At 50.5% G+C, this 461,373-nt stretch carries 390 protein-coding genes, 7 tRNA genes, 2 pseudogenes and 1 riboswitch (2 of these 400 only partly in view); of the genes and pseudogenes, 220 read left to right on the plus strand and 179 right to left on the minus strand.

Annotation, left to right across the window (positions count from 1 at the left end; genetic code table 11):
- Positions 1–884 carry the end of a T9SS type A sorting domain-containing protein gene (locus tag GU926_RS14520; RefSeq protein WP_160693137.1) on the plus strand. Its footprint begins 1,351 nt before the window's first position, so 884 of the gene's 2,235 nt are visible here — the last part of the coding sequence; its start codon lies beyond the left edge, outside the window; its stop codon occupies positions 882–884.
- A complete protein-coding gene (locus GU926_RS14525) occupies positions 885–1,298 on the plus strand; it encodes a hypothetical protein (RefSeq protein WP_160693139.1) in 414 nt (137 codons plus the stop codon).
- Positions 1,299–1,366: 68 nt separating this feature from the next.
- On the opposite strand, the gene GU926_RS14530 is transcribed toward GU926_RS14525, so the two are convergent.
- Entirely contained in the window at positions 1,367–2,149 is a 783-nt protein-coding gene (locus GU926_RS14530; RefSeq protein WP_317165574.1) for an amidohydrolase, read from the minus strand.
- A gap of 131 nt (positions 2,150–2,280) precedes the next feature.
- Here GU926_RS14530 and GU926_RS14535 point away from each other — a divergent pair, with 131 nt between their 5' ends.
- Positions 2,281–2,811: a 5' nucleotidase, NT5C type gene (locus tag GU926_RS14535; RefSeq protein ID WP_198001423.1), complete on the plus strand. Its 531-nt coding sequence runs from the start codon at positions 2,281–2,283 to the stop codon at positions 2,809–2,811.
- 577 nt (positions 2,812–3,388) lie between these two features.
- On the opposite strand, the gene GU926_RS14540 is transcribed toward GU926_RS14535, so the two are convergent.
- The 3 genes from GU926_RS14540 to GU926_RS14550 form a co-directional block, all read right to left on the minus strand.
- Positions 3,389–4,540 carry a pyridoxal phosphate-dependent aminotransferase gene (locus GU926_RS14540; RefSeq protein WP_160693141.1) on the minus strand — a complete coding sequence of 384 codons (1,152 nt, stop codon included), beginning with the start codon at positions 4,538–4,540 and terminating at the stop codon, positions 3,389–3,391.
- A 49-nt stretch (positions 4,541–4,589) separates the two neighbouring features.
- Complete coding sequence (locus GU926_RS14545) at positions 4,590–5,186, minus strand: uracil-DNA glycosylase family protein (RefSeq protein WP_232058346.1); 597 nt, start codon at positions 5,184–5,186, stop codon at positions 4,590–4,592.
- Between the two features lie 231 nt (positions 5,187–5,417).
- Positions 5,418–6,374, minus strand: a complete 957-nt coding sequence (locus GU926_RS14550) for a hypothetical protein (RefSeq protein ID WP_160693143.1) — start codon at positions 6,372–6,374, stop codon at positions 5,418–5,420.
- A 218-nt stretch (positions 6,375–6,592) separates the two neighbouring features.
- Here GU926_RS14550 and GU926_RS14555 point away from each other — a divergent pair, with 218 nt between their 5' ends.
- Complete coding sequence (locus GU926_RS14555; protein ID WP_160693145.1) at positions 6,593–6,745, plus strand: hypothetical protein; 153 nt, start codon at positions 6,593–6,595, stop codon at positions 6,743–6,745.
- A 104-nt stretch (positions 6,746–6,849) separates the two neighbouring features.
- Here the strand turns inward: GU926_RS14555 and GU926_RS14560 are convergent, their stop codons facing one another.
- The 3 genes from GU926_RS14560 to mfd all read right to left on the minus strand — a co-directional run bounded on the left by GU926_RS14560 (position 6,850) and on the right by mfd (position 14,228).
- Positions 6,850–7,260, minus strand: a complete 411-nt coding sequence (locus tag GU926_RS14560) for a response regulator (RefSeq protein WP_160693147.1) — start codon at positions 7,258–7,260, stop codon at positions 6,850–6,852.
- 23 nt (positions 7,261–7,283) lie between these two features.
- Positions 7,284–10,748, minus strand: coding sequence for a PAS domain-containing protein (locus tag GU926_RS14565; protein ID WP_160693149.1), 3,465 nt, complete (start codon positions 10,746–10,748; stop codon positions 7,284–7,286).
- A gap of 123 nt (positions 10,749–10,871) precedes the next feature.
- Positions 10,872–14,228 carry a transcription-repair coupling factor gene (mfd, locus tag GU926_RS14570; protein ID WP_160693151.1) on the minus strand — a complete coding sequence of 1,119 codons (3,357 nt, stop codon included), beginning with the start codon at positions 14,226–14,228 and terminating at the stop codon, positions 10,872–10,874.
- Between the two features lie 372 nt (positions 14,229–14,600).
- Here mfd and GU926_RS14575 point away from each other — a divergent pair, with 372 nt between their 5' ends.
- Both GU926_RS14575 and GU926_RS14580 read left to right on the plus strand, forming a co-directional pair.
- Positions 14,601–15,860, plus strand: a complete 1,260-nt coding sequence (locus tag GU926_RS14575; protein WP_160693153.1) for a PAS domain-containing protein — start codon at positions 14,601–14,603, stop codon at positions 15,858–15,860.
- 44 nt (positions 15,861–15,904) lie between these two features.
- The gene (locus tag GU926_RS14580; RefSeq protein WP_160693155.1) at positions 15,905–16,252 is read left to right on the plus strand and encodes a histidine kinase; all 348 of its coding nucleotides are present in this window, start codon (positions 15,905–15,907) and stop codon (positions 16,250–16,252) included.
- A 57-nt stretch (positions 16,253–16,309) separates the two neighbouring features.
- Here the strand turns inward: GU926_RS14580 and msrA are convergent, their stop codons facing one another.
- The 5 genes from msrA to GU926_RS14605 all read right to left on the minus strand — a co-directional run bounded on the left by msrA (position 16,310) and on the right by GU926_RS14605 (position 22,210).
- On the minus strand, positions 16,310–16,975 hold the full coding sequence (gene msrA, locus GU926_RS14585) for a peptide-methionine (S)-S-oxide reductase MsrA (RefSeq protein ID WP_232058347.1): 666 nt from the start codon (positions 16,973–16,975) through the stop codon (positions 16,310–16,312).
- A gap of 413 nt (positions 16,976–17,388) precedes the next feature.
- The gene (locus GU926_RS14590) at positions 17,389–17,946 is read right to left on the minus strand and encodes a hypothetical protein (protein ID WP_160693157.1); all 558 of its coding nucleotides are present in this window, start codon (positions 17,944–17,946) and stop codon (positions 17,389–17,391) included.
- A gap of 63 nt (positions 17,947–18,009) precedes the next feature.
- The gene (locus GU926_RS14595) at positions 18,010–19,869 is read right to left on the minus strand and encodes a T9SS type B sorting domain-containing protein (protein WP_160693159.1); all 1,860 of its coding nucleotides are present in this window, start codon (positions 19,867–19,869) and stop codon (positions 18,010–18,012) included.
- Positions 19,779–21,542: a DUF7948 domain-containing protein gene (locus GU926_RS14600; protein WP_160693161.1), complete on the minus strand. Its 1,764-nt coding sequence runs from the start codon at positions 21,540–21,542 to the stop codon at positions 19,779–19,781. Before GU926_RS14600 ends, GU926_RS14595 begins: the two co-directional genes overlap by 91 nt.
- A gap of 122 nt (positions 21,543–21,664) precedes the next feature.
- On the minus strand, positions 21,665–22,210 hold the full coding sequence (locus GU926_RS14605) for a YfiT family bacillithiol transferase (protein ID WP_160693163.1): 546 nt from the start codon (positions 22,208–22,210) through the stop codon (positions 21,665–21,667).
- 181 nt (positions 22,211–22,391) lie between these two features.
- Here GU926_RS14605 and mutM point away from each other — a divergent pair, with 181 nt between their 5' ends.
- Entirely contained in the window at positions 22,392–23,252 is an 861-nt protein-coding gene (gene mutM, locus GU926_RS14610; protein WP_317165575.1) for a DNA-formamidopyrimidine glycosylase, read from the plus strand.
- Between the two features lie 72 nt (positions 23,253–23,324).
- Here mutM and GU926_RS14615 read toward each other — a convergent pair whose 3' ends face one another.
- From GU926_RS14615 to GU926_RS14625, 3 genes are all read right to left on the minus strand, one after another.
- Entirely contained in the window at positions 23,325–23,780 is a 456-nt protein-coding gene (locus tag GU926_RS14615) for a heme-binding domain-containing protein (protein WP_160693165.1), read from the minus strand.
- A gap of 120 nt (positions 23,781–23,900) precedes the next feature.
- Positions 23,901–26,189: a translocation and assembly module lipoprotein TamL gene (gene tamL / locus GU926_RS14620; RefSeq protein ID WP_160693167.1), complete on the minus strand. Its 2,289-nt coding sequence runs from the start codon at positions 26,187–26,189 to the stop codon at positions 23,901–23,903.
- A 50-nt stretch (positions 26,190–26,239) separates the two neighbouring features.
- Positions 26,240–31,267 (minus strand): translocation/assembly module TamB domain-containing protein, encoded by a 5,028-nt coding sequence (locus GU926_RS14625; RefSeq protein ID WP_160693169.1) that lies wholly within the window; start codon positions 31,265–31,267, stop codon positions 26,240–26,242.
- Positions 31,268–31,473: 206 nt separating this feature from the next.
- Between GU926_RS14625 and GU926_RS14630 the strand changes: the two genes are divergently transcribed.
- Complete coding sequence (locus GU926_RS14630) at positions 31,474–32,328, plus strand: ion transporter (protein ID WP_160693171.1); 855 nt, start codon at positions 31,474–31,476, stop codon at positions 32,326–32,328.
- 448 nt (positions 32,329–32,776) lie between these two features.
- On the opposite strand, the gene GU926_RS18625 is transcribed toward GU926_RS14630, so the two are convergent.
- Together GU926_RS18625 and GU926_RS14635 are read right to left on the minus strand one after the other, a co-directional pair.
- Positions 32,777–32,911 carry a hypothetical protein gene (locus GU926_RS18625; RefSeq protein WP_262886144.1) on the minus strand — a complete coding sequence of 45 codons (135 nt, stop codon included), beginning with the start codon at positions 32,909–32,911 and terminating at the stop codon, positions 32,777–32,779.
- A gap of 112 nt (positions 32,912–33,023) precedes the next feature.
- Positions 33,024–33,458, minus strand: a complete 435-nt coding sequence (locus GU926_RS14635) for a GNAT family N-acetyltransferase (protein ID WP_160693173.1) — start codon at positions 33,456–33,458, stop codon at positions 33,024–33,026.
- Positions 33,459–33,569: 111 nt separating this feature from the next.
- Between GU926_RS14635 and GU926_RS14640 the strand changes: the two genes are divergently transcribed.
- Both GU926_RS14640 and GU926_RS14645 read left to right on the plus strand, forming a co-directional pair.
- On the plus strand, positions 33,570–34,061 hold the full coding sequence (locus GU926_RS14640) for a YajQ family cyclic di-GMP-binding protein (protein ID WP_160693175.1): 492 nt from the start codon (positions 33,570–33,572) through the stop codon (positions 34,059–34,061).
- Positions 34,062–34,160: 99 nt separating this feature from the next.
- Positions 34,161–34,955 carry a TerC family protein gene (locus tag GU926_RS14645; RefSeq protein WP_160693177.1) on the plus strand — a complete coding sequence of 265 codons (795 nt, stop codon included), beginning with the start codon at positions 34,161–34,163 and terminating at the stop codon, positions 34,953–34,955.
- 171 nt (positions 34,956–35,126) lie between these two features.
- Here GU926_RS14645 and GU926_RS14650 read toward each other — a convergent pair whose 3' ends face one another.
- Entirely contained in the window at positions 35,127–37,079 is a 1,953-nt protein-coding gene (locus GU926_RS14650) for a tetratricopeptide repeat protein (protein ID WP_160693179.1), read from the minus strand.
- Between the two features lie 628 nt (positions 37,080–37,707).
- On the opposite strand from GU926_RS14650, the gene GU926_RS14655 reads away from it, so the two are divergent.
- Entirely contained in the window at positions 37,708–38,337 is a 630-nt protein-coding gene (locus tag GU926_RS14655; RefSeq protein ID WP_160693181.1) for a tetratricopeptide repeat protein, read from the plus strand.
- Between the two features lie 28 nt (positions 38,338–38,365).
- Here the strand turns inward: GU926_RS14655 and GU926_RS14660 are convergent, their stop codons facing one another.
- Positions 38,366–38,890: an RNA methyltransferase gene (locus GU926_RS14660; RefSeq protein WP_232058348.1), complete on the minus strand. Its 525-nt coding sequence runs from the start codon at positions 38,888–38,890 to the stop codon at positions 38,366–38,368.
- Positions 38,891–39,155: 265 nt separating this feature from the next.
- Between GU926_RS14660 and mutS the strand changes: the two genes are divergently transcribed.
- The 5 genes from mutS (at position 39,156) to GU926_RS14685 (ending at position 44,010) form a co-directional block, all read left to right on the plus strand.
- The gene (mutS, locus tag GU926_RS14665; RefSeq protein WP_160693185.1) at positions 39,156–41,741 is read left to right on the plus strand and encodes a DNA mismatch repair protein MutS; all 2,586 of its coding nucleotides are present in this window, start codon (positions 39,156–39,158) and stop codon (positions 41,739–41,741) included.
- A gap of 664 nt (positions 41,742–42,405) precedes the next feature.
- A tRNA-Gly gene (locus tag GU926_RS14670) sits at positions 42,406–42,478 on the plus strand.
- A gap of 72 nt (positions 42,479–42,550) precedes the next feature.
- A tRNA-Leu gene (locus GU926_RS14675) sits at positions 42,551–42,634 on the plus strand.
- 193 nt (positions 42,635–42,827) lie between these two features.
- On the plus strand, positions 42,828–43,076 hold the full coding sequence (locus GU926_RS14680) for a hypothetical protein (RefSeq protein WP_160693187.1): 249 nt from the start codon (positions 42,828–42,830) through the stop codon (positions 43,074–43,076).
- Between the two features lie 136 nt (positions 43,077–43,212).
- Positions 43,213–44,010 carry a sterol desaturase family protein gene (locus GU926_RS14685; RefSeq protein WP_160693189.1) on the plus strand — a complete coding sequence of 266 codons (798 nt, stop codon included), beginning with the start codon at positions 43,213–43,215 and terminating at the stop codon, positions 44,008–44,010.
- Between the two features lie 92 nt (positions 44,011–44,102).
- Here the strand turns inward: GU926_RS14685 and GU926_RS14690 are convergent, their stop codons facing one another.
- Positions 44,103–45,491: an aldehyde dehydrogenase gene (locus GU926_RS14690; RefSeq protein WP_160693191.1), complete on the minus strand. Its 1,389-nt coding sequence runs from the start codon at positions 45,489–45,491 to the stop codon at positions 44,103–44,105.
- A gap of 268 nt (positions 45,492–45,759) precedes the next feature.
- Here GU926_RS14690 and GU926_RS14695 point away from each other — a divergent pair, with 268 nt between their 5' ends.
- Positions 45,760–46,233, plus strand: coding sequence for a hypothetical protein (locus GU926_RS14695; RefSeq protein WP_160693193.1), 474 nt, complete (start codon positions 45,760–45,762; stop codon positions 46,231–46,233).
- A gap of 77 nt (positions 46,234–46,310) precedes the next feature.
- Here GU926_RS14695 and GU926_RS14700 read toward each other — a convergent pair whose 3' ends face one another.
- On the minus strand, positions 46,311–53,567 hold the full coding sequence (locus tag GU926_RS14700) for a T9SS type A sorting domain-containing protein (RefSeq protein WP_160693195.1): 7,257 nt from the start codon (positions 53,565–53,567) through the stop codon (positions 46,311–46,313).
- 679 nt (positions 53,568–54,246) lie between these two features.
- On the opposite strand from GU926_RS14700, the gene GU926_RS14705 reads away from it, so the two are divergent.
- A complete protein-coding gene (locus tag GU926_RS14705) occupies positions 54,247–55,239 on the plus strand; it encodes an AAA family ATPase (RefSeq protein ID WP_160693197.1) in 993 nt (330 codons plus the stop codon).
- 319 nt (positions 55,240–55,558) lie between these two features.
- Here the strand turns inward: GU926_RS14705 and GU926_RS14710 are convergent, their stop codons facing one another.
- From GU926_RS14710 to GU926_RS14720, 3 genes are read right to left on the minus strand one after another with little or no spacing between them, the layout of a single operon-like run.
- Positions 55,559–55,735: a hypothetical protein gene (locus GU926_RS14710; RefSeq protein ID WP_160693199.1), complete on the minus strand. Its 177-nt coding sequence runs from the start codon at positions 55,733–55,735 to the stop codon at positions 55,559–55,561.
- A gap of 51 nt (positions 55,736–55,786) precedes the next feature.
- Positions 55,787–57,118: a T9SS C-terminal target domain-containing protein gene (locus GU926_RS14715; protein ID WP_160693201.1), complete on the minus strand. Its 1,332-nt coding sequence runs from the start codon at positions 57,116–57,118 to the stop codon at positions 55,787–55,789.
- 46 nt (positions 57,119–57,164) lie between these two features.
- Positions 57,165–59,981 carry a TonB-dependent receptor gene (locus tag GU926_RS14720; protein ID WP_160693203.1) on the minus strand — a complete coding sequence of 939 codons (2,817 nt, stop codon included), beginning with the start codon at positions 59,979–59,981 and terminating at the stop codon, positions 57,165–57,167.
- A gap of 571 nt (positions 59,982–60,552) precedes the next feature.
- On the opposite strand from GU926_RS14720, the gene GU926_RS14725 reads away from it, so the two are divergent.
- The 14 genes from GU926_RS14725 to recO all read left to right on the plus strand — a co-directional run bounded on the left by GU926_RS14725 (position 60,553) and on the right by recO (position 72,542).
- Complete coding sequence (locus GU926_RS14725; RefSeq protein WP_160693205.1) at positions 60,553–60,786, plus strand: hypothetical protein; 234 nt, start codon at positions 60,553–60,555, stop codon at positions 60,784–60,786.
- A 118-nt stretch (positions 60,787–60,904) separates the two neighbouring features.
- Positions 60,905–61,546 carry a heme exporter protein CcmB gene (locus GU926_RS14730; RefSeq protein ID WP_160694835.1) on the plus strand — a complete coding sequence of 214 codons (642 nt, stop codon included), beginning with the start codon at positions 60,905–60,907 and terminating at the stop codon, positions 61,544–61,546.
- A 22-nt stretch (positions 61,547–61,568) separates the two neighbouring features.
- On the plus strand, positions 61,569–62,234 hold the full coding sequence (gene ccsA / locus GU926_RS14735) for a cytochrome c biogenesis protein CcsA (protein WP_160693207.1): 666 nt from the start codon (positions 61,569–61,571) through the stop codon (positions 62,232–62,234).
- Positions 62,221–62,481 carry a CcmD family protein gene (locus GU926_RS14740; protein ID WP_160693209.1) on the plus strand — a complete coding sequence of 87 codons (261 nt, stop codon included), beginning with the start codon at positions 62,221–62,223 and terminating at the stop codon, positions 62,479–62,481. The genes ccsA (GU926_RS14735) and GU926_RS14740 overlap by 14 nt, the downstream gene beginning before the upstream one ends.
- A gap of 132 nt (positions 62,482–62,613) precedes the next feature.
- Positions 62,614–63,048 carry a cytochrome c maturation protein CcmE domain-containing protein gene (locus GU926_RS14745; protein ID WP_160693211.1) on the plus strand — a complete coding sequence of 145 codons (435 nt, stop codon included), beginning with the start codon at positions 62,614–62,616 and terminating at the stop codon, positions 63,046–63,048.
- Between the two features lie 154 nt (positions 63,049–63,202).
- Complete coding sequence (gene ccsA, locus GU926_RS14750) at positions 63,203–65,809, plus strand: cytochrome c biogenesis protein CcsA (protein WP_160693213.1); 2,607 nt, start codon at positions 63,203–63,205, stop codon at positions 65,807–65,809.
- Between the two features lie 105 nt (positions 65,810–65,914).
- Entirely contained in the window at positions 65,915–66,769 is an 855-nt protein-coding gene (locus GU926_RS14755) for a Rossmann-like and DUF2520 domain-containing protein (protein ID WP_160693215.1), read from the plus strand.
- A gap of 91 nt (positions 66,770–66,860) precedes the next feature.
- Positions 66,861–67,190 carry a 2Fe-2S iron-sulfur cluster-binding protein gene (locus tag GU926_RS14760; protein ID WP_160693217.1) on the plus strand — a complete coding sequence of 110 codons (330 nt, stop codon included), beginning with the start codon at positions 66,861–66,863 and terminating at the stop codon, positions 67,188–67,190.
- Positions 67,191–67,284: 94 nt separating this feature from the next.
- Positions 67,285–67,524: a Fe-S cluster assembly protein IscX gene (gene iscX, locus GU926_RS14765; protein WP_160693219.1), complete on the plus strand. Its 240-nt coding sequence runs from the start codon at positions 67,285–67,287 to the stop codon at positions 67,522–67,524.
- Positions 67,525–67,545: 21 nt separating this feature from the next.
- Positions 67,546–68,040 (plus strand): KdsC family phosphatase, encoded by a 495-nt coding sequence (locus GU926_RS14770; protein WP_160693221.1) that lies wholly within the window; start codon positions 67,546–67,548, stop codon positions 68,038–68,040.
- Between the two features lie 111 nt (positions 68,041–68,151).
- Positions 68,152–68,346 (plus strand): cold-shock protein, encoded by a 195-nt coding sequence (locus tag GU926_RS14775; RefSeq protein ID WP_066508428.1) that lies wholly within the window; start codon positions 68,152–68,154, stop codon positions 68,344–68,346.
- A 118-nt stretch (positions 68,347–68,464) separates the two neighbouring features.
- Positions 68,465–69,310 carry a geranylgeranylglycerol-phosphate geranylgeranyltransferase gene (locus tag GU926_RS14780; RefSeq protein ID WP_160693223.1) on the plus strand — a complete coding sequence of 282 codons (846 nt, stop codon included), beginning with the start codon at positions 68,465–68,467 and terminating at the stop codon, positions 69,308–69,310.
- A 62-nt stretch (positions 69,311–69,372) separates the two neighbouring features.
- Complete coding sequence (gene porZ / locus GU926_RS14785; protein ID WP_160693225.1) at positions 69,373–71,679, plus strand: type IX secretion system anionic LPS delivery protein PorZ; 2,307 nt, start codon at positions 69,373–69,375, stop codon at positions 71,677–71,679.
- Positions 71,680–71,828: 149 nt separating this feature from the next.
- A complete protein-coding gene (gene recO, locus GU926_RS14790) occupies positions 71,829–72,542 on the plus strand; it encodes a DNA repair protein RecO (RefSeq protein WP_160693227.1) in 714 nt (237 codons plus the stop codon).
- A gap of 262 nt (positions 72,543–72,804) precedes the next feature.
- On the opposite strand, the gene GU926_RS14795 is transcribed toward recO, so the two are convergent.
- The 3 genes from GU926_RS14795 to GU926_RS14805 are packed head-to-tail and all read right to left on the minus strand — an operon-like array spanning position 72,805 to position 75,372.
- Positions 72,805–73,332: an FKBP-type peptidyl-prolyl cis-trans isomerase gene (locus GU926_RS14795; RefSeq protein WP_160693229.1), complete on the minus strand. Its 528-nt coding sequence runs from the start codon at positions 73,330–73,332 to the stop codon at positions 72,805–72,807.
- Between the two features lie 11 nt (positions 73,333–73,343).
- On the minus strand, positions 73,344–74,327 hold the full coding sequence (locus GU926_RS14800; RefSeq protein WP_160693231.1) for an FKBP-type peptidyl-prolyl cis-trans isomerase: 984 nt from the start codon (positions 74,325–74,327) through the stop codon (positions 73,344–73,346).
- A gap of 34 nt (positions 74,328–74,361) precedes the next feature.
- Complete coding sequence (locus tag GU926_RS14805; RefSeq protein WP_160693233.1) at positions 74,362–75,372, minus strand: DHH family phosphoesterase; 1,011 nt, start codon at positions 75,370–75,372, stop codon at positions 74,362–74,364.
- Positions 75,373–75,567: 195 nt separating this feature from the next.
- Between GU926_RS14805 and GU926_RS14810 the strand changes: the two genes are divergently transcribed.
- The 3 genes from GU926_RS14810 to GU926_RS14820 all read left to right on the plus strand — a co-directional run bounded on the left by GU926_RS14810 (position 75,568) and on the right by GU926_RS14820 (position 78,368).
- Positions 75,568–75,987: a nucleoside-diphosphate kinase gene (locus GU926_RS14810; RefSeq protein ID WP_160693235.1), complete on the plus strand. Its 420-nt coding sequence runs from the start codon at positions 75,568–75,570 to the stop codon at positions 75,985–75,987.
- A gap of 152 nt (positions 75,988–76,139) precedes the next feature.
- The gene (locus GU926_RS14815) at positions 76,140–77,273 is read left to right on the plus strand and encodes an energy transducer TonB (protein WP_160693237.1); all 1,134 of its coding nucleotides are present in this window, start codon (positions 76,140–76,142) and stop codon (positions 77,271–77,273) included.
- Positions 77,274–77,414: 141 nt separating this feature from the next.
- The gene (locus GU926_RS14820) at positions 77,415–78,368 is read left to right on the plus strand and encodes a TonB family protein (protein ID WP_160693239.1); all 954 of its coding nucleotides are present in this window, start codon (positions 77,415–77,417) and stop codon (positions 78,366–78,368) included.
- A 168-nt stretch (positions 78,369–78,536) separates the two neighbouring features.
- Here the strand turns inward: GU926_RS14820 and GU926_RS14825 are convergent, their stop codons facing one another.
- The 3 genes from GU926_RS14825 to GU926_RS14835 form a co-directional block, all read right to left on the minus strand.
- The gene (locus GU926_RS14825) at positions 78,537–79,019 is read right to left on the minus strand and encodes a DUF4199 domain-containing protein (protein ID WP_160693241.1); all 483 of its coding nucleotides are present in this window, start codon (positions 79,017–79,019) and stop codon (positions 78,537–78,539) included.
- 367 nt (positions 79,020–79,386) lie between these two features.
- On the minus strand, positions 79,387–80,451 hold the full coding sequence (locus GU926_RS14830; protein ID WP_160693243.1) for a lysylphosphatidylglycerol synthase transmembrane domain-containing protein: 1,065 nt from the start codon (positions 80,449–80,451) through the stop codon (positions 79,387–79,389).
- A complete protein-coding gene (locus GU926_RS14835) occupies positions 80,438–81,214 on the minus strand; it encodes a segregation and condensation protein A (RefSeq protein WP_198001424.1) in 777 nt (258 codons plus the stop codon). The genes GU926_RS14830 and GU926_RS14835 overlap by 14 nt, the downstream gene beginning before the upstream one ends.
- A gap of 258 nt (positions 81,215–81,472) precedes the next feature.
- Between GU926_RS14835 and GU926_RS14840 the strand changes: the two genes are divergently transcribed.
- From GU926_RS14840 to GU926_RS14865, 6 genes are all read left to right on the plus strand, one after another.
- On the plus strand, positions 81,473–82,813 hold the full coding sequence (locus GU926_RS14840) for a hypothetical protein (protein WP_160693245.1): 1,341 nt from the start codon (positions 81,473–81,475) through the stop codon (positions 82,811–82,813).
- 134 nt (positions 82,814–82,947) lie between these two features.
- Positions 82,948–84,864, plus strand: coding sequence for a 1-deoxy-D-xylulose-5-phosphate synthase (gene dxs / locus GU926_RS14845; RefSeq protein WP_160693247.1), 1,917 nt, complete (start codon positions 82,948–82,950; stop codon positions 84,862–84,864).
- A gap of 405 nt (positions 84,865–85,269) precedes the next feature.
- A complete protein-coding gene (locus GU926_RS14850; RefSeq protein WP_160693249.1) occupies positions 85,270–85,587 on the plus strand; it encodes a hypothetical protein in 318 nt (105 codons plus the stop codon).
- 54 nt (positions 85,588–85,641) lie between these two features.
- Positions 85,642–86,457, plus strand: coding sequence for an alpha/beta fold hydrolase (locus tag GU926_RS14855; protein WP_160693251.1), 816 nt, complete (start codon positions 85,642–85,644; stop codon positions 86,455–86,457).
- 117 nt (positions 86,458–86,574) lie between these two features.
- Positions 86,575–87,066, plus strand: a complete 492-nt coding sequence (locus GU926_RS14860) for a hypothetical protein (RefSeq protein ID WP_160693253.1) — start codon at positions 86,575–86,577, stop codon at positions 87,064–87,066.
- 177 nt (positions 87,067–87,243) lie between these two features.
- Positions 87,244–90,177 (plus strand): VPS10 domain-containing protein, encoded by a 2,934-nt coding sequence (locus GU926_RS14865; protein WP_160693255.1) that lies wholly within the window; start codon positions 87,244–87,246, stop codon positions 90,175–90,177.
- An 85-nt stretch (positions 90,178–90,262) separates the two neighbouring features.
- Here the strand turns inward: GU926_RS14865 and GU926_RS14870 are convergent, their stop codons facing one another.
- Positions 90,263–90,667: a response regulator gene (locus tag GU926_RS14870; protein ID WP_160693257.1), complete on the minus strand. Its 405-nt coding sequence runs from the start codon at positions 90,665–90,667 to the stop codon at positions 90,263–90,265.
- Between the two features lie 391 nt (positions 90,668–91,058).
- Between GU926_RS14870 and GU926_RS14875 the strand changes: the two genes are divergently transcribed.
- The 3 genes from GU926_RS14875 (at position 91,059) to GU926_RS14885 (ending at position 93,251) form a co-directional block, all read left to right on the plus strand.
- Positions 91,059–92,063: a hypothetical protein gene (locus GU926_RS14875; RefSeq protein ID WP_232058349.1), complete on the plus strand. Its 1,005-nt coding sequence runs from the start codon at positions 91,059–91,061 to the stop codon at positions 92,061–92,063.
- A gap of 211 nt (positions 92,064–92,274) precedes the next feature.
- The gene (locus GU926_RS14880; protein WP_160693259.1) at positions 92,275–92,622 is read left to right on the plus strand and encodes a DUF6970 domain-containing protein; all 348 of its coding nucleotides are present in this window, start codon (positions 92,275–92,277) and stop codon (positions 92,620–92,622) included.
- A gap of 8 nt (positions 92,623–92,630) precedes the next feature.
- Positions 92,631–93,251, plus strand: coding sequence for a hypothetical protein (locus tag GU926_RS14885; protein ID WP_160693261.1), 621 nt, complete (start codon positions 92,631–92,633; stop codon positions 93,249–93,251).
- Between the two features lie 183 nt (positions 93,252–93,434).
- Here GU926_RS14885 and GU926_RS14890 read toward each other — a convergent pair whose 3' ends face one another.
- Entirely contained in the window at positions 93,435–94,424 is a 990-nt protein-coding gene (locus tag GU926_RS14890) for an aspartate-semialdehyde dehydrogenase (protein ID WP_160693263.1), read from the minus strand.
- 175 nt (positions 94,425–94,599) lie between these two features.
- Here GU926_RS14890 and GU926_RS14895 point away from each other — a divergent pair, with 175 nt between their 5' ends.
- The 10 genes from GU926_RS14895 to GU926_RS14940 all read left to right on the plus strand — a co-directional run bounded on the left by GU926_RS14895 (position 94,600) and on the right by GU926_RS14940 (position 111,688).
- Complete coding sequence (locus tag GU926_RS14895) at positions 94,600–97,164, plus strand: lamin tail domain-containing protein (protein ID WP_160693265.1); 2,565 nt, start codon at positions 94,600–94,602, stop codon at positions 97,162–97,164.
- Between the two features lie 121 nt (positions 97,165–97,285).
- Positions 97,286–98,044: a sulfite exporter TauE/SafE family protein gene (locus GU926_RS14900; protein WP_232058350.1), complete on the plus strand. Its 759-nt coding sequence runs from the start codon at positions 97,286–97,288 to the stop codon at positions 98,042–98,044.
- A gap of 154 nt (positions 98,045–98,198) precedes the next feature.
- Complete coding sequence (locus GU926_RS14905) at positions 98,199–99,317, plus strand: DUF6588 family protein (RefSeq protein ID WP_160693267.1); 1,119 nt, start codon at positions 98,199–98,201, stop codon at positions 99,315–99,317.
- Between the two features lie 228 nt (positions 99,318–99,545).
- Positions 99,546–100,949 carry a DUF1800 domain-containing protein gene (locus tag GU926_RS14910; protein WP_160693269.1) on the plus strand — a complete coding sequence of 468 codons (1,404 nt, stop codon included), beginning with the start codon at positions 99,546–99,548 and terminating at the stop codon, positions 100,947–100,949.
- 18 nt (positions 100,950–100,967) lie between these two features.
- Positions 100,968–102,191, plus strand: coding sequence for a DUF1501 domain-containing protein (locus GU926_RS14915; RefSeq protein WP_160693271.1), 1,224 nt, complete (start codon positions 100,968–100,970; stop codon positions 102,189–102,191).
- Positions 102,192–102,503: 312 nt separating this feature from the next.
- On the plus strand, positions 102,504–105,518 hold the full coding sequence (locus tag GU926_RS14920; protein WP_160693273.1) for a SusC/RagA family TonB-linked outer membrane protein: 3,015 nt from the start codon (positions 102,504–102,506) through the stop codon (positions 105,516–105,518).
- 19 nt (positions 105,519–105,537) lie between these two features.
- Complete coding sequence (locus tag GU926_RS14925; RefSeq protein WP_160693275.1) at positions 105,538–106,977, plus strand: RagB/SusD family nutrient uptake outer membrane protein; 1,440 nt, start codon at positions 105,538–105,540, stop codon at positions 106,975–106,977.
- Positions 106,978–106,996: 19 nt separating this feature from the next.
- Positions 106,997–107,488 (plus strand): hypothetical protein, encoded by a 492-nt coding sequence (locus GU926_RS14930; RefSeq protein WP_160693277.1) that lies wholly within the window; start codon positions 106,997–106,999, stop codon positions 107,486–107,488.
- Between the two features lie 112 nt (positions 107,489–107,600).
- Complete coding sequence (locus GU926_RS14935) at positions 107,601–109,268, plus strand: amidase (protein ID WP_160693279.1); 1,668 nt, start codon at positions 107,601–107,603, stop codon at positions 109,266–109,268.
- A 38-nt stretch (positions 109,269–109,306) separates the two neighbouring features.
- The gene (locus GU926_RS14940) at positions 109,307–111,688 is read left to right on the plus strand and encodes a S9 family peptidase (RefSeq protein WP_160693281.1); all 2,382 of its coding nucleotides are present in this window, start codon (positions 109,307–109,309) and stop codon (positions 111,686–111,688) included.
- A gap of 93 nt (positions 111,689–111,781) precedes the next feature.
- Here the strand turns inward: GU926_RS14940 and GU926_RS14945 are convergent, their stop codons facing one another.
- Positions 111,782–112,597: a phosphatase PAP2 family protein gene (locus tag GU926_RS14945; RefSeq protein WP_160693283.1), complete on the minus strand. Its 816-nt coding sequence runs from the start codon at positions 112,595–112,597 to the stop codon at positions 111,782–111,784.
- Positions 112,598–112,869: 272 nt separating this feature from the next.
- Here GU926_RS14945 and metK point away from each other — a divergent pair, with 272 nt between their 5' ends.
- Positions 112,870–114,174: a methionine adenosyltransferase gene (gene metK / locus GU926_RS14950; RefSeq protein WP_160693285.1), complete on the plus strand. Its 1,305-nt coding sequence runs from the start codon at positions 112,870–112,872 to the stop codon at positions 114,172–114,174.
- A gap of 76 nt (positions 114,175–114,250) precedes the next feature.
- Here the strand turns inward: metK and hpf are convergent, their stop codons facing one another.
- From hpf to GU926_RS14970, 4 genes are all read right to left on the minus strand, one after another.
- Positions 114,251–114,550 (minus strand): ribosome hibernation-promoting factor, HPF/YfiA family, encoded by a 300-nt coding sequence (hpf, locus tag GU926_RS14955; protein WP_160693287.1) that lies wholly within the window; start codon positions 114,548–114,550, stop codon positions 114,251–114,253.
- Between the two features lie 25 nt (positions 114,551–114,575).
- A complete protein-coding gene (locus GU926_RS14960; protein ID WP_160693289.1) occupies positions 114,576–115,454 on the minus strand; it encodes a tyrosine-type recombinase/integrase in 879 nt (292 codons plus the stop codon).
- Between the two features lie 74 nt (positions 115,455–115,528).
- Positions 115,529–115,723: a 30S ribosomal protein S21 gene (gene rpsU / locus GU926_RS14965; protein ID WP_160693291.1), complete on the minus strand. Its 195-nt coding sequence runs from the start codon at positions 115,721–115,723 to the stop codon at positions 115,529–115,531.
- A gap of 82 nt (positions 115,724–115,805) precedes the next feature.
- A complete protein-coding gene (locus tag GU926_RS14970) occupies positions 115,806–116,945 on the minus strand; it encodes an acyl-CoA dehydrogenase (protein WP_160693293.1) in 1,140 nt (379 codons plus the stop codon).
- Between the two features lie 311 nt (positions 116,946–117,256).
- On the opposite strand from GU926_RS14970, the gene GU926_RS14975 reads away from it, so the two are divergent.
- The 14 genes from GU926_RS14975 (at position 117,257) to GU926_RS15040 (ending at position 132,509) form a co-directional block, all read left to right on the plus strand.
- Positions 117,257–118,066, plus strand: a complete 810-nt coding sequence (locus tag GU926_RS14975; protein ID WP_160693295.1) for a polysaccharide biosynthesis/export family protein — start codon at positions 117,257–117,259, stop codon at positions 118,064–118,066.
- An 11-nt stretch (positions 118,067–118,077) separates the two neighbouring features.
- Complete coding sequence (locus GU926_RS14980) at positions 118,078–120,513, plus strand: GumC family protein (RefSeq protein ID WP_160693297.1); 2,436 nt, start codon at positions 118,078–118,080, stop codon at positions 120,511–120,513.
- 4 nt (positions 120,514–120,517) lie between these two features.
- On the plus strand, positions 120,518–121,273 hold the full coding sequence (locus GU926_RS14985; RefSeq protein ID WP_160693299.1) for a tyrosine-protein phosphatase: 756 nt from the start codon (positions 120,518–120,520) through the stop codon (positions 121,271–121,273).
- A 9-nt stretch (positions 121,274–121,282) separates the two neighbouring features.
- Positions 121,283–122,266: an NAD-dependent epimerase/dehydratase family protein gene (locus GU926_RS14990; RefSeq protein WP_160693301.1), complete on the plus strand. Its 984-nt coding sequence runs from the start codon at positions 121,283–121,285 to the stop codon at positions 122,264–122,266.
- A 64-nt stretch (positions 122,267–122,330) separates the two neighbouring features.
- Entirely contained in the window at positions 122,331–123,731 is a 1,401-nt protein-coding gene (locus GU926_RS14995; RefSeq protein WP_160693303.1) for a tetratricopeptide repeat protein, read from the plus strand.
- Between the two features lie 7 nt (positions 123,732–123,738).
- Positions 123,739–124,521 carry a phosphosulfolactate synthase gene (locus tag GU926_RS15000; RefSeq protein WP_160693305.1) on the plus strand — a complete coding sequence of 261 codons (783 nt, stop codon included), beginning with the start codon at positions 123,739–123,741 and terminating at the stop codon, positions 124,519–124,521.
- 24 nt (positions 124,522–124,545) lie between these two features.
- Positions 124,546–125,193, plus strand: a complete 648-nt coding sequence (locus tag GU926_RS15005; RefSeq protein ID WP_160693307.1) for a DedA family protein — start codon at positions 124,546–124,548, stop codon at positions 125,191–125,193.
- 18 nt (positions 125,194–125,211) lie between these two features.
- Complete coding sequence (locus GU926_RS15010) at positions 125,212–125,949, plus strand: shikimate dehydrogenase family protein (protein WP_160693309.1); 738 nt, start codon at positions 125,212–125,214, stop codon at positions 125,947–125,949.
- Between the two features lie 209 nt (positions 125,950–126,158).
- Positions 126,159–126,734 (plus strand): RNA polymerase sigma factor, encoded by a 576-nt coding sequence (locus GU926_RS15015; RefSeq protein ID WP_232058351.1) that lies wholly within the window; start codon positions 126,159–126,161, stop codon positions 126,732–126,734.
- On the plus strand, positions 126,715–128,394 hold the full coding sequence (locus GU926_RS15020; RefSeq protein ID WP_160693311.1) for an outer membrane beta-barrel protein: 1,680 nt from the start codon (positions 126,715–126,717) through the stop codon (positions 128,392–128,394). Before GU926_RS15015 ends, GU926_RS15020 begins: the two co-directional genes overlap by 20 nt.
- 94 nt (positions 128,395–128,488) lie before the next feature.
- The gene (locus GU926_RS15025) at positions 128,489–128,716 is read left to right on the plus strand and encodes a hypothetical protein (protein WP_160693313.1); all 228 of its coding nucleotides are present in this window, start codon (positions 128,489–128,491) and stop codon (positions 128,714–128,716) included.
- A 36-nt stretch (positions 128,717–128,752) separates the two neighbouring features.
- Complete coding sequence (locus tag GU926_RS15030; RefSeq protein WP_160693315.1) at positions 128,753–129,103, plus strand: hypothetical protein; 351 nt, start codon at positions 128,753–128,755, stop codon at positions 129,101–129,103.
- A 190-nt stretch (positions 129,104–129,293) separates the two neighbouring features.
- The gene (uvrB, locus tag GU926_RS15035) at positions 129,294–131,327 is read left to right on the plus strand and encodes an excinuclease ABC subunit UvrB (RefSeq protein ID WP_160693317.1); all 2,034 of its coding nucleotides are present in this window, start codon (positions 129,294–129,296) and stop codon (positions 131,325–131,327) included.
- A 189-nt stretch (positions 131,328–131,516) separates the two neighbouring features.
- Complete coding sequence (locus GU926_RS15040; RefSeq protein ID WP_160693319.1) at positions 131,517–132,509, plus strand: hypothetical protein; 993 nt, start codon at positions 131,517–131,519, stop codon at positions 132,507–132,509.
- Between the two features lie 94 nt (positions 132,510–132,603).
- Here GU926_RS15040 and GU926_RS15045 read toward each other — a convergent pair whose 3' ends face one another.
- The 3 genes from GU926_RS15045 to GU926_RS15055 are packed head-to-tail and all read right to left on the minus strand — an operon-like array spanning position 132,604 to position 136,500.
- On the minus strand, positions 132,604–134,853 hold the full coding sequence (locus tag GU926_RS15045; RefSeq protein ID WP_160693321.1) for a xanthine dehydrogenase family protein molybdopterin-binding subunit: 2,250 nt from the start codon (positions 134,851–134,853) through the stop codon (positions 132,604–132,606).
- Positions 134,854–134,866: 13 nt separating this feature from the next.
- Positions 134,867–135,850, minus strand: a complete 984-nt coding sequence (locus GU926_RS15050) for an FAD binding domain-containing protein (RefSeq protein WP_160693323.1) — start codon at positions 135,848–135,850, stop codon at positions 134,867–134,869.
- Positions 135,847–136,500, minus strand: coding sequence for a (2Fe-2S)-binding protein (locus tag GU926_RS15055; RefSeq protein WP_160693325.1), 654 nt, complete (start codon positions 136,498–136,500; stop codon positions 135,847–135,849). Before GU926_RS15055 ends, GU926_RS15050 begins: the two co-directional genes overlap by 4 nt.
- 248 nt (positions 136,501–136,748) lie before the next feature.
- Between GU926_RS15055 and GU926_RS15060 the strand changes: the two genes are divergently transcribed.
- Positions 136,749–137,276 carry a GNAT family N-acetyltransferase gene (locus GU926_RS15060; RefSeq protein ID WP_160693327.1) on the plus strand — a complete coding sequence of 176 codons (528 nt, stop codon included), beginning with the start codon at positions 136,749–136,751 and terminating at the stop codon, positions 137,274–137,276.
- 42 nt (positions 137,277–137,318) lie between these two features.
- Here GU926_RS15060 and GU926_RS15065 read toward each other — a convergent pair whose 3' ends face one another.
- Together GU926_RS15065 and GU926_RS15070 are read right to left on the minus strand one after the other, a co-directional pair.
- Positions 137,319–139,526: a B12-binding domain-containing radical SAM protein gene (locus GU926_RS15065; protein ID WP_160693329.1), complete on the minus strand. Its 2,208-nt coding sequence runs from the start codon at positions 139,524–139,526 to the stop codon at positions 137,319–137,321.
- Between the two features lie 273 nt (positions 139,527–139,799).
- Complete coding sequence (locus GU926_RS15070) at positions 139,800–141,545, minus strand: hypothetical protein (RefSeq protein ID WP_198001425.1); 1,746 nt, start codon at positions 141,543–141,545, stop codon at positions 139,800–139,802.
- Between the two features lie 512 nt (positions 141,546–142,057).
- Between GU926_RS15070 and GU926_RS15075 the strand changes: the two genes are divergently transcribed.
- Entirely contained in the window at positions 142,058–144,712 is a 2,655-nt protein-coding gene (locus GU926_RS15075) for a cation-translocating P-type ATPase (RefSeq protein WP_160693331.1), read from the plus strand.
- Positions 144,713–144,904: 192 nt separating this feature from the next.
- Positions 144,905–145,195 carry a YciI family protein gene (locus GU926_RS15080; protein ID WP_160693333.1) on the plus strand — a complete coding sequence of 97 codons (291 nt, stop codon included), beginning with the start codon at positions 144,905–144,907 and terminating at the stop codon, positions 145,193–145,195.
- A 180-nt stretch (positions 145,196–145,375) separates the two neighbouring features.
- Here GU926_RS15080 and GU926_RS15085 read toward each other — a convergent pair whose 3' ends face one another.
- The 10 genes from GU926_RS15085 to GU926_RS18530 form a co-directional block, all read right to left on the minus strand.
- On the minus strand, positions 145,376–145,588 hold the full coding sequence (locus GU926_RS15085) for a heavy-metal-associated domain-containing protein (RefSeq protein ID WP_160693335.1): 213 nt from the start codon (positions 145,586–145,588) through the stop codon (positions 145,376–145,378).
- Positions 145,589–145,706: 118 nt separating this feature from the next.
- Positions 145,707–147,947 carry a heavy metal translocating P-type ATPase gene (locus tag GU926_RS15090; RefSeq protein WP_160693337.1) on the minus strand — a complete coding sequence of 747 codons (2,241 nt, stop codon included), beginning with the start codon at positions 147,945–147,947 and terminating at the stop codon, positions 145,707–145,709.
- A gap of 93 nt (positions 147,948–148,040) precedes the next feature.
- Complete coding sequence (locus tag GU926_RS15095) at positions 148,041–149,117, minus strand: flavin-containing monooxygenase (protein WP_160693339.1); 1,077 nt, start codon at positions 149,115–149,117, stop codon at positions 148,041–148,043.
- A gap of 194 nt (positions 149,118–149,311) precedes the next feature.
- Positions 149,312–149,692, minus strand: coding sequence for a four-helix bundle copper-binding protein (locus GU926_RS15100; protein WP_160693341.1), 381 nt, complete (start codon positions 149,690–149,692; stop codon positions 149,312–149,314).
- 110 nt (positions 149,693–149,802) lie between these two features.
- The gene (locus GU926_RS15105) at positions 149,803–150,732 is read right to left on the minus strand and encodes a cation diffusion facilitator family transporter (protein ID WP_160693343.1); all 930 of its coding nucleotides are present in this window, start codon (positions 150,730–150,732) and stop codon (positions 149,803–149,805) included.
- 278 nt (positions 150,733–151,010) lie between these two features.
- A complete protein-coding gene (locus tag GU926_RS15110; protein ID WP_160693345.1) occupies positions 151,011–151,340 on the minus strand; it encodes a four-helix bundle copper-binding protein in 330 nt (109 codons plus the stop codon).
- 157 nt (positions 151,341–151,497) lie between these two features.
- Positions 151,498–152,055: an AraC family transcriptional regulator gene (locus GU926_RS15115; RefSeq protein ID WP_232058352.1), complete on the minus strand. Its 558-nt coding sequence runs from the start codon at positions 152,053–152,055 to the stop codon at positions 151,498–151,500.
- A gap of 175 nt (positions 152,056–152,230) precedes the next feature.
- Positions 152,231–152,566, minus strand: coding sequence for a DUF2798 domain-containing protein (locus GU926_RS15120; protein ID WP_160693347.1), 336 nt, complete (start codon positions 152,564–152,566; stop codon positions 152,231–152,233).
- Positions 152,567–152,569: 3 nt separating this feature from the next.
- Positions 152,570–153,196: a thioredoxin family protein gene (locus tag GU926_RS15125; protein ID WP_160693349.1), complete on the minus strand. Its 627-nt coding sequence runs from the start codon at positions 153,194–153,196 to the stop codon at positions 152,570–152,572.
- Positions 153,197–153,363: 167 nt separating this feature from the next.
- Positions 153,364–153,921 carry a hypothetical protein gene (locus GU926_RS18530; protein ID WP_232058353.1) on the minus strand — a complete coding sequence of 186 codons (558 nt, stop codon included), beginning with the start codon at positions 153,919–153,921 and terminating at the stop codon, positions 153,364–153,366.
- Positions 153,922–154,177: 256 nt separating this feature from the next.
- On the opposite strand from GU926_RS18530, the gene GU926_RS15135 reads away from it, so the two are divergent.
- On the plus strand, positions 154,178–154,519 hold the full coding sequence (locus tag GU926_RS15135; protein WP_160693351.1) for a hypothetical protein: 342 nt from the start codon (positions 154,178–154,180) through the stop codon (positions 154,517–154,519).
- 99 nt (positions 154,520–154,618) lie between these two features.
- Here GU926_RS15135 and GU926_RS15140 read toward each other — a convergent pair whose 3' ends face one another.
- The 4 genes from GU926_RS15140 to GU926_RS15155 all read right to left on the minus strand — a co-directional run bounded on the left by GU926_RS15140 (position 154,619) and on the right by GU926_RS15155 (position 158,794).
- Positions 154,619–155,638 (minus strand): DUF5074 domain-containing protein, encoded by a 1,020-nt coding sequence (locus GU926_RS15140; RefSeq protein WP_160693353.1) that lies wholly within the window; start codon positions 155,636–155,638, stop codon positions 154,619–154,621.
- Between the two features lie 25 nt (positions 155,639–155,663).
- Positions 155,664–157,601, minus strand: coding sequence for a TonB-dependent receptor (locus GU926_RS15145; RefSeq protein ID WP_160693355.1), 1,938 nt, complete (start codon positions 157,599–157,601; stop codon positions 155,664–155,666).
- A 107-nt stretch (positions 157,602–157,708) separates the two neighbouring features.
- A riboswitch (cobalamin riboswitch) is annotated at positions 157,709–157,909 on the minus strand.
- Positions 157,910–158,006: 97 nt separating this feature from the next.
- Positions 158,007–158,327 (minus strand): hypothetical protein, encoded by a 321-nt coding sequence (locus tag GU926_RS15150; RefSeq protein ID WP_160693357.1) that lies wholly within the window; start codon positions 158,325–158,327, stop codon positions 158,007–158,009.
- A 5-nt stretch (positions 158,328–158,332) separates the two neighbouring features.
- The gene (locus tag GU926_RS15155) at positions 158,333–158,794 is read right to left on the minus strand and encodes a hypothetical protein (RefSeq protein WP_160693359.1); all 462 of its coding nucleotides are present in this window, start codon (positions 158,792–158,794) and stop codon (positions 158,333–158,335) included.
- 204 nt (positions 158,795–158,998) lie between these two features.
- Here GU926_RS15155 and GU926_RS15160 point away from each other — a divergent pair, with 204 nt between their 5' ends.
- Together GU926_RS15160 and GU926_RS15165 are read left to right on the plus strand one after the other, a co-directional pair.
- A complete protein-coding gene (locus GU926_RS15160; RefSeq protein ID WP_160693361.1) occupies positions 158,999–159,661 on the plus strand; it encodes a DUF4919 domain-containing protein in 663 nt (220 codons plus the stop codon).
- A gap of 74 nt (positions 159,662–159,735) precedes the next feature.
- Positions 159,736–160,347: a DNA-3-methyladenine glycosylase gene (locus GU926_RS15165; RefSeq protein WP_160693363.1), complete on the plus strand. Its 612-nt coding sequence runs from the start codon at positions 159,736–159,738 to the stop codon at positions 160,345–160,347.
- A 683-nt stretch (positions 160,348–161,030) separates the two neighbouring features.
- On the opposite strand, the gene GU926_RS15170 is transcribed toward GU926_RS15165, so the two are convergent.
- Complete coding sequence (locus tag GU926_RS15170; protein ID WP_160693365.1) at positions 161,031–162,218, minus strand: THUMP-like domain-containing protein; 1,188 nt, start codon at positions 162,216–162,218, stop codon at positions 161,031–161,033.
- A 176-nt stretch (positions 162,219–162,394) separates the two neighbouring features.
- On the opposite strand from GU926_RS15170, the gene GU926_RS15175 reads away from it, so the two are divergent.
- Together GU926_RS15175 and ahcY are read left to right on the plus strand one after the other, a co-directional pair.
- Complete coding sequence (locus GU926_RS15175) at positions 162,395–163,084, plus strand: DUF4397 domain-containing protein (protein ID WP_232058354.1); 690 nt, start codon at positions 162,395–162,397, stop codon at positions 163,082–163,084.
- Positions 163,085–163,269: 185 nt separating this feature from the next.
- On the plus strand, positions 163,270–164,577 hold the full coding sequence (ahcY, locus tag GU926_RS15180; RefSeq protein WP_160693369.1) for an adenosylhomocysteinase: 1,308 nt from the start codon (positions 163,270–163,272) through the stop codon (positions 164,575–164,577).
- Between the two features lie 635 nt (positions 164,578–165,212).
- Here ahcY and GU926_RS15185 read toward each other — a convergent pair.
- Complete coding sequence (locus GU926_RS15185) at positions 165,213–166,745, minus strand: glycosyltransferase family 2 protein (RefSeq protein ID WP_160693371.1); 1,533 nt, start codon at positions 166,743–166,745, stop codon at positions 165,213–165,215.
- Between the two features lie 167 nt (positions 166,746–166,912).
- Between GU926_RS15185 and GU926_RS15190 the strand changes: the two genes are divergently transcribed.
- The 5 genes from GU926_RS15190 to GU926_RS15210 all read left to right on the plus strand — a co-directional run bounded on the left by GU926_RS15190 (position 166,913) and on the right by GU926_RS15210 (position 169,610).
- A complete protein-coding gene (locus GU926_RS15190) occupies positions 166,913–167,509 on the plus strand; it encodes a sigma-70 family RNA polymerase sigma factor (protein ID WP_066508566.1) in 597 nt (198 codons plus the stop codon).
- Positions 167,510–167,518: 9 nt separating this feature from the next.
- Positions 167,519–167,809 carry a hypothetical protein gene (locus GU926_RS15195; RefSeq protein WP_160693373.1) on the plus strand — a complete coding sequence of 97 codons (291 nt, stop codon included), beginning with the start codon at positions 167,519–167,521 and terminating at the stop codon, positions 167,807–167,809.
- A 24-nt stretch (positions 167,810–167,833) separates the two neighbouring features.
- Positions 167,834–168,418 carry a guanylate kinase gene (gmk, locus tag GU926_RS15200; RefSeq protein ID WP_160693375.1) on the plus strand — a complete coding sequence of 195 codons (585 nt, stop codon included), beginning with the start codon at positions 167,834–167,836 and terminating at the stop codon, positions 168,416–168,418.
- Between the two features lie 2 nt (positions 168,419–168,420).
- Positions 168,421–168,999, plus strand: coding sequence for a nicotinate (nicotinamide) nucleotide adenylyltransferase (gene nadD, locus GU926_RS15205; protein WP_160693377.1), 579 nt, complete (start codon positions 168,421–168,423; stop codon positions 168,997–168,999).
- Positions 169,000–169,196: 197 nt separating this feature from the next.
- On the plus strand, positions 169,197–169,610 hold the full coding sequence (locus GU926_RS15210) for a hypothetical protein (protein ID WP_160693379.1): 414 nt from the start codon (positions 169,197–169,199) through the stop codon (positions 169,608–169,610).
- A 102-nt stretch (positions 169,611–169,712) separates the two neighbouring features.
- Here the strand turns inward: GU926_RS15210 and frr are convergent, their stop codons facing one another.
- The 3 genes from frr to GU926_RS15225 all read right to left on the minus strand — a co-directional run bounded on the left by frr (position 169,713) and on the right by GU926_RS15225 (position 171,663).
- Positions 169,713–170,276, minus strand: coding sequence for a ribosome recycling factor (frr, locus tag GU926_RS15215; protein ID WP_160693381.1), 564 nt, complete (start codon positions 170,274–170,276; stop codon positions 169,713–169,715).
- Between the two features lie 110 nt (positions 170,277–170,386).
- On the minus strand, positions 170,387–171,094 hold the full coding sequence (gene pyrH / locus GU926_RS15220; RefSeq protein ID WP_160693383.1) for a UMP kinase: 708 nt from the start codon (positions 171,092–171,094) through the stop codon (positions 170,387–170,389).
- 74 nt (positions 171,095–171,168) lie between these two features.
- Positions 171,169–171,663 (minus strand): acetyl-CoA carboxylase biotin carboxyl carrier protein subunit, encoded by a 495-nt coding sequence (locus tag GU926_RS15225; RefSeq protein ID WP_160693385.1) that lies wholly within the window; start codon positions 171,661–171,663, stop codon positions 171,169–171,171.
- A gap of 82 nt (positions 171,664–171,745) precedes the next feature.
- Between GU926_RS15225 and GU926_RS15230 the strand changes: the two genes are divergently transcribed.
- The 51 genes from GU926_RS15230 to GU926_RS15480 all read left to right on the plus strand — a co-directional run bounded on the left by GU926_RS15230 (position 171,746) and on the right by GU926_RS15480 (position 208,963).
- Positions 171,746–174,289 (plus strand): M1 family metallopeptidase, encoded by a 2,544-nt coding sequence (locus GU926_RS15230; protein WP_160693387.1) that lies wholly within the window; start codon positions 171,746–171,748, stop codon positions 174,287–174,289.
- A gap of 118 nt (positions 174,290–174,407) precedes the next feature.
- Positions 174,408–174,490, plus strand: a tRNA-Tyr gene (locus tag GU926_RS15235).
- A 74-nt stretch (positions 174,491–174,564) separates the two neighbouring features.
- Positions 174,565–174,637 (plus strand) — tRNA-Gly (locus tag GU926_RS15240).
- A gap of 49 nt (positions 174,638–174,686) precedes the next feature.
- Positions 174,687–174,758 (plus strand) — tRNA-Thr (locus GU926_RS15245).
- Between the two features lie 61 nt (positions 174,759–174,819).
- Positions 174,820–176,007 (plus strand): elongation factor Tu, encoded by a 1,188-nt coding sequence (gene tuf / locus GU926_RS15250; RefSeq protein WP_160693389.1) that lies wholly within the window; start codon positions 174,820–174,822, stop codon positions 176,005–176,007.
- 109 nt (positions 176,008–176,116) lie between these two features.
- A tRNA-Trp gene (locus tag GU926_RS15255) sits at positions 176,117–176,189 on the plus strand.
- 26 nt (positions 176,190–176,215) lie between these two features.
- Positions 176,216–176,407: a preprotein translocase subunit SecE gene (gene secE / locus GU926_RS15260; protein ID WP_160693391.1), complete on the plus strand. Its 192-nt coding sequence runs from the start codon at positions 176,216–176,218 to the stop codon at positions 176,405–176,407.
- A gap of 15 nt (positions 176,408–176,422) precedes the next feature.
- The gene (gene nusG, locus GU926_RS15265) at positions 176,423–176,980 is read left to right on the plus strand and encodes a transcription termination/antitermination protein NusG (RefSeq protein ID WP_160693393.1); all 558 of its coding nucleotides are present in this window, start codon (positions 176,423–176,425) and stop codon (positions 176,978–176,980) included.
- A 12-nt stretch (positions 176,981–176,992) separates the two neighbouring features.
- Positions 176,993–177,436 (plus strand): 50S ribosomal protein L11, encoded by a 444-nt coding sequence (gene rplK / locus GU926_RS15270; protein ID WP_160693395.1) that lies wholly within the window; start codon positions 176,993–176,995, stop codon positions 177,434–177,436.
- Between the two features lie 11 nt (positions 177,437–177,447).
- Positions 177,448–178,137, plus strand: a complete 690-nt coding sequence (gene rplA, locus GU926_RS15275) for a 50S ribosomal protein L1 (RefSeq protein ID WP_160693397.1) — start codon at positions 177,448–177,450, stop codon at positions 178,135–178,137.
- Between the two features lie 12 nt (positions 178,138–178,149).
- Complete coding sequence (gene rplJ, locus GU926_RS15280) at positions 178,150–178,677, plus strand: 50S ribosomal protein L10 (protein WP_160693399.1); 528 nt, start codon at positions 178,150–178,152, stop codon at positions 178,675–178,677.
- Between the two features lie 36 nt (positions 178,678–178,713).
- Entirely contained in the window at positions 178,714–179,094 is a 381-nt protein-coding gene (gene rplL, locus GU926_RS15285; protein ID WP_160693401.1) for a 50S ribosomal protein L7/L12, read from the plus strand.
- Positions 179,095–179,253: 159 nt separating this feature from the next.
- Positions 179,254–183,126: a DNA-directed RNA polymerase subunit beta gene (gene rpoB / locus GU926_RS15290; RefSeq protein ID WP_160693403.1), complete on the plus strand. Its 3,873-nt coding sequence runs from the start codon at positions 179,254–179,256 to the stop codon at positions 183,124–183,126.
- Positions 183,127–183,250: 124 nt separating this feature from the next.
- Positions 183,251–187,567: a DNA-directed RNA polymerase subunit beta' gene (gene rpoC, locus GU926_RS15295; protein ID WP_160693405.1), complete on the plus strand. Its 4,317-nt coding sequence runs from the start codon at positions 183,251–183,253 to the stop codon at positions 187,565–187,567.
- Between the two features lies 1 nt (position 187,568).
- A complete protein-coding gene (locus GU926_RS15300; protein ID WP_160693407.1) occupies positions 187,569–187,883 on the plus strand; it encodes a DUF3467 domain-containing protein in 315 nt (104 codons plus the stop codon).
- Between the two features lie 103 nt (positions 187,884–187,986).
- Positions 187,987–188,406, plus strand: a complete 420-nt coding sequence (gene rpsL / locus GU926_RS15305; protein WP_160693409.1) for a 30S ribosomal protein S12 — start codon at positions 187,987–187,989, stop codon at positions 188,404–188,406.
- Positions 188,407–188,420: 14 nt separating this feature from the next.
- On the plus strand, positions 188,421–188,888 hold the full coding sequence (gene rpsG, locus GU926_RS15310) for a 30S ribosomal protein S7 (RefSeq protein ID WP_160693411.1): 468 nt from the start codon (positions 188,421–188,423) through the stop codon (positions 188,886–188,888).
- A gap of 3 nt (positions 188,889–188,891) precedes the next feature.
- On the plus strand, positions 188,892–190,991 hold the full coding sequence (fusA, locus tag GU926_RS15315) for an elongation factor G (RefSeq protein WP_160693413.1): 2,100 nt from the start codon (positions 188,892–188,894) through the stop codon (positions 190,989–190,991).
- An 11-nt stretch (positions 190,992–191,002) separates the two neighbouring features.
- Positions 191,003–191,308 (plus strand): 30S ribosomal protein S10, encoded by a 306-nt coding sequence (gene rpsJ / locus GU926_RS15320; RefSeq protein WP_048919298.1) that lies wholly within the window; start codon positions 191,003–191,005, stop codon positions 191,306–191,308.
- Positions 191,309–191,633: 325 nt separating this feature from the next.
- Positions 191,634–192,254, plus strand: a complete 621-nt coding sequence (gene rplC, locus GU926_RS15325) for a 50S ribosomal protein L3 (RefSeq protein ID WP_160693415.1) — start codon at positions 191,634–191,636, stop codon at positions 192,252–192,254.
- 1 nt (position 192,255) lies between these two features.
- Positions 192,256–192,888, plus strand: coding sequence for a 50S ribosomal protein L4 (gene rplD, locus GU926_RS15330; RefSeq protein ID WP_160693417.1), 633 nt, complete (start codon positions 192,256–192,258; stop codon positions 192,886–192,888).
- Complete coding sequence (gene rplW, locus GU926_RS15335) at positions 192,888–193,175, plus strand: 50S ribosomal protein L23 (protein WP_066508613.1); 288 nt, start codon at positions 192,888–192,890, stop codon at positions 193,173–193,175. The genes rplD and rplW overlap by 1 nt, the downstream gene beginning before the upstream one ends.
- A gap of 12 nt (positions 193,176–193,187) precedes the next feature.
- Positions 193,188–194,012 carry a 50S ribosomal protein L2 gene (rplB, locus tag GU926_RS15340; RefSeq protein WP_160693419.1) on the plus strand — a complete coding sequence of 275 codons (825 nt, stop codon included), beginning with the start codon at positions 193,188–193,190 and terminating at the stop codon, positions 194,010–194,012.
- 3 nt (positions 194,013–194,015) lie between these two features.
- Positions 194,016–194,294 (plus strand): 30S ribosomal protein S19, encoded by a 279-nt coding sequence (gene rpsS, locus GU926_RS15345; protein WP_066508617.1) that lies wholly within the window; start codon positions 194,016–194,018, stop codon positions 194,292–194,294.
- Positions 194,294–194,680: a 50S ribosomal protein L22 gene (rplV, locus tag GU926_RS15350; RefSeq protein ID WP_160693421.1), complete on the plus strand. Its 387-nt coding sequence runs from the start codon at positions 194,294–194,296 to the stop codon at positions 194,678–194,680. The genes rpsS and rplV overlap by 1 nt, the downstream gene beginning before the upstream one ends.
- Before the next feature lie 5 nt (positions 194,681–194,685).
- Complete coding sequence (rpsC, locus tag GU926_RS15355) at positions 194,686–195,468, plus strand: 30S ribosomal protein S3 (protein WP_160693423.1); 783 nt, start codon at positions 194,686–194,688, stop codon at positions 195,466–195,468.
- A 28-nt stretch (positions 195,469–195,496) separates the two neighbouring features.
- Positions 195,497–195,919 carry a 50S ribosomal protein L16 gene (rplP, locus tag GU926_RS15360; protein WP_066508625.1) on the plus strand — a complete coding sequence of 141 codons (423 nt, stop codon included), beginning with the start codon at positions 195,497–195,499 and terminating at the stop codon, positions 195,917–195,919.
- Positions 195,920–195,921: 2 nt separating this feature from the next.
- Positions 195,922–196,116, plus strand: a complete 195-nt coding sequence (gene rpmC, locus GU926_RS15365; RefSeq protein WP_160693425.1) for a 50S ribosomal protein L29 — start codon at positions 195,922–195,924, stop codon at positions 196,114–196,116.
- Positions 196,117–196,127: 11 nt separating this feature from the next.
- Positions 196,128–196,385, plus strand: coding sequence for a 30S ribosomal protein S17 (gene rpsQ, locus GU926_RS15370; protein ID WP_160693427.1), 258 nt, complete (start codon positions 196,128–196,130; stop codon positions 196,383–196,385).
- A 1-nt stretch (position 196,386) separates the two neighbouring features.
- Positions 196,387–196,755 (plus strand): 50S ribosomal protein L14, encoded by a 369-nt coding sequence (gene rplN / locus GU926_RS15375; RefSeq protein ID WP_066508631.1) that lies wholly within the window; start codon positions 196,387–196,389, stop codon positions 196,753–196,755.
- A gap of 19 nt (positions 196,756–196,774) precedes the next feature.
- Positions 196,775–197,098 carry a 50S ribosomal protein L24 gene (rplX, locus tag GU926_RS15380; protein WP_160693429.1) on the plus strand — a complete coding sequence of 108 codons (324 nt, stop codon included), beginning with the start codon at positions 196,775–196,777 and terminating at the stop codon, positions 197,096–197,098.
- A 1-nt stretch (position 197,099) separates the two neighbouring features.
- Entirely contained in the window at positions 197,100–197,651 is a 552-nt protein-coding gene (rplE, locus tag GU926_RS15385; protein ID WP_160693431.1) for a 50S ribosomal protein L5, read from the plus strand.
- A 4-nt stretch (positions 197,652–197,655) separates the two neighbouring features.
- Positions 197,656–197,925 carry a 30S ribosomal protein S14 gene (gene rpsN / locus GU926_RS15390; RefSeq protein ID WP_160693433.1) on the plus strand — a complete coding sequence of 90 codons (270 nt, stop codon included), beginning with the start codon at positions 197,656–197,658 and terminating at the stop codon, positions 197,923–197,925.
- 85 nt (positions 197,926–198,010) lie between these two features.
- Positions 198,011–198,409 carry a 30S ribosomal protein S8 gene (gene rpsH / locus GU926_RS15395; RefSeq protein WP_160693435.1) on the plus strand — a complete coding sequence of 133 codons (399 nt, stop codon included), beginning with the start codon at positions 198,011–198,013 and terminating at the stop codon, positions 198,407–198,409.
- Between the two features lie 10 nt (positions 198,410–198,419).
- On the plus strand, positions 198,420–198,974 hold the full coding sequence (gene rplF / locus GU926_RS15400) for a 50S ribosomal protein L6 (RefSeq protein WP_160693437.1): 555 nt from the start codon (positions 198,420–198,422) through the stop codon (positions 198,972–198,974).
- An 8-nt stretch (positions 198,975–198,982) separates the two neighbouring features.
- Positions 198,983–199,336: a 50S ribosomal protein L18 gene (rplR, locus tag GU926_RS15405; protein ID WP_160693439.1), complete on the plus strand. Its 354-nt coding sequence runs from the start codon at positions 198,983–198,985 to the stop codon at positions 199,334–199,336.
- A gap of 4 nt (positions 199,337–199,340) precedes the next feature.
- A complete protein-coding gene (gene rpsE, locus GU926_RS15410; RefSeq protein ID WP_160693441.1) occupies positions 199,341–199,859 on the plus strand; it encodes a 30S ribosomal protein S5 in 519 nt (172 codons plus the stop codon).
- Positions 199,860–199,861: 2 nt separating this feature from the next.
- A complete protein-coding gene (rpmD, locus tag GU926_RS15415) occupies positions 199,862–200,041 on the plus strand; it encodes a 50S ribosomal protein L30 (RefSeq protein WP_066508650.1) in 180 nt (59 codons plus the stop codon).
- 2 nt (positions 200,042–200,043) lie between these two features.
- Positions 200,044–200,490: a 50S ribosomal protein L15 gene (rplO, locus tag GU926_RS15420; RefSeq protein ID WP_160693443.1), complete on the plus strand. Its 447-nt coding sequence runs from the start codon at positions 200,044–200,046 to the stop codon at positions 200,488–200,490.
- A gap of 3 nt (positions 200,491–200,493) precedes the next feature.
- Entirely contained in the window at positions 200,494–201,819 is a 1,326-nt protein-coding gene (gene secY / locus GU926_RS15425) for a preprotein translocase subunit SecY (protein WP_160693445.1), read from the plus strand.
- Positions 201,820–201,822: 3 nt separating this feature from the next.
- Positions 201,823–202,593: a type I methionyl aminopeptidase gene (gene map, locus GU926_RS15430; protein ID WP_160693447.1), complete on the plus strand. Its 771-nt coding sequence runs from the start codon at positions 201,823–201,825 to the stop codon at positions 202,591–202,593.
- Between the two features lie 3 nt (positions 202,594–202,596).
- The gene (gene infA / locus GU926_RS15435; protein WP_048919321.1) at positions 202,597–202,815 is read left to right on the plus strand and encodes a translation initiation factor IF-1; all 219 of its coding nucleotides are present in this window, start codon (positions 202,597–202,599) and stop codon (positions 202,813–202,815) included.
- A 4-nt stretch (positions 202,816–202,819) separates the two neighbouring features.
- Positions 202,820–202,936, plus strand: coding sequence for a type B 50S ribosomal protein L36 (ykgO, locus tag GU926_RS15440; RefSeq protein WP_071885446.1), 117 nt, complete (start codon positions 202,820–202,822; stop codon positions 202,934–202,936).
- Between the two features lie 10 nt (positions 202,937–202,946).
- Complete coding sequence (gene rpsM / locus GU926_RS15445) at positions 202,947–203,324, plus strand: 30S ribosomal protein S13 (protein ID WP_066508657.1); 378 nt, start codon at positions 202,947–202,949, stop codon at positions 203,322–203,324.
- Between the two features lie 10 nt (positions 203,325–203,334).
- Positions 203,335–203,727 (plus strand): 30S ribosomal protein S11, encoded by a 393-nt coding sequence (rpsK, locus tag GU926_RS15450; protein WP_066508659.1) that lies wholly within the window; start codon positions 203,335–203,337, stop codon positions 203,725–203,727.
- A gap of 21 nt (positions 203,728–203,748) precedes the next feature.
- Positions 203,749–204,354, plus strand: coding sequence for a 30S ribosomal protein S4 (gene rpsD / locus GU926_RS15455; RefSeq protein WP_160693449.1), 606 nt, complete (start codon positions 203,749–203,751; stop codon positions 204,352–204,354).
- A gap of 38 nt (positions 204,355–204,392) precedes the next feature.
- Positions 204,393–205,382: a DNA-directed RNA polymerase subunit alpha gene (locus GU926_RS15460; protein WP_160693451.1), complete on the plus strand. Its 990-nt coding sequence runs from the start codon at positions 204,393–204,395 to the stop codon at positions 205,380–205,382.
- A 68-nt stretch (positions 205,383–205,450) separates the two neighbouring features.
- Positions 205,451–205,981: a 50S ribosomal protein L17 gene (gene rplQ, locus GU926_RS15465; protein ID WP_160693453.1), complete on the plus strand. Its 531-nt coding sequence runs from the start codon at positions 205,451–205,453 to the stop codon at positions 205,979–205,981.
- A 78-nt stretch (positions 205,982–206,059) separates the two neighbouring features.
- Positions 206,060–207,175 carry a glutamine-hydrolyzing carbamoyl-phosphate synthase small subunit gene (carA, locus tag GU926_RS15470; protein ID WP_160693455.1) on the plus strand — a complete coding sequence of 372 codons (1,116 nt, stop codon included), beginning with the start codon at positions 206,060–206,062 and terminating at the stop codon, positions 207,173–207,175.
- A 19-nt stretch (positions 207,176–207,194) separates the two neighbouring features.
- Positions 207,195–208,472, plus strand: a complete 1,278-nt coding sequence (eno, locus tag GU926_RS15475; RefSeq protein ID WP_160693457.1) for a phosphopyruvate hydratase — start codon at positions 207,195–207,197, stop codon at positions 208,470–208,472.
- A gap of 167 nt (positions 208,473–208,639) precedes the next feature.
- The gene (locus tag GU926_RS15480) at positions 208,640–208,963 is read left to right on the plus strand and encodes an FtsB family cell division protein (protein ID WP_160693459.1); all 324 of its coding nucleotides are present in this window, start codon (positions 208,640–208,642) and stop codon (positions 208,961–208,963) included.
- Between the two features lie 310 nt (positions 208,964–209,273).
- Here GU926_RS15480 and hscA read toward each other — a convergent pair whose 3' ends face one another.
- Both hscA and GU926_RS15490 read right to left on the minus strand, forming a co-directional pair.
- Positions 209,274–211,133, minus strand: coding sequence for a Fe-S protein assembly chaperone HscA (hscA, locus tag GU926_RS15485; protein ID WP_160693461.1), 1,860 nt, complete (start codon positions 211,131–211,133; stop codon positions 209,274–209,276).
- Positions 211,134–211,431: 298 nt separating this feature from the next.
- Positions 211,432–213,864: a zinc-dependent metalloprotease gene (locus tag GU926_RS15490; RefSeq protein WP_160693463.1), complete on the minus strand. Its 2,433-nt coding sequence runs from the start codon at positions 213,862–213,864 to the stop codon at positions 211,432–211,434.
- 158 nt (positions 213,865–214,022) lie between these two features.
- On the opposite strand from GU926_RS15490, the gene GU926_RS15495 reads away from it, so the two are divergent.
- On the plus strand, positions 214,023–214,838 hold the full coding sequence (locus GU926_RS15495) for a CPBP family intramembrane glutamic endopeptidase (protein ID WP_160693465.1): 816 nt from the start codon (positions 214,023–214,025) through the stop codon (positions 214,836–214,838).
- Positions 214,839–214,957: 119 nt separating this feature from the next.
- Here GU926_RS15495 and GU926_RS15500 read toward each other — a convergent pair whose 3' ends face one another.
- From GU926_RS15500 to GU926_RS15510, 3 genes are all read right to left on the minus strand, one after another.
- Positions 214,958–216,757, minus strand: coding sequence for a M61 family metallopeptidase (locus GU926_RS15500; RefSeq protein ID WP_232058355.1), 1,800 nt, complete (start codon positions 216,755–216,757; stop codon positions 214,958–214,960).
- Between the two features lie 249 nt (positions 216,758–217,006).
- A complete protein-coding gene (locus tag GU926_RS18405) occupies positions 217,007–217,342 on the minus strand; it encodes a GNAT family N-acetyltransferase (protein ID WP_198001426.1) in 336 nt (111 codons plus the stop codon).
- A 489-nt stretch (positions 217,343–217,831) separates the two neighbouring features.
- Positions 217,832–218,890 carry an Ldh family oxidoreductase gene (locus tag GU926_RS15510; RefSeq protein WP_160693469.1) on the minus strand — a complete coding sequence of 353 codons (1,059 nt, stop codon included), beginning with the start codon at positions 218,888–218,890 and terminating at the stop codon, positions 217,832–217,834.
- A 210-nt stretch (positions 218,891–219,100) separates the two neighbouring features.
- Here GU926_RS15510 and GU926_RS15515 point away from each other — a divergent pair, with 210 nt between their 5' ends.
- Both GU926_RS15515 and GU926_RS15520 read left to right on the plus strand, forming a co-directional pair.
- Positions 219,101–220,624 (plus strand): DUF4139 domain-containing protein, encoded by a 1,524-nt coding sequence (locus GU926_RS15515; protein WP_160693471.1) that lies wholly within the window; start codon positions 219,101–219,103, stop codon positions 220,622–220,624.
- Between the two features lie 198 nt (positions 220,625–220,822).
- The gene (locus tag GU926_RS15520; protein WP_160693473.1) at positions 220,823–223,177 is read left to right on the plus strand and encodes a hypothetical protein; all 2,355 of its coding nucleotides are present in this window, start codon (positions 220,823–220,825) and stop codon (positions 223,175–223,177) included.
- A 736-nt stretch (positions 223,178–223,913) separates the two neighbouring features.
- Here the strand turns inward: GU926_RS15520 and GU926_RS15525 are convergent.
- Both GU926_RS15525 and GU926_RS15530 read right to left on the minus strand, forming a co-directional pair.
- The gene (locus tag GU926_RS15525; RefSeq protein WP_160693475.1) at positions 223,914–224,843 is read right to left on the minus strand and encodes a Ppx/GppA phosphatase family protein; all 930 of its coding nucleotides are present in this window, start codon (positions 224,841–224,843) and stop codon (positions 223,914–223,916) included.
- Positions 224,844–225,399: 556 nt separating this feature from the next.
- Positions 225,400–226,287: a class I SAM-dependent methyltransferase gene (locus GU926_RS15530; protein ID WP_160693477.1), complete on the minus strand. Its 888-nt coding sequence runs from the start codon at positions 226,285–226,287 to the stop codon at positions 225,400–225,402.
- Between the two features lie 294 nt (positions 226,288–226,581).
- Here GU926_RS15530 and dapF point away from each other — a divergent pair, with 294 nt between their 5' ends.
- The 13 genes from dapF (at position 226,582) to GU926_RS15595 (ending at position 244,100) form a co-directional block, all read left to right on the plus strand.
- A complete protein-coding gene (dapF, locus tag GU926_RS15535) occupies positions 226,582–227,355 on the plus strand; it encodes a diaminopimelate epimerase (protein ID WP_160693479.1) in 774 nt (257 codons plus the stop codon).
- A 54-nt stretch (positions 227,356–227,409) separates the two neighbouring features.
- Entirely contained in the window at positions 227,410–227,934 is a 525-nt protein-coding gene (locus GU926_RS15540; RefSeq protein ID WP_160693481.1) for a GNAT family N-acetyltransferase, read from the plus strand.
- Between the two features lie 216 nt (positions 227,935–228,150).
- Positions 228,151–229,452, plus strand: coding sequence for a glycosyltransferase (locus tag GU926_RS15545; protein ID WP_160693483.1), 1,302 nt, complete (start codon positions 228,151–228,153; stop codon positions 229,450–229,452).
- Between the two features lie 57 nt (positions 229,453–229,509).
- Complete coding sequence (gene glf / locus GU926_RS15550; protein ID WP_160693485.1) at positions 229,510–230,700, plus strand: UDP-galactopyranose mutase; 1,191 nt, start codon at positions 229,510–229,512, stop codon at positions 230,698–230,700.
- On the plus strand, positions 230,693–232,930 hold the full coding sequence (rfbD, locus tag GU926_RS15555) for a dTDP-4-dehydrorhamnose reductase (RefSeq protein ID WP_160693487.1): 2,238 nt from the start codon (positions 230,693–230,695) through the stop codon (positions 232,928–232,930). The genes glf and rfbD overlap by 8 nt, the downstream gene beginning before the upstream one ends.
- A gap of 235 nt (positions 232,931–233,165) precedes the next feature.
- Positions 233,166–236,549: a preprotein translocase subunit SecA gene (gene secA / locus GU926_RS15560; protein ID WP_160693489.1), complete on the plus strand. Its 3,384-nt coding sequence runs from the start codon at positions 233,166–233,168 to the stop codon at positions 236,547–236,549.
- Positions 236,550–236,562: 13 nt separating this feature from the next.
- A complete protein-coding gene (gene deoC / locus GU926_RS15565; protein ID WP_160693491.1) occupies positions 236,563–237,210 on the plus strand; it encodes a deoxyribose-phosphate aldolase in 648 nt (215 codons plus the stop codon).
- 11 nt (positions 237,211–237,221) lie between these two features.
- Entirely contained in the window at positions 237,222–237,761 is a 540-nt protein-coding gene (locus GU926_RS15570) for a sporulation protein (RefSeq protein ID WP_232058356.1), read from the plus strand.
- A 116-nt stretch (positions 237,762–237,877) separates the two neighbouring features.
- Positions 237,878–239,080, plus strand: coding sequence for a M20 metallopeptidase family protein (locus GU926_RS15575; protein ID WP_160693493.1), 1,203 nt, complete (start codon positions 237,878–237,880; stop codon positions 239,078–239,080).
- Positions 239,081–239,670: 590 nt separating this feature from the next.
- Positions 239,671–240,105: an Hsp20/alpha crystallin family protein gene (locus tag GU926_RS15580; protein ID WP_198001427.1), complete on the plus strand. Its 435-nt coding sequence runs from the start codon at positions 239,671–239,673 to the stop codon at positions 240,103–240,105.
- A gap of 182 nt (positions 240,106–240,287) precedes the next feature.
- Positions 240,288–241,781: a Do family serine endopeptidase gene (locus GU926_RS15585; RefSeq protein WP_160693495.1), complete on the plus strand. Its 1,494-nt coding sequence runs from the start codon at positions 240,288–240,290 to the stop codon at positions 241,779–241,781.
- A 137-nt stretch (positions 241,782–241,918) separates the two neighbouring features.
- Positions 241,919–243,469: an L-piperidine-6-carboxylate dehydrogenase gene (gene amaB, locus GU926_RS15590; RefSeq protein ID WP_160693497.1), complete on the plus strand. Its 1,551-nt coding sequence runs from the start codon at positions 241,919–241,921 to the stop codon at positions 243,467–243,469.
- 130 nt (positions 243,470–243,599) lie between these two features.
- On the plus strand, positions 243,600–244,100 hold the full coding sequence (locus GU926_RS15595; protein WP_232058357.1) for a DUF4442 domain-containing protein: 501 nt from the start codon (positions 243,600–243,602) through the stop codon (positions 244,098–244,100).
- On the opposite strand, the gene GU926_RS15600 is transcribed toward GU926_RS15595, so the two are convergent.
- Positions 244,097–245,047, minus strand: a complete 951-nt coding sequence (locus GU926_RS15600; protein WP_160693499.1) for an alpha/beta fold hydrolase — start codon at positions 245,045–245,047, stop codon at positions 244,097–244,099. The genes GU926_RS15595 and GU926_RS15600 overlap by 4 nt on opposite strands.
- A gap of 232 nt (positions 245,048–245,279) precedes the next feature.
- Between GU926_RS15600 and GU926_RS15605 the strand changes: the two genes are divergently transcribed.
- The 10 genes from GU926_RS15605 to GU926_RS15650 all read left to right on the plus strand — a co-directional run bounded on the left by GU926_RS15605 (position 245,280) and on the right by GU926_RS15650 (position 254,391).
- Entirely contained in the window at positions 245,280–245,840 is a 561-nt protein-coding gene (locus GU926_RS15605) for an RNA polymerase sigma factor (RefSeq protein WP_160693501.1), read from the plus strand.
- A gap of 43 nt (positions 245,841–245,883) precedes the next feature.
- Positions 245,884–246,177 carry a hypothetical protein gene (locus GU926_RS15610; RefSeq protein ID WP_160693503.1) on the plus strand — a complete coding sequence of 98 codons (294 nt, stop codon included), beginning with the start codon at positions 245,884–245,886 and terminating at the stop codon, positions 246,175–246,177.
- Positions 246,156–246,512: a hypothetical protein gene (locus tag GU926_RS15615; RefSeq protein ID WP_160693504.1), complete on the plus strand. Its 357-nt coding sequence runs from the start codon at positions 246,156–246,158 to the stop codon at positions 246,510–246,512. Before GU926_RS15610 ends, GU926_RS15615 begins: the two co-directional genes overlap by 22 nt.
- Positions 246,493–247,803, plus strand: coding sequence for a hypothetical protein (locus GU926_RS15620; RefSeq protein ID WP_160693505.1), 1,311 nt, complete (start codon positions 246,493–246,495; stop codon positions 247,801–247,803). Before GU926_RS15615 ends, GU926_RS15620 begins: the two co-directional genes overlap by 20 nt.
- Positions 247,804–247,915: 112 nt before the next feature.
- Complete coding sequence (locus GU926_RS15625) at positions 247,916–248,341, plus strand: RidA family protein (RefSeq protein WP_160693506.1); 426 nt, start codon at positions 247,916–247,918, stop codon at positions 248,339–248,341.
- A 201-nt stretch (positions 248,342–248,542) separates the two neighbouring features.
- Complete coding sequence (locus GU926_RS15630; protein ID WP_160693507.1) at positions 248,543–250,342, plus strand: MutS-related protein; 1,800 nt, start codon at positions 248,543–248,545, stop codon at positions 250,340–250,342.
- Between the two features lie 94 nt (positions 250,343–250,436).
- Complete coding sequence (locus GU926_RS15635; RefSeq protein ID WP_160693508.1) at positions 250,437–250,682, plus strand: hypothetical protein; 246 nt, start codon at positions 250,437–250,439, stop codon at positions 250,680–250,682.
- A gap of 162 nt (positions 250,683–250,844) precedes the next feature.
- Positions 250,845–251,282, plus strand: a complete 438-nt coding sequence (locus tag GU926_RS15640; RefSeq protein ID WP_160693510.1) for a hypothetical protein — start codon at positions 250,845–250,847, stop codon at positions 251,280–251,282.
- 680 nt (positions 251,283–251,962) lie between these two features.
- Positions 251,963–252,835, plus strand: coding sequence for an alpha/beta hydrolase (locus GU926_RS15645; protein ID WP_160693512.1), 873 nt, complete (start codon positions 251,963–251,965; stop codon positions 252,833–252,835).
- A gap of 209 nt (positions 252,836–253,044) precedes the next feature.
- On the plus strand, positions 253,045–254,391 hold the full coding sequence (locus tag GU926_RS15650; RefSeq protein WP_160693514.1) for an NAD(P)/FAD-dependent oxidoreductase: 1,347 nt from the start codon (positions 253,045–253,047) through the stop codon (positions 254,389–254,391).
- Between the two features lie 119 nt (positions 254,392–254,510).
- Here GU926_RS15650 and tsf read toward each other — a convergent pair whose 3' ends face one another.
- The 10 genes from tsf to recA form a co-directional block, all read right to left on the minus strand.
- A complete protein-coding gene (gene tsf, locus GU926_RS15655) occupies positions 254,511–255,344 on the minus strand; it encodes a translation elongation factor Ts (RefSeq protein ID WP_160693516.1) in 834 nt (277 codons plus the stop codon).
- A 139-nt stretch (positions 255,345–255,483) separates the two neighbouring features.
- Positions 255,484–256,245 (minus strand): 30S ribosomal protein S2, encoded by a 762-nt coding sequence (gene rpsB / locus GU926_RS15660; RefSeq protein WP_066508735.1) that lies wholly within the window; start codon positions 256,243–256,245, stop codon positions 255,484–255,486.
- Positions 256,246–256,269: 24 nt separating this feature from the next.
- Positions 256,270–256,656, minus strand: coding sequence for a 30S ribosomal protein S9 (rpsI, locus tag GU926_RS15665; protein WP_160693518.1), 387 nt, complete (start codon positions 256,654–256,656; stop codon positions 256,270–256,272).
- A gap of 14 nt (positions 256,657–256,670) precedes the next feature.
- Positions 256,671–257,120 carry a 50S ribosomal protein L13 gene (gene rplM, locus GU926_RS15670; protein WP_160693520.1) on the minus strand — a complete coding sequence of 150 codons (450 nt, stop codon included), beginning with the start codon at positions 257,118–257,120 and terminating at the stop codon, positions 256,671–256,673.
- A gap of 334 nt (positions 257,121–257,454) precedes the next feature.
- Positions 257,455–258,168 carry an RluA family pseudouridine synthase gene (locus GU926_RS15675; RefSeq protein ID WP_160693522.1) on the minus strand — a complete coding sequence of 238 codons (714 nt, stop codon included), beginning with the start codon at positions 258,166–258,168 and terminating at the stop codon, positions 257,455–257,457.
- A gap of 161 nt (positions 258,169–258,329) precedes the next feature.
- Entirely contained in the window at positions 258,330–259,433 is a 1,104-nt protein-coding gene (locus GU926_RS15680) for a sensor histidine kinase (protein ID WP_232058358.1), read from the minus strand.
- Positions 259,408–260,097, minus strand: a complete 690-nt coding sequence (locus GU926_RS15685) for a response regulator transcription factor (protein WP_160693524.1) — start codon at positions 260,095–260,097, stop codon at positions 259,408–259,410. The genes GU926_RS15680 and GU926_RS15685 overlap by 26 nt, the downstream gene beginning before the upstream one ends.
- 399 nt (positions 260,098–260,496) lie before the next feature.
- Complete coding sequence (locus GU926_RS15690; protein WP_160693526.1) at positions 260,497–261,153, minus strand: hypothetical protein; 657 nt, start codon at positions 261,151–261,153, stop codon at positions 260,497–260,499.
- A 152-nt stretch (positions 261,154–261,305) separates the two neighbouring features.
- Positions 261,306–262,115 carry a DUF3108 domain-containing protein gene (locus GU926_RS15695; protein WP_160693528.1) on the minus strand — a complete coding sequence of 270 codons (810 nt, stop codon included), beginning with the start codon at positions 262,113–262,115 and terminating at the stop codon, positions 261,306–261,308.
- Between the two features lie 156 nt (positions 262,116–262,271).
- A complete protein-coding gene (recA, locus tag GU926_RS15700) occupies positions 262,272–263,312 on the minus strand; it encodes a recombinase RecA (RefSeq protein ID WP_160693530.1) in 1,041 nt (346 codons plus the stop codon).
- A gap of 491 nt (positions 263,313–263,803) precedes the next feature.
- On the opposite strand from recA, the gene GU926_RS15705 reads away from it, so the two are divergent.
- Positions 263,804–264,973: a hypothetical protein gene (locus tag GU926_RS15705; protein WP_232058359.1), complete on the plus strand. Its 1,170-nt coding sequence runs from the start codon at positions 263,804–263,806 to the stop codon at positions 264,971–264,973.
- A gap of 43 nt (positions 264,974–265,016) precedes the next feature.
- Here the strand turns inward: GU926_RS15705 and GU926_RS15710 are convergent, their stop codons facing one another.
- Positions 265,017–265,610, minus strand: coding sequence for a GNAT family N-acetyltransferase (locus GU926_RS15710; protein WP_160693532.1), 594 nt, complete (start codon positions 265,608–265,610; stop codon positions 265,017–265,019).
- Positions 265,611–265,963: 353 nt separating this feature from the next.
- On the opposite strand from GU926_RS15710, the gene GU926_RS15715 reads away from it, so the two are divergent.
- On the plus strand, positions 265,964–266,881 hold the full coding sequence (locus GU926_RS15715) for a DUF2391 family protein (RefSeq protein WP_160693534.1): 918 nt from the start codon (positions 265,964–265,966) through the stop codon (positions 266,879–266,881).
- Positions 266,862–267,239, plus strand: coding sequence for a hypothetical protein (locus GU926_RS15720; protein WP_160693536.1), 378 nt, complete (start codon positions 266,862–266,864; stop codon positions 267,237–267,239). Before GU926_RS15715 ends, GU926_RS15720 begins: the two co-directional genes overlap by 20 nt.
- A 45-nt stretch (positions 267,240–267,284) precedes the next feature.
- Here the strand turns inward: GU926_RS15720 and GU926_RS15725 are convergent, their stop codons facing one another.
- The 10 genes from GU926_RS15725 to GU926_RS15770 form a co-directional block, all read right to left on the minus strand.
- Positions 267,285–267,713, minus strand: coding sequence for a hypothetical protein (locus GU926_RS15725; protein ID WP_160693538.1), 429 nt, complete (start codon positions 267,711–267,713; stop codon positions 267,285–267,287).
- A gap of 62 nt (positions 267,714–267,775) precedes the next feature.
- Complete coding sequence (locus tag GU926_RS15730) at positions 267,776–269,221, minus strand: FAD/NAD(P)-binding protein (protein ID WP_160693540.1); 1,446 nt, start codon at positions 269,219–269,221, stop codon at positions 267,776–267,778.
- A 176-nt stretch (positions 269,222–269,397) separates the two neighbouring features.
- Entirely contained in the window at positions 269,398–270,360 is a 963-nt protein-coding gene (locus GU926_RS15735) for an AAA family ATPase (protein WP_160693542.1), read from the minus strand.
- 13 nt (positions 270,361–270,373) lie between these two features.
- Positions 270,374–271,729 (minus strand): peptidylprolyl isomerase, encoded by a 1,356-nt coding sequence (locus GU926_RS15740; RefSeq protein WP_232058360.1) that lies wholly within the window; start codon positions 271,727–271,729, stop codon positions 270,374–270,376.
- A gap of 104 nt (positions 271,730–271,833) precedes the next feature.
- Positions 271,834–274,128: a peptidylprolyl isomerase gene (locus GU926_RS15745; RefSeq protein WP_160693544.1), complete on the minus strand. Its 2,295-nt coding sequence runs from the start codon at positions 274,126–274,128 to the stop codon at positions 271,834–271,836.
- A 208-nt stretch (positions 274,129–274,336) separates the two neighbouring features.
- Entirely contained in the window at positions 274,337–274,747 is a 411-nt protein-coding gene (locus GU926_RS15750) for an ATP-binding protein (RefSeq protein ID WP_160693546.1), read from the minus strand.
- Positions 274,740–275,078 (minus strand): STAS domain-containing protein, encoded by a 339-nt coding sequence (locus GU926_RS15755; RefSeq protein ID WP_066508768.1) that lies wholly within the window; start codon positions 275,076–275,078, stop codon positions 274,740–274,742. The genes GU926_RS15750 and GU926_RS15755 overlap by 8 nt, the downstream gene beginning before the upstream one ends.
- A 20-nt stretch (positions 275,079–275,098) precedes the next feature.
- On the minus strand, positions 275,099–277,177 hold the full coding sequence (locus GU926_RS15760) for a GAF domain-containing SpoIIE family protein phosphatase (protein ID WP_160693548.1): 2,079 nt from the start codon (positions 277,175–277,177) through the stop codon (positions 275,099–275,101).
- Between the two features lie 87 nt (positions 277,178–277,264).
- Positions 277,265–278,734: an IMP dehydrogenase gene (gene guaB, locus GU926_RS15765; protein WP_160693550.1), complete on the minus strand. Its 1,470-nt coding sequence runs from the start codon at positions 278,732–278,734 to the stop codon at positions 277,265–277,267.
- A 599-nt stretch (positions 278,735–279,333) separates the two neighbouring features.
- Positions 279,334–279,654: a rhodanese-like domain-containing protein gene (locus GU926_RS15770; RefSeq protein ID WP_160693552.1), complete on the minus strand. Its 321-nt coding sequence runs from the start codon at positions 279,652–279,654 to the stop codon at positions 279,334–279,336.
- Positions 279,655–279,806: 152 nt separating this feature from the next.
- Between GU926_RS15770 and pnuC the strand changes: the two genes are divergently transcribed.
- The 9 genes and pseudogenes from pnuC (at position 279,807) to GU926_RS15815 (ending at position 287,675) form a co-directional block, all read left to right on the plus strand.
- Positions 279,807–280,421, plus strand: a complete 615-nt coding sequence (gene pnuC, locus GU926_RS15775; RefSeq protein WP_160693554.1) for a nicotinamide riboside transporter PnuC — start codon at positions 279,807–279,809, stop codon at positions 280,419–280,421.
- Positions 280,422–280,532: 111 nt separating this feature from the next.
- Positions 280,533–281,396, plus strand: a complete 864-nt coding sequence (locus tag GU926_RS15780) for a phosphatase PAP2 family protein (RefSeq protein WP_160693556.1) — start codon at positions 280,533–280,535, stop codon at positions 281,394–281,396.
- Between the two features lie 203 nt (positions 281,397–281,599).
- Positions 281,600–282,346, plus strand: coding sequence for a DUF2490 domain-containing protein (locus GU926_RS15785; RefSeq protein ID WP_160693558.1), 747 nt, complete (start codon positions 281,600–281,602; stop codon positions 282,344–282,346).
- 106 nt (positions 282,347–282,452) lie between these two features.
- Positions 282,453–282,968 (plus strand): AAA family ATPase, encoded by a 516-nt coding sequence (locus GU926_RS15790; RefSeq protein ID WP_160693560.1) that lies wholly within the window; start codon positions 282,453–282,455, stop codon positions 282,966–282,968.
- Between the two features lie 44 nt (positions 282,969–283,012).
- Positions 283,013–283,894: an aldose 1-epimerase family protein gene (locus tag GU926_RS15795; RefSeq protein WP_160693562.1), complete on the plus strand. Its 882-nt coding sequence runs from the start codon at positions 283,013–283,015 to the stop codon at positions 283,892–283,894.
- A gap of 56 nt (positions 283,895–283,950) precedes the next feature.
- Positions 283,951–284,397: pseudogene (locus GU926_RS18535) on the plus strand (NADAR family protein).
- 244 nt (positions 284,398–284,641) lie between these two features.
- Entirely contained in the window at positions 284,642–285,730 is a 1,089-nt protein-coding gene (locus GU926_RS15805; RefSeq protein WP_232058361.1) for an efflux RND transporter periplasmic adaptor subunit, read from the plus strand.
- Positions 285,727–286,986, plus strand: a complete 1,260-nt coding sequence (locus tag GU926_RS15810; RefSeq protein ID WP_160693564.1) for an ABC transporter permease — start codon at positions 285,727–285,729, stop codon at positions 286,984–286,986. Before GU926_RS15805 ends, GU926_RS15810 begins: the two co-directional genes overlap by 4 nt.
- Positions 286,987–286,991: 5 nt before the next feature.
- Positions 286,992–287,675 carry an ABC transporter ATP-binding protein gene (locus GU926_RS15815; RefSeq protein ID WP_160693566.1) on the plus strand — a complete coding sequence of 228 codons (684 nt, stop codon included), beginning with the start codon at positions 286,992–286,994 and terminating at the stop codon, positions 287,673–287,675.
- A gap of 96 nt (positions 287,676–287,771) precedes the next feature.
- Here GU926_RS15815 and GU926_RS15820 read toward each other — a convergent pair whose 3' ends face one another.
- Positions 287,772–288,512: an SIMPL domain-containing protein gene (locus GU926_RS15820; protein WP_160693567.1), complete on the minus strand. Its 741-nt coding sequence runs from the start codon at positions 288,510–288,512 to the stop codon at positions 287,772–287,774.
- A 236-nt stretch (positions 288,513–288,748) separates the two neighbouring features.
- On the opposite strand from GU926_RS15820, the gene GU926_RS15825 reads away from it, so the two are divergent.
- Positions 288,749–289,186 carry a hypothetical protein gene (locus GU926_RS15825; protein WP_160693568.1) on the plus strand — a complete coding sequence of 146 codons (438 nt, stop codon included), beginning with the start codon at positions 288,749–288,751 and terminating at the stop codon, positions 289,184–289,186.
- A 75-nt stretch (positions 289,187–289,261) separates the two neighbouring features.
- Here GU926_RS15825 and GU926_RS15830 read toward each other — a convergent pair whose 3' ends face one another.
- From GU926_RS15830 to GU926_RS15850, 5 genes are all read right to left on the minus strand, one after another.
- On the minus strand, positions 289,262–290,329 hold the full coding sequence (locus GU926_RS15830) for a mechanosensitive ion channel family protein (protein ID WP_160693569.1): 1,068 nt from the start codon (positions 290,327–290,329) through the stop codon (positions 289,262–289,264).
- Positions 290,330–290,491: 162 nt separating this feature from the next.
- Complete coding sequence (locus tag GU926_RS15835) at positions 290,492–290,857, minus strand: carboxypeptidase regulatory-like domain-containing protein (protein ID WP_160693570.1); 366 nt, start codon at positions 290,855–290,857, stop codon at positions 290,492–290,494.
- A gap of 35 nt (positions 290,858–290,892) precedes the next feature.
- Positions 290,893–291,402 (minus strand): nuclear transport factor 2 family protein, encoded by a 510-nt coding sequence (locus GU926_RS15840; RefSeq protein WP_160693571.1) that lies wholly within the window; start codon positions 291,400–291,402, stop codon positions 290,893–290,895.
- Between the two features lie 42 nt (positions 291,403–291,444).
- A complete protein-coding gene (locus GU926_RS15845; RefSeq protein WP_160693572.1) occupies positions 291,445–291,966 on the minus strand; it encodes a hypothetical protein in 522 nt (173 codons plus the stop codon).
- Between the two features lie 60 nt (positions 291,967–292,026).
- Complete coding sequence (locus tag GU926_RS15850) at positions 292,027–292,629, minus strand: hypothetical protein (protein WP_160693573.1); 603 nt, start codon at positions 292,627–292,629, stop codon at positions 292,027–292,029.
- 199 nt (positions 292,630–292,828) lie between these two features.
- Here GU926_RS15850 and GU926_RS15855 point away from each other — a divergent pair, with 199 nt between their 5' ends.
- Positions 292,829–293,815, plus strand: coding sequence for an N-acetylmuramoyl-L-alanine amidase (locus GU926_RS15855; protein WP_160693574.1), 987 nt, complete (start codon positions 292,829–292,831; stop codon positions 293,813–293,815).
- A 172-nt stretch (positions 293,816–293,987) separates the two neighbouring features.
- Positions 293,988–296,315: a penicillin-binding protein 1A gene (locus GU926_RS15860; RefSeq protein ID WP_160693575.1), complete on the plus strand. Its 2,328-nt coding sequence runs from the start codon at positions 293,988–293,990 to the stop codon at positions 296,313–296,315.
- Positions 296,316–296,413: 98 nt separating this feature from the next.
- On the opposite strand, the gene GU926_RS15865 is transcribed toward GU926_RS15860, so the two are convergent.
- The 10 genes from GU926_RS15865 to GU926_RS15910 form a co-directional block, all read right to left on the minus strand.
- On the minus strand, positions 296,414–297,460 hold the full coding sequence (locus GU926_RS15865) for a DUF354 domain-containing protein (RefSeq protein ID WP_160693576.1): 1,047 nt from the start codon (positions 297,458–297,460) through the stop codon (positions 296,414–296,416).
- A gap of 134 nt (positions 297,461–297,594) precedes the next feature.
- On the minus strand, positions 297,595–298,680 hold the full coding sequence (locus GU926_RS15870) for a glycosyltransferase family 4 protein (RefSeq protein WP_317165646.1): 1,086 nt from the start codon (positions 298,678–298,680) through the stop codon (positions 297,595–297,597).
- A 5-nt stretch (positions 298,681–298,685) separates the two neighbouring features.
- Positions 298,686–299,960: a hypothetical protein gene (locus GU926_RS15875; protein WP_160693578.1), complete on the minus strand. Its 1,275-nt coding sequence runs from the start codon at positions 299,958–299,960 to the stop codon at positions 298,686–298,688.
- A 10-nt stretch (positions 299,961–299,970) separates the two neighbouring features.
- Positions 299,971–300,735: a nucleoside/nucleotide kinase family protein gene (locus GU926_RS15880; protein WP_160693579.1), complete on the minus strand. Its 765-nt coding sequence runs from the start codon at positions 300,733–300,735 to the stop codon at positions 299,971–299,973.
- 138 nt (positions 300,736–300,873) lie between these two features.
- Positions 300,874–303,951 carry an oligosaccharide flippase family protein gene (locus GU926_RS15885; RefSeq protein WP_160693580.1) on the minus strand — a complete coding sequence of 1,026 codons (3,078 nt, stop codon included), beginning with the start codon at positions 303,949–303,951 and terminating at the stop codon, positions 300,874–300,876.
- A gap of 93 nt (positions 303,952–304,044) precedes the next feature.
- The gene (locus tag GU926_RS15890; RefSeq protein ID WP_160693581.1) at positions 304,045–305,130 is read right to left on the minus strand and encodes an NAD-dependent epimerase; all 1,086 of its coding nucleotides are present in this window, start codon (positions 305,128–305,130) and stop codon (positions 304,045–304,047) included.
- A gap of 305 nt (positions 305,131–305,435) precedes the next feature.
- On the minus strand, positions 305,436–305,954 hold the full coding sequence (gene nusG, locus GU926_RS15895) for a transcription termination/antitermination protein NusG (RefSeq protein ID WP_160693582.1): 519 nt from the start codon (positions 305,952–305,954) through the stop codon (positions 305,436–305,438).
- A gap of 154 nt (positions 305,955–306,108) precedes the next feature.
- Positions 306,109–308,421, minus strand: coding sequence for a GumC family protein (locus GU926_RS15900; RefSeq protein WP_160693583.1), 2,313 nt, complete (start codon positions 308,419–308,421; stop codon positions 306,109–306,111).
- 15 nt (positions 308,422–308,436) lie between these two features.
- The gene (locus GU926_RS15905) at positions 308,437–309,231 is read right to left on the minus strand and encodes a polysaccharide biosynthesis/export family protein (RefSeq protein ID WP_160693584.1); all 795 of its coding nucleotides are present in this window, start codon (positions 309,229–309,231) and stop codon (positions 308,437–308,439) included.
- A 129-nt stretch (positions 309,232–309,360) separates the two neighbouring features.
- A complete protein-coding gene (locus GU926_RS15910; protein ID WP_160693585.1) occupies positions 309,361–312,570 on the minus strand; it encodes a T9SS type A sorting domain-containing protein in 3,210 nt (1,069 codons plus the stop codon).
- A gap of 1,252 nt (positions 312,571–313,822) precedes the next feature.
- On the opposite strand from GU926_RS15910, the gene GU926_RS15915 reads away from it, so the two are divergent.
- Positions 313,823–315,115, plus strand: a complete 1,293-nt coding sequence (locus tag GU926_RS15915; RefSeq protein WP_160693586.1) for a polysaccharide lyase — start codon at positions 313,823–313,825, stop codon at positions 315,113–315,115.
- Positions 315,116–315,458: 343 nt separating this feature from the next.
- Positions 315,459–316,337, plus strand: coding sequence for a polysaccharide lyase (locus GU926_RS15920; RefSeq protein ID WP_160693588.1), 879 nt, complete (start codon positions 315,459–315,461; stop codon positions 316,335–316,337).
- Between the two features lie 138 nt (positions 316,338–316,475).
- On the opposite strand, the gene GU926_RS15925 is transcribed toward GU926_RS15920, so the two are convergent.
- The 5 genes from GU926_RS15925 to GU926_RS15945 form a co-directional block, all read right to left on the minus strand.
- Positions 316,476–317,888 carry a T9SS type A sorting domain-containing protein gene (locus tag GU926_RS15925; protein ID WP_160693590.1) on the minus strand — a complete coding sequence of 471 codons (1,413 nt, stop codon included), beginning with the start codon at positions 317,886–317,888 and terminating at the stop codon, positions 316,476–316,478.
- A 140-nt stretch (positions 317,889–318,028) separates the two neighbouring features.
- Positions 318,029–319,375 (minus strand): exopolysaccharide biosynthesis polyprenyl glycosylphosphotransferase, encoded by a 1,347-nt coding sequence (locus tag GU926_RS15930; protein ID WP_232058362.1) that lies wholly within the window; start codon positions 319,373–319,375, stop codon positions 318,029–318,031.
- A 1,287-nt stretch (positions 319,376–320,662) separates the two neighbouring features.
- Complete coding sequence (locus tag GU926_RS15935) at positions 320,663–321,580, minus strand: TIGR01777 family oxidoreductase (protein ID WP_160693603.1); 918 nt, start codon at positions 321,578–321,580, stop codon at positions 320,663–320,665.
- 147 nt (positions 321,581–321,727) lie between these two features.
- A complete protein-coding gene (gene folE, locus GU926_RS15940; protein WP_160693605.1) occupies positions 321,728–322,396 on the minus strand; it encodes a GTP cyclohydrolase I FolE in 669 nt (222 codons plus the stop codon).
- On the minus strand, positions 322,389–322,796 hold the full coding sequence (locus GU926_RS15945) for a 6-pyruvoyl trahydropterin synthase family protein (protein ID WP_160693607.1): 408 nt from the start codon (positions 322,794–322,796) through the stop codon (positions 322,389–322,391). The genes folE and GU926_RS15945 overlap by 8 nt, the downstream gene beginning before the upstream one ends.
- Before the next feature lie 130 nt (positions 322,797–322,926).
- Between GU926_RS15945 and GU926_RS15950 the strand changes: the two genes are divergently transcribed.
- Complete coding sequence (locus GU926_RS15950) at positions 322,927–323,688, plus strand: DNA repair ATPase (protein ID WP_160693609.1); 762 nt, start codon at positions 322,927–322,929, stop codon at positions 323,686–323,688.
- A gap of 98 nt (positions 323,689–323,786) precedes the next feature.
- Here GU926_RS15950 and GU926_RS15955 read toward each other — a convergent pair whose 3' ends face one another.
- The 3 genes from GU926_RS15955 to GU926_RS15965 all read right to left on the minus strand — a co-directional run bounded on the left by GU926_RS15955 (position 323,787) and on the right by GU926_RS15965 (position 327,264).
- On the minus strand, positions 323,787–324,641 hold the full coding sequence (locus GU926_RS15955; RefSeq protein ID WP_160693611.1) for a pirin family protein: 855 nt from the start codon (positions 324,639–324,641) through the stop codon (positions 323,787–323,789).
- Between the two features lie 270 nt (positions 324,642–324,911).
- A complete protein-coding gene (pgi, locus tag GU926_RS15960) occupies positions 324,912–326,564 on the minus strand; it encodes a glucose-6-phosphate isomerase (RefSeq protein WP_160693613.1) in 1,653 nt (550 codons plus the stop codon).
- A gap of 109 nt (positions 326,565–326,673) precedes the next feature.
- A complete protein-coding gene (locus tag GU926_RS15965; RefSeq protein ID WP_160693615.1) occupies positions 326,674–327,264 on the minus strand; it encodes an inorganic diphosphatase in 591 nt (196 codons plus the stop codon).
- A 219-nt stretch (positions 327,265–327,483) separates the two neighbouring features.
- On the opposite strand from GU926_RS15965, the gene GU926_RS15970 reads away from it, so the two are divergent.
- The gene (locus GU926_RS15970) at positions 327,484–328,821 is read left to right on the plus strand and encodes an amidohydrolase (protein ID WP_160693617.1); all 1,338 of its coding nucleotides are present in this window, start codon (positions 327,484–327,486) and stop codon (positions 328,819–328,821) included.
- 146 nt (positions 328,822–328,967) lie between these two features.
- The gene (locus GU926_RS15975; protein WP_160693619.1) at positions 328,968–329,843 is read left to right on the plus strand and encodes an ATP-grasp domain-containing protein; all 876 of its coding nucleotides are present in this window, start codon (positions 328,968–328,970) and stop codon (positions 329,841–329,843) included.
- A gap of 98 nt (positions 329,844–329,941) precedes the next feature.
- Here GU926_RS15975 and GU926_RS15980 read toward each other — a convergent pair whose 3' ends face one another.
- The 9 genes from GU926_RS15980 to GU926_RS16020 all read right to left on the minus strand — a co-directional run bounded on the left by GU926_RS15980 (position 329,942) and on the right by GU926_RS16020 (position 339,285).
- Positions 329,942–330,715 (minus strand): SDR family oxidoreductase, encoded by a 774-nt coding sequence (locus tag GU926_RS15980; RefSeq protein WP_160693621.1) that lies wholly within the window; start codon positions 330,713–330,715, stop codon positions 329,942–329,944.
- Positions 330,716–331,130: 415 nt separating this feature from the next.
- On the minus strand, positions 331,131–331,484 hold the full coding sequence (gene rplS / locus GU926_RS15985) for a 50S ribosomal protein L19 (protein ID WP_160693623.1): 354 nt from the start codon (positions 331,482–331,484) through the stop codon (positions 331,131–331,133).
- A gap of 88 nt (positions 331,485–331,572) precedes the next feature.
- Positions 331,573–332,256 carry a tRNA (guanosine(37)-N1)-methyltransferase TrmD gene (gene trmD, locus GU926_RS15990; protein ID WP_160693625.1) on the minus strand — a complete coding sequence of 228 codons (684 nt, stop codon included), beginning with the start codon at positions 332,254–332,256 and terminating at the stop codon, positions 331,573–331,575.
- Positions 332,243–332,836 carry a ribosome maturation factor RimM gene (gene rimM / locus GU926_RS15995; protein ID WP_160693627.1) on the minus strand — a complete coding sequence of 198 codons (594 nt, stop codon included), beginning with the start codon at positions 332,834–332,836 and terminating at the stop codon, positions 332,243–332,245. The genes trmD and rimM overlap by 14 nt, the downstream gene beginning before the upstream one ends.
- Before the next feature lie 10 nt (positions 332,837–332,846).
- Positions 332,847–333,422 (minus strand): 30S ribosomal protein S16, encoded by a 576-nt coding sequence (locus GU926_RS16000; protein ID WP_160693629.1) that lies wholly within the window; start codon positions 333,420–333,422, stop codon positions 332,847–332,849.
- A 502-nt stretch (positions 333,423–333,924) separates the two neighbouring features.
- Complete coding sequence (locus GU926_RS16005) at positions 333,925–334,665, minus strand: acyl-CoA desaturase (RefSeq protein ID WP_160693631.1); 741 nt, start codon at positions 334,663–334,665, stop codon at positions 333,925–333,927.
- A gap of 179 nt (positions 334,666–334,844) precedes the next feature.
- Positions 334,845–335,528: an RluA family pseudouridine synthase gene (locus GU926_RS16010; protein WP_160693633.1), complete on the minus strand. Its 684-nt coding sequence runs from the start codon at positions 335,526–335,528 to the stop codon at positions 334,845–334,847.
- A gap of 102 nt (positions 335,529–335,630) precedes the next feature.
- A complete protein-coding gene (gene panB / locus GU926_RS16015; RefSeq protein WP_160693635.1) occupies positions 335,631–336,446 on the minus strand; it encodes a 3-methyl-2-oxobutanoate hydroxymethyltransferase in 816 nt (271 codons plus the stop codon).
- 133 nt (positions 336,447–336,579) lie between these two features.
- Positions 336,580–339,285: a putative LPS assembly protein LptD gene (locus GU926_RS16020; RefSeq protein WP_160693637.1), complete on the minus strand. Its 2,706-nt coding sequence runs from the start codon at positions 339,283–339,285 to the stop codon at positions 336,580–336,582.
- Between the two features lie 105 nt (positions 339,286–339,390).
- On the opposite strand from GU926_RS16020, the gene GU926_RS16025 reads away from it, so the two are divergent.
- The 5 genes from GU926_RS16025 (at position 339,391) to GU926_RS16045 (ending at position 346,847) form a co-directional block, all read left to right on the plus strand.
- On the plus strand, positions 339,391–340,131 hold the full coding sequence (locus tag GU926_RS16025) for an N-acetylmuramoyl-L-alanine amidase family protein (RefSeq protein WP_232058363.1): 741 nt from the start codon (positions 339,391–339,393) through the stop codon (positions 340,129–340,131).
- Positions 340,132–340,144: 13 nt separating this feature from the next.
- A complete protein-coding gene (locus GU926_RS16030) occupies positions 340,145–341,158 on the plus strand; it encodes an MlaD family protein (RefSeq protein WP_160693639.1) in 1,014 nt (337 codons plus the stop codon).
- 176 nt (positions 341,159–341,334) lie between these two features.
- The gene (locus GU926_RS16035) at positions 341,335–342,963 is read left to right on the plus strand and encodes an acyl-CoA carboxylase subunit beta (protein WP_160693641.1); all 1,629 of its coding nucleotides are present in this window, start codon (positions 341,335–341,337) and stop codon (positions 342,961–342,963) included.
- 129 nt (positions 342,964–343,092) lie between these two features.
- Positions 343,093–343,995: a transglutaminase-like domain-containing protein gene (locus tag GU926_RS16040; protein ID WP_160693643.1), complete on the plus strand. Its 903-nt coding sequence runs from the start codon at positions 343,093–343,095 to the stop codon at positions 343,993–343,995.
- A gap of 194 nt (positions 343,996–344,189) precedes the next feature.
- A complete protein-coding gene (locus tag GU926_RS16045; RefSeq protein WP_160693645.1) occupies positions 344,190–346,847 on the plus strand; it encodes a S8 family serine peptidase in 2,658 nt (885 codons plus the stop codon).
- A 399-nt stretch (positions 346,848–347,246) separates the two neighbouring features.
- On the opposite strand, the gene GU926_RS16050 is transcribed toward GU926_RS16045, so the two are convergent.
- From GU926_RS16050 to GU926_RS16065, 4 genes are all read right to left on the minus strand, one after another.
- Positions 347,247–348,053 carry a M57 family metalloprotease gene (locus GU926_RS16050; protein WP_160693647.1) on the minus strand — a complete coding sequence of 269 codons (807 nt, stop codon included), beginning with the start codon at positions 348,051–348,053 and terminating at the stop codon, positions 347,247–347,249.
- A 442-nt stretch (positions 348,054–348,495) separates the two neighbouring features.
- The gene (locus tag GU926_RS16055) at positions 348,496–349,299 is read right to left on the minus strand and encodes a M57 family metalloprotease (protein WP_160693649.1); all 804 of its coding nucleotides are present in this window, start codon (positions 349,297–349,299) and stop codon (positions 348,496–348,498) included.
- A gap of 434 nt (positions 349,300–349,733) precedes the next feature.
- On the minus strand, positions 349,734–350,333 hold the full coding sequence (locus tag GU926_RS16060; protein ID WP_160693651.1) for a redoxin domain-containing protein: 600 nt from the start codon (positions 350,331–350,333) through the stop codon (positions 349,734–349,736).
- Positions 350,334–350,355: 22 nt separating this feature from the next.
- Positions 350,356–351,003: a 4'-phosphopantetheinyl transferase family protein gene (locus GU926_RS16065; RefSeq protein WP_160693653.1), complete on the minus strand. Its 648-nt coding sequence runs from the start codon at positions 351,001–351,003 to the stop codon at positions 350,356–350,358.
- A gap of 88 nt (positions 351,004–351,091) precedes the next feature.
- On the opposite strand from GU926_RS16065, the gene GU926_RS16070 reads away from it, so the two are divergent.
- From GU926_RS16070 to folB, 3 genes are read left to right on the plus strand one after another with little or no spacing between them, the layout of a single operon-like run.
- Positions 351,092–352,024, plus strand: a complete 933-nt coding sequence (locus tag GU926_RS16070; RefSeq protein ID WP_160693655.1) for a WD40 repeat domain-containing protein — start codon at positions 351,092–351,094, stop codon at positions 352,022–352,024.
- Positions 352,021–353,043, plus strand: a complete 1,023-nt coding sequence (locus tag GU926_RS16075) for a DivIVA domain-containing protein (protein WP_160693657.1) — start codon at positions 352,021–352,023, stop codon at positions 353,041–353,043. Before GU926_RS16070 ends, GU926_RS16075 begins: the two co-directional genes overlap by 4 nt.
- An 8-nt stretch (positions 353,044–353,051) precedes the next feature.
- Positions 353,052–353,408, plus strand: a complete 357-nt coding sequence (gene folB / locus GU926_RS16080) for a dihydroneopterin aldolase (RefSeq protein ID WP_160693659.1) — start codon at positions 353,052–353,054, stop codon at positions 353,406–353,408.
- A 470-nt stretch (positions 353,409–353,878) separates the two neighbouring features.
- On the opposite strand, the gene GU926_RS16085 is transcribed toward folB, so the two are convergent.
- The 4 genes from GU926_RS16085 to GU926_RS16100 form a co-directional block, all read right to left on the minus strand.
- A complete protein-coding gene (locus GU926_RS16085; protein WP_160693661.1) occupies positions 353,879–356,347 on the minus strand; it encodes a penicillin-binding protein 1A in 2,469 nt (822 codons plus the stop codon).
- A 212-nt stretch (positions 356,348–356,559) separates the two neighbouring features.
- Complete coding sequence (locus GU926_RS16090) at positions 356,560–357,294, minus strand: DUF72 domain-containing protein (RefSeq protein WP_160693663.1); 735 nt, start codon at positions 357,292–357,294, stop codon at positions 356,560–356,562.
- An 80-nt stretch (positions 357,295–357,374) separates the two neighbouring features.
- On the minus strand, positions 357,375–357,746 hold the full coding sequence (locus tag GU926_RS16095; protein ID WP_160693665.1) for a hypothetical protein: 372 nt from the start codon (positions 357,744–357,746) through the stop codon (positions 357,375–357,377).
- Positions 357,719–358,015 carry a hypothetical protein gene (locus tag GU926_RS16100; protein WP_160693667.1) on the minus strand — a complete coding sequence of 99 codons (297 nt, stop codon included), beginning with the start codon at positions 358,013–358,015 and terminating at the stop codon, positions 357,719–357,721. Before GU926_RS16100 ends, GU926_RS16095 begins: the two co-directional genes overlap by 28 nt.
- A 181-nt stretch (positions 358,016–358,196) precedes the next feature.
- Between GU926_RS16100 and GU926_RS16105 the strand changes: the two genes are divergently transcribed.
- The 9 genes from GU926_RS16105 to GU926_RS16145 all read left to right on the plus strand — a co-directional run bounded on the left by GU926_RS16105 (position 358,197) and on the right by GU926_RS16145 (position 369,390).
- Entirely contained in the window at positions 358,197–359,225 is a 1,029-nt protein-coding gene (locus GU926_RS16105; protein WP_160693669.1) for a quinone-dependent dihydroorotate dehydrogenase, read from the plus strand.
- Between the two features lie 329 nt (positions 359,226–359,554).
- Positions 359,555–362,200: an FtsK/SpoIIIE family DNA translocase gene (locus GU926_RS16110; RefSeq protein ID WP_160693671.1), complete on the plus strand. Its 2,646-nt coding sequence runs from the start codon at positions 359,555–359,557 to the stop codon at positions 362,198–362,200.
- Positions 362,201–362,233: 33 nt separating this feature from the next.
- Positions 362,234–362,878 (plus strand): LolA family protein, encoded by a 645-nt coding sequence (locus tag GU926_RS16115; RefSeq protein ID WP_160693673.1) that lies wholly within the window; start codon positions 362,234–362,236, stop codon positions 362,876–362,878.
- A 138-nt stretch (positions 362,879–363,016) separates the two neighbouring features.
- A complete protein-coding gene (gene pyrF, locus GU926_RS16120; protein ID WP_160693675.1) occupies positions 363,017–363,847 on the plus strand; it encodes an orotidine-5'-phosphate decarboxylase in 831 nt (276 codons plus the stop codon).
- 105 nt (positions 363,848–363,952) lie between these two features.
- Positions 363,953–365,248, plus strand: coding sequence for a DUF2851 family protein (locus GU926_RS16125; RefSeq protein ID WP_160693677.1), 1,296 nt, complete (start codon positions 363,953–363,955; stop codon positions 365,246–365,248).
- On the plus strand, positions 365,248–366,534 hold the full coding sequence (locus tag GU926_RS16130) for a hypothetical protein (RefSeq protein WP_160693679.1): 1,287 nt from the start codon (positions 365,248–365,250) through the stop codon (positions 366,532–366,534). The genes GU926_RS16125 and GU926_RS16130 overlap by 1 nt, the downstream gene beginning before the upstream one ends.
- 43 nt (positions 366,535–366,577) lie before the next feature.
- Positions 366,578–367,210, plus strand: coding sequence for a NeuD/PglB/VioB family sugar acetyltransferase (locus GU926_RS16135; RefSeq protein WP_160693681.1), 633 nt, complete (start codon positions 366,578–366,580; stop codon positions 367,208–367,210).
- Between the two features lie 222 nt (positions 367,211–367,432).
- Complete coding sequence (gene trhO / locus GU926_RS16140) at positions 367,433–368,401, plus strand: oxygen-dependent tRNA uridine(34) hydroxylase TrhO (protein WP_160693683.1); 969 nt, start codon at positions 367,433–367,435, stop codon at positions 368,399–368,401.
- Positions 368,402–368,526: 125 nt separating this feature from the next.
- Complete coding sequence (locus tag GU926_RS16145; protein ID WP_160693685.1) at positions 368,527–369,390, plus strand: nucleoside phosphorylase; 864 nt, start codon at positions 368,527–368,529, stop codon at positions 369,388–369,390.
- Positions 369,391–369,608: 218 nt separating this feature from the next.
- On the opposite strand, the gene GU926_RS16150 is transcribed toward GU926_RS16145, so the two are convergent.
- Both GU926_RS16150 and GU926_RS16155 read right to left on the minus strand, forming a co-directional pair.
- Positions 369,609–369,908, minus strand: coding sequence for a hypothetical protein (locus GU926_RS16150; protein WP_160693687.1), 300 nt, complete (start codon positions 369,906–369,908; stop codon positions 369,609–369,611).
- 172 nt (positions 369,909–370,080) lie between these two features.
- On the minus strand, positions 370,081–371,094 hold the full coding sequence (locus GU926_RS16155) for an acyl-CoA reductase (RefSeq protein WP_317165580.1): 1,014 nt from the start codon (positions 371,092–371,094) through the stop codon (positions 370,081–370,083).
- Positions 371,095–371,221: 127 nt separating this feature from the next.
- On the opposite strand from GU926_RS16155, the gene GU926_RS16160 reads away from it, so the two are divergent.
- Together GU926_RS16160 and GU926_RS16165 are read left to right on the plus strand one after the other, a co-directional pair.
- Positions 371,222–371,572 (plus strand): 4Fe-4S binding protein, encoded by a 351-nt coding sequence (locus GU926_RS16160; RefSeq protein WP_066508922.1) that lies wholly within the window; start codon positions 371,222–371,224, stop codon positions 371,570–371,572.
- Positions 371,573–371,822: 250 nt separating this feature from the next.
- Positions 371,823–374,459 (plus strand): valine--tRNA ligase, encoded by a 2,637-nt coding sequence (locus GU926_RS16165; protein WP_160693689.1) that lies wholly within the window; start codon positions 371,823–371,825, stop codon positions 374,457–374,459.
- Positions 374,460–374,842: 383 nt separating this feature from the next.
- Here GU926_RS16165 and GU926_RS16170 read toward each other — a convergent pair whose 3' ends face one another.
- The 3 genes from GU926_RS16170 to GU926_RS16180 form a co-directional block, all read right to left on the minus strand.
- Entirely contained in the window at positions 374,843–375,388 is a 546-nt protein-coding gene (locus GU926_RS16170; protein ID WP_160693691.1) for a hypothetical protein, read from the minus strand.
- A gap of 169 nt (positions 375,389–375,557) precedes the next feature.
- Positions 375,558–376,922, minus strand: coding sequence for a dihydrolipoamide acetyltransferase family protein (locus GU926_RS16175; protein ID WP_160693693.1), 1,365 nt, complete (start codon positions 376,920–376,922; stop codon positions 375,558–375,560).
- Positions 376,923–377,123: 201 nt separating this feature from the next.
- Positions 377,124–378,386, minus strand: coding sequence for a competence/damage-inducible protein A (locus GU926_RS16180; protein ID WP_160693695.1), 1,263 nt, complete (start codon positions 378,384–378,386; stop codon positions 377,124–377,126).
- Positions 378,387–378,454: 68 nt separating this feature from the next.
- On the opposite strand from GU926_RS16180, the gene GU926_RS16185 reads away from it, so the two are divergent.
- Positions 378,455–379,195, plus strand: coding sequence for a DUF4197 domain-containing protein (locus GU926_RS16185; protein ID WP_160693697.1), 741 nt, complete (start codon positions 378,455–378,457; stop codon positions 379,193–379,195).
- Between the two features lie 108 nt (positions 379,196–379,303).
- Positions 379,304–380,587 carry an erythromycin esterase family protein gene (locus tag GU926_RS16190; RefSeq protein ID WP_160693699.1) on the plus strand — a complete coding sequence of 428 codons (1,284 nt, stop codon included), beginning with the start codon at positions 379,304–379,306 and terminating at the stop codon, positions 380,585–380,587.
- Between the two features lie 861 nt (positions 380,588–381,448).
- Here GU926_RS16190 and GU926_RS16195 read toward each other — a convergent pair.
- The 6 genes from GU926_RS16195 to GU926_RS16220 all read right to left on the minus strand — a co-directional run bounded on the left by GU926_RS16195 (position 381,449) and on the right by GU926_RS16220 (position 387,128).
- The gene (locus tag GU926_RS16195) at positions 381,449–382,099 is read right to left on the minus strand and encodes an ABC transporter ATP-binding protein (RefSeq protein WP_160693701.1); all 651 of its coding nucleotides are present in this window, start codon (positions 382,097–382,099) and stop codon (positions 381,449–381,451) included.
- A complete protein-coding gene (gene lpxA / locus GU926_RS16200; protein WP_160693703.1) occupies positions 382,089–382,877 on the minus strand; it encodes an acyl-ACP--UDP-N-acetylglucosamine O-acyltransferase in 789 nt (262 codons plus the stop codon). The genes GU926_RS16195 and lpxA overlap by 11 nt, the downstream gene beginning before the upstream one ends.
- Positions 382,874–384,268 (minus strand): bifunctional UDP-3-O-[3-hydroxymyristoyl] N-acetylglucosamine deacetylase/3-hydroxyacyl-ACP dehydratase, encoded by a 1,395-nt coding sequence (locus GU926_RS16205; protein ID WP_160693705.1) that lies wholly within the window; start codon positions 384,266–384,268, stop codon positions 382,874–382,876. The genes lpxA and GU926_RS16205 overlap by 4 nt, the downstream gene beginning before the upstream one ends.
- A gap of 31 nt (positions 384,269–384,299) precedes the next feature.
- The gene (lpxD, locus tag GU926_RS16210; protein WP_160693707.1) at positions 384,300–385,322 is read right to left on the minus strand and encodes a UDP-3-O-(3-hydroxymyristoyl)glucosamine N-acyltransferase; all 1,023 of its coding nucleotides are present in this window, start codon (positions 385,320–385,322) and stop codon (positions 384,300–384,302) included.
- 138 nt (positions 385,323–385,460) lie between these two features.
- Positions 385,461–385,877: a hypothetical protein gene (locus GU926_RS16215; RefSeq protein ID WP_160693709.1), complete on the minus strand. Its 417-nt coding sequence runs from the start codon at positions 385,875–385,877 to the stop codon at positions 385,461–385,463.
- Positions 385,878–385,898: 21 nt separating this feature from the next.
- Positions 385,899–387,128, minus strand: a complete 1,230-nt coding sequence (locus GU926_RS16220; protein WP_160693711.1) for an HD domain-containing protein — start codon at positions 387,126–387,128, stop codon at positions 385,899–385,901.
- A 135-nt stretch (positions 387,129–387,263) separates the two neighbouring features.
- Between GU926_RS16220 and porX the strand changes: the two genes are divergently transcribed.
- Genes porX through GU926_RS16235 form a run of 3 tightly spaced genes read left to right on the plus strand, consistent with a single transcriptional unit; the run spans position 387,264 to position 390,502 of the window.
- Complete coding sequence (gene porX / locus GU926_RS16225; RefSeq protein WP_160693713.1) at positions 387,264–388,826, plus strand: T9SS response regulator signal transducer PorX; 1,563 nt, start codon at positions 387,264–387,266, stop codon at positions 388,824–388,826.
- Complete coding sequence (tsaE, locus tag GU926_RS16230; RefSeq protein ID WP_160693715.1) at positions 388,819–389,286, plus strand: tRNA (adenosine(37)-N6)-threonylcarbamoyltransferase complex ATPase subunit type 1 TsaE; 468 nt, start codon at positions 388,819–388,821, stop codon at positions 389,284–389,286. Before porX ends, tsaE begins: the two co-directional genes overlap by 8 nt.
- Complete coding sequence (locus GU926_RS16235; RefSeq protein ID WP_160694868.1) at positions 389,270–390,502, plus strand: alanine dehydrogenase; 1,233 nt, start codon at positions 389,270–389,272, stop codon at positions 390,500–390,502. The genes tsaE and GU926_RS16235 overlap by 17 nt, the downstream gene beginning before the upstream one ends.
- Before the next feature lie 437 nt (positions 390,503–390,939).
- Here GU926_RS16235 and GU926_RS16240 read toward each other — a convergent pair whose 3' ends face one another.
- The 4 genes from GU926_RS16240 to GU926_RS16255 all read right to left on the minus strand — a co-directional run bounded on the left by GU926_RS16240 (position 390,940) and on the right by GU926_RS16255 (position 394,861).
- The gene (locus GU926_RS16240) at positions 390,940–391,845 is read right to left on the minus strand and encodes a flavin reductase family protein (RefSeq protein WP_232058364.1); all 906 of its coding nucleotides are present in this window, start codon (positions 391,843–391,845) and stop codon (positions 390,940–390,942) included.
- A gap of 143 nt (positions 391,846–391,988) precedes the next feature.
- On the minus strand, positions 391,989–393,266 hold the full coding sequence (gene fahA, locus GU926_RS16245; protein ID WP_160693717.1) for a fumarylacetoacetase: 1,278 nt from the start codon (positions 393,264–393,266) through the stop codon (positions 391,989–391,991).
- Positions 393,267–393,477: 211 nt separating this feature from the next.
- Complete coding sequence (locus tag GU926_RS16250) at positions 393,478–393,756, minus strand: NifU family protein (protein WP_160693719.1); 279 nt, start codon at positions 393,754–393,756, stop codon at positions 393,478–393,480.
- Between the two features lie 4 nt (positions 393,757–393,760).
- Positions 393,761–394,861 (minus strand): Mrp/NBP35 family ATP-binding protein, encoded by a 1,101-nt coding sequence (locus GU926_RS16255; RefSeq protein WP_160693721.1) that lies wholly within the window; start codon positions 394,859–394,861, stop codon positions 393,761–393,763.
- A gap of 322 nt (positions 394,862–395,183) precedes the next feature.
- Between GU926_RS16255 and dnaG the strand changes: the two genes are divergently transcribed.
- From dnaG to GU926_RS16275, 4 genes are all read left to right on the plus strand, one after another.
- A complete protein-coding gene (dnaG, locus tag GU926_RS16260) occupies positions 395,184–397,172 on the plus strand; it encodes a DNA primase (protein WP_160693723.1) in 1,989 nt (662 codons plus the stop codon).
- 804 nt (positions 397,173–397,976) lie between these two features.
- Positions 397,977–399,185 (plus strand): bifunctional 3,4-dihydroxy-2-butanone-4-phosphate synthase/GTP cyclohydrolase II, encoded by a 1,209-nt coding sequence (locus GU926_RS16265; RefSeq protein WP_160693725.1) that lies wholly within the window; start codon positions 397,977–397,979, stop codon positions 399,183–399,185.
- Positions 399,186–399,445: 260 nt separating this feature from the next.
- On the plus strand, positions 399,446–400,129 hold the full coding sequence (locus GU926_RS16270) for a hypothetical protein (protein ID WP_160693727.1): 684 nt from the start codon (positions 399,446–399,448) through the stop codon (positions 400,127–400,129).
- A 297-nt stretch (positions 400,130–400,426) separates the two neighbouring features.
- Complete coding sequence (locus GU926_RS16275; RefSeq protein WP_160693729.1) at positions 400,427–400,921, plus strand: hypothetical protein; 495 nt, start codon at positions 400,427–400,429, stop codon at positions 400,919–400,921.
- A gap of 66 nt (positions 400,922–400,987) precedes the next feature.
- Here GU926_RS16275 and GU926_RS16280 read toward each other — a convergent pair whose 3' ends face one another.
- The 6 genes from GU926_RS16280 to GU926_RS16305 all read right to left on the minus strand — a co-directional run bounded on the left by GU926_RS16280 (position 400,988) and on the right by GU926_RS16305 (position 407,163).
- Positions 400,988–401,761 carry an ABC transporter permease subunit gene (locus GU926_RS16280; protein ID WP_160693731.1) on the minus strand — a complete coding sequence of 258 codons (774 nt, stop codon included), beginning with the start codon at positions 401,759–401,761 and terminating at the stop codon, positions 400,988–400,990.
- A complete protein-coding gene (locus GU926_RS16285) occupies positions 401,758–402,663 on the minus strand; it encodes an ABC transporter ATP-binding protein (RefSeq protein WP_160693733.1) in 906 nt (301 codons plus the stop codon). The genes GU926_RS16280 and GU926_RS16285 overlap by 4 nt, the downstream gene beginning before the upstream one ends.
- A 164-nt stretch (positions 402,664–402,827) precedes the next feature.
- On the minus strand, positions 402,828–404,312 hold the full coding sequence (locus tag GU926_RS16290) for a M56 family metallopeptidase (RefSeq protein ID WP_160693735.1): 1,485 nt from the start codon (positions 404,310–404,312) through the stop codon (positions 402,828–402,830).
- A 1-nt stretch (position 404,313) separates the two neighbouring features.
- Positions 404,314–404,679 carry a BlaI/MecI/CopY family transcriptional regulator gene (locus GU926_RS16295; protein WP_160693737.1) on the minus strand — a complete coding sequence of 122 codons (366 nt, stop codon included), beginning with the start codon at positions 404,677–404,679 and terminating at the stop codon, positions 404,314–404,316.
- A 200-nt stretch (positions 404,680–404,879) separates the two neighbouring features.
- Positions 404,880–406,634 carry a M14 family metallopeptidase gene (locus GU926_RS16300; RefSeq protein WP_160693739.1) on the minus strand — a complete coding sequence of 585 codons (1,755 nt, stop codon included), beginning with the start codon at positions 406,632–406,634 and terminating at the stop codon, positions 404,880–404,882.
- A gap of 91 nt (positions 406,635–406,725) precedes the next feature.
- Positions 406,726–407,163 (minus strand): DoxX family protein, encoded by a 438-nt coding sequence (locus tag GU926_RS16305; RefSeq protein WP_160693741.1) that lies wholly within the window; start codon positions 407,161–407,163, stop codon positions 406,726–406,728.
- 183 nt (positions 407,164–407,346) lie between these two features.
- Between GU926_RS16305 and GU926_RS16310 the strand changes: the two genes are divergently transcribed.
- Positions 407,347–408,165, plus strand: coding sequence for a pentapeptide repeat-containing protein (locus tag GU926_RS16310; protein ID WP_160693743.1), 819 nt, complete (start codon positions 407,347–407,349; stop codon positions 408,163–408,165).
- Between the two features lie 73 nt (positions 408,166–408,238).
- Here GU926_RS16310 and GU926_RS16315 read toward each other — a convergent pair whose 3' ends face one another.
- Complete coding sequence (locus tag GU926_RS16315) at positions 408,239–408,961, minus strand: DUF1131 domain-containing protein (protein WP_160693745.1); 723 nt, start codon at positions 408,959–408,961, stop codon at positions 408,239–408,241.
- 135 nt (positions 408,962–409,096) lie between these two features.
- On the opposite strand from GU926_RS16315, the gene surE reads away from it, so the two are divergent.
- Positions 409,097–409,930, plus strand: coding sequence for a 5'/3'-nucleotidase SurE (gene surE, locus GU926_RS16320; RefSeq protein ID WP_160693747.1), 834 nt, complete (start codon positions 409,097–409,099; stop codon positions 409,928–409,930).
- Positions 409,931–410,029: 99 nt separating this feature from the next.
- Here surE and GU926_RS16325 read toward each other — a convergent pair whose 3' ends face one another.
- From GU926_RS16325 to GU926_RS16345, 5 genes are all read right to left on the minus strand, one after another.
- Positions 410,030–410,842, minus strand: coding sequence for a hypothetical protein (locus GU926_RS16325; RefSeq protein WP_160693749.1), 813 nt, complete (start codon positions 410,840–410,842; stop codon positions 410,030–410,032).
- A 180-nt stretch (positions 410,843–411,022) separates the two neighbouring features.
- Complete coding sequence (locus GU926_RS16330) at positions 411,023–413,578, minus strand: zinc-dependent metalloprotease (protein WP_160693751.1); 2,556 nt, start codon at positions 413,576–413,578, stop codon at positions 411,023–411,025.
- Between the two features lie 326 nt (positions 413,579–413,904).
- Complete coding sequence (locus tag GU926_RS16335) at positions 413,905–414,201, minus strand: hypothetical protein (RefSeq protein WP_160693753.1); 297 nt, start codon at positions 414,199–414,201, stop codon at positions 413,905–413,907.
- A 296-nt stretch (positions 414,202–414,497) separates the two neighbouring features.
- Positions 414,498–417,800 (minus strand): WD40/YVTN/BNR-like repeat-containing protein, encoded by a 3,303-nt coding sequence (locus tag GU926_RS16340; protein ID WP_160693755.1) that lies wholly within the window; start codon positions 417,798–417,800, stop codon positions 414,498–414,500.
- 145 nt (positions 417,801–417,945) lie between these two features.
- Positions 417,946–418,773 carry an energy transducer TonB gene (locus GU926_RS16345; RefSeq protein ID WP_160693757.1) on the minus strand — a complete coding sequence of 276 codons (828 nt, stop codon included), beginning with the start codon at positions 418,771–418,773 and terminating at the stop codon, positions 417,946–417,948.
- 325 nt (positions 418,774–419,098) lie between these two features.
- On the opposite strand from GU926_RS16345, the gene GU926_RS16350 reads away from it, so the two are divergent.
- Both GU926_RS16350 and GU926_RS16355 read left to right on the plus strand, forming a co-directional pair.
- Positions 419,099–420,103 carry a DUF1028 domain-containing protein gene (locus GU926_RS16350; protein WP_160693759.1) on the plus strand — a complete coding sequence of 335 codons (1,005 nt, stop codon included), beginning with the start codon at positions 419,099–419,101 and terminating at the stop codon, positions 420,101–420,103.
- An 808-nt stretch (positions 420,104–420,911) separates the two neighbouring features.
- Complete coding sequence (locus GU926_RS16355; protein ID WP_160693761.1) at positions 420,912–422,297, plus strand: M28 family peptidase; 1,386 nt, start codon at positions 420,912–420,914, stop codon at positions 422,295–422,297.
- A gap of 81 nt (positions 422,298–422,378) precedes the next feature.
- Here GU926_RS16355 and GU926_RS16360 read toward each other — a convergent pair whose 3' ends face one another.
- The 3 genes from GU926_RS16360 to GU926_RS16370 all read right to left on the minus strand — a co-directional run bounded on the left by GU926_RS16360 (position 422,379) and on the right by GU926_RS16370 (position 426,338).
- On the minus strand, positions 422,379–423,251 hold the full coding sequence (locus tag GU926_RS16360; RefSeq protein WP_160693763.1) for a helix-turn-helix domain-containing protein: 873 nt from the start codon (positions 423,249–423,251) through the stop codon (positions 422,379–422,381).
- Between the two features lie 69 nt (positions 423,252–423,320).
- A complete protein-coding gene (locus tag GU926_RS16365) occupies positions 423,321–423,725 on the minus strand; it encodes a DUF983 domain-containing protein (protein WP_232058365.1) in 405 nt (134 codons plus the stop codon).
- 183 nt (positions 423,726–423,908) lie between these two features.
- Entirely contained in the window at positions 423,909–426,338 is a 2,430-nt protein-coding gene (locus tag GU926_RS16370) for an outer membrane beta-barrel family protein (protein ID WP_160693765.1), read from the minus strand.
- Positions 426,339–426,361: 23 nt separating this feature from the next.
- Here GU926_RS16370 and GU926_RS16375 point away from each other — a divergent pair, with 23 nt between their 5' ends.
- The 6 genes from GU926_RS16375 (at position 426,362) to GU926_RS16400 (ending at position 433,595) form a co-directional block, all read left to right on the plus strand.
- Positions 426,362–426,562 carry a hypothetical protein gene (locus GU926_RS16375; RefSeq protein WP_160693767.1) on the plus strand — a complete coding sequence of 67 codons (201 nt, stop codon included), beginning with the start codon at positions 426,362–426,364 and terminating at the stop codon, positions 426,560–426,562.
- On the plus strand, positions 426,549–427,568 hold the full coding sequence (locus GU926_RS16380) for a sensor histidine kinase (RefSeq protein WP_160693769.1): 1,020 nt from the start codon (positions 426,549–426,551) through the stop codon (positions 427,566–427,568). The genes GU926_RS16375 and GU926_RS16380 overlap by 14 nt, the downstream gene beginning before the upstream one ends.
- Before the next feature lie 111 nt (positions 427,569–427,679).
- Positions 427,680–428,432: a LytR/AlgR family response regulator transcription factor gene (locus tag GU926_RS16385; RefSeq protein WP_160693771.1), complete on the plus strand. Its 753-nt coding sequence runs from the start codon at positions 427,680–427,682 to the stop codon at positions 428,430–428,432.
- 403 nt (positions 428,433–428,835) lie between these two features.
- Positions 428,836–430,173, plus strand: a complete 1,338-nt coding sequence (locus GU926_RS16390; protein ID WP_160693773.1) for a M16 family metallopeptidase — start codon at positions 428,836–428,838, stop codon at positions 430,171–430,173.
- A gap of 67 nt (positions 430,174–430,240) precedes the next feature.
- Positions 430,241–432,328: an insulinase family protein gene (locus GU926_RS16395; protein ID WP_160693775.1), complete on the plus strand. Its 2,088-nt coding sequence runs from the start codon at positions 430,241–430,243 to the stop codon at positions 432,326–432,328.
- Positions 432,329–432,596: 268 nt separating this feature from the next.
- Positions 432,597–433,595, plus strand: coding sequence for an NADP-dependent oxidoreductase (locus GU926_RS16400; protein ID WP_160693777.1), 999 nt, complete (start codon positions 432,597–432,599; stop codon positions 433,593–433,595).
- A 148-nt stretch (positions 433,596–433,743) separates the two neighbouring features.
- Here the strand turns inward: GU926_RS16400 and argH are convergent, their stop codons facing one another.
- The 17 genes and pseudogenes from argH to GU926_RS16485 form a co-directional block, all read right to left on the minus strand.
- On the minus strand, positions 433,744–435,075 hold the full coding sequence (gene argH, locus GU926_RS16405) for an argininosuccinate lyase (RefSeq protein WP_160693779.1): 1,332 nt from the start codon (positions 435,073–435,075) through the stop codon (positions 433,744–433,746).
- 1 nt (position 435,076) lies between these two features.
- The gene (locus GU926_RS16410) at positions 435,077–436,141 is read right to left on the minus strand and encodes a M20 family metallo-hydrolase (protein WP_160693781.1); all 1,065 of its coding nucleotides are present in this window, start codon (positions 436,139–436,141) and stop codon (positions 435,077–435,079) included.
- Between the two features lie 290 nt (positions 436,142–436,431).
- A complete protein-coding gene (gene argB, locus GU926_RS16415) occupies positions 436,432–437,229 on the minus strand; it encodes an acetylglutamate kinase (RefSeq protein WP_160693783.1) in 798 nt (265 codons plus the stop codon).
- A gap of 343 nt (positions 437,230–437,572) precedes the next feature.
- A complete protein-coding gene (locus GU926_RS16420) occupies positions 437,573–438,529 on the minus strand; it encodes an N-acetylornithine carbamoyltransferase (protein ID WP_160693785.1) in 957 nt (318 codons plus the stop codon).
- Between the two features lie 93 nt (positions 438,530–438,622).
- A complete protein-coding gene (locus GU926_RS16425; RefSeq protein WP_160693787.1) occupies positions 438,623–439,759 on the minus strand; it encodes an aspartate aminotransferase family protein in 1,137 nt (378 codons plus the stop codon).
- Positions 439,760–440,097: 338 nt separating this feature from the next.
- Entirely contained in the window at positions 440,098–441,087 is a 990-nt protein-coding gene (gene argC, locus GU926_RS16430; protein WP_160693789.1) for an N-acetyl-gamma-glutamyl-phosphate reductase, read from the minus strand.
- Positions 441,077–442,273: an argininosuccinate synthase gene (gene argG, locus GU926_RS16435; RefSeq protein WP_160693791.1), complete on the minus strand. Its 1,197-nt coding sequence runs from the start codon at positions 442,271–442,273 to the stop codon at positions 441,077–441,079. Before argG ends, argC begins: the two co-directional genes overlap by 11 nt.
- Before the next feature lie 128 nt (positions 442,274–442,401).
- Positions 442,402–442,944 (minus strand): annotated as a pseudogene (locus GU926_RS16440) (GNAT family N-acetyltransferase); the annotation flags it as partial.
- 561 nt (positions 442,945–443,505) lie between these two features.
- Positions 443,506–444,966 (minus strand): SusD/RagB family nutrient-binding outer membrane lipoprotein, encoded by a 1,461-nt coding sequence (locus GU926_RS16445; RefSeq protein ID WP_160693793.1) that lies wholly within the window; start codon positions 444,964–444,966, stop codon positions 443,506–443,508.
- Between the two features lie 19 nt (positions 444,967–444,985).
- Positions 444,986–448,252: a SusC/RagA family TonB-linked outer membrane protein gene (locus GU926_RS16450; RefSeq protein ID WP_160693795.1), complete on the minus strand. Its 3,267-nt coding sequence runs from the start codon at positions 448,250–448,252 to the stop codon at positions 444,986–444,988.
- Between the two features lie 584 nt (positions 448,253–448,836).
- A complete protein-coding gene (locus GU926_RS16455; protein ID WP_160693797.1) occupies positions 448,837–450,657 on the minus strand; it encodes an ABC transporter ATP-binding protein in 1,821 nt (606 codons plus the stop codon).
- Between the two features lie 144 nt (positions 450,658–450,801).
- Positions 450,802–452,265, minus strand: a complete 1,464-nt coding sequence (locus tag GU926_RS16460; protein ID WP_160693799.1) for a sodium:solute symporter — start codon at positions 452,263–452,265, stop codon at positions 450,802–450,804.
- A 154-nt stretch (positions 452,266–452,419) separates the two neighbouring features.
- The gene (locus GU926_RS16465) at positions 452,420–453,892 is read right to left on the minus strand and encodes a sodium:solute symporter (RefSeq protein ID WP_160693801.1); all 1,473 of its coding nucleotides are present in this window, start codon (positions 453,890–453,892) and stop codon (positions 452,420–452,422) included.
- A 196-nt stretch (positions 453,893–454,088) separates the two neighbouring features.
- A complete protein-coding gene (locus GU926_RS16470; protein WP_160693803.1) occupies positions 454,089–454,757 on the minus strand; it encodes a hypothetical protein in 669 nt (222 codons plus the stop codon).
- Positions 454,758–454,870: 113 nt separating this feature from the next.
- Complete coding sequence (locus GU926_RS16475) at positions 454,871–456,718, minus strand: M61 family metallopeptidase (RefSeq protein WP_160693805.1); 1,848 nt, start codon at positions 456,716–456,718, stop codon at positions 454,871–454,873.
- A gap of 59 nt (positions 456,719–456,777) precedes the next feature.
- Positions 456,778–457,446 (minus strand): class I SAM-dependent methyltransferase, encoded by a 669-nt coding sequence (locus GU926_RS16480; RefSeq protein ID WP_160693807.1) that lies wholly within the window; start codon positions 457,444–457,446, stop codon positions 456,778–456,780.
- A 928-nt stretch (positions 457,447–458,374) separates the two neighbouring features.
- Positions 458,375–458,869 (minus strand): CinA family protein, encoded by a 495-nt coding sequence (locus GU926_RS16485; protein ID WP_160693809.1) that lies wholly within the window; start codon positions 458,867–458,869, stop codon positions 458,375–458,377.
- 173 nt (positions 458,870–459,042) lie between these two features.
- Between GU926_RS16485 and GU926_RS16490 the strand changes: the two genes are divergently transcribed.
- The 3 genes from GU926_RS16490 (at position 459,043) to GU926_RS16500 (ending at position 460,935) form a co-directional block, all read left to right on the plus strand.
- On the plus strand, positions 459,043–459,762 hold the full coding sequence (locus GU926_RS16490; protein WP_160693811.1) for a phosphatase PAP2 family protein: 720 nt from the start codon (positions 459,043–459,045) through the stop codon (positions 459,760–459,762).
- Between the two features lie 91 nt (positions 459,763–459,853).
- A tRNA-Leu gene (locus GU926_RS16495) sits at positions 459,854–459,935 on the plus strand.
- A gap of 277 nt (positions 459,936–460,212) precedes the next feature.
- The gene (locus GU926_RS16500; protein ID WP_160693813.1) at positions 460,213–460,935 is read left to right on the plus strand and encodes a phosphatase PAP2 family protein; all 723 of its coding nucleotides are present in this window, start codon (positions 460,213–460,215) and stop codon (positions 460,933–460,935) included.
- 366 nt (positions 460,936–461,301) lie between these two features.
- Here GU926_RS16500 and GU926_RS16505 read toward each other — a convergent pair whose 3' ends face one another.
- A protein-coding gene (locus GU926_RS16505) for an O-acetyl-ADP-ribose deacetylase (protein ID WP_160693815.1) crosses the window boundary here: on the minus strand, positions 461,302–461,373 show its end. 462 nt of this gene lie beyond the right edge of the window; only the last 72 of its 534 coding nucleotides appear in the window; its start codon lies beyond the right edge, outside the window; its stop codon occupies positions 461,302–461,304.

Raw genomic sequence — 461,373 nt, forward strand, 5'->3', positions numbered from 1 at the left:
AAGACGGGAAGGTAGATCTGTTCTGGAGCGCCTTTAATCAAACCACCTCTCTGGTGGAGGCCAAGTATATACTCAATGAAGCGGCCCCCGGCGCTGATGCTCAGTTTTCCCAAGAAAAATCCATCGCCATTACCGGACTAAACTTCTTTAAAGGAGACGTGCCCTACCTGGCAGACATTGACCAGGACGGCGTGCTGGATTTGCTGGTGGGCAGAAATTCTGGCGCACTCACGTACTACAGAAACACTGGCACCAACACCGCCCGCGTTTGGAGCCTGGTGACCGAAAGCCTGGGAGGCATAGCGGCCAACGTGGAACGCAAGCGCTTGCAGGTCCTCTTCCTGGATCTGAACCATGACCGCCAGGCAGACCTTCTCACCACCGATGACAGCGGGACGGTACGTTTCTATCCCAGCTTTCAACAGCACTTGACGGGCACTTTTCTGGTGGAGGAGAATTTGCTGTGGGGAGGCGCGCAGGCAGACAGGCCCATTGCGTTTGGGAGTAACCTTACCTTGGCATCTGCTGACCTCAAGCAAGACAAATACAAACTGCCAGAACTGCTGCTAGGCACGCAGGCAGGAGGAGTCCGGTTTTTGAACCCGGTGCCAGACCCGCTGGGGACTGGAGAGGGGCAGGCCTCTGAATTAAGCAATCTACAACTATACCCAAACCCTGCCGCGAGCTTTACCACCCTGCTGTCGCCTAGAGCAGTGCGCTTTACCCTGCACAACCTGGAAGGCCGAAAAGTAGCCCAGGGAGAAGCCGCTGCGCAGAAAGCCACTACCCTCAAAACCGGCCACTTGCCTGCTGGCCTGTATCTCTTGCGCGTAACCTCCGCCGCAGGCAGCACCGCCACCTTAAAGCTGGTCATAAGCAAATAGATGGTAGCCCTGGTGTATTTTGATGCTACAGACGGCGCTCCCATTGCGTACCAGAATCCCTTGGTCAGCTGGGTGAAGTCTCGTTTTCCTGAGGTGGTGACCCTTGACCTGGATACCGCCTCTGAGCCCATGCTCTTTCAGCACGCACAGCGCCTTTTGCAGGAAGCCCGTTTTGGCCTTCTTTTCCTGAAAACAGGCCAAAAACAACGACTGGGACCCGAGCTGAAACTGTTGGACATCCTCTTCCAAAAAGAAGCAGGAACCTGCGCCGTGGCCATGCTGGGAGAGCATCCTGCGTTAGCTTCCATCTTGAAGGCAAGACCTGCCATCACTTTTCATTTCTCTGACCAGGAAGAAGACCTGCATCCGTTTTTGGCTTTTTTTCTGGAAAATAGCCTAAAATCGGCTTTGTAAGATGTGTAAATTAGGAGATGTGCAGATGATTCATCTATGTACGGTTTTTAAACTTCCACATCTTCACATTAACTTCTTAATTCAAAAGAGTCTGCGTCTAAGTGCCAGGGAAGCTTGGTTCTGGTTTCTTCTAAATGCGCTCTGGATAAAGTGACGGTTTCTACCGTTTCCTGATGTTCTGCGTGGAAGAGAGTGGCGCCTAACAGGTCATACACACCAGAATCACCGGAGTAGTAATGGCCTTTGGCGTCTGTGCCCACGCGGTTCACGCCCACGGTGTAGGCCAGGTTTTCAATGGCGCGGGCTTGAAGCAAGGTAGTCCAGGCGAAGCGGCGGCGGTCTGGCCAGCTGGCAATGAAAATGAGCACGTCATAGCACACCGGCGTATTGCGCGCCCACACTGGGAACCGCAGATCATAGCATACCATGGGACAGATCTTCCAGCCTTTTAATTCCACAATTAAGCGTTCCTGGCCGGCCGTATAGACGTCCGTCTCACCAGCCATCCTGAACAAGTGGCGCTTGTCATACTGGGCGTGGGTGCCATCGGGGCGCATCCAGAGCAGGCGGTTGTAGTACAGGCCGTTGTCTTGGATGATGAGGCTGCCCATGACCACGGCCTGGGTCTGCTGCGCCATTTGCTTCATCCAGGCCACTGAGGCTCCGATCATCTCCTCAGCCAGTGCGGCGGCATCCATGCTGAAACCCGTGGTGAACATTTCGGGGAGGATGACCAGATCCGTTTGGGAGAGTTGGTTTATCTTCTCCTCCAGCTTGGCCCGGTTGGCGGCCGCATCATGCCAGCGTAAATCGGCTTGGATAAGGGAAACACGCAGATCAGAAACCATCATTTTAATTAGAAATTAAAAAATAGAAATTATGAATTGGGTAGCGCATTCACTTTCCTGGAAGAAAGATTTCTGGCCGTGCCCAACCAATGCAAGGTACAACCCGAATAAGAACATTGGAAATTTAGAAACCCATGAAGCAGAAAATAGCCATTGATATGGATGAGGTCATGGCAGACCCCATTGCCAAGTTTATAGACTTGTATAACCGTGATTGCGCCTTGGCATTAACGCTGGAGGCCCTGCACGGCAAAGAAGTGCATGAGGCCGTGCCGCCAGAGCATTCCAGCAAAGTCTGGGAGTACATCAACGCCGAAGGTTTCTTCCGGGACCTGCAGGTCATCCCTGGCAGCCAGGAAGTGATCAAAGCCTTGACCCATTCCTACGAGGTCTTTATTGTGAGCGCCGGCATGGAGTTCAGGAATTCGCTCATTGATAAGTTTGACTGGCTGCAGGACCATTTCCCGTTCATTGGGTGGCAGAACTACGTCCTCTGCGGCGACAAAAGCATCATTGGCGCCGATATCATGATTGATGACCGGGCCAAGAATCTCCGCACGTTTTCTGGTGAGCGCAAACTGCTGTTCACCTCCACGCACAACGTGCACCTCACTGAGTTTGAACGCGTGAATAGTTGGCAAGAGGTAGCGGCGAAGTTGTTGTAAGTCGTTTTTGGCCTGTTTTCTGGGAATTAGGCTGAAAACGGTTTGCTTCTCTTCATTACTATCGTCATTCAATGCAGATTCTCCCCTTGAGGATTGACCAAACGAGAGTTTGAGGTAGCGAGCGTAGCTCAGCAGAGGGGTGTTTACATAAGCTGGTCAATACCTCGCGCCGTTGTTGGTGTTATCACCGACAACTCAGGCTGCAGTACCATTGGCAATTACACCCAACTCCTGCTTCTCAACTTTCAACTTTGAACTCTCCGTTCGGGCGTTTGTCACTTTTCTCCTTGATGAGAAAAGTAACCAAAAGAATCAAGAACCACCGAACTCGCTGACCGCTCGGACAGGCGGTGGTTCATTAACATGCACTTGGCAAGCGCTGTTCGTTTCATCGTGAACTTACGTCGATGCCGTTGGATAGGCCACTGCTTTCTCCCTCGTGAAAAGAGACTTAAGTTGACCAGTCTCTTTTCCCTCGGTCAAGGGCTGGTGGGTTGCAGCTGGAGAAGTTGCAATGCCTTCATGCGCTGACGCGGGAATCCATTGTGACTCAGGATTCAAGACTCAGATTCAGGAATTACAATCGGCACAATCGCTCAGCGGCGGCTCTCAACGTTTCTTCCTTTTTCGCGAAGCAGAAGCGCACCACGCGGTGGTCTGTCTGGTCATGGTAAAAAACGGAGATGGGAATGGTGGCCACGCCTGCTTCTTTGGTAAGCCACTGGGCAAACTCTACATCTGGTAAATCTGAAATAGCGGTGTAACGCGCCAGTTGGAAATAAGTGCCGGCGCAGGGAATCAACTCAAACTTGGAGGGCTGTAATAGTTGGGCGAACAGGTCGCGCTTCTGTTGGTAGAAGGCGGGCAGTTGCTGGTAATGTTTTTGGTTGTCCAGAAAACCGGCCAAGCCGTGTTGGAACGGCGTAGCCGTGCTGAAGGTGAGGTATTGGTGCACTTTCCTGAACTCAGCGGTGAGCGCGGGCGGGGCAATGCAGTAGCCCACTTTCCAGCCGGTGGTATGGTAGGTCTTCCCGAAGGACGATATCACAAACGCTCTTTCTGCCAAGGCGGGCACGGATAAAATGCTCAAATGTGGTTTCCCGTCAAAGACCATGTGTTCATAGACTTCATCGCTCAGAATCAGAAAGGAGTGCTTTTCTGCCAGCCGTTGCAGGGCATCTAAATCTTGCTGCTGCCAGACTGCTCCGGTGGGGTTGTGCGGCGAATTCAAGAGCAACAGCCGGGTCTTGGGAGTGAGTTTGTCTTCTATTTGCTGCCAGTCTATGGAAAAGTCTGGGTAGGTGAGGGAGGCGTAGACGGGCACGCCGCCGCACAGTTCAATGGCCGGTACATAAGAGTCATAGCAGGGCTCCACCACCAACACCTCGTCGCCGGGCTGTACCACGGCGGCAATGGCGGCAAAGAGGGCCTCGGTGGCGCCAGACGTGACGGTTACCTCATGGTCTTGGTGAGGCAGGTGGCCATACATCAATTGGGTTTTCTCACTGATCTTCTGCCGCAGCGCCAAAAGGCCCGTGCTGGGCGCGTATTGGTTGTGACCCTGGTGCATGGCCTGGGTCACCAGCTCCAGCAACTCCTCCGGGCAGCCGAAGTCTGGGAACCCCTGCGCCAGATTAATGGCGTTGTGCTGCAGGGCCAGCTGTGTCATGGTGCTGAAGATGGTGGTGCCTACGTGGGGTAACTTGCTTTGGAGAGAAAGAGCGCTCATGCGTTTTTGGCCTGTTTTCTCAAAAATAAGCAAAAAACGATGCCGCAAACTATCTCTTGAGCACGGTCTGCACCAATTGTTGCAGCGTAGGAATCATCTCCTGCTCATACCACGGGTGGCGCTTGAACCAGGCAATGTTTCTGGGCGAAGGATGTGCCAAAGGCATGTATTGGGGCAGGTATTCTGGCCAGGCTTCCACGGTCTGGGTAAGCGTAGGTTTGGCCCGATGCTGCAAGAAGGCCTTCTGGGCATGCGCGCCAATCAAGAGTGTGAGTTCTACGTTGGGCAGTTGCGGCAGCAACTGGGGGTGCCAGTGTTGAAAGCACTCGGGGCGGGGCGGCAGGTCACCAGATTTGCCGGTGCCCGGAAAGCAGAACCCGGTGGGCACGATGGCAATGTGGGCTTCGTCATAGAATTCTTCTGGGGTAAGGCCCAGCCACTGGCGCAGGCGCTTGCCGCTCTGGTCATCCCAAGGAATGCCCGAGGCGTGTACTTTGGTGCCGGGCGCCTGGCCCACAATCATGAGTCTGGCGGTAGTAGAAGCTCTAAGGACCGGCCGTGGGCCATGAGGCAAATGGGCGGCGCACAACTGGCAGGCGCGTATTTGGGTGAGGAGGTCTTGCAACATCAAGGGGCTAACAACCATAAGGGCGTTTTTGTGCTATTTTCTGGGAAATAGGCTAAAAACGGCAAACCTCCCAAAAGCAAGAAGCCGGAACCTAAGGCCCCGGCTTCTTATCTGGTACGTGCGTCACTAAAACGTATGATCCACTGATTCGTCCTCCATGGGGAAGGCCCGGTACAGAAGCCAGGAAACCGCAATGGAGGTAAGGGTTAAGGCAATCAGGAGTGGTTTCATCTTCTTACGTTTTTATGATTAATGGCGGGAAGAGTAGTTGCCGCTGTTGGGGTCATGCCCGCGGTCGCTCTCATCTGACCAGCGCGGTCCTTCCTCGCGGCCTCTATCACGGTAAGAGCGGTACTCATAGGTATGGTTGCGGTCTCTATCACGGTCTGGGTGCAGATCGCCGGTGTACATGGTGCGGGTGGTGCGGTTCCAGAGGTTTTGCGCTCCATCCCGGATGTCATGCCAGGCATCCCGTAGGCCTTCGCCCATGTCGCTTAGAATATCGCCTTTGTCACGGTCTACGCGGTGGCCGGCGTTGTCTGTGTAGCGGTTCTCTCTGTACCAGTCATGGTTGCCGCTGCCGTAACGGTAGTCATCGTCTTTGTAGCGGCTGCGCCCGCCGGGCCAGTCATTGTAGGGGTTGCGCTCTGGCAGAGGCGGCTCTGTGCGTACGCCCCTGGAGTCCATGTACCCGCCGCGGTAGTAGTTCTCGTTGGAGTCGTCCAGGCGGCGGCGCGGGTCTATGTTCTCAGACCGGACGTGGTCCTGTCCGTAGCCGTACGAGTCTTGCTGCGCAGAGTAGTTGCCGCGCCCGTCTCCGTAGGCAGAGAAGTGGTTGTTGGACTGGCTGCTGCCCCAGGCCGGGTTGCCAGAAGAAGGCTGGTGTTGGACCTGGCCGCGGCCGTCGCCGTAGTTGAGGCTGTTCTGGTTGCGGTACGGGCTGTTCTGGTGGGTGCCGTAGTGCTTGTTCATGCTGCCGCCCAGGTCTGCGTTGGAATTCTTGCCGTACTGGTCTTCTGGAAAGTGGCTTTTGCTTTGGTGGCTGGGGCCGGTGTGGAAATTGTTGCTAGGGTCCCAGTGGCGGCCCTGTCCGGTATTTTGGTGGTGCTGCTGTTGCTGGTCACGGCGGTACAGGTCACGGCCCAGGCGTTGGTTGTCCTGTTCGCCGCCCTGGTCTTGGGGGTTTCTATACTTATTGTCTTGCATGGTAGTATTGGTTTGGTCTTACATAAGGCGGCACCGCCCAGTGCAGGCGGACCTCCTGCTACATGTACGATAGCCTTTGCAGAGAGTTAAGAAGGCGTTGCACTCTGCATCGTTTTTAGGCTGTTTTCTAAAAAATAAGCCAAAAACAAACGCTTCATCCCAACCTTTCCAGCGCAAGCCAGTATGAGCATGAAGAACCAAAACGAGGGTAGTGCTTCATGAAAAGATTTTTACCTCTGATCAGCTTTTTTGTACTGTTTATGTTAATGCTCTCCGGCTTTGCCCATGCGCAGACGGCAGGTAACACTGCGCCGTTGTCCATCTCTTCTCAGCTTCCCACTGGAGACGCAGGAAGAACTGTTTTACCGTAAAACCAATTAGAACCCGGCGGCTACGCGTTGCCCACCCCAGCATAAAAGAGAAGGCTGCCCATGGTATGGGCAGCCTTCTCTTTTATGCTGGGGTGTTGTCTGGATTAAACTTCTGGAAAGTACGTGTCCATGATCTCGCGCACGTGGGGCTCTTGCAAGGGCTTGGAGATGTGCCGTTGTACGGTGGTGTATTGTTTCAGGCGTTCCAGGTCATAGAAGCTGGCTGAAGAGGTGAGCATCATGACCAGAATGCAGTTCTTGAGTTCTGCAGACAGGTGGGTGTATTCTTCTAGAAACTCAAATCCGTCCATGACCGGCATCTTAATGTCCAGGAGAATAAGCTCTGGACCAGGATGGCCGGCGGCGTGGTTGGTTTTCAGAAATTTAAGGGCTTCTTCTCCGTTGGTGGCCACCTCAATGCGCTCTGCCACGCCCAGATTGTTCAGCAGGCGCTTGTTCAGGTAATTGGTGGTTTCATCATCATCCACCAGCAATATGAGGTTAAGCCGTTTCATAGAATCAAAGATACGTAAAAACCTTACAGGCTTTCTTTAAAATAAAGGGTGAAGGTGGTGCCCTGGCCCAACTGGCTCTGCACGTCTATGCGGCCCCCGTTCTTCTGCATGATGCGGTTCACGATGTAAAGGCCCAGGCCAGAGCCGTCAACGTGGTTGTGGAACCGCTTGAACATCTGGAACAGTTTGGCCCCGTGCCGCTCCATGTCCAGCCCCATGCCGTTGTCCTGGACGGTGAGTACCAGATAGTCTCCCTCGCGCTCAGAAAAAATGGTTACCTCTGGTGTGCGCAGGGGAGAACGGTATTTTACGGCATTGCTTACCAGGTTGTACAAGATGCTCTTGAGGTTCACCCGTGAGAAGTTGAGAGAAGGTGCCGCCACGAACTGGGTGGTGATGTGGGCGTCGTTTCTGTGCAACAGATCCTGAATGCTGAGTTTCACCTCGTTCACCAAGTCATCCAGGACCACTTCTTCCTGCTGCGCGTCTATGTTCTTTTGCACCTTCACAATCTCTGCCAGGTCATGAATGGTGCCTTGTATCTGCGTGAGGGACTTGTTGAACATGCCAATCAATAGGTTGGCGTCTGGGTCCTGGAAGGTGGCGCTATGGGTGAGTTCCTTAAAGATGCTGGCCATGTTGATGATGGGCAGTTTCAAGTCATGGCTGGCCGTGTACACAAAGCTATCCAGGTCTTCATTGATGTTCATGAGTTCCAGGTTGGTCTGCTCCATGAGTGCCTCGTTGTGTTTCTGGTCTTCAATGTCTGTGCAGGTGCCAAACCATTTCACAATGAGGCCGTCTGCGTTCAGCTGCGGGAGGGCCCGGCCCAGGAACCAGCGCCATTCTCCGTCTCTGGCGCGCTTGAACCGATACTCTACCTCATAGGGCTCACCGGTTCTCAAAGAGTGCTGCCAGCGGGCAGAGGCGCGGGCCTGGTCTTCTGGGTGCACCAGGTTGTTCCACATGGTGTCGCCTTTGCTGGCCTCTACGTCATAGCCTGTGTACTCTATCCATTGGCGGTTAAAGTAGTCATGGTAGCCAGCTGGGTCTGTGGTCCAGACCAGCTGCGGCATGCTGTCTGCCAAAAACATGAAGTTCTTGGTGCTCTCCTCCAGCGCCAGCAACATGCGCTTCTGGTCTTCTATGTACGTATGCGTGCCCACCCACTGGATGATGGTGTCTCCAGCGTCTCTAATAGGCACGCCTCTTATTAAGAACCACCGGTACTGGCCGTCTGTCTTAGACCGCCAGCGGTTTTCAATCTCAAACTCATGGCCGGTTGCCAGGGCTTTCTTCCATTGTGTAATGGTGCGCTCCAGGTCATCTGGGTGCAGGTAGTTCTGCCAGCCCCAGCCTTTGAGGTTCTCAAACGACGTGCCCAGAAAACCGTCATACCATTTAGGGCTGTAATAGTCCACATCGCCGGTGGGCAGGGTGGTGAAGGTCATGTGCGGCAGGGCCTCCAGCAGGTGCAGGGTGCGCTCATGTGACACCTTGAGGTCTTGGGCCAGCTGCTCGGCCTCCTGGCGTACCAGCACCTGCTCGGTGACCTCCACTATCAAAATCATGATGCCTTCCACGGCGTGGTGTTCATCAAAGAGCGGCTGGTACACAAAGTTGAAGTAGCCCAGTTCTAACTGCCCGTTGCCGGTTCTGTCCAGAAAGGCGGGAGACTCGTTGCCCACGTAGGTTCTACCCGTAGCGTACACGTTCTCGATGATCTCAAAGAACCCCTGGCTCTTTAATTCAGATAACGCAGACTTGAAGGGTTTGCCCACAATGTCCCGGCTGCCCACCAGTTGCTTGAACTGGGGCGTGGCGAAGTCAATGAGCCAGTTGGCTCCCTTGAGCACCGCAAATTGCACCGGCGACTGGGACAGCATGCGCTTAACGTACTCATCGCGCTCGCGCAGTTTCTGCTGAATGTCTTTCTGTTCCTGTATGTCTGTGTCTACGCCAATCCAGGTTTGAATAGTACCGGCCTGGTCCCGCAGGGGAGTAGCCCGCATGGTGAAATAGCGGTACTGGCCGTCTGCGGCCCGCCGTAAACGAGCCTCGTTCACATATTCTTTGCCCGTGGCCAGAGCCTTTTGCCAGGCGGCCTGGGTGGCGGCCAGGTCTTCTGGGTGCACAATGGCCTCCCAGCCTTGTTCTGCCGTGCTAGTGCCCGTGTAGGTGTACCAGGCCTTGTTGTAGTAATGGATGTATCCGTCTGCCCCGGCCACCCAGGCAATGGCCGGAATGCCTTCCAACAGGCCGCGTACATGCTCTTCACTGGCTTTTAGATCTGCGGCGGACTTGTTCTTCTCCGTGAGGTCCATCATGGCCCCAATCATGCGGTGAGGCTTGCCCGTTGGGTCACGGGCTATGATGCCCCGGTCAAAGATGTCTGCGTAAGAACCGTCTGCCTTTCTGAACCGGTACTCGTCCTGCCAGTGGATGCCCTGGTCAGAGTCAATGACCTTGTGAATGCCCTCCATGACGCGGGCCGTGTCTTCTGGGTGTAGGCGGCTGTACCAGGACTGGACGTCATGCTCAATGTCTTTGTCTTGGTAACCAAACGTGACTTTGAAGCCGTCGTTCCACCAGATGGAGTCATCTAGCAGGTTCCAGTCCCAGATGACGTCATTGGTGGCCTTGGCCATGAGTTCAAAGCGCTCCAGGTTCTCCTTGGCCAGCCGTTGGGTTTCCTGCTGCTGTTCTACGTCTAGGAGGGTGCCCATCATGCGGTAGGGTTCTCCTTCTTCATTGTAGAGGATGTAGCCATGGTCTATGACCTGGGTATAGTGGCCGTTGGCTTTTAAGAAGCGGTATTTGCCCCTCCAGACTTTTTCTCTTTTTTCAATGCCCTGCCGGATGTTTGCCCGCAAAAGGGGATAGTCCTGGGGGTGCACGCGGGTCTCCCAAATAGAAGGCGGTTCCCCGTCTGCTGGTGCGCAGTGGCCAAACACTTGCTCAAAGTTCTCGCCCCAGAAGAATCTTTCGTTTTTGATGTCATACTCCCAGGAAACGCCGCCAGAGGCCTCCACGATCACGTTCATGCTGCCTTTTACCAGGTCCTGCTCTTTTTCCTGCAGGTACCTGGCGGTAATGTCTTCTACCGTGTGCACCAGGTACAGCACATTGCCGGTGGGGCTGAGAACGGGCGTATTTAGGGCTTGCCAGTATTTTATCTCAAAGTCAGTGCCGTGGAGAATGTCATACCGCTGCACTTCCATTTTGTGCGGCTCTTTGTACTGCAGGGCGTATTCCAGGGAAAGCTTCAGGTTTTGAACGCCGTCTGCGTCTTGCTGCTGGGGATTGTCTGGGAACACGTCAAACACGTATTCGCCCAAAATAGACCTGGTCTTGAACGTATTGGCGAGGTAAGTGTCACTGGCCTCCAGAATGATGAAGTCTGGGGAGAGAATCAGGTGCAAGCTCGGCAGGGCCCTGAAGATTGACCCAAGGTCAAGGGCAATGCTGGATGCAGAAAGAACGGTCATGGGCTAGAAATCAATACGTGCTACCAAGGCCATAATCCCTGGCGGGGCTGTTTGTTTAGACAACCCATCTAAAAGTACCGTTTTTGGCCAGTTTTCCGGAAAAATGGCCAAAAACGGTACTTTCTACGCTTGCAGTTCCTCAAAAATAGCCTGCGCTGACTCTAAGGTAGAGACATTCTCTACAATCACAATCAGCTTGTCTTTGGCTTCTTTGAGTCTGGAACGGCGCGCGTGTTGCTGCACGTACTGTAAAATGCGGCTAAAGGTTTCAGACTGGAAGAAAGGATCATTGTTTTGGCTGGGGATGTAGCCCTTGAGCGTTTCTTTCTTGAGCGTAAGCTTCTCAAAACCAAGATGACAAGCCTCCCAACGCATTTTTACAATGGTCACCAGCTGCTCCACCTGCGTTGGCATAGGCCCGAAGCGGTCTACCATTCCCTCTACCAGTTTATTCAGGCTCTCCAGATCCTTGACGCTGTCCAGCTTGCTGTACATCTGCAGGCGCTCAGAAATGTTGCTGATGTAGTAATCTGGGATGAGAATCTCCAAATCTGTTTCAATGGAGCACTCGCGCACCGGTTCCACCAGCTTGTCCAGGTCCACGTCCTTAAAGAACAACTCCTTAAACTCGGTCTCTTTCAGTTCCTGCACGGCCTCGTCCAGAATCTGATGGTAGGCCTCAAACCCAAGGTCTGTGATGAACCCGCTCTGCTCGCCGCCCAGCATGTTCCCCGCCCCGCGTATGTCAAGATCGCGCATGGCAATTTTGAAGCCTTCGCCTAGGTCTGAGAACTCTTCTAAGGTACTCAAACGCTTCCGCGCGTCTGACGGCAAGCCAGACACAGGTGGCGTTAATAAATAGCAATACGCTTTCTTGTTGGAACGGCCCACGCGCCCGCGCATCTGGTGCAAGTCGCTCAAACCAAACATGTGCGCGCGGTTGATGATGATGGTGTTGGCGTTGGGGATGTCCAGCCCGCTTTCAATGATGTTGGTAGAGACCAGCACGTCATACTCACCCTCCACGAAGCGCATCATGCGTTTCTCTAGCTCCTCTGGGTCCATCTGGCCGTGTGCGTAGGTCACCTTGGCGTCTGGCACTAACTTAAGAATGAGGTTGGCCATCTCTTCAATGTCTGCAATGCGGTTGTGCACGAAGAAGACTTGTCCCTTGCGTTTTAATTCTGCCGCAACGGCATCTCTAATAAGTGTGTCTTCAAAGACATGCAATTCTGTCTGAACCGGCTGGCGGTTAGGTGGCGGCGTGGCAATTACACTTAGGTCACGGGCGCCCATCAAAGAGAAGTGCAGCGTTCTTGGGATTGGCGTGGCGGTGAGCGTGAGCGTGTCTACATTCACCTTTATCTCTTTGAGGCGGTCTTTGGTCTTCACTCCAAACTTCTGTTCCTCATCAATGATCAACAGGCCCAGGTTCTTGAATTTGACGTCTTTGCTGGCTAGTCTGTGCGTACCAATCAGGATCTCGGTTTTGCCCTCGGCCACGCGGGCCAGGGTTTCCTTGATCTGCTTGGTGGTCTTAAAGCGGTTAATGTACTCTACGTTCACAGGGAACGCCTCCAGACGGTCCCGGAATGTCTTGTAATGTTGCATGGCCAGAATGGTGGTAGGCACCAACACGGCCACCTGCTTGCCGTCACAGGCGGCTTTGAAGGCGGCGCGTATGGCAATCTCCGTTTTCCCGAAGCCCACATCTCCGCAGACCAGTCTGTCCATGGGGTGCGGTTGTTCCATGTCGTTTTTGACGTCCTCGGTGGCTTTGCCCTGGTCTGGCGTGTCTTCATAAATGAACGAAGACTCCAGTTCTGCCTGCAAGAACCCGTCTCTGGAGAACGCGTAACCCGGCGCAGCCTTGCGTTTGGCGTATAACCTGATGAGCTCGGCGGCAATGTCTTTGACCTTGCTCTTGACTTTCTTTTTCTTGTTCTCCCATTCAGGGGAGCCCAGCTTGCTCATGCTGGGCGGCGTGCCTTCCTTGCCGGTGTATTTGGATATTTTGTGCAAGGAGTGAATACTCACATACAGCAAATCATCATCTCTATAGACTAATCTAATGGCTTCCTGCAAACGGCCGCCCACTTCTACTTTCTCCAGTCCCGCAAAACGCCCTATGCCGTAGTCCATGTGCGTGACATAGTCGCCGGGTTTGAGGGTGCGGAGTTCTTTGAGGGTAAGGGCTTTGGATTTGGAATAGCCTTCCTTGGTTTTATGCTTGTAGTAGCGTTCAAAGAGTTGGTGATCTGTGTAGGCGACAAGCTTTACCTGGTCGTCTACAAATCCTTCACGGAGGGCAATCATGAGGTGGTGGAACCGTACGTCATGGTCCAGCTCATCAAAGATGGTGAGCAACCGGTCTGCCTGACGCGGCGACTCAGAGGCGATTACGTTCACATAGCCGTTGCTCTGGTTTTCATGCAGGTTGGCGGCCAACCGTTGGAAGTCTTTGTTAAACGACGGCTGCGGATGCGCTTGAAACTGGATGACCTCGGCGTTCTTAAAATTGAAGCGCTTGCCAAACTCTACCAAGGTGAATTTCTCCAGACCTTTCTTGAACGCCTTGCCGCTCTCAAACAAGTCGGCGGGTTTAGAGACAATCTGTACGCCCGCGCTGTGCTCCAGCATCTCTTGGAAAGCCTGCTCGGCTTTCTCAAAGGACTCGTTCACTACCTCAACGGTCTGGCGGTAGTCCTTCACCCAAATTTTGCTGTCCTCTGGAATAAAGTCCAGGAACGATTCGCGGGTTTCTTGCAGCAGCTTGGTTTGCACGTTGGGGATGATGCTAATCTGCTTCTTCTGCTCTACGCTCAGCTGTGTGTTGGGGTCAAAAGTCCGGATGGATTCAATCTCATCGCCAAACAACTCCAATCTATACGGCAGCTCATTGGCATAGGAATAGACGTCTATGATGCCGCCTCGCACGGCAAACTGGCCGGCTTCATACACAAAATCCGTGCGCTCAAAGTCATAGCTGTTGAGAATCTCCGTGAGGAAATTGACATCCAGCTTTTCGCCCACCTTGGCCCCCAGCGTGTTGGCCACCAAAGATTTTTTGTTGATGACTTTCTCCGTCAGGGCTTCGGGGTAGGTCACAATCAGAGCGCCGGCGGTGCCACGGTCATTGAGGCGGTTGAGGACTTCGGCCCGTAAAAGAATGTTGGCGTTCTCTGTGTTGTCAAACTGGTAGGCGCGCTTGTAAGAACTAGGGAAGAGCAGGACTTCCTGGTTGTCTTCCAGCAGGCTGGAAAGATCACTGTAAAAATAGGCGGCTTCTTCGCGGTCATGCAGCACGAAGAGGTGCGTACGGGCCTGCATGGTTTGCAACGCAGACGCCACCACGGCATCCAGACTGCCCACCAAGCCCTTGAGCTGCACATGCAACGGTTCTGCACTAGACAGGCGTTCTGCCACGGTCTGCACTACGGGGTCCTGGCGGTATAACTCTAAAAGTTGTGTTGCTTTCAAGGGGATATTCTTTCCTGAGATACGGGGCAAAGCTAGCCATTCTTGCCGGTTACTGGAAACGCAGCCAGCCGCGCCTTTGTTTTGCCAAAGGAGCCAAGAAATAGGTAAGCCCTAATTAATTGACAAGCGCCATGTCTTGAAAAAGGCAGTGGCCACACGGTCGTTTTTGGCTTGTTTTCCAGAAAACAGGCCAAAAACGACTTGTCAAGCACCCTTTGGCAAAAGTATTTTTAAACCTTTAGGCTGGTATTTGCTTCAACCTAGAACCACTTGTTTATTTTTTTGCGGTAGCCGTCGTCAAAAAGGATGATCTGGCCGTATGCTCACCGGATTTGTACTAAATTTGCCCCGCGTTCTTATAGCCCACTGCTTATGGATTTCTTCGATTTTTTTATCAACGTTCCAGAAAACATAGTCATTGTCTCCCCTGAGTTTAAGATTCTGGCCGCTACAGACACGTATCTGAAAACCACCATGAAAACCCGGGAAGACATTCTAGGGAAAACATTCTTAAAGGAAGTCTACCAAAACCCAGACGTTTCTTTTGAGGAAAACCCGGTGATCCTGTCCATTGAGCGGGCAATTGCCACCAAGAAGATAGACTACCTGGACGTGCTGCGCTATGACCTGGAAAAGTCTGAGGAAGACGGCGGCGGCTATGAAACCCGGTACTGGGAAGCCTCGCACACGCCCGTGCTGGATGAGCACCAGAACGTTCGGTACGTGATCCAGAACACGCATGACGTGACAGAGCGCGAGCAAGCCAGAAAAGCCATGAAAGTGAGCGAAGGCAAGTTCAAGTTTCTGACAGACGCGGTGCCGCAACTCATTCATACCAATGACCCAGATGGTTCCTGCAACTATGTGAACCAGCGGTGGCTGGAGTATACCGGCTTGACGTATGACCAGCTCATGGGCATGCAATGGCTAGACACCATCCATCCAGAAGACCTGCCCTCGTTAAACCAACGCCGCCAGCAAGCCATTGCCGCCCAAGAGGAATACCAGATGGAGGCCAGGATTAGGAGCAAGGACGGCCAATACCGGTGGCACCTGCTCAAGAGCATTCCCATGCGGGAGGAAACCGGCGAGGTGGTCATGCGCGTGGGCAGCGTCATGGACATTCATAACACCAAGATCATGGTGCAGGAAATGCTGGAGGCCAATGAGCAACTGTCTACCCTCTCTGACCAGCTTCAGCTAGCCTACCAGCAAGCCGAAGACCAACGCGTTACCATGGAGCACCTCATCATGCAGGCGCCAGCGTTGTTTGCCACGCTCAAAGGCCCTGAGCACGTCTTCACCCTGGTCAACTTCCATTACCAAAACCTCTTTCCTAAACGAGAATTAAAAGGCAAGACCATTAAAGAAGCGCTGCCAGAGGTGATAGAGCAAGGCTTTGTCCAGCTCCTGGACAACGTCTTTGAGACCGGCATCCCGTTCGTGGCCGAAGAGATTGGAGTGGCCCTGGACCGGGACAACAACGGACAACTGGTAGATGCCTTCTTCAACATCATTTACCAGCCCCTGTATGAAACCGGAAAAGTAGCGGGTATTATTGTGTTTGGCTACGAGGTAACCGACAAGGTGAGCCTGAGAAAAGAACTGGAAACGTATAAGGCTCGTCCCTAATCCTTGATGGCATTGCCAACCCACCCATTTGTAGCGTACCATACATGAATCAGGCGCAGATAGATTTTCAGCAACTAAGAATTAAACACATTCTGTTTAAGTCAAAGGTGCGTTCTGTGCTGTACGGTGGCACCATAGACGAGGCGTTTTTCTCCAGTGCTGGTCCCATTTCCGTTTGGTTTTCTACTGTGGGCCTCAAATACCAGCGCGAAGCCGAGATGTTTGAGGCAAAGCAAGTGTATCAAAACCTGGAGTCCACGGCACGCTCCCTGTTCAGTCTTTACAACAATGGCAAGATGGAGCAGGCCCAAAACGGCTTGAACGAGATAGAATCCCTCTCTGAAAAATTTGTAGCGGTGCTGTCTAAATTAGAAGCCAAGCTGATCCGCTAGGCAACCACAAACCCTTTCAAAGCAAGAAGGCCCTTCAGATGAAGGGCCTTCTTGCTTTTATTCCTCGTCCTTAAGTTTGCCTTCCATTTTCTTCTTGAACTTCTCCAGCTTGGGTTTGGAGACGCTTTGCATATACGGGTTGTCTGGATTGGTCTTGTAGAAATCCTGATGGTAGTCTTCGGCGGGGTAGAATTCTTTTAACGGTTCTACCTGCGTGACAATGGGCGCCTGAAACGCGCGGGCGCTGTTTAGTTTGGCAATGTAGGCGTCAATCTGGGCTTTCTCCTCTGGGGTTTTGTAGAAGATGGCAGACCGGTATTGAGTGCCCACGTCTGGTCCCTGGCGGTTGAGCGTGGTAGGGTCATGGGCCGCGAAGAAGGCTTCCAGCAAGGTTTGGTAGCTGATCACTTTGGGGTCATAGTGAATCTGGACGGCCTCGGCGTGGCCCGTCATGCCACTGCTCACCTGCTCATAGGTGGGGTTTTTAACGGTACCGCCGGTATAGCCAGAAACCACCTCGTGCACGCCCTTGAGTTTTTCAGCAGATTCTTCGGTGCACCAGAAGCAGCCACCCGCAAACGTGGCCACGGCCAAGCCCTCTTTAGGAACCGGCGCGGTAGTGGTCGTGGATTGGCTGCGTTTGGTTGTCTGCTTTTTGTTCTGGCTCTGCGCGCAGGACGTAAAGCCCAACAGTATCATGAAAAGGAAGAGGAAGTGTCTCATATCTTGAAAGGAGCAATGGTTTGCCTGCAATGATAACCCGTTTGGTCAGGCAAAAGTTTTATTACAGGGCGCAAGGAGAACTTGCTGGCAAAGAAACCTACCACCTTTCCAACGGAGGACTAGCTATGGACTTCTCTGATATACCCTCATCAACAATGAGCTGAAAATCAGGTAAGCAAACTTCAGTCAAGAAGACTTGCAAGGGAGATAGAGCAAGCTGCGCTGAAGTTTACCTGGAAGGACGCTTTCTTGGAAAAAAATGAAGCCGAGAAACTCACCTTTCTGTTTTAGGTGGAAAAGGGTAGGAGGTGTAACAAGGTGTCCATGGGGAGGAACCGTTTGGCGTTGCGGCGGTTGGTCATGAATTCCATTTTTGGCCTATTTTCTGAGAAACAGGCCAAAAACGGAAATTCTTAGTAGGTACTGGAGGACCGTAGGTTCTGCTTGTATATCTGCCAGATGAAAAGACCCACACCGGCAGCCAGCAGGGCATAGGTGAGCCAGGTGAGCCACCCACCCGTGTCCCGCCGAAGGGCGTCTTCCGCGGTAAGAAAAGTCTTGTTCAGCTTGGGGGCAGAGAGGCTGTAGATGCGGCGGTTGCCCTCGTTTTTAACAGGATCTTCCCGCTTGTTGTATTCCACGCGCAGGCGGTCGCCGGGTTTCACCTGGGCCTTAAAGGCAGCGGTGTCAAAAAGAGCAGCCTCGTTTTTAGGCAATACAAAGCGCTCGGTGAGTTCCTGTAGCCAGAATCCGTAATCCAGGTCACCCTCGGTAGATTTCTTGAAAGAATAGTTGGAGAGAGTACCTTCTTTGGGAGTAAGGTCTTTGGGGCTCTGCACGCCTTTGGTGCCGTAATCCAGACCCAGCAGGATTAGCCCGGCCACCACCAAGATGGTAGCGGGCAGAAACTGCCGTGAGATGGTAAGCGGAGTATTAAGAATCCCTATCTTTTTTCTGGGAGGTCTAGCCATGCATGTGTCAGTTATTTGTCAAAGATAAGAACGCCTGCGCCTTCTGAAAAGTGTCTGTGGCGCTTATCTCACAATCTCTACCCAGCCTTTGGCGGTATTGCCTTCCGTGTCTTTGAGCAGATAGAAGTAGGTGCCCTCAGAGAGATCGTCTCCTTTCCAGTTTTGTTGGTAGTTGCTGTTCTGGTACACCAGCCTGCCCCACCGGTTATAGATGGTCAGGGACGTAGGCAGGCAGCTGAAGCGTTGCACAAAAGTGTCATTGACGCCATCGTCATTGGGCGTGAAGATATTGGGCACTTTGCTGTCCACTACTACTAGTTTGCCTACTTCTACTTGTTCCTGGCATCCGTTGCCATACATCACGGTCAATTTTACCGTGTAGGTGCCGGGCTGGGCGTACTGGTGGCGCGGCTCTTTGAGCGTGGACTGCGCACCATCCCCAAAATCCCAGAGCCAGCCGGTGCCGCCAGAAGTGGTGTTGGCAAACAGCGCATTAAACGGAGCATACCCGGCAATGGCAGGATCACTTTGACAAGCGTTGGCCAGAGAGGCCTTGATGTTGGGCTGCGGCGCCACCGTAATTTTTCTGGTGGCTGAGACGGCGCAGGGAGCCGTGATGGAGTAGGTAAGCACAACTGACCCTTTCAAGCCAGCGGGAGGCGTGAAAACGCCGTTTGGCGTGACATGCAGTCCTGTCCAGACGCCGCCTGCTAAGTTGGTAGTCAGTTGCACTGGCGTGGTGGAACCAGGACAGATGACCAGCTCAGGACCTAAATCCAGGGTAGGAAGAAAGACTTCTATGGTTTGAGTAATGCTTCCGCAAAAGCCGTTAGTCCCGTTGCTGCTGTAGGTGATTACGTGGGTGCCCAGGCCCGCCACCTGTGGGTTGAAGGTGTTGCCCACCACGCCTCGGCCTGAGAAGGTGCCCCCCGCCGGCGAACCCGTCATGGCAATAGCGACTGGGTTGTTAGAGCAGAATTTTGTGGCAGGCATGGAAATGGTATGCGGCGTAGGATTCTGGACGGTTACCACTTTCGCATCAGAGACGCTGCACGTGCCGGTGCCGGTAATGGTGTAGGTGAGGTTGACCTTGCCAATAAGCGCCTCTGTGGGCCTGAAAATGTAAATGCCGTTCACAGAAGAAACGCCTGCCCCAGACCAGACTCCTCCCAAGGGAGATCCAGTCAGCAGCATGGCAGGACTGTTGGAACATAACACCGTGTCCTGGCCGGCGCTGGCTTCCAACTCTTCCACAAAGTTGAACTTGAAAGACGCATTGTTACAGTTAAAGCTCAGGTTAGTAGGTGAGTACGTGTTGGCGCCCGGTGGAATAGGGAAGTTGGACTTGCCGCCGCAACCGCCGCAGACAGACTGGTACACAAAGCCCCGTTTGTCAAATCGGCTGGTGCCGCCGTCTACGTGCTCGCCGCTGCCCCTGGTAAGGGTCTGGTCACCGCCGTAAAAAGTGCCGTACAGGAGTTTTTTGGCGTCATTGCTGAACTGGGCCAGGTAAAAGTCCATGCCGTCTGTGGTGGTTTGCACCGCTCTGGCCGTGGTGGGCAGGCCAATGGTGTTTCCGTTGCCATAGCCTATGTTACTGCCCCCGCCCCAGCCGGCCACATAAATGCGCTCGCAGTCATCTACCAGAAACGCCGTGGGTGAAATGTCAATGGTAGGTCTACCCGCCCCAAACACGGTAGAAAAGATGGTGGCGTTTAACGCATTGTTGAGCTTATGGATGAATTGCCGCCCCGCCGTGGTCTTGAACGTACCAGCGGTGGTGGGATATTCGCCCATGGTCTGGCCCAGCACATACACGTTCTCTGCCTGGTCTAACTGCAAGAAATAGGTTTGGTCATACACAGAGGTGCCCAGGAAAGTGGCCCCGGCCAGGCTTTTGCCATTGGCGTTGAACTTCGCCACAAACCCGTCTGTACCCCCCGGGTGGAAGGATGCAGGCCCAAGCCCGCCCCAGGCACCAGCAAACTAGTGGTTCCGCCGGCCACGTATACGTTCAGGGCCTTGTCTAACTGGATGGAATAGGCCGCGTCTGTACCCGTTCCTCCGTATAAATTACTCCACACCAGGGAGCTCAAATCAGGAGAAAGTTTCACCACCACCGCATCATTGGTGCCGCCGGCAAAGGCAAAGTTCAAGCCGTTGGGTTTGGGAAAATCCGCAGACGCCGTGTTGGAGGCAATGTACACGTTGCCAGCCGCATCTGTGATGATGTCCCCGCGGTACTGGTCTCCGTAGTTGCGCACCAATGAAGGGGACGCTGTCTGAAACCTCTCTAATAATCCGTCATTGTTGCTGCCTCCCAAAAAGGTAGAGGCCAGCAGGTTCTCTCCGTTCTGGCTCAGGCGCGTGATGACCAAATCAGAGCCATTGCTGTAAATAGGGTTTCCGCCGCCGCCCAGCGGTGAAGTAGATACGCCGCCGTTAAAGGAACGGTCATAGGCGGTGGCAGAAGTTGGGAAGTCAATAGAGCTGGACGTGCCCAGTACCAGTAATTCATCCTGTGCGTTAACCACCAAACTATGCGGAGATTCTGTGTCGCCGCCGCCCAGGTAGGTTGCGTACAAACGGGCCGCAGGGCCAGAGACAGAGGTTTTGTATTTGATGATGGCCATGTCCCAGGCGCCCATGTAAGTCTCCTGAAAGGCGCCCGGCGAGGTAGGATATCCCACAAAATCAGCAATGCCCCCCGAATACATGTTGCCCTGACTGTCATAGGTAGCGGTGTAGCCCCAGTTGTCGGCGGTTGAGCCAGAGAAAGTAGAGAACTCCACCACCGGGTCAATGACCAGCGGCAGGTTTTGGTCATAGCCGTCAGGGAAGCTGAACCGCAGGGTCTGGCCCTCCAGAACGTACTGACAGGAGACCGGAATGCGCTGATTGTTGGTTATTTGATAAGCCACCGGCTGATGTTCGGTTACCTGGCCCACAGTGGTGGCAATAACCAGGTTTCCGTTCTGCAAAGACAGCCGGGAGGCGCCTTCGTATTTTACTTGTATGCTCTGGGACTTAGCGCCGGGGGCAAGCAGGAAATCGTACTTCAGTTGGCCGTCTTTCTCATACCAGGCCATGTCAATGCCGGTGTACACGTTTTGGTAGGTGACCTTCCGGAAGTTTCTAGCGCCTTTTCCCCAGCGGGCGGGGTTGTTGCCCAGATAGAAGTTGCTCACGCCGGGCGCCTGTTCCTGGCCTTGTACGTTGGGACCCACGGTGGCTCCTTGTAAGGTGACGGTATACGCGTGCCCCTTTCTCCTCTGGGGGGAGGCATCGCTTAAGGGAGCGTTGTCAGAAGTTGTTGGTTGGCCGTGGGTGTCAGGTAGCGGCTCCTGCAAGGCATACACAAACGCATTGCCCTGTAAAAACAGCCGCCCACCGGGCACGGCCGCCGAAAAACGGACTTGCTTGGGCCACTGTCCCTTGTTTTCTGTAAACTCCAGTGCGCGCGCATCCTCTCCCTGAGAAGCCGGGGCCACCACAAACGGCGTAGGCGCAATAGCAGGTGTCGTGTTTTTAGCGGGTGCCCAGGCAAGCGTTTGCCAAAGCAGGGAAAAGACAGAAAGGAGGGAGAGCAGATGCATAGCCAGCGTAAGGTCAGGCTAAAAATAATCTAATTTAAGGAGAGTTGATAGTTTTTAAGCCTTCGTTTTTGGCTTCTTTTCTGGAAAACAGGCTAAAAACGAAGGCTTTCAGGAAGGAGGGCTTACCAGCCCAGTCGTTCTTTCAAGCTGGTGATGTGCGCTAAATGGTGCCGGCTGTGCCAGTCATACATGCCCACGGTCTGGAACAGGAACATCTCGCCGCCTTCTGGGTGCACAAAGGTGCGGTGCCACTGCGGGAACGTCATGGAACGCAACAGTAGGACCCAGCGCTGGTGCAGGGCGTCTAAGAGGTGCAAAGAGCTTTCAATGGGGGCCGTCTGGGCATCTGGTAGTTGGGCCCAGCCGTTCTCATCATAGGGTTTTATGACGGGGCGCTCCTCGGTTAAGGCCAGCCTGAAGCGGGTGTAGCTGTTCAGGTGGCTGTCTGGCAGGTGGTGCACCACTTGGCGTATGGTCCAGCCGCCGGGGCGGTAGGGCGTGTCTAACTGGGCCTCGGTGAGGCCTTCCACCGCGGCGCGCAGCTGGGCGGGCAGGGCGGCAATCACGTCAATGGATTGTTGGGTGAGCGTAGTCTGGTAAACCGACGGTAATTCACAGCGTCCCACCGGGAAACGCAGTTGTTCAAGGGAAAGGGTAGGTGTTTCCATACTCGCTAAGCTTAAGGGTTTACCAAATCTACCAAAATTAGAGGAGCATTCTGGCATAGTTTGCCTTTAATTTGCGTGCGTATTTCTACTGAATTTCACCCCGTGCGCTTTCTATAAAATTGCCGTTCCCTCATAACCAATTGCCGTGTTCAGGGGTTAACAAGAGAAAGCCGTTTTTGGGTTGTTTTCCAGAAAACAGGCCAAAAACGACACCCTCACCGCTATGCCAGAACTACCCGAAGTAGAGACCTATAGAAGATTTATTGAGGAGACCAGCCTGCACCAGCCCATTGCCGAGGTGGAGGTGCAAGACCCCAAGCGCCAGTTACAAGGAGATGTGGACGAGTTCAGACGCGCTTTGCGGGGCCACGCCTTCACGGGTACTCACCGCATTGGCAAGCAGCTGTTTCTTTTCACAGATCATGGCTGGGTGGTGACCATGCACTTTGGCATGACCGGCGATGTGGCCTATTACAAAGATGAAGCCGAGACTCCCCGGTTTGCCCGAGCCGTTTTTCATTTCCAGAATGGGTTCAGGCTGGCGTTCATAGATTCCAGGAAATTTGGCCGGATTGGCTTAACACCCAGCGTAGAAGCCTTCCAGAAACAGAAAAAGCTGGGCCCGGACGCCTTAACCATCACGGCAGAAGAGCTCGCTCAGGGCTTAGGCCAGAAGAAAGGCGTCCTCAAATCATTGCTCCTGGACCAGCGCATTGCGCCCGGCGTAGGCAATTGGATAGCAGATGAAGTCCTGTTCCAGGCCAAGCTCCACCCAGAACGCCGCGCCGATACGCTTACCCCAGAAGAGATTGAACGGCTGGCCGCTTCCATTAGAGAAGTTCTGGAAACCGCCGTTCGCGCCGAAGCCATTTACCGCGACTTCCCGGCGCATTACCTCATTCACGCGCGGGAGTGGGACGAAAGCCCTTCGGGCGGAGCCCAGGACGCGCACTTGCACTGCCCGCACTGCCAAACCAAGATTGAGAAAGACTACGTGGGCGGCCGGGCCACGTACTTCTGCCCGCAGTGCCAGATGTTGTAACTTGGGTTTGTGTAAGTAGCTGGTTATAATGTGTTTTAATGGAATCCTTATTGCCAGGCTCAGACCATAAGGTTAGTTAGGCTTTTTAGTCTGAGACTTTAGCCAGGCCAGCAGTTGTTGTTTCTGCGGCTCTGTGAGCTTACTCTCTGGATGCATGAGCGTGTAAGAAGACAAGGGCATCTCGCCTTCCGTCACCATCTCATAGCTTTCGTCTAATTTGTGCGCGGCCTTCTTGGGCGTATAGTCTCCCCACTCAGAAAAGTTGAGTTCCTGGCGGCCTTCGGTGATGTGCCGTTTCACCCACCAGGACACCGGGGCCACGTTGGTGTACCAGGGATAAATGCTCTTGTTGGAATGGCAGTCATAGCAAGACGCCTTAAGCATGTTTGCCACAGCCTGCGGCGGGTTCTTAAGCGCTATGAAATCCTTGGCCGGGTCTGCGGGCGGGTTGGTTTTGTCTATACGTATGAATTGGATAAGGACAAGCAGACCTAGAATAGCCCAGAGAATCTTGGTTTTCTTTTTCATGCAGAGGAGGTTTTAGTCTGGCAAAATGTAATCAATTCCATTGAATCACTACAGATGATAGTTGTCATTTTTGGGCTGTTTTTCAGGAAACAAGCCAAAAACGACGTTGGCTCAGCAGTTTTAGAATGGATAGCCAATGGCCAGGTTCAGGACACCGGTGCCAAACAGGCCGCCGTTGCTGGGACGAGTGGTAGTGCGGTAGTTGGGGTCCCGCAGCGGGTAGGCCAGATCAAAGCGCACTACAAAAAACTGCACGTCTATGCGCACGCCGGCACCGGCGCCCACCGCCAGCTGGCTCATGAAATTGCCGCCAAACTCGCCGCCCGGGCGGTCTGGGTCTTGGTCATACAGCCACACGTTGCCGGCATCTACAAACAAAGCGCCTTTCAGGTAGGGGTCCAGCAGCGGGAACCTGAACTCGGCGTTGCCTTCCAGCCTGATGTCGCCGGTCTGGTCAAAGTAGGAGAAGGTACGGCTGGGGTCTTCGGGGTCAATGTCCTGGGTAGGGTCATACACGCCCGGGCCAATGCTGCGCGCCGGAAACGCCCGTATGCTGTTGGGCCCGCCAATGCCATATTGTTTGATGTAAGGCAGCACGCTGGAGTTGCCGTACGGGATGCCCACGCCGCCCAGCAGTCGCGTGGCCAGCACCAGCTTGTCTGTAATGTTAAAATAGTAGCGGGTTTCCAGGTCTGTCTTCACGTACTGTGAGATGGCCTGGCCCGCCAGCGTGTTCGGGAACTCAGGGTCTGCCGGCCGCTTGTTCTTGGCCCTGAAGATGAGGCCCCACAAACCGCCAGACAAATCAATGCCCGGACTGATGTAAAACTGGTGCGTACGGTTGGCAATGCCCTGGGTGTTGAACACCAACCGGTAATTACCCCCAATAATGAACTGCTGGTCAAAGGAGCGGGCCAGAAAGGGGCGGGTTCTCAGAATCTCGGCGAAGGCGGCGCTGGTGTCTGACAATTGCGCAAACTGCACCTGCACCGGGTTTACCACAAATTCTGTGGTGGCAAACTGTTTCCAGGAGTAGCCATACTCAAAGTTAAAGGAGTTCTGCTTGAAGAAATCGCGCCGGTCAAAGAACCTGAAACCTGCCTTGAAACTGGTTCTGGGCTGGTACATGCTGGAAGAGATTCTGATGTCAAAAGGCGAGATGATGCGCGGAACGTGCATCTCGGCATCGGCGCCCAGCTCATAAGAAGACAGGCCGGTTCTGGACGTTTGGCCGCTCACCTGCGACTCAAAGGAGCCCACCAGATTAACCAGAAGCAACTCGGCCCCGCGCAAGGCGTTCCGGTTCCTGAAGCTGACGGTAATGCCCGGTCCGGCAAAGCCGTTGGATTTTTGTACGGTCAGAACCTCGGCGCGCAGTGATTTCTTTTTGGCCTGCGTTAAGAGAATGGACGCGTTGAGCAGACCGCCGCGGCCCACAGAGTCCTGCGGGTCAAAGCGCAGCTCGGTGAATTTGAAGGTGCCCAGATCCATGAGGCGGTTAATGGTCTGGAGGTGCTTTTTGCGGCTGTATTTCTCGCCGTTCTTGATGAAGACTGCATTCAGGATGGCCCGGGCCTTGAACGTTTCTTCGTCTGGGTAGTATTTGTAGTCCTGGTACTGTACCGGCTTTTCATAGTGGAGGGTGTCACCCAGAGAGTAGTCTGAGAAGACAGACACAGACTGGTAGCGGTACGGAATGAGCGCTTTCTCTGGCGCCGTCTCTTTCACGCGCACGTAAATGTTGACCTTGTTGTTGAGCGTGCTGTCTACGTGAAAGATGAGATAGTCTTCGTCAAAAAAGAAAAAGCCTTCTTCTTTCATGATGCCGTCTATGCGCAGGCGTTCGGCTATCATGGTCTGCAGGTCATACGGGCCGTTGGGCTGCAGCAGGCTTTCTGGCTGGGTTTTCCTGATGGCCACAGAAAGGCTGTCTGTGCCCTGCGGGAACTGAATCTTCTCAATCAGGTACTGCCTGCCCACCGTGGCTGTGTAGTTAACGCTGGCCATTTTGCGCTTGCTGGTGCTGTCTACCTGGTGCGCCAACTCAGGCTTAAAATAACCTTTGTTGTACAGACGGTTGATCATCTGGCCCTGCACCTTGGTGGGGTCTGCCTCGCTTAACAGCACGGGCGGTTCTCCCAGGCGGGTTTTGATCCAGTTGGTGATGCCCTTGGTTTCCTTGTTTCCGCCAAAGGCGTTGTAAATCCAGAGCTTAGGCCGAAGACCCAGGAAAGAGGTGTTGGGCTGGGGCCGGATGGCGTCTGCCAGCTCTCCTTCCAGGGGCTTGGTGTCTGTGTCTGGGTTGTCTGACTTGACCGTGATGTCTCCGCCAATGTAGAGGTAGTCGCCCTGTGGTACGCTTTTGGTGCTGCTGCACCCCGTAGCCAGCGAGAGAGCCAGAAGAATCATCCCTGCCAGAAGAGAGGGTACGGAGGAGGTCTTGTGTGGAGGCGCTATCATTATTTTGCTTTGCCTGTGTTTTTGAAAAGTTCTGCGAGGCTGTCATACTCCCGCACAAAAATGAGAGACAGGCCGGTGCGTATCAGCTGTCCGTCTAAGAAACCCTCATACGAGTTTTCCCTAAAGGCCCGCAGGCGCAGGCGCCCGTCCTGGGTAATGGAGTATTCTACAGAGACGTCTCCGGCGAAGCCGCTGGCCGTATTGCTGGCCTGGCTCTGGCTGCTGCCCTCTAGGTTCACGTTGGTGCCAAAGCGCACGGTTAGGCGGTCATTGATGAGCTGTTTCTGCATGGCAATGTTCAGGTCTGTGCGCGATTTGGCCTCTCCGGTAGAATAGTCGTCATAGGAGTTGAGTCCCAGTTCCAGGCCTAGTCCGCCCAGGTACTGGCCGGTTAAGTTGTTGAGTTGGTCTGTGAGCACCTGGCTGGCAGAGCCGCGCAAGGCGCTGTTGATGCCGCCCCCGCCCGAGGACGCCAATGGGTCCTGTGCCATGAACCGGCCCAGCACCAGCAAGGAGAAGACCTGTTTGGTGCGCTCAGATTCTTGGGTGGGTTGGCTCAGCTGGTCCAGACGGGCATCTACCTCGCCGCCAAAGGCACCCTTGCTTTTCTCATCCAGCTCAATGTTGAAAGAGATGGCAGGTTTCATGAGTTCACCGTCCAGGTTCAGTTTCACGTCAAAAGGCAATTTTTGCCGGTACTGTCCAGAACTAGAGGCATCTATCCCGGACACCTGGCTTTGGATGAGTTCTAGCGGGGAAGCCTCCACGTTGTATATGGCCGTGATATCTGCGTCTGCCGTGAACGGGTCACCCGTCCACACCACCGAACTGCCGGGCTCAATTTCAAACCGGCGCTGCACCAGTTCATAAAGGCTCATCTCATAGGCGCCTTCGGTGACTTCATAACGGCCAGTAAGGGTGATGTTCTCCGTCACGTCATAGCCTACGTTGAGAATGGCATTGCCCTGAATGGTGAGGTTATCGCCGGCGTTCTGGTCTACCACCACGGTGATAGGCGTTTCATCAGTCACTTCCAAAGTCATGGCCATTTCCACGCCCTGCATCACGGCATCTGCCACGTCTGCCGTGTCCAGGGCCTTGCGACGGGCAATGAACCGGTTTCTGGTGCTGTCCACGTCAATGAACTTGACGATGCCTTCGCGGTTAACCGAGACCGGCTCATCTGGAATGACATAGGTGAAGTTGGAGTTGGGTGCAATCTTCACGTTGGTGTTGATGATGGGCACGTTCAAATCGCCGGTGATGCGGGTGTCACTGTTGGCAAACACGCGGCCGTAGTAGAGCGCATTGTCGGCGGCGGTGCTGTTCATGACCAGGAAGTTCTCCGTGACGGCACGCAGGTCAAAGCGGTACTCCAGGAAGTTAGACGTTAAGATGGCTCCGTTGATGGTGGCCTCATTGTTCAGCGAATCAAGGAGGGTGAAGTCATTGAATTGGATGCCCTGGTTGTTCACACTCAAGCGCTCATCTGGTATGCGATAGGTAGAATTGAGAATGGCAGCGTTGAAAGTGGCATTTCTGAACTGTAAATCTCCGGCCACGCTGGGCTGTTCAAAGTTTCCTCTAATGGCCACCGAGCCCAGCAGGCCGCCCGTCATGTTTTTGAGCATTCCGTTGGTGAACGGCTGCACACTGGCCAGGTTGAGTTGGTCCAGGTTCACGTCAAACGACATGGGCTTGCCCGCCGAGGTGAGGTAATAGCCGGCCATGGTCACGTTGTTGCCGTTGCCTGTTAACCTGGCGGTTAGGTCATAGCGGTTGGCAGTGGAGTTTCTGGCCTGCAGAGCCAAGTCGCCTACCGGAGTATTGTAGTATTTAAGGTCCGTCAGGTTCATGTCTGCGGTAAAGCTCATGTTGCCGGCAATGTCATTCAAGGTAGCCTGTCCGTTCAGTTGTCCTGCCAGCAGACTGTCTGGTTGCATGGCGGCTCTGGCCAGATATCCTAAGTCCAAGTTGGTGAGGGTGACGTTCAAAGGCGAGTTAGGATTGGTAGGCGACTGGCTCTGCAGACTAATGGACTGCGGTCCGTTGGAGAGTTGCAGACCATTGGCCACCACCGCGCCAGAGGCCGTGTAGTAGCGCACGAAATTGCCTGGGCTCACCGCCCATTTGTCTTTGTTCAGGACGAGGTCTGGACTGATGCTTATCTCAAAAGCGTTGGCCAATTGTTTGAGTTGAACGCCAATGGCGGTTTCTTCTTCGCCGGCGGCGCTCATGTTGGCGGCTCTGGCGTTCACCAGATTGTCCTGCACATTGCCGGCTAGTAAGATATTGTTGGCCTTAAAGGACGTGTCCTGCCGGACAGACTCAGCGCGGACCATGTAATTGAGTTGCTCTGGGTTGGAGTCTACCCGCAAGGTCAAGGAATCTAGGCGCACCCCAGAATACCGCACCCGCGGCGCATTGGCCTGAATCTGGAGGTTGGCGGTCTGGTTATTGTAAGAACCTTGTAACGTGTCTAAGCGCAGGCGCTGAAGACCCGGTACAAAGGCGGTGACCACTCTTGGTTTGTGCAAAGCCACCCCGAAGGTAAACTGCTTCACCCTGGCGCTGGGTTTGTAAGGGCCGTTGCCAATGTCATAATAGCGGCTGATGTGGTTCATCAGCTCGGGGCCAATGTCACCCAGGCCAATGTTGCCGTCCAGGTTGGCGGTGGCCACGTCTGAGATGAGGCGCATCTGGGTAGTGCCCGGCTTCTGAGTCAGGTACAGTTTAAGCGAATCTAACTTGAGAGGCTGGTTGTTGGAGACAATGGTGGCCTGCCGGGCAATGATGCTGCCGTTCATGCTATTGGCATCTGAACCGCTCAAATCTGCCACAATATCGCCGCGCAGGCGTACGTCTTGCGATAATAGCTTAAGGGCCTGGAAGTCTATTCCCTTGATGTTGGCATTGAAGGCATACGTAGGCTGTGCGCCGCGCAAATTCACCAGACCATTAATGTTGAAGACCATGTTGCTGTCCTGGGCACTCACTGCTTTAATGCCGTAGCGGTTGCGGTTGACGTCAACGTCCAGATCAATGCCTTTGTAGGTATAGCCCCCGTAATAGAGGCTCTGGATACGACCGTCAATCTTGGCCACCATGGTCTCGGGCGTCATGCCGGTGCCGTTGATGTTGGCGGTCAAACTGGTGGGGCCCAAAGTGGTGTCGCGCATCAGCTTGCCCAGATCAAAATGCAGGAGTTGTACTTTTCCTTTCACCCGTTCCTGGCCTTTCACCCGGCCCGGTGTCATGTCAATGTCTGCTATAGCGTTTCCGAAAGAGGTTCTTATGGTAGCGTCCAGGTCAAAGGCGGTCATAGACCCGCTAATACGGCCTTCCACGTCCATGGACGGCGGTAGTTGGATATTGGCGGGAAGGGTGCCCGCTGGAAGAAGTGATTTTACATCGGCGGCGGTGGTGTGCAGACGGTTCACCTGCAGGTTGGCCACCAGGTTGTCTGGATCAGGTAAGCCTTTGATTCTGCCGCTCACCGCCAATTGGGTGTTGCGCCAGCCGCTTACCTTAAAGTTGCTCACCAGCAGGTTGTCCATGCGACCATTGATCTGCCCACTCAGGTGTACCGTCTCATTCAGGTTACCCGCCAAGGGCGGTTGGTTGACCAAGGCAGGTTGTAGCAAGGCAATGTCTTTAAACCCGATGTGCGTGTTCTGGAAGTTGGCGCTGAGGGTCAGTTTATTCAAATCCTCTGCCGCGGTTTCAAGGGAAGGATATCCTACCTTAATGCGGTCGGTGATGCGGCTGTTGCCGGTCTCCAGGACCAGGTCTGTGAGTTCGGTCTGGGTGGTGTCAAACAAAATGCCCGCGGTAAACTGCTTCACCACAAATCCACTTTGCTCCCGCAAACTCAATTGTTCTAACTGGGCGGTGGTTCGGTTGCTGCTGAAGTAGAGGTCTTGCAGTTGCAGGTTCAGATCTTGTGCGCGCAGGTGGTTGTAGTCCACGCCTTTGGCTAACTTGGGGGCCTCCACGTTGTCAAAGGCGGCGTCTACGCCGGTAATGTTGAGGTCATCCAGGGTGACAATCCAGTTCACGGGCTCACCGGTTTTGGAGACCGCTTCTTCAATGGCCTCAATAGCCTCTTTGGGGTTGATGACACGGTACTCCGTAGGAATGTCTGCGTTCTGGGCGTAGGCCATGACGCTGTTGTGCAGTTCAATGCTGGCCAGGTCAATGCGGGTGTTTTTTAAGTCAATGTTCTCTGCTTTGACAATGCCTTTGCCAATGTTGGTGTCTATGTACTGCCGGGACACGCCGTTGCGGTACTTCACGCGCACATGGTCCAGGGTCACGGTCTTTAGGCCAAACTGCATGGTCAGGGGCTCTTGCTCACCCTCGGGCGGAACTTTGGTCTGCACCATGTCTACCCAGGTGTTGCGCAAGGCAATGTCTCCAATGCGGTAAATCTCCTTTTCCAGGTCCAGTTCGTCCATGTCTACCACCAGGCTGCCCACGCGGGTTTTCACGTTCTGGCCGTTCACCTCGTCGCGGTAGGTGAGGTAGATGTTCTCTAAATCAAGGGTGCCAATGTCATACGTGAAGCCGGCGCCGGTCGTGTCTGCTGGCGCGGTAGCCGGCGTGGCGAAGGCTTTTAAGATGTAGTCAAAGTTGGTGGCGCTGTCTGGCAGGGTGCGATAAATATGGGCCGTGGCGTTGCGGAGTTCCAGGGATTTCAAGCCTACCTTAGATTTTAGGATGCCCAGAATGTCCAGGTTGGCGGCCATGTGTTGAGAGTACCAAAGGGTGTCGCCTTTCTGATCTTCCAGGTACACGTCTTCCAGGAGGATGTCGTTTCTGAAATCACTTCTAAACTTGCCAATGCGCACTTCGGTGCCAATTTTTCCTTCCAGGTAATTCTCTGCCTTGCGGGTGGCAAAGTCCTGCACCTTGGGCACTTGCAAGGCCACCAGCAACAAGACCACCAGCAACAACAAAGACCCAATGATCCAGAGAAGCACCGTCAGGGTCTTGAGCGTATATTTCTTTACAGTATGGGTAGACAAAGGCGTATAGATGGCTGATTTGATGGATGCTTCTTGTACTCTTTAGATATAGCTGTGGTTACATATTTAGCGCCAATGAGAAAGCATTCTTTGTCGTTTTTGGCTTGTTTCTGAGAAAATAGGCCAAAAACGGGAAGGTTTTTACTGCTGCCAGTTGCCGTATGGGCCGTCTGCTGCGTAAGGGAGCAAAAACAACCACTGGAAAAATGGCCGTTGCACCTGTTCCTTCCTCCACTCAAAAAGCCGTTAACCGTGAACGCTCCAGACTGCTGGTGCGGGTACAACATGCCTTGGACGGGCCCATGATTTTTCTGGGTCTAGCCTGGCTGGTGCTGTTAGTGGTAGAGTTCATCCGGGGGCTGACGCCGGTTCTGGAAATGGCCAGTTATGTCATCTGGGCGCTGTTTGTGCTGGATTTTCTGCTTCGGTTTACCCTGGCTCCCGAGAAACTTCCCTTCCTGAAGAGCAACTGGCTCACGGCCATCTCACTGGTAGTGCCGGCGCTGCGGGTGTTCAGGATTACCCGGTTTCTGCGCGTCTTCCGGACGGTGCGGGCCGTGCGGGGCATTCGGTTGGTGCGGGTATTGAGTTCCTTGAACCGAGGCATGAAAAGCCTGGCCGCCACCATGAACCGCCGGGGCTTCGGGTATCTGTTGGCGCTGTCTGTGGCGGTGCTTTTGGCGGGCGCTGCCGGAATGTTTGCGTTTGAGAAAGATCTCCCCGACGGGTTCGACTCTTACGGAGAGGCCCTCTGGTGGACGTCCATGCTGCTTATTTCCCTGGGCAGTGAGTATTGGCCGCAGTCAGGGGAGGGGCGTGCGCTGTGTTTTCTGCTGGCCTTGTATGGATTTGCGGTGCTGGGGTATTTTACTGCGCTCCTGGCCAGCTTCTTTCTGGACCGGGACGCCGCCAGCAACCACGCTGAAATAGCCGGTGCCAAACAGATAGCCGAGTTGCAAAAAGAGGTGCGGCAGTTGCGGGTGGTGCTGGAAGCGTATTTGCCACCCGCTTCTGGTGGTAAGAAGGAAGAGAGGGCTGACGATGGAGGGAAGGGCTTATAATGGCCACTGTCCTTTTTATAACTCTGGTTCTGGTTTGAGATAGTTGATTGGTTGCGAATGATGCCGCTGTTGTTGGTGTTGCATTGGGTCATCAACCGTCTACTGCTTCTCTTACCTCTGTCTGTGTGCACTGGCTTTGGCTGTTCCTGAGTAATCCCTTTCTTCCGGTGCATTCTCACTTTCTTGTTTCATTTCTTCTGCTAAGCGCTCACGGCCGCGGGGCCTCGTCCTGGCCCTTCGCACTGCTGTTGTTTGTGGGACTTTGTCCCTGCCGCCGCTCGCGCAGCGCACAAACACCAGAGGCGCTCAGAGTCAGGACTGGTTTCGGTTCCAATCCTGCTGGGGTTGATGGGTGGCATTGCTGTAAGCAGGCAAAACCTGTTTCTGTCGCTGCAGAGGCATGCGTGCTAAAGCACGGTTTGCCTTCTTTCCCGTGTCTGGTTCAAGTTTATAACTTGGAGCCACCGTGGCGGGCAGTCTCAGACTGGCCAGAGGCATCGGCCTCAAACTTGTTCTGCTGGGGGCACCTGCCGGAGATGTTCGCAGGCAGGATGGGTTTGGGAATTCGCGTAAGCAGAACCATGCGATCACAGTATAATGTGGGAAGAGGTGGATAGTCCTCAAGCCTGTGGCGAGTCAACGTAATCTCACCTGAAATTACATCAACCTTAGGGGCCGTAAATTTGGATACAACTTTATAGGTGCTTGCGCATCTGGTAGTGTTGGATTTCGCCAAACAGTAGGTACGTCTCTTGTTCTAAGGTGAACCCGTTGCGTTTGTAGAAGTTGACGGCGTATTCGCGGGCTTGCACGATCAAGTCTTGGGCGCCTAGCTGGCGGGCTTTCTCTTCAATGGCATGCAACAGGGCGCGGCCAATCTGTTTGTTCTGGTACTTGGGGCCCACGGCCAGGAAACGCAACTGGGCTTCGGTGGCAGACTCCATGTGCACGCGGGCCACGCCCATTACCTCGCCGGTCTCTTCATTGATGGCCATGAGGTGGGTGGCGGTGGCATCGTCTTCTACGCGCTCGCTGCCCATTGGCTGGTACCAGGGCATGCGCAGCATCTCATAACGCAGGCGGTAGTACTGCTCAAACTCATGAAAGGTAGAGGGTTGGGTAATTTGCATAAAGCGTTTTTGGGCTCTTTTCGGTAAAATCGCCTTAAATCTACTAAGTTTGTTTGGCATTAGGCAATCGTTTGCCGTACTAAGCAATTGTTTTACCATATACCGTATACCATGCCATCTTTTGATATTGTAAGCAAAGTAGACCCGCAGACGCTGGAGAACGCCATCAACACGGTCAAAAAAGAAATTCAGAACCGCTATGACTTTAAAGACACCAAGGGCAGCGTGGAACTGGACAAGAAAAACAACCTGGTGCAAATCTCCACGGAGAATGACATGCGCCTGCGCCAGATAGAGGACATCATCCTCACCAAGATTGTCAAGCAGAACATAGACGCCACGGCCCTGGACTTCAGCAAGGACCATTATCCCAGCGGACCCATGGTCAAGAAAGAAGTAAAGGTGCGCGCCGGCATTGACAAAGAAGACGGCAAGAAGATCGTGAAAATGATCAAAGACAGCAAAATCAAAGTGACGCCCGCCATCATGGATGACCAGGTACGCGTAACCGGCAAGAACATTGATGATCTGCAGGCGGTTATTGCGTTGCTGCGCCGTGCTGAGTTGGGCATTCCCTTGCAGTTCATCAACATGAAGTCTTAAGCGTCCAGCTCTTTTAGTTATTATCTAGCCAGAAGAAGCACGGGCTTATCTGCTGGGTTTAAATCTTTACCTTGCGGGGCATTCACTTCCACTAAAACTATGTTTGACGTTTTCTCTAATCCTGATGTCTGGCTAAGCCTGCTCACGCTAACCTTCATGGAGGTGGTTCTGGGTATAGACAATATTGTGTTCATCTCCATTGTGGTGGGCCGCCTGCCCAAAGACCAGCAAGCCAAAGGACGCACCATTGGTCTGTTGTTGGCCCTGGTGTTCAGGATTATTCTCTTGATGTTCATAGGTACCATTGTGAGCGCCAAAGAGCCGCTATTTACCTGGAACCTGTTCTGGATGGATGAGCCGTTCAACGTGTCTTGGCGAGACATCATTCTGTTTGGCGGCGGTTTGTTCCTGCTGGCCAAGAGTACCACAGAGATTCACAACAAACTGGAAGGCGAGGAAGAAGGCCACGGTTCCATTAAAGGCGGCACCGCCACCATGGGCAAAACCCTCATCCAGATCATCATGGTAGACATTGTCTTCTCCTTTGACTCCATCTTGACGGCGGTAGGCCTGGTAGACGAAATCATTGTGATGGTGATAGCCGTGATCATCTCCATGGGTATTATGCTGGCCTTCGCCAAGTACGTGAGCGACTTTGTGAACGCCCACCCAACCGTGAAAATGCTGGCCCTGTCCTTCCTGATCTTGATTGGGGTGATGCTGGTAGCCGAAGCGTTCCACGTGCATATACCTAAAGGCTACATCTACTTTGCCATGTTCTTCTCTCTAGTAGTAGAAATGCTGAACATGAAACTCAGAAAAGCCGCGCCGCCAGTGCAGTTGCGTCAGAGTGAGATTCTGGACAACGATGGCAACCCAGAGACCTTGATGTAAGCTTCATGCATATTTGCTAAACGCAAAGAGCGGAAACCGTAAGTACGGTTTCCGCTCTTTGCGTTTAGCCGTTTTTGGCCTGTTTCCCAGAAAACAGGCCAAAAACGGCCGGTAAATAAAAATCCCCTTGCCAGGAACAAGGGGATTTCAAACAAACCAAAATGAAAATTCTTATTTACTCTTATCGTCGTCAGCGGCCTTCTTAAAGGCGTCTACGCTGTGGAAGTTTCTGAATTCCAGGTCTTCTTGTGCAATGTCACTGAGGACTTTCTTACGTTGAATAGCCTTAGGAAGGTTTTCAGAAATTGTATTAATATCCCCGGAACGCGCTCCAGCTATCGCTAGGGCATAATATCCCATGGCATGGTCTGGCAGTAACTGGGTATGGCGCAGCAGGTCTGCTTTGGCACCGGCGCTGTCGCCGCCTAGTAGTTTGGCCAGACCTCTGTTGTAGTAGACGCCTTGCAGGTTGCCGGCCTGGTCAAAGTGCCGGATGGATTCTGCAAACTGCCCGGTCTGTGCATAGGCTAGCCCCAGGTTGTAGTGGGCCTGCGGGCTGTTCTTTTGCGCCAGAGACTGGGTCAGGTACTGGATGGCCTTCGGATAATTCTCCACCACCATGTACGCAGCGCCCAAATTACTGAGCACGGCCCAGTCATTTCGGTTTAACTGGTACGCCAGCTCTAGCAGGTTAATACTTTCTGTAAAGGCGCCTTTGTACTTGAAGTCCACCACGGTTTCCTGCGGGTTGTCATACTTGATCTTGTACTTGTATTTGTAGGCGTTCACGTCCTGCGGCTCTTTCTTGATGTCATTCTTGAACTTGCTATCAAAATCGCCGCCTACGCCCACAATGGCGTCATCACCGCCCACAATGGCAATGCCGTCGCTGGCCGGGGCGTCTGGCTCCCGCACCAGTTTCAAGATGGCCAGGTCATTGATGGCGCGGTAATCCTCGCGGTACACGTCATAGTAGGCCAGCAACAGAGACATCTTACCCGATGGGGCCTTGGTGCGCTGCGCGGCCTCCAGCCATTCCTCCTTGTCCAGGATTTCGCGGAGCTGGTATTTCTCCATGTTACCGGAGATATAAGCCACGGCCACTGAGTCCAATTGTTTGTCATTGAGAGCGGGGCGCATGGCCTTGTTGGTTTCCACTACTACAATGGACCGGCGAAGGGGCTGCAACAGCTCTTCTACCCGTTTTGACTTGCCGCCCAACAGCGCCATGACGTTCTTCTCGGTTTCGGCGGCCGGTTTGCCCGCGTTGATGGCGTCAATCACCTTCTGCTTGGTGGCATCTGGGTAGTCTGACGCCATGAGCGTTTCTTTAAAGCCTCTCCAGTCCTCAGCGGTAGTTTCGGTTTTAAAGGTGGCCTTGCCCAATGATCCGCTGTAGCCCATCTCCTTCAGTTTGGCTTGCAACCAGTCGGCGGCTTGTTTAGAGCGTTCCTGCGAGAGTTGCACGTTGCGTTTCATGGTTCCCTCCGGCGACGCAAAGCCCCTGATGGTAATGGTGCTCTCGGGGTTTTTCTTCAGGAAATCGCCAATGGCTTTCACGTCGCGCTGGTAGGCGTCTTTGCTCAGCTTGGAAATGTCTACCGGAAAGTTGAACTGGGCCAGCAGCTTAAGGGGCTGGGTGTCTCTGGTGCGCACGGTGTCTACGGTGGCAAACTGGTATTGCGCGTTGTTGATGAACCACAGGCCCACGGTAGAGCAGCACTGGGCCACATCGTCTACTTCGCCGGCAATGCGGTCGCCGCCGGCATCATACACATAGGTAAAGTCAATGTCCTTACCAATCATGTCGGTGATAAAGGGCAGGGTGATGCTCACGTCGGCGTTTATACCGTTTTTCCGTACGTTGGTCAAGGGGCCGTACGTAGCGGTGAACTTGTCATACTTATAGTCGCCTAACCTGGGGATGATGGTGAGAGTGCCGCCGTCTTTGAGTTTGCGGTGGGCCGGGATAATAATTTTTGCTTTCAGACGAACACTGTCGCCGCGCACCTCCAATGGATTAGGCGTGACAGTGGCCGTTGCCTTGTTGGCGTCTTGCGCCTGTGCCGGGCTATACCACACGGCAGCGAGCAGCAGACCCAGGATTAAAATTGTTCTATTCATAGTTTCTTCATTTTAGTGGAAGAATGGTTTATTAAGGTTATAGTACCCTTTGTATCTTAATTATGTTGCTTTTTGATTGTAAATGGCTGTATTATAGGTGCTTGAAGGTGTTTTTGTAAATGGGATGATTTGTGCTTTATTGATATTACGGCTTGTGTGAAAAGGATTGCCTAGTAAGGAATGGAAGCCAGTTTGACGTAATATCACACTAATAGAGTGCGGGTAGCCTGGCTCCTTGAGCAAGAGCGTAGAGCAGCCGTATCTGTTCAGTGTCAAGTAAGTGTCTGTGCTGAAGGTGGTTGCGGGATAGCCTTTCAGAAGATGTCAGAAGCAATGTCTCGGCTAAAACTGTCCAGATAGAAATCCTGAATTGGATTTTTTGCGAGTCTTTATGCTTGTTTTAGTATTCCTTGCTTGTTTTCAACTATCTGATATAGAATCATTTGAATATCTTCTAGTTGTTGGGAATTATTTCTATTTAGTCTTGCTTTTGTATATAAGAATTTCATAAATTTGTTTAATTCTTATAAAACCATAGAAACTTTCTAAGTAGAGTGCTCCCCCTTCCACTGGTTTAGATTTGTTCGCCCCCGCATGTGAGTGAGTAAGCCATTTTTTCTAGCAGGTTATGCAAAAGGTGAGAGTATTGTATATGTTGTTGTGTGCCTTAACGCTGTCTTTCAACGCGCAGGCCACCAAGAACGAAGGGGAAGTAGGCACGGCCATCGCCACTTCAAAGGAAACGGTAAGACAGTTGACACTTGAAATCAAGCAGAATCCGGCCAGCGCCCTAGCCTATGCCAACCGAGGCGTGGTGAGACTGGAACTAGGCGATACCTTTGGGGCCATCAAAGACTTCACGGCTTCTCTTAAACTAGACCCGCAAAGCGTAGCTGTGTTGCAAAGCCGCAGTCAGGCATTTTTGCAGATAGGAGCCTATAAGGAGGCGATGCAGGATATCACTTCGGCCATGGCCAGCGGGGCCAGCCCAGCGTTGCTGTATGACCGCGCCGTTCTCAAATACCACACAGATGATTACTTTGGCGCTCTGCAGGACCTGACAGATGTCTTGGTGGCAACGCCAGACCATGGCAAAGCCTTGTACAACCGCGCCGTCATCTTGCTGGAACTAAACAAAACCCAGGAAGCCCTTACGGACCTGGAGTCTTATCTGAAGCTTCACCCAGAAGACCAGAACGGCCTTTACGCCCTGTCGCAAGCGCAGAAGGAAGCAGCCAGAAAAGGAGAGACTCGCTAATAAACTGAGGTTATGGTAGGCCGAAACGTTATAGCTGTTTAGCTAGGCGCTTGCTCAACACGTCCCACACCACCACGCCCACGGTCACAGAAATATTCAACGAGTGCTTGGTGCCAAACTGCGGAATCTCCAATACGCCGTCTGCCGCGGCAATCACCTCTTCTACCACGCCAAACACCTCATTCCCAAACACAAAGGCATATTTTCCATCCTTCTCTGGGGCAAAGTTGGTGAGCATGGTGCTGTCCTGCGCCTGTTCCACCGCCCAGATGGCATAGCCCTCGGCTTTAAGCGTGTTTACGGCTTCTAGCGTGTTCTCCACGTGCACCCATTCTACTGAATCTGTTGCGCCCAAAGCGGTTTTGTGGATTTCTTTATTGGGAGGGGTGCCGGTAATTCCGCAGAGGTAGATTTTTTCTACGGCAAAGGCGTCGGCGGTTCTAAAGGTGGAGCCCACATTATGCAGACTGCGCACATTGTCCAGTACCAACACCAACGGATTTTTTTGCTTATTTTTGAAGTCCTCCACAGAATCACGCTGGAGTTCTTCCATGCTTAGCTTGCGCATAGAGAATCTAAATTTTGGGCTCGCCCTTAATGTTCTTGCAAAGGTAATGCTTAGGAAGCCACCAGCCCGTTTTTGGCTTGTTTTTCTGAAAACAAGCCAAAAACGACATAAGTAGGAGAGACGGTATGCGCTACATTAGAGTTTGCAGGTTTTCCCACATTCTCAATTAGCACATCAGCACATTTGAAAATTAGCACATTATACCACCGCTTTGGCTAAGACGACAGGAGAGTTCAGCGCTACCCCGCTGATGAAACAATACAATGCCATTAAGGCCAAACATCCCGGCGCGCTCCTGCTTTTCAGGGTGGGGGACTTCTATGAAACGTTTGGCGAAGATGCCATAAAGGCCAGCAAGATTCTGGGCATCATGCTCACCAAGCGCGGCAACGGATCTGCGTCAGAAACTGCTCTGGCCGGGTTTCCGCACCATTCCATGGACACCTACTTGCCCAAACTGGTAAGAGCCGGGGAGCGCGTGGCCATCTGCGACCAGCTGGAAGACCCCAAAACCGTCAAAGGCATTGTCAAGCGCGGGGTCACTGAATTGGTAACCCCGGGCGTGTCATTCAATGACCAGGTGCTGGACCAGAAACGGAACAACTATTTGGCGTCCCTGCACTTCGGGAAGAACAATATAGGGATTGCTCTATTAGACGCATCTACGGGTGATTTTATGCTGGCCGAAGGCGATATTGGCTACATGGGCAAGCTGTTGCAGAACTTCAGCCCCGCCGAGGTCTTGTTCTGTAAAGGCAAGAAAGAGGCGTTTTTTCAGAACTTCGGGCAGGATTTCTGCCATTACGGCCTGGACGAATGGGTGTATAGCTATGACTTTGCCGTAGAGAACCTCACTAAGCAGTTCAATACGCAATCGTTGAAAGGCTTCGGGGTAGAGGGTTTGACCGAAGGCATTACCGCCGCCGGAGCCATCCTGCATTACCTGGCAGAAACCCAGCACCACGACCTGCGCCATATTTCTACCCTGGGTCGCTTGGAAGAAGACAACTACGTCTGGCTGGATAGATTCACAGTACGCAATTTGGAGCTGATTTATCCGCAACACCCAGAAGGCGTGCCTTTAATCAATGTGTTGGACAACACCGTCACGCCCATGGGCGCCCGCCTTTTGCGCAAATGGCTGGTCTTGCCTTTGAAAGACGCCGCCCAGATTAGAAGACGCTTGGACACCGTGGAAGGTCTGCAAGCCCGGCCCGAACTGTTGCAGGACATCACGTACTATCTCAAGCAGATGAGCGACCTGGAGCGCCTCATCTCCAAGGTAGCCGTGCGCCGGGTAAATCCCCGCGAGTTGTTGCAATTAGCCCGCGCGCTGGAAGCCACCTTGCCCATTAAAGAATTACTGTCGGTGAGCGGCGTGCCGGCCCTGCAAAAACTAGCCGACCAGTTATTGCCCTGCGCCAGCATCCGAGATGAGATTCAAACTATCTTAAAACCGCAGGCCCCCATCTTGACCAATCAAGGCAACTTGGTGAATGACGGCATTGACCCAGAGCTGGACGAGCTACGCACCATCGCCTTCTCGGGCAAAGATTACCTGCTTCAGATTCAACAGCGCGAAATCCAGAACACCGGCATTTCTTCATTAAAGATTGCCTACAACAAGGTGTTCGGGTATTACCTGGAGGTGACGCACGCGCACAAAGACAAAGTGCCTTCGTCCTGGATTAGAAAACAGACCTTGGTGAACGCTGAGCGCTATATAACGGAAGAGCTCAAAACCTACGAAGAGAAGATTTTGCATGCCGAGGACCGCCTGTACGTGATTGAACAGCGCATCTTCAATGAATTGATGCTGAGCACCGCCGAGTACGTGCCTCAGATTCAGCAGAACGCCAAGGCACTAGCGGTGCTGGACTGTCTAGCCAACTTCGCGCAACTGGCCACGCAGAACGGTTACGTAAAGCCCGAGGTAGACGAAAGCACCGCCCTGAACATCACCCAAGGCCGACACCCGGTCATTGAGAAACAGTTGCCGCCCGGCGAGCGCTACGTGCCCAATGACATCAGGCTGGACAATGACGAGCAGCAGGTGATCATTGTGACTGGTCCTAACATGGCCGGTAAAAGTGCTTTGCTGCGTCAAACGGCCCTCATTGTGCTCATGGCGCAGATTGGCTGTTTTGTGCCGGCAGAGGCCGCCCAGATTGGCGTGATAGACAAAATCTTCACCCGCGTGGGTGCTTCAGACAACCTGAGTAGGGGCGAGAGTACGTTCATGGTGGAAATGACCGAGACGGCCAGCATTCTCAACAACCTTTCTGACCGCAGTCTGGTCTTGATGGATGAGATTGGCCGCGGTACCAGCACCTATGACGGTATTTCCATTGCCTGGGCTATTGTAGAGCACTTACATAACGCGCCTAAAGGTCGGGCCAAAACGCTTTTTGCCACGCACTACCATGAATTGAACCAGCTCACCGAGGATTTCCCGAGGGTGCGCAACTACAACGTGAGCGTAAAGGAGAGCAACGGCAAGATTCTGTTCATGCGCAAACTGGTGGAGGGGGGCAGTGCCCACAGCTTCGGGATACAGGTGGCCCAGATGGCCGGTATGCCCAACAGCGTGGTGATACGGGCCAATGAAATCATGCACCACCTGGAGCAGGAGAAAATCAGCCATCCGCACCAGGACAGCCAGGAGGTGATGAAGAGCCTACCCAAACAGCCGTACCAGCTCAGCATGTTTGAACTCAATGACCCGCAACTGGTGCGCATCAAGGAGATTTTTGAGAAACTAGACATTAACACCATCACGCCGGTTGAGGCTTTGCTCAAACTGAATGAGCTGAAGATGCTGGTGGACAAAAAATAGTTTTTAGTCGCGAGTCCTGAGTCTGGAGTCGCGAGTCCGGGAATGCGTTTTTGGCGACACCCGCTTTCCTTAGGAGAGCGGGTGTCGTCGTTTTTGGCTTATTTTATGGGAAACAAGCCAAAAACGACAAAGTGAAGAGAGCTTCTTCAATTCCTTAAAGTAATAGCAGTTAGAAATAGCCAGTGGTCCAAATCAACTGGCGCGAGACTTTAGTCTCGTGACTGGGGATGAAGCGAGTCTCCAGACTCGCCGGGGACTACGAGCAGATATCTTCCAGTCTAAACCCAAATGCTTTTGGTTGTATTTTACCGGTTTCCTTGTTTCGCGTCTTCAGCGTGTGGTATGGATACGACCCACATTCGTTGTCATGAGTCTGGAGATTCACGCCAGAAAATACCAAGAGACTGAGGAATTGGCCTAGAGTAATTAGGGTGGATGCCAAAAATTTCTAACCAGCACCTCCTCGTTTTTTGGGTAGTTTTAGTGGAAGCCGACCAAAAACCAGGTGGTGCTGGTGTGGGCGCAGAAAAACTTTGAAAAATTTGTGCCTGATTTTCAGAAAGATTCCTGTTTGGTGAAGATTTTTTTTTGGCCTAGTGCTTGACTCAAAAGATTTCTTGCTTACCTTTGTATCACTAATTCAAACGGCAGAATTAGAAACAACGCGAAAGTAGCTCAGTTGGTAGAGCGCGACCTTGCCAAGGTCGAGGTCGCGGGTTCGAACCCCGTCTTTCGCTCAAATAAAGACGTTGCTTCGGTAACGTCTTTTGTTTATCTGCTCATTTTCATTTCTCCCGCAGAAATGAAAGGCCGGGATGGTGGAACTGGTAGACACGCAAGACTTAAAATCTTGTTTCCATTAGGAAGTGCGGGTTCGATTCCCGCTCCTGGTACTTCAAAACAGAAAGGCCGCTCTTGGTTTCAAGGGCGGCCTTTCTGTTTAGCCTCTCTCGCCATTCTTTAGTGGTGCTGGTTACCGAATTTGATTTTTCCAAGGTGTTGATAATCAATGAATAAATACGTAAACCTTTGCGGGTTATACGAGTACATTACTCTAGATTCATGTTCAACCTAACGGGTACGCGTATGAAAAGAGAGATTTACTTAAGATGTCATTTGCCAGGTGTGAGAGAAGGAAACGTGAAGGAGACAGATGTACGGCAACTGCTGTTTGGTACCTTGACTCTTCTCAAAGAACCTGGGCTGTCTAATCTAAACCAACTCCAAAACCTGCAATGGGAGTTGGAAGACCAAACCGATAGGGGAGACTGGCTGCATTTCAACTGGGAGATGACCGACCTCCACCAACCGGTGGGTGCCCCCCAGATGGAGTAACCGAAAAGAAGCCTTGGCCCAGCCAGGGCTTTTTTGTGACCTTTTTTAGCGGTGAAAAGATCAACCCAAAGGCACTTCTTCTGGACCGGAAGCGTTGAAAATAGTAGCTTAGGGTGTTGAATAAGGGATATTAGTTATGTCTGGGTTGGAGGCGGCTGCTGAGAAGCAGTTTTGGTTTTTTTATGCGGTATTAGCGGCCCGGTACGTGGTCATCGCGGGTTTGGCCTTTTGGGTGTTCTATGTGTTGGTGCCGCAAAAGTTTGCCCGGCGCAAGATTCAGGAACTGTTCCCTAAGCGCAAGGACTATGTGCGGGAGGTAGGCTATTCCTTTTGCACGTTTGTGATCTTCGCCTTGATTGGTGTTGTCCTGTCTTCTGATCAGGTGAAGCCCTATACCCAGATCTACTCCCATGTGTCTGAGTACGGCTGGGGCTACTTTGGCCTGAGTATAGTGCTGGCTCTTCTCATCCATGACGCGTATTTCTACTGGACGCATCGGCTTATGCACCACCCCAGGTTATTCAAGCTGTTCCACCTTACCCATCACCGCTCAGTGAATCCTTCGCCGTGGGCGGCGTTTGCGTTTAGCCCCTTAGAAGCCGTGGTGGAGGGTTCTATAATTTTTGTGGTGGCTGTTCTCATTCCCATCCATCCGGTGGCCATTGTCCTTTTCCTGTTGCTCATGACCATTTATAATGTGTACGGGCACCTGGGCTATGAAATTTATCCAAAATGGCTGGTAAACAGCGCGGTGGGCAAGTGGCTCAATACTTCTACCAACCACAACATGCACCACAAGTTCTTTAAGGGCAACTACGGACTCTATACCCGGCTGTGGGATGAGTGGCTGGGAACCACCCACGCTCAATATGACCAAACTTTAGCCAAACTGGTAGAACCGGCCCCGCCAAAAGAACATTTGCAGGAAGCTTAAAGCCTTATTCACAATTCCTGTTCTCCCGTTTTTGGCCTCTTTTCCAGAAAAGAGGCCAAAAACGGGTTTCTCGTTTAATACACTTCCAAAGGTTACAACCAGTCGAAGGCTTTTTTCATCCAGTTCAGTTTGTCCTGGTAGGGTGGGTAGCGGAAATTTACTTCGGGCCAGAAGGATTTCTTTAGGACGCTTTTGTGGTGAGAAAAGGCATCGAAGCTGGCTTTGCCATGGTAATTTCCTTGTCCGCTGGGGCCCACACCGCCAAACGGCAGGTGGGGATTGGCCAGGTGGGAGACCGTGTCATTGATGCAGGCCCCGCCCGAAGAGGTTTGCTCCAGCACCAGCTCCTGGGCGGCCTTGTCTTCAGAGAAAAAATAGAGCGCCAGCGGCTTGCCCTGCCGGTTGATCTGGTCAATGGCCTCTGGCAGGGTTTTGAAAGGCAGCACCGGTAGCAGCGGCCCGAAGATCTCTTCCTGCATGAGCGGGTGCTGCCAGGTAACATCCGTGAGGACCGTGGGCTCAATGAAGCGTTGGCTGGCATCGGTGTGGCCGCCATAATACACGGTTGCGTCTTGCATGAGCCTGGACAGGCGCTCAAAATGACGGTCATTGATGATGCGGGCGTAGTCGGGGCTGTCTTGTGGGTGGTCTGTGTAAAATGTCTGAATGGTTTTTTTGAGCTGTTCTAGGAGCGCAGGGAGCACGGTTTCCTGTACCAGAAGATAGTCTGGCGCTACGCAGGTTTGGCCGGCGTTGATGAACTTGCCCCAGATAATGCGGTTGGCTGCTACGGGCAGGTTGGCGGAGGCATCTACCACGCAGGGGCTCTTTCCGCCCAGTTCCAGGGTGACGGGTATGAGTTGGCTGGCGGCGGCCTGCGCTACCATCTTGCCCACGGCGGTGCTTCCGGTAAAGAAAATCTTATCAAAAGGCAGTTGCAGCAATTCCTGGCTTACCTCGGGCCCGCCCTGCGCCACCGCAATGTATTCTTGGGGAAAATGCTTTTCTATGAGAGTGGCAATCAGGTGACTGGTAGCAGGGGTGAGTTCAGAAGGCTTTAGGAGGGTGCATCCGCCCGCGGCCATGGAGCCCACCAGCGGCGAAAGCGTAAGCTGGAACGGATAGTTCCAGGCGCCTATCACCAAGGATATGCCGTAGGGCTCTGCGTAGATGTAGTCTTTGGACGGGAAGTTGAGAAAGCTGGACTTCACCTTCTGGGGTTTCATCCACTTGTGCAGGTGCTTGAGAGTGAATTTGATTTCGGCCAGCAGAATGGCAATCTCAGTGGCATAGGTTTCAAAGGCCGGTTTCCCGAAGTCATCGGCCAAAGCTGTAATGATATCTTCCTGTTCCTGCTCAACGGCCCGCGCCAGGCGCCGGAGCATCTCTTTCCTGAAGTCTAAGCTTCTGGTCTGTCCAGTGGCAAAAAAGGATTTCTGCTGGTGTAATTGTTGAGCGAGCGAAGTAGCAAGTGCGGTCATGGGGGGCAGAGGTGTAAAGAAACAATATACGCAAACGGGCCTTGCCGCAGCGCAAAAAGCGGGCCTTGGTGCGCCTTAACGCATGAAAATAGGGTCTTTGCGGGCAATGTGTCGTTTTTCGGCTATTTTTGCGGAAACAGGCCAAAAACGACGGCGCGCCGGTAGATTTTTTGGCGAACTTAGTCTCTTTTTCCGGGCTAGGTTCGTAAGAAAGAAACCGCCTTGGGTAGAGTTGTTGTATTTTTGGAGCGATTAAATTTGAAAAGGCATGGCACCACGCAGTAATTACGATGATGAGTATGGCTATGATGAAGATGACTTCAACAACAGCCATTTTGATGATGAGTTTTCCTTTGACGATGACGACGAAGTAGGCGGCAAGGGCAGGATTGGTTTTGCCGGAGACGAGGACGAGGAGGTGAACCTTCCCTATGAGGGAGAGCTGTTCAATGAGATGCTGAGCAAGCTGCATGGCACCCTCATCATGTTTGGCGAAGATGACGCTGCCATGATGGACCTGCAGGCCGAGCTCCTGAAAATGGACACGGACAAAGGAGTGGAGATAGACGAGATGTTCTATCTGGAAGAAGCCAGCCTTATCTCTAAAGTCTTGAAAAAGCATGCGTCCACCTCGCCCAGGATTCAGGAAATCTATACCAACTATATGAAAGACATTGTCCGGTTCAGTGATGAGTCTGACGCCGGCTATCCCGGTGACTATTACCTGGAAGAACAGGAGTAGCGGACTATTTTAAAATATCCCTAAAACAGAAGAGGCGCCCAACTGGGCGCCTCTTCTGTTTTGATAGTGGGTGCAGTTTAGTGCTTCACAATTCTCTTCATGATGGTCACCTCTGGGGTGCTTACTTTGAGAAGGTAGGTACCTACTGCCAAAGAGCCCAGGTCTACCTGCTGGTTGCCACCGCCTTGCACTTGCGTTGTTTTCACCAGTCGGCCGTCCATGCTGTATACCAGAATGGTGACGGTGCTGTTGTTCAGGCTGCTCAAATCCAGGTTTACTACACCTGTGGTTGGGTTAGGATAGGCATTTAGTTTCACTGCCTTGGTAGCTTCTGTCTTGGTTTTTACAGAGATGACCTTGCTGTGCTCAAACTTGCCGTCAAAGTCTACTTGCTTCAGGCGGTAGTAGATAGTGCCGGCCGGGCTGTTGGTATCCAGGAAGCCGTAGTTGCGTACCTGGCTGCTGTTGCCAGCCCCTTTCACCTCACCCACCGTCTGGAACGTTTTGCCATTGGTGCTGCGCTCTACCAAGAACTTCTCATTGTTGATCTCAGTGGCCGTGGTCCAGGTCAGTTGCACGCCATTTGCTACCGCCTTGCCATTGAAGTTTACCAATGTTACTGGCAATGGGTTCATCAGGCTTATGGTACTTGTTTGGCTGTTGTTAGCCATGGCATTGTCAAACTGCCCTGCAGAGTTTACAGCTGCCTCTGTGGTTAGAAGAGCATATGCTACAGGTTTAAGAATAACCTGCATGGTTTGCATTTCTGAAGGTGCCAAGTCTCTATTCAGAGTCCAGATTCCGGTAGTGGCGTCAAAAGTACCCACAGACGGCTTGGCGCTCACGAACTCAAACTCTTTTGACAATGTGTAGGCTACTTTCACATCAGAGGCCGCATCAACCGTACCTTTATTTTGCACGGTAACTGTGTAGATGATTGGTTCTCCTAGCGAATAAGGGCCTTCAGATGCAATATTTGTGACAGCTAAGTCAGCTACAGCTTGCACGTTTATTGACGCAAAGGCACTGTTATTGGTGCTTTCCAGGTCAATGGCACCTTCTTGGCTAAGTTTAGTGGCGCTCAACGTTATGCGGCCGGTTGTGTTCGGGTAACCAGTTACCACCAATGTTTTAGATTCGCCTGGCGCAAGTGACGCAATAAAGCCTTCACCCGTAGCTGGATCATAAGTTACCCCCTCACCAGGATATACACCTGTAAAGTTAATAGCGCCTGTACGGCTATCCATAAACTTGAGGTTGGTGGCGGCATCTGGACCTGTATTGGTTACAGTCACCGTAAAGGTTGCTAAGGAAACATTGCGGTAAAATTCTGTTCCAGTGCTGCTGCTTACAGTCATGGCTACTTTTACCTCAGCTTTTCCAGTAATCACCACTTCTTCGGTATCAGAATTGTTGGCGCTGTTCTGATCGGTTTCAGTACTGGAAGTGTAAGAAGAGTTTAACGTATAGGTACCAGCTTGTGTGGCTTTTCCTATCAACTTCATCGTGGCAGAACCATTTAAGGCTAAGTCGCCTACAGACCAGATGCCAGAACTTGCATTGTAGGATCCCTGTTGCGGAGCAGCACTCACAAAAGTGAAGTCGTTAGGCAGGGCAGTGGCCAATGATATGTTTGATGCACTGTTAGGGCCATTGTTTATAGCACTGATGGTGAATTCAACTTCATCACCGTTGTAGTAAGTTTTAGCTACTACACTGTTGCTTACAGCAATATCAACCACAGGATTTACTTCTAAGGTAACCACAGATGTGTTGTTAGAACTTACTACATCTGTCTGTGTGCTGGCATTGCGGCTTGCTGAGGTGGTTAGCGTTCCTACTTTGTTGATTTTGGCTAACACGGTCAATACCTTGGTTGTGTTTGCTGGCATGTCTCCAATGTTCCAAATTCCATCATTGCTGGTGTAAGTTGTGCCATCTGGAGCTGTAAAGCTCACTACGTTGAAGCCGGCCGCAGTGGTATATCTATTTAGGACTTTCACTCCCGTGGCATCATCTGGTCCGTTGTTAGTGGCTGTAATTGTAAAGACAGCGTTTCCGCCAACATAATAAGGCCCATCCGCAACAGTATTAAGAACTGCAATGTCAATGGCTGGCAGCACTTCAAAAGTGTTATTTACCGTATTGTTGGCGGTATTTGCATCTGGTTCGGCGCTATAAACCTTAGTTGCTGTGTTGGTAAAGCTACCTGCTTTAGTTGGTACTACCGTAATGGTCAAGGTTCTAGCAGCAGAAGTACCAATAGCCAAAGGCCCTATGTTCCAAATACCAGTTTGATTATCATAGCTTCCTGCGGTAACAGTTGAGCTTACATAGGTTAAACCTTCAGGCAGTAAATCTTGCAATGAGACATCAGTTGCCGGGCTTGGACCGTTGTTCTGTGCTTTTACAGTGATGGTAAAAGGTTGTCCGTTGTATTTATTACCTGAGAATACTGTATTTGTAACGGCAATGTCTGCAGCTGGATCCACGTCAAGTACAACAGAGGAAGTATTGTTGGCTGTTACAAGGTCAGTTTCTGTAGCAGATTTTCTACTGGCCGTTTGAGTAAGGGTTCCCGCTTTGGTTGGCTTAGCTATCACGGTTAGGGTTACACTTTCACCAATTCCAAGTTCGCCAATTGCCCATTCGCCGGCGGCATAGCTTCCTTTTTCTGGGTTGGTGCTAACTACAGAGAAGTTTGAAGTAGAGAAGACATCAGAGATGAGAAGCGAAGAAGCAGTGTTAGGGCCATTATTAGTTACAGTAGTGGTAAATGTCAGCTCTTCACCCGCAAGGTAAGTTGGGCCGCCGGTTACTGTTTTTACCACTGCTATGTCTGCAGATGAATTTACGGTAACTGTATTGGAAGCCATGTCATTTGCCGCGTTCGCGTCTTGCTCATTGCTGCTTACTCTGGTGGCAGTAGTTGTAAAGTCTCCAACAGTAGTAGGCTGAGCCACAAGGGTAAGTGTTCTTGTTGTATTCACTGCTAAGGTTGGGATTTCCCATATTCCGGTTGTTGGATCGTAAGTGCCTACTGTTGGGTTGGCAGAGACAAACGACATGCCTGCCGGTAAAACATCAGATATGACAACTCCAGAAGAGGCATTAGGGCCTAAGTTTCGGGCACTAATGGTATAGGTAATATTCTTTCCTACATAATAAGGGCCGGCAGCAACAGTGTTTGTTACTTGAATGTCGGTCGCCAAAGCAGCACCAGCACTAATTGAGGTAGAAGCGGTATTGTTGCTGGTATTGATGTCATACAAAGACCCAGTTACAGTAGCCGTGGTTGTAAGGGCGTTAGAAGTGGTTGGTTTTGCTACAATTGTTAAAGTTTGTGAGCTCCCTGCAGCTAAGTTATCAATGGTCCAGACTCCTGTGGAGGATACATAGGTTCCTTGGGTGGCCGTTGCACTAACAAAAGAAAGACCGGTAGGGAGCTTGTCTGTGGCCGTTACACCAGTTGCGTTGTCGGGTCCATTGTTGGTGACAACTACTGTGTAGGTAACGTTAGAGTTGACAAAATAAGGGCCTTCTGATACTTGATTGGAAATAGCTAGGTTGGACGCCTGTCCTACAGTTATGGTTGTAGCAGCCGTGTTGTTATCGCTGTTATTATCATAGCTAGAAGAAGTTTTGGAGGCCGTAGTTGTAAACGTACCAGCAGTTGTTGGGGTCGCTACTAATGTAAGTGTTTGGGTTACGCCACTGCTCATGTTGCCAATTGTCCACAGGCCCGTGCCCGGGTCATAGGAGCCTAGTGTTACACTGCTGCTTTTTAACGTTAAGCCTGCAGGTAACATGTCTGTTACAGAAACACCAGAGCTTGTTCCTGGACCATTGTTTCTTACTACAACGGTATAGGTAACGTCTTTTCCGTTATAATAAGGTCCTGCCGCTACTGAGTTGGTTACTTGGATGTCTCCAGACGCTTCCACATTGATAGTGGTAGCAGCAGAGTTATTAGAAGCAACCGCGTCAAACTGGTCACTGGCCGAGCGAGAGGCTGTGGTTGTAATGCTACCAGTAACTCTTGGTTTAGCAATTAATACCAAGGTCTCTGTTGTACCTTTTGGTAAGGTGGCTATGTCCCAGATTCCTGTTGAAGCGTCATATGATCCTGCAGTAGGAGTGGCACTTACAAAGGTGAATGAACCTGTAGAAAGCAAATCTTTGATTTTAACACCAGTAGCAGCATCTGGACCATTGTTAGTGGCTGTAACTGTATAAGTAACGGGTTCTCCTTGATAATAAGGACCATCTGAAACAATATTGGTCACTGCAATATCCACTGCAGGCAAAGCCGTAATTGTAACATTGGAGTTGTTGTTGGCAGAATTTATGTCAATTTCGTTTTGAGCAGTTTTGGTTGCCGTTGTGGTGAAAGTGCCAGAAGTATTAGGTGCTGCTATTATTTTGATAACAGCAGATGCACCACTTGCTAAATTGGGAATGGACCATTTCCGGTTTTCCACTACGGTACCATCTGGGGCTGTGAAACTCACAACAGTCAAGCCATCAGGGATTCCTGCATCAATCACAATACCCGTGGCAGCACCAGGGCCATTGTTCTTGATGGTGACTGTATAGGTAGCATTTACTCCATTATAGTACGGACCGGCGGTTACAGTTTGTGTTACCGCTACTTCTGCGGTAGGCTCTACGGTAAGGACGTTGGTGCTGGAATTGTTTGAGCTTACCAAATCCGTTTCTGTTTGACCAGATTTAGACGCTACTGTTGTGTAAGAACCTGTAGCGGTTGTCTTGGCCACTAACGTTAACGTCTGAGGGGTTCCGGGCTCAATGGTTCCAACCGTCCAAACGCCAGTTGATGATGTATAAGTACCCGTTGAAGGATTAGCGCTTACAAACGTTAACCCCGTAGGAAGTTTATCTGTGAGTACAACTCCAGTAGCAGTAACAGGGCCATTATTTATGGCTGTTACAGTATAGGTGATGTTTTCTCCAATATAGTAAGGGCCTTGCGTAGTGATAACATTGGTGACGGCAACGTCAGCTGCGGCTGTGACCGTTATGCTGTTAGTAGCGCTATTGTTACTGCTCACTACATCATATTCATTTCCGGCAGTACGCGAAGCAGTTGTAGTAAATGTGCCCGCCGAAGTAGGAATAGCGGTAATGGTGAGGGTTTGGGTGGCTCCTATTGCAATAGGCAGAGTCCAGACACCAGTAGAGTTGGAATAAGTACCTGAGGTAGCAGAAACATTTGAGATTGTCATTCCTGCCGGCAGCTGATCTGTGATAGAAACACTGGTGGCATTGTTAGGGCCGTTGTTCTTGGCCGTAACTGTATAGGTAACCGCCTGCCCGGCATAATATGGACCTGCGCTTACTGTGTTGGTAACAGCAATATCAGTAGACGGGCTAACCGTGATGGAAGTCGACTGGCTGTTATTAGCAGCTACATTGTCTACTTCTGTGTGGGTTTGTGTTGCTGTGGCTAAAATGCTTCCGGTAACAAGCGGCTTCGCCGTGATGGTTAAGGTTTTGGAGGCACCAACAGCCAGCGTACCCACGTTCCACACTCCAGTGCTAGCAACATAGTTTACATCTGAGGAGCTTACAAATTCAAGCTTGGTAGCGTCTAGCTTATCTGTCACCTGTATGTTGGTAGCTGGAATGGGACCGTTGTTTGTAACCGTAACGCTATAAGTGAAAGGCTGACCAATATAGTATGGAGCGGTAGCAGCTGTGTTTGTAACAGCCACATCAGCGCTGCAGTCATAGTTAAACGTAGTGGATTGAGTAGAAGAGCCTGTGTAGCCATACGTCCAGGTGTTAACGGTTTTCAAGTCACCCCCTGTTGCTGTGGTAGAACCAGAAGTAGCGGTCCAAGTATGCGCGCCAGTTGTAGAGGCTGCGCCAAACAGCTCTGATTGAGGAGAAGGAAAGGCAGCAGTAGGAAGGTTAGAATCATCCCAGAAAAGAAGGCCATTGTAATTAGTACCGGCCACTGGACGTACGTCCTCTACTCTAAAACCGCCTACATTAGATTCTGCATCCCATACCGGGAAATGGACCGCCGCACTGTTGTTTCTGAAGAAATAGTTGAGCGTGGTGCCTTTGGCCACTGCCTGTCCCAAACCGTTCAAACCATTCCATTCTACGGTGCGTGTTCCTTTGGCGCCTGTAGATTCCAATAAGACGTCAGCGCTGCCTGGTTGATAGCCCGCCACGCCGTTTAAGTTGATTAATACAATGAACGTGCTGCTCTCAGTCGTGTTCAGGGTGAAGATAGACTTGCCTCCGTTGGTGGTTGTGTTACAGACAGAAGCTATGCCTACTGTAAATTCAGGAGCAGTCGCAGACGGCCAAATAGAAATATCTGGGTTGTTTACAAAGTTGAACAGCTCTGGATAGTCTGTCTGGCTGGTCTGGCTTTTTCTACGGTCTGTGTAAGATGCTCCGGCTGCGGTAGTTGAACCAAATTTGTTGGTAACAAACCGGAAGAAGTTCTGAGGGGCAATACCTGCTAATTCAATCTTCTTAACGAAGAAGGCGTTGGCCTGGTCTTCGCTGGGAATGAGCGGGTACATGTTAAAGTTCTTGGAAAAGACGTTGGAAGTCCCGCCGGCAGAGAAAGACCAAAGTTTACTGCGCATACGACCAGGCTTCTCCACGCCACTACCGTCCACTACTGTAAAATCCCATAAATCATACACAGAGAATCTGCGGCCGTCATCTGTCCAGCTAGATTCACCCACCTGCTCAAATTCCACCCAGTAGTCTTGGTCTGCGCCGGTGTTGTTAAGAAAACCCAGCGAGTTGTAGCCGTTGCTGTTATAGGTAGTAGTGTTGATGGTGAATTTTGGACCTACATTTACCTGAGTTGCATTGCCTATGACGCCCGGTTGAGCGGCCAGAAGCATATGTCTGGTAGAGTTCTGATCACGCAACAAGGTGGTTTGCTGTACAATGGTGCCCACTTGGTCTGTACTGCTGGCTGCTCTTCTAATGGTGATAGTCAAATCTCCCTGATTGGCGGTAGTTTGATCATGGATAGCTCTGCGCACCCCATAGTAAAGACGTTCGCCATTCTTTACTCTAATCAAGAGTCTATGGTCTGCAGAAAAAGTAGCTCCGTTTCGGCTGAAGCCGCTGGGTTTCAAAAAGCTAAGCGATGTAATAGCTACCCCACTTGCACTGGGAAAGTTGGCGTCATGCGCCAAATAGCCAGCTTTGTCATTGGCAGGGTCTGTAAGCGCCGCTGTTGACTGGTTGGGTGTGAGCTGTTTTGATCCTTCGCCATACATGGTGAGGGGTAAGAGAAACAAAACAAGCAGTGCTAAGAGTAAGGGGTTTTTCATGCTTATGCAACTAAGGTTTCAATAATTCTGCCTTCTAAAGAGTGTGCAGGATCTGTAAATTGAAGTTTTGCTATTTCAATAAGTCCAGATTTCCAGCTCTTCTGGTAAGACAGTCCAAAATTGGATAATTAGTTCCAGTAGCATTTTGATAATTCGCCGAACCATGAGAAAAACACGGTGAATGAAAGGGTGGCAGGGATGCGTATTAGTACGCTTAAGTTTTAAGTTTAATGCTGAAATAAGAGCTAGGAAAGTCAATTGCCAATTTAAGCCGACAATAAGGCTAGCAAATTGAAAGAGGAAAGGAGTATGAATAATAGCCGATAATTGAAATCGTGATTAATCTATATAATTGGATGTTAATATTATAGATTGATTTTATAATGGTAATATTTTTTACCAATCTATTGAAAATTAGACTTTTATATAAATTTTCTTTATGCCGTCAACTGCATCAGTCCAATGTATGTGTACATGCTGACTTTCTCATTCCCCAAAAGATTAAAAGGGAAACACCTATCATGAGTGCAATGCGACGGTGTTTCAGGTCTTTCAAGAGCGCATTCCTGCGTTCTCCTTCAAAGTGCAGCCTGTTAGGTGCACTCACTTAACTTGGAAAGAGCAGCACCGTGAAACCAATAGAATTAGGTATCTTGCGTTTTAGTCAATAAAATCATCAATGCAAACGGACGAACTCTTATTCCAGGAACGGATTCGAGAGCATCAGCTGAAGATAAAGCAGGTGTTCAAAGAAGTGGGCAAGGTTGTGGTGGGGCAGCAGTACATGGTGAACCGGCTGCTCATAGGCTTGTTCACCAACGGCCATATTTTGCTGGAGGGGGTGCCGGGTTTAGCAAAGACGTTGACGATCAATACCCTGGCCAAGGTGCTCCACCTGAATTTCTCCCGCATCCAGTTCACGCCAGATCTGCTGCCTTCTGACTTGATAGGCACCATGATTTATAACCAGAGCTCCTCGGCGTTTGAGGTGAAGAAAGGACCCATCTTCGCGAATTTGATTTTGGCAGATGAGGTGAACCGCTCGCCGGCCAAGGTGCAGTCTGCCTTGTTGGAGGCCATGCAAGAGAAGCAGGTGACCATTGGTGATAAAACCTATCGGCTGGATCTGCCTTTCTTGGTGCTGGCCACCCAGAACCCGGTAGAGCAGGAGGGAACCTACCCGCTGCCCGAAGCCCAGGTAGACCGTTTCATGATGAAGGTGTACGTGGATTACCTTTCCAAGGCAGATGAGCTGGAAGTGATGCGCCGCATGGCCAACCTGTCCTACAGCAGCACCGTGAACACCGTCCTGACCAAGCAAGACATCTTCGACATTAGAAACGCCATCAACCAGGTACAGATTTCTGAGACCTTGGAGCGATACATCATTGAACTGGTGTTTGCCTCGCGCCGACCCGCCGACTATGACCTGAATGACTTCGCGCAGTACCTGCAATTTGGCGTGTCGCCTAGAGCCAGCATCGCCTTGAACCTGGCAGCCAAGGCCGTGGCCTTTTTTGACGAGCGCGACTACGTACTCCCTGAAGACATCAAAGAAATTGCCACAGACGTCCTCAGCCACCGCATCATCCTCAACTATGAGGCCGAGGCCGACAACGTGCAGACCAAGGACTTCGTGGAATCCATTTTGCGTAAAGTACCCATCAGTTAAGATACCCATTTATGTATTATCCTCAGAGGCCGTTTTTGGCCTGTTTTCCAGGAAACAGGCCAAAAACGGCCTCTGAGGTTTAAAGCTAGTCTCAAGGGTTTTGACGGGTTTGCTCCAAACTGGCACTAGGTCATAACGGGTAAACTCTCTTTGTTAATGTACAACTCTTAAAACATTCTGGTCCATCGTACAGGTGGTAACGTCTAGTGAAGAAGCATTGCTGCGGTGGTAGGTGAGAAGGAAACAATTCAAAGGCTAACTGGTAAAGCCCTATTTTTTAGCCTGCTGCATATCTCAAACTTTGTGTATTACGTGCCAGCTAATCGAATTCTTCTTTTGCTTCTTGAAAACCGTTTTTGGGCTGTTTTCTAAAAAATAAGCCAAAAACGACAGGCTTTTCTTCCGTGGTAAAAGAAAAAGCCTGCCATTGCTGGCAGGCCCCTGCGCCATGAGAGACTACTTCATGGGCAAGTGGCGGTGTCTCTTCGTATCTCACCCTTCAGAGGCACCACCGTATTTTGAAATGGGTTTAGTAGCTGGGTAAGGGTTAGTAGTCTGTATTCTGCGGATCCCAGTTGGTCCAGCCGGTGGTCCAGTTGGTTGTCCCGAAGGCACCTAGGTGGGCAACATTCTCAAAACCGGTCATGCCGGTGAAAGACGCGCCAGAAAGGGCCATGGAACCGGTGTTAGGCATGTAGGGAGCATTGGTGTTCAGGCCTAATTCTGCGGTGGTTTTTACGCTGTTGGCAAAGCTGTTAGTGCCAAACCAATCTGCGGCATTAAAAGCAGAGGTAGAAGAAGAGGCCTTGTTGATGGTGGTAGAAGTTCCTGCGCCTGCCACCACTGTGTTCATGATGTTAATGCTGTTGTTTTGCGCATAACCTTCTACCAGGCTTCCGTCTAAGGTAATGCCTTTGGCAAACCCCGTGATGAGCGAGTTTCTGATAGATAAGCTGGTTCCTTTCTTTAGGTGGGCACCTTGACCAAACTGTGCACCGCTGGGTAAGTTGGCGCCTGGGCCTATGATGGTCACGTTGGAGAAGGTGGCCGTAGTCAAAGGCGTCAAGGTAGAGCCAGAACCGTCGTTGTCAGACTCAAAGCCGTTGGAGGCGCCGCCAGAAGCCACGTCCCAAAGGTTAGGATCACTCACGCCCAACGCAAACTGCACGCGACCGCTGTAGCCAAAGTCAGTGTCAAACATATCATCGGTGTTTTTGTAGGCTACCAGGTGCGTAGCGTTTACCGTGCCACCAAACCATTCAAAGGCATCATCGCCGCCAAAAGACACTTGCACGTGGTCTATCTTGGTGCCAGAACCTACTGCGCCCATGGTCAGGCCGTTCAGTTCTTTGTTGGGCTGCAGCGGGTAACCGGCAAACTCAATGCGCACGTAGCTGAACACACCTGAGTTGTCGGCGTCATTGGTGCCGCCGTAGTACGCATCTGGGCCGCCCTCTACCACTGGGTCTGAGGTTTGGTTTTGTCTGGCTTTGCCCAGGATCACTACCCCGCCCCAATCACCCGGCGCGCGCTGGCCTTTGGCTTGGTTAGACGTGAACACGATGGGTTTCTCTGCGGTGCCCTGCGCCATGATCTTGGCGCCTCTCTTCACAATCAAAGTCCCTTGTGACGCTTTCTCGCCTTTGATGATGGTTCCTGGCTCAATGGTAAGCGTAGCGTTGTTGTCTACATATACAAACCCTTTGAGCGTGTAGATGGTGTCTGCGTCCAGGGTTCTGTTGGCAGTGATGGAGCCTTGCAAGATGCCTTGTCCTTTGGTTACCACTAGCGGCGAGTCATCCTCATCATCTGTGCAGGCGGTAAACGTGACCACTAGTAACAAGTAAAATAGCAGTCCTAATTTTCTTAACTCTTTCATAATTCTGGTTTTAGGTAAATAGGGTGGGTAAATGGTTTATATAGATTTAGAAAGTGTAGCCTAAGCCAAGGGTGGTGTACATGCCACGGGTGTAGGTTCTGGAGGTAAGGTCAGTCTTCTCCACGTGGCCGTCCTGGTCTGTGTCTTCCACAAACTTGTATTTCTGGTTCAGGAGGTCCTGGATGCCCGCCTTCACCTGCAGGCCGTTCTTGAAGTTTTTGGTAAGCGTGAAGTCCAGCACGTGACGGGGCATTTCATAGATGGAGGGGTTCTCATCATTGCCCACGCGGTAGATTCGTTCGCCTAATACATTATATAAGAGGGAATACTGCCAGCCGGTCTCCTCATTCTGGTAATACAAGCCCGTGTTCACGATGTAAGGAGACTGACCCATCATGGGGCGTTTGCGCTCGGCCTGTGTAGCCCCATCGCCTAGGTTTACTTCACTGTGAATGACAGAGGCGTTCAACACCAGAGAGTGGCCCTGGATGAAGCTATTAGAAGACCATTCCTGAAAAGATTTTCTGGCTTCCACTTCCACGCCCAGGCTGTTGGCAAAGTCTCCGTTGGCGAAGGTGAGGTTGCGGCCTGCGCCGGTTTCTATGCGAGTCTCAATGGGGTCTATGAAATGCTTGTAGAACACACCCACAGAAAGCAGCTCATTGGCGGTGGGGTAGAACTCATAGCGCAGGTCTGCATTGTGCACCATGGCTGTCTTTAAGTCTGGATTACCGCGCACCGAGGCATTCTCATTGAAGTCATAGAAGCTGAAACGGGCCTGCTCCCTGAACTCTGGTCTATTCACGGTCATGCCATATGCAAGCCGCACCAGAGACCTGATGCTGAAATTGTAGGTGGTGTTCAGGGAAGGAAGAATGTACAGCTTTTTCTGGTCCACGTTAGAAGGCCCGGCTTGGTCTGCGGTCTTCACTTTCCTCATGTTGTACTCGGCGCGCACGCCGCCATAAAAGTTGACCCGGTCAAAAAACGTCTTGGAAAAGGCAAGGTAACCGGCGCCCAGCGTGTTGGCCGCTTGGTACTTGTCAGCAATGGACGTGCTTTCATCAAAGAGTAAACCCGTGGAGGTGTTCAAATTCTCTGGCCTGAAGATTTGGTGCAGGGGAAGGTTGAGAATGGCTTCGTCTGTGCGGCCACCGTCAATACCGGCATTGCGCTTATAGGTAAGCGTGCGGGCTTTGAAACCACGGTCTTTTCGTTCCACATAAAAACCAGCTTTGAACTTGGGAGCCGTCTCCAGGTCCGCTGAGTCGGTGGCTTGGAAGAGGTGCTGGAATTGTCCTTCCGCTATAAAGGCGGTTTCGTCTAAGTGAGAGAAGAAGCGCCCGGCGTCATAGGGGGTGGAGTTGGTAGAAATCTGCACTTTGTAGGGTGCCTCTGAGCCGGCATCCCGCTGGGTGCGGACGCGTCTCAGGTCTGGCTCTTGCCTGTTCAGGAAATTGAAGCCGGTGGTCCAGGTATAGGTGTTCAGCTGGTTCTGGCTGGTGTGCGTGCCTTGCAACTGGCCTGTGTAAATGGTGCGGCTCTCATAGCGCAGGGCAAAGTTCTGCTCTTCCTGGGTGGTGCCGGTCTCCATGTTCAAGCCTTCGCGCACGGTGGCCTCATTGATGCCAATCTGGTTGAACAGGTTCCTGAACTCAAGCTTGTTGTTTTCATTCAGTCTAAGGCTGAAGTTCTGCAAAGCGCCCAGGCGCACGGTGTTGCTGGACACGGCATCTTGGTAAGCCCAGTTGGTTTCAACGGCCTGGCCGGTGCGGGCCTCCTGGTAATCCCAGCGCGAGATGTTCTGGAACTGGCGGGTATTGGAGTACGTGAGCGCAGACACGCTGGAGAGTTTAAAGTCGGCTAGGTCTATGAGTCTGTTCAGGCCCAGGTTAAACCGCATGTCTGGCGAAGCCGTGGTGTTTTCTGGCGTCCAGACGTTGCGGAGCCCCAGTTGCTGGCCGTATTGCGCTTTGGTGGTATAAGGCAGGCTCTGGAATTGGCTTGTAGCCGGAAGCCCGCCGGGTAAACTGCGCTTGCCACTTCCCAGTCCCCAGAAATCCAGGGGGCTGCCTTTGTCTGTCTGAAAGTCCTGAAACGTGGTGCCGTTTCTAAAGGAAGTGGAGAAGTTAAAGCTGGTGCTGTTTTCACTCACCGTATTCTTGGTGCCTACCTTGATAGCCCCACCAGCAAAATCACCGGGTAATTCGGGGGCCGGAGACTTATAGATCAGGATTCTGTCTATGACGCTGGTGGGCAATACATCAAAGGAAAAGGCTCTTACGTCTACTTCAGAGCTGGGGGTGAGCGCGTTGTTCAACAACACTGAATTGTAGCGCTCACTTAAACCACGCACAATGATAAAGCGGTTGTCCTGGATGGTCACTCCCGGAATTCTGCGCACGGCCTCGGCGGCATCTCTGTCCTGCGCCTTTACAATCTGCTCACTAGACATGCCGCTCACCACTACTTCGCTCTGTCTTAAGTCTTTGATGAGCGCCATCTCTGAGTTGGTCTGCCGTTCTACCACCACCGTTACCTCCTGCAGGCTCTTGGAGTCTTCTGCCATGCTAATAGTTAAGGGAGTGGTCTGGCCTGCCATGATGGTAAGATTGCCTTGCGTGAAAGGGGTATAGGAAACGTAGGTGGCGGTAATGCTGTACACGCCGGCCTTTAACGGAAGCGTGAAATTGCCCTCGGCGTCTGTAGGGGTGGCTACGCTGGAACCAGTTACAGCAACCACGGCACCAATCAGAGGCTCGCCGGTCTTGGCATCCTGCACTTTGCCGGTTAGTGTGCCTTGTTGCGCAACGGCCACCCAGGCGGTGTTGAGAAGGAGGAGGGTGAGTAGAAATGTTCTCATGGCATCTTGATGATTAGTCTCGATGCAAAACTAGAGAGAGGGGTTTACCTGAAGATTAAGGGCCTATTATGCTATTGTTAAAAGCACTCTTCCAGTATTAAGGAACCGTTACCAAAACCTTTCCCAGAACAGGAGCGCCTCGTTTTTGGCCTGTTTTCTGGGAAACAGGCCAAAAACGGGAGAATTGTTGATCGTCCATTGTTGATTGATTTTATCTGCTGATGTAAACACCCCCCCTTCGCCCCCCTCAAGGGGGGAATCTTCGTTTACCAAAGGCTTCTACTAAACGCACCGATTCCAGTCTTTCCGGCGAGTCGCCTAAGCAGGTTGCCGCCTCAGGTTGGAACGGCGATCACCACAAGGTAGAAGCAGCTTGACCACCAAAGGAGCATCTCCGCAGAAGAGGCAAGCTGGTACAGCGCGAGGAGGGAAGACGGGGCCCCGCGGCCGCGAGCGCTTAGCGGAGACAATACAACAAGGAAGCATAAGGGCACCGGAGCAAGCGGCATTGCTCGGGGATAGCCAACGGAGGCGCACGGCAGAAAAGCATTATGAGTCGAATAAGCGGCATATGGCACCGGAAGAAAGAACCTGCTCAGGAATAGCCAACGGAAAAGCAAGTCACGGATTTAACATTCACACCATAGAAAGGCATGAGCCTCTAAAGAAAGTAACGGCAGTTGAAAAGCAGCAGATAGTCGTTGGTAAGAACACCAACAACGGCAGCAAAAAACAAAAAAGGCAACTAGCCATTGGCCATCAACCATCATCCACCTCCATTTTTACTCTGCTTTCCCGAAAGTAACCTTGAAAACAACCCAACCCCTCGGGATTAATGACAGAAATCATCTTGCGCCATGGTTTTGTGTTGTACCTTTGCTCCAAAGAAGAAAAACGTGCTCCTGAAAGAGGTTATCTACTTGATGCAAAAGGATTTTGTGCTGGAATGGCGGCAGAAGTATGCGTTCAATGGCATGCTGTTGTACGTGGGCAGCACTGTTTTCATCTGTTACCTCAGTTTCAGTCTGCAGTTTGGAGGCTTGCAGGTGCCGGTCTGGAACGCCTTGTACTGGGTGATTCTGCTGTTCACCGCCGTGAACGCCATCGCCAAAGGGTTTGCCCAGGAGAGCAGGGGCCGCTTACTCTATTATTACAGCGTGGTGAGTCCGCAGGGCGTGATTCTGGCCAAGATAGTGTACAATACGGCGCTCATGCTGGTGCTGGCGTTGTTGTGCTTTGTGTTTTACGCGGTAGTCATAGGCAACCCGGTGCAAGACATGGCTATGTTTCTGGCGGCCATTGTGCTGGGAGCGGTGGGGTTTGCCACGTCCCTGACCATGATTTCTGCCATTGCGGCCAAAGCAGCGAACACGGGCACGCTCATGGCGGTTTTGAGTTTCCCGGTGATGGTGCCCATGCTGCTCATGCTGATTAGAATGTCTAAAAACGCCATTGACGGACTAGACCGCTCCCTGAGTGTGGATGAGGCCGTGACCGTGTTGGCCATTAATATGATTGTTGTCACTGTTTCCTATATCCTGTTCCCCTATTTGTGGCGCAGCTGAGGAACGGTTTAAGTAAAGAAGAATGAAACTAACCTGGTGGAAGTGGCTGACCGTAGCCTTGCTCCTGTATACGGTGATTGGGGGCCTGCTCAGCGATGTGCCCAGACTGGCCATCCTCAATGAGACCATCCGTAACCTGTTCTTTCACGTGCCCATGTGGTTTGGCATGATCCTCATTCTGCTCATCTCAGTGGTGTACTCCATTAAGTACCTGCGCACGCCTTCGTTGAGGAACGATGTGCTGGCGGTAGAGTCTGCCAAGGTGGGCATCTTGTTTGGCGTGCTAGGCATTGTGACGGGCATGGAGTGGGCACGTTTCACGTGGGGCGAATTCTGGAGCAATGACCCCAAGCAAAATGCCTCGGCCATTGGCCTTCTCATTTACTTTGCCTACCTGATCTTGCGCGGGTCTTTCCAGGACCATCAGCAGCGGGCCCGCATTGGCGCCGTCTACAACATCTTCGCGTTTGCGGCCTTGATTCCCTTGCTCTTTATCTTGCCCAGGCTCACAGATTCATTGCACCCGGGCAACGGGGGCAATCCAGGTTTCAACTCCTATGACCTGGACAGTCGCCTGAGAGCTGTTTTCTATCCGGCGGTGCTGGGTTGGGCGCTCCTGGGAATCTGGGTAGTGAACGTGAAAGCCAGATTTGAACTTTTGAAGCAACAAGTATATGAAAATGTATAAATGGATTTTGGTGCTGCTCCTGTCATGGGTGGCCACTTCTACTGCTCCGGCGCTTGCCCAGTCTCAGTCAGAAACCACCACGGCGGCGGCCTCTTCTTCACAGGTTGAAATGGCCGACGTAATGCGTCAGGACGGCAAGATTTACATTGTAGTGGCGGTGTTGGTGACGGTGTTGATAGGCCTTCTGATTTACCTGATTTCCATTGACAAGAAAGTTGCCAGACTGGAGCGGGAGATAAGGCAATAAAATCGTTTTTAGGCAGTTTTTAGAGAAACAGCCCAAAAACGAAATCCGGCCTCATAAATTATGCCCCCGTGGATTTAATTTAAAGTTAGTGTTGTTAGAAAGGCGGAAAACACCGTCCATGCTTTTACAAACATGAAAAAGATACACATCATCGGAATTCTCATCATTGCTGCGGCCATCACCATCATCATGTCTACGGCGTCAGACGCGAGCGTGTACGTGCCATTCTCTGAGGCCCAGGCCCGCGCCCAGGACGGCGATGACACAAAAGTGCACGTAGTGGGCAGGCTGAAGAAAGACCCCCAAGGCCATATTGTTGGGATGAAATATGACCCCATGATTGACCCTAACTACTTCTCCTTTGTGCTGGTAGATACCAACCGCGTAGAGCAGACGGTGGTGTATTACAATCCCAAACCACAAGACTTTGACCGCTCTGAGCAAGTAGTGATCACCGGCAACATGCAGGGCCAGATGTTTGTGGCAGACAAGATCCTGCTCAAGTGTCCTTCAAAATACACAGAGAACGAGGTGAAAGCCGAAGACGGAAAAACGGCAAGCCTTTAGCATAGTCCTGAGTCTTGAGTCCTGAGTCTTGAGTCATCAAGCAAGGTTTCAATACTCATTATAGATAGTATACAAACACAATTAGCGATTACAGTCCTGCGGCTGAGTTTTAAAGACTCAAGACTCAGGACTCGCGACTCAGAACTCTTTTATAATGGTTAACACGCTTATTGGTGATGTAGGGCATATTAGTGTGATTGTCGCGTTTGTGGCAGCATTGGTGTCTTCTTTTTCCTTCTTCTTCGCCTCCAGGGCAAACTCTTTAGAAAGTGACCAGGCCGCCTGGCGCAAAATGGCCCGCGGGGCTTTCTTTGTGCATGCCCTGGCCGTGGTGGGTATTATCTTCGCGCTGTTCAACATCATTCACGAGCACCGCTACGAGTACCATTACGCCTGGAGTCATTCCTCCAACCACCTGCCGGTGCATTTCATGATCTCCTGCTTCTGGGAAGGCCAGGAAGGGTCTTTCCTGCTCTGGATTTTCTGGCACGCAGTGTTGGGCTTGATTCTGATCAAATACGCTAAGAAGTGGGAAAGCCCGGTGATGGCAGTTTTCTCCTTCGTGCAGCTATTCTTGACGTCCATGATTCTGGGCGTGGTGATAGGTGACTTCAAGCTGGGTAGCTCTCCGTTCATCCTCATGCGTGATTTCATGACAGATGCGCCGGTGTTCCAGATGGACCCTAACTTCATACCAAAAGACGGCACGGGTCTGAACCCGCTGTTGCAGAACTACTGGATGGTGATTCACCCGCCGGTGTTGTTCCTGGGCTTCGCGGCTACCCTGGTGCCGTTTGCGTTTGCCATTGCCGGTCTCTGGAAAAAAGACTTCTCTTCCTGGACCAGACCAGCCTTGCCTTGGGCCCTGTTTGCCGCCGGTATCTTAGGTTTGGGGATCATGATGGGAGCCTACTGGGCCTATGAAACCCTCAACTTTGGCGGGTACTGGAACTGGGATCCGGTAGAAAACGCGGTGTACATTCCTTGGTTGGTCCTGGTAGGTGCTATCCATACCTTGTTGGCCTACCGCAAGAGCAAGACCGCCTTGCGTGCCACCTTTATTCTGTTCATCACCTCGTTCGTACTTATTCTGTACGCTACTTTCTTGACGCGTAGCGGTATCCTGGGTAATGCCTCTGTGCACTCCTTTACAGATTTAGGGATGTCTGGTCAGCTATTCACGTACTTGGCAGCGTTCCTGGTATTATCCATAGCTCTGTTGGTGTACCGCTGGAAATACATTCCAACCACAGAAAAAGAAGTGGCCACCTACAACGGCGAGTTCTGGGTGTTTATTGGAGCAGCGGTGCTGTGCCTAGGCGCGTTCCAGGTGTTGGTGACTACCTCCATTCCGGTGTACAACTCGTTCATGGGCTTCATTGGCGTGAAAACCAACATGGCCCTGCCCGCAGACCAGATTGCGCACTATACTAAGTTCCAGCTGTGGATGGGCGTAGGCATCGCCTTGCTTTCTGGTACGGGTCAATTGCTGTGGTGGCGAAAGCAGAACAACGGCGAGAGCATTTCAGATGTGTTCACCCTGCCTTTCATCTTCACGGGCCTTTTCACTGCCCTTCTGCTTTTATTGAGCAAAACGGGCAACATGGGCCTCGCCGACAAAATCAACAACCCGGTGTATATTGTGGTATTAATTTCGGGCTTGTTCGCCTTCTTCAGCAACCTGCGCGTGCTCTTTACGCTGTTGCAGTCTAAAGTAGCCATTGCCGGCGGTGCGGTAGCGCACATTGGAGTGGCCCTCATGCTACTGGGTATTCTCTTTTCTTCGGGGTATTCCAACATCATTTCCAAGAACATGTCTGGGTTGGTATATGCCCGTGAGTTTGGCGATGATATTAACCGTGACAACGTATTGCTGTGGCGCAATGATGCCACAGACATGGGCCCGTACAAGGTAACTTACAAAGGCCAGTACCTGGAGGTAGAAAACCTTCCAGAGTATGTGAACAAGCAGATGCTGTTCAGGCTGGCAGATGAATACAAGGCAGTGGCCCGTGGTCCGTTGAAAGACGGCGATGAGGTGATTTATAATGCCGGAGATACCATCAACCTTACTTCACCGGAAAACACTTATTACCAGGTAGAGTACAAGCACCGTGAAAGCGGTGATACGTTTACCTTGTACCCACGCGCGCAGGTGAATAAAGAGATGGGCCTTTTGGCTTCGCCAGACGTGAAAATGATGGGCACCAAAGACCTGTACACACACGTTTCTACCATTCCAGACCCCAATGAGGCCAAGGAGTGGGGCGAGATGAAAGAGTATGAGGTGAAGATAGGCGACACCCTGTTCATCAATGACTACGTAGCGGTCTTGAAAGGCATTGAAGCCGCCAAAGACACCCTGATGTTGCAACTGAAACCCGGCGATGTGGCTGTGCAGGCGGACATGCAGATTCTGGGTGAGCGCCGCACGTACCATGCGCACCCCATCTATGCCATCAAAGACCGTATGGTGGGCCGCGTGCCAGAAGAGATTGAAGACCTGGGCATGCGCATCATGCTGCTGGAGATCAACCCAGACAAAGGCCGCTTCATCATTGGTATCAACACCACCCAGAAGGACTACATCATCCTGAAGGCTATGGAGAAACCCTTCATCAGTATTCTCTGGATTGGTACCATCATCATGACCATTGGCTTTACCATGGCCATTGTACGCCATTACAATGACGGCAAGACCAAAGGTGGCAAAGCAGTGTCTAACAAGAAAACCACCGTCCGGGAAAAGCAGATTGCCTAACCAGATTGCAAACAGATAGGAGAGGGAGAACGGGAAACCGTACTCCCTCTTTTTTTACCCGTCCTGTTTTTGACGAGTTTCCAAGAAAAGAGGCTAAATTCCGGCATGTTACCAGAAACCCAACGCCAGGAAGTCTCCATCGCTTCACCCAGAGTGGCCCTGATAGGGGCGGGCAACGTTGCCACGCACTTGGCCCAGGGCCTGAAGGCCGCCGGCGTAGACTTAGCCTGGATGTATAGCCGCACGCAGGCCCACGCCCAGGAGCTGGCGCAAAATGTGGGAGTGCAGGCCATCTCGCACCCAGACTTCACCCAGGCCCCACCCGCAGATGTCTATGTGCTGGCAATTCCAGACCAGGCGTTGGCGCAACTAGCGCAGCTGGCCAAATTTCCAGAGCAGACTTTGGTGGTGCATACCTCAGGCGCGCAGCCTTTGCAGGTGCTAAATGCTCTTGCAGGGGTGAGGAAAGGCGTGTTTTATCCAGTGCAGACGTTCAGCAAGGAGAAGGCCGTGAATTGGAAGAGCATTCCCATTTGCGTGGAGGCAGAACTGGCTGAAGATGAACAACTGTTAAAGCGCCTGGGCTGCCTTTTGTCTGATCAGGTAGAAGTGCTGCGCGGCGAAGACCGAAAACAACTGCACCTGGCCGCCGTCTTTGCCTGTAATTTTACCAACCATTTGTGGGGCATTGCGCAGGAATTGTTGCAGAAGGCGCAGCTGCCTGCTCATTTATTGGAACCGCTCATGCAGGAGACGCTGGAGAAGGCGCGTCAGTTTCCGCCGTTCACGGTACAGACCGGACCCGCCCAGCGTGGGGATGACAACACCATTCAAGCACATTTGCAACTGCTGCAAGACGCGCCTCAATACCAGGAGTTGTACCGCGTTCTCACGCACAGCATCCAGACCACCGCCTCTGATTTTGGCTTGTTTTCTGGAAAACAGGCCAAAAACGACTGATTCCCTTTTGGATAGGGAAGACAAACCCCGCTTGGTTTTGATGGGGGCCGTAGGTTGCCTACCTTTGCACCCTTAATGAACATTGCCCCAGATGAAAGTCGTCAATATAATATATAAGTTCGAAGACGGTACCCCAGATGAAACCCATCTGGGCGCCGAAGGAGAGTCTGTGCTGGATGTAGCCCTCAACAACGGAGTACAATTGCAGCATAACTGCGGCGGCGTGTGCGGCTGCAGCACCTGCCATGTCTACATTGAAAGCGGCATGGATGACCTGCCCGAAATCACGGACAAGGAAGAGGACTTCATTGACCGCGCGGTGAACCCGCGCATCAACTCCAGGCTTGCGTGCCAGTGCGTGGTGCAAGGTGGCCAGGACCTGGTGGTTACCATTCCCAAGCAAGATTTCCTAGGACACTAATTTACAGTGTGCGGTTAACAGTGATTAGTAAACATCGAAAATGATAACTAGTCACTCCTTGCTGTTAACTGTTTACTACTAACTGATAACTGTTATGAATACATCATATGAACCGCCTATCAACTGGGCAGACCATGAGGATATTGCCATGGCGCTTTATGAGAAGTTTGGCGATGAGTTCGGCGAAAGCAAAATCTACCGCATCAGGTTCACAGATCTGCTGGAGTGGATCTTGACCCTGCCTAATTTTGAAGGAACCCGTGAGCAGGCCAATGAAGGCCACCTGGAGCAGATTCAGGCCGCCTGGGTGTATGAGTGGAGAGACAATCAATAGACTGTTGTAACCCCATTTGCCATGCAAGCGCTTCCAGACTTCCGGAACATTTCCACCTTCATCTTTGACGTGGACGGCGTGCTCACAGACGGTACCCTCATGTGTTTTTCTACGGGAGAGCAGGCGCGGTCCTTCAACATCAAGGACGGCTACGCCATCAAGCACGCGCTTAAAAAAGGCTATCGGGTGGCCATCATCTCGGGACGCAATGAGCCGGGCGTTCGCAAGCGCTTGGAGCAACTGGACATCAAGGACATTTACCTGGGCGTGGAGAACAAACTGGACACCTGCCAGAACTACCTCTACTTCCATGGCATTGAGCCAGACACGGTGGTGTTCATGGGAGATGACATGCCTGACCTGGAAGTGATGGAATACTGTGGCATTTCGGCGTGCCCGGCAGACGCCGCCATTGACATCTGTGACATAAGCCAGTACGTGGCCGCGGCAGAAGGTGGCAAGGGCGCCGCCCGCGAATTGATTGAGATGGTGATGAAATTACAGAAGCGCTGGTAAGAAATTTTAGCCGGTTTTCTTTGGTTTTCAAATTATTGTATTGAAAGTTGGTTTTTTTCTAAGAAATCATATATTTACAGTATCATTCATTCTTTCAATTTTTAATTTCTTATGAAAACAGGAACGGTTAAATTCTTCAACGAATCCAAAGGCTACGGCTTTATCACCGAAGAAGGCACCAATGAGGATTTCTTTGTACACGTGACAGGCCTCAACGGAATCCAGATCCAACAGCATGACAAAGTGGAATTCGACACCAAAGAAGGTAAAAAAGGCATTAACGCGGTAAACGTAAAAAAACTCTAATTACCGCTTTCGCATACCCATTTTGTGAACTCTTCTAAAAGCCCCTGCTCTAGGGGCTTTTTTCATTTGTGCCGCCTTTGCCGTACCTTTCCCGCGTCTATCTGCGTTTGTCTGCACGGTGAAAAATCTCCTGTCTCTAATTCGGTTTCCCAATCTGATGATCATGCTGCTCACGCAGGTGCTGGTGCGGTTGTGTTTGGTATTTCCAGAACGGAGCCTGGCCAAGTCGTTTACCTGGCCGTTTGGGGTGCTGCTGCTGGCTACCTTCTGCATTGGCGCGGCTGGCTATATCATCAATGACTACTATGACCTTAAGATAGACCGCATCAACAAGCCAGAGCGCATTGTGGTGGGCAAGGGCCTTACCCGCAGAAAAGCCATGATGCTGCACCTGTACCTCTCCCTGGTCAGCGTGACGCTGGGTGCCTTGCTGGGCTGGCGCATTGGCCTGGTCTACCTGGGCACGGGACTGTTGTTGTGGGGGTATTCGGCGCAGTTGAAGAAGCGCCCGCTGGTGGGCAATATAACCGTGGCCTTGCTAGCGGGCGCCATGGTGCTGGTGGTGCCCTTGCAGGCGGGCCAGCCGTCCCTGGCTGCGTGGGCGTACGGCGTGTTTGCCTTTTTGGTGACGTTGATTAGGGAAATCATCAAAGACATGGAAGACGTGCAGGGCGATGCCTCTTTCAGGTGTGAGACGCTGCCTATCCTGCTGGGACTACCCAAGACCAAGTGGGTGCTGTACTTTCTGCTGGTGTGTTTCTGGGTCTTTACCGCGGCCGTGATGGTGCATGAGTGGGAATCCAGACTGCTGGTGGTTTATCTGTTCATTGGCGTGGTATTGCCGTCTCTGGTGCTTCTGCGCCAACTCTTCTACGCTGACCGGAAGCGCGACTTTGCGCAGTTAAGCTGGCTCTGCAAGGGCATCATGGTAACGGGCATCTTGTCTATGCTAGTGTGGCACTAGCGTTTTTGGCCTGGTTTCCTGAAAAGAGGCCAAAAACGGCTGTAAACTGTGTATCTTTACATATGGCGCTTTCTTCTGCAAAGTTCTGGGCGAGTCTATTCTGGGTTTGGCTGCTGGCGTTGGGAGCCCAGGCCCAAACCTCCACGCTGCCCATCGGCTCTTGGCAGCTGCATGTGCCCAACAACCGCGCCAAGGCCCTCACAGAAACGCCCAATTCCGTTTATGTAGCCACCGAAGACGGTTTCTTCCGGCTGGCCAAGGAAGACAACCACCTGCAAATCTTAACCCGCACCGATGGCTTCAGTGATGTGAATCTGAGCAGCGTGCGGTATGACTCGGCGGCGGCTACGCTGGTGGTGGCCTATGAGAACACCAACCTGGACCTGGTGCAGGACGGCAAAATCAAGAACCTCACAGACCTGCTGCGCAAGCAACTACCTGGCATAAAAACCATCTACCATCTATACACGCACCAGAAGAAAGCCTACCTCTCCACGTCGTTCGGGTTGGTGGTGATTGACCTGGTGAAGCTGGAAGTGAAAGACACCTATGCCAACCTGGGTCCGCAGGGCGAAGGTGTTCAGGTCTACAGTTCCACCATCCTTCAAGACAGCTTGTTTATTGCCTCTTCCTCTGGGGTCATGGTCGCGGCTTTGCAAAATGCTAACCTGCTGGACTACAGAAACTGGCGGCGGTTTGGCCCCGCGCAAGGCTTGCCTGCCCAAGGTACAAGTAACGCCAGAACCTTAGCGGCTTTTCAGGGGAAGGTGTACGTGGGCATGAATGGCAGCGGGCTCTATCAATACCAGAACAATGCCTGGCAGAAGGCCCCTTTCTCTACACCAGACAACCAGTTTGCCTCTCTAGAAACCAACGGCGTGAAGCTGGTGCTGGCCAGCGGTATCGCCGTTCTGGAAGTCAATGCTAATAATGAGGCCATTATCTATACAAATTCTTCCCTTGCCTCGGTGCGCATGGCTATTCCGGCCAAAGATGGGGGCATTTGGGTAGCGGATTATGTGAACGGGTTGGTGCAGCTTAAGAATAACACGGTACAAGTGTTTGCGCCCAACGGCCCCGCGTTTGTAGATGTGTTCAGCTTGTACGCAGATAAGGACACGCTCACGGTGCTGGGCGGGGGCTTTAATCAATCCTATTTACAGGCCGGTTCCAACGCAGGATTCTACCAGTACCAGAACGGCCAGTGGACCAGCTACAACCGGTTCAGCGGCGGCGCTTTCCCTGGCCATGTGCGGGATTTGGTGGCTGCCGTGCGTAACCCGGTGACCGGCAAGTTCTATCTGGCCAGCTACGGCGGCGGCCTGCTGGAATGGGACGGCTTGAACAAAGTGACTCTTTACAATGAAACCAACAGCCCACTGCGCAGCGCCATTCCCGGTAACCAGGATTTCGTGCGCATAACCAGTCTGGCGGTAGATTCAGAGGGCCACGTGTGGGTGGTGAACAGAAACCAACAGGCCAACGCGCCCGGCTTGTTTGAGCTGCTGCCAGACGGCACCTGGAAATCCCATCCCTTCAATTTCCCTTTCAGCAACGCCTTAGATAAGATCCTGATTGACAACGAAGGCTACAAATGGCTCACCGTGAGCACCAACGCCCCCGGCGCCGGCCTGGTGGTGTACAATGACCTTGACAAAACCTACCGGTACATTGGTGGCCCCGGCGAAGGCGGCCTGCCCGGAGCGCAGGTGTACAGCATGGCCCTGGACAACAAAGGCGAAATCTGGGTGGGTACCGGAGCGGGCGTAGCCGTGTTTAGCAGTGGGGCAGAGGTGTTTTCTTCTGGCGGTTCTGCGGCTTATCTTCCCATTTATGAACGCCGGCCCTTGCTGCAAGGCCAGGTGGTGCGCAGCATTGCCGTAGACGGGGCCAACCGCAAATGGATGGGCACTGACAACGGCGTATGGCTCTTCAGTGAGACCGGCGAGGAGCTGGTTGCCAACTTTACCACCAAGAACAGCCCGCTGCCTTCAGACAAGATCAGAGACATTGCCATCAACCATGGCACCGGCGAGGTGTTCATAGGGACGGAGGCCGGCGTGGCCGCCTACAGAGGCACTGCCACCAAGACCGAGACCATTAACAAAGACTGTCTGCAGGTGTTTCCTAATCCGGTGAGGGCGGGCTATACGGGCTCCATTGGCATCTCAGGGCTGCCCAACAACGGCTGGGTAAAGATCACAGACACAAGCGGCAAACTGGTCTTTGAAGGGCGCTCCAACGGCGGAACCTTCGTCTGGAACGGCCGCGACTACAACGGCAGCAAGGCCAAGCCCGGGGTCTACCTGGTACTGGCGGGCTCTGAAGACGGCAGTGAGACCTGTTCTGCCAAAATTGCCGTACAATAACCATTGTCAGAGCCAGCTGAAGAAGGGGACTAACAGATGCTCTCGTTTTTGGCTTGTTTCCTGGAAAATAGCCTAAAAACGGTTTAACGCAGAAAACAGAAACCTGACAACCAACCCAAACGCAGTTTAGATTCTATACCGCCTACCACATGTTGATAAAGACCCGGGGCATTGTTTTAAACTTCATCAAGTTCAAGGAATCCTCCATCATTGTGCGCATTTACACAGAGGAACTGGGCCTGCAAAGCTACATAGTGAACAGTGTGCGCAAGAAAGGGAGCGCCTCCCGCATTGCCTTGTTTCAACCGTTCACGCTGCTGGACATGGTGGTGTACCCTTCGACCAAGGGAGGCTTGACGCGCATCTCAGAATACAAGTGCAATCATCCGTTCTCCTCAGTGCCCTATGACATCAGGAAGAGTAGCATACTCATGTTCTTGTCTGAGATGGTGGCCCGCACCGTGCGGGAAGAAGAAGAGAACCGCGCCTTGTTTGAGTTCCTGCATGAATCCATCATTGCCTTTGACGAGGCCAAGGACGGGTTTGAGAACTTCCATCTGGCCTTTTTGTTGCAGTTGGCGGGCTATCTGGGGTTTGGCGTCTCTTCGGCTGAGGAGGTGATCAGTCAGGTGGCCTTTGAGGCGGGCGGGTCTGCCATGCTGGGAAATAGCGTGATGCAACTACAGCGCCTGGAACCATACCTCACCGAACTGCTCCACCACGGAATGGCCGCGCACATACCAAATGGCCGCGCCCGGCGGGAGCTGTTACAGTTGCTGGTACAATACTTTCAATTGCACGTGGAACAGCTAGGCGAGATTAAGTCTCTGGCAGTGCTTTCTGAAGTGCTGAGCGTAGAATAAGCCACTGGTTTCTAATGGTAGGTACTTGCCCATGGGCATCGTTTTTGGGCTGTTTTCTGAGAAATAGGCCAAAAACAAAGAAACCACTGCTCTGGTGAGAATTTCCATCAATCAGGAGAAGGTAGGAGGTTGCCCTCATGGACCCGCTGTAAACCTTGCCCAATCAATTACAAAGGAGAAAGTCAAACTGAAGTAGCAAACGCATAAAAAAAAGAGGCCACCTACTGTAGGCGGCCTCTTTTTTTAAGTGAAAGTGGTTTGATTAGAAATCGATTAATTCTACATCAAACATGATGGGCGTATTGCCAGGGACGGCACCGTAACCATAACGGCCGTACCCTAATTGTGAAGGTATAATCAACTGCGCTTTTTCGCCTCTGCTCATTAATAGAACACCTTCTTCCCAGCCTTTGATGACTCTTCCCTGGCCCAACGTAAACTTGAAGGTCTGCGCCCGGTCATAAGATGAATCAAACTTTTGGCCGTCGCTTACAAACTTGCCCACGTAGTGCATCTCCACCTGCTGGCCTTTCACGGGCTTTTCGCCGGTGCCAGGAGTTTTTACCACGTAGTACAAACCAGAAGCCGTGCGGGTGTAATCAGCGGGGGTTAGATTAAGAAAGCCTTCTAAATACGCCTTGATTGCCTTGTCTTCTTTTTCGGCTTGCGCCACTGCGTCAAAGTTGTCATATGGGTTTACTTTGTCATCCTTGCAGCCCGCTGAGGTTGTAAGGAGACAGATAGCCAACACTAACTGCCACAGCACGCTTTTTCTTACCAACTGTTGCATAGTCGTATGCATTATAAACCTGGTACTGCCGGACCGGCAGGGGCCGCAGGCGTGTTCTTGATGTCTACTATCTCAATGTCAAAACGCAGGATAGAGTTGGCCGGCATGTCGGCGCCGCGGGCCATGGCTCCGTAGCCCATTGGCGAAGGAATCAACAAGATACCCTTGCTGCCTTTGTTGAACTGCTGAATGCCTTCTTCCCAGCCCTTGATCACTTGGCCTTGGCCTAGTGGGAACTCAATAGGGTTGCCGCCATTAGACTTGGCAGAAGAGTCAAACTCTTTGCCGTTCAACAAAGTGCCTTTGTACTGCACGCTCACGGTGTTACCCACAGAAGCGTTGGCACCGGTGCCTGGCTGCGTGATGATGTAATACACACCGTTGGCCGTCTTCTGCGCCGTCAGGTTGTTTTTCTTTAGGTATTCCTGGATCATTTTGTCATCCAGAGGAGCCTGCTTGGCGGCTTTCTCTTCCATGGCCTTCTGCTGGCGTTCCATCAACTTAGGATAGTCTGCCATGGCCTCTTGTTCTGTCTGCAGGTTGGTGGCCTTTACAAAGAACGTCAGGAAGCTTCCTTTTTTGATGAACGGAGGAAGAGGAGCCTTGAAGGTTTTGGCGAACAAGGTGTCTGCGTTGATTTTGAACACGGCGCTGTCACCTTTGTCCAGCATTAAGAATGCTTCTTCAATGCTGCCTTTGTTAGGCGTCTCTACCAGCTTGATCTGAACAGGCATGGCGTTGTCTTTGGTGCTATACAGCAAAGAGTCTTTCTCGGTGCGGTACTCCATCTCAAAGGTCATCACTTTGCCTAGTTTGGTAGAATCTACCTTGGCAACGTCTTTCACGTCATACTCACCGTCTTTGCCTGCGGCATACAGTTTATATTCTAAGCCAGAGGCCGTTTTCTGAAAGGAATCATTGCCCATGTTCTTGCACGAAGGGGCAAAAAGGGTCACTGCCAGTGCAGGCAGCAAATAGATTGATTTTTTCAACATTGGTTTAAAAGTATAATAGATCTTGTTTGGTTTGTTACTTGGCTAATTGTTCTGTGTAGAGCGGCAACAGGCTCTTGAACTTCTCCACGGTTTCTTCCAGCGAAAGATAAGAAATTCCGCCCGAAGCGTTCTTATGGCCGCCGCCGCTAAAGTGGCTTCTGGCAAACTCGTTCACAGAGATGTCGCCCACTGACCGGAAGGAGATTTTCACGGCCTCTGTGCGGTCAATGAACAAGGCGGCAAAGCGCACGCCCTCAATGGAAAGCGCAAAGTTCACCAGGCCTTCGGTGTCACCGGTCTGCGAGTTGTATTGTTTCAATTCTTCAGAGGTAACGGCAATAAAGGCGGTGTTGTATTCCCGCACCACCGTTAGCTTGTCTTTGAGCACATAGCCCAAAAAGCGCAGGCGGCTTTCTGAGTAGCTGTCATAGATGTTGCGGTGCACCTTGCAGATGTCTACGCCCTTGTGCAACAGATCTGCTATGATCAAGTGCACGTTGCGCGTAGTGCTGGCGTGCCTGAAAGAGCCTGTGTCGGTCATGATGCCCGCGTACAGGCACTCGCCAATGGCATTGTCAATGAGGTCTTCATCGCCTAGGTCTCTGATCAATTCATAAACCAGTTCTGCGGTGGCCGCGGCGCTGGTGTTGGAGAACATGATCTCGGCGAAGGGCTCTGGCTCCAGGTGGTGGTCAATGAGCACGCGGGTGCCTTTGGCCTGCCGTATGTAGCCACCCAGCTCATTGATGCGACTTAGGGCGCTGAAGTCCAGACAGAAGAGCACATCGGCTTCCTGAATGATGGCCTGGGCCTGTGCGTCTGTGCGATGGCTGTAAATAAGAACCTCCTCGTTGCCGCTCATCCAGTTCAGGAAAGAGGGGTAGTCCGTGGGGGTGATCACCGTTACCTGGTGACCCTTTTTTTTAAGATAGCCTGCCAGCCCTAAAGAAGATCCAAGCGCATCCGCATCCGGTTTATGGTGCGTGGTGATCATGATCTTCCTGGGTGTTCGCAGAAGCTCTTGTAGCTCGTTGATTTGCTGCATTGTATACGCTCCACCCGCGTCAGAAAAAGTGCGGGTATAAGCTGCAAAATTCAGAAGAATAAAAGTACAAACCAAATAAATGGGCAAGGGAAACAGGCGGCCCGGCCGGGGTATTTTCTGGCAGAGCACCATCTTTTAGCAATTTGTGCTAATTTTGCAGCTCAATAAGTCAATCACTGTTAAACAATAAGAAAAATGGCTGGAAACGTAACGTTCACCATGATCAAACCAGATGCCGTGCAGGACAACCACATTGGCGGTATCACTAAAATGATGGAAGAGGCTGGCTTTAGAGTTGTGGCCATGAAAAAGACGCGCCTGACTGAGGAGCGTGCCGGTAAATTCTACGAGGTGCACAAGGAGCGTCCGTTCTACGGCGACCTGGTAAAATACATGAGCTCTGGCCCAATCGTGGCTATGATTCTGGAGAAAGACAACGCCGTGTTGGATTTCCGTACGTTGATTGGCGCCACCAACCCAGCGCAGGCTGAGGAAGGAACCATCAGAAAGCAATATGCCAAGTCTGTAGAGGCCAACGCCGTGCACGGTTCTGACTCTGATGAGAACGCCCAGATTGAAGGAGACTTCTTCTTCTCTGCCGACGAGCGTTTCTAGTCTGTTTTCTGGAAAATAACCCAAAAACGCCTGATGCTCACGTGTCAGGCGTTTTTTTGTGCCCGCCGTTTTTGGGCTGTTTTCGGGGAAAATGGCCAAAAACGAGAAAGCCTTGCTATCTTTAAGCTATCTATTCAAAATTATATCCTATCATGAATCTTCGTTTTGTGTGGGCGCTTGCGTTGCTGCTTTTGCTTGGCAGTAAAGCTTTTGCCCAGGAAGTAAATCCGCATGTAGTGCCGGTCACTGTTTTCTATGACCAGGAATGGCAGGTGACCGTCAAAGAGAAGGCATCTTTTATACGAGTGGGTAGCTTGGACACCGTTCGGCAGAAATTCATGGGCAAGGTCACTGATTTTTACGCCAACGGCACACCGCTACTGCAAGTGAATTACTTAGAGGCGGGCAAAGACGGAGCCTTCCAAACCAGTTACTCCAACAAGAAATTAGAGCAGCGCGGCATTTTCCTGAAAGACAAGCCTGTGGGTATATGGGAATACTATTACGCCTCGGGCAAGCCTTGGCAGACCGTTGAATACCTGGATAATGGAGACTTTAAGGTACTCGCTTTCTATGATACTACCGGGCAACAACTGGTGAAGGATGGTACGGGTCCTTGGTACTCCAAGATGCGGGCTCAGATAAGAGGCATAGACTTTACAGTAAACATTACCGGTAACTGGAAAGAAGGCAAGAGAATTGGTCAATGGAAGGCTACTCAGAAAAATGGAAAACCTGTGTTTAGAGAACTCTTTGAAGAAGGTGTACTCAAGCAAGGAGTCATACATGGAGTTTTTAATGATGAGGTCATTAGCACCTACACAGAAAGAGAGAATCCCAAGATAAGCACCTATGACTTTGTCTACCATGCCGAAGCCCTTCACCCAAGTTCTTCCTTTGTCACCAAAGAGCGTGCGTTGGAGTACATTCTCAGAAAGGAGCATCTGCTGCCACCTTCTTCGCCCGGCGTGGTTTATACAGACAGGATAGAGCAAATGCCAGAGTTTCCGGGCGGACAGGCAGCCATGTTCAAGTTTCTGCAATCCAATTTCAGGATGCCCAGTGACGTCATGAGAAGGGAAGTAAACGGCGCGTTAGTGATTTCAATAGTGATAGACGCCACTGGCAAGGTTACCGATATGAAAGTTGTAAAGGGCCTCACGAGTAGCCTAAACCAGGAAGCCATGAGGGTCATAGCCTTAATGCCTCGTTGGAAACCCGGCAGAATAGACGGCAAACCAGTGAGTGTGCAATACAACATCCCCTATATGATTAGGAACAAATAAATAAAAGCCTGACGCTAACGTGTCAGGCTTTTATTTTGCGCCTTGCCGTTTTTAGGCTGGTTTAGTGAAAAGAGGCCAAAAACGCAAGAGGGCAGATGACTATTGATTTTGTAACTTTGGATAGGTTCCAAAAGCGTTTTTATGAAAAGATATTTCCCCCTGCTACTATTGGTGCTTCTGCCGTTCTGGGTACAAGCGCAAACATCCTCTACCTACCATCAAGAAATCTTAAAACACCGCGCCCAAGAGGACAGCGTCTTTAAGTACGGTGAAAAATCGCCGCTTACGCCAGAAGCCAAGGACACCTTCCAAGCCTTGGAGTATTTCCCGGTGAAGGAGGCCTACCGCGTGAAAGCCAAATTTGTGCGCACCGCCAACGAAGGCGTTTTCAAGATGCCCACCACCGGCGCACGCACGCCAGAATACGTCAAGTACGGCGAGCTGCACTTTAACCTGAACGGCCAGAAGCTGCAACTCAACGCCTACCAGAACCAGGAGTTGATGAAACAGGTGCAGTATGCCAATTACCTGTTCATACCGTTCACAGACGCCACCACCGGGCAAGAGACCTACGCTACCGGCCGGTACCTGGACTTCAGCATTCCCATGGGAGCAGACAGCGTGTGGGTAGATTTCAACAAAGCCTACAACCCATATTGCGCCTACAGCGACGGCTATTCCTGCCCCATTCCGCCCAAGGAAAACAAACTCCCGGTACGCATTGAGGCCGGGGTGAAGAACTACGGCAAAGGAGAAGCCGGCGAATTGGTAAAGGCTTTGGCCAAGTATCCCGGGGGCGATCAGGTGTTGGAAGACTTCCTGTACAGAAACTTCGTGATGCCGCTACCCGCCCGGAAAGCGCACCTCTCAGGGGCGGTGGTTTTTTCTTTTGTAGTAAAGCCAGACGGCACGTTGACAGACTTTGAGATACTGCAGTCTGTACGAAGTGACGTGGACAGCGCCGTCTTGAAAGCAGCCCGGAAAATGCCCAACTGGGAGCCCCTGGAATCTGCCGAGGAAGTGAAAATGACCTTGTCTTTGCAAGTGCCCAGAGGAAAGCCACATCAGCAGAACCTCACCAAAGCGGCGTACTAAGCACTCTGACGGGTTAGAAGAGAAGAAAGCAAAGCCTACTGCAGGGAGACATACCAGCTCCCTGCAGTAGGCTTTTAAGATACTATGCGGTAGAAACTGCCGTTTTTAGCCTGTTTTATAGGAAACGGCCCAAAAACGGACCCAGAAGCCAAATAGATAATAATTTCCTTAGCGATACCTTCCGCCTGAATTGTCAAAGGCCATCATAAGCACATACCCCGACATGGCTCCTACTATAGTGCCCAGAAGCACAATGGAGGCAACCACCATCATGAGTGGCAAGTGAATGCCGTAGTAGGTTTGCTCAACTAGGCCGCCGGCCGCTTCGGGCTGCAGAATCATGCCATAGAACAATATGAACGCTGCATAAATCACAGACCCCACCAAGCCCACCAGAAAGCCAATGGCCAGACCGGGTAGGTAAGGAGTTTGTCTGTTGCGGTTTTCATAGCTTTTCTTGAGCGACCGAATAGCCATCACCACCGCCCCTATGATAAAGAGGTTGCTTGCAAACCGAAGCACTTCTTCGTCTTGCTGCCCAATCATGTTAATGATGATGAAATAGACAATCATGGCCACCGCAGAAAGCACGCCGTACCGGATGCCTATTCGCTGGGTGGGAGCATTTGATCTGTTTACTGAAGTTTCCATGGTAATAAGTTTGGATGACAAAGACTCTGAACAGGAGGGCGTTAGGAAGTACACCCTCTTTGGATACGTAAGAAATTGAGCTTTGTCTATCTGCCTACGGCAAACCTATCCCATCAAAAAGAAAAACGCGCCTACGCAGATTGGGTCAGCACCCGCACCCAAATCTAACAGCCTTGAAAGAAGCCATGCCCCATCCCTGCCATGAAAAGAGCGCGCTACACAACGCTTTTAAGAAAGCCCTAAAATAGTCTTGCCCATGACCGGAAAAGAAAGTGAATGGCCAGAAGAAGCCTAGCCGATGCCGCCAAAAGAAAGGAGCGTTTTTGGCCTGTTTTCATCAAAACAGGCCAAAAACGAAAGAAACGGGTTAGGCTTCGTCCTCGTCATCCTGCGGATGCTCGCCAAAGACGCGCAACACCCAGCGGGGTAGAAAGAAAGAACCCAGAATCAGGTACAGATAATACGTCACCATGCGGTACAGCAATACAATTACCGTAGTGAACCTGCCCAAAAACTGCCCGAAGAACGTAGGAAAGGCCACTTCGGCTATACCGGCACCACCCGGCGTCACGGCTACCAATAGCACAATCTTGTAGACCATGTTTCTGGAGAAGATGAGCACGTGGTCATGGAACCCTATGTCTGTGAAGGCGGCAATGAGGCAGTTGATGACAAAGTAGCGGGCGGTCCAGACAAAGGCGGTGCTCAACGCGGCGTTCACCCAGTAACTGACCGTGCTGCCCTTCAGGTGCTGCGAGGCCCATACCAGTTCATTGCCGTGCTTGTAGGCGCCCGGTCTCCAGCGGCGCGTGAATTTGAAAGACGTAGCGCGCAGGAAAATACGTTTCACGGCCTTCGGGTTGATGAGGAGGCCATACGCCATCAAGAACGCATAGAAGGCAATGAGTAGGTAACTGATGATGAAGGCAATCTCCAGGCTTTGCGTCACCGAGAACTCCATGGCAGAAACCTCGGGGAAGATGTCACCGGCAGTGATCAAAAACACCAGCGGCACGGCCACAATGAAGTACAGGTTGTCCAGCATGGCCGTCACCATCACATAGGCCAGTGACTTGCCCAGGCTCAGACCTTCCTTGTTCAAAATAAAGGCCGCCACGGTAGAACCGCCCACCACAGAGGGCATCACGCAGGAGGCAAACTCCCAGAGCATGATCACGTCCACGCTTTTTCGCCAGCTCAAGAATTTCTCCGTCACGTACCTAATGCGGTAAATATACCCGAAGTCCCGCACCACCAGCACCACAAAGGTCATGACCAACCAGAACGGCTTGGCGTTGTAGAGGGGCGTAAAGTCCATCTGAGCGCTGTCGCGGTAAAACATGTAGCCAATCACGCTCAAGCCAATGACCACGGGTATGAGAATGCGCTGCGGCGTGAAGTAGGAGAGGAGTTTCTTTCTATTCAGATCCATTGGTGTCAGAAACGGTCAGGTGCTGGGTTTCAGAATAAGGCACAATGCGGAAGTTGTTGAATCCGTCGCCAATCTCCAGACCAATCTCATTGAGCTGGAGCAAATCTAAAATCGCCAGAAAGTTAAAAATAAGGCCAATCTTGTCTGGAAAGGCCTCCAGCAGGTCTGTGAACTGCACCACGCCCTGGGCGCTCACCCGGTGCTTGATGTAGGTACGTTGCTGGTCTATGGTGTAGGGATAGGTGTAAACCGTGTGCTTGGGCCGGTTCTGCTCTTCCTCATACCGCTGCATGGCCTTATGGAAAGACTGCATGAGGTGGTAGAGGTTCAGGTCCTTAAGTTCGTACTCCAGCTGATGCTTGGCGGCAATCTTGCCTAGTTCCTCGTCGGTATTGCCGCGGCGCTCCTGTTGCAGGCGCACGTCCTCCAACAAGCTTAATTCACCAAGAACTTCTTTGTAGCGCTTGTATTCCAAGAGGTGCTGGACCAGTTCCTGGCGCGGGTCAATCTCATTGCCCTGCTCGTCTTTCTCAAAACGCGGCAACAGCATCTTAGCCTTGATGCGCATGAGCGTGGCGGCCGTGAGGATGAACTCACTGGCCACTTCCATGTTCATGGTCTCCAGCTGGCGTATGTAGCCCACAAAGTCATTGGTGATCTGCGAGATGGGAATGTCATGAATGTCCAGCTCATCGCGTTCAATAAAGAACAGCAATAAGTCAAAAGGGCCCTCAAACAGTGATAATTTTATCTCGAAACTCACGAATTCTTTTCTGCTACGTCTTACGGTGAAAGTTCCTCTAGAAGCAGCCAACTGCCCGAAGGCTTTTCTCCCGGGGCGGCCGTTTTTGGGCTGTTTTCTGGGAAACAGGCCAAAAACGAGGCCCTCCCGTCCAGGAAAGCCCTTGCTTCTGAGGCTTCAAGACCTAAAATTAGGCAAAAAAAAGAAGTATGCCTGAGAAAACCGGAGACTGCCCAATTCTGGCTACCTTGCTTTCTGGTTCCTTATCCTGCCGTTGCCGTGCCTAAAACCTCTGCTTCTTTCTTAGTGGTGAAGAACCGCTCCCATGCCTGGGCGTGGTGGGCCTTGATGCTCTTGCACGCAGCGGGCTTTCTCTGGCAACTGCACCACCAGGCCTACCGCCTCACCGATTCCCAGCAGTACCTGAACGTGGCCCAAAACCTGCATGAGCACGGAGAAATCTACAGTGCTGTCTGGAAACAACCCTTCATTCTGGAAGGCTTCACGCTGCGTCCGCCGGTATACCCGCTGTTTATCTTGCTTTGGCAGATGGTGACGGGCAGCATCTGGGGTGTGCTGCTGGCGCAGGCGGTTTTGAGTCTGGCTACCTTGTACACGGTGCAGCGGCTGTGGTTGGCCAGTGCTTTGCAGCGGAAGTTTCCAGTGCTCTTGTTAGTGGCCGTGGTACTGTACCCGGCGCAGATCATCTATGCCAACATGGTCATGTCTGAAATACTGGTGCAGGCGCTGGTGCTAGGGTTCTTTGTAGTGATGCGGATGTATTGGGAAGAGAGACAGACGAAGTGGGTGCTGTGTGTGGCCTTGTTTTTAATAGCCGCCATGCTCACTAAGCCCTTGTTTTATCCCTTTACCTTTCTGTTTCTGATTTGGGGTATCTTTAAAGCTGTTCAGCAGAAGAAGGTGCTCTTATTGGTGTATGCCATTTTGCCACTGGTCGTGGCTTTTGGCTACCAGGCATACAACCAGCAGCGCACGGGCTACTTTCATTTTTCCAGCATTCAAGAAATTAACCTGCGGCAATACAACGCGTTTGGGGTTTGGGAAAAGGAGCATGGCTATGCGTATGCAGATAGCGCCTTGGCCAGCCTGGAGGCGCAGGCAAACAAGCAACCTTCCTTTGCAGAGCGGCAGAAATTCCTCCGGAATGCCAGCCTGCAAGTACTCCTTCAATCACCAGTCACGTATGCGCAAAACCACCTCCTGGGCATGGTGCATTTTTTTCTGGACCCGGGCCGTTATGATTTGGTGCATTTTTTTGGGGTGGATGGCAAGCAGGGCCCCGGTTTGAGCAGCCACCTACAGACCGAAGGCTACGCTGGACTCTGGGCATATCTCAGGGAGTACAATTTCTTTTTCCTGCTGGCGTTGGGAACCTTGGTGCTGGCCAACCTAGTAAAGCTGGCGGCCTTGGTTTTGTATGCCTTCAATAGGCAAGTGGCGTTGGCAGAGCGTGTCTTGCTGCTGGGCATCATCTTGTTGGTGGCGGGGCTTACGGGGCCGGTGGGCGTGTCCAGGTACACGGTGCCCGTCTTTCCATTGGTATTGTACACGCTGCCTTTTGCGTGGCAGCAGGCCTGGCGCTTTGTTCAAAACCGCTGAATTTTCGTAGAGGTAAAAGAACCAGCGCAGTTGCCTGGCGGCAGGGATAATATTTTTTGCTATTTTTACATTTTTTGGGGAATCCATAACTTTTGGATGCCTCATTGGTTTAGATTTTGCTAAGTAGAAGACATATGATCATTGAACCCGGAGAATTACTGTCCAAGATTGACTCGCCCGCCGATTTGCGGAAGCTGTCTGAGGACCAGTTGTTACAGGTCTGCCAGGAGCTGCGACAGTTCATCATTGATAATGTGTCTATCTACGGAGGCCACTTTGGCGCTAGCTTAGGCGTGGTGGAAATGACCGTGGCCCTGCATTATGTGTTCAATACGCCCTATGACCAACTGGTCTGGGACGTGGGGCACCAGGCCTACGGCCACAAAATCCTGACCGGCAGAAGAGACGTTTTTCACACCAACCGCAAGCTCAACGGCATCTCGGGTTTCCCGAAGCGCAAGGAAAGCGAGTATGACGCCTTTGGCGTAGGCCACTCCAGTACCTCTATTTCGGCGGCGCTGGGTATGGCCGTGGCTTCCCAGATTAAGAAAGAGTTTGACCGTCATCATATTGCCGTGATTGGCGATGGTTCCATGACGGCCGGTATGGCTTTTGAAGCCCTCAACCACGGCGGCGCCTCAGATGCTGACCTGCTGGTAGTTTTGAACGACAACTGTATGAGCATTGACCCCAACGTGGGCGCGCTCAAAGAATATTTAACCGATATAACCACGTCTCGCACCTATAACAAAGTGCGTGACGAGCTTTGGAACATCCTGGGCAAAATCAGCAAGTTCGGCCCAAATGCCCAGCAGATTGCCTCTAAGGTAGAAAGCGGCATCAAAGCTACTTTATTGAAGCAGAGCAATCTGTTTGAAAGCCTCAAGTTCCGGTACTTTGGACCAATTGACGGGCATGATGTCAATCATCTGGCCAGCGTCTTGCAAGACCTGAAGAAGATTCCCGGACCTAAAATACTTCACTGTGTGACCGTCAAAGGCAAGGGCTTTGCTTTAGCAGAGAAAGAGCAGACGAAGTGGCATGCGCCCGGTTTATTTGACAAACTTACCGGCGAAATCTACAAAGTACACCACACCACGCCGCAGCCGCCTAAGTACCAGGATGTGTTTGGGCACACGCTGTTGGAGATGGCCGAGCAGAACCCCAAAATCATGGGCGTGACGCCGGCTATGCCCAGTGGTTCTTCTATGAACATCATGATGGCCGCCATGCCAGACCGCGCCATTGACGTGGGCATTGCCGAGCAACATGCGGTGACTTTCTCGGCGGGATTGGCTACGCAGGGCATGGTGCCGTTCTGTAACATCTATTCCAGCTTCATGCAACGCGGCTATGACCAAGTAGTGCATGATGTGTGTTTGCAGAACCTGCACGTGGTCTTCACGCTAGACAGGGCCGGTTTTGCTGGCGCCGACGGCCAGACGCACCATGGTTCTTATGACATTGCCTACATGCGCTGTCTGCCTAACATGGTAGTATCTTCTCCTATGAACGAGCAGGAACTTCGTAACCTCATGTTCACGGCCAGCCAGGACGGAATGGGACCATTTACCATCCGCTACCCACGCGGCGAAGGCGTTATGCCTGAATGGCGCACACCGCTGGAACTGATAGAAGTAGGCAAAGGCCGCACCATTCAAGAAGGAGAGGAAGTAGCCGTCTTGACCATCGGGCACATTGGCAATTATGTAGTAGACGTGTGTAAAAACATGAAACTGGACGGTCTGCGCCCGGGGCACTATGACATGCGCTTCTGCAAGCCACTGGATGAACAACTGCTGCACCACATCTTCCAGACCTATGACAAAGTAGTAACCGTAGAGGACGGCTGCTTGCAAGGCGGCTTTGGCAGTGCCATCCTGGAGTTCATGGCTGATCATGGCTACAATGCGCAGGTGAAACGCCTGGGTATACCTGACATGATTATAGAGCACGGTTCCCAAATGGAACTGCACCGCTTATGCGGCTTCGACCCTGAAGGCATTGAACGCACCGTGCGTGAATTGATGGGTGTGACGGTAAGAGTGTAAGCTAAATTAGAATAGGTTAGAGGGAGGCCTCGCAGGTTTTAAAACTTGTGAGGCCTTTTCGTTTTTGGCCTGTTTTAGGGAAAATTGGCTAAAAACGTTTCATCACTTCTCATTCATGACTCATTTCTACCTGTAGCATCTTCTCTTCTGTTCGTCTTTTCTCCCCGTGTCATCCTGAAAGGATCTTGGTAGCGAGCTAAATAAGCGTTTGAATAAATGCCATTACAGCTTGCCCACAAGATCCTTCCAGGATAACAAAAGGGGGGAGCTAGAATGCCTTTACTAGTTTTGAAAGTGGTTTCAAAAGTCTTACTGGTTGCAGTCTAGGCGCTGCGTGCGTTTTTAGCCTGTTTCCAGCAAAACAAGCCAAAATCGGCGTCCAGAAAATATTTGTACCTTCACCCAATGACTAGCCCAACACGACCAGAAGTCCTCACATTACCTTTACAAGAGAAGCTCATCATCATTGGTAAATCTCTGCTGTTGGTGCTGCTCATCTACACGGTCATTGATTTGTATGAGCCTATCAAGAAGGTGCTGGCTGGCGGAAGCGTCACGGGGGCAGAGGTGCTTTCCCACATAGAGGTGCTGGAGAAGTGGCCCATCGTGGCCATCATCACGCTGTTAATGGCCAATACCAGCATCAAGAAGAAGACCAAGGCGTTGCAAGAAGCGCAACTTTCCTCCCCAGAAACAGCAGGGCAGGAGGTGGCTGGTAAATAAGTTTTTTCGTTTTTTGCGTGTTTCCCGTAAAACAGGTCAAAATCGAAATTCCTTATGACAACCCACTTACTTGCCCATACCCAAACCGGTACCGGTCCTACACTAGTTTTCTTGCACGGCTTCTGTGAAAGCAAAGACGTCTGGACCGATTTCGTGAAGCCGCTTTTGCATGAATTCCAAATCATTACGCTAGACCTGCCCGGCCACGGTGAAAGCCCGCTGCCTTCAGACTATTCCATGGAAGCGCAGGCACGTCAGGTGCAGGAAACCTTAAAAGCGCTGGGCGTAGAGAAGTGTCTGCTGGTGGGGCATTCCATGGGTGGTTATGTGAGTCTGGCCGTGGCCGAGCTGTTTCCAGAGCTATTGTACGGTTTGTGTCTGTTCCATTCCAGCGCGTTGGCAGACACTGAGGAGAAGAAAGACAACCGCAACAAAACCGTGGAGTTCATCCAGAAACACGGCGTGGACAAGTTCATGGAGACGTTTGTAGGGCCCTTGTTCGCGGAGAGCAACCGAGTGTCCTGCCAGCCGGCCATTGAGAAGATGCAAGCCATTGGCAAAGCCACGCCGCAAGAAACCATCACGGGCTGTCTGCAGGCCATGCGCGACAGAAAAGACCGCACCGAAGTCCTCAAAACCACGTCCATTCCCGTCTTTTTCATGGCAGGCAAAGAAGACCCCGCCGTGCCGCTAGAAGCCACCTTGCAGCAATGCCATTTGCCTGAGAACAGCATGACCTACTTTCTGGGGCACGTGGGGCACATGGGCATGTTTGAAAATACGGCGCTCACCCGACAGGCTTTGCTCAAATTTGCAGAGACGCTCTCACCGGCCAACGCTCAGAAGTACAGAGCCAGCAACTCGTTTTAAGCATAAGGGCCGGCAGCAGGTTTTGGAAAAGTAATAGGTGAAAAATATAGGAATCCCGCTATTTATTTGTAGAATTGGGTCCCCCCTCTCTCTTTCCTGTTTCTTTGCTGGTTTTGCATGAATGACGCACACTACCATCTGCTGTTAAATCATATGCCTATTCTGGGCGCGCTGTTTGGCGTGCTGCTGTTAGGGTCGGGGTTTATAACGAAAAGCGTGTCGGTGCTCAAGGCCGGCATGACCACTATTTTAGTGGTGTCTGTCCTGACCATGCCCGCTTATTTTACCGGCGAGGCCGCTGAGAAAGTGGTGGAGGATCTTCCGGGGGTACGCCATGATGACATTGCAGCCCACGAAGAAGCCGGTGAGCTAGGTCTTTGGGTAATGGCCGCCGCCGGTAGTGCCGCTCTCATGGGGCTGCTCACCACGTCAAGCAACCACCGCCGCAGTGCCCGCTACAAGAAACCCAGAACCTGGGCAGTCATTACCTTGCTGGTGTCCGTGGCAGCCTTTGGCATCATGGCCTGGGCAGGAGTGACGGGGGGCTTGATCAGGCACAGTGAGTTGCATGAAAACCCACCCGCTGCCGTAAACGCCGTGCCCAAGTAACCTCTAGTATGTAGGACAATCTATAGCCGTTTTTGGCCTGTTTCCGGGAAAACAGGCCAAAAACGGCTTTTCTTTTAGAAAGCGCTGGAGCAGATTTCGTTAACTGCCGGTTTTCCTCTATTTTCAAGCATCCTAACTCCACCTAACCAACAAAAGACAATCGTCTTCGCATAAGGCATGATGCTACGCAAACCACTCTTCCCGTTGATGATGCTGGGCCTTTTGAGCCTACCCACCATCGCCCAGAAAAACAAAGAAAAACAGCCTGCCTTCACCCCGGCAAAAGAGCGCTTAGAAGGCTACCAGCAGCGCCTGAAGCTGCAGCAGAACTCCCTGGCCGGCAACATCGCGTTCCGCAACGTGGGCCCCACGGTCATGAGCGGCCGCGTGGTAGACTTGGACGTATCGCCTACAGACCCCACTAATTTCTACGTGGCCTACGCCTCTGGCGGCTTGTGGCACACCACCAACAACGGTATCTCCTTTGAGCCCCTGTTTGACCGCGAAGCCGTGATGACCATTGGTGACATTGCCGTGGACTGGAAGAACAACACCATCTGGGTAGGCACCGGCGAGAGTAACTCCAGCCGCTCGTCTTATTCTGGCGTGGGTATTTACAAAAGCACAGACGGCGGAAAAACCTGGCAGCACAAAGGCCTCCCAGAAACCCATCACATTGGTCGTATCATCCTAAACCCAAATGACCCTAACACGGCTTGGGTTGCGGCAGTAGGCCATTTGTACTCGCCTAACCAGGAGCGCGGCATCTTCAAGACTACTGATGGCGGCAACACCTGGAAGCACGTCCTGAAGGGTGGCAACGACAACACCGGCGCCGTGGATATGGTCATTGATCCATCTAATCCAAATAACTTGTACGCTAGCTTGTGGCACCGCGAGCGCCGCGCCTGGAACTTCGTGGAGAGTGGCAGTGGCTCTGGCGTGTACAAAAGCACCAACGGCGGCGACACCTGGCAGAAAGTAGAAGGCGGTTTGCCTACCGGCGAAGGCGTCGGTCGTATTGGCCTCACCGTTTTCCCAAGCAATCCCAAAATCATCTACGCCAGCATTGACAACCAGGAACTGCGCAAAGACGTGAAACCAGCTGTGGCCAGCAACACCAACAAACTGCGCAAGGAGCAGTTCAAGGACTTCAGCAAAGAAGACTTTTTAAAGCTGGATGACGCCACCATTAACACCTTCTTAGACGACAACAACTTCCCGAGAACTTATACCGCCCGCTCTGTCAAGGAGTTAGTGCGCACAGATAAGATTAGACCCGTGGCTTTGTCAGATTTCTTGGTAGATGCCAACTCTGTCATGATTGAAACCCCGGTGACGGGCGCGCAAGTGTACCGCTCAGACGATGCCGGCCTTACCTGGAAGAAAACCCACGAGGGCTACATTGACGACCTGTACTATACCTACGGCTACTATTTTGGCGTCATCAGAGTGTCACCCATCAACCCAGACCATGTGTACATCTTGGGTGTGCCCTTGCTCAAGTCTGAAGACGCGGGTAAAACCTGGAAGAACATTGAAGGCGACAACGTGCACTCAGACCACCAGGATTTATGGGTGAGCCCTACCAAGCCCGGCCATTTGGTGAGCGGCAATGACGGCGGCATCAACATCACCTATGACGATGGCAAGACCTGGTTCAAGGCCAATTCGCACGCGGTAGGGCAGTTCTATTCGGTGACCGTAGACATGGCCACGCCTTACAACGTGTACGGCGGCTTGCAGGACAACGGCGTTTGGGGCGGACCCAGCACCTACACCGCCAGCAATGCCTGGACCGAGAACGGCCGGTACCCGTACCAGCGTTTGGGCGGCGGCGATGGCATGATGGTGCAGGTAGACTACAGAGACAACAACACGGTCTACACGGGCTCCCAATATGGCGCGTACTTCAGACTGAACAAGGCTACTGGTCAGCGTTTGCCCATTCAGCCTAAGCACAAGCTAGGTGAGCGCCCGTTGCGCTTTAACTGGGAAAGCCCTATCCTGTTGTCACGCCATAATCAGGATGTACTGTACTTCGGGTCGAACAAATTCCACCGTTCTTTGAACAAAGGCGAGAACATGGAAGCCCTGTCGGGGGACCTGACCAACGGCGGAAGAGCGGGTGACGTGGGCTATGGCACCTTGACCGTGATTGAGGAGTCTCCCTTGCGCTTCGGGTTGCTGTACACCGGTTCTGATGACGGACTAATCCACGTGAGCCGCGATGGTGGCTATACCTGGACCAAGATCTCAGACAAGCTGCCCAAGAACATGTGGGTGAGTGGCATCTCGGCGAGTAATGAGAACGAAGGTACTGTCTACGCTACCTTGAACGGCTACCGTTGGGATGACTTCACGCCGTACCTGTACGTCTCTACGGACTACGGCAAGAACTGGAAGCAACTGGGCAAGAACCTGCCTAAGGAGCCATTGAACGTCATCAAGGAAGACCCTAAGAACCCTAATTTGCTGTTTGTAGGCTCAGACAACGGCTTGTACGTGTCATTAGACAAAGGCCAGACCTTCCAGGCCTTGGGCGGTGATGATTTGCCGTCGGTATCGGTGCATGATTTGGCTATCCATCCAAGAGAGAATGACCTGGTGGTGGGCACGCACGGGCGCTCCCTGTATATTGGTAACATTGCGCATTTGCAGCAGTTGACCTCTGAGATTCAAGCCAAAGCGGTGCATATGTTTGCCTTGACGGCGCCGCAGTATTCTGAGCGTTGGGGCGAGAAGTTTGGCACCTACGGATACACGTTTACGCCCAACCTGACCGTTCCTTACTATGTGAGCAATGCCGGCACGGCCACCATCAGAATCAAAACCGACAAAGGCCAGGTGCTGAAGCAAGTAACCGACCAGGCGGAGAAAGGCTTAAACTACGTGGGCTATGACCTGACCGTGGAGCCTGCCAACCAAACCGCCTATGAGCAAGCTTTAAACGAAGGCCGTAAAGGCGGCGAGGCCGTGAAAGTAACGCCCGCTTCTAACAAAAGCCTGTACCTGAAGCCTGGCAAATACACGGTAGAGGTAGAAGCGAACGGTTCTAAAACCACGCAGGATTTTGTGATCAAAGCTCCTGAGCGCAGAGGCAGAGAATAGATTTTGCATCAACCGTTTTCGGGCTGATTCCCAGAAAACAGGCTAAAAACGAAGAAGGAGGCTGTCATGGCCTCCTTCTTTTGTTTTAACTGAAATGCTCTGTGACCAGGTGCATGGCGTCTGCCTGCGTTAAGGGCTTAGACAGAAAGCCTGCTACGTCTGGGAATTCCTTCAGCCGCTCCAGGTCATAGAAGCTGGCCGAGGAGGAGAGCGTAAACACTTTCTTGGCTTTATGGTGGTCAGGAAGCTCCTGGTACTGGGTAAGAAAGTCAAAGCCGTCCATCACAGACATTTTAATGTCTACCAGAATCAGGTCCAGGGGCAGAGTGGCATTGGCGTGCTCGGCGCCGGTCAGGTACTCCAGGGCGGCCTCTCCGTTCAAGACCACGTCAATCTGCTCGGCAATCTCTGCTTTGTTTAAGACGCGCTGGTTCATGTAGTTGGTGATCTCGTCGTCGTCAATTAACAAGACTCTATTGAGTTTCTTCATGGGTACTTGGGTTGTATGGCGGTCGCAAACCGTACGAATGTGCTGTAAAGATAGCGTCTTTCCTATATGGACGGCCTATCCTGGATGCTCCGTCTTATTTATAACGGGATTTGGCCAGCGGTGGTATCTGCAGGCCGCTTCGTTTAACAGGTACGTGTGCTCCCTTGGGAAAGTGACAAATTTCCCTCAACTGGACTTCTTCGCATTAACGGTTTAAATATAGCCATAACGTGATATTTGCTTCGTTTTTGGCCTGATTTCCAGAAAACAGCCTAAAAACAAAATTATAGAAACAAAACCGGCGGCGGGCCTCTGTACATCCGTCAAAAACTGGTATCTTCCAGATTCAAAGCGTACTCTACTTTACCTTTAGCTTACCGCATCTATTCACATGAAGTCACACCAGGCCATGAAGTTGAATTTGGGAGGGGCCGTTGCCCTAGCCTTTCTCTGGGGAGCCACCCTTACCAGTTGTAATTCCAAAGCAGCCGCCGAAGAAACGGCCCGCCAAGACAAAGAATTAGCCGCCGCGGCCGCCGCAGATTCTGCCAAAGCCGTTGCCGACTCTCTTACCGCCAAAGCCAAGACAGATTCTATTGATTTAGCCACCAAGGCCATTCTGCCCCATAAACGCATCATTGCCTACTACGGCAACCCCATGTCCAAGCGCATGGGCATTTTGGGAGAGCTTCCGGTACAGCAGATGCTCAAGAAGCTGGACGGCGAAGTGAAAACCTGGGAAGCCGTTGACCCGGCCACGCCCGTTCAGCCCGCTTTGCACGTGATTGTGGTCACCGCCCAGGGACAGCCCGGCAAAGGCGGCAAGTACCGCCTGCGCATGAGCGACCACGTGGCAGATTCTGTCATCTCTTGGGCCAAGCAGCGCAACGCCATTGTGTTCCTGGACATTCAGATTGGGCAGAGCACGCTGCAAGAAGAGATTCCTAGACTGGAGAAATGGCTGAAACTGCCGCAAGTGCACCTAGGCATTGACCCCGAGTTTGCCATGAAGAACGGCTCCATCCCAGGCCGCCGCGTGGGCACCGTGGACGCCTCAGAGATCAACTACGCCACCGGCGTCCTGGCGGACATAGCCAAGCGCTACAACCTGCCGCCTAAGATTTTGGTGGTACACCGTTTCACGCAGCGCATGGTCACCAACTACCAGAACATCAAACTTAGACCAGAGGTACAGGTGGTCATGCACATGGACGGCTGGGGCGATCGCATCTTGAAGAAAAGCACCTACAACGACTACATCAAGAAAGAGCCCGTGCAGTTCACCGGTTTCAAGATATTCTATAAGAATGACACCAAGAAGCCTGGCTGGAAACTATACGACCCCAAAGACCTGCTCAAGCTAAACCCAGTGCCTTTGTACATTCAGTACCAATAGGCGCCGCTCTTGATTTAGGCAAGCCGATTTTGGCCTGTTTTCTGTAAAACAGTCCAAAATCGGCTTTCTTCATTTCCTGCCTCGGGGAATGAGAGATTTGGTTTGGACGTCTGTGCTTTTGCAAGTACTTTGGGAAAAACCTGCGGAATTTAGGGAGCGCAAGCAACCTGCCGCCCGGTTTGGGTATCTATAAAGCAAACACCCCCTTGCTATGAAACACCTGTACACGCTTTGCCTTCTCTTCTTGGTTGCCTTTTCATCCTGTGAACTAGAGGAGGTGAAACGTACCTGTGACGTAGCCAGACCGACAGAGAATATTAAATGGCTCCGCGAGCGGGTGCAAGAATTGGAACGGTCCAACCGCTGCCAGGTGGTACGCCAAGGCACCTACAATGGCCACAGCGTCTTCGTGATTGGCAGCTGCGAGCCCGGCGTCAACTCCATCAACTCCGTCTATGACTGCGAAGGCAGCCTGCTCTGCTTCAACGGAGATGAGACGTGTCCTGATTTTGATAAAGAGGTGAAGGATTTGCGGGTGATTTGGAAGAATGCGAAGTAGGGTAGATAATGAAAAAACTATTAGTCATGCTATCGATTCTCTTGGCGATAGGTTGTAAGAATGAGCCCAAGGAAGCAGTTGGTCCACCCATTGGCCAATCACCTACTAGTGAAAACGGTACTTCAAAAGATGTACTACCACCTGAGGAATGGCTAAGGAAGCATTATGAAGAAAATCTACGAGAGGTTTCCGATACTGGCCGGGTAGTTTTTCGATTAAATTGGCGCAGGGCACATCACCCAGGTATACTTTTAAGGGTAGAAAACTTCCCAATTTATATTGAGGATACGCTCTTCCACGTAGAGCAGTATGCAGTTTCTAAGGTGTATTTAGATGATGTAAATGATTATGCCAGTTCAGAGAGGCCCTACTTATTTGAACAGAGAAACTATAAAATAAGCGCTGAAGAGTTAGAAAGGCTGAAGGCTTTGGCGAATGAGTTAAATATATGGGAGGAGAAGTCGGACAGGGAGGAAATAATAGATGGCTCAAACTGGGAATTGGAAATCTTGATGAATGGAAAGTACCACCTAGTGACCTCAAATTCTGTCAACCCGGCTATTAAAAGGATTGGTAAGGAGATGATGGCACTTGCAAGGCTTAATCTACCAAAGGAAGAAATATACTAACGCTATTAACCCAAAGTCAATTTAGGGAATACAGTAAGTGTAGAGCTAATACATCTCACTTATCAGCTTCATTAATAGAAAAGCCGTTTTTAGCCTCTTTTTCAGAAAACAGCCCAAAAACGAATTCCATAAAAGAGAAAGGCTACCAATTGGTAGCCTTTCTCTTTTATCTAAATCTAGTACTTACACCAGCTTGTTCTCTACTAAGTATTCAGCGATTTGGACGGCGTTGGTAGCAGCACCTTTTCTGAGGTTGTCCGCTACAATCCATAAGTTCAAGGTGTTGGGCTGAGACTCGTCTCTTCTAATGCGGCCTACAAACACTTCGTCTTTGCCGTGGGCGTTCAAAGGCATTGGATATTGCTGGTTGGCAACGTCATCCACTACCACTACGCCTGGAGTTTCCTGCAAGATGCGGTACACTTCCTCTAGGGTGAAATCGCGCTCAAACTCTACGTTCACAGACTCTGAGTGACCACCAATCACGGGGATGCGCACCGTGGTGGCCGTTACCTGGATGGAGTCGTCGCCCATGATTTTCTTGGTCTCTAGAATCATCTTCATTTCTTCCTTGGTGTAACCGTTCTCTGTGAAGACGTCAATCTGCGGAATCACGTTCAGGTCAATCTGGTAGGCGTAGGCCATTTCACCGTCTTTACCATTGCGCTCATTCATGAGTTGGTCTACCGCCTTTTTACCAGTTCCTGTCACCGATTGGTAGGTACTCACTACTATGCGTTTTATTTTAAGCGCCTTGTGCAGGTGGTTCAAAGCCACTACCATCTGGATGGTAGAGCAATTGGGGTTGGCAATAATCTTATCAGAGGCCGTCAGTTCAGAAGCATTGATCTCGGGCACTACCAGCTTTTTAGTAGGGTCCATGCGCCACGCTGAGGAGTTGTCTACCACGGTGGTACCAACTTCAGCGAACTTAGGCGCCATTTCCTTGCTTACACTGCCACCAGCAGAGAAAATGGCGATGGCTGGTTTCTGCGCAATGGCGTCTTCCATACCAATCACGGTATATTCCTTGCCCTGAAAGGACATCTTCTGGCCAACAGAACGCTCTGAGGCCACTAACAATAATTCATCAACCGGAAATTGGCGCTCGGCCAACACCTTCAGCATTTCGCCACCCACTAGGCCGGTGGCGCCTACTACAGCTACTTTCATGTAAGGTGAACTTAAAAAAAATGAATGTCGGTCATGGGCTTTAGCTTTTGAGTTGGGGCCACACGCCTGAGCTGATTTCCGTTTTTGGCTTGTTTTCTGAGAATCAGGCAGAAAACGGAAATTTCTCTACCGCAAAGAAACCAACTTTTGCGCACTTTTAAAGTATGGTCATTCTATGCGGCAACTCTTTCTTTTGATATTGCTACTGTTTGCCCTCTGCGGTACCGCTAGCGCCCAGTTTTTAGAGACATTTGCAGACGGTGACTTTACACAGAATCCTGCCTGGACGGGAGATGTGGCTTCTTTTCAAGTGAACGCCGCCAAGCAATTGCAAAGCAAAGGCCCCGCCGTGACGGGCACCACCCTGCAACTCATGACACCCAATACGCTGGCCGTGGGCGCGCAATGGGAGTTCTACCTGCAACTGGCCTTCGCTACCTCCTCAGGCAACTACGCCGAGGTTCATCTCACCTCAGACAACCAAGACCTGAAAGGCGCGCACCAAGGCTATTTTGTGCGCATTGGCGGCACCGAGGATGAAGTGAGCCTCTACCGGAAAGATGGTGCCACGGCCGTTCGCATCATCAACGGTCCAGATAAAACCGTTGCCACTACCAACAACCTGCTGCGCGTGCGCGTGACCAGAACTGAGGCCTCTGTCTGGAATCTGGAAGTAGACATGGGTGCTACCGGCCAGAACTTCGTGAGCCAGGGAACGGCCCAAGACGCCCGCTATCCCACGTCTGCCTTTACCGGCGTGCGGTTCACTTACAGCCAGGCCAACGCCCAGAAGTTCTTCTTCGATGATTTTCTTATCAAGGACATCAGCGCACCTGCCATCCTGGAAATGAAAGTGGCCGGCGCAAGGTCAGTAGAAATAAAATTCTCTGAGCCTATCACCGCGGCCTCGGCACAAAATCTGCAGAACTATCTCTTGAACGGAGGGGTACAGCCCAACACTGTTGAATTAGTAGATCCAAGTACGCTCCGCTTGACGTTTGCATCAGACTTTGCTACTGGTACTAACCGCTTACAGATTGCAGAGATAAGAGACCTGCAAGGCAACACCGCCAGAAATCTGCAGACTACTTTTGACTACAGCCCCATCGCGCAATCCGGTGAGGTGCGTATTACCGAGATATATGCTGATTTGAACCCTTTGCAAGACTTACCTGCGGCAGAGTTCTTTGAGATTCATAACTTAAGCGATAAAACCTTTAACCTGCAGGGCTGGACATACTCAGACGCAACTACCAACTCGGCGAGCTTCCCAAGTTATCTCCTAAAGCCTGGGTCATATGTGATTGTCTGCGCCGCGGCAGACACGGCTTTGTACAAACCATTTGGCGAAGTGGTGGGATTACCCAGTTTTCCATCTTTGAATGACAGCGGGGATGAGGTAGAACTCTTCAATGTGCAAGGACAACTCATAGACAAGGTGGTTTATACAAACGCCTGGTACCGTGACACGCAAAAGAAGGAGGGAGGCTGGACTTTGGAACTGGTAGACGTAAACACCAGCTGTAAGGGAGCGGCCGCCTGGAAAGCCTCTGAAGACCCCAGAGGCGGAACTCCGGGAAAAGTAAACTCGGTGCAAGGGAAAGACGTGACCGCGCCACAGCTAGTACAAGCAACTACCACCGCGCCAGACAAGGTAGTGCTCCGCTTTGATGAACCCCTAGACAGCCTGACCGCCTCTGTCCTATCGGTTTATCAAATATCGCCGGACGTGACCGTTACGCATGTGCGGGTGTTGCCTTCTTCTTTTGAGGTGGAGTTGACCTTGCAGGCTCCTTTGCGCGAAAACCTAAAATACACGGTTACGGCGCAGGGTGTGCAGGATTGTAGCGGGAACAGGGCCACTACTCAGCAGACGGCCTCTTTGGTGTTGCCGGCGGTGGCGCAGAAAGGAGACGTGGTCATCAATGAAATCTTGTTCAATCCCAGCACCGGCGGCGTAGATTTTGTGGAACTGGTCAACAGAACAAACAAATACCTGAATCTGCAGAACTGGCAACTGGCCAACCGCGAGAAAGGGGAACTGGGCACCATTAAAACCATCAGTACCCAGCCTTTGCTTCTGGCTCCGGGCGGTTATCTGGTTCTTACGTCAGATGCGAAGGTACTGAAAGAACAATACCCGAATAGCAAACCAGAAAGCTTCCTGCAACTGTCCTCTCTGCCCTCCTATAATGACGATGCTGGCAACGTGGTCTTGCTGCTGCCAGACAAAACCATCATGGATGAAGTGGCCTATAACGCAGCGTATCATTTCAAACTGATTAAGAACCCTGAAGGCATTTCTTTGGAGCGTCTTCAGTTAACGGGGCCTTCTACGGCGGCTAATTTCCATTCTGCGGCAACATACATAAAAGCTACACCGGGCTACCTGAATTCTCAATCGCAGACGGCCGCGCAGCTAAACCAGAAACTCACGCTCACGCCCAAGGTATTCACTCCGGACGGTGATGGCGTGGAAGATGTGCTGTTGCTGCATTTTCAGGGCGTGGCGCCAGGTAGCGTGGCTCATGTGACCGTGTATGATGCCTCCGGAAGGAAAGTTCGGACGCTGGCGGGAAACCAGCTGGCCGGGCAGGAGAATCTGGTGCAGTGGGACGGCCTCACCGATAAAGGAACCAAAGCCGCCGTGGGCTATTACATTGTGCTGGTAGAACTGTTCAACCTCAACGGCGACAAGGAAGTCCTGAAGGAAACGACGGTGGTGGGTGGTCGTTTTTAGGCTATTTTCCAGAAAACAAGCCAAAAACGAACCTCGGCAAAAACCACTTTTGGCAAGCCCGCGCTTTTGTTGAATCTTTGCAGAAAACTGGCTCTGTACGGGGCCTTATCTATTTGTTCTCGTGGAGATTCTGTACCTGTGTCTGTTCGCGTTTCTGGCAGGCTTGATTGATTCTGTAGTGGGTGGCGGTGGCCTGATCCAGTTGCCGGCGCTGTTTGTGTTTCTGCCCTCGGCGCCCATTCCGGCCTTGTTTGGCACGGGCAAGTTGTCCAGCATTGCGGGAACCTCGGTCTCGCTCTGGCGTTTCTCCAGAAACGTAGAAATCAACTGGAAGGCCGTTCTGCCCGCAGCCGCAGCGGCGTTTGTGTTCTCCTTTCTGGGTGCCCGCGCCGTGAGTCACTTTGACAAGGAAATGCTCAGGCCTTTGATTCTGGTTTTGCTGGTGGCCGTGGCCTTGTATACCTTCTTTAGAAAAGACTTTGGTGCCATTCATGCGCCGCGCCTGGCGCCGGCCAAAGAGGTGTGGTACGGCATGGGCGTGGGCCTGGTGATTGGTTTCTATGACGGTTTCTTCGGGCCGGGTACGGGCAGCTTTCTCATGTTCGTGTTCGTGGGATTGTTCGGGTTTAACTTTCTGGCGGCCTCAGCCTCTGCCAAAGTAGTGAACGTGGCCACCAATCTTTCTGCCTTGCTGTATTTCGGCTACAAGGGATTCATCATGTTTCATGTGGGTATTCCCATGGCCATTAGCAGTGTGGCAGGTTCCATGGTGGGCACCAGGATTGCGCTGGCCCGGGGCAGCGGGTTTGTGCGCAAACTGTTTCTGGTGGTAGTGACGGGCATCATCCTCAAGTTCGCTTATGACACCTTTTGGGGCTAGCCGATTTTAGCCTATTTTTCAGGAATTACGCCAAAACTATACCTATAAGTAGGTAATCCTGTGCAGGCTATTTGATAATATCAAGAAATTATAGAAGTTAGCGTGGCAGAATCCCCTAGCTGCCAAACATTTCATAAGACCTTAATCTACACGTATGTTAAAAAGATCTCTACAAAGACTGTCTTTCTGGGCACTGCCTGCACTTGCCTTGTTGTTGGCTGCACCGGCAGCGCACGCTCAAGAAGAAGTAGGGGAATTTATTAGAGCGGGGAAGGAAGATGCCACTAAGCTGGTGAAAGCCTATGCAGAACCCGCCGGAATCGCGTTGGGCCACAACCTTAACAGCGGTTGGTTCAACTCGGGCAAGGCCATGGGCCTGGGCCGGTTTGACGTCAGAATTTACGCCTCGGCGGTGTTTGCCCCAGATGACGCCAAAACCTTTGATATTTCCAAGCTGGGCTTAAAGCAGATCAGAACTTCCAACGGTTCTACCTTTGACCCCAACAAACCCGTGATGGTGCCTACCGTGTTTGGCGAGGACAAAGAAGGACCTGACCTGACTGTGTACACCCGCAATCCTTTAACCAACCAGGAAGAGGAAGTGGTGTCGTTTAACTCGCCTCCGGGGGCTGGGTATGACGTACTGCCCTTCCCGATGGCGCAGGTGAGCGTGGGCTTGATCAAAGACACTGAGATTGCCGTGCGCTTTGTCCCAGAAATAAAAGCCGATGATTTTACCGGAAGCCTTTGGGGTGTGGGCGTAAAGCACGGCCTCAAACAATGGATTCCGGTGTTGGCCTCTATTCCAGGATTTGACATCACCGTCTTCGGCGGATATACCAACTTGTCTACCTCGTATGGATTGGACGTGCCTTTGACGGATGACAACCAAATGTACGCTACCGCTCAGCAAAAGAGTGCTACCTATTATGACGGGCAGGCCCTGGAACTGAAAACCAAAGCCTGGACGGCCAGTCTGGTGGCATCTAAAACCATTAGCGTAATCACAGGCTACGCCGGCATTAGATACAGCAACGTTGAAACCGATCTGAATGCCGTGGGCAAATACCCCGTGGTAGCCTACAGAACCACTGCACCGTACAACAAATACGTAGATGACGTGGTGGATCCTATCTTGGTGAACATGAAAGACGCCCAAGTGGGAGGTACTGCCGGTTTACGGTTAAAGCTGGCCTTCTTCTCCATTTACGGCGAATACACGCTTGCTAAATACTCCACCGCCATGGCCGGCATTGGCCTTGGTTGGAACTAAGAAATTACGTTTTTAGCCTGTTTTCCAGAAAATAAGCCAAAAACGACTTGCTAGCGGCGCCTCTCCTGATGTATTTGGGAGAGGCGCCGCTGTTTTATGGGCACTATGTTTACTCCTGATGAAATGCTAAGCGTACAGGTATTGGTGGTGATGCGGGACTGTTAATTTCAGGGGGAGGTTTAACTTCTTGTCTTTTTCAGCATCAAAGAAAGAAAACAGATCCTACGCATGGGAGAGACGAAAGAGGTGCAGCATGTATTGTGGCGGGCGGGATTTGGGCCCACCCCTACGCAACTACAGGCTTCGCCCAGGAACTCAGAAAAAGTATATGCCCAACTGCAGCAAGCTTCTAAGCAGGTGGTGCCGTTGGCAGTGCCCCTCCAGAGCCGGCAGGGGAAAGACGGCATGGGAAGCCAGCAGGAAACCCAGGACCGAAAATCACTTATGCAGCTTCGGCGGCAAGAACTACTGCACATCAATACGGCTTGGTGTTATAAGATGGCCACTTCTCCCGAGCAACTGCGTGAGAAGATGACCTTCTTCTGGCACGGCCACTTTGCCTGCCGCACCCAGCGCCCTGACTTTGCCCAGAACCAGATTAATACTTTGCGCACGCACGCCTTGGGCAAATTTGGGGACCTGCTGTTGGCTGTGGCCCAAGACCCGGCCATGCTCCAGTTTCTGAACAACCAGCAAAACCGTAAAAAGCAACCCAATGAGAACTTCGCCCGCGAGGTGATGGAGCTGTTTACGCTGGGGAGGGGGCAATACACAGAGCAGGACATTAAGAACGCCGCGAGGGCCTTTACCGGCTGGGGATTCAATCCAGCAGGGAATTACGTCTTCAGAGAGCGCCAGCATGATTTTGAGGAGAAGACCTTCTTTGGCAAGACCGGCCAGTACACGGGCGAAGACATCCTGAACATGATTCTGGAAAAGCGCCAGACCGCTACGTTTCTCACCCGTAAGCTTTACGCCTTCTTTGTGAATGAACAGGTGCCAGAGGCCGAGGTGGCAACTTTGGCAAATGCCTTTTACGAGTCTAACTATGACATCTCGCGCCTTCTGCAGGCTATGTTTTCCTCTGAGAGTTTTTATGCTAAGGCCAACATCGGGAGTAAGATTAAATCTCCGGTTGAGCTTTTGGTGGGGCTCATGCGCACCCTGCATGTGGAGTTTGAAGACGATGCTGCCTTGGTATTCATACAGCGGGCGCTGGGACAGGTGCTGCTGCTGCCTCCTAACGTGAGCGGCTGGCCTCACGGCCGAAGCTGGATTGACTCCTCCTCGCTCAACTATCGCTTAAAACTGCCGCAGTGGTTGCTGTACGGGGCATCTTCTGCAATACAACTAAAAGGAGACGATGACCTGCAGCCTAACCAGGCCCATCTGGAGCGGGGAGTAGTGCAGAAGATGCAGGCAACCGTCAACCTGCAGGGTTTGCAGCGTCTGGTCAACGGCGTGGCCACAGAGGCTGTGCCCCAGGTTTTGGCCCAGCACTTGTTGCAGGTGCCGCTTCGGGCGCAGAATGTAGACTTGTTACAACGCATGAATGGGTCACTGCCGCAAGACCAGCAGCTGCTTGCCCTCACCGCCGCCATCCTCTCCCTACCCGAATATCAATTGTGCTAACCCCAAGCAGACCCACCCATGGTTACTTCCAGAAGAGACTTTCTTAAACATTCTACCTTGGCGTCTGCTATGCTCTTTGTGCCCAAGTTTTTGCATGGCATGGGGCAGGAGCATTTGTCCCTGCTGCCCAACTCCAACGGCAGGCGCCTGATTGTGCTGCAGCTAAGCGGCGGCAACGACGGCCTTAACACCGTGGTGCCTTTTGAGGATGGTCTTTACTATAAGGCACGCCCAGCCTTGGCCCTGCCCAAGAACCAACTTCTCACCTTAGGCAAAGAGGTTGACCTGGGGCTGCACCCGGCCATGACGAAGATGCGGGAGTTATATGACCAGGGCTACTTGTCCATCGTGAATAATGTAGGGTATCCCAATCCAGACAGGTCGCATTTCAGGTCCATGGATATTTGGCAAACGGGGAGTAGCGCAACGGAGTATTTGAACACGGGTTGGTTAGGCCGTTACCTGGACGCTTCCTGTTCAGGAGCAGATTGCCCCTATGCTGCCATTGAAGTAGATGACACGCTGAGCCTGGCCATGAAAGGTGTTCATCAAAAGGCTTTGGCGCTGCAGAATACTCGCAAGTTCTACGCCAGTGCGCAAAGTCCGCTGCTGGAAGCTTTCCAGAAAGGCTACCAAAGCCCTGCCACCCATGAGGACCACCATGTAGATTATCTGTACAAGACCCTGGTGGAGACTCAGGCATCTGCAGACTATCTATATGCCACTACCAAGACCTATAAAACAACCGTTGAGTACCCTTCTACGGAGATTGGCCGGCATTTGAAGACTACGGCAGAACTCATCAATTCTGGCGTGCCTTCCAGGGTGTTTTATGCCTCACTTTCTGGCTTTGACACCCATGTGAACCAAGCCAGACAACAGGCCCGGCTTTTAGGCGACGTATCAGATGCCCTTTATGCCTTGGTGCAGGACTTGAAGCAACACCATCAGTTTGACAACACGCTCATTTTTGTGTTCTCAGAGTTCGGACGGCGGGTACAACAGAACGCCAGCAACGGCACTGACCACGGCACGGCCAACAACGTCTTTTTATTGGGCGGAAACTTACAGAAGAAAGGCTTTTATAACGGCGCTCCTAATTTAGACACCCTAGACAATGGAGACCTCCGCTATTCTATTGATTTCAGGGATTTGTACGCCGTGATTCTGAGAGATTGGCTTAAAGCAAATGATGCTGATATTTTGGGGCAACGGTTTGCCGGGGTGCACGGGTTGGTGTAGAGCTATGCATAAGGTTTAGCAGATTAGCCTACAAAATGGAGGAGGTTTAGACTCATTGGTAAAAACTGCCTACACTTTACCTTCTTTTAAAGTAGAATATTCCTTTCTCTTAATCGGGTTGTCTTCTAATAGTCAAATATTTAAGTATATACAGAGATTATATTATTCCTGAGAATAATTGCCTTAAACGAGTAATGCGTAAAATAGGTTGGCTTTTTTAAGAAATATTCTTTGTTAACGATTTGTTAAAGTTGAGTTGGTGGTTATATTTGGTTACAAAAGAATAAACTCTACAAACAAACCAAAAACCACATGAAGAAAGCTTTACTATTCAGCTTCGTTTTTGTGTTAGCGCTTGTGACGCAAGCGTGGGCCCAGAATCGGACTGTAACAGGACGAGTGACTGATGCACAAACAGGAGAGGGAATGCCTGGTGTAACAGTACAACTCAAAGGAACCACCACTGCGTCTCCAACAGATGTAAACGGTGGCTATGAAATCAGTGTGCCATCTAACGGTGGTACCCTTGTGTTTTCGTTTATTGGTTATGCCAAGCAAGAAATTGCGGTGGGTACCCAATCAACTGTGAATGTGAAATTAGGATCTGATGCTCGTCAGATTTCTGAAATCGTGATTACTGGTTACGGTGTGCAGGAAAAAATTGAGCCAGCTGGTTCAACTGCCAAAGTAAGCGGTGCCACTATTGAGAACTTGCCAATGCAAAGCTTTGACAGAGCGCTGCAGGGTAGAGCTGCTGGTGTGCAGGTAACTGCGCAAAGTGGTCAGCCGGGTGGTGCGCTTACCGTGCGTGTGCGTGGTCAAGGTTCCATCAACGCTGGTAATGATCCATTGTACATTGTGGATGGTGTAATGGTAGCTAATGGTGCAACTTCTGGCCAGGCTTCTTCTAACGCCCTTGCGTCTATCAACCCTAATGACATTGAGTCAATGGAAGTGTTGAAAGATGCGGCTGCTGCTTCTATCTACGGTGCCCAAGCTGCCAACGGTGTTGTTTTGATTACAACCAAGCGTGGTAAGTCTGGAAAGACCAAATTCACTATCTCTGCGCAAGAAGGTGTAGTTGAAAGAATTAAGAAGTTAGACGTAACAACTGCTGCTGAGTTTGCAGAAATGAGAATTGAGGCCTTGTACAACCAGTACTTTGATGTATACGGTCCAACCGTTCCTACTAACCCGGTACAAGATACTCGTACGTATACCCGCAACCTGGCTATTGCGGCTCACGGTGATCCTGCTACTGTACAGAACACAGACTGGCAAGATGCTATCTACCGCAAAGGGAGACTGCGCACGTATGACTTCTCTGCCAATGGTGGTGATGAGAAAACCAGATTTTTGTTATCTGCTTCTTACAACAAACAAGAAGGTCAAATCTTGAAGTCTGATTTTGAGCGTGCTACTGCCCGTTTGAACTTAGATCACAAAGTAAGTGATAAGTTGTCTTTCTTGGCAAACGTAAGTTTGTCTCACCTTACTCAGAACGGTAACATTGCTGATGGTGCTTCTATCAACAGCCCTCAGTTTGCTGCTCCGTTGATCTTGCCTAACCAGCCTATCTATAGAGAGGATGGTTCTTACAATGCTCCGTTAGTGGGTGCTTTCTCTTATAACGTTGTTCAAAACACCTTGTTAGAGCTGCGTCAGAACGTTACTAACCAAACGGTATCTAGCTTTAAAACGGTTTATAAAGTTGCTCCAGGTATTTTCTTGAGCGCCTTGGCTGGTTTAGACTTTGCAGATTCTCAAGATGATAACTATCGTCCGGCTGACATTCCTCAGTTTGCGGCAATTGGTGGCCAAGCTACTAACATCAACCGTCGTACATTGAACTGGAATACCAACGTTACTTTGAACTACAACAAAACGTTTGCTGAGCTGCATAACTTCTCTGCGTTAGTTGGTGCCGAGTACCGTGAAGAAGAAAGAGAAACTTCTACTGCTCAAGGTGAAGGTTTTCCAAGTGGTCAGTTCCAAACCTTAGCCTCTGCTGCCAACCCTAAATCTGTAAGCGGTACTTATACTACTTACAAAATGGGCGGTGTTTTCACCAACCTGAAATATGATCTTGATGGAAAATATTTCTTGAGCGGTACCCTGCGTTATGATGGTTCTTCTAAGTTTGGTGCCAACAACCGTTTTGGTTTGTTCTATGCAGGTGCAGTTGCCTGGGCTTTGAACAAAGAAGCTTTCTTAGCTGACGCTACTTACCTAGATAACTTGAAGCTTCGTTTAAGCTACGGTGTGACTGGTAACTCACAAATCGGAAACTTTGCTTCTCTTGGTTTATTGGGTAGCGGTCCTAACTATGTTGGTACTTCAGGTATCCGTCCTTCTCAATTGCCAAACCCAGACCTTACTTGGGAAGAAGCTAAAACCATTAACTTAGGTTTAGACTGGTCATTCTTCAATAGCCGTGTTAGCGGTGCCGTTGATGTGTACAGAAGAAAGAACGAGCGTTTATTGTTAGATAGACCATTGCCAACTGATACTGGTTTTGGTTTAGTAACTGAAAACGTGGGTGTAGTGTTGAACGAAGGTGTAGAGATTGAACTAAACACAATCAATGTTGATGCTGGTGATTTCACTTGGAAAACTATGTTCAACGTGACGTTCCAGAGAAATGAGATTTTAGAATTGATTGATGGTCAGCAAAAAATTGGTAACACCCTTCGTGTTGGTCAGCCAATTGACATCTTGTGGTACCCAGAGTATGCTGGTGTAAACCCTGCAGATGGTCGTCCAATGTACTATGACTCATTAGGTAACATTACCTATACTCTTAAGGCACGTGATTCTAAAGTAGTTGGCCAGTACTTGCCTAAGACGTTTGGCGGTTTCAACAACTCCTTCTCTTACAAAGGCTTGTCATTAGATGTATTCTTCCAAGGTTCTTTTGGTAGCAGCACATTGAACAACAACGCCTATTTCATGTCTAACTCAGCTACTACTACTTACAACCAGACTAGAGACCAGTACACTGAAAGATGGACTACTCCAGGTCAAATCACAGACGTTCCAAGACCATACTCAGGAACTGAGCCTAACACAAACGGTATCTTGAACTTTACCACTAAGCAGGTAGAGGACAACTCTTACATCCGCTTGAAGCAGGTTACCTTAGGGTACAGCTTGCCAGAGTCTCTGATATCTCGTGTAAAACTGTCTAACGTGCGTGTGTTTGTTCAAGGCTTGAACTTAGCCACTTGGACTGGTTACTCAGGCTTAGACCCAGAATTGTTGTACAATGAGATTGGTACATACCCTCAAGCAAAACAATACACTGGCGGTATCACAGTTAGTTTCTAATTCTAATTTTTGAAGTATTATGTTAAAAAAATATATGGTTGCTGTTCTAATGGGGGCCACTGTGCTTTCTGTTAGTTCCTGCGATGACCTTTTAGACACCGCACCCAAACAATCAATTTCTCTTGAAACCGGATTAGAAAACATTACGGGTATCAGAGCACTATTGATTGGTGTGTATGACCGTATGCAGGTGAATACCTATTACGGTGCTCAAATGATGTTGGCTCCAGACGTGATGGCAGATAACCTACGTCAGACCTCTTCTAACTCAAACCGTTATACAGGCTTTCAAAGCAATACTTTTGGAACCCAGTTGAACCGGTGGGCAGGTAACTATGGTGCCATTAATGATGTGAACCTTATCTTAGGTGCTCTTGGAAACATTACTGATCCAGCTGTTACTGCGGCTGAGAAAGCCAGAATAGGAGCTGAGGCTAAATTCTTGAGAGCACTTTTCTACCATGATTTGCTAAGAACCTATAGCTATGAGCCTGGTAAAGAAGTAGGGGGATTCAATGCTGGTGTTGTGCTGCGCTTAGAGCCAGTTGATACCAAAGATGAAGCTGACTTCATGGCAAGAGCTACCAATGTTCAGGTGTATGCTCAAATTGAAAAAGATTTGACAGAAGCTATTGCTGGCTTTACCACTTCTAACCAGACTAGCTGGTATAGAGCAAATAAGGCTGCTGCTGAGGCTTTGATGGCTCGTGTTTCTTTGTACCAGTCTAAGTGGCAACAAGCACTTGATTATTCTAACACAGCAATTGCTACAGCTGCTGCTCGTGGTAAAGGTCTGGTAGCTGCTGCTAACTACGCCGCTGCCTGGACTACTTTGCCAAATCCAGAGTCCCTGTTTGAATTGAACTATGTACAGGCTACAGAAACCTTGGGTGCGAATGAGTCATTAAACTCATTGACCACCAATGTATTTACTGGTGCTTGGGCAGACATAGTGCCTACTAACACTTTGTTCAACCTATATGAGGTAAATGATGTGCGTAGAGCTATGTACTACACTGCTACAAAAAGTGGTGAAGCTGTAAGATTCAATAGAAAATTTGCTGGTAACCAAGGTGTATTTACAGACAACATTCCTTTGATCCGTCTTTCTGAAGTGCATTTAATCAAGGCAGAGGCAGAGGCAGAATTAGCCGCTGGTGATGAAGTTTCTGTAGCTGGCTTGGCTACATTGAACGGCCTGCGCGCTAAGAGAGATGCTTCTCCAGTAGTGGCACTTACTAAGACAGCGTTGATCAACGCTATCCTGGTAGAGCGTCGTATGGAATTAGTGTACGAAGGTCACCGTTTCTTTGACTTGAAGCGTCGTGGTCTGGACATTGCCAAAGACCCACAAGTTGCGGCAGCGGCCATTCCATATACTGACCCTAGAGTTTTGGCTCCAATTCCTGCAGACCAGGTGGCTCTTAACCCTAAGCTTGTTAAAAATCCAGGGTATTAATTCTTTAATTGAAAGATTCATGAAAAATAAATTTATATTAGGTTCATTACTGGCATTAGCAATAGGCTTTACCTCTTGTGATTTTGAGGAAGAAGATGAGTCTTATGATGGGCCTCTGCAAGTAGAATTTGATTCTACACCAGCCAGTGCTTACAGAAAAAGTTTTACACTTGCTGGTGCCACCAGAATAGACAGCTTTAAAGTACAGTTGATTGGGCCTCACCAGTCAGAAGCCATTAATGGTACTATCAAAGTTGATCCTAACGCCAAGAAGATTACAGACCCTAATGGCACTAACTTATTGCTAGATAATGCCGTGGAAGGTACAGACTTCACGTTGACGAACGGTGGTAAATACATTATTCCAGCCAACAGCAGCTTTGGTTATGTGAAATACACTATGATCAAACCGGCTGATGGAAGAACTAAGGTCTTAGGGCTTGAGTTGCAGGAAAATGAAAAAGTGAAGGTTGCCTTTAACTACAAAACAGCAACTGCCACTTTTAAATAAGCCAAAGGTTTATTACATGTAAAAAAGCGGGCGCCCCATCTGGAGCGCCCGCTTTTTTTATGCGAAATACCTATATCTTTAAAGGAATGAATCATCCAAGTTTTCAAAGTATATGCTAAAGAAATCCTTACTATATAGCACCCTGGGGCTTCTTTTGTTTACCACCGGCGCACTCTTCGGGAGGCAGGTGCAAATGGAGAAGATTACCATCCCCATGGTACAGAATGCCCAGAAGCTTCTAGGCTTGTCCTTTACCGAGGCTCAAATAGATACTGCCCTTGCTGAATTAACCGATCTGCGGAACGGCTATGTTCGGTTGCGGCAAGTGAAGCTGGAGAACAGCGTGCCGCCGGCCTTGCAGTTCAACCCAATTCCGGTGGGCTTCCAGTTTGCAAAAGAGCGAGAGAAATTCAAAGCCTCGTCCGTTGGGAAAGTGAGTGTGCCGGCTAACAAGGAAGAATTGGCCTTCTATTCCGTTAGAGAGTTAGCGGACCTGCTCAAAAACAAAAAGATCACGTCTCTGGAGCTGACTCAGTTCTTCCTGGACCGTTTAAAGCGCTATAATCCGCAACTGCATTGTGTGACTTCTTTTACCGAGGAACTGGCTTTGCAACAGGCCAGACAGGCAGACAGTGAGATAAAAGCGGGTAAATACAAAGGGCTACTGCACGGGATACCTTTCGGGGTAAAAGACTTGCTGAGCACCAAAGGATATAAGACCACGTGGGGATCTGTTCCTTATAAAGACCAGGTATTGGAGGAAGATGCTACCGTAGTGACCAGATTGAGAGAAGCTGGAGCCGTTTTGGTGGCTAAAATGACCTTAGGTGAACTCGCCATGGGTGATGTCTGGTACGGAGGTAAAACCAGAACGCCCTGGGATGTCAACAGAGGTTCCAGCGGTTCCTCGGCGGGCTCGGCTTCAGCGGTGGCAGCGGGTTTGTTGCCTTTTGCCATTGGTACTGAGACCCTGGGTTCTATTGTGTCTCCTTCCAATGCCTGTGGGACTACCGGGTTGCGCCCTTCCTATGGCCGCGTAAGCAGACACGGTGCTATGGCTTTGAGTTGGTCCATGGATAAGATAGGGCCCATTGCCAGAACCGTGGAAGACTGCGCCATTGTATTCAACGCCATTTACGGACCAGACGGGAAAGACCAGACGGTGTATGACGCTCCCTTCAATTACAACGCCAAGCAAGACCTGAAAAAGCTGAGGATTGGCTACCTGAAATCAGATTTTGAGCGCAACTACCCTACCAAGGCCCAGGATCAGGCTACGCTGGAGGCCTTGATAAAAGCTGGCTATGAACTCATTCCCATAGAACTGCCTAAGACACCGGTGAATGACCTGGTCATGACTATTTCTGTGGAAGGCGCCGCTGCTTTTGATGAAATTACTCGAAACAACAAAGTAGCCGAGATGGTGAATCAGGATAAGAACGCCTGGCCCAATACGTTCAGGAGCGCGCGGTTTATTCCGGCGGTGGAATATGTACAGGCCCAGCGCGTGCGGTACCAGTTGATTCAGGAGATGCACAAAATGATGGAGCAGGTAGACGTGTACGTGTCTCCCTCTTTTGCCAGCAGCAACTTGGTGGTGACTAATTTAACCGGCCATCCGTGCGTGGTGGTACCCAATGGGTTTAACAGTAGAAACCTGCCCACCACCATTACTTTCATAGGAAAACTTTTCGGCGAAGCCGATTTGCTGGCTTTTGCCAAGGCATACCAAGACCAGACTGATTTCCATAAAAAGCACCCGGCGGCATTTTTAAAGTAATGTCGTTTTTGACCTATTTCCCACAAAACAGCCTAAAAATGCGTTTTATTAGAACAGCGTTGGCAGTAAGCGCCCTCTTGCTTCTGCCTCTGTGCCCTACATTCGCCCAGACGAAGCCAGAACTGACCGTAGATAAAATCATGCGGGATCCTGCGCAGTGGATCGGGACCTCGCCCAGCAATATTCAATGGGCAGAGAACAGCAAAGTGGTGTATTTCAACTGGAATCCAGAGAAGGCCAAGCAGGACTCTCTGTACATGGTGGAAGTAGGCTCCAGGAAAATATCCAAGATTTCTAAAGCCGCCAAGCTGGCCATGCCTGCCCAGGGTGGAACCTATAACCAAAAAAGGAACCTAAGGGTCTATGAGAAGGCCGGGGATCTGTACCTGTTAGACACCAAAACCGGGAAAGCCCGGCAGATCACAGCCACTACAGAAAGAGAATCGTCACCGTCTTTTACGGCAGATGAGCAGCGTATAGCGTATCTGCGGGAAGGGAACCTGTTTACCTGGAACATAAGCACCGGGCAGGTAAAGCAGCTAACGGATTTCAGGAGAGGCAGAAAACCGATAGACCCTTCGCAGACCCGTGACAAGCAGGAGCTTTTCCTGCGCGAGCAGCAACTGGACTTGTTGCAGATTGTGCAGAAGCGGGAAGAGGAGCGCAAGCAACAGCAGCAGGCACAACGCGAAATGGCGCGCAACCGGCCCAAAGAAATCTACACCGAGGACAAGTTTGTAGACAACATTACCCTGAGCCCAGATGAGCGGTTTGTCACCTATCGGTTGGTCGCAAGGCCCGCGAACAGCAAGATAGCCCAGGTTCCCAATTTTGTGACCGCCTCTGGGTATACAGAAGACATTCCTACCAGAACCAAAGTGGGCGCGGCCCAGGCCACCTATGAGTTGGGGGTATATGACATCAAAGGCGATACTACGTATTTGGTGTCCTTCAGAGGGCTGACAGGATTGCAGGACAAACCCAACTACCAGCAACAACCCCAGAAACCCGACGCAGAAGCGGAGAAAGCTTCAGCAGAAGCAGCACGTAAGGTCATGATGTTCGGGCCGTATTATTCCCAGGACGGAAAGCACGGCGTGCTGGTGATCAGATCCGCTGACAACAAAGACCGCTGGATTGCCTCTTTTGATCCTGCCACCAGAACCGTGAAGACGCTAGACCGTCAGCGCGATGAGGCCTGGGTGAATGGCTATGGACCCGGTGTGATTGATTGGATGCCAGACAACAAACGCATTTATTTCACCTCAGAGGAAAGTGGCTATGCCCATCTCTATACGCTGGATGTGGAGAGTGGAAAGAAAACGGCCTTGACCAGCGGCAAATATGAGGTATTGGCGGTGCAAATGTCTAAGGACCAAAAGACCTGGTATTTGACCACCAATCAGGTGCACCCAGGGGAACAGCACTTTTACAGAATGCCTTTGAATGGCGGCAAGTTGGAGCAAATCACCCGCATGCCGGGAGCGCACGAGGTGACCCTATCACCAGATGAAAAGATGCTGGCCGTGCGTTATTCCTACTCCAACAAGCCATGGGAACTGTTCCTGATGGAAAACAAACCAGGTGCCAAGCCTGTGCAAATCACCCAATCTCTCACAGAAGAGTTTAAAGCTTATCCTTGGCGGGAGCCGGAAGTGATCACCTACAAAGCTGCTGACGGCGCTGATGTGTACGCGCGCCTGTACAAACCGGCCAACGGGGTCTCAAACGGCCCGGCCGTCATCTTCGTGCACGGCGCCGGCTATCTGCAGAACGCGCACAAGTGGTGGAGCACTTACTTTAGAGAATACATGTTCCACAACCTATTGGCAGACAAAGGCTATACGGTACTGGATATTGACTACCGCGGCAGCGCCGGCTACGGCCGCGACTGGCGGACGGGCATTTACCGGTATATGGGCGGAAAAGACCTGAGTGACCACGTAGACGGAGCCAAACTGCTGGCAGAAAAGTACAACGTGGATCCTAAGCGCATTGGCATCTATGGAGGATCATACGGTGGCTTTATCACGCTCATGGCCATGTTCACCCAGCCAGACGTGTTTGCGGCCGGGGCGGCTCTCCGTTCAGTGACAGACTGGTCTCACTACAACCACGGCTATACCTCCAATATCTTAAACGAGCCGCAGGCAGACAGTTTGGCCTATACCAAAAGCTCGCCCATTTACTATGCCGAAGGTCTGAAAGGCGCCTTGCTCATGTGCCACGGCATGGTAGACACCAATGTGCATTTCCAGGACATTGTGCGGCTCACGCAGCGCCTCATAGAGTTGGGTAAAGACAATTGGGAGTTGGCCGTCTATCCCGTAGAAGACCACGGATTTGTAGAGCCCTCCAGTTGGACAGATGAATACACACGCATTCTCAAACTATTTGAGACCAATCTGCAGAAGAAGTAAAAACGAGAAGACCAGACAGTCCCTGTCTGGTCTTCTCGTTTTTGGGCTGTTTTCCAGAAAATAGGCCAAAAACGACCTTTTCTAAAAAGCGTCTTAGAACTTATAAGACAGCGCTACGCCATCTACAGATTCGCCTTGAATGGGGATGGCCGCTGGGGCCAGGGAGATGTTGGAGTTGACCTTGTGCAGTTGAGGCACCAGAATACCCACGGCCGCTCCTACGCCAAATCCTAAGATATTGTCGCTCAAGAAGTGCTTTCCAGCTTCTAACCTAAGGTAACCTACCGTGGCAGGAATGAGGGCAGCGCCGGCCCACACATAAGGTCTGGCGGGCGAGTCTGGATTGTAATCATGGAATACCTTGGCCGTAAAGAAGGTCATGGTAGAGACTGCTGCCGTGTGGCCTGCAAAAAACGAGTTTTGGGCATTGGCCCGGGTTTTTTCGCTCAAAGGGACCGCGCCAGATTTGTCATACACCAAGGGTCTGGTTCTGGGTAAAGCGGCGGAGCCCATGGTGAACAAGGTACCCGTCACCGACATGGTTTCTATATACAGGGCCAGCATCTGTCCGGCGTTCTGTGAAATGTCCTGGTCAATCAACAAAAGCGCAGGGGCGGCAATGGAGCTGTACAGCATGACGTCACTCACCTTCTTGGCGCTGGCGCTGTGGTTGCCCGCAGAAAAACGGTCGAAGCTATTCACATCGTCCTTAGAAAGGTTCATGGCCTCTGTTTCTGTGAACGGGTCTTTCTGCTGCATTAAATAAAGGCCCAGGCCACTCAGGCCCATGCCCAGCGCCGTTACGGGGGCGTCTACTTTAAAGGAGGTTTTATAGGGAGATGATGATTGCGCAAAGGATTGTGTAAGGGCCGTTAGAGCCAGAACAAGCGTACAAAGGTGTCGTTTCATAAAATATAGGTAAATATACATACTGCTTTTGCTGCTCTTGAAACGGTCACTTGGCCAAAAGGTTTGCCGGCCCCTGAAAGTAAGAGTTTGCCGTTTTTGGCTTGTTTTCCAGAAAAGAGGCCAAAAACGAGGCCCGGCCTTGGCTGGTTACGCTGTAGGAGGCGGGGTATTTATCACTCAAGTTTTTGCATCTCCGGCAATTAGAGTAATTTTGCCTCTTGCGGCGCGCTATCTAGCGCTGCAACTCAACTTTGTATATTAATCTTTAAGAGATGCCTTATCTTTTTACATCTGAGTCGGTTTCTGAGGGTCACCCAGACAAAGTAGCCGACCAAATCTCTGACGCACTGTTAGATGAGTTCCTGAAGCAAGACCCACAATCCAAAGTTGCCTGTGAGACCCTGGTAACCACTGGTTTGGTGGTGCTGAGCGGCGAGGTGAAGTCTCAGGCATATGTAGACGTACAAAAAGTAGCCCGTGACGTGATCAAACGTATTGGCTACACCAAATCTGAATATAAGTTTGACGCTGAGGCCTGCGGCGTTATCTCTGCCATTCATGAGCAGTCTGGTGACATCAACCAAGGCGTGGAGCGCGAGAACCCAGAAGACCAGGGTGCCGGTGACCAAGGCATGATGTTCGGCTACGCCACAAGCGAGACCGACAGCTACATGCCTCTGGCGCTTGAGATTTCCCACCTGCTGTTGAAAGAGTTGGCCGCCATCCGGAAGGAAGGCAAAGAGATGACGTATCTGCGTCCAGATGCCAAGTCTCAGGTGACCATTAGGTACTCAGACAACCACGTGCCCGAAAAGATTGACACCATTGTGATCTCTACGCAGCATGATGAGTTTGAGCTTTCTGACGCCAATGACCGCGAAGCTTCTAAAAAGGCTGAGTCTAACATGGTGGCCCGCATCAAGGAAGACGTGTTGAACATTCTGCTTCCGCGCGTAAAAAGCAAACTGCCACAGCGTACCGCAGACCTGTTTGCAGATGACATCACCTACCACATCAACCCCACTGGTAAATTCGTGATTGGTGGCCCGCACGGGGACACTGGTTTGACCGGTCGTAAGATTATTGTGGATACCTATGGCGGCAAAGGCGCTCACGGCGGCGGAGCTTTCTCTGGTAAAGATTCTTCTAAAGTAGACCGCTCTGCGGCGTATGCAGCGCGTCACATTGCAAAGAACTTGGTGGCGGCTGGTGTGGCTGATCAAGTATTGGTACAGGTGGCGTATGCCATTGGCGTGGCAGAACCGGTTGGCTTGTACGTGACCACCTACGGTACAACCAAGGTAAAAGGCGCCAACGGTGAGGTTATGACAGACGGTGAGATTGCCAACAAGGTGAACGAACTGTTTGAAATGCGCCCGTATGACATCATCAAGCGTTTCGGGTTGCAGAACCCCATCTTCTCTGAGACGGCCGCGTATGGTCACATGGGCCGTGAAGCCGGAGTGAAGAAAGTGGAATACACCGTGAACGGAACTACTGAGGTGCGTGAGTTTGAGACGTTTACCTGGGAGAAGCTGGACTATGTGGACAAGATCAAAGCCGCTTTTAACTTATAATTGTCGTTTTTAGCCTGTTTTAATGAAAAGAGCCCCAAAACGGGGCTCTTTTTTTATGCAAGAAAGTGAGGAGATCTTAGTGTGTAGCCAACTTCTCCTTATGTTTGATCAATTGTTTCTTCATGTCTTCTACCGCCTTGTCTGTGGCACTTTCAAAGCTGTTGGCTTCTTCTTTGCAGAACAGCGTGGCGCCAGGAACAAACAGTTTCACCTCTACCAGCTTATTGTCATGTGACTCTGGCTTGGACACGCGCAGGATTACTTCGCCGTTGATGATTCTGTCATAAAAGGTATCAAGCTTATCCAGTTTCTTTTGCAGAAAATCTAACAGGCTTTGGTCGGCGGTGAAGTGCACGGATTGGATTTGCAGTTTCATAGTTTACTACTTTAAGTGGTACTTATTACGCTTTGGGATGAGCCTTCTCAAAGACGGCTTTGAGTTGCTCAATGGAATTATGAGTATACACCTGCGTGGCCGCTAAACTGGCGTGGCCCAGCAGGTCTTTAATGGCTCCCAAATCTGCGCCCCTGTTCAACAAGTGCGTGGCAAAGGAGTGACGAAGCACATGCGGACTGTTTTTGGAAGACGTGGAAACGGTGCTCATGTACTTCTTCACCACCCGGTACACATACTTGGGGTAGAGCGGGAGTCCTTTATCGGTAACGAAGAGAGCTGGCGAATTGTTATCTGTGTCCTGCGCGCGCCTGATTTCCAAAAACCTTTCCAATGCTCCTTTGATGGATGAATTTAAGGGCAAGATACGCTCCTTGTTTCCCTTTCCCAGGACCTTAATCGTGCCTTCCAGATGATTTACGTCATTGATTTTTAACCCGATGAGCTCTGCCAGACGCATGCCCGTGCCATAGAGAAGCTCCAGGATGAGGCGTTCTGTATGGCCTTTTAGATCATCGGTGAAATTTCCCTGGTCCAGCAGCTGCGTGAAGGACTCTTCTGGAATGAAGGCCGGCAGTTTTTTAGCCAGTTTAGGAGCTTTGATTCTGAGGGTGGGGTTCTGTTCTACTTCGCCCCGGTTGAGCAGGAACTTGAAATAGGAGCGAAGCGAGGCAATCTTGCGGTGGATGGTGCGGCTGTCTAAGTCTTTCTGCACCAGAGAGACAATCCAGGACCTGATAATGCCATGGTTGGCTTCTTTGATATCTGTGAGCTCGTAGGTCTCTTTCAGATATTCTTGAAACTGCAGTAGATCTGTCTGGTAAGAGGTGACGGTGTGCGGGCTAAACCGTTTCTCGTACTGTAGGTATTTAAAAAATAATTCCATAAATCAGTAAACGACTTATTTAAAAGTCTGTCCACTAATTTATGGAATTACCTCGTAGGTTGTATGGATAAAGCCTAGTAGTTGTCGTTGGCGAACAGTTGTTGCTTGTAGACAGCTCTTTCTTTCTGCTTTCTCTGCTTCACAGAAGGCTTTAGGAAGAAAGTTCTGGCACGAAGTTCTTTCAGAACGCCAGTTCTCTCAAATTTCTTTTTGAATCTTTTTAAGGCTTTGTCTACAGACTCGTTATCCTTTACGTTTACGATAATCATATTATAGATTGAGTTTAAAGTCAATTGTTTTAAGGACTGCAAAGATATTTACAAAATATCTGACTGTCAATACCTGTTGCAATTATTTTAATACGGCTCTGGAAATAACCAGTTTCTGAATTTCTGAGGTTCCCTCGCCAATGGTGCACAACTTGGAGTCGCGGTAGTATTTTTCTGCCGGATAATCCTTGGTGTAGCCATAGCCGCCAAAAATCTGCACGCCCTCATTGGCTACGCGTACGCATACTTCAGAGGCATATAACTTGGCCATGGCAGACTCCTTGTTCACGTTTTCGCCTCTGTTTTTCATGGCGGCAGAACGGTAGGTCAACAAAGCGGCAGCCTCAATCTCAGTGGCCATGTCTGCCAGTTTAAAGGCAATCCCCTGAAACTGAGAAATAGGTTTATTGAACTGATGACGCTCTTTAGAATACGCCAAAGCTGCTTCATAGGCGCCTTGAGCAATACCCAGACTTAGAGCGGCAATGGAGATTCTGCCGCCGTCCAATACTTTCATGGACTGAATAAAGCCGTCACCTACCTGGCCTAAGACGTTCTCATTAGGTACGCGGCAATCCTGGAAAATCAATTCCGTGGTTTCTGAGGCGCGCATGCCCAGTTTATCTTCTTTACGACCAGCGGTAAACCCTTCAGTAGGTTTTTCAATCACAAAAGCCGTCATGCCATGCGAGTCACCTACCTCACCAGTTCTGGCAATCACAACCGCAATGTTGCTGGACTTGCCGTGCGTGATAAAGTTCTTGGCACCGTTCAGCACCCAGTGGTCACCGTCTCTAACGGCCACCGTTTTCATGTTGCCAGCATCAGAGCCCGTGTTGGGTTCCGTGAGTCCCCAGGCACCAATCCACTCAGCGGTAGCTAACTTAGGCAGCCACTTGCGTTTCTGTTCCTCATTGCCAAACTGCAGGATGTGGCCCGTACATAGTGAGTTATGTGCCGCCATGGACAGACCAATAGAACCGTCTATCTTGGAGAGTTCTGCAATAGCCGTCACGTATTCTAAGTAGCCAAAACCAGCCCCTCCGTATTCCTGCGGCACCAGCACACCCATTAATCCCAATTCACCCAGTTTCTTGAAGACGTGCACGGGAAACTCCTGTGACTCGTCCCATTTCATCATGTCTGGCTTAATGTTTTTGGCTCCAAAATCACGGATCATCTCCGCAATCATTTGCTGATTTTCATTGTAAGTGAGTTGCATAGAATAGTGTGCGGGTTTGAATTCTTTAGAATAAGGGTGTTAGTTACGAATTTTTCCGATGCAAAGCTAACGTAAGTTAGCTTTTATGATGAGTACTTGGGACGGACCTTACTGACTACAAGAGCTCTGATTAAGCTTATTCTTAATAGAAGCAACTTTTTTCACGCGTATAAGTACGCAAGACCGGAAGACGACCTCGTTTTTGGCGTACCCATTACTTTTGCCTTTCTTTGTAGTTGGGTCTTCCTGCTATGCATGTTTGGTTCATTTCTGTTAAAAGCCGCTATTGTCCTTAATCTACTGACCTCTCCATGAGTAAACTCTTATTAAGATTGCTTCCTTTGGTATTGCTGTTCCAGTTATTCGGGTGTAACGTCTACCGGCAGAACATCATGTTTCAGACAGATGGCAACGTGAACGCAGACGTGTTAAGGGCCTCAGCCGCTGAGGCCAGCAAGAACTACAGGGTGCAGCCTAATGATATCTTAGAGATTAAGATATTCACTAACAAGGGTGAGCTTCTGGTTGACCCCAACAATTTTTTAAGGCAAGAACTCACCAGCGGGTCAGGGAGAGGCGGAGTATCACAGCAAGGCCAGCAGATTGAAGACCCGGATTATAATGTGCTCCCCAACGGCGAGGTGAAAGTGCCTATGGTGGGCTATGTGAAGGTAGACGGCCTGACCGTTTCTCAAGTAGATAGCCTATTGCAAACCCAATTCGAAACTTATTACAAGGAGACCTATGTTTACACCAAGGTAGTGAGTAGACGGGTGGTGGTGTTGGGGGCTACAGGTGGAAAGGTGATTCCTTTAAACAATGAGAGCATGCACCTTGTAGAGGTGATTGCCTTGGCAGGGGGTGTGCCAGATAACGGAAAAGCGCACAACATTCGTTTGATCCGTAATGTGGCCTCAGACAACCCCAGCGTGGAGATTATTGATCTATCTACGGTACAAGGTTTGCAGAGAGCCAATATTTGGGTACAGCCTAATGATGTCATTTATGTTGAGCCTGTACGGAGGGTCTTTAATGAATCGTTAAGAGATGCTTTGACAGTACTTGGTGCCCTCTCTAATATCCTTACCACGTATCTGGTAATAGAAAATTTACTCAATTAAAGATAGAGTTCATGAGTGTGAAAGCTGGCAATAATCTGGATGAACTGGATTATCACACAGGCAATGCAGAATTAGAAGAGGAAGATAGCGGGTCAAGCATTGATTTAGTTACGCTCTGGCATGTCGTTCGGAGAAGTATTCCATGGGTGTTGTTACTCGTCTTGTTAGGATTGACGGGGTCTTACCTGTTCTTAAGATATACTAAGAAAGTTTATGAGTCTTCTTCTGTTATAAAACTAGAAGAACAGACAGAGGCAAAGGTCCTTGAACTGCCTGGCGCTGGCATGGAGTCTGATTTGGGCAAACTGCAAGGGGAAGTGGACTTGATTAAGTCTGACCTGGTGTATGACCGCCTCAAGAAGAACATGCCTCTCCAGACCAGCTACCATGTAGAAGCACGCGTTTTGGAGGTAGAGTTGTACAATGACAGCCCGTTCCGGGTTACGTTTGACTCTACCAACTTCGACCTCTATGATCAAAAGATTTACGTCAACTTTGAATCCCGTACTACTTATACAACTCAGATTGGCGAAGAAGGGGAAAAATCTAAGGCGCACACCGTAGGCACCCCAATCACCCTATCTGGGAACAACCTGGTTGTATATACCAACTCCCGTTTCAACACCAACCATATTGGTGAGAGCTTCTATTTTATTGTTCACAGCAATGGTGCTCTGAAACGATATTTGAATGAGAATCTCACAGTAGCTGTCCTCAACCCAGAGGCAAAGACCATTTCTATCTCTTTTAAGGAGTTCAACAGAGAGAAGGCCAGGGATGTTGTCAACAAGATTGACACGGTTTACCTACAACAAAAGCTTTCCAGAACCAACCAGGCCAGCCAGCAGACCATTGAATTCTTGACCAACCAGTTACAGGAAACCCAGGACAACCTGCAAAAGGCCGAGATTGACATGGAGTATTTTGTGAAGCAAAATAAATCCTATGACGTAAAGGCCGGCTTGGAAGGGGCCATGTCTCAGATACAGGAACTGGAAAAGGAAAAGTACGCTTTGCGTTTCAGGAACTCCCTTTTAGGTGATATTCAGCAGCGCATCCGGAAAGATGATGATCTGACGGCTGTCATCTCCAGTCTGCAATTACAGGAGCAACAAGACCCTCAATTGGCTCAACTCTTAACGGAATTAAATGACTTGCAGGCCCAGCGCCGTAAAGTACTTACCACTGCTAGAGGCAATACCCTCTCGGTAGGCCTGTTAGATCAGCAGATTAAGTTTGCCCAGGAAAAAATCAACACGTTGTTGAAAGAGGGCCGGGGGTACATACAAGACCAGATTTCCAACATTGACCGCAACCAATCTCTGTTGACCGGTCAAATCATGCAAATGCCTTCTAAGGAAACGGAGCGGGCAAGATTGATCAGGATTCTTGGAATCTATGAGAAGTTCTACCTATTGCTTATGGAGAAGCGGGTGGAGTTTGGCATTTCCATGGCAGGGACTATCCCAGATTTCCAGATTCTGTCTCCGGCCAGTTTGCCAAATGAGTCAAGTCCTATCTATCCCAATCGCATGATTATTTATGCTATTGGCGTGGCAGCTGGGTTATTTTTTGGAGTAGGCTTGATTGGAGCCAGGTACCTCATGCACAATACGGTGACCAGTGTGCGTGAATTGGAGCGTAACACCAGCGCGCCTGTGCTTGGCGTTATTCCTTCTTACAGCAAAGAGAAGATGCCTGTCTCTAAGTTGGTGGTAAATCAAAATCCAAAATCGGCGTTAAGTGAATCTGTGCGCTCTATCCGGACCAACTTGGACTTCTTGAGTTCTTCTAAAAAGAAGCGCCTTATCTCTGTGACGTCCACCATAAGTGGGGAAGGTAAAACCTTTGTGGCTACTAATTTGGGAGGAATCATTGCCATGTCTGGCCAACGGGTGGTCTTACTGGATTTGGATATGCGGAAGCCAAAGGTGCACATTGCCTTGGATGGGGAAAACATCAAAGGCATGAGCACCATTCTCATTGAAAAACATACCATTGCCGAGTCTACCCAGAGAACCTCTATTGAGAATTTTGACTTCATCTCTGCGGGCCCAACGCCGCCAAACCCTTCTGAGCTGATCATGGGGCAGCGGTTTGATGAGATTCTGCAAGAGCTCCATCAGGAGTATGACGTCGTCTTGATTGATAGTCCGCCGGTGGGCTTGGTGACAGACGGGGTGTTGATCATGCGGAAAGCTGACATTCCATTGTTTATTGTGCGGGCCAACTACTCTAAGAAAGCCTTCTTGAAAGGGGTGGACAGAATCATGAAGACTAACCATCTTACCAACATGGCCACCATCCTAAATGATGCCCCAAGTACCAATATGTATGGCTATTCCTACGGGTATGGCTATGGCTACGGGTATGGCTATGGTTACGGGTATTATGAAGAAGAAGAAAAGCCTACCTTGGCCAGTCGTATAAAATCTATGTTCAGCTAAGGGTATGTGGAATCCACTGCGTGGCTTTTTGCAGAAACCCAAGACCTCTGCGACAACCTCTTACGCGAGTCTGGTGACAGACATGCATTCCCATCTGCTGCCCGGCATAGATGATGGGTCCAGTTGCGTGGAGGACTCCCTTCAAATGATGGAGAAGTTGCAGGCGCTTGGGTTTAAGAAGCTTTGCATGACGCCTCACGTCATGGGGGATTTCTTCAAGAACACACCAGAAGGAATTAGAGAGAAACTACAGGAACTGTCCCAGGCTGCCCAAACGGCTGGTTTGACTTTAGAGCTATCCTGCGCGGCTGAGTATTACCTGGATGAATGGTTCATGGCCAAACTGGAAGAGGGGCAAGAGCTTCTATCCTTCGGCGGTGATAGAAAATACCTCCTGCTGGAGACGTCCTATATCAATGAGCCAGCACATCTAAAGCAAGCCATCTTCTCTTTAAAAGCTGCTGGGTTCATGCCTGTTTTGGCGCACCCAGAAAGGTATACTTATTTCTACGGCCGCTTAGAAGAACTGCTTAGCCTGCGGGAATTGGGAGTCTTGTTTCAGATAAATACCAACTCCATTAACGGCTACTACTCCAAAGGAGCCAGAATGGTGGCAGAGCAGTTGATCAAGCGGGGTGCAGTGGAGTTCTTAGGGACAGACACGCACTCCATGAGGCACCTTAGGGCGTTAGAAAGTACCTTGACAGACCCATTGCTGGCACAAGCCTTGAAATTGCCCCTGCTCAATAACACCCTCTAATCCATTTCCTTGAAAAAAGCGCTTGTTACCGGTGGCAGTGGCCTAATTGGTCAGTTCTTACTGCAACAACTGCAGGCAGAAGGATATGAGGTGTCTGCCTTGTATAGAAATACCATTCCACAGGTTGAGGCGCCTGGCATCACCTGGGTAGAGGGAGATATCCTGGACCCAGTGTTGTTGCGGTCATTGATGGCAAAAGTACAGGCCGTGTATCACTGCGCTGGCTTTGTGTCCTATGCCCCCCAAGACAAGGATTTGTTGCAACAGATAAACGTGGAGGGCACGGCCAATGTGGTAGATGCCTGTCTGCAGTTTCCGGGGGTGGCACTGTGTCATGTCAGTTCCATTGCCGCCGTCAACCGCAAGAAGGGAGACACTATTATCACTGAAGAAGCCAAATGGGACCCAGGCGAAGAGCGTTCTGCCTATGCTTTTTCAAAATACGCAGCAGAGGTAGAGGTTTGGCGGGGCATCTCAGAAGGCTTGCAGGCGGTGATCGTGAACCCGTCCATTGTGTTGGGACCGGCAGACTGGAATAGGAGCAGTACGCAACTCTTCAAATACGCGTGGCAGGAACATGCTTTTTATACCCTAGGATACGCTAACTTTGTAGATGTGAGAGACGTTGTGAAAGCAATGACTCTTTTAATGGAGGGAGGGCACTGGGGTAATCGATTTATTTTAAACGCCCACCAGATCACCTACCAGGAATTCTTTGAACGAGCAGCCCAATGCTTCGGGAAAAAGCCGCCAACAATTAAGGTGGCCGGTTGGTTAACAGAGGTACTATGGCGGTTGGAAGCACTGCGTGGCAGTGTTACAGGCGCTAAGCCGCTGATCACCAAAGATACGGCCCGGGTAGCCAAGGAAAGGCACTTTTTTAGCAATGAGAAGGTGAAGAAAGCGCTGGGCATGGAGTTCAGGCCGCTGGAAGAAACACTGGACTGGTGCTGCCTGCGATTAAAGCAAGAGATACAAAAGGCAGACGCCTAAAATACCATTGTCGGGTGAATTGAGGTGCGCACAGGCAACTGTGCCCAAGTTGAGACTATTTTAGATGAACGATAATTTTGATGAACTTTCCGGGGAAGAGCTGGACCTGATTGCCAGGTTTGAGCAAATGCTGGAAACAAATGGTTCTGCATTTTTTGATCTTTCAGATTTTGAGACCATTATAGACCATTACGCCAATAACTTCAACTACGCCCAAGCCCTCAAGGCCTGTGACGTAGCCATTGAACAATATCCGTTTTCTACTGAGATTCTGGTGGACAAAGCGCAGGTGCTGGCCATGCTGGGTGCTTTTGACGAGGCCCTGGCCATAGTGGAAGACGTCACCCAGATAGACCCAGACTCAGCAGACATTCCTTTGACCAAAGGGATCATCTTCAACCAGAAGGGTGATTTTGGGGCGGCCATAGACTTCTTTAAACAGGCAGCCGAGTTAATTGAGGAACGCGACGACATCTATTTTAACATAGGGCTTTCATACCAGAGCTGGGGCAAGTTCAAGGCGGCGCTCAAGTATTACAAAAAGTGCCTCAAGCTCAACATTGAAAATGAGCTGGCGCTGCAGGAACTACTGTACTGCCTGGAGATTACCGGCGAGGGCGAGAATACCGTTCCCTTCTTTCAGGAGTTTGTAGACGCAGACCCGTATTCGGCTATGGCTTGGTTTAACCTGGGCCTAGTGTACGGTAGAATTGCGGATTATGAAAAAGCCGTGGGTGCTTATGAGTACGCCACCCTCATCAAACCAGACTTTCCGGCGGCCTATGTGAACCTGGCCAACAGTTTTGTGTATTTAGGTGAGTTCTCCAAGGCCATTGAAGCATTTATGTTGGCCATTGAGCACTCAGAACCCAACGCGGATATCTATTGCAACGTGGGAGAGTGCTATGAGAAGCTGTCTCAATGGAACCTGGCGCATAAATACTATCAAAAAGCTATTGACCTGGCACCCGAGATGGACGAGGCCTGGTTTGGAATCGGGGTCATCCTGGATTTGCAGGGCAAGTGGATGGAAGCCGTGCATTACTACCGCAAAGCCATTTCTTTCTACACCGAGAACCCCGATTATTGGATGGCGCTGGCCGCCGCCGAGTACCAGATGGGCAATATCATCTCCAGCGTAGAGGCTTATGAGCAGGCCAGCACCTTGGCGCCTCAGAACAAGGATATCTGGTTGAATTGGTCTATCATCTTGTATGAGCAAGGTAATTATGAGGGGGCCGCAGATCTTTTAACCAACGCCGTAGAACTGCAACCAGATGAAGCAGAGCTGTATTATCGGCTGTGCGCGTATTGCCTGGCCGCAGGAAAATACAAACAAGCGTATAATTATCTGGAAAATGCTCTAATTTTGGACTTCGATAAGCACAAGCTTCTATTCGATTTCTTTCCTGAACTGGAGTCGCAGCGAGCCCTGGCCCGCCTGATTGACCAGTACCGTAAATAGCATTTCCATGAATTACCACCTTTCCCAATTACCAGAACGCACTGCTAAACCTAGAGAGAGCGGCTTCACCATGGCCATGGACAAGGGCTTGAGCGTGCGCGAAGCTGAAAACTTTGTAGAAGTGGCCGGCGAGTACACAGACATTGTAAAACTAGGCTGGGCCACCTCCTTCGTGACGCCTAACCTGGAGAAAAAGCTGGACGTGTACAGAGCGGCGGGCATACCCGTGTATTTTGGCGGGACCTTGTTTGAGGCCTTCATTGTAAGAGACCAGTTTGACGACTACCGCCGGGTGCTGGACAAGTTCAACATGACCTTCGCCGAAGTCTCTGACGGTTCCATTGAAATGGACCATGGCAAAAAGTGCGAGTACATCAGGACTCTGTCTGAGCAGGTGACCGTACTTTCTGAAGTGGGTTCTAAGGACGCAGAGAAAATCATTCCTCCCTATAAGTGGATCAAACTCATGCAAGACGAGCTGGACGCTGGCGCCTGGAAGGTGATTGGCGAATCACGTGAGGCTGGCAACGTGGGTCTGTTCCGGTCAACGGGTGAGGTGCGTAGTGGTCTGGTAGAAGAAATCCTGACCAAGATTCCGTTTGAGAAAATCCTTTGGGAGGCTCCGCAAAAAGCTCAACAGGTGTTCTTTATCAAATTGTTGGGCGCCAACGTGAACCTGGGCAATATCGCTCCTAATGAGATCATCCCGTTAGAGACCATCCGGTTAGGGCTGCGCGGCGATACGTTTACCCATTTCATTGACAAAGCATTGCTGGACAAGCTGGTCTAGCAATTCAACTTTATATTCAATCCCATGGAGTTGCTCCGCCAGTTTATTGACCTGTTCCTGCACCTAGACCAGCACTTGAGTCAGATTATATCAGACTACGGCATGTGGACCTATGCCATTCTGTTCCTGATCATCTTTGTGGAGACGGGAGTGGTGGTGATGCCGTTTCTACCGGGAGACTCTTTGCTGTTTGTGGCGGGTGCGTTTGCTGCTAAGGGAGATTTAAATGTGGTGTGGCTGCTGGTGCTTCTATTTGTAGCGGCTTTTCTGGGTGACACGCTCAACTACCTCATAGGCGACTACTTTGGACCCCGGGTATTTAGAAGAGATTACCGTTTCCTGAAGAGAGAGTACTTGCTCAAAACGCAGGCCTACTATGAGAAACACGGAGGCAAGACCATCATCTTTGCGCGCTTTATCCCCATCATCCGGACGTTTGCGCCGTTTGTGGCGGGCGTAGGCACCATGAAATATAGCAAGTTCATCTCGTATAACATCATTGGCGGCATTCTGTGGGTGGGTGGGTTTGTGATGGCGGGCTACTTCTTCGGGAGCCTTCCGTGGGTGAAGAAGTACTTCACGTTCATCATCTTCGGGATTATTCTAATTTCTGTGATCCCGCCTATTATTGAGGTGTTGCGCCAGAAGTTTGGCAAACAGCCAGTAGAATAGCACCCGGTTTTGGCGCAGGTGAACAATCTATACGGACTGATCGGCTTTCAACTCAGCCATTCCTTTTCTAAAGGCTACTTTACAGAAAAGTTTAAGGCGGAAAATATTCAGAACAGTGCGTACCAGTTATTTGAGTTGAACAGCATCGCAGAGTTTCCTGAGCTGTTGCGGGCGCATCCCAACCTGCACGGGCTCAACGTCACCATTCCGTACAAAGAGGCCATCATTCCTTTTTTAGACAGGCTAGACCCGGCCGCGGCCGCCATTGGTGCCGTGAACGTGGTCAAGTTTGAGCACGGGGCTTTGGTGGGGTATAACTCAGACTATCTGGGTTTCATGCAGTCGCTGCAAAAGTTTTATCCTTGCCATCCGCAGTCAAAAGCGTTGGTGCTGGGAACGGGCGGCGCTGCCAAGGCCGTCCTGGCGGCTTTAAAACACCTCCACATTTCGTATACGCTAGTCTCAAGAGAGAAGAGGCCCGGTATGATCACCTATCAGGAGTTGACGCCAGCGCAGATGGCTGCGGCTACCTTGATTGTAAATACCTCTCCGGTGGGCACCTATCCCAACGTGCAGGAGGCGCCGGCCATTCCGTATGAACTGCTCTCTGCGCAGCACTATCTGTATGACTTGGTGTACAACCCACCGGTGACAGAATTCATGAAGCGCGGGCAAGCCATGGGCGCTAAGACCATCAATGGTTATGAGATGCTATGCCTGCAGGCCGAGGCTGCCTGGCAAATCTGGAACAGCTGATTCTCTTTCCGTTTTTGGCGTATTTTCTGGAAAACAGGCCAAAAACGGCTTTTATTTTCCTTTCCTAATCTCGTTCCAAAGCCTGGCTTAACCTTCTTGCCATAAACAAATGGAACAGGCGCAGAGTCTTTTTCTTTGGTTATCTTTGGCGTGCAACCTTTTATGGTAGAAAGTACTCTACTTAGTAGTAGCTCCATACCACCCAACCCTTGAAACTTCATTCTGTCCAAGCTCTTTCTGAAGAAGACCTGATCAAAGGTGCCGTAGCCGGAAAACGAGAGGCGCAGCACCTGTTGTACCAGCGGTATGCAGGCAAGATGCTGGCCGTAGGGAAACGCTATGCCCGCACAGATTTTGAGGCCGAGGACATTTTACAGGACGCTTTTTTAAAGGTGTTCACCTACCTCAAGAATTTTAAGGGAGAGTGCCCGCTTGAGTTTTGGATCAAGCGTATTGTCATCAACACCGCCCTCAAGCACCAGCATCGCAACCGGCACCTGACCGTGACAGATCAGGACGAAGAATGGGACGAGGCTTCTGAGCAGGAGAATTTTGACAGCCAGCATGGCTATGAAGAGCTGTTGCAATTGGTACGGGAGCTGCCACCGCGCTACCAGGCGGTTTTTAACTTGTATGCCATTGAGGGCTTCTCACATAAAGAGATTGGTGAGATGCTGGATATTACTGAAAGTACTTCTAAGTCTCAATATTCCCGGGCCCGTGCTAGTTTGCGCCAAGCCCTGCAGAATCTAGAAAACCAATACCATGAAAGAGTCATCGGCTGAGGAGAATAAGCAAAGCCGCCGCGTAGAAGACGTCTTCCGGGAGGGGTTTGACGACGCGCAAGTGCCCCCACCGTCGCGGCTATGGGACAACCTGGACCAGGCCCTGGAAAACCAGGAACTGCGCCGTTACCGCAAGCAGGCCTTTTGGTACCGCTCTGTGGCGGCTGCCTGCTTGTTGCTGTTATTCATGACGGGAGTGTTTTTATGGCAGCAAGACCAACTGCCTTTCTGGACCGGCTCTCCTGAAGGGCAGCTGGCCAAGGAGTCTTCCCCTGCTAACCAGCAAACAGAAAATGCCACGGCGGCACCAAAAACAGATTCTTCTCAAAGAATGGCGGCATCCACCAACCAAGATGCGTCCATTTTTAGCTCAATTCCTGAAAAACAAGCCAAAAACGACCGAGGTAACCCTGCACAGACCAGAACCTCAGAGTTAATGGCGTCTGCTGATAGAAGCACTGCCACTAAGACAAATTCAATAACAAGCTCTGCCTCACGGTTCATTGCCGCCAATAGAAGAAACTCTGCTGGTAAGGAAAAATCTGCCGCTTCCGCTAATTTGCCTGAAGAAAACACGCCGACCCTGGCCATTTCTGCTCCAACGCAAAGCGGTTCCCAAGTTTCCGAGGTCGGCACCATATCTCTATCAGGAGAATCTTCCAGGGTTTCTGGGAGAACAGTTATTAGTGAAAACGCAATGGCTGTTTCTAGTCGGGTTGCGGCTGCTAGCACCAATGGCCTAGCCTCAGACTCCTTGCTCAACAGCAGAGTAGCCACCGTTCTTTATCAAGACAGCCAGGATAAAGTAATGATGGCCAAAGCAGAAGCAGAGCCGTCGCCAACCGTGCTTCCAGAGAAGACTTCCTCCCTGAAAGGTTGGAATGTATCTCTGGCGTACACGCCAATGTATGCTTATGCGCCCATTGCCGTTGGTGATGCGCCCAACCATGATGGCATGAAAATGTCTGATGAGCAACAGCAAATGTACAAGCAGTATGCCCAGGCGCTTCAGGAGTATAAAGACAGCTATACACCGGCCTATTCATTCACCGCAAAACTAGCCGCTGGCTTTCAGTTGAACGACCATTGGCAGATAGAGTCTGGCGTGTTGTATGCTCAGAACGAGGCTACCACCAGTCATTCATTCCTAATCACCAAGAACAACGGCATGATGCGCGTCAACTCCCTGGTGCCCGTGGTGAACAAGCCAGAACCTATTGTCAAGGCGGCTTTTGAACCAGAACTCGCCAACAACCTGGAGGCCGTTACTCCAACGGAGCAATACCGCACAAGGTACAAATACAAGCAGGTGGGCCTGCCGTTGCGGCTCTCTTACCGCAAGAGCATCAGCAGGGTGTTCGCGTTTGTGTCTGGCGGGGTTAACCTGCATTTGCTTTTGCAGAACAGCATAGAGTCTGAGAACCCAGAGGTGCAGGCCAAGCGCTATAGGTATGATGACCAGACCTCACCCTTCAGGGCCTGGCAATGGGCGGCCGTAACGGCGGCAGGCCTCGGATACCAACTGAACCAGAAGATGAGCATCACAGTGGCCCCAGAACTTACCTATTCCTTTTCGTCTGCGTTAAAGGAAAGTCAGACGCAGGCAGATCCTTACCAGGTAGGGGTGAGCATAGGGGGTAAATACCGCCTTTCTAAATAACACTTAATTCTAGCAGCTATACAATTTTGGCTACCTCTGTAGGGGTTTTTGTAGAGTAGACGGTCTAACAGATGTAAGTGGAAAGATGAATGTAATGCGAAAACAACATCAGAATATCTTTTTCTCAAAAATGGCCCGCACCTGGGTGCTTATCTTTTCTGTGCCCCTGTACATAGGCAGCACGGTGCTTTGGATGAAGGAAGAAATTAAACAAGTACTAGCCCATGAGCCTACCTCGCAGCCGTTCATGGTCTCTTTAAAGAAGCATGTGAAAGAGACTGCCCGCCAGGAAAGCCTGCAGCAGCCCTTCATCCTACCATAAGCACCCTTGACAGTGAAGTGTACGATTGCAAAACGCATGTCCTACGGCCTGGCCGTAGTATGGGGTGGTAGTCTGGCCATGACCGGTTGCCAAGAAAAAGATGAAGTAGCCCCTGTGTGCTATGAGGCCATTGTGAAAGAACAAGGGTGCGGGACTACCCTGGCGCTCCTCAACAAAGACGCGGCGTCTATCTTTGGCACGGAAGCCAAAGGCGATACCGTTTTTGTGAGCACCTTCCATTTGCCGGGCAAGTACCAGGTGCAGGGTACGCGCCTGTATGTGACGGTGGTGCCGGCCTCTCCTGAAGAAGACCAGATCTGCCATGGCATTTACGTCATTTACCCCAAAGCCAAGATTCTAAACGTGCAGGAAACGCCCTGCTCTTAACATACAGGCGCTGCCACGGCGTCACCAGTCCTATGTTTAAATTCTTGGAAAGCGTCGTTTCTCTGAAGCGGCGCTTTTTTACGTATCTCCAGACAGGGCATCAGAAACACTAGTTTATTTAGCATCCGGCTAAACTCTCTGGCTTTGTCTGGTGTTATAATACGTTATCTTTGACCGTATTTCAGAACGCATGAAGTTTCAACTAACCTCAGAATTCAAACCCACCGGCGACCAGCCCCGCGCCATTGCCCAGCTCACCGAAGGCGTGAATCACGGCGAGCACGCGCAGGTACTGCTTGGGGCCACCGGTACGGGTAAAACCTTTACCGTGGCCAACGTGATACAGGAAGTGCAGAAGCCCACGCTGGTGCTTTGCCATAACAAGACCCTGGCTGCGCAGCTGTACGGTGAGTTCAAGCAATTCTTCCCCAACAACGCCGTAGAGTATTTCATCTCTTACTATGACTACTATCAGCCCGAGGCCTACATTGCTTCTTCTGATGTGTTCATTGAAAAGGACCTGGCCATTAACGAGGAGATAGAGAAACTGCGTCTGCACGCCACATCAGCTTTGCTGTCGGGTAGGAGAGATGTGATTGTGGTGGCCTCCGTTTCCTGCATCTATGGTATTGGTAACCCAGAGGAGTTTGGTAAGAACGTGATTCCGTTGGCGGCCGGCATGAAGGTGAGCCGCAACAACCTACTCTACCAGTTTGTGTCCATCTTGTACAGCCGCACCGAGGTGGAGTTTACCCGTGGAACATTTAGGGTGAAAGGCGATACCGTGGACATCTATCCCGCCTACGCCGACTTCGCCTACCGCATTTATTTCTGGGGCGACGAGATTGAATCCATCCAGCGCATTGACCCCGAGTCTGGCAAGAAGATAGCCGATGAGGAAAGCATCTCGCTGTTTCCAGCCAACCTCTTCGTGACGGGCAAAGACACGCTTAATCAGGCCATCCATGAGATCCAGTATGACATGGTGGCCCAGCACGAGTATTTCTTGAAAGAAGGCCGTGACAATGAAGCTAAGCGCATTAAGGAACGCACCGAGTTTGACCTAGAGATGATTCGGGAACTGGGCTACTGCTCTGGTATTGAGAACTACTCCCGGTACTTTGACCGCCGTGAGCCAGGCGCACGGCCTTTCTGTCTTTTGGACTACTTCCCAGACGATTTCCTGATGGTGATTGATGAGAGTCATGCCACCTTGCCACAGGTACGCGCCATGTGGGGTGGTGACCGTTCGCGCAAGACCGCGCTGGTAGAATATGGCTTTAGATTACCGGCCGCCATGGACAACCGCCCGCTCACCTTCAATGAGTTTGAGAGCGTCATGCACCAAGTCATTTTTGTAAGCGCCACGCCCGGCGACTATGAAATTCAAAAGTCTGAAGGCGTGATTGTAGAGCAGATCATTCGGCCTACCGGTTTGCTGGACCCAGAGATTGAAATCAGGCCAAGCCAGAACCAGATAGATGACTTGCTAGACGAGGTAGACAACCGCATCAAACGTGGTGATCGTGTGCTGGTGACTACGCTCACCAAACGCATGGCCGAAGAGCTTTGCAAATACATGGAGCGCCTCAACATCAAGGTCAAGTACATTCACTCAGAGGTGAAATCACTGGAGCGCGTGGAGATTCTGCGTGAACTGCGTCTAGGCGATATTGACGTACTCATTGGCGTGAACTTGCTCCGTGAAGGTCTTGACTTACCCGAGGTGAGTTTAGTGGCCATTCTGGATACCGACAAAGAAGGCTTCCTGCGCGACCAACGCTCCTTGATACAGACCATAGGCCGCGCCGCGCGTAACGAGAATGGCAAGGTGCTCATGTACGCCGATAGAATCACGGGCTCTATGCAACGCGCCATTGATGAGACCAACCGACGCCGTGCCACGCAGATGGAGTACAACCAGGAGCATGGCATTACGCCTAAGACTATCTTCAAGTCCAAGGAAGCCATCATGGACCAAACCTCGGTGGCAGACTCTAACAAGCGCGAAGCAAAGGCCTACGCCGGACCAGATGAAAGCCTCATGTCCATTGCCGCTGACCCAGTGGTGCAGTACATGAAGCGCGACGAGCTGGAGAAAGTCATCAAGAAAACGGAGAAGCAGATGGAAGCCGCTGCCAAAGAACTGGACTTTTTGCAAGCCGCCAAGTTTAGAGATGAATTGGCCGAGCTTCGCAAGTTGTTGAAGGCAAAGAGAGACTAATCCATTATCATAGTTGCAGAAGCCGTTTTTGGCCTGTTTTTACCAAAACAAGCTAAAAACGGCTTCTGCTTTTTAAAAGATTTCTGATAGGATAGGGGAGAAAGGAGAGAAGCCGGTCATTGTGTTAGAAGGCAGCTGAATGCTTTTGCTTAGACGTTGCCTGACAATACTGCTCTACTACCTAAACCCATGCGTAAACTTTTACACCTGTTGTGGCTTGTAGCCGCTCCTTTCTTGATGGCCGCCTGTGATGACCAGGAAGGTCCGGCGCCCGCCCCGCACTCAGAACTCTCGGCGGTAGTACAGTATTCAAAATATACCAACTTGGGCTATTTGCCAGTGGGCAGAGAATCTGAGATGAAACTCTACTCTGGCGACACCATTCGCTATTTCTTTCGGTTTTCCACTAACCAAGGCATCAAGGATTTTAAGGTGTATGACCATTTTGTAGGTAGGGAGTTTCCATTAATTGTGCACACCAAAGCCACTTCCAAAGCCAATGGCGTAACTTCTAATGAATATGAATTGGAATATGTGGTAGATAGTTACCCCCAATCTCAGAAGCCCTACCAACCAGTTATACTAATCATAGAACCCCAACACGCTGACGGTACTATTTACCTTGACCCATCCACCGGGAAGCCTTTTGAAATGCTGTTTTTGAAGTCTGGGCCTAAGGAATACACTGGAGTTAAACTCTATAACTATTGGGGACCTAACAGCAATTCCTTGGTCATTAGTGACTATAGAATAGACAATCCCACCCCACAGGCGCTGGTGGATGAGCACTTCTTAAGCCCATTCGCCTTTCTTACCAACAAGATGCCCCCGCGCGAGTGGTATGACAACCGTTTTGAACCGTCTTTCACCTCTGGACCAGAAATGGGCGAAGGGAACGTGGCTTTTGTCAAAGTGCCTGCCATTGGCATGAGCTGGCACCAGCCTAACCAGATAGTATTGGCAATGAAACAATATGGGCCAGAGAAATCCACCGTGTTGAATGTGCAAGTGGGTGATGTGTATGCCTTCAGAGTGAAGTATCCAATGATGGGTTCTTGGGTGGTGTACGGCTTGCTGGAAATAAAGAGCATTGCTGATGACCACAAAACTGCCGCAGAAAACGGACATGACAACGATTATCTGGAGTTTGATATTAAGTATTTTCCGGGCTATAGGTCCTAAGCCGTTTTTAGCCTGTTTTCCAGAAACTAGCCCAAAAACGGAAAAGCCGCTCTGCCTTAATGGTGGAGCGGCTTTTCTATTGAATAACTTAATCTTAAATCAGCTTGTCTGGCGTGATAGGCAGTTCCCTGATGCGTTTGCCCGTGGCATTGAAGATGGCGTTGGCAATGGCCGGGGCTACGCCGATGGTCGCAATCTCGCCTATGCCTTTGGTGCCGTTCGGGTTGTTGATGAGGTCGGGCTTGTTTACGAATAATGCCTCAATGTTAGGCGCGTCTGCGTGCACCGGCAAATGGTAGTCTGCCAGGTCTTTGGTCACGTAGCGGCCATATCTGTGGTCCATGACAGTGCCTTCGGTGAGGGCCATGCCAATGCCGCCCACTGCGCCGCCAATCATCTGGTTGCCCGCCGTCTTGGGGTTGATGATGGTACCGGCGTCTGCGCAAGAAACGATTTTGGTCACTTTAATCTGGCCCGTCATTGGATGCACCTGCACTTCGGCAAAATGAACCGAGAACGAGTACATGGAGTATTTCTGCCGCGCCTCTGGGTCTGGCTTAGATTCTTCAGTAACTTCTAGCTCTGTGAGTTTCTGTTGCTTTAAAATGTCGCCGTATTTTAAACGGGTAGTAGGAGAGTTGTTGGTAGAAAGGGCGCCGTCCTTGAAGGTTAGCGTTTCCAATGTTGCCCCTTTAAAGCTGGAGTCTGCATTGCCTGCCACCATGGTGGTCAGCTTTTGCTTAAGCGCCATGCACGCCGCATGCACCGCTGAGCCCACGCTGGCCACAGTGGCAGAACCTCCCTGGCTAGGCGAAGGCGGATACAAAGAGCTTCCCAGCTCAAAGACGATGTTCTCAGCCGGAATCCCCAGATTCTGCGAGGCAATCTGTACCATGGCCGTACCCGTTCCTGGACCAATATCCGTAGTGGCGCATTGCAAAACCAGTTTATTGTCTGGATACAGCGTAGCGCGTACTACCGCCCGTCCGCGGTTTGCCCCAAAGGTGCCCACGCCCATCCCGTAACCCACCAGCCATTCGCCGTTTTTGACCGAGCCAGGTTTGAGTTGGCGCTTGTTCCAGCCAATGCGCTCGGCGCCCATTTTCATGGCCTCGGTCAGGTATTTTGTAGACCAAGGCATGTTGCGCTCAGGATCTTTGTCGGTGTGGTTGAGTAACCTGAATTCCAGCGGGTCCATGCCCAGCACGTGCGCCATCTCATCCATCGCCGACTCTAGGGCAAAAGCACCGGTCGCCTCGCCGGGGCCGCGCATCCAGATGGGCGTACTGATGTCCAGAGGCAGAATGCGGTAGCGGGTGGTGACGTTGGGGCTGGTGTACATCATGCGCGTCTGTAGCAGGGTGCTCTCGGTGAACTCCTCATAAGAAGACGTCTGCCCGATGGCCTCATGCGTAATGGAGGTGATTTTCCCCTGCGGAGTGGCGCTCATGCCCACTTTCTGCCAGGCATGCGGACGGTAGCCCACCATGGTAAACATCTGCTCCCGCGTGAGCATTAGTTTGACGGGTCGATTCACTTTCTTGGCGGCCATGATGGCGGCGGTTTCATGGGGCCAGGTGTGCAAGCCATTCCCGAAGGCACCGCCCACAAACGTGGCAATTACTTTCACGTTCTCCACAGGTATGCCCCAGTCTTTGGCGAAGGCATTTTGTGAGCCGATAACCGCCTGCGTCTTGTCATACACCGTAAGTTTGTCCGCGGCCTCCCAGTGCGCAATGATGGCCTGCAGTTCCATGGGGTGGTGCACCTCCGTGGGTATCACATATTCGCCTTCAATCTTGAGGTTCTCGGTTTTATAAGCGTCCTCTTTGCCCCGGGTGTAATCATTCAAGGGGTGCTTTGGATTGCGCTTCGCCGAGGTTGGCAATACCGCTTCCTTTACCTGCTTATTGAAATCCGTGGCGTGCTTCTCTTGTTCGTATTGGGCTTTCACCAGTTTGGCCGCGTACATGGCTCGCTCCAAGGTGTCTGCCACTACTACCGCAATGGGCTGGTCATTGAAGAACACCTGGTTGTCATGGAACAGGCGCAGAGGCTGACCCACCGGTTTGGGTTCTGTGGGGTGCGATGCCTGCACATAGCCCGGTACTTTGGGCGCATTCAAATGGTGTAACACCGCCAATACGCCCGGCGCGTTTTCGGCGCGTTTGGTGTCAATGCTTTTGATGCGGCCTTTGGCGATGGTACTGCCCACCAGCACGGCGTGCGCCATGTTGGGCAAAACATATTCAGCGGAGTATTTGGCGGCACCGGTTACTTTGAGGCGGCCATCTACCCGGTCCATGGGCTTGCCCACGTTATCTTGGAAGAACAAATCTTTCATATCTATGGGAGGGTTAAACGGCGCCGGCCGCGTTTTTCAAAGCCTGTACAAGCGTATTAGGCCCGAGTTCTAACTTGAATTTGTTGTGCTCAAAGGCCTTCGCCCCGCGCATGGCTAGCTCTGCCGCCTGCTTAAAGGTGGCCTCCGTAGCCGGTTTGCCGGCCAGAAACTGCTCGGCCTCTGTCAAGTGCCATGGCTTATGCGCCACGCCGCCCATCGCCAGCCTCGCCGACTTAATTGTGTTGCCGTTTAGTTCCAATCCCACCGCTGCGGATACCAGCGCGAAGGCGTAGGAGTTACGGTCGCGCACTTTCAGGTAATGCACGTTTTTGGTATAAGGGTTCTCCGTAATGTGTACTGCCGTAATTAATTCGCCTTTCTGCAGGTTGGTGTCAATGTGCGGCGTGTCTCCGGGCAGTCTATGAAAGTCAGCGAAGGAGATTTTCCTGTCGCCTTTAGGGCCAGAGACCAACACGGTAGCATCTAAGGCTACCAAGGCTACGTTCATGTCGCTTGGGTTTACGGCAATGCATTTGTCACTGTGCCCGAAGATGGCATGCATGCGGTTGTAGCCTTCCAGCGCACTGCAACCGGTGCCCGGCTCGCGCTTGTTGCAAGGCATGGCCGTGTCATAGAAATACGGGCAGCGCACGCGTTGCATTAAATTGCCGCCCACCGTGGCCATATTCCTGAGCTGGGCCGAAGCCCCCGCATTTAAGGCCTGTGCCAACAACGGGTGTCTCTCTAGTATTAACTTATCCTCGGCCACCGTGCTGTTCAAGGCCAAGGCCCCGATGTGCGTGGCCCCGTCTTCTTTCTCAATCTTGCGAAGAGGCAGTTTGTTGATGTCCACCAGCTTTTCGGGGTTCATGACGCTGCGCTTCATGAGGTCAATGAGGTTGGTGCCGCCGGCGATGAACATGGCGGTTTGGTCTTTGGCGACGGTGTCAATGGCCGCTTGTGCCTTGCTGGGCTTTACATATAGGAACGGAATCATACGCGCTGTCCTCCATTCTTCACTTCCTTGATGGCATTCACAATGTTGGGGTAAGCCCCACACCGACAGATGTTTCCGCTCATGAACTCTCGTATCTCCTCGTCAGAATCGGCGTGGCCTTCTCTAATACAAGCTACCGCGCTCATAATCTGGCCCGGCGTGCAATACCCGCACTGGAAACCGTCATGCTTGATGAACGCCTCTTGCATGGGGTGCAGGTCATCGCCTTTGGCCAGGCCTTCAATAGTCGTGATTTCCTTGCCGTCCTGCATCACTGCCAAAGCCAAACAAGAATTTACCCGCTGGCCGTCAACGTGCACCGTGCAGGCGCCGCACTGGCCGTAGTCACAGCCCTTCTTGGTGCCGGTCAGGTGCAGTTGCTCGCGAAGTAAATCCAAAAGCGTGGTGCGTGGTTCAATGGAGAGCTTGTGCTTTTTGCCGTTGATATTCAGGCTCACCTTCACCTGTTCAAAAGCAGCAGCTACTTTCTCCTCCAACTTCAGCTCGGCGGCTTTGATGGCCGCGGTAGGAGCCAAAGCCAAAGCAGTCAAAATGGAAGACTGTTTTAAAAAGGTTCTTCGGGCTTCATGGGGGCATTGCCCACCTTCCCCAGAAGGGGTAGATGAGGGAAGATTGTTTTCAAATGCCATATACAAAAGGATTGAATGACGGGATAGGTTTGCTCAAGTAATAATACGCAGGCGTCCAGTTAGAAGCAGTCTAAATTAACGTAAGCCCACAAGTGCCTTTGCCGAAGTAGAAACGCCAGTCTAAAGGCCACTTCCGTTTTTGGCCTGTTTCTGGGAAAACAGGTTAAAAACGCATTTCGCTAACCCAAGTATTTGAACTCAAGACTCAGCCCTCCTTGTCGTATCTTTGCGGAAACGAATTCTTCCCCGTGAAAACTTCCGCTCCTTTTACCTTTAGACTGGCTACCGCCGAAGACGCATCCGTACTAGCAGATTTAGGCTGGCGCACCTTTGATGAGACCTTTGCCGCCTACAACAAACCCGAGGACATGGAAGCCTTTAGGCCCACCGCCTACACCACAGACTTGCAAGCCGAAGAACTAGCCGACCCCAACACGGTTTTCTTGCTGGTAGAGGCAGAAGGGGAGGCAGTGGCGTATGTGAAGTGGAATACTGCTGCTGCGCCCACAGAAATCTCAGGACAGAAACCTTTTCAAATCAGTCGATTGTATTTGTTGCAAGCCTGGACAGGCAGGGGATTAGGTGATACTTTGATGCAAATGAGTCTGGACCGCGCCAAGGAAAACGGGCATGATACGGTGTGGCTCACGGTGTGGGAAAGCAACGAGCGCGCCATTCGGTTCTACCAGAAATATGGGTTTGAAGAAGCCGGGGAATTAACCTTTGTGCTAGGCCAGGACGTGCAGCGCGATTTGTATATGCAACGCAAGGTATGATTCCGTTTTCGGCCTTTTTTCCGGAAAACAGACCAAAAACGCTTAGACTATCAGCAATCCGCGCTCGCGGAAATCTAGCCACGTGTCCGTAATCAGGAATTCCTGGAAGGTGAACGGCTGGGCTTCGGGGTAATCTGCGGCCATGTCTTTGAGCAGGAACTTGGTGCCGTAGTCTTCAGATAAGCGCGTGAGCCACGTGTGCAACCATTGACCAACTTCCGGCGACGTCTTGATTTCATATTCCTCCGTTTTATCTGTGAAGGTGAGCAGGGCGTTGTGGAAGGTGCGGCCTTTTTTGGTCTTCAGTTCCACCTCTATGTCGGGGGCGTTGCCCAGCCACAGCACGCGCAGGTTCTGCTTCTCAGCATCTGGTTTGCCCATGGCTTCCACGGCCTGGGCAATCATGTTCTTAGGTAGCGAGACGCGCGGCACTTTAAAATCAAACCAGAAGGAAAGCGGTTCTTCCAGCCCAATGCCGTGCATGAAGTTGTAGAGCGCCTTGGCCAGGCCCGCGCCGTACAGTTCGTGGTCGGCGCCTTGCGGGTCATCGTGCCAGAGGTCATTGTCGGCGAACAAGCCGGGTTCCGGGCCTACTTTCACCACGCCGTATTTCTCGGGGTTCTTGCCTACGGGGCTGTGCGCCGTCATGGAGAAGCGGTGCCAGTAGCCACTCTGAATCACGTTCTGCTCAAACAACTGGCGCACTACTTCCAGCGAGTCAATGGTCTCCTGAGCGGTCTGCGTCGGGAAGCCGTACATGAGATACGCGTGCACCATGATGCCGGCGGCGGTGAAGTCGCGGGTGACTCTGGCCACCTGCGCAATGCTCACGCCTTTCTCCATCTTCGCCAGCAACCTATCTGACGCTACTTCCAATCCACCCGAAACGGCAATGCAACCACTCTCGGCTAATAATCGGCACAAATCAGCGCTGAAAGTTTTCTCAAACCGGATGTTCCCCCACCAAGTGATTTTTACGCCGCGGCGCAGAAGTTCAATGGCCAAATCGCGCAAGGCGAGGGGAGGAGCGGCTTCGTCCACGAAATGGAAACCGGTTTGGCCCGTCTGTGCAATAATCTGCTCAATGCGGTCTACCAACAAGGTGGCCGGCGCGGTCTCATACCTTGAGATATAATCTAAGGTGATGTCACAGAAGGAACAGCGTTTCCAGTAACAGCCGTGCGCAATGGTGAGCTTGTTCCAGCGGCCGTCAGACCAGAGACGGTGCATGGGGTTGAGCACTTCCACCACGCTCAGGTAATCATGAATTTTTAGGTCACTGTAATCTGGCGTGCCTACTTCTGTATGTGGAATGTCAGCATCCTGGGCACCGTTGATGAATTGGACTTCGCCGTTTTGGAGCAGGAAGGTGCGTTGCAGTTGCTCTACGCTTCGCTGGCTTTGAAAGTACTCCAGCAGTTTGAGCCAAGGGCCTTCGCCGTCATCTAGCGTGATAAAATCTATGTAGTGGAATACCCGCGTTTCGCGCAGAGTCCTGAGTTCTGTGTTGGGGTACCCGCCACCCATGAGCGTTTTTATGTGCGGGTACTTCTGTTTAATGAGTTGGGCCAGACGCAGGGCGCCATACAAATTGCCTGGAAATGGCACCGAGAAACCCACTACGTCCGGCTGTACTTCCTGCAAACGCTCGGCCAGAATATCCAGCAGCATTTGGTCTACCAGGTTGGGCGAAGTCTGTAACTCATTCTCCAATGGGTCAAAGGACGTGGCGCTCATGGCCAGCTTATCGGCGTAGCGGCTAAACCCGAAGTGCGGGCACACGGTCTCCTTGATCAAATCGCCCAAATCTTCTAGGTAGAGCGTAGCCAGGTACTGGGCACGGTCGGTAATTCCCATCGTCCCGAAGGCTTCCTCCAAATCCGCCAATTGTAAAAACCGGCTGGCCTCTGGTAGAAAGGAACCCATAGCAATAGGGTGCGCCAACGTGCTGTCTCTGCCCTGCAAAAACTTGATGACCGGCTCAATGGTGTCTAAGTAGGACTTGCGCAATCGCACCATGCGCTGACTGTTATCAGACAGTTCATACGTTCCGTCCAAAATAGCCTGAAACACTTGGTTCAGCCCTTTCCTGGAAAACAACCGCAGTACCAACTCCAGTCCAAAATCTGCCTGCGTCACATCAAACCCGCGTCCGCGCAGAAAGCCTTTGATGTAGGCCGTAGCCGGGTAGGGCGTGTTCAACTGCGTGAGCGGCGGCGTAATGAGCAGGATTTTTGGCGAAGAGGTCAAGGGATTCAAATTTGGGCAAAGGTACTAAAAGGAGTTCTGAGTCTTGAGTGCAGCGTCCTGAGTTTGAAAAAAACCGTTTTTGGCCTCTTTCCTTGAAAAGAGGCCAAAAACGGAAGTAGCACTGGTGAGAGGAAAACAGTTAGCACATGCTTTGAGTTCGATGGAGCAGTTTCATAAGGATAGAGGTAGTCTATTGAAAACAAGAAACCCGTTTTTGGCCTGATTCCTGAGAAATAAGCCAAAAACGGGTTCCTGTATTTATGATACTTTTACTTAATGCTGGTGTTGCATGCCACTGTTGGCTTTCTTGCTTCCGCCGCCCATCATCAGGCCTGGGTTCAGTCTTAGGTAAATTTCACCAGAGACGGGCGTTTTGCCATACAACGGTTTCAGTTTCTCACCTGTTGCAAAAACGGTGGCCTGCACGCCCAAAGTCAAATACGTATTAGCGAAGTTGGCCACGCGTTGGCTGGTGCCTACGGTGAGGGCGTGCACGTTGAAGACATCGTGGTGGTCAAACTGTTCTGTCAGGTCTAGTTCGCCGGGCGTTTTCTGTACGAACTCATAGCGTCCGTACACGGCGGTTTTATCTAGCTGAAGGTTGGCCTCGGCAATGGCCGAATGTTCCTGGTGATGGCCACCGCCGTTATAGCCCCAAACCAAGGCGGAGGTAAAGAACCTGTCTCCTCCACTAGGCAAGGCTCTGCTGTAAAGCGCCGAGGCGGTCGTGCGAACTACGTCTTCATCGGGTTCTAAAGGCTCAGGGCTTTTGAGCCAACCTCTGGAAACCTGCAAGGCCCAGTTCTCTGTGGGGTTATAAGACAAACGGGCTGCATAGGAGTCAAAGCGGGCCTTGTCAAAGTCGTAGCGGTTCTCATCGGGCTCCCGGCCTGTGAAGTTGGAGCCTTCCAGCTTGAACTGCTTGTACCTAAAGCCCACCGTGGCCACCCCAAACGTGATGTGCGTAGCATCCTGCCAGTGGTGGCCCAGCGGCGACTCTGGGTTGTTGAACGCCGAGATACGGTGCATAAACACCGGAGGCCCCACAACAGGCTCTCCGGGATATCCGAAGAGACCATACACATCCACGTCTTCGTTGACCATGTGCGTGTAGCCTACGCTTATCTCAGAGAACAAGTCATGCGGGTGCTGGCGGTCTACTAATTTTTTACCGCCGCCGTAGGTTTCGCCGCTCTGGAACAGCAAGGGATAGCCGCGGTCACCCATGGTCAATTCATCTAGGCTCATCATGACGCTAAAACGCAACAGGCCGCGGGTACCCACGTTGCGCTGGGCCATGCCCATAAACCAGTTGGGTGCGTCCAGCTGCGAATCTCCTCTAGAGCCTTTGTTGAAAATATCCTGCTTGTTGTACCGCAGCCAAAGCTGACCATGGAACATGAGCATCCAGGGGCCGGTGTGTTTCATGTAGCCGTACATGGGCGTGGCGTCAGGGTGCCAGCTGGTGCCAGAGCCATTTCTATTCATGGGCAGGTTGCGCGAAAAGGCATGGCTCATACCGCCAGCACCATGGTCCATGCCAGCGTGCTGGGTGGTGTCCTGCATTTTGGCGCCTTCTTTCATCATCATGCCGGGGTGGTGCTGATGCTTTTTAGTAGTGTCCTGGAGCATCATCTCATGGCCGGCATGCGCATCAGTTTTAGAACTGTTTACACTGTCTGCCATCATCTGATGTCCCTGATGCATCTGCGCAGAATCCATTCCCATATGCTGGGAATGGTCCATGGGAGCAGGAGTGGGTTTCACGGTTGGCTTTGCCGTGGGCGCAGGTTTCTTCTTGGCCGGTGGCGGGGCCGGTTTGTTCTTTATCTGCCCATGCTTGGACGGTTTGGCCTTTGAGGGTACCACTGCCGGGGTGGCTTTTTGGGGAGTAGCCGCGGGTTTCACTTCCTGCTTCTTTTCCTTTTTAACCGGAGGTGGCGTGTGGTGCTCATGTTGCGCGGTGGCCGTGAAAATGCTCAGGACCAAGGCTATGCTTAAGGTGATGATCTGTTTCATAAAAGCAGTGAATTAGGTGAGGGACGTACTGCTACAAAGAAAACGGATGCCTGCGCCTATTGTTTAACAGCATTCGGTAAGACTTGTGCATAATTCAATGAAGCAGGATGTCCGTTTTTAGGCTAATTCCCAGGAAATAGGCCAAAAACGCACCTAGAACCAGCAGGGCACAAGGGACATTGCTGCTGGCTGGGCATCGCCAAAAAGAACAATCGTCTAACTGGTATCCACTGCGGTTGCGCCGTAAGCAGGGGTATAGGGTTTCAGGGCAGGCGGTTTATTTATCAGGAAGTTTCCCGCTCTGTGTTCAACGTTTCACCTGTTGATGCGCAAAAAATGGGCTTCTTTCAACTAGGAGAACAGCAAGAACCGAACGGAAACTTTGGTCTGGCAAAAATCTGGTTCGCTGAAAACACGTTACAAGAAAATATAGGTCACGCCAGGCAGGGCAAAGAAAGCCGCCGAGCGTTAGTCAGAAGACCCATCTGTCCATAAACACAAGACCCCGTACCATGGAATTTTATCAGCAGCCCGTTTCAAACGTCTTACAAGACCTAAACACGTCTACCCAAGGACTTTCTGGGGCAGAGGTGCAGCAACGGATAGAAACCCACGGGTACAATGAGCTGAAAGAGGCAGAGCGGGACCCCGTATGGAAACTGATTCTGGAGACCTTCAAAGACCCCATGGTCATTGTGCTTCTGCTGGCGGCCTTGGTGCAATTGGCCTTGGGCGAAGTCATGGAAGCCGTCATCATCTTCGCGGTGCTGGTGCTCAATGCGGTGGTGGGCGTGGTGCAGACCAAAAAGGCCGAAGGAGCCTTGGATGCGCTCCGCCAAATGTCGGCGCCGTCTGCCAAAGTCTTGCGTGATGGCGTCAGGCAAACCTTGGCCGCCCGGGAACTGGTCCCCGGAGACGTGGTAGCCCTGGAAGCCGGCGACTACGTGGCCGCCGACGGACGCGTGCTGGAAAGCAGTTCGCTGCGGGTAAATGAAGGCATGCTCACCGGCGAGTCTGAACCCGTGGAAAAACACACAGACCCCATCTCAGAAGAATCTGCCCTGGGAGATCGCAAGAACATGGTCTACAGCGGCGCGCTGGTGGTGTATGGCCGGGGGCGCTTTGTAGTGACGGCCACCGCTGAGAAGACAGAGATTGGCAAGATTGCCGGTCTGCTGGCCTCGGCGGAGGCCAAACAAACGCCGCTCCAACGCAAGCTGGCAACCTTTAGTAAGCGGCTGGGCTGGGTGATTCTGGCCTTGTGCGTGCTCATCTTCGGGGTAGAGGCGTTCAGGGTCTGGAGCGGAACGCATACGGGAGACATGACCGGGGCGCTGCTCAAGGCATTTATGTTTGCCGTGGCTGTGGCCGTGGCTGCCATTCCAGAGGCGCTCTCCTCCATTGTGACCATCGTGCTGGCCGTGGGCACCCACCAGATGGCCCGCCGGCACGCCATCATCCGGAAGCTGCCCGCCGTGGAGACCTTGGGTTCTACCAGCGTCATCTGCACAGACAAGACGGGCACGCTCACCCAGAACAAAATGACCGTGGTAGACTCTTACGTGCCCGGCCGTACACAGGAACAGTTTGCCCAAGCGCCAGACCAATGGTCAGAGGCAGAGCGGTGGCTCATGCAGGTGGCCGTACTGTGCAACGATGCCCACATCAACAAGGACGGCGCTGAGCTAGGCGACCCTACCGAGGTGGCCCTGATTGCCTACAGCAATGAGAAGCAACTGCCCTACACCCACATAAGAAACCAATTCCCCCGTGAGGCCGAGCTGCCGTTTGACTCAGACCGCAAACTCATGTCTACCGTGCACACCATGGGCGGGCAGCGCGTGTTGTTGACCAAGGGCGGGCCAGACGTGGTCTTGTCACGGTGCCGCCGCGTGCTGGTAGACGGCCAGGAAAAACCAGCCACGCCAGAACTGTTGGAAGGAATACGGGCGCAGATTGAGGAGTTCTCTGATAGAGCGCTGCGGGTGCTGGCCTTCGCCTATAAACCGCTGGCTCCCTCTGGTGCCCTCACCTTTGAAGAAGAGCAGGACCTGGTGTTGGTAGGCCTCAAAGCCATGATTGACCCGCCGCGCGAAGAAGTGTATGCCTCCATTGAAGAGTCCCGCAAGGCAGGCATTAAAACCGTCATGATCACCGGCGACCATAAAACCACCGCCCAGGCCATTGCCCGCCAGATTGGCCTCATGCAAGAACAGGACATTGCGCTCACCGGTCAGGAACTGGATGATCTTTCTGAGGAAGAACTGCACCAGAAACTGGAACAGGTTTCTGTGTATGCGCGGGTCTCCCCCGAAAACAAGATACGCATTGTGCGCGCTTGGCAGCAGAAAGGGAAAGTGACGGCCATGACCGGCGACGGCGTGAACGATGCTCCCGCCCTTAAGCAAGCCGACATTGGCGTGGCCATGGGCAGCGGCACTGATGTGGCCAAGGATGCATCGGCTATGATTCTGACGGATGACAACTTTGTCTCCATTGTGAACGCCGTGGCCGTGGGGCGCACCGTGTTTGACAACATCAAGAAAGCCATTGCCTATCTGTTTGCCGGAAACCTGGGAGCCATCATTGCTATTCTGTTCGCGCTGGCCCTGGACTGGGTCAATCCGTTCAATCCCATTCAACTGCTGTTTATCAACCTCCTGAATGACTCTCTGCCGGCCATTGCCCTGGGCATGGAAAAGGCCGAGCCCAACGTGATGCTGCGCAAACCCCGTGACATCAATGAGGGGATTTTTGCCGGCGGAATGATGAAGTCTGTGATTGCCCGCGGGGTCTTGATTGGTGCGGCGGTGATTGTGTCGCAGTGGCTGGGTCTGCAACAATCCCCTGAGATGAGCATTGCCATGGCCTTCACCACCTTGATTCTGGCTAGAACGCTCCAAACCTTTGCTGCCCGTTCCAATACCCAGACGGCCATTGGCGCCGGTTTCTTTGAAAACAAATACGTACTGGGCGCGGTGTTGCTGTGCTTTGGGCTGTATGGGTTGACGGTGCTGCCAGGCGTGCGCGAAATCTTCTCCATTCCGGCAGACTTCGGGTGGGAGGAATGGCAGAAAGCCGCCGGTCTGGCCGTGGTCGCCGTCGCCCTTATGGAACTCTGGAAACTCACGCCCTGGGCTTCTGAGAAGAGGCAGCTGGTAAAGTAAAAATCGGCCCGTAATCAGAACTTTGTGAGGCTGATTCTGATGCTTGGCGGCCATTTGTTATCCAATGCTGGAGTTTGCCAACGCCTGGGCTCTTCGCTTGTAAGGCCACGCTTCGTTTTTGGGCTGTTTTCTGAAAAATAGCCCAAAAACGTAGAGAACCTGTAGCTTTGCTCCTCCACAAAAGATAGACGTATGTTTTTGATTGAACTCACCTATAAAGTGCCTTTCACTGAAGTGGACCCATTCATGTCTGAGCACATGGCGTTTCTGGAGAAGCACTATGCAAAGGGAACCTTCCTGGCTTCGGGACGCAAGGTTCCACGTGACGGCGGCCTCATTTTTTGCCAGGCTGGCAGCAAGGCAGACGTAGAAGAACTCATGCAGGAAGACCCATTTGTGTACCAGGACCTGGCAGACCTGCGAGTGATAGAGTTCACCGCCTCCCGCGCCGAAGAAGGGTTGAAAGGTCTTTTGCCATCATAGGGAATCTCCCAGCCGTGAGCGAGTACAACCTCTGATTGCGTCTGTTTGCTGAGGATGGGCGCGATAGAATTTTCAGGAAAAGAAGCACGACTTCCATCCCATTTTTAAAGAGATTATAAAACCAGAGAGGCCGCCTGTAAACAGGCGGCCTCTCTGGTTGAACGAATTAAAAAATACTGTTTAGTCTTCTATCGTCTCCGCAGAATAACCTGCAGATTCCACGGCCAGAATCACGGCGTCTGACGTGGCATCGCCTTCTATGGTGAGAACCTTGTCTGGCGAGTTGGTGTCTACCTCCCATTTGTAAATACCGGGCGTCTTGTCCAAAATGGGAGTGACGGTGCTAATACAGCCACCGCATTTAATATTGGTCTTGAATTTCTTAGTACTCATCTTTTTTTAATTAGGAATTAGGTTTTCAATTAACCGTTTTTGCCCTCTTTTACAGAAAACAAGCCAAAAACGGGTTAGTGTAACAATCAACAATTAGCAATCAACAATCAGTCAGCTATTACAATTTTAACGAACGGAGGCGCAAACTGTTGGTCACCACAGAGACTGAGCTCAGGGCCATGGCTGCGCCTGCCAGCATGGGGTCCAGCAAGAAGCCCCAGATAGGGAAGAGCAGTCCGGCCGCCACGGGTATTCCTATCAGGTTGTAAATAAAGGCCCAGAACAGGTTCTGGTGGATGGTGCGCACGGTGGCTTTGCTCAGTTTGATGGCCTTGGCAATGGCGCTGAGGTCTGAGTGCATGAGCGTTACTTTGGCTACGTCCATGGCAATGTCTGTGCCGCGGCCCATGGCAATGCCCACGTCTGCCAGCGCCAGCGCCTGCGAGTCGTTGATGCCGTCACCTACCATGCCTACCACGTGTCCCTGTGCCTGCAGTTCCTGAATGAAATCGGCCTTGTCCTGGGGCATCACCTCGGCTTTGTAGTGTTGCAAGCCTACCTGCTGGGCCACGGCGGCAGCGGTTTGAGCATTGTCGCCGGTGAGCATGTACACCTGCAAACCAAGCTGTTGCAACTCTTGTATGGCCTCCGCCGAGGTCTCCTTGATGGCATCTGCAATGGCAATCAAAGCGACTACCTGGCCCTGCGTGCCGGCAAACACCACGGTCTTGGCTTCAGATTTTCGTTTTTGGGCTGTTTTCTCCAAATCAGAGGAAAAACGAAGGCCGTTCTCCAGCATCAGCTTTTCATTGCCCAGCCAGTACACCTGCCCCTGGTAGGTAGCCTGTACACCTCGGCCCGTGATGCTCTCAAAACTTTCCAGGACTGCCGGCTGCGTGTTTTGGGCAGTGAGGTGTTTGGAAACGGCATCGGCCAGCGGGTGCTCGCTTTGGTTTTCCATGGCCAGCACTACCGCCGCTAAATTTGCCTGCGTCCCCGTAGGCACGGCCCATTCCAGTTCTGTTACTTCGGGCTTGCCTTTGGTGATGGTGCCGGTTTTGTCTAATACAATGGCCGTGAGTTTGTGGGCGGTTTCCAGGCTTTCGGCGTCTTTGATTAGAATACCGTTTTCGGCGCCGCGGCCAACGCCTACCATGATGGCGGTGGGCGTAGCCAGACCCAGCGCGCACGGGCAGGCAATAATCAGGACGGTAATTAAGGCCAGTAGGGCGTGGGTTGTGTTGTTGTCTCCGCCTAAGAAATACCAGGCCGCAAAACTCAGCAAGGCAATGCCAATGACCACCGGCACAAAAATGCCCGCAATCTTGTCGGTGAGCTGCTGTACGGGGGCTTTGGAGCCTTGGGCTTCCTGCACCATTTTAATGATTTGGGCCAGCAGCGTCTCGGCGCCCACTTTCTCCGCGGTAATCTGCAAACTGCCTTTCTGGTTGATAGTGCCGGTGAACACCTGGTCGCCGGTGGTTTTCTCCACGGGAATTGGCTCGCCGCTGATCATGCTTTCATCCAGGAAAGAGCTGCCCGTCACTACGCGGCCGTCTACGGGAATCTTCTCCCCGGGCCTGATGACCAGCACATCGCCTACCAGCACGTCTTCAATGGGAATCTCTGTTTCTACGCCGTTGCGCAGCGCCTTCACTGATTTTGGCTGCAGCCCCATTAGTTTCTTAATGGCGCCTGATGTTCTGGACTTGGCTCTTTCTTCCAGCAGCTTGCCCAGCAGAATAAACGCAATAATGACCGTGGCGGCCTCATAGTACACGTGCGGCTCCAGGCCTCTCTCCAGAAAGAACTGCGGGTAGATGGTGTTGAAGGCACTGAACAAAAACGCGATGCCCGTACTCAAGGCCACCAAGGTGTCCATGTTGGCTTGGCCGTGGCGGGCCTGTTTAACGGCGTTCACGTAAAAGCTGCGGCCAAACCAGAAGACCACCGGCAGCGTGAGCGCCAGCATGATCCAGTTGCCGTAGGGCATGTGGTGAAAGAACATGCCAATCACCGCCACCGGAAAAGAAAGCATCGTCGCCCAGATGGTCTTGTGCTTAATGCGTTGGTAGGCTTCTTCTTCGCGGGCTTCTTTGGCTTCTTGGGTGGCTTCTTCTTTTTGGATGAGCAGGTCATAGCCTACGTCCTGCAAGGCCTTCTGCAGCGTGGTAACCGGAGTAGCAGGATCATATTCCACCAGTACGGTTTTATTGGCGAAGTTCACCGCCGCGCTTTCTACCCCGGGCTGCGCTTTGAGCATGGACTCCACGCTCACGGCACAACCGGCGCAGGTCATGCCCTCTACCGGAAACGTATTCTTAATGGCCTTCTTGGGTGATGTGGTGATGGTAGCCATGGTTTTTCTTTTTTTTATGACAATGAATAAGACAAAGGTAGCGCCTGGCAGTGCCCCATGCGTTACAGCTTTGTATACAGGTGTTATATAATTTTAACCAAGGTGCCGGGCAATGAACTGCGCATCTCTTCCGGCGCCCAGCAACAAGGCAGAACTGCGGCTGCGCTGCCAGGAGAGCCCAACGTAATACAAACCCGCCACCGGACTCATGCCTTTTTTGTGCAGGGCAGACCCATCTGGGGCCAAAGCTCCTGCCACCTGCAGCCAACTATAATCCGGCCGGAAGCCAGTGGCCCAGACAATGGCTTGGTAAGACGCTTGGCTCCCATCCTTGAAGAGAACCTCTGCCTGTTTGGGATCCTGGATTTCGGGCTTTAGCAATACTTCTTTGGTTTTAAGTAAGCGTTCTAATTCCCGCCCGTAGATGATGTCTCCTTTCTGAAGTAGTTTCTTGCCAACCCGTGAGGAAGGCGAGGCAAAGATGGCCCCCGTTTTAGTGGCCCACCAAAAAACACTTTTGCCCAGCATCTTCAAGGACGAAAACCGGGGCTTCCTTTTCACGGAGAGATGTACCTCATGCGTCTTTGCCAGTTCTGCTGCAATCTGCGCCCCAGAATTACCCGCGCCTACCACCAGCACCCTGCCCGCCGGGATTTGGGAAGGATTCTTATACTGAGCGCTATGCAGTTGCACCACCTGCGGGGAAAGGCCAGTAGGATACGCAGGAATGTAAGGCACCTGAAACGGACCCGTAGCCACAACCACATGGGCGGCTCTCCAGGTTTGGGTAGCGGTCATCACCTCAAATATGCCCTGCACTTTTCTTAGGCATAGTACCTGTTGGTTCAGGGCGATGGGTAGTTGAAACTGGGCGGCGTATGCTTGCAGGTACCGGGCAATATCCTCCTTGGTAGGGTAATGATTTTTGGGCAGCAGTAGCGGCCAGCCGGGTAAGTGGCAGTAGGGCACGGGCGTAAACAGCCTCAGAGAGTCATAGCGGTTTTGCCAGCTGTGCCCAAGCAGGGAGGCCGCTTCCAGCAGGAGAAATTTCTTGCGCTGCAGGTGCAGGTAATAGCCCATGGCCAAGCCCGCCTGTCCGGCTCCAATTACAAGTACGTCAAAAAGAGGTGGCGCTTCTGGCCTCTCAAACGCTAGGTTTTCTGTGTGCATGGTTCTCTAAACAATTCCCCAAAACTAATCCTGGCGAAGTCCATTTTGCTTACACAATTCCAGCTGGGTTGTACAGGATTTCGCCGTAGGCGATGGTTTTACTTGGAAGAATAAAAAAAGCTCCTTCACACCAATTGCATGAAGGAGCTTTGTATGGTTTTTGGGCTGTTTTCTGGAAAACAGGCCAAAAACGGTTAAGCGGTTTCTGAGTTGCTGGCTGCGGCCAACAGTTCGCTTAAGGGATCGGTTTTGGGGATGAGCTCCTGGCAGACTTCCATGCAATGACGGCAGGCTTCGGCGCAGGCCAGGCAGTGGTCATGGGCGTGGCGTTCACATTCTATGGCGCAGGCCTCGCAGATTTCCACGCACTGCCTGAGCACTAGACGGGCGTGCTCAGAACCCTTGGACAGAAACGAGGCCGACAGCCGGCAGTAGTCGGCGCAGTCTAAGTCCAGGTGAATACAGCGCGCCATCTTCTTGACTTCCTCCTCCTGCAGACAGGCGGTGGCACAATGGTCGCAGGCCGCAATACAGGCCAACAGGGCATCAATGGCCGGTTTATACTCGGTACGCATAGGCTTCTAGTTTGGTCTCTTCTTCTATACGCACCCGCTCAAAAAGGGACCGCCGTTTTTAGGCTGTTTTCTGGGAAAGAGGTCAAAAACGAAGAAAGGAGAAGGCAGGCCTAATGATGTTCTTCGGCTTGCTGGCACTCCTGGGGCATGGTGCCACGCTCCACTTGTATGGTCACGTGCTGAATCTGGAAACGCTCTTTCAGCTCTGTCCTGATGGTGGCCAACTGCTTGTCTTGGTAGGTTTCTTCTACTTCTAAATGCGCCGTGAGGGAATTTTCTGTGCTGCTCATGGCCCAGATGTGCAGGTCATGCACTTGTGAGACGCCCGCTACGCTTTGTAAAAACTCCCGGATGGCCGTTACGTCAATTCCCTGCGGAACGGCATCCAGTGACAGGCGTAGAGATTCTTTCAAGAGGCCCCAAGTGCTATAGACTATGATGGCCACAATCACCAGACTCATGACGGCATCTACCCAGTACCAACCGGTGTAGCGCATGAGCAAGCCCGCCAGAACCACGCCCAGACTCACCAGAGCATCGGCGGCCATGTGCAGGTAGGCGCCCTTCACGTTGATGTCATGTTCTTTGTCTCTGAAGAACAGCAGCGCAGTACCCGCGTTGATGGCAATGCCAATGACGGCCACTATTGAAATGGCGCCTCCGTTCAAGGCGGGCGCGGTGCCTAAACGGCCAATGGCCTCCCACCCAATGGCGCCCACCGCCACCATGAGCAGAATGGCGTTGAGCAATGACACCAGCGTAGTGGTTTTGCCATAGCCATAGGTGAACCGCTCGGTAGGCTTGCGCTCAGAAACTTTTATAGCGAAGTAGGCCAGCAGCAGGCTCACCACGTCTGTGAGGTTGTGGCCGGCGTCTGTGAGCAAGGCCAGGGAATTGTAGTACCAGCCGGCGCCGGCTTCTACGGCCACAAAGACCAGGTTCAGGACTATGCCCCATCCGAAGGCTTTGTTCAGGTTTCCTCCGGTGGGCAGTCCGTGCCCGTGCTGATGGCCTTGCGAGTGTGAATGTGAATGTCCCATGGTAAACGGTAGGATGCTAAATGAGCAGGTATACGTGGCCTGCGCCGATGGCTGTTGGCCTGGGCAAAGAAAAGAGCAAGCACTTATACGTTTGTTACAAGATTCTGGCAGTTGACGTACAAAATTCTGTCTGCAGAGAGCACGTGAAATCAGCTCCGTTTTTGGGCTGTTTCCTGGGAAAGAGGCCAAAAACGTGCCTAGAACGGCCTACCCAACATCCGTAAAAAGAAACAGCCGGCATACACCGGCTGTCTTGCTCTTTTTGCAATGCTGTAGATTTAGGCTGCCAAAGAACGGCAGGCCTCCACGCAACGACGGCACGCCTCGGCGCATTCCTGGCAATGGTCGTGTTGGTGCTTGCCACACTCGGCGGCGCAGGCTTCGCAGACTTCCATGCATTCGCGCAGCAGGTGCTTGCCGTGCTCAGAACCACGGGCCAGCAAGGTCATGGTCAAACGGCAGATGTCGGCGCAGTCGCGGTCAAGGGAAATGCAGCGGGCCATCATTTTTACGTCTTCTTCCTGCAGGCAGGCGCTGGCGCAGTGCTCACAGGCTAATATACATTCTTGTAAGGCATCAATAGCGGATCGGTTTTGTGAATGGTGCATTCGTTCATAGTTTTAAAGTGGAACATAGAATAGGCACATACACACTCTATATGCAGTACCACAAGTTGCTTTTGGGCAACGGGTACTACAGGTTTACGCCCTATGACGCCGGGGCGTTGTAAAAAAATGTATTGGTAGCAGAAGGGCAGGCCCCTTATCAGGTAAGTTTGTCCAGCGGAAGCCGGGCTACAGAGGCGTCTTTTTTGTAATCTGTCACAGACACGCCCGTCACTTTCTTGAACTGGTTGGACAGGTGCTGCACACTGCTGTATTGTAGCTTGAAGGCGATCTCGCTTAACGTAAGTTGGCCGTAAGAAATCAGTTCCTTGACGCGTTCAATCTTGAGCTTAATGAGGTATTTCTCAATGGTGGTACCCGTGTGCTGGGAGAAGACCTTGCTCAAATGCTGATAAGACAGGCCCAGTTTCTCTGCCAGGTACACAGACGTGGTAATGGGCTGATACTCCTCCTCCAGATGCTGTTGATATGCTAGCAGGGTGGTTTTGATGAGATCAGTGAGTTGCTCGTCTTTCTCTTGCAGGAGCTCAAAGCCGTGCTGTTGTAGAGCGGCCTGCACCTGGTCTGTGTGCACATCGCCCTTCACCAAGGCCTCGCCCAGTTTCACTTCCTGCACCTGCAAGCCTTGCGCAGACAGCACCTCTGTGACGGTGGCAATGCACCTGGGGCAAACCATGTTTTTGATGTGAAGCTGCATGAGGTTAATGTGCTAATTTTTTAATGTGCTGATGTGCTATTTTTTAATGTGAAGATGTGGAAATGTGAGTATGTGGTAATGGTTCTTTTCCTTAACAAATAAAATTAAAAGGACGTGCAAAACCGCATTTTCAGACTCCAGACTCGCAACTCAAAACTCGCGACTAACGAATGATTCAAGACCCGCGACTCTCTGACGGGCTCTTGAAGGTGTTCTGCTTGGGAGCGTTTCTTTTGGGTGCGGCGGCGCGGGTCGTTTTTGGCCTGTTTTTGGAGAATCGGGCAAAAACCCAGTTCACGGAGGGCACCAGCACCAGCGCCGTACCCGCCACCAAAATGAAGATAACCGCAAAGGCGTTGAATAACCGCAGAATGAAATCATCTGTGAGCCCGAACGCATACAGCAGAATGGACATGGCCAGCACCAGACTCAGGAGGCCGGTGATGAGCAAGTCGCGTTTCCAGGGGCGTTCAAATGGATGGCGCTTGAGGGGTTTTACAGTCTTGGCCATGCGTTAATCTTTCTGCGCAGCCTGCACCCACGCTGGAATCAAGGTGAGCAGTTCTTTTTGCAACGACTGGCCTTTGTCTGCATCTGAGATTTGTTGCGCCTGCCTGATGGTTTCCAGAATATGCAGATTACTTTTCTTAAGCGGCAGAATAGCTTCTTGCAACGCCTGCGGGCGCGGTCCCCAGGAACCCAGCGGCTGTAAGGTGCGGGCATCTAAACAGATGAGCTTGGGAATGCTTTTGCCGCCGTTGGTCAAATATGCGTCCATGACCGCCGGGTGCTCAGAGCGCAGAATGGTCAGGAAGGTGATTTGGGTAGATTTTTCTGCCAGCGAAGCCAGAATAGGTACATTCTGGGCCGCGTCTCCGCACCAACCTTCGGTGAGAACCAACCAGACCATAGGAACGGGAAGATGCTGTATCAGGTCCACCAGTTCGGGTAGGAGCGGGGTCTGGTAGGTGCGCTCCATGATGGGCACGTTGTTCTTGGTGACGTCAGTGAGCAGGCGGGACTGCTCCAGTCCGGTGGTTCTGTGCTGGGCCACGGCCTCGCGCACCTGGTCCATGTATTGAGAGAAGGACAGGCCTTGGGCCAATACCTCTGGGGTGATCACGTTGGGGTTTGCTTCCATGAGTGAAGGGCAAGTAGTTAGGAGAAACTATATACGAAGATACGCAATGCCCGCCATCTCTGCAGTAGGGAATATCTCCCAGGATACCGCAAAAAGAAAAGACCCGAAATTGATTTCGGGTCTTTTCTGGAAAACAGGCCAAAAACGGCTGTTCTCAAAGGGTTAGTTTATTCTTTTTCGTTGCCCAGGTTCTCACTGCTTTTGTGGCCTTTCAAGGTGCTGGCGTTGGGCTGGTTGTTTCTGAACTCTTTGTCTGAGCTGTCTGCGCCGCGGGTGCTGGTCCAGTTGGCGTTAGAGCCTTGCGGGCTTTTGGCTTCTGGGTCCATCTTGCCTTGCTTGGCACCGCCGCTTTTCCCTTCTCTGGACGGCACGTTCTCGCCGCGGGTATTGTCAGCGCCGCCGGCTACCGGTCCATCCTTAAACTTTGGAGCGTTTTTGCTGTCCAGGGTGCTGTCATTGCTGCGGTTGTTGGGTCTGCCGCTCACGCCTGCGCCCATGTTGGTATTCTGGTTCTGGTTGTTGTCAGCGTTTTGGTGGCTGGTGCCGTCTGCGTGTTGCTGGCTGTAGGTGCTGGCGTTGTGTGAGGAGCCCTTGTTCTCTGGGTTATTGTTATGGCGGTTGCTGTTGTTCTGGCCGGCATTCTGGTCTTGTGCCCGCTCGTTCTGCCAGCTATTGTCTTGGGTTGGTCTGTTTTGCTTCGGGCTATTATTTCCACTTCCTTTCATGATTCTATCTCCTTAACTAAAGTAAAACATCTAATACATATGCACTTGGCCTGCGGCCGATGCACTGTATCTGATACGAGTCCGTAGGGCATTTAGGTTAACTGGGCGGCAAGTTCAAGGCAGGATGCTGTGGAATTATAGGAATTGCAACAGATCCCGGGGCGGTTAACTCAAAACCTGCTGCGCGCGTACTATCTCTTTAAAGCGGCTAGCGTTCTTAGCCTGGCCCAACCATGAAAACCCTGAACCAACCACTATGAAAAAGCTATTGATTTCTGTAAAGCGCCTCTCCTGGTCCCTGCTTGTAGGCGGCGCCCTGATGGCGGGCACCGTAGCCTGCAGTACCGGCACCGGTGACGGCGAGACCAATGTAGAGGAAAGCGATTTTAAAGATAAAAGTCCTACTGAGCACAACGAGGACGGCATGAATGACACCAAACAGGACAACCGGGGCGAGGCCACGCCGGGCGCCGGCACCACGCCAGACTCTGCCTATGAAGACGTCTATGACCGCCAGCAAGAAAAAATGCGGGACAGACCCAACAATGTCAATAATGCCAACGGGGTAGGTGGCGCGGCCGGTACTACCACCAACTAATAAGAATCCTTCCTTTCAGTAGGAAACGAAGAAGCCTGCCCCGTCTGGAGCAGGCTTCTTCGTTTTTGGCCTGTTTTCTGAGAAATAGCCTAAAAACGACTACCGGAAAGTAAAGCCGTTGGGCAATACTCTCACCTGGAACGAGTCAATCCTGGCCCCCGTGGTCTGATAGCGTACCACCCAGCCGTTGGTGGTATACCCGCCTACGCCTAAGTACAGAGTGTTGGTAGCCGGGTCAAGGCCCAGGCCGTAGGGGCTACGGCTGATGAGGGGCATGGTAGGGGCGGCCGTGGCTGTGATGGGCATGGTATACACTTTGCCATCGGCTGAGTAGTAGAGCGTTTTCTTATCGGCGCTGGTGGTAATTAGTCCAGAACCGGGTATAGCATAAGAAGTAACTGCATTTCCATTGGCTGGGTCAATCTTCACCAGGGCGCCTGGCTCATCATAGCCGCCGCGTATCACCCAGATTTTGTTGTTGGCATCTACAACCAGGTGGCTAGGACCGGTGCCCACTTCAATATTGGTCTCCAGTTCATCATTGGTGGTGTTGATGACAGAAACAGTATTGCTGCCGCTGTTGGCCACGTAGAGTTTGCCGTTCAACAGCACAATGCCTTCTGGTAGGGCATCTACGCCAATGGACTTGGTCACGGTATTCTTGGTGAGGTCCAGCACAGACACGCGGCCGTTCACGCCATAGTCTACATACTCGGTCACGTAGGCCTTGGTGTTGTTGAGGGCCACCATGTACCGGGGGATGGAAAGGTCTTTGATGACGCCGGTAGAGGCGAAGGTGCGGGCGTCTACCACTTCAATCTTCTTGCTGTTATTAAGGGCAATGTAGGCTTTGTCTCCAATAAAAGTCATGGACTGGGCAGCGTCTCCCAGCGGACGGCTGTTTACCTGGTTGAACAGTTCCGGAATGACCGTCTGGCCGTCGCGGGAGATAAAGCTTACTTCTGCGTTCACGCTCATGAACTGGCCTTCATTGGTGACAAAGACCCCGTCGCTGAAAGGAGAAGTGTCTTCTTTATCATTGTCACAAGAAGTGGTGAACAGCAGGCCGCTGGCCAGAGACAGGTACAGAAACCGTTTTTTAAGGGAGAATAGATTCATAGTGCTTGTAGGTGAATAGAAATGATTAAGGTTTTCTGGCCCATTGCAAGGCCAGTGAGAGTCTAAAGTGTCTGGACGGCATGGCGCGGTAGGCCATGGTCTGGTACTGGGTGTTGGTGAGGTTCTGCACCTGAGCCTGAATTTGCGCCTCAAACGATGACCAGTGCAGGGTTTTCCCGATAGAGGCGTTGAGCAAAGCGTAAGGGTCCAGCCAGTTGTTGTTGTCCTGGTCTGTGTAGCGCAAGCCCGTGAACGTGCCGTCTACGCCCACCCACCAGCCTTTGCACCGGGCCTCAGCCCAAGCGGCGGCCTTGTGCTTAGGTACATAGAATAACTGGCGGTCTTGTAGTTCTGCCCGGGCATTGGGTAAGGCTTGCTCAGAAATGGTATAGCCGTAGGCCGCGCCGCCGGTGAAGGTCCAGAAGGCAACCGGTTGATACGTCCAGCGGGTGTCCAGTTCCAGGCCGTGGCCCCGCACGGTCTGCAGGTTCACGGGCTCAGAGTAAGCGCCGTTGGCAGAAGGTTGCCATTGAATCCAGTCCTGTACTTTTAGTTTGTAAAGAGTGAGCTCCGTCTGGCCGTTGAGGTGGGCGTGCTTTGCTGTATGCGCCACGCCCGCCTCATAGCCCCACCCGTTTTCGGGTTGCAGGTTCGGGTTGCCGCCGGGGCGCCAGAAACGGTCATTCAACGTGGGTACCCGGTAGCTTTTTGAAACGTTTCCTTTTAAGGTAAGCAAGCTGGCCGGGCGCTCTAGCAACGTAAAGTTGGCGCCTAGCGTGGGTGTCACCGGTGGGTTAAAGCCTTCCACCCAGGCCTGCCGAACGTTCAGACTCACCTGCAGCCTATCCAACGGGTCATACCGAAGCCAGGCATACGCCGAGAAGCGGTTTTCCTGTTGCTGTTCCTTTCCATAGCCCTGCACTTCTGCTGAGAATCGTTGCGCCTCTGTGCCTACTTGCAAAAGTAAGTTGGGGAGCAGCGTGCGTTCATGTTCCAGTTGGGCCTGGTAGGTGTGCACCATAGAGAGGGATTGGATGCCATCGTCTTGGTAATCTAAACGGTCTTTGAAGTAGGCGGCTTTGACGGTGGTGGTTCCCTTGGCCAGTTGTCCTTGCCATTCGGTCATGAGGCGCAGGTTCTCATCTTCCTGTTGGGCGTGGCTGTTGGCGCTGCCCATGGCCGGCTGAATCTGGCGGTGCGTGTTCACCCACCAAGCCCGCGCCGAGATCCGTTGTGTGGCAGACAGTTTCACGTGCACATCCTGAGCGAAGCTGTTCTGGTGAAAAGCTGCATTCTCCTGCTCCTGGGTAGGCTGGCCAAACTGCGTAATGTCCTGGTATTTGAAATTATTATCGGCGGCGGTTCTGGTATAGGAAGAGGTGAGGGTCAGCCAGCCGTTGGCGTAGGTGCCCTGGGCCGCCGTGCGCTGGTGGCCAAAGCTGCCGGCCTCCTGCTGCACCCGCAGTGTCTGTTGGGGCGTAAACGAAACTGGGTTTTCCAACACCACGGCGCCGCCAATGGCTCCAGAACCGTGCAGCGCCCCGCTGGGCCCGTGTTGCAGGGTCACGGTGCTGTGTGCCGCCGGGGGCAACAGGGCAAAATCTGATAAGCCCAGCGTGGGCAGGGCAATGTTGAAGCCGTTCCACAGGACGGCGGTGTGGCTGGCCGTGGTGCCTCTGAACGCCACGGTGGCCGTCATGCCGTTGCCGTAGCTTTTCAGGTAGAGACCGCTGCGCTGTTGTAGGGCTTCGGCCAGGGTAATGCCCGGCTGGCGCTGCAGCAGGAGCGTGTCTAGCGTGGCCAGTTTGGTGCCGGCGGCAAAGCGGGTGTATCTGGCCCCGGAGATGTGAATGGGCTGGATCTGAACGCTGTCTGGCAGAGTGGCCTGGGCATAAGCCGTCTCTGGGCTACTTGCTCCCAGCACCAGTGTGCCAACCAAACCTGTAAGAAAAACACGTAGCATACCCTCGGCTTTATAAAGCAGAGGAGACCAATGGGAAGGTATAATCACGAAAACGCCAGCCCACGCGGGGCCACCATCCTTGCTGCTTTTTTTCCCGAAAGCCTCCAGGTGAATTGTGGATGTTGGCAGGTCTCCTGGCTCTCTTCGGCTGGCCGGCCTTCCCATCTGGCAGAGCAGACAGTGGCGTGCGGTGGGCAGCTTGTAATGGAAGATAACAGTTGCGGGAACAGCTCAGGTTTTACACCTGATTCCCTTTTAAGACATTCTCAGCGGAAGCCGAGTCTGTCACCAAAATCTTGGGCAAAGGTACGGTAAGTTTGGAATGTGCACTATACCAGCGTAGAAAATTTCATGCACAACCATTTTTGGCTTCTTTTCCAGAAAAGAGGCCAAAAACGGGTTTGCTCAGTGAAAGAAGAATATGGAGGTTCCTGCCAAGGCGCAAACCATAAAGAGTAGTGCCGCTTTTACAGTGATATCTATGGCCTGCGTCTTTCTGGCATCCTGAAAGACAAGTATCATGAAGTTAAACGCCCCTAGAAGCGCTGCAAAAATCAGAGACAGGAAAACGAATCCCACAAAACGCAGAAAGAACGCTTGAGGCAGATTCTTTACCAATTCATCATAGCCTTCTTTACTGCCCATGTAGAAAACGGCAGAGAAAAACAGCAGGAACAGACTACCTAGTGACAGCGCAAATATGTTTAGTAGGTGTAGTGGTTTCACAAGATCTAATCCTTATACACCACTGGACTGCATTGGCTAAACTTGACCGGTGCCTGCATGGCAATTTTGTTGCTCTGGATGAACTGGGTCATGAGCCGCTGGAATTCGGCTAGCTTTTGAGCATCCACGTCCTGGAAGTTGAACAAATAGTAGTCAATGGAACCGTCTTTGTTAAAATAGAACCGGTTGAAACAACGGGTGGGTTTGTCCCAGGAGAAGTTGTTTTGAACCAGGTATTTGCCCAAGTTCTGTAATAATTGTCGGTAGGCGGTTATGTGCTGTTGTTGGGCTTGACCTGTGAAAACCGCTTGCGTGCTATCCTCATGAATGGCGCTTTTGTAGCGGGCATCCAAAGACTGCATGGAATAGGCCGTGCCTTCGGCTTCTTTAAAAGAAGAAACCACTTTTTGGGCGTGCCCAACAGAGAAGGTGCAAAGGCATATAAAGAGCAGTACTAGTTTTCTCATACAGGTAGGGATTTACTTAAATGTAGAAGATTTATCCTTACTTGTGAAGCAGAACAAAACCCCGACCTGCGTTTTTAGCCTGTTTTACCAGAAACAGGCCAAAAACGGCGCAACAGGCTGCCAAGGCCTGCAACTTTTTTTCTGCTGTTTTAGTTTTTAGCACTGTATTTGCGTTCTGTCTGCAGATTCCACTCAACCCTATTTATGAAACGCTTTTTTACGCTTTTTGCCCTTTCGGCGTGCCTGGTCTTTACAAGTCAGGCGCAGACCATTTCCAAGGTAGACTTCACCAAAATCAATGCGGCCATTGCCTCGCCCAAGTCCAAGTTCTACTACCCCAACCTGCTCAAGCGCTACATGGCCAATGATGCCACGCTCACCACAGAGGAGTATTCGCACCTGTACTATGGTTACCCCAAACAGCCAGGCTACAGGCCATGGGCCGTTAATGAAAAGGAGGATGAACTAGGGCAGATGATGTTGTATGAGAACTTCCCGGAAATCATCACCACCGGTGCTAAACTGTTGCAGAAAGATCCGTTTAACCTAAGCGTGATTTACCTCATGCACATGGCCACCGGAGAACTCAACAGAGCCGCTGAAAGCAAGAAATGGCTGGCAAAGTTTGACGGTCTGCTGGCCGCCATCAAGGCTAGCGGCAACGGGCGCTCCCCAGAAACTGCCGTGGTGTTGGTTACTCCCCGGGACGAGTACATGTTTTTGAACGCCGCCGCCCAGCTTCGGCAGGATGGGCCAGTACAGGTGGTGGACAAAAAGTATGACTTGGTGAAACTAAAAGTCCCTAACAAGCTCAACTTAACGCAGGTGTACTTCAATATTGAGAAGGCACTGGCTGTTAAGAAATAAACAACCGTTTTATTGGGAATTCCGTTTTCGGGCTACTTTGCAGAAAGTAGCCCGAAAACGTTTATAGCCGCCCCATGTCTAAACTGCCGCTCTCTTTTTATACCCGCCCAGACTCCGTGACCATTGCCCGCGACCTGATAGGCAAGCATTTCTACTCGTGCTTGGATGGTGTGCTCACCGGCGGCATGATTGTAGAAACCGAGGCGTACAGCGGAGTGGATGACGCCGCCTGCCACGCCCATCTGGGTCGCCGCACCAAGCGTACCCAGATCATGTATGAAACCGGCGGCGTGGCCTACGTTTACCTCATCTACGGCATCTATTCGCTGTTTAACATTGTCACCAACGTAGAAGGTACCGCCGATGCCGTTCTCATCAGGGCCATTGCGCCCTTAGAAGGTCTGGGCGAAATGCAGCTGCGCCGGGGATTGTCTAAGCTAGAGACCAGGCTCACCGCCGGTCCGGGGCTGCTGACCCAGGCCATGGGGATTTCTACATTGCATAACGGGACTTCTTTGCTAGGGAAGGAGATTTGGCTGGAAGACCGAGGCGATTCCTTCTCAGAGGAGGAAGTTCTGGCTGGCCCCAGGGTAGGGGTGGCGTATGCCGGGGAAGACGCCAAGTTGCCTTGGCGGTTTAGTTTGAAAGGGAGTAAATGGGTGAGTAAGGCAAAGCCTACGTATTGATTGGTGATTGTTGGTTTTCAATACTAGCTTTTTTGGTTGCCTCACATTTAGCCGTTAAGCCGTTGTTGGTGTTGCATTGGGGCAATGACCACGATAGCCTTACTCGCTGCTTTTCTTTTGCTTCCATGGCGCGGATTTACTTACGTGACTCTCGCAATTGCAGATTGTGCAATCCCGTTGGCCGTTCCTGAGAAAGACTCTCACCGTGGTTGGTTGCCTCACCAACCACCTCGACTGCTGTTCAAGCGGTATTAGTTTTTATGTGCGTCTTTGTGCACTTGCTTTGGCCTTTCATGTGAAGGACTTTTCTTCCGGCGCGTAATACTAGCCTTGTTTCATCTGTTCCGCTAAGCGCTCGCGGCCGCGGGGCCTCGTCCTGGCCCTTCGCACTGCTGTTGTACTCTGGGCCTTTGGCCCCGCCTTCCAGGCGACGAAACAACAGAGGCGCTCAGAACCAGGACTGGTTCTGGTCCCAGTCCTGCTCAGGCTTGTTGGTTGATTAGCTCTTTGCAGGTAATATCGGTTTCTGTCGCTGCAGAGTCATGCGTGCCGAGGCACGGTTTGCTTTATCTGCTGGCACGTAGTTAGGCGGTTCTATAAGAACCGACACTTTCTTTGGAGGTCCTGTTGTGTACTGTATAACTACAACCAGCAATCAACAATTAACAATCAGCAATTGACTATCAACCAACCTTGCGGGCGAGCAGTAGAATTGGTTTGTTGTGGAGGTCTGTCGTCGCGAAGAGGTAGTCAGAGCCGCCTTCTTTTAACTTGATTTTCTCCCGTAGTTGGGCTACGGTTAAGGGGTAGTTTCTTACGGTGATATTGGCCTTTCTATGGGGCAGCAGTTTGTGAAGGTCCTTGGCGTTTGCTTTGGGTTGGGCTACTATCTCAAATACTCTCCCCGGGAAATCTGCCACCAATTCTACTGAAGTGTACAGGTGGCTGTTTCTGTGCAGTTTTTGTACCTTGTATTCCTGTGAAAGCCATTTGAAGGCACCTGCCTTGAGCAAGGCCGGGTTGGGTTCATACAGGTAGCGCAAGGGTGCTTCGGCGTACACGGCGGTGGCCTTTTCTTCCTGCTGTTTGGTGAACGTTACTTCTACGGCTGCCAGACCTGGTTTCAGATTGATAGCGGTTATTTGCGGCTCTGCGTTGGAGGCAGCGGTAATCAGGTACAGCACTTCTTTTACTTCGTTTTGAACAGCCACCACCCAGATCTTTTGTACGCCCGGCAATTCTTGCAAGGCCAGGTCAATGTCCAGCATGGGCGCGGTTTTGAGCAACACGGTCTTTGCCTTCTGCAAGAGCAATGGGAGCAGGTTTAGGATGTCTGGTTCGCAGTCTTGCAGCAGGTGCACCCGTTCCTGGCTCTGTCCCCGGCGCGCTGGGTCTAGGTAAAGCACATCCAGAAGGTTTGTAAGCGAGGCCAGGTATTCTTCAGCAGTCGCGTGGAGACTGGTGATGTTGCCGGCGCCTAACAGTTGGAAGTTGTGCCGGGCAATTTGTTGCAGTTCCTGGTTCTGTTCCACGTGCGTGACCTGGGCAAACTGCTTGGCAAAATAAAAGCTGTCCACCCCAAAGCCTCCAGTCAGGTCGGTGAGGGTTTGGCCGGTGACCAGATTGGCTTTGTAGGCCGCGGTCACTTCTGAGGAACTCTGCTCCAACGACAACATCACCGGAAACACCACTTCTGGGTGTTGCGCCCAGGTGGGCAACTTGTGGATGGCCTTCTGCCTGGCCTTAATCTGGGCCACCAACTCTTGCACCGGAAGACCAGGAAACCGTTTGGCCTGCAGGATCAACTGCACAGGGTCTTCTAGTAGGTGCTGGAGAATGAATTTCTGTTCCTCAGAAGAAAAAACACGCATAGGAGACGGCAGAATAGAGTAGTGCGCAAAGATACTGCATTTGCGGAAGGGTGAATACTGTTGATTTTGTTTAATAAATAGTTTTAATGATTAAACAAACTAAAAATCAGTTGGTTACATACAGTATAACACATCTGATTTTTTAACCTTAACTAAGAAGACTCATGAAAAAATGGATGAAATTTAGTCTTTTGGCTGTGCTGCCTGCCGTGTTTCTGACCACCGCCTGCGACGATGACGACGAAGATTCTCCCATGGTGGAGCAGAAAGCCAACGTCATGGTCGTGCACGCAGCCCCTAACGCTCCTACCGTAGACCTGTTTGTAGACGGAACCAAAGTGAACAGCACGGCCCTGGCGTATCCTAGAAACACGGGTTATTTGCAGGTAGCTGCTGGTTCCAGAAATGTAAAAGTAGCTCCCTCTGGTGCTGGTGCCGCCAACGCCGTGATTGATGCCAACCTCAACCTGACCGCCAACACCAACTATTCAGTTTTTGCCGCCGGTCCGCTAACCGCCCTTACGGCCGTGGTGGTAGAAGACAACCTCACTGCGCCGGCTGCGGGCAGAGCGCACGTACGCTTCATTCATTTGTCACCAGATGCGCCTAACGTAGACGTAGTGGTGCAGGGTACCACCAGCAACTTGTTCTCCAACATCCAATACAAGGGTTCTACTGCCTTCAAGCCGGTGAACGCTGGTACGTACACTTTGCTTGTTCAACCCGTGGGTACAGATGTGAATGCCGTGACTGCCAATGTGACTCTGCAGGCTGGTAAGATCTACACCGTTTTTGCCAAAGGCTTCCTGAATCCGCCGGCGGGTAACAATAATTCTTTGGGTGCTGAAGTGATCATGAACAACTAAGTCCGCCCCGCCTGTTTCTTGTTTTCCTGAAAAGCCCGCCGTGACCGCGGGCTTTTAGTTTTTAGCCAGTTTTGGTCAAAATAGGCTAAAAACGAAGCGGTATAAGGCGTGTAACCGGTGTTTGCGTTGAGGATGATAAACTTATTGCGTACCTTTGCGGTTCTTCTGTAAAACCCTGAACTACAATGGTAGAAACGTATTTGAAGTACAAAGTAAAAGATATTTCCCTGGCTGAATGGGGAAGAAAAGAAATCAAACTAGCCGAAGCAGAAATGCCAGGCTTGATGGCGATCAGAGAGGAATATGGCCCAAGCCAGCCTTTGGCGGGTGCGCGTATTGCCGGTTGCTTGCACATGACCATCCAGACAGCTGTTTTGATTGAGACGCTTACTGCACTGGGTGCTGAGGTAACCTGGTCTTCTTGTAACATCTTCTCTACCCAGGACCACGCCGCCGCCGCTATTGCTGCTGCTGGTATTCAGGTATACGCCTGGAAAGGCATGAACGCAGAAGAGTTTGACTGGTGCATTGAGCAGACCTTGTTCTTCGGGGAAGACAGAAAGCCGTTGAACATGATCCTGGACGATGGTGGTGACTTGACCAACATGGTGTTTGACCAGTTCCCAGAATTAGCCGCCGGCATCAAAGGTCTGTCTGAAGAGACTACCACTGGTGTGCACCGTCTATATGAGCGTATGAAAAACGGCACATTAGTAATGCCAGCTATCAACGTGAACGACTCTGTGACCAAGTCTAAGTTCGACAACAAATACGGCTGTAAAGAATCATTGGTAGATGCCATTAGACGCGCTACAGATGTGATGATGGCTGGTAAAGTTGCGGTTGTTGCTGGTTACGGTGACGTAGGAAAAGGTTCTGCCGCCTCGTTGCGTGGTGCCGGTGCCCGCGTGATTGTAACTGAGATTGACCCGATCTGTGCCTTGCAAGCAGCTATGGACGGTTTTGCCGTTCGTAAGATGGAAGAAGCCATCAAAGAAGCTGATATTGTGGTAACCGCTACTGGTAACTTCAACATTGTGCGCGGTGAGCACTTCCAGGCCATGAAAGACAAAACCATTGTCTGCAACATCGGTCACTTTGACAACGAGATTGACATGGCATGGTTGAACGAGAACTACGGCCATACCAAAGACACCGTAAAGCCACAGGTGGATTTGTACACCATCAATGGCAAAGACATCATCGTTCTAGCCGAAGGTCGTCTGGTAAACCTTGGTTGCGCGACTGGTCACCCGTCTTTTGTAATGTCTAACTCTTTCTCTAACCAGACTTTGGCCCAGATTGAACTGTGGACCAACGCTGAGGCGTATGAGAACAAAGTATATACGTTGCCTAAGCACTTGGATGAGAAAGTAGCTCGTCTGCACTTGGCTAAAATTGGTGTGGTGCTAGAGGAATTAACCCCAGAGCAAGCCGCCTACATTGGTGTGGAGGTAGAAGGTCCTTTCAAACCAGAATACTACCGTTACTAATATTTCCGTTTTCGGGCTAATTCCCGGAAAATAAGCCAAAAACGCCCGGTTTTTCTTTAGAAGAGCCGGGCGTTTTTTTGTTGCTGATTAATGGGGGTATGAAAGAACTATCGCTATTCAAATGTGCAGGGAAGTAGGAAACTCCACGGCATTCTTTCTGGTTAATTCGCTCTCCTTCATCTTTCTAATTTCATGACCCTTCTCTTCATTTTCCTCCTGTCATCCTGAAAGGATCTTGTGGGCGAACCAGACAGGCTTATGCTAAATGCGTTGCTTCCGTTTTTGGCCTCTTTTCTGGAAAACAGCTCAAAAACGCTTTCTTCATTGTCCTGCTTAAAGCTTGGTGCTAAATGTGGGGCAAGCCTATCAACTTGCTCTAAGGCTACCTACTAGTTGCTGCTGCGCTCAAACTTGCGGGAGAGAGTATTATTTACCACCGCTATCACAGCTGACCCACAAAATCCTTTCAGGATGACAAAAGAAGGGGGAGGCGTGTGAATTTGAAAGGAAATGTAACTGAGGGTGCGAGGAAGATGTGCGGTAAAGGTAGTTTATGGCGTAAACGGCTACTCTCCACGGTGCAAGCATCTGCTTGCGCCGTGGTAACAATTGTATGCCTTCCTGTTTAGGAATCTTTACTGCAAAAACCTGTCAATCCCGTTCTGGCACCAGGTGGCTTTTTGGGCAATGGCGTCTGCCAGAATCTTGTCATTGGCGGGGAGGGAGGTTCTTGGTTTTTCTTCATGGTAGAGATGGTAGCCCACGCCGCCCAGGACTAGGTTCTTTCTCACCACGCCGGCATTCAACAACCGTTCGGCAAACTCGCTGTCCTCGCGGCCCCAGCCCACAAAATCATTGTTGAAGCCATTGATGCGCAGCACGTCTTGGCGCCAGAAGGCCATGTTGCAACTGCGTATAGACCTAATGTTAGGCTGTTTCTTGGAAAGCAGGTTAGACAAGGCTGGAATAGACAGCGTGTTCAACCTATTAATGATGCCGCTGCTGAACGGCGTAATGCGGTACTGCTTGGTCTGCAGAATCTGTTGGGTGAGTTCTGGCTGCAGCAATACCCGTTTGCCATGAATGAAGGCATTGGCTTCTGCGGTGCGTTTATGGTCTTTCACAAAGTCTGGATGCAGTACCATGTCTCCGTCAATGATGATGAGGTACTCGCCGGTAGCCATGGCCATGGCCCGGTTGCGGCTCTCTGCGGCTCTAAAGCCCAGGTCTTCTTGCCAGGAGTGTTTAAGCGGCACCGGGAACGTGGCCTGGTACTGCCTGATGACCGCAGCAGTGTCTTCACGGGAGCCGTCGTCGGCTATGATTACCTCGTCTGGGAGGTTAGTCTGGGTAAGGACGCTCTTCAGGACTACCTCCAGCGCTTCTTTCCAGTTGTAGGTGGTAATGATGAGGCTAGTAGTCATGGTACGGTTGGCTTCGTGGAGCTTCATGTATTTGTAAAAGGCCCCGTTGGCGTTTGACGCCGAGATCAGGAATCCTTCAAACCCATATAGAATGCCTCTCTTGAAAAAATAATTCCTGACAAACGTCCAGATGCCCTTGTACAGCGCCTTGAAGGCAGAAGACTTTTTCCTGAACCGGTTCTCCTGCGCAAACAGCGTGGTGTACTGGTCCATTTTTCTGATTAATCCAGAAGCGTTTTTGAAAGAATAATGGTCTAGGGTGCCAGGCAGGGTTGTGACCAAGAGTCCATCGGTGATGATGCTTTCATGCACCTCTCGGCTGGTAAAAGACGTGGCCTGGCGGTGGTACAGGCGCAGGACATAATCGTTTTCCCAACCACAGGCATTGATTTGCCGTTTTCCATAGAAGTTCTTGCGCAGGAACCGGTACACCGTGTTTGTTTCTGGTGAAAGCTGCCGGATGGTTTGCACCAGGTCAGGCGAAAGAAATTCATCACTGTCTATAGACAAGATCCAGTCATGCGCGGCATAAGAGGCGGCCAAGTTCTTGAGCGGGCCAAAGCCAATGAACGGCGAACGGTACACCTTTACATTGGGAAAGCCTTCGGCCAGCCGGACGGTCTCATCTGTAGAGCCGTTGTCTAGTAGGATGATTTCTGGAAAGGCCGTCAAGGCCGTGAGGCACCTAATGATGGTCTCCTGGCTGTCTTTCACTAACAGAGTGACCGATATTTTCTCAGGCATGTGGCAAAAAAGTCAGAAAGGAAGTTAGAATAACACCTTGAAAAGGAACAAACTAACGCGTATTGTAAACATCTGCCTGAATATTCGTACGTACCTATGTATATTTAATTTCTATATTTGCGTATAGGTACCTTTATCAGAGCTGTAAAAGTACAAATTTAAGTCAAATGAGCGAACAGAGAGGGAATTCAATGAGTAAAGAGGAAAAGGACGCCCGCTTTGAGGCGGAGTTAATGCCCGTCATTTCCTCTCTCTATAACTTCGCCTTCCGCCTAACCCTGGACGAAGACGATGCCAATGACCTGGTGCAGGAGACTTATCTTAAGGCCTATCGATTCTTTGATTATTTTGAACCCGGAACTAATGCCAAAGCGTGGCTGTTCCGCATCCTAAAGAATTCATTCATCAATGACTTCCGGAAAAAGAGTAAACAACCTGCCAAAGTAGACTACTCTGAGGTAGAAGGTTACTACAATTCTGAAGACGTGGACACCGAGGGAGACAGCTCCGGCGGAACCACGGATCTGCGCATGGAAAGTGTGCAGGATTTGATTGGGGATGAAGTGGCAAGTGCCTTGAACTCACTGCCAGTAGACTTTAGGACGGTAATCATTCTTTGTGACTTGGAAGGATTCACCTATGAGGAGATGGCCAAGATCTTGGACATTCCCATTGGGACCGTGCGGAGTAGACTACACCGGGCAAGGCACTTCCTGAAGGAAAAGCTAGAGAAATACGCTAAATCGATGGGTTATAACAGCTAACAGGGCTACATGATGGGAACGACAATTACAGACGAAAAAATGAGCAGCTCCGCCTCTGAGGAGAACCACCAATCTGATTGTGAGAAGGTGGTGAATGTGTTTGAAAAATGGCTGGAGGGAAAAGCCTCTGAAGCCGACGAGGAGTTTCTGGCCGAACAGGCCGACGAATGCTCTCCTTGCTTTGAAAGCATTGACAAGCAGAATCAATTTGTCCAGTTCCTAAACAACGCCCTGCGCAGACCCGGCACCCCCGCCTCTCTGGTAGACACCATCAAATCTAAAATTCACCATAGCGCTTAAGTTCTTTAAGCCTCCCCATCCAGGATGCAAGGTAAAATCATCATCTTCTCGGCACCGTCCGGAGCCGGCAAAACCACTATTGTTCATCACTTAGTAAAGCAACTGCCGGAGTTAAGTTTCTCTATCTCAGCGTGTACGCGTGACCGCCGCGGGCGCAGCGAAGAAAATGGCAAAGACTATTACTTCATCACGCCAGAAGAGTTTAGAGACAAGATTGACAATGATGAGTTTGTGGAATGGGAAGAGGTCTATGAAGGCGCTTTCTACGGTACTCTCAAATCTGAAATTGAACGCATCTGGGCTTCTGGCAAACATGCCATCCTGGATGTGGACGTCAAAGGCGGCTTAAGCGTGAAACACTTCTATGGTGATCGTGCTTTGGCCGTTTTTGTAAAGCCTCCTTCCATAGAAGAATTGTCTAAGCGTCTGGTTGCCCGTAACACAGACTCTGCCTCCAGCATTTCTAGCCGCGTGTTCAAGGCCAAGTTTGAACTGAGCTTTGAAGATAAGTTTGACACCGTGCTGGTGAATGAGCATTTGAATGAGGCGTGTCAAAAAGCAGAGAAGTTGGTGCGCGACTTTATCTACCAAGAAGACGCCATTCTGTAATCATGCGGGTGGGTCTGCTCTTCGGGTCATTCAACCCCATTCACATCGGGCATTTGATTCTGGCCAACTTCATGGCCACTAATGCCAATGTAGATACGGTGTGGCTGGTGGTGAGTCCGCAGAACCCTTTTAAGCCCAGCAGCAGCCTGTTGCATGAGTTTGACCGCTTGCACATGGTGCGTCTGGCCATAGCAGACAATCCAGACCTGGGCGTCACGGACATTGAGTTCAGGATGCCCAAGCCCAGCTACACCATAGACACGCTGGCCTGGCTCAAGGAGAAATATCCTACCTACCAGTTCTCGCTCATCATGGGCGAAGACAACCTAGCCACCTTTCATAAGTGGAAGAACCATGAGCAGATTCTGGACCAGCATGAGATTCTGGTCTATCCAAGACCCGGCAGCGCGCCCGTTCCGGAACTCCTGGCCAGCCATCCTGGGATTAGTCTGGTAGAAGCACCCTTGCTGGATATCTCGGCTACCTTTATTAGAAAGTGCCTTAGAGAAAACAAATCTGTGAAGTACCTGCTGCCCGAAGCCGTGGAAGCCTACATTAGGTCTAAAAAGCTTTACGAGTAAGCCGGCTTCTTTCATCTGATCAGAAAAATTCCTGGCCAGGTGAAATTTGTTGTAACCAAACCAATTTACCTTCGTTTAATAAGAGTTACGCCTTTTGCTTTATTGGTAAAGTGCAATTTTAAATGCGGTAAAGCTTGCGGAAATAGAGGGTGAAGTGTAATTTGCTATCTATTCCCCGTGCAAGAGCAGACAACAACATGAGTGATCCAATCCTTTTTTCAGATACGTACATCACGATTTCCTATAACGCTACTTTAGACTGCATATCCGCTGACTGGCTGGGATTCCAGAACCTTCAGACGGTGCAGGAGGGGTGTGAGCGCATTCTGGAAGCCATGGTGGAGAAGGGATGCACCAAAGTGCTCAATGACAACACGCACGTAGAAGGCATCTGGTCCAGCGCCGCCGAGTGGGTGGGCATGGACTGGTTTCCTAGAATGCGGCAGGCGGGTTTGAAGTGCTTTGCCTGGATTTACTCGCCCAGCGCTTTTAGCCGACTTTCTACAGACAAGTCTCTGCGCTTTACCAATGACATGAACGGCATTCAGATTTTTGACCAGATGGAAGAAGCGGAAGCCTGGCTGGCCGGCATTTTAGAGAAGTCTGCTTAAGCAAGATAGTACCAGATACAACAAAAAGGGCGCTCTTTATAAAGAGCGCCCTTTTTGTTTTTGGCGTGTTTTGGCCAAAAGAGGCCAAAAACGGAAGGTGTCTTAGATAGTCATGATTTCTGCCTCTTTCTTAGAAAGCAGCTCGTCCATTTTCACTATGTAAGAATCCGTTAGTTTCTGCACTTTGCCTTCAGCGTCTTTCACGGCATCTTCGGCGGTGCCTTCTTTCTGAAGTTTTTTCAGGGAGTCGTTTACGTCCTTGCGGATGTTGCGCACTCTGATTTTGCCACTCTCAGTTTCATTCTTAGCTTGCTTTACCAGTTCTCTGCGGCGCTCTTCTGTGAGGGCAGGAATGTTCAGGCGTACGGCGTCAGCCTCGGTTAATGGGTTCAAGCCCAGGTCGCTGGCTTTGATGGCCTTGCTGATCTCACCGATCATGTTCTTCTCCCAAGGTCTGATCAACAGGGTGCGGGAGTCTGGGGTAGAGATGTTGGCTACCTGTGAGAACGCGGTAGGCGTGCCGTAGTAGTCTACTTTCATGTCTTCTACCATGGCGGCGCTTGCTCTGCCGGCACGTATCTTGGTCAGCTCTACGTTGGTGTGCTGCAAAGCCTTTTGCATAGACTCCTCAGCTTCGCTCAAGTAAAAATTAATTTCTTCGGTCATTGGGTTGTCAATTTAGAAAGATAACGAAGGGTGCCACCATCGCCTGGGCCCATGGCGGCGCTAAGTTCTTAATTTATTCTTTAATTATATACCGTGTCTGTACGGTTTGCTTACATTGATACCAGCGTTCCTATCTTCTCGCCGCTTACCAGCTTGGCCAAATTGCCGCGTTGGTTGATGTCAAAGACCACGATAGGGAGGTTGTTTTCTTTGCAGAGCGTGAACGCCGTCATGTCCATCACGTTCAGGCCTTTCTCAAACACCTCATTAAACGTAATGTCTGTGTAACGGGTGGCGCTTGGGTCTTTTTCTGGGTCTGCGGTGTAAATGCCGTCTACGCGGGTGCCTTTCAAGACCACGTCTGCTTCAATCTCAATGGCGCGTAAGCTTGCCGCCGAGTCTGTGGTAAAGTAAGGGCTGCCAATACCGGCACCAAAAATGACCACGCGGTTTTTCTCTAAGTGCCGCATGGCTCTGCGACGGATGTACGGCTCACATACCTGCTGAATGTTGATGCCAGAAAGTAAACGCGTAAACACGCCGGCTTTCTCTAAAGCGCTTTGCAACGCCATGCTGTTGATGACGGTGGCCAGCATGCCCATGTAGTCACCCTGTACGCGGTCCAGGCCCACAGATTCTGCCTGCACGCCTCTAAAGATGTTTCCGCCACCAATTACTACGGCCACTTGCACGCCCATATCTACAGCAGACTTAATCTCCTCTGCGTACTGCACCAGCATGTTGGTATCAATGCCATACTGCTGCTCGCCCATCAGGGACTCTCCGCTCAACTTTAGTAGTATTCGTTTGTATTGCATGCGCTTGTTCTATAGTATGTAGGATGGAAATTTGTTTTTGGGCTATTTTCTGGAAAAGAGGCTAAAAACGCCTTTTAGAAAAGAACCAGCACCTGATTTTTCTCCACGTTCTGCTTCACGTTCACCTTCACCTGGCTCACCACGCCGTCGCCGGGAGATTTGATGATGTTCTCCATTTTCATGGCTTCCAGAATGAGGATGGGGTCGCCTTTCTTCACTTCCTGGCCCACCTGTACTTTAATATCCAGGATGAGGCCGGGCATAGGCGCTTTAATGTCATTGATCTTCTGCACCAGGGCCTGGTCCATGCCCAGGCTCGCCAACAAAAGATCCATGCGGTCCTGCACCTGCAAGGTGTGCACGGTGCCGTTGATTTTGATCCGGAAGGTTTTGGTGTCTGCCTCTACGTCTAAAAGCTCAGCGGTATAAGACTTGCCGTCTTTTAGAATATGAAAGGAAGTAGGACTGAGCGGGAGTATATCCCAGGTAAAAGGAGTGTTGTTGAGTAAGATCTGATTTTTCTCTAAGACAACTTGCCACGTGTTGGTGGCGGATTTTACCTGCAGCATGAAGCGGAGCGTTTATGGCGTGTGTACGTAAGTTTGAAAGTAAATTCCCAACTTAGGCCCACAAAGTTAATAATTTCCTTGCATGAACCATATCCTTTCCCGTTCCTTCTTAGTCCTGGGGGTTAGTCTCTTTCTGGGAGGCTGCGCTGCCAAAAAGCCTTCGGCCCTTGTGGCTGCCTCAGAAGAAACCGCCCTTGCCATAGATACCACCGCTCTTCTTGACTCTGTCATGGCCACTATGGGGCCCAAAACCAGCAATGGTCCGTACCAACCCGCCGCAGAGCGAAAAGTAGATTTGCTGCACACCCGTTTGGCGGTTCAGTTTAACTGGGCCAAGCAACAATTGATGGGAGAAGCCACCCTCACCCTCAAGCCCTATTTCTATCCGCAGACCCAAGTGGTCCTGGATGCCAAAGGATTTGACATACACAAGGTAGAGGTACGGCAGGGAAAGACAGTAAAAGCATTGCCCTATACCTATAACCAGAAGCAGATCACCATTCAACTAGGGAAAGCCTATACCCGGCAAGACACGCTCCAGTTGTTCATTGCCTATACCGCCAAGCCCACCGAACTCAAAATAACCGGCAGTGACGCCATTGTCGCCGACCAGGGACTTTACTTCATCAACCCATCTGGGACGGAGAAGGGAATGCCGCAGCAGATTTGGACCCAGGGCGAGACCGAATCCAGTTCCTGCTGGTTCCCTACCATTGACAAGCCTAATGAGCGCATGACCCAGGAAATCTTCATCACCATTGAAGACAAGTTTAAGACCCTTTCTAACGGACGGTTGGTGTCTTCTAAAAAAGGAGGAAGCGGCCTGCGTACGGACCATTGGAAGCTGGATCTGCCCCACGCGCCTTATCTCGCCATGATGGCTATTGGGGAGTTTGCGGTGGTCAAAGACAACTGGCGGGGAAAAGAAGTGAGCTACTGGGTAGAGCCGGCCTATGCTGGCACCGCCAAAGCAACGTTTGGCCGTACGCCGGCCATGCTGGAGTTCTTCTCTCAGAAGCTGGGCGTGACGTTTCCCTGGGATAAATATGCGCAGGTGGTGGTACGCAATTTTGTGTCGGGGGCCATGGAGAATACCACTGCGTCCACGTTCATGGAGGCCGTGCAGCAAGACCGCCGCGAACTCCTGGATAAGAACTGGGATCACATCATTGCGCATGAGTTGTTTCACCAGTGGTTCGGGGATTATGTGACCATTGAATCATGGGCCAACCTTCCCTTGAATGAATCCTTCGCAGATTACTCTGAATACCTTTGGGCCGAACATCAATATGGACCTGAGGAAGCTGCCTTGACCCATCAGGATGCCTTTTTCCAGTATTTACAGGAAGCACGGTCAAAGCAGGAACCATTGATCAGGTATAATTACCTGGACAAAGAGGACATGTTTGACAGCCATTCTTATGCTAAAGGCGGAAGGGTGCTGCACATGTTACGCAAGCTGGTAGGGGATGATGCCTTCTTTGCCTCTCTGAACCTGTACCTAAAAGATAATAAGTTCACCTCAGTGGAGGTCGACGAGCTTAGAATGGCGTTTGAGGACGTGACTGGCCAGGATCTGCAATGGTTTTTCAACCAGTGGTTTTTAAGTCCGGGACATCCGGTGCTCAAAGTAGACAAATGGCAGGAGGGGGATTCTCTGAAGATACGAGTAGCGCAGCAACAAGACAGCATTACCCGCCCCGTTTACCGGTTGCCTATTACCATAGAGACTTATAGCCAGGGCAAAGGAACCCGCTGGGTGTTTGAGATGAACAGCAGGGTAGACACCTTTTCTTTGGCCGCCACCGTGCCGGTAGAAGCGGTGGTAATAGACCCAGAGCAAGAGCTGCTTGCCCAGATCGTGGAAGAGAAAACACCACAAGAATGGGAGAAGCAGTTTCTGAACAGTCCAGCCTACGCCGCCAAGTCGGTGGCTCTTTTCCATCTTATAGACGAAAAAACGGTCACGGACATAGCTATGAACAAGGCCCTTGCAGACCCGTTCTGGAAAATAAGGACATTGGGGCTGGAGACCCTCATTGACTCAGATAAACTAAAAGAGAGCCGCTACCAGAATCAAGTGCTTGCCCTAGCGCAGCAAGATAAGAATAGCCAGGTAAGGGCCACGGCCATCTATGTATTAAGCACGGCGTCAGATTTGCCTTTCGCCAGTTATGAGATGGGCTTGCAGGATAGTTCTTATCAGGTGGTGGGTGCCTCTATCTTTGCCTATGCTAAAGCCAAGGGACCGGTGGAGCGGCTGAAGCAGTTCTTGGGATACAAAAATCCTGAGGTGGTGAATGCGCTGGCCGCCAGTTTTACAGAGTCCACTGAAGAGGAAATGTATGATTGGTACCTGCAGAATTCCTTAAAACTGAAAAACGAGAACCTGTATTACTTCATGCAGAGCTTTGGCGCCTTCCTGTTGAGAAAAAATATTGATGACCAGGAACGAGGTTGGCAAGCCCTGCTCACCATCATTGACAAGGAAAAGGTGGCTGTGGTGAAACAGTCTGCCTTTCAGATGCTTCTGTTGCTGACAGAGACCGAGGATAGGAAACAAGAGGTGGCAAAAGTGCTGGAAAAACATCCCGATTTAGCCGACTGGATGGCGGATCAACAATGAGTCTGGAAAATATTTTTGCCCAAATATTTGACATGGAACAAAAAGCCGTTAATTTTGCATCTCCTTAGAACGGAATCAGCGATTGAAGACGGAAAAAGGGTTCTTTGACAAAAAGATTGGGGGGATTCCAGAGTGGCCAAATGGGACGGACTGTAACTCCGTTAGCGTAAGCTTTCGAAGGTTCGAATCCTTCTCCCCCCACACAAAGAATGGTCAGAAACTGAGGTAAGGTTACAGGTTGTCTCATGAAAGTTTCTGATGTTACCAGTAAACAAGCGGGAGTAGCTCAGCTGGTAGAGCGACAGCCTTCCAAGCTGTAGGTCGCGGGTTCGAACCTCGTCTCCCGCTCATTGAAAGAAAAAAGGATGATGCAGCGCAAGCTGCATCATTTCCTTATGCCGACGTAGCTCAGGGGTAGAGTACTTCCTTGGTAAGGAAGGGGTCGTGGGTTCAATTCCCATCGTTGGCTCGAAGAGTAATATTATTGTCAAATAATACGTCTATTCACTCAGAACTAAATACTATCTAAAATGGCTAAAGAACAATTTGATCGCTCCAAACCGCACGTAAACATCGGTACTATTGGGCACGTTGACCACGGCAAAACAACCTTGACTGCTGCTATTACTCAGGTTTTAGCGAACAAAGGTCTAGCCGCAAAAAGAGATTTCTCTTCTATTGACAACGCTCCTGAAGAAAAAGAGCGTGGTATCACTATTAACACGTCTCACGTTGAGTACGCCACTGAGAACCGTCACTACGCGCACGTTGACTGCCCAGGTCACGCTGACTACGTGAAGAACATGGTTACTGGTGCTGCCCAGATGGATGGTGCTATCTTGGTAGTTGCTGCTACAGATGGTCCAATGCCACAAACACGTGAGCACATCCTTTTGGCTCGTCAGGTAGGTGTTCCTGCTCTTGTTGTGTTCATGAACAAAGTGGACATGGTAGACGATCCAGAATTGTTAGAGCTAGTAGAAATGGAAATCAGAGAGCTTCTTTCTTTCTATGATTTCGATGGCGATAACATCCCAGTTATCCAAGGTTCAGCTCTTGGTGGCTTGAACGGAGATGAGAAGTGGGTGAAAACAATCGATGCTTTGATGGATGCAGTAGATAGCTACATTCCAATCCCAGCTCGTTTGACTGACCTTCCATTCTTGATGCCAGTTGAGGACGTGTTCTCTATCACTGGTCGTGGTACAGTAGCTACTGGCCGTATTGAGCGTGGTATCATCAACTCTGGTGAGCAAGTGGATATCTTAGGTATGGGTGCTGAAGGCTTGAAGTCTACAGTAACTGGTGTTGAGATGTTCCGTAAGATTTTGGACAGAGGTGAAGCTGGTGACAACGTAGGTCTATTGCTACGTGGTATTGAGAAAACTGATATCCGTCGTGGTATGGTTATCTGCAAGCCAGGTTCAGTAACTCCTCACTTGAAATTCAAAGCTGAAGTTTACGTTCTTTCTAAAGAAGAAGGTGGACGTCACACTCCATTCTTCAACAACTACCGTCCACAGTTCTACTTGAGAACTACAGACGTAACTGGCGTTATCACTTTGCCAGAAGGTGTTGAGATGGTTATGCCTGGTGACAACATCACTATCACTGTTGATTTAATCAACAAAGTAGCGATGGAGAAAGGTCTACGTTTCGCTATCCGTGAGGGTGGTAGAACAGTAGGTGCTGGTCAGGTAACTGAAATCCTTGACTAATTAGTCATAAAAAATAAAATCCGCTCTACTACTTCAGTGGAGCGGATTTGTTTTTTTGACAAACAAATAATACATTTGCACTCCATTTAACGATGGCGTGCATTTTTTTACGGGAGTAGCTCAATTGGTAGAGTAGTGGTCTCCAAAACCATTGGTTGTAGGTTCGAGTCCTACCTCCCGTGCAATAGAAGTTAATAGCAGCAAAAGAATGGAAAAGCTGAGAAAATTTTTCAATGACACAGTAGAGGAGATGCAGCACAAAGTCTCCTGGCCAACCTATACTGAACTTCAGAAGAGTTCAATCCTGGTCTTGGTAGGGTCATTGGTATTTGCTTTACTGGTAGGTGCTATGGACTTGGTATACGATTCCACCTTGTCATGGTTTTATAACCAATTCTAAAAAAGAAGAGGCAGCATGGCGGATTTAAAGTGGTATGTAGTGCGGGCTGTGTCAGGTCAGGAGAAGAAAGCAAAGTCTTATCTTGAGAATGAAGTAGCTCGTCATAATTTAACGGAGATGGTGCCGCAGGTACTTATTCCGTCTGAGAAGGTCTATGAGATGCGTAACGGCAAGAAGCGCGTGCGTGAGCGCAGTTTCTTCCCTGGATATGTGTTGGTGTTGGCAGATCTTTCTAACGGAGAGATTGAGCACTTGATCACTAGCACCCCAGGCGTTATTGGTTTCTTAGGTTCCGGAACAGGGAAAGACGCCGCTAAGCCAGTTCCATTGCGCATGTCTGAAGTAAACCGCATCTTAGGAAAGGTAGACGAGACAGACGAGCAAGTGGAGACTTTGGAGACTCCTTTCATTGTAGGTGAGACTGTGAAAGTAATGGATGGTCCATTCAACGGTTTTGCCGGTACAGTAGAAGAGGTCTTTGAAGAGCGCCGTAAATTAAATGTGATGGTGAAGATCTTTGGCCGTAACACGCCAGTAGAACTTAACTACATGCAGGTAGAAAAAGAACAGTAGTAATAAATAATAATGGCAAAAGAAATAAAAGGTTATCTGAAGCTTCAGGTAAAGGGAGGCGCCGCGAATCCTTCGCCGCCGATTGGACCTGCACTTGGTTCTAAAGGCTTGAACATTATGGAGTTCTGTAAGCAATTCAACGCTAGAACTCAAGATAAAGCCGGCCAAGTATGCCCAGTTTTGATTACAATTTACACTGACAAATCATTTGACTTTGTAATTAAAACTCCACCGGCACCGGTTTTATTGATGGATGCAGCTAAAATCAAAGCTGGTTCTAAAGAGCCTAACCGTAACAAGGTTGGTTCTGTGTCTTGGGATCAGATTAGAGAGATTGCAGAAATCAAAATGCCTGACTTAAACGCATTCAAGATTGAGTCAGCAATGAAATTGGTAGCAGGTACCGCGCGCAGCATGGGAATCACAGTGTCTGGTACGGCTCCTTGGAGTGAGTAATTAAAAAGCAAATGGCTAGAATTTCTAAAAACAGAAAAGCAGTTTTAGCGAAGTACGATCCTGCCAAGGAGTACGCATTGTTAGAGGCTGCGGGCGTAGTGAAGGATATTACCTTCACAAAGTTCGATGCATCCGTTGACATTGACGTGCGTTTGGGGGTTGATCCTCGCAAAGCTGATCAAATGGTAAGAGGTGTTGTGACACTTCCCCACGGAACCGGTAAAGATGTTCGTGTATTGGTACTTTGCACGCCTGACAAAGAGCAGGAAGCAAAAGATGCAGGAGCAGACTTCGTAGGTTTAGATGAGTACATCCAAAAAATTGAAAAAGGGTGGACTGACATTGATGTTATCATTACCATGCCAGCGGTAATGGCTAAAGTTGGTAGACTAGGTAGAATCCTTGGTCCACGTAACTTGATGCCAAACCCTAAAGCAGGTACTGTAACTACTGACGTTGCTAAAGCAGTGAAAGAAGTTAAAGCTGGTAAAATCGACTTTAAAGTTGATAAAACCGGTATCATTCACACTAGCATCGGGAAAGTTTCTTTTGGACCTGAGCAGCTAGCTGAGAACGCCACAGAAGTGCTTGCCACTTTGAACCGTTTGAAGCCGTCTTCTGCCAAAGGAACTTATATTAGAAGCATCACATTGTCTAGCACAATGAGCCCTGGTGTAGTGGTTGATAAAAACTCTATTTAACGAGACGAAGAGATGACAAGAGAAGAAAAAGAAATCATTGTACAGGATTTGAGCGAAAAGTTTGCTCAGTCTGGATTCTTCTACATCACTGATGCTTCAGAACTGACGGTAGCCACTATCAATAGCTTCAGAAGACTTTGTTTTGACAGAGGGATTGAATACAAAGTGTACAAAAACACTTTGATCCGCAAAGCCCTAGATACTCTTGATACAGATACATCTTCAATGGATGTAGCCTTGAAAGGTTCTTCTGGGATTTTGTTTGCCAACGGTGCAGGAAACGGTCCAGCTAAATTGCTGAAAGACTTCCGCAAGACTGGCGCAAAAAAGCCGCTTTTGAAAGGTGCTTACATTGACAGCAGCATTTACTTAGGTGAAGAGCAGTTGGATGCCTTGAGCAACATCAAATCAAAAGAGGAATTACTGGGAGACCTTATCGCACTTCTTCAGTCACCAGCCAAAAACGTTATCTCTGCTCTTCAGAGCGGTGGAAACATCCTGGCCGGCGTAGTGAAGACTTTATCAGAGAGAGAACAATAAACTTAAATTTAAAACAACTTTTAATTACTAATAAAAATGGCAGATTTGAAAGCATTCGCTGAGCAGTTGGTTAACTTAACTGTTAAAGAAGTTAATGAACTTGCTACGATCCTTAAGGATGAGTATGGTATTGAGCCAGCAGCAGCTGCTCCTGTTATGATGGCTGGTGGTGCTGGTGGAGACGCTGGAGCTGCTGCAGAAGAGAAAACATCTTTTGATGTTATTCTTAAGTCAGCAGGTGCTTCTAAGCTAGCAGTAGTGAAGCTAGTTAAAGAATTGACTGGCCTTGGCTTGAAAGAAGCAAAAGAACTAGTTGATGGTGCTCCAAAGCCTTTGAAAGAAGGTGTTGATAAAAACGAAGCTGATTCATTGAAGAAAGCTTTGGAAGAAGCTGGTGCTGAAGTGGAGGTTAAGTAATCCACGCTACATCATCCATTACCACTAAAGGTTAGACCTGGCATTTTCGTCAGGTCTTTTCCTGTTTGTACCTAGAAAGGAATTTCTAGAAAATTTAAGGCAAATGGCTGAAAATCAGCTGTTAGCACGACAAAGTTTAAACGTTTAAATCAGACAACTTTGGCTACAAGTAAAACGACAGAGCGGATTAATTTCGCTTCCATCAAAAAGGTCATTGAGTATCCTGACTTTTTGGATGTACAGCTGAAGTCCTTCCAGGACTTTTTCCAATTGGAAACAGCCGCCGAAAACCGCACAGAAGAAGGTCTTTTCAAAGTGTTTGCAGAGAACTTTCCCATCTCTGACTCAAGAGAGAACTTCGTTCTTGAATTCGTTGACTACCACGTTGACCCACCAAAATACTCAGTGGATGAGTGTATTGACCGCGGCCTAACGTATTCTGTTCCGTTGAAAGCAAAGCTTCGCCTCATCTGTAATGATGATGACAACGAAGATTTTGAGACAATTGAGCAAGAGGTGTTCTTAGGGAACATCCCATACATGACCGAGAAAGGCTCATTTGTGATCAATGGCGCCGAACGCGTGATTGTATCTCAGCTGCACCGTTCACCAGGTGTGTTCTTTGCGCAAAGCAAGCACACCAACGGTACCAAACTTTATTCTGCCAGAATTATTCCTTTCAAAGGATCTTGGATAGAATTCGCGACAGACGTGAACAACGTGATGTACGCGTACATTGACCGTAAGAAGAAATTCCCGGTTACCACCCTTTTAAGAGCTATCGGTTACGGTACTGACAAAGACATTCTGGACTTGTTCGGGTTGTCAGAAGAAGTTAAGGCTGATAAGAAGACCCTTAAGAAAGTTGTAGGTAGAAAGCTGGCGGCAAGGGTTCTTAGAACCTGGACCGAGGACTTCGTGGATGAGGACACTGGTGAAGTAGTTTCTATTGACCGGAATGAAGTTATCTTAGAGCGTGACTCTGAGGTAACCGAAGACGATCTGGACATCATCATTGACTCAGGTGTTAAGTCTATCATTCTTCACCGTGAGAATGTAAACATTGCAGATTACACCATTATCTACAACACCCTTCAGAAAGATAACTCTAACTCTGAGCAAGAAGCCGTAGAGCAGATCTACCGCCAGTTGCGTAACACAGAGGCGCCAGACGTTGAGACGGCCAGAGATATCATCCAGAAGTTGTTTTTCAGTGATAAGCGTTATGATTTAGGAGATGTTGGTCGTTATAGAATCAACAAGAAACTAGGTCTTGACAAAAACTGGGAAGCCAAGGTGTTGACCAATGAGGACATCGTTCTTATTGTGAAGTACCTGATTGGTTTGATTAACTCACGTGCCGTAGTGGATGATATTGACCACTTAAGTAACCGTAGAGTAAGAACCGTTGGCGAGCAGTTGTATGCGCAGTTTGGAGTTGGCCTTGCCCGTATGGCCAGAACCATCAAAGAGCGTATGAACGTCCGTGACAACGAGGAGTTCAAACCAGTAGATTTGATCAATGCCAGAACATTGTCATCTGTGATCAACTCTTTCTTTGGTACCAATCAGTTGTCTCAGTTCATGGACCAGACCAACCCGCTGGCAGAAATCACACACAAGCGTAGAGTTTCTGCACTAGGGCCAGGAGGTCTATCCAGAGAGCGTGCCGGTTTTGAGGTTCGTGACGTTCACTACACCCACTACGGCCGTCTTTGTACCATTGAAACTCCAGAGGGGCCAAACATTGGTTTGATTTCTTCTCTGTGCGTGCACGCACGTGTAAACAGCATGGGCTTTATTGAGACACCTTACAGAAATGTGGTGAACGGTAAAGTAGATGTAACGTCTACCGTGAAATACCTGACTGCTGAAGAAGAAGATACCCACCACATTGCGCAGGCCAACGCCCGCATTGATGAAGAGGGTAACTTTGTAAACGATAAAGTAAAAGGTCGTTTTGAAGGTGACTTCCCGGTGGTAGAGCCAGAGCGCTATACCTACATGGACGTTGCTCCAAACCAAATCGTATCAGTAGCTGCGTCTTTGATTCCTTTCTTGGAGCATGACGATGCTAACCGTGCCTTGATGGGATCTAACATGCAGCGCCAGGCGGTTCCTCTGGTGAAGCCACAGGCTCCAATTGTAGGAACAGGTCTAGAAGGCAGAGCCGCTTTGGACTCCAGAGCATTGGTGCGTGCTGAAGGCGAAGGGGAAGTACACTTTGTAGATGCTGACAGAATCATCATCCGTTACGACTTAAGCGATGCGGAGAAACTGGTGAGCTTTGATGCAGAATTTGTCACTTATGACTTGATCAAATTCCGTCGTACTAACCAAGACACTTGTATCAACCTGACTCCTTTGGTGAAAAAAGGAGAGAAGGTGACGTTGGGTCAACCATTGTGCGAAGGATATGCTACTAACCAAGGTGAACTTGCCCTGGGTAGGAACTTACAGGTTGCGTTCATGCCTTGGCAAGGATACAACTTTGAAGATGCGATTGTTATCTCTGAGCGCGTAGTGAGAGATGACATCTTTACTTCTATTCACATTGAAGAGTTTGAGCTGGAAGTTCGTGAGACGAAGCGTGGCGAAGAGGAATTAACCTCTGAGATCCCGAACGTGAGCGAAGAAGCCGTTCGTAACCTAGATGAGAATGGTATCATTAGAATTGGTGCCGAGGTACGTGAAGGTGATATTCTGATTGGTAAAATCACTCCTAAAGGAGAGACGGATCCAACGCCAGAGGAGAAATTGCTTCGTGCCATCTTCGGTGACAAAGCCGGTGATGTGAAGGATGCTTCCTTGAAAGCGCCGCCATCTTTGAACGGGGTAGTGATTGAGACCAAACTTTTCTCTCGTCCTAAGAAAGACAAAAACCTGCGGGCCAAGTCTAAGAAGGAAGTGGAAGAACTGAAGGCAAAATACAACAGCGAACTCAAAGCCGTGAAGAACGTGATGATTGAGAAGCTGGTAACGTTGCTGGAAGGCAAAACGAGCCAAGGTGTTCGTCACCGTTTTGGAGATGAGATGCTGGCCAAAGGTGCCAAGTTTGGTAAGAAGAACATCACTGAGGCACTTTTCCCTGACAAAAACCCTTATAAGGACGAAAGCAACTATGCCGTAGCCGAAGAGGTGAACATGTTCAAGGACTTGATCCTGGAAGGATGGACCGCAGATGAGCAGACCAACAAGATGTTGCTGGAACTGGTGAAAAACTACACCAAGCGCCGCAACACTATCTCTGCTCGTTTCAAACGCGATCGCTTTACCCTGGAGGTAGGAGATGAGTTGCCAGCTGGTATTGTGCAATTGGCCAAAGTATACATCGCTAAGAAGCGTAAGCTGAAAGTAGGTGATAAGATGGCTGGTCGTCACGGTAACAAAGGGGTTGTAGCTCGTATCGTGCGCGATGAGGACATGCCATTCCTGGAAGATGGAACGCCAATGGACATCGTGTTGAACCCGCTGGGTGTACCATCTAGGATGAACATTGGTCAGATCTACGAAACCGTATTAGGTTGGGCAGGTCTGAAACTGGGACGTAAATACGCTACGCCAATCTTTGACGGCGCTTCTGAAGACGAAGTATCTGCAGAGTTGACAGCGGCGGGCGTTCCACGTTATGGACGTACCTACTTATTTGATGGTTTAAGCGGAGATCGTTTTGACCAGCCGGTAACCGTTGGTGTGATTTACATGCTGAAACTAGGTCACTTGGTAGATGATAAGATGCACGCCCGTTCTATTGGACCATACTCCTTGATTACGCAGCAGCCATTGGGTGGTAAAGCCCAGTTTGGTGGTCAGCGTTTCGGTGAGATGGAGGTGTGGGCATTGGAGGCCTTTGGTGCCGCCAACGTTCTACAGGAAATCCTGACCGTGAAGTCTGATGACGTGATTGGTCGTGCGAAGGCCTATGAAGCCATTGTAAAAGGAGACGTGTTGCCTAAGCCAAATATCCCTGAGTCCTTTAACGTGTTAATTCACGAACTCAGAGGTCTGGCCCTGGAGATTACGCTGGACTAATGTGATACAGTTTTGAGGAGATTTCAGAAAAAGAGGCCAAAAACGGCTCTTTCTGAAGTCTCCTTAACTCACATGAATAGCCTTAAGAACAAAAAGGAGTTTTACATATCTAGCAACACATAACATGGCGTTAGCAAGAAATAAAAAGTTAGTTCAAGACTTCTCTAAAGTGACCATCAGCTTGGCTTCCCCAGAATCTATCCTGGAGAGATCAAACGGTGAGGTGACTAAACCGGAAACTATCAACTACAGAACCTACAAGCCAGAAATGGGTGGTCTGTTCTGCGAGCGTATTTTCGGGCCAGTGAAGGATTGGGAGTGCCATTGCGGTAAATACAAGAGAATCCGTTACAAAGGGATTATCTGTGACCGTTGTGGAGTGGAGGTAACTGAGAAAAAAGTGCGTCGTGAGCGCATGGGCCATATTGAGTTGGTAGTACCGGTAGCACATATCTGGTACTTTAAGTCATTGCCTAACAAAATTGGTTATCTATTGGGTCTGCCCACCAAGAAATTGGATCAGATCATTTACTATGAGCGGTATGTAGTTATTCAGGCAGGTATCCTAGCAGAAGACGGTGTGAACACACTGGACTTCTTGACGGAAGATGAGTACCTGGACATGATTGACAAACTTCCTCGCGAGAACCAGATGTTGGACAACCATGATCCAAACAAGTTCATCGCGAAGATGGGTGCCGAGGCGTTACAAATGTTATTGGAGCGCATTAGCTTGGATGACTTGTCCTATGACCTCCGTTATTCAGCTGCTCATGAAACATCTCAGCAACGTAAGGCAGATGCCTTAAAGCGCCTACGCGTAGTAGAGGCTTTCCGTGATGCTGCTACCAGAATTGAGAACAAGCCTGAGTGGATGGTGATCCGCATGGTGCCTGTGATTCCACCGGAATTGCGCCCGTTGGTTCCATTGGATGGCGGTCGTTTCGCTACCTCAGATTTGAACGACTTGTATCGTCGCGTAATCATCCGTAACAACCGTCTTAAGCGCCTGATCGAGATCAAAGCGCCAGAGGTGATTCTCCGGAATGAGAAGCGTATGCTCCAAGAGGCGGTAGACTCACTGTTTGACAACTCACGTAAAGTGAACGCTGTGAGAGCAGAAGGTAACCGTGCCTTGAAATCTCTATCTGACATGCTGAAAGGTAAGCAAGGACGTTTCCGTCAAAACTTGCTTGGTAAGCGTGTGGATTACTCTGGTCGTTCTGTAATTGTAGTAGGTCCAGAACTGAAACTGCATGAGTGCGGTCTGCCTAAGAACATGGCGGCTGAGCTTTTCAAACCGTTCATCATCCGTAAGCTTATTGAGCGCGGTATTGTAAAAACGGTAAAGTCTGCCAAGAAAATTGTAGACAGAAAAGACCCAGTGGTTTGGGATATTCTGGAGAACGTGTTGAAAGGACACCCGGTACTGTTGAACCGTGCTCCTACGCTCCACAGATTAGGTATCCAGGCATTCCAGCCAAAGCTGATTGAAGGAAAAGCAATCCAGTTGCACCCATTGGTGTGTACGGCCTTCAACGCTGACTTTGACGGTGACCAGATGGCGGTGCACGTTCCACTAGGACCTGCTGCTGTTTTGGAAGCCTCTATGTTAATGCTGGCCGCCCACAATATCTTGAACCCTGCCAACGGTGCTCCAATTGCGGTACCTTCTCAGGACATGGTATTGGGTCTGTACTACGTGACCAAAGGAAAACGCACCACTGAGAACGAAGTAATCAAAGGCGAAGGCATGTCCTTCTATAGCGCTGAAGAGGTAATCATTGCCATCAATGAAGGCAGATTGTCTAAGCAGGCATATATCAAAGTAAGAACCAACATAATGGGCGAGGACGGCCAATTAACTTACAAGTTAATTGAAACCGTAGCCGGTAGAGTTCTATTCAACCAATTGGTGCCAGAGGCGGTAGGCTATGTAGACGAACTTCTTACCAAGAAGAAACTACAGCAGATCATCTCTCGCGTGTTCAAAGTGACAGGAATGGCCAGAACGGCCCAGTTCCTGGATGATATCAAAACCCTAGGATTCCAGTCTGCCTACAAAGGTGGTCTATCCATGGGTCTTGGTGACATCGTTATCCCTAAGGAGAAGGACATCCTTGTGGCTGAGGCCAAAAAAGACGTAGACGCTGTTTGGGCGAACTACTCTATGGGTCTTATCACAGATAACGAGCGTTACAACCAGGTAATTGACATTTGGACGCGTATCAATAACCAAATCACTGAAACGTTGATGAGCCGTCTTGAAAAAGACGATCAAGGTTTCAACTCCATCTTCATGATGATGCACTCAGGAGCCCGTGGTTCCAGAGAGCAGATCCGTCAGTTGGGGGGTATGAGAGGTTTGATGGCCAAGCCACAGAAATCATTGCAAGGATCCGTAGGGGAAATCATTGAAAACCCGATTCTATCCAACTTCAAAGAAGGTTTGGATGTAATTGAGTACTTCATCTCTACCCACGGTGCTCGTAAAGGTCTTGCGGATACAGCCTTGAAAACGGCAGATGCGGGTTACTTGACCCGTCGTCTGGTAGACGTTTCTCAGGACGTAATCGTGAATGAGACAGACTGCGGTACCCTGCGTGGTCTTGAGGTGAGCGCCTTGAAAGACAATGAGGACATCGTTGAGTCACTGTCTGAGCGTATCTTAGGTCGTGTGAACGTCCATGATATTGTTAACCCGCACACCAACGAGGTAATCTTGGAGTCTGGTAACGAAATCACTGAGGAAGTTGCCAAAATCATTGAGACCACAGCTATTGAGGCGGTGGAGATTCGTTCGGTATTAACCTGTGAGACCAAGCGCGGTATCTGTGCCAAGTGCTACGGCCGTAACTTGTCTACCGGTAGAATGGTGCAGAAAGGGGAAGCTGTTGGAGTAATTGCTGCTCAGTCAATTGGTGAGCCAGGTACTCAGTTAACACTTCGTACTTTCCACGTGGGTGGTACAGCGTCTAACATTGCGGTAGATGCAGCCATTCGTGCCAAGTTTAATGGAGTTGTGGAGTTTGAGGATGTAAGAACTATTGATACCACCAATGCCGAAGGTGACCGCGTGAAAGTGGTAATGGGACGCTCTGGTGAAGTAAAAGTAGTAGAGAAAGGTACTGGCAAGTTGTTAATTAGTAACCACGTTCCTTACGGTTCATTCTTGATAGTGGACGAAGGACAAGAGGTTACCAAAGGCGACGAGCTATGTAACTGGGATCCATACAACGCGGTTATCTTATCTGAGTTTGACGGGGCCATTGAATACGATTCTATTGTGGAAGGTATCACTTTCCGGGAAGAGTCTGACGAGCAGACTGGTCACCGTGAAAAGGTAATCATTGAAACAAAGGATAAAACCAAAAACCCTGCTATTGTAGTAAACCCTGCCAACGGTGAGCCAAAAGGCTATAACATTCCGGTAGGTGCCCACATTACAGTAGAAGACGGACAAAAGATCAATGCCGGTCAGATTGTAGCTAAAATCCCACGTGCCATTGGTAAAACCCGCGACATTACAGGTGGTCTGCCACGCGTTACCGAGCTCTTTGAAGCACGTAACCCGTCTAACCCAGCCGTAGTGAGTGAGATTGATGGTGTGGTAACATACGGTGGCGTGAAACGCGGTAACCGTGAGATCTACATCGAGTCTAAGGATGGTGTAAAGAAGAAGTATATGGTACCTCTTTCTAAGCACATCCTGGTGCAGGACAATGACTTTGTGCGTGCCGGTGTTCCATTGTCTGATGGTGCTATCACACCAAATGATATCCTGAACATCCAAGGACCAGGTGCCGTGCAGGAATACTTAGTGAACGAGATTCAAGAAGTATACCGTCTGCAAGGTGTGAAGATCAACGACAAGCACATTGAAGTGGTGGTTCGTCAGATGATGCAGAAGGTAAACGTATTGGATCCAGGTGACACCAGCTTCCTGGAGAACCAGACCGTGGATAAGGTAACGTTCATGGAAGAGAATGACATGATCATTGACATGAAAGTAGTGGAAGATGCAGGAGACTCAACTGCCATGAAACCAGGTATGATTGTGACGGCTCGTCGCCTACGTGATGAGAACTCCAGCCTGAAACGTCGTGACCTCCGCCTGGTAACGGTACGTGATGCGCAACCTGCTGTATCAAGACCTACCCTTCAAGGTATCACACAAGCCTCTCTTGGCACGCAAAGCTTTATCTCGGCGGCATCCTTCCAGGAGACCACTAAAGTTCTTAGCGAGGCGGCCATCAAAGGAAAAGCAGATGAACTGCTTGGCTTGAAAGAAAACGTAATTGTTGGCCACTTAATCCCGGCAGGTACTGGCTTAAGAGAATACACTAAATTGATTGTTGGTTCTAAGGAAGAGTATGAAGCCCTTTCTGCCAGCAGACAATCAGGTGTAAAATCAAAGCAAGGCGAACTGCAAGAGAAATAAGATGGCAGCGACGGAACCACAAGGACAGATCAACATTGAGTTGACTGAGGAAATTGCAGAGGGTCAATACGCCAATCTGGCTATGATTGCCCATTCACACAGTGAATTTGTAATTGACTTTATTCGCTTGATGCCTGGAATTCCGAAGGCCAAAGTAAAAGCAAGAGTGGTGATTACTCCAGAGCATGCCAAGCGTTTATTGGCTGCTTTGGAGGAAAACATTCTAAAATATGAGCAAAGTTTTGGGGGTATAAAGCAGACGCCGGAAGCCCCCAGCTTTCCTCTAAACTTTGGTGGAACAATTGGCGAAGCCTAAGCCATTAATAATAAGTGAATTAAAACTTTGAATTTGCAAAGCAAAATTTATACCTTTGCAGACCATTTTTTGAAGAGAGAAATCAGTATAAAAAAGTTAGTAAATGCCTACTATACAACAATTAGTAAGAAAGGGAAGAGAGAAACTAACATCTAAGTCTAAATCCCCAGCCCTTGACTCATGCCCGCAGAGACGTGGCGTGTGCACGCGCGTTTACACAACCACACCTAAGAAGCCGAACTCAGCGATGAGAAAAGTGGCTCGTGTGCGTTTGACAAACGGCAAAGAAGTCAATGCTTATATCCCAGGTGAAGGCCACAACCTACAGGAGCACTCTATTGTGTTAATTAGAGGTGGTCGTGTGAAAGACTTACCAGGTGTAAGATATCACATCATCCGTGGTGCTTTGGATACAGCTGGTGTAAACGGTCGTCTACAGTCTCGTTCTAAATATGGAGCGAAGCGTCCTAAACCAGGTCAACCAGCGGCAGCAGCAGCAGGTAAAGGCGGTAAGAAAAAATAATAAGGATTTAGATAATGAGAAAAGCGAAACCAAAGAAGAGAATTCTTCTTCCTGATCCTAAGTACAAAGAGACTCTTGTTACCCGTTTTGTAAACTACCTGATGGTAGACGGTAAAAAGAGTGTGGCTTATAAAATATTTTACGATGCTTGCGACTTAGTTGAGAAAAGAACTAAGGAGAACGGTCTAGAGACCTGGAGAAAAGCATTGAACAATATCATGCCAGGTGTAGAGGTGAAAAGCCGCCGTGTAGGTGGTGCTACTTTCCAGGTGCCTACTGAAGTGCGTCCGGATAGAAAGATTTCTCTTGGTATCAAATGGATGATTTCTTACGCTCGTAAGAGAGGTGAGAAAACAATGATGGATAAATTGGCTGGTGAGATCATCGCCGCCGCCAAAGGAGAAGGTGCTGCTGTGAAGAAGAAAGACGACACTCACAGAATGGCGGAAGCCAACAAGGCATTCTCACACTTTAGATTCTAATTAATGGCTCGGGATTTAAGATTCACAAGAAATATTGGTATTGCCGCGCACATTGATGCAGGTAAGACCACGACTACAGAGCGTATCCTTTACTATGCAGGTGTAAGCCACAAAATAGGAGAGGTGCATGATGGAGCCGCCACCATGGACTGGATGGAGCAGGAGCAGGAAAGAGGTATCACTATCACCTCTGCCGCTACTACTGTAAACTGGGATTATAGAGGCGAAAAATATCATATCAACATCATTGATACACCAGGTCACGTTGACTTTACTGTTGAAGTAAACCGCTCCCTTCGTGTATTGGATGGTTTAGTATTCTTGTTTAGTGCAGTAGATGGTGTTGAGCCACAATCTGAAACTAACTGGAGACTTGCCGATAACTATAAAGTTGCCCGTATTGGTTTTGTTAACAAAATGGACCGTTCTGGCGCTGACTTTTTAGGGGTTTGTAAGCAGGTAAAAGAAATGCTAGGTAGCAATGCCGTAGCGTTACAATTGCCAATAGGTGCTGAAGACAACTTCAAAGGAGTAGTAGACCTGGTTAACTTCCGTGGTATTGAGTGGAATGAATCTGATAAAGGTATGACCTTTACTGAGGTTCCAATTCCAGAAGATATGATGGAAGAAGCGGAAGAATACAGAGAGAAATTGTTGGAAGCAGTAGCTGATTACGATGAGGCTTTGATGGAGAAATACTTTGAAGATCCAGCGTCTATCACAGAGGCTGAAATCATTGAAGCTCTTCGGAAAGCAACCATTGACATGGCGATTGTGCCAATGCTATGTGGTTCTTCTTTCAAAAACAAAGGTGTACAAACAATGCTTGACTATGTGATGGCTTTAATTCCATCACCTCTTGATAAGGATAACATTGTTGGTACCAACCCAGATACAGGAGAAGAAGTAGTGCGCAGACCTAGCGAAAGCGATCCATTCGCTGGCTTGGCTTTCAAAATCGCTACTGACCCTTATGTAGGACGTCTTTGTTTCGTACGCGCCTATTCAGGAGTACTGGAGTCAGGATCTTACGTATACAATACTCGTTCAAATAACAAAGAACGTATCTCCCGTATCTTCCAGATGCACGCTAACAAGCAGAACCAAATTGAAAGATTGGCTGCAGGAGACATTGGAGCGGTAGTTGGTTTCAAAGACATCAAAACAGGAGATACACTTTGCGACCAAAGCGCGAAAATCGTTTTGGAATCAATGGACTTCCCAGAGCCAGTAATCGGATACGCTATTGAGCCTAAAACTCAGGCTGACTCTGATAAAATGGGTATGGCGATTGCCAAGCTTATTGAAGAAGATCCAACCCTACAGGTAAACACTGACGAGGAAACTGGTCAGACTATCTTGAGAGGTATGGGTGAACTTCACTTGGAGATCATAATTGACCGCATGAAGCGCGAGTTCAAGGTTGAGTTGAACCAAGGAGCACCACAGGTGGCTTACAAAGAAACTATCACTAAGATGGTTGAGCACAGAGAAGTGTTCAAAAAGCAATCTGGTGGTCGTGGTAAGTTCGCCGACATTGTATTCAACATGGGACCACGTGAGGATGGCAAGCAAGGTCTTGAATTTGATAATGCAATTGTGGGTGGTGTGATTCCAAGAGAATTCATCCCTGCTGTGCAGAAAGGATTTGAAGAGGCCATGAAGAATGGTATCTTGGCCGGCTTCCCAATTGACTCAATGAAAGTGCGTTTGTTCCACGGATCATTCCACGATGTTGACTCTGACTCATTGTCATTTGAATTGGCAGCCCGTCAAGGATTTAGAGAAGCTGGAAAGCAGTGTGCTCCAAAATTACTCGAGCCAATCATGGCAGTAGACGTGGTTACTCCTGATGAGTACACTGGTCCGGTAACAGGTGACTTGAACAGAAGAAGAGGTATCATGAAAGGTATGGATACCAAAGGAACTTCAACGGTAGTAAAAGCTGACGTTCCTCTTTCTGAATTGTTCGGTTACGTGACTGACTTACGTACCATTACTTCTGGCCGTGCAACAGCTTCGCTTACTTTCTCTCATTATGAGCAAGTACCGCAAAACTTGGCAGATGGTATCATCGCAAAATTAAAAGGAACAGCTAAATAAGTTGAAATAGAATGAATCAAAAGATCAGAATTAAGCTGAAATCTTACGATCATAATCTGGTGGATAAGTCATCAGAGAAAATCGTGAAAGCGGTGAAAGCGACTGGCGCGATCGTGAGTGGTCCCATTCCTTTGCCAACTGAGAAAGACATTTTCACAGTATTGCGTTCTCCACACGTAAACAAGAAAGCGCGTGAGCAATTCCAACTTTGCACCTACAAGAGACTAGTAGATATCTATTCTACATCTTCTAAAACGGTAGATGCTTTGATGAAATTAGAATTGCCAAGCGGTGTTGATGTTGAAATCAAAGTTTGATAATACTATTTCCATTAAAAAGGGAGAGGGATAACCTCTCCCTTTTTTTATACCGTTTTTGGTCAGTTTTCTAGAAAAGAAGCCAAAAACGAACCAGTAAATTTCAGCCATGCAAAGGGGAGTTTGAAAAGGAATCAATCATCCATGTATTTGAAAGAACGATAGAAAAAGGGAAAGTAATTCCTTTAATTACATATAAACCTTTAGTATCTGAAAACAAATAATTTAGCGGGGCTTGTAAAAGAAAAAATAAATAATGAACTTTGCACTCCCAAATAACACCTAAACGGGTGTATTGTATTCATTGTTAAATAAATAAAGTAGAATGCCTGGAATTATCGGTAAGAAAATCGGAATGACAAGCCTCTTCACACCTGAGGGTAAGAGCGTGGCCTGTACTTTGATTCAAGCAGGACCATGCGTTGTGACCCAGGTCAAAACGCAGGAAGTGGATGGCTATACAGCTATCCAGCTTGGATACGGAGAGAAGAAAGTAAAAAGAACAAGCAAAGCGCTTGCTGGCCACTTCCAAAAAGCTAATACAACTGCTAAGAAAAAGCTGGTTGAATTTAGATTAGAAGACGTTGCTTCATATTCATTAGGAGATGAAGTAAACGTAGGTTCATTTGAAGAAGGTGAATTTGTAGACGTAGTAGGTATCTCAAAAGGTAAAGGTTTTCAAGGCGTTGTGAAACGTTACAACTTTGCCGGTGTTGGTGGGCAGACTCACGGTCAGCACAACAGAGCAAGACACCCTGGTTCAATTGGTGCCTGTTCATGGCCATCCAGAGTATTCAAAGGAATGCGTATGGCTGGTAGAATGGGTGGCGACAGAGTTAAAATCCAAAACCTTCGTGTGCTAAGAATTTTGCCAGAACAAAACCTTCTGGTGGTAAGTGGTTCTGTGCCTGGTGCTAAAAATTCATTTATCGTAGTTGAGAAATAAGATGGAGATATCAGTTTTCAATAGTAAAGGCCAAGATACAGGAAGAAAAGTAACGCTTCCAGAGTCTGTGTTCGGGGTTGAGCCGAATGAGCATGCCATGTATCTGGATGTAAAGCAATATTTGGCTAACCAACGCCAAGGAACGCACAAATCTAAGGAGCGTGCTGAAATAGCTGGATCAACCAAAAAGATCAAGCGTCAAAAGGGTACAGGCGGAGCCAGAGCTGGTTCATTGAAGTCTCCAGTATTTGTTGGTGGTGGCCGTGTATTTGGTCCTAAGCCAAGAAACTACAGCTTCAAGCTTAACAAAAAGTTGAAAGCATTGGCAAGATTGTCAGCTTTGTCAACTTTGGCTAAAGGAGATAGAGTTGTCATGTTAGACAACTTGGTAATTGACACTCCAAGAACAAAGGATTTCATTGCTATTTTAAATGGCTTGAACCTATCTGCCAAGAAAACGCTTGTAATCACCAATGAGGTGAACACAAATGTTGTATTGTCTAGCAGAAATGTTCCTAAAGTGAAGGTTGCTACCGCTTCAGGTTTAACAACCTATGATTTGTTAAATGCTGACAGAGTAATTTGTTTAGAAGAGTCTCTTTCAGTTCTTGAAGAACTTTACGCCACAAAATAATGAGCATTTTAAAAAGACCATTGCTTACTGAGAAGCTGACCGCCCTAACAGAAAAGGGAGTGTTTGCCTTTGAGGTAGATAGAAAAGCAAATAAGATTGAGATCAAAAAAGCGATCCAGTCAAAATACGGAGTTACAGTAGAGAAAATTTCTACGATGCGTACCCAAGGCAAACTGAAATCTAGAAATACGAAATCAGGTGTGGTGACAGGTCGTACAGCCTCTACCAAGAAAGCTATTGTAACATTGAAAGAGGGAGAAGTTATTGACTTCTACAGCGGCATCTAAGTTTAAAATAGAATGGCATTAAGAAAACTAAGACCAACAACACCAGGTCAAAGATTTAGAATCGCGCCAGCCTTCACTGAAATCACGAAGAGCGAGCCTGAGAAATCTTTGTTGGCATCCAAGAAAAAATCTGGTGGACGTAACAATGCGGGACGTATGACCATGCGCTATATTGGCGGTGGACATAAGAAAAGATTCCGTATCATCGACTTCAAAAGAACGAAGTTTGGTGTTCCTGCAACTGTAAAAGCCATTGAGTACGATCCAAACAGAACGGCTCGTATCGCATTGCTTTACTATGCAGATGGTGAAAAAACCTACATCATTGCTCCAGCTGGTTTGGCAGTGGACGCAACAGTAGTATCAGGACCGGGAGTAGCTCCAGAAGTGGGTAACGCTCTTCCTTTATCTGATATTCCTCTAGGTACCATTGTACACAACATTGAGTTAACTCCAGGTAATGGCGGTATCATGGCAAGAAGTGCAGGATCTTATGCGCAGCTTGTAGCAAGAGAAGGCCGTTACGCTACCTTGAAGTTACCATCAGGTGAAATGAGAATGGTTCTGGTTAACTGTATGGCTACTGTAGGATCAGTATCCAATGCAGACCACATGAATGTGAAGTTAGGCAAAGCCGGACGTAGCAGATGGATGGGTATCAGACCACGTGTAAGAGGTGTTGCTATGAACCCTGTCGATCACCCAATGGGTGGTGGTGAAGGTAAGTCATCAGGTGGTCACCCACGTTCACGTAATGGCTTGTACGCCAAAGGTCAGAAGACCAGAAACAAAAATAAATACTCAGAGAACCTGATCGTTAATAGAAGGAAAAAATAAGTAATGGCAAGATCATTAAAAAAAGGGCCTTATATTGACTTTAGGCTCGATAAGAAAGTCCAGGCAATGGACGAATCTGGTAAGAAAGCGGTAATCAAAACTTGGTCTCGCCGCTCTATGATTTCTCCAGACTTCGTAGGTCATACATTTGCTGTGCATAACGGGAATAAATTCATTCCTGTGTATGTAACTGAAAACATGGTAGGTCACAAGTTAGGCGAGTTTGCTCCAACCAGAAACTTTAGAGGCCATATTGCTAAAAAGGATAAAGGTAAGAGATAATGGAAGCGGTAGCTAAACTAAATAATGTACCAAGCTCACCTCGTAAGATGAGATTGGTAGCGAACTTGATTCGTGGTAAAAGTGTTACACGCGCTCTTGGCTTACTTAAGTTTGAAGCCAACGCAGGTGCACCTAAGCTAGAGAAGCTTTTATTGTCTGCTTTGTCTAACTGGCAGCAAGTCAATGGAGATGCTCGGATTGAAGATGCCAATCTTTTTATCAAAGAGATCAAAGTTGATGAAGGCAAGATGTTGAAGCGTCTTCGTCCTGCTCCTCAAGGTAGAGGTCACAGGATCAGAAAAAGATCAAATCATGTAACGCTTGTGATTGATTCAAAACCAGAAGTGGAAGCAGTTGAATCATCCGAATCTAACAAAGCCAAATAGTTAAAATGGGACAAAAAGTTAATCCAGTTGGCCTAAGACTAGGTATCGTTAAAGGCTGGGACTCTAATTGGTACGGAGGAAAGGATTTCGCTGACAAACTTATTGAAGACGAAAAAATCCGTAAATATATTCTTGCCCGCATTCCAAAGGGTGGTATCTCAAAGATTATCATTGAGCGCACCCTTAAAAGAATCACCATTACTATCAACACGGCTCGTCCAGGTGTAGTTATTGGTAAAGGCGGTCAGGAAGTTGACAAAATCAAAGAAGAGCTGAAGAAAATCACCAGCAAAGATGTTCAAATCAATATCTTTGAAATTAAACGTCCAGAATTGGATGCTAAATTGGTAGGTGAGTCTGTAGCTCAACAACTTCAGGCACGTATCTCTTTCAGAAGAGCCATGAAGCAAGCCATTGCTTCTGCATTGAGAGTAGGTGCTGAGGGTATCAAAATTCAAGTTTCAGGCCGTTTAGGTGGTGCTGAAATGGCACGTACTGAGCATTACAAAGAAGGCCGTACTCCACTTCATACATTAAGAGCAGACATTGATTATGCTTTGTCAGAAGCTCAGACTGTATATGGTAAACTGGGGATCAAAGTTTGGATCTTCAAAGGAGAGGTTTTCGGAAAGCGTGACTTGTCTCCAAACGCTGGTCAGCAGAGCGGTGGACCTTCTTCAGGAGGCCCTCGCAACGATCGGAATGAAAGAGGTGGCAATGACCGTCGTGACGGTCGCAACAAGCGCCCTGATGCAAATCAGAAGCGTGGAGGTGCAAAGCGCAAGTAGTTGTTCAACCATTTTAGGTTAATTAAAAATGTTACAACCAAAACGGACTAAATATAGAAAGATGCAAAAAGGCCGTGTCCGCGGTCTGGCCCAAAGAGGAAGTACAATTTCTTTTGGATCATTTGCTATCAAGTCGCTAGAAGCCTCTTGGATTACTAGCCGTCAAATTGAAGCTGCGCGTATTGCAATGACGCGTGCCATGAAACGGGAAGGCCAAGTATGGATTCGCATTTTCCCAGACAAGCCTATCACCAAGAAGCCTGCAGAGGTTCGTATGGGTAAGGGTAAAGGATCTCCAGAGTATTGGGTAGCCGTGGTTAAGCCTGGTACCATTATGTTTGAATCTGATGGTGTTCCACTAGAAGTAGCGCAGGAATCTCTTCGTTTAGCTGCTCAAAAGTTGCCTGTCAGAACTAAGTTTGTTGTACGTAGAGATTACGTTGAGAAATAATCATGAAGCAGTCTGATATTAAGGCTTTCTCACTTACAGAAGTGAAGGAGCAACTTGCAGCAGAGAGAAACAACCTGGAGAACTTGAAGTTCGCCCATGCTATTTCTCCGTTGGAAAACCCAAGCAGAATTAAGCACACAAGAAAAACCATCGCCAGACTAGAGACTCAATTGCGGTCTCTAGAACTCAATGGCTAATTTAGAGATCCATGGAGACTAGAAATTTAAGAAAAGAGAGAACTGGACGCGTGGTAAGCAACAAGATGGACAAGTCCATCACCGTTGTGGTTGAAAGCAAGATGAAACACCCGATTTACGGTAAATTCTTGTCGAAGTCCAAAAAGTTCATGGCGCATGATGAAAATAATGAGTGCGGTATCGGTGATACTGTAACCATTATGGAAACCAGACCCATTAGTAAAAACAAGTGCTGGCGCTTAGTTGAAATCGTAGAAAGAGCTAAATAAGATGATACAACAAGAATCAAGACTTTCTGTTGCTGATAACAGTGGTGCAAAAGAGGTATTGTGCATTCGTATCTTAGGTGGTACAGGCAAGAAATACGCTTCTGTAGGAGATAAAATTGTTGTAACGGTAAAATCAGCTCTTTCTTCCGGAAACGTTAAGAAAGGTACTGTTACAAAGGCAGTAATTGTTAGAACGAAAAAAGAAGTACGTCGCAAGGATGGTTCTTATATCCGTTTTGATGACAATGCTGCTGTATTGTTGAACAATAACGACGAGCCTCGTGGTACGCGTATTTTTGGGCCAGTAGCCCGTGAATTGCGTGAAAGACAGTTTATGAAAATTGTTTCTTTGGCTCCTGAAGTATTATAGACCTTAGAGAGAGGAAAAGATGACAAAGAATAAACTTCATGTAAAGAAAGGCGATACTGTCAAAGTTATTGCTGGTGACGATAAAGGTAAAACTGGTACTGTAACTACTGTTTTGGTTTCTGACCAGAAAGTAATTGTTGAAGGTTTGAACCTGGTTTCTAAGCACCAAAAGCCAAGTGCTAAAAATCCTCAAGGTGGCATCAATAAAGTTGAAGCCCCTATTCATGCTAGCAACGTCATGCTGGTAGAGCCTGGCACTAACAACGCTACTAGAACTGGTAAAAAGTTGAACGACGGAGGTAAGCTTCAACGTTATTCCAAAAAATCTGGAAATTTAATCTAACATGGCGGCTAGACTTAAAGAAAAATATACAAAAGAAATCATGCCTTTGTTGAAGGAGAAATTCCAATACAAAAGCGTGATGGAAGTTCCAAAGATCACCAAGATCAGCATCAACAGAGGTATTGGTAATGCCGTGGCTGATAAGAAATTGGTTGACATTGGAGTAGATGAGCTGACAATCATTGCCGGTCAAAAAGCGGTACAGACCAAGGCTAAAAATTCAATCTCTAACTTCAAGCTAAGAGAAGGAATGCCAATTGGCGCCCGCGTGACGCTGAGAGGAGAGAAAATGTACGAGTTCTTAGACCGTTTAATGACAATCGCTCTTCCACGTGTGCGTGACTTCAAAGGTATCAGTGACAAAGGCTTTGACGGCCGCGGTAACTATACCCTGGGTGTGAAAGAGCAAATCATTTTCCCTGAGATTAGCATTGACAAGATTAAGTCAATCGCAGGTATGGACATCACGTTTGTGACGACAGCCAAAAATGATGAAGAAAGCTTTGAGCTTTTGAAAGCGTTTGGAATGCCTTTCGTCAATCTAAAGAAATAAGAAAATGGCTAAAGAATCAGTAAAAGCTAGAGAGCTTAAAAGACAGAAACTAGTTGCCAAATATGCTGCCAAGAGAGCTACTCTTAAAGCGGCTGGTGATTACGAAGCTCTGGATAAATTGCCTAAAAATGCCTCTCCAGTTCGTCTGCACAACCGTTGCAAATTAACCGGAAGACCTAGAGGATATATGAGAAAGTTCGGTATCTCTCGCGTAACTTTCAGAGAGATGGCCTCAGCTGGCAAGATTCCTGGAGTAACGAAGGCAAGTTGGTAATTATTATACCTGCTGTTTTATAAGTTAAGAAAGATTAGTATCTTTGCGGCTCCCTAAAAAGAGCGGAATCTAAAATTATAGTCTAATGCATTCAGATCCGATAGCAGATTATTTAACTAGACTACGGAATGCCATCAAGGCAAATCACCGTGTAGTTGAAATACCGGCTAGCAAAATAAAGAAGGAATTGACCAGAGTTCTCTACGAGAAAGGTTATATCCAAAGTTACAAGTTCGATGATAGCTCAGTTCAAGGCTCTATCAAAATTGCCTTGAAGTATGATCCAGCTAGCAAGCAATCTGCTATCGTGAAACTTGAGAGAGTCTCTAAGCCGGGGCTCCGCAAGTACGTGCACTTAGAGAAGTTGCCACGTGTATTGAATGGATATGGTATTGCCATTCTTTCTACCTCAAAAGGGGTAATCACTGACAAAGAGGCCAAAGGTCTTAATGTAGGTGGTGAGGTATTGTGTTACGTGTATTAATAAGTAGAAAATGTCACGGATAGGTAAACTTCCCATCACGCTTCCACAAGGTGTTGAGGTGTTGGTAAACCAGGAGAACCTGGTTACAGTGAAAGGCCCTAAAGGATCGCTTTCTGCTCCTGTTGATACAGATATTCAGGTTCAGGTTGAAGATGGGGTACTTACTGTAACTCGTCCTACTGAGCAGAAGAGACACAAAGCGCTTCACGGTCTTTATCGTTCTATCATTAACAACATGATAGTAGGTGTAAGCACTGGCTATAAAATTGATTTGGAACTGGTGGGCGTGGGTTACAAAGCCACTACTCAAGGTCAGACTTTGGAATTAGCTCTTGGATATTCACACAATATCTATGTTGCTCTTCCAGAAGAAATCAAAGCCAATGCGGTAACTGAAAAAGGTAAAGCGCCTGTTATTTCATTAGAAGGAATTGATAAGCAGTTGATAGGCCAGGTAGCTGCTAAGATTCGCTCACTGCGTAAAGTTGAGCCTTACAAAGGTAAAGGTATTCGCTTCGTGGGTGAGGTTGTTAGAAGAAAAGCTGGTAAAACTGCTTCTAAATAAGAAAGAGTATGTCATTCGATAAAGCAAAAAGAAGACTTAGAATCCGTCGAAGCATCCGTAACAAAGTTACTGGAACTGCACAACGTCCGCGTTTGGCAGTTTTTAGAAGCAATAAGTTTATCTATGCTCAAATTATAGATGATGTTAATGGTGTAACCTTGGCTTCTTCTTCCTCTGCCAAATTAGAGGCTGTAGCTGGTGAAAATAAGACAGGAGCTTCTGCTCATGTTGGACGTGATATAGCCACTAAAGCCCAGGAGAAAGGTATTACTGAAGTTGTATTCGACAGAGGTGGCTATCTTTACCATGGTAGAGTTAAATCATTAGCTGAAGGGGCTCGTGAAGCGGGTCTAAAATTCTAAGAAGATGTCAAAGTTGAATATTAGAAGTATCAAAGCAAGCGAAATCGAGCTGAAAGAGCGCGTAGTTGCTATCAACCGTGTTGCCAAGGTAGTAAAAGGTGGTAGAAGATTTAGCTTCTCCGCCATCGTGGTAGTTGGTGATGGTAATGGTGTAGTAGGCTATGGTTTAGGTAAAGCCAATGAGGTAACCGATGCTATTGCGAAAGGTATAGATGACGCTAAGAAAAACTTAGTGCGCGTTCCATTGTTCAAGCACACTGTGCCTCATGCAATGGAAGGTAAATTCTCTGGTGGTTTTGTACTAATCAAGCCTGCTGCTGCCGGTACCGGTGTAATTGCTGGTGGTGCAATGCGTGCAGTATTTGAAAGTGCTGGCATCAAAGATGTTTTGGCCAAGTCAAAAGGATCATCAAACCCGCATAACGTAGTTAAAGCAACTTTTGATGCTTTGTCTAAAATGCGCGATCCGCTTGTGGTTGCTCAGCAACGTGGTATTAGTTTACAACAAGTTTTCAACGGGTAATCATGGCTCAAGTTCAAATCACCCAGATTAAAAGTATTATTGACCGTCCGGAAAGACAAAAGGCTACTATGAAAGCCTTAGGTTTAGGGAAAATCAATAAGACTGTCATAAAAGAGTTTACTCCTCAGATTGCAGGAATGGTAAACCACGTACAACATTTAGTAGCAGTTAAGGAGGTATAATAATGAACTTAAGTACATTAAAACCTGCTGAAGGTTCTGTTAAGGACCGGAAGAGAATTGGTCGTGGTACCGGTTCTGGTAAAGGTGGTACATCTACCCGTGGTCATAAAGGAGCGAAGTCTCGTTCTGGTTACTCTTCTAAGGCTGGCTTTGAGGGCGGTCAGATGCCATTAGTGCGTCGTGTTCCAAAGTTTGGCTTTAAGAACTTTAACCGTGTTGAATATTCAGCCATTAACCTGGACGTTCTTCAGAACCTGATTACTAAAACTGGTTCAACTGTTATTAACTTTGATACCTTCCGTCAGAACGGTTTGGCTTCTAAGAATGACAACATCAAAGTTTTAGGAAGAGGCGAAATTACAAGTGCCATTGAAGTTCATGCTCATGCATTTTCTCAAACGGCAATTGAAGCAATTGAAAAAGCAGGCGGCAAGGTTGTGACTTTGTAATACATGAAGAAGCTGATTTCTACGATAAAGAATATTTTCGCCATTGAAGATTTGCGAGTTAGAATCCTAAATACTTTAGGATTCATCGCAATTTTCAGGCTAGGATCTTTTGTGGTACTTCCAGGAATAGATCCCAACCAGTTAAAATCTAGTACAAACGGGATTTTAGGGCTATTAGATACCTTCCTAGGTGGAGCATTTGGTAATGCTTCCATTTTTGCGTTGGGTATAATGCCGTATATTTCTGCCTCTATCGTACTGCAGCTTCTTACTATTGCTGTTCCTTACTTCCAAAAGTTGCAGAAAGAGGGTGAATCTGGTCGGAAGAAAATCAACCAGTACACTCGGGTTCTAACTATTGCCATCACCTTGGCTCAGTCCTTCGCCTTCATTGCGACTATTAACGCTGAAGCTATAAACCCTGCCGTTAACACTGGCCTATTTACTGTTTCTTCAATGATCATCCTTACTGCGGGCACTATGTTCTGTATGTGGTTGGGTGAGAAGATCACAGACAAAGGTATTGGTAACGGTATTTCTATGCTGATCATGATTGGTATAGTATCTCGTCTCCCGGGTGCTTTGCTGGGGGAGGCTATGGCTTTAGGACTTGGAAAGGCTCTTATTTTCATTATTGAGATTATTATCCTGTTCTTCGTGGTGATGGGCGTAGTTATGCTTACCCAAGCTATTAGAAGAATTCCGGTTCAATATGCTAAGCAAGTAGGTGGTAGTGCTTCCTTGGAAGCTGGCCAAAGACAGTTTATTCCCTTAAAGGTGAATGCTGCTGGTGTTATGCCAATCATTTTTGCCCAGTCTTTAATGTTCCTACCTGCTATGGTTGCTTCTTTCTGGCAAAGTGAGAGCACTGTCGCAAGTGAAATTGGTGCAGTATTCTCTGACTACACTTCCTGGCAGTATAACCTTTCCTTTGCAGTATTAATTATCGTCTTTACCTTTTTCTATACAGCCATTAGTGTGAATCCTAACCAGATTGCTGATGACTTGAAGAGAAGCGGCGGATTTGTACCGGGTATCAAACCAGGTTTGGCGACTTCTGAATTCATTGACGAGGTGTTAACAAGAATCACCTTCCCTGGTGCCTTGTTCTTGGCTGTCATTGCAATTCTTCCATCTATCGCCATGCTGTTTGGAGTTACTAGAGAGTTTGCAGCCTTCTTTGGTGGTACTTCTCTTATCATTTTGGTTGGCGTTGTGTTAGACACTCTTAATCAGATTGAGAGTTATCTTCTCATGAAGCACTATGACGGTATGATGAAGTCTGGTAAACTCAGAGGTAGATCTACTAACGTTGCAGTGGCTTCCTAAGGAATGATTGTTTACAAGACGGAAGAAGAGATTGAAATCATTAAGCAAAGTGCTCTTATCTTAGGGAAAGCACATGGCGAAGTTGCCAAAGCGATTACTGAAGGTATCAGCACTTTGCAATTAGATAAGATTGCAGATGAGTTTATCTGTGATCATGGAGGTCTGCCTTCCTTTAAAGGGTATAACGGTTTCAAAAATAGTTTATGCATTAGCCTAAACTCTGCTGTTGTACATGGTATCCCTAGCGCTTATACTCTGCAATCTGGAGACATTGTGTCTGTTGATTGTGGAGTTTATTTTAAGGGGTTTCATAGTGACAGTGCCTATACTTACGCAGTTGGCGAAGTAGATGCTTCTGTAACGGACTTGCTTACTAGAACGAAGGAGTCTCTTTATAAAGGAATTGAATGGGCAGTTGCTGGTGCTCGTGTAGGCGACATTGGATTTGCTGTTCAATCACATGTGGAGCAGTTCGGGTATGGAGTAGTGAGGGAATTGGTAGGGCATGGATTGGGCAAAAGCCTTCATGAAGGTCCTGAGGTTCCTAACTACGGTAAACGCGGGCAGGGCATGAAACTGCAAGAGGGTTTAGTCATTGCCATTGAACCTATGGTAAATCTGGGTTCAAGACATGTAGTGCAAGAGGAAGATGGCTGGACTATTCGGACTCGTGATAAAAAACCTTCTGCACATTTTGAGCATACTGTGGTAGTTAGAAAGGGGAAAGCCGAAATTTTGACTACTTTTGAATACATAGAAAAAGCATTGAACTAATTCATGGCTAAACAGTCTTCTATTGAACAAGACGGTACCATCATCGAGGCGCTATCCAACGCAATGTTCCGGGTAGAATTAGAAAATGGCCATCAAGTAATCGCTCACATTTCAGGTAAGATGCGGATGCACTACATCAAAATCTTGCCTGGTGATAGAGTGAAATTGGAAATGTCTCCCTACGACCTTAGTAAAGGAAGAATAGTTTACAGATACAAATAAGCAGATGAAAGTTAAAGCGTCAGTAAAAAAGCGCAGTGAAGACTGCAAAGTGATCAGACGTAAAGGGAAGCTTTACGTGATCAACAAGAAGAATCCACGTTATAAACAAAGACAAGGTTAATTTTTAAAACATGGCTAGAATAGCAGGAGTTGATATTCCAGATAACAAAAGAGGCGAGATTGCCTTGACGTACATTTTCGGCATCGGCCGGAAATTGTCACAGTCTATTTTGGTGAAGGCTGGGGTGGATCTTGACAAGAAAGTAAAGGATTGGACGGAGGATGAGGCGGGTGAAATCCGTAACGTTATCGCTTCAGAGCACAAAGTAGAAGGTGTTCTTCGTTCTGAGGTACAATTGCACATCAAGCGTTTGATGGACATTGGATCTTACCGTGGACTACGTCACAGAAAAGGTTTGCCAACCAGAGGTCAGAGAACTAAAAACAACTCTAGAACCAGAAAAGGCAAACGTAAAACTGTTGCAAACAAGAAGAAGGCATCTAAATAATTAAACTACAATGGCTCAGAAGAGAAAAGATAAAGCCAAGAAGCGTGTGGTTGTTGTGGAGCCTGTTGGTCAGGTGCACATCAAAGCTTCGTTCAATAATATCATCATCTCTGTTACCAACATCAATGGCCAAGTTATTTCTTGGGCATCTGCTGGTAAAATGGGATTCAAAGGATCTAAGAAAAATACTCCTTATGCCGCTCAGATGGCTGCCGCAGACTGTGGTAAAGTAGCCTATGAAGCTGGTATGCGTAAAGCAGAGGTTTTTGTTAAAGGTCCTGGCGCTGGTCGTGAGTCAGCTATCCGTACAATGCAGAACGTTGGTATTGAGATTACTTCTATCAAAGATGTAACGCCACTTCCGCACAACGGATGTCGTCCTCCCAAACGCAGAAGAGTTTAAGGATATTATTAAGTATTAGAAATGGCAAGATATACAGGCCCTAAGAGTAAAATCTCTAGAAGATATAACGAACCAATTTTTGGACCAAGCAAAGCCTTAGCTAAAAAGGCATATGGTCCAGGTCAGCATGGCCGTGGTCGTAGAAAGAAGCAATCTGAGTACGCTATCCAGTTGATGGAGAAGCAGAAAGCCAAGTACATCTACGGTGTACTGGAGAAGCAGTTCGCTAACTTGTTTGACAAAGCTGCTCGTAAAACGGGTATCACTGGTGAAAACTTATTGGCTCTTTTGGAGGCAAGATTGGACAACACGGTATACCGTTTAGGTATTGCTCCTACTAGACGTGGTGCACGTCAATTGGTTCTTCACAAGCACATTCTGGTTAATGGTGGCATTGTGAACATTCCTTCTTACACGTTGCGTCCTGGTGATGTAGTGAGTGTTCGTGAGAAATCTAAATCATTAGAAGCAATTACTACTAGCTTAGCTGGACGTAATGCTCGTCAGTTTACTTGGTTAGAGTGGGATGCCTCACAATATGTAGGTACTTTCATTGCAACTCCTCAGCGTGACCAAATCCCTGAGAAGATCCAGGAGCAGCTGATCGTCGAGCTTTACTCTAAGTAATCAGTTCTAATTTAAGTGTCAACCTTAACCCAGCAAACATGTCAATATTAGCATTTCAAATGCCAGAGAAAGTCGTGATGGAGAAATCCGATGACTTCCACGGGCAATTTGAATTTAAGCCGCTAGAGAAGGGCTATGGTGTTACCATTGGAAATGCGCTGAGAAGAATCCTTCTTTCTTCATTGGAAGGATATGCTATCTCCAGCATTCGTGTTCCTAGCGTACTCCATGAGTTCTCTACCATTGAAGGTGTGGTTGAAGATGTCTCTGAAATCATCCTGAACTTGAAAATGGTTCGGTTTAAAAAGGTTGGTGACTTAGTTGATGACAAGATTACTGTCAGCATCAGCAAGCAAGACACCTTCACTGCCGGTGACATCAACAAATTCTCTGGTTCGTTCCAGGTGTTAAATCCTGACTTGGTTATCTGTCACCTAGATCCAGAAGCTTCTTTTGAGATTGAATTGACTATTCAAAAAGGCAGAGGCTATGTTCCTGCCGAGGAGAATAAGCCAGCTGACCAGGTGTTTGGCCAAATTGCCATAGATGCCATCTTCACACCTATCAAGAATGTGAAGTATAGCGTTGAAAATACGCGTGTAGAGCAGAAGACGGATTATGAGCGTCTTTTATTGGAGATTTCTACTGATGGTTCCATCCATCCAGAAGATGCCTTGAAAGGTGCTGCCAACATCTTGATTCAACACTTCATGCTGTTCTCAGACAACACCATGACTTTTGAGACTGTGAAGCCTGAAGAGGAAGAAGCAGTTGACGAAGAAATGCTGCATATGAGAAAAGTCTTGAAGACGCCTCTCCATGACATGGATCTTTCTGTACGTGCCTACAACTGCTTGAAAGCAGCTGACATTAGAACGTTGGGAGATTTAGTACAATTAGACCTGGCAGATATGATGAAGTTCAGAAACTTTGGTAAGAAATCTCTTACTGAGTTGGAGAACCTAGTATCTGAAAAAGGTCTTAACTTTGGGATGGATATCTCAAAGTATAAACTAGAAGAAGATTAGTAATCCTACGGCATAATTCCCGATCCCGTACAGGTTGATCGACGGTATGCACGTGCACAATTAAAAAAATGAGACACGGTAAAAAGAACAATCACTTAGGTAGGACTGCTGCCCACCGCTCAGCTATGTTGTCTAACATGGCGGCGTCACTTATCCTTCACAAGCGCGTTATCACAACGGTAGCCAAAGCGAAAGCGGTAAGAAAATATACAGAGCCTTTGTTAACTAAAGGTAAAAACGACACTACTCACTCTCGTCGTACTGTATTCTCTTACTTGCAGAGCAAAGAGGCGGTGAAAGAGTTATTTGACAACATCGCGGGTAAAATCGCTAATCGTCCGGGTGGTTATACCCGTATCCTTAAAACTGGCAATCGTCTTGGTGACAACGCAGACATGTGTATCATTGAGCTGGTAGACTACAACGAGGATATGGTATCATCAACAGCAACTGCCGCTGCTGGCAAAGCCAAAACAAGACGTCGTTCTTCTGGTAAGAAGAAAGAAGGTGCTGAGGCTACTACTGCAGAGACCACTGCTCCAGCCGCTTCTGAAGAAGCAAAAGGAACTGATTCTGCTGAAACACCAGCCGCTGAGTAACGATAATGAATTGATTTATAAAAAGGGATACGGGTTTACTCGTATCCCTTTTTTATTTTTGTCCCATACTTAGAAAGAATGAAGCTTCAGACAACAACAGATGCAGTATTAGTGCTGGAAGACGGCACCATCTTCCAGGGCAAAAGCCTTGGCAAAATTGGTACTACCGGTGGAGAAATTTGCTTTAACACAGGTATGACGGGCTACCAGGAGATTTTCACAGATCCTTCTTACTATGGGCAGATTGTGGTTACCACGGTGTCTCACGTGGGTAATTATGGGGTGCAGCCAGAAGAGGTAGAATCCAACGCCATCCAGATCAAAGGACTTATCTGTAAGGATTTTTCTTCTACCTTCTCCCGTAAAACCGCTGAAGGCTCTTTGCAGGAATATTTTGAGAAAGCAGGGATTGTGGGCATTTGTGAGATTGACACCCGGGCCTTGGTGCGGTATATCCGAGACAAAGGTGTGATGAATGCCATCATTTCTTCTGAGGAGATGGATGTTGAGAAACTGAAGGAGCAATTGAAGCAAGTACCGTCTATGGATGGCTTGGAGCTTTCTTCTCATGTTTCTACTAAAGAGCAGTATCAGGTGCAGCCCACTACTACCAGATTTAAGGTGGCAGTTTTGGATTTGGGCGTGAAGCAGAATATCTTGAACAATCTGGTAGAAAGAGGCTGTGAGTGCCGGGTGTTCCCCTATGGTACCTCCTTTGACGACATGGAAGCTTGGGGACCAGACGGCTACTTTATCTCCAACGGTCCTGGAGATCCAGCCGTGACCACTGAGGCCATGAAGAGCGTGGAGCGTATTCTGGAAGTAGAGCGTCCTATGTTCGGGATTTGCATGGGCCACCAGATTTTGGCGCAGGCCAACGGTATTCCCACTTACAAGATGCACAACGGACACAGAGGCTTAAACCACCCTGTAAAGAACTTGATTACGGGTAAAAGCGAAATCACCTCCCAGAACCATGGTTTCGCCGTAGACGCTGAGGCGGTGAAACTGAACCCTAATGTTGAGATTACGCACATCAACTTAAACGATAACACCGTGGAGGGCATCCGGGTGAGAAACAAGCCTGCCTTCTCTGTTCAGTACCACCCAGAGTCTTCTCCGGGACCGCATGACTCAGCCTACCTGTTTGACCTGTTCCTGGAGATGCTGGAAAACGACAAAAAGAATAAGTAACAAAATAAAACGATTGAATATGAGCTTAATTGAAGACATCAAAGCCCGTCAGATTTTTGACTCCCGCGGTAACCCCACCGTTGAAGTAGATGTGATCACCCAAAACGGTATTGTAGGCCGCGCCGCCGTGCCGTCTGGAGCCTCTACCGGCAAGCACGAAGCCGTTGAACTGCGTGACGGTGACAACAGCCAATACATGGGCAAAGGTGTTTTGCAAGCCGTGAATAATGTAAATGCCATCATCGCAGATGAGTTGGTAGGCTTCAATGTGTTTGAGCAAAGCCTGCTTGACAAAATCATGATTGAGATTGACGGCACGCCTAACAAAGCAAAACTAGGTGCTAACGCCATCTTAGGTGTTTCTTTGGCCATTGCCAAAGCCGCTGCCAAAGAAGCAGGCCAGCCGTTGTTCCGTTACGTGGGTGGCGTGAACGCCAGCACCTTGCCGGTTCCTATGATGAACATCTTGAACGGTGGTAGCCACGCTGACAACTCTATTGACTTCCAGGAGTTCATGGTGATGCCAGTAGGCGCACCAACGTTCTCTGAGGCGTTGAGAATGGGCTCTGAGGTGTTCCATCACCTAAAGAACGTGCTCAAGAAGAAAGGCATGTCTACCAACGTAGGTGATGAAGGCGGTTTTGCGCCTAACATTGGGTCTAACCAGGAAGCCATTGAGGTAGTGTTGATGGCCATTGAAGCCGCTGGCTACCGCCCGGGCGAAGACTTCATGATTGCCATGGATGCCGCCGCTTCTGAATTCTATGATGCCTCTACGGGCCACTACCACTTCAAAAAATCTACCGGCGACAAGATGACCTCTTCTGAGATGGTCAACTTCTGGACCGAGTGGTCTAACAAATACCCAATCATCTCTATTGAAGACGGTATGGACGAAGACGATTGGACCGGCTGGAAGTCTTTGACGGATTCTATCGGGTCTAAGGTGCAGTTGGTAGGCGATGACTTGTTTGTGACCAACGTAGAGCGTCTGCAACAAGGCATTGACCAGAAGACGGCCAACGCCATCTTGATTAAGGTAAACCAGATTGGTACCTTAACTGAGACCATCAACGCCATCAACCTGGGCCGCATCAACGGCTATAAGAGCATCATGAGCCACCGTTCTGGTGAGACCGAGGACAATACCATTGCTGACTTAGCCGTGGCCTTGAACACCGGTCAAATCAAAACAGGTTCTGCTTCGCGTTCAGATAGAATGGCCAAGTACAACCAATTGCTAAGAATTGAGGAGGAGTTAGGCGAGACCGCTTATTTCCCAGGCCGTAAGTTCTAAGCAATTCGTTTGGAGTTACAATTTCCGTTTTTGGCTTATTTTCTAGGAAATAGGGCAAAAACGGGAAATGAAAAAGTTCTGGTGGATGCAGTACCTGACCTGCCGGAAAACTTAGTAAATTCATGGCGGCAAGAGCAATCTTGCCGCCATTTTTATCTCCCTAGCATATGTTGGCGCGCGTTCCCAAATTTTTCAAGAACTTTTACTTTCTCACCAGCGTGGGCTTTTTGGTCTGGATGATCTTCTTTGACTCCAATGACTTCATCACGCAATTCCAGACCAGCCGCAAACTGGCCGTGCTGGAAGAAGAGCGCGATTACTACGTAGAGAAGATTCAGGAAGTACAGAAAGACCGCAAGGAACTCCTGAGCAACCCAGAACTGCTGGAGAAATTTGCCCGGGAGAAATACCTCATGAAGAAACCCACCGAGGACCTGTACATCATTGTAGAAAAGGACGAAGACGAGCTAGAGGCAGAGCAACAGCAATAAGCATCTCACCTATAAATGCAGAAGGCGCTCCTCAACCAGGTAGCGCCTTCTGCATTTATATAGTTTCCATTTTTGGTCTAAGTTCTGGGAAACAGGCCAAAAACAAACTACATGTATCCTCGCTCGCGTCCCGCGAGTGTGAGACACTTGCGGCCTCTCGCCGCTTTCCGTATAATCCATTTACCGGCCAGAGGCCTTTGTAGCACACACTCGCGGGACGCGAGCGAGAAAAAAAGAACATCTACTAATTTACACACTCAACTTTAAACCCGTTTTTGGCCTGTTTTCCGGAAAACAGGCCAAAAACGGGCTATTCAATCTTCTTGCCGCTCATGGCTTTCTTGATGGAGATTTGCATCACGCGCTCGGCAAACGGACTGGTCTGTTCCTCTAGCGTGTCTACCGCCTTCAGAATCGTGTCTTTGTCACTGGTGGGTAACACGTCTTTCAGGTTCTGCACATTCTGGCGGGTGAGGGTAATCTCTTCCTGCGTCAAATGCTCGCCGTTTTTCTCTACAAAACGCTCTACCTGGTAGATCATCTGCTCAGCGGTGGTGCGCGCCTCAATGACCATGCGGGCCGAAACGTCTTCCTTGGCGTGCGTGATGGACGCCATCAGCATTTCCTCAACCTGCTCATCTGTAAGGCCGTACTGCGGTTTTACTTCCACCTCCTGGCGCACACCAGAGCGTAGTTCAATGGCTTCTACCTTTAAGATACCGTCGGCGTTCAGGATGAAGTTCACGTCTACTTTCGGGAAGCCTGCGGGCATGGCCGGAATCCCTTTCAAGTCAAACTCGGCCAGCTTGCGGTTCTCTTTCACTAAGTCCCGCTCGCCTTGGTAGACGGATATTTTCATGTTCACCTGTCCGTCCACAGACGTAGTATACTGGCGGCCGGCTTTGGTAGGAATTTTGGAATTACGCGGGATGATGGAGTCCATCAAGCCACCCATGGTCTCTATGCCCAAGGTCAACGGCGTTACATCCAATAGCAGAATGTCTTTTCTGTTGCCGGCCAACACGTCGGCCTGAATGGCTGCACCCAAGGCGACTACTTCGTCTGGGTTCAAAGAGTTGTTAGCCGGTTTACCGAAAAAGTCGCTCACGGTCTGGTACACCAGCGGCACGCGGGTAGAGCCGCCCACCATAATTACGGTGTCAATCTGCTCAGCGGTAAGCCCGGCGTCTTTCATAGCCATCTGGCAAGAAGCCATGGTGCGGTCTACAATAGGCGTGATGAGCGTATTAAAAGTGTGCTTGTCCAGCTTCAACTCGATGCCGTGCAACTCAGAAGTATAGGTTTCCTGGTCACTTAGCGTGCGCTTGGCTTCCTCGGCTTTTAATCGTAAGCCCTGGGACAGGTTGGCATCATTGGCCACCATGTCGGCTAGCAAACGGTTCTGCGGCAACCAATATTGAAGGATCGCCTGGTCAATGTCATCACCGCCCAAATAGGTATCGCCGTTGGTAGACAATACTTCAAAGATGCCTTGGTGAATCTTCAGGATGGAAATGTCAAAGGTTCCTCCGCCTAAGTCATACACGGCAATGGTTTTCTCCTCGCTGGGGTCCAGGCCAATGCCATAGGCCAGAGAGGCAGCGGTAGGCTCGTTGACAATGCGCAATACTTCCAACCCGGCCAGTTTACCGGCATCGCGGGTGGCTTGGCGCTGGGAGTCATTGAAGTAGGCCGGCACGGTAATCACGGCCCGGTTCACCGGCGTTTTTAAAGCGTGCTCGGCGCGGGCACGTAGCTCCTTCAGAATCTCCGCACTCAGCTCAATGGGGGAGTAGAACTTGTCTTGCACCCGTATCTTCACCAGTCCTTCAGAGTTGTCATCAATGATTTTGTAGCCGAAGGTGTCCTTGTGCTCGCCCAGATCCTGGTAAGACTTGCCCAACAAGCGCTTCACCGAGTAGATGGTGTTGGACGGGTCTGTGAGCAGATATTCTTTCCCAGCGTCACCTACCAGAACTTCGCCATTCTCATGAAAGTGAACCACCGACGGGACAATGGTGCCCATTCCCTGGTCATTGATGGCAATGGGCATGCGGTCGTCTGGGTGCATGTACGCCACTAAACTGTTGGTAGTGCCTAGGTCAATGCCCACAATCACCTCTTCCTGCTGGATGGAGGCGGTGGTTAAGTTTATCGCAATTTTAGCCATGCTGTCAATTTTAAGAGACACCCGCAGGCACCTCGTGGGCAAAAGTACGAAGAAATAGCCTGTGAACAGGTTTACGGTTTCCCTTATGTAACTGATGGGTTTACCGTCAACAAAAAAGCTCCGCAGGGTAGAGCAGAGCTTTTAGAAATGTGTCGTTTTTAGCCTGATTTCTGGAAAACAAGCCAAAAACGAAAGACGTGCCTTCTCTGACACAAGCCCCAAGTAGAGGCAATATAAAATCCCACTCCAAAACAGGAGCGGGATTTTATGCTATTTTCTATAAAACAGGCCAAAAACGCTATTCGCAACTAAGGACTTCTAGTGAGCCAATGGGTGCGCCCGGCGGAAGGTCTTTGTGTAGTTGTGGTTTGGCGTTGGAGGGTTGGTCCAATCTGTTAAGGGCTAGAAGCGCGTTGGCTTTCACAGCATCATCATTAGACTTTGACAGTTTCTTAAGGTGCTTCTCTAACTCCTTTACTTTTAAGGTAGCCATGGCACGCACAGAATAAGCAGCATTGTCATTCTGAGATAAGGCCAGCAGATGCGTTAAGACCAATTGTTGCGTTAAGAATTGCGTCTGGCCTTGTAAACCGTCTTGCTGTTTGGCTTTCCAGGTGGCTTCCAGAATCTGGTCCATCACTTCCTCCAGGCCTAACTTGCTGCCTCTGGCTTTTAATTCAACCAAACGGGCGGCGCGCTCTGGATGAAACAGAAACGACAAGGTGAAATCTGCCGAGGCTTCGGCGGCGGCCAAGGGGTCAAAGGTGAGACCGGTACGTTTGTCAAACAGTTCGCGCGTAGGAGACCAACCGGCCGGCCTTGGCGGAATCAAGGCGATGATGTTCTCTGGTAGGGTGAGCACCTTGGGTTGAAGGGTTTCTAAGAGAGCTTCCAAGGCTTTCTGTTGCTCGGCCTCGGGTACTTTCTGGGTGACTAGTTGACCATCGCCTTTAGAAGCATAGGTATAGTTGACACCGCCTACCACTTTGGCCACCGATTCTACTTGGTAACGGTGGTAGTTGTAAATGGGCACCAGCACGTCTTCCAGCATAGCCATGGGCACACCGGGCTTGATGTTGTTCAGGCCAAACTGCTGTAAGGCTTTCTCCCTTACGTTTAGCACATGACGTAATTCATCAGAGGCATTGGCGCCGTTGTCCCAGAGGTGCGCTTGCGGGTGCGCTCCGCCTGGGGAGCGGGCATCACGGTCAGAGATAAACTGCAAGCCTCTTTGGTGACCGGTGCGCAGGAGTTGGTCCAGCGCCTGTTTCTCGTTCACACCTTTGGCGAAGTCTTGGTAACCATACGTCACGGCTAGTTTGTCCCAGTCGCCCATGCCCACCGCGTAGGCATCAGATAAATCAATTTTACCTTCGGATGTCAACTTGACGGTGGGGTGCGGGTAATCCATGACCGAGGCGCGGTTGCTCACGCTGGCGGCGTAGTTGTGCATGATGCCCAGTGTGTGGCCCAACTCATGCGCCGACAGTTGACGTAAACGAGCGAGGGCCATCTTCATCATTTCGGGGTTGGCAGGTCTGCCTTCTTCATATGGGGCTAGCAAACCTTCGGCAATCAAATAATCCTGACGCACGCGCAATGAGCCCAGGCTAACGTGGCCTTTCAAGATTTCGCCGGTACGCGGGTCGGTCACCGAGGCACCGTAGCTCCAGCCTCTGGTACTGCGGTGCACCCATTGAATGACGTTGTAGCGGACGTCCATGGGGTCTGCATCTACGGGCAGAATCTCTACCTTGAACGCGTCTTTGTACCCGGCGGCCTCAAACGCCTGTGCCCACCAGCGGGCTCCATCTAACAAGGCACTTCTGATGGGCTCCGGTGCGGCGTGGTCTACATAGTACACAATGGGTTTCACGGCCTCAGAGACGGCGGCGCCTGGGTTCTTCTTTTGCAGACGGTGACGGGCAATGTATCTTTTTACAATAGATTCGTCAATGGGTGTGCTGTAGTCCATATACTCAATCCCGAAGTAGCCGGCCCGCGGGTCCATGGCTCTGGGCGTGTAGTTGGTGTCTGGCAGTTGAATAAAAGAATGGTGCTGACGCAAAGTAAGGGCCTCTGTAGAAGGGGCTACTTCACGAACCAAATTACCGGCGTCATCACCGCCCACAAAGGTGAGCGAGGCTTCAAACTCCGTATTCTGCGGGAAGTTCTTAGTGCGGGGCAAATAAAAGGCAGAACGGGAGGCGTCTAATCTATACGATCCTTGTCGGGCTCGTTTAATGCTTCCTACCACGTCATGCGCGTCTCTCAGCAAAAAGTCAGTGGCGTCTACCAACACGGTTTTGCCATCGGTGGCTTCTACTTTAAAGCCCCACAGCGTGGACTGCGCGAAGGACTGGGCCACGGCCTGCTCCTCGGCGGGGTTGCCGTTCATGGCGCGGTAGCCTTGGTTGGGTTCAATGAGCAACACCTTCGGGCCTACCTTCTGGAAATACACCACATGCGTACCGCCCAACTGCCCTCTATCCAACCCAATGTCATTTGACCCCAAGCCCGCCGGGAGAGAAGACACATACAGGAACTGCTTGTCCAGTTTGTCAATCTCCAGCAGAATCTTGCCTGTGGCCTCGTCCCAATAGAAAGGAAAGTAGCCGGCAAATTTTTGTAGCCCAGCAGTCTTGGTGGCAATGGCATTCGGTTTATTCTGCGCTGAAAGCTGGATGATAGTGGATAGAAGAAGCAGAAAGGAGAGGAGCGTTTTTCGCATGATTTCTGGAAAAGAGGTCAAAAACGGAATCAGCGAATAAGGTAGGCAATTCAGGACATAGGGGCAAGGCTATGTTCCAGGGAACAAGGCGTTGATCAGAATTTCACGCCTGTAAGAATATAGAGGTTATTATATATTTGCGGAAATTTATAAACGCTATGGAAAAGACAGTTCTTGCAAACCATAAGGAGCAACCATCCTCAACCACCCAAACTACTCCTTCGTGGAGCATATTGGCGGGATTTTTATTCATTGCCCTCACGTACCATGCTGGGGAATATGCCATGCGGTTTCATCAGCACATTCCGCTGTTTCTAGGATGTATGCTGGCCGTGATACCGGTGGCCTATCTGGTGGCCAAGTGGCAAGGCTTCAAAGGGTTGGGCGCTTGGGGAATGTGCTTTGACAATCCCTACGTAAGGTTGTGTTTAAAAGGTTTGGTTATTGGCTTAGTGGTATATGCGTTGGCACTTGGGACACGACTCTGGTTAGGCTTTGAGATACTAGGCCCAAGACCTGATACGGAGGTACTCATCATGCAGACGCTCATCTTTGCGGCCGGTACGTTTCTTCCTTCCTTAGCCGAAGACATCCTCACCAGAGGCTACCTGTTTGGACACTTTTATCAACGGATGGATAAATGGTCCTTAATTCTGTTCTCTTCAGTTATCTATGTTTTGAACCATATCTATGCCCTCACTTCCGGACCATCCATGCTGCTCTATCTGTTTGTGTTAGGCATCATGCTGACCATTCCATTGCTTTACACCAGAAACCTATGGTATACGGTAGGCGCTCATTGGGCAGGAAACATAATTTATCGTGTAGGGAATGACGTGCTGCAGGTGCGCGAAGCAGAAGCCTCTTTTCCAGCCATCTGGGAATTAACGGGCTTTGTGCTGCTTCTGGCAGTGATTAATTACGTGGTGACAAAAGGTTATTCTTCCTCAGCAAAGTTGCCTGGTCTTGCGTAGGCTATAACTCCTTTCGTTTTTGGCCTCTTTTCCAGAATACAAGCCAAAAACAGCATTAAACAAAACCGCCACTGTCTCTTGTAGAAACAGTGGCGGTTGCCGTAGAATAAGTAAGTAGATTACAGATTCTTCATCCAGGCTTGACGAAGTGCTGATTGTGCTGGGGTTGGGTTGGCGTCTACCTCAAACAGGTGACGTTGCGTTTCCTGTCTTTCGAGCATTTTCAGGGTCAGTTTTTCTTCTTTGCCGTCTCTCCGGATGGTAACGGCATAAGAATCCCCAATCTTGGTTTGGAAGATCTTAGGAACCTCTTGGTTGGCGTTTTTCAAGGTAATGGCAGTGCCGTTCACGGCCACTAGCTCATCCCTGTCCTTCAGGCCGGCTTGTTGTTGGGTAGGGTTCACTTTCATGAACACAATCTTGCCTTCGGGTGCGCCTAAGTTGTAGCCTGGGTCAAAGGTTTTCTTGTCTGAGGTTTTCAAAGGTGTGTAGGTAATTCCCAGTTTCCCGAAGTACTCGGCCACGGGCAGGGCCTCAGCGCCTTTCACGTATTTGTTGAAGAAATCGGCAATTTCTGGGTGGGTCTTGGCCACGAAGATGTTGAAAAACTCCTGCTCTGGGAAAGCCTTAGACGGGCCGTATTCTTTAGAGAGCTCATTGATGACTTCGCGCAGGCCGCGCTTGCCCCCAGATAATTCCAGCAATCTAATGTCTAGCAAGGCCGCCGTAGCCGCGCCGCGGTTGTAGATGTTGCCGTAAATTTTATTGCCCTGCGGCGTGTAAGAGGTCAAGCTCAATTCCTGTAGGCTGTAATTGGTGCCCATCATGTCATTGTTCTTGAGCTTCTGTTGCATGTCTTTGAGGTAGGCAGGCAAGTCAATCATGCCGGCTCTCAGTTGCATCATGTCAGAGGCCCACTCGGTGGTGCCTTCATACAGCCACAAGTGCTGAGACGGAGTAGGGGTCTCAAAGTTGAAACGCTCTATAATCTCACTGTGGATGTTCAACGGCGTGATGATATGGAAGAACTCATGCGAGGCGATGTCGGTGATGTTGTGCGCAAACTCAGGCGTCATATCACTTTCTTTCATGACATACTCAGAGCTGTACGAATGCTCCCAGGCGCCCCAATCCTCGTCCTCAAAATGGTATAGGAAGGTGTAACGGTCCACCGGAAAATTAACTACAAACTTGTGGGCGGCGTCCAGCATGCCCGTCATGTTGGTCATTAAATCCTTCGACTTAATCTTGCCCGTTTTGGAATAGGTGTAGATGTCAATGGTAGTGCCATTGAAGTCAGTGGCAGATTTGGTCAGGTTACCAGCCAGGATAGGAGAGTCTACCAGGTGGTCATAGTTGTTAACCATGTAGTAACCGTTCTTATCCGTTTTAAGCGCAGTTCCCGTTAGCCACTCTTTCGGTGACTCCAGCTTTAAGCGCATAGGCGCCGACTGCAAACCTTTAAAATAGCCGAACACCCCTTGCCCGTTAATAAGCGCATGGTCCTGCTCCAAAGAGGTGCCGCACATGTTGTACACCTTGTTCTTTTCTACCGGCGTGTCCCAGGTTTCGGCAATCTGGTACGTGATTTTACGCACTTTGTCTGGCCGGCTCAATTCCCACTGGTTCACAGACACCTGCTTGGTGGTTATTTCCTTGCCCTTCTTGTCAAATGCTTTGAAGTTCTTCACAAACCTTCCAATGTCCATGGTCTGGTACGTGCCTGGCGCGGTAGACGCGAACTGGAAGATGTTGTTGGCGTCTTTTAGGCCTTTCACTTCCAAAGAGACCTTGAACAAGTCATCGGCGCGGTCATTGAGGTTCACTTGGTAGGTGAGTTCAGGGGCTTTAGCGGCCTCTGCCGGCGCACTGAAGGACAATAGAGCCAATAGGCCCAGTGCCATGGTAGTGTTTTTCATAGGGTTTTGAATAAAGGGTATAGTGCAGGGGGAGTTGCCTTCTGCGGAATCACAATTTTTGTATAAGTCGCGGGGAAGTTTGGAATATTACGAGGGCCAGAAACTTTCCGATGGAAGGAATTCCATTTCCAAGTCATTGAAAAGGCAGTTTGCTAAAGGCTAGGCAAAATTTCCTATGGTTTGTTTTAGTTAACAAGCAAATGGATATTCTTCTTTTTGCATTTCTAAAACAAAGCCAAAAGATAAGATCTAACCAATTGTTAGATTATGCTCACCTTTTACTCCCCCTGGAATCACGATGGAGGTATACAAACAACACAGGTCCCAGCCCAAAGATTGGTATAGTAATTTGCCTTCTTCTGTGGAGACCAAAAAGTTTTGGGTTACTCCCTTGGACAAAGCTATTTTCTCCAGCTCATATAGTAAGAGGGTTGCCAGTCCTTTCCTTCTATGATTTACGTGCGTTGATATGCGGTCATACACAGCCAGAAAATCCACTAAAACAACTCTTCCCTCTGCTGCCACACTTTCATCCTGGGCAATGATTCTCAAATGATAAGTAGAGTTGTATTCTACAAGCTCCATTCTATACCCAGGATTCAATCGCGCAGGTCTTTCAAGCATTGTATGTAAACAAGCCATCATGTAGCCCTGAGGCTGTATGATCCATTGGGGAGGTAGAAGATTCTTTAGCTCTGCGGGCGAGGCACAGACTTTAAGAAAAACCCAGGGTTCATCAATTGTCCTCGCTAAGTCTATGAAATCTTGGTTGAGAGTTGGGAACACATATCGGCTTTTCTGTTTTTCATGTCCCACATCCACCTTAAATCCTGACTTATATCTTATAGGCAAAGGCAATTCTCGGGATAAGCACCAACCCTGTAGCCATTTTTTTATGGTACCTTCTGAAAGATTTTTTGGCATTCTAAATGAGTAAGATCCATAGTAAAACGAGACTCTAAATGAGGTACTTGATATAGCACGGCATCCAAAATGAATCAATTGTATCCTTGCTTACTAATAGCTAAAAACTCGTTTTCAGCCTATTTTCCAGAAAACAGCCCAAAAACGACATTACAACGTCACTCCAAACTTATCACCCAAGCCTTCCAAATCCTTGACTACCGGTGGTAGCAATGGAATCCCTTCTTTCAACCTTATAACTTCGCTTTCACGTTCTGGGTCGCCGGGGATGAGGACGTGGTGGCCGTCTTTGGCTTTCGAGTTCCTAAAGGTGGTAATCCAGTTGTCCATGTGGTTTTTGAAGTCGTCGGCGGGTCTGAACGCGTCTACCCGCATGGCCCCGAAGAAGTGGCCGATGCCTTCGCCAACCGGGTTAGCCGGCGGGGCCAGGAAGCTCACAAACGGCGGCACCCACGGGCCATAATTCGCACCAGACAAAACCGCTGAGAAAATATCTACCACCGCACCCAGCGCATAGCCTTTGTGACTGCCCGTGTCTCCGCCCAGCGGCAAGAGCGCGCCACCGTCTTTGAGCTCATTGGGGTTGGTAGAAGAAGAACCGTCGGCGGCCTGAATCCAGCCGTGTGGGGCTTCCAGGTTTTTACGTTGCAGGATTTCCAGCTTGCCGTTGGCGGCGGTGGTGGTAGCCAGGTCAGCTACAAACGGAGGTTGTTCATTGGCCGGAACCGCCACGGCAATAGGGTTGGTGCCCAAGAGTCTTTCTAAAGAATAGGTAGGCGCTACCAAGGGGCTGGCGTTGGTCATGGCCATGCCAATCATGTCATGCTCCAGGGCCTTCATGGCATGGTACCCTGCAATCCCGAAGTGGTTGGAATTCTTCACGCTCACCCAGCCGCTCCCTACGTTTTTGGCTTTCTCCAGGGCAATCTGCATGGCTTTGGGTGCTACCACCAAACCAAGGCCACCATCGCCATCTACCGTGGCGGTACTGGGCGTCTCATGCACAATGCGCACGTTGGGCGTGGGGTTGATGCGGCCGGCTTCCCAGAGGCGCACATAGCCCACCAGACGGGCCACGCCATGCGAGTCAATGCCCCGTAAATCAGCGGAAAGTAAAGTTTCGGTGGCTAGTAAAGCGTCCTCTGCGGGACAGCCAATGCTCAGGAATATCTTCTGGGTGAAATCGAAAAGGCGTTGGTATGAATACATGCGAACTTCATAAGTAAGAGCGCCAAAGGTAAAGGAAACCTGCAAAAAGTTTATCCAGAAATGCTAGCTTTGATGATTCGCGTGTTAGTATCTCCCAACCCAGCCTCGCCCTTTATGAAAACTCTTCGTGTCCCGCTCTTGTTTTGCGTCCTTTGTTTTTGGCCTGTTTTCCAGATTCTAGCCCAAAAACAGGAATCCTTAACCACACAGGTGAAAGCTGTTACCGTGTTCCTGAACCGCGCCCAGGTCACCAACGTGGGCAAAGGAACGGTAGAAGCCGGCGTCACCGAACTGGTTCTGGACGGACTTCCATCCCAACTGGACGAACGAAGCGTGCAGGTAAATCCTACCGGAAGTGTGACCTTGCTTTCCGTTAGGTATGAGCAGAACTATCTTATAGGCTCGCAGAAGCCCCGTGAGACCGAACAACTGGAAGACTCCCTTAAAAGCTACACCGGCCAGATACGCTCCTTGACCGACCAGCGCGAAGTCCTGCAAAAAGAAGAAGCCATGCTACAGGCTAACCAAAGCATTGGCGGTTCCCAGACTGGCATTACCGCCGCCCGCCTCAAAGAAGTAGCCGACTTCTACCGCGCCCGCTTGCTGAGCATCCGGAAGGAAATGCAAACCGTGGACATACGCCTGGAGATTCTCAAAACCCGACAAGCCAGATTTATTAGTCAGTTAAATGAAGTAAACAGTCAATCAAAGGCTACGAGTAAGGTGATTGTGGCCGTGAAAGCCACCGCCCGTACGCAGGTGGGTTTGGAGGTAACGTATTTGGTGTACAATGCCGGCTGGGAACCTATCTATGACATTAGGGCTACTGGCAACCAAGGGCCGGTGCAATTGCAATATAAAGCCAATGTGCACCAGAACACCGGCGTGAACTGGGACAACGTGCAATTGACCTTAGCCACTACCAACCCAGCAGAAGGCGCCCAGAAGCCAGAATTGGAGCCATATTATATTGGCATTTTGCAGGCATCTCCAATTAGGAGGAAAGTTAAACATACAGCTCCAGTAATCATGGAGGACAGTGAAGATACCAAGTCATTAAGCGAAGTCGTGGTAACTGCCGCCCCAGCCACCAGCACCGCAGATTACACAGAAGCCGTGGCTACTACCTTGGCCGCCGAGTTCAAGATTGGGATTCCGTTCAGTGTTCCGTCAGACGGAGAGCCGCATACCGTGGACGTGCAACAGCACAGTCTCACCACCGCTTACGCTCATACCACCGTACCTAAACTGGACCCGACCGCCTTTCTGGTGGCGCACCTCACCAACTGGGAGAACCTGAAACTGCTTCCCGGCGAGGCCAATATTTTCCTGGACGGCACCTTCACGGGTAAATCGGTGATTGACCCCACCCAGACGAAAGACACGCTCACCCTTTCGCTGGGCCGTGACCAGAATGTGGTGGTGCAACGCGAGCGAATGAAAGACTTTCAGAAGCGCTCCACGCTGGGCAGTAACATCAAAGAGCAGTTTGGCTATGAGATAAGCCTGCGCAACACCAAAAGCACGCCGGTTACCATCACCGTGGAGGACCAGATTCCCATCAGCACCCATTCAGACATTGAGGTAAGCGAGGTAGAAACCAACGGCGGCAAGCTGGACAAGGAAACCGGCAAAGTCACCTGGCTAGTCACACTCAAGCCTAATGAGACCGTGAAAAGGAATCTTCGGTTTGAGGTGAAGTACCCTAAGAACAACAGAGTAAGCGGTCTGTAGTCCCAATCCGTTTTTGGCCTGATTTTCAGAATTCAGGCCAAAAACGGACCTTTGCCTTTCCAAAATTTTCTCCAAGAATAATCAGCCCATTCAAGCAACCAGACAGGCTTCTTAAGCATCTTCTGGATAGAGATTCAAGCTACTGCATTTTCTGGAATGGAATTTGTCTTAGACTGAATATCAGTAAAAGCTAATATTATGAAAGCACGCCTACACTTCCTCGTTTTCACTGCCTTGCTCTTATTGAGCGGTCAGGCAATGGCGCAGTCTAAGGTTATCTATGACCAAAAGCGCCACGAATCTGTTGCTATTTCTAGCATAGACAACCAGACCTTGGCTAGAATGGCCGAGGAATTGGAGATGCCTTCTAACAGACGTACCAGACTGTTGCTACCCATAGAGTTTGAACAGCAGGAGCGCATCACCAAAAGCGGCGGGCAGATTACCCTGTCTGTGCAGGTGCGCAACGTGCGCGTGCGGGACAGAGTGCCCTACCGCGGGTTTGACATGGCGCAGGCCTTTGACCCAAGCGTAATGAGTGCCAAGGTGCAGTTGTTGGGCCGCGAGGACAAAGTCTTGCAAACCATCACCGTGGCCAGCAAAGACATCAACCGCGACGGTTCTGCCGAGTTGGTACAGGCAACTATTCAAGATACTTCTGCCTTTGAAGGCTATAAACTGCGTGTGATAGACCGCAACCTGGACTTCTCTGCTCGCAACAGAAACGCGGTAAGTGAGCGCATTGGCTTAGTAAAGGAGTATTATGAGATGGACAACCGCTTGGCGCAACTGTCCAGAGAACTGCAAGCCATCAACCCCAATGACATTGATTACCTGGCCCAGCACAAAGACCGCCTCATTTCTTTGCAAGCCAACTTAGACCGTCTGGAAAGAAAGAACCTGGACCGCGAACTGGACCTGAACCAGAACGACCCTATACAGTTGAGACGCAAAATGAAAGACCTGGCCTACCAGTTCAAGGAGCGCGCCTTGGCCCTAGACCAGATGTACGCCCGCCTGCCCGAGATTTTCTACAGCCGCGGCCTGGAGCTGGCCATGAACGGAAATGTGCGCGGTGGTCGTGATTTCTTCATGCGCTCTATTCAGGCTAATCCGGCCTTCGCACCGTCTCATTTGCAACTGGCTAGATTGGACTTGAAAGAAGGCTATGTGAAAGAAGCCGGACAACGCACCCGCGACATCTTAAACGGCATGCAACCAGACCCTGAGACTTATAGATTTGCACAGGAGCTGGCCCTGGATATCCAGAATGACTATGTGCGCGAAGGCGAACGACTTAACAACCAGGGCAAGTACCGCGAGGCCCTGCAAGAATTTGAAGACGCCCGTGAGTTCTGCCGAAGCATCTCTAGCCTTCGTTGCCGCCCAGAGCTATGGGACAGAGGCATTGCCCAAGCCAAGAATGGTATCTATGACAATTATTTGAAAGCGGGACAACAAGCCCTGGCCCAGAAACAACTAGGCCAAGCTGAGAAAATAGCCCGCGATGCCCAGGCGTTCGCCCAGCAGAACAAAACCGCTATTGGTGATGACGTAGACGCTCGCAACTTAATGCGCGAAGTTCAGCAACAGTACTACGCCAACTTCATGGCCGACGGCAGAAAAGCCCTTCAGGCCAAGCAATTCAGCAACGCCCTTACCGCCTTTGAGAAAGCCAAAGACAAAGCCCTGGACTATCAGTTGAAGGAGCAAGCAGATGCAGTTTCATTGACCCGCCAAGCGGCCAAGCCGGTACTACTAGCCAAAATTGGCGTAGCCGAGCAACAAGCCCTTGGTAACCTATTGGCGCAAGCCCGCACCGCCGCTGGTGAGGTGTCTGCCATGCAAGTAAAATACGGCTTGGTAAACGACAAAGACCTGGATGTAAAATTCAGAGGCTTAAGCCAGCGGATTTTCTCACAAGAATGCCAGAACGCCCAAAGCGCCTATGACCAGTATTATAGAACCGCCTTGCAGTTGAGCAGTGAGAAGAAATTTTACCTGGCCGCCAACGCCTTGGAGGAAGCCATTGCCAGCGCCAGAGAGAACGGCGGCTGTGCCATTTCTTCCGCCACCGCAGACGTAGAGTTGACTCGCATTGACGCCCCGGCCCGCTATCAAGAGATGTTGATTCAGGTTGATGCCTTGGTGAGCAAAGGCCAAATGGCTGAGGCCGTGCAAACCTACCTGCAAGCAGGCCAACAGTACCAAGATGCTGATTTGGCACGATTTGGCTTGGTGCATGCGCAACTGGTGAACTTCGGGGTACAGCACGCCAACAAAACCTTCATCGCCGAAGTCACCAAATACGCCGCCGCCAACGCTGAACCGGTAGCCGCCATTGACCTGCTCAAGCGCTTAATCGTGCTGGACTACTCTGGCTACAACCTGAACAAACTGCAGGAACTGGTAGGCGAACAACTAGCTACCCGTGATGCCCAGGCCAACCCAAAAGCCAACTACAAAGCCATGGCAGAAACCTACACCGCCGGCAACAAAGACCTGAAAAAGCTCAACAAAGCCTATCAGAAGAAATTCAAGAAGTTAACCTAGTCTCAAAACAAGAACGGCCTCCCTTACTAAGGGAGGCCGTTCTTGTTTTCAGGGCGTTATTCGTTGCTAGTTGTTCGTTATTCGAAATAGGTTTTATTTTTTACAAGGTCTTGCATGCATTCCGTCCCCTTTGAAGGGGATAGGGGGATGACTAGTGTGCTCCCATCCAAAACAACTGGTATTAAACGCGGATTCTCCCCTTGAGGGGAGCGAAGAGGGGAGTTTACACCAGCAGATTGAATTACGCAGGAGACAAGCCAGTGCCATTGTCTCTACATAGTCTGAAACGTCAAACCCTCCATCTTTAGGAAGAAGGGAATTGGCTAATCCGATTTTGGCTTGTTTTTCTGAAAAGAACCAAAAACGCTATTCTCATCCTTCTTTTTCTTATTTGATTGAGTTTAGCAGTTATGTCTGTATAACTATTACAGTCACTATTGCTAAAGGCACAATGGCTAATAGGAAGATTAATGCAAGCTTTAAATAATCTCTCTGTGCATATACCTCAACTTTCTGTAAAAGGCGAAGGTTGATAATCCAGAATACAAGCAGGTAAATTGATAACGCAAGAAATCCTGTTACAAAGAGTCCAAGTGTATCATGCTGTCCATCTGATTTTAAAATTGCCCATATTATTAACGACCAGCAGGAGAGAATGCCAAATGTTTGTACTGCTAAGAAGGTTTTGCTAATATTTCTGAGCATTAGTATTCTTTCAATTACTACTTATTGTTCCCTACTTCAGCATCTCCGCCAGTAGACCTTCTTTGAGCGCATAGGAAGAAACCCGGATGCGCTCCATGTTATACTTCTCCAACACCCAGTCAATCATCACCGTGGCCACTACAATCATGTCCACGCGCATCTCCAGCATGCCCGGGATGGCGAGGCGTTCTGCGCGGTTCTTGGTAAGTAATTCTTTGTGCAGTACTTGAAAAGACTCCAAGGTCAGGTCACTCTCCGGAGAGGCATTTTCATCACGGGCGGGGAGGCCGCGTTTGGCTAAGTCCATATCAATAAGCGTGTCAAACGTGCCTGAGGAGCCAATCAACACGTCTGGTTGCCATTGCAGCACGGCCGCGGTAAGCTTTTGCAGTTGGTCGTGCAGGTAATGGCGTTCAGCTTTCACTTCGCCAGCTGACATAGGGTCATGGTGGAAAAACTTGTCCAGCAGGCGCTGGGCCCCAATCTCGAAACTTTTCTTCCAGAGAATGCCTTTGTCTGACCCAATGATGAACTCCACGCTTCCGCCGCCAATGTCCATGACCAGCACCGGGCTAGAGCCCATCTGAAGGGCTTCCTGTACGCCTTTGAAAATGAGTTCGGCTTCCCGGGCGCCCGAGATGACCTGTACCTCAATGCCCGTCTGCTCTCTTATGGCCTCTACCATTTCCATTCCGTTGCTAGCATTGCGGATGGCGCTGGTGGCGGTGGCTTTTATCTCCGTGATGCCATGCTCTTCAATGATTCGCTTGAAGTCTTTTAGCGTGGCCAACCCTCGCTCCCGGGCATCAGGCAGGATCTCTCCTTTGCTGATGCCGCCTTGGCCTAGTTTCACCGGCACTTTGGTTCTATATAAGAAGGTGCGCTCGCCAGAATCTGAAATTTCAGCAATGAGCAAGTGAAACGTATTGGTACCCAGGTCTATGAGAGCTAAACGACGCATCTGATTAAGTAAGAATTAATAATTAACAACTAGGAATTGGTGGTTCTAGAGGTTCTTTCACTGTTTTGACACCAATTGGGATAATACGAAAGAAGAACCGCTATGCCAGACACCTGTTTAAGTATTTTTTCAGCTTCTTCTATTTATCTGCTACAGAACAAAGAAAGTCGTTTTTGACCTATTTTCTGAAAAACAGACCAAAAACGACTTTTATCAATGGCTTTATAAATCTGCCTCTCACTGTTGTCATCCTGAAAGGATCTTGTGGGCAAGCTAGATTGGCCGTTGAGTAAGCGCATTTTATGCTACACATCAGATTCTCTTTTATAGAGAGACTAGGAACTGCATTATCTCCTACACATTCCATTTACCTCCCGGTATATCTGCTTGTGTAAACACCCCTCTTCAGAGCTACCGCTCGCTGCCTCAAACTCGCGTTTGGGCAATCCTCAAGGGGGGAATCTGCACCTATTCCAACATCTTTCTAGTCTACAACCAAGATCCTTTCAGGATGACAATAGAGAAAGGCTATTACTGAACTACCAACAGATCAACTCTATTTTTCAGAACTAAACCTAAAGAAGGTGCCCAGCGGTAATTTGCGCTGGCCTTGGTCTTGCAGGTAGAGTTCGCCTAGTTCTTCATTCTTTACGGTCTTCCCGAACGAGGCTCTAATCAGGTTGTCCAGAATCAAGGCAGAGAAGCCCAGAGAGTACAAGTTAATCACGAAGAAGTTGTTCTCAGGGTCCAGCAGTTCTGAGCAAAGCTTGATGAGCTCATTGAGTTGCTCCTCCAGAAGCCATTTCTCTCCGTCAGGGCCGCGGCCGTAAGCAGGAGGGTCCAGGATGATGCCCTGGTATTTGTTGCCACGCTTCACTTCGCGGCGGGCGTATTTCATGGCGTCTTCTACAATCCAGCGGATGTTGTCCAGTTTGCTGGCTTCCATGTTCTCGCGGGCCCAGAAGTTGACCTGCTTCACAGAATCCAGGTGCGTGACATCGGCGCCGCCGGCGTTGGCGGCCAGAGAGGCGCCGCCGGTGTAGGCGAACATGTTGAGGACCTTCGGTTTGCCGGGAAGGGCGCGGGTGCGGTCAAAGATGAACTGCCAGTTGGGGTCCTGCTCCGGAAACAAGCCCACGTGCTTAAAGGAGGAAAGTCCTAATCGGAATCTCAGTTTTAAGTCATGGTAGCGGTAGTTGATGAACCACTGCTCGGCCATGCCTTTCTTCAAAGACCACTGGCCTTTTTCCTGATTGCCTTTCTCGCGCTTGAACGTGGCTTGGGCCAGACGCGTCCACTCGCTATCGGGCAGGTGCTTGTCCCAGGCGGCCTGCGGTTCTGGCCGCGCCAGAATGTAGTCACCAAATCGCTCCAGCTTCTCAAAGTTGCCGCAGTCAATCAGTTCGTAATCGGTCCAGGCGCTAGTGGTCAGGAAAGAATACATATCTTTGTCATTGTGGTGTAGCCTGCAAAGGTACGGGAAACAGGGAGCAGTTAACAGTTATCCGTAAACAATAAACAGGTTTCAATTGGCAGTTAATAGTTATCAGTAAGCAGTTGACTATGCTCACTTAATGATTAAAGAAATCTGAAGTTGTCGTTTTTGGCCTGATTCCCAGAAAGTAGGCCAAAAACGTATACAGGAATTGTAGTGGAGCAAACATCTCCAAATCGGCACATCTCCAAATTTTCAAATCAATTAGCACATCAGCACATTCAAAAATTAGCACCTTAACCAATGCAACTCACTTTCTATAAATACCAGGGCACCGGCAATGACTTTGTGGTGATAGACAACCTGAACGGGGCCGTTTCCTTGACGCATGAGCAGGTAGCGTTTCTGTGCGACCGTCGTAAAGGCGTGGGCGCCGATGGTCTGATGCTGTTGCAAAAACAGGAAGGCTATGACTTCGAGATGGTCTATTACAACGCAGACGGCAACCTGGGTTCTATGTGCGGCAACGGTGGAAGGTGTCTGGTGGCCTTCGCGCAGTTCATGGGCGTAATTGAGACGGAGGCTTATTTTATTGCCTCAGACGGGCCGCACCGTGCTACCGTGGAGCATGGCCTAGTGCATTTGCAGATGAAGGACGTGGACGGCATTGAAGACTTGGAAGACGCTTGTTTTATGAATACCGGTTCGCCGCACTATGTGAAGACCGTTGATAACTTGCAGGAACTGGACGTGTTCAATCAAGGGCGTGCCATCCGGTACTCAGATCGGTTTAAATCCGAGGGCACCAACGTTAACTTTGTGGAGCAGAAGGCAGACAACACCTTGTTTGTGCGCACCTATGAGCGCGGGGTGGAAGATGAGACTTTCTCTTGCGGTACCGGCGTGACGGCTTGCGCTTTGGCGGCTAGCAGGGAAGGTTTTACAAGCCCGGTGCACATTCAAGTATTGGGCGGCGAGTTGCAGGTAAGTTTTGAGCAGGATGGCCAGGGCTTTAAAAACGTGTTCCTGATCGGGCCGGCTGAACAGGTGTTCAAAGGCGAAATCGTGCTAAATTAGAATTCGTTTTTCGCCTTATTTCCAGAAAACAGCCCAAAAACAGCACCCTGCCTGATGCCGCTTCTCCAGACTGACCGTATTTACCTGCGCGCCCCCGAACCCTCAGACCTCGATTTTCTTTATTTGTTTGAGAATGACACTGCCCTGTGGCCGGTGAGTCTCTCGGTGGCGCCGTTCTCCAAAGACATGCTGCGGCAGTACCTGGACAATGCGCTCTCAGATATCTATGCCACGCGGCAGCTGCGGTTCATGGTGTGTCTGCAAGAATCAGGAAAGGTGATAGGCACCATAGATTTGTTTGACTTTGAGCCTCTGCACCAGCGGGCGGGCTTGGGGATTGCGCTGGTGGCAGAACACAGGGGCAGAGGTTACGGCCAAGAGGCGTTGGAATTGTTGGTGGACTACGCCCGGCAGACCCTGCAACTGCACCAATTGTATTGTTCTGTGGCGGTGTCCAACATGGGCAGCCGGCGGATGTTTGAACTGGCCGGGTTCACGCAAATAGGCATCAAAAGAGATTGGCTGAAGAAAAACAACGGCTGGGAGGATGTGGCTGAGTATCAAAAAGTACTGAAATAGTCTTGAGTAAACCCTGATGCGGTAAATACCCTATTTTAAAGACCAGACCCTAAATAGTACCTAAGTAAGAATAAAAATATAGTTATTCTTAGATATAATTAAATATCTAGAGGACACGTTTGTAGCCTTTTTGTGGATTGTGCGTAAGAGTAGGTAGTATTTAGAGAAACGGCAACGTTTCTCTTTGTTTTGATATACCTAGCTATACCGCATAATATGTTAGATTTAGATTCTGATTTCGTCCCTGGCGTAGGGAGCAGCTATGTTTCTTCTGAGCCAGAAGTAAGCACCTCAAGCACCGCTTATACCCCTGCCAAAGCATCCACCCCCAAGGTCATTGCTAAAAAGAGTGCTCCTTTTAACCTGGAGGCATATCTGCAGAGCGTACCGGCCATTGTGTGCCTCTCGCATTTGCGCTGGGACTTTGTGTACCAACGCCCGCAACACTTGCTTTCCAGATTCGCCAAACATACCCAGCTCTACTTTTTTGAAGAACCTTACTTTGAAGACAACGCAGAGCCAAGATTAGAGACACACCAACGCGAAGAAGGCAACGTCACCTTGGTCATTGCGCACCTTCCGCACGGTTTAACGCCAGAAGAGTCAGATGCCAAACAGATTGAACTGTTGAACGTTTTCTTCAAGGAGAATAATCTGGAGCAGTCCGTCTTCTGGTACTACACGCCCATGGCTCTGGAAATCACGCGTCATTTCAAACCCAGCCTCACCGTGTTTGACTGCATGGATGAGCTGTCTGCCTTCAAGTTTGCGCCGCCAAGATTACTTGAGTTAGAAGCTGAAATGCTGGAGAAAGCCGATGTGGTCTTTACTGGTGGCCAGAGCTTATACGAAGCCAAGAAAGACCGCCACCAGGAAGTGTATGCCTTCCCGAGCAGCATTGACAAGGCCCACTTTGCCACGGCTCGTCAAAACCACCAGGAGCCCGCAGACCAAGCCCATATCCCGCACCCGCGTATGGGCTTCTTTGGCGTGGTAGATGAGCGCTTTGACATTGAGTTGCTCAGAGACTTGTCTGCCAAGCGGCCAGAGTGGCAGTTTGTGATCATCGGGCCGGTGGTGAAAATTGACCCGGCGCATTTGCCGCAGGCCGAAAATATCCATTACTTAGGGGGCAAGTCGTACCAAGAACTGCCGTCGTACCTGAGTGGCTGGGATGTGGCCATGCTGTTGTTCGCGCAGAATGAGTCTACCAAGTTCATTAGTCCTACCAAAACACCAGAATATCTGGCCGCGGGCAGACCGGTGGTGTCCACGCCCATCAGAGACGTGGTGCGCCCCTATGGTGATCTTGACCTAGTGCACATTGCCGATGGTGCTGCTGCCTTTGAGGCTGCCGTTGAGAAAGCCTTGGTGCAGAGAGAAGACCAGGACTGGATGCGCCGCACAGATGACTACCTGGCTGGCATCTCTTGGGACAAAACCTGGCAGAACATGGTGCGCCTCATGCACAACGTTACCAAAGAAAAGCAAGAGAAAAAACTAAGAGCCGGCGTCTAACCGTTTTTGGGCTCTTTTTCAGAAAATAAGTTAAAAACGAGATTAACAGACACATATATGTTTGATTACCTGATTGTGGGTGCTGGTTTTGCCGGCAGTGTATTGGCAGAGAGATTGGCTTCTTATTCTAATAAAAAAGTGTTGGTGATAGACAAGCGCCCCCATATTGGCGGAAATGCCTATGACCATTACAATGAAGACGGCATTCTGGTACACAAGTACGGCCCCCATATCTTCCATACCAACTCCAAGGAAGTGTTTGAATACCTGGGCCAGTTCACTGAGTGGCGCTCGTATGAGCACCGCGTGTTGGCCAGCGTAGACGGTCAGCAGGTGCCCATGCCCATCAACCTGGACACCATCAACCAACTTTATGGCTTAAACCTGACCTCCTTTGAGCTGGACAAGTTCTTTGAGTCCGTGGCAGAGAAGGTAGACGTAGTGCGCACCTCTGAGGATGTGGTGGTGAGCAAGGTGGGCCGTGAGCTGTATGAGAAGTTCTTCAAGCACTACACGCGCAAGCAGTGGGGCATGGACCCGTCTGAACTGGACAAGTCGGTGACCTCGCGCGTACCCACCCGCACCAACCGGGACGACCGTTACTTCACAGACACTTACCAGGCCATGCCTTTGCACGGATTCACCAAGATGTTTGAGAAGATGATGGACCATCCAAACATCAAAATCATGCTCAACACAGACTACCATGAGATCATCGACTTCATTCCTTATAAGGAGATGATTTTCACGGGCCCCGTGGATGAGTACTTTGACTTTAAGTTTGGCAAGCTGCCGTACCGGTCCCTGGAGTTCAAGCATGAGACGCTGAACAAAGAAGTGTTTCAGCCAGTAGCAGTGGTGAATTATCCAAATGACCATTTGTACACGCGCATCACGGAATTTAAATACCTGACCGGTCAGCAGCACCAGAAGACCAGCGTGGTGTATGAGTTTCCGCGCGCAGAGGGAGACCCGTACTACCCAGTGCCTAGACCAGAAAACGCCGAGCTGTACAACCAATACAAGAAGCTAGCCGAGGCTACGCCCAACGTTCATTTCGTGGGCCGTCTGGCTACCTACAAGTACTACAACATGGACCAGGTAGTGGCCCAGGCCTTGACTCTGCACAAAAAACTGATGGGAAACCCAAAGGAGGAGCTGCCTGAACTGGGCGGCGTCTCTGGCATTCCGCAGGAAGTGCGTCAGGCCCTTAACGGAAGTTCCACCAAACTGAGCACGAATGGGTAACCTTGAGCTTTGGGGCGGCATTGAGTGTACAGTCAACCGGGTAGGGGAGCAGTACTTTGATCAGCTGGCACAGAGCGGGCATGCCCATAGACTGTCAGACCTGGAGGTGGTGGCAGACTTGGGCATCAAAAAGCTACGGTACCCGGTGCTTTGGGAGCACGTTGCCCCAGAACATCCAGAAAACCAGAATTGGGAATGGGCCACAGAGCGGTTGAACAAACTGCGTGACCTTTCCATAGATCCTATTGTGGGCCTGCTACATCACGGTAGTGGCCCGCAATATACCAACTTGCTAGACCCAGACTTCCCAGAGAAGTTTGCGACCTATGCCAAATCCGTGGCCAGACAGTTTCCCTGGGTCACACACTACACGCCCATCAATGAACCTTTGACCACGGCCAGGTTTAGCGCCTTGTATGGTCTTTGGTATCCGCATGCGCAGGACGATGCCTCGTTTGTAAAAGCACTCTATAACCAGATCAAAGGCACACAACTGGCCATGCAAGCCATCCGGGAAATCACTCCTGAAGCCAAATTAGTGCAGACCGATGACCTGGGCTACATCCACGCTACCCCCACTCTGCAATATCAGGCAGATTTTGAGAACTATCGTCGGTGGCTGTCCTGGGACCTGCTGGCCGGAAAAGTAAATCCGCAACATCCCTTGTGGGACTATTTAACCGGCTCGCAACTGTCCACTGAAGCCTTGCTGGATTTAGTAAACAATCCCTGCCCGGCAGACATCATAGGCGTTAATTACTATGTCACCAGTGAGCGCTATTTAGACGAGCATCTGATACAGTACCCCGTGCACACGCATGGCAGCAACGACCAGCACCGCTACGCTGATGTAGAAGCCGTACGGGTGGCCAGTGTGACCCCGGTAGGCTTACAGCAATTGTTGACGGATGCCTGCGACCGCTACAACGTGCCGGTGGTGGTGACCGAAGCGCATCTGGGCTGTTCCAGAGAAGAGCAGATGCGGTGGTTGCATGAGGTCTGGGATTCTGGGCTTTTTCTCCGGAAACAGGGCAAAAACGTACTGGCCGTCACTGCATGGTCGCTGCTGGGGGCTTATGACTGGAACACCTTGCTCACCCAGAACAACGGGCATTACGAGTGCGGCGTGTTTGATGTGCGCAGCGGTACCCCCAGAGCCACGGCAGCGGCGCATCTGTTAAAGAAACTCGCCGCTGGCCAAGACGCCCACCATATTGCCCGCCTGCCCGGCTGGTGGAAAAGATCCAACAGAGCCTTGTATCCAGAACCGCAGGAGGCTACTGAATGCTTCGGCCTTCCGGTGGATTTGGAAGAACTAAGCCATACGCCGCTCTTAATCACGGGCGCCACCGGAACCTTAGGAAGAGCCTTTGCCAGAATCTGTGAAGACCGTGGCTTGCCCTACGTGCTGCTCACCCGGCAGGACATGGACATTGCGGATTCAGCCTCGGTGGAGAAAGCCTTGACCAAATACAAGCCGTGGGCTCTGGTCAATACCGCCGGCTACGTGCGCGTAGATGACGCGGAGAATGATTCCATGGCCTGCTACCGCGAGAATACCCAGGGGCCCGTTTGCCTGGCCAGACACTGCCAAGCACGCAACATCGCATTTGTCACGTTTTCGTCAGACTTGGTTTTCAACGGAGAAAAGGCAGAACCCTATACCGAAACCGATCAGCCCAACCCTGTGAATGTCTATGGCAGAAGCAAGCTGCTGGCCGAAGTACAAGTGCTGGCGGCCATGCCAGGGGCCCTGGTGATTAGAACCAGCGCGTTCTTTGGGCCTTGGGATGAGCATAATTTTGTGTTTCATGCCTTGCGGGCGTTTGCGCACCGCGAGCCGTTTACTGCGGTAGAAGACGCTAAAATCACACCTACCTACGTACCCGACTTGGTGAGCGCTACCTTAGACCTGCTCCTGGACCAGGCGCACGGCATCTGGCACGTGGCCAACCAAGGCACATACACCTGGGCAGAGTTGGCCGATCTGGCTGCCAAGGTGGCTGGTTTAGAGGCGGCTCCTCATTTGCAGCCAGTGCCCCAGAAAGATGTTAACCTGCCCGCGCCGCGTCCTGCCTGTACGGCCCTAGCCTCTGAGAAGGGAATACACCTGCCATCTGTAGAAGACGCCCTGCGCCGGTTTTTATGGCAGAGCGAAGTTTGTTTCAGGCCGCCGGTTGCCGCGTTGGAAGACCAGGACCCTTCCTTTGAAATGGCCGCGCAAGCCTAGCCCGCCTCTCTTGTGGGATGAACCGTTTTTGGCCTGTTTCTCGCAAAACAGGCCAAAAACGGTTTTCTTTTTAGGCCTCTCCCCAGAATTGTAAACTTTTTTTTAATTTTTCTGCCATCCCGTCAGGTGTTAGGCACTCTTACTCAACTGGTATTGTTTTGGCTTAGTAGCAGATTGTCGGAAAATCCGCTTATTTTTGAAATCGAATCTAGTACATCCTTTTAATTAGCTCTATATGTTTGATTTTTTTGGGAAGACAGTCGCCAAACTTTTCGGCACTAAGTCAGAACGGGACATCAAAGAAGTAATGCCGTACGTGGCTCTTATCAACCAAGAGTTCGCAAAATTGGCTTCCCTTTCTGACGACGAACTGCGCCAGCGTACCCAACAGGTACAGGCTACCATTGCCGAGCGTCTGAAACCCATTGATGATAAAATAGCGGCCCTGCACCAGCGCATTGAAAATGAGCCAGACCTGGACATCGCCCAGAAGGAAGGCATCTTTGTGCAGATTGACGAGCTGGAGAAAGACCGCAACAAAGAACTGGAAGTGGTGCTCATGGAAGTGCTTCCGCAGGGCTTTGCCATTGTCAAAGAAACTGCCCGCCGCTACAAAGAAAACGGCCAGCTGACCGTGACCGCCACTGACTTTGATCGTGAGATTGCCACCCGCAAACCCAACGTGCAGATTCAGGGAGACCAAGCCGTTTGGGCCAACAAATGGAACGCCGCCGGTACTGAGGTAACCTGGGACATGGTGCACTATGACGTACAGCTGATTGGTGGTATTGTCTTGCACCAGGGTAAAATTGCCGAGATGGCCACGGGTGAGGGTAAGACCTTGGTAGCAACCCTGCCATCGTTCCTGAACGCGCTAGCCAAGCGCGGCGTGCACGTGGTGACGGTGAACGATTACTTGGCCAAGCGTGACTCTGAGTGGATGGCGCCCTTGTTTGAGTTCCACGGCATCACCATTGACTGTATTGACAAGCACCAGCCCAATACAGATGCTCGTCGCAAAGCCTATTTAGCAGACATTACCTACGGTACCAACAACGAGTTCGGGTTTGACTACCTGCGCGACAACATGGCCCGCGAAGTGGATGAACTGGTACAGCGCAAGCACCACTACGCCATGGTGGATGAGGTTGACTCCGTTTTAATTGACGATGCCCGTACGCCTCTCATTATCTCTGGCCCGGTTCCACGTGGTGATGAGCACGAATTCTATATCCTAAAGCCACGCGTGGCCTCTCTGGTAGAAGCCCAGCGTAAACTAGTGGGTAATTTCCTGGTAGAAGCCAAGCGCTTAATTAAAGAAGGAAACGAGAAAGAAGGCGGACTAGCTTTGTTCAGAGCGTTCAGAGGTTTGCCTAAAAACAAGCCATTGATTAAGTTCTTAGGTGAGACTGGGGTACGCCAATTGTTGTTAAAGACAGAGGCGTTCTACCTGCAAGACCACTCGCGCCAGATGCCAGAGGCAGACGCGCCTTTGTACTTCACCATTGACGAGAAGCACAACCAGATTGAACTGACGGAGAAAGGCATTGACCTGATTACGGGCCAAGGCGAAGATCCGCAGCTGTTCATCTTGCCAGATATTGGAACCGAGATTGCCAATATTGAGAACCACAAAGAACTATCAGCGGATGAGAAACTGCACCAAAAAGAGAAACTGATCCAGGATTACCAGGAGAAGTCTTCACGGGTGCACTCCATCAACCAGTTGCTCAAAGCCTACACCTTGTTTGAGAAAGACACGGAGTACATCGTGACCGAAGACCACAAGGTGAAGATTGTAGATGAGCAGACAGGTCGTGTGATGGAAGGCCGTCGTTATTCAGACGGATTGCACCAAGCCATTGAAGCCAAGGAAAACGTGCGCGTAGAAGACGCCACGCAGACCTACGCCACGGTGACGCTTCAGAACTACTTCAGGATGTATCACAAGCTGGCCGGTATGACCGGTACAGCAGAGACAGAGGCCGGTGAGTTCTGGGAAATCTACAAACTGGACGTGGTGGTGATTCCTACCAACCGTGTAGCCCAGCGTAAGGATGAGCACGACAAGGTGTATAAAACCATCAGAGAGAAATACAACGCCGTAGCTGAAGAGATTCAGGAACTAAGCAAAGCTGGGCGTCCGGTGCTGGTGGGTACCACGTCCGTGGAAATCTCTGAACTGGTAAGCCGTATGCTGAAAATGCGTGGTATTGAGCATCAGGTTCTAAACGCGAAGCATCACCAACGTGAAGCGGAGATTGTAGCCATGGCTGGTAAGCCAGGAGCGGTGACCATTGCCACCAACATGGCGGGCCGTGGTACGGACATTAAGCTGGCCCCAGAATCTAAAGCCGCCGGCGGATTGGCCATTATTGGTACTGAGCGCCATGAGTCGCGCCGCGTAGACCGCCAGTTGCGTGGTCGTGCCGGTCGTCAGGGGGACCCGGGTTCTTCGCAGTTCTTCGTGTCTCTGGATGACAGCTTAATGCGTTTGTTCGGTTCTGACCGTATTGCCCGTTTAATGGACCGCATGGGTCTGGAGGAAGGCGAAGTGATTCAGCACTCCATGATTACCAACTCTATTGAGCGCGCTCAGAAGAAAGTAGAGGAAAACAACTTCGGGACGCGTAAGCGCCTCTTGGAGTATGATGACGTGATGAACGCCCAGCGCGAGGTAGTGTACAAGCGCCGTCGCAATGCCTTGTATGGCGAGCGTCTGGAGCTGGACATTTGGACCATGATTGATGACACGGCGGTTGACATTGTCAATACCTACAAAGTGACTGGCAACCATGAGGACTTCTTGTTGCACATCATTAGAGTGTACGGTTTCAATACCAGCATCACGGCGCAAGAACTATCTGCCCAGCCAGTAAATAACTTGATTGACCGCTTGTACAATGAGGCTCTGGATTTCTATCTGGGCAAGAACAAGCACATCATGGAGCAGTCGGCGCCTATCATGAAGGACATTTATGAGAACCGCGGCCCAATGATTGAAAACATTGCCGTTCCGTTCTCAGATGGTCGTAAGCAAATCACGGCGGTGGCTAACCTGGAGAAAGTGGTGAACAGCCATGGCAAGGAGCTCATCAAAACCGTGGAGAAAATCATCACGCTGGCGACCATTGACCAAGCCTGGACGCAACACCTGCGCCAGATGGATGATTTGAAGCAAAGTGTGCAGAACGCGGTGTATGAGCAGAAAGACCCACTCTTGATTTACAAGTTTGAGTCGTTTGAGTTGTTCAAGCGCATGATTGCTAAGGTAAACGAAGAGACCATTTCTTTCTTGTTCAAGGCAGACTTGCCGCAGCAACAGGAGCAGGCACCACCGGTACAGGAAGCCCGCCAAACGCAGGCGCCAAGACCGCCAAGGTTGCAGGAGCAGAAAGAAGAAGTGCATTCTACCTTAGAAGAGCAACGCGCTCCGTCCATGCCGAACATGCCAGAGGCGCCCGTGCAAAAGCAGGCTCCTATCAGAGTAGAAAAGCATGCCGGCCGTAATGACCGCGTAAGCGTGCAGTACGCAGACGGACGGGTGATGAAAGACGTGAAGTACAAGAACGTAGAAAACGACTTGCTCAACAACCGTTGCATCTTAATTGAAGACTAATTTGGATAACCTCATGGAGCAGAGCCTGGCGCCGTATATTGACCATACGGTGCTCAGGCCTGACACTACCCAGCAGATGGTGGCCCAGTTGTGCCAAGAGGCCGCTGCCCATCAGTTTGCCGCCGTGTGCGTGCCGCCGTGCTTTGTGCGCCAGGCCGTAGATGCTTTGCAGGACACCGGCGTGCAGATTGCTACGGTTATCGGGTTCCCGTTGGGATATCAATTGGCTAAAGTGAAGTTCTTTGAGGCGCACCAGGCCCTCACCGAAGGCGCCACCGAGATTGACGTAGTCATGAACATTGCCGCCTTCAAATCTGGGCTATTGGATGACGTTACCGCCGAACTGCATGAACTGAGCACGCTGTGCCACTTCAAGAATGCAGTCTTGAAAGTGATTATTGAAACCGCGCTCCTCAGCCCGGAAGAAATTATCCAGATTTGCGCCATTTGCGTGCAGGCCGAGGTGGATTACGTGAAAACCTCTACCGGTTTTGCGGCCAGAGGGGCCAGCGTAGAAGACATTCAATTAATGCGCGCTAACCTTCCAGAACACATTAAAATCAAAGCTTCCGGCGGAATCAAAACCAAGGAAGCGGCACTTGCGTTGGTGAAGGCAGGGGCAGACCGGATTGGAACATCCTCCGGCGTCTCTCTGCTATGACTTGGACACAGATGACAACTAGAGCATTTTTATGGGTGGCTGTAGCCGTATTAACCGGTTGCGCCGCCAGTAGCAGCGCGTCCGCGAACGGGGACGGTACCGCCACTTCTTCCTCTAAAAGCAAAAACGAAGGCGGTGTGGCCACCGCGGTCGATGTAGGCAAGTATAGAACGGTATTTCCGGCGGCCTCTGCCAGCAGTACGCCAAGCACTGCGGCTGCCGTTACGCCTACCAAAGACCTGCGTGAACAAGTAGAGGTGCTCATGGACAGCGTGGCCCTGATGAACAAGAACATCAAATACGCCAATGGTTACCGCATCCTGGCCTTCACGGGCAATGAGCGCAAGGCGGCCATGGACTTGCGCAACAGCATCATCCAGCGCCTGCCGGCAGAGAAAGACTACCTCACCTACAAGCAACCCACGTATCAGTTAAAGGTTGGGGATTTTATGAGCAGGGTAGAGGCGCAACTGGCTTTGTCTAAGATAAAAGATTTGATTCCCAACGCCTTGATTGTGCCCGAGACCATTAACATTCCTAAGAACTTCTAAAGGAAAAAAGCACGAGACACGCACTGCCGTTTTTGACCTACTTTCCAGAAAAGAGGCCAAAAACGGCAGTCTCATTTTATAGCCTTAACTTTGCGCCAGATTTTATCACCTGTCCTATGCAAGACCTTAAAGACCAGATTCGGTCGCTAGCCCAGCAATACGCACAAGACACCGTAGCCACCCGGCAACACCTGCACCAGCACCCAGAGCTTTCTTTCCAGGAGCATGAAACGTCTGCCTACGTGTTTGCAAAACTACAGAATATGGGCCTGGAGCCCCAGCGCATGACCGAGACGGGGATCGTAGTGCTCATCAAAGGCCAGAACCCAGAGAAAGCCACCACCGCCCTGCGCGCCGATCTAGATGCCTTGCCTATTCTGGAGCAAAACGAAGTGGCCTACAAATCTACAAATGAAGGCGTGATGCACGCCTGCGGCCATGACGTGCATACCTCGTCACTACTCACCACGGCGCGTATTTTAAGCGAATTGCGCGACCAGTTTGAAGGAACGGTCAAGTTGATATTCCAGCCCGGCGAGGAGAAGTTTCCGGGGGGAGCGTCTTTGATGATCAAAGAAGGGGTCTTGCAGAATCCCGCGCCGCAGAGCATTATGGGGCAACACGTGTTCACGCCGCTGGAGGTGGGCAAAGTAGGCTTCAGGAGTGGTATGTACATGGCCAGCGCAGATGAGATTTACATCACGGTCAAGGGCAAAGGAGGCCACGGCGGTCTGCCCGAGCAACTGGTGGATCCGGTCATGATTTCAGCGCATTTGCTGGTAGCCTTGCAACAGATTGTGAGCAGAAGAGCCAATCCTAAGACACCATCGGTGCTGTCGTTTGGGAAGGTTATTGCCAACGGGGCTACCAACGTCATTCCCAATGAAGTATATATTGAAGGCACGTTCAGAACCATGGACGAAGTTTGGCGCGCCGAGGCCAAGCAACACATGAAGAAACTGGCCGAAGGACTGGTGGAAAGCATGGGCGGCACCTGTGACATCAACATCATGGATGGCTATCCTTTCCTGAAGAACGAGCCCCAACTCACCGCCCGCGCCAAAGCCTCGGCCCAAGAGTATTTAGGCGAAGAGAATGTGATTGACCTGGATATGTACATGACTGCCGAAGATTTCGCGTACTACTCCCAAACCACAGACGCCTGCTTTTACCGATTGGGCACTCGCAACGAAGTCCAAGGCATCACCTCGCCGGTCCACACGCCTACCTTTAACATTGATGAGTCTGCCTTGGAGATTGGTAGTGGCTTAATGGCATATCTGGCTATCCAGGAATTGAAAGCTTTGGCTTTAAACTAGAAACTGACTATTTTTTTAATTATCGCAAGAGCCGTTTTTGGCCTGTTTCTCAGAAAATAGGCCAAAAACGGCTCTCTTTTTTATACCCTGCCTGACTAAAAGCTTAACTACTCTTTCTCTCTCTTTCGTTGTCATCCTGAAAGGATCTTGTGAGCGAGCAAGCCAAGCCCTAGCCATGCAACAATAGGCTATCTCCAAAATAGCTTCACCTATTTTCTCTTTTAGCAAAGGTCATTACAGCTTGCCCACAAGATCCTTTCAGGATGACAGGAGTAGAGGAAAGGAGTAAATGAGGAGGAAGAGTAAGGCGCGCTTAGTCATTTCTTAACCGAAATATTTTTCATAAGGCATGGAAAGAGACTCTACTTACAGATAGGCTAAATGCACTTTCGTTTTTGGGCTGCTTTCAAGAAATCAGGTCAAAAATGATTCAAAGTTGCCTTGATTCAGACATTGTGTCATATTTAGAATTCTCTTATTCTTTAAATACGGACGTATTGACTTGTTTTTAGCTTAATTTTCAATTGGTACAGATTTTACTGATAAGAAAGTATCAACTGAAAAATCAACTTAAAAACGAGAATAAGACAATGACAGTGGTTAAATATCATCCGTTGTACCAAGACAGAATGCCGCAGACATTCAGCAGTTTGTTAGATAATTTTTTCAATGAGGCAGTCACTTCCCGAAAGGCCGTGGGATTCACGCCGCAGGTAGACCTGTGGGAAACCAAGGAAGCCTATGCCGTAGAGGTGGCTTTGCCTGGTCTGAAGAAAGAAGACATCCATGTAGAGTTTCAGGAAGGCGTCTTGACGGTGAGCGGCGAGCGGAAGCAAAGAGAAGAGAGCCAGGAGCAGAAGTACCGCCGGGTAGAAAGCAATTACGGTAAATTCAGCCGGTCTTTCCAACTGCCAGAGCAGGTAGACGGTGCTGCCATCAACGCCCAGTTTGAGAACGGCGTGCTGCATATATCACTGCTCAAGGTAGAAGTGAAGGTAGTGAAGCACCAGATCTCTGTGAAGTAAGCAGACGAGAAGCATACCCCAGACAGGCGCCTAACCAGCGCCTTTTTGGCTTCATATTTGCATTGAAAAAGATACTTGTTTTGCTATTTTAGCGTTTAAGACGTAAAAGAAAGAAGACGTATCTGCGGACGCGCAAAACAATCTATAAACCTGAGTATTAACAGATATAGCTAACCTATTGTATGAAAACAAAACAATTAATGCTAGGGCTCATGCTCTCTGCCATGATGGGCGGCGGCGTGGCCATTGGAGGCTATAAACTGCTGGAAGACGATCAACCCACTGCGGGACAGCAGTTGCCTAACACCAACGTACGGTACACCAGTGCCATGCGGGACGGCAAAGTAGTAGTGCCGGAAGGCCTCAATTTTCAAACCGCTGCTGAGCTGGTGACCCCGGCGGTGGTGCACGTGACCACGGAGTATAAAATGCAGACCCGCCAGATGCCAAGCGACATGCACCCGTTCTTCCGGGATTTCTTTGGCGATGAAGGCATGGAAGGCTACCAGCGACAGCAAGGTCCGGCCATGGGTTCTGGTTCTGGAGTCATCATTGCCTCTAACGGCTACATTGTCACCAACAACCACGTCATTGACAAGGCAGACAAGATTGAAGTGATTCTGGACGACAAACGCAAGTTTGAAGCCACCTTGGTAGGCACAGACCCCAACACCGACATCGCTTTGTTGAAAATCAACTCTGATAACCTGCCGGCCTTGCGCTACGCCAACTCAGACAACGTGAAAGTGGGCGAGTGGGTATTGGCCGTGGGCAACCCGTTCAACCTCAACTCTACTGTGACGGCGGGTATCATCAGTGCCAAAGGTCGTAACGTGGGTATTCTGCAGGGTGCCGGCAATTACAGCGTAGAGTCTTTCTTACAGACAGACGCCGCCGTGAACCCGGGCAACAGTGGGGGTGCTTTGGTGAACCTGAATGGAGACTTGATTGGCATCAACACCGCCATTGCGTCGCAGACGGGTACCTTCTCTGGTTATTCCTTTGCCGTGCCATCTGCTATTGTAAGCAAAGTGGTGGATGACTTGCTGAAGTTCGGGGAGGTACAGCGTGCCTTGCTGGGCGTGCAGATGCAGGAGATTGACGCCAAACTGGCCGCCGATAAGAAATTGAAAGACCTGAACGGTGTGTTTGTGGCTGGTTTCTCTGAGAGCAGCGCCGCCAAATCTGCCGGTATTGAAGAAGGTGACGTGATCACTGAGATCAACGGCGTGAAGGTGAACACCGGGGCCCAGTTGCAGGAACAGGTAACGCGCTACCGTCCGGGTGACAAGATCAAGGTTGGCTACAGCCGCGGCGGAAACACCAAGACCGTGAACGTGACTTTGCGCAATGCCAACGGCAACACCGAGATTGTGAAGCGTGATCCTAACTCGCCTAAATCTATGACCATTGACGGGGCCAAGTTTGAGGCCGCCAGCAAGAAAGACCTCAACAGCCTGGACATTACCGGCGGGGTTAGAATCTCGGGTGTAGAGAAAAGCGCCTTCGCTGATTCTGGCATCAAGGACGGTTTCATCATCACCCAGATTGACAAGAAACCTACCAGCGCGCCAGAAGACGTGAACGAAATCTTGAAGAGCACCCGTCGGGGCGGTCTCTTGATTGAAGGCGTTTACCCAGACGGTAGACGCGCCTACTACGCCATTGGCCGCTAGTTTTAGGCTGATTTCCAGAAAACAAGCCAAAAACGGCTGAACATGAAAAGCTCCTGCATGCTTGCAGGAGCTTTTTTGTTTCTTTAGGTTTGTAGAGTGCCTTGGGCACAGACCATTCATTCTTTAAATTTTATACCATGACTCAAATCATAGATATACCCGCCTTGCTTTCTGATTTAGGCATTCAGGAAACCAACCCAGCCTATAGCACCGGCCTTGCTTGGGGTGGTGAGAAGAACCAGGAGACGCGTACCATTTCTTCGCCTACAGACGGAAGCCAGATTGCTTCTGTGCGCATGGCCACCGCTGAGGATTATGACCATGTGGTCACCACTGCCCAAAAAGCGTTTATGGAATGGCGCACCTGGCCATCTCCCAAGCGCGGCGAAGTAGTGCGTCAGATTGGTCAGAAGCTACGCGACAACAAAGACGCGCTAGGCAAACTGGTGAGCTATGAGATGGGCAAGATCCTACAAGAAGGCTTAGGCGAAGTGCAGGAGATGATTGACATCTGCGATTTTGCCGTTGGCTTGTCTAGACAGTTGCACGGCTACACCATGCATTCAGAGCGTCCTACGCACCGCATGTATGAGCAGTACCATCCCTTGGGCGTAGTGGGCGTGATTTCGGCGTTTAACTTCCCGGTGGCGGTTTGGAGTTGGAACGCCATGCTGGCTGCCATCTGTGGTGACACCGTGGTTTGGAAGCCATCTGAGAAAACGCCTTTGACGGCGGTAGCCTGTCAGTACATCATCAAAGAAGTGTTAGAAGAAAATAACGTGCCCGAAGGTGTGTTCAACATCATCATAGGTGATGCCAGCATTGGTAGCCAGATGGCGCATGACGGACGCGTGCCCTTGGTGTCTGCCACCGGTTCTACCCGTATGGGCAAGAAAGTGGGCGAGGCTGTGGGTGCCCGTTTAGGTAAGTCTCTATTAGAATTAGGCGGAAACAACGCCATCATCCTTACGGAGAACGCCGACCTAGACATGGCCATGCGTGCCGTGGTATTTGGCGCCGTAGGAACCGCCGGTCAGCGTTGTACCTCTACCCGTCGCTTGATTATCCATGACAGCATTTATGACTCGGTGAAAGACCGTTTGCTGAACGCATACGCCAAGTTGCCAATCGGGAATCCATTGAAAGACACCAACCTGGTAGGACCGCTTATTGATAAGCATGCAGTGGAGGCGTTTTTGAATGCGCTAGAAGCTGTTAAGCAAGAAGGCGGTAAAGTATTAATTGGTGGTACTGTTTTGGAAGGCGAAGAATATGCCACCGGTACGTACGTGACCCCGGCCATTGTAGAAGCTGAGAATAGCTATCACACGGTACAGGAAGAAACCTTCGCGCCAATCTTGTACCTAATCAAATACAGCGGCTCTGTGGACAATGCTATTGACGTGCAGAACGGCGTACGCCAAGGTCTGTCTTCTTCTATCTTCTCTTCTAATTTATTAGAGACTGAAGTCTTCTTAAGCCACTGGGGTTCTGACTGCGGCATTGCCAACGTGAACATAGGAACGTCTGGTGCTGAGATTGGCGGTGCCTTCGGCGGGGAGAAAGAAACCGGCGGAGGACGTGAGTCAGGGTCAGATGCCTGGAGAGTGTACATGCGCCGCCAGACCAACACCATCAACTTTGGTAGAGAGTTGCCGTTGGCGCAAGGCATCAAGTTTGATATTTAGTCAGGCGTTTTTGGGCTAATTCCCAGAAAACAAGCCAAAAACAGAAAGGCCACTCTGCGTGCAGGGTGGCCTTTCTGTTTGAAAGCGGCAAAAGGATTTGTACCTTTTCAGGACTTCAACTATTTAAAACATGGCAGAGCAAGCGCACCATCTTGAATTCCAGAGACAGATTACCAACCCGGCTAAGCTCAAGCTTTTCATGCTCAAGAGCCTGCCCATGGCGTATCTGGCGGGTTGTAGAATTCAAAAGCTCACAGAGCAAGAAGCCCAGGTTTCGCTTAAGTACGGCTACCTCACCAAGAATCCGTTCAAGTCCATTTACTTTGCGTGTTTGGCCATGGCTGCTGAGATGTCCTCGGGTGTGCTGTCCATGATGTACCTGTACAAAGCCAATCCAAGCGTGTCTATGCTAGTGGTAAACATGGAGGCCGAGTTCTCTAAGAAAGCCATGGGCACCATCACCTTCACCTGCGCCGACGGCGATGCCATTGCTGCCGCTGTCAAAGAAACCCAAACCACCGGTCAAGGAAGCAGTCTCCAAACCTTAAGCATCGGCCATGATGAGCAGGGCGATGAAGTGGCCCGCTTCAGAATCACGTGGTCCTACAAAGCCAGAACCGCCAGGGTTTAAATCTTACGACTGGTCTTCTTTAAGAACTCCTTCACTGCTTTCTGGAACTGGGCGTTCTGCTCCAGGTAAATCACATGACCGCCGGGCATGGAGGCAACTGTCTGGTTCGGGAATTTGAAGCTCTTGTAATGGTCTGGCCCGATGGAGAAATCCTGTTCGCCAGATATCACCAATACTGGCATCTTCAAGTGCCTGGTCACTTCCGTGAAATCCTGAAAATACTCTGGTGAGTTAGCCCACACCTGCCCAAACGCATAATTAGGTGGTCGCTTGGCATCTTCTTCATTCATTTTTTGCAAGCCCTCAGGGGTGGTGTACATGAGCTGGTGGTAGGCATTCTTCTCATTCAACGCTTGGATGATAGCCATGAACCGGTCTATGTAAGGGCGCTTTTCATCTACAAAAGGCGCTGGGTCTGCGGGTTTCAGAATCTTCAGGCCCTTCTGTATTTGCACCTTCGCAGAATATTCCAGATGAAGCGTAGCGTTGAGTAGAATCATCCGGGAGATGGTCTTAGGGAAGTAGTAAGCGTACTCGGTGGCCAAAATTCCCCCGAAGGAATGGGCTAGCACCGTCCAGGTTGGGTAGCCCAGTTGCTGACGTACTTCGTCAAAATCCTGGGTCATGCGCTGTAGAGAATAGTTGCCATTAGGGGCTTTGCCAGAACGGCCGCTTCCGCGCTGGTCCACATAAATCATCTGCACAGAATCCTCCAAGGTGTTCAGGCCTAATACCTCAAACGAATGACTCCAAGCCCCGGGACCGCCGTGAATGAACACACAGGGGCGGCCCTTGCCAGAAACCTTTACATACAATTCAGTCCCGTCACTCATGGTCAGCCTGGTTTCACGGGCCGGGCTGGTGGCCTGCGCTGCGGCTGTGATTGGGCTTAGTGCCAAACAATAAATACATAAGGCGTTGAGAATGAAGGCGTAGATTGTTTTCATGAGGTGCTGGTATTTGCCGCGAAATAAGTGAAAATTCAGGGCAAATTAAAGCAGGGAAAAAATCAGAGATATTTTAGAACATCCGTGCAACTGTTGGCTATTGCCTGAGTCTTTAGGTCAGAAGTAAGTAGGAACATAGGATGGGTAGGCAGTTGAGCAATGACGCATGAGGGTTGTTCTAGGGACTGCAAATGGAGTAAGCATAAGATGAGGCCTTAACACCAATTTCAATTTGGAGACGCTGGAATACACAGACGTAAACGCGCACATAGTGACCCGCTGCAAAGCCGGCGACCGCAAGGCGCAATATGAGCTCTACAAGCTCTACAGCAAAGCCATGTTCAACGTGAGCATGCGCATCACCAACGACTACACAGAGGCCGAGGATGTCTTGCAGGAGTCGTTTCTGAGCGCGTTCAAGGAGTTGGGCACCTTTAAGGGAGATTCAACCTTTGGCAGTTGGCTCAAGCGCATTGTCATCAACAAGTCCATTACCAAGGTGCGCAGCCGGCGCCTGCAGGTAGTGCCCATGGAAGATTATATGGAGGTGGCAGACGAGGGACCAGAGTTAGACGAGGAAGAGATGCAGTACAAGGTGGAGAGCATTCGGCGCGCCATCCAGAAACTGCCAGACGGCTACCGGGTGGTGCTGTCTCTGTACCTGCTGGAAGGCTACGATCACGGCGAGATCGCTGACATCCTGAGCATAAGTGAAGCTACCTCCAAGTCACAATACAGCCGGGCCCGCAAGAAACTGCTGGGCCTGATGGAAGAAGAGGCGTTTTTAGCCTGATTTCTCCAAAACACAACAAAAACGAATTTACCGCTTAACCGCCATGAAAGATAGATTAGAAGATTTCGTAAAAGCCCACCGCGACGAGTTTGACTCCTTCGCGCCACGCCCAGACTTGTGGCAGGAGATTGCCGGAGAGCTGGAACCCGGGCAGACCACCCTGCACGTGGAACCCTCCGATACCAGCAAAGAAGCCACCATCCTGTCTATGAACTGGAACGTAGCCTGGCGTTATGCCGCCGCTGTGGCCATGCTGGTGTCTGTGTTCATAACGGCCTGGTATTACGGGGCCACCTCGGGGGGCAAGGGCAACAAATGGCCGCAAACCAATCCGTGAGACAACCGGCTTCGCTGGAAAAGATTGCCCCGGAATTAAAGCAGATTGAGACCCAGTTTGTGGGCATCATTGAGCAGAAGGAGTCTCAGTTGCAGGAATATGACTTGAAAGGACTGGGCTTAGAGAAGGAATGGGAGCAGGAAGCCAAAGCCCTGGACGCCTCCTACAACCAGTTAAAGCAGGAATTGTACACCACCCCCAACAAGGCCGAATTGATCCAGGCCATGAGTGACAACCTTAAAATGCGCATTGCCATCTTAAACCGCCAGCTGGCGATTTTGGAAAACATACAGACCGTAAAACAACAAAGTACTGATGAAACCACTACACTTTAATAAGGCCCTCCTTACGCTGGCCGCCAGCTTTGCCCTGACCGCCGCCACGCGAGCACAAGAAATGCCTGCGCCTGCCGCCGCGCCGTGCCCCCAGATAATCAACCTGGATAAAACGCATCTGTCTGCAGAAGTGACTGCCAGCGTAAAAGAAGCCTTGCAGCTAGCCTCCAGAGAAACCAGGAATGCCCTGCAGCTGGTAAAAGCAGGCCAGGCGCTAGAGTTTCTGGAGAACCTGGAGCCCAACGTGATCATTGTCAACGGACCCGACGACGAAGAACAGCCGCAGCCCAACGCCTATGACTTCACCAAGTCCAAGAAGTTCAGCAAGACCTTCAAGGTGAGCTCCGCTGACAAGCTGGCCATAGAAAACCAGTTTGGCAAGGTAGACGTGCAGACCTGGTCCCGCAATGAGATTTCTGTGGAGGTGAACATCACTACCAGAGCCAGCACAGACGGCAAAGCCCAGGAGATTTTGGACAAGATCAACATCCAGGCCACCGAAGGCGCCAACCAAGTATCTGTGGTGACCGTGCGGGAGCCCATGCACATCCAGACGGCCAGCGGCAAAAGCTTTGAAGTAAACTACCTGATTAAAATGCCGAAAAGCAATCCGGTGTCCATCTCTAACAAGTTTGGGGATGTGGTGTTGCCAGACCTGGACGGCACCAGCGAGGTAAGCGTGAAGTACGGCAATATCAACGCGGGTCGGCTTAACAGCAAGAATAACAGAGTGTCTCTGGAGTACGGCAAAGAACTGTCAACGGTAGAGTACATGCGCGGCGGAAACCTGAACGTGAAATACTCGGCCTTCAAACTAGGTTCTTCAGAATCTTTGATGACTACCACCGCCTACAGCAGCATTGCCATTGACAACATAGACGCCCTGGCCGTGGAAAGCCGTTATGACCGAGCCTTTAAAGTGGGCAATGTGAACCAGCTGTCGGGTAGGGGAGCGTACACCACCTTCACCATTACCAACCTGAAAGAATCGGCGGGTATGGACATGAAGTATTGCTCCAAGTTTGAGATTACCAACATCGCCTCGGGCTTCAAGAAGATTGACGTGACCGGCGGGTACACCACCATCAGCCTGAACTTCGCAGACAAGACCGCCTTCAACTTTGACGTGAACACCTCTTACGGCAACCTAAAGGTAGACCAGGACCTGGTAGACTACAGCTTCAAAGAAGTGCGCAACACCTCGGCCACCTACAAAGGCAAGTTTGGCAAGGCCTCGCCGAAAGGCTTAGTGAATGTGACGTCTAAATATGGGTCGGTGCAGTTTAATTGATAAGAAATCTGTCCCAGACGCGTTCTCAAAAGCGAGCCCCCACGGCTCGCTTTTTTGTTATCCAGGCGTTTTTAGGTTATTTTACCCAAAACAGGCCAAAAACGGATGTGCTATGACTACTTCCTCTTCAGACCCTATTCATTCTAACAGCGCCCCAGAACCAGTGGGCCTGTACCCGCACGCCCGGCGCGTGGGCAATCTGTTGTTTCTCTCTGGGGTGGGGCCCCGGCAGAAGGGGCAGAAGCAGATTCCGGGCGTCATGTTAGACTCCCATGGCCAGATAGCCGACTATGACATTGCCGTGCAGTGCCGGGCCGTGTTCCAGAACGTGCGCACCATCTTGGAAGAGGCCGGTTCCTCCTGGGACAACTTGGTAGACGTGACCGTCTTCCTGACCAACATGAAAGAAGATTTCCAGACTTATAATCGCGTGTACGCAGAATATTTCAAGGACAATCAGCCCTGCCGCACCACCGTTGAGGTGAACGCCCTGCCCACGCCCATTGCCATAGAGCTCAAATGCATTGCCACTATTTAATGAGTGAATGAGTGATTGAATGAAGGAGAGAATGAAAAATGAATAATCAAAGAATTCATCTTCAAGGGAAAACAACGCAATAAATTGCTGATTATGCCTTTTCTAAATTAGAAATACCAATTCATTCCTTATTCTCCTCTGCCATTACTTTTACCTTTCCATCATTCTCTCAATCATTCAATCACTCAATCATTCATTAAAATGACATATTCCCCAGAAGGGTTGTTCGCAGAACGGGAGCAGCGCTTTTTTGCAATAGAAGACCGCTTTGCCAGAAAGCACAAATGGATAGGCTGGTTGCGGCTGGCCTTTGTGGTGAGTGCGGTAGGGGCCTGCGTAGTGCTGTTCTATTATGACCAGGCGGCGGTGGGGCTGGCCGTTCTGCTGGCTGGGTATTTTATTTTTGCGGGGCTCATTCATTGGCACAATAAGATTGAATACACCCGCAAGCATCATTTGTATTTGGGTTTAATCAATAGGGCAGAGCAGGAGCGGCTGCGCGGCGAGTTTCATGAATTTGCCAACGGCCAGGAGTATGAAGAGCCCAACCATTATTATACTGCAGACTTAGATGTGTTTGGGGCCAATTCTGTGTTTCAGTTGCTCAACCGGGGCGTGACCCGTTTAGGCCAGCAGCGGTTAGCCCAATGGCTGAAAGCGCCCGCCCCTCCAGAAGAAATCCAGGCCAGACAAGAGGCTGTGGCAGAATTAGCGCCAGACCTGGAATGGCGCCAGCACCTGCAGGCCCGGAGCATGCACCACCACCGCAAAACCCAGCAATTGCCACAGCCTTTTCTGTTATGGCTCCGAAGCCCTGATTTCTTTGTGGGGAAGGGGTGGCTGGTGGTGGCTACGTTTCTATTGCCGCTGCTCACCATTGTCTCGGTTATCTACTGGGCCCAAGGGCACACTCATTACCCTTTTGTGGGTTTGGTGGTAGTGCAGTTCTTGATTGCCGTAAAATACCAGCGCCAGCGCGATGAGTATTATGAAGAAAGCACGGGCATGTATGAGACCCTGCAGAGTTATACAGACATGTTGGTGCACATTGAGGGCAGAACCTTTCAAAGCGCCAAGGCCCGGCACCTGCAGCAGCAACTCAAAATTGATGACAAACCAGCCTCTCTGCACGTACGGCAGCTGGCCTCCATCATTCAATACCTGTCGGCGCGCCTCAACACCTACCTCAACTTCATCCTGAACCACGCCCTCATGTGGGACTTTATCTGGATGTGGCGGTTGGAGCGCTGGAAGAAGACCATGTCAGGGAACATCGGCGAGGTCCTAAACGCCGCCGCTGAGTTTGAGGCTCTGGCCAGTCTGGCGGCTTTCCAGTATGCCAACCCAGCGTATGCCATCCCGCAGATAAGCCAGAAGCCGTTTGAGTTTGATGCCCAGGATTTGAGCCATCCTTTGATCTTTAGTGAAAACCGGACGGCCAATAGTCTGGCGTTTAGCGGGGCGGGGCACACGGCCTTGATCACGGGGTCTAACATGTCTGGGAAGAGTACGTTTCTGCGGGCGGTGGGCGTGAACATGGTGCTGGCGTTTACGGGGGCGGCGGTCTGCGCCAAAAAACTCGCCGTGTATCCGGGCCAGGTGTATACCAGCATGCGCACTGAAGACAACCTGGCAGAGAACACCTCGTCTTTCTACGCAGAGTTGAAGCGCCTCAAGATTCTGATTGACTTGACGGCCAGCGGAGTGCCGGTGTATTTCTTCTTAGACGAGATTTTAAAAGGCACCAACTCCCATGACCGGCACGAGGGCGCCATGGCCTTGATACGGCAGTTGAACAAACGCTTCTGCGCCGGCTTTGTCTCCACCCATGACCTCGAACTGGGTAACATGGAGCAGGAACTGCCGGGAGCGGTAGAGAACTTCAGCTTTAACAGCTACTTTGAAAACGGGCAGCTTTTGTTTGACTACACCCTGCGGCCGGGCATCTGTAAAAGCTTCAACGCCAGCCAGCTCATGCGCCAGATGGGCATTGAGGTATAGCGTTTTTGGCCTGTTTTCCGGAAAACAGGCTAAAAACGCGGGTGCGTACGTATGAAACTTAATTTACCTTTGTGGTTCACCAACCTAATGTACCATGCGCGTTGTAGCAGATATTCCGCACCCAGAGATTAAGATTACGCTGTTGTCCTGGAACGGGAAATACCTCATCAAGCTAGAGTTGGGCCCGTTTGAGCAGACGTACAAAGTAAGTGAGATGGACGTGGCCGGAGACGAAGAAGTAAAGACGTGGCTGGACCAGGAGTTTCTGCAGCAGTGCATGGAACAATTCTTAACCATGCGCAAAAACCTGCACGAGGCCCGTAGAAGGCACAGCGTGTAGAATTAGCCTATCAGTATATACACGGTAAATTCACTATTATCTGTGGAAAAGGTTGTGGAGAACTTGTTTTTGAATATTGCTTGCTTTATATTCATTTCTCAAACAACTCCTATTCAAGTGCCTTGGTAATGACTACACCATAAGCTTCAACCTCTCCCAGATATGCAGGTAGGAATAAGCAGACATATTAAGATTTCCTACAGACAGGACATGCAGACCGTGATCATACGGTGGCAGCAACCTGTCTCCTTCACGGAATTCAAGCTGAACTGCCTGGCAATCCTGGCCATTGCCAAGGAGAATGCCGCCTCTTCCTGGCTGCTGGACTGTAGGTCTAAGGGCGAAGTTACCCAGAAGGAAAGTCAGTGGCTGGTGGAGGAGTTCTACCCCAAGGCCTTGCAGATGGTGTCTTCGCAGCTTTGCGTGGCGTGGCTCCTGAACCCGCGCCAGATGCAGCGCCTGCAAGAAGGCGAAACCTTTACCGCCGTCACAGAACCGCACCCCAACGTGCACAGAAAAGCGTTCATGACCGAGCAGGAGGCTGTGGAATGGCTGGAGCAGTCCATTGCAGAATATTCCTGCCGTCAAAAAACCAACTAGCCTTTCTTAGGCAGCGCAAGGTACCCGCTATATTTAGCGTATCGTCTTTCATTTCTTCTGCCTCAGCTGAGGCCCGTCCAACTGCCACTCCGGCAAAATTCTTCTGGCTCTCCCTTTCTACCATCCCGTTTCTGAAACAACGTCATCAGTTCCAGAATTTCTTTGAGGTTTTACCTTCTAATGCTGTCTGGCTTTTTGAATTGACGTCATGCTTTATTCCTAATTCAGAAGTAGTCGCTCTTGTTTTCTGCGGAGCTATTCCTGCGCTAAGTTTTCTGTCATCCTCATAACTTTTCTTTGGAACTGGTAAAGGTCAACCGTACAATCCAAAGTAGGATATCTTGCGCTATGCTGATGGAAAATGCACAGACCCATCGTAGCAGACCTGTTCTTTAGATGCAATTTTAATGACGAAGTATTGACTAACGCCAGCTACCCAAACTACACAGTCTCTTCATCTTCAAGCGGAGAAGGAGTAGCAAAATGGCACCTGCCAGATTCAGAGGAAACCCCTTTTACCGTTCTAAAAAGAGCTTGGAAATGGTGCCCAGAGGAGTATACCAAGAGATACTCAAAAGAAAGCAGATTGTCCTTGCCTGCCTGCCGTAGGCGAGTAACTTTGGGCCCGTTGCGCATCCTTTTATAAGGGTGCTTTCTGTATCCATTCTGCCAAAATTTCTATGAAAAAACTGCTTCTTTCTCTATTGCTCTTACTCTCCTTGACCAGCTACGGCCAGCAGGGCACCTTGCAGGAAAGCCTGAAAGTGAAAAGCAAAGTGCTGGGCCAGCCAGTGGAGTATTCCATTTACCTGCCCTCAGATTACAGCCAGTCTAACCGGCGCTACCCGGTCCTTTATCTCTTGCACGGCTACACAGATGATGAAACCGGTTGGGCGCAGTTTGGCGAGGCACATTTAATAGCCGATAGATTGATGCAAACCGGGCAGATTCCGCCTATGATCATTGTGATGCCAGACGCCGGCGTTACCTGGTACGTAAACAGCGCAGACGGCAAGGCTAGCTACGAAGACTTCTTTATCCAGGAGTTCATTCCGTTTATAGACAAAGAGTACCGCACCCGGGCTAGCAGAGAATTCAGGGCCGTGGCCGGTTTATCCATGGGTGGCTACGGGTCCTTGATCTACGCCATGAGACACCCAGACATGTTCACCGCCGCCGCCCCGTTGAGCGCCGCCGTCCGGACAGATGCCGAGGTGCTGGCTACGCCGGAGGCTGATTACAACCGCACCTTCGGGAGTATTTACGGCGCCAACCTGAAAGGCCAGGATCGGCTGAGCCCTCACTGGTACCAAAACTCTGTTTTAAAACTAGTAGAAACCCAACCCGCCGCCAAGCTCAAACAAGTGAAATACTACATAGACTGCGGCGATGATGATTTTCTGATCAAGGGCAACATGGCCCTACATGCCGCCTTGATTGACCAGAAGGTGCCGCATGAGTTCAGGGTGCGTGACGGTGCCCACAACTGGACCTACTGGCGCACCGGCCTGCCCGAGGTCCTTATGTTTGTAGGCCAGAGCTTTCACAGGTAGGCAGTTCTGGGTTGGCCCTCTTAGGCGGCGTTTTTAGGCTGTTTTCTGGAAATCAGGCAAAAAACGAGGAGGTGGAGGGGAGCAGAGAGTCAGTTGACAGCGATGTTCTAATTAAGAATATCTTATATACTGCAAATCAAGTATAAGTCTAAGATTGGCTTTCTGCCAGCCTTTAAGTGGCAGATTACTTTACTCTACACCTTGTAGCTATGCTTCAGATAAATGAGCTTTCTTTAAATATCCCAGATACCACCAAACCCCGCGTGGTTGTCATTGGCGGCGGCTTTGGCGGGGTGAACCTCATCAAGAACCTACCCAGTAAAGAGTTTCAGGTGGTGCTGTTTGACCGCCAGAACTACCACGGCTTCTGGCCGCTTCTGTACCAGGTGGCCACTGCCGGCCTGGAGGCAGACGCCATTGCCGAGCCGCTGCGCAAAATGTTTGACGAGGACTATGAAGACTTCCACTTCCGGCAGGTGAAGGTGACGGGCATCAATCCAGAAAGTAAGACCATCTCTACACTGGTAGGTGATTTGTCTTATGACTACCTGGTCATTGCCACGGGTACCAAGTCCAACTACTTTGGCAATGACCAGATCAAGGAATACTCCTTCCCCCTAAAGCAGATTCCAGACGCCCTCAACCTACGCAGCCATCTCTTGCAGTCCTTTGAGCAGGCCAACATGATCGTGAACCCACAAGTGCGCCAAAGCCTCCTGAACATTGTGATTGTGGGGGGCGGACCAACCGGCGTAGAGCTGGCAGGCTCTCTAGCCGAGATGCGCCGTCACGTGCTGCCCAATGACTACCCGGGCATGGACTTCAGTAAGATGAACATCTACCTGGTAGAAGGTCTGGACCGCGTGTTGCCGCCTATGTCTCCAGAATCCAGTGCCAAGACTTTGAAGTACCTGCAAGACGTAGACATCCATGTGAAGCTGAACACGCTGGTGGAGTCGTATGACGGCAAAACGGTGACGTTTAAAGGCGGAGAGCAGATCCAAACCCAGACCTTGATTTGGGCCGCCGGCGTGTCGGGTGCCCAGGTGAAGGGGCTGCCGCCCGAGGCCAGTGAGCGCGGCCGGTACCTGGTAAATCCTTACAACCAGATCACAGGCTACCAGGATATCTTCGCCATTGGGGACATTGCTGCCATGAAGACAGAGAAGTGGCCGAAGGGACATCCCGGCGTGGCGCAACCGGCCATTCAGCAAGGGAAGCACCTGGCCAAGAACCTGCGCCGCCTGCACCGCAAAGAGGCGCTGGAACCGTTTGAGTACTTTGACAAAGGCTCTCTGGCCATCATAGGGCGTAACAAAGCCGTAGCCGATTTACCTAAGAATCTGCACCTGAGTGGTTTCTCTGCCTGGGTGGCCTGGCTCTTTGTGCATATCTACTACCTCATCGGGTTTAGGAACAAGCTGGTGGTATTGGCCAACTGGGTCTACAAATTCTTTACCTATGAAAACGGCACCCGTTTGATTATCCGTCCGTTCCTCAGGAAAGAAGACATTGCCGGGCAGGAGTTCGTCAAGAAGCAGGCAGACTTGGATTAATGCCGTTTTTGGCCTGTTTTCCAGAAAATAGACCAAAAACGAAGGCCTCTTAAAACGCATTAAAAGAAAAAGCCCAGCTGTGTGAACAGCGGGGCTTTTTACTTATAATGACTCAGTGATTAACCGATAGCGATACGCTTGAACTCAGTAACGGTCATGCCTTTAGAGGTATTATCCAATAATTTAGCGATGGTTACAGAAGGGTCTTTCACGAACTCTTGGTTCAACAAAGTGCTCTCTTTGTAGAACTTGTTCAGTTTACCCTGAGCAATTTTCTCAAGCATTTCTTCTGGCTTGCCTTCTTGACGAGCCTGCTCTTTTCCAATCTCAATCTCGCGCTGGATAGTGTTGGCATCCACACCGTCTTTGTCAACGGCAATTGGCTTCATAGCAGCAATTTGCATAGCCACGTCTTTACCAACCTCAGAAACCTCAGTACCGCCCGTGTTCGTCAAGCCTACCAATACACCTAATTTACCATTAGAGTGGTTGTAAGCTACAACTTTCTCAGCGTTGATGGTCTCATAAGAAGCCACGTCGATTTTCTCACCAATTTTACCCATCAAATCTGTGATGTGGTCGTTTAGGGAGCGGCCGTCAGCCTGAGGCGTAGCCAATAAGTCTTCTTTAGAAGTAGAGTTGCTGGCAACAGCAGCAGCCAAAACGGCGTTAGCCAGGTTTTTGAAGTCTTCTACTTTAGAAACTGGTTCAGTCTCACAAGCCAAAGCAACTACCTTACCTACAGTGCCTTCTGCGTTTACTTGGGTTAACACAATGCCTTCAGAAGTTGCGTTGTCAGCACGTTTGCTGGCAATCTTCTGGCCTTGCTTACGAAGAATATCCTTGGCTGCTTCAAAGTCGCCGTTTGCTTCTGTAAGCGCTTTTTTGCAGTCCATCATACCGGCACCGGTTTCCTGGCGCAGTCTGTTAACGTCTTGTGCTGTAATAGCCATTGTTCTTTATTTAAGAATTACGGATAATATATTTCTACTGGAGATGGGCACTACGCCCAATAATTAAAAAGAAACTGAACACCAGTTGCTACGCTTCCAATGTTCAGTTTCTTTTACTTTTTATGAGTCAATTGGAAGACTATTCAGCCTCAATTTTCTCCTGGATGCCTTCTTCTTCAGAACGCTTCTTGTCAGTTTCGTCTTTGTCTACTTTACGCTCAGAAAGACCTTCTTCAATGGCCTTACCAATTAGTGAAGTGATCAAAGCGATAGACTTAGAAGCATCATCGTTTGCCGGGATAGGGAAGTCTACTAGCTCTGGGTTAGAGTTGGTATCTACAATCGCGAATACTGGCAAGTTCAATTTCTGAGCTTCTTTGATGGCGATGCCTTCACGCTTCACGTCCACGATGAACAATGCAGCTGGGAGACGTGACAAGTCAGCGATACCACCTAGTACACGCTCCAATTTCTCGCGCTCACGAGACATCATCAAACGCTCACGCTTTGCCATAGCGGCATACGCAGTGTTCTCTTTCACCATTTTGTCAATGGTAGACATTTTCTTCAAAGACTTACGTACTGTCTGGAAGTTAGTCAACATACCACCCAACCAACGGTCAGTCACATAAGGCATTTTAAGGCGTTTTGCCTCTTCAGCTACTATGTCCTGCGCTTGTTTTTTGGTTGCTACGAACAAAATCTTGCGGCCAGACTTGGCAATCTGCTTGATAGCGGAGATAGCCTCATCTAGAGAAACAAGCGTTTTGTTTAGGTCAATGATGTGGATGCCGTTTTTCTCCATGAAAATGTACGGAGCCATTTTAGGATCCCATTTTCTGGTAAGGTGACCAAAGTGTACACCGGCGTCCAGTAATTCTTTATATGTGGTATTAGCCATGATATATTTACAGCTGATGATATATTAACGTTTAGAGAACTGGAATGAACGACGAGCCTTGCGCTTACCGAACTTCTTACGCTCCACCATGCGTGGGTCACGTGTTAAGAATCCTTCTTTTTTAAGGGCCGGACGGGTCTCCGCGTTTTCTTCTACCAAAGCTTTAGAGATAGCCAGTCTTAAGGCTTCTGCCTGACCTGCCACACCACCACCTTTGATGTTCGCACGAACGTCGTATTTACCAACCGCGTCAATAGTAGCCAAAGGCTGCTGAACGATGGTTTGTAATACTTCGCTCGGGAAGTATTCCTTAATATCTCTATCGTTAATAGTGATATTCCCTTGCCCAGGCGTCATGTAGATGCGCGCCACCGAGGTTTTTCTTCTACCAGATGTATTGAGAACTTCCATTAAATATGATTAGATTATTTTGTAAGTTTTACTTGAACAGGCTGTTGGGCCTCATGTGGATGCTCTACCCCTGGATACACGTACAGGTTGCGGAACTGCTCACGACCTAAGCGAGACTTAGGAAGCATACCTTTCACGGCGCGCTCTACCAATAGCGTAGAAGACTTGGCTTTCAATTCACGCGGGGTGAAGGTCTTCTGACCACCTGGGTAACCAGTGTGCGTCACAAACGTCTTCTTGTCCCACTTCTTACCAGTCATTCTAACTTTGTCAGCGTTGATCACAATCACGTTGTCACCGCAGTCAGCGTTTGGAGTGAAAGAAGGTTTGGTCTTACCACGCAAGATCATGGCGATCTGGGTAGCCACACGGCCTAATGTTGAGTCTCCGGCGTCTATCACTACCCAGCCTTTATCAGCGGCCGCCTTATTAACTGATAGCGTCTTATAACTTAAATGGTCCATTGTAAATGGTTAACAGGTTGAAAAATAAAGTATCACTACTTTGAAAAATGGTCACAAAGATAGGAGTAATTTTTGGCAGGTGCAATACCGCTTTTAGATTATTCCCTTGAAAACCACTTTAATGGCTACGCCAGTTCTGAGTCCAGAGTCTTGAGTCCTGAGTTGGGAAATGGAAAGGAGTAAATAGGCAGCGCTTGGGTAAAGAATATCGTTTTTGGCCTGTTTTCCGGAAAACAGGCCAAAAACGGAATCGGTATTACAGGAAGTGATCAACTCAGATGCTGTTATGCTTTAAATTTCGAATAACGAACAACTAATAACCAGCAACGAACTTCTAGCTATTCTGCCGCAGTAACTTCACCAGCACTTGAAAGTCCTTCGGGTAGTCTGCGGTGATGGTCACGGGCTCTCCGTTCAACAAGCTAAAACCTAACTGGTAAGAATGCAGTGCGAAGCGTTTGATCAAAGGCTGTTCCTCGGTGTCTTTGGCCAGGTTGAACTTGCGCTTAAGCGAGGAAAGGAACAACGGCTGACCGCCGTACATCTCATCCTGCACAATAGAAGCCTTCAAGTACGCCAAATGCAGACGTATTTGGTGCATACGGCCCGTCACGGGCTTACACTCTACCAGCGTATGGCGCGAGAATTTCTCTAGCGTGGTAAAATAAGTTTGCGCGGGCTTGCCTTTGTACGCCAGTTTGGCAATGCCTTTCAAACCCGGCTGAATGGCGCGGTCTACCAACTGGTTGTCAAACTCATGGCCTCCCCAGGCCACGGCGTGGTACACTTTGGTCACCTGGCGGTTCTCAAACTGCATGGACAGGTGACGGTAGGCCTCGGGGTTCTTGGCGATGGCCAGCGCACCAGACGTTTCCTTGTCAATGCGGTGGCAGACCTGGGCGTCATCATGGTACTCACGGGCCAGGGCCAGCAGGTTAGAAGATTGAAAAGAACGGTCTTCCAGCGTGGCCAGAAACGGCGGCTTGTTAACGACTATGTAGTCTTCGTTCTCAAAAATAATAAGGTCTCGGAAAGCGGGTAGCTTCATATAAATCTGGGAGTGGCCCAAGGGCGAAAAGCGTTTTTGGCTTATTTCTACGGAATTAGCGCAAAAACGGCAGCCTCTGGCAAAAGGCGCAAGTTACTCAATATTTCGCATTTGTGCCTGAGGGGCGGGAGCACGTTTTAGCAGCAGCAGGAGAGGGAGCTTTATGCTTTGGCGGTGGGCAGCTTGAACCGCAGAATGGTGCCTTTGCCTACTTCGCTTTCAATGGCGATGGTGGAGCGGTGCGCTTCTACAATGTGCTTGGAGATGGCCAGTCCCAGGCCAGAGCCGCCACCGCCGGTGTCTTTGGTGCGGCTCTTGTCTATGCGGTAGAAACGCTCAAAAATGCGGGTCTGGTGCTCTTTGGGCACGCCGCGGCCGTCATCTTTCACCGTAACCAGCGTCTTTTTCTTCCCACTGTAGAAGGAGAGCCAGATGTTGCCTTGCTCACGGCCGTACTTAATGGCATTGTCTAATAGGTTAATGAGCACCTGCTTGATGCGGCCTCTGTCTGCCTGTACCAGATAGGTGTCTTGTTCGTCTTCTTCCAAGTGCAGGGTGATGCCTTTGAGGGCCGCCTTGTTTTCCAACTGCTCAAAGATTTCATGCGCCAGGACTCTCAGGTCAAAGGTAGACTTCTTCATCTGTACCACGCCTTTCTCTAGTTGGGAAATGGTGATCAGGTCCTGCACCAGCTCGTCCAAGCCGTCCAAGCTTTTGGCGGCCTTCTGCAGAAATTTGTCGCGCACTTTCACGTCATCCATGGCGCCATCCAACAGCGTATGGATAAAGCCCTGCGCGGCAAAAATGGGCGTCTTTAATTCATGAGACACGTCTGCCAGAAATTCACGGCGCAAAGCTTGCAAGCGTTTGAGCTCGTCAATCTCCTTCTGTTTCTGAGCGGCCATGTGGTAGATTTCCTCCTTAATGCGCTTGAGGGGTTCTGGACGCCAAAGGAACTTATTGCTCATACGCCTGAAATCCTTGCGCTTGGTCTTGTCCAGCCCGTCATAGATAATGTTGATCTCTTTGAAGATGAGCGCCTCATAAGAAAAGTACACCAGAAGAAAGCAAGAGGAAAACGTGAAGCCAAGCGCCAGAATACGCTCTTTGAACTCCAGAGACGGCGAAACTAACAGGTACGCGGTAATGATGGCCGCCACCAACAGCGAGATGATGACGGCAATGCCTTTAGAGGTCAGTCTGAACTTTCCAGAACCAACTTCTACGGAAGGGGCAGGATTAGTCGGTGTTGAATTTGTAGCCAACGCCTTTGATGGTCTTTATTTGGTCTTCGCCTATTTTCTCACGCACTTTTCTAATGTGCACGTCTACGGTGCGCGCAATCACAAACACATCATTGCCCCAGACGTTGTTCAACAACTCGTCCCGGCTGAACACCTTGTTGGGCGTGGCCGCCAGAAACGCCAGCAGTTCAAATTCTTTCTTGGGCAAGGTGATTTTCTGGTCGCCGCGTTGTACGTTAAAGCTGGTTCGGTCAATGCGCAGATCGCCAATCTCAATGACAGGAGTTACATCGGTCTGCTGGTTGTCCCGGCGAACGAAGGCCGCCAGTCTGCTAATGAGCGCCCGGGGTTTGATGGGCTTAACAATGAAATCATCGGCGCCGGCGTCAAAAGCAGCCACCTCAGAGAATTCCTCAGAACGAGCGGTCAAAAAGAGAATGCGGGTGTCTTTGAACTTGGGATTGTCCCTGAACTGGCGGCAGGCGGTGATGCCATCCATGACGGGCATCATGACGTCCAGCAGAATGATGTCTGGCTTGAAGGTGCGGGCCACGTCCTGGGCTTCTTTGCCGTTGCCGGCCTGCGCTACCTCATAACCTTCCTTCTCCAGGTTGTACTGCAGCAATTCTACAATATCTGGATCATCATCTACTACCAAAACCTTGTATTTAGCTTGAACTTGCATATCCTTTGGCGTATGAAGGTTGGTTTAGGAAGCTTTTAAAAGCCATTTTCAGGGTTAGGAATTTCCCTAATACAAATATAGGCATTCCTTTAAGGCCAACACCTTTTTAGCAGATGGTGTAAGCAATGATAACAATTTGATAACCTCTTTAGCGCGCAAAGATGTTAGCGCAGCTTAGTAAGCCTTCGTTTTTGGCTTGTTTTCTGAGAAATAGCTTGAAAGCTTTAAATTATTATCAAGCTTTACTGTTGCCGACCCATAAAAGTGGAAAGAGTATAGTAGCCTAAGATTTTAGCGCTCAATTCCTGCAGGTACCAACGTCACGGTTGCAGGTTCTTTTGATCATATGAGTAAATTATATTGGCATCAATAATAAGTTTTCCCTATAAGGTAAGCCACTCAATCATGGCGCAAGAAAATGATGTCAGTTCTTGCGAAGTCATCTAAAGAAGGGAGTGTTTGAGTTAAATTTTTAATACTTGATTCCTGGCTTCTGTATAAACGGTGTATCTCTGGATTTTCCGTGTCCAGTTCCTTCATTTTTGATATTAGGTAGTAGGCGTCTTCTTTTACACCATACTTATGCCGTACTTCAGACAATAGGTAGAGGGCAGCCACATTGGTAGAATCAAGCCTTATAGACCCTCTGAGCATTTGGTCGTAGAGTTCAAGCCTTGTGTTGTGCTTCTTCTTAAGAAACACCGATAAGGCAAGCAAATCATATGTGTTTTTAGAGTAGTCTAGAACATATTCGCCCAATCCGACCAACATGGGCTTCTCACCTTCAACTGTTACTACCCCAGAAGTAACATCTAATGAAAACATCTTAGGGTAGATTCTTTCTGCGCCCTTTAGGTCTTCCTTGGAAAGCAAGTTAATGAAAGCTAGAGAAGAGTCTTTCTTGCTTTTTAGAAGTGTAGGGTTATGATACCTAGATAAATCAAAGGTAACGTTGTCATTTCCTTGAGTGCCTTTTGCCTTGGTTTCCTTTCCCTGCACACATCTGAGGAGACAGATGCTTATTAGGATGGAGAGTGCTAAATAAGCTCTTTTCATTAAATGTTTATTAAGGATTGGGCTTTTCTATTTTTGACCTATTTACTGATAAATAAGCTAAAAATGAAAAGGCCACCGGAGGGAAACCTCCGGTGGCCTTTCTAAATCTATAATCCTTTAGCGCACAAGATCAATTCCTGCCACTGGGTATTTTACCTCACTACACTTAATCTGCTTTGCAAGCCGCTGTACTTGTACAAATCTACCTTCACGGCTCCTACAAACATCTCGGCCTGAATGAGCACGGGAATCTTGTTGTTGTCATCTGAGAGGTAGACGGAGATGGCGTCTTCGCCGCTGAACAGTTTGTTGGCGGGCATGCGCGGCACCAGACGGTGAGCGCGAATTTTACCAGCCTTGGTTTCTACCACCTCTTTGCCTTTGTAGGTCACAATCAGGTTGAACACCTCGTCATCCAGGAAACCCTGTACCTTAAAGGTGTCGCCGGGCTTGTAGTTGTGCAGTTTGAGGGTGCGCAGGAAGTAGAAGCCGCTCACCATGTCCTGCACGTTGTCTGGCACGTTGTAGTTTGCGTTTTTGCGGTTGTCGCGGCTGTCTGTGACAGAGACTTTGTTGGCGAAATGGTCAAAATCACTGTACTCCTTCTTTCTATAACGTCCTTCTTCAATGCTGCGCACAAAGCGCTGTGGCACAATGGCGGCGGTGTCTATGTAAGAAGTCCAGGAGTCGCGCACGCGGTGGAAGAAGTCAAAGGAGCCGGTGGTCTTGCCGTTCACAGAGGCCTGGTAGCAGGTACGGTTGTTCACGCGGTGCAGGGTAGGGGCCACGTTGATGACCGCCTCGCCGGCGTTGATGACCCCGTAGTGTACTTTGTATTGAAGGGTCTCGCCTGACTTGAAGCTGTCATTGTCTATGACCCGCATGGAGTCTTTGACGGCAAAACCGCTGAGAATGGTTCCCAGGAACCCAGTTAGGAAGAGAAGTTTGTATGGTGCACGCATAAGTCAATCACATCTGTTCTAATCTGGCATATTCAAAACTCGTACCAACTCTCATTGTACAAGGGGTTAGACAAAAATAACAGTTTTAGCCAGGAACTCAACTTAAACAGAAAAGGCACCCTAAAAGGTGCCTTCTCCATGTATTTTCTAGAATAATTATTCAGCTGAGGTGTCTTCCAGGGCGGCGGCCACTTTCTCTGGCTCACCGTTGACCATGGCTCTGATCTTGACCTCAATCTCTTGCATCAACTCTTCGTTGTCCAATAACAGTTGCTTAACAGCGTCACGGCCCTGGCCTAGTCTGTTACCGTCATAAGAGAACCAAGAACCAGACTTCTGGATGATGTTCAACTCCACGCCCAGATCCAGAATCTCGCCTACTTTAGAGATACCCTGGCCGTACATGATGTCAAACTCCACCACTTTGAACGGAGGCGCTACTTTGTTTTTCACCACCTTCACCTTGGTGCGGTTACCAGTGATGTTGTCTGCACCCTCTTTGATCTGACCAATTCTGCGGATGTCCAGACGTACTGAGGCGTAGAACTTAAGGGCGTTACCACCCGTGGTAGTCTCTGGGTTACCGAACATCACACCAATCTTCTCACGCAACTGGTTGATGAAGATACAGCAGCAGCCGGTTTTGTTGATGGTACCCGTCAATTTACGAAGCGCCTGAGACATCAAACGAGCCTGAAGACCCATCTTGCTCTCGCCCATGTCACCTTCTAATTCGCCTTTAGGCACCAGCGCGGCCACAGAGTCAATCACAATGATGTCAATGGCACCAGAGCTGATCAAGTGGTCTGCAATCTCAAGGGCCTGCTCACCATTGTCTGGCTGGGCAATGAGAAGGTTTTCAGTATCAATGCCTAGCTTCTCAGCGTAGGATTTGTCAAAAGCGTGCTCGGCGTCAATGAACGCGGCAATACCGCCTTTCTTTTGAGCTTCGGCAATGCAGTGCATGGTGAGCGTGGTTTTACCAGAAGACTCTGGTCCGTAGATTTCAACCACTCTACCGCGTGGAAGACCTCCAATGCCCAACGCAATGTCCAATCCCAGGGAGCCGGTAGAAATAGCCGGTATGTCCACTACATTGGTATCGTTCAGCTTCATGACAGTCCCTTTTCCGTAGGTTTTGTCCAGCTTGTCGATGGTAAGTTGGAGCGCTTTCAATTTTTCGGTGTTTACACTCATGTCTGTGTTTTTCTTTGCTTTATTAGTATGTGAATTTACGAATCCTAAGCCAATCTGCAAACGCTTGCCGCGGCGTTTTGGGCACTTGCCAGACCTGCTTTTGAGGCGCAATATTCTAACACCACAAGGTAGGCTTTTGTGCCATTTTAGACTATATTTTTTAGTTTTATTTTTAGCCTTTTGCTAATGATTGTAGTAAAGCATTCTGCCTCAGGAGAGTAGTGTTGTCTACTGTTTGCTCATTAAATTAGTTACCTGAGCGTGCCCGTTCACCAGCTCCTCTGCAGTACCTGAATCCTTCTCCCAAAAGCAGCGAACAATCTATTTTTTTGCCGGGCATTGGCCCAGACGCATGGCTGGCCGAGCGTCTGGTGCGTACAGTTTCTTGCATAAAATAAGTACCTTGTCCGTAAGTTGGGGAAGAAGCTTCTACCAGAAAAACTGGCTTCTTCTGCTCTGTTTGGTCCCTATTCCTGATATTAAAATAGACTATGTTGAAGAAATGGCTTCTAACGACTGCAGGATGCGTGTTCTGTGCCTCCCTGGCCCAAGCCCAGTTAAATAACCAGGCCCTTGAGAACCGCCAGACGGCCAAACCAGATCAAGTGGGGGAACTGCAACTGGGCATCAACGCGCTGGGCTACAGCAAGAACAACGAGTATTTCAACAACATAGCAGACGGTTACACGCTGTTTGGCTACCACCTCAACCCCAGGCTGGTCTACCAGGCCACCCCGCACGTGCGCATAGACGCTGGCGTGCAGTTGCAGAAGGATTTCGGGACCAAAAAGTATTCCCTGGCCCAGCCCACCTTTAGCATCCGGTATGAGAAAGACGACAAGACGCTCATCTTCGGGACGCTGGAAGGACACGTGAACCACGGCTACATTGAACCGCTCTATGACTTTGAGCGCCTCATGACCAACCGCCTGGAAAACGGGGTGCAGTTCTTGCTCAACAAGCCCTGGCTTAAGCTGGACGCCTTCATTGACTGGCAACGGTACCTGCGCGAAGGAGACCCATTCCAGGAAGTGGTGGCCGGTGGCACGGTGGCTGAGTTTGCCTTGTACCGTACGCCTGCCTCCCTGGACACAGATGAAACCACTGCTGGTTCTGAGTTCTACGTAGGGCTACCTGTTCAATTCACGGCCATGCACCGCGGCGGCCAGATAGACGTCACAGACAAACCGCTGGATACTTTCTTCAATGGGACCATTGGCTTGATTCTGCGCAAAAACTATGACAAGAAGGTGCTGCACGCGCTGTACTTTCAGCCGTACGTGGTGGCCTTCAAAGACTTTTCCAACACCAAGCAACAGGCGTTCACCCAAGGCACGGGCATTTACCTCAACGCGGGCGTAGACACCAAATACCAGAACGTGATGTTAAGCTACTGGCGGGGCCGGGGCTACGTCTCAGAGATGGGCGGGCAATTGTATCCGTCGCAGTCTTCTAACTTTCTCAATCCTACGTTCACCCAGGAAGAGCGCGATCTATTGATTCTGCGCCTGATGCATGACGTGCGCCTGGCACAGGGCCTGACATTAACGCTTCGCCTGGAGCCGCTCTACGACCTCAATGACCCCAAGCTGGAATTCTCCAACAGCCTGTACCTGAACTTTAACACAGACTTTTTTCTGGCCAGGCTGAAGAAGCGCTAGCCGTTTTTGGCCTGTTTTCTGGAAAATACCCCAAAAACGACCTTTACCTGGAGTGACCTGGAAATTCTTTGCGGGTGATCTTGTAGGTGAAGAGAGGCCGCGCCGGGGCATCAGAGAGAGTGGACAGGTAAGGCACAAACTCACCGGTTTTGGTAAACCCGTTGCGCTCGGCCACTTTTTGGCTGCGCTGGTTTTCCTTGGCGCAGCGCAGGTTCACGGCTTCCAGGTGCAGGACTTCAAAGGCATATTCCAGCAGTGCGTGCATGGCCTCAGAGATGTAGCCTTGTCCCTCGGCGTCTATATCAATGTAATACCCCACTTCCGCTACTTTTTTGCCGCGCGCCAGCCGTCTCAGGGTAATGTCCCCAATGTACTGGCGGTCTTGCTGGCGCCAGATGCCAAAGCTATAAAGGTCACCGGTGCGGCGCTGGTATTCCAGCATTTTTATGCGGCTTACGGCTTCCTCCAGGTTGGTCACAGAAGAGGTGCGGTCCGGGAAGTCTGATAACAGCCTCGCCTTGTTGGCTTCCAGCAGGTTCCAGAAGACTTGGGCCTCTTCCAGATGGTAGGGGCGCAGCAACAGCCGGGCCGTGGTGAGGTGAAAGGAAGAAACGTAAGAGGTAATGTGCTGCCGCATAAGGTAAAAAGAGAACCAGCCTTTTGTACGAGGTACAGCCACAGAAGTGCCATCCCAGCAAGACAAAATCAAATACCGGTGCCACCTCTTATCTCCCAGCCAGCTTTGGGCAGAAGTGCTCAAAAATCTGACGGACTGCAGAAAAGAATGCTGACCCTTGCGTGATATTGCCTGCCAATATCTTTTGCCCGAACCACGCGTTAAAGACAGAATTGTGGTAAACCCTGTTTAGCCTTATGTGATTTACACGTAAAGCCGTCTCAGTTACCCCAAAGGAGTCCTTTTAAGGGGAAAAACATACCAGCACAAGATTACCCCGGTGTGTTTTTTTTTGTAAGTGTTTCATTTTCAGTATGCAGCAGAAGCCCATAGCAGATTCATTACAGGAGTACGGACGCGGGGTGATAGGCGGGCTCATTTTCAGCTTGCCTGTGCTCTTCACCATGGAAGTGTGGTGGAGCAGTTACCGCACCTCTCCCTTGCTGCTGCTCTTGAACGTAGCCCTCACCTATGCCTTGCTGTTGGGCTACAACGCCTACGCCGGCCTGCGGGAGAGCGCCTCCTGGAAAGAAGTGGCCATTGACTCTGTGGAGGAACTAGGGATTGGGTTGGTGCTCGCTTTTTTGTTTCTGCTGCTGCTGGGCCTTATTGACTTTGACACCATGTCTCTGGAGCGGATTGTTTACATGGTCATTACCGAAGCCCTCACGGTGGCCATTGGTGTTTCCATTGGCACGGCACAGCTGGGAACGTCCGGCACCGGCGAAGAAGTGGGAGTGGGCATGCAGGAGGATCCCGGCCAGAAGGTGAAAAAGGGCTCCTCTACCCTGGAATTGGTGGTGCTTTCTGTCTGCGCAGGCATGCTGTTGGCTTCTAACATTGCGCCCACAGACGAGGTGTTTGTGCTGGCCACTACCATCAAGCCTGCCTTGATTCTGGGCATCTTGCTGGTGTCTTTGGTCTTAAACGGGACAATCCTTTTCTACATAGGCTTCAGGGGCGCGTATGAAACGCCCGCCAACCAGAGACCTAATCTCATGGAGGTAGTCTGGAACGTGAGCATTACTTATGGGACCGCCTTCTGCGTATCGGCGGGGGCTTTGTGGTTTTATGGCCGGTTTGAGGGGGCTGGGTTGCTCACCTGCGTGCAAATGACCGTGATTTTAAGCTTAGTGGCTTCTTTGGGGGCTTCGGCGGGCAGGCTTTTGTTTGACCAGGAAATAGACCAGGACGTTTCTAAAAACGAAAAAAATGAAAAAGAACCTGCTTGAGTGGAGCGTCTTCGCGGCCAGTATTCTGTTATTGCTGGGATTGATTGGGTACCTGGCGGTGAAATCTGTATCCTATAAGGACACGCCCCCAGACCTGCGGGTTTCCATTGCCGCCTCTACAGACAGCCTCCAAAGAAACATCTACAAACTAGAGCTGGTCAACAAAGGCGCCCAGACTGCTGAGAACATTACCATAGAAGTCACCCTGGAGGAAAACGGGGAAGAAGTAGAGAAGACAGAGGCCTTGTTTCCGCAGGCGCCCACGCAAAGTCTGGAAGAAGCCTGGATCACCTTCAGGGCCCAACGGGTGCCCGGTCAGAAATTGAAGGTGCACATTCTGGGGTACAACCGACCGTAGTAAAACAGAGAAGGCAGGCTTTAAGGAGCCTGCCTTCTCTGTTTCTTATTTGTTCAGGAAAGGGTAGTTGTACTGTACGGGGCTTCCCAACTGCTGCCAGCGGGCAATCACCTCCATGGAATGTGCAATCTCATTGAAGTACTCCAGGCGTCTGATTAGGTGCTCTTTCAGAAGAACGGTGCCTTGTGGGGTCTTCATGTAAGCATGCTTGTCTTGCAGAATCTTGTAGATGGCATCAGAGAGGCGCTTGGCGTCCTGACGGTACTGGGTCTCAAATTCTGTGAACGCCTCAAAGCCTTCCTTGGTACTGTTCAACTCAACGCCTACGTGGCGCAGAATGTCATAGAGCATGCGCACCTCCAGAGGCATGGAAATATGGTAAGGAGTCGTCCGGATGTCCACGCCGTTTTTCAGGTGACGGGCAATGGTGTCTACGTTGTTCTCAAAGCGTTCAAAAAGGGCACTTGCTTCCATGTAAATCTTGTAAATGTATTGCTGCCGTAAAAGTACAGATCACTTTGGCTATTTCATAGTGTTTAGACAGAAGCCGTTGGCTCCGTTTTTGGCCTGTTTTCCAGAAAATAGCCAGAAAACGGCTGAGACATGTGGTGCGCCAGTTGGTGGGCCTGCTCCCGTAGCTCGGCTACGGCGTTGCTTTCCCAAAGTGATCCCCTTCTGCTGGAGCCCAGCGTGAACAACCCCTGGCTTGGCGTGCCATCATTCTGGAGCAGGCTCCCCATGCCGTCTGTCTGCAATCCCATTTGCAGCGGATGCGCCAGCGCCAGGCCCTGCTGAAGAATGGACTGGACCAGGGGATCTTGCAGGGCAGGATACGTAAGCTGCGGCCCGGTACAGTTGATGACGCGGTCTGCCAGAAGGGTAATCCTTGGCTGGCCAGACCTGGGTTGTACTGCTACCGCCAGGCGCCCCTTCTCTACGGTGAGCGACTGCACCCTGCCCGCCAGTACCTGCAGTTGTCCTTTCTGTTGCATTTCCTGCAGGCTGGCGTACACCTCAGGAGGGAGCCGGTGCCGAACCACTCCCCAGAGCGAACTCAGCCTGGAGAGGAAGGTCCGCTGCTCAGCTAAGGTCAGCCGTTGCCAAAGTGCATGCGTATGCGGCCGTATGCCATTGACCATCTCCTCCCAGCCCTGGCCTTGGTTGGCCTTGAGGGTTTGGTTAAACAGACGCACCATGTCCAGAAGGGTAGGAGCTTGCGCCAACCGGTCCCCGAAGCCTGTGTCTGCCCTCCCGGAAAGGTACGGCCTAGGCAAGTACCCATGGGTAGACACGGCCACCACCTCGCCCTGAAACCCTTGTTGCTGCAAGGCTTGGAGCGTGTCTATGGTGGTAAGGCCGGTTCCTAGTAAAACCACGCTGGCTATAGACGGCAATCCTTTGAGCGTGTCTGGCTGCCATGGGTCTGCCACGTACAATGGTGGAGTCAAGGCCTCTATATCTGTAGGAGAAAGGCACCGCAGTGGGGCCGGCTTGAAATTGCCGAGGGCCAAGACCACCTGGTCCACAGAAAAAGGCCGGCCGCTTTCTACCTGTAGGTGATAGGTTTCCTGCAGAAGGTTTTTGGTAGTGGTAAGATGATTAGCCCTTTCATTGATTACCCGAAACGTCTGTTGGTGCTGTTCCTGGGTCTGTTGCAGAAGAGCTTCTAAGTAGGCACCGTACAATGCGCGGGGTACAAAGGTGGCGGCTATTTCTTCTGAAGTTAGGAGCTGGTATGCTGGTTGTGTGGCCAGCCAGTCTACAAAATGCGTGGGTTGGTCTGGGAAAGCGCTCATGCGCCCCGCCGGCACATTGAGCAGGAAGGCGTCTGAGCTGGGCGCATAGGCCACTCCTTTGCCCGTTGGATAGCCACTGTTGAATAGGAGTACTTCTACCGGCTGCCGGTTTTGCCTGAGCAGATGGACGGCTACCATGGTGCCACTGAACCCTCCTCCAATAATAGCAATGGTCTTGCGGTGCATAATGCTGCAGGTTAGGATGCTTGTAGGGTCTCTGGCCACCAATAGCAGAAGTACAAGCAGTGTCTCTGCAAACTGGTTTTAAGAAAAAAAGTTACGGGGAAGCAGCAGGCCGAAACCTGGTGATGGGGGAAGTGCTCGTTTTTAGGCTGTTTTTCAGAAAATAGGCCAAAAACGAATTACAAAAGTTCTTTGACTATCTGCTCTACGGTAATGCCCTGGGCCTCTGCCTTAAAGTTGCGCACCAGCCGGTGTCTTAAAATGGGCACCGCCACGGCTTTCACGTCTTCAATGTCTGGCGAGTATTTACCGTTGAGCAGGGCGTTGCACTTAGCGCCCATGATCAGGTGCTGCGAAGCTCTGGGACCTGCGCCCCACTCCAGGTATTGTTTGGCCTGCTCAGCGGCCATGTCTGAGTCTGGCCGGGTTTGGTGCACCAGTTTCACGGCGTATTCTACCACATTGTCTGTCACGGGCACGCGGCGCACCAACTGCTGGAACTCTACAATCTCCTCAGAGGTGAGAATAACCTGCGGTTGATAATTACGATCCCCGGTAGTGTTCTTGACGATCTGCAACTCTGAGGCGTAGCTAGGATAGCTCAACGCCACGTGAAACATGAAACGGTCCAGCTGGGCCTCGGGTAAAGGATAGGTTCCTTCCTGTTCAATGGGGTTTTGGGTTGCCAGCACAAAGAACGGGCGCGGGAGTTTGTAATGATGGCCGGCCACCGTTACGGAGTATTCCTGCATGGCCTCTAAGAGCGCGGCCTGGGTTTTGGGAGGGGTGCGGTTAATCTCATCTGCCAGCACTATGTTGGCAAACACGGGGCCTTTCACAAACTGAAAGTTGCGGTTCTGGTCCAGGGTCTCAGAGCCCAGAATGTCTGAGGGCATCAAGTCTGGCGTGAACTGTACCCGGTTAAAGGACATGTCCAGAGACGAAGCGATGGTATGGATGAGCAGGGTCTTGGCCAAGCCCGGTACGCCCACCAAAAGACAATGCCCCTGACAAAAGACTGCGGTGAGCACTAGTTTCACTACCTCCTCCTGTCCAATGATGGTTTGGGAGATTTCAGAGGTAAGGCGCCTGTAGGCGTTGTGTAGCGCGTCAGCGGCTTCTTTGTCAGAGGCAAATGGCATATAAGGAGCGGGTTTACTCGTCTAATTTACAAGCCTGAAAGTCTGGGGCCACGTCTACAAACACAGTGCTCTTGTTTTTCTCAAACCACTCATTGATGGCTTTGTTGCGTTTGTTGCTCAGGGCGGCGGCGGCTATCTTCTGATAATCGTCTTTCAAATTCGCCTGATGCGGAGGTGTCTTGGATTTCAGGTACAAGATGCGGAGGGCCTCTTTGCCGTCTTCTGTGCGGTACGGCAGGGGAGCACTGATGCTGCCTACCTGCATGGTGTCAATGACAAAGAAAATGGCCGGGTCCAGTTTGTCTACGGGCAGGTACGTGGTAGGGCTGTTACCCAGAGTAAGCATGCCGCCGTTGCCTTTGCTGGTCATGTCATCTGAGAAGTCTTTGGCGGCCTTGGCAAACGTGGTGCTGTCTTTTTGGATCAAAGCTTTAATGCTATCCAAAGCCTGGGCGGTGGCTTGCATGTCTACCTGCGCGGTGGCGGGCTTGATTAAGATGTGACGAGAGTTGTATTCTTCGCCGCGCACTTCAATCAGCTGGATCAGGTGAAACCCGAACATAGACTCAATCACCGGAGACATCTCGCCTGGCTTTAATTTAAGGGCAGCAGCCTCATATTCTGGTACCAACTCGCGGCGCTTGAAAAAGCCAAGGTTGCCCCCCTCTGCGGCAGAGGCCGGGTCTTGCGAGTATTGCTTGGCCAGCGCGGCAAAGTCCTCACCGTTCACAATGCGCTTTCTGATTTCTTCCAGCTGCTTTCTGGCCTGAGCCTTTTGGGCGCCGCCAATCTGGGCAATCTTCACAATCTGGCCCACTTCTACTTCGGTAGAGTAATACGGGAGGCTGTCTTGCGGAATCTGGAGGAAGAACTGCTTCACTTCTTTGGGCGTCACCTTGATTTTGCCGGCTATCTCCTTTTCCATTTTCTGGATGGTCAGGTTCTCCCGCATGCTTTTGCGCAGGTCTTCCCTGATCTGGCTCATGGGCTTGTTAAAGTAGGCCTCCAGTTTCTCTGGTCCGCCCACCTGGGCCACCATGTAGCTTAGGCGCTGCTCTAGCTCCCCGTCTACCTGGGCTTGTTCCACTATCACGGAGTCTACTTCGGCACGGGTCAAGAGTACCTTGTTCTGGATCATGGACTGCAGGATGCTGCAGCGCAGTTCCTGCGTGGCCTGATATCCTTGGCTGACCGCCTGGGCCTGCTGCAACTCCAGTTCTGACCGCAACACAATGTGGCCGCCCACGCGGGCAATGATATTGTCCAGCAAGATGGTCTGTTGCGCCTGTGCCTGGTTGCCCAGGGTGCAGGCTAACGCCAGCGCAAACATGCTTTTTAAAAGAATAGAAAAGTTAATACGGGTTTTCATGTCAGGTATTTAAAGCCGAACCTTCTGAGAGGAGCTGACTTTCAGGGCAAAATATGATTAATCTTAACAAACAAAGCTAGACAAACGGCTCCACTTTAAGAAACTTACTTCTTAATGAGCTTCTCTACCTCTGCCTGGTTCACGCTTACCGGGTATTTCTGGCGTAGTTCCTTCACCCATTCTTTCTCCAGATAGTTCTGGTAGTCTGAGATGACCGCCCCGCGGGTTTCATTCAAGGCTTTAGGGCCGGCGGGTTCTATTTGGTCAATCTTCACCAGCACAGATCTGCCGTCAACGGTAGTGGTGTAGGTGCCAGGCTGCCAGTTTACCTGATCCAAGGCCTTGTTCTCGCCTTTCTGGAACTTGCGGGACATTACTTGCAGGGCCAGCGGGTTGCTCTGGTTGTACTGGTCGGCTAAGGTCTGCAAATCTGTAGAGTAGACACGTATGGCCACGCGGCGGGCGTTGCGCGCATTGGAAGGACGGTCAGCATTGGGCACTAACTGGATGGCTTCTTCATTCACGCCTTTCTTTACCAGGTAGTTCTTCACGGCATTGGCTCTTCTGGCGGCCAAGGAAGCGTTGCTTCTGTTGGTGGTCTCTCTGGCATCTAAGGAGCCAGTCAGTTCAATGGTTAAGGCGGTGTCTGCCTGCAACAGGTTGGCCAATTGATCCAGTTGGGCCAAAGATGCGGCAGAAAGATTGTCATTGTTGAACGCAAAGGCCAGGTCTGGCTGCTTATGGCGCAAGGACAGGAATCTACCTTCTGCTAGTTGTTTCTGGGCTTGTGCTAAAATCTCAGGAGTGGCTGCGCTTAAGATGGTGGCTTGGGCACGAGGACTCCACATGTATTTGCTGCGGTTCTGCTCAAAGAAGTTGCGCAAGCCTACCGTGTCTTCCATGGCCTTGGTCCATACCTTCTCTTCCATCAGCTGAAACAACAGAATGCCGTCATGGTACTCATTTACCAGCATCTTAAAGTCCTGGTGTTTTTCCTCTAAGTGGTCGCGCTCATAGTTCAGCAGGCTGGTCTCCACAAACTTGTCATACAACAGGTTCATAGAATGGGCCAGAGAAGCGTTCTGCTTTGGTTTCTGGTTTTCCTCTACGTACTTGCCAAACTGGCTTACTGTGTACGGCTGGCCTTTGATGGTAAACAGGGTGGCAGAACCGACGTTTTTAGGCTCAGCAGGCTCTTTGTACTGCCAGTTGCCCGCCAATAGGGTAGAGTCTGCCAGACGCAGGGCCAGCTCTTTGTTGGCGGCAACTTCCTGAAACTGGTTTTCTGTTCTTATGCGGCGCAGGAAGGCCGCTTTGTTCAATTCTGAGCGGGAGTCTTTGGCAATACGGTTACGCAGAGACTGTTCCATCTCCTCATAAGTGGGCAATTGCTTGCGCTCCAGTAATTGGATGATGTGCCAGCCGTAGGGCGTCTGAACCGGAGGGGTGATGGCGCCCGGCTGAGGCAGGGCAAAGGCGGCTTCCTCAAAAGAAGGAATCATGCGGCCGGTGCCAAACCAAGGCAGTTCTCCGCCTTCCTCGGCAGAGGCGGCGTCTTCAGAGAACTGAGAGGCTAGTTTGTTCCAGTCTTCTTTGCGCTGCACGCGTCGGTAAATCTCGTCTATCTTCTTTTTGGCTACCAGAGAGTCTGCCTTGGGCATGCCCTGCGTGGCGCGTACCATGATGTGGGCCACTTTTATTTCGCCTTGGGCCGGGCGGATGTCATTTACTTTGATGATGTGGTAGCCAAAGCGGGTTCTCACGGGCTCAGAGACCTGGCCTTTAGCGGTGTTGTAGGCGGCATTCTCAAACGGGTACACCATCTGCAGGGCCGTAAAGTAGCCAAGCTGTCCGCCGTTCTCCCGGGCAGACGGATCATCTGACTTTGTTCTGGCCAGGTTCTCAAAAGAAGCGCCGTTCAGCACCTGCTGGCGTAGGTCAGAAATTCGTTGGAAAGCGGCCAGTGTGTCTTTGGGGTCTGCCTCGCTGTCTACTGCCACCAGAATGTGAGAGGCGTTGATTTCTTTTTTAGAGCGCTCGTAGGCTTCGCGCACCAACTGGTCCGTGACGCTTTTCTCAGTGAGGTAGGGTTGGGCCAGTTGTTCTTTGTAGCCGCCTAGCTCCGTCTTGAAGGCTTGGGTGGTGTCCAGGCCGCGGCTTCTGGCTTCAGCTACTTTCAGTTTGAAGTTGGTGTACAGGTCCAGGTACTCCTGCACGCTGGCCTGGGAATAGGCGCTGTCTGAGTTGCCGTTGTTTTTCTCATACACATAGGCAAATTCAGAAACAGGAACTGCCTCTGGGCCAATGGTGAGCACAGCCGGCTCATTGGCCTTTTTAGGGGAAGAACAACTGTACAGAAGAAAGGCGCTCAGGCCCAGGTAGAAAGAAGAAGCTCGCATAGATTCTCAGCAAATCACAAGTGCGCGGCCGTCAGGCAGCCGAACATTATGCAATTTTACTCATTTTTTTGGACAGAACCGGCCCCCTCTGAAAAACATAGTGCTCATGGGGCTCAAACGGAAACCGGGGCCTGTTTTCAGGGTCTTTTGCTGAAAACAGGCCAAAAACGGTTTTTATTGTATACGGGAGGTAAAAAATAAAGCCTGCCTATGAAATAAGCTTGTACAGCCGGCAGATGTTGGTAGAGCCCTGCTGGGTGTACTCTACCTTGTCCATGATTCTGTTGACCAGCGCCACGCCCACGCCGCCTTTCTTGCCCATTTTGATGTTGTCAATGATGTCTGGCTCTCGGTAGTGGGCCTGCTCAAAGGCAATGCCGTTGTCTGAGAGCTCAAAGACCACCTCGCGGTCATCATAAGAGATCTCCAGACACATGAATTTACTGCCATCTTCCTGGTTGGCATGAATGATCATGTTGGCGCAGATTTCATCCACGGCCAGAATGATCTGGTTCAAGGTGATGGCAGACAAAGGGACAGGGGCCAGGGTTTCCGTGACAAACGCCCGGATGGTTTTCAGGTTTTTCCTGTCACAACTGACCCGAATGAAATTAGTCATTGGCGATGGTCACGGCTTCTTCATAAGAAGAAACAATGGTCATTAACAGGTCAAGGCCTAAAATTTCAAATACGTTGCGTACTTTCTCTTGCATGTTGAAGAAGATAAGCTTGATCTGTGCATCTTCAAACCGCTGTAAATGCGATATGAACACGCCCAAGCCCGCAGAGGAGATGTAGTTAAGGTTCTTGCAGTCTACCAGTATCTTGCTGAACATCATGATACTAGGGGCCGAAAGCTCTTCATCTAGCATCACAGATGAGCTGGCGTCCAATTCACCGTCTAAACTGATGGTGATGGTATTGTCGGAGATTGTGTGTTTAATTTTCATCGCGCTTCTTTACGAAACTTCTAAATCTTTGGTTGAGGGGGTTTGAACTTGATCACGAGCAGCGTCTGGTCATCATAGAGGATGTCATTTGAAAACTCTGACACGTCATTGATGATGGCGCTTTTAATGTCTTCTGCCTCAAGATGGTAGGTTTGGGAGAGCATGTATTTGAGGCGCTCCTCGCCGTATTCATCCTGTTCTGGGCTACGGGCCTCTACTATCCCGTCTGTGTAAATCACCATCACGTCGCCGGGGTTGTAGTCATAGTGCAGGCGGTGAATGCGCTTGGCGTATGACTTGTCCCGCACAATGCCCAGGCCCAACCCTTCGGTCTGGAAGTAGAACGTATCTTCTGTCATGGCATTGTAGTAGAGCGTATGGCAGTGACCGGCCCTGGCAAAAGACACGCCTTGCATCTTGTAGTCAATGATGTACAGCGCTGAGGTGATGAACGAGGTGCGTTCCAGGCAGCGACTCAACGCGCTGTTGGCCTGCACCATGAACTCATCTGGCAGCATATCCTGTTGCATGAGCCCGTGAAAGATTCCCTTCATCTGAGCCATGTGGAACGCCGCCGAAATCCCCTTGCCTGACACATCGCCTATGATGATGGCAATCCTGGACTCACTCAACTGCAAGAAGTCATAAAAGTCACCGCCCACTTCTTTGGCCGCCTGCGAGTAAGAACTAATTTCAAACCAGGTATCCGTAGGAAATGTTTTAGGAATCAAGCGGTCCTGCACCAGACTGGCAATCTTAAGTTCTTCTTTGTAGCGCTCGTTCTGCAGCGATTCTGTGACCAGGCGCAGGTTCTCAATGGTCAGGACGGTCTGGTTGGTGAAGGTCTGCACCACGCTCACGGTGTCGGCGTCAAAGCCTTGGCTAACCTCACGCAGTAAAAACAAATGACCGTATTCTACCTTGGGCGAGGCTAATGGAATCACCAGCATAGACTGAAACGGCAACCGTAGTTCTTTGAACGCCGGGTGGTGCAGCAGGTCTCCGTTCATGAAGATTTTGTTCTCGCCCAGCTGCGATGCATCCTGTTTAAGCGTGGCGAATGCTTTTTTAATGCTCTGCACCATGGGGTCTGGCGCGCTCTCATTGCGCATGAGTGAAGACCGTTTAGAATCTTCGGCTAAGTCCAGCCAGGCGGCGTCTGCCCCAGAGGCCTTGATGGCACTCTCAAACAACATGGAGTACACCTCGTCCTCGCTGCGGCCCTGCTGAATAGTCTGGCTCAGGCGCTGAAAGTTGAGGAGGTCTGCGTTCTTCTGCTCAAACACCTGAGACGTGGGCAAGCTGAACATGGCTACCAGCAAAGAGGCCAGCGCATAGCAGAACACAAACGACAAGGTGAGCAGAATGAACGGGTTGTCTGTATAATCTACCACCAACTCTGGCGAGTCTGCATATTGGAACAGGAAATTGGCGAACAAGACTACGCTGACCAGAATGGCCATGAGCAGCAGGATGCTACCCCATTTGCGTTCCAGGTTCAGGTAGGCCACCCAGCGCAGGTGCACGCTCATGTACAAGCCATACGCCAGCAATAAACCCAGGTCCAGAATCAGGAAGATGTGGTTCATGTACTCTACGTTGAGCAGAGGCACCAGCAAAGAAAGGCCTATCAGAATCTCAAACCATTTCCACTGGCTTTCCAGGTCCTTGGTCTTGTGGTAGAGCACAAACTGCCGCCACGTGTAAAACGCCTTGGCCAGAAAGTACGCCAGAAACCCGAAGATGATCTGATAAAAGATGTCCAGCAGGTAGGGACTGTTGATCCAGTAGGTGTTCAGGCTGGGATAGCCCACTTGCAGCAACATGCACAGGTAGGCACTGAGGCCGCCTTTCACAAACAGCTTCCAGAGCGGCGAGGTGAACTGCGGGTTCTTCTGCACCTTCATGCGCTGGCGCTGGAACAAAAACACAGATACCAGAAAGATGACGGAGAACAGGTTGTTCAGGTACGGGAAGGCTGCATTGGATTCGCCTTCATGCACCTGCCGCGCCAAAAACAGAATATTCACCAATAGCAGAACCCAGCTCACGCTTCCTGTTAGAAAAGTCAATTGCTTGATTCGTTTAGTTTGGGGCATTGGACGGGCGCCTGCTATTGGTATTGGTTAGTAAAGAACGAGGGTGAATACGTGAATTCTTACAAAAGAACTAAAATTTTAACGATATTATCTGCTATAATTTGGAGCCTCCTGGGTAATCTGCACATCATGCGGATGGCTCTCCCGCAGACCGGCCCCAGTGATTTTGACCATCTTGGCCTTTTTAAGTTCCTCTATGTCAGGAGCTCCGCAGTACCCCATGCCGGCCTTGAGGCCACCCACCAATTGGTACAACACCTCGGCGGCTAATCCTTTGTACGGCACGCGGCCCACAATGCCTTCTGGTACCAGTTTTTTTACATCATCCTCGGCGTCTTGGAAGTAGCGGTCCTTGGAGCCTTCGCCCATGGCCTCAATAGATCCCATGCCGCGGTACGACTTGAACTTACGGCCTTCAAAAATCTGCATCTCGCCGGGCGCTTCTTCGGTGCCAGCCAACAAGGAACCAATCATAATAGAGCTGGCGCCGCCGGCAATGGCTTTGACAATGTCTCCTGAGAATTTAACGCCACCATCTGCAATCACGGGAACACCGGTTCCCTCCAGGCCTCGTACCGCCTCAATGACGGCAGACAGCTGAGGTACGCCAATACCGGCAATGATACGGGTGGTACAAATAGAACCAGGGCCTACGCCCACTTTCACGGCATCAGCGCCAGAGTCTGCCAGTGCCCGGGCACCTTCGGCGGTGGCCACGTTACCGGCAATCAGGTCTACATTAGGGTACGCCGTTTTAATTCTTCTTACCGCGTCCATAACGCCTCTTGAGTGGCCGTGCGCGGTGTCTACGCTAATGACGTCTACGCCGGCAGTGACCAAAGCGGCCACGCGGTCCAATACGTCTGCGGTAACGCCCACCGCAGCACCCACGCGCAGGCGACCGTACTGGTCTTTGCAGGCGTTGGGGCGGTGCTTTCTCTTCAGAATGTCTTTATAAGTGATTAGACCTACCAGGTGACCCTGCTCATCAATGACCGGTAGCTTCTCAATCTTGAACTCCTGCAGAATGTCTTCAGCTTTGTCTAGCTCTATGCCTTTGGGCGCCGTGATGAGACGATCTTTGGTCATGATCTCAGACACCTTCATGGCGTAGTTCTTCTCAAAGCGCAGGTCGCGGTTGGTGATGATGCCTACCAGCGTCTGCTCTGAGTTAATGACCGGAATACCGCCAATCTTGTGCTCCTTCATCAACCCGAGGGCCTCGCCTAAGGTAGCGTCTTCATGCAAGGTCACCGGGTCCATGATCATGCCGCTCTCAGACCGCTTCACCTTGCGCACCAGCTCAGCCTGCTGCTGAATGCTCATGTTCTTGTGAATAATGCCTATGCCACCTTCCTGTGCCATGGCAATGGCCATGTCTGCCTCGGTTACGGTGTCCATGGCCGCTGAGACCAATGGAATGTTCAGCCGTATGTTGCGCGTCAGTTGGGTGGAGGTGCTGGTGTCCTTAGGAAGGACTTCAGAATAGGCCGGAAGGAGAAGGACGTCGTCGTAGGTGAGTGCCTCAAACAACAGATTGGGAGCGTGGAACTGCATAGCAAATAGCGTTTATGGTATTTGCCACGTAAAATTAAGAGAAAAGTTGAGTAAGGGCTTCTTTTTCTTATAAAAGAATTTTTAGAGCCGTTTTGATTTTGGCTCGTTTTCTGGGAAATAGCCCAAAAACGGTTGCTGATGGTTAATTGCTGTTCGGTAATTGGTAGGAGCAGAGTGGTCCAATACTCTCACTGGCGTGAATACAATTTCATGACCTTCTCTTTTTGATTGGTGCATGCAGTGGGCTTTTCCTGAGAAGGTTCCTTCTTCCGGTGCCCATATGCCCTTCGCTTCATTGCTACCGCTAAGCGCTCGCGGCCGCGGGGCCCCGTCTTCCCGCCTCGCGCTGTACCAGCTTGCCTCTTCTGCGTGGAGACTGCTATGGTTGTCAAAGCGTTTCTGCCTTGTGGTGACCGTTGTTCTAACCTGAGGCGGCAACCTGCTTAGGCGACTCGACGGAAAGACTGGAATCGGTGCGTTTAGTAGAAGCCATTACCACTGGCGGATTCCCCCCTTGAGGGGGCGAAGGGGGATGTTTACTTCAGCAGGTAAATCAATCAACAATTGACAATCAACAATCAACAATCAGCAATCAAAAATCAATACGTAGGAAACGAGGGGTCTGCTTCTTTGGCCCAGGCGTGGAGGCCGCCTTTTAAGTTGAGGACGTTGGCAAACCCGAAACGCTGTTGCAGAAACAGGACCGCTTGGGCACTTCTAAAACCGTGGTGGCAGATGACTACCGTAGGGAGGGACGAGTCTAGTGTGCTTGCTTTTTTGGCCAGGTCGGTCAAGGGAATCAAGGTGCCGCCCAGGTGGCAGATGTCCCATTCCTGGGGTTCGCGCACGTCTAGGAGTTGCAGGGGTTCTGGCTGGTCCAGGCGTTGTTTGAGTTGGGTGGGCGTGATTTCTGGGATCATGGGGCAAAGGTACGGCAAAATAATTAGCTGGCAGGAGAGGAGAAAACCGTCAAACCCAGCCAGAAGCTTCTATTTTTGCGGGCGGCAACATCCAGAGAAAGGCGTTTTTGGCCTGTTTTCCAGGAAATAGCCCAAAAACGACGCGCGCGCTTATGGAATTCTTCACCGCAGACTATTGGGATTTGGCCAAGCTCACCGAGCTGGTGGGGTTTGTGTCGGGGTTGTTGTGCGTGTGGCTGGCGGCGCGACAGAACGTCTGGACGTTTCCGCTGGCGCTCATCAGTGCCGGTTTCTACGTGGTGGTGTTCAAAGACGCGCTCCTGTTCGCCGACATGGGCCTGCAGGTCATGTTCGCGGTGCTTAACTTTTACGGATGGTACCTGTGGCTCTATAAAAGCGGCGAACGCACAGAACGACCCGTCACCCACACGCTTCGTTGGCAATGGATTGTGTTACTGGTGCTGACGCCGCTCTTTACCTTTGGGCTAGGTAGATACCTGGACCTCACCACGCCGGCAGACATTCCGTACTGGGATGCGGGCACCACCGCCGTGAGTCTGGGCGCGCAGTGGCTCATGAGCCGCAAGAAGCTGGAAAACTGGCTCATTTGGCTGGCGGTAGACATCGTGTACGTACCCATTTACCTGCACAAAGAACTCTACCTCACGGCCGTCTTGTACGCCCTGTTCATTCCCCTGGCCTGGATAGGCTACCGCGACTGGAAAAAGGACCTACAGCTGCATCAGGCAAGGCCAGAAGCAGGGTAAAGGGTGCTGTTATACAAGTATTTACAACATACCTGCAGAAAAAGGTAACCATTTTAGGGCGCTTACGATTTAAACTAAGGAATAACAATTCCTTAACACAGCCCCTACCCAATGAAACAACTAGTACGCGTCTGGCTTTCCCTTACCCTCACCTTGGGCGTTCTGACGCCGCAGGTGTTTGCCCAGGAAGCAGACTCCTTGAAAAAATACGAGGCCCCGGTGGTTGCCCAGGACACCCTCAAAAAGTACCAGGACTCCACCGTTCACCAAGCCACCACCAAGGCCCCGTTCTTCAAGTCCAAAGCCTTCAAGGCCACCATTGTGCCCGCCATCTTGATTGGCTATGGCCTCAGTACCATCAAAGGAAACGGAATTTACAGCAGCTATGACGCCCAGCGCGACCTGCAGCGCAACTTTCCCAATTTCAAGACCTCCATTGATGACGCCCTGCTCATTGCCCCGTATGTAGAACTGGCGCTGGTGAACCTCTTAAACGTCAAGTCCAACCATGATTTCATCAACACGGCCCTGGTAATTGTCAAAGCCGAAGCCATTTTTGGCATCACCGTCTTTGGCATCAAGCAAGTCTCTGACCTGGAGCGGCCCAACGGGGAGAACTTTGAATCCATGCCTTCTGGCCACACGGCCCAGGCCTTTCTGGCAGCCTCCATTGTACACTCTGAGCTAAAGCACAGAAGCCCCTGGTACGGAGTGGGCGCGTACACCATTGCCACGTCTGTAGGAGCGTTCAGGATGCTCAACAATAAGCACTGGCAGAGTGATGTGTTTGTGGGCGCGGGCATTGGCATGCTGTCCTCTCACCTGGCCTACCTCTCGCACCGTAACCGCTGGGGCAGAAAGCCTTCCATTGTCATGTCGCCTACCTACGTGTTTGGCCAACCGGGCTTCGCGCTCAACCTCAACCTAGACGAATACAAGAAGCGCAAGCAGGATCCGCTGTACTACAAGAACTAGCTATTTGGGTTTACTTACATCTTAACATTTGAGAGGTTTCAAATAAACGTCGTCTGTTGCAATCTGCGGCAGACGACGTTCTCTATTAGGGGCTGGGGTAGTTACGTTTCTGTTTTAACCCACATGATTGACGGGTTCTTATATTTTTGTGCTTCACTTGGCGGAAGGGCTTGTGCAGGGTCTTCTGTTGCCTTTCATACTATATGAGAAACCAGATTATAGTTGCAGTGCTTTTAATGGGCTTTTCCTCCAATCTAGCGCTGGCGCAGGTAGAAAGAAAATACACCACCCACGTGCAGGGTTGGTATGCCTATAAAGGAGACCATTTCTTTACAGACAAGTGGGGGCTTAACACCGAACTCCATGCCAGGAGAGCCCGCTTTGTGGACCCCTTACAGTTTATAGCGCAGGGAGGCATGCATTACAAGCTTTCCAACAACGTGCAGCTGACCACCGCCTACACGTTCACCCACACCCACCCTTACAGTGATGCTCCGGCGTTAAACCATTTCTCTGAGCACCGCATCACAGAACAGCTATTATTGAAGGCAGACTACGGTCCTTTGCTGCTGCAGCACCGGTTCAGGCTGGAGCAACGGTTCATTAAGCGGCCCGCGCAGGAGAACGCCACCTACCTGAACCGGGCTCGCTACCAGGTCAAAGTCACCTTGCCGTTGATGGGCAGTACGTTGGAGGAGAAGGAACCGTATGTGGCCGCGTCTAATGAAGTGTTCATCAACTTCGGGGAGAGCGTGCAGGCTAACATCTTTGACCAGAACCGCGCCTATGCCGGGCTGGGGTATAAGTTTAGTAAAGCCGCCTCTCTGGAGATTGGCTACCTGCACCAGTTGGTGCAACAGAGTAACGGCATCAACTTCTTGAGTAACCACACCCTGCAGGTTCAGGTAGGCTATAACCTAGACTTCAGGCCGGCGGCCGTAACCCCGTGATAGGTCAAGGTAGCCGGTTTTTCCCTACCTTGGCGGCGGTTTCCGTTTTTGGCCTGTTTTCTAGAAATCAGACCAAAAACGAAGGCAGAATCAAGGCCAACCCGCTGTGAAAAAAATAGCCATTACCGGACCCGAAAGCACCGGCAAGTCTACGCTTGCCGCTCATTTGGCCGCGCATTTCCAGGCGCCCTGGGTACCCGAATATGCCCGGGCGTATATAGAAAAACTGGACCGGCCGTACGCCGCCTCAGACCTGGACGAGATACTGAAAGGCCAGCTGGCCCTTTGGCAGAAAGCCGAGGACGCTCAACCCCACCTTCTGTTTCTGGACACCGAGGCCCTGGTCATGAAAATCTGGGCAGAACACGCCTACGGCCAGGCCTCGGATTTCATTCTGCAGGAGCTTAAAAAACAGGAGATAGACCTGTATTTGCTTCTGGATGTTGATTTGCCTTGGGAGCCAGACCCGCAGCGCGAGCATCCGCATTTGCGTGATTATTTCTACCAGTGGTACAAGCGTGAGTTGCAAGAAATGGGCGCGCCCTTCGTGGAGATATCTGGCAAACATGACAGCCGGTTCCAGTCTGCCGTACAAGCCGTAGAACAGCTGCTTGCCAAGTAAGCTTTTAGACACGTTTCCAAACCTCAGAACCCAAGACTCCTGCTATGGCCATTGCCTATTTAGAAAACGACCTGGTGCGCATAGGCGTGAAAAGCCACGGCGCCGAACTGTGTTCTTTTATCAAGAAATCTGACCAGAGAGAGTACATCTGGCAGGCGCATCCTGAGTTCTGGAACCGCCACGCGCCCGTGCTTTTCCCTATTGTGGGCCGCCTGCCCAAAGACCAATACCTGCACCAGGGCCAGACCTACTCCTTGCCGCAGCACGGCTTTGCCCGAGACCTGGAATTTGCGCTGATTTCTCAGGAGGCAGCCCATCTGGTCTATGAGCTCAAGGCCAATGACGCCACGCGGTCCGTGTATCCGTTTGAATTCTCGCTACAGATAAGCTACACGCTAGAAAACCAGACCTTGCAGGTGGGCTACCGCGTGCAGCATTTGGGCGAAGGGGAGATGCTGTTTTCCATTGGCGCGCACCCAGCCTTCCACTGCCCCATGACGCCCAACACAGCGTTTGAAGACTATTACCTGGAATTCTCCCAGCCCGAAACCCTGGCCCGCTACCTGCTGCAAGACGGCACCGGCCTGCAGAACGGCCAGACAGAACCGGTGCTGGACAACATGGCCGTCTTGCCTTTGCGCTACCAGCAGTATGAGAAAGATGCGCTGGTGTTCAAGAACGTTCGGTCAGAAAAACTCACCTTGAAATGCGACCAGCACCCCTACTTTGTGCAGATGCAGTATGAGGGTTTCCCGTATCTGGGCATCTGGACCAAATCCGCCGGAGCTCCTTTTCTGTGCATTGAGCCCTGGCACGGCATTGCCGGCACCGCGGGCCCGCCCGTAGAGCTCAGTGAAAAAGAAGGAATGCTGTCCCTGGGTACGCAGCAAGTCTTTGAAGCCAGTTACACCATTGCCATAGGATAAGCCGTTTTTGGGCTATTTTCTGGAAAACAGGCAAAAAACGATCACTACAACTTACTATGTCTACCCTCTACTTTTACGCCAAAGACGAGCCGTTTGGGGAGTTCTCCAAATTCGCGGAGTTTGGCGTGGCCCTGGGCGGGAAATGGTGGCCCACTGTGGAGCATTATTTCCAGGCCATGAAGTTCTCAGACGCCGCCTATCAGGAAAAAATCAGAATCGCGTCCTCGCCTAAAAAAGCTAGGGAGCTAGGCAGAACCCGCCAGGTGCAGATTAGGCCAGACTGGGACTAGGTGCGGGATTCTTTTATGCTGCAGGCCGTAAGAACCAAATTCAAGACACACGCGTCCATTCAGGCACTGCTGCTTTCCACCACGGCAGACCTAGCCGAAAGCTCGCCGTATGATTTCTACTGGGGCATTGGGGCAGATGGCTCAGGCCAGAACAAACTTGGCCAGATCTTAATGCAGGTGCGGGAAGAGCTACTGGCAGACCAAAGCAAATAAATCCACCGTCCTCATTTCAACCTGCAGCAAAACCGTTTTTGGGCTGTTTTCTGGGAAATACGCCAAAAACGGATTGCCGCAGGTGCTGTATGGCTTGAAAGATGAGGCCTAAAGGAACTGTCTTTTCAACTTCTGGTAAAATGATGAGTATCATGTAAGAAGGCGTCATGGCAGGGGTGGGATTGGGCAGGTTTTTCCTTTCTTTGCAGCAATGCCGGCTGGCAATGGATTTGGAGAAAATGCCATGAAAAAATGCTTTCCGCTTATAGTGCTGCTGTGGCTGGTTTCCTGTGCAGACAAACAGGAGAAAATAAAGCCTCGCCTGAGCGACATCACAGAATCTGTGTACGCATCGGGTACGGTGAAAGCCGCCGGTCAGTACACCGCCTTTCCCGTGGTGAGCGGCATTGTGCAAACCATTCTGGTAGAGCCCGGAGACACCGTGCAAAAAGGAACCCCGCTGTTTTTGCTGGAAGACAATACCGCCACTCTAAACGCCCGCAACGCCCAACTAGCCCTGGAACTGAGCAAAGAAGCCAATCTTTCTTCTTCCGGAAGGGTGCAGGAGGCCAGAGCCGCCGTGCGCATTGCCCGCGAAAAATACCACTTGGACTCCGCGCTCTACCAACGCCAGCAGCGTCTATTGGCCGGAGATGCCAGTACCAAGGTAGAGGTGGAGCAGCGCCGGCTGGCCTACATTTCATCGCGCAGCAACTACACGGCCGCCCGGGCCAATCTGGCACTGCTCAACAAGCAACTGCGCAATGAACTGCAGCGCGCCAACGTGACCTATGACATCAGCAAGCAGCTTCAGAATGATTTTGTGGTAAGATCCAGCATCTCGGGCAAGGTGTATGACGTGCTCAAAGAGAAAGGCGAACTGGTGAGCCCGCAGACGCCGCTGGCCGTGATTGGGCAGACAAAAAGCTTTTTGCTGGAGCTGCGGGTAGACGAGAATGATATTGTGCAGGTGCGCGTGGGCCAGCCCGTAGAAATCAGCATGGACAGTTACAAGGGGCAGGTGTTTGAGGGCGTGGTGGAGAAAATCTACCCCATCATGAACGAGCGGTCGCGCACGTTTCAGGTAGACGCCCGTTTTGTGAACCCGCCGGCCACGCTTTACCCCAACCTTTCTGCCGAAGCCAACATTGTGCTACAGGCCAAGAAAAGAGCTTTACTGCTTCCGGTGGAGTACCTGGTAGACGGCCGCTACGTGCTGGTGGCCCCAGACCAGAAGCGCGAAGTGAAAATAGGCTTACGCGATTACCGCAAGGTGGAGATTCTGCAGGGCCTGGACACCGCCACCTTTGTGTACAAACCACAGCAGCCATGAACGCCAAACTCATCCTGAACATTGCCGTGGGGCTGCTGCGGGCGCGCATACGGCAGTCTGTGGTTGCGGCGGCGGGCGTGACGTTTGGCATTGGAATGTTCATTGCGCTGGTCAGTTTCATGAACGGGCTCAACCAGCTGCTGGACGGCCTCATCCTTAACCGGCTACCCCACGTGCGGCTCTACAATGAGATAAAACCCTCTAAGGTGCAGGCCGTGGAACAGGCCTCAAAGTACGCCGGGTATGAGCACTTCATCAGGTCTGTCAAGCCCAAGGACCGCGGCAAGGAGCTCTACAACAGCCAGGCCATTCTCAAGTCTCTGGCGCAAGACCCGCGCGTGGTGGGGGTGGCGCCCAAAGCCATCACGCAGGTGTTCTACAATACGGGCACCATTGAGCTGGGCGGCGTGATAGATGGCATAGACGTGGTCATGGAAGACAAGCTGTTCCATTTGAGTAACTACATCATTGAAGGCAGCCTGCAGGATTTGGCCACAGTCTCCAATAGCATTATCCTGGGCAAGGGCATTGCGCAGAAAATGATGGTAGACTTGGGTGATGTGGTCAGAATCACGGCGCCCAACGGACAGCAGGCCACGTTAAAAGTGGTGGGCGTTGTGCAGCTGGGCGTCATGGAGATTGATAACATCCAGAGTTACGCCTCTATTGAGACCGTGCAGAAACTGCTGGGCCAGCCCTCTGCCTACCTCACCGACATTCAAGTAAACCTCACCGACCTGAACCTGGCCCCGGCCACTGCCAGGGAGTACGCCGCCCTGTACGGCCTGGAAGCCACCGACATCCAGACGGCCAACTCCCAGTTTGAGACGGGCAGCAACATCAGGAGCATTATTTCTTACGTGGTGGGCATCACGCTGCTCATTGTGGCCGGTTTTGGCATTTACAACATCCTCAACATGATGATTTATGAGAAGATGGACGCCATTGCCATTCTCAAGGCCACCGGCTTCTCGGCGCAAGACGTGCAGGCCATCTTTCTTTCCCTGTCCATGATCATTGGCGTGGCCGGGGGCGTGATGGGGCTGCTGCTGGGCTATGGCATTTCTGTGATCATTGACAACGTGCCGTTCAAGACGGAGTCGCTGCCCACCATCACCACGTATCCTGTGTACTTCAACCCGGTGTTCTACCTCATTGGCATTACATTCGCGCTGGTGACCACGTATTTTGCCGGCCTGTTTCCGGCGCGCAAGGCCAGCAAGACAGACCCGGTAAGCATTATCAGAGGCAAATAAAGACCATGGCAGAAAAGGTTCTGGAGGCGGTTGGCCTGAATAAGTATTTCTATGACCCGGCTAAGTTTCAGGTCCTGAGCAACGTCTCGTTCAGCATCACGCACGGCGAGTTTGTGTCAGTGGTGGGCAAGTCTGGCTGCGGCAAGTCCACGCTGCTCTACATCCTCTCCACCATGGACACCGACTATGAGGGCCAACTCTATCTGGACGGCGAGCTCATGAGTGACCGAACGCCCAAGCAACTGGCCCAGATCAGGAATGAGAAGATTGGTTTCGTGTTTCAGTTTCATTACCTCATTCAGGAGTTTAGCGTGCTGCGCAACGTCATGCTGCCGGGCATTAAACTGGGCAAATACCCGGTGCAGGAAGTAGAAGACCGGGCCATGGGCTACCTGAAGACGCTGGGCGTAGACGATCAGGCGCTCAAAATGCCCAACCAGCTAAGCGGTGGCCAGAAGCAGCGGGTGGCCATTGCCCGCGCCCTCATCAATGACCCCGTTTTGATCATGGGCGATGAACCCACCGGCAACCTGGACAAGAAGAACTCAGACATCGTGTTTGACATCTTTCAGGAACTCTGCCAGGAAAAGAAACAGACCCTGCTCATTGTCTCGCATGACCCTGACTTTGCCCAGCGCACTGACCGGACCATTGAGATGGAAGACGGCAAAATCATCAGCGGCCATTGATTCAATCTAAAACCGTTTTTGGCCTTTTTTCTGGAAAATAAGCCAAAAACGGAATCAAGCTTATGGACTTTTCTGTGTCATGCTCATCGTGGTTCTTTATTTAAGCCGGTATTCCACTTGCAGGGTTCTGCTAAGGTAGACGTTGCCGTAGTTGAGAGTGATTCTGGAGTTGGCGGCGGCGTCTGTGGCCATACGAGACTCAGCTTGCACGGCCACAGGGCCACCGTAATTCTGGGGTTGCAGGGGCAGTTCTACATTGGCCACCCTTAGGATTTCTTTGTCAGACAATCCCATCTTTTTTACAAGTTTGTCTGCCAGAGCGTTGGCGCTGGTGAGGGCTTTTTGGTAGGCTTCGTGGCTAAGGCTGTCTACCTTGCTGTGGGCGTAGGAAAGATTCCCAATGGTGACGCTTTCATTAGTAAGCAGTGCAGGATACAATTCTTCCAGTACCGCTAGTTTTCTTATTTTCAAAGAGATTGACAAGAAAGATCTGTAGCCTAAGAACACGTTGGAATTGTTCTGCCACCCGTATTCCTTCCCTTGGTTGATTGAGGTGGTAAGAATGTCTTCAGGCGCTATCTTATATGTTTTGAACAGCTTATTCAATGCCTCAGACTTGTCCAGCAGACACTGCTTTGACTTGGTGATGTCCTTGTCCAGACACTGTAGTTGTAAAGTAATGCTGGCTTCATCTGGCAGGGTGGAAACCTCTCCGGTGGCATTTAGAATCATGGTTCGGCCGCGGTCATTGCTGGCAACGCCGCCGGTACTGGTGTCACAGGACTGGTGCAGGAAAGCAAGCGCGCACAGGCACATTAGGTGGAGGAGCGTTTTCATGGCGTAAGGATGAGTTTTTGGATAGATAGGATGCAGCTTATACGGGTTGCGGTTCTTTTTGGCCTGTGCCTTTACGCCGGTAAGGACGCGTGCGGTTGAACGCGCCCAGGCTTTTATTGCTATAGAATAAGCGTACCTTTACAACGAACTGCTGCCTGCCAAAACTATTTTCTCATTAGGCAGTTACTTTAAAAATCTCCCCCTAAACGTAAGGTCGCCGTAACCCTATTTCAATCATGCGTCTAGATGCAAAGAATTCCTTTGACCGAACCTTTTATGTGGTGGAATACAAGCCTGCGCTCAACTTGATAGACACGCACTGGGAAGGATATGCCTCTTTGCATGATCTGAAGACTGCTTGTGAGGTAGGGTTGCAAATTTTGGAAACCACGCACTGCCCCTACAAGCTAAATGACAACAGCGCCCTCTCTGGCCCCTGGAGCGAGGCGGTGAGCTGGCTGGAAGACAACTGGCTGCCCAGAGCCATGCAAGCCGGTCTCAAATACCTGGCTCACGTGGCCAATGAGCATACATTCAGTGAAGTGGCCGGTGAGGTCATGCACATCAGTAAGATTGGCCAAGAGCTGAAATACCGCATGTTCTTCAAAAGAGAAGAAGCCATTGAATGGTTGCAGTCTTGCCAGGCCGTAGAGGCCGCGCAGGTTCTTACGTAAAGCTCCTTTCCGTTTTTAGGCTGTTTTCCCAGAAATACGCCAAAAACGACATTTGCCAAGGTATAGGGTTCCTTCTTAATTGGCCTCGGGTGGCTGCGGCACTACCAACACGGTGCGCGTAGGGTAGGCAAACTCAATTCCCCGGTTCTGGAACTCCTCAAAAATCCTGAAATTAATGTTCTGGTGAATGTTCATGTACTTGGTATAGTCTGAGTCCAGGATGTTGTACACCACGTCATAGGTGAGGCTGGAGTCCTCATACTTGGCAAAATGGGCGCGGTCAAACACCACCGGCTGCTGTTCCTCTACAATGGACTTGATCAGGTCTGGAATGGCCTTGAGGTTCTCCAAGGAGGTTTGGTAGGTCACGCCCAGCTTAAACTCCACCCGCCGTTTCTGCATGCGCTTGTAGTTGTGAATACGCGAATCTGTGAGGTCACTGTTAGAAAACACCAGCTGCTCGCCACTAATGCTCTGCACCCGCGTGGTCTTGAGGCCAATGTAGTCTACGGTGCCGCTCTTGTCATCAATCACAATAAAATCGCCGGTCTCAAAGGGGCGGTCAAAGAAAATCACGAAGTAGTTGAACACATCGCCAAGAATATTCTGCGCCGCCAGGGCCACCGCAATACCGCCAATGCCCAGACCCGTGATGACCGTGGTGACGTTGTAGCCCATGTTGTCAAACAAGAACACCAGGCCAATGATCCAGATGAAGACGTTGATGATGAGCATGAGGCCGCCCAGCTGCTTTACCTTATCTTCGCCGCGTTCCTGCTTGCGCACATAGGACTGCAACAACACCAGAATAGTAGCCGAAAATAGCCTGATGAGCAGAAACGTGATGGCCACGGTGGTAGCTACCCTGATTACGTTTTCGCCTTCCTTGGAAAACCTTAGGTACGTCAGGCCCATGTACACCACGGCAAAGTAGAAGGCCGGCACCACAAACCGCTCCACGCTGTGCACAATGAAATCATCAAATGAAGTGGTGGTGCGCTTGGCCCACCGCATGAGGCGCTGCAGAATAATGCTCTTGAAGAACCTGACCAACAGCCAGCCGATGAAGATGATGGCCGCCGCTATGATATAATCCTGTACTGTGTTGTGGTAATAGACTCTCTGCAAAAACGATTGATCCATAGAAGGGGAATTGTAGGAAAGGCATAAAAAAACCGCCACCCAGTTTTACGCAACGGGTGACGGTAGAAGTTATACGGAAAAAGACTATTGTTCCTGATTAAAATTTATGAGACTTAAAGAGTTAATACGCTGGTTATACTTAATCCTTTACACTTTTCATTTTTAGTCTGTACCGAGTTCAATCTTTAATTTTACTATTTCACCAGCCTTGAAATCAACAGTGTCATTAAGTGTGTAAAAACCTATAAAAGTAGTTTTGAGTGTGTACTTTCCGGGAGGAAGGTGACCAAATTTGAATATCCCGTCCTTCCCGCAAGTACTGCTAAATGCGTATTGCTCATTTTCAATGGTTACTTGGGCTCCTTTTATTCCCAGGTGATAGTCAAGGTCTAAGACCTTTCCGGAAACAAAGGCGGTGGCAGTATCCATTATGCCAGTTCTCATAACTGCTAGCCTGTTGCCGTTCTGCCACCTAATGGTTTTTGGGCTGCAGTTACTATTAAGCAGAGCAACAAATATCAGTAGCATGTACAATCTCATGGAAGAATAAGAAGTAAAAGACACTACTTCTTGGCTTTGGACGCTTGAGCGGCTTTCATGTCGCAGCCTTCTTTGCGGCGCGTGTCTGTGATGGAGAAGATTTTCCAGCCGTCTTGTGAGCGGTACAGTTGGAAGGCGTCTACGCCGCAGTGGCTGAACGTGTCGCCTACGTACAGGGCATAGTCACACCAGAGCGTGGCGAAGTCTCCGTCCAGGTGAACTTGCACGTTCCAGATGCCTTCGTCCAGCATTTTTTCATGCTTCTGGCCCACCATCTCAATGAATTTCTGCATGGGCGTTTCGCGCAATTGCACCACGCCGTCTTTGCCCATCGCTACAGACTGCAATCTGGCTCCCGGGGCCAGCACAGATTTAGAAAGCGTGCTGTCGCTTTGGCGCATGCCGTCAAAAAACTTGACCACCGCCGCTTCTACGGCTTTGGCGTCTTGTGAAGCTGGTGCGGCTTTTTTAGTCTGGGCCGAAGCAGTAAAGCTCAGTACCGCCAGGGTGAGGAAAAGTAAGAAATGACGCATCTTTTGTGTAGTTAGGAGTTAAACGCTTAGAATGAAGGAGTACTACTTTGGGGTAACCTTTTTCCATTCGCCCTTCGTGAAAAACACATTACCGAATTTAGGCGACCAGAACACGTAATAAAATGGGTCATACCTGCTGTACAAGGTAGGTTTATTTTCAATGATATGGCTTCGGGGTTCTTGTATAGAAATCACTATTCTGGGCTTTTGGTAGGCTTCCAGGAAAGAGACGGTTCCTTTGTATGTCTTGAGGATTCGTTCGTTGTCAGTCTCATAAAAGTAAATGGAATCGTTGGGTTTGATTTCAAAACGATAATGCTGGTACTGCCAATCGGCTTGTTTGCCCGGGGCCTTAGTTCTATCAACCACGTACTGGCCATAGACATCGTCCCTGCTTAATTCTGATTTCCCAAATATCCGTTGCAGGGTGAACACTACCAGCACCAAACCAAGTAAGCCAGTCCAGAGCACCCCCAGCAGTTGAAAGTAAAATGCTTTTCTGGTGACTAAACCCAAAATGAAGAGCACCAGCGAGGCAGGCAGAAAAATGAATGTGAAAAGCAAGTTAAACCCAAACCCCATGCATTGGCCCAGTAAGTGTGCGTGTCAAGTGTTTTCTTCCTATTAAATCAACACCAACTTATCATGCAACAGCGCCCGCAGTTCTGGCGGCAACCCGAAGTGCGTGTCCATAAAATCGTCCAGGATTTGGCGGGTGTGCGGCGAGATGAGTTCCTGCATCTGCTCCAGGGCTTCGTCAGAAATCATGTAAGGCAGGTAACCGTACACCAAGTCAGGGCCGTCGCATTGGGCATAAATTTGGTACTCAGAACAGGCCTGGCGGGGTTTGCCGGTAACCAGGCAATGGGAGAGCCAATTATCCAGATTCAGAGGATTGGGCAGGCTGAGTAGGGCCTCGCGGCGGGCCACTAAATCTACGTGCTGGGCAAAGAAAGCCTCAATGCGAGCTTTGGAGTCTACAGACAATTCTTCGCGTAGTTTCTGGGCGCAGGTAAGGCACATGGCATACTCAAAGATGACATCCTGTAGGTTAGCCTCGGGATAATTCTTAATTGATTTCTCCACTAGGTAGGCCGTGCCGTCTTGGCGCAAAGGGCAGTCACACGTTAGACAAGTCTGGAACGGCTGTCCCGTGCCCATGGACTGGAACAAGGCCGGAACCGGTTCAAACTCGTGCTCAATGTGTAAAGGTGGTAGGGCATCCATGGGCAAAGAAGCTAGAAGAGCCAAGGTACAAACTCTAACCGCGCAGCACAAGCCCCTTTGTTTTTGGCCTGTTTTCCAAGAAACAGGCCAAAAACGCAAGTCAAGCCGTATAGGCAGGGAGAAAGCTGGTGGATTTTTCTAGACAAAACTGGGAGAAGTGACAGCGGCTTTCCATCTTTGGTACTTTCCTGACGCTACTATGAAACATTCCCTCCACCGCCTGGCGCTGTTCTGCCTGTTTGCCCTCACCCTGGCTGCCTGTGCTAAACACCCGTACACCGATACCAACAAAGCCTATAAAAAACAGGTGAAAGCCCTGGCCAAAAGCCTGCAGCAAACGCCCGTCACCAGCCCCGGCGAAGACTCTCTCAAGCAAGGCGACTACTGGGTAGGGACCACCAATTTTAGTTTACGCAAGCCCAACTACGTGGTCATCCACCATACGGCCCAGGACTCTACCGCCCAAACGCTTAAGACCTTTACCCTGCCCAGAACGCAGGTGAGCGCGCACTATGTCATTGGCCGGGACGGGAAGGTGTACCATATGCTCAATGACTACCTGCGGGCCTGGCACGGCGGCAGCGGCCGCTGGGGCAACAACACTGACCTGAACTCGTCCTCCATTGGCATTGAGCTGGACAACAACGGCACAGAACCCTTCCAGGAGGCGCAAATAGAGAGCCTGTTGCAGGTGCTGGCCAACTTGAAGAAAACGCACCGCATCCCCACCGAGAACTTTATTGGCCACTCAGACATAGCGCCCACCCGCAAAAACGATCCTAGCCGCATCTTCCCCTGGAAGCGCCTGGCCCAGGCCGGCTACGGTGTCTGGTATGACGAGGCCGAAGTGGAGAAACTGATCCTAGAGGAGAAACTGGTAAAGGACACGCTGGCCCAAGACTCGGCGCTGGCCCTGGTCTTGATCACGCCGCAGAAGCCAGACGTGCTGCCCACCAAACTCTCTGACAGCCTGTCTACCGCTACCCAAGTGGATTCTGCCTACCTGGTACCGGCCTCGTTTAACCCCAAAGTGGCCCTGCGCGTGATTGGCTTTGACACCAAAGACCTGTCGGCGGCCCTACGGGCGTTCAAGCTGCATTTTATTCAGACAGACGTGAATGGCGTGCTCACAGATTATGACAGAAAAGTGCTGTATTACCTGTACCGGAAGTTCCTGGATTTGTAATTCTGGCGGTGGCCAAAGGCCATAGTGGCCAGGCCCGGGGCGGGTAGCCTCCGTTTTTGGCCTATTTTCTGGAAAACAGCCCGTAAACGGAACGGCAACTTCGCGAAAGCCAACACTTTCCTGTAACTTTGCACGTTGTTGAATTCGTAGCTGAGCGCTGCGTCCTTACCGCATGTCAGAAAAAAAGAAGAAGAAAATACAGCCGCAAAACAAGTACAACAAATGGGTTAGAAACCTTTGGAAAGTATTTGGCGCAGGCCTTGTGTTGGTAATCCTGTATTTTGTTGCCGTTGATGTTAACTTTCTGTACCTCTTCGGGGAGAGCCCGGGGTTAGATGAGTTGGAGAACCCGCGTAGCAACGTGCCTTCAGAGATTTATACCGCAGACGGCGTCATGGTGGGCCGTTACTTTAGAGAAAACCGTGACCCGGTGCCGTTTGACAGCATTGCCCCCATTATGGCCAAAGCCCTCATTGCCACGGAGGATGAACGCTTTTACAAGCACCAGGGCATTGACCCTGTGGGCCTGCTGGCTGCCATTAAAGACAACCTGTCTGGTGATACCCGAGGGGCTTCTACCATTACCCAGCAGCTGGCCAAGAACCTGTACAAGACGCGTACCAAGAACACCAAGGGCGTACTAGGGTACATTCCGGGCGTGTCTACGCTCATTGCCAAAACCAAGGAGTGGAACACGGCCATCAAGCTGGAGCAGCGCTATACCAAAGACGAGATTCTGGGCATGTACCTGAACACCGTGGACTATGGAAGCAATGCCTTCGGGATCAAGGTGGCCGCCAACACGTTCTTTAGTACCACGCCAGACAGCTTAAAGCCCGAGGAGGCCGCCATGCTGGTAGGCGTCCTGAAGGCACCTACCACGTACAATCCGCGCTTCAACCCCAAAAACGCTCTGGCCCGCCGCAACGTGGTTTTAGAGCAGATGGCCAAAAACAAGGTCCTCACCAAGGCCCAGGCAGACTCCTTGAGCCAACTGCCCATTGACCTAAAATACCACGTAGAAGAACACCTGGACGGCGTGCCGGCGTATTACCGCCAAGCGGTGAATGAGTTTGTGCGCAACTGGTCAGAAGAAAAAGGCTTGGATTTTTATTCTGAGGGCCTCAAGATTTACCTCACCATTGACTCCAGAATGCAGCGCCTGGCAGAAGAAGCCCTTCGGGAAAAGATGAAGAGCCTGCAGCGCCGCTTTGAAAGCCACTGGCGCGGGCGCAACCCTTGGGTAGATGAGAAAGACCAGGAGATTCCTAACTTCATTGAGACATCCATCAAGCGCACCGCTGTCTACCAGTCTTTGAAAAACAAGCACGGCAAGGACACGGCGGCTATCAATAGAGCGTTGAACACCCCGCACAAAATGGAGGTCTTCACCTGGAAGGGCATGAAGGACACTACGCTGAGTTCCATGGACTCTTTGCGGTACTACAAGCGGTTCTTACATGCCGGCCTTATGACCATGGACCCGTACACCGGCCACATAAAGGCGTGGGTAGGGGGCATTGACTATGAGAACTTCAAATATGATCACGTAAAGCAGGCCAGACGCCAGCCGGGTTCCACGTTTAAGCCGTTTGTGTATGCCGCCGCCATTGACCAGGGCTACTCACCTTGTGACAAAATCCAGGATCAGCGGGTGACCATTAAGTACGTGGAGGACGGCAAGAACATGGAGTGGACGCCGCACAACGCAGACTATTCCATCTCTGGCCGCCAGATGACGCTTCGGCACGCCATGGGCCGCTCTGTGAATACCGTAACCGCGCAGTTGACCGAGGCCATTGGCTGGGACACCGTGCGCAAGTTTGCCAGAAAACTGGGCATTACCAGTCCGCTGGAGGCCGTGCCGTCCATTGGCCTGGGATCTTCAGACGTGAGCGTGTTTGAGATGGTGAATGCATACAGCACTTTCATCAACAACGGTTTCCTGAACAAGCCCATCCTGGTTTTGAAAATTGAAGACCGCAACGGCAACCTCATTGAGCAGTTCAACCCACAGCAGAAGCGCGTGATCAGTGAAGAGACCGCTTTTCTGATGGTACACATGCTCAAAGGCACCATGGAAGAACCCGGCGGAACCTCGCAGGCGCTCTGGGAATATGAGCTCTGGAAAAAAGGCAACCAGGTAGCAGGGAAGACCGGTACCACCTCCAACCACTCAGACGGCTGGTACATGGGCGTGACTAAGGATTTGGTGACCGGCGTCTGGGTGGGCGGCGAAGACCGGAGCATTCACTTCCGGACCTCGGCCATGGGCGAAGGTTCCAAGACGGCGCTGCCCATTTTTGGCCGGTTCATGGAGAAAGTGTACCAAGACCCTACGCTGGGCATTAAACTGGGGCCGTTTCCTAAACCCACTGTCAAGATCAAGAAGCCTTACAACTGTGTGACAGTGATGCCGCGCAAACCTAAGGTGGTAGACTCATTGGCGGTAGATTCTCTGCTGCAACAGCTCAACGACAGCATCTCCTCACAGTTCTAAAGAGAAGAGTACATAACACACCGGTGCCCGTTTTTGGCCTGATTTCCGGAAATCAGGCCAAAAACGGGCACCGGTGGTTTTAGCGGGAATTGCCTGCGTCAGGTGGCGGAGGTTTCGTATTTGAGAACCTCGTTGACCATGAATTCTGTGGTGTCAATGCAGTCCCCTAAGAGGCGGTCTCTGAGCTGGCCGTACTTGGTTTTGCCGCCTCCGTCCTGTATGATTTCCAGACCTCTTTCTATGGCTTTCTCCTGGTCCTGGGGGCTTTCCGTGAAGTAAGACACCAAGCCGTATTTCTCACCTTGTTCATCTGTGTAGCCCAGGCGGTTGCTGTTGATGAAGATGGCCGGCGTACCCAGCACCGCCGCCTCAGACGCCATGGTGCCGCTTTCTCCAAACAGGAGGGAGCAGTAATAGAGCGCGTCATGCATCTTGTGGAACGGGATCTTGATTCTCAAGGACTCCAAATCTTCTGGCAAGGCGCCTTCTGAGGAGATGAAGACCCTGGCGTGTTTGGACAGTTCCTTTACTGCCCGGCGCTTGTTCTCCAGGCTCATGCCGTTATGGCCAAAATCATGCGCCGCCGCCCAGGACACAAACCGCACTATCACAAATTTTTCCTCTGGAGCAACGCCCAGAATGTCCAGGATGCCGGGGTCTGGCTTATAGTAATTGGGGTGCAGGTAGGCCAGCTCCATGTAACTTTTGAAGCGGTGCTGCTTCTGACCCAAATCTATGGTGTAACAAGAAGGCGTAAAGATTTTTGTGGCATAGGGTACGGTTAGTTTATGATGCAGCTTGGCGTGCTCAGAGTCGCTGAAGACCAAAGTGGGTTTGTTAATGAATTTGGCCACCTGTGAGGGGTAGGGGTGCAGGAAGTTGAGAAACACGTCTGGCTTGAATTTTTTGGCAATCTGCCAGATTTTAAGGTCGGCGTAGATAAGGTACAGGAACTTGCCAATTTTGCCGTTCTGTCCCTTGCCTCGGTTGATGTAGGGGATGTCATAGAGCTGCAGCAGGTTGTGCTCAATCTCCTTGTTTCTGGACACGAATAAAATTTCATGGTTCTTCTGCGTCATGATCCTGTAGAAGTTTCTGAAGTAGTGCACATGCGCAGGATGGTTGATGTCTATAAGTATTTTCATACAAGAAAGCTTTATGATAGGAAGGCAGTGGGGTACGTAGCATGCAGATAGCAAACCGGCCTGAACCCGGGCGCTAGTGGGAAGAATATAGGGAAAGGGCCTTTCAGCTGTCTTGGCGGGCAGGCCCGTTTCTGTTAGGTAATGCCCACCTGTTGCCTTTCTAGCGGGGCTGCATACTGTGTTTTTGTGGCAGGGCTGTTGAGCGGATGAGTGGCTTGTTTGTAAATGTCTACTATGCGGTTGGCCACGGTGTCTGCGTCCAGGCCCAGATCTTTTATGCGTTGAGCACCGTTGGTTCGGCCATGTTCCTCTGCAAACGCCAGAGAAAGCTTTAATTTTTCGGCGAAGTTCTGGGGTTGGAAGGAAGCGGTATAGCAGCCGGGCGTGTTACCCAGCACCCATTTGGCATCGCCCATGTCTGTAGATACAATGGGGCAGTTGCAGGCCATGGCTTCTTTGATCACGTTGGGTGAGCCTTCCATCAAAGACGGTACCACCAGCACGTCTACCGCATTCAGGTATTTGGGAATCTGGTCATGCGTAACCGGGAACGGGTTGATCAGTTCCACGTCATTGCGGTGCAGGCTGTCTACCGCCTGTTTGGCCAGCACGTAGTTTTTTCTAACGTTGGTTTTATTGCCCAGAAACAGCACCAGCTTCTTGTCCTGGGGTAGGCCCAACTCTGTCCGGTAATCTTGGGTAGATGGTTTAAATTTCTCTTTGTTAATGCCATTGGGCACTATGTAGGACTTGTTCTTTAAAAACACATACTGTTCAATGTTGGCAGACTTGGAGATGATGTACTTGGTGAACGGTTGTATGAGGTAAGTGAGCAGCGTAAAGTAGCGGCTGCTGAATTTCACCTTGTTCACACCAATGTATTCACCGTAGGCATCACTCCCCATCAAGGACAAGACCACCGGGGTTTTATTGGCGCCCAACACCGCCGACCACCCAGACAAGGTGAAATGGGCATGAATGAGGTCATACTGGTGAGTTTTTAAATGCTTTCTCAGCTGCAGGCCCGCCTTCACATAGCCCGGAAGGCCTTTGCCCACAATAGGGTAATAGTCTACCTGTATGCCGCGCCTTACCAGAGAATCTCCCTGCTCTTTAATGAAAGGTACCACCTCAAAGTTTTTACTGTTTCCACTGCACACAAAAAGTACTTTCATAGTTCTTGATTTTAGGGGGTTGGCAATAGGGTTACATTTGGGTATTAGGTTTAATGAAAAGTTAAAGTAGTAGGGCTGCTCTCTTCAATGGTGATGTGTGAGAGCTCTGGTTTGCTTACCGCGGCTCTGCTATGCTTCACAGCCGTCAACAGCATGAGCAAAAACGGCGCAAAGGTGAGGGTGCCAATGAATCTGCCTGGCAGGATGACCACCAGCAGCATGACCAACAGCGGATAGTACAGCTTACGGTGGGCAGGTAAAATAACGCCGTTGTTTCTGATGAAGTACTGGATGAGGAGGCCCGCAAACATGAGCAATCCCACCAACCCCGTGCTGAAGAACAACATGTTCAGGTCACTGTGAATAGGCCGGTCATGGCCGAAGTACTTAATCCCGAACTCCCGGGTGTCAAAGAGCTGTACGCCAAAGAAAATCTGCAGGGGCCTGTCTTTCTTCTGGTGGTAGTCCATGATGTACATGGTCTCCAGCACACGGCCTTCTTCTTCATATGTGTCCAGGTCCTGAATGCGGTCTCGTTTCTCCAACTGCGCCGTCAGCCGGGCTTCATACAGCGGGTAAGAAACCACCAGCGCCACCACCAGCACGCAGAACAGGGCCACCAACTTGAACAGCATCTGGCGGTTGAAATAGGCATACACTACCAGGGCCAGAAACAACATGCCCAGCGCCGTCCTTCTGGTGTTGATGAGCAGAATACACATGTTCATCAAGATGAAAAGGGCATCTGTGGCTTTAAGAAGCGCGGTTTTGTTTTTGTTGGTGATGATGTAATGAATGGCCAGAAACACCACAATGGGTACAATGTACATTCTGGAGGTGACCAGAAACCCCGTGGAAAAAGCATCTGTATATGACTCCCCAAACCCGAATTTATTGGCAAGGATGATGTACACCGGCAGCATAATGAGGAGCGCCCGGTTGTAAGGTTCAAACTCCTGAATGAAGTTACCCTGCGTGGCCACGTGCTTGCCAATAGGAATCATGAGCAGCGTAATCATGACGGCCATTGTCATTCTGGACGTGATGATGATGTCTCCAGCGTTCACCATCCAGAGCACCACCAGGTAGCAGAACAGAAAAAACAGGAACATGTCTGATTTCTTGAGTACATGGTGCTTGGCAATGTAAATGGCCATGAGCGTGAGTGGTACCAGGTACCGGACGGCTGCATAGATCTTGTCATCTTTGTAAAAGCCATCCAGCATGTCAAACATCACAAAGAAGACCATCAGCGCATAGACAAACACCTTGGTGCTGTAAAAGAAGCTGGCAATGAGCAGGGCGCATAATAAGAATAAAGCCATAGCGCAGGGGTTAAAGGGAAAGATGCCGTAGAAACCGGGTCGCGTTTTCCTCTGGGGTGCTCTTGGTAGAAATCACATACTTGACCGGGCAGGGCGAATGCAGGTACAGGTTGTACAGATAGGTATTGTACTGCTTAAGCTTGCGCAGCCGGCGTTGGGGGTCCATGCGGTCAAACCGGCTCAGTTTGCTAGTGCGGTTGGTAATGCGCACAGAGGCGGTCTCCATGTCAATGTCAAAGTAAAGCACCTGGTCTGTCTGGAGGTAGAACCGGTGCAACTGCTTCTCTATCTTGTTGTAAGACTTGAGCCGGAAGATGGTAGCCGACCATAGTTCCTGAATCATCCACTGCTCCAGTAGCACAAAGTCTACTTTTTTGGTTTTGATGTGCTGGTGCAGCACGGTGTCAAACACGGCAATTCTCACATACCGCAAAATAGAGTTGAGGCTGAAGATCTTGTTCAGGGCCAGCGTGAAGGCATATACCACCAGAGTGGGCAGGTGCTTAAAGACCGTTTTAAGAATGAGGAGCGTGCGTTGCGTCTGGCTTATCTTCTTCACATGGTCCTTGATCTCCTTCAAGGTTAACACTTGGTAGCCTTGTTGGCGCAGAACAGCGGTGTAACAATAGCAATTAGAGGTTTTGCCCGCCCCCGGGGGACCGACGAACTCAATCACCGTTGCTTTTTGCGTAGGATGCGCCAATGCCATAAATGCTGCTTCCTGTCTGGTCTCCTGCTGTACCTCCATAATCTGCCAAACGTTTTCGTGCTTCACTTTGGGTAATCCACCCCATGGTGGACTCTGGTTGATCAGGCTCCGTTTTTGGGCATATTTCCTGGAAACAGGCCAAAACGGAGGCTCTCTGGTGGTTGTCTTTCTTTTTTCTTCTGGGCGGCTTTTGCTTAGCGTGCGTTAATGATAGGCCTGCCAAATCTCTTTCTTCACCGTGGACAGTACCTGGTCCAGAGGCTGCGTGGCGTCTACCGTAATCACCTTGCAGGTGTCTTTGAACTGAAGGCTCTTAAAGCCCGCAATCTTCGCCTCCAGAGTGGCCAGCAGGGTTTCGCCGGGCTTGCGGGCTTCCACCACTTCTGCCTCGGCAATCAGTTTAAAGATGACGTCTGGCGGAGTGCTTTCTGCCTTGGCGTAAATGTTGGCCTCCATCTTGGACAGCATCCTGAACACCGGGTTTTTAGAATCTGCCAAATGGTGCAGCAGGGGGCCGTCATTGTAACCCATGATCTGGTTCTGCGGGTACCGGTCACAAATGATGAGCATACCCTTCTCTTTGGCCACCTGCATCCATTGCAGGTTTCGTCGCTTTTCATTGGCCACCATCAGGGCGTTGATGCAGCGGTAGACTTCGGCCAGGGTACCTTTTTTGCGAGGCGTGGTGAGGGCTATCTTCTTCCCTGAAGCAGATTTTTTAGGAGCATGCAGAAATGCCCCTTTTGCCCGGGTGAGCATTTTTCTGGGCCAGGAGACTTTCCCGTCGCCGCGACCGTAATAGATTCTGTATACGTCTAGTTTCTTCTGAAAGGTGTCTCTGAGGTTGGCTGTTACGGTAGATTTTCCAGAGCCGTCTGCGCCTATCACGGCTATTACCATGCCTCCGCGCGGGTTCACCCGCTGGCTGATGATGGGCCGGTTGAGCAACTGCGCGAATTTTCTGGAGAACTTGACGGTGATTTCTCTGTACCAACGCACCAAAGACGCCGTGACAGGCGAGTACAGCCGGGCACTTTCAAACTCCTTTCTCACCAGAAATGACAGTTTTAGCAGCTGTTTCTTGGTGAACCCGCCGTTCATGATTTGGAGCATGGGTCCGTATTCCTTGAACATGGCAGCCAAAAAGGCCTCCATCTCCAAGGAGGTGGTTCTTTCCTTCAGCCATCTGTATTCTTTGAGTACGTTCTCTGAATATTGGGTCTTTCCCAGAAAGCCCATCATCAGGACATCGCGGTTTCTGAGTTTGAGGGCCTCTCTTATGTACAGCAGAATGAGTTCAATGGCAGGGTCTGAACGGTAGATGCCAAAGGTCTCATCATACACCCTGGTGTTCAGGATATTGTCTTCTATCTGCAGCTGGTAGCCTTTTAAATAGGTTTCGCCCATGGTGAGCCTGAAATGAGCGTGCACGTGAATCACCTTGCCCGAGGCTACGTCCAGGGCAATATAGTCTTCTATGTCTTTGTACTGCTTCTCTTTGATGGACTTGAAATTTTTGAACCCCAGGTCTGCCAGTACCAGCTCCAACTGCTCTTTCTGGCCGTGGTGAAAAAGAATGTCTAGGTCAGTGTCTCCTGTCATGGAGGCGTCCAGGTGCTCATTGCTTTTCCAGTGGCAATAGACAATGTTCTGCTGGTGCAGAGCGGTCAGCAGCTGCTGTATGGTGGGTAGCGGGACTACGGCACAGGTGGTGTCTGGTTGAGTAGAAGAGGACATAGCAGTAGAAGCGTTGGGTACAACAATCTGGTCTGGGGCGGTTTTCCCATTCTTGGGGACTTTCCCAGACTTTTTAAATTTCTTGACGATGAGGTGGTGGAACAGCTCTTTTAAATCATTTCTGATGAGGTAGTTGTGAAAGAAACGAAGCATTAGATAGAGCTGCGCGGCTAGGCCAGTGCCCACCAGTGTCAGCCTCAACGCGGGGTGCAAGTCATAGCTTCTGCACAAAGTAGTGAGCAGGTAGCAGCCAAGGCCCATGGGGATCATCAGCAAAAAACCTTCCTGATGCACTTTTAGGATGCTTGCCCAACTAATGCCCGCCAACCGCGTGCTGAGTTGCGCCATCATGAAGAAGTTAGCGGTCAGGGCAACGGCAATGCCGGTGGCCACTCCGTATAACCCCCAGTAGTGGCCAATGATGGCACCAATGAACACCAGGCCGGCGTAGATGATCTGTCGCCAAGCCCGTTGGTACACGGCACCCGTGGCTCTGGCCAGGGTATCACTAAGTTTATAGCTCATTCTAAACAGAAGACTGCAGGCCAGAATCTGAAAAGGCAGAATTACCTCTACCCACTTGCGGCCCAGCAGCGTGAGGACAATCTCCGGCGCCAAAAGCACCAATACCACGCTCAGGGGCATGGCCAACAGCGCAATCATGCTCACGCCGGTAAGAAAGGCCTTGCCAATTTTCTGGGTGTCTCCCTGCACTTTTGCCATGGCCGGGAAAAGTGCCTTATCCAAGGCATTCCCAAACAAGCTGGCAGGCATGACCATGAATTGATAGGCTCTGCCGTATATCCCTAGCGCTACGGGGCCCAAGGTGCGGCCAATGACCAGGTTGTCGCCTTGGGTGGCTAAAAAATTGCCAATGCGGCCCATGGTCATGCCACCGCCAAAGTAAATGAGTTCTCTAAAAGCGTCCTTGTCAAACCCCAACCGTTTAGGGAAAGGCTGCAGTCTAAGCAGGAGCAGAGCGTTGATGACCGCCTGACTGATATTAGCGGCTACCAGAGCCCAGACGCCCCAGCCCATCTTGCCCAGCACAATGCCCACCGCTCCGTAGCCCACGGCGTAGGAAGCCAGTTCAATCATGGCGCTGGTCTTGAACTGCATGTTGCGCTGCAGAAGTGCCTGCCCAATCAAGGTGAAGGAATCTACCAGAAACACCAGTGAAATAGCCCTGATCACCGGCACGAGGCCCTCCATCTTGAAGAAAAGGGCGATTAAGGGTGCGCCCAACAGCAGCATACTGGAAAACAAGAGACCCATTAGAATGGAAAGCGTGAACCCGGTGGTCAGGTGTCGTTCTTCCAGCTCCGGGCGCTGCACAATGGCTGGGCCTACGCCCATCTGGGTGAACATTTTAGAAAGCTCCAGAATCACCAGGGCCAGCCCCATGACCCCAAACTCCTTGGGACTTACCAACCTGGCCAAGATGGCCAAGACTCCTATTTTTAAGACAATTTGCAGGCCGCTGCCGGTGATTAGGTACAGAAAGCCTGAGAAGGTGCGTTCAGTAAGTTTCTTATCATGCGCCATATCAATGTTAGACTAAAAGAACGGATGGACAAGGGTAAAAGCCCGCGGCCCCAGGCCGGCAGTCTTGCAACGGTAGTAGAAATAATGTTTCTGTTAAGCGGCCGCGGCCTTGGCGGGAGCCAGGCTCTGCAGCGCGTAATAGGCCTTGTACCAGTCTGTGAACTTCTTTAGCCCCTGCTGTATGCTGGTGTCTGGCTTGTAGTTGAAATGCTCCATGAGGTCATCCACGTTGGCCCACGTGGCCACTACATCTCCGGGTTGCATACCTTCCAGCTCTAGAATGGCTTTCTTGCCCATGTTGGACTCTATCTCCTGAATAAAGTCCAGGAGGGCCACCGGGTTGTTGTTGCCTATGTTGTAGATGGCGTAGGGAGCGGATGATCTGGAAGGGTCTGGGCAGTTGCCATCCCACTCGGGGAGCGGGGCGGCCGGTTTGTCAATCACGTTCACCATGCCTTCTGTGATGTCATCAATGTAGGTGAAATCCCGCTTCATCTGGCCGTAGTTGAACACCTTGATGGGTTTCTCTTGGAGAATGGCCTCTGTAAAAGAGAAGTACGCCATGTCTGGCCGGCCCCAGGGACCATACACGGTAAAGAACCGAAGACCAGAGGTAGGGATTTTGTACAGATGGCTGTAAGTGTGGGCCATAAGCTCATTGGCTTTCTTACTGGCCGCATACAAAGACACCGGATGGTCCACGCAGTCTTTCACGGAGAAGGGCATCTTGCCGTTCAGGCCGTACACGCTGGAAGAGCTGGCGTACACCAGGTGTTTGATCTGGTTATGCCGGCTGGCTTCCAGTATGTTCAGGAAGCTTACCAGATTGGACTGCGCGTAGGCGTCTGGGTTGGTGATGGAGTAGCGTACGCCCGCCTGGGCGGCCAAGTGCACGATGGCGTCAAACTTCTCCCGGGCACACAGAGAAAGCAAGGCGTTCTTGTCTTCCAGGTTCATTCTAATGAACCGGTAGTTAGGGTATTTAAAGCTCTTCACCTCTTTGTACCACTGCACCAGTCCTTCGCAGATGCCGCTTTCTGTAAGGCGATCAAACTTCAGTTTGGTGTCATAATAGTCATTGATGTTGTCAATGCCCACTACTTCATCTCCTCTGGAGAGGAGCTTTTCAGCTAGATGGAATCCAACAAAACCGGCGGTCCCTGTAATCAATATCTTCATATCTGCGGTGTTAATGGTGCGCATGTAGGATGCAGGGCAACGGTTCCTGTGCGTGGGCCATGGCATTGACCTTTGCGGCATTCGTTTTTGGCTTGTTTTCCAGAAAAGAGGCCAAAAACGCTTGGGCGTGAAAAGCAGGAAACAGCGTTGCCGTAGTGGAGGCAATGACGGGAGCCACGAGACCTGCGGCCAGGGCCCAGATCAGACAGCGTAGAGGAGAAGGCAGGGTGTAGGAGAGCTCCTACCGGTTTACTTTCACAGATGCGCCGTGAAAGGGCGTGGTGTTTTATGAGGTAAGTGGTGGTTTACTTGTGCATGGAGCCCACCTTCTGGCCGGCCCGGTTGCTTCTTTTTTTGGTCTGCCGGGCATACAGCAGCATGCCCAGGGTAGGGAGGTTCAGTAACTGCAAAGGAGCATTGGCTGGTATTTGTACGCCTTCCCTGTCTACCAGATACGCCTCTGCCATCTTTGCTGATTTAGGCGACTTCAGGTGCGTACTGGTGAACAGGACGTTGTAGTGCGTTTTAAGAAACTGCTGCATGGCCACAATCTCATCCTCTGGCACCACGGCAGGTTTCTGAGACCATTTCACTATATGCACCACATCTGGCAAGGACCCAATCCTACCCAGCTGCTGCTCCATGGCCTGAACAAACACATAAGAGCCAAACAGTGGTTTGTGGATGGTTTCCTGTCTTTTTTTCCATTGCTGCACTTTTCTGTTCAAGGGGCAGTAATGAGGAAATCTGAGTTCCGTGAGGCTTTGCGCTACCTTTCTCTCCCTTCTGGGTTTGGTGCAGATGATGTACCAGTTTCTCTCCATTGGTTTTGCTTGTTGCTAAGAATAGAATTGAGGCCCATGGCGGCCAGGGAAGGTGCCAACTATAGAATTCACTCTGGCAGCAGAGGAGTACTTGTGTTTAGCGGGAACCTTTATATAAACGATTTTAATACACTTTTGGCTATGAATTTTTCAATTAAGTATTCTTGGCCAGGTAGGCATTGTTTCCGTAGTTGAGCTCATACCCATAGCCGTATTCAATGCCGTGGTGGCCTTTGAACAAGCCCCTGGGTTTCACGCCGTTAAACACAATGGCCATGTTGTTCATGAACTTGAACTTGTTGTTTTTAGACAGCCGTTTTACAATGCTCATGGGCGTATAGCCGTGGCGCATGATGAGGAGCGTCATGTTGCAGAACTCAGTAAGCAGCGAGGCCCCAGAGATGATGTCTGCGGGAGCAGTGTCCACCAGAATGTAGTCAAACTCGGCTTCCAGGTAGCAGAAGAGATCTTCCAGCTTTCCGTTGAGCAATGATTCTGTGCTGTCTCCCATGTAGGAGCCCGCAGGAACAACAAACAGGTTCTCAGATTCTGAGCTGTTGATGATCTGGTACGGCTCTATGTCCTCCATCAGGTATTCGGTGATGCCTTTGAAGTTGGTCAGGTTGAACAGGCGGGTGGTAGCAGGATTGCGCAAGTCAAAGTCCAGCAGCACCACCTTTCTGCCCGAGGAAGCCAGGCTGTGGGCCAGGTTGGTGCTCACGTAGGTCTTTCCTTCGCCGGCAATGCTGGAGGTGACCATGATTTTCTTTTTCACGAACGTGCGGCCAAACAAGCCAATGGTGGCCCGCATGTGTCTGAACTCCTCAATCACGAAGCCGTCTGTGGGTTTTTGGTGCAGCTTGTCCTTGGTTTTGGTGTACTGCAGCTCTGCCACCACGGGTATGTTGGTGTAGGCCAGAATCTCTGACAGGAAGAGTAACTTGCCGTTCATCATTTCCTTGCCGGAGATCAGGACCACGCCCATTACGCAGGAAAGCACGGCCGCAATCAGGTACACGTATAAAGAACGCGGCGCAATGGGGTAGAGGGAGGACTCTGCCATGTCCACAATTCTGGTGTCTTCATCTGTAGGTGCGTAAGACAAGACCGTCTCTTCTCTTTTCTGCAACAGGAAGTTGTAGGCGTCGTTCTTGGTGGCCTGCTGCCGGCTGATCTCCAAAAGCTCTCTTTCCTTGCGCGGAATGGTAGACAGCACGGAGTTGTATTTGCTGCTGTTGGAGGCTATGCTGCTGCGGCTGGCCTGAAGGGCAGACCGCTGGCTGCGGATATTTTCCAGGATGCTGGGCCGTATTCGGTCAATCTCACTGGCCAACGCCAGCAGGATAGGGTTGTTTTCTGCGGTGGTGCTGAGCAGGCGCTGGTATTCAATCTCTGAGTCGTAGAGTTTCTGCAGCAGTTGCGTAAGGGCCGGGTCTTTGATGCCGAGGGTAGACGGGGCCATGCCACCCGAATTGCTCTTAAGCACCACATACTGTTCCACCTCGCTCAGTATGGCCAGTTGCAGGTTGATGTCAGACAGGTTACGGTCACTCTCTCCCACGCTGCTGAGGTACATTTTGCCCTGTTCACTCAGGTTCACCACTCCCTGGCTGGACTTGTAGTGTACCAATTCATTTTCCAGCGCTTTCAATTCTTTGCCTACCAGCTGTATGCGGTTGTTCACGTACTCCAGGGTTTTGGCGGCCAGGTCGTTGCGCTTGTCAATGGCTACCTGGTTGTATTCCTGTATCAACTTATTCAGGATGTCTTCGCCGCGTTGGGGAGAAGCATCTGTAAAGTTGAGGTTGACCGCGGTAGACAATTTGTTTTCTGCCTGGATGGAAAGGTTGCTGATGATGTTGTCTGTGACTTTCTTAGGGTGCATAATGGCAAAGAACAGGGGCAGGCTTGGCGTATCGCGCTTGTTGTCATTGGGCAGGAACATGAGCTCACCGTACGGGGTGTTCACCCAGGTGTTCATTGGGTAGGCTTTGTGGCCAACGGTTACCTGCTGCTTGCCTTTGTCAAAGGCAAAGTACACCTTCTCGGTCTCGCGGGCTTCTTCTGGGTTTCTTAACTTTATCTTGATGGGAGAAGAGGTGTAGGCCGGAATGGCTCTGAACTTGTCTTCCTCAAACTGCGGAGCGTACAGGCCTAACTCGTCAATCACTTTTCTGGCCAGAGCTCTGGACTGGATCACCTTGATCTCATTCTCCACAATGTTGTTGGAGGTGAAGGCGTCTATGGACTGGGTCATTCTGGACTCGTCCACCCCCTTCTTCTCATCTTTGATGATGATGGTGGCAGAAGTTTTATAGGTGGGCACCGCCAGGTACTGCAGGTAGGCCCAGGCGCCGGCCATGGCAAAAATGAACAGAAGGAGAAACAATGGCCAGTAGGGTACATATTTATGTGCCAACGAGTCAAACAGGCTCTCTTCCTGGGTGGTTTGGTTGTTATCAGTCATACGCGTACTTCTGAGTTATCTGGTTAAGCGATCTACGGCTACTACTACTACAGTCAAACCACTGAAAATCAATGGCAACAGCTGTCTCACTGGATTAGCGGTGGCTACTTTGGCTTTGTCTGGCTCTACATACACAATGTCATTGGGCTGCAGATAGTAATACTGGGAGTTGAAGAGCTCTGTAGAGTTGAGGTTAATGCGTTTAATGATTTTCTTGTCCTCTACCTCCCGTATGATCAAAACATTGCTCCGCTTGGCATAAATGGTCAAATCTCCGGCCAGGCCCAGGGCCTCCAGCAGCGTAATCTTCTCATTGGGGGCGTTCACCACGGTGGGATTGGCTACTTCGCCCAACACGGTCACCCGGTAATTCAGGTACCGTATGTTAATAATGGGGTCTACCAGTAGTTTACGGTCTGTAAGACTTTTGGTGATGCTCTCTTTTAACTGTCTTTTGGTAAGGCCTAACGCCTTGATGTTTCCTAAGATGGGAAACTGAATGTACCCCTGTGCATTGACCAGGTACCCCGAGACCGAAGTAGCCCTGCCTGAAAAGTCCGGCGCCTCTGAGTCTGTGACGTTGGGCGTGTTGAATATTTTGGACGCCTCTGGGTTCAGGCTACTCACGGAGATGCTCAACAGGTCGTTCTTCTGAATAAGAGGCTCAATGTTCTCTACGCCCGACGGTAGCACGCTGTCCTGAATGTTGTTGAAGTACACCACCTTCTTAGTGCTGGAACAGCCGAAAACGAAAAGACTGCACTGCACAAGTAACAGGTAAGACAGAAATTTTCTGAGAGGTACAATCATAGTTGTGGGTATGGTAGGATTAAAAGTGTTTCAATAAGCGTACTTGTATAAGGGTATAGGTTCTCTGGCCACATGGGCCAGAGAACTCAGTTATTTGAATGTGTTAAACCGCACGCCCTAAGGCGGATGCTACCGGTTGTGCAGCAATTTTATAGTCTCCGTGCCCAGATTTGTCTCTAGTCTGAGAATGTAAAGCCCAGAAGGCAGTCCGGCAGCGCTCACTTCTAACGTGTTGGCTACGCCCGCTTCGGCGAGGCCCTTTTTGGCGTCAATAACCTGTTCTCCCTTACTGTTGTAGAGAACGATGGTGTAGGCACCTCCTTGGGGGAGGGTAAAGTTGACGGTGGCAGTGCCTTTGAACGGGTTAGGGTATGCTCTCAGGTTCTGGCCGTGTTCTTTCAACAAGCTGCCGTTGGCCATAGCCGTGGCGGTAGAACTGCCATCTGACACCAGGAACCCAATGGCTTTCCAAGCGGTAGTGCTCACATCTGTGGCCATCAAGACCGTTTCTCCTGTGTACGTGGCTTTTGTGCTGCTTACGTAATTATACATACCCCTGATCAGGTAAATAGGAGAGCCAAAGGATATAGCGTCTAAAGAAGACTCCTTGTAGAGAATGTCACCCCCGTTTTCTTGAGAAGTGTACACGATCCTCAGTTTACCGGCCGCCTCATTCAAAATCACGATGGGGCGCGTGCCGTTCTCCTGGGTAATCTCATAAGGGTTGTCCCATACTCCGTTGGGCCGGCGTACCAGCAAGGCTAGTTTGGTGTAGCCAGGCGTTTCATAGCTGGTCTTTACAGCACAATAAAGGGTGCCATCACTAGCCAGAACCATGTTCATGTGGTCATCAGAGAAACCCGTGCCTACGTTCAAGGCCGTCTGGGAGCCAGGTGACTCATCTTCTGACCAGGTGGTGGCGCTGTCTCCGGTGGTGTGGGTCCTCATGCCGAAGAAATCTGTGCGCTGGTTGCTCCACAGCACGGCCATCTTGTTCTGGGTAGGCAGGGCAACAATGGCGCAGATGTCGTCATCTGCTATGCCGCTCTCAATGACGATGGGCTCGCTCCAGGTGGTATATGGGCTGTCACTGTAGCGTACGTTCACTGAGTCTGGCGTGTCATAGGCTACCCACATTCTACCGTTGCCATCTATGTCCAGGGTGGCGGTCTCAGCATCTGGGCCCAGTACAAAAGAGGATCTTGTCGGACGGCTACTCCAAAGCTTATAGGCGGCGGCGGCGGCATCATACTCCAAGGAGATCAGGTAAGAATTGTTGTTGCCTCTGAACAAGAGAACATGCGCCAAATTGCCTACTACTTTGCAATCTGCCCGGGCTAGTGCGCCGGAAGAAACCAAAAGTACCTTGGTCCATGTGGTGCCGTCCAACCGCCACAGAAAGGTGCCGTCTGTGGTAGGCAGCACGGTCCAGAACTTGCCGGCGTAGGTCCATACTTTAGATTGGGGCTTGTCTGCCGTGTTGGTGGAAATGGACATGGGCGTGATGCTGGCCACGGTGGCAAATCCGCCGCCACTCGTAGGGGTTTGCAGCAAATAGGACTCGCCGGCGGTAAAGCCAGACGCGATGGGATTGGAAGACGCATCCATGATCTCAGTGCCAGATGCCTTCAAGTCTAGCCGTACGGTGCCTTCTCCCGCGGTGTTGGCCGACAAGTCATACACCGTGCCGTCTGTGCCAACGGCGGTAAGCCCGGTGAGCGTGCCGCCTGCGGTGCCGGTGGTGGTGAACACAAAGTCATTCACAGACACGCCTGTTACTTTCTCAGAAAAGGAAACCCTGAAGGTAACTGAGCCCGGCATGATACTGGCAGTGGTGGGGCTCTGGCGGTTGATGCTGGTTACCATAGGCGAGGTTACATCTCCCACGGGGCCAGGGTCTGATTGGTCCGCGAGTAACTCCATGTCAAAGGCCATGTCTGAGGTGTTTGCTTTGGACTGGTGCACTTCCACGGCAATCACGTTGGGGCCGTTGATGAAAGCGCCATTGCTGATGGTAAACGATTGTATTTTGGTGCCATCACCGCTAGAACTCAGAGCAGCCAGCGTATTATAGGCAATTGACCCGGTAGGCATGTTGTTGCGGTATACTTCTGTGCCGTTCACATACACCACCACGCCATCGTCCATCTTAATATTGACTTTAAAGGAGGTGTAGTTACTTACATCTGTAATGGAAAGGCTTTTTCTAAAGTAGGTGGTAATGTATTTGTTCTTGGCATTAGGTCCATATCCCACCAGGGTGGCCGCGTCTGTTATTCCGTAGCCAAACTTGCCTACGCCTGTTTTCCAGGCGGCGTCGCTGAAGGAAGTGGTTCTCCAGGCGGTGCTTTGGTCTGTGCCGTTGTCCAGGTATTTCCAGGAACTGTTAAAGCTGAACAAGGCATTGGCGAGCGGCACCGGTTCAACCAAGGTATAAGACTCGCCGGAAGTATAGTCCCCCGCAAGGGCGTTAGAAGATAAGTCTGTGATATCCGTGTCAGGGGCCATAAGGTCCAGGCGCAAGGTTCCTTCACCAGAAGCATTCACGGTGGCGTCATAGTGGGTGCCATTCTCAGAACTTACGTCGGTTACCGTGGCTTCTACAGAGCCGGTGGCTATTGCCGTGAAGTCATCTGGAGTGACGCCATTCACGGGCTCAGAGAAAATGGTTCTAAAGGTGACTGCCCCGGGCTCTGTGATCTCACTGGAGGGAGACAGCCGCTCTATGCTTACCACGTACGGTGATACCAAGTCACCGTCTGGTCCATACAGGCTGGAGGACAGCTCCATGTCAAAGGCCATGTCTGAGGTATTTACCTTGGACTGGTGGATTTCTACGACAATCACATTGGTGCCACTTACAAAAGGAGCTGAGTTAACCTGGAAGGTGAGGGTTTTGGAGCCGTCTCCGCTGGAGCTTACCGCAGAAAGGGTATTATACGCGATTGGGCCGGTGGGCATGTTAATGCGGTGTACCTCTACTCCGTTCACATATATGACAGCACCATCATCTAGCCGGATATTGGCCGTGAAATCCCCCAGGCTGGCAGGATCTGTAATGGAGATAGACTTCCTGAAGTACGTGGTGACGTATTTTTTACTTTTATCTGGGCCGAAGCCAATTTGAGTATTGATTCCCTCTACACCATAGCCAAACTTGGCAGAACCTGTCTTCCAGGTGCTGCTATTGAAGGAGGTTGATATCCAAGCCATTCCCTGGTCTGTTCCATTGTCCAGATACTGCCAAGAGGAGCCGAACGGGATTAGGGTATTCTGGGCATTTGCATCAAAAATAAAGAGCACGGCAAGTGCTAAAAGAACAGATAGACTTTTTTTCATACCAACATCACTAAATGATCAAACACTGGTCCTCCTTTACGCGCCGCCGTGTACAATGCCAGAAAAAGTAGCATGATTAGCAGACGCCTAAAGCAGACGCTTTCTTCGCAGTTCTTTGAAACCAGCAGGTGCGTGTAGAGCAGGGCCTGATGGTGCTGTAGGGCAGATAAGCTAAGGGTGCTCCGTAAACATTCAGGCGTTCATAGCACCACATGAACGCAACTGGTGGGGTTGATGCCAGGCTAAGCCTTTAATATGTAGGGGTGATTGTGTCTTTTACCTGATATTGTTATTATTTCAATAACGGCATAGTGAGAATATAAGAATCTATACGCTGCTAAAAAGTGAATGTTCACGTTTTAATACGGATATTCTCAAAAATTAAAATATTAGATTACTCTATATAGAATTAGTTCAATTTATGGTGGAAGGTGCATCAGCCTTTCTTCCGGTCTTTCTGCATATAAGCTTTTTCTGCTAAAAGGCATCAAGAGAAAAGCACTCGCTTAGTAGCCTTGTACTGGGTGAGGCTCACGCTGTTACTGCCAGACAAAAGGCGGGTTTAGGGCAAAGACCAACAACGGTGTAACAGCAAGCTGAATTCTCTGCCGCTCCTTTAGGCTTGCCCGATCCAAATAAATTCACTCATTTCTGCAATTTGCCTCGCTACGGTAAATTTCCCTGGCTGGTTATAATATAAATAAGCCACAAGACCAGAAACGGCCCCTTTTTAGGAATAAGCTAAAGAATAGTCCGTCTCTTGCTTATAGAATTCAATATAGGGGATTTTTGATATAAGTAATTGATATACAGGAAGTTGTATAACTTTGTTTTGTATTATTTAAGGTAAATGTAGGCAGGATAGAAGAACTTTGACTGTTTTTTATAACAATTTAATACAATATGGTACTAAAGGGTGGTCTTTGAAAAATGTATTGAAAATGTATTTAACTTTGCAACTACGGAATTGGTAATAAGAAGGTTACAAGATTCTGAAAGATTTTTAAAGTCAGTTAAAAAGGCAAAAATACAATTTAGGGCAAGCGGTATCAGAACCTGATTCTGGTTTTAGTGCAGAAAGATAGAAAGAAGAAACCTTAACCTAATAGGCGTATATGAGGCACTTTTAGAAGGAAGTAGTAAAGTCAGATTTAACTGACTGATTTTCAAACGCTCAAGCTACTCAATTATTACATAGAGTTTGAGAACTAAGCCAAACCTTTTACAAAATCCCTTTATTAATTTTTTCAACATGAAGTTTAACACCAAATATATCGTATTGCCATTGCTAGTAGGTTTCATCTCAGCCTCTTGTGATAAGAATGAATTAGATGAAATGACGCCTGCCACTGCGGTTTCTGCCACGTCTAACCTGTCAAGCAACCTTATTTTTGAAGAAACCATGGAAGGATCTTCTCCTTTCTCTTTGGCGCATGCCCAGGAAGTAGGAGATTGGGACTATGCCTTTCAGATTGTAAACACTCCTGTATGGAGAGGCACCAAGGCCGCCCGCTTTGAGATCAGAAAAGACCAGCCGTTGGTACAGGACGGTAAAAGATCAGAAATGACCATCGTGAAAGGTGCAGACGGTGACATCACCAAGAACACCTGGTATTCTTTTGCCGCCTATTTCCCTTCCAAAGGGTATGAGTATGACACAGAGCGCGAGATCATTAACCAATGGTACCAGAGCGGTAGCCCGTCTACCTCACTTAGAACTGACAAAGACAGAATCACTTTTGAGGTAGGAAACACTCCGGAGACAAGAAAGCTGCATGATTTAGGTGCCATCAAGAAAGACGCCTGGACTGAGTTTGTATTCCACTTCATCCACTCTTACGGTACTGACGGCCTTGTTGAAATCTGGATGAACGGCGTGAAAGTGAAAACTATCACCGGGGGTAACATGTACAATGACGTGCTGCCTAAGTGGAAAATTGGTCTTTACAAGTCTGCCTTCAAATATGATGAGACCATTGTCACCAACCGAGTAATCTATTTTGACAATGTGAGAGTTGGTAATGCCAACGCCACCTTCGCTGACATGACCTCTGGTACTGCTTCAGGATCAACGACCACTACCACCAGCGGAACTACTACCACTAGCGGTACCACCACTACCAGCGGTACTACCACCACTTCTGGTACAACTACAACCACTACCACCTCCACCACAGATGTTCAGAAAGTAGTAAGCTTCACGCTGGTGAATGCAACTACAAATAAAGACATCATGACCATTGCTAACGGTGGCGTGATTGACCTGAGCGTAATTGGCACAAACAAATTCAACATCAGAGCCAATACCAGCAAGACTACCAGTGGTGTGGTGAAGTTTGTAATGTCAGGTGCCAAGAGCGATACGAGATTGGATGATGTAGTACCTTACGCCTTGTTCGGCGACAACAGAGCAGGTGATTATTACTCTTGGAGTGCTACCACAGGTTCTTACACACTTTCTGGAACTACCTACACAGGTACTAAGGACAAAATGGGTTCTGCCACAGCTCCTGCGTACACCATCAAGTTCACTATTCAGAAATAAGGTCAGGCCACTAACTGGCTCTTCCAACTGAATACCCAAAACAGATACTAAACCCTTAAAAGGAGCAGCCCACCGGCTGCTCCTTTTGTTTTGTCAACCCTTTACGCTGTATCTGGGTCCGTTTTTGGGCAGTTTTCTGGAAAACTGCCCAAAAACGGACCCAATTATTTTTATAGGGATTTCAAATGGGAAATCTATTCACGTGAGCGCTCGCTGCAACTTTCCTGTAACCAAGAAAGAAGGCCACTCAACAGGTGGTTTTTGCGTAGAAGAGGGAAGAGTGCTGTAGGGATCTGTCCCTGGCCTTGTTCTCCTGCTTCCGTCACCTCACGTTGTATAACATATGGTCTTTTATTCTAATGGCTTGCTTTTGTTGCAGATGCTGTTGGCGGTTTCCTGCGCAGACAAAAAAGACGGGTCTGGTGTGATGGGGCTGGACCAACTAGCTTCTTCCAGTACTCCTGTGAGAGGAAACCTGCTGTTTGAAGAAACCTTTGAGCAAGGCAGTCCTTTTGCTTTGGCCCATGCCAAAGAAATAGGTGACTGGCCCTACGCCATGCAATTGGTACAGGCACCCGCTTTTAGGGGCCACGGCGCCTGCCGGTTTGAGATCAGACAGGACCAGCCTTTGGTGAAAGACGGAAAAAGGGCTGAAGTAACTGTGGTAGGCCCTGTCTCCTCTAAGGAAATGTGGTATTCCTTTGCTGCCTATTTCCCCGCCGATGAATTTGTCAAAGACACGGAGCGCGAGATCATAAGCCAGTGGTACCAGCGCGCCGACAAGCACCTGGGGGAAAAGTCTTCCAGCCCGGCCACCGCACTACGTATCAAAAACGACCGCTTTGTTCTGGATACTGGCTTTAACGCAGACCTGGTTTCTGATGGCGTACAGGAAGGAAGCAAAAAGAAGCTAGACCTGGGCGAAGTGACTAAAAACACCTGGCATGAGTTTGTCTTCCATTTCGTGCATTCCTATGAAGAAGACGGCCTCATTGAGGTATGGCACAACGGAGAAAAAGTCATTACCCACCGCGGGGGCAATATGTACAACAACGCCGTGCTGCCTAAATGGAAGATTGGGCTTTACAAAGCAGCCTTCAAAAGCGGTGCTTCCACACTACCCAACAGAGTGGTGTTTTTTGATAACATCAAAGTAGGCAATGAACGAGCCAGTTATGAAGAAATGGCCCCCAGCGCAGTTGTCCCCAATTCCAATAACTAATCAGCTCCACCAGCAATCAATGATATGTCGTTTTTGGGCTGTTTTCTGGAAAATAGCCCAAAAACGGAAGTCCCGGCACCTGAGAATGACCTAGGTGCCGGGACTTCCGTTTTTGGTGGGCCTACTCAAGGCATATGGTTATTTTTCCAGAAGCACTTTGATGTGCTGCAGGCCGGTGTTGGTTTTAAGCCGCGCTATATACATGCCGCTGGCAAGACGGGAGCCGTCTACCGTTATCTTATTCTGCTTTCCTTTTAAGGCGTTGCCCTCAAAGAATTCTGTTACCCGTAGCCCTTTGCTGTCATACAAGCCAATGGAATAGTCACTGTCTTCGGCCAGTGAAAAGGCAATGGTGCACTTCATGTTAAATGGATTAGGGTAAGCTTTTAGAGTAGCATTGAGCGCGTCTACAGTTAGAACACCCATCACTTGCAGATTAAGAGTAGATACGTTGGTGGCAATGACCAAGGATTCTGGGGCATTGGGGTTGTTTTTGGCTGTAGATGGGTAATTGTAGGGGCCTGCCAGCAGCGTACGAGGTGAGTCAAACAGGATGTTCTTTGTAGAGGATTCGCGTTGTAAGATGTCGCCGCCTCCCTCATCTGCCGTGTATATTACTTTTAGCTTGTCCTGGGCATCGTTTAAGATGACAATGGGGCGGGTGCCAGTGCCAGATACCTTGTACATGTCATCCCAGGTGCCATAGGGTCTGCGTATCAGGAGAGCTATTTTGGTATAACCAGCGGTCTCAAACGAGGTCTTCACGGCGGCATACAGGGTGCCGTCACTGGCGGCGGTCATGTTCAGGTGGTCATCGGCCATGCCGCTACCTATATCCAGGGCAGACTGAGACGCTGGTACTTCGTCTTCAGACCAGGCTTCTGGGGTGGCATTGTCATCATGCAGTTTAAAGCCGAACCGCTGGGTGGCACTATTTGACCAGAGGACTCCCACCTTATTGATGGAGGGTAGGGCAATGACGCCAGAAAGGTCATCTGAGCTGGTGTTGTCGGCTAGAACAATGGGGGCACTCCAGTTGGTGTAAGGGGCATCGCTCCAAATGGCGTAAATTTCTTTTATGCCGTCATAGGCAATCCACATTCTTTCCTTGCTGTCTACGTCCAGGCTGGCTATCTCTGCATTGGGCCCAAACACCAGGTTGGTACGGTTGGGTTGTTTGCTCCAGAGCTTGTACGTAGCGGTTGCAGGATCATATTCCAGAGAGAGTACATACGAGGTATTGGTTTCCCTGAACAGCAGCACATGGGCCAGATTGCCTACTACCTTGCAGTCTGCCTTGGCGTAGTCACCAGGTAAGAGCAGCTGGAGCTTAGTCCAGGCCGTCCCATCCAGACGCCAGAGAAAGGTGCCTTCTGCATTGGGCAGAATACTCCAGTATTTTCCTTCATAAAACCAAATTTTAGATTGCGGCTTGTCACCTGTGTTGGTGGCTACCCCCAAGGGCTGTAGGTTTTTAAAGGACGAAAGCTGGGCCGCAAGTGGCAAAGAAAGAAAGGCACAGAATACTAACAGCAGAGTAAACTTTCTCATGGTCTTTTGTTTTAGAACGCGTTGCTAATGATCGGGGGTAAGCAAGACAGTGGGCTAAGATTGCCTACTATGGATAGTTCCTGGAAAGCTGGAGCCACGGTGCTGCACCGGGGATAAAATTAGATTCATATATATACGTATTAGAAGACATTTTTGTGAGTGCTTTTGCCAAAAATTGTCATGTATATGATTTTGATATCCAGCCACAAAGACCAGTTTTCCACATACCATAGGTCGTGGCTGGTTCTTTGGTTTTTCTGCTCTTTGGTGTCTGTGGGCCCGCGCCAGCCGTTTACCTGCGCCCAACCGGTAATGCCGGGTTTAAAGTAGTGGCGAACCATGTACTTGTCTTCGGTCTGCTGCAATTGCTGGTTCAGGAAGCTTCTATGGGGTCTGGGGCCCACCACGCTCATGTCTCCCAGAAGCACATTGAAGAACTGAGGAAGTTCGTCCAGGCTGTACTTTCTCAGGATACGACCTATTTTGGTGATTCTGTCGTCATTCTCTCTGGTGGAGAGAGTGCCGCCCTGGGCGCTGTCATTCTCGCGCATGCTTCTGAATTTGAAGACTTTGAATGGTTTACCCGACTTGCCAATCCGGATGGGGCAGTAGAGCAACGGGCCCGGCGAGTCTAGTTTGATAAGCGCGGCTACCACCAAGAGTACCGGAGTGAGCAGCATGATGGCCGCAAACGCGAAAAGCTTGTCAAACGTGTTCTTCAGGAGGAAGGCCCAGGTTTCATCCAGGGGCGTCTGGCGCACGTTGACAATGTCCAGGGAGCCCACGCGGGTGGCTTTGTAGTTCTTCCCAAACAGGTTCTCATAGTCTGGAATGTATTTTACCCGAATGCCGTAGTAGTCTGCGGTTTCTATGATGCGCTTTACCTTTTTGGAGGTTTTAACGGGCAGCGCTATCACTATTTCATCCACGGTATTGTCTTTCAGGTAGTCCTTGAACTGGGCCAGGTTAGAGACAATGTTTTCTTGTTGTACGGCACAAGCCTCGTCTTTGCACTTTACAAAGCCTTTGATCTTATAGCTAGAGTCATGGCAGTTGTAGAATTGCTTCTGAATGCTTTTGGCCGTGCTTCCAATGCCGGCAATAAGGGTGTATTTGGTCTGGTGGTCTAGCTTGAAGTTCTTGAAGGCAGTGAAGAACGGATGGTTCACCTGCGTGGAGACGTTCTGATTGCCTTCTCTAACCGGCACCAGTGGCTTCAGGAATGAGAGGGACAGCAATTCAATAGGCGTGGTAACCTGGTCAAAAATCAAATGCGCCTCAAAGGGAACAATCTCTGCCTGAAAGAGCTGGTTGCAATAAATATAGATGAGGGTTAGACTAACGGAAGACAGAATGAAAAACAAAATGGAAGAATACGTGCTGCCGGTTTTTTTTGTATAAAAGAGAAGGGTGAGCAGATACGCCAGGCAGAAAATGGAAACTAGGCTGCTTAATGGCCAGTTGGACGTCTGGGTGTATTCTATCAAGAAATAAAGGGAAAGGACAGAGAAGAATCCTACAAATAACTTGGGCGTTTTAGAATAGAACAGAGTGGGCTTATCATTCAATGATCTGTCTTGTAAAAAAGAAGGTATAGGCTGGACCATATGACTTAATAATTTAACGCGTTAAGTTGAAATGTAGAATGGCAAGCACAGACCAAGGGACACCAGCTGCAGGTAGAACCAAGGGCTACGTTCAGAGGGCCAGATACAGGCGAAGGCTCAACAACACAGGCAAGGGCGCATCCTCTCCAAGTTCGCAGAACGGCCAATACAAGCCGTTAACCGGGAAAGCTGTTAGTGGAGGAAAGGCGGTCTGCTGTACAGAAGCACGGAGCCATTCTCAAGAGAGCATTAGAAAATAGAAACCATAGAAGGGCACGGCCACTAATAAATAGAGTGTATTTACCAGTAGCACAACTCTTGCCAGACAGCAGGAGGAGCACCGCCTACTATGGAAGGGAGAACCTATAAGGAATGGGGCATCAGGCCCGGGGCCTGATTAAGAAGATGGGAAAAAGTTTGTCATAGAGTACACCGTTTAGTTTACCAACTGCCTCAAATCATTCTCACAAAGGGAGGCTCAACGGCAGGGGCAAGTCCTGTAAGACAAGGCAATTCTACTGATGGAGCGTTTCCCTAATAACCTTAGTGTCAATTACTCTAAAAAAGAAAGTAGTGGTGAAGTCTGGTGGCATCTTGAAGCCAGAGCAAACTTCTGCTCAAGCCACCTGGAATCGTATTCAACTACAGCAAACTGCCTTTATGGTAAGTACATCTCAATTTGCTATATACCCTATATACTAGGTTTTAATGAAGAAAGTTGTGAGACTTATGCAATAAAATAGGCTATGCGTCATGCATAATAGCCAGTAAACCAGCCTTGGCAGAGGGCAAGAAGATTCTTGATTTAGTTATGTGAAAAGGAGGAAAAGAAGGTGTTGGTTGTATAGCGCTGATCCTTAGTGGCTTATAGGCACATTGAATGGGGCTATAATATTTTTCTTGTTGTGAAAGGCCCATCAAGTTTCTCTTGGAAGAATGATGGTAGCTGGAAGGAAATGAAGAATATTACGTAATTAGTGTACTGTTCTAAGATTAGCCCAGGAGGATTGGAAATTGATAAATTAGAAAAGTTATATATAGAATTATAAGCAGTAGCATACCTCTTAATGTAAGGCGCTTGATAGGGGAAGTAGGCAGGAGGGGAAAGATTAGCGCTCCGTGAATTGAAGAAGGCCCTATTGGAACTTCTTCAATTCACAAGAGATATTAGCTGTGTTTATCATAAAGAGACTCCAGGGCCTCTCGTAATTGGCTGAATTCAAAGGTAAATCCTGTCTGTAGCAATTTGTTGGCGCTCACGCGCGAGCCGCCCAAGACAATCTCACTCATCTCGCCCAGCATCAGTTTCAGCCCGAAGGCCGGCACGTTTGGAAAAACCAACGGCTTGTGCATCACCTCGGCTAATGCTTTTGTGACTTCCTCATTGGTGCTAGGGTGCGGAGCCACGGCATTGTACACGCCTTGCATCTGCGCATCTTCCATGGCTTTGATGAAGAGCCGGCACATGTCATCAATATGAATCCAGGACATGTATTGCTTGCCAGAACCCAGTGGCGCGCCGGCCAGCATTCTTATGGGCTTAGCAATCTGGGGAAGAGCGCCGCCTTTGTTGCTCAGCACAATGCCAATCCTGAAGATCACGGTTCTAATGCCCAGGTTATGCACCTGCCAGGCAGAATGCTCCCATTGCTTGCAGACCTCGGCTAAGAAGTCAGAGCCATAGGTGCTTTCTTCCAGCATGAGCTTGTCACCTGAGTTGCCGTAAATCCCCACTGCCGAAGAAGAGAAGAACCCCTTTACGTGATGCGGTACTTTGTTCAGGTACTCGCACAAGATGTGCGTGCTTTGGGTACGGCTGTGCAGGATTTCCTTCTTGCGGGAACCCGACCATTTCTCCTCAGAGACGCTGGCACCGGCCAGGTTGATGATATAGTCTGCGTACTTGATGGCTGCTTCGTCCAGACACCCTTTCTTCAAATCCCATTTAAAGGTTTTGTAGTGCGCGTACTTGTCTGGGTTTCGGCTGAGGTGGGCCACTTCATAGCCGCTGTCAATCAGCATCTCAGACAAACGCGTTCCTAACAAACCTGTGCCCCCGGCAATCAGTATTTTCTTTCCTGACATGTTGCTTTCTATACGACCTTCGTTCACCGTCATCTACCTTCTCTAAGCTGGTTTAGTTGAGAAAAGACAGAGCCTTCCTGTTCATGAGGGAATTGCACTGGAAAACGCAGGATGCATCTGAAAAATTCATCTTCTGGAAGATTTGCATCAGCTTTTGTTATGGCGTATGGCCTGCATGAATTCAAGACGGTACGCGTCCTGCTCAAACAGCCCCGAGTACTCAGAAGTAATGGTGCTGCTGCTCACGTCATTCACGCCGCGGCTCATCACACACAGGTGGTCTGCCTCGATCAAAACGGCCACGTTGTCCGTCTTCAGCACATCCCGTAGCTCTTGGGCAATCTGGCGCGTCAGGCGTTCCTGCACCTGCGGCCGACGGCCGTAGTATTGCACAATGCGGTTTAGTTTAGAAAGGCCTATCACGTGCTCATTGGGGATATAAGCCACATGGGCTTTGCCAATGATGGGTACAAAGTGGTGCTCACAGCTGGAGTATAAGGTGATGTCGCGCTCTACCAGCATCTGGCGGTAGCCGTAGCGGTTTTCAAACAGGCGGGCGGCGGGTCTGTTCTCGGGCTTGAGGCCGTCAAAAATCTCCTGCACGTACATCTTGGCCACGCGGCGCGGCGTGCCTTTGAGGCTATCGTCTTCCAGGTCAAGACCCAGCAGCTGCATGATTTCTTTAAAATGGTATTCTATGCCCTCTATCTTCTGCTCATCCGTCAGGACGAAGGCATCTGGGCGGAGCGGCGTATCCAAAGAACCCGGCATGTGGTCTTCTTCAGGATCCTGATTATTGTCCTCCCGTCTATCCATGGTATTCAACAAAGTTTCTTTCGGTTTCAAATAAGGTGACGGACAAAGCCAGGTTTTCTGAGAGGTGGGGGCGCAGGCGCTGCCAGATGATGATGGCAATGTTTTCAGCGGTGGGATTCAGATGTTTGAACTCGTCCGTGTCCAGGTTTAAGTTTCGGTGGTCAAATTTATCTAAAATTTCTGCTTTAATCAGCAGACTCAGTTTTTTCATGTCATAGACATAGCCCGTGTCTGGGTCTACCGGCCCCGTCAAACGTACCACCAATTCATAATTATGCCCATGGTAATTGGGGTTGTTGCAGAGGCCAAACACCCGGGTGTTCTGCTCATCTGTCCAGGCAGGATTGTGCAGGCGGTGGGCGGCGTTGAAATTCTCTTTTCTACAGACGGTTACGTTCATAGTGCATCAAACAGGCAAAAGGGCCAATAGGTTTTTAGAGGCCCCTGGGTCAAAGGTAAAATTTTATACGGCTCTGTGCCTATTCTGATTTTTTGCCTAATTTCAGGATTGAATACCTCAACACAATCAAATGAAAGGCAAACGTACGCACATGAAGGCAGTAGCGCTGTTGTTCATGCTTTTAGGCATGGCAACAATGGGTTGGGCACAGCAACGCTCAACGGTAGACGAAAAGGAGGTGGATATCAATGGCATTGTTCGGAAGGGGCAGCGCATTATGATCCAGCTGGACAGCAAAGTGGTGGAGAAGGCCTGGGCTTCTTATTTAAAGGAAAAGTCTGGCGGCACCGTGAAAGGTCCTTCTATTCTGCCAACTGCTAAAGCTCAGGCTAGCAAAGGCGTGTACACCGTAGAGAAAGCCCAGATAGACACCATTACCAGCAATCCTATGCGTATCATGTCTAAAGTGGAAGGCTCTGACCAAGGCACCATGGTGTGGTGGTCACTGGACTTAGGCAACGCCTACTTAAGCAAAAAGGAAACCACCAAAGAGTGGGCCCGCTCTGAGGCTATGCTCCAACAGTTTGCCCGCCAATTGTACAAGCAAGATGTGCAAAACCAGATAGCCGATGCGGAGAAAGTATTGGTCAACTCCCAAAACGAGGCCGACCGCGTCATCCGTCAGGCCGACGAGATCAAATACAAAATCACCAAGAACCAGGCCCGCAAACAAGAGTTGGAAGCTGAACTAGCCGCTAACGGTAATGAGCTTGAGCAACTCAACAAAGACGTAGAAACTAACTTGAAGCAGCAGGAAGCCGCCAAGAAAGAAGTAGAAAACATGCGCCGTGCCGTGGAGATTGTAAAAGCCAAAATGGACAAAATCATCTAAGCACTGCTTACTTACTAAAACGGAATCGCCCGATGTTGCAGAAACATCGGGCGATTCCGTTTTTAGGCTATTTTCTGGAAAACAGGCCAAAAACGCGCTTAGTGCTTCCATTGGCCAAATTTACCTTGCTGATAATCCTGGTACGCTTGTCTTATCTCGGCTTCTGAGTTCATCACAAACGGCCCCTGCGCCACTACTGGCTCATTGAACGGCACCGCGTGCCCAAAGAGCAGGATACTTTCCTCAGAGGCTTTCACCTGCAATTCTTCGCCGTCATTGTTAAATTCCACCAGATTCCTGAAAGGTACTTCCTGACCGTTCACCGTCAGAGAGCCTTTGATGATGTAGAAGAAAATGTTGCGATCTGCGGGAACAGACACCTTCATCTCACCACCGGCCTGGAAGTAAATGGTGCTCAACAGAATGTCTGTCACCGTGTCAAAGGCGCCTTTGTGCTCACCCCAAGTACCAGAGATTAGGTTGAAAGTGACGTTCTCGTCTTCCAAAGAGAAACTCGGAATGTCTTCCTTCTGAAGGCCTTTGTAAGCCGGTTCCATCATTTTGTGCTTGGCTGGTAGGTTCATCCACAACTGCAGAATCTCCAACGGTCCGCCTTTGGCCTTAAACTCAGAAGAAGACACCTCGGCATGAATCAAGCCTCTGCCCGCCGTCATGTACTGCGCCCCGCCGGCGGTAATCACGCTCTCATGGCCGCCGCTGTCCTTGTGCATGATGTCGCCTTCCAGGATGAAGGTCATGGTCTCCATGCCCCGGTGCGGGTGCGGCCCAAACGGTAAGCCGTTGTTGTTGGACTTGTATACTTGGTGACCGTGGTGGTTCAGAAACAGGAACGGGTCAATCATCTGCAGGCTTCGGGATGGAAGCGGCGAGTAGGTGATTAAGTCTGCAATGGGGGAGTATTCTGCTTTATGGATTTTCTTGATGGTTCTCATTGTGACTTAGTTGGAATTGGCATACAACAGTAGCGAAGGTAAGAGTCAAAAGGTTTTCATGTTTATGTACGTACATAAAAATAATGCTGCTTCCTTTTTGACTTCTCTAAAGTTTAGGAATCCGTTTTTGGCCTGTTTTCCAGAAAAGAAGCCAAAAACGGATATGCCCTCAAATCCAGAACCAATAGCTGTAACGACCCAAAGCAAAAACTCCCTCCAACTTTATATGAGACAAAGCTGGAGGGAGTTTAGAGTTAAGCAGAAGTATTTCTAGCTTCTGAAAGCCTTGAATTGGTTTATCAAACCGTTAGTAGAGCTGTCATGAGACGTAACAGGCTCTTCATTCAATAGCTCCGGCAGAATTTTAGATGCCAGCTGCTTGCCTAGTTCCACGCCCCATTGGTCGAAGCTGTAGATGTTCCAGATGATGCCCTGCACAAAAATCTTATGCTCGTACATGGCCAGCAACGCACCCAGCGTTCTCGGGGTCAGCTGCTTGAATAGAATGGAGTTGGTCGGGCGATTGCCTTCAAACACTTTGAAATCTTTCAATGACTTGATTTCCTCTTCAGACAGGTTCGCGGCTTGCATTTCTTTCAATACCTCCTCCTCAGTCTTCCCATTCATCAACGCTTCTGTCTGCGCGAAGAAGTTGGCCATTAATTTTGGATGGTGGTCGCTCAAAGGATTATGGGTCACAGCTGGGGCCAGGAAGTCGCAGGGAATGAGTTTGGTACCTTGGTGAATGAGTTGGTAGAACGCATGCTGACCGTTGGTGCCCGGCTCGCCCCAGATGATGGGACCGGTCTGGTAGTTGACAGGCTGGCTGTTCCGGTCCACCGACTTTCCGTTGCTTTCCATGTCCCCCTGTTGGAAGTAAGCCGCGAAGCGGTGCATGTACTGGTCATACGGCAATAGCGCGTGCGCCTCTGCAGAGAAGAAGTTGTTATACCAGATACCCAGCAAAGCCAGAATCACGGGTGCGTTCTTCTCAAATGGCGTCTTCTGGAAGTGCTGGTCCATGGCGTGCGCCCCGTCCAGTAACGCTCTGAAGTTCTCAAACCCAATGGTGCAGCAAATGGACAAACCAATGGCAGACCATAAAGAATACCGTCCGCCTACCCAGTCCCAGAATTCAAACATGTTCTGCGGGTCAATGCCAAACGCAGACACAGCCTTGGTGTTGGTTGAAATGGCCACGAAGTGCTTCTTGATGTGCTCCTCGTCTTTAGCATTCTCTAAGAACCAGGTGCGCGCGCTGTGGGCATTGGTCATGGTCTCCTGCGTGGTGAACGTCTTGGAGGCAATCATGAACAGCGTGGTCTCAGCGTCTACTTTCTTCAGCGTTTCGGCTATGTGCGTGCCGTCCACATTAGACACAAAGTAGGTGGTGATGTTGGGCTGTTGGTAAGGCTTCAGCGCCTCGGTCACCATCACGGGCCCTAAGTCTGAACCGCCAATACCAATGTTCACAATAGTAGTGATGGGTTTGCCGGTATAGCCTTTCCAGCCTCCGGAGATGACCTGCTCAGAGAAGGCTTTCATCTGGTCCAGTACGCGGTTCACGTCTAGCATCACATCTTTGCCGTCTACCATTATTGGCGAGTTGGAACTGTTGCGCAAGGCCACATGCAAGACCGCGCGGTCCTCCGTGAAGTTGATTTTTTCGCCTGAGAACATGCCGTCAATGGCTTCTTGCAAACCGGTCTCCTGGGCCAGCTGCAACAGCAGTTGCATGGTTTCCTGGGTCACGCGGTTCTTGGAGAAATCAATGAGGATATCCTCAAACGTCAGGCTCAGTTTCTCAAAACGCTTCGGGTCCTGCTGAAACAGATCCTTTAGGTGCTGAGCCTGCATCTGCTCATAATGAGCTTCTAATTTCTTCCAGGCTTGGGTGGTGGTGGGATTTATAGTGGGTAACATAGTTTCATCATTTGTATCTGGCGCGAATTTAAGAAGAGATTACATAGAAATGCCAAAGGCCGTATCACCTCTGGCATCCCTTTGCTATTCGTACAAATCTGCTATTTAGTTATTGAATCCACTGCTGAATCAGCTTTTCAGCGAAGGCCTCGTCTTTCCAGCCCATCAGGCGGGTAGGTTGTTGGCGGTCCACGTTCAGGTACCAGTTTTGCAGAATGGTCTTCACCGCGGGGTAGCGCCCCGAAAAGTCCAGGTAGTTGTGCGCTGAAATAGTTTGTTCGCTAGGTCTTGCCGGTATGGCTACGATCAGATGATACAACTCGCCGTTGCGTTCCAAGACCAGCACGCCCATGGGCAGAATCTCCAGTACCGTGCCCTGTTTCAATTGATTGGACAGCACCAACACCGGAAGCGGGGCAGCAGGGCGGCCTTTCACCGAGTCCACCAGAGTGCTGGGAATAAAGCCTTCATTGCCCAGAGATGGCAGAAAATCCAGTTTTTTAGGTTGGCCGGCCTCGGTTTGGGGTAGGAATTTCTTTTGGCTGGCATCATAGCGCTGCGGTTCGGTAGAACCGGCGGGCGTCACAATCACCGCCTGCCATTGTTTGGTCTCGGTGAAGGCGGGCACATCCTGGTAATTGGTGGTACAGCTGCTCAACGCCATGAATAGCACCAAGCAGAAAGAGAAAAAGTATTTCATAAGGAAAGCGAGTCCTTTCAAAGTAAAGCAAGCGAGGTAAGGGTGCCGGCCAGGCTCAAGTACAGAACGGGGGAATTTTTGAAACCATTGCGCCTCCTATAAACTTACACCTTTCCCGCCAAGGATTCCAGCGCTCGCCATACTTTCTTTCTTTTACTTCCATGTTAATCGTTTTTGACTTATTTTTCTGGAAACACCACCAAACCGAACAACCTCTCCATGACGCTTTTACAGAAACTAAGCCTTTGCACGCTGGCTACCGGACTTTTAATTGTTCCATCGCTAACCTTCGCGCAAACCAACGACCTGCATGCCCAGATAGACCGACTAGCCGATAAGATTGAGCCCAAAGTCATTCAATGGCGAAGAGACTTTCACCAGAACCCAGAGCTGGGAAACCTGGAGTTTAAGACCGCCGAAAAGATTGCCAAACACCTAAAATCCTTAGGCCTGGAAGTGCAGACTGGCGTAGCGAAAACTGGAGTGGTAGGCATTTTGAAAGGTGGCCAGCCCGGCCCCGTGGTAGCCCTTCGCGCCGATATGGACGCCCTGCCCGTGACCGAACGCAACAGCCTGCCCTTCGCGTCTAAAGTGAAGACTACCTACAACAACCAACAAGTAGGGGTGATGCACGCCTGCGGCCATGACACGCACATAGCCATGCTCATGGGTGCCGCCGAAATCCTGACCCAGAACAAGAAAGACATTGCCGGTACCATCAAATTCATTTTTCAACCCGCTGAGGAAGGCGTGCCCCTAGGCGAGGAGGGCGGCGCCAAACTCATGGTGAAGGAAGGAGTGCTCACCAACCCGAAGGTAGACGCTATTTTTGGCGTGCACATCAATTCAGCCACAGAAGTGGGTACCTTGAAGTACAAGCCACAGGGCACCATGGCCAGTTCAGATAACTTCAAAATCAAGATAAAGGGCCGTCAGGCGCACGGAGCGTATCCTTGGGCCAGTATTGATCCGATTGTGGTGTCGGCGCAGATCATCAACGGCATTCAAACCATCGTGAGCCGTCAGATGGAAATCACGCAAGATGCCGCGGTCATTACCGTGGGCGCCATCCATGGTGGCGTGCGCTCTAACATCATCCCGGAGGAAGTGGAAATGATTGGCACCATCCGAGCGCTCAACACTGACATGCAGAAGGAACTGCACACGCGTTTAAAGCGCACCGCTGAACTCATTGCCGCCAGCGCCGGCGCTACGGCTACGGTTGAAATTACAGAGCAATGCCCGGTCACTTACAACCATGAATTGCTTACTGCCCACATGTTGCCAAGTCTTGAGCTAGCCGCCGGAAAGGAAAACGTGAAACTGACCAAGGCGGTGACGGGAGCAGAAGACTTCGCGTTCTTCCAACAGCAAGTACCAGGGGTATATCTGTTTGTGGGCGGCATGCCGAAAGGGATGGACCCTAACAAGATTCCGGCGCACCATACTCCAGATTTCATGATTGATGAGAGCGGTATGAAACTAGGCATGCGCACCTTAGCCTACATGGCCGTTGATTACCTGAATAACCCGTTGCAGAAGAGCGCTTCCAAGTAATTTTCTGTAATTTCGGCGCTTCGTTTTTGGCCTGTTTCTGTGGAAAGAGGCCAAAAACAAAGCGCTTTTTATGCCTCCTTCCTGTTTTTTGATTTGATTAGGAAAAGAGGGGCGTTCATCCATTTTACTTCTAAGACATTCCTCTTTTGAAACTCGCACTAGTAACCTATTCAGATTTGCACAGCTACGGCTCTTTGAGCAGCAGTGAAGACAGCGTGTTGGTAGACTACCTTACTTCTAAAGGCCTGGACCTGACCGTGGAGGTTTGGAATGACCCAGCCGTCAACTGGCAGCAATATGAGGTGGCCATCCTTAAATCGCCGTGGGACTACTTTAACCGCATTGAAGAGTTTATGGCGTGGCTGGACAAAATAGAAGGACTGGGCGTGCGCCTGCTCAACCCCATAGACATTGTGCGCTGGAATACAGACAAGCACTACCTTTTAGAAATTGAGAAGGCTGGCCTGCCCGTAGTCCCTTCTGCCTTGCTCAAAAGAGGAACAGAGATTAATCTCGAGGACCTCTACACTCGGTTTAGTACGGATAAACTCATTGTGAAACCAACCGTAAGTGGCGGCGCCAAGAACACGTTCATTGTTACCAAAGAACAGGCAGCCGCTGAGCTGCCTAAGATTCAGGAGCTGACCGCTACAGAAGATTTCCTGGCCCAGCCGTTCATGCCCCAGATTCAGGAAGAAGGGGAATGGTCGTTTCTGTTCTTCGGGGGGAAATATAGCCATACCTTACTCAAATCTGCCAAGAGCGGAGATTTTAGAGTGCAGCACTTCTTTGGCGGTACCATCCATCCTCAGATGGCCCCTGCGCACCTATTGAGCCAAGCCCAGAAACTGGTGGACAAATTTGCCCAAGGCTGTCTGTACGCACGCGTAGACGGCATAGTGGTGGGAGAGGAGTTGCAACTCATGGAACTAGAGCTGATTGAACCCTTTTTGTTTCTGCACACGAATGAGCACGCGCTGAAAAACTACTATCAAGCCTTGAAAAGCATGCTTCCAGGATAGGCGTTTTTAGCCTGATTTCCAGAAAAGAAGCCAAAAACGGAAAGCCCTTGCAATACTCTTATTGCAAGGGCTTTCCGTTTTTAAATATTTGCGGGTTCTTAAGAGAAGTAGTTCACGCTCATGCCACCGTCTACGGCGATGCACTGCCCCGTGATATAGGCCGCCGCGGGCATACATAAGAAAGCCACGGCTCCGGCCACGTCCTCTGGGTTGCCAATCACATTGAGAGGCGTACGGCTTAACACGCTTTTCAGGTAGTCCTGGTCTTGTAATACGGTTTCAGCCAAAGGCGTTCTGATGTACCAAGGCGCCACGCAGTTCACGCGTATGCCGTAGGGTGCCCATTCGCCGGCCAGGTTCTTAGACAGCTGGATTAAGGCTGCTTTGGTCATGCCGTAGATAGCGCCCGTGCGCACATGGCCTAAACCAGCCACCGAAGACACGTTCACCACATTGCCCTGCGGCGACTTCTGCAACAACGGCAAGGCATGCTGGCACAACTCAAACGCACTGGTGAGGTTGGTCTGCAACAGAAAGCTGTATTCTTCTGGGCTGTATTCCTGGATCTTCTTTCGGATATTGGTACCTACGTTGTTGACCAAGATATCCAAGCCGCCCCAGGTATTCTGAATCAATTGAAGGAGGTTGTGACGGTCGGCGGCTATGCTCACGTCCGCTACCATGCCCGAGGCTTTGAGGCCTCGGGCCCGGTAATCTACCACGGCCTGATTAACTTCCAACTCCTTACGAGCTACTAGGAGGACTTCGGCGCCCAACATCAATAGTTCCTCGGCAATGGCGGCTCCTATGCCTTTGGTGGCGCCCGTGACCAGGGCTCTGCGGCCTTCTAAACTCCAACGGTTCTGTTGCATGTTCTGTGGTTCAATTTGGTAATGGAACCCAAGTCTACGCAGAAACTCTGTAACCTGATGCCTTTGCCGCCGTTTTTGGGCTGTTTTCTGGAAATCAGGCCAAAAACGATGGTCTGGTTCATTCTCTCTGAAAGAGAAGGTTAGGAGGAGGGTTGGCGTTGGAGATTGTCGTAGAGACCAGGCACTGCCTTGTCTCTTGCACATTGCTTTCTTCTCCTGATTTATTTGGCAGTGTAAACACCCCCTCGCCCTCCTCGAAGGGGGAATCATCATTGCCAACATTGGTAAAAACAATCAGCAATTAACAACCAGCAATCAACAAGCAGCAGCCAAAAAGTATGGGCATAAAAAAAGCCGGTGGTTAAACCGGCTTTTTTCAGAACTAAAACTATGGGAAAACCAATTGGATATGGTCCTATCCTCTTCTTTCTTTGATACGAGCAGCTTTACCAGAAAGGCCTCTCAAGTAGAACAGACGAGCTCTTCTTACTTTACCTCTGCGGATAACCTCAATCTTCTCGATGTTTGGAGAAAGAAGCGGGAAAATACGCTCTGTACCGATTTGGTTAGACACTTTTCTTACAGTGAAAGTCTCGCTTACACCAGAGTTTCTGCGTTGCAAAACCACGCCTTGGAATTGCTGGATACGCTCTTTGTTACCCTCACGGATTTTCACGTGAATGTTCACGGTATCGCCAGCAGCAAAAGAAGGAATAGACGCACGCTTATCCGTGAATTCCTGCTCTACTAATTTGATTAAATCGCTCATGACTATAATATAGTGTCTATTTTATCTCAAAATTCGGAGTGCAAATATAGACGTAATTTTTGTAATTGTAAATCAAGTAGTAATAAATTTATTCTTCGGGCAATAAATCAGGCCTGCGTTCGCGGGTTCTCTGTACTGCCTGCTCAAAGCGCCACTCCTCTACTTTAGGGGTATTGCCAGAAAGAAGAATCTCCGGGACGCCATGTCCCTCAAAGTCAGCGGGCCGGGAATACACCGGCGGCGCCAACAGGTTGTCCTGAAAGGAGTCTGACAAGGCACTGCTCTCATCATTCAACACGCCGGGTATGATTCTGATGATAGAATCTGCCAACACGGCCGCGGCCAGTTCGCCACCAGACAGAACATAGTCGCCTATGCTTATCTCATGGGTCACAAACATGTCCCTCACGCGCTGGTCCACGCCTTTGTAATGACCGCAGAGAATGATGATGTTCTCCAGCAGAGACAAGCGGTTGGAGGTTGCCTGGTTTAGCGTCTGGCCGTCTGGGGTCATGTAAATGACCGCGTCATAGCTGCGCTGGGCCTGCAGTTCTCTAATGCACTTGGCAATAGGCTCTACCATCAAGACCATGCCCGCCCCGCCGCCAAACGCATAGTCATCAATCTGACCGTGTTTGTTGATGGCGTAGGCGCGTAGGTCATGCAGATGAACTTCCACCAGGCCTTTGTCCTGGGCACGCTTTAAGATGGAGTGGCTGAAGGGTCCGTCCAGTAAACTAGGCTGGCAGGTGATGATGTCAAACCGCGTCATCGTCGTCGTCCTCTTCACCCGCAATAGGTGGCTCTTCTTCCATTCTGTTGGAAGGCTTGGTGTACACGTCCAACAGGCCTTCGGGCAGGGTCACGTACAGCTTCTTCTCTGCCTTGTCTGTTCTTTGAATGACCTCGTCGTTTACCGGGATGAGGATTTCATGACCCTGGTACTGCATGGCCAACAGGTCTTGCGCAGGTAGGTCAAAGAAGGTTTCCACCGTTCCCAGGTCTCCCAGCACACTGTCCACCACGGTGTAGCCAATCACTTCATGGAAGTAGAACTGGTCTTCTTTCAACTCCGGTAGCATCTTTAGCGGAAGGTAGAGGCTGGTGCCTTTCAACTTCTCGGCTTGCACCACGGTGTCCACATCTTCAAACTTGAGGATGCTTTTGCCTTTGTCCTGCGGATTGAGGTCATCAATGAAAAAAGGAACCAGCTTCCCGTTAATCAACAGGAAAACTGATTCCAATTCATCGTACTCTTCCGGGAAGTCAACGTCAAAGAACGCGACTACCTGGCCCTTGGTGCCATGCGTCCGGACGATATACCCCAACTGGAAGCATGCGTCTAACGTCATGGCCGTAAAATTAAGCTTGCTCTTCTGTAGCGTCAGCAGCAGGGGCTTCAGTAGCACCTTCTTCTGTAGCAGTCTCAGCCTCAGCAACTGGAGCTTCTTCTTCTACAACAGCTTCTGGCTCAGGAGCAGGAGCGTTTTTCAAACGGATAGCTTCAGCACGGGCTTCGTTCACCTTAGCTTCAGCCTCAAGCGCAGCTTTCTTCTTAGCAGCCTTGTCAGAACCTAATTGCTCTTTCTTGCCAGTGATTTTAGCGTCTTTGGCGTCTTTCCACTCTTGGTAACGGGCATCTGCCTGCTCCTGAGTAACAGCACCTTTCGCTACACCAATTTGCAAGTGCTTTCTGAACATAACACCGGTGTAAGAAAGCATAGCCTTCACAGTGTCAGTTGGTTGAGCGCCTTTCAATACCCAATCCAACGCTTTGTCTTCGTTGAAGTTGATAGTGGCAGGGTTGGTTTGTGGGTTGTACGTACCCAATTTCTCGATGAAACGACCATCACGTGGTGAACGAGAATCAGCTACTACGATGTCGTACATAGCTGCTTTTTTGCGGCCTCTGCGGGCCAGTCTGATTTTAACAGGCATAACTAGTTTTGTTAAAGCGCCGGAACCCGTCCGGCATTGGGGTGCAAAGATACGGCAATTTCTAACAAACTGCTAATGATTTGTAATGTGCTAATTAACAATGTGCTGATGTGCTAGTTGATTTGGAGATGTGCAGATATGGAAATGTGAAGATGACGGCTTCTAATTTCCTTTTTTGGGCTCTTTTCTGGAAATCAGGCTAAAACCGGCGTTAGCGCGGTTTTTTCTCCCTCAGGGAGAAGGTTAGGATGAAGGAATAATTGGATGAGTAATCCAGCCTCCAGCCAGATGCTCTTCCGGATATGCAATCCGGAAGCACTGAAAAGCGGATTTGTAATCCCCGTGCGGGCTTAATGAAGGCACTTGTCCGTAGGCGGATTACAAATCCGCTTTCCAATAGCTCGGGATTGCAAATCCAGACCAGCTAGTTTTAACAACCAGTGTTAAAGCAAAACGCCTCAGCACCATTTGATGCTGAGGCGTTTCTATAACGTTTTTCTGCTTAAGAACGGACGGTGGCTTTCTTCAATTTAATGATGCCAATCTTGTCAAGCGTCCAGATCACCGGGTAGGTTGGGTCCACTTCCCACCACTTCACCCCGAAGTTAACGCGGTTAGGCAGTTTGTGGTGGTTGTTCTGGAACAGCTCGCCGCCGGTCAAGAAGTCAAAGAAAAGGGAGTTTCTGGACTTGTCATTGTTGTCAAAGTTCTGGTAGCCGTATTTGTGGCCGCTCCAGTTCACGATGGCGCCGTGCAACGGACCCATCAAGAAATGCAAGGGCAGGAGCAGGTACATCCACCAGAACTCGGCGTAGTTGATATAAATTAACACGTAAATCACACCCCAGGCCAGACGTGAGCCCCAGTGGTCGCCAATGTTTTCTAGGGCGCGCCAGGTAGGGTAGTTGCCGTCAAATCTCTCTTCGGGCTCAGTGCGGTTGTTCAAGAAATCATTGTAGATGTTCTTGGTCTTCCACATCATGGTAAAGGCGTTGCTGGAGAAGTGCGGGGAATGCGGGTCGCGCTCAGTGTCTGAGAACGCATGGTGCATGCGGTGCATGATGGCATACGCCCTTGGCGACAGGTAAGAAGAACCTTGGCTCACATACGTTAACAGGAAGAAGAATTTTTCCCAGAACATATTCATGGTGAACATCTTGTGGGCGGCGTACCGATGCAGGTAAAACGTCTGTACAAACAGAGACAAGTACCAGTGGACTACAAAGAAAATGAGGATAATCATAGAGGTTGTGATGGTGTAATGTTGCCAGCGGACGGCAATTGCTTAACAGCCGGCAGGTATTAAAGTTCACAAAGCTACGAACCTGAAAGGAAAGGCCGTAAAATCACATCCAGAAATTACAAGATAATGATGAAAGTCATCTTTGGAAGGGTAATGCTTCTAAAAGGTGAATTTGTTCTCTAAGGCTGAAACGGTTGCCAGGCCGCAATGCGGGGAGGAGGGGCTTGCACGGCGATCCATTCCTTAGACACCGGATGTTCAAAACCCAGCTCACGGGCGTGCAGGCAAATGCTTTTGTTGGGAAGCGGCTCTGGAGCCCCGTATTTGAGGTCGCCTAGGATGGGGCATTTGAGCGAAGCCAACTGAACGCGTATCTGGTGTGGCCTTCCCGTCACAGGACGAACTTCTACCAGAAACTTGTGGGCGGCGCTTTTTAATAAAGAGTAGCTGAGTTCGGCGCGTTGGCTACCGGGCCGTTCTGAGGGATGGGCTTTGGTGATGTTTCTGGCCGCGTCTTTCACCAGCCAATGCACCAAGGTGCCACTTTCGGGCTGCGGCGCGCGCAGGGTTACTGCCCAGTATACCTTCTGCGTCTTGCGGGAACTGAACTGCTCGTTTAGGCGGGCCAGCGCTTTGGAGGTTTTCGCCAGTAAGACCACTCCGCTCACGGGCCGGTCCAGGCGGTGCACCACGCCCATGAACACGTTGCCCGGCTTCTGGTACTTCTCTTTGACGTACTCCTTGGCCAGTTCAGACAAAGGCTTGTCGCCGGTCTCATCGCCTTGTACCAACATGCCGCTCGGCTTGTTGACCACCAACACATGGTTGTCTTCAAACAGAACGTCTAGGGCAGGAGCAGGCATTGGCGTTTTTGGGTTATTTTCTGGAAAAGAGGCGAAAATCGGATTGTATTGCTAATTGCTGGTTGTTATTTTAAAAAGCAATCAACAATTAGCAATCAACAATTAATAGGCTTCTTCTTCAGTGGGAAAGTTGAGGGATTTTACGTCTTTGATATAATTGCCCACGGCGTTGGTGATGGTCTCGTGGAGTTCGGCGTAGCGGCGCAGGAAACGCGGTTTGAATTCCTTGGTAATGCCCAATAAGTCATGAATCACCAAGACTTGGCCGTCTACGTGCGGACCGGCACCAATGCCAATGATGGGGATGTGCAACTCAGCGGCAACGCGCTTGGCCAGGCTGGATGGGATCTTCTCCAGCACAATGGCAAAGCAACCCAGCTCTTGTAACAAGCGGGCGTCTTCCATGAGTTTCTCGGCCTCGGCCTCTTCTTTGGCGCGTACGGAGTAAGTCCCAAATTTATAAATGGACTGCGGGGTCAAGCCCAGGTGGCCCATGACCGGTACTCCGGCGCTCAAGATGCGAGTGATGGAATCTTTGATCTCAAAGCCGCCTTCCAGCTTGACGCCGTGCGCACCAGACTCTTTCATGATTCTAATGGCAGAGCGCAGGGCCTCAGAAGAGTTTCCTTGATAGGAGCCAAACGGCAAGTCTACTACTACAAAGGCTCTTTTCACGCCGCGCACCACAGAAGAGGCGTGGTAGATCATCTGGTCCAGCGTGATGGGGAGCGTGGTTTCATGGCCGGCCATCACGTTAGAGGCAGAGTCGCCCACCAGTAACACGTCTGTGCCGGCGGCATCCAGCAGGGTGGCCATGGAGAAATCATAGGCCGTGAGCATGGAGATCTTTTCGCCGCGCTCCTTCATGGTGTGCAGCTGGTGGGTGGTGACAATCTTTACCTCTTTCTGTACTGACATACGCTCCCGCCTGTTAATGTAGGCTACAAGCAAAGGTATAAAAAGAACCTTGGCACTAGAAAGCGTTTTTGCCCTGTTTTTCAGAAAACAGCCCAAAAACGAAAAAGCCACCGGTGTGGTGGCTTTTTCGTTTCTATTGGTACCTATAAGGGTTGGCGCTTCCGGTCCTGCGTATTCTCAGGTCTTGCAGAATAGAGGACTTGGCGTTAATGCTGATGTTGTACATCTGGTACGGTCCAAACGGTACCCAGTTGATGGACATTTGCCAGCAGTGTAGGTCTCGCATGATAGAGATGTTGGTATAGCTCAACATCTTGTTCTTGAAGTCATAGTTGGTGGTGTACGTGAAATTCCACTTTTCTGTGAGCGTCACAGAACCGTTGATCCCCGCAGAGGTGGCCACGTTTTCCAGACGGTTGTCTTCCAGGCTTCTGCCAAAGTTGGAGGTCAAATCAATGGCCAGCGTCCACGGGATATTAAAATCTACGTAGTCGGCGGCGGTCAAATCGCGCTGCAGGCTGGGCAGGTTGGTGGGCGGTGGAACTTTGGAGTCTTGTTGTTGCTTGCGGGCCGAGGGGTTCAGTTCAAAGCTGGTGTTAAAGTACAGGCTGGTGATTCTGGCAAAGTTAAATCCTCCCTCTTCTACCAGCAGGCGGTCAATTCTGCGGTTGTTCTGGTCATACTGGTACGGGTCCAGGATGGCGCCGGCCGTCAGCGGGAAGCTGTTGAACAGACGCGTGCTCAGGTCAATGTTGATGTTGGAGAGCTTGAACGAGTCGGCGGCAAAGTTGTAGGCAGAGCGTATGGCAAAGCGGTCAATCAAACTCACTTTCTTGAAGCCGCCGGCGCTGTCACCTTCGGTCTTTACTTTCATCTCCACGTTGTTGTCAATGCCAAAGGTCAAGGCGCTGGTCAGGCCGGGGGCGGGCACGTTTCCTTCCAATCCCTGGAAACGGGAAAGTAATTGGGTGTTGCCCCGGTCATCACTCTGCACGCGCTGGTAAAACCCAAATTCAGGCCGCCCGAAGTCCGGTCTGAAGCTATAGCCAAGGTTTGGCGTAAGGGTGTGCCGGATGGCCTGTACCTTTTTGCCTTTGAAGTTGGCGATGCCGTACACGTTGGTGGTAAAAGACAACCCACCTGAATATTGGTACGCCCTATGGAAGCCGCTCACCGTGTCTATCTTGAGCAGATTTGAATTTGGAATGGAGCTGTACGTGAATTTCTTGGTAAACCAGCTCTCGTTGTAAGATACGCTGGGCGTCAGCTTAAAATACTTGAACAGATTAATGGTCCCCAGGGTGATGGGAATGTCATGGTTAACGGTTAGGCGGGCGTTCCTGAAGATCTCAGACAGGTTGGTGCCATTGATGGCCAGCGTGGTGTCTCTTCTCTCTGAATCAAAGAAAGGATAGCCGGCGTTACCACCCTTAGAAATAGTGTTGGTCACGTTCTGGCGGGCGGTAAGGTTATACCCAATGCGTATGCCTTCAATCCAGCGACCCGTCAAGGTGCCGCCAAACCACTCAATGGGGCTTTGGCTGGCTACGCCCAAGCTGATGTCTGGCAACACAAAACTCATCACCTGTGCGGCTTCTGTAATGGTGGTGTCCTTTCCCTCCTTGGTTTTGTACGTGTAGGTGTTTACTCCCTGGCTCTGGCTCTGAGATAGGTTAATGCCATAATTGATAGGGGAGTTGGGGCTGCTCTTACGGTAAGAAACGTTGGAGTTAAACGCCGGACTCAAGGCCTGCTGCGCGCTGGTAGGGTTGCGCTGGTTAAAGAACTGGCTACCCGCGTTCACACTGGCAGAAAACTGTCCTTTACCCGGTCTGGTAATGGGCTGGTGGCTCCAGTTGATCCAAATGTCCCTGGAGTCTCCGGAGAGTCTGTATTCTTCATCCAGGCGGGCCACGTTCAGGTTCTCGGCGCCTTTGGTGTAGGAGTGGCGTAGGCTGAAGTTACCATTGAACTTGTAGCGGCTAATGTATTGTGACTGCACCTGCACGCCATACCCGCCCAGCGAATAGATGTCACCGGTAAAGCGCATGTCCATGTAATCATTCACGGCCCAGTAAAAGCCACCTTCGCGCAGGTAGAAGCCCTGTTGCACTGATTCGCCGAAGGAGGGAATAATTATGCCCGAACCGCGTTTCTGAGGAGAGGGAAAGAACCCAAACGGAAACCCGATGGGCGTGGGCACGTCTGCAAACACCAAATGAAAAGGCCCGGCCACCACACGGTCATTGGGAATCACCTTCATCTTGGAGGCCTTTATGTAAAAGTGCGGGTGCTCCAGATTACAGGTGGTGTACCGCGCGTGGCGGCCGTAAATCTCATTGAGCTCGTTTTTCTTGATGGTCTCCGCATGAATGAAACCTTCGCCCTGCGTGGTCACGGCGCCAGAGACTTTCCCCTTTTTGGTTTTGTAGTTGTAGACAATGCGCTGGGCCTGGTAGGTCTCGGCCCCGTTCTTGAACAGGGGCTTCTCCTGGAGTACGCCGGCAGAATCTAAAAGGCCTTCTGCAGTGAGGGTATTGGTTTTCCAGCTGATCTGGATGTAGGCGGCGTCCAGGGCAATCTCTCCATAATCAATGTGGGCCTGGCCATACAAATGCATGATCTGGCTGATGGCGTCATACCTGATGGAGTCTTTGGCCTTATAATTGATAGTGGTCTCAATGGCACCTGTACGGGCCTTGGCCGTGTCTTTGACAGACACAGAAAGGGAGTCTGGACGGGCCGGACGAACCTGGGCCATACCCTCCAAACTGGTGAATACGGCAGCTAGAACCAGGAGGGCAACTGCTAAAAACTGGAGGGATCGCTTCTGATTCAAGTAGAATTTTTGTTGTTTTGTACTTATTAGTACAAAGTTATTAACTATAGCTTTTAACTAACGATACTCGTGAAAAATATTGTCTCCGGTTGCCTGCTTGTTTTTTTGCTTCTCCCATCCTTTACGCCAGCTAAACGGAAAGAGGTAGCCGTGCGCACTGTGGTGATAGACGCCGGCCATGGCGGCAAAGATGTGGGGTGCAATGGTAAGTCTGCCTACGAAAAACACGTGGCCCTGGCCGTAGCCTTGCAACTAGGCAAGCAGATAGAACAGAACAACCCCGACGTAAAGGTAATCTATACGCGCAAAGATGACACCTTTGTGGAGTTGATAGACCGCGCCGGCATTGCCAATAAAAATCACGCGGACTTATTTATTTCCATCCACTGCAACTCGGGGCCAAGTGCTGCCTACGGCACAGAAACCTACACCATGGGGCTGCACACGTCAAACGGCAACCTGGCCGTGGCCAAGCGGGAGAACTCCGTAATCTTGCAGGAAGACAACTACAAAGAGAACTACGGCGGCTTCAATCCCAACTCGCCGCAGAGTCATATTCTGTTCAGCCTGTACCAAAGCGCGTACATTGACAACAGCCTTCGGTTTGCCCAGAAGGTAGAAAAACAATTTAAAAGCAAGTTGGGTCGTTCCAGCAGAGGCGTGAAGCAGGCGGGCTTTCTGGTGTTGTGGAAATCTGCCATGCCCAGCGCCCTCATTGAAATAGGATTCCTGACCAATCCTACGGAGGAGAAGTTCCTCAACGATAAATCCAACCAATCGTATATGGCTTCAGGCATATACCGGGCCTTCAAAGAGTACAAGCAAGAACTCGAGGCCATGAACTAACCAACCCCAAACTGTGAATTTATCCAAAGAACTCAAAGTAGCGTTGCTGGGCCTTGTAGCCGTAGCAGCACTCTACGTGGGCTTCCTCTTCTTAAAAGGCTCCAGCGTCTTTTCCTCTTCGCGTACGTTCTACGTCACTTATAAAAGCGTGTCGGGCCTTACGGTGTCCAACCCCGTCATCTTGAACGGCCTCAACGTGGGCATTGTGAAGGAAATGACCCTGCAGCCCGCCAAAGGCAACCAGGTGGTGGTGACCGTAGAAATCAATGAAGACATCCAGATTGGTGACTCAACGGTGGCCATGCTGGTGAGCTCAGATTTGCTGGGCGGCAAGGCCATAGAACTGTACATGGGCCAGAACAAGCGGCAGTATGATGGAGGCGAGAACCTTATTCCGTTTGTGAAGGAAAGCATCACAGACTTGTTTGCGTCAAGGGCCATGCCAGTGCTGGACACCGTAGACTCTACCCTCATCCGGTTAAATTCCTTCCTGGACAAAGACGCCAAGCGCAGCATTCAATCCATCTTAATGAACGCTGAGGCCACCTCAGAAGCCATTAGGGCCATGACCATGGCCAACCAGGGCAACATCAACCAGATTGCCGGCAACCTGGCCCAGCTTACCGCGCAACTGCAGAACACAGAGAAGAAATTCAGCCAACTGGCGTCTAACCTTAATGAGATCACAGACACCATTGATGTGCAGACCATGAACCAAACCATCCGGAACATGAACGCCACCGTGACCGAGGCGCAACTGGCCATGAAGCGGTTCAATGAAAGCAACGGATCTCTGAACAAGTTCATGAACGATGACTCTCTGTACCGCAACCTCAACGCCTCCAGCGCCAGCCTGAACGCCCTGCTCATGGATTTGAAAGCCAATCCTAAGCGCTACGTGCACTTCTCCCTCATTGGCGGCGGCACTAAAGTAGACAAGGCAGAGAACGTGAAAGAGGCCACCAAGGTGAAGAACGCCAACACGGTGGAGAAGGCCGGCACCATTGAAGAAGTAGAAAAGAAATAGGTAACCTATTACCCCATAGAAGCGTTTTTGGCTTGTTTTCATGAAAACAGGCCAAAAACGCTTTTTGTTTTTATACAGGAAACAATAGGCTAACAATTGTTAGGCTTTCTGCATAATCCTTATATTTGTCCATAGCCCGCAACGGGTAAATTCACCAACTACCGTACTCTTCCCGCATGGATTTAGAATTCAATAAGAACGAAGACGCCTTAAAGCAGCTTTGTTTTCAGCTCCGGAGCAAACACCAGAAAGTGGCCTTGGGCGGTGGCGAGAAAGCCATTGCCAAGCAGCATGAAAAAGGTAAGCTTACCGCCCGTGAACGCATCCAGTACCTGATTGATGAGGACTCTGAGTTCTTAGAAATAGCCGCTTTTGCCGGCGAAGGCATGTACCAGGAGTACGGCGGTTGCCCCGGCGGCGGTGTAGTGGCTGGCATTGGGTATGTGAAAGGCCGTCAGTGCATGATTGTGGCCAATGACGCCACCGTGAAAGCGGGTGCCTGGTTTCCCATTACCGCCAAGAAAAACCTGCGCGCCCAGGAAATTGCCATGGAAAACCGCCTGCCAGTCATTTACCTGGTAGACAGTGCCGGCGTGTTTCTGCCCATGCAGGACGAGATTTTCCCGGACAAAGAGCACTTCGGGCGTATGTTCCGCAACAACGCCATCATGAGCTCTGAAGGCATTGTGCAGATTTCTGCCATCATGGGTTCTTGCGTGGCGGGTGGAGCCTATCTGCCCATCATGAGCGATGAGGCCATGATTGTAGAAGGAACGGGTTCTATCTTCTTGGCCGGTTCTTACCTGGTAAAAGCTGCCATCGGGGAGACCATTGACAATGAAACCTTGGGCGGCGCGTCTACCCATTCAGAAATATCTGGCGTAACGGATTATAAATTTGAAACCGATCAGGAGTGTCTGGACCACATCCGGAACATCTTTGACAAAATGGGCGACAACCCAAAGGCAGGTTTCAGTAGAACAGAGCCTGCCGCACCAAAGCTAGACCCCCAGGAAATCTACGGCCTTCTGCCCATGGACCGCGTGAAGCCCTATGACATGATGGACATCATCCTGCGCATGGTGGACAACTCTGAGTTTGAGCCTTACAAGGACTTATATGGCCAGAGCTTGATCTGCGGCTTGGCCCGTATTGACGGTTGGGCCGTGGGCATTGTAGCCAACCAACGCAAGATTGTTAAAAGCAAGAAAGGCGAGATGCAGATGGGCGGCGTGATCTACTCAGACTCTGCAGACAAGGCCGCGCGCTTTATCATGAACTGTAACCAGAAGAAAATTCCGTTGGTGTTCTTGCAAGACGTGTCGGGCTTTATGGTAGGTAGCAAGGCAGAGCACGGCGGTATCATTAAAGACGGCGCGAAGTTGGTAAATGCCATGAGCAATTCTGTGGTGCCAAAATTCACCATCTTAATTGGCAACAGCTACGGCGCTGGTAATTATGCCATGTGCGGCAAAGCCTATGACCCACGCCTGATTTACGCCTGGCCAACCGCGCAACTGGCGGTGATGAGTGGAGCTTCAGCGGCGAAGACCTTGTTGCAGATTCAGGTAGCCTCCCTCAAATCCAAAGGCGAAGTCATCACCCCAGAAGCCGAGAAAGAGTTGTTGGATAAAATCACTGCCCGCTACAATGAGCAGCTGAGCCCGTACTACGCAGCCTCAAGACTGTGGGTAGACGGCATCATTGATCCTCTGGAAACCCGCAAGGTGATCTCCATGGGCATTGAAGCCGCCAACAACGCGCCCATCACCAAACCCTTCAACGTAGGCGTTATTCAAACTTGATTGTGAGAATTAGAAATTAAAAATTATGAATTAGAATTGGCGCGCTTCCTTTCCTAGCCGTATTCTCTTTCATATTGTCAACTATAATTTCTAATTTTTCATTTCTAATTTTTAATTGAATACGCAGTTTTGACAAACAAAGAATTAAAGGCGCTGATTTCGCTGTTGGATGATGAAGACCCAGATGTGGTGGCGCATGTGCATGGCCGCATTGTGGAGCTGGGGGAGACCATTACGCCTTTTCTGGAGGAAGCCTGGGAAGAAAGCCTGGACCCCGAACATCAGAAAAAGCTGGAAGACCTCATCCATGATCTTCAGTTTGAGGCCCTGCACCGGCGCCTGAAGGAGTGGAAAGAGGAGGGCGCCGAGGACCTGCTCAAAGGCATGTGGCTGGTGAACACCTACCAGTACCCAGATGTGCGCATGGAGGACGTCATGAAGATCATTGGGGAGCTGCACTATGAGGTCTGGGTTCAAGTAAAGCCCGAGATGCATCCCTACGACCAGGTTAAGGCTTTGAACCACGTTCTGTTCAAGCTGCAGCATTTTTCTGCCAACACCAAGAACTTTCATGCGCCCACCAATTCCATGCTGTACCAGGTGTTGGAGAGCAAGCGCGGCAATCCATTGACCCTGTGCGTGATTTACATGACCATGGCCCAACGGATGGGGTTGCCGGTGTACGGCGTGAACCTGCCCAACCTCTTCATCCTGACGTACAAAAGTGAGGTGGTGCCGCAGTTTTACATCAATGTTTATAACCGGGGGCTCATCCTCACTAAGAATGACATTGACAACTACATCCTGCAACTCAACCTGAACCCGGTAGACATTTTCTATGAACCCTGCGCGCCCATAGACATTGTGCGGAGGGCCCTCCGGAATCTGTCCATGTCCTATGAAAAACTGAACGACCCTGAGAAGGCCACCGAGATTGAGAAGTTGTTAGACGTGCTTGCTGATGATCCTGTTGATGAGGCAGAGGACGAAGACTCTGATGATTCTGAGGGGAGCGAAGATTGGGAAGACTAGCGTTTTTTGCCTGTTTTCCAGAAAATAGCCCAAAAACGGAGAAGCCACCCTTGCACAGGGTAGCTTCTCCGTTTTTGGTGTCATACGCATGGCCGGTAGAGTGGTGATGAATCCTCTGATTCCCGGTGCTTCCTCCTTGTTCTGAACCTCAAAATGCGTATCTTACCTTGCTGAGAAGGCCGGTAGTCTGTTCTATGAGAAAGAGTTATACGCGTTTTACGTTTCTGTATTCTGTGCTTGCTTTTGCCTGCAGCTTCTGCCTGGCAGGGCAGCCAGCGTGGGCGCAAATTCCTTCTGCCAGAACAGTAGTGAATTCCAAACTGGCCCCAGCGCTTAGAACAGGCAACCGCTCACATGTACACACCGCGCTGCGGGTGCAGGTAAAAGATGCTGCCGCTTTCAAAAAGTGGGCTACCCAGTACCTGCCAGCTGCCTCTGACCCCGTGTCTACTACGCTTCCGGCAGTGTATCTGGTAAAAGGAGTAACCGCAGGTGATGTTCAGAAGCTGGCACTGTGCCCCTGGGTAACGTACGTAGACGTGCCCAACCGGCGTGCCCAAGAAGAAAGCTATCTGCAAAACGCTGATTTCAGGGTGAACCGGGTGACGGCCTTGCATTCTCTGTTTCCAGACATCCACGGCAAGGGCTTAACGGTTTCTGTGAAAGAACAGCCCTTTGACACCACAGACATAGATTTCAAGGCCCGGGTAAAGTCCTCTGCTGCCTTCCAGAAGACGGTAACGCCCCACGCCACGGCCATGGCTACGTTGGTGGCGGGCGCCGGCAATACAGCCGAAGCGTCACGTGGAGTGGCCTGGCAAAGCTCTCTCACCTCTTCAGACTTCACCAACCTTGCACCAGATGATACAGAAGAGTTAAAGCGCCAGCAAGTGAGCGTTCAAAACCATTCTTACGGCGTGGGAGTGGAGAATTATTATGGCCTGGAAAGCCAGGCCTATGACCGGCAGAGCCTTCAGATGCCCACCTTGCTGCATGTGTTTTCATCAGGGAACTCCGGGAACAAGGCTGCTACCGAAGGGCCGTACGCCAGCACCAGTGGCTTTGCCAACTTAACGGGTCAGTTCAAGGTTTCCAAGAATACATTGAGCGTAGGGGCCATTGATACGTCTGGGCAGGTCAGCATCTTGAGTTCCAGAGGACCCACCTATGACGGTCGCATCAAGCCAGAGGTGGTAGCCTTTGGCGAAGCGGGTACCTCAGAGGCGGCCTCGGTGGTGTCAGGGATCGCGCTGGTGGTACAAGATGCCTATAGAAAGCAAAACAATGGTGCCCTGCCGCCTTCAGAATTAGTGAAAGCAGCCATCATCAATGCAGCCGATGACAAGGGTGCCCCGCAGGTAGACTATGCCGCGGGCTTTGGCAACGCAGACGCGCTAGGCGCCGTGCAGGCTATCGTAGAACGCCGCTATGCCAGCACACAGGTAAGCCAGGGTGCCACCCAAAGCATCAGGTTGACCGTTCCGAAGGGGATGGGGCAGGTAAAGGTTACCTTGGTATGGTCAGATAAAGAAGGAACGCCCGGCACTGACAAAGCACTGGTAAACGACTTGGACCTGGTGATAAAAGAAACCGCGGCTAACCGCCAGTGGCTACCCTGGGGCTTAAGCGTGTATGCCCATAAAGATTCTTTACAAGCACCCGCGCGCAGAAAAGCAGATCACCTCAACAACGTAGAGCAAGTGACCATTGCCCAACCGGCCGCCGGGGAATATGAGATACAAGTGACCGGGTACCAATTGGAGGGTGGCCAGCAATCCTTTAGCGTAGTGTATGAGTATGAAAAGGCGTTTACCTGGGCCTACCCGTTTAAAGACAGCCACCTGGAAGCAGGGCAGACGTCTCGGCTGCGCTGGTTCACGCCTGTAAAGAGCGGCGCCACCGCTACCCTTGAGTTTAGATACGCTGGTAGTGCAGAGCCTTGGCAGACGCTTAAGGAAGGTGTGATGTTGGACCAAGAGGCCGTAGATGTGGCTTTGCCAGATACCACTGCCTTGGCAGAGCTGAGAATGGTAATAGGCGCTGCCACGTATGAGACTGGCACTTTTATGCTCAGTCCTATGCTTGCGTTACAGGTAGGCTACCAATGCGGAGACGAAGTGATGTTTTTCTGGCCGTCGGCGCCAGGGGCGGAGGCGTATCAGGTGTATGTGCTGGGCAACCAGTTCATGGAACCACTTGCCCAGACCAGGGACACTGTTTTCGCCTTCAGAAAGAGCCAATACCAGGCGGTGCAGTATGCGGTGGCACCCATGGTGCAGGTTAAGTTGGGCGCCAGAAGCTTTACCAAAGACTATACCCTGCAGCCGGTAGGTTGTTACGTGACCAGTTTCCTGCCCAAGTACTTCGTGTCAGATACCGTGCTGCTAGACCTCCAGATTAGCACCAGCTACGGCCTGGCCGCCATGTATCTTGAAAAGAGAATAGACGGTGAGTTCAAGGTTATGCAGCCTATAGCGCTGGGATCCAAGACAGACTTTGCCCTGCAGGATTTGGCTCCAGCGGCAGGGTGGAATGAGTATCGTGTCAAACTCGTCACCCAAAGTGGAGCTACCTTTTACAGCCAGGCTGAAGGGCTTTTCTACACGCCAGATTCTTTTATTCAAGTATACCCCAATCCGGTGTTGGCCGGCCAAGACTTGCAAATCATTACCAATAGCAGCGACATCAATACCATTTTTATCTATGACCAGGTGGGTCGGTTGGTGCGAGAGTACGCACAAGACGGGGCCATAAAAGTAATAGAGACCAAAGGACTCAGGCCCGGCGCTTATTTCATTAAGGTGCTTTCTCCGTCGGGCAACCTCACCCAAGCCAAAGTGATTCTCCTTTAACTTCCTTTGTATTGAGATGCCCTCGTTTTTGGCCTGTTTCTTGGAAAAGAGGCCAAAAACGAAGCCTCGTTTACCTTGACGCATGGGTGGTTTACTTTCAGACTATAGCTTTGAAGCAGGAAGGGTCCCCTAAAGAATGGGTGCTACCGGTTGTGAAAGGGTTAGTTGATAGGGAAGTGGTCATAGTAGGAAGGTCCTTTAGATGACCTCGGGTTATTGAAGTTACCAGCGAAGGGAGCTATGGTGCTGCATTGAATTGAAAGTCAGTATTCGAGTATGGCGGTGCCGGGCTTCACTTTGCGTTCAGTTCCTGTATAGCAGCTTTTTGGTGAATACAAAAAAAAAATCGGCCTCCAGATATCTGGAGGCCGATTTTTTCGGGGGTAAGTTACGTGACTACTAGTACAGGTAGTTAAGAGCTGTTACGTCATTTGAGTTAAACGGACGGTTCTGGCCAGAGCCAATGCACGCCAGCATCCAAGAAGTAGCATCAGCGGTAGTTGGAGTGCCTGGGATATTGATAGCGCCAACGGTAGAAGCTCCTTCATTGGTGTAAGAACCACCGCAAGAATAAGACCGGTCCATGTAATCTGTGTGACGGAAGCCAATGCAGTGACCAATCTCGTGGGCCAGGATGGTGGTGAACCAGCTCTGGTTAGGGTTGGTGCCAATGTAACGTGTGGCAATCAGAATTTGGTTATGAGGATTACCCGTTGAGGTTGGGAAACCGGCAGAAGCCAAATACTGGGCAGACTTAGGAGCTGCTTTCAGGTAGATTTCGCCACCAGAAGAGATGCGCGTCATTTTGATCAACAAGTTCTGGGCATTGTAACGGGCAATGGCCGCGTCCAAAGCAGTCACATAAGTAGAAGGCAAAGACGGGTCAATTGACAAGGTGATGGTACGGCCAGTGCCAGCGTTCACCAGGTTGGTGGTGCGGTACTGCTCTGTCTCACCTACGCGCAGAAATTTCTGATCATGTTGGGCGTTCAGTTGAGCATCTGTTAACAAGATGTCTCCTTCTACCAGGTAACCACCTTCTACAGCCTTTACGTCTGTAGTCCCGAAGCCCATTTCATAGATTTTCGCCAATGTTTCTTTGGACACAGATGCTTTATCTACTACGGCTTCTTCATCAGTGGAACAAGAAGAGAAACCAAGAACTAGGGCAACAGCGGCCAGTTTAAGTGAGTAATTTAATTTCATACTGAGTTTTGTTAGAGAGTTGTTAGAAAGTGAATTGTTTGTTTGAATTGTTTGAAAGGATTTTGGAACGGTACTGCGCTTTGTCTAAAATAATATGAGCCTTTTAATGGTGAATGATCTTAATTTATGTTTCAAGAAATTTATCTGAAAACACTGTATCATCTTCCAAATAGAATTAGAAGAAATCAGGCATTAATAAACGTGTAATGGGAGAGGACCTTAGGATTTAAAAAAGCGTCCTAAAAGTTGGCTGCAGCAGCTTGTACGTAGTGACTAAGCAAAAGATACGGTGCTGGCGAAAAAAAATAAAAAAATATTTTGGAGCTGCCAAATGCAGGCAATAAAGTGCCAAGGTGAGTTTTTTGTCTCACCTGGAACCTTATTGCCTGTTTAGGAAATTAGCTTTTAAATTAGGCTAATTGAGGTCAATAAACTCTAAGAATTAATACAGATAATTAAGAGCCGTGCGGTCATTGGTGTTGAACGGACGGTTCTGGCCGGTAGCCACACAAGCCAACATCCATGAAGTGGCGTCTGCCGTGGTAGGCGTGCCTGGGATGTGGATGGCACCTACGGTAGAGGCACCTTCATTGGTATAAGCACCGCCGCAAGAGTAAGAGCGGTCCATGTAATCAGTGTGACGGAAACCAATGGTGTGGCCTAATTCGTGGGCCAAAATGGTAGCCAGATAGTTGGTGCCAGGGCTGCTGCCCAGGTAGTCAGAGTTGACCAATACCTTGTTGTATGGGTTGCCACCAGACGGGAAACCGGCAGATGCCAAGTAAGAAGAACCGGTTGGAGCCTTGGATAACAAGATGTTATAACCGGAAGACACTCTGCGGAATCTAACCAACAGGTTTTCTGCGTTGTATCTCCGGATAGCCTCATCTAAGGCCGTCACATAAGAACTAGGCAGAGACGTGGTGATGGCTACGTTAATGGTACGGCCACTGCCCACGCTCACCAGATTGGAGGTACGGTACTGCTCTGTGTCACCCACGCGCAAGAACTTAGCGTCTTGTTTGGTGTTCAATTGCTCGTCGGTCAACATAATATCGCCCTCTACCAGGTAACCACCGTCAACGGCTTTTACATCTGTAGTGCCAAAGCCCATTTCATAGATCTTGGCTAGGGTTTCTTTAGAAACTGAGGCTTTTTCTACTACAGCCTCTTCTTCTTGTGAACATCCTGTGTTACCCAGAACAAGGGCCACAGCGGCAATTTTGAATGCGTAATGTAATTTCATAATTGTTAGGGGTTTGTTGAAAGATGAGCCTATGTTAAAGAGAAAAAAATGTATTGTCAAACTTTTTTTTAAATTAATTATAAAATATGCCCCTGGATTAAAAAATGATTGATGAGTGGAATTGATGCAAGAATGATTGTTAGGCAAATCGGCTATTAAAGTTTCGTGTACTTACATATAGTTGGCAATTAAATGATAAATAAATCAGGATAAATGTGGGTCTTAATTGTGCGCAATAGGTTATTAATTGAAAGTTTTTATGTTACTTTTTAAGTGATAATTTCCTTGTTTTACTAAGAAAGTAGTTGTTGAAGGTTGATGAAAGTGGGGTAAAACGGGGCTAGGCTCTACAATGGAGGCATGATGGCGGTTAACAAAAAAAGGCCATCCTGTTACGGATGGCCTTTTTTTGTTTAAAAGAAAAATGTGAGGAATTAAAACTTCTTAATCATACAGCCGGTGGGCCTTATTTCTGCGGTGGTGACAGGTCTTCCGGCCAGAGCATTTTCTAAGGCATTCTTCAAGTAAAATTCCTTGGCGTAGGCCTCTACCTGGGGGTTGTCATCAATGGCGCCTTTGTACTTCAGGTAAAACCCGTCAGGGGAGTTCTGCAACACAAACACCTCCGGCGTTTTGACCGCGCCAAACTGCTTGCTCACCTTCTGTTGATTGTCCAAGAGGTACGGCATAGCAGAAACGCTGGTATCTACCTGTTCAGAAAGCTCCTTGATGGTGTCACCGCCTTCTTCTAAACCAATGGCTGGGTTCACATAGATAAACTTTACGCCCTTGCCCGCATACGTATTGGCCAGGGTCTGCAACCGGCCGTCATAGAGTTTGGCATAGGGACAGTTCTTGCTTGTGAACACTACCACTACCACCTGGGCGTCTTTGAACTGTGACAGAGACATGGCCTGGTCTTTGGTGTTTTTTAGCGTGAAGTCCGCCACCTTGGCGCCTATCTTATAGCCCGTCTGTGCCAATGCAAGACCGCTGATGAGCAGACCAAGGGAAAGGGTAAAAATGCGTTTCATATTCTTATAGGTTAATTAGCTCTTACTGTGAAAGCGGGGCTAGTACATAAGTGAGCACAAACTCCCGGCTAATCTGGTAATGGACGGTATAGGTAAGTGTTTTTTCTGGAACTGCCACGGTGCCTCCAAAACGGCCAGCCGGTGCTTTTTCAAAATCCTCTACCAGCAACTGCCTCCTGAAATCCAATTGGCGCCGCGCATATACTTTGTACAACGTTTCTTTTGCGCTCCAATATACGTGCATCTTCTCTTCGTCGGCCTGCAGGAAGCTCAGTTCCTGCTCGTTCAGGAACCTGTGTGCCGCCCGCTGCACTTTCTTACCAATGATTTCAATATCTATGCCAACTTCATGAGTAGCAGAAAGAAGTACGGCCGCCCAGGACCCGGAGTGGGTGATGGAAACCTGCACATCGGCACCCTGCAGGTACGGCTGTCCGGTTTCCTGCTTTTGCAGCAGAACGGCGGGGTGGCCCAGTTTCTCCAGCAACAGCGCCACCAGCAACCTGGAGGCCAGCCATTCCCTACGGCGGGCTTCGGCCTTGAAAAAGGGCAGTTCTGTAGCCGGGCGTAGACTCAATAATTGAAATGTCAAGTCCTCTACGTCTTCCTGTATCTGCCAGATGCCCAGCACGGTGTTTTCATCTATGGTATGGATGTGGTGCAGCGGCATAGGAGCAGGGCGAGAGAAAGAAGGTGGTTTTTGGCCTGTTTTTGGTAAATTTAGCCAAAAATAGCATTCATCCTTTTTCAGGTTCTACATGGCCAGTCCGTTTCAGGTTCAGAAGATTGCCACCCTCACCGGGCACCGTGACTGCGTGTACACGGTAGAAGGCGCGGCGCAGGCGCATCAGTTCTTTTCTTCAGGGGCAGACGGCATGGTAGCCCTGTGGGACCTGACCCAGCCAGACACGGCCCAGCTGGTGGCCAAGGTAAGCAGTTCCGTCTATGCGCTCAAGTACCTGACCAGTCAGAACTGGTTGCTCATAGGGCACAACCAGAACAGCCTGGAGGTGTTAGATCTGGAGCAGAAAGCCATCCATAAAACTATTCCGCTGCCGGCAGCTGCTTCCATTTTTGACATTCAGGTGAATGTGGAGCTATCCCTGGCGTACGTGGGCTTAAGCAACGGGTCTCTGGTAGTCATTGACCTGGAAAAATTAGAGGTAACCGCGTCTTTGCTGCTTTCAGAAAAGAGCGTACGGAGCATTGCCGTGCACCCAGAAGGCAAGGAGCTGGCCCTTGGCTTAAGCGATCATAGAATTTTAATCCTGGACGCGCAGACGCTGGCCGTAAAGCAGACACTGGAAAGCCATACCAATTCTGTCTTCACGGTCGTCTATTCTCCCAACGGGGAGTACCTGATTAGTGGCAGCCGGGACGCTCATCTAAAAGTTTGGCAAGTACGCCAGAACTACCAGGAACATGCCAGCATCATTGCGCACCTGTTCACCATCAACCACATCACGTTCCACCCCAACGGGCGACTTTTTGCCACTTGCAGCATGGACAAGTCCATTAAAATCTGGGACGCTGAAACGTTTAAACTATTGAAAGTGATTGACAAAGCCCGCCACGCTGGTCATGGCACCTCGGTCAACAAATTGTTTTGGTCGGGTCATTGGAATCAGTTAGTTTCGTGTAGCGATGACCGCAGCATATCGGTTTGGGCCTTAACTTTGAAGGAATTATGAAGATTACACCGTTAGAAATAAGACAGAAGACGTTTGAAAAGGCGTTTAGAGGGTTGGACAAAGATGAGGTTCAGGCGTTTTTATTAACTCTTTCACAACAGTGGGAAAAGCTTCAGGACGAGAACAAAGACCTGAAGATGAAGCTGGAAGTAACCGGCCGCGAAGTGCAGAAAATGCGCGAGGTGGAGTCATCGCTGTACAAAACCTTGAAAACCGCCGAAGACACCAGCAACAGCATGGTGGAGCAAGCTTCTAAGGCCGCTGACCTGCAAGTGCGTGAGGCTCAGCTAAAAGCAGACCAATTGCTGGACGCCGCCCGCCAGAAAGCCCGCGCGGTGGTAGATGCCGCCTACCAGCAGGCAGACAAGACCATTGCCGACATGCAGGCCGAGGTGAAGCATCTGGAGCAGGATTACCTGCGCCTGGAAGACTACCTGGAAGGCATGGTGCGCGACTTGCAGAACATGGCCGCCGACGCCTTGGAGAAAGTAGAGAAGACCAAATCCAAACCAAAAGCCGCCATAGGAAGTATCTTATCTAGAGCCGCGCAGGCAAAAGCCCAGCGCCCTAACCAAGATAATGATACGTTTATGAACGCCTTAGCAACCCCAACGATAGAGACAGCCGCGCCAATCGCCCTGCCTGCCTCAGCTTTTATTGACCAGCCATTGGCCCAGCAGATTGGCGGCGGCGGAAGCCGTGAGTCCATTCCGGCCACGCCGGGTACGTTCCCAACCCCGCACATGCCTGACCCAACGCCAGACGTGCACCCAAGAACGCCGGAGATTGTGCCACCAACCCCGCATGTGCCTTCTACGCCTTCGCCTAAGCCAGAGATTGAGGAGCCTAGACCAGACACGGTGCCTGCACCCAAGCCCTCTCCGGTAGAAAATCCTGAGCCAGAGCGCGAGCAGCCGTTGCCTACCCAGCCAGAAGTACAGCCTCCGGGAACGCACAAGGCTGAGCCAGCCGTAGCCGCAACGGCTGATGGCGGTTCTTTCTTTGATGACATCGCGTAAGTAAACCTATGGGGCAAGTGGCACTGGAAGGCATGGAGTTTTTTGCCTTTCATGGATTCTCTGACGAGGAGCAGAAAATAGGAAACCGCTACGGTGTAGACATCTCCATTGAGACAGACTTACAAGCCGCCGCCGTTTCTGATGACCTGCAAGACACCGTGAACTATGTAACGCTGTACCAACTGGTGCAACAGGAGATGGCGGTTCCCGCGCGGTTGTTAGAACACGTGGGGCATAGAATCATGGAGCGGGTCTTTCAGGCATTTCCGTTTGTGCAGCTGGCCCGGGTGAGCGTCTCCAAATTCAATCCACCACTGGGAGGCATCTGCCACAAGTCTAAAGTCACCCTGGAACGAAAGCGATAAAGAAAACCACCGTTTTTAGCCTGTTTTCCAGGAAATAGCCCAAAAACGAATATAAAAGAGAAGCCCCGCCTAAATGCATCTAGGCGGGGCTTCTCTTTTATATGTTGTAAAGTTGAACGGAAATAGCTGCTTGTTAATGCAGATTCTACACATGAAGATTGCCCGAACAATAAATCGAGGTAGGGAGCAGTCTTCTGGAAAGTTCGATTAGATGTGGACCTTTGCCAAATGCAGATTCTCCGCTTGAGGATTGCCCAAACGAGAGTTTGAGGCAGCGAGCGTAGCCCAGAAGAGGGGTGTTAACATCAGCAGGAGAAACCAAGGCGCGGGAGACAAGGTAGTGCCTGGTCTCAACCTTCTCTGCAACGGCACCCCCCCATCCTAATCTTCTCCCTGAGGGAGAAGAGGCTACACTATTTCGTTTTTGGCCTGTTTTCCGGAAAACAGGCCAAAAACGCTGGCTCCTCTTCTTAATGGCCTCTTCCCCGGCCCCGGCCGTTGCCTCTTCGTTCTAGTTCTTCTTCCAGGTCGGCTTGCCAGTCGCGGTTTTTGTCTTTCTTTTTGCCTTTGCGTTTGAACAGGTCTTTTAGTTTTCTGCCGCCGCGTTTGAAGAGATCGTCTATGCCGTGGTCTTCTTCCTGGTACACGGGTTCTACCGGAACGGGCGGTTGGTACGGCGGGCAGTTGAGGTACATGCTGTACTGGGCGGGCAGGGCTGGGAACTGACTATGCGCCATTTTGCGAAAGTCACGTTCCTTGGTAAGCCGCTGGAAGAAGCCCGCCCAGATGGGAAGCGCCGTATTTGAGCCTCCGCCCAGTTCCAAATCCCGGAACCTTATGCGCCGGTCCTCGCCGCCCACCCAGGCACCTGCCACTAAGTCCGGGGTAAAGGCCACAAACCAGCCATCGGCTTGGGATTGGGTAGTACCAGTTTTGCCGGCTATGTCCATGTCCAGACCATATTCACTGCGCAGACGGCGGCCGGTGCCCTCATTGATGACGCTTTCCAGCATGGGACGCAGCAGCGAAGTGGTTTGGCTGGAGAGTACTTTCTGGCCCATTCCGTCCTGGTTGGTCTGGTCTAGCAGCACCCGGCCTGTCCTGTCTACAATGCGCAGCAGGTAGCGTGGTTTTACCTGATAACCTCCATTCGCGAAGGAGGCGTACGCGGCCACCATTTCATACAAGCTGGCATCGGCGGAGCCTAGGGCGAGCGCTGGCGTATTGGGTAACTCGCCCTGCAAGCCAAGGTTTTTAGCCACGGTTATCACCTGGGGAAGCCCCACCTGCAAGGCGGCGTTCACGGCTACGGTATTCACAGACTTGGCCAGAGCGCCCTGCATGGAGTAAGCTCCACCGTACACATCGTCTGAATTGCGCGGCGACCAGTTCTCATACTCAGGGAACACGCGCCGGTCGTTGGGGAAGTAGGAGCACGGCGAGATGCCGCGTTCCATGGCGGCGGCGTACACGAACGGCTTGAACGTGGAACCCACCTGACGCTGCGCCCGCACGTGGTCATATTTAAAGAAGGAGTGGTTAATGCCGCCCACCCAGGCCCGTACGTAGCCGCTCTTGGGTTCCATGGCCAAAAAGCCCGCGTTCAGATACCGCATGTAGTGCCTGATAGAATCCATGGGCGAGATGGTGCGGGTTTCCTCGCCGCGCCACCTGAACAGCTTCATGGGGACCGGCGTGCTGAAAATCTCGTCTATCTCTTCGGCAGACTTGCCCTGGGCCACCAGCCGTTTGTAGTGGAGAGACCGTTGTTTGGCGGCCGTCAGGATTTCGGGCTGACCCGACCAAGGCGCTTTCTTGCCCCAGTGCTTGTCAAAGTCTACCTGCAGGGCGTACATGCGGCGCTTGAGGGCGGTTTCTGCCGCGCGCTGGGCACGGGTGTCTAGAGTGGTGTAAATCTTGAGGCCGTCTGTGTAAAGGTTATAGTGGCCGCCGTCGGGCTTCTCCTGCAGGGCAGCCCACTTGGTGAGTTCTTCGCGCAGGTGCTCCCTGAAATAGGTGGCCAGGCCGCTGTTATGCGAATACAGGTTATACTCTAGTTTGAGCGGTTTGCCCTGAAGCACTATTTTTTGATCCTCTGGAAGATAGCCGTACTTAGTCATTTGGGCCAGTACCACGTTGCGGCGCTGTTTAGACCGGTCTGGGTGGATGCGGGGGTTGTAAGTGGTAGTGGCCTTGAGCATGCCAATGAGCGTGGCCGCCTCTTCGGTTTTCAAAGAATCTGCCGAGGTATTGAAAAAACGCCGCGCCGCCGATTCTATGCCATACACGTTGCCGCCCATGGGCACGGTGTTGAGGTACAGTTCCAGAATTTCCTGCTTGTTGTAGACAGACTCCAGCCGCTTGGCCAGAATCATCTCGCGCAGCTTGTTCACGGGCATGGACAAAAAGCCCACGTCCTTTCTGGGATACAGGTTCTTGGCCAACTGCTGGCTAATGGTACTGCCACCGCCGGAGCTTTCTTCCTGCAACAGGAGCGTCTTCAGGAAGACCCGGGCCAGGCTGCGGTTGTCCACTCCGTCGTGCTCATAGAAACGGGCGTCTTCGGTGGCAATGAGGGCTTGGATGACGGGCTCGGCAATTTGGTCATAGCGTACGTTGGTACGGTCCTGAATGAAATAGCGGCCCAGCAGGACCCCGTCTGCCGAGTAGACTTCTGAGGGCATGTTGTTCTGCACGTCCTTGAGTTGGCGCTTAGTGGGCAGCCACCCAAACACCCCAAAATACACAGACAAATAGAACAGAAACAACAGCAAGACAACATACAGCAGTCCCTTGCCCAGCAGCCGCAGCCAGCCTTGGAGTGTCAACGACTGCCAGTACTGCTTGGTGAGTTTAGGGGCATGCCGGTGCCTCCAGCGTTTCCAGCGGGTATTTATAAAGTCTGAGAAGCTCCCGAAATAGGTATTGAAAAAGGGCATGCGGTAAGAACGTAGAAACTACGGCGGGGGATAGAATTTAATGACTAATGATTAGTGACTAATGAATAAAATAAATGGAGTAATGCCGAGGAAGTAATGAATGATGAACGTTGGAAGATGAGAGAATTGCATTGGAAGTTTTGATTTTCTGCTTTGTACCCCTTGTTCATCAATTCCTGCAAGACAACTCTCTGGGCCTTTTCCATTCACTTTTATTCATTAATCATTTTCTTCAACCGGGCGGCATTGACGGGGGCGTGGCCGCCTATGTCATTGTCGAAGTAAACGAACACGTCTTTTCCCTCGGCAGACCAGACCTTTAATTTCTCTGCCCAAGTTTGCAAAGTGGTTTCTGAGTAACTGCCGTTGTACTTGCCTTCAGGGCCATGCAGGCGTATATAGACAAAGTCTGCGGTCACTTCCAGCGGAGACTGATGGCCGTCTAGGTCATAGATGCAGAAGGCAATGTTCTTTTGTTGCAGCAACGCATACACTCTGGCATCATACCAACTCTGGTCTCTGAACTCAATGGTGTACCTGTAAAAAGGAGGGAGGGCGGCTAGAAACTGCTCCAGCCGTTCCAGGTTCAGGCGCCAGGCCGGCGGCAGCTGAAACAAGATGGGGCCCAGCTTCTCTTCCAGAGCTTGCACATTCCCCATGAACTGCGCCAGGCTCTGCTGCGGGTCCTTCAGCTTTTTCATGTGCGTGATGTAGCGGCTGGCCTTCACCGCAAATAGAAAGTCTGGAGGCACGCTGGTGCGCCAGTTGGCAAAGGTCTCTGGGCTGGGGAGCCGGTAAAAGGAATTGTTGATTTCTACGGTGTCAAAAAAGCGCAGATAGTAGTTGGTGAACTGGGCAGAGGCCACGCCAGCGGGGTAGAAATTCCCCTTCCAGTGATTGTAATGCCAGCCCGATGTCCCTATGTAGAATTCGCCCAGTTGCGTCATAGGCTTCTATACCGTGCGGCAAGGGGAGAGGTTGTGATGTCGTTTTTGGGCTATTTCCTGGAAAACAGGCCAAAAACGGACTACTTGTTCAGATACTTGTGAAAGAACCAACCACCTATGGCGTACAGAAACGCATCTGTCAAATCTGCCGTGTACCTGGGCATAAAAAGCGGTAACACCACTTCAAACGCCATGGCATAATACACCACGGCTATGCCCACCTGATGCGGAGTGAGCCTGAAGTGAGGCCCATGCAAGAGGCGCATGACCAGAAGCGAAACGTTCAAAATAAGCGGAAGGCACAGCAGGTCATCCAGGTAAAACCGAATCCAGGCGGCCCGAGGCAACTCTAGCCACGTCCAGAGCCGGTGCCCAGCGTACACAGCCGCCAGAAGCCAGAACAGCGGCGAGAGCGTTTGCCAGTTTACCCGGCCAAAAGCGCGATGAGCCATAAGACAAAGGAGAGGATGGCGATGAAGGTGAGCTGGAATCCCTGGACTATGCGTTTCCAGAATCTGGTGAAGGCCGAGTCTGTGGGAAAGATCTCAATGAGGGTAATGTTGATTTTCTTGCTTTCCTCTTCCTCGCGTACTTGCTGGTGCAAAAGCCGTTGGTGCGCCGCAGGGTCTAACAAGCCCTGGCAATGCTGGCAGCGGTCGGTGGCCTGATGGTGCCAGGTAGACCATTGCTGGCAATGCGGACATCTTTTGGTGGCGTTCATGGGGAAGCTAGATAGAATACGTACGGAAGATGGAAGCCATTAGTGGGTGGCAAGTTACACACCAAACGCTTGGCATGAAGGCAAATTTAAAATAGAACGCAACAAGCCGCGCGGGTATTTGATGCGAAGCAGGTCTATGGAACTAGCGTCTTTTGCTATCTTTGCCAAAACCTGCCCTGCCGTGTATAAACAACTCATTCGTCCGCTCCTGTTCAAGTTTGACCCAGAAGAAGTACACTCCTTCACCAACTCTGCCGTCAAAACCGCTTTCAGCCTGCCGCTGGCCAAAACCCTCTCCAAGAGTCTCTTTCAAGTGGCAGACCCTCGTCTGGAACGCAAAGTCTTCGGGCTTACGTTTCCCAACCCCGTTGGCCTGGCCGCTGGGTTTGACAAAGACGCCAAGATGATTGACGAGTTTTCTGAACTGGGCTTCGGGTTTATTGAGATTGGTACGCTTACGCCCAAACCGCAGGAAGGCAATCCCAAGCCGCGTTTGTTCAGGTTGCCGCAAGACGGCGCCATCATCAACCGCATGGGCTTCAACAACCAGGGCGTAGACGCGGCGGTGGAACGGCTCAGAGCCAGAAAAAGCCAGGTGATCATTGGCGGCAACATAGGCAAGAACAAAGTCACGCCCAATGAGCAGGCCCTGCAAGACTACCTTTATTGTTTTGATGCCCTGTATGACGTGGTGGATTACTTTGTGGTGAACGTAAGTTCGCCCAACACGCCAGACTTGCGGGCGCTGCAAGAGAAAGAACCGCTCCTGGACCTGCTATCCAACCTGCAAAACCGCAACCAAGGAAAAGCCAAACCCAAGCCGCTTCTCCTTAAAATAGCCCCAGACCTCAACCACGCCCAGCTGGATGACATTGTGGAGATTGCGGTGCAGACCCACCTGGCCGGAATCATTGCCACCAATACCACCATCAGCAGAGCTGGTCTGAGCACCCCGGCGCAAGTAATTGACAGCATAGGCATGGGCGGATTGAGCGGTAGACCCTTAAAACAAGCTTCTACCGAGGTGCTGCGCTACCTGCGCCAGCAACTGCCCGAAGAAATTCGTCTGGTGGGTGTGGGCGGCATTATGACCGCAGAAGACGCACTGGAAAAATTAGCCGCCGGCGCCGACCTAGTGCAACTCTATTCTGGTTTCATCTATGAGGGTCCGGCCTTGATCAAACAAATCAACCAACGCCTGTTGCGCTAATACTGGGCACAACTGGTAGAGCCACTAGAAGTAGCAATTAGATTTCAGCTTTAGAATTAACAGCCTGTGAGATGCGCCTTATTGAGACAGGAGCAAAGCTGCTTTCAATCTTTACTGGAACTGCTACTCTCAACTCAAACTTTTAACTCTTAACTAAATCCCTCGTTTTTCGCCTGATTTCCAGGAAATAAGCCAAAAACGCGCTAGCCCGGGGTGTAAAAGGATTGATTGGTAATACGCGTTGCGGTCTATATTTAGAAAAGTAGATACTGCAGGATTCGTAACGGCGGTTTGCCTAGAAAAATGTAGATTTGAGGTTTGGAGACATCATGGCTACGAACACATATAAACGCGAAGTAGGGACTGGACCGCGGCCTAAAAACATGCCGAGGGGCCAGAATGAACCCAAGGGAAAAGCAGAGGCGCGGGCTCCTAAAGAACCCAAGGCCAAACGCTCTTTCTCTACCCCCAGCTTTTCTTTCAACTTCTTAAAAGACAGACGTCTGCAACTGTTTGTGGGCTTTTTCTTCCTGCTTTCTAGTTTGTACCTCACCATTGCCTTCGTCTCTTACCTTTTTACGGGTACGGCAGACCAGAGCGTGGTAGAGTCGGTGACTGTAGATGCCGTGAAAGAAGCCGGCCTGGAGTCAGAGAACTGGCTGGGCCTGTTTGGCGCCTGGGTGTCTGACTATTTCATCAACCGCTGGTTTGGCATTGCCTCCTTCTTTTTTGTGCCCATCATTTTTTACGTAGGCTATAAAATTGTCTTCCGGCGCACCACCATCACACTTTCCTCTGTGGTGACGCTGTGTTTGTTCGGTTTGCTGTGGGGCAGCATCTCGGCGGGCTACGTGGTCCTCACCAGTGACCTTACCGGCGATTACAGTTTTTTGAGCGGTGCCATTGGTTATGAGACGGCCCTGTGGCTGGAAAGCCTGTTGCGCTGGGGAACCGGCTTGCTGTTGGCCTTCGCGCTGATTGCCTTTGTCATGTTCTTCTTCAACATTACCACCCTCAATAGACCTAAGCCAGCCGTAGCAGCGCCAGAAGGTAACGCGTACCGTCAGGACTACCAGGAGGGTGTGTACGCCTCTCCGTCGGTGGCCATGAACCACCTCACCAATCCTTCGGGGAGTATTGAGCCTGAGGAAGAAGAGGAAGAAATGGTCTATCCTGCTCCGTTTGCCATTCAGCAGCAAGAAGACGAAGAAGAGTATCACGAGGAAGACGAGGCGGACTATGCCGAGGACGACCAGGAGGAAGATTTGTTTGCCGTGAATGACCTGCCGGTTTCTCCCCGTTCTGTTATGCCGGCCACCTCTGTGCCGCTTGCCCTGGAAATGGACGAAGACTTTGACGACGAGGTGCTGTTGGATGACCTGGACGAAGAAGAACCGGAACTGGATTTGGACATTGCGCCCATTCCTGCCCATCTGGAGGTAGAGGCCGTGACCAGTGAGAACTATGATCCCACGCTAGACCTGCCTCGCTATCAATACCCGCACATTGATTTGCTGACTGACTACGGCCAGGGCAACAAAGTGCAGGTGAGCAAAGAAGAACTAGAAGCCAATAAAGACCGCATTGTAGAGACCCTGGGCAACTACAACATTGGCATTGCCAGCATCAAAGCCACCATCGGGCCTACGGTTACGCTGTATGAGATTGTGCCAGACGCGGGTGTGCGTATCTCCAAGATTAAGAGCCTGGAAGATGACATCGCGTTGAGTTTGGCGGCTTTGGGAATTCGTATCATTGCGCCTATTCCGGGCAAAGGAACCATTGGTATTGAAGTGCCCAACAAGAAGAAGGAGATGGTATCCATCAAATCTATCTTGAGCACTGAGAAGTTCATGAAGAGCGAAATGGACCTGCCCATTGCCTTCGGGAAGACCATCACCAATGAAGTGTTCATCACTGATTTGGCCAAAATGCCCCACTTGCTCATGGCAGGTGCCACGGGTCAGGGTAAGTCGGTTGGTTTGAACGCCATCTTGACCTCTCTACTTTATAAGCGCCATCCTTCGCAACTCAAGTTTGTGTTGGTAGACCCTAAAAAAGTGGAGCTATCGCTGTTCAACAAGATTGAGCGCCACTTTCTGGCCAAACTACCGGATACGGAGGAAGCCATCATCACCGACACCAAAAAAGTGGTGAATACGCTCAACTCCCTGTGTATGGAGATGGACCAGCGCTATGACTTATTAAAAGATGCCGGTTGCCGAAACCTCAAAGAATACAATGTCAAATTTGTAGAGCGTAGATTGAACCCGAAGAAAGGGCACAAATTCATGCCGTACATTGTGCTGGTGATAGATGAGTTGGCAGACTTGATGATGACGGCCGGTAAAGAGGTGGAAACGCCTATTGCCCGTCTGGCGCAATTGGCGCGGGCCATTGGCATTCACTTGGTGGTGGCTACGCAGCGTCCATCAGTAAATGTGATCACGGGTATCATCAAAGCGAACTTTCCTGCCCGAATTTCCTTTAAGGTAACGTCAAAGATTGACTCGCGGACCATTCTGGACACCGGCGGCGCCGATCAGCTGATTGGCCAAGGCGATATGCTCTTCTCTTTGGGCTCAGATTTAATCCGGGTGCAGTGCGCGTTTGTAGATACGCCCGAGGTGGATAGAATCTGTGATTTCATTGGCGAGCAGCAAGGTTATTCAGACGCGTACCTGTTGCCAGAGTTTGTAGGCGACGAGAGCGGCAATGACAAGGCAGACTTTGACCCGAGCAACAAGGACGCCATGTTTGAGGAGGCCGCCCGCATTGTGGTGACGCACCAGCAGGGAAGCACCTCTTTGTTACAGCGTAGATTGAAGTTGGGCTATAACCGCGCAGGCCGTTTAATTGACCAATTAGAGGCCGCCGGCGTGGTGGGTCCGTTTGAGGGAAGCAAGGCCCGCGAAGTTTTAATTCCGGACGAATACAGTTTGGAACAGTTATTGAATACACTGGATCGTAACTAACACCTAGATCCACTTTTTACTAAATACACACTTATGAAACGATTCTTTTCTTTCCTGCTTGCCCTGTTATTTGTTGCCCAGATAGCCAGTGCGCAGAAAGACCCGAAAGCCGAGCAGATTTTGGATGCCATGAGCAAAAAGTACCAGGCCATGAAAGCGTTCAAAGCCTCTTTCTCCCAAACATTAGAAAGCCAGAGCGCCAAGGTGAAGGAAACCATCAACGGGGACATTACCGTGGCGGGCAATAAATTCCGGTTGTCGGTGGCCGGTCAGGAAATCATCAACAACGGCACCACCATCTGGACCTTCATGAAGAAGGAAAACGAAGTGAACATCTCTGACAATGATCCAGATGAGCAGGAGTTGACGCCTAACCAGATTTACACGCTGTACAAGAAAGGCTACAAATACAACTACAGCGGTGAGCAGAAACTAGGCGGTGAGACCGTGAATGTGATTGACTTAACGCCAGAAGATAAGTCTAACCAGGTGTTCAAGGTACGCATGTTCATCAGCAAGAAGGACAACTCCATCAAATCCTGGCATATGTTCCGCAAAAACGGAAACCGCTATGTGTACACCATCAAGAAGTTCACGCCTAACCCTCCATTGGCCGCCAACTTCTTCACCTTTGACAAGGCCAAATACAAAGGCGTAAAAGTGGTAGACCTGCGTTAATTTTTTAGACACAAGATTCAAGACGAATCCTTGAAAGGCTCCTGCAGAAATGCAGGAGCCTTTTCGTTTTTCGCATAATTTCAACAAAACACGCCAAAAACGGTTTAGATTTGTGCACCGCAACTGACCGTCAGCACCATGACCAGACAACAGCTTTTTGAGCAGATTCAACGCAAGCGTTCCTACCTCTGCATAGGCCTGGACACAGACCTGAAAAAGATTCCCCAGCACTTGCTGCAGCACGAGGACCCCATTTTTGAGTTTAACCGGCAGATCATTGACGCCACGGCAGATTTGTGCGTAGCGTACAAGCCCAACGTGGCCTTCTATGAGGCGCACGGCCCCAAAGGCTGGGTGAGTCTGCAGAGGACATTAGAGGCAATCCCACAGGACGTATTCTCTATTGCAGATGCCAAGCGCGGCGACATTGGAAACACCTCAGAACTGTATGCCCGCGCTTTCTTTGAGCGGATGAACTTTGACTCTATCACGGTGGCTCCGTACATGGGCGCAGATTCTGTGACGCCTTTTCTTCAGTTCAAAGACAAATGGGTGATTCTGCTGGCCTTGACCTCTAATGAAGGCAGCAAGGATTTTCAGTTCTCCAACGTGGTGACGCAGGGAGAGGCGCATTTCCTGTTCGAGAAAGTGTTGATCAAAAGTCAGAAATGGGGGACGCCTGAGAACCTGATGTACGTGGTGGGCGCCACCCGCTGCGATTATATTGAACGCGTGCGCGAGATTGCCCCAGACCATTTCTTGCTGGTGCCGGGCGTAGGTGCGCAAGGCGGAAGCCTGGAAGAAATCTCCAGATACGGCATGAATAATCATTGCGGCCTGCTGGTGAATTCTTCAAGGCAGATTATATATGCCTCGCAGGGAGAGGACTTCGCCGAGAAAGCCCGCGCCGCTGCCCTAGCCGTGCAACAGGAAATGGACAAATACCTGAACGAGTACCTGCCTCAATAAATCGTTTTTGGGCTGTTTTCTGTAAAACAAGCCAAAAACGGGAACAGCCTTTCACCTTCTGCTGCCGTATGTGCAAATGAATTGTGTAAGGCTGTTTCTGTTTTCATGAAAGAAGACTTTCTTCATTACCTCTGGCAACACCAATACTTCAACAAGGAGCGGCTGCTCACCACCTCTGGGGAAGAAGTGGCCGTCTTGCACCCTGGCTTTCACAACCGCTCAGATGCCGGTCCGGATTTTTCCAATGCCAGAATCAAGATAGGCAATACAGAGTGGGTAGGCAGCGTAGAGATTCACCTGTCTTCTTCAGACTGGCGCCGGCACCATCACCAGCAAGACGCCAAATACAACCAGGTGATATTGCATGTGGTCTGGGAAGAAGATGAAGTAGTGCTGCGGGAGGAGGGAAGTCCCATGCCCACGCTGGAATTGAAAGGCCGTGTGCAACTACCTCTGCAGGCCCAATACCAGGAACTGCTTTGGAGCCAGGCCGTCATTCCCTGCGCACCCCGGGCGTTTGCAGTAGACAGCATCTACAAAGCTTCCATGCTGGATAAGACTTTGCTGGAACGGTTGCAACTCAAGGCAGAATTGGTGCTGGAGCGCATGGAGCAAAGTAGGCAGAACTGGGAGAGTACGGTATACCATACCATGGCGGCGGGCTTCGGGTTTAAAGTAAACCAAGACGGGTTTCTGCTGCTGACGCAGGTGTTGCCGTGGCCCCTGGTGCAACGGTACCAGAAAAGCCCCGGGCAACTGGAGGCCATGGTGTTTGGGCAGGCAGGTCTGTTGGCAAACGTAAACCCACAGGATGCCTATGCCACGGCCCTCGCCAAAGAATACCAGTACCTTCGGCATAAGCATACCTTAGAAGAGCCCCTGACGGCCAAAGCCTGGAACATGCTGCGGCTGCGGCCGGCCAATTTTCCGGGAATCAGGTTGGGACAGTGGTTGGCGGTGTTGCTGGCGCATGAACATCTTTGGTCTGATCTTATTACTTGTGAGACGGTGCCTGCTTATGAAGTTTTCTTCCGGCAAACGCCGCCTAAGTATTGGCAACAGCATTATGCGCCGGGCAAAAAGAGCAAGCAGACGTTTGCCAGAATAGGGGAAGAAAGCGTGCAGAACCTTTTAATCAATGTAGTGGCTCCCTTGCTGGTTGCCTTTAGCCGGCGGACCGGTGACTATATTTACCAGGACAAGGCCATTGCTTTGCTGGAACAACTGCCCAAAGAAAACAACAAAATCACCAGGCTGTACAAAGAACTGGAGTTTCAGCACGGCACCGCCGCCGATTCCCAAGCCCTGATCAGCCTTTATCAAAGGTACTGCCAACCCAAGAAATGCTTACATTGCGTGGTAGGGCATCGCCTTCTTAAGCAAAATATGAACCGCCGCTAATGTACGCATCCTGGCTCCATCTGCCCTTATTCCTCTTCCTGGTGTTTTTGCTTTGGCGTTTTAAAGGCGGACGCGGGTTTGGCAAAGTGTTCTGGAGTATGCTGGGCTTGAAGCTATTGGCTGGGTTGGCTCTGGGCTACGTGTACCAGGAGTTTCTAGGCGGCGGCGATACCTGGGCATACCATAAAACCACACTGCGGGTGTTGGGTCAAACCACTCAAAGTGCTCAAGATTATCTCCAATTCTTGTTTTTTGATCAGGCAGGTGCTGGGACCTTGACCTTTAGAACCGACTCCAACTCCTTCTTTCTGGTCAAGATTCTGAGTGCGCTGTATCTGCTCACCAATGATTCTTACTGGATGAGCAGCCTCTATCTGTCTCTGTTCAGTTTCTGGGGGTGCTGGTATTTTTTCCAGAGCCTAGAAAAGCGCTTTCCAGAATTTTCTATGCCAGCCTTGGTGGCGTTTCTGCTGTTTCCTTCCATTGTGTTCTGGAGCAGCGGCGTGAGCAAAGACAGTCTGGTCATGGGCGCCATGGGGCTGCTTCTGGGAGCCAGCGTCCAGCTTCTTTTTGCATCAAGGCTAAGACCCATGCTCAAATACCTGTTCTTGTTTGCCGCAGCAGGTTGGCTCTTCTATAAAGCGAAGTTCTATTTAGCCGTACCCGCTATTGTCTTCATAGGCGCTTACTTAGCAGTGGAAAAAGCCAGCAAGCAAGTTCCTGCTTTCAACACGGCGGGTAAAAAGATGGGACTGTGGTTTTGTTTGATGGCGGTAGGAGGATTGGCGGCTTATTTTATGCAATCCGTTTTCACGCCAGATGACCTGGGGTTTCACGTCATGCTCAACTACAATCATCTGCTCGCGAAGACCTCGGCCAATGTTCCTCACCTATATTTCCCTGATTTGAATGCCTCTTTTGGGTCCATTCTCTGGCATGCGCCCCAAGCCGTAGGGCAGATGCTGGTAAGACCGTTTATCTGGGAGCCGGCTCCCTTCTTTTACAAACTCATTGCGGTAGAAAACCTGATTCTACTTGTCTTGCTTTTGCTGGCCGCAATGGAGATAATCAGAAACAAAAAACTCCTGACCATGCCTGCGTTTTGGTGGGTATTGCTCTGCTTTTTTATGGTGGGTGCGGCGCTGGTGGCTTTGCCCACGCCCAACCTGGGCTCTTTGAACCGTTACCGTGCTCCTCTGCTGGCTATTTTCCTGACGGTAGTCATCTACTGGGTGCCCTGGCAGCGGTGGTGGCCGGCAGGGTTCAAACGTGATAAAAGCGCTTAATTTTTCTTTGCGTATTTTTGCGTGAATATTTCAATTTGAGACTATGCAGAATCCTGTAATCATATTAGGTGCCCAAGAACTGGGCATTGCCGCACTAGATACTTTTCAGAGTAATGACGTGGTGGTGTATTGCTTTTTAGATGACAAAGTAGCCTTGCAACAGCAAGAAGTGAATGAAATCACCGTCATGGGCAACACTGAAGACGAGAATTTCCTCAAACTCATTGGCAAAAAGTGCGACGTGTTTGTGGCCGCTGAGGACATGGCCGCCCGCAAAAGCCTGGTGAACATGCTCAAGGAAGACTACAAAGTGGTTCCGGTGAATGGCATTCACAAATTTAGCTATGTCTCTGAGCACGCGTGGTTGGGTCATGGCAACCTGGTGCAAGCCGGAGCCATCATCAACCCCAACGCCAAAGTGGGTGACAGCTGCGTGATTGGTGCCAGAGCCTTGGTAGATTCAAATGCCGTGCTGGAGGATCATGTGCAACTGGGCGCTGGGGCCATCATCAACGCCGGCGTCACCGTGGCCGAAGGGGCCTTTATTGGAACCGGCGCCGTGATTGTGTCTGGCGTGAAGATTGGCAAGAACGCCCGCGTGGGCGCCGGAGCCGTAGTAGTGGCAGACGTGCCAGCCAAGCAAACCGTCTTCGGGAATCCCGCGAAAGCAGTTTAAATAGTAGTTAGACGCTAGACATTAGATTTTAGACTTCTGACATTTTAAATTAACTCAGGACTCGCGACTCTGGACTCAAGACTGATTTATGTCATTTTCCGATTTTGGGCTGTTTTCTGTAAATTTGCACAAAAACAGAAAAGCAGGTGTTGCCAGAAAATAGCACATCAGCACATTAATTCATTAGCACATTAACTACACTTAGTCTGAAACTAAGCTCGTATGAAAAAGTACAGTATCCTTCTTTATTACCACTACACCAAGATTGAAGATCCAGAGTTGTTCCGGGAGGAGCACCATCTGCTGTGTTTGAAACTGAATCTGCTGGGCCGCATTATTGTGGCTTCTGAGGGCTTGAACGGCACCGTCTCTGGCCTGGTGGAAGACTGCGAAGCCTACATGGCCGCCGTAAAAGCAGATCCTCGCTTTGAAGGTGTGGACTTTAAAGTAGACTTCGCCGACGAACACGCCTTCACCAAACTGCACGTGCGCCACAAACCGGAAATCGTGCACGCGGGCCTCAGAAACATTGACCCAACTGAGCGTACCGGCGTGCATTTGTCGCCGCAGGAGTTCAGGGACATGAAAGACCAGGAAGACGTGGTGGTGCTGGATGTGCGCTCAGACTATGAGCACAGCATGGGCAAGTTCAAGAACGCCGTGACGCTGGACATTGAGAATTTTCGGGAGTTTCCAGAGAAGCTGGATGAGCTGAAGGAAAAGTACGAAGGCAAGAAAATCCTGACGTACTGCACCGGCGGCATCAAATGCGAGAAAGCCAGCGCCTTCTTGCTGGAGAAAGGTTTTGAGAACGTGTACCAGCTGCACGGGGGCATCATCAAATACGGCATGGAAGCCGGTGGTGAAGACTTTGAAGGCAAATGCTACGTCTTTGACAATCGCGTGGCCGTAGATGTGAACACCGTCAATCCAGTGGTGATTTCTAAATGCCATGTGTGCGCGACGCCTTCGGCCAGAATGGTGAACTGCGCCAACCCGCATTGCAATCTGCACGTGCCCATCTGTGAGGCCTGCGGCACTAAAATGGACGGTGCCTGCTCTACCACCTGCCAGGAACATCCAGAAAAACGCCCGTATGACGGCACCGGTTACTATCAGAAAAACACCAACGGGTACAACCCGTACAAAGGCTTAAACCGCCGCAAGACGGAGCAAGCCAAGGCCGTGTAAGCGATAAATTTTTTATAGAGAGAAAGCGCCGCATGTTGCCCCTGGGCAATCTTGTAGGCGCTTTTTTCTTTACCTTGGGGCAAGAAGTCCTTGCTTCTACATGTACTACCTAAAACTATGAACCTATGGCCCGCATTCCGGAGTCTGAACTGATCTTTAACGCCGACGGCAGCATCTACCACCTCAACCTGCTACCCGAGCAAATCTCTGATACCATCATCACCGTGGGCGACCAGGACCGCGTGGCCAAGGTAAGCCAGCATTTTGACTCCCTTGAAGTGCAGGTGGCCAAGCGCGAATTTGTCACCCACACCGGCTACTACAAAGGCAAGCGCATCTCAGTGGTTTCTACGGGCATAGGCACAGACAACATTGACATTGTGTTCAATGAGCTGGACGCGCTGGTGAACATTGACTTTGTGAGCCGGGAGTCCGTTGCCCCAGAAGACCACATCTCCCTGAAGATTGTACGCATTGGCACCTCGGGCGCCTTGCAGCAAGACGTGCCCCTGGGCAGCCATTTAGCCACAGAATACGCGGTGGGCCTGGACACGCTCATGCAGTTTTACCCACTGGTAGAAACCGGGTATGAAACTGAGATTGCGGTGCAGTTACAGTTGGCGCTGGGCATCGGGTTTTTGCCGTACTGCGTCAAAGGCTCAGACTTGTTGCGGGAGCAGATAGCGTTTGACATGGTGCACGGCCACACGTTCACCTGTCCGGGCTTCTACGGGCCGCAGGGCCGTCAGTTAAGGCTACAACCCAAGGTGCAGGACCTTATTCAAAAGCTGAGCGCGTTCCAGTACGAGAACGTGCAGTTTACCAACTTTGAGATGGAGACCGCGGGTATTTATTCCTTGGGCAGATTGCTGGGCCATGAAGTGCTGTCTCTGAACGCCATTGTAGCCAATCGCATCAGCAATACGTTCGCAGATAACGCAGAACAGGTGATTGATGACCTGATCATTAAAGTACTGGACAGAATTTAAATTGTAAGCCACCAGATGTGAGACTCCAGCCATAAGACTGGTTTGCGTTTTTGGCTTGTTTCGGTCAAAAAAGGCTAAAAACGATGAGGCCCGCTTTACTTATAAAGCGGGCCTCATCGTTTTAATATGTCTTGATACTAATTTACTCTAAGGACCAAGCAGGGAGCTGCAAGCACTCCCGTACCTCTCAACCAAGAATTCCTTATTTCTTAATTCAATTAGAAGAACTCAACGCCCAGTACAGACCGCAGCGGGAGCGTCACTCCAGATTTAAGGGTCACAAATTCTTGGTCTACCTGCCAGATGGTGGTTTGCACGCGTTTTATGTCGCCGCCCGCTATCTGGAAGGTAACCTCTACCTTGCCCTGGTACCCGTTGCCCAATCTGCTGGCGCGTTCCAGATCATGCAAGCGGCGTTTTTGTGCTTCTTTATTAGGCCATACGTCTTCTTGGCCAAACTGGAGTTCAGGAATTGTTTCCTTCTCAATGAGCGGGAAATGTGGAGCTGTCTTTTCCATAATCACTCAGAATTACTGTTTGTCTGTAGGCAATGAATGCATTATTCAGTATAAAAGCAAACGATTGCGTAAACAATAATTGTATACGAGGTCAGGTGGAATTCTGCTGTTTCTGAGAAGGGAACCGTTTGGCGTTTTTGACCTGTTTTCTGGAAAATAAGCCAAAAACGACCTATAGCTTCGCTAGAAACGCCATGGTGTCTACGCCGTCTGCATAGTCAGTCACGCTGGGGCACTGCGCCTGCCCGAAGGAGAAACTGTTCTTCCAGGCGCCTTCCTTAGACACCACGCACTGCAACTTGTCCTGCACCTCGGTCAGCTTCGCTTTTAAATCCTCAGAGTCTTTATAAGTTTCATAAAAGAGTACCGAGATAGGAGAGACCAGGTTCTTGCTCTCCGTGACCATTAAAAAGCCATTGTCCAGATGCTCCACGCGGTTCACCAAAAGAATGGACTTGTTGTAGTCATAGTTGTTGCGGTACTTGTGGTGATCTACCACGTCTTTCTTGTACTCCATCGCCTCAAAGAAGGGGGTGAAATCATATCCTTCGGGTACGTAAGCCTTGGCTACATTTCGGCAACCTAAGCCATAATAGCGCAAGATGTCATCACCTAAAGAAGCCAGTTCCTCCTGGGTTTCCTCGCCGGTTAAAACGGCCACGCTGGTGCGGTTCTTTCTAATGATGTGCGGTCGCTTGGCGAAGTAGTATTCAAAGTAGCGGGCCGTGTTGTCAGAGCCGGTAGCAATGATGGCGTCAGACTCCTTGAGCATGTCCACATACTGAATCTGCGCCCCGAAGCGGTCTTCTAGTTCCGTCAGCTTGTCTAACAAGTGCTTCACCAAAAAAGGGTCATCTGAGCTCAGTTTGGCTTGCAGAATATGGCCAGACAAGAGAATGCAAAGCGCGTCATGGAAACCCACCGCCGGAATGTTGCCGGCCATCACTACGCCCACTTTCTTAGGCATTATGTGGCTGAAGTCATAGTTGGCAACCCATTTCTCCAGTGGTTCACGCTGTAGCATGTGCGCAATTCCGTCCAAGGCCGATGAAACATTTGGCAAGTCAAAGAAGTTATTGAACTGCCCGGTTCTTCGGGCCAGGTATTCTAGTTCCTCTTCTGTGAGTGCGCGAAGGTAATCTCCTAAGGCTACAAAGGCAGAAAGTCTATTTTCTAAAGTCATCATATAAAGGGGAACAGCGGGTGCGTGAGAAACGTTTGATACAATGGGCGCTAAGTATTACTTTTGCGCATAGTATGGCGTGCCGTAGAAGCCGGTGCAAAATTACTAAAAAGAAACAGGAGATACGATTATGGCTATAATGATTACGGATGAGTGTATCAACTGCGGCGCATGTGAGCCGGAGTGCCCTAACACTGCTATCTATGAAGGTGGCGCGCAGTGGACCTGGGGAGACGGTACCTCTCTAACCCAAGTGGAGATAGACGGCGGAGAAACCATTGACGGCAAAGCCCCGCAACCGCCCATCTCAGACGAATTCTACTACATTGTCTCTGACAAATGCACCGAGTGCTGTGGTTTCCATGAGGAGCCCCAGTGCGCCGCGGTTTGCCCGGTAGACTGCTGTGTAGATGACCCAGACTACCGCGAGAGCGAAGAAGACCTACTAGCCAAAAAAGAATGGCTACACGCCGCCAGCTAAGCTTTTGTCTATAGAAATATCAGAGAACCCGCCCCGCGCGGGTTTTTTGTTGCCTGCTCGTTTTTGGCCTCTTTTCAAGAAAAGAGGCCAAAAACGAAGCGATATTTTATAGGTGAACAGAACAAAGCCATCTAACTGCTCCAGACAGACGGCTAAAGTCTTCTAATTTGTTATTTTTGCAGATTCACGTAAATGAGGTGGTGTCTATTGAATTAGCACATCAGCACATTAAAACATTAGCACATTACCAATGACGTCTATCCCAAAAACATATAACCCCAAAGAAGTAGAGGACAAGTGGTACGCCACCTGGCTGGAGCGCGGTTTCTTCAAATCTAAGCCCAATCCTAAAAAGGAGCCTTACACCGTGGTGATTCCGCCGCCCAACGTGACGGGTGTCTTGCACATGGGCCACATGCTCAACAATACCATCCAGGATATTTTGGTGCGTAGAGCGCGTATGCAAGGCAAAGAGGCATGCTGGGTGCCGGGCACCGACCATGCGTCCATCGCTACTGAGGCCCGGGTGGTGAACATGCTCAAGGAAAAAGGCATCGAGAAGAAAGACATCAGCCGTGAGGAATTCTTGAAGTACGCTTTTGAGTGGAAAGAGAAGTACGGCGGTATCATTCTGGAGCAGTTGAAGAAACTGGGCGCCTCTTGTGACTGGGACCGTACCCGTTTCACCATGGAGCCCGACCTGACCGCGGCCGTGATTGAAGTGTTTGTGGACCTGTACCGCAAAGGCCTCATCTACCGCGGTGTGCGCATGGTCAACTGGGACCCACAAGGCTTAACCGCGCTGTCTGACGAGGAGGTAAACTTCAAGCAGGTAAATGGTAAGCTGTACTATTTGCACTATGCCATTGAAGGCTCTGACGAGGTATTAACCGTGGCGACCAAACGCCCTGAGACAATCATGGGCGATGTGGCCATCTGCGTGCACCCGCAAGACCCGCGCTATCAGCATCTGGAAGGCAAGAAAGCCATCATTCCGTTGGTAAACCGCGCCATTCCCATCATTTTTGATGAGTACGTGGACATTGAGTTCGGGACGGGGGTATTGAAAGTGACGCCTGCCCATGACATCAATGACTATGAACTGGGCGTGAAGCACAACCTGCCTAGCATTGACGTCTTGAATGACAACGGTACCATCCATGAGCGCGCTGGCCTGTACGTAGGCGAAGACCGTTTTGTGGTGCGTAAGAAAATCACGAAAGAACTAGAGGCCAAAGGCTTGCTAGAGAAGGTAGAGGATTCTGTAACCAACGTCGGGTTTTCTGAGCGCACAGACGCCGTCATTGAACCCAAGCTGTCTATGCAGTGGTGGTGCAAAATGGAGGAGATGGCCAAGCCTGCGCTGGAGAACGTGATGAACGACAACATCAAGTTGCACCCGCCCAAGTTCAAGAACATGTACCGTTCCTGGATGGAAAACGTGCGCGACTGGTGTATTTCGCGTCAGTTATGGTGGGGTCAGCAGATTCCGGCGTATTACCTGCCTAACGGAACCTTTGTAGTAGCCACTACGCCAGAAGAAGCCTTACGCCTGGCACAGGAGCAAAGCGGTGATGCCAGCCTTCAGCTATCTGACCTTCGTCAGGACGAGGATGTGTTGGATACCTGGTTCTCTTCGTGGTTATGGCCTATCTCTGTGTTTGACGGTTTCAAAGACCCAGACAACGAGGATATCCTGTATTATTACCCAACCAATGACCTGGTAACTGCCCCTGAGATTCTGTTCTTCTGGGTAGCGCGTATGATTATGGCCGGTTATGAGTTCAGAAAGGAATTGCCGTTCAAGAACGTATACCTGACCGGTATTGTGCGTGATGCACAGGGCCGTAAAATGTCTAAGTCACTGGGCAACTCGCCAGACCCGTTGGTATTGATTGAGCAGTACGGCGCCGATGGCGTGCGTGCGGGTATGTTGTTCAGCTCCCCAGCCGGGAATGACCTGTTGTTTGACGAGAAATTGTGCGAGCAGGGGCGTAACTTCAGCAACAAAATCTGGAACGCGTTCCGTCTTATTAACGGCTGGGATGTAGATGCTTCTTTGCCTAACCCGAATGAGAAGGCCATCAAGTGGTTTGACTCTAAGTTCAATGAGTCTCTCAACATTCTGGAAGACCATTTTGAGAAGTTCAGAATCTCTGATGCCTTGCTCACGGTGTACAAACTGGTGTGGGATGATTTCTGCTCGTCTTACCTGGAGATGATTAAACCAGCCTTCGGGTCACCTATTGACGCCGGTACCTTGCAGGCCACCAATGAGTTCCTGGAAAAACTCATGAAGGTGTTGCATCCGTTTATGCCGTTCATCACCGAGGAAATCTGGAACTCCATGGCAGAGCGCGCGCCTAAGGACTGTCTAGTAGTAGCGCCTTGGCCAGCACAAGGCCGCGTAGACGCCGACATCCTGCGCAACATGGAATACGTCCTAAATGTGGTTGGCCAAATCAGGAACCTGCGCAACAGCAAGAACCTGTCGCCGGCCAAGAAACTGGCCTTGCACGTGCGGTTGAACGAAGGCAAAAACGCGATTGCTGGCTATGAAGTCTTGGTAAGCAAACTAGCCAACTTAAGCGAAATCCAGGAGACCGAACAGCCTCTAGACAGCGCCTTGTCTTTTGTGGTGGACAGCTCTGAGTTCTTCATTCCGATGGAAGGCACCATTGACGCCGCCGCTGAACGCGAGCGCATCTTGAAGGAACTGGACTATACCAAAGGCTTCTTAGCGTCAGTGGATAAAAAGCTGAGCAATGAGCGCTTTGTGGCCGGTGCCCCAGACGCGGTTATCAATGCAGAACGTAAAAAGCAAGCTGACGCCGAAGCGAAGATCGCGGCTTTAGAGCAAAGCCTGTCGGCCTTGCCTTTAGAGTAATTTCTAGAAAAGTGCTATAAAAAAGCGGTTACTCTGTAAAGGGTAACCGCTTTTGTTTTTGAGGGTCAATCGCTTTAAAATGTCATTCTTGTAAATGCCCTTGCCAAGTGCAGATTCTCCCCTTGAGGGGAGCGCAGAGGGGTGTTTACACAGGAGAGCACATATTGCTTTTGCTAGTGGTCATCCTGAGTATTATATAAGTAGCTCTAATCGTAAAAATTGAATTCTCCAATTGCCAAAGCTATTACCAGCAGATGCAGACACCCCTCTGCGCTCCCCTCAAGGGGAGAATCTGCGCTTGGCAGAAGTTGTTGGCATTGAGCGACCTTAGCATTTTGGCCTGTTTTCTAGAAAACAAGCCAAAAACGAATCATCACAATGTATTACAGTTTATAAGAATCCAACCTGGTCCAGGTGATGGTATCATCAGCCACGGCGTATTTTAACAGCATATGGCCGCCGTTGTGGCCGTCTTCAAAATAGGCCATGGCGTAGCGGTCGTTCAAAATGCGGATGTCCCGGATGGCCATGGTCCCGCCCATGGAGCCGGTGGCGTTGAGGATGGTTTTCTGGCGGCGCATCAAGTCGTTCATCAAATCAGCCTCTGGGTTTTTAAGGCCTTTGCGTTGCAGGCGTTGAATGTCTCCGGCGCTCAAAGTGCCTAACTCGTCCTCAAAACTGGTGGAAGGCGGAGGCGTCACGATGTCTTCTTCCTGTGTACTTGGATTAATTGCTGTACTGGTGTCTTTAGGCGCAGGATTTTGCACGGGTGGCGAAGAACGGGTATAGCGTTGCAGTTGCTGTTCCAGGCTGGTGATTTTGTTGTTGGCGCTGGCTAATTGGCTTTCGGCCTGGCTTTGGCCCCAATAAAAGTAGATGGCCAGAAACAGTACGAAGGCCAGGAAGATTAAAAATAAGGTGTTTTTCATAGTAGTAGATGTAGACCTGCATCAGCAAGATACAGCTTTTACTATATTCTGGGCTTGCGGGTTCTATCTTTTCGTTTTCAGGCTATTTCTTATAAAATAGCCTGAAAACGAGGGCATAAAAAAGCCTCTCCCAGGTGGGAAAGGCTTTTTGCAAAAGTATATCTTCTAATTAAATAGCAGTGTTCGGGTCAAATGCTTCTAGGTAGTCTGCCACACGGCGCACAAACATACCGCCCAAAGAACCGTCCACTACACGGTGGTCATAGGAGTGCGATAGGAACATGAACTGACGAATGCCTATCAAGTCACCTTCTGGCGTCTCAATGACGGCAGGCTTCTTCTTAATGGCGCCCACGGCCATGATGGCCACCTGCGGTTGCATGATAATAGGCGTACCCATCACATTCCCAAATGAGCCTACGTTGGAAACGGTGTAGGTTGGGTCTGCTAGGTCGGCGGCGGTCAGCTTATTGATGCGGGCGCGGTTGGCCAGGTCATTCAGCTTTTTAGAGATGCCGTTCAGGTTCAGCTGATCTGCGTTATGGATAACCGGTACAATCAAGTTGCCAGAAGGCAAGGCCACAGCTACGCCAATGTTGATGTCGCGCTTTTTAATGATTCTGTCGCCGTCTACGCTTACATTGATCATCGGGAAGTCTTTGATGGCTTTCACGATAGCTTCAATGAAGATAGGGGTGAAGGTCAGGTTCTCGCCTTCGCGCTTTTTGTACGCGTCCTTCATCTTGTTTCTCCAGTTCACAATGTTGGTCACGTCTGCCTCTACAAAAGAAGTCACGTGCGGAGAGATGCGTTTGCTGTCCACCATGCGCTGAGAAATCATCTTGCGCATGCGGTCCATCTCAATAATCTCTACGTTGCCGCTATAGCTCTGCGCCGGGGCAGAAGGAGCAGAAACCGCCGCTGGAGCTGGTGCCGCTGGCTGTGGAGCAGGAGCGGAGGCTGGTTGGGCAACTGGTTGCGGAGCTGGGGCAGAAGCCGCCGGAGCGCCGCTCTGACGGTTGGCCACATACTCCAAAATATCTTTCTTAGACACACGGCCTTCTTTGCCAGTACCTGGGATGTACTCCAGTTCCTGCATAGAGATGCCTTCCTCGCGGGCAATGTTCATCACCAACGGAGAGTAGAAACGCCCCGAGGCTGGTTGCTCTAAACGCTGAGACACCTGGGCAGAAGCCTGAGGAGCCTCGGCTGGGTGAGCCGCCGGTTGCGTGGTAGGTTGGGTGGCCGGAGCCGCTTGGGCCGCTGGGGTAGAAGCATAAGGAGTATCATCTCCGCCGGTGCTAATGATGGCAATAGGAGCGCCTACGGCTACTACCTGGCCTTCCTGCACCAGAATTTCTTTCAACACACCGCCTTGGATGGCTGGTACCTCAGTGTCCACTTTGTCAGTGGCTACTTCCAGTACAGACTCATCCTGCTCAATGGTGTCGCCTACTTGCTTCAACCATTTCAAGACAGTGCCTTCCATGATACTCTCGCCCATTTTGGGCATCACCATTTCTACAAGGGCCATATTATCAGTTTAATTCAGTTAACAGTTATTAGTAAATAATAAACAGTAAGCAGTAATGGGATACGCTAGGGGCAAAACACAGCAAGGCATTGTCTGTAGTGTTCTGTCTGTAAAGAGTTGAATGATAACTGATTACTGATAACTGCTACCTTTTTACTGTATTCTCTCTAACGCTTGTTAGGCAAATTTAGAGTTTTTTACCTATTCCTCAACCGGGCCGGGCAAACTTTGCCGAATGAGGTTCAAGGCCTGCAAGGCCGTGTACTCAATGTTGAGCAGGCGAGACTTGTTATAATTGAGCTTTTTGGCGATGGTTTGTGTGGCATCTGAGTATGCAATCCAGATAGTGCCCACCGGTTTGTCTGGCGTTCCGCCGCCTGGACCGGCTATTCCGCTGGTGGCAATGCCCACGTCGGTGCCCATCTTACGGCGCACGCCCTCGGCCATCTGGCGCACTACCTCGCCGCTTACTGCGCCGTATTTGTCCAGAATGTCCTGTTCTACGCCCAGCTCATTTATTTTCACATAGTTGTCATAGGCAATGATGCCGCCCTTGTAATACATGGAGCTACCAGGCACGCTGGTCAGTTTATGGCCAATGAGACCGCCGGTACAGCTCTCTGCGGTAGAAATGGTGTAGTTGCGGCCGTTCAAGAGCATGCCTACGGTTTCTTCTAAAGAAATCTCGCCGTACCCAAAGATATATTCAGGGATGAGGTCGCTTAGTTTACCTACTTCGCGCATCATCTGGTCTTCTAAATCATCAATGCCATTATACACGCCCGTCAAGCGTAACCTCACGCCAGACAGATTGGGTAAATAGGCCAGCTTTAGATTGGTGGGCAGGTTGTCTTCCCAATCTGAGATGGTGTCTGCCAAAAAAGACTCGCCCAAGCCAATAGTCTGGATGACCTTGTGGTTGATTTCGGGGAGCTGGAAATGGGCTTGCAGATATGGCAAAATGTCATTGGTCATCATGCCTTTCATCTCAAACGGTACGCCGGGCATGGAGACAATAATGTGCTCATTTTCTTCAAACAGCATGCCTGGGGCAGTACCCAATGTGTTTAAAATAGGGGTACAGGTGGCTGGTAAATAGGCCTGTTGTTGGTTGGTGACCGTGAGTGGGCGGTTGTATTTCTTGAAAATAGCCACCACGTTGTCCAGTGACGGTTGGTGTAGTTGCAGGTGCGTCTTGAAATACTTGGTGAGCGTATGCTTGGTCAAGTCGTCTTTGGTAGGGCCCAAACCACCGGTCATCAGAATAACCTGAGCCCGTGTTTTGGCGATGTCCAAAGCTTCTTCTATCGCGTCCGGGCTGTCAGAAATGGAGGTGATTTGCTTTACCTTGATTCCAATTTTCCCTAGTTCTTCTCCCATCCAGGCAGAGTTGGTGTCCACCACTTGCCCGTACAGCAGTTCATCGCCTATGGTGATAATTTCTGCCGATACCTCCTGTTTCATTTCTTTGGCTTGATTTGTGCGTAACGAGTTTTACCTACGTTATATCAAATGTAATCATGTACGCTCAGATGAAGAAATTAACTACGTCCCCTTTTGTTTTTGGAGCCTTACTATTTTTAGGGTTAACCTCTTGCACGGCCAGTCAGATACAGCAGGCAGTAGACGGTGCCATTGCCACGCAAACCGGCCGCGGCGGTCCTTTGACGCAGAATGAAGTAGCCATGGGCTTGCGCGAAGCCTTGTCTCAAGGTATTACCAAAGGTGCCAACCAAGCATCGCAGACCGATGGGTTTTATAAAAACAGCCTTATCAGAATTCCTTTTCCGGCAGACGTACAGCGCGTAGAGAAAACTTTGCGCAGCATTGGCCTGGGCTCTGAAGTGGACAAATTTGTCATGACCTTGAACCGGGGTGCCGAAGACGCCGCCAAAAGTGCAGTTCCTATTTTTATCAGTGCCATCAAGCAACTGACCTTCTCAGATGTCTGGAATATTTTGCGTGGGGAGCAAGACGCAGCCACTCAATTCTTGAAGAGAACCACTACGTCGCAGTTGACGCAGGCGTTCAGACCGGTCATCAAGAACTCTTTGGACAAAGTGAATGCCACGCGGTATTACACAGACCTGGTGAACAGGTATAACAAGATTCCTATGGTGCAGAAAGCCAACCCAGATTTAGAGTCTTATGCCACGCAAAAGGCCATTGACGGACTGTTTATTCTGGTAGCACAAGAGGAGGCTAACATCAGAGAAAACCCAATTGCCAGAACTACTGAGCTGTTGCGCAGAGTGTTCGGAAGCAAGGGATAAGAAATACTTTACCCGTTTTTAGCCTATTTTTTCGAAAATAGATTAAAAACGGGTAACCTTTTTTGGGTGTGTATGGGTAAAAGGCAAGACTTCACTTGCTTACAACTCATGACATATACCAAACTGCCATATCATCGGCTGGAAAACAAAGCAGATTTAGACTCCCTTATTGAAGACATCGGTGATTCCCGCATAGTGATGTTGGGCGAAGCATCGCATGGCACCTCTGATTATTATTCCTGGCGCACCGCCATCTCCAAACGCTTAATAGAAGAGAAAGGCTTCACGTTCATAGCCGTAGAAGGCGACTGGCCCGACTGCTTCCAAATCAATAAATTTATCAAAGGTCTTTGTAAGCCGGGCACCAAAGTGTCTGATATTCTCAAGCACTTCAACCGCTGGCCTACCTGGATGTGGGGCAACTGGGAAGTAGCAGCCTTAGTAGAATGGCTCAAAGAGCACAATGACCGGCCTAACTCGCTTCCTGTAGGTTTTTATGGCCTGGATGTGTACAGCCTCTGGGATTCTCTTCAGCGTATCATGAAGTACCTGGAGAAGCATAAGGACGGCCAGGCCGTGAAAGCCGCCAAAGAAGCCTTCAAGTGCTTTGAGCCCTATAGCTCAGACCCGCAGGAATATGCCCGTGCCGTGGCCTACGTTTCAGAAGACTGTGAAGAGGAAGTACTCTCCATGCTCCAAGAGCTGGGCAAGCACGAAGCAGATGACCCTAGCAACCCCGAGGCAATTTTTGACGCCGAGCAGAACGCTTTGGTGGCCGTCAATGCTGAGCGGTATTACAAGGCTATGATTAGAGGCGGCGGAAGCTCTTGGAACGTGCGCGATGAGCACATGATGGAAACCCTCAACCGCCTGCTGGAATTCCATGGCCCAGATTCTAAAGTCATTATTTGGGAGCATAATACCCACATAGGCGATGCCCGCTTCACTGACATGGCCCGCGCTGGCATGGTGAACATTGGTCAGTTGGCCCGTGAGCAACATGGCAATGAGAATGTGTACTTGGTTGGATTTGGCTCTTATGAAGGCTCTGTGATTGCCGGCAGTGCCTGGGGGGCGCCCATGCAGAAGATGGAAGTACCGCCCGCCCCGCAAGACACGTGGGAGCACTGGCTTCACACCCTCAGCCCCGCCAATAAACTGTTGTTCTCCCATGAACTAAGGGAGATCCCGGAGGCCCGGCAGCAGATAGGCCACCGAGCCATCGGCGTAGTGTATAACCCCAATCATGAAGCCCTCGGGAATTACGTGCCTACCATCATCCCAGAACGCTATGATGCTTTCCTGTACATAGATGAAAGCGAAGCCTTGCGTCCGTTTATTGTGAAGACCAAGGAAAAAGAGCCACCAGAGTTATATCCGGCTAATGAATAGCTACTCACGATACCTTAAAAAGAGAAGCCTGTGCACTTGCATGGGCTTCTTCGTTTTGTGAATTTCGTTTTTGGCTTATTTTCTGGAAATCAGGCCAAAAACGAATTCTGATTCCAATCAACTTTTATGTTTTCATCGTCCCGTTCGCCCTATCCGCCGTTGTTGGTGTTCTCACCAACGACTAGGACTTCCTCTCAATTGTACTGTCGCCACATAAAGGGAGTAGGTGATAACATACAAGTCCTGAGTCTAGGGTTCTGAGTCAAAGACCATTTCTCACCGCGGATTCTCCCCTTGAGGATTACCCAAACGCGAGTTTAAGGCAGCGATCGGCAGCTCAGTAGAGGGGTGTTTACACAAGCAGATAATAATTTCCTCTTCTGATTCCCAACAACTTTTCCCAAGTCTCTTCCTCAATTACTTTCTGCTCAGGTTTGTCACTTTTCTCCTTGATGAGAAAAGTAACCAAAAGAATCAAGAAGAAAAGAAACTCGCTGCCGCTCAGACAGCTTTTCTTCGGAGTGTGCACCTGGCTATAGTAATCTGTTTCATGGCTGACTTACGCTACTGCCACATGACAGGCTGTTGCTTTCTCCCTCGGGCAAAGAGACTTAAACTGACCAGTCTCTTTTCCCTCGGTCAAGGGTAGGCGGGTTGCTAGGTGAGTCGTTGCAATGCCTGCATCCGCTGGCGCGGGTAAACAAGAAATGCGTTTTTGGGCTGTTTTCTGGAAAACAGCCCAAAAACGCATTGCAAGACTCGCGACTCAAGACTCTTCATGACCTCGTAGTGCGCGCAGCTCCTGCGAGTGTCTAACCGCGTTTTTAGCCTCCTTTCAAGAAAACAGGCCAAAAACGATTACTACTTCAACAAGCTACTCTTACGATTGGGTGAAGTGTAATGGAATTGGTTGATGGGCAGTTGTTCGTCGCAGAAGTTGTATTCATGGGGTACGTTGGACCCAATGATGACCAGTCTGTCTTTGCGGTTCTGCGCCAGGTGTTCCAGATACCACGCCACGCCAGCCTGGTCCAGGTTGGTGGTAGGTTCGTCTAAGAGGAGAAAGGGAGTGTCTGAGTAGATGGCAAGGCCTAGCTTGAGGCGTTGGCGCATGCCTGAGGAGAAATCACGGACCAGCTTGTGCTTTGCTTTTTGAAGTTGCAAAACGTCGGGTAGCTGTTGGGCGGTGATGCTCCGAAGGCCCTTGAAGCGGGTGTGAAACTGAATCATCTCTTCCAGGGTCAACTCCTCCAGTAAGTCTTGGTAAGGAGCGGCCAGGGAGAGGTGGTGGTATACTTGTTCTACCAGAAGTGGCTTGCCACCGATAGAATAAGCGATTTCCCCTTCAGAAAGCAGTTGAAAGCCGCTGAGCAGAGACAATAAAGTGGATTTCCCGGAGCCGTTGTGCCCTAAGATGGCGTATGCCTTTCCAGACACAAACTCATAGGACAGATTCCGAAAAATCCACTCGTAATTATAGCGTTTGCCAACAGACGTTAGCTTAATCTGCATCCCGTTGATAGCCTTTGATGATGCCACGGCCCGAGTCACGGACAAAATTCAGGATTTCGTCACGCTCTGGGCTAGGAGAGATTTCCAGTTCAATCTTGTCTACGGCGGCGGCGTTGTTCAAGCCGCTCATATACAGAATGCGGTAAATCTGCTGTATTTCGTTGATCTGTTCGTTGGTGTAGCCTCTGCGGCGCAGGCCAATAGAGTTTACCCCGGCATAGGACAAAGGCTCACGCGCCGCTTTCACAAACGGCGGAACGTCTTTTCTAATCAAAGATCCGCCAGAGACCATGGCATGTGCGCCAATCTTGGCAAACTGGTGCACGGCGCTGGCTCCGCTGATGATGGCATAATCTCCCATGACCACGTGGCCGGCCATCTGCACGGCGTTGCCCATGATGCAGTTGTTGCCAATGATGCAGTCATGCGCTACGTGGGCATAGGCCATGATCAGGCAGTTGCTGCCCACCACGGTTTTCATGCGGTCCACGGTGCCTCGGCTAACGGTCACGCATTCACGTATCACGGTGCCGTCCCCAATGAAGGTAAGGGTGTCTTCGCCGGCAAATTTCAAGTCCTGCGGAATGGAAGAGATTACCGCCCCCGGAAAAATCTTGCAGTTCTTGCCTATGCGGGCGCCCTCCATGATGGTCACGTTAGGGCCAATCCAGGTGCCTTCCCCAATCTCCACATTCTTGTAAATGCTAGTGAACGGTTCAATGACAACGTTCTGGGCTATTTTAGCCTCGGGGTGGATGTATGCGAGGGGCTGATTCATACGTCTTTTCTTACGATGCTAGCAGACATTTCTGCTTCCATTACCAATTGGCCGGCCACAAACGCCTGACCTTGCATTTTTGCGATACCGCGCTTAATTGGAGCCAACAGCTCGCATTTAAAGATAATGGTATCTCCGGGAATAACCTTTCTCCGGAACCTGCATTTGTCAATGCCTAGGAAATAAGTCCAGTAATTCTCTGGGTCCGGCACGGTGTTCAACACCAAAATACCGCCCGTCTGCGCCATGGCCTCAATCTGAATCACGCCTGGCAACACGGGGTTACCCGGAAAGTGGCCCTGAAAGAATTGCTCGTTCATGGTCACGTTCTTGATACCCGTCACCGTGGTTTCATCCAGATGAATGATTTTATCAATCAGCAGGAAGGGATAGCGGTGAGGTAAAGTCTGTGAGATGCGGTTGATGTCCATCACCGGTGTCTTCTTAGGATCATACACAGGTGTGTTCTTAACCGACGTCTCTTTGATGTATTTCTTTATTTTTTTGGCGAAGGCCACATTGGAGGCATGACCCGGGCGCGCAGCCAGAATCTGTCCTTTCAACGGCCGGCCTACCAGGGCCAGGTCACCAATTAAGTCAAGGAGTTTATGACGAGCGGGCTCGTTTCTGTAGCGCAGGTCAACATTGTTGAGGATACCTTCTTTCTTTACCTCTACTTTAGGCTTTTTAAGCAGGTCAGACAGGTAATCCAGTTCATTGTCTTCTACCACGCGGTCTACCACCACAATGGCGTTGCTTAGGTCACCGCCTTTGATGAGGTTCTGCTTGTACAGCATTTCCAGCTCATGTAAGAAGCAGAAGGTGCGGCAAGAGGCAATCTCGTCTTTAAACTGAGAAATGTCAGTTAAAGAAGCGTGCTGAGAACCCAGAACCGGAGAATGGTAGTCTACCATCACGGTCACGCGGTAATCATCCAACGGAAGAATGGCGATTTCTGTCTCGCGGGCACCGTCTCTGAACCTGATTTCCTCTGGCACCTCAAAGAAGTTACGCAGGGCATTCTGTTCTTCCAGGCCCACTTCCATCAAAGGCTGCACAAACAGAATAGAGCTACCGTCCATGATAGGAGGCTCGGGGCCGTCTAACTGAATAAGGACGTTGTCAATCTCTAAGCCTACCAATGCCGCCAAAACGTGCTCCACGGTATTGACGCGGGCACCGTTCTGCTCAATGGTAGTCCCTCTGGAAAGGTCTACCACGTTGTCTACGTCAGCGTCTACAATGGGCTGCTCAGGTAAATCAACGCGCTGGAACTTGTACCCGTGGTTAATGGGGGCAGGCAAAAAGGTCATGTTGGAGATGACCCCTGTATGCAATCCAATACCAGAAACCGTCACCGGTGCTTTAATGGTATGCTGTTTATCGTTCATGCGGCACTAAATAGGTAAAGAGGGGTCAAAGTTAACGCTTTTCTCTGAGTTCATCTACCTGTTTCTGTAGCTCGGGCAGTTTACGGAAGACAGCCATAGCCCGCAGGTTTTGTTTATAGTCAAAAGCAGGCGCTCCCTGTACGAAAGTGCCCTCCTCTTTTATATTTTTAGAGATGCCTGATTTAGCGCCTACAATGGTTCTGTCTGCAATGCTCACATGGCCTACCACGCCTACCTGCCCGGCAATGGTGCAGTAGTTGCCTACTTTAGAAGAACCCGCAAAAGCAGTCTGAGCGGCTACCACTGTGTGTCTGCCAATCTCTACGTTATGGGCCACCTGCACCAGATTGTCAATCTTGGTACCGGTCCTGATGATGGTAGAGCCCATGGTAGCACAGTCTACCGTAGTGTTGGCGCCAATGCTCACATGGTCTTCTATCACCACATTGCCAATCTGCGGAATTGTTTTGTAGCTACCGTCCTTTTGCGGCGCGAAGCCAAACCCGTCACTACCTAAGACGGCGCCAGCGTGCACAGAGCAGGAACTGCCAATGACGGTGTCTGGGTAGATTTTTACGCCGGCATAAATGACCGTATTGTCGCCGATGGTGACGTTATCGCCTATGTAAGCTTGAGGGTAGATGTGGACGTTCTTGCCAATCTTACAGTTCTTGCCAATGTAAGAGAATGCCCCGCGGTAATGATTGGGACCAATGCTGGAATTCTCACCCAAATAGCAAGGCTCTTCCACGCCCGCGCGCATAGAGGCCAAGGCTTGTTGGTAGACTTCTAATAAGGTAGAAAAAGCGCTGTACGGGTCCTCTACCAAGATAAGGTTGGTGGCAACAGCCTGTTTTACCTCAAGGGTTTTGGACACAATCACGGCAGAAGCGCCAGTGGTGTACAAAAAGGGCTCATACTTGGGATTAGACAAGAAAGAAAGCGACCCAGGGGTGCCTTCTTCAATCTTGGCAAGTCTGTTTACCGTGGCCTGACCGTCTCCCTGCACCTGCCCTTGGAGTAAATCAGCTATTTGTTGTACTGTAAATTCCATGGGGTAAAGTTACAGAAACAATTTATTTTATGCTTTGCTCTGGCCGGGCAACTGGTGTCCGGTTGGGAAGGGAATAGGAGTAGAAGCCGTCTGGCGAGCCCTGGCGTAAAGAATTACCTATTGATAAGTAATGGCAAATTAGGTGAATAAAGGCTCTTTTTTCTGCTTTAGCCAATCCAGGGCTTCTTCTTTGTTGGTGAAGTTTTCTAGCCGCACAGTAAACTGGGTTTCTTTCCTGGCCTGCTGTACGCTGTTTTCCCGGCTGCCGCTGCCCGTTTGTATACGGGCCAGTTTTTCCAGCCGCGTGGTCATGAGATTGGTGCCGAATTCTTTTAGCAGGACAGTGTATTCTTCGGTTTGTACTTCCAGGTTTGTTTTGGAGGCATCAATCAAGAGACGCTTAATGTCATAGTTCTTGATATGATCTACCAGTATTTGTAGAGCCTGTTTTATCTCCGGCATCACAAACGCCTGTATATCGGGCCACTCTACAAACAAAATGTCTGTAGAGGGTTCATAGTCTAAGGTGAGCAAGCCGTTCTGGAAAATAATCATTTTGGTAAGGAAGCCTTAATATTAAGAGGCAATCTCTTTAGGGTAGCAGACGTAGTACTTCTCCACTTTCTTGCTCAGTGCCTGGATGTTGGGCAGATCAGAGGCTTGGGCCACATCCACTATCAGACTCTGCTTGGTGAGCACATTGATGGTCTCTCCCACAGAATCATAGGCGTTGTTGCTGATTTTGCCTGTCACTACCAGGTAATGCGCCTCTTCGGCGGGAACATGGAACTGCTCCATGGCCAGTTCGCGCACGCCTTCTAAGAACTCTATCTCAAACGGAGTTGGGGATAAGATGATTTTGAACAACTTGCGCTCCAACAAACAGACAGAAAGGTAGCTCAGAATCTGGTCTGGGTGCTCAGCCCATTGTTTGATGCCGCCCCAAATGTCATAGTCATCCAAGGCAATAAACTTTTTCAAGATACTTGGGTCGCGCTCAAAATCCAGAATGGAGAAAGACTCACCCAAGAAGAAAGTCAACGCAGGGCTGGCGGGCACCGGAATGCCTTGCTGGGTCAACTCGCGGGCGCGTTGCATCACTTTCATGACCATCTGCTCGGCAGAGGTCACGGTTTTGTGCATGTACACCTGCCAGTACATGAGGCGGCGGCTTACCAAGAAGCTTTCAATAGAGTAAATGCCTTTCTCTTCTACTACTAGCTGGTCTTCGGCTACGTTCAGCATCTTCAATAAACGGTCTGCGCCAATCAAACCTTCAGAGACACCCGTATAAAAAGAGTCGCGGTTCAGGTAATCTAGGCGGTCTACGTCCAGTTGGCTGGACACCAGTTGGTGAAAGAAATGACGCTCGTAGCTGTCTGTGAAGATGTCAATGGCCAGTTGCAGCTTGCCGTCAAACTCCTCGTTGAGCAATTGCATGATGTGCAAAGAAATCTGCTCATGCGGCACCTGGTCAAAAATAGCGTGCTCCAGGGCATGAGAAAAAGGTCCGTGCCCCACGTCATGCAAGAGAATGGCCGCCATAGAGGCCTCACATTCCTTGTCAGAAATACGGTTATCTTTACCGCTCAGGCTCTGGATGGCAATGCTCATCAAGTGCATAGCGCCCAAGGCATGGTGAAACCGCGTATGCAGCGCCCCAGGGTAGACAAACTCTGTAAGGCCTAATTGCTTAATGCGTCTAAGACGCTGAAAGTACGGGTGTTGGATGATGTCAAACAGCAGCTCAGAGGGGACCGTGATGAAGCCGTAGACTGGGTCGTTGAAGATTTTTTTCTTATTCAAGATAACTAAGTTCTTCTGTGTCCGTTGTCGGTAATTGTATAGTTGTGCGATTTATACGGAAGAACCCCCTGTAAGGAGGCGTTTTGCGTGCCGCACAATCCCCCAGCCAACACATAAAATGAAAAAAATATAGCCATGCAAAGATATACTATTTTGTGGGCGGATGATGAGATTGACCTGCTCAAGCCTCATATTCTCTTTTTACAAGAACGCGACTATGACGTGACGCCCGTGAACAGCGGCGCCGATGCCATAGAGAAGGTTCAGGAACAAAACTTCGACATTGTTTTCTTAGACGAGAACATGCCCGGCATCTCTGGCCTGGAGGCGCTCTCTGAGATTAAAGCCCTTAGACCGCTGTTGCCGGTGGTCATGATTACCAAAAGCGAGGAAGAGCACATCATGGAAGAGGCCATCGGCTCCAAGATTGCCGACTACCTCATCAAGCCCATCAACCCCAACCAAATCCTGCTCTCAGTTAAAAGGATTCTGGACAACCGCCGTCTGGTAGAAGAGAAAACCAATAGCTCCTATCAGCGCGACTTCAGGATGCTGGGCATGGCCTTCGGCGAGCGCCTGAATTACCAAGAGTGGGCCGATGTCTACAAGAAACTGGTGTACTGGGAACTGGAGATTGCTGAGACCGAGGGTAAAAGCATGGCCGACGTGATTAACATGCAGAAGGACGAAGCCAACACCAATTTTGCTAAGTTCATCATGGATAACTATGAGGAGTGGGTGAACGATGAGACGGATGAAATTCCGTTGATGAGCCACAAGCTCTTCAAAGACCGCGTCTTCCCGATGATGAAGGAAAGCGACACGCCTATTTACTTTGTCTTGATAGATAACCTGCGCTATGACCAGTGGAAGGTCTTGGAGCCCATCATCACCGACTACTTCAATGTAGAAAGTGAAGAGATGTACTACTCCATTCTGCCTACCACCACTGCCTACGCCCGCAACGCCATATTCTCAGGCATGCTTCCCGCAGAAATCGCCAAGAAATACCCTAACCTATGGGTGTCTGATGACGAGGAAGAAGGCAAAAACATGCACGAAGAGGATTTTCTGGAGATACAGTTGCAGCAGAACAACATCAAAGAGAAGTTCAGCTACAATAAAATCACCAACATCACAGCAGGTAAAGAACTGGTAGCCAAGATGAACAACCTGGAGTCTAACAAACTCAACGTGATTGTTTACAACTTCGTGGACATGCTCTCCCATGCGCGCACAGACATGCAAATGATTAGAGAACTAGCCGCCGATGAGGCTGCTTACCGTTCTTTGACGCGTTCCTGGTTCATGCACTCGCCGTTGTTTGATACCTTAAAAGCCATCGCAGAGAAAAAGGGCCGCTTAATCATCACCACAGATCACGGCACGGTGCGCGTCAAGAAGCCTTTTAAAATTATTGGCGACCGCAACACCAACACCAACCTGCGCTACAAGCACGGCAAGAATCTGGGCTTTACAGAGAAGGATGTATTGGTATGCCGCAAGCCAGAGCGCTTCCATCTGCCCAAGGCCAATGTATCTACCGCTTATGTGTTTGCCATGAACGACGACTTCTTTGCTTACCCTAATAATTATAACTATTACGTCAACTACTACAAAGACACCTTCCAGCACGGGGGCGTCTCTTTAGAAGAAACCATTATTCCATTTGTCACCCTTAGCTCTAAAAATGCCTGACCCATTGGTGCAGGAACGCACCCTACAGATTTCCTCTAAAGCAGAGCTTCCAAAAGCTGCCGCTGATTTTTTGGCATTTATCGGTCAAAAAAGAATAATTTTGTTTGAAGGCGAGATGGCGGCGGGTAAAACCACGTTTATCAAGGCGATATGTGCAGCCAAAGGCGTGCAAGAGCACGTAAGCAGTCCCACATTTGCCTTGGTGAATGAGTATGAGGCCGCCCGTGGCGAGGTCATTTACCATTTCGATTTCTATCGGATTGACGACCCCGCCGAAGCTCTGGACATTGGAGTGCTAGAATATTTCCATTCCGGCAATCTGTGTCTGATTGAGTGGCCATCCAAAATTGAGAACCTGTTGCCAGAAGAAGGTGTTATAGTATCCATTGCCACCGGCCCGCAGGACGAAGCGCGTACCATACAGATGAGAGTTTATGGAGGAAATGACGGAAAAGCCTAGCACTGGATTTGAGGCCCTTACCAAGGCCACTGCCCGTAGTCTAATGCCCAAAGAGTCTATGCTGGCCGTGGAAACGCGCAAGCGCAACCTCTTCATCGGCATCCCGAAGGAGTCTTCTCTGCAAGAGAACCGCATTGGCCTTACCCCAGAATCTGTGAAGCAACTGGTAGACCAAGGCCACGAGATCTGGATAGAATCCGGGGCTGGGGGCCCTTCTAAATACTCTGACCATGAATTTTCAGAGGCCGGTGCGCAGATTGTATATTCCACCAAAGAAATCTACGAGGCCGACATCGTTTTGAAGATTGCCCCACCTACGCTGGAGGAGATGGAATACTTCAGGCCGGGGCAGACGCTTATCTCTGCCTTGCAGATAGGAAGCCTCACTTCTGAGTACATTGGGGCCCTTAGTCGCAAGAAAATAAGCGCCATCTCCTTTGAGCTCCTCAAAGACAAGTCTGAGTCCAGACCCGTCGTAAGAGCCATGAGTGAGATTGCCGGAAGTACCGTCATGCTGATTGCCGCTGAATACTTAAGCAGTGGAAAAGAAGGCAAAGGCGTTATTTTGGGCGGAATCACTGGTGTGCCACCGTCCAAAGTAGTCATCATTGGCGCCGGTACCGTTGCAGAGTATGCTACACGTGCGGCTTTAGGTCTAGGTGCCGAAGTAAAGGTTTTTGACAACCATCTGTACAAACTAAGAAGGCTGAAGCATAACGTCAACGCGCAGATTTTCACCTCCACGCTAGACAATACCATCCTGCACAAAGAGATACAAGACGCAGACGTGGTGATTGGCGCCGTCACTGCTGAAGAAGGCCAAGTTCCTTGTATGATTGCTGAAGAAGTGGTAGCCAAGATGACCCCCGGATCTGTGATCATTGACGTGAGTATTGATGAAGGCGGCTGTTTTGAAACCTCAGAGATGACTACCCATAACCGCCCGGTGTACCGCAAGTATGACGTGATTCATTACTGCGTTCCCAACATCCCATCCCGCGTACCCCGCACCGCTACCAAAGCCCTGAGCAATATCTTCACACCCATGTTCCTGGAAATCTCTAAGCATGGCGGCATCAACGAGGTGCTGTTCACCCATGAACACTACCGTAGCGGCGTCTATATCTACAAAGGAAGCCTCACTAACGCCGCCATCGCCAAGAAATTCAACATGCGATACAAGGAGTTGAGTTTGATGATTGCCGTGCGTAACTAGAAGCAGGATTTTCAGGATTGCTTTCGATTTTTCAGGATTGGATTATCATATTTTAAGAGGTCCGTTTTTGGCCTGTTTTCATGAAAACAGGCCAAAAACGGACCTCTTGATTTAAATTTCTTTCTCTCTGAGGGAGAAGGTTAGAATGAGGGGATATTGATATTGTTGGATTGCTCTGTAGAAACCAAGCACTGCTTGTTTCCCACGTATTCCTTTTTGATTTATGAAAAGGCAAAAAAAGTCCCTGCATTAATAAAACCTTTAATTGACAGGCGTGAGTTTGGAGACTCACTATTCTCTTGCCAAGAGTCTGGAGGCTCGCGTTATATTGGTTTCCTATAGAGCTATGGAGCAGGGAACAATCAGCAACTCACAACTAGAAATCAATACCCGTTTTTCGCCTCTTTTCCAGAAAATAAGCCAAAAACGGCCATTGATTATCCTTTCGGCTGAGCCAATAATAACACCTTCCAGGCATCTTGCACCCGGCCTTCTTCCAGCATCTTCTGCGCGAATAAATGCAGTTGGCGTTCCTGTTCCTGAGTGTCTTGGGCGTGGGTTTGCAGCATGTAGCGCAACATCGGCTCATGCTCGTAGGCCCGCAGTTCTTCTGGCGTGGGCATGGCTTCGGTATTTCCTAGGCGGGCCAGGTTGTTGCCGGTCAAAACCTTGCTGGTACGTATGTGAGCAGGCAATTGGTCAATGCCCATGCCTTTGGATTGCAAAGGTTTGGGTAGTTCAAATAGGCAGTCCCCGTTTGCGCGGAGGTACCAGTCTCCGCCTAGTCTGGCGACGGCGTCTAGTTTGAAGGGGTCAATTTTTTTACCGTCCGGGCCCAAGATGTTCTCATTCACGTGCAGGAGTACCGCTTCGCAAATGACCAAGTTAGCCGCGCCGCCTTTGTCGCCGATGGGTTTCACTTCCAATACTTTGCACTCAAAAGCGGCTGGCGCCTCGGCTACGCGGGGAGGGGCAATCAAGGTAGAAGCCACTGGCGTTAGACCAGACTTCGTGAATTCATTGACGCCTCTGTCATACTCCGTAGAGGCCAAAGACATTTGCTCCACAATAGCGTAGTTGCAGATGTTGATGACCACTTCGCCCGTTTCCAGCACATTGTCCAGCGTGTGTTTGCCAGAGTTGTCGCGCACCCGGCGGGCAGGGGAGAAGATGAGCACCGGCGGATTTGACCCGAAGCAGTTGAAGAAGCTGAAAGGGCTCAGGTTCACATTTCCTTCTTTGTCTACGGTGCTGGCAAAAGCAATGGGCCGGGGCGCAATGGCGCCCAACATCAAAGCATGAAACTCACCAGTTGAAATCTCTTTCGGGTCAAAAACTTTCACTTTTTTTAATTTGAAGATGTGGAGATTTGAAGATTTGAAAATGTGGAGAAGAAGAAATCACGTTAAAATGATTTCTAGGTCGATTGTGCCATGGTTAGGTTAAACCATTTCCAAATCTGCACATCTTCACATTTTCAAATCATCTAAATAGCGGGTAAAATCTGGGCTTTCACTTCCCCGAAACCCACGCGCACGCCATTTCTTTCGGCGTAGCCCCGCATAGTGATGGTGTCGCCGTCGTGGATGAATTTACGCTCAGAACCGTCTGGTAAGGTTAACGGCTTGGTGCCACGCCAGGTCAGTTCCAGCATAGAGCCATATGAATCTGGGGTAGGGCCAGAGATGGTGCCCGAGGCATACATATCACCCACTTCTAGGTTACAGCCATTAATAGTATGGTGCGCCAACTGCTGGTTCATGTTCCAATACATGTATTGGTAGTTAGAACGGCAAATCACCGCTTCTTGACTCATGTTGGGTGCCTGCAAGGTTACTTCCAGGTTAATATCTAGGTTCTTCTCTCCGCTGTATTCCAAATAAGGCAACACGGCAGGGTCTTGAACTGGTCCCGGTACTCTAAACGGCTCCAATGCGTCTAGGGTCACTACCCACGGCGAAATAGATGACGCGAAGTTCTTAGCCAAGAACGGTCCCAACGGCACATATTCCCAGCTTTGAATGTCTCTGGCAGACCAGTCATTGAATAGCACCATGCCAAAGATATGCTCTTCAGCCTCTAGGGTGGTGATGGTAGTTCCCAACTCCGTGGATTTGCCAGTGATGAAGGCTACCTCCAACTCAAAGTCCAACTGTTTGGTAGGCCCGAAGATGGGAGAATCAACATCAACAGGTTTGGTCTGTCCTTTAGGTCGGCGCACCGGTACGCCAGATGGTATGATGGACGAAGCGCGTCCATGATAACCCACCGGTAAGTGCTTCCAGTTGGGTAATAAGGCATTGGCTGGGTCCCGGAACATGGTGCCCACGTTGGTGGCGTGCTCCATGCTGGAATAAAAATCGGTATAGTTAGGTACTCGTACTGGCATCAGCATCTGGGAATCCTTCTGCTTCACCAGGCACTCGGCCATCAATTCGCGGTTGTCTCTAATCTCTGGATTGTCATTGCGCAGGAGTTCAGAAATGCGGTCCCGCACCTGGCGCCAGATAGGACGGCCCAAGGCAATGAAATCATTGAGGTAAAGTCTATGAAAAACGGTAGGATCTTCCACGTCCAGCATGTCAAACAGGCCGTGCTGGGTAAGCACGTACACGTCTAGGACATAATCGCCAATGGCCACGCCTACGCGCGGGTCACGGTCCTGGGCCTGGAAAATGCCGAAGGGAAGATTCTGTATCTGAAAGTCACTCTCTGGCGCAATCTGAATCCAGGAATGAAGGGATGGGTCGTTGGCTCTAATCATAAAAACATGACATAGGTTGGTAAACAAAGATAGCGACCTTCCCGACAATTCTGAAGTTTAATCAGAAGCAGTAGGAGTTTTCCGGCGGCCAGCCGTTTTTAGCCTGTTTTCCAGAAAAGAGCCTAAAAACAGAAAGCCCGCGGGGTATTGAGAACATAAGAATCCTCAAAACCCCGCGGGCGTATTTCTAATCTTTAAATCTAAAGCATTCTTACACGAAAGACTCAGAGATAGGCGTCAGGTTGACGGCCACTACTCCTTTAATCTCTGGGACGGCTTTCATGATGGCTTGCTCTACACCGCCTTTAAAAGTCATGGCAGACATTGGGCAAGAACCGCAGGCACCCACCAACTCAATCTGCACTATTTTTTCTTCTGATATCTCCAGCACCTTTACATCACCTCCGTCTGTTTTCAAGTACGGACGAATGGTGTCTAAGGCCTGCTCTACCTGAAGAAGCAATATTTCATTCAATGCGCTGTCTACCATATGCTTACGCTTTAATTTCTACTACCTGAGTTCTGGCCATGCTGGCGTTCCTAACAGACACCTGGCGGGCCACTTCTTCGGCTACCTGCTTGAATACCGCGGTAGCCGGTGAGCCTTCTTCCAGAATCTGCGGGGTGCCCGCGTCACCGTTCTCTCTAATGCTTTGTACCAACGGAATCTCGCCAATAAATGGAACCCCGTAGCGCTCTGCCAAATCACGTCCTCCGCCTTGCCCGAAGATATAGTATCTGTTATCAGGCAGTTCGGCTGGGGTGAAGTAGGCCATGTTTTCTACCAATCCCAAGACCGGCACGTTGATTTGCGGTTGTCTGAACATCTGCAAACCTTTCACGGCATCGGCTATGGCTACTTTCTGCGGAGTGGTCACTATGATGGCGCCCGTTACCGGTACTGTCTGTACCAACGTCAGGTGAATGTCACTGGTTCCCGGCGGAAGGTCAATGAGTAAATAATCCAAATCGCCCCATTCTACCTCGGTGATAAACTGCTTCAAAGCAGAACTGGCCATAGGACCGCGCCAAACCACCGCGTGTTCTGCCGGCGTCAGGAACCCGATGGAGATAAGCTTGATACCAAATTTCTCAATCGGCTGAATGAGGTTCTGACCTTCGGGTGTGCGGTACACCACAGGACGAGCATCTTCTACGCCAAACATAGTCGGCACAGATGGACCCGAGATATCAGCGTCTACCAAACCTACCTTCGCACCAGACTGAGCCAAGGCCACGGCCAGGTTAGCGGTTACGGTAGACTTGCCCACGCCTCCTTTGCCAGAAGCCACAGCAATAATATTCTTCACACCTTTCAATACCGTGGTATCTACGCGGGCAGTGGTCACGCGGGAGGTCATGTTCACGGTCACCTCGGCGGCAGGGTCCACCATGGTGGTGATGGCCCTGATGCAGGCGCTCCGGATGAGGTCTTTGAGGGGACAGGCCGGCGTGGTGAGAATCACGGTGAAACTCACCTTAAGGCCGTCTATTGCTACATCCTCAATCATGTTCAAAGTCACCAAGTCTTTTCCAAGATCTGGCTCCTCTACATAACTAAGGGCTTTTAATACGTCTTCTTTGGTAATGGCCATAGGAATATAGGCGCTAAATTTCGCTCCTGCAAAGATACACACTATCTCTCTAACAAGCTAAAAGGCAAGAAGTAGTTGTAGTAGCGCGCAGGATACTCTATTTCCCGCAATGATTCGTTTTTGGCCTGTTTTTCAGAAAAAAAGCCAAAAACGGATTAATCAACGATGGGACCCTAGAAGCTATAATGGCTTTTTGAAATTAACTTCGCATATTAGAATTGGCAATGAATAGCAGAATCCTAGCCGTATCTTTGTCTTCTTTTCATAAGCATACTAGTAGAAAAGTCTAGCCTCTAGCTACTAGCATCTCCCTTTAGTACCCATGGCCCTGATTAAGAAAGAAGTTGTTGACCAGATCATCCAGCAAGCCGACATAGTGGAGGTGGTGGGTGATTTTGTGAGTTTGAAAAAGAAGGGCCAGAACCTGTGGGCGCCATGTCCCTTCCACTATGAAAAATCACCGTCTTTTTCAGTAGCGCCCAACAAGGGGATTTACAAGTGCTTCGGGTGCGGCAAGGCGGGCAACGCCGTGCAGTTCATCATGGACATTGAGGGCACCAGCTACGTAGAGGCGCTCAAGTACCTGGCTAAGAAGTACAGCATTGACATTGAGGAAGATACTAGCCCAGCCGCCGTACAAGCTCAAAATGAGAAGGACAGCCTCTTCATCATCTCAGATTTCGCGAAAGAATACTATGTCAAGGCACTTCATAAAAACGACGAAGGACAGAGCATAGGCGCGCCCTACTTTAAGCAACGCGGCTTGTCTGCGGCTACTATTCAGAAGTTTGAGTTGGGTTACAGCTTAGATAGCTGGGATGATTTTACCAAGGCGGCGTTGGAAAAAGGCTTCCAATTAAAGTACTTGGAAGAAACCGGCCTCACCATTGTCAAGCAGGAGGAAGGCAAACAGTATGACCGCTTCAGGGGGCGGGTCATGTTCCCTATCCATAACGTTAGCGGACGTACTATTGGCTTTGGCGCGCGGACGCTCAAGAGCAATGACAAGAAATCGCCTAAATACGTCAACTCTCCAGAGTCGCCTATTTACCATAAGTCTGATGTGCTGTATGGCATGTTTCAGGCCAAGCAGGCCATTCGGCAGGAAGATGTCTGTTACCTGGTAGAAGGCTATCTGGACGTATTATCTCTGCACCAGGGCGGCATTGAGAACGTGGTGGCTTCGTCAGGGACGTCCCTCACCGAGAACCAAATCAAACTTATTGGGCGCTACACCAAGAACATTACGGTTTTGTATGACGGTGACCCGGCGGGTATCAAAGCCTCTTTGCGTGGCATCGACCTGATTTTGGAAGGTGGCCTGAATGTAGACGTGGTCTTGTTCTCGGACGGTGACGACCCCGACAGCTACATCCGCAAGGTAGGCGATACCAAATTCAAGGAATACCTCAAAGCGCACAGCCAGGATTTCATCTCGTTTAAGTCTGAACTCTACGCACAAGAGGCCAGAAATAACCCTGTCAAGAAAGCCGAGGCCATCCGTGAAATGGTGGTCTCCATTGCTAAGATCCCGGATGCCATCAAGCGGTCGGTATTCTTGAAGCAGTGCAGCATCCAGTTTGGGATTGACGAGCAGGTGCTCATTTCTGAGTACAACAAGATTCACCTGGCAGAGCAGAAGTCCTCTAAGCCCACGCCCGGTTCTGCGCCTTCTGCCTTCTCGCCAGGCTCATACTCGCCGGGCTCTTTTGAAGAAATGGCCGCCGAAGCGGAAGCCGCCGCAGCCGCTGAGGCCGAAGCCTACGAACAGGAAAACCAGACTGAGGATACCTCCACGCTCATCAAAACCCGGGAGCGCGAAGTCATCCGACTCATCCTCAACTACGCTGATAAAGAAGTAGAAGAAGGCCTCACTACCAGCCAGTTTATGCTAGGTGAGCTGGAGGATATTGAATTCCAGACGCCCATTTACAAACGCCTTTTTGACATGTGCCGCATCAAACTAGAGCAAGGCTTCATGCCCACTGCCGCGGAGTTTATGCAGCATGAGGAGAAAGAAATCCGGAACGAGGTAATTGACCTGGTCAGTGAGAAATATGAACTCAGCGAAGGCTGGGCCACCCATGAAATCTTTGTGCCCCGTGAGGTGGACCTGATTCAGTACGGCTCTGAGCGCGAAGTTTTACGTCTAAAATGGCGCAACGTACAAGCCATGATCCGCGAGCACATGAACAGCCTGCAAACCCTCCAAGACCCCCAAGAACTAGACAAAGTCCTCCGCACCATCAAAGCCCTCAAAGACTTTGAGAAACAGATTGGCGACATGCTGGGGATAGTGGTGAACCGGTAGTGCAGTTATCAGTAAGCAGTAATTAGTAAACAGTTTTGGGAGCTTCGTTTTTAGCTTGGTTTCTGGAAAAGAGGTCAAAAACGCCATTTGGTACAGACGCTCGCAGGTCCTGCCGGACGCTACGAGGTCTTTTGAGTAGAGGCAGACGGTGAGGATAGTAAGTGGCGTAGGTAACGCGCCAGATACAAGGCAACGCCGTTGTCTCTACAGTAATTTCATGAACCACCCGCCAGCAGGGCGATGAAGGCATTGCAACATCTCCAATACCAATCTGCCAACCCTTGACCGAGGGAAAAGAGACTGGTCAATTTAAGTCTCTTTTCACGAGGGAGAAGGCAACAGCCTGTCAACTTTCAGTGGCTTATGTTTACTATGAAACGAATCACTTCTCACAGTGCACCTCTCCGAGCCCCCGCCCTGTCCGAGCGTTCAGCGAGTTCGGGGGCTCTTGATTCTTTTGGTTACTTTTCTCATCAAGGAGAAAAGTGACAAACGCGAGCAGAAAGTAAGGAAAGAGGATGGTTGGGAAGGCGATATTGGGAGGCAGAGACGGGAGTGTAAACACCCCTCTTCGCTCCCCTCAAGGGGAGAATCTGCGTTGAAAAGCAGCTGTAGTATCACTAAACAAAAAGCGTTTTCACCCTTCTTTCCAAAAAACACCCCAAAAACGCTTCTATTCCCACACACTTCAAGGATACTACTCCCTAACGATGGTTAGGCATAAAAAACCGCTATCTTTGCGCATCCAAAGGCAGAGGTGCTTCTGTTGTGGGAAATCCGCTGCCTTCACTTTATTCTACAGACATGTTAGATAAGATAGAAGACGCCATAGAAGACATTAAAGCGGGCAAGGTGATCATTGTGGTAGATGATGATGACCGTGAGAACGAAGGTGACTTCATTTGCGCCGCTGAGAAAATAACCCCGGAGATCGTCAACTTCATGGCCACCCATGGCCGAGGCCTCATCTGCGCCCCCCTCACCGAGGAGCGCTGCGATGAACTAGGCCTGGAACTGATGGTAGGCCGAAACACCGCGCTGCACGCCACGCCGTTCACCGTGTCAGTAGACTTACTGGGCCATGGCTGTACCACCGGCATATCTGCCTCTGACCGCGCTAAAACCATTCTGGCGCTAGCAGACCCTAACACAGACCCCGCGTCTTTGGGCAAGCCGGGTCACATCTTCCCGCTGCGCGCGCGCAAAGAAGGTGTGATTAGGAGAGCCGGCCACACCGAGGCCGCCGTAGACATTGCCTTGCTGGCGGGTCTGGCTCCGGCTGGGGTATTGGTAGAAATCATGAACGAAGACGGCACCATGGCCCGCATGCCGGACCTGGAAAAAGTAGCCGAGCGCTTCAACCTCAAGCTCATTTCCATCAAGGACCTCATTCAATACAGACTTCAGAAGGAAAGCCTCATTGACCGCGAGATTGCCGTAGAACTACCCACTGACTGGGGAAACTTTGACCTGTACGCCTACACCCAGCGCAGCAACAACGCCAAGCATCTGGCTCTGGTGAAAGGCACTTGGGAAGAAAACGAACCTGTACTGGTACGCGTGCACTCCTCTTGCGTAACCGGTGATATCTTCGGGTCTTGCCGTTGCGATTGCGGACCGCAGTTGCACCGCGCCATGGAAATCATTGAGCAGGAAGGCAAAGGCGTAATCGTATACATGAACCAGGAAGGCCGCGGCATTGGCTTGTTGAATAAACTGAAGGCCTACAAGTTGCAGGAGCAAGGTCTGGACACCGTAGAAGCTAATTTGCAATTGGGCTTCGGGACAGATGAGCGTGACTATGGCGTAGGGGCGCAGATTTTAAGAGACCTGGGCGTAACCAAAATGCGCCTGCTTTCTAACAATCCGCGCAAGCGTACCGGCCTCATTGGCTACGGTCTGGAGATTGTGGAGCAGCTGCCCATTGAGATTGCCCCCAATGAGCACAACCAGCGCTACCTCACCACCAAGCGCGACAAGCTGGGACACACCATCATGAAAAGCAGCAAATAGGCGTTTTTGCCCTGTTTTCACCAAAAGAGGCGAAAAACGGAAACCCACCCGGGAATCCGTTTTTCGCCTTTTCTTTTTGCCTCTAATTCAGGCCTGATTCTTGCATTTGATTCGTAAATAAAGGGATAGGTTTCTGGCATCTGGCCATGCGTTGGAAGATACGGTACGTGCACCTTTCTTCGTTCTAATAGGCTGGGTTGGAATAACTTTATTGTTGTTAATTTAGTATATAGCAATATCAGAATATAACAGGGGGAAATATGAATTGGATGAAGATGGTTAGGAAAGCGCTGGGTCTTTTGGTGCTGGCGGTTTTGTTCTCAGTCCAGGCCAGGGCGCAGGCGTCTGGGCTGGTAGATGAATGGTCAATGGGTAAAATCTATCTGGCCAACGGCGACTCTCTGAATGGGAAAATCACCTATCACAGAACCGAGGACCTCATTAAGGTAGTGAAGGAAGACGGCTCTGTAGTGGCGTATGCTCCCGTGGCCGTGCGCGGGTTTGAGGCCGTAGACAAAGACGGGCGCTTTAGGAGAGTGTTCGTGACGCATAAATGGAACTTCGGGAATGACTACAGTGATTTTCTGGCCCCGGCGTTCTTTGAGCAGATTGCCATTGGCAAATACGGGTTGCTGCGCCGGGAGACCACCGTTAGGAAAGACATTAGCCGTGACCCTTATTATCGGAACATGGGTGGATATTATCCGGCGGGCGGTTATCCTCCAGGGGGCGTTCCCTATTACGTAGATGCGCGGCAAGACATTTTTTTTCTGTTGTTGCCCAATGGAAAGGTGAAGGAGCTCAGAAACGTGAAGAAGGACCTGGAAGCCATCTTCGGGAAGAAGAACGGCCAGATGAAATCGTACATCAAGCAAAACAAGCTCAAGTATACCAGCCTGCCAGACTTGGTGAAGATCGTCAACTACTTCGGGACAATCTCATAAGTTGATGAAAGGGAAGTGTGGAAGGCTAGAGGTAGAATCTTATATTGAGTTCTAAAGCCAAATTCAAAATTTTATCTACTTCTTATGCAATTCAACTTACTACCTGTAAAGCTGGTTTTTTCTGTGCTTCTGTTTTTCTGGGGGCCTTCTCTTTTTGCACAAGTTGTTTCAGGCAATGCGGCAAAGGACAGTGTTTCACAGCATGCAAGTATCAATCAGAAGTTGAAAGGAAAAGTGTTTCTGGCCAATGGACAATCCCTAACAGGAGTCATCACTTTTTATCACCAGCTTGAACTAGTGCGCGTAAAATTACCAGACATTACAGAGGCTGCGCTTTCTCCTATTGCCGTCCGGTACATTGAGGCGGTAGATTTACAGGATGGGTATACCCGGCATTTTAAAGTATTGCCTTATAACGGGCTAGGGAAGGGGTACAGAAACGTGCCTACTTATTTTGAGGAAGTAGTGCCGGGCGCATATACCTTGCTCTTGCGCAGAACGGCAAAAACCATTTATGCCAACCCCACACGAGTACCTACCTTGAATGTTCAATTTGATCCTCCTTCAAGTACTCTTGCGCCATCTGCCGCAGACCAGATCGGATACAAATTCTTTTTACAGATGCGAGGGCAAGATCCGGTGGCCTTGGAAAACCCCAGGAAAGAGCTACCTCCTCTCTATGGCGTCCATGCCAATGCCATGCGGAAGTTTGTCAGACTACACCAGCTGGACTACGGAAACCCCAATCATTTAATCAAGATTGTGGAGCAATGGAATATGCTGGCTAAATAATAAGTTTCAAACAGAAAGGCCTCTCCCATGGGAGAGGCCTTTCTGTTTGAATATGGTAAAACTCGTCTACAAATCTCGCTGGCGCAGCAACTGATAGCTAAGAAAGCAGAACAAGGCAATGTACAATATAACCGGTATCAAAGCTTGGGCCGGGGTGAGGGACTCTGTCTCGCCTAGGACCATCTGCACCAGTGCACTGTTGGGGTTTGGCGTGAGACTGGCCATGGCTTTAATGGGCATGAACTTGTCCACGGCGTCTGGCAGCTTCCAATGGATGAGCGGTTCTGCAATGAGCGTGTAGGCCATGAAGGCCAAAATGGCCAGGCCGCTCTTTTTAATAAGAAAGCCAAAAAACATGGCTAGCGCCAGGTACCCCAGCAACTGCAAAAGGTAATAGCCCAGTGCCTGAATGCCTGAGAACATAGTGCCGGCATCCACCGCTTTGCCATAAATTATCCCGAAGCCAAGCCCCAGCAGCAGCGCAAACAAGACGCAGACCAAGCTCAACAGCACCCCCGAAGAGAACTTGCCCTTCACCACATCTGCTCTGGAAAAACCGTCAATGATTTGCTGCCGCAGCGTCCTGAACGTGTACTCGTCTGTGACCAAAATCAAAAGCAGAATGCAGGGAATTAAGTTGAGGTAGCTGGACACGTAGACAATGTGCGTCCAGATTTTGGGGAACTGGTACAGCTCTGCACCGGCCATCTGTCCGTTTATCTGCACGTGGCCGCGGGCGTAAAAGAACACGTACATGAGCAGCAGTTGCAAGCCCAGGATCACCCAGAAGGTGCGGTAGGGGAGAATCTTCTTTAGTTCTATGCGCAGCAATGAGATCATACGGCGGTGTCTGCTTTAATAATTTCCATGAATTGACTTTCCAGGCTCTTTTTGCGCACGTTCAGTTGCCCCAGGGCAATGCCGGCCTCAAAGAAAGCACGGTTGAGGTCTGAGCTGCTGGCTCCCTGCTGGAGGGTTAGCTGCACCTGCTGCTGCAACACACGGGCCTCTGCCACCAGCGGTAATCCCTGCGCTATCTGCACCAGTTGCTCCAAAGAAGCACCGCCGTTTATAAACACCAGGTCGTTGGTGGCCATGATGGACTGCACGGGCCCTTCTACCTTTAATTTACCGGCGCGAAGTACGGCCATATGAGTGCAGACTTTTTCTACCTCGTCCAACAAATGACTGGCCAGCAGAATAGTCTTTCCTTGTTGGGCTACGTTGAGAATCAGCTCCCGCACTTCCGCTATGCCTTCGGGGTCCAGGCCGTTGGTGGGTTCATCCAAAACCAATACTTCTGGATCACCCAGCAGAGCCGCGCCAATGGCCAGGCGTTGTTTCATGCCCAGGGAATAGCCTTTAAAGTCATTGTGCTGCCGATGGGCCAGGCCCACTGTTTCCAGCACGTGTTGGATCTGCGCGTGCGGCACCTGCTTAATATCAGCAGTTATTCTCAGGTTCTGGAAACCGTTGAGGTAGGGATAGAAGTTGGGCGTCTCCAGCAAGGCGCCAATGCGGCGCTTGGTAGACTTGGAGGGTGCCTCGCCGAACCACCGGAACGTACCGGCTGTTGGGTTGATTACATCCAGGACAATGCCCAGCGTGGTGGTTTTTCCGCTTCCGTTGGGTCCCAGCAGTCCATAAATGCTTCCCTCAGGTACGCTGATGGATAATTGGTCCAGGGCCTGCACGGACTTGTACCGCTTGCTCAGTCCCTGTATGTCTAATACGTTTGCCAAATCTGTCTTTGCTTAGAGAATGGCCTGCTTTGGCCTTTCTACAAAGCTAGAAGGATTTAAGAGAATTACGAATCTTGAATATTTATCTCTAAAAACAGAAAGCCCGCTGAGCGGGCTTTCTGTTTTTAGCGTGTTTTGGCTAAAATGGGCAAAAAACGGAGGTTTTAGTTTTTCTTTTTCCTCGGCGGCGGCGGCGGTGCCATTTCATCCACGATTACATTGGGTGGTGAAGGTGGCTGGTTCTTCTTTTTAACTTTTGGCGGCGCCGGCGGAGCCATCTCGTTTACCTCTACCCGAACTGGCGGCGGAGGCGGTGGCAAGGTTCCAAACTTTTTCTCAAAGGCGGCTCTGCCTTCTGCCGTAGCCTCAAATGATTCCACCTCGCCATTATTTAGAATGACATGGAATGCATCCTCTTCGGCGCTAATGCCTCTTACATTGGGATTGCGTTTTTTAAAATCTGCCGGCAATTCCACATTCATGGGTGGTGGGGGCGGAGGTGGGGCTAACGAAGCATCTGGCGCGTTGGGTGCAGCTGGGGCAGGTGGTGGCGGTGGAGGTGAGGGCACTGTCCCGTATTTCTTCTCAGCCGCGGCCATTCCTTTTGGTGTTCTTGGATACACTTCGGTCTTGCCAGATTTTAGGTGCACGTACAGGTTCTCTTCATTCCAGCCTAACTTGGCAATCGTAGGGTTTCTCCGCAAGAAAACATCATAGTCATCCTGTGGCGAGATGATATTCTTACCTTCTTGAGAGGTCTGTTCCAAGATGGAGACAGGAGAAGTCTGCGCCAATCCCTGCAAAGAGAAAAGCGAGAGGGCCAGGGCCGGAATAGCTACCAGAAAACGCGCTTGCTGTACCCGGGTAGAGGGAGCTTTGTTCATCATCATGATTCGGTGTTTAAGTGAATGGTAGTTAAAGGAAGATGCGAAAGTGACTGGCGACGCCCCAGCCGTTTGCAGAAGCGAGAATTGATACTGCTTTTTATCTATGCCAGCCTGCAAGGTTTGCTGGTCGGTTAAGAACTCAAGATTCTGTTTTAATGCAACGCGCAAAAGCCAGACGGCCGGGTTAAACCAATGGAACAGGCAGGTCACTTCTACCAGCAGAATATCCAGCGTATGCCACTGGGTTACGTGCGTGTGCTCATGCTTGAGAATGGGTAACCAATCCTGCTCGGGGTGCTGGCTCGGATTAAAGTAAATGGTGTTGGCAAATGAAAAAGGCGGGAAAGCAACTGGCAACTCTCTAAAGGGGATTCCCTGAAAAGCCGCTTTCTGTGACTGTCTGTGCAGTTTGTACAGAGAAACCATCTGCACTAACAACCTTATAGCCATTACGCCTACGCCCAGCCAAAAGAGGTAAACTGGGATCTGCCAATAATTAAAAGCAGATTCTTCACTTGCAATAGTAGCTGGAAAGGTCCACGTACCCGAAAACGTGGTAATGGTCTGGTATACTTTCTCATTTTTGCTGAACAGCTCTGTTAAATCAAAAAGTGGCAAAAGGCTGGCCACCACCAAACCAAGCGCCAGAAACCAGCGATTGAACTGGTAGAAGGTTGTGGGCCGCAGCACCAACTGGTAGGTGAGATAGAGCAGGGTAATCCCAATATTCACCTGAAGCAGATAAAGGAGGAGCGCTGGCATATCAGTTGGGTTTTTGGTTTTCAATCATGTCCATAATCTCTTTCAGTTCCTGGGGGCTCAGCTGTTTCTCCTTCACGAAGAACGCCACCAGCTCTTTGTAGGAGTTCTGGAAGTAGTTGCCCACAAAGCCCTTCATGAACTTCTTCTTGTATTCCTCTGCTTTGATGAGCGGCAAATACCGGTAGGTGTTGCCAAGTTTCTCACCCTGCACAAAGGCCTTCTTCTCCAAGTTCTTGACGGTAGAAGCCAGCGTGGTGTAAGGCGGCTTGGGTTCGGGGAGCCTGTCCAGGAAATCCTTGATGAAGCCGCCCTGGGTTTCCCAGATGACCTGCATGGCTTCCTCTTCTTGTTGCGTCAGCTTTTCCATGAGTTCTATTTTTGTGCGAAAGATTCGTAGTTTTACGATTGTTTAGTAATTCTACGAAAAATTCGTAATAAGTTGTATGCTTGGTGAGAAATTATTTTTTTAAAAAATGCAAAAACCCTCTTCTGCTTTGTAGAAGAGGGTTTTTGCAAGGAATCGTTTTTAGCCTGTTTTCACTAAAACAAGCCAAAAACGATTAAAGACTACTGCACCGGCAAAGCGCCACCTAACCAGCGGGCCACCGGGTAGCGGTTGAGGGTGTTCTCAAAATGCGGCGTGTTGCGGTACACAAAGTTTAGCTGGGCCTGCGCGCTTTTAGCTAGGTTAGGGTCTTTGGTTTTAGCCTCTTCTAATGCGGCTTTCAATTTTCCGTCATCCTTTAAATACTGTGCGGCAAGGTCTTCAAACACATAGGCAGAAAAGTGTTCCTTCTGGCCTAGAATAGAGTCAAAGAAATTCCACGCGAAGTAAGAGTCCGGCGCCTGTGGTTCCAGCACTTCTACCAAAAAGCGGTTGCTTACTTGGTTGAGGTACACTATGTAATCACCGGCGTAGTATTGGATGGGCTGTTGCACTTTGCGCAGTTGTACGTCGGTGTGCAGGTAATGGCCTTCATACGGACGTTGACCAGTCTTGTAATCGGTGATGTAATAGGTTTCTGGGGTTAGGAGGGTGTCTTTGCTCAGGCGCTTTAACGTGACTTGGTTTTGCTGAAGGCGCTCAATGACCTCGGTCCAGGCCTGCGGAATGAGGTAGGCCACAGGTTTGGTGACTGTCAGGGTAGGCGTAAAGGTGTCGAAGAACTTGACCGGACGCGTGAAGGGTGCTTTGCGGTCATAATACAGACGCTCCAAATCGCTTACCTCGCTGACTTTGTATTTGGCTTCGTAGCCTTTGAACTGGATGGTTTCTTCCTGCGTGGTGTCTGGGGTCCAGTTCAAGACATATTGTTGCTGGCTGAGCAAGGCGGCGCGGTCCTGCTGACGAGCGGCTTGAATGGTCTTTCCGTTCTTGCCGGCGTAGTCCAGGAACTCCAGCATGAGGTCATAGGTAGAAGCCACGCGCTTGTCAAAGGCCTTGAGCATGTGGGTCTCCGGGATGAAGCCTAAGGTTTGGAACAAAGTGGTATAGCCCGAGGCATAGCGCGGCAAATCACTGAAGCCGAAGATGCCGGTTTCTGGCGTTTCGCCGCGAGAGTTCACGTAGGGCACCAGCGGCCACTTGCGCTTCTCCATGCCCTTGTACAAAGCCGGAATCATCTGCTGTTTCAGGTGCTTGCCCAAAGCGCCGCCCAGTTTGTTGTGCTGCGTGGGAATGAGCGTCATGGTGTACTGGTAGTCGGCGCCGTTGCTGGTGTGGTTGTCCACGAAAATCTCTGGGTCCCAGGTCCTGAAGATGGTGGCGAAGGTTTTGGCGTTCTTGGAGTCTTCTTTGATGAAATCGCGGTTCAGGTCTAGGTTGCGGGCGTTGCCTCTAAAGCCGTAGCTCACCGGACCGTTCTGGTTGGTACGTGTGTGACTGTTTCTGTTCAGAGCGCCGCCTATGTTGTAAATAGGAATAATGACCAGCACCACGTTGTCCAGCTGCGCCTTCAGCTTTTTGTTCTGCATCAGGTCGCGCGCCAGCATCATGGTGGCGTCAATGCCTTCGGGCTCTCCCGGGTGAATGCCATTCTGAATCAGAATCACCGTCTTCCCTTTCTGGTGCACGGATACCGGGTCAAAATCCTGATCCGTGGAGATAATCACCGTGTGCAGAGGCTTGCCGGCATCGGTCATGCCAATAGATGCCATCTTTATCTCTGGGTAGGCCTGGTCCAGGCGTTGATAATAGGCAATGCATTCTTCATAGGTAGCCGTCTGCGTTTTTTTGCTTTTCTCATAAGGCGTCTGCCAATCTTGAGTAGGCGAGGTTTGCAACAGGAAACTGGTGAGAAGGGAAAGAACCGTGAGAAGCATTGCTGTGCTGTTTAAGAGAGAATAGGAAGGTCGTTTTTAGCCTGTTTTCCGGAAATCAGGCTAAAAACGAAAAAGGTAAAAATGTATTGAGTTAGTACCGGCGGGCAGGAGTAGTCCCGAAGACGCTTTGGTCTAAGCTGTACCGGCCAGGCCCGATAAAGAACAAACTGAAGAACAGAATGGCCGCCTCTAAGGCATGGGAGTAGCCGCCAAAACCGTCACCTGACACGAAATGCATATACGCTGCTACCAACATGGTGCAGAACATCAACACCATGGCCGGCCGGAAAAATAAGCCTAGAATCATCAGCAAGCCACCGCCTGCCTCGGCAAAGGCGGCTAAAAATCCCCAGATTGTTGCGCCCTGCGTAATGCTCAGCGTACCCATGGCCCCGCCAACCTTCGCCCACGTTTCTGGTCCGCCGGTAATCTTTGGCCAGCCGTGCACAATGAACATAATGCCAATGCCCACCCTAAGAATCAATAACCCGAGGTCTTGGTAACGGTAGTTGTTTTTCAAGAATTGCATGTTGGTTTGGGGGAGTAAAAAGTTAGTTAGGTTTGGAATATCAGGCTAAAATCTGAAAAAAATCTTTACCATGATGCATCCCTCGTCAGGAAAGCATGTCTTTCCTTTATTAGCTTAAAAATGACAGATATAGAAATCTGCTTTTCTAAGACCAAAACCACCTGAAACCAAAACCAAACGCATATGAAAAACCTGTTTCTCCTCTTGTTGGCATTCATCGCCATGCCGTTTTCTCTTTTGGCGCAAACCACCGTTCCGGCTTCTGAGGTCATTGCCCGCATTAATCGCGGCGAGCGCGTGACCTACAAGAACGTGACCATAACCGGCGCGCTGGATTTAACGCAGTTGCAGAACAAGACCCTGGTGTCTACCAATAATAAAGGCAAAGACGCCGTTTCTCCGCAACGTGAGTACCTGAGCAAAGTAACCGCCCCGCTCACCTTTGAGAACTGCACCTTTCAAGGCGATGTGCTGGCCTACTACAACCCAGACAACCTAGAAGACGAGAAGCCTCAACCAATGAAGCGCGATCAGAAGAACGAAATCTTCAACACCGATTTTGAAGCCGCCGTGACCTTCGCGAACTGCGTGTTTGAGGGAAAGACGGCGTTTAAATATTCTACCTTTAAAGACGCCGTTTCTTTTGCCGGCAGCACCTTCAAAAAAGAAGCGCTGTTCAAGTACATGAAAGTGCAAGAAACCGTTGATTTCAGCAAAGCCAAGTTCTTAGGAGATGCCACGTTCAAGTATGTGAAGTTCCCAGAGGCGGCCAGGTTCAGCGGTGCCTTGTTTGAAGAAACCGCCGATTTTAAATACGCTGAGTTCAAAGACGGCGCAGATTTCCAGAAGGCTCGGTTCACCGGACTGGCAGATTTCAAATATTCCCAACTGAAAGGTGATGTGACATTTGCCGGTGCCACCCGCACCGGCGACCTGGACGTGAAGTATGCCACTGTCAACAACTCTAAACCTGGCTCCTCTCTGATTGAAGTTGCCAAGTAAGAGGTTAATTTTTAAACAGAACGGGCGGCTACTGTAAAGTGGCCGCCCGTTCTGTTTAAGCAGCAGAAAGAATTTAGAAAAGCATAACACTAGTCACCTTGGTGTCTGCCGGCACGGTGCCCACTTTCAGCTTTGACACTTCAGCGGCTGGCATGCCGCTTACATCCAAGACAAAGCTCATCTTGTTGTCTTCTGAGATTGCTACAAAATTGCCTTCGCCCTGGGCTACGTTTTTGATGTTCATTGCGGCCTTTAAATCTTTGTAGGTAGAGCCAACGCCAATGCCGTTCTGGGTTTTAAAAGCAGGATTCAGTACCGTGATGCGCCATACTTTGCAGGCGGTTCCTTTGCATTGCTGTTCCACGCGTAGGTCGGTGCGGTTGCGCTCACCTAGCACCTCATAGGCTTTCACGGTGGTGCCCTCTTGTTGCAGTTCTACCTCTTTGAGCTTGTTGTAGCCGTACTGTTTCTGCAGTTCCTCAATGGTCATTCCAATCTTGACGGCGCCCGCCTGGCCTTTCTGGATGCTGAGGTTAAACAAGGGATTCTCAGTACCGGGCGCTCTGCTGGCGGAGGTGGAGGTGCCGGCAGAAACCTCATCGGCGATCACTTCCTCAATGGCGTTGTCATCCATGGTCTCGGTCTCAGTAGCATCTGGCTCAGGAGTTAATTCTTCCTCTTTGGCTTCCTCGGCAGCTTGCGCCAGTGAATCTTCTTTGGTGGTAGTGGTGGCGCTGTCGGTGCCGCATGAGGCCAGGAGCAGACAGGTGCTAAGGGCTAGGAATGTCTTTTTCATAGTGGTCAAGGTAGCAGGTAACATAAGTACGAGTTCTAGGAAGATAACGCAAGGGCAATAGGCAAGTTACTTTGCTCTTTTTTGGCGATGGTGCGTATTCAAGGTAATTTGGCGTCGCATTTAATTCTTGATGACATGGCAAAGAAGCCTCTGATTTTAGTATCCAATGATGATGGCATTACCGCACCGGGCATTCATACGCTGGTAAAAGTAATGCGCAAAATAGGCGATGTGGTAGTGGTAGCCCCAGACGGACCGCAATCTGGCATGGGCCACGCCATTACCATTGGCGATACTCTGCGCTTAGACCGTTCCCTCATCTTTCCAGAACTGGAAGCCTACGAATGCTCCGGTACCCCCGCCGACTGCGTGAAGATTGCCAAGCACCATGTCTTGCGGGACAGAAAGCCCGACTTGGTGGTGAGCGGCATCAACCACGGCTCCAACTCCAGCATCAGTGTGTTGTACTCGGGTACCATGTCAGCGGCGATTGAGGCGGCCATTGAAGGCTTGCCGGCCATTGGTTTCTCTCTCTGCGACTACGGCCATGACATTGACTTCTCGCATACAGAAAAGTACGTGGAGATGATCACGCGTCAGGCCCTGGAGTTTGGTATTCCGCATGGCGTGGCCTTGAACGTGAACTTCCCTAAGAAATCTGACAAAGCCATTGCTGGCGTACGGGTGTGTAGACAGGCGCGCGCCAAATGGGAAGAAGAGTTTGATGAACGCCAGGACCCCATGGGCCGAAGCTACTTCTGGCTCACCGGTAAATTCGTGAATTTTGACAAAGGCGCGGATACCGATGAAGCTGCTCTGGCCCAAAACTACGTCTCTGTTGTCCCTTGCCAGTTTGACATGACTGCCTCGCACGCCATCGTTCAGCTCAACAACGAATGGAACTTAGACCCAGGTGTAAAACCTACAGAAGGCTCTAAGACCCTGGAAAGCGGCCACGAGGAAGGGTAGGAGTTCGTTGCTAGTTACCCTTTAAATGCGAAAGTCGTTTTTGGCTTGTTTTCTGGGAAACAGGCCAAAAACGACTTTCGCATTTAAAGGGCTGGTCGACTATTGTACAGTATATTCTAGTTTACTCACATTATTGTCATACGTATCTAGATCAATAATCTCAATGGGTAGATTGTTTTTGCCATATGTATACTGGAATTTTTTAACTCTGAATTCGGTAGTTTCACCTTGCCCTGAGTCATAATAATGGTTTTCTGTTAACTTAACTGGGTTGTTTGGGCTAAAGGAAATGATATATGGATGAGTATTCAAATTTGTTTGTCCATAATTATGGACAAAGGGAGAGCCTAGTTTGTAGAATGGGTTAGGGTTGGTGTCATATTCGATTGTGATGTCTGAATTTAATTTTCTTGGGTTGTCCCATGTTTTTATGAATTGTTTCTGATTGATGATATTGCCTCTAGTGTCATATTTAAATTCTAGCATGAATATGACGTTGTTTATTTCAACAAGGCGCCCCTGGTCATCATATTTAAAACTATATTCAATCTTGTTTCCTTCATTATTGAAATTAGTTAACAGCCCTGCTTTATCATAATTGAAGATGGTTTTTGTTTGTGTTGTCCCATCATTATTCTTGTTAAGGTAAATGGTCTCAGTTAACTGGTTTAGAGTATTGTAAGTGTGTATGATTACACCTTCAAAATTATAAAACCCTCCTTGGTATTTATACTCGTAAAGTTCTCCGTTTGTAGTATAAGTATAAAAATGAGTAATACCTTTAACTGTGTTAGGATGCGTCTCTATTACTTTGGAAAGACGCAAATTCTTGGGTAGCTCTTCTTCCTCTCCTTTACAGGAAAGGAGGCAAAGTGACAGGAGTAGGCAGAATATATGAAATAGCTTCTTCATGTAATTGCGGATAGATTCTGTTGCTTTATAGGATTTAATGGAAAGAGGTTAGTTGTTGGTGAGAATAATAAACACTGCAGGTTAGGACATTATTAGATGCTCCTTTCCCCAAGTTACAATAAGCTTACAAAAAAGGCTGCCCCATTTCTGGAGCAGCCTTTTCTGTAAGCTTAATGGCAATTATCCTCTTGGGTTCAATGCTTCTGTGATTCTGTCAGAAAGGTCTTGTAAGTGGTAGTTGCTCAAAGAGTCTGTCTGGGTAGAGGCAGACTTGATCATGCTGTTGATGTTGCGCAACTCAGCTTTGGCCACAGAGATGACGTCACTTTGACCAAGCGACATGGTAGGCGCGGCGTTGCCTCTGCCACCGGCTTGGGCGGTGGTGGGGGCTGGAGCCGGCTTCACCAGGTCAATCAGTTCTTGCACGTACATCTTCTGCAGGTTACGGCGGTACACGTCAATGGCTTGCTTGTTCTTCAGTTCTTTGAAGATAGAGCCGTTCATATCGGTGAAGAAGTCGGTTACCTTGTAGGCTTTGGTGCCGTCCATGGCTTCAGCGGCAATCAGTTTGGTCAACGTGCTGTTGCTTACCAATCTGTTCAAGACCGCCTGCTGGCTTCTGGAGATGATCACCATGGGGTTGGCGCCGGTGTTGTTCAATACCGCTGGACTCAACAACCAGGTAGGCGTGGTGAACAGTTGTTTGTCTAAGAACGTCATGGCTTCTTTTTGAGTAGCCGCTGGCGTGCGCTCATAGACAAAACCTTCTTGTTCTACCGTCTTCGGGTTTTCATAGATACCACCAATGTTCTTGGCCACGTGGCCCATGTAGCGGTTGAATTGACCTGTTAACTGACCGTAGATGTTGTCCAGGTTCTCGTAGCCTTCGTTCTCTTCTTTGGTCCACTCTGGCAATTTGGCCAAGGTGCGCTGCAGGTTCTTGATGCCGTACTCAGAGGCTTTCATGGCGTTGTCGCTCAAGTCTTCGTTCTGAGAATGCGGATCGTCTGGGTTCAACTCTGTACCAAACCAGTTGCGGCGGTTCTTCAGTTTCTCCACGGTCATCTTGTTCAGGATGGCAATCTCATCCTGTGCGTTTTTGGCGTTAGGCAACACGCGGTAGCCCCACTCAATAGCCCAGTTGTCATAGTCGCCAATGCGTGGGTAGATGCCTTTAGAAGAAATGTTGTCTTCGGGCTGCGCCACATAGTTAAAGCGGGCGTAGTCCATGATAGAAGGCGTGTGGCCGTTGGCTTCTACCCATTTCTTGTCGCGCAGGTTCTCTGTAGGCACCGTTGAGCTAGAGCCGTAGTTGTGACGAAGACCAAGCGTGTGACCTACCTCATGCGAAGACACGAAACGGATCAAATCACCCATCAGTTCTTCAGAGAATTCCATTTTACGGGCACGTGGGTCAATGGCGGCGGCCTGGATGAAATACCAGTCGCGCACCAGTTTCATGACGTTATGGTACCAGTTGATGTGGCTTTCCATGATCTCGCCGCTGCGTGGGTCAGAGATAGACGGACCGCTGGCATTGGAAATCTCAGATGGTTTGTAGACAATGGCACTGTGACGGGCATCATCTAAGCTCCAGTTAGGGTTTTCCTTGGCCGTAGGGGCCATTTTACCAATGATGGCGTTCTTGAAACCGGCCTTCTCGAAGGCTTTCTGCCAGTCATTTACACCAGCAATCAGGTAAGGCACCCATTGTTTAGGCGTAGCGGGGTCAATGTAGAAGATGATGGGTTTGATGGGCTCTACCAATTCGCCGCGCTTGTACTTAGCCATGTCTTCAGGCTTAGGCTCCAGTCTCCAGCGTTTCACCATCTCAATCTCCTTCACGCCTTGTGGGTTGGCGTCAAAGTCTGTGTAACCAACGGCAAAGTAACCCACGCGTGGATCAAAATAGCGAGGCTGCATAGGCTTCTTAGGCAACACTACCATAGAGGTGTTGATTTCAATGGTAGAAGAACCGTTCAAGGTAGAACCGCCCGCGCCGCCGGCTGGGGCTGCCCCGAAACCAGTGGTAGGAGGCGTCAAAACATAGGTCTTCACGGTGGTCACTTCCACGTTCTGCGGGAAGCTGCGCACGTTCTGGATGTAGCTGCGGTCAGAGATGAAGTTACCCAGTCTGAAACGCGTCTTGCCAGCAGCGTTGCTGAAGGAGAAGATTTCGTTTTCGCCTTTGATATAATCCGTGACATCAATCACGGTGCCTTTGTTGCCTGGGGCAAACGCGGCAATGTTGAAGGCTGCTACAATAGCCTGCACGTTAGAACGCTGTACGGACTGGTACATGCTCTTGGTACTGTCTGGGCTGTAGGTGGCATAGGAGATCTTGCGCATGAAAATGCGGTCATCCGGACCTTTTTCAAACATGATCACGGCAGAACCAATCTGGTCACCGGCGTAGCCAGAGGCAGAACGCACTTCGGCACCCGCTTTAGAGATACGGTTTACCACTAAAAGCTCACGGCCCAACACAGAGTCTGCCAGCTCAAAGAAGTACTTGTCGTCTACTTTGTGGGTCTTGAAAAAACCGGCTTTGGTGACGGCTTTGTCCGTGATCACATCGGCGTAGGGCTTCGGCTTGGCCTTTTGGCCAGCGGTGCCTTGCATACCGGCAGCTCCTGCTACCCGGCGCGTAGAATCGGCGGGCTGGGTGCGGCCTTGGGCCATGGAGGCTCCGGCAACGGAACCAATCAAGCCAAGGGTTAATAAGAATTTCTTCATACTTGTGGTATGGGGTGTTTTGTTAGTAAAGGATTTGTTTGGTGTGATAGGTACTCTGCAACGGCGTTGCAACAGATAGACAACTACCTAAAACAAAGGTTTAATCTGGCGTCCTGCTTTTTGAAACTTTATTTTAAATTTTCAGTAGCACCGATGCGGTGAACTGGATAAACCCGGTAACGGACCGTCTGGGCGGCTTTAGAAGATTGTATCGTTTTTGGTCTATTTCCTGGAAAACAGGTCAAAAACGAGCTATGGGCTGGAAGAAAAGAGAGCCCCGCCCGGTCTTGGGGCGAGGCTCTCTTGCATATGAAAAAGGCCTGCGCTTAGTGGGCAGAAATATCTTTTACCTTCTTGAATTTCTCTACCGGCCCGAAGTTGGTTTTGCTTACCGTGAAGAAGCTTCTCTTCAAGTGCACTTCTACCGGGGCAAGCGCCTTGGTGAATTCTGAGCCAATTACTTTGTTGTAGAATTCTTTGGCTTCTTTAGAGGCACCTTTCTCAAACGCGTGTTTAGACAGCTTCTTAGTGATAGGCTGGCCCGGAATGATTTGGTAAGAAGTAAAGATGACCTGATACTTAGGAAGAAAGGGTTTGATGGCTTGGCGTAAGATTCTTTTCATTTTATACTTATATTCTTGTGTGCGGTAATTGTGCTGTTGGTAAAGGTAAACTATAAATCTTTATTTTAGTTCAGGCGCTTTGCCTCTAGGTTTACATTCTTGTAAAGATGAAATGAAATATGATTTAATGAATAATGGGTTTATGGTAAGTGTTTGAGATATAGGAATTAACAATTTTGAGCGGTTACAGGTCTTCATGGCCTTTTCAATTGAATTTTGGCAGGCATAAAAGGTTATATATGCAAAAGACCCGGCACAGAATGTGCCGGGTCTTTTGTTGCTACCTTATGAGTTGGCTACTGAATAGCCGGGTATTCTTTGAGCGTAGTCAGTGGCGTAGCCTGCACTTGTTGTCTGTAGGCTGCCCACTGCGTAGTGAAGAAGGCATTGATTTTGGACAGGGTCTCGTGGGTCATGGCCTCAGCTTGCTCCACTAACTGGGTTTCTGTAGACGTGAGCGGTTCTGTACGGCCATTGATATACGAGCGGGCTTCATTCAATTTGGTAATGGCCGTCAGGTAGAACGGCCGGCCGTAGCCTTGTCTTTCCAGCCCTTTCCCGAACAAGGATTCACGGTGCATCTTAATGGAATCCTGCAAGACCTGGGTGGCCTTCTGCAACGCGGCGGTTTCTTTGCCCGGCTTGCCTTTCATTTGTGCTAGAAGGGCATCGGCGGCATCAGAGGCTTCCTGCAGCCGATCGGCGGCAGTCGTGACTTGCTGGATGCTGTTGTTGAGGCGGTCCTGTAAAGCACGACGAGCCATTACGTTCTGCTGGTGGTAGGGCACGCGCGGGTCTGGCTTTACGGTGAGCAGGGTAGAATCTTTGGCACCCGCGTACTGGAACACCAGTTTGTATTGGCCCGGCATCACCTGGCCGCCGCTTGGCTCACCGCTTCCGCCGCCTGCTCCGCCGCGCTGGGGTTGGGTGCGATTCACTGGTTGCTTAATGCCACGCTCAGTCAAGTTCCAGCTGAACTTCTGTACACCCAAGGTGGAATATGGCACTTGTCTGAGCGTCCTGATCAACTGGTTTTTGTCATTGTACACCCGCACCACCAAACTGTCTCTTCTGTTCGCTTTTTTAGAAGCCAGGGCCAAGGTGTCTTTGGCGGGTAAAACAGTAGGCAGCACAGCGCCCGTTTCCGGATTCTTGGTAGTAGCGGCTTTGGGCTTTTCCTTTAGTTTTCTGGTGTCTGCGGGTTTGGCCACCGGTGTGTTGCGCTTTGGTTGGATGTAATAGGTAATCTGTGCGCCAGACGGTCGGTTTGGTGCTTGGTACAGATTCTCAGACTCATTCATGCTGCCCGGCGCTTGGCCGTAACTAGCCAGATAAGCCTCTGAGGGCGCGAACACCGCCAAAGGTTTATCCAACGTCTTGCCTTGGGTACCAGCCAGCTGGCGCAGCGGCCGGATGTTGTCCAACACGTAAATGCCACGGCCAAAAGAACCAATCACTAAGTCTGCTTCTCTTTCTTGCAGGGCCAGGTCCATGGTGGGCACAGATGGGTAGCCGCTGGTCCATTGGGTCCAGGTTTTACCTTCGTCCAGACTCACCCACAGGCCATGCTCCGTGCCGGCAAACATCAACTTGGGCTCTACCGGGTCTTGCAAAAACGACAGCGCATAGCCACGCACCTGCTTCTCATCTACCAAACGGGTCCAGGTCTTCCCGAAGTCCGTGGTTCTAAAAATGTACGGGTTGAAGTCTTTGCCCATGCGGTAGTGGTTGGCCACTACAAAGGCCTCGCCGGCGCGGTGCTTTGAAGCCGTAATCTGCGGAATCCAGGCTTCTTTGGGCAAACCTTTGATGCGGTCGCGCACGTTGGTCCAGGTTTTGCCGCCGTCTTGGGTTAGTTGCACGTTGCCGTCATCGGTGCCTACCCAAATTACGCCTTGCTGTTTGGTGCTGGGCGCAATGGTCAAAATGGTATTGTGGTTCTCAGCAGAGGTCACGTCCAGACTCAAGCCGCCGCTCAAATTCTGTTGATGGTGCTCTGGGTTGTTCAAGGTCAAATCAGGCGAAATCAACTGCCAGGTCATACCTTTGTCTGTAGACTTGTGCACGAACTGGCTTCCGTAGTAGAGCGTGCCGTTTTGGAAGGGATCCAGCGCAATGGCGGCGTTCCAGTTAAAGCGCAGGCGTGTCTTGGCGTCTGTGTGCGTAGGTTTGATGCTATAGGAGTCGTTGGTGAGTTTGTCATAGCGCGTCAGACTTCCGCCTTGTGACATGGCATAGCCGTAGCGGGCATTTTCTGGGTCTGGGACTACGTCAAAACCATCGCCGCCCTGTACGTTCATCCAATGCAGGTTTCTAATGCCGCCGTTGGTGAACGTGTAGGCCGGGCCCGTCCAGGAGCCGTTGTCCTGCAAGCCGCCGTAGATGTTGTAAGGTACTTCATTGTCTACGTTCACGTGGTAGAACTGCCCGATGGGAAGCCCCTCTGGATAATACCAGGTCTTGCCACGGTCCCTGCTGATGGCCACGCCCCCGTCATTACCGTCAATGAGGTGGTTGGGGTTGTTAGGGTTGATCCAGAAGGCATGATGGTCGGCGTGGATCTGCTCCAGCGTGGCAATGACTTTGAACGACTTACCAGCGTCCTCACTCACGGCAATAGGCTGGTAGATCATGTAGACGCGGTTCTCATTCTGCGGGTCCACGAAAATCTCATTGAAGTAGAAGGCGCGGTTGGTCACAATGGAAGGATCATCTGTGACCTTGGTCCACTTCTCACCGCCGTCTTCTGAGCGGTACAAGCCGTTTTTAGTCGCTTCTACCAAGGCATAAATGCGGTTGGGCATGCTGCGGCTGATGGCCAGTCCCAGGCGCCCGAAATTGCCAGCCGGCAGACCATCAGTCACGCCTTTCTTCTTCCAGGTCTTTCCGCCGTCATACGTCATGTACAAGCCAGAACCGGGGCCCCCAGATTTGAAATCCCAGGGCGTGCGGCGGTGTTCCCACATGTTCACCACCAGTTTGTTGGGGTTGCTGGGGTCCATGACCATTTCGGCCACGCCCGACTTCTCATTGGTGAATAAAATGCGCTCCCAGCTTTGGCCGCCGTTGGTGGTTTTGTACACGCCGCGCTCCGGGTGGTCGCCAAAGGGCAAACCAATCACGCCGGCGTACACCACGTCTGGGTTGGTGGGGTCAATGAGAATGCGGTGGATGTTGAAGGTCTTGTCCAGGCCCATGTGTTTCCAGGTACGGCCGCCGTCAATGGTTTTGTAGATGCCGTTGCCCATGTTCACCGAGTTTCTGGGATTTCCTTCGCCGGTGCCCGCCCATACCACGCTGGGGTTGCTCTGCTGAATGGCCAAAGACCCGATGTTGATATTGGGCTGCTCGTCAAAAACCGGGGTGAAGGAGACGCCTCCGTTCTCGCTCTTCCAGACGCCCCCAGAGGCCGCGCCCACATAGATGATTTCTGGATTGCTGACCACGGCGTCTACGGTGGTGATGCGTCCGCTCATGGCGCCCGGCCCCAGGTTGCGGGCCTTCATCTGCTGGAAAACGGCGGTGTTCAATTTCTGGGCCTGCGCCTGCCACACGCCCAGCAAGGACAAGAGCAGAAACAGCGAAGCATGCTTCTTCATATATGAGAAGGAATAGGTTTGTTGGTTAGGTTAGATTGGTGATTCAATATAGGTAAAGTTGTGAAGCGCAGACAAAAAGAAAACCGTTTTTGGCCTGTTTCCTAGAAAACAAGCCAAAAACGGTTCCTTCAGATTTTATGTAAGCTTACTTCTGGGCGCCTTCCAGCACTTCCTTTACATACCCGTGTACGTCTAGTCTAATGGGTAGCACCGTCTTGAAGACCACGTTCTCTCCGTTCTGCTTGGCCGGCGAAAAGCTGGGAAGGGAATTCACCACTTCTATCATGCGCTCGTCAATGCCATAGCCCAAACCCTTAAGCACTTTGGTTTCTTCTTTTCTGATGGAGCCGTCCTTGTTCAAGACGAGACTCAGCACAATAGAACCCTCCATCTCTTTGTCGGCGAACTGCACGGTGGGTTTGAAGTTCTTCTTGAGAAAATTAGTCAACGCTTTTTTGCCGCCCGGGAACGCAGGAGCCACCTCGGTGGCCACGTAGATTTTCTCTTCTATGGCAGTTTCCTGGGGCAGGGGCGTGCCGGCTACCTGGTAGGGAAGAGTGAATTTGACTCTGCGCACTTTGCCGTTCTGCTCTCCCGGAATCCAGGCGGGCATGGTCTGCAGCACCCGGGTAAACGCGGCGTCTACCGTTGGGTGCACGCCTTTTACCTTGACAACGTCATGCACCTTGCCCGTGGCACCCACGGTAAAGGAGAACAGCATGGTAGTGGCAGTGTTGTCATGGGGTAAGGATGCGGGGTATTGAAAGTTGCTGTTCAGGTATTGGTACAAAGCGTCTGTGCCCCCCGGAAACTCTGGCATCTTCTCTACAGAGTTGTATACCCTGGAAGTGTCTTCGGCCATTGGGGCTGAGGTAGGAAGGGCGGCGGCGGTTTGCGCGTTGGCGGCCAGGGATAGGCATAGCACAAGTGCCAGGCTGGTCAACACAGCCTTTACGGGAGAATGAGAAAGCATAGTTCGTTGTGATTTAGCCCTGAAAGATAAGAAACAGAATCTTTACTTCTCTGCCATAGCGGCTTAGCGATCCGTAAATTCTGCCCGAAACCGCAAATGCCCGTTCCTTTTCAAGAAATGGAATCGTATTTTTTTATCTGAGCCAGGCTGGCAAACGTTGAAGGGGTGGGTGCGCCAGGGAAAGTTTCGTGATTGGTATTACGTACTCCTGAGAAGCTCTGAGATGTTCAGTTTTTGCCGTGTTTTCCAGGAAATAGCCCAAAAACGTAACGTCCACCGCATTGTCTATTTCTGTATCTTTCCCTTCTCAAACAGCTGCTATTTTATGAAAAAGATATTCTACTTACTAGGGTTGGGTTCTCTCTTAGCTACTGCCCCAGCCATGGCCCAAACACCTTCAGTTTTTAAACCGCAGGAGCCGTTGGCGCATACTTATTCCATTGTGGCCAGAGACCCTGCCACCGGCGAGATGGCCGTGGCCGTGCAAAGCCACTGGTTCTCGGTGGGCACTTCGGTGAGTTGGGGCGAGGCCGGCGTGGGCGTGGTCGCTACCCAGTCGTTTACCAACAAGTCCTTTGGGCCGCGCGGACTGGCTTTGCTGAAACAAGGTAAGACCGCGCAAGAGACCTTGAAGATTTTACTGTCAACGGATGAAGGACGCGAGGTGCGGCAGGTAGCCATTCTGGACGCCAAGGGAAACGTGGCCACGCACACGGGCAACAAATGCATTAAGTACGCGGGTCACATTACAGGCAAGCAATTCTCAGTACAGGCCAACATGATGCTCTCTGACCAAGTGTGGCCGGCCATGGCCCGCGCCTTTGAGCAGAACGCTCACTTACCTTTAGCGGAACGCGTCTTGGCTGCCATGGATGCCGCCGAAGCCCAGGGTGGGGACATACGCGGCCGGCAGAGCGCGGCCTTACTGGTGGTGTCTGCCAAGAAATCTGACCAGCCGTGGCAGGAGCGGCTGATTGACCTGCGCGTAGATGATAACCCCGTTCCTTTAAAAGAGCTGCGTAGATTATTGACCGTGCAACGCGCCTATCAGCATATGAACAATGGTGATTTGGCCGTAGAGAAGAATGACATGGCGCTGGCCATGAAAGAGTACAGCGCCGCTGAAGCCCTGCAACCTGACAACCTGGAAATGCAGTATTGGCACGGCATCACCTTGGCCAACACTGGTAAGGTGGAGGAAGCCGTGAAGATTCTGGCCCCCGTTTTTAAGGCAGACAAGAACTGGTTAATCTTGACGGAGCGGTTGCCGGAGGTAGGGTTGTTGACGGTGTCGGCGGGGGATTATAAGCGGATTTTGAATGCCAGGTAGAAGGTAGGGCGTAGGAGGCTTGCCGTCATGACTTTGATGGTGTGACATAGGGTTAAGGATCACCTTTTATAACTTCTTTTTCTATGGCGCGGATTTGCTTCCGTGACTTGCTGACATTAGTTCTGTGCACTTCCGTTGGCCTTTCCTTCGTAGTTTCCGCCTGTTCCGGTGCGTACTCACTGTCCTGTTTCATAGTTTCCGGTAAGCGCTCACGGCCGCGAGGCCCCGTCCTGTCCCTTCGCACTGCTGTTGTTTGTGGGACTTTGTCCCTTCCGCCGCTGGCCGCGGCGCACAAACACCAGAGGCGCTCAGGACCAGGACTGGTTTAGGTCCCAATTCTGCTTTCGTTTGATGGTTGATTACCTGATTTCAGGTAATTGTGGTTACTGTCGATGCAGAGTCATGCGTGCTATCGCACGGCTGTAATCATCTTCTTTCCCGTGACCGGCCTGGCCTAATGGCCGTCAAGCGATTGTAGTGTCGTGGCACCTACACGAGGTGGTCCTACGCAGCGACCTTTTGTCCAGGTCAGAAGGCACGGTTCATTGCAACATCACTCACGTTCCTTTCTAGAAACCGAATCTTACTAAAGGGAGACTTTCCTGTTGCATGGGTACACGTCGTGTCGCTGCCACGACGCAACAGGGCAGCCTACCTTTTTCGACAGAATTATGAAGGGACTGCTACCTGCAAGGAACGCCTCTTAGGGCGGCAACTGAAATCTCGTTTCAGATTTTTTACCTTTTATTTCGCATTCAGAATTCTTCCTGCTAACTCGCTACTCAGAAAATTAGACTCAAGACATCTCATGAAATTTCCCTCTTTACAACATTTGGCGCTGGCAGCGGTGCTGGCGCTGCCGTTGGGCGCTTCGGCGCAGAACCAGGACTCTTTGCACATTAAAAAGATTTACGACGAGGCGCTGACTAACGGCAAAAGCTATGAGCAGTTGCGCTACCTCACTTCCCGCATTGGCGGTAGGTTGAGCGGCTCTCCGCAGGCGGCAGCGGCGGTGGAGTGGGCCCGGCAGGAAATGGAGAAGTTGGGGCTGGACCGCGTGTATCTGCAAGAAGTGATGGTGCCGCATTGGCAGCGCGGCGAGAAGGAGGAAGCCTACATTGTCAACTCCAAAATTTCGCCTACGCAACAGGTGAAGGTTATTGCCTTGGGCGGTTCGGTGCCTACGCCGGCGCAGGGCCTCACCGCCGAGGTGCTGGAAGTGAAAAGCATTGAAGAACTGCAGAAACTGGGCAAACGCAAGGTGCAGGGCAAGATTGTGTTCTTCAGTAGGCCGTTTGACCAGACGCACATTCACACGGGCTTGGCGTACCGGGGGGCGGTAGACCAGCGGTCGCAGGGACCATCGGCGGCAGCCAGATTAGGTGCCGTGGGCGTAGTGGTACGTTCCATGTCTTCGGCCCTGGATGATGAGCCGCACACGGGCGGTTTGCGCTACGCTGAGGATGCCCCAAAAATCCCAGCAGTGGCTATTTCTACCATTGGCGCAGAACTGCTGGGCAAACTGTTGAAGGACGACCAGGACCTGAAACTACACTTGAAGGTTAATTCAAAATGGTTGCCAGACGTGCTCAGCTACAACGTGATAGGCGAGATCAAAGGCTCAGAAAAACCAGAGGAAATCATTGTGGTAGGCGGTCACCTGGACAGCTGGGACAATGGCCAGGGTGCCCATGACGACGGAACCGGCTGCGTGCAATCCATGGAAGTCTTGCGCATGATGCGGGCCATGAACTACAAACCCAAGCGCACCATCAGAGCAGTCATGTACATGAATGAAGAAAATGGTCTGCGTGGGGGCACCACCTATGCTCAAGAAGCCAAAGCCAAAAACGAAAAGCACATTGCCGCCTTGGAATCAGATGGGGGTGGCTTTACGCCGCGCGGCTTCAGCATGGATGCCACGCCAGCCGTGTACCAGAAAATTGTAAGCTGGAAGCCCTTGCTGGCGCCCTACGGTCTGCATGAAATCACGCAAGACGGAGGCGGGGCCGATGTAACGCCGCTTAAAGCCAACGGCGCTGCGGTCATGGAATTTGTGCCAGACTCTCAGCGCTACTTTGAGATTCACCACACCGCCGCCGACACGTTTGACAAAGTAAACCAGCGCGAACTGGAACTAGGCGGTGCCTCTATGGCCGCTTTGATTTACCTGATGGACAAGTACGGATTGTAAGCTAGACGCAAGACGTTAGAGACAAGACATAAGAATCTTGTGAAACATAGAAAAAGCCGGTGACCCAATCACCGGCTTTTTCTATGCCCGCTGCCTGAATTTCTCTGGCGTGGTGCCGGTGTGTTTCTTGAAAAACCGGCTGAAGTAGGAGTTGTCTTCAAACCCTAGCACGGCTCCAATCTGGGCAATTGTCAAGTGTGGCGAATGAGTGAGCAGACGCTTGGCTTCTAGTATCAATCGTTCCTGCAAGAGGTCTGAGGTGGTTTTGCCCAGGTTCTGTTTGCAGAGTTCGTTGAGGTATTTGGGCGTAAGGTGCAGGGCACGGGCGTAGAAGGAGATGGGCTGGTGCTCCAGGTAATGCTGCTCCACCAGGTTCTCTAATTGGTACAGTTGAAAGGGCCAATTCGGTGCCTCGGGCTGTCTTTCTGCCTTGGGGTACAGACGGGCCAGTTGAATCAGGAGCAGTTCCAGGTAAGCTCGTAGCGCGTCCTGCTGAAAAGTGCGCGCCTGGCTGTATTCCTGCTGCATCTGCTGCAAAAGCTGCTGTATAGGCAGCATGTGCTCCTCACTGGAAAACAACACTGGCGGGTGCTGCCAGGACTGGAAGAACGGAAACTGCCGCAAAGTGTCGGCTTCCTGAGTGCCTCGGTAGAACTCTGCCGTGAAGAACAACAGCGTGCCTTGTGTGTCTGGGGCCAGATCCCAGGCGTGAACCTGGCCGGGCGTCAGGAAATAGAAGCTGTTGGCTTGAATGGGATGGGCCGTGAAATCAATGGTGTGTGTACCAGCGCCGGTTTTTACATACAGCAGCAGGTAAAAATCGTGTTTGTGCGGGGCCTGCACGAAGGCGTGTTTGGCTCTATGCGCCTGTAAATCCACTACATGGAAGCCGTTGGCCAGGGCGCGGGCCGCCGTGAAGTCTGGGATACGGTAAACGGGCAGTTTCTGGGGCATAGGCACAACAGCACGCGCGGCGCTGATTTTGGCCTAATTTCAGAAAAATAGCCTAAAAACGAAGCATTATTAATGCCCTCTGGCCTGCGGCCGAGAAGCAGCGGCGGGGTCATAGCCAATGAAGATGTTGATCCAGATGGCGCGGGAAAGTTTAAAGATGGCCGGCAAGAACAAGAGCAGTGACAGAAGCAAGGCCCCAATGAACATCCACAAGGTAATCTCGTCAGAGAACAGCATCATCAGCCCCACCACGGCCAACGTGGGGCCAGACGTAAGCGCGTAGCTCACAAACATGGCGCCGTAGTAATAACCGGGTTCGGGTTCATACACCTGCTGGCAGACCGGGCACTGGGGCAGCATCTCAGACATCTTGCGCCAGCCCAGCAGGCTGTTGTTCGCAAATAAATCTCCTTCGTGGCAACGGGGACATTTGAGCTTGGCAATGCTGTAAAGTTTAGAACCTTTTCCTAACATGGTCTTGAGGTGTTTGTCTACTACAAAGGTACGGCCAATTCATGACCCAGGATAGGACAAAAGACGGTAGTTGCGGTAGTGGACACGGTTGCCCCACAAAAGCCCGCCTTCGTTTTTGGGCAGTTTCCCAGGAAACTGCCCAAAAACGAAGGCGGGGGTGCTTACTCCTCAAAGCAAAAGCGGTTAATTGCTCACCCGGTTCTCTTCTTCAGAAGTGCTGGTTCTGCGGTTGCGGGCGGTCTTGATCTTGTTGTTGCCAAACTTGTAGCTGAAACTCAGGTTCAGGCGGCGGCTTTCCCACTCGTTCTTCCAGTACATGTTGACGTTGTTGTAATTCAGGCGGGCCCTGAAGCGGGATTTGTCAAAGATGTCATTCAACTTCAGGCTGAGGGTGGCGCGGCCATCCAGAAAAACCTTCTTCGCGCCAATGTTCATCTGCGTGTTAGCCTGCGCCTTGAACAGCCCAGACACCGACGGCGAATTGTAATACAGAGAATATTGCAGGCTGTAGTCTTTGGGCAGGGTGAAGTTGTGGTCGGTGCTCAGGTCCCAGCTGAACTGCTCCTGGTTGTATTGTTCGCCTTGCACCGGTGTGGTCACTTTGTTCAGGCTGCCTTGCGCCTGCAGGTTGGCGCTCCACCATTGGCGAACGGGCAGGGTGCCGCCGCTGCTAAAGCTCAGGGAATGGGCGCGGCTCAGGTTCTGCGAGGTACTGATGCTTTCCTTGGTCACATCGTTCTGGCTCACCACTTCCATCACAAAATCATTTTGCTGCAGGTAGCTCACGCTCAACACCTGAAAATTCTTGAACGTGTAACTGAACATCAAGGAGTTGGAGAGCGAAGGCTGCAAAAACGGATTTCCCTGGATGCCCATGTACGGGTCTGAGTAGAACGTGAACGGGTTCAGGCTCTTGTAGTTGGGCCTGCTGATGCGGCGGCTGTACGAGGTGGAGAACTGATGGTCTTCATGGGGCGCAAAGCTGGCAAACACGCTGGGGAACAGCTCCCAGTAATTGCGGTTCACGTTGCTTTTAGTAGTGCGGGAGTCTCCCTCAGAAATGGTCTGCTCGGCGCGCAGGCCGGCTTTCAGGCTCAACGCTTTGCTTACCTGCTTGCTCAGGCTTACATAGGCGGCGTTGATGTTCTCACGGTACAAAAAGTGGTTGGTGCGGCGGGCATCGTTCTGCCAACCATCTTCCTGCTGGCGCTCAAAGTGCACGTTGGCCTCGGTGCGTACCCAGCTGCTTTTCCAACCGGCCTCGGCCTTCCATTGGTTGCCAAGCGGGTGCACGTAATCCAGTTTGAGGGCGTAAATCTGCACGGCGGCCGTGGCTTGGTTGCGCAATCCCTCTAGTTGCCGGTCCTTTACCACGGCCTGCCCGAAGTACTGGTTGGTAAAGTTCTCCTGGGTGGCATGGCGGTAGCGCACGTAATCTGTGTCAAAGGTGAGGGCGCGGCCGGTACTGTCTATGTCAAACTTGTAGTTGAGGTTGAGGCTGTAGTTGCGAGAGGAAATGGTGCGCGGGTTGAGCATCTGCACAGAACCAATGGCGTTGCCGGGAATGTCATAGTTGATAGAGTTGCTGGTGGTCATGGCCTCTTCGGGTGAGGTGTAGCCTTTGAGCATGAGGCCCACCGTGTGCTGCTTGTTGAGGAAAAAGTCTCCGCCGGCCACCAGGTTGGCGCTTTTGGTGATGGGGTGCCAGTAATTCACAGACCGGTAGAGGCTGTCCCGGATGGTGCGCTCCATGGTAAGCCGATTGTAGGAATTGTAGTGGCCGGTGTTCAGGCGGGTGTAGAAACTGAATTTGCCCAGGTTGTAGTTGAGATTCACCCCACCCGACACTTTTTCATACGTGCCATAGCCCGTAGACAAAGTAGCGGTGCCGTTCATGCCTTTGGTGAGGTCTCTTTTAAGTACAATGTTGATGATGCCCGCTGTGCCTGCCGCATCATAAGAAGCAGGTGGGTTGGCCATGAATTCTACCTTGGTGATATTAGAAGCCGGCAAAGACTTCAGGTACGCGCTCAGTTCAGTGCCGCTCATGTAGGTCATCTTGCCATTGATCATCACGTTCACGCTGCTGCTGCCCCGGTACACAATGTTGTCGTCTTTGTCCAGGCGCACGCCGGGTGCGTTCTTTAGGATTTCCAGAGAGTTCTCGCCGGCGGTATTCAGCTTGTCCACGTTTAAGATCAACCTGTCTGCCTGTTGTTCCAGAACCGGGCGCTGGCCCTGCACCACTACTTCTTTGAGCGCAGTGGTTTTCTCCGTGGCCTTCAGCAAGGGCACCTGCACCGGCTGGGAACCCACTTCCAACGCCGCACTCAGCACCGGATGGAAATCTATGCGCGAGGCCTTGACTACATACCTACCCGAAGCTACTTTCTCAAACAGGTACGCGCCGGCCTCATCGGACATTTGAGCGTTGACCAGGGCAGAATCTGGTAAGCTCAGCAAAGAGACGGTGGCGTAGGCCAGAGGTTGTTGCCGGGCGTCCTGCACATAGCCTTTGACGGTAGCGCTGTTCTGGGCCAAGGTGTTAAACGTGAATAACAAGCTTGACAAAAACAGGAGGGAAGTAGTGCGAAGGGTAGCGGTTGGGTTCATAGCGGCAGTGTTTGGGTTAACAGATGACCAAAGGTGCGGCAAACGGTCCTCGGCTTAAAATAAATGATCCCAACCCCGCCAATAATTATCCCAAACCCGTTTTTGGGCTGTTTTCCAGAAAAGAGGCCAAAAACAAGGGTTGGCATCAGGAAAGAGGGGTTTGGTGTAAAAAATGCGGAACTTACCGTGCAGCTTTTCTAGCTTTGGCCTATGAGCAAGAATAAGATTGTCCTGTGCCATGTGGTTGCCTGGCTTTTGTATACAGTGTACTGCTTTGTGGGCATTTACATAGAAAAGCCCCAGAACCAGGAAACCATTTACTGGCTGCAGCTTTCCTTTATCCTTTGCATGGTCATAGAGTTCTACTACTGTTACCTGTTGGTGTACCCGCTGTTCCTGAACCGCGAGCGCCTGCTGTTTCTGGTGGTGGCCTGGGCGGGTGCACCGTTGCTTTTCATCCTGTTCAGGTACCTGCTGGAAGAGACACTGTACCCGGTGCTCCTGGGCTTCAGCAATTACGGCGATGACACTACCTTTGAGTACATTTTCTTTGATAACTTGTATTACGCTACGCCCATGGTGGTGCTGAGCCTGGTGGTTTGGAGCGTGCAGGAGGCCTTCCGGAAGGAAAAGGAAAACAAGCTTTTGCGCCAGGAGAAGACCCAGGCCGAGCTGGCTTTTCTGAAATCACAAGTAAACCCGCATTTCCTGTACAACACGCTTAACTACCTGTACGCCCAGGCCTACCCGGTCTCTGAAAAACTAGCCGATGCCATTCTTAAACTCTCTGACATGATGCGGTATATGCTCCATGAGAGTCCAGACGGCAAAGTGGCCCTGGAGAAAGAAGTTAACTACCTGCGCAGCTTTATTGACATCTTCAGACTGCGGTTTGAGGACCGGTTCTTTGTAGACTTCACCGTAGATGGTCACGTGGACGGGCAGCAAATAGGAGCCTTGGTGTTGATTCCGTTTGTAGAAAATGCCTTTAAGCACGGCGTGGCGGATGACCCGCAGGTACCCATCCACATCTCCTTGATAGTCATGCCCCATGGCCTGAAGTTTACCGTCACTAACCGCATCTCTGGCAGCCAAAAGGACCAGACCACCGGCATTGGCTTGAACAACATCAGGAGGAGGCTGGAACTGCTGTACCCCCATCAACATGAACTGCTCATAAAAAATGACGGGCAGGTGCATGAGGCGTATCTTGAGTTGAGCAACCTTTAAGAATCGTTTTTGGCTTGTTTTCCAGAAATTAGGCCAAAAACGACTTACTGTAGCTAGTTCATTCCGCGCATTTTGTATCTTCTATTCCTAATTCCTAATTCGTAATTGAAAATGATCAGGTGCATTTGTGTAGATGATGAGGCCTATGCGTCTAACCTGTTGAAGGCGTACATAGACAAGATTCCGTTTCTGGAGTTTGTGGGCAGCACCACCAGTCCCATTGAGGCGCTAGGCTGGGTAAGCGACGGCCGTTGTGACCTGGTGTTTCTGGACATTCAGATGCCAGAGCTCACCGGCCTGCAATTCCTGAAGCTGGCCGGTGCCAAGTGCAAAGTCATCCTCACCACGGCCTACCCAGAATATGCCTTGGAAGGATATGAGCATGATGTGGTGGACTACCTGCTCAAGCCCATCGCGTTTGACCGGTTCTTGAAAGCGGTGCAGAAAGCGCAGGCCGTTTTGCAACCAGCGGGTACCGTCCCTGCGCCGGCGGCGGTTCTTCCGGCAAATGCTTCTCCGGCTGCCACAAATCCTCCGGCAGACTACATGTTTGTGAAAGGCGAAAGCAAGAACAAATTCCTGCGCATTAAATACGCAGACATCTTGTACATTGAAGGCCTCAAGAACTACGTGTCTTTGTACCTGCCGCAGCAGCGCATTGTCACCTACCAAACCCTGCGCGACCTGGAGGAGCAACTACCCCAGCCGCCTTTCTACCGCGTGCACAAGTCCTACATCATCTCCATTGACAAGGTGAACATGATTGACGGCCACACGCTCTACATCCAGGAAAAGGCAATACCCATTGGCGAGACCTTCCGGGACGGGTTCTTCAAATTAATCAGAGAGAAAGACGCGTCTTAGGTTCTGGTTCTTTTGGTGTTTGTGTATGGCGTCTCTCCTGAATCCTGAGGGGACGCTTGTTGCGTTCAGGCCAATCGTTTTTAGCCTCTTTTCCAGAAAATACCCCAAAAACGGCATCTTACTTGTTAAGCCTGAAAAAAAAGGAAAACAATTTAATTCCTAATCGCCTGTAATAAAGCAGGGGCCCAGGCTACTAACACTGGTACACCAGTGAACCTGTAGAAAGCGGCATTTTAGGCCAGGAAAATCATAGAAGGGAAAGGCTCTGGCAACGCTCAACATTCTCCAGAATTAGGGCAGCCAGATGGATTTTCTTATATTTATTCCTAGAATATTTTAGCGCCTCTTCAGTCACGGCTACAAAAGCACCTTTTATTTCCAATACAAACCCAAATACAACCCTATGTTTTCAAAGAAGCATTTTTTCGTTGCGGCAGCAGCGGCCATGCTCTCTTCTACCGCAGCGCAGGCGCAGAAGGTAGAGTTCACAGAGTATGATTTACCCAATGGCTTACACGTGATTCTGCACCAGGACAAGTCTGCCCCCGTGGTGGCGGTGTCCGTGATGTACCACGTGGGCTCTAAAAACGAACAGGTAGGCCGTTCTGGCTTCGCGCACTTCTTTGAGCACTTATTGTTTGAGGGTTCTGAGAACATCAAGCGCGGCGAATTCATGAAACTGGTGTCCAGCAACGGCGGCCAGAACAACGCCAACACCTCGCATGACCGCACCTTCTATTATGAAGTGTTCCCAAGCAACCAGTTAAAACTAGGCTTGTGGCTGGAAAGCGAAAGAATGCTGCACCCGGTCATCAATGAAGTGGGCGTGAAAACCCAAAACGAAGTGGTGAAAGAAGAGAAGCGCATGCGCATTGACAATAGCCCGTATGGCCAGTTCGCGAATGCCATCTTCAAAAATCTGTTCTCTAAGCACCCGTACCGCTGGCAGCCCATCGGGTCCATGGAAGACCTGGACGCCGCCAAGCTTTCTGAGTTTCAGGCGTTCTTCAAGAAATTCTACGTGCCTAACAACGCCGTCCTTTCCATTGCCGGAGACATTGACATAGCCCAGACCAAAGACCTGGTAGCCGCTTATTTTGGGTCAGTACCTAAAGGAGAGCCGGTGGTGTACCAAAAAGTAGAGGAAGCGCCTATCACGCAAATGAAAGTAGATACGGCGTATGACTCTAACATTCAGATTCCGGCTATCATGTCAGCGTACCGCGTGCCGGGCATGAACACCAAAGACTCTAAAACCATGCAGATGATTTCTTCTATCCTGTCAGGCGGTGCCAGCTCTAAGCTGTACAAGAAGATGGTAGATGAGAAGAAGAACGCCTTGCAGGTTGCGGCCTTCAACTTCGCGTTAGAAGACTACGGTGCTTATATCACGCTGGCCTTGCCTAATAACAACACGCCCTTGAACACACTTTTAGCTGATATTGACGCTGAGGTAACTAATCTGCAGAACAACCTCATCTCTGAGGAGGATTACAAGAAGATTCAGAACCAGTTTGAGAACCAGTACGTGACGGCCAATTCCAGCATGCTGGGTGTGGCAGAAAACCTGGCCAGCGGCTATACTTTCTATAACAAGGACACCAACAACATAAACCAGGAGTTGGAGACCATCAGAAGCATTACGCGCCAGGACATTCAGAATGCGGCTAAGAAATACCTGCAGCCAAATTCACGCGTGGTGTTGTATTACCTGCCAACACCAGCCAAAAGCGCTAACTAATTTCAAAAGTATTTTGCCGCCTCCAAGCTCTTAGGGCTGGGTGAGGCGGCTTAAACAAGAACATACCATGAAGAAATATATTTTGATTGCCGCCAGTGCTTTGTTGCTGTTCAGTGCAGAGGCGCAGGTGAAAGTAGACAGATCCAAAAAGCCAGCCGCGGGTCCGGCGCCGGTCATCACCTTAAAAGACCCGGTTACCTTTAAATTGAAGAACGGCATTACGGTGTTGGTGGTAGAAGACCACAAGCTGCCCAAAGTGTCTGCTTCTTATTTCATTGACGCAGGTCCCATCACCGAAGGCGCCAAAGCCGGTGTGGTAGGCTTGATGGGCCAGATGCTCAATGAAGGCACCAAGGACATGACCAAGGCGCAGTTTGATGAGGCCGTGGACAAGATGGGCGCCGATGTAGGACTTTCGGCCTCGGGCGGAAGCGCCTCTGCCTTGACCCGTTATTTTAACGAGGCGTTTGCCTTGATGGGCAAGGGCTTGAAGAACCCGGCGTTCACGCAGGAGTCGTTTGACAAGTTGAAGTCGCAGACCTTGACCGGCATGAAGAGCGACGAGAAGAACGTGAAAGCCATCTCGGGCCGCGTGGTAAATGCCTTAACCTATGGTAAAACGCACCCAAGCGGTGAGTTTGCCACCGAGGAAAGCATCAAAAACCTGACCCTAGCCGATGTAAAAGCGGCGTACGCCAAATACATCACCCCGTCTAGAGGTTACTTGACCATCATTGGAGACATCAAACCAGATGCCGCCAAGAAACTAGCCGAATCTGTGTTAGGTGATTTGAAAGGCCCGGCCCTGACTTTGCCTAAACTGGCTGCGGTGCCCAACCCAGCCAAGACCGAGATCAATGTAGTGGACATGTCTAACGCGGTGCAGTCTGAAATCACGGTGACCAACCTGGTAGACCTGAAGATGAACAACCCAGACTACTTCCCGGTGCTGTTGGCTAATCAGATTCTAGGTGGTGGTTCTGAAAGCCGCCTGTTCAACAACCTGCGCGAGAAGCACGGTTTTACATACGGTGCCTACTCTAGCATAGGGTCAGGAAGGTTCCAGACGGATTTCTCTGCTTCTGCCTCTGTGCGTACCGCTAAAACGGACAGCGCCGTGGTGGAATTCATCAATGAGATCAACAAACTGCGCAATGAGAAAGTATCTGATGAGGAACTGGCCAGCGCCAAAGCCTTGTACAATGGTTCTTTTGCCTTGGGCTTAGAGAACAAAGGCCTGACGGCTTCTTTTGCCCGCAACATCTTAATCAATGACCTACCCAAGGACTTCTACAGAACCTACCTGCAGCGCGTGAATGCGGTTACTAAGGAGGACATCCAGCGCGTGGCTCAGAAGTATTTCAACAGCACCAACACCCGCGTGGTAGTGGTGGGCAACGCGTCTCAGATGCTGGACAACCTCAAGAAACTGAGCTACCCGGTTAAACAGTATGACACCTTCGCCAATGCTATTGCTGCGGGTGCCTCTGCGGCGGCCACGGCCAATGTAAAAGCGGTAGATGTGTTCAACAACTACATCAAAGCCTCTGGCGGCGAAGCCGAACTGAGAAAGGTGAAAACCATTCTAGCCAACATGACCATGAACATGCAGGGGGCCAGCCTGGCCGTAGAAGCCAAATACATGGCTCCTAACCTGGAAGCCATGACCATGACCATGGGCGGCCAGCCCGTGGTGAAAACCAGGTTCAACGGTACTACCGGTTACCAGGAGCAGATGGGCCAGAAAAAGGAAATGACCGCAGAGGAGATCAAGGAGAAAGCCGCCATCACTGGTTTGTTTGAGCAACTAGACTACGTCAAGAACCCCGCCTTCAAAGCCGAAGTAAAGGGCATGGAAAAGGTAAACGGCTCTGATGCCTACAAAGTGCAGGTAACGTACCCAACCGGCAAAACCAAAACCGAATTCTATGACGTGGCCAGCAAATTGTTAGTCAAGAGCGAAGAAGCTACCACCGCCAACAACATGACGGTGAACAACAGCACCGAGTATGGAGACTACAAGAAAGTAGGCAACATCCTGTACCCGCATTCTATCACGTTAACAGTATCTGCCGCCGGTCAACAGCAAGTACTGGATATGAAAGCCCAGTCTGTGAAACTGAACGAAGGCGTTACCGCCGCAGATTTCAACTAAGCAGCGTTCTAATCTATATCAAAAAGAGGGAACAGGTCATTATGTCCTGCTCCCCTTTTGTTTTCTTCAGCTTCCGTTTTTGGCTTATTTTCCGGGAAACAGCCGAAAAACGGAAGGCAATGGCTCAGTTCTTTGATCAGAGATCTCCATTCATTCCTTCTGGTTTACTTAACGGTACCAGATCTTCTTGACCCTTTCCATTTCAGGTTCGTTTCTTATAGAGGACATTGCGCCTTATGCGTTGTCTTTTACCTCAAAAGAACACCTCATGGAAATCACCCAAATAGTCTTGGCCAGTCGGCCGAAAGGAAACCCCACCAAAGAAAACTTCAGGTTTGAAAAAGCTCAAGTGCCAGCCTTGCAGGAAGGACAGGTGTTGCTGGAACCGCTGTATATCTCAGTGGACCCTTATATGCGCGGCCGCATGAACGACGCCAAATCCTACACTCCGCCCTTTCAAGTAGACGCGCCACTAGAAGGAGGCGTTGTGGCCAAAGTGGTGGCGTCTAAAAGTGAGGCCTTGCAACCCGGCGATGTGGTGCTGGGCGCCTTGCCTTGGGCTACGCAGGCCATTGCAGACGCAAAGAAACTTCAGAAGATAAATACCCAGCTAGCGCCGGCTAGCTATTACCTGGGCATTCTGGGCATGCCGGGCTTGACGGCATATTTCGGGCTGCTGGACATTGGGCAGCCGAAGGAAGGGGAGACGGTGGTGGTTTCTGGAGCGGCCGGAGCCGTGGGCATGGTGGTAGGCCAGATTGCCAAGCTCAAAGGATGCCGCGTGGTAGGTTTGGCGGGCTCAGATGAGAAAGCAGACTTGCTGAAAAAGGAGTTCGGGTATGATGACGTGATCAACTACAAAACCACCCAGAACCTGCGCAATGACCTCAAAACTGCCTGCCCGAACGGCGTGGACGTCTACTTTGACAACGTAGGCGGCGAAATCACAGATGCCGTCATTTCGCTCATTAACTTTCATGCCCGCTTGGCTATTTGTGGCCAGATCTCCCATTACAACGACGAAAAGCCGCAACTGGGCCCACGATTCCTGCCTCTTATCCTAACCCGTAGCGCCCTCATCAAAGGCTTTATTATGAGTAACTACCACGCCCGCTTCCCTGAGGCTATGCAAGAACTGGGCGCTTGGGTCAAAGAAGGCAAACTCCACTACCAAGAGACCATTGTAGATGGATTTGAGCAACTGCCCGAAGCCTTTCTAGGATTGTTCACCGGCCAGAACCAAGGCAAGATGCTGGTGAAGGTGTAAAATTTTTGTTAGCATAAAAACGGGGAAGCCTCTTGAACTCCTATGCTCAAGGGGCTTCCCCGTTTTTGGCCTTTTTCCCCGAAAAAAGGCTAAAAACGCTTAGCCAGGTTTCTGCTAATTTGCGGCAGAGGCGAAGTAGGGAGGTCCTCTATGCAAGCAACTCCTTTATCGCGTTGTCTACTTTCTCAAACTGAAAGCCACTCAAGACCTCATCCATTAAACCATTAATCTCGGAGGTGCACAGATTCCCGATGCTGCCTTCATGGGTGTGCTTTATTTCTTGAGGGCGTGCAAACTCGCCTTTCTCAATGGCTAGGCCAACGTTTTTGTAGGCATCTCTAAACGGCACGCCATTGAGTACCTGGTTGTTCACCACTTCCACACTGAAGAGGTATTGGTATTTCTCATCTTTCAGAATGTCCGGGTTCAGTTTCAGGTGAGGGAGCATGAAGGTCATCATCTCCAGGCAATTCCTGATTTCTGTGAAGGCGGGGAAGAAGCTTTCTTTGAGCAGTTGCAGTTCGCGGTGATAGCCAGAGGGCAGGTTGCCAAGAAGCATCTGAATCTCGGTGGGAAGGGCCTGCAGGCGGTTGCACTTGCCGCGCATGATTTCAAAAACGTCTGGGTTCTTTTTGTGTGGCATGATGCTGGAACCGGTGGTCAACTCGTCGGGCAGGGTCACAAACGCGAAGTTCTGGCTCATGTACAGGCACACATCCATGGCCATGCGGCCCACGGTGCTGGCAACAGAGGCCAGGCCCATGCTCACGCTACGCTCGGTTTTGCCGCGGCCCATCTGCGCGTACACCACGTTGTAGTTCAAGGCCTCAAAACCAAGCAGGTCGGTGGTCATCTGGCGGTTCAAAGGGAAAGAACTACCATAGCCGGCCGCCGAGCCCAAGGGGTTTTTATTGCTGATTTTGTAGGCGGCCTGCAAGAGTTGAAGATCGTCTACCAAACTCTCTGCGTACGCGCCAAACCACAACCCAAACGACGACGGCATAGCCACCTGCAGGTGCGTGTAACCGGGGAGCAGGAATTCTTTGTTCTTCTCGCTGAGGTCCTGCAACGTGGTAAACAGCGTATGCACGGCCTCTACGGTCTGCCGAATTTCATGGCGGATGAACAGTTTGAGGTCCACCAATACCTGATCATTGCGGGAGCGGCCACTGTGGATTTTCTTGCCAGCTTCGCCTAAACGGCGCGTTAAGAGGAGTTCCACCTGAGAATGTACGTCTTCCACGCCCGGTTCTATTTCAAACTCGCCGAGTTCAATGCTCTGGTAAATTGCCTTGAGTTCGCGCTGCACGGCGGCCAGGTCATCGGGATCCATAAGCCCGATGCTCTCCAGCATGCGGGTGTGCGCCAGGGAGCCCAGCACGTCAAAAGGGGCCAGTTGCAGGTCTATTTCGGCGTCTTTGCCCACGGTGAATTTCTCAACGTTCTGCGCCACGGAGGTTTCTTTTTGCCAGAGTTTCATGCTACGCGGTAATTACGGGTGTCAAAAGTTGTATGTATAGGGCTATGCCCTCTTCCAGTTCTGAAAGGTAAATAAACTCATCGGCGGTATGCGACCGTGCCGAATCACCGGGGCCCACTTTCACGGACGGAATATTCAATAGCGCTTGGTCTGAGGTGGTAGGGGAGCCGTAAAGCTTTCTGCCCAACTCCACACCCGACTGCACAATAGGGTGGTTCTGGTCAATGCTGGAAGGCCGTAACCGCGTAGACCTTGGCGTCACCTCGCTTTTCACGTGTTCTCTTATAATGCTCAACACTTCCTCGGGCTGATAAGCATCCGTTAGGCGCACGTCTACGGTGAAGGTGCATTGGTCGGGTACCACGTTGTGTTGCGTACCGGCTTGAATTAGGGTTACACTCATTTTGATAGGCCCTAAGAAGCTAGACTCCTTCGGGAAACGGAACGTGCGGAACCACTCAATATCAGGCAGCGCCTGGTAAATGGCATTGATGCCTTCCTCCCGCGCGGCGTGCCCGCCTTTGCCTTGCGCTACGCAATCCAATACCATCAAACCTTTCTCGGCGACGGCCAGGTGCATATTGGTAGGTTCTCCCACTAGCGCAAACTCCACTGCGCCCAATTCCGGGAACACCAGTTCAATGCCGTTTTTGCCAGAGACTTCTTCTTCGGCGGTAGCCGCCAGCACCAGGTTGTAGGTTAAATCTGAGTGGTCATAGAAGTGCAAAAACGCGGCTATCAAAGAGACCAAACAACCGCCTGCGTCATTGCTGCCCAAGCCATAAAGTTTACCGTCTTGCACGTTGGGCGTGAACGGGTCAAACGTCCAACTGGGGTGCGGCTTCACCGTGTCATGGTGCGAGTTCAGCAGCACCGTGGGCAAGGCTGGGTTGTAAAGTTTGTTAAACGCCCAGACATTGTTCTCCTTGCGGTGAATTTCCACGCCTCTAGCCTGTAAGAATTGAGCAATCGCCTCGGCCGTTCCCGCCTCCTCGCGGCTGAAGGATTGGATGGCGATGAGCTGCTGAAGCAGGGTAAGCGCGTCTTGGTATAAGGTGTTGGTCATGTATGTTTTTACTACTTTTCTTCAATGGCGCGAGTCTCCAGACACGTGCCTACGGATGAAGAGTAGTCTTCAGACTACCCTCGTTGCAACGCAATGAAATCAGGTTGTTAGAACTGCTCGTTTCTTCTGGTTGGTTCCCTGCGAGTCTGGAGACTCGCTTCATCCTATGTCACGAGACAGTAGTCTCGCGCCAGTTGTTGGCCGTTTTTGGGCTGTTTTCTGGGAATTTAACTAAAACGCCATGCACTGGAATATACAACTTGGTAGTGTGCGAAGCTCCTGCGAGCATCTTACAGCGTAATCCTGGTGCCTGCTTTCCTGCCTTCCACAATGTCAAGGATGTCTGCCGCATCACCTATAACCACCGCTTTAACTCCTTGCTCCAAGGCGGCAAACGAATTGTCCAGTTTGGGTAGCATGCCCGCAAAAATGACTCCCTTGTCCTTGAGTTCCTGGTAATAGCCTGGTTGTAGGTGATGAATGACGCTGGTGGCATCATGTACATCCAACAACACGCCTTTCTTCTCGAAACAGTACATCAGGTTCACTTCAAACTGGCGGCTCAAGGCTACGGCCAAGGTAGAGGCGATGGTGTCAGCGTTGGTGTTGAGAAGGTTGCCTTCGCCGTCATGGGTAAGGGCTGCGAACACCGGGACAATCCCTTGCTGGGCTAGCGACGCCAGAAACGGTACGTTCACTTGGTCAGGGCTTTCCACGTCGCCCACGAAGCCGTAGTCAATGTCTTTGACGGGGCGCTTGTGGGCGGGAATAACATTGGCATCTGCCCCGGTAAGGCCCAGGGCATTGCAACGCCGGGCCTGCAGTTGCGCCACCAGGTTCTTGTTCAGCAATCCGCCATAGACCATGGTCACCAAATGAAGGGTGTTGGCATCAGTAACGCGGCGGCCGTTTATCATGATTGGTTCCATGCCCATCTTCTTGCCTATCTCAGACGCAATGGTGCCGCCCCCATGCACCAGTACTTTGAGGCCGGGCAGTAGGGCGAAGTCCGTCAGGAATCGCTCCAGGTTGTCGACGTTGTCCAGGACGTTGCCGCCTATTTTGATGACGTTGAGTTTGGTAGACACTAGGTTTTAGACGTTAGATTCAAGACTTTCTTTTCCTTGGTCTGTCCCCTGACAGGCCAATACATTGCGTGGGTCCATTAGAACGTTTCGGTCTATCAGGGGGGACAGATCGAGGAGGTTTCCTCTTCTCTTATTGTCATCCTGAAGGGACCTTGTGGGCGAGTTAGAAAAGCAGTGGCTCTATACTTCTCCTTGGCCTGTCCCCCGACAGGCCAATAAAAGAGTGGTGTTCAGGCAGAGTTTCGGTCTGTCAGGGGACAGACCGAGGGAAAGTTTTTTACTTTTAGTAGCCGCCTACCTAGTTTGCCCACAAGGTCCTTTCAGGATGACAAAAGATGGACCTTTACTGTATGCCTTTCAGCAAGCGCTTCAACACCGCCTGCGCGGCGAATTCACGGTTGGCGGCTTCCTGCACCACCAGGGAGTTGGGTCCGTCCAAAATCTCATCGCTGAGTTCTACGTTTCTTCTGACAGGAAGGCAGTGCATGACTTTGGCGTTGTTGGTGTTGGCCAGGTGCTGGTTGGTGAGCATCCAGCTGGCATCCTGGGTTAATACCTCTCCGTAGTTGGGTTGGTAGGTGGACCAGTTCTTCACGTAGATGAAGTCTGCGCCTTCTAGGGCTTCTTGCTGGTTGTAGGTGATGGTAGCACCATTGGTGAATTGCGGGTCTAGTTCGTAGCCTTCGGGGTGGGTGATGACAAAGTCCACGTCGGCGGCGCACATCCACTCGGCAAAGGAGTTGGGTACGGCCTGCGGCAAGGCTTTCACATGCGGTCCCCAGGTCAAAACCACCTTCGGCTTTCGGCCTTTTGGGGCATGTTCGGTGATGGTGACCAAATCTGCCAAGCTCTGCAAAGGGTGACGAGTGGCCGACTCCAAACTCACAAAGGGCACGTTGGCGTACTGGATGAACTTCTTGAGAATCTCCTCAGAGTAGTCTTCCTCTACATTCTGCAGTTTAGGGAACGACCGGAGGCCCAGCACGTCACAGTACTCGCCCATTACGGCGGCGGCGTCTTTGATGTGTTCCACGGTGGTGCCGTTCATGATGGCCCCGTCCTGGGTTTCCAGGGCCCAGCCTTCCTGCCCCATGTTCATCACCATCACATTCATGCCCAGACTCTGCGCGGCTTTCTGGGTGCTGAGGCGGGTGCGCAGGCTGGGGTTCAAAAAGATAAGGCCCAGGGTCTTGCGCTTGCCCAGATCTTCATGGGCATATGGGTTCTTCTTAAGCTCCAGTGCTTCCTGCACCAGCGCGTTTATGTCTTCTACGTCGTGTACGGAGGTGAATTGCTTCATTCTTTTTTTGAATGTTAGACGCTAGATTTTAGATGTTAGACTAAAAATGGGGGAAAGTCTAACATCTAAAATCTAGCATCTAGTGTCTTCTTGCTACTTGCTACGCGATGCTAATTCTGCGAATGCTTCCAGGAATCTGTACAGTTCTACCTGCGTCACATTGAGGGCGGGCAGAATACGGATGGTGTTTTTATTGGACGCCGAGCCGGTGAAGATGCGGTACTCGTCCAGCAGGGCTTTGCGAAGCGGGGCACAGGGTACTTCCAGCTCAATGCCCACCATCAGGCCTTGGCCACGTACCTCGCGCACGCTTGGTAAGGTCTTGGCCTTTTCCATAAGATAACTGCCCATTTTTGCGGCGTTCTCTATCAGGTTTTCCTGCTCTATCACTTCCAGCACGGCCAAGGCAGCGGCACACGCCAGGTAATTCCCCCCGAAGGTGGTGCCCAGCATGCCATGCTTCGCGTGAATTTCAGGGGATATCAACACGCCCGCCACTGGAAATCCGTTGCCCATGCCCTTGGCAATGGTAATCAAGTCTGGCCGAATGCCCGCATGCTGGTGCGCGAAGAACTTACCCGAACGCCCATAGCCCGACTGAACCTCATCCAGAATCAACAGGGAACCGTATTTTTTGGCTAGCTTTTCCAAATCCTGCAAAAACTGCGGCTCTGGAATCACTACACCGCCCACGCCCTGTATGCCTTCAATGATGATGGCCGCCACGTCTTTTCCGGCGAGTACTTTTTCAACCGCGGCCTTGTCATTCATAGGCAGAAATACCACATTGTCGGTTTCATTGACTGGAGCTACAATGCTGGGGTCATCCGTAGCGGACACGGCGGCAGACGTCCTCCCATGGAACGACTTCTTAAAGGAGATGATTTTCTTTCGGCCCGTGTGGAAAGAGGCCAATTTGATGGCGTTCTCGTTGGCTTCGGCACCGGAATTGACCAGAAAGAACTGGTAGTCCTGGTATCCGCTTAGCTGGCCCAACTTGTCTGCCAGTTCCTGCTGTAGCGGAATCTTCACGGAGTTAGAATAGAAGCCCATGTTGTTCAACTGTTCAGACAGCCTCTGCACGTAATGGGGATGGCTGTGCCCAATGGAAATCACGGCGTGGCCACCGTACAAGTCCAAGTACTCAATGCCGTTGGCATCCCAAAGGGTAGAGCCCAAGGCTTTTACCGGCGTTATGTCAAAGAGGGGGTAAACGTCAAATAGATTCATAGTATAGACGTAAGATTCAAGGCGTAAGACTAATTGCCGTTTTTGGCTTATTTTCTAGGAAATAGGCTAAAAACGAAGTTTCTATGGTGCTGTAATTTTATTGCTGGCGCGCGTCTCCAGACTCGTGCCTACGGATGCTGGGTAGTCTCTGACTACCCTCGCTGCCCAGCAGCGATATTTCGCATTGCTAAACGGTAGGCATTTCAACTTGTAGTTCCCTGCGAGTCTGGAGACTCGCTTCATCCCAAGTCACGAGACTTAAGTCTCGCGTCAGCGGGTAACCTCACAGGTTTCTCGTTTTTGGCCTCTTTTCCGCAAATCAGGCCGAAAACGGATTATTAAAACCCGATTGCCTTCAACTGCAAACCAGCCCTTTCCTCTAGCCCGAACAGCAGGTTCATGTTCTGTACGGCCTGACCCGAGGCACCTTTTAACAGGTTGTCAATCAGGCTGGTGATGACCAGTTGGTCTTCGTGCTTCTCCAGGTAAAGGAGGCATTTGTTCGTGTTTACCACCTGTTTCAGGTCTGGGTTCTTATCCGTGACAACGGTGAAAGGATGACCTTCATAAAACTCCCTATACAATTGTTGTGCTTCCTCTAAATGGAAGTCTGACCTCAAGTAGGTGGTGCACAAAATGCCCCTGCTGAAATTACCGCGGTAGGGCACAAACCGGATGGCTGGTTGGGCGTTTGCCTGCAGAGACTGCAGGCTCTCATTAATCTCATGCAGGTGTTGGTGCCCAAACACTTTATAGCTGGAGATGTTGTTATTGCGCCAGCTAAAGTGCGAAGTGTTGGATAATTTCTGACCCGCGCCCGTTGAGCCGGTAATGCCGCTCACGTGTACCTCTGAAGGTAGAGAGCCATTCTGCGCCAGCGGTAGCAAGGCTAACTGAATGGCGGTGGCAAAGCAACCAGGATTGGCTACGTTAGCAGCGGTTTTAATTCGCTCGCGGTTTAGTTCAGGCAGGCCGTACATGAACTGGCGATTGCCTAACGCAGAATTCTCCTTTAATCTAAAGTCCTGGCTCAGATCAATAATCTTCACCTCATGTGGGATTGGGTTGGCGTCCAGGAACTTCTTGCCGTCGCCATGGCCTACGCACAGGAAAAGCACGTCCACCTGGGTGGTAAGCTCTTTGGTGAACACTAAATCCGTATCACCTATCAAATCAGTGTGGGTGTCTATGACGGGTTTTCCGGCCTGGCTGTTGCTATGCACCAAGGTTATCTCTGCGTTTGGATGATGGATTAGCAGCCGAAGCAGTTCTCCGCCGGTGTATCCTGCTCCACCTACAATGCCCACTCGTATCTTATTATTTTGCATTTTCTTCTCCGTTGATTAAGCGGTACATCATGGTCTGGTTCCCGAATATTTTGGAGAAGCCTTTCACGTCTTCGCCGGTCCAGGCATTGTTCATCTCACCGTAAGACCCAAATTTAGAGGACATCAAATCATGCTCAGACTCAATGCCTTCTATCTGGAATCGGTATGGCGCCAACAGCACGTGTACTTTTCCGGTCACGGTTTTCTGCGTGTCTGTCAGGAACGTCTCAATGTTGCGCATGGTCGGGTCTAGAAACTGACCTTCGTGCATCCAGTTGCCATACCAAGTAGCCAGGCTGTCTTTCCAGTACAGCTGCCATTTGGTAAGGGTGTGTTTTTCCAGAGCGTGGTGCGCCTTGATAATGACCATGGGGGCCGCCGCTTCAAACCCCACTCTGCCTTTAATCCCAATGATGGTATCGCCTACGTGAATGTCACGGCCAATCGCAAAAGCACCGGCAATTTCCTGTAACTTCTGGACCACGTGCACCGGGTTATCGAAAAGTTCCTCGTTTAAGCCCACCGGCTCGCCGTTCTTGAAGTGCAGGGTAATGCGCTCCGGCGTTTCTTTGGTCAGTTGCGTTGGGTAGGCAGATTCCGGCAGTGCCTGATCAGACGTCAATGTTTCCTTACCACCTACTGATGTTCCCCAGATACCTTTGTTGATGGAGTACTGCGCCTTCTGGAAATCCATCTCCACGCCGCGTTCTTTCAGGTAGGTGATCTCTTCCTCCCGGGACAATTTTAGGTCACGGATAGGGGTTATGATTTCCACGTTAGGGATGAGGATGTTGAACACCATGTCAAACCGCACCTGGTCGTTGCCCGCACCGGTACTGCCATGAGCTACGGCCTCTGCGCCCACTTCAAGTGCATATTTGGCAATGGCCATGGCCTGCGAGATCCGCTCTGCGCTCACAGATAGGGGATAGGTGTCATTCTTGAGCACATTCCCGAAGATGAGGTACTTGAGGCAAGACTGGTAGTAGTTGTCGGTTTCGTCTAAGGTTACGTGCTGGGTCACGCCCAGATTCTCAGCCCTTCGGGAAATCTCTGCCAGTTCCTCTTCAGAGAAGCCGCCAGTATTTACAATAGCCGAATAGATGTCATAACCTTGTTCCAGCAGGTACTTCACACAAAAGGATGTGTCTAAGCCGCCACTGAACGCGAGAACTACTTTTTTCATATTGGTAATGAGTGATTGAGTGAATGTAAGAATGAGTGAATGTTTTTAATGAATGATTGAGTGAAGGAGTGAATGAGTGATTTTTTAATTATTCACTCCTTCACTCAATCTCTCAATCACTCATTGTCTTTAGGTGGAACAAAAAGCATGGCGGTGCAGAGGCAGTTGCTACGGTCTTTTGCCGTGAGAATGTCAAAGTTGACGCAGCTGCGGCAGCCTTTCCAGAACTCCTCGTCGTTGGTGAGCTCAGAGTACGTCACCGGACGGTAGCCCAGGTCTGAGTTAATTTTCATGACCGCTAGGGCAGTAGTCAAACCGAAAATTTTTGCCTCTGGATATTTGGTGCGTGACAGCTCAAACACTTTTTCTTTGATGCGTTTGGCCAGGCCGCTCTTGCGCAGGTGAGGAGCTACAATCAACCCCGAGTTGGCTACGTACTCGCCGTGGCCCCAGGTTTCTATGTAGCAGAATCCGGCCCACGCTCCTGCTGGGTCAAAGGCAATAACTGCTTTGCCTTCCTGCATCTTTTGCGCCACATACAAGGGAGAGCGTTTGGCAATGCCAGTGCCACGTGCTTTGGCAGAGGCTTCCATCTCATCGCAGATCTGTTGGGCAAAGGGGGTATGCTCTTCTGTAGCTACCACCACTGTGAAATCAGGTTGTATTTCCATGAAGACAGAGGTAATAGGCAACGACTGTAAAGCCGAAGCGCTCATACGCAAGGGTATAAAATGATGAATGAAAAGAGAAAATAATCCTTCTATCCGCAGTGTATGCGGGCATGGAAGGGCGTCCGGTATGGTTACGCTTAGTAACCTAGGCCATCCGGTGGCCTAGCGCCTGGATCGGGTAGGGGTGAAGGCAGATGAAAAAACTGTTCTGGAGAGAACAGAAAAAAGCGCACTCCTGGTAGAGGAGCGTTTTACCGTTGTGGGCACAACTGATAAAAGAGACTTTTTATTCATTAGGGTATGTAAAGCTAAATAAGCGGCAGCCGCTTGTCTGCAAAGTTTTCAGATAAAAAATGAGAATTGCAAAGGCTTGGTTCATTTTTCCTCCATAAACGCCCATTATGTGACTTGGGTTTTATTAAATATAAACGGAGTGCAATTAGTGTATGTTAGGGTGCATTATATTGGGCGATAGTTGCCAGGGTAACAGTTGGATTAGGTATAAAAGCAAAGAGCCAGGCAAGGTGCCTGGCTCTTTGTTGTTTTAAAGGTAGTCAAAGACTACTTAACATCCCACCATACTCTGGTGTAGTTGGTATCTGGTCCTTGACGGGCAATCGCAGCGTCGAAGCCAGCTTCGTTTACAGTTCTGGCGTTAGCTGGGTAGCTCATACGCAACGGAATACCTTTGGCATCTAAGGTTCCAGGACCTGGAAGCAAGAATGAAGGGAAACCAGTTCTTCTCCAGTCTGTCCAAGCTTCAAAACCATTCAAGAATTGGTGCTTCCATTTCTGAGTGATGATTTGCTCAAGACCAGCGGCGTTATTACCAGCGTAAGTTCCGTGAGGAATGGTGTTAGGCACGCCATAGAACGCAGCAGAAGCGGCAATTCCTTGCTCATACAAATCGCCAGCATTCTCAGAGGTAACACCACGGTTTGCCATTTCAGCTCTAGCAAACAGAACTTGTGAGTAAGTGAAGATAGGAGCAACTGCATCAGCACCCTGGAATCTTTCACTTAAACGGCTGTATGCAGCAGGAATGTTTCTAGCAACGTTGGTACCATAAGGAAGACCAATGATTTTACCGTTGATAGACTCACCATACACTGCCAAACGTGGATCACCTTGCATGTTGTCAACAATAGTGTTGCTTAGTGCATAGTCATTACGGTTGTCATTGGTGTAGTTCTCATACCATGGGTTCCAGTTGTTTGGATCTCCACCCAAGAACTGGTACTCAATGTTCTCAGCGTTGCTAGTAATAGCACCAGCTGTCATGGCAGCCTCAAACTCAGACTTTGCCTTAGCTTGGTCTCTGTCAATCAGACGCAAAGCCATGAACATACGAGCTGTGTTTGCAAAACGCTTCCATGCAGCCATGTCGCCGTTTAACAAGATATCACCTTGTACCGGGAAACCAGCCATTTCAATCTGGGCTTGGGCTTCAGTCATCTCTTTGAACAAGTCATTGTAAATGGCTTGCTGAGCATCATACTTAGGTTTAGCAACTTCTACACCTTTCAGAGCCTCAAAGTAAGGGATGTCTCCGTAGGTGTCAGTTAAATACCAGAAGTAATAAGCCTTCAAGATACGAGCAACAGCAATCTGGTTGTTCTTAGAACCGTTGGCAGGGTCAGCGGCAGCGTTACCAGCATTATTGTTGTCAATAATTGCCTGCAAGTTAGCCAAAGGACCTCTGTACCACTCAGTCCAGGACAAGTTACGGTCGCTGTAGTTCTGAGACTCTGGGTATGGACCTTCAGACAGATACTGGGCATACAATGCCATGTAGTCATTGGCATAACCGCCCGTAGAAGAAGCTGTTCCTACCGCACCCTGTCTGGCAGGAGCGTTCCAGGTAGTCCAGGAGATCGCTTGCTCAGAAAAGGTTAACAAAGCTTTGTTAGAAACTGCTGGTAGGGCCGTTGGGGACACGTTCGTGTCTCCAAAGTCGCTGAAATCACAGGCTCCTAGAAACACTAGAAGACCTGTAGCAATTGATAAAATTCTCTTTTTCATCTTAGTAATTTTTTACTGATTAGAAAGTAAGTCTCAAGTTCAGACCCATAGAGCGAGTTGAGCTCAACTGACCACCTTCATTCCAGTAGGTTTCAAGTTCTGAAGGATCAATACCATAATCCTTAGCAGGAGCACTGATCAACCAAGCGTTGTTCACAATAAAGCTGATGTTGGCGCCAGAGATTGGCAAAGTACCTAAGATTGCTTTAGGAACTTCATAACCCAAACGAACTTCTCTTAGTTTCAAATATGAACCGTCTAATACTAACTCGTCAATTGCTCCATTTTGTAGAGAAGTGTAGAAGTACGTACGGGCTGGCATGTAAGTAGTATTTGGCTGCCCAGAGATATCTGTTTTAACTCCGTTGATAGTACGAGTTACACCAGGACCGTAAACAGCATTAGGAATCAAGATACCACCACCGTTAGATGGGTAGTCTCTCCAGTCATTTCCTTTGTCATTTACACCAACCGTCATCTCAGACAGACCAGTTCCTAAGTTGAACTGTTTTGTAGAAGAGTAGAACAAGCCACCTTTCTGGAAGTCAAGGGAGAAGCCTAAGTTAAAGCCTTTGTAAGAAAATGAGTTAAAAATACCCCCAGTGAAATCTGGCTGTACAGAACCTCTTTCTTGACCAATAGTGTATTGAGGAACGCCATTAGCACCTACCAATACTTGGCCTTGCTCGTTTCTATTCCATCTTCTACCTACCAACATACCCCAGTCTTTACCTACACGGTGCTCTAAACGGGTGTTGTTCCAAGTGGTCCCTACTAAGTAAGTAGAAGAACCTTCTACCAACTCTTCAACTCTTGAACGGTTTTTGGACCAGTTCACGATCACATCCCAAGTAAAGTTGTCAGTTTGTACGGCAGTACCATTCAATGACAATTCAATACCTTTTCTTACAAATTTACCAGCGTTCACCTGAGCAGTGCTGTAACCTGTAGTTGGGTCAATCTCCAAACCAAGGATTTGGTCTTCGCTTACGTCATTGTAGTAGGTGAAGTCAAGGCCAACACGGTTAAAGAATCTGAAGTCAGCACCAACTTCCCATGAGGTAGTCAAAGCAGGCTTGATTTTACCAGTTCTGTATTGGTTACCCACAGAAGCAGAAGAGTTGTCACCGTAGGCAAGTTCATTGTTGTTAGCGATGAACACCTGGTTAAATCCAACGTCCTGACCAGCCTGGGCCACAGAACCTCTCAATTTACCTGAAGTCATTACACGCTTCAAGCTCTCATTGTTCAACAAGTTGGTGAATACCAATGAACCACCCAATGAACCGTACATAAAGCTGTTGTTTTCTACAGGAAGAGTAGAGAACCAGTCATTACGCAAAGTACCGTCTAAGAACAAGAAGCCTTTGTAACCCACAGTCGCACGACCTAATAATGAACGTACTTCTCTTTTTTCAAAGTCTCTGGTTGATTGCGGACGAGCCACAGAAGCAGAGATGTCAAAGAAGTTTGGTGCGCTTAAACCACCTTGGGTAGTTTGAGCCATGATATCCTGGTCATTCAGACGAAGGGCAGTACCCACGAAACCGTCTAATGAGAAGTCACCAAACTCTCTCTTGTAGTTTACATAACCTTCATAGTTGAATTCACGGATGGTGAACTGCGTCAAAGAGTACTGAGGAGTAGCGATAGAACCATTAGCGATGCGGCCATCGTTTGTGCCGCTTCTGTAGAACATTTTGGCGTTACCTTGCAAACTTAAATGATCAGTAAGTTTGTAGTTCAAACCTAAGTTACCAGATAAACGAGTGTTCTCTTGAGTAGTGAAGTTGTTTTCAGCTACAAAGTAAGGAGACTCCCAGTATTGAGGCGTCAAGATACCATCAATGTCACCAGAAGCATTAGGGTCACCAATGTTCCAAGACTTGTAACGGCCGTCTGGCGTTCTGTAGTTTCTAAGATCATCCAGGTTTAATTGACGCTGGAACCATTGGTTGAAGTTTTGAGTAACGTTCAAACCATCGTTACGATATTCTTCTGCTGGTGCACCTTTTGTATCAGTGGCAGTGAAGGTAGCGTCTGTAGTGATGGTTAACTTAGGAGAAACAGAGAATGAGCTGTTCAATCCTAATTGGTGCTGGTTACGTTTCGCTTCTGGGATAGTAAGCGTTCTATGCTGGTTAGCATAAGTTAAACGGTAGGTGATTTGGTCTGTAGCACCAGAGAAAGCAACTGAGTTGTTCAAGAACATACCAGTTTCAAAGAAATCTCTAACATTGTCTGGCTGAGCAGTCATTGGAATGGTTTTTCCAAAGTCTTCACCTGGGTACCAAGAGTACCAAGGGCGGTATTGCTCACCGTTGATTTTTGGGCCCCAGCTTTCATCTGCACCATACTCCAAAATACGCTGACCATCAAAAGCAGCCCATTCTGCAGGGTGTCCTACTTCTGGATCGTAACGGAAGATATAGTAACCATCCTCATCAAGGTAAGCACCAGATGGACCTGCACCATAAGCACCAGGGCTAGATACAGAAGAAGTATAACCACCCGCGTAAGAGTTTTGGTATGGAGGCAATAAGTACAATCTCTCAGCAGTAGCACCTAAGTTAAGTTCAACTGTGGTTTTGCCTTTCTCACCTTTTTTGCTGGTGATGATTACCACACCATTTGCGGCACGGTTTCCATAAAGAGCAGTAGCGGCAGCACCTTTCAATACAGAGATGTTGGCTACGTTGTCCATGATCACGTTCTGCTGCTCAGTGATAACACCGTCAACCACATAAAGTGGATTAGCGGGGAAAATACTGTTGTTACCACGAATCACGATAGACGCGTTGTCAAAAGTAGAAGAAGGAGAACCTTGCAACTGTACACCAGAAACTTTACCGGCAAGAGAAGCACTTACGTCATTAGACTTAGCCAATGTTAAGTTGTTGCCACTCACCACCCCTACAGAGTAAGGAAGAGTTTCTTTCTCACGAGACTCGCCCAAAGCGGTTACTACTACTTCTTGCAACACTTTCGTGTCTGAAGATAAAGCAACGTTGATGGTAGTGGAGTTTCCTACGGAGCGCTCTTGGGCAACATATCCAATGTAATTGAATACCAAAGTGGCGTTGCCTGCTGGAATAGATAACTGATAGTTACCATTCGCATCAGTGGAGGCGCCATTAGATGTGCCTTTCACCAAAACGGTAACACCAGGCAACCCTTCGTTGTTGCCAGCATCTGTCACCCTTCCTGTGATAGTCCTATTTTGTGCCATGGCTTCGTTCAGAAGCACAGACAACAAGAAAAGACTTAAGAGTAAGATTTTTTTCATGTTGGTTTGGTTTAATGGTTTGTGTAAATAAATGAATGGTTAATGATAAGAAGAATTCAGCTAAAACAAAAATTTTAACCCAAATCCTTCTCCATAACAGGACTGTTTAGAATGATTTTTTTCAAATCGGCCTGAAAAGTAGGGCGGGTCTTAATTAAACATTTAATTAATTGCAAATAAAAATTAAAAGTGTAAGCAGAGCACTAGGTAGTAGGACTTGGTGATGGAATTGGATGTGGTAGGAAACTTGGAAACCTTTTTTAGACTTTTACCAGACTTGTGTGGGTTGCGTGTAATGCAATCTTGGTTATATCTAAAACCGATTGACAGCAAAGAGGGGGAGGAGCCTGCTGCCATGGGACGCAATGCCAGATTTTAAAACATAACCTGGTCTTATTTTACATAATGTATTTATTGTTAGTTTACTAAAAACCAATAAATACATAAGGCTTGAAATTGACTTTTTGTTTATTACTTAAACGAATTAAATCCTTAATTGTTGGAAATTACACTAAATTATAAAGGCCTAATTAAACAATTAATATTATGTTTAATTAGGCCTTTATTTATAAAAGCTTTCTACCTTATCTGTACTCAAACTGCAAGCGTAGAAGGTTGGCGTACACGCCGTTAGGATCTGCGGATAGTTGCGCGTGCGGACCCTGTTCCACAATCTGGCCTTTGTCTATCACTAATATCTTGTCTACCTTTCTAATGGTAGCTAAGCGATGGGCTATGATAATAGTAGTGCGGTCTTTCATTAATTCGTCCATGGCTTCTTGTACCAGTTTCTCAGATTCAGAGTCAAGCGAGCTGGTTGCCTCGTCCAGAATCAGGATAGCCGGATTTTTTAAGATGGCCCGGGCAATGGCTATGCGCTGCCGCTGCCCACCAGAAAGCTTTATGCCGCGCTCTCCCACCACAGTGTCAAATGCCTCCGGGAACGACTGAATGAATTGTAGGGCGTTGGCTTTCTGAGCGGCTTCCCAAATCTCTTCTTCCGTAGCTTCGGGCTTTCCATAGGCTATGTTCTCGCGGATGGTGCCGCCAAACAGAAGAATTTCCTGTGGCACAATGCCCAGGTTGCCACGAAGTTCGTGCAGCGGCAAGGACGAAACGTTTTTCCCATCCACCAGAATAGTGCCCTGGTCAACGGCGTAGAACTTCATGAGCAACTGCACAATGGTAGACTTGCCCGCACCGCTAGGGCCCACAAGCGCGATCTTCTCACCGGCCTGTATCTCAAAATCAATGTTCTGCAGCACTTTGATATCTGGACGAGTAGGGTAAGAGAAGCCCACGTGCTGGTACTGCACATGCCCGTTCAGGCGCAACTGCACCGGCGTGGTCATTTCACTCTCAGGCTGCTCGGTTTCCTGCTCCAGTATTTCCAAAATGCGTTCAGAGGCGCCAATGGACACCTGCACCTTGGCGTACAGATCTCCCAAGCCGGCCACAGAGGCGCCAATAAACGTTGTGTATAAGATAAAGGAGGTCAACTGCCCAATGGTCAACTCTCCGCGCTGTACTAAGGTGGCTCCGTACCAAATCACCAGAATAATCCCGCCAAACAGGCCTACTATAATAAAGGAGATAAAAACGCCGCGGTAAAAAGATGTGGTGATGGCGGTTTTCACAGACTTGCTGAGAGCGTTGCCATACCGGCGTATTTCAAACAGCTCATTGGTAAAGGCCTTCACCACCTGGATGGCTTGCAGTGTTTCTTCCACAATCACATTGGTGGTGGCCAGCTCATCCTGGGTTTTTCTGGAAAGCTTCTTCAGCCTTTTACCGAAGACCATGGCCAGGATAATAAGCAGAGGAAACGTGGCCAGCATGAACAAAGACAGCTTCACGGAGATGTACATGATGAATCCAACCCCAATCAAGAGCGTGGTGATCTGCCGGAACAGCTCGGCGAGGGTGATGGAGAAACCGTCCTGGATGTAGCTTACGTCTGAGGTGATGCGGCTGGTGATTTCGCCTACGCGACGCTGCTCATAAAACGGCAAGGGCAGACCCATAAATTTAGAGTACAGGCTGCGGCGTATGTCTGCAATGGCGTTCTCCGTGACCTGCGCAAAAAAGTAGACCCTGAAGAAAGAGAAGATGCCTTGCAAAAAGATGACGCCAAACAAAATCAAGGCAATCAGGTCAAGGTCTTGGGTGAAGAAATTGGCTTTGCCCACGGCAGCGTCCAGCAAAATGCCCGTCACCGCCGGAAACGCCATGAACGTTAGGCTGGAGAAAAGCAGGAACAACAACCCAATGATGAATTTGCGCCGGTAAGGAAGCACAAACCGAAAAATGCTTAGACCCCTTCTAAGGCTTTCCTTGTTCAGTTTTGTTTTTCCCTCTGCCTCAGGTCCGGAAACCGCACCTGGCCCAAATCCGCGTTTTGCCATGTAATACTCGCTTTGTAAAATTAAGAAGGCTGCCTCACCGTTTTTGGCTTGTTTCTAGGAAAACAGGCCAAAAACGGCCCCGGTGGTGGGGAGGCAATTTGCAAAGGTAGAGATTCCTACTGATTTGCCACACTCCCGGCACGCTTAGCTGAAACTGCTTTTTTCTCCGGAAGGTTTTGAGACCAGCCAAAGCCCCGTAAACGCCAGCAGGCCGTTCAAAAGCAAGACCTCAAACCCAAACGTATAGCCCCAGAACCACTCCTGAGAGTTAGCTGCCAACACATACGTGAGCACGGGCGCCAACACGCAGACCACCGGCACCCAGCGGTCCCGCACAGAACGCTGAGTAAACAACCCAAAAAGAAAGAGCCCCAGCAGCGGCCCGTACGTGTAACCGGTCAACTTGAAGAGCAGCACAATCAGGCTCTCACTCTGCAATGCCCTGAACACCAGCATGAACGCCAACAGCAGAAGCGAGAAACCCACATGCACCCAGTTCTTGATTTTGATTCGCTGCTGCTCCGGCCGCTCTTTGAAATTGAGGAAGTCCACGCAGAAGGCAGTGGTGAGCGCGGTCAAGGCAGAGTCTGCCGAGGCGTACGTGATAGCCGTGATGCCCAGAATGAAAGCCAGGCCTGCCAATGCAGAGAAATGGTGCAAGGCCAGAAACGGAAACACGTCATCGCCTTTCTCCGGCAGCGTAATCCCCTTGGCGTTGGCATACAGGAACAACAACGCCCCCAAACCCAGAAACAGAAGATTCACAATTACCAGAATGACCGTAAACCACCCCATGTTCTTCTGCGACTCGGGTAGGGTTCTGCAGCTTAGGTTTTTTTGCATCATGTCCTGGTCCAGGCCGGTCATCACAATGGTAATGAAGGCGCCAGAAACCACCTGCTTCCAGAAATAATTAGGCGCATGTACGTCCCATTCAAACACAGTGGCATAAGAACTTTCAGAAATAGTGGTGAACAAGCCAGAAAAGGAGAGATTCAATTCGCCGGCTATCAAATACATGCTCACGCCCAGGCAAAAGAGCATGGCGGCGGTCTGGAGCGTATCTGTCCAGATGATGGTTTTCATGCCCCCTCTATACGTATACAGCCAGATCAAAGCAATAAGCAGCGTGGCAGAAAGCCCGAACGGAATCCCCAGCCCATCAAAGACCGCCAACTGCAGCACGCCCGCCACCAGGTACAGCCTTAAAGAAGCGCTCAAAGTCCGGGAAAGCAGGAAAAAACCAGAACCCGACCGGTAAGACCACTTTCCAAGCCGTTGCTCCAGATACGTGTAGATAGAAACCGATTGCAGGCGGTAGTACAAGGGCAGCAGCACGGTGGCAATAACCAGATAGCCCAGCACATACCCGAACACCATCTGCAGATACGTGAACTGCGCCTTCTCCACCATGCCCGGAATGGAGACGAACGTGATCCCCGAGAGGGTAGTGCCAATCATGCCAAAAGCCACCACGTACCACGGCGACTGTCGGTTGGCCAGAAAGAAGCCCTGGGTAGATTCTCCTTTTCTGCTCGTTAAAAAAGAAATGCCCAGCAACAGGCAGAAGTAGGCGGCAATGATGCCCAGTATCAAAAGTGGAGACATGCGGTCAAGAAAATCAACAGCCCAGGCAGGTAAGCAGGCGTCTTAGGCAGCAAAGGTACGCGTAGAAGGGACTTGCATAAAAAACTGCCTTCGTTTTTGGCTTATTTCCTGGGAAACAGGCCAAAAACGAAGGCAGTTACATCTAACCACAGCCCTAAGACAAGGCCTGCGTGTCTATGAATTCAGTCTTTTTATACGAGATGGAAAGCAAGCCCAGGAACGTAAGTGCCCCGTTCAGGATCAATACCTCAAACCCGAACTCATATCCCCAGAGCCACTCCACAGAATTAGAACTGATGATAAATGTAAGGATGGGAGCCAGCACGCAAACCACCGGCGTTAAACGGTCGCGCACGGCCAAACGCGTGAACACGCCAAAGGCATAAAGACCCAGCAGAGGGCCATACGTGTACCCGGCCACTTTGAACACCGCCTGCACCACGCTCTCATTGTTCAGGTACTTGAAGGCGATGATGATAAGGCCCATCAAAAGCGAAAAGGTAAGGTGCACCCAGTTCTTCAACCTGATGCGCTCTGTCTCTGGACGGTTTTTGAAATCCAGAAAATCTACGCAGAAAGAGGTGGTGAGTGCCGTCAAGGCAGAGTCTGCCGAAGCGTACGTGATGGCCGTGATGCCCAGAATGAACGCAATGGCTGCAAAGGAGGAGAAGTAGTTAAGCGCCAGGAACGGGAACACGTTATCACCTTTCTCAGGCAGGCCAATGCCTTTGGCACCGGCGTACAGGTACAACAACGCGCCCAGGCTCAGGAACAGAATGTTCACAATCATGATGATGACCGTGAAGGTGAACATGTTCTTCTGGGCTTCCTTCAGGTTTTTACAGCTCAGGTTCTTCTGCATCATGTCCTGATCCAGACCTACCATCACAATGGAGATGAAAGCCCCAGACAGGAACTGCTTAAAGAAGTAGCGCGGGTCTTTCACATCCCAGAAGAACACTTGTGAGTATTTGCTGTTGGAGATGGTGTCTACCATGCCAGAAAAGGACAGGTTCAACTCAGACGAAATCATGGAAATACTCACGCCCACGCAGATGAGCATGGCCAGCGTCTGGAAAGTGTCCGTCCAGATGATGGTTTTCATGCCGCCTCTAAACGTGTAAACCCAGATGAGCGCAATGGTAATGGCCACAGACACTTCAAACGGAACGCCCAGGTCATCAAACACCGCCAACTGCAATACGCCTGCCACCAGGTACATCCTAATAGAAGCGCCCAGCGTGCGGGACAGCAAAAAGAACGCCGCGCCGGTTTTGTAAGACCAGAACCCGAAACGCTCTTCCAGGTAGGTATAAATGGACACCAGATTGAGACGGTAATATAAGGGCATCAAGATCAAGGCCACTACAAAATAGCCCAGCATGTTGCCAAAAATGAGCTGCAGGTATGAGAACTGGGCCTTCTCCACCATGCCCGGAATGGAAATGAACGTCACCCCAGAAAGGGAAGTGCCAATCATGCCAAAAGCCACCACATACCACGGCGACTGTCGGTTGGCCAGGAAGAAGCTGTCTGTAGACTCGCCTTTCTTGCTGGTGAGAAAGGAGATTAAGATGAGTACACAAAAATAGGCGGTGATGATGCCCAGAATTAGCGTTGAAGACATAGCTTAGTCAGGATTGGAGCGAAATCACCCCGGTTAACACCAAGGCATAAGGACAAATATAATTAAAAAACCATACCCTGTTTCTGCGGTGATAAGATGTTACGGTCCGTCGGAAAGCAAAAAACTCTTCCGGGGGTTTCTCCCAGAAGAGTTTTGTTTATGGAATAAAGTTGCGCCAGAAATGCAGGACTGCCCATTAAAAAGGATTCCCGAAGGAAGAGCCAGGCTGATAGTAAGCACCTGGTGCACCCCAGTACCCGGTGGTACCGCTGCCGTACCGCACGCCACCCGAAATAGTCACGTTGGGCGCCAGTTGGTACTTAGCCTGGAAATCAAATCCCTGCTGCGGATAGCCGCCATAGGTAAATGGATTAGCCATGTACATGGAAGGAGAGGCGGGGCCAATGCTCTTCCAGACGCTGCCGCTCAGCATGAGTTTCTCGGTCATGGCATAGGAGCCGCCCACATGCAACAAGTACTGCCGCGAGGCCGGATTGCCCAGAGTCAACGGACCGGCTCCTGCTCCCTCGCCGCGTGCGGCAGAGGATACCGTAGACCCGCCCCAACTCTGAATCATCATAAGGCTGCTGAACACCTGAAAACGAGGCGTCACGTGGTACTGTACCCGTGGCTCAAGGTAGCTTGCAGAGCCAAAACTGCTGAACGCCGCCCCTGCTGACAGGCTGTAGCTTAGCCTGGACGTTTTTAAAAGAGTGGACGCTGCCTGAACAGAATCAGGTTTGGTAGCCGTTACCGTAGGTTGGGCGCTAGTCTCTGGCAGCAAGGTCATGTCCTGCGCCTGCAACGTTCCGCCCAAAAGCAAGGCTGCGCACAAGGCCGTATAGAAGGATAATTTTTTGGTCATAGTCTGAATACCCAACCGGGCACTACAAATCTAACGAAAACATCAGGTAATATTGTAAGGCAGCCTCGTCGTTTTTAGTCTGATTTCCAGAAACTAAGCCAAAAACGCCGGGGCTACTGCACTGTTTTACTTCCTAACCAGGCCTCGCGGCGGGCTTTCATGTCTGGCGTGAGCGTCTGACCGGTTTTCTCCAGAGGCACCATTTCAATTTTTGGGTCCTGCGCCAGCGTGACGGCCACTTGTTTCTTGGTGCCGCGCTGCTCTACTTCCACCTGAACGGTCTGGCCGGGCTTGAACTTGTTCAAAATCTCATCCAGGGTCTTCTGGTCTTTCAGCTTTTTGCCATTCACCGTCAAAAGGACGTCTTCGCGGTCCAGGCCTGCCTTGTAGAGCGGGCTGCCAATGTGCGTGCCGCTCATTAACGTGGCCTGGTCATTAGTGAACTGTAATTGTTCTGTGTTCAAAACGGCTTTTCCCGGCCGCGCAGTCCGCAAAACCACACCCATCTGCTTGGCCAGGGTTTCATACGGCATCAGCTCCTTGCCATGTACGTGTCTTAAGAAGAAATCTTTGGCGAAGGCAGGATCTTTGGTCAAATCTGCCAAGGCTACTTCCAGGTCTGCCAGCGTATATGGCTTTTCTGGTTTGCCGTGGCGCTGCCAGAGCAGGCGCATGTAGTCGTCTAAGGTCAAGCCCTGAAATCTGGTGCGTAAGGTCAGGTCCAAACCAAAGCCCACCGCACTCCCGAAGGTGTAGTACGAGATGAACGTATTGTGCCTGTTCACCGGGTCCACTGATCTGGAGGCGTCTACAAACGGCGCCTGCATGCTCATCTCAACTGGCGAGAAGTAGTTTTTGCCCGGTGCGAAGATTACATAACCCACCTCATCGGCGGCGGCCTGCAAGTATTCTTCTGCGTTGATGACGCCCGCGCGGTGCATGAGCAAGTCTGTGTAGTAATTAGTGAAGCCTTCGGCCAGCCACAGTTCACCGCTCATGTTGGCGTCTGCAAAGTTGAACGGCTCCAGGCTCTTGGGCCTGATGCGCTCTACGTTCCAGGAATGGAAAAACTCATGCGCCAGAGTTCCCAGATTGCCAATCATGCCGGTGCGCAAAGGACGCGAACTGGTGATGCTGGTAGAGTTGCGGTGCTCCATTCCGTCTCCAGGCGTGCCCGGCATGTAACAGGCCAAAAAGGTGTACGTGCCGAAGTCAAAGGCGGGAAGCTCCCCAAACACGGCCTGCGCCTGCGTGACAATGCGCTGGGCCTTCTGCGTGTACTCGTCCAGTTCTTTCTCAGTGCCCTGGTGGTGCATGGCAATTCTAACCTGCTGGGTGCGGCCGTTTTCTGCCACGGGCCACTGGCGCCATTGCAGGTTGGCCAGCTCAGTGGGGCTGTCCATGAGGTATTGGAAATTTGGCGCGCTGAACGTGAGGTTGTTGCCAGTCTCGGGCTTTAACTGCGTGGCTGCTGTCCATTGCGGAAAATTAGTGGCCTTGAATTCCACCCGCGCTGGGGCCTGCTCAAAGCCGTTGGCGTACATAAACGTGGCAGGAGCGTTTAACTTGGCATGCGTTTCATTCACGCCGGCATAGGTGCCATCGGGTCGGTCAGCGAAGAGGGTGTAGGTGATGTGTACCGTGCCGTCATGGCCAGAGACGTTCCATTGGTGCAGGTTGGGTCTGGTGATGGGTAATGGTTTGCCCTGGCTGTCAAAGGCCTGCACGCTGTACACGTTCTTGGCGAACTCATGCAACGCATACCGGCCTGGCGAGGAGCGGCTCATGCGCACTTCCAGCACCGGAGTTTTCACCCCCTGAAAGACCGCTTTTACCTGGGCCTCATGGTGGGCCGCGTTCTCAAACGAAACCGTGTAGTGTATTTGTTGTTCCTGGGCTTGGGCAGGAGAGGTGAACCCCCATATCATGACGGCAACGGCCGCACAAATGCTCTTTTTCATAGAAGCGTAGATTTACGCCTCAAGATACACAGGATTGCCATAGGGCGCCACCCTCTTTTTTAAGGACCAGGCTTTCTGTATTGCTGCGCGCAGATGAACCCACCGTAGAAGTCCGTTTCTTCTTCTAGGGTATACCCCCGTTCCTGAAACAACTGCCGGAAGAGCGGTAACCTCCTGGCCGGCACCTGGCTCACCCAACCAAAGAAGCGGTACATGGCCCACAGCAAAGGTTGCTGCCAGATTTTCTTAAACCAACTGTCGCTCTCCTGGAAGTCTGTGTGCAGCCAGAGCCCGCCGGTTAGTAAATGCTGGTCCAGGGTCTGCACCATCTGCCGGGCCTGCTCCACTGCAAACAAATCCAACACGAAGGGCGTCAGAACCACGTGGAACTTCTCCTCTGTGCCCAAGTCTTTTTCTGTACCGACTCTGAACTCTACCTGCGTTTCCAGCCCGGATTGGCTCTTTTTCTGAAGCCTTTCCTTCGCCAGATGGACCATTTTCTCAGAAGCCTCCAGAAACAGGACATGCCCGGGTCGAGCCAGCCTCAGTACCTCCGTCAAAATCCAACCGGTTCCCCCGCCCAAGATCAGCACTTGGGCATGTTCAGGAATACTAGCCAAATACTGTTGCTGGGCTCTAAGTTGCGCACTGCCATACACCCCCTTCGCCAGTTGGTCATACAGCGGCGCGATACCATTGAAATTTGGAAAAGAGGGCACTAGAGACATATCCTGGGCTTCCGTTTTTGGCCTATTTCCCCGAAAATACGCCAAAAACAGGAGTTTAAGAAAGAGGTATTTAGTATGTAGGTTGCTAGACCTTTAACGGCCGGATTGCTTCTTGTCTTGCCTGGCAATTGGTATTTGAGGTTTTCTACAGTGTACAGGGACTTGTATGGACTGATTACGTTTATGCTGAAGTTGTTTTTCCGGGAACTACTTGTACACAGTTTTAGAAATAGTAGAAAGGAAACCCCTTGCCTCTGACACATCACCTCAACAGCTTGTTTCTTCTGCAAGTATAAACACCCCTCTACTGAGCTTCGCCCCCTGCCTCAAACTCACGTTCTGTAAATCCGCAAGGGAAGAATTGCGAAAGGGGAGAATTTGCGTTGGGCCAAGCCTGATGGAGTGATATCCAGCACTGTATCAAGTAACTGGACGCAGAACCAGAAAATACACGAAACAAAAAAAAGAAACCAAACCGTGCTTTAGCACGCGGGACTCTGCAACAACAGCCAAGGCCATCACCAGCAACAAGCAAACCACCCATCAAGCCTAAGCAGAATTGGGACCCAAGCCAGTCCTGGTCCTGAGCGCCTCTGGTGTTTGTGCGCCGCTGGCAGCGGCGGCAGGGACAAAGTCCCACAAACAACAACAGTGCGAAGGGCCAGGACGGGGCCCCGCGGCCATGAGCGCTTACCGGAAACTATGAAACAAGAAAAGTGGTGCGCACCGGAGAAGACGGTACTGCCAAGGGAACAGCCAACGGAAGTCCATGACAAATGCCTACCAGCAAGTCAAGGATGTAACATCCGCGCCATAGTAGCAAAATCAAAGCAGTTAGTAAGACAGTTAAATATCGTTGGTGAAACCACCAGCTACAGCAGCTAAGAAGGAAGAAAAGCTAGTGGGCTACCCAACCACCTCCCCTCCATCAATCATGCAAAAAATGCCGCTCCACCGTGTCTTTCAGCTTCTGAAAAATAAACGCGACTGTCTGGTGCCGCATTTTTTCAAAATCGCCTTTGAACACCTCACGGTACTCCTCCACTTTCTTCTGAAAGAGAATGGACACAAACACGGTGCCCACAGGCTTCTCCACGGTTTCAGAGGCGCCGCCGCCAAACAGGCCGGTCACGGCAATGCAGACATCGGCTTTGAGCAGGGAGTGCAGGCCCAGGACCATCTCATTGGTGACTTGGTGGCTTTCGGCGGTGTAAAGGTCCAGGGTCTTCTTTTTCACCTTGAGCACCTTCTGCTTCACAGACGTGTCATAAGTGACCATGCTGCCCAGAAAGACACCGGTGGTGCCAGTGGCTTTGGAGAGTTCGGCGGCCAGGCTGCCCGCGGTGCAGCTTTCCGCGAACGCCAGGGTCAGGCCTTTATCTTTAAGTTTGAGCACCAGCGGGGTAAGGTCAGGCATTTTCATAGAAACTGGCAAAATACGCTTGCCGAATCATACTCTTTTTTGCCCTTGCAGGTTGTCTGACTGAGAAGGCAGCGTCAACGCCGCTCCCAGATGCACGTACTCTAAAAGCATCCTTCGTTTTTGGCCTGTTTCCTGGAAAATAAGCCAAAAACGGACCACCCAAACCCGCGCCTATGACACGTAGAATAAGAAAGTTTCTGGCCTCTTCTGCCTTGTTCACGGTAGAGCTGATCATTATCTGGATCGTTTTCCTGGGGTGCCTGGTCTTGTTTTTCTGGCTGGCCAAGGAAGTGCTGCCCGGCACCGAACTCAAGTTTGACAGCCGGGCCTTTGCGTGGGCAGACAGCATCAACAACGCCGCCCTCACCGAGTTCATCAAGGTGGTCACGTTTCTGGCCTCCCGAAACTTCATCACGGGGGCAGCCCTCATGCTTATCGCCTATTTTTTGTTTGTGAAGAAACACAAGTGGTATTCCCTCAAGGTGCCGGTCATTGCGGTGGGCAGCATCTCGCTTAACTTGCTGTTAAAATATCTGTTCAACCGTCCCCGGCCACTCATCCCGCATCTGGTAGACTCCTACGGCCTCAGTTTTCCCAGCGGACACGCCATGATCAGTGCCTCGTTTTATGGGCTCTTGATTTACCTGGTGTACAAAAACGTAAAACCAGAGGCGGCCCGGTGGGCGTTGATAGCAGGGCTTAGCGTACTCATTGTGTTCATAGGATTCAGCCGGGTGTACCTGCACGTGCACTATGCCACAGATGTGTTGGCGGGCCTGGCGGCAGGGCTGGGCTGGGTGATTCTGGCGGTGCGTCTGTTGCGCCTCATGGAGAAGTATTCTAAGCGAAACCTCAACCCCGTGGTGAAGGGCGAGGAGCTGCCCGTGGCCTGAAATAATTTCTTAAAAAAGATGCAAACAGGCTATTGTAGGTAGCAAGATTCTATTACCTTTGTGCCTCCTGCTGCTCATAGCGGGTGTTTTTGCGCTGGTGGCGAAATTGGTAGACGCACTGTCTTCAGGTGGCAGCGCCTTCGGGTGTGGGAGTTCGAGTCTCCCCCAGCGCACGACGGATTTGGAAAGCGGTATAACTCAAAAGGTTATGCCGCTTTTTGTTTTTAGAGTATCTGAGCGCGTGCGCCTTTACCCTGCTGGGCCGTCACAGGTTCTTGCTTTTACTCCGTCAAACGTCTTTTCTCCATCACTCAAATATTGGTAGAACCACCGTGCCAGCTTACGGCCTGATGAGCAGGTGCGTCTCTCATTCCTGACCGCCGGAAGGAGAGTTGCCGTATATAGGCAGTAGCTTTCGCGAGCCCTGGATTTTTATCAAGACCTTCCTGCATGCGTACATCAGAATCCAAAAGAGACCATTGGGCCAGAAGAATTGGTGCGCTGGTTGCCGCCCTTTCCATTCAGGTGTTGTTGATTTGGCTGGTGTTTGTGGGTTCGGCGCTGCTGTTCTTCTGGATGGTGACCGAAGTATTTGTAGAGCAGGAAAAAGACTTGGATCAGGCAGCCTTCGCCTTTGTGGGCGACTTCACCACGCCCGAGTTCACAGACGCCATGTACTTTATCACGTTTTTCGGGTCAAAGTATTTTTTGATTTTCGGGTCCCTGGGTTTGGCGCTGTTTTTTTTCATTTTCAAGAAATGGCGGTTCTACTCGCTCAAAGTCATTTCCATTGCCGCCACTACCACGCTTTTCAACCAGACTATGAAATGGCTTTTTGGAAGACCCCGCCCAGAGACGGCCTTTCTGGAGCAGGGGGGCAACAGTTTTCCCAGCGGCCACGCCATGATTGGCGGCGCTTTCTGGGGCCTGCTGCTGTACCTGGTCTGGACGAACATTGAGCGCCGGTGGCTGCGCTGGCTGCTCAGCCTTTTACTGGTTCTCTGGATTCTGCTTATTGGGTTTAGCCGGGTGTATTTGAACGTGCATTACGCCTCTGATGTGCTGGCCGGCTGGGGGGCAGGTTTTTTCTGGCTCATCCTTGCCATTGCCCTGCTCAAGAAAATTCAGCAACGCATGGGCCGCAAAATTGAGGCGGAAGTAAGCGAGGAGTAAGAATTACGAATTATGAGTTTCTGTACTAGATGCCTTCTTCCCGTCTGTCATTCTGAAAGAATCTTGTGGGCAAACCAGGCAGCCTGTACCTACGCAGTGAAAACCTCTATTCGTTTTACAGAACAGCAATACCTGCGGACATAAGCGGACGCTTGCGTCATGGAACCCGCAAGTTTTACAAATACAAGTGGAAGGTTGGAAAAGGCGTTTTTGGCCTGTTTCCCTTAAAAGAGGCTAAAAACGGATTTGCGGTCACTTAAAAGTTTAGGAGAGAGCCATTGGTTAGAGGATGAATTAGGCTCCATCCAGAAGAAGTTGTGGCGGGGTTTGTTAACCTTTTATTTTGGAAGCTGCCACGTTGCTCATTCAGTCAGGCTTCTTCAAAAGTCTCTGGTACAGGCTTAGGTTGTCTTGGTCAAAAACTACAAACGTGACTTG

It is taken from the genome of Nibribacter ruber (genome assembly GCF_009913235.1).
Lineage (GTDB): Bacteria > Bacteroidota > Bacteroidia > Cytophagales > Hymenobacteraceae > Nibribacter > Nibribacter ruber.

Coding starts and splice junctions, on each gene's coding strand:
- GU926_RS14525 (WP_160693139.1), top strand. CDS start 885: ATGGTAGCCCTGGTGTATTTTGATGCTACAGACGGCGCTCCCATTGCG.
- GU926_RS14530 (WP_317165574.1), bottom strand. CDS start 2,149: ATGATGGTTTCTGATCTGCGTGTTTCCCTTATCCAAGCCGATTTACGC.
- GU926_RS14535 (WP_198001423.1), top strand. CDS start 2,281: ATGAAGCAGAAAATAGCCATTGATATGGATGAGGTCATGGCAGACCCC.
- GU926_RS14540 (WP_160693141.1), bottom strand. CDS start 4,540: ATGAGCGCTCTTTCTCTCCAAAGCAAGTTACCCCACGTAGGCACCACC.
- GU926_RS14545 (WP_232058346.1), bottom strand. CDS start 5,186: ATGGTTGTTAGCCCCTTGATGTTGCAAGACCTCCTCACCCAAATACGC.
- GU926_RS14550 (WP_160693143.1), bottom strand. CDS start 6,374: ATGCAAGACAATAAGTATAGAAACCCCCAAGACCAGGGCGGCGAACAG.
- GU926_RS14555 (WP_160693145.1), top strand. CDS start 6,593: ATGAAAAGATTTTTACCTCTGATCAGCTTTTTTGTACTGTTTATGTTA.
- GU926_RS14560 (WP_160693147.1), bottom strand. CDS start 7,260: ATGAAACGGCTTAACCTCATATTGCTGGTGGATGATGATGAAACCACC.
- GU926_RS14565 (WP_160693149.1), bottom strand. CDS start 10,748: ATGACCGTTCTTTCTGCATCCAGCATTGCCCTTGACCTTGGGTCAATC.
- GU926_RS14575 (WP_160693153.1), top strand. CDS start 14,601: ATGGATTTCTTCGATTTTTTTATCAACGTTCCAGAAAACATAGTCATT.
- GU926_RS14580 (WP_160693155.1), top strand. CDS start 15,905: ATGAATCAGGCGCAGATAGATTTTCAGCAACTAAGAATTAAACACATT.
- msrA (WP_232058347.1), bottom strand. CDS start 16,975: ATGAGACACTTCCTCTTCCTTTTCATGATACTGTTGGGCTTTACGTCC.
- GU926_RS14590 (WP_160693157.1), bottom strand. CDS start 17,946: ATGGCTAGACCTCCCAGAAAAAAGATAGGGATTCTTAATACTCCGCTT.
- GU926_RS14600 (WP_160693161.1), bottom strand. CDS start 21,542: ATGCATCTGCTCTCCCTCCTTTCTGTCTTTTCCCTGCTTTGGCAAACG.
- GU926_RS14605 (WP_160693163.1), bottom strand. CDS start 22,210: ATGGAAACACCTACCCTTTCCCTTGAACAACTGCGTTTCCCGGTGGGA.
- GU926_RS14615 (WP_160693165.1), bottom strand. CDS start 23,780: ATGAAAAAGAAAACCAAGATTCTCTGGGCTATTCTAGGTCTGCTTGTC.
- tamL (WP_160693167.1), bottom strand. CDS start 26,189: ATGATTCTTCTGGCTCTCTCGCTGGCTACGGGGTGCAGCAGCACCAAA.
- GU926_RS14630 (WP_160693171.1), top strand. CDS start 31,474: ATGGCCGTTGCACCTGTTCCTTCCTCCACTCAAAAAGCCGTTAACCGT.
- GU926_RS18625 (WP_262886144.1), bottom strand. CDS start 32,911: ATGGTTCTGCTTACGCGAATTCCCAAACCCATCCTGCCTGCGAACATC.
- GU926_RS14635 (WP_160693173.1), bottom strand. CDS start 33,458: ATGCAAATTACCCAACCCTCTACCTTTCATGAGTTTGAGCAGTACTAC.
- GU926_RS14640 (WP_160693175.1), top strand. CDS start 33,570: ATGCCATCTTTTGATATTGTAAGCAAAGTAGACCCGCAGACGCTGGAG.
- GU926_RS14645 (WP_160693177.1), top strand. CDS start 34,161: ATGTTTGACGTTTTCTCTAATCCTGATGTCTGGCTAAGCCTGCTCACG.
- GU926_RS14650 (WP_160693179.1), bottom strand. CDS start 37,079: ATGAATAGAACAATTTTAATCCTGGGTCTGCTGCTCGCTGCCGTGTGG.
- GU926_RS14655 (WP_160693181.1), top strand. CDS start 37,708: ATGCAAAAGGTGAGAGTATTGTATATGTTGTTGTGTGCCTTAACGCTG.
- GU926_RS14660 (WP_232058348.1), bottom strand. CDS start 38,890: ATGGAAGAACTCCAGCGTGATTCTGTGGAGGACTTCAAAAATAAGCAA.
- mutS (WP_160693185.1), top strand. CDS start 39,156: ATGAAACAATACAATGCCATTAAGGCCAAACATCCCGGCGCGCTCCTG.
- GU926_RS14680 (WP_160693187.1), top strand. CDS start 42,828: ATGAAAAGAGAGATTTACTTAAGATGTCATTTGCCAGGTGTGAGAGAA.
- GU926_RS14685 (WP_160693189.1), top strand. CDS start 43,213: ATGTCTGGGTTGGAGGCGGCTGCTGAGAAGCAGTTTTGGTTTTTTTAT.
- GU926_RS14690 (WP_160693191.1), bottom strand. CDS start 45,491: ATGACCGCACTTGCTACTTCGCTCGCTCAACAATTACACCAGCAGAAA.
- GU926_RS14695 (WP_160693193.1), top strand. CDS start 45,760: ATGGCACCACGCAGTAATTACGATGATGAGTATGGCTATGATGAAGAT.
- GU926_RS14700 (WP_160693195.1), bottom strand. CDS start 53,567: ATGAAAAACCCCTTACTCTTAGCACTGCTTGTTTTGTTTCTCTTACCC.
- GU926_RS14705 (WP_160693197.1), top strand. CDS start 54,247: ATGCAAACGGACGAACTCTTATTCCAGGAACGGATTCGAGAGCATCAG.
- GU926_RS14715 (WP_160693201.1), bottom strand. CDS start 57,118: ATGAAAGAGTTAAGAAAATTAGGACTGCTATTTTACTTGTTACTAGTG.
- GU926_RS14720 (WP_160693203.1), bottom strand. CDS start 59,981: ATGAGAACATTTCTACTCACCCTCCTCCTTCTCAACACCGCCTGGGTG.
- GU926_RS14725 (WP_160693205.1), top strand. CDS start 60,553: ATGGCACCGGAAGAAAGAACCTGCTCAGGAATAGCCAACGGAAAAGCA.
- GU926_RS14730 (WP_160694835.1), top strand. CDS start 60,905: ATGCAAAAGGATTTTGTGCTGGAATGGCGGCAGAAGTATGCGTTCAAT.
- ccsA (WP_160693207.1), top strand. CDS start 61,569: ATGAAACTAACCTGGTGGAAGTGGCTGACCGTAGCCTTGCTCCTGTAT.
- GU926_RS14740 (WP_160693209.1), top strand. CDS start 62,221: ATGAAAATGTATAAATGGATTTTGGTGCTGCTCCTGTCATGGGTGGCC.
- GU926_RS14745 (WP_160693211.1), top strand. CDS start 62,614: ATGAAAAAGATACACATCATCGGAATTCTCATCATTGCTGCGGCCATC.
- ccsA (WP_160693213.1), top strand. CDS start 63,203: ATGGTTAACACGCTTATTGGTGATGTAGGGCATATTAGTGTGATTGTC.
- GU926_RS14755 (WP_160693215.1), top strand. CDS start 65,915: ATGTTACCAGAAACCCAACGCCAGGAAGTCTCCATCGCTTCACCCAGA.
- GU926_RS14760 (WP_160693217.1), top strand. CDS start 66,861: ATGAAAGTCGTCAATATAATATATAAGTTCGAAGACGGTACCCCAGAT.
- iscX (WP_160693219.1), top strand. CDS start 67,285: ATGAATACATCATATGAACCGCCTATCAACTGGGCAGACCATGAGGAT.
- GU926_RS14770 (WP_160693221.1), top strand. CDS start 67,546: ATGCAAGCGCTTCCAGACTTCCGGAACATTTCCACCTTCATCTTTGAC.
- GU926_RS14775 (WP_066508428.1), top strand. CDS start 68,152: ATGAAAACAGGAACGGTTAAATTCTTCAACGAATCCAAAGGCTACGGC.
- porZ (WP_160693225.1), top strand. CDS start 69,373: ATGGCGCTTTCTTCTGCAAAGTTCTGGGCGAGTCTATTCTGGGTTTGG.
- recO (WP_160693227.1), top strand. CDS start 71,829: ATGTTGATAAAGACCCGGGGCATTGTTTTAAACTTCATCAAGTTCAAG.
- GU926_RS14795 (WP_160693229.1), bottom strand. CDS start 73,332: ATGCAACAGTTGGTAAGAAAAAGCGTGCTGTGGCAGTTAGTGTTGGCT.
- GU926_RS14800 (WP_160693231.1), bottom strand. CDS start 74,327: ATGTTGAAAAAATCAATCTATTTGCTGCCTGCACTGGCAGTGACCCTT.
- GU926_RS14805 (WP_160693233.1), bottom strand. CDS start 75,372: ATGCAGCAAATCAACGAGCTACAAGAGCTTCTGCGAACACCCAGGAAG.
- GU926_RS14810 (WP_160693235.1), top strand. CDS start 75,568: ATGGCTGGAAACGTAACGTTCACCATGATCAAACCAGATGCCGTGCAG.
- GU926_RS14815 (WP_160693237.1), top strand. CDS start 76,140: ATGAATCTTCGTTTTGTGTGGGCGCTTGCGTTGCTGCTTTTGCTTGGC.
- GU926_RS14820 (WP_160693239.1), top strand. CDS start 77,415: ATGAAAAGATATTTCCCCCTGCTACTATTGGTGCTTCTGCCGTTCTGG.
- GU926_RS14825 (WP_160693241.1), bottom strand. CDS start 79,019: ATGGAAACTTCAGTAAACAGATCAAATGCTCCCACCCAGCGAATAGGC.
- GU926_RS14830 (WP_160693243.1), bottom strand. CDS start 80,451: ATGGATCTGAATAGAAAGAAACTCCTCTCCTACTTCACGCCGCAGCGC.
- dxs (WP_160693247.1), top strand. CDS start 82,948: ATGATCATTGAACCCGGAGAATTACTGTCCAAGATTGACTCGCCCGCC.
- GU926_RS14850 (WP_160693249.1), top strand. CDS start 85,270: ATGACTAGCCCAACACGACCAGAAGTCCTCACATTACCTTTACAAGAG.
- GU926_RS14855 (WP_160693251.1), top strand. CDS start 85,642: ATGACAACCCACTTACTTGCCCATACCCAAACCGGTACCGGTCCTACA.
- GU926_RS14860 (WP_160693253.1), top strand. CDS start 86,575: ATGAATGACGCACACTACCATCTGCTGTTAAATCATATGCCTATTCTG.
- GU926_RS14865 (WP_160693255.1), top strand. CDS start 87,244: ATGATGCTACGCAAACCACTCTTCCCGTTGATGATGCTGGGCCTTTTG.
- GU926_RS14870 (WP_160693257.1), bottom strand. CDS start 90,667: ATGAAGAAACTCAATAGAGTCTTGTTAATTGACGACGACGAGATCACC.
- GU926_RS14875 (WP_232058349.1), top strand. CDS start 91,059: ATGAAGTCACACCAGGCCATGAAGTTGAATTTGGGAGGGGCCGTTGCC.
- GU926_RS14880 (WP_160693259.1), top strand. CDS start 92,275: ATGAAACACCTGTACACGCTTTGCCTTCTCTTCTTGGTTGCCTTTTCA.
- GU926_RS14885 (WP_160693261.1), top strand. CDS start 92,631: ATGAAAAAACTATTAGTCATGCTATCGATTCTCTTGGCGATAGGTTGT.
- GU926_RS14890 (WP_160693263.1), bottom strand. CDS start 94,424: ATGAAAGTAGCTGTAGTAGGCGCCACCGGCCTAGTGGGTGGCGAAATG.
- GU926_RS14895 (WP_160693265.1), top strand. CDS start 94,600: ATGCGGCAACTCTTTCTTTTGATATTGCTACTGTTTGCCCTCTGCGGT.
- GU926_RS14905 (WP_160693267.1), top strand. CDS start 98,199: ATGTTAAAAAGATCTCTACAAAGACTGTCTTTCTGGGCACTGCCTGCA.
- GU926_RS14910 (WP_160693269.1), top strand. CDS start 99,546: ATGGGAGAGACGAAAGAGGTGCAGCATGTATTGTGGCGGGCGGGATTT.
- GU926_RS14915 (WP_160693271.1), top strand. CDS start 100,968: ATGGTTACTTCCAGAAGAGACTTTCTTAAACATTCTACCTTGGCGTCT.
- GU926_RS14920 (WP_160693273.1), top strand. CDS start 102,504: ATGAAGAAAGCTTTACTATTCAGCTTCGTTTTTGTGTTAGCGCTTGTG.
- GU926_RS14925 (WP_160693275.1), top strand. CDS start 105,538: ATGTTAAAAAAATATATGGTTGCTGTTCTAATGGGGGCCACTGTGCTT.
- GU926_RS14930 (WP_160693277.1), top strand. CDS start 106,997: ATGAAAAATAAATTTATATTAGGTTCATTACTGGCATTAGCAATAGGC.
- GU926_RS14935 (WP_160693279.1), top strand. CDS start 107,601: ATGCTAAAGAAATCCTTACTATATAGCACCCTGGGGCTTCTTTTGTTT.
- GU926_RS14940 (WP_160693281.1), top strand. CDS start 109,307: ATGCGTTTTATTAGAACAGCGTTGGCAGTAAGCGCCCTCTTGCTTCTG.
- GU926_RS14945 (WP_160693283.1), bottom strand. CDS start 112,597: ATGAAACGACACCTTTGTACGCTTGTTCTGGCTCTAACGGCCCTTACA.
- metK (WP_160693285.1), top strand. CDS start 112,870: ATGCCTTATCTTTTTACATCTGAGTCGGTTTCTGAGGGTCACCCAGAC.
- hpf (WP_160693287.1), bottom strand. CDS start 114,550: ATGAAACTGCAAATCCAATCCGTGCACTTCACCGCCGACCAAAGCCTG.
- GU926_RS14960 (WP_160693289.1), bottom strand. CDS start 115,454: ATGGAATTATTTTTTAAATACCTACAGTACGAGAAACGGTTTAGCCCG.
- rpsU (WP_160693291.1), bottom strand. CDS start 115,723: ATGATTATCGTAAACGTAAAGGATAACGAGTCTGTAGACAAAGCCTTA.
- GU926_RS14970 (WP_160693293.1), bottom strand. CDS start 116,945: ATGCAACTCACTTACAATGAAAATCAGCAAATGATTGCGGAGATGATC.
- GU926_RS14975 (WP_160693295.1), top strand. CDS start 117,257: ATGAGTAAACTCTTATTAAGATTGCTTCCTTTGGTATTGCTGTTCCAG.
- GU926_RS14980 (WP_160693297.1), top strand. CDS start 118,078: ATGAGTGTGAAAGCTGGCAATAATCTGGATGAACTGGATTATCACACA.
- GU926_RS14985 (WP_160693299.1), top strand. CDS start 120,518: ATGTGGAATCCACTGCGTGGCTTTTTGCAGAAACCCAAGACCTCTGCG.
- GU926_RS14995 (WP_160693303.1), top strand. CDS start 122,331: ATGAACGATAATTTTGATGAACTTTCCGGGGAAGAGCTGGACCTGATT.
- GU926_RS15000 (WP_160693305.1), top strand. CDS start 123,739: ATGAATTACCACCTTTCCCAATTACCAGAACGCACTGCTAAACCTAGA.
- GU926_RS15005 (WP_160693307.1), top strand. CDS start 124,546: ATGGAGTTGCTCCGCCAGTTTATTGACCTGTTCCTGCACCTAGACCAG.
- GU926_RS15020 (WP_160693311.1), top strand. CDS start 126,715: ATGAAAGAGTCATCGGCTGAGGAGAATAAGCAAAGCCGCCGCGTAGAA.
- GU926_RS15025 (WP_160693313.1), top strand. CDS start 128,489: ATGCGAAAACAACATCAGAATATCTTTTTCTCAAAAATGGCCCGCACC.
- GU926_RS15030 (WP_160693315.1), top strand. CDS start 128,753: ATGTCCTACGGCCTGGCCGTAGTATGGGGTGGTAGTCTGGCCATGACC.
- uvrB (WP_160693317.1), top strand. CDS start 129,294: ATGAAGTTTCAACTAACCTCAGAATTCAAACCCACCGGCGACCAGCCC.
- GU926_RS15040 (WP_160693319.1), top strand. CDS start 131,517: ATGCGTAAACTTTTACACCTGTTGTGGCTTGTAGCCGCTCCTTTCTTG.
- GU926_RS15045 (WP_160693321.1), bottom strand. CDS start 134,853: ATGAAAGATTTGTTCTTCCAAGATAACGTGGGCAAGCCCATGGACCGG.
- GU926_RS15050 (WP_160693323.1), bottom strand. CDS start 135,850: ATGATTCCGTTCCTATATGTAAAGCCCAGCAAGGCACAAGCGGCCATT.
- GU926_RS15055 (WP_160693325.1), bottom strand. CDS start 136,500: ATGGCATTTGAAAACAATCTTCCCTCATCTACCCCTTCTGGGGAAGGT.
- GU926_RS15070 (WP_198001425.1), bottom strand. CDS start 141,545: ATGAAACAGATCATCACCTTAAGCATAGCCTTGGTCCTGAGCATTTTC.
- GU926_RS15075 (WP_160693331.1), top strand. CDS start 142,058: ATGGAATTTTATCAGCAGCCCGTTTCAAACGTCTTACAAGACCTAAAC.
- GU926_RS15080 (WP_160693333.1), top strand. CDS start 144,905: ATGTTTTTGATTGAACTCACCTATAAAGTGCCTTTCACTGAAGTGGAC.
- GU926_RS15085 (WP_160693335.1), bottom strand. CDS start 145,588: ATGAGTACTAAGAAATTCAAGACCAATATTAAATGCGGTGGCTGTATT.
- GU926_RS15090 (WP_160693337.1), bottom strand. CDS start 147,947: ATGGCTACCATCACCACATCACCCAAGAAGGCCATTAAGAATACGTTT.
- GU926_RS15095 (WP_160693339.1), bottom strand. CDS start 149,117: ATGCACACAGAAAACCTAGCGTTTGAGAGGCCAGAAGCGCCACCTCTT.
- GU926_RS15100 (WP_160693341.1), bottom strand. CDS start 149,692: ATGCGTACCGAGTATAAACCGGCCATTGATGCCCTGTTGGCCTGTATT.
- GU926_RS15105 (WP_160693343.1), bottom strand. CDS start 150,732: ATGGGACATTCACATTCACACTCGCAAGGCCATCAGCACGGGCACGGA.
- GU926_RS15110 (WP_160693345.1), bottom strand. CDS start 151,340: ATGCACCATTCACAAAACCGATCCGCTATTGATGCCTTACAAGAATGT.
- GU926_RS15115 (WP_232058352.1), bottom strand. CDS start 152,055: ATGCAGCTTCACATCAAAAACATGGTTTGCCCCAGGTGCATTGCCACC.
- GU926_RS15120 (WP_160693347.1), bottom strand. CDS start 152,566: ATGGCCAAGACTGTAAAACCCCTCAAGCGCCATCCATTTGAACGCCCC.
- GU926_RS15125 (WP_160693349.1), bottom strand. CDS start 153,196: ATGGAAGCAAACCCCAACGTGATCACCCCAGAGGTATTGGCCCAAGGC.
- GU926_RS18530 (WP_232058353.1), bottom strand. CDS start 153,921: ATGAAAGGAAGTGGAAATAATAGCCCGAAGCAAAACAGACCAACCCAA.
- GU926_RS15135 (WP_160693351.1), top strand. CDS start 154,178: ATGAAAAAGCTATTGATTTCTGTAAAGCGCCTCTCCTGGTCCCTGCTT.
- GU926_RS15140 (WP_160693353.1), bottom strand. CDS start 155,638: ATGAATCTATTCTCCCTTAAAAAACGGTTTCTGTACCTGTCTCTGGCC.
- GU926_RS15145 (WP_160693355.1), bottom strand. CDS start 157,601: ATGCTACGTGTTTTTCTTACAGGTTTGGTTGGCACACTGGTGCTGGGA.
- GU926_RS15155 (WP_160693359.1), bottom strand. CDS start 158,794: ATGAGAAAACTAGTACTGCTCTTTATATGCCTTTGCACCTTCTCTGTT.
- GU926_RS15160 (WP_160693361.1), top strand. CDS start 158,999: ATGAAACGCTTTTTTACGCTTTTTGCCCTTTCGGCGTGCCTGGTCTTT.
- GU926_RS15165 (WP_160693363.1), top strand. CDS start 159,736: ATGTCTAAACTGCCGCTCTCTTTTTATACCCGCCCAGACTCCGTGACC.
- GU926_RS15170 (WP_160693365.1), bottom strand. CDS start 162,218: ATGCGTGTTTTTTCTTCTGAGGAACAGAAATTCATTCTCCAGCACCTA.
- GU926_RS15175 (WP_232058354.1), top strand. CDS start 162,395: ATGAAATTTAGTCTTTTGGCTGTGCTGCCTGCCGTGTTTCTGACCACC.
- ahcY (WP_160693369.1), top strand. CDS start 163,270: ATGGTAGAAACGTATTTGAAGTACAAAGTAAAAGATATTTCCCTGGCT.
- GU926_RS15185 (WP_160693371.1), bottom strand. CDS start 166,745: ATGCCTGAGAAAATATCGGTCACTCTGTTAGTGAAAGACAGCCAGGAG.
- GU926_RS15190 (WP_066508566.1), top strand. CDS start 166,913: ATGAGCGAACAGAGAGGGAATTCAATGAGTAAAGAGGAAAAGGACGCC.
- GU926_RS15195 (WP_160693373.1), top strand. CDS start 167,519: ATGATGGGAACGACAATTACAGACGAAAAAATGAGCAGCTCCGCCTCT.
- gmk (WP_160693375.1), top strand. CDS start 167,834: ATGCAAGGTAAAATCATCATCTTCTCGGCACCGTCCGGAGCCGGCAAA.
- nadD (WP_160693377.1), top strand. CDS start 168,421: ATGCGGGTGGGTCTGCTCTTCGGGTCATTCAACCCCATTCACATCGGG.
- GU926_RS15210 (WP_160693379.1), top strand. CDS start 169,197: ATGAGTGATCCAATCCTTTTTTCAGATACGTACATCACGATTTCCTAT.
- frr (WP_160693381.1), bottom strand. CDS start 170,276: ATGACCGAAGAAATTAATTTTTACTTGAGCGAAGCTGAGGAGTCTATG.
- pyrH (WP_160693383.1), bottom strand. CDS start 171,094: ATGCAATACAAACGAATACTACTAAAGTTGAGCGGAGAGTCCCTGATG.
- GU926_RS15225 (WP_160693385.1), bottom strand. CDS start 171,663: ATGCTGCAGGTAAAATCCGCCACCAACACGTGGCAAGTTGTCTTAGAG.
- GU926_RS15230 (WP_160693387.1), top strand. CDS start 171,746: ATGAACCATATCCTTTCCCGTTCCTTCTTAGTCCTGGGGGTTAGTCTC.
- tuf (WP_160693389.1), top strand. CDS start 174,820: ATGGCTAAAGAACAATTTGATCGCTCCAAACCGCACGTAAACATCGGT.
- secE (WP_160693391.1), top strand. CDS start 176,216: ATGGAAAAGCTGAGAAAATTTTTCAATGACACAGTAGAGGAGATGCAG.
- nusG (WP_160693393.1), top strand. CDS start 176,423: ATGGCGGATTTAAAGTGGTATGTAGTGCGGGCTGTGTCAGGTCAGGAG.
- rplK (WP_160693395.1), top strand. CDS start 176,993: ATGGCAAAAGAAATAAAAGGTTATCTGAAGCTTCAGGTAAAGGGAGGC.
- rplA (WP_160693397.1), top strand. CDS start 177,448: ATGGCTAGAATTTCTAAAAACAGAAAAGCAGTTTTAGCGAAGTACGAT.
- rplJ (WP_160693399.1), top strand. CDS start 178,150: ATGACAAGAGAAGAAAAAGAAATCATTGTACAGGATTTGAGCGAAAAG.
- rplL (WP_160693401.1), top strand. CDS start 178,714: ATGGCAGATTTGAAAGCATTCGCTGAGCAGTTGGTTAACTTAACTGTT.
- rpoC (WP_160693405.1), top strand. CDS start 183,251: ATGGCGTTAGCAAGAAATAAAAAGTTAGTTCAAGACTTCTCTAAAGTG.
- GU926_RS15300 (WP_160693407.1), top strand. CDS start 187,569: ATGGCAGCGACGGAACCACAAGGACAGATCAACATTGAGTTGACTGAG.
- rpsL (WP_160693409.1), top strand. CDS start 187,987: ATGCCTACTATACAACAATTAGTAAGAAAGGGAAGAGAGAAACTAACA.
- rpsG (WP_160693411.1), top strand. CDS start 188,421: ATGAGAAAAGCGAAACCAAAGAAGAGAATTCTTCTTCCTGATCCTAAG.
- fusA (WP_160693413.1), top strand. CDS start 188,892: ATGGCTCGGGATTTAAGATTCACAAGAAATATTGGTATTGCCGCGCAC.
- rpsJ (WP_048919298.1), top strand. CDS start 191,003: ATGAATCAAAAGATCAGAATTAAGCTGAAATCTTACGATCATAATCTG.
- rplC (WP_160693415.1), top strand. CDS start 191,634: ATGCCTGGAATTATCGGTAAGAAAATCGGAATGACAAGCCTCTTCACA.
- rplD (WP_160693417.1), top strand. CDS start 192,256: ATGGAGATATCAGTTTTCAATAGTAAAGGCCAAGATACAGGAAGAAAA.
- rplW (WP_066508613.1), top strand. CDS start 192,888: ATGAGCATTTTAAAAAGACCATTGCTTACTGAGAAGCTGACCGCCCTA.
- rplB (WP_160693419.1), top strand. CDS start 193,188: ATGGCATTAAGAAAACTAAGACCAACAACACCAGGTCAAAGATTTAGA.
- rpsS (WP_066508617.1), top strand. CDS start 194,016: ATGGCAAGATCATTAAAAAAAGGGCCTTATATTGACTTTAGGCTCGAT.
- rplV (WP_160693421.1), top strand. CDS start 194,294: ATGGAAGCGGTAGCTAAACTAAATAATGTACCAAGCTCACCTCGTAAG.
- rpsC (WP_160693423.1), top strand. CDS start 194,686: ATGGGACAAAAAGTTAATCCAGTTGGCCTAAGACTAGGTATCGTTAAA.
- rplP (WP_066508625.1), top strand. CDS start 195,497: ATGTTACAACCAAAACGGACTAAATATAGAAAGATGCAAAAAGGCCGT.
- rpmC (WP_160693425.1), top strand. CDS start 195,922: ATGAAGCAGTCTGATATTAAGGCTTTCTCACTTACAGAAGTGAAGGAG.
- rpsQ (WP_160693427.1), top strand. CDS start 196,128: ATGGAGACTAGAAATTTAAGAAAAGAGAGAACTGGACGCGTGGTAAGC.
- rplN (WP_066508631.1), top strand. CDS start 196,387: ATGATACAACAAGAATCAAGACTTTCTGTTGCTGATAACAGTGGTGCA.
- rplX (WP_160693429.1), top strand. CDS start 196,775: ATGACAAAGAATAAACTTCATGTAAAGAAAGGCGATACTGTCAAAGTT.
- rplE (WP_160693431.1), top strand. CDS start 197,100: ATGGCGGCTAGACTTAAAGAAAAATATACAAAAGAAATCATGCCTTTG.
- rpsN (WP_160693433.1), top strand. CDS start 197,656: ATGGCTAAAGAATCAGTAAAAGCTAGAGAGCTTAAAAGACAGAAACTA.
- rpsH (WP_160693435.1), top strand. CDS start 198,011: ATGCATTCAGATCCGATAGCAGATTATTTAACTAGACTACGGAATGCC.
- rplF (WP_160693437.1), top strand. CDS start 198,420: ATGTCACGGATAGGTAAACTTCCCATCACGCTTCCACAAGGTGTTGAG.
- rplR (WP_160693439.1), top strand. CDS start 198,983: ATGTCATTCGATAAAGCAAAAAGAAGACTTAGAATCCGTCGAAGCATC.
- rpsE (WP_160693441.1), top strand. CDS start 199,341: ATGTCAAAGTTGAATATTAGAAGTATCAAAGCAAGCGAAATCGAGCTG.
- rpmD (WP_066508650.1), top strand. CDS start 199,862: ATGGCTCAAGTTCAAATCACCCAGATTAAAAGTATTATTGACCGTCCG.
- rplO (WP_160693443.1), top strand. CDS start 200,044: ATGAACTTAAGTACATTAAAACCTGCTGAAGGTTCTGTTAAGGACCGG.
- secY (WP_160693445.1), top strand. CDS start 200,494: ATGAAGAAGCTGATTTCTACGATAAAGAATATTTTCGCCATTGAAGAT.
- map (WP_160693447.1), top strand. CDS start 201,823: ATGATTGTTTACAAGACGGAAGAAGAGATTGAAATCATTAAGCAAAGT.
- infA (WP_048919321.1), top strand. CDS start 202,597: ATGGCTAAACAGTCTTCTATTGAACAAGACGGTACCATCATCGAGGCG.
- ykgO (WP_071885446.1), top strand. CDS start 202,820: ATGAAAGTTAAAGCGTCAGTAAAAAAGCGCAGTGAAGACTGCAAAGTG.
- rpsM (WP_066508657.1), top strand. CDS start 202,947: ATGGCTAGAATAGCAGGAGTTGATATTCCAGATAACAAAAGAGGCGAG.
- rpsK (WP_066508659.1), top strand. CDS start 203,335: ATGGCTCAGAAGAGAAAAGATAAAGCCAAGAAGCGTGTGGTTGTTGTG.
- rpsD (WP_160693449.1), top strand. CDS start 203,749: ATGGCAAGATATACAGGCCCTAAGAGTAAAATCTCTAGAAGATATAAC.
- GU926_RS15460 (WP_160693451.1), top strand. CDS start 204,393: ATGTCAATATTAGCATTTCAAATGCCAGAGAAAGTCGTGATGGAGAAA.
- rplQ (WP_160693453.1), top strand. CDS start 205,451: ATGAGACACGGTAAAAAGAACAATCACTTAGGTAGGACTGCTGCCCAC.
- carA (WP_160693455.1), top strand. CDS start 206,060: ATGAAGCTTCAGACAACAACAGATGCAGTATTAGTGCTGGAAGACGGC.
- eno (WP_160693457.1), top strand. CDS start 207,195: ATGAGCTTAATTGAAGACATCAAAGCCCGTCAGATTTTTGACTCCCGC.
- GU926_RS15480 (WP_160693459.1), top strand. CDS start 208,640: ATGTTGGCGCGCGTTCCCAAATTTTTCAAGAACTTTTACTTTCTCACC.
- hscA (WP_160693461.1), bottom strand. CDS start 211,133: ATGGCTAAAATTGCGATAAACTTAACCACCGCCTCCATCCAGCAGGAA.
- GU926_RS15490 (WP_160693463.1), bottom strand. CDS start 213,864: ATGCGAAAAACGCTCCTCTCCTTTCTGCTTCTTCTATCCACTATCATC.
- GU926_RS15495 (WP_160693465.1), top strand. CDS start 214,023: ATGGAAAAGACAGTTCTTGCAAACCATAAGGAGCAACCATCCTCAACC.
- GU926_RS15500 (WP_232058355.1), bottom strand. CDS start 216,757: ATGAAAAACACTACCATGGCACTGGGCCTATTGGCTCTATTGTCCTTC.
- GU926_RS18405 (WP_198001426.1), bottom strand. CDS start 217,342: ATGGAGCTTGTAGAATACAACTCTACTTATCATTTGAGAATCATTGCC.
- GU926_RS15510 (WP_160693469.1), bottom strand. CDS start 218,890: ATGTATTCATACCAACGCCTTTTCGATTTCACCCAGAAGATATTCCTG.
- GU926_RS15520 (WP_160693473.1), top strand. CDS start 220,823: ATGAAAGCACGCCTACACTTCCTCGTTTTCACTGCCTTGCTCTTATTG.
- GU926_RS15525 (WP_160693475.1), bottom strand. CDS start 224,843: ATGCGTCGTTTAGCTCTCATAGACCTGGGTACCAATACGTTTCACTTG.
- GU926_RS15530 (WP_160693477.1), bottom strand. CDS start 226,287: ATGTATTCTTTCCTGACCACTAGCGCCTGGACCGATTACGAACTGATT.
- dapF (WP_160693479.1), top strand. CDS start 226,582: ATGCAACTCACTTTCTATAAATACCAGGGCACCGGCAATGACTTTGTG.
- GU926_RS15540 (WP_160693481.1), top strand. CDS start 227,410: ATGCCGCTTCTCCAGACTGACCGTATTTACCTGCGCGCCCCCGAACCC.
- GU926_RS15545 (WP_160693483.1), top strand. CDS start 228,151: ATGTTAGATTTAGATTCTGATTTCGTCCCTGGCGTAGGGAGCAGCTAT.
- glf (WP_160693485.1), top strand. CDS start 229,510: ATGTTTGATTACCTGATTGTGGGTGCTGGTTTTGCCGGCAGTGTATTG.
- rfbD (WP_160693487.1), top strand. CDS start 230,693: ATGGGTAACCTTGAGCTTTGGGGCGGCATTGAGTGTACAGTCAACCGG.
- secA (WP_160693489.1), top strand. CDS start 233,166: ATGTTTGATTTTTTTGGGAAGACAGTCGCCAAACTTTTCGGCACTAAG.
- deoC (WP_160693491.1), top strand. CDS start 236,563: ATGGAGCAGAGCCTGGCGCCGTATATTGACCATACGGTGCTCAGGCCT.
- GU926_RS15570 (WP_232058356.1), top strand. CDS start 237,222: ATGACAACTAGAGCATTTTTATGGGTGGCTGTAGCCGTATTAACCGGT.
- GU926_RS15575 (WP_160693493.1), top strand. CDS start 237,878: ATGCAAGACCTTAAAGACCAGATTCGGTCGCTAGCCCAGCAATACGCA.
- GU926_RS15580 (WP_198001427.1), top strand. CDS start 239,671: ATGACAGTGGTTAAATATCATCCGTTGTACCAAGACAGAATGCCGCAG.
- GU926_RS15585 (WP_160693495.1), top strand. CDS start 240,288: ATGAAAACAAAACAATTAATGCTAGGGCTCATGCTCTCTGCCATGATG.
- amaB (WP_160693497.1), top strand. CDS start 241,919: ATGACTCAAATCATAGATATACCCGCCTTGCTTTCTGATTTAGGCATT.
- GU926_RS15595 (WP_232058357.1), top strand. CDS start 243,600: ATGGCAGAGCAAGCGCACCATCTTGAATTCCAGAGACAGATTACCAAC.
- GU926_RS15600 (WP_160693499.1), bottom strand. CDS start 245,047: ATGAAAACAATCTACGCCTTCATTCTCAACGCCTTATGTATTTATTGT.
- GU926_RS15610 (WP_160693503.1), top strand. CDS start 245,884: ATGAAAGATAGATTAGAAGATTTCGTAAAAGCCCACCGCGACGAGTTT.
- GU926_RS15615 (WP_160693504.1), top strand. CDS start 246,156: ATGGCCGCAAACCAATCCGTGAGACAACCGGCTTCGCTGGAAAAGATT.
- GU926_RS15620 (WP_160693505.1), top strand. CDS start 246,493: ATGAAACCACTACACTTTAATAAGGCCCTCCTTACGCTGGCCGCCAGC.
- GU926_RS15625 (WP_160693506.1), top strand. CDS start 247,916: ATGACTACTTCCTCTTCAGACCCTATTCATTCTAACAGCGCCCCAGAA.
- GU926_RS15630 (WP_160693507.1), top strand. CDS start 248,543: ATGACATATTCCCCAGAAGGGTTGTTCGCAGAACGGGAGCAGCGCTTT.
- GU926_RS15635 (WP_160693508.1), top strand. CDS start 250,437: ATGCGCGTTGTAGCAGATATTCCGCACCCAGAGATTAAGATTACGCTG.
- GU926_RS15640 (WP_160693510.1), top strand. CDS start 250,845: ATGCAGGTAGGAATAAGCAGACATATTAAGATTTCCTACAGACAGGAC.
- GU926_RS15645 (WP_160693512.1), top strand. CDS start 251,963: ATGAAAAAACTGCTTCTTTCTCTATTGCTCTTACTCTCCTTGACCAGC.
- GU926_RS15650 (WP_160693514.1), top strand. CDS start 253,045: ATGCTTCAGATAAATGAGCTTTCTTTAAATATCCCAGATACCACCAAA.
- tsf (WP_160693516.1), bottom strand. CDS start 255,344: ATGGCTATTACAGCACAAGACGTTAACAGACTGCGCCAGGAAACCGGT.
- rpsB (WP_066508735.1), bottom strand. CDS start 256,245: ATGGCTAATACCACATATAAAGAATTACTGGACGCCGGTGTACACTTT.
- rpsI (WP_160693518.1), bottom strand. CDS start 256,656: ATGGAAGTTCTCAATACATCTGGTAGAAGAAAAACCTCGGTGGCGCGC.
- rplM (WP_160693520.1), bottom strand. CDS start 257,120: ATGGACCATTTAAGTTATAAGACGCTATCAGTTAATAAGGCGGCCGCT.
- GU926_RS15675 (WP_160693522.1), bottom strand. CDS start 258,168: ATGAAGCTACCCGCTTTCCGAGACCTTATTATTTTTGAGAACGAAGAC.
- GU926_RS15685 (WP_160693524.1), bottom strand. CDS start 260,097: ATGCAAGTTCAAGCTAAATACAAGGTTTTGGTAGTAGATGATGATCCA.
- GU926_RS15690 (WP_160693526.1), bottom strand. CDS start 261,153: ATGAAAAGAGCTTATTTAGCACTCTCCATCCTAATAAGCATCTGTCTC.
- GU926_RS15695 (WP_160693528.1), bottom strand. CDS start 262,115: ATGCGTGCACCATACAAACTTCTCTTCCTAACTGGGTTCCTGGGAACC.
- recA (WP_160693530.1), bottom strand. CDS start 263,312: ATGAGTGTAAACACCGAAAAATTGAAAGCGCTCCAACTTACCATCGAC.
- GU926_RS15705 (WP_232058359.1), top strand. CDS start 263,804: ATGTTGAAGAAATGGCTTCTAACGACTGCAGGATGCGTGTTCTGTGCC.
- GU926_RS15710 (WP_160693532.1), bottom strand. CDS start 265,610: ATGCGGCAGCACATTACCTCTTACGTTTCTTCCTTTCACCTCACCACG.
- GU926_RS15715 (WP_160693534.1), top strand. CDS start 265,964: ATGCAGCAGAAGCCCATAGCAGATTCATTACAGGAGTACGGACGCGGG.
- GU926_RS15720 (WP_160693536.1), top strand. CDS start 266,862: ATGAAAAAGAACCTGCTTGAGTGGAGCGTCTTCGCGGCCAGTATTCTG.
- GU926_RS15725 (WP_160693538.1), bottom strand. CDS start 267,713: ATGGAAGCAAGTGCCCTTTTTGAACGCTTTGAGAACAACGTAGACACC.
- GU926_RS15730 (WP_160693540.1), bottom strand. CDS start 269,221: ATGCACCGCAAGACCATTGCTATTATTGGAGGAGGGTTCAGTGGCACC.
- GU926_RS15735 (WP_160693542.1), bottom strand. CDS start 270,360: ATGCCATTTGCCTCTGACAAAGAAGCCGCTGACGCGCTACACAACGCC.
- GU926_RS15740 (WP_232058360.1), bottom strand. CDS start 271,729: ATGAAAACCCGTATTAACTTTTCTATTCTTTTAAAAAGCATGTTTGCG.
- GU926_RS15745 (WP_160693544.1), bottom strand. CDS start 274,128: ATGCGAGCTTCTTCTTTCTACCTGGGCCTGAGCGCCTTTCTTCTGTAC.
- GU926_RS15750 (WP_160693546.1), bottom strand. CDS start 274,747: ATGACTAATTTCATTCGGGTCAGTTGTGACAGGAAAAACCTGAAAACC.
- GU926_RS15755 (WP_066508768.1), bottom strand. CDS start 275,078: ATGAAAATTAAACACACAATCTCCGACAATACCATCACCATCAGTTTA.
- GU926_RS15760 (WP_160693548.1), bottom strand. CDS start 277,177: ATGCCCCAAACTAAACGAATCAAGCAATTGACTTTTCTAACAGGAAGC.
- guaB (WP_160693550.1), bottom strand. CDS start 278,734: ATGCAGTTCCACGCTCCCAATCTGTTGTTTGAGGCACTCACCTACGAC.
- GU926_RS15770 (WP_160693552.1), bottom strand. CDS start 279,654: ATGATCCCAGAAATCACGCCCACCCAACTCAAACAACGCCTGGACCAG.
- pnuC (WP_160693554.1), top strand. CDS start 279,807: ATGGAATTCTTCACCGCAGACTATTGGGATTTGGCCAAGCTCACCGAG.
- GU926_RS15780 (WP_160693556.1), top strand. CDS start 280,533: ATGAAACAACTAGTACGCGTCTGGCTTTCCCTTACCCTCACCTTGGGC.
- GU926_RS15785 (WP_160693558.1), top strand. CDS start 281,600: ATGAGAAACCAGATTATAGTTGCAGTGCTTTTAATGGGCTTTTCCTCC.
- GU926_RS15795 (WP_160693562.1), top strand. CDS start 283,013: ATGGCCATTGCCTATTTAGAAAACGACCTGGTGCGCATAGGCGTGAAA.
- GU926_RS15805 (WP_232058361.1), top strand. CDS start 284,642: ATGAAAAAATGCTTTCCGCTTATAGTGCTGCTGTGGCTGGTTTCCTGT.
- GU926_RS15810 (WP_160693564.1), top strand. CDS start 285,727: ATGAACGCCAAACTCATCCTGAACATTGCCGTGGGGCTGCTGCGGGCG.
- GU926_RS15815 (WP_160693566.1), top strand. CDS start 286,992: ATGGCAGAAAAGGTTCTGGAGGCGGTTGGCCTGAATAAGTATTTCTAT.
- GU926_RS15820 (WP_160693567.1), bottom strand. CDS start 288,512: ATGAAAACGCTCCTCCACCTAATGTGCCTGTGCGCGCTTGCTTTCCTG.
- GU926_RS15825 (WP_160693568.1), top strand. CDS start 288,749: ATGCGTCTAGATGCAAAGAATTCCTTTGACCGAACCTTTTATGTGGTG.
- GU926_RS15830 (WP_160693569.1), bottom strand. CDS start 290,329: ATGGATCAATCGTTTTTGCAGAGAGTCTATTACCACAACACAGTACAG.
- GU926_RS15835 (WP_160693570.1), bottom strand. CDS start 290,857: ATGCTACTGATATTTGTTGCTCTGCTTAATAGTAACTGCAGCCCAAAA.
- GU926_RS15840 (WP_160693571.1), bottom strand. CDS start 291,402: ATGCGTCATTTCTTACTTTTCCTCACCCTGGCGGTACTGAGCTTTACT.
- GU926_RS15850 (WP_160693573.1), bottom strand. CDS start 292,629: ATGGATGCCCTACCACCTTTACACATTGAGCACGAGTTTGAACCGGTT.
- GU926_RS15855 (WP_160693574.1), top strand. CDS start 292,829: ATGAAACATTCCCTCCACCGCCTGGCGCTGTTCTGCCTGTTTGCCCTC.
- GU926_RS15860 (WP_160693575.1), top strand. CDS start 293,988: ATGTCAGAAAAAAAGAAGAAGAAAATACAGCCGCAAAACAAGTACAAC.
- GU926_RS15865 (WP_160693576.1), bottom strand. CDS start 297,460: ATGAAAATACTTATAGACATCAACCATCCTGCGCATGTGCACTACTTC.
- GU926_RS15875 (WP_160693578.1), bottom strand. CDS start 299,960: ATGGCTTTATTCTTATTATGCGCCCTGCTCATTGCCAGCTTCTTTTAC.
- GU926_RS15885 (WP_160693580.1), bottom strand. CDS start 303,951: ATGGCGCATGATAAGAAACTTACTGAACGCACCTTCTCAGGCTTTCTG.
- GU926_RS15890 (WP_160693581.1), bottom strand. CDS start 305,130: ATGAAGATATTGATTACAGGGACCGCCGGTTTTGTTGGATTCCATCTA.
- nusG (WP_160693582.1), bottom strand. CDS start 305,954: ATGGAGAGAAACTGGTACATCATCTGCACCAAACCCAGAAGGGAGAGA.
- GU926_RS15900 (WP_160693583.1), bottom strand. CDS start 308,421: ATGACTGATAACAACCAAACCACCCAGGAAGAGAGCCTGTTTGACTCG.
- GU926_RS15905 (WP_160693584.1), bottom strand. CDS start 309,231: ATGATTGTACCTCTCAGAAAATTTCTGTCTTACCTGTTACTTGTGCAG.
- GU926_RS15910 (WP_160693585.1), bottom strand. CDS start 312,570: ATGAAAAAAAGTCTATCTGTTCTTTTAGCACTTGCCGTGCTCTTTATT.
- GU926_RS15915 (WP_160693586.1), top strand. CDS start 313,823: ATGAAGTTTAACACCAAATATATCGTATTGCCATTGCTAGTAGGTTTC.
- GU926_RS15920 (WP_160693588.1), top strand. CDS start 315,459: ATGGTCTTTTATTCTAATGGCTTGCTTTTGTTGCAGATGCTGTTGGCG.
- GU926_RS15925 (WP_160693590.1), bottom strand. CDS start 317,888: ATGAGAAAGTTTACTCTGCTGTTAGTATTCTGTGCCTTTCTTTCTTTG.
- GU926_RS15935 (WP_160693603.1), bottom strand. CDS start 321,580: ATGTCAGGAAAGAAAATACTGATTGCCGGGGGCACAGGTTTGTTAGGA.
- folE (WP_160693605.1), bottom strand. CDS start 322,396: ATGGATAGACGGGAGGACAATAATCAGGATCCTGAAGAAGACCACATG.
- GU926_RS15945 (WP_160693607.1), bottom strand. CDS start 322,796: ATGAACGTAACCGTCTGTAGAAAAGAGAATTTCAACGCCGCCCACCGC.
- GU926_RS15950 (WP_160693609.1), top strand. CDS start 322,927: ATGAAAGGCAAACGTACGCACATGAAGGCAGTAGCGCTGTTGTTCATG.
- GU926_RS15955 (WP_160693611.1), bottom strand. CDS start 324,641: ATGAGAACCATCAAGAAAATCCATAAAGCAGAATACTCCCCCATTGCA.
- pgi (WP_160693613.1), bottom strand. CDS start 326,564: ATGTTACCCACTATAAATCCCACCACCACCCAAGCCTGGAAGAAATTA.
- GU926_RS15965 (WP_160693615.1), bottom strand. CDS start 327,264: ATGAAATACTTTTTCTCTTTCTGCTTGGTGCTATTCATGGCGTTGAGC.
- GU926_RS15970 (WP_160693617.1), top strand. CDS start 327,484: ATGACGCTTTTACAGAAACTAAGCCTTTGCACGCTGGCTACCGGACTT.
- GU926_RS15980 (WP_160693621.1), bottom strand. CDS start 330,715: ATGCAACAGAACCGTTGGAGTTTAGAAGGCCGCAGAGCCCTGGTCACG.
- rplS (WP_160693623.1), bottom strand. CDS start 331,484: ATGAGCGATTTAATCAAATTAGTAGAGCAGGAATTCACGGATAAGCGT.
- trmD (WP_160693625.1), bottom strand. CDS start 332,256: ATGACGCGGTTTGACATCATCACCTGCCAGCCTAGTTTACTGGACGGA.
- rimM (WP_160693627.1), bottom strand. CDS start 332,836: ATGACGTTAGACGCATGCTTCCAGTTGGGGTATATCGTCCGGACGCAT.
- GU926_RS16000 (WP_160693629.1), bottom strand. CDS start 333,422: ATGCCTGTTAAAATCAGACTGGCCCGCAGAGGCCGCAAAAAAGCAGCT.
- GU926_RS16005 (WP_160693631.1), bottom strand. CDS start 334,665: ATGATTATCCTCATTTTCTTTGTAGTCCACTGGTACTTGTCTCTGTTT.
- GU926_RS16010 (WP_160693633.1), bottom strand. CDS start 335,528: ATGCCTGCTCCTGCCCTAGACGTTCTGTTTGAAGACAACCATGTGTTG.
- panB (WP_160693635.1), bottom strand. CDS start 336,446: ATGTCAGTACAGAAAGAGGTAAAGATTGTCACCACCCACCAGCTGCAC.
- GU926_RS16035 (WP_160693641.1), top strand. CDS start 341,335: ATGGATTTAGAATTCAATAAGAACGAAGACGCCTTAAAGCAGCTTTGT.
- GU926_RS16045 (WP_160693645.1), top strand. CDS start 344,190: ATGAGAAAGAGTTATACGCGTTTTACGTTTCTGTATTCTGTGCTTGCT.
- GU926_RS16050 (WP_160693647.1), bottom strand. CDS start 348,053: ATGAAATTAAATTACTCACTTAAACTGGCCGCTGTTGCCCTAGTTCTT.
- GU926_RS16055 (WP_160693649.1), bottom strand. CDS start 349,299: ATGAAATTACATTACGCATTCAAAATTGCCGCTGTGGCCCTTGTTCTG.
- GU926_RS16060 (WP_160693651.1), bottom strand. CDS start 350,333: ATGAAACGCATTTTTACCCTTTCCCTTGGTCTGCTCATCAGCGGTCTT.
- GU926_RS16065 (WP_160693653.1), bottom strand. CDS start 351,003: ATGCCGCTGCACCACATCCATACCATAGATGAAAACACCGTGCTGGGC.
- GU926_RS16070 (WP_160693655.1), top strand. CDS start 351,092: ATGGCCAGTCCGTTTCAGGTTCAGAAGATTGCCACCCTCACCGGGCAC.
- GU926_RS16075 (WP_160693657.1), top strand. CDS start 352,021: ATGAAGATTACACCGTTAGAAATAAGACAGAAGACGTTTGAAAAGGCG.
- folB (WP_160693659.1), top strand. CDS start 353,052: ATGGGGCAAGTGGCACTGGAAGGCATGGAGTTTTTTGCCTTTCATGGA.
- GU926_RS16085 (WP_160693661.1), bottom strand. CDS start 356,347: ATGCCCTTTTTCAATACCTATTTCGGGAGCTTCTCAGACTTTATAAAT.
- GU926_RS16090 (WP_160693663.1), bottom strand. CDS start 357,294: ATGACGCAACTGGGCGAATTCTACATAGGGACATCGGGCTGGCATTAC.
- GU926_RS16095 (WP_160693665.1), bottom strand. CDS start 357,746: ATGGCTCATCGCGCTTTTGGCCGGGTAAACTGGCAAACGCTCTCGCCG.
- GU926_RS16100 (WP_160693667.1), bottom strand. CDS start 358,015: ATGAACGCCACCAAAAGATGTCCGCATTGCCAGCAATGGTCTACCTGG.
- GU926_RS16110 (WP_160693671.1), top strand. CDS start 359,555: ATGGCTACGAACACATATAAACGCGAAGTAGGGACTGGACCGCGGCCT.
- GU926_RS16115 (WP_160693673.1), top strand. CDS start 362,234: ATGAAACGATTCTTTTCTTTCCTGCTTGCCCTGTTATTTGTTGCCCAG.
- pyrF (WP_160693675.1), top strand. CDS start 363,017: ATGACCAGACAACAGCTTTTTGAGCAGATTCAACGCAAGCGTTCCTAC.
- GU926_RS16125 (WP_160693677.1), top strand. CDS start 363,953: ATGAAAGAAGACTTTCTTCATTACCTCTGGCAACACCAATACTTCAAC.
- GU926_RS16130 (WP_160693679.1), top strand. CDS start 365,248: ATGTACGCATCCTGGCTCCATCTGCCCTTATTCCTCTTCCTGGTGTTT.
- GU926_RS16135 (WP_160693681.1), top strand. CDS start 366,578: ATGCAGAATCCTGTAATCATATTAGGTGCCCAAGAACTGGGCATTGCC.
- trhO (WP_160693683.1), top strand. CDS start 367,433: ATGAAAAAGTACAGTATCCTTCTTTATTACCACTACACCAAGATTGAA.
- GU926_RS16145 (WP_160693685.1), top strand. CDS start 368,527: ATGGCCCGCATTCCGGAGTCTGAACTGATCTTTAACGCCGACGGCAGC.
- GU926_RS16150 (WP_160693687.1), bottom strand. CDS start 369,908: ATGGAAAAGACAGCTCCACATTTCCCGCTCATTGAGAAGGAAACAATT.
- GU926_RS16155 (WP_317165580.1), bottom strand. CDS start 371,094: ATGATGACTTTAGAAAATAGACTTTCTGCCTTTGTAGCCTTAGGAGAT.
- GU926_RS16160 (WP_066508922.1), top strand. CDS start 371,222: ATGGCTATAATGATTACGGATGAGTGTATCAACTGCGGCGCATGTGAG.
- GU926_RS16165 (WP_160693689.1), top strand. CDS start 371,823: ATGACGTCTATCCCAAAAACATATAACCCCAAAGAAGTAGAGGACAAG.
- GU926_RS16170 (WP_160693691.1), bottom strand. CDS start 375,388: ATGAAAAACACCTTATTTTTAATCTTCCTGGCCTTCGTACTGTTTCTG.
- GU926_RS16175 (WP_160693693.1), bottom strand. CDS start 376,922: ATGGCCCTTGTAGAAATGGTGATGCCCAAAATGGGCGAGAGTATCATG.
- GU926_RS16180 (WP_160693695.1), bottom strand. CDS start 378,386: ATGAAACAGGAGGTATCGGCAGAAATTATCACCATAGGCGATGAACTG.
- GU926_RS16185 (WP_160693697.1), top strand. CDS start 378,455: ATGAAGAAATTAACTACGTCCCCTTTTGTTTTTGGAGCCTTACTATTT.
- GU926_RS16190 (WP_160693699.1), top strand. CDS start 379,304: ATGACATATACCAAACTGCCATATCATCGGCTGGAAAACAAAGCAGAT.
- GU926_RS16195 (WP_160693701.1), bottom strand. CDS start 382,099: ATGCAGATTAAGCTAACGTCTGTTGGCAAACGCTATAATTACGAGTGG.
- lpxA (WP_160693703.1), bottom strand. CDS start 382,877: ATGAATCAGCCCCTCGCATACATCCACCCCGAGGCTAAAATAGCCCAG.
- GU926_RS16205 (WP_160693705.1), bottom strand. CDS start 384,268: ATGAACGATAAACAGCATACCATTAAAGCACCGGTGACGGTTTCTGGT.
- lpxD (WP_160693707.1), bottom strand. CDS start 385,322: ATGGAATTTACAGTACAACAAATAGCTGATTTACTCCAAGGGCAGGTG.
- GU926_RS16215 (WP_160693709.1), bottom strand. CDS start 385,877: ATGATTATTTTCCAGAACGGCTTGCTCACCTTAGACTATGAACCCTCT.
- porX (WP_160693713.1), top strand. CDS start 387,264: ATGCAAAGATATACTATTTTGTGGGCGGATGATGAGATTGACCTGCTC.
- tsaE (WP_160693715.1), top strand. CDS start 388,819: ATGCCTGACCCATTGGTGCAGGAACGCACCCTACAGATTTCCTCTAAA.
- GU926_RS16235 (WP_160694868.1), top strand. CDS start 389,270: ATGACGGAAAAGCCTAGCACTGGATTTGAGGCCCTTACCAAGGCCACT.
- fahA (WP_160693717.1), bottom strand. CDS start 393,266: ATGATTAGAGCCAACGACCCATCCCTTCATTCCTGGATTCAGATTGCG.
- GU926_RS16250 (WP_160693719.1), bottom strand. CDS start 393,756: ATGGTAGACAGCGCATTGAATGAAATATTGCTTCTTCAGGTAGAGCAG.
- GU926_RS16255 (WP_160693721.1), bottom strand. CDS start 394,861: ATGGCCATTACCAAAGAAGACGTATTAAAAGCCCTTAGTTATGTAGAG.
- dnaG (WP_160693723.1), top strand. CDS start 395,184: ATGGCCCTGATTAAGAAAGAAGTTGTTGACCAGATCATCCAGCAAGCC.
- GU926_RS16265 (WP_160693725.1), top strand. CDS start 397,977: ATGTTAGATAAGATAGAAGACGCCATAGAAGACATTAAAGCGGGCAAG.
- GU926_RS16270 (WP_160693727.1), top strand. CDS start 399,446: ATGAATTGGATGAAGATGGTTAGGAAAGCGCTGGGTCTTTTGGTGCTG.
- GU926_RS16280 (WP_160693731.1), bottom strand. CDS start 401,761: ATGATCTCATTGCTGCGCATAGAACTAAAGAAGATTCTCCCCTACCGC.
- GU926_RS16290 (WP_160693735.1), bottom strand. CDS start 404,312: ATGCCAGCGCTCCTCCTTTATCTGCTTCAGGTGAATATTGGGATTACC.
- GU926_RS16295 (WP_160693737.1), bottom strand. CDS start 404,679: ATGGAAAAGCTGACGCAACAAGAAGAGGAAGCCATGCAGGTCATCTGG.
- GU926_RS16300 (WP_160693739.1), bottom strand. CDS start 406,634: ATGCTTCTCACGGTTCTTTCCCTTCTCACCAGTTTCCTGTTGCAAACC.
- GU926_RS16305 (WP_160693741.1), bottom strand. CDS start 407,163: ATGCAATTCTTGAAAAACAACTACCGTTACCAAGACCTCGGGTTATTG.
- GU926_RS16310 (WP_160693743.1), top strand. CDS start 407,347: ATGAAAAACCTGTTTCTCCTCTTGTTGGCATTCATCGCCATGCCGTTT.
- GU926_RS16315 (WP_160693745.1), bottom strand. CDS start 408,961: ATGAAAAAGACATTCCTAGCCCTTAGCACCTGTCTGCTCCTGGCCTCA.
- surE (WP_160693747.1), top strand. CDS start 409,097: ATGGCAAAGAAGCCTCTGATTTTAGTATCCAATGATGATGGCATTACC.
- GU926_RS16325 (WP_160693749.1), bottom strand. CDS start 410,842: ATGAAGAAGCTATTTCATATATTCTGCCTACTCCTGTCACTTTGCCTC.
- GU926_RS16330 (WP_160693751.1), bottom strand. CDS start 413,578: ATGAAGAAATTCTTATTAACCCTTGGCTTGATTGGTTCCGTTGCCGGA.
- GU926_RS16335 (WP_160693753.1), bottom strand. CDS start 414,201: ATGAAAAGAATCTTACGCCAAGCCATCAAACCCTTTCTTCCTAAGTAT.
- GU926_RS16340 (WP_160693755.1), bottom strand. CDS start 417,800: ATGAAGAAGCATGCTTCGCTGTTTCTGCTCTTGTCCTTGCTGGGCGTG.
- GU926_RS16345 (WP_160693757.1), bottom strand. CDS start 418,773: ATGCTTTCTCATTCTCCCGTAAAGGCTGTGTTGACCAGCCTGGCACTT.
- GU926_RS16350 (WP_160693759.1), top strand. CDS start 419,099: ATGAAAAAGATATTCTACTTACTAGGGTTGGGTTCTCTCTTAGCTACT.
- GU926_RS16355 (WP_160693761.1), top strand. CDS start 420,912: ATGAAATTTCCCTCTTTACAACATTTGGCGCTGGCAGCGGTGCTGGCG.
- GU926_RS16360 (WP_160693763.1), bottom strand. CDS start 423,251: ATGCCCCAGAAACTGCCCGTTTACCGTATCCCAGACTTCACGGCGGCC.
- GU926_RS16365 (WP_232058365.1), bottom strand. CDS start 423,725: ATGTTAGGAAAAGGTTCTAAACTTTACAGCATTGCCAAGCTCAAATGT.
- GU926_RS16370 (WP_160693765.1), bottom strand. CDS start 426,338: ATGAACCCAACCGCTACCCTTCGCACTACTTCCCTCCTGTTTTTGTCA.
- GU926_RS16375 (WP_160693767.1), top strand. CDS start 426,362: ATGACCAAAGGTGCGGCAAACGGTCCTCGGCTTAAAATAAATGATCCC.
- GU926_RS16380 (WP_160693769.1), top strand. CDS start 426,549: ATGAGCAAGAATAAGATTGTCCTGTGCCATGTGGTTGCCTGGCTTTTG.
- GU926_RS16385 (WP_160693771.1), top strand. CDS start 427,680: ATGATCAGGTGCATTTGTGTAGATGATGAGGCCTATGCGTCTAACCTG.
- GU926_RS16390 (WP_160693773.1), top strand. CDS start 428,836: ATGTTTTCAAAGAAGCATTTTTTCGTTGCGGCAGCAGCGGCCATGCTC.
- GU926_RS16395 (WP_160693775.1), top strand. CDS start 430,241: ATGAAGAAATATATTTTGATTGCCGCCAGTGCTTTGTTGCTGTTCAGT.
- GU926_RS16400 (WP_160693777.1), top strand. CDS start 432,597: ATGGAAATCACCCAAATAGTCTTGGCCAGTCGGCCGAAAGGAAACCCC.
- argH (WP_160693779.1), bottom strand. CDS start 435,075: ATGAAACTCTGGCAAAAAGAAACCTCCGTGGCGCAGAACGTTGAGAAA.
- GU926_RS16410 (WP_160693781.1), bottom strand. CDS start 436,141: ATGACCAACACCTTATACCAAGACGCGCTTACCCTGCTTCAGCAGCTC.
- GU926_RS16420 (WP_160693785.1), bottom strand. CDS start 438,529: ATGAAGCAATTCACCTCCGTACACGACGTAGAAGACATAAACGCGCTG.
- GU926_RS16425 (WP_160693787.1), bottom strand. CDS start 439,759: ATGAATCTATTTGACGTTTACCCCCTCTTTGACATAACGCCGGTAAAA.
- argC (WP_160693789.1), bottom strand. CDS start 441,087: ATGCAAAATAATAAGATACGAGTGGGCATTGTAGGTGGAGCAGGATAC.
- argG (WP_160693791.1), bottom strand. CDS start 442,273: ATGAAAAAAGTAGTTCTCGCGTTCAGTGGCGGCTTAGACACATCCTTT.
- GU926_RS16445 (WP_160693793.1), bottom strand. CDS start 444,966: ATGAAAAAGAGAATTTTATCAATTGCTACAGGTCTTCTAGTGTTTCTA.
- GU926_RS16450 (WP_160693795.1), bottom strand. CDS start 448,252: ATGAAAAAAATCTTACTCTTAAGTCTTTTCTTGTTGTCTGTGCTTCTG.
- GU926_RS16455 (WP_160693797.1), bottom strand. CDS start 450,657: ATGGCAAAACGCGGATTTGGGCCAGGTGCGGTTTCCGGACCTGAGGCA.
- GU926_RS16460 (WP_160693799.1), bottom strand. CDS start 452,265: ATGTCTCCACTTTTGATACTGGGCATCATTGCCGCCTACTTCTGCCTG.
- GU926_RS16465 (WP_160693801.1), bottom strand. CDS start 453,892: ATGTCTTCAACGCTAATTCTGGGCATCATCACCGCCTATTTTTGTGTA.
- GU926_RS16470 (WP_160693803.1), bottom strand. CDS start 454,757: ATGACCAAAAAATTATCCTTCTATACGGCCTTGTGCGCAGCCTTGCTT.
- GU926_RS16475 (WP_160693805.1), bottom strand. CDS start 456,718: ATGAAAAAGAGCATTTGTGCGGCCGTTGCCGTCATGATATGGGGGTTC.
- GU926_RS16480 (WP_160693807.1), bottom strand. CDS start 457,446: ATGTCTCTAGTGCCCTCTTTTCCAAATTTCAATGGTATCGCGCCGCTG.
- GU926_RS16485 (WP_160693809.1), bottom strand. CDS start 458,869: ATGAAAATGCCTGACCTTACCCCGCTGGTGCTCAAACTTAAAGATAAA.
- GU926_RS16490 (WP_160693811.1), top strand. CDS start 459,043: ATGACACGTAGAATAAGAAAGTTTCTGGCCTCTTCTGCCTTGTTCACG.
- GU926_RS16500 (WP_160693813.1), top strand. CDS start 460,213: ATGCGTACATCAGAATCCAAAAGAGACCATTGGGCCAGAAGAATTGGT.